This window comes from Virgibacillus ainsalahensis (assembly GCF_055380755.1).
Genome location: NZ_AP043943.1, coordinates 2,133,838 through 2,595,210 on the forward strand (window position 1 = coordinate 2,133,838; position 461,373 = coordinate 2,595,210).

Below are 461,373 nucleotides of genomic sequence, written 5' to 3' on the forward strand. Positions count from 1 at the left end.
AGTTCACAGTAATGTTAACCAAATAAAGGCAAAAGCTGCAGTGTAAATAATGCAGCTTTTGCCTTTATTTTTCCTTTTTGTTTAAATGCCAGATGATATCTCGAGCAGTATTTTCAGGGATTCCCAATTTTGTTATTTCTGTCAGTGTAGCGCTTCGTATTTCATTGATCGATTTAAAATGAGTTAGTAATAATCTTCTTCTTCGTTCGCCTACACCTGGAATTTTATCAAGTTCAGACCGGAATAAACTTTTCCCGCGTAATTGCCGATGAAAAGAAATGGCAAATCGGTGTACTTCATCTTGTATACGCTGGACCAAATAAAATTCCTGAGATTGTCTGGATAAGGGAACAACAGCAGGCGGAACCCCGTATAACAATTCACTTGTCCGGTGCTTGTCGTCTTTTGCCAGTCCACACAATGGTATATCGAGACCCAGTTCATTTTCCAACACATCAAGGGCTGCACTCATTTGTCCTTTTCCACCATCGACAATAATCAGGTCCGGTAAAGGTAAATCTTCTTTTAACACCCTTGTATATCGCCTTCTTATTACTTCACGCATTGTTTCATAATCATCAGGTCCCTTGACATCTTTTATTTTATATTTACGATATTCTTTCTTATTAGGCTTTCCATCCTCAAAAACAACCATTGCGGAGACAGGATCAGTTCCTTGAATATTGGAGTTATCAAAAGCTTCAATACGGTGAGGCATTTCAATATGAAGCATATCTCCGAGCTGCTCCACAGCTAAAACCGTCCTTGCTTCATCACGCTCGATTAGAGAAAATTTTTCATCCAAAGAAATTTTTGCGTTTTTCATCGCCAACTCTACAAGTTCCTTTTTACGCCCGCGAAAAGGTGTATGGGCATCAACTTCCAGGAGTTCTTTTACCATTTCTTCATCTGCTCCGATCGGCAACAGAATTTGTTTTGGTTTCGGGTGATGTTGATGTAAATAAAAGCGGCCAATATAACTGATAAAGGTTTCCTCCGCTTCATCAAAAAACGGAAAAATAGCTACATCTCTTTCCATCAGCTTTCCCTGCCTGATAAAAAATATCTGAATGCACATCCAGCCTTTATCATAGCTGTAGCCGAATATATCTCTGTCTACACTGTCATTTAGCGTCATTTTCTGCTGCTCCATCACGACCTCAATATGTTGAAGCTGGTCTCGCAATTCTTTAGCACGTTCAAAGTTAAGCTGTTCACTGGCCTCATGCATTTTATTGCTTAAATCTTTTTTTATTTCTTTGTATCCACCTTGAAGAAAGGATGTTATATTTTGTACGATGGAACGATACCGTTCATGGGATGGAGGTTTTTCACTGCATGCAAGACATTGCCCCATATGAAAATATAAACAAGGACGACCGGGCGGGTTATTACATTTTTTCAATGGATATAATCGGTCGAGAAGTTTTTTTGTTTCTCTTGCTGCAATAACATTCGGATATGGACCAAAGTATTTTCCCTTGTCCTTTTTCACTTTACGGGTAATAAGCAACCGTGGATGTCTTTCTGAAGTAATTTTAATATAGGGATATGTTTTATCGTCCTTCAACATCACATTATATTTAGGGTCATATTTTTTAATTAAATTCATTTCCAGAATCAATGCTTCAATTTCCGAAGATGTCACCACATACTCAAAGTTCTCAATTTCCTGTACCAGCCGTTGTGTCTTACGATCATGAGCGCCTGTAAAATAAGAACGGACCCGGTTTTTAAGCAGTTTGGATTTGCCTACATAGATTACTCCGTTATGTTTATCCTTCATTAAGTAACAACCCGGTTGTGCGGGTAAAACAGCTAATTTTTCTTTTATTGTCTGATTCATTTCAACGCTCATCCCTTAAAAATTACATATTATAACTAAAGATGATCCCTTGTTACAGAATAACAAGGGATCAAATGTTTCGTTACATATAATTATACTATTTTTACGCATGTTTGTTAATTAAATCAACTAATGCTTCTTTCGGTTGGAAACCAATGACTTGATCAACAACATCACCGTCTTTAAACAATAATAGTGTTGGTATACTCATCACACCATATTTACCAGCCGTTTCCTGGTTTTCATCAACATCAAGTTTCACGATTTGGACTTTTTCTTCCATTTCGCCATCTATTTCTTCTAAAACCGGAGCAATCATTTTACAAGGTCCGCACCATGGCGCCCAGAAATCCGCCAGAACTAACCCTTCAGAAGTCTCCTTTGTGAAATTTTGGTCTGTTACATTTACAATTGCCATACCTATATTCCTCCTTAGTTAGGAAATCAATTCTTTTATTGAGTATATCACCGTTTATATTTTCATGCGAATAGTTTGCTTATACATTGGAAAACGGGGATTTTTGCCAATCCTATAGAGGATAGAGCTTGTATCCTGAAATAATGCAGTAATAAACTCTGTTTTATTCTTCTCCAAATATAGAACAAAAGCTCAAGGCACCTTGATCACCCTGAGGCAAGAGAAAATCCGACTAAGAGCTCCACTAATACGTGAGCAACGCCGAACTGACCTACATTGCGTGGACTATAAGCTTGAACGCACAGTGCTTTTTTGCTCATGAGGGAGTTCTTAGGCTTTTGAATTCAAACGGGGTAGTCGCCTCGACCTGGACATGGCATCTCCTAACAAGGGATTGATATATTGCCAAACGAGAAAAATTATTAATTATAACTACCATAATCAAAGAATATAGAAAACAGACTTCTGGTTAAACTAGCCTTTTTTATTATAGATGGTGGCGGCATACGCTTAGGCATCATATTGGTTTCTTATATTTTGAAAGACCTGACCAAATTGATCAGGTCTTTCCTTTATTGCACTTTTTTAATTTCTTCTGTCAACTGTGGAATCACTTCAAATAAATCCCCGACTATCCCATAGTCAGCTACATTAAATATATTCGCTTCCGGATCTTTATTGATTGCAACAATAACTTTTGAACTTGACATTCCTGCTAGATGCTGGATTGCTCCAGAAATACCAACAGCAATATACAAATCCGGCGTTACCACTTTACCTGTTTGGCCAATTTGCAACGCGTAATCACAGTATTCTGCATCACATGCGCCACGGGAAGCACCTACTGCACCGCCTAATACTTCGGCTAATTCATACAATGGCTTAAAGCCCTCTTCACTTTTCACACCACGTCCGCCTGCCACAATAACATTGGCTTCAGATAAATCCACACCCTCCGATGCTTTACGGATGACATCTTTAATAACGGTTCGAATGTCGGTTATATCCACATCTTTGGTGGAAATATCACCAGAACGTGATTCGTCACGTTCAAGAGAAGGAATATTATTTGGACGAATGGTTACAAATGTCAGTTCATTTGTAACAACCTTTTTCTCAAAAGCTTTTCCGGAATAGATTGGTCGGATAAATACAGTTTTATCTCCATCCATTTCTATATCAACTACATCTGATATCAAGCCACTCCCCAATTTACTGGCAAGCTTTGGTGTTAAATCTTTTCCTATCGATGTATGCCCCATCACAATCCCATCTGGAGATTCATCATTAATTACAGCCATCACGGACTGTCCATAGCCTTCCGATGTATACGTTTCCAATTTTTCTCCTTTTACGGTAACAACACGATTGGCTCCGTAATAGATCATTTCCTTTGCCTGATTATCCAGCTCTTCATTTCCACATATAACACCAACAATTTCTCCATCAGAATTGATTTTTTTAGCAGCAGCAATTGCTTCAAAAGTTACATTACGCAAAGACCCTTCTCTGTTTTCAGCTATTACTAGAAACTTGTTACTCATGTCTATTCCCCTTTCTGTGCAAAGATTTACAGTACTTTCTTTTCATTTTTTAAGAGAGATACCAATTCTTTCACCTGATCCTCTACTTCACCTTCCAGGACTTTCCCTGCTTCTTTTTCAGGTGGCAGATAGATATCAATTGTTTTTGTTTTAGGTTCCAGTTCATCTTCATCAAGATCCAAATCATCTATTTCCAACTCTTCCAACGGTTTCTTTTTCGCTTTCATAATGCCTGGAAGTGATGGATAGCGTGGCTCATTGAGGCCTTGCTGACATGTAACGAGAACCGGGAGGGAAGTTTCAATGATTTCTACATCTCCCTCTACATCCTTTTCGATATTAACTGTTTCTCCATCAATATTAAGACTTGTAATTGTTGTCACATAAGGAATTCCCAAACTCTCAGCCAATCTCGGTCCGACTTGACCGCTCGCTTCATCAATCGCAACATTGCCTGCAAGGATTAAATCGGCTTCCTTATCGTCAAAATAAGCTTCCAGGATTTTTGTCGTTGTAAATTGATCGCCTTCTTCCAAATCCTCTTCGGTGTTGATGAGAACAGCCTTATCAGCTCCCATTGCAAGTGCAGTACGCAGCTGTTTTTCGGCCTCTTCATCCCCTACCGTAACAACGGTAACCTCGCCACCATGTGCATCACGTTGTGTAATAGCTTCTTCCACTGCATATTCATCATATGGGTTAATAATGAATTCAGCTCCGTCGTCTTCGATTTCCCCATTTGAGACAACAATTTTCTCTTCTGTATCGAACGTTCTTTTTAGTAATACATAGATATCCATTTATGATCCTCCTTCAATCTATTTATCTTGAAAATTGGGTTTTCGCTTTTCCATAAAAGCTTGTACACCTTCACTTGCATCGGAATTACCGAATATTTCACCAAAGGCCTTAGCTTCTGCCTGTACTCCTAACGAAAATTGTTCCGTTTTCGCGTATGGGACCAATTCCATTATTTTATTAATCGAAAACTTACTCTTGGCAGCAATTTTTTCTGCCAGATTCGTAGTTTCACTCGAAAGCTCATGATCCAAAACCACTTTATTAGCCAGACCCAGGTGCTTCGCTTCACTACCACTTACTGGTTCTCCAGTCAGCATCATTTCGTATGCCTTAGATGTCCCAACATAACCGGGAAGTCGCTGTGTGCCGGCAAATCCGGGAATAATGCCCAATGTAGATTCAGGCAGACCCATTTTTGCATTTTCTGTCACAATTCTAATGTGACAAGCCATGGCAAGCTCGAGTCCACCGCCTAAAGCTGCTCCATGAATGGAGGCGATAAACGGAATAGAGAAATGCTCAATACGGTCGAATAATTTCTGTCCACTTTCTGCCAATGATTGATAATCAGAAGTATCTTGTAATGCTGAAAGTTCTTTTATATCTGCGCCGGCAGAAAAAAACTTTCCTTCCCCTCTGAGTACAATGGCTTTAGCCTGATTATCTTCTTCTACTGCATCAAGTTGTTCCCCAAGAGACTTAATTAACGTACTGGATAAAGCATTTGCCGTAGAACTTTGAATGGTTAAATAAGCAATTTGATTTTTCAATTCGTACGATACTGGAGCCAAAGACAACCCTCCTATTCTCTTTAAGTTTTTTCTGATTTAACTTTCATCTTCTATAATACAGAAAGCCCTTTCGTTAATAAAGCATGAACATCAGATGCCTGACTAACAATATCATATTTACGGTCTTTCATTACCCAATTGGTAACAACTTCATCCAATGTGCCAAATACCATTTGACGTACAAGATGAATGTTTAAATCTTCCCGAAATAGTTTTTCATTCACACCTTCTTTAATAATATTATCGATTACTTCTAAATAAGGCTTTAATGCATTATTTATTTCTAAACGCAGGTCAGGTTTTGATTGTCTTAATTCCAATTGGGTTACTATTGCTAAATAGTGGTCATCTGACAACTGAAGAAAATGCATTTCAATCAATGTTCGTAATTTTTCATTCGCATTTTGTTTGTCATCAATGCTTTCTGTAATTTGTTGAATGAATTGTCCCATTTTTTCTTCAAAAACAGAAATGAGTATATCTTCTTTATTCTTAAAATAAAGATATATTGTCCCATCGGCAACCTTCGCTTTTTTGGCAATTTTTGAAACTTGGGAAGAATGATAACCATTTTCCGCAAATACCTGAACTGCAGCCTCTATAATCTGGTTGTATTTCGGTTTATTCTTTTTCATGTCTTTCTCCTTAAGTTTATGAATCTATAATATTGAATGAATATTCATTCAATATTATCATAACGATACAAATAAATTTTGTCAATTAAAAACATAGCTTGTACTATTTTATAGTAAAAAAGGAGAAAATAAAAAAGTTAAATGGTTTTGCTATCTTCTTCCTGTTGTATTGCCTTTTCTTCATCCTCTAATTTTCTCCGCAGGATTTTACCGACTGCTGTTTTTGGTAGTTCTTCACGAAACTCATATAATTTTGGAACTTTATATGCTGCAAGATGCTTTCTACAATACGCATTCAATTCTTCTTCGATAATTGTGTGACCATCCTTTTTCACAACGTATGCCTTAATCGTTTCACCGCGATATGAGTCTGGGATGCCTGCAACAACAGCCTCTTGAACACTTTCATGTTCATATAGAACCTCTTCCACTTCCCTGGGGTAAATATTATAGCCACTCGCTATAATCATGTCCTTTTTACGATCTACAATGTAAAAATACCCCTTTTCATCCATATAGCCGAGGTCACCTGTATGAAACCACCCATCTTTTAATACGTTATCTGTTTCTTCCTGATTATTCCAATACCCTTTCATAACCTGTGGTCCTTTTACAACAATTTCTCCTACTTCATCAATCTCTGCTTCCTCGTTCAATTCCAGATTGATTATTTTAGCATCTGTGTCAGGCCATGGAACGCCAATACTTCCATTTATGCGTTTTCCCCATAAAAAATTCGCATGTGTTACCGGCGATGTTTCAGTTAAACCGTAGCCTTCTACCAATCTTCCTCCAGTTACTTTTTCAAATTGTTCCTGTATCTCAACCGGTAATGGAGCTGAGCCGCTAATACACGCCTGGATGGAAGAAAGATCGTATTTATGGATGTCAGGATGATTCAAGAGCCCAATATACATGGTGGGTGCTCCAGGGAATAATGTCGGTTTTTGTTTGTGTATCGTCTTTAGGACTTCCTCTGGTTTAAAATTTGGCAATAGGACCATTTTTGAACCTTGCATAATGGACATATTCATCACTGTCGTCATGCCATAAACATGGAAAAAAGGCAGCACTCCTAAAATGACGTCATCTTCTTTCTCCGTATTATATAACCAGGCCTTGCACATTTGAACATTTGCTACAAGATTGAAATGTGTAAGCATTACCCCTTTTGGGTAGCCGGTAGTTCCACCTGTATACTGTAATAATGCCAGGTCTTCAACCGGATTTATCTCAACTTCCTTGTATTTGTCGGATGTATTATCCATCATTTTTTTCCAAACGTGAGTATCCTCGCTTTGTTCTGCTTTAACGACCATATTATATTGCTTTTTTTGAATAAATGGATACATAAGGTTTTTCGGAAACGGAAGAAAATCTTTTATACCAGTAACAATTGTATGCTCTAATTCTGTACTTCCTTTTACATTTGTCACCCTGGGTAATAAAATATCCAAACAGACGATAATCTTTGCTTCTGAATCTTTCATTTGATATTCCAGTTCTCTTTCTTTATACAACGGATTTGTTTGAACAACAACTCCCCCCGCCATGAGAGTGGCATAATAACTGATTACCGCCTGTGGACAGTTGGGCAGCATAACAGCTACTTTATCTCCTTTTCTCAATCCAAGAGACTGCATATAATTAGCCATTTTCTTTACCTGGGTATGAAGATCTTCATAGGTCAGCTCTCTCCCCATGAAATAAAGCGCTTTCTTTTTTCCGAAACGTTTCGTATTCTCCTCCAAAAAAGCATGTAAAGATTTTTTATCATAGGTAATATTGAGAGGGATTTCTGATGGATAATTTTTATACCAATTTTTCACCTTTTCCATTCTATTCCTCCTTTATTTATATATACAATCATTATATCAATTAATTTATATTTTTGAAATATTAAGTAATAAATATTCCGAAAATTGTTTACCATCATAACCTTAAGTCGCATTTAGACAGCAGGAAAGTATTATACTTTCCCACCACAACACCCCAGATCAGGCATTAATTTTTAGCCCTGATTTATGCAGTAAGGTAGTTCTATACCTTCTTATCTGCTAAAAAACATACACTATTCCTATAATCAGAAATATAATTGCTACGAAAATTAATACTTTAGCTAATGTTTCCATAACCTTCTCCCCTTACTTAATACTCGCACCAATAACAAACGAGAGCCCAACCGTAATCGTCATGGAAATAAAACCGACAGCTTTGTTTCCATTTCCGATTTCTTCATCAATTTTAATTGATGGTGTTAGAAATTCAAAAATGAAATATCCAATTAATAATAAAATAAAGCCGATGGTACCCCAGCCTATACTCTGTAATAATGTATCATTTCCCTCAATAGAATAACGGAAAATAGTGGAAATACCGAAGATTTTTCCTCCAGTTGCCAATGCTACTGCTACATTTCCTTTTTTAATTTCAATCCAGTTCTTATAAGATGTTACAAGCTCGAAAACAGCCAGAAAAACTAGGGTACATAAAATTACTATACTATACCTGGCTGCGGTTTCAATTATAATATTTTCCCAAAACCCACTCATTTGTACCCCTCTTTCACAAGTAAACTGCGTTTCATCGGAATTCAATTACTGTAACACCACTACCTCCTTCACCTGACGATCCAGCCCTTGATGAAGCGATATTCGGGTGTTGCTTAACAAATTCCTGTACGCCATTTCGTAATGCGCCGGTTCCTTTTCCGTGAATAATCGTTACTTTTGAATAACCAGCCAGTAAGACGTCGTCTATATACTTTTCCACTTGCAGCAAAGCATCCTCAAAACGTTCTCCTCGCAAATCCAACTCTGTTTTTACATGATAGGTAGATCCTTTGATTGTTGCCATCGGCCTTTCCACCGTTTGTTTTTGCTTCTCAATTAATTGAAGATCAGCCCGTTTAACTTTCACCTTCATAATTCCAACCTGTACAAGATATTCTCTTTCATTTACCTTTTCCAGTACAGTTCCTTGCTGATTTACGGTTAATAATTTAATTTCATCACCTGGATGAATTTCTTTATTGGAAGGAGTCTGTATGTTTTTCACATTTTTTTGTTTTTTTGATAGCTCAGGCTTTGCTTCCTCCAGGATTTTTCTTGCCTCTATCCATTCATGTTCTTTCATTTGAGTACTGGTCTTCATGGCACGTATTTCATCAACAATTAGCTCTGCTTCTTCACGTGCATTATTCAATGCTTTCTCCGCTTTTTCTTCTGCCTTTTTGTATAGTGCTTCTCTTGTCTGATCAAATTGATTCCACTGTTCAATAATATCTTCTCTAAGCTTCTCGGACTCCAGTAAAGTACGGTGTGCTTCCTCATAATCCTTCTCCGCATCAAGCTGGGACTTTTCCAGTGAAGCAATCATATTCTCAACCTGGCTTGAATCAACACCGATATGACTTTTCGCCCGTTCAATAACAGAATCATTCAAACCCAGACGGCTTGATATCTCGAAAGCATTGCTCCTTCCAGGTACACCAATGAGAAGGCGATAGGTTGGCTGGAGCGTCTCAACATTAAATTCAACCGATGCATTAATAACATTTTCCCTGTTATATCCGTATGCCTTCAATTCAGGATAATGCGTGGTTGCAATCACTCTGGCATCTCTTGCTATCACTTCATCCAAAATTGACATCGCTAATGCAGCACCTTCTTGTGGGTCAGTTCCAGCACCAAGCTCATCAAATAAAACCAAAGTCTTATGATCAACATGTTCAAGAATAGAAACAATATTTGTCATGTGGGATGAAAAAGTACTTAAATTTTGCTCAATTGATTGCTCGTCCCCAATATCAGCAAAGACATTTTCGAAAACAGCCAATTCACAGCCATCAAAAGCTGGTATCTGCAAGCCCGATTGTGCCATTAAGGTACACAAACCGACCATTTTCAATGTAACTGTTTTACCGCCTGTATTAGGCCCTGTAATCACAATGGAAGTATATGAGCTGCCGATTTCAACATCATTCGCGACCACTTCCTCCTTGGGAATTAAAGGGTGACGCGCCTGCTGCATTTTAATAATACCCTTATTGTTCATTTTAGGCATGGATGCTTTCATTTGCTGACCTAATTTTGCTCTGGCGAACATGAAGTCAATCTGTCCCAAAACCATAACATTTTCATATAATAATTCTTCCTGGCTTGCAATATGCTCACTTAATTCTTTCAAAATCCGCTCGATTTCCTGTGTTTCCTTCACCCTCGACTCCTGCAATTGATTGTTAAGATCCACCACCGCTCTCGGTTCCATAAACAATGTCTGGCCTGAAGCTGACTGATCATGTACGATACCACCAATTGAACCGCGGTGTTCCTGTTTAACCGGAAGAACATAACGATCATTTCTTATCGTAATAATTGCATCAGACAACATGTTACTATTTGATTTTGTGTAGCTATCAAGCTTATCACGCACCCTGCTTTCAGATGTTCTGATAGATGAGCGTATACTGCGGAGTTTTCCGGAAGCACTATCCATCACATAACCATGATCATCAATACAGCTTTTAATTTGTCTTTCCAATTCTCTCAATGGTGTAATTTCGGAGGTTAGCCCCTGTAATATTGGCCGTTCCTCTTCAAGACTTTCAATAAAATCCTTTACCTGTCTTCCTCCATAAATTGTATTCGCAACATCAAGACATTCTTCTGTTCTTAAAACACCGCCAATCACACTACGTTTAATACTTTCGCGAATATCAAAAATGCCACCTAGCGGAATGGCTGCATTCAAGCGTAATACCTGTGTGGCTTCATCTGTTTCTTCCTGCATTTCTATCACTTCATCTAATTCCGTTGAAGGTTTTAATTTAGAAGCAAAATCTTTTCCCAGTGAGGTAGCTGCCTGGCTATTTAATTGTTCGATTATTTTTTTGAATTCCAATACGTGGAGGATTCTATCATTCATACATACTAACTCCTTTAATTATGCTTTTGACGCCGGCATCAGCTATAGGCCCTGCTCAAGCGGGCCCTTTAGCTTGTCTAATATCTCTATCTTACTTATTACGACTAAAGTAATCAGTAAGTTTCTCTTTTGTCCATGTATTTATTACATTTTCTTTTTCAATCCAGCCCTTCCTTGCTGTAGCAACCCCATATTTCATATGTTCAAGCATTTGATAATTATGCGCGTCCGTATTAATTGCCAAGTTGACTTCAGATTCCTGCGCTTTTCGTGCCAACTCAGCAGCAAGATCCAGGCGGTTCGGATTCGCATTAATTTCCAGGGCTGTATTGGTCTCTTTTGCCCGCTCCAATAATTTATTATAATCCACATTGTACCCTTCCCTGCGGCCAATTAATCTGCCTGTCGGGTGCGCAATTAAAGACACATATGGATTATCCAATGCGCTATAAAGCCTGTGCATTATTTTATCCTGCGACTGATTGAAACTTGAATGAATCGCACCAATAACAAAATCCATCTCCTTCAGAAATGCATTGGAAAAGTCCAGTTTCCCGTCTGGTAAGATATCCATTTCAACCCCTGCAAAAATATGAATATCTTTATATTTCTCTTTTAATATTTCTATTTCCTCGCGTTGTTTTCTTAGCCTTGACTCATCCAATCCGTGTGCCACACGCAAATATTTGGAGTGGTCGGTCACCGCCATAAATTCATACCCTTTTTCCCGGGCCTGGTTGACCATTTCCTCCAGTGACTGAGCACCATCACTTGCTGTTGTATGCATATGCAAATCACCACGGATATCATCCAGTTCGATAAGTGGAATCTTTCTTTCAAATGCTTCTACTTCTCCGGTGTTTTCTCTGACCTCTGGCGGGATATAATTTAAATTGAAATGATTGAAAAATTCCTTTTCGGATGTAAATGTAATAATGTCACCAGAGTCCTCTTTTTCAATTCCATATTCATTGATTTTTTCGCCTCGTGATTTAGCCAACTGCCTCATTGCAACATTGTGATCTTTTGAACCGGTAAAATGATGCAGGGTGGATGCAAATTCGTCCTTTTTCACAAGACGAAAATCCACATTTATATCATAAATATCATCTAATGTAACTGAAATTTTCGTCTCACCTTTTGCAATGACTTCCTTAATGTTTTCGATTTCCAACAGTGTATCACGAACTTTCTGAGGGGCATCTGTTGCAATAATATAGTCAATATCTTTTATCGTTTCTCGCATTCTTCGCAGACTCCCAGCACGGGAAAATTGATTAACTTCCTTTATTTCGCTCAGATATGCTTCAATTTTCTCTGCAATCGGAAGCATGACAGCAACCGGTAATCGTTCCGGACGTTTTCCTGATTCTTCAATTGCTGCGAGTATTTTTTCAGCAGTTTTTTTTCCAAAACCAGCGAGACTTTCCACTTCTCCATTTTCACATGCAGACTTAAGGGATTTGGCATCTGTTACACCAAGCTCCTGATATAGTTTAGCTAATTTTTTTCCACCTAAACCTTGAAGATCCAGTAACGGTACCAGGCCTGCCGGTATTTCTTTTTCCAACGCCATTAATGTTTCGGATGTTCCATTTTGAACATATTCTTCAATAACTGTGCCTGTCCCTTTTCCAATCCCTTTAATTTTCGTATAATCATCGATAGTGTTCAGCGACCTTTCATCTTGCTCCAAAGCGGCCGCAGCTTTGCGGTAGGCGGATATCTTAAACGTATTCTCCCCTTTAAGCTCCAGATAAACCGCAATCTTTTCAAGTAGTTTTATTACATCTTTCTTGTTTATTGTCATTTTTCTACACCTGCCATGATTCGTATTAAAAGAGACTGATCGCTTAAGATAATACCTGTTGTACTGACATACAACGGTATTCCCCTAATCGTTCGACCAGTCTCTGTAACTTAACTGTTTAACATGTCAGAAACATGAGTAAACCATAATTCTTTTATCTTCTCTGAAAAATAGGGTGTGTGTTCAATAATAAACAACGCAATGGAAGAATCATTAATCCATGATTGAATGCCTGCAAGAGGTGTCAACGCAAGGATGTAAAGAATAATAAAAAGCAACAAATAAATTTCGACAACCCCTAAGACTGCACCCAAAATCTTATTGACTGATTTTAGAATGGGTATAGACGCTACAAAATCCAGCATCGAAGCGATAATCTGCAATATTATTTTTACAGCAAAAAAGATAATTGCAAATGCGATGGCACTATAAAAGGCATTTTCCAATGGCAATGCCTGAAGAAACTCTGCCCATGCACTGTCATCCGGTAATTCCGGGTAGGGAATCCATAATGCAAGGCGCTCTGCGAGTTTATCGTAATACATTACTGCAACAATAAATGCAACAATAAATCCGATCAAATGGAATAACTGCAGAATGAATCCCCTTTTCAATCCCATGAAAAATCCAAATAGCAGTAATATAATTAAAAAGAAATCAAACATACGTTATTTATCCTCTTTCTCTCTTAATGAACCTAGCAATTTTGCATAGTCCTCTTTTAGTTTTAAATAATCATTCATTGTATTAACAGCTGTTAGAACAGCTAATTTTGTCGTATCAAGATGGCTATTCATCTCATATATTTCATTCATTTTCTGGTCAACGAGATTCGCAACCAGTCGAACGTGATTTCCCGATTCCTTACCGACGATTGTATACGATTTATTATGTATGTCTACCGTAATTCGCTTTTTTTCGTTGTGGGTCACAATATTACCCTCCTGGCTGAGAAAAATTGTTCACTTTATATTAACACGAAGTAAAGGAATTAGGAAAGAAATCTGAATATAAGTGAAGTATTTCTTTGTTAAGCATGATTTGCTATAGTCATATATAGTGGAATCGATTGGAGTGAAAGTTTTATGGCACAGAACGTACATGTTTTATCATTGGAAACTATAGGAAAAATGAAGCTGTATTATACAAATTCCCTTATATCACCACCACAGGGAGCTGTCTTTCGCGCAAAAACAGCAAACGCCGTCATAACTGCTTATAAATCCGGTAAAGTACTGTTTCAAGGAAGTTCACCGGAAACAGAAGTTAAAAAATGGACGAGCGAAACCATGCCAATATCGAGCAAACCGGCAAAATCCAAAAAGAAACAGACAACATTCACGCCCCCTACCACATTATTCAGCAGCAGTCATATAGGCTCGGATGAAGCCGGTACAGGTGATTACTTTGGACCAATTACCGTGGCAGCTGTATATGTGGAACGGCAACAGATTGAAGTGTTAAGAAATCTGGGCGTGAAGGATTCAAAAAATTTGACCGATACCGTCATTCGAAAACTCGCACAGGAAATTATAAAGTTGAATATCCCCTATTCCTTACTTGTTTTACATAATGAAAAATATAATAAACTACAAAAACAAGGATGGACACAGGGAAAAATGAAGGCAATGCTGCATCATCATGCAATCAGCAATCTTGTTAAAAAAATCGGCAATAAATCTTTAGACGGAATATTAATCGACCAGTTCTGCGAGCCCACTGTTTACCATAAACATATTTCATCCGAAAAACAGACAGCTCCTGAAAACACCTTTTTTATGACGAAAGCGGAAAGCTATTCGATAGCTGTTGCTGCAGGATCCATCATCGCGAGAACAAGTTTTCTTAAAGAAATGGATAACCTGTCCAGTGACATGGGCATCACACTTCCAAAGGGCGCTTCAAAAAAAGTGGATCAGACAATAGCAAATATCATTCAGAATAAAGGAGAAATGATATTAAATAGATGCGGAAAAATACATTTCGCTAATACAAAAAAAGCAAGATTGTATCTATAAAAAGGCTTTTTCATAAATTTTTTGCCCTCTAACCCAAGTAATTGATATAAAATACGCCGTAACAGCTGGGCTTATTTCCACTGTGGGGAAAAGCAGCATTCTTCCTTTCAAGTTATGTTGCAATTTTTCTTTTCGGTGGGAAGCGTAGCTACAGACCCAAACTTTAGGAAACAACCTATAGAAAAGAGCTGTCCCCAGAAGGTTCAGCTCTTTTCTTGTTTAATTTAAGATCGTACATATGCATTATATTTACTATTAACCGTCTCTACCACTTTTTGATACGACTCTTCAACTTCCTCATCTTTTAACGTTTTCTCCGGGTGTTGATATAAGAGACTATAAGCGATGGATTTCTTGCCTTCTGCTACATTTTCACCTTGATATACATCAAAAATCTGTACTTGTTTTACCAAAGGGGCCCCTATTTCCTCGATAGTCGCTTTTACATCACCTGCTGATACTTCTTCGTCCAGAATAAATGCTATATCACGTACAATTGATGGATATTTCGGTATTTGATGATATGTTGGAACACTGTTGTATGCTGCCACTACTTCCTCCATATTTAAGTCGAATACGTACGTTTCTTTTAAATCCAGATTTTTTGCAAGCATTGGATGGATTTGGCCAATAAATCCAATTACTTTATTATTAATTAATAAAGTCGCACCTCTTCCTGGATGCATCTCTGGAAGTTTAGCCTGTTCAAAGGTGATTGGAATTTGTAAATAGTCGAACAATCCTTCAATTATTCCTTTTACGACATAAAAGTCTATTTCCTTTTTCTCTAGCTGCCACGGGTGTTCTATCCATTTTCCTGTTAATGCTCCAGATAAACGAAGTTGTTCATCCGGCTGTTTTGTCAGCAACTTTTCATCTGATAGAAAGACTTTACCAAGTTCATAATAAGCCAGATCAGTCAGGTTTCTAGCCTGATTATAAGTTAATGTAGCTAATAATTCCGGCAGAATACTTAAACGCAGAAATTTATGATCCTCGCTCATTGGCATGGCCAATGTTACCGGCTCCGGATTCCAGGCTGCTATTTCTGGACTGATTAACTTTTCAATATGATCTTTATTTGTTAAAGAATATGTTAAGGTTTCCAGTAATCCTGCTCCCTGCAAATAGTTTTTCACGTTACGCAAAAGCTGTTGTCTTTCTGTTAATGCACCAGCACTGGATTCACCTGTAGGTAACGTAAATGGTAAATTATCGTAACCATAAATTCGCGCCACTTCTTCCAGCATATCTTCAAATAACGTGATATCCTGCCGTCGTGTTGGCACATAAACAGTAAAATCCTTACCATCCTGTTCAAAATCAAACCTCAGTTTCTTTAATATCTGAACAATTTCTTGGATTCCGATTTCGGTTCCCAGGCGTTTATTAATTTCATCTGCATTCATCGCCACTTTTCTATCAGATCGATCCAGTTCATCTACTTCAACAGCATTAGCAAGAACCGTTCCCCCAGCATATTGCTGCAAAAGCTGACAGGCTCTTTGTCCTGCTTCTTTTACCCGGTTTGGGTCGATCCCTTTTTCAAAACGGGTACTGGATTCACTTCGAAGCCCCGTTTCTTTTACTGTTTTTCGAACGGAAGACGGGTTAAAATAAGCAGCTTCCAGTAAAACGGAAGTAGTTTCATTTGTTACCTCAGTGCTTGCACCGCCCATTACACCAGCAAGTGCAATTGGATTACTGCCATCTGTAATAACAAGGTTTTCTTCTGACAATACACGCTCCTGATCATCCAGAGTTACCAATTTTTCTCCTTGTTTCGCAGTGCGTACGGTAATTTTCCCGGTTCCAAGTTTATCGTAATCAAAGGCATGCAGCGGCTGACCATACTCAAGCAATACATAATTGGTAATATCTACTACATTATTGATTGGGCGTATTCCAGCTGCCATTAAATAATTACTCATCCAAAGCGGTGATGGCTTGATTTCTACATCCTTAATTACAAACGCTCCATAATATGGATTTAATTCAGGGTTCTCCACTTCCACTGTTACAGCATGATGTGCATCTTCCTTGCTATTTTCCACTTCTATTACCGGTAATTTAATTTCCTGATCTAAAACAGCAGCAACTTCATATGCAACACCGAGCATGCTTAAGGCATCTGCTCTGTTCGGAGTCAAATCAAACTCCAAAACGGCATCATTTAAGTTTAATAAAACTTCCACACTTTCTCCTGTTACCACATTTTCAGGAAAAACAAAAATACCGTCTGCTGTGTCTTTCGGTACGTATTTTTCATCCACCCCCAGTTCCTGAAGTGAACAAATCATCCCGTTTGATTCGACTCCGCGCAGTTTTACTTTTTTGATTTTAAAATTACCCGGTAAAACAGCCCCTGGTTTTGCAACGGCTACTTTTTGACCTTGAGCAATATTTGGCGCTCCGCAAATAATTTGAAGTTTTTCTTCATCACCAATATCGACCTGGCAAAGATTCAGCTTATCGGCATTCGGATGCTTCTCACAGGATTCCACATAACCGATAACGACTCCTGTGCTTTCTTCGGCTATATATTCGATTCCGTCAACTTCAATCCCTGACTTCGTTATTTTTTCAGCGAGATCCTCAGGTGTTATATTTCCTAAATCAACATAATTTCTCAACCAGTTTAATGATACGAACACGTTCAAGTCACTCCCTATGCATTGTGGTATTGTTTCAAAAATCGTTTATCATTTGTATAGAATTGGCGAATGTCATTCACTCCATATTTGAGCATGGCAATACGTTCTGGCCCCATGCCAAAGGCAAACCCAGTGTATACTTCGGAATTGTATCCAGCCATTTCCAAAACATTTGGATGCACCATTCCGCCACCCAAAATCTCAATCCAGCCTGATTGTTTACAGACAGAACAGCCTTTCCCGTGACAAACCTTACATGAAATATCCATTTCAACAGAAGGCTCCGTAAATGGGAAGAAACTTGGGCGAAGGCGAATTTCGCGGTCTTCTCCAAACATCTTTTTGGCAAACCTGTTCAAGATTCCTTTAAGGTCACTCATGCGGACATCTTTATCTACATAAAGCCCCTCAATCTGTGTAAATTGATGAGAGTGTGTCGCATCATCCGTATCACGTCTGTATACTTTACCGGGGCAAATCATTTTCACTGATTTTTCACCATTATATTCCTGCATCGTTCGTGCCTGTACAGGGGATGTATGTGTCCTTAACAGTAATTCGTTTGTAATGTAAAAAGAGTCCTGCATATCACGTGCCGGGTGATTTTTCGGAAGATTCAATGCCTCAAAATTAAAATAATCTTTTTCCACTTCCGGGCCTTCCCTTACTTCAAATCCCATTCCAATAAATAAATCCTCAATCTCTTCTACAATGCTTGTTAACAAATGCGGACCGCCTATTTTAACCGGTCTCCCAGGAAGCGTTACGTCAATTGATTCTGCTTCCAATTGTTTTTCCATCGCCACTTCTTCCAATTTTCCCGATTTTTGATCCAAACTTTCTGTGATCGTCTCTCTCACACGGTTTGCAATCTCCCCAACAACAGGACGTTCTTCTTTGGAAAGTTTCCCCATCCCTCTTAGTACTCCAGTAAGCGAACCCTTTTTTCCTAAATAAGTGACTTTAATTTCCTGAAGTTGCTTGACATCTTCTGCTTCGGAAATTTTTTCAAGTGCTTCTGCTTGTATTGCTTCTAACTGCTCTTTCATCTGTGAGATGCCTCCTTTTATATAATTTGAAACCATACCTCATTTAAAGTCGCGAAAATAACAGCTTATAGATAAACAATTTTCTATGGCATTAAAAAAGCCTCAATCCCTATAAAGGGACGAGGCTGTTTAATCGCGGTACCACCCTTGTTGACACGAATTAAATATGTATAAAACATATCCCGCTTGTGTCCAACTTAATAATTGATAACGGATAAAATCCGGTACACCTTTACTTGATTTAACAAGGTCCAAGTGCCTGCTCCAGAGTGAAATAATAACATTTAATACGATAGAAATGCTCTCAGTCCGGGGCAATTCTTCCCTTTATCGCTGATAAATTGTTATCCTGCTCTTTCGACGCTTTTATATAATAAATTCATTATAGATAATTTAGACGCAGCTTGCAACATTATGTTTTTATATAATACATTAAAATTCCGGCTGCGATACTCACATTCAATGATTCCGCTTTTCCGTAAATCGGTATATTAACAATCGTGTCCGCCATATCCAGTAATTCCCTCTGCACTCCCGCACCTTCATTGCCTACAATTACTGCCACTTTGTCCTCTACAGCAACTTCATTATATTTTTTTGCATTCAACAATGCAGTTGCCCATACATTAAATCCTTCCTGTTTCAGTCTGGGAACAATTTCCTGCAGATTAGTCTGGAAAATCGGCATATGAAAAAGCGAACCCTGAGTTGCCCTTACTACTTTATCATTGTACAAATCAACTGTTCCATCTCCTAAAACAACCCCATCAAATCCGGCAGCATCTGCTGTGCGTATAAGTGTTCCTAGATTCCCGGGATCTTGTACAGAATCAATCAGCAGCATAGAATCACCTAAAGTCTCCGGTTCATGATGAATAGCTACCATGGCTGCTATTCCCTGCGGTGTTTTTGTCTGCGAAATGTGTCCAAAAACCGATTCACTGACTTTTTCGATAGGTAAATGTTCCATCCCGTGTGGCGCATCAGTTTCTTCCGTCAGTATTATTTCTTTAATGGTCCAATTGCTATGATATGCTTCCTCAACGAGATGGAATCCTTCCACTAAAAAAGCTCCAGAAACCGTACGTTCCTTTCGTTTATGCAGTTTGCGCCAAGTTTTCACTTTTTCATTTTTTAGTGATGTAATCATATTTTTCAGTCCTATTCATCATATCTTTTATTATCATACATATTTCTCACCTTTGTGGTCAAACTATCAGTAGCTTAATACTAACAAAAGAGGTGGAAAAAATGAATTTAAATTTACGTAATGCTATTTTATCGAATATAGCTTCCAATGATCAAGACCAGCTGGAAGCAACAATTGTTGATGCAATACAGAATGGTGACGAAAAGATGCTCCCAGGACTCGGTGTACTCTTTGAATTAATCTGGAATCAATCCGATGAACAGGAAAAACAGGAAATGGTGGATGCTCTGGAACAAGGTGTCAAACAAGCATCGAACGGAGAATAACCATGATATTTCTTGAAAAGACAGATGCGATCGCAGCATCTGTCTTTTTTTGGCAAAAAGTATAATTCCTACATAAGTGCGAGCTTTGGCTTTTGCCACAAAAACCAAGTTTTCTAACAGATTAAGACTGCTATTACGCTTCACACCGTAAAGATTTGGGCAAAGCCTATATGATCAACATCTTGTTGATCCGAGGCTGAAAGTTATGCCAAACTCTTCGAAGGCCATCTAAAGAAATCATCTAAATTTTTCGCTAAAAAATCACTTTATATTTTCGGACTCTCTCCATATCGTAAACTTTTTCTAATACAAAAGGACGACAAAGACTTGTCGAAAAAACAGGATTATAAAAAATAATTCGATATACCTAAACATTTTACATTCTTTTTATAAAACTAACACATATAATAATATCTATAGATCTAAAGTAACGAATAATTCTCTGTATCTGGGGTGATTTCATATTTTTTCATCAGAAATTATTTCCAGGAATCTGAAACTATTTGACTGTTTATTTCGTAAATGCTATAAAATGTAATCATATGCTTTATTGTAATGAGTTCCTATAAAGCAATAATACATATATTATAAACAGAGAGGGGAAAAAGAATGGGAGAAACAGTGGATAATAAGGGTAAAAAGGGCTTCTCCAAAGGGCTAATCGCAATTATAGTGGCTGTATTAGTGGTAATCGGAGGAAGTGTTGCTGCTTTTGTATTAATGGATACTTCAGCGAAACAGCAATACTTTTTAGCAGAGAAAAACTCGATTGAGTTTATGGGAGAGAAAATCGAGGAACGCTACCAGCAGGAGCTGGATTGGATGGAACAATCCCAGGAAAATCCTACGCAAGGGACAGTCGAACTGACTGCCGAATATAATGATCCAAATGAGATGGGTGGTTTTGGTGCCGTCACTCCATCACAAATCATTAATAATTCTACTATCTCTATTACAAGTGCCAGTGATATGGAAAATCAGCAAGCATCCGCAGAAATTGAAGCAAATATTGGCGGTATGGAAATTGAAGGTTTCAATTTTTATGTGACGGCAGAACAAATTACAGCTGCTATGCCATTTATGGATGAATTACTCCAATTAAAGGATGAAGACTTTGGAAGTATCATGCACGAATTGGATCCAATGACATTTACAGGGGAAGAAACGATGAATCTTGAAAGCTTTTTTGAAGGTTCCGGCGGTCTATCCGAAGAAGATATCGAATATTTCCAGGAAGAATATGCAGAAATGATATACAATGAGTTACCAGATGATGCTTTTGAAACAACAAACGAATCCATTGAAGTTAATGGTGAATCACTCGACACTGAAAAAATTACTTTTCATCTAACGGAAGAGCAATTAAAAGAGCTATTAACAACTGTCTTTGAAAAAATGCAGCAAGATGACAGAATTAAAGAATTGATGCGTGAACAATTTGCAGTTCAATCGATGGGCGTTCCCGGTGGGATGGATGCTGAAATCGATCAATTTATTAGCGAATATGAAACAGCAATGGGTGAAGCAGTCGAGGGATTACAGGATTTCCAAATCCCTGATGGCTTAACTTCAACAATTTGGGTAAATGATGACCTAATTGCCCAGCGTGACTTCACCATCGAAATGGGGCCTTCTGCTGAAGAATTAGCTTCCTTTACAATAAACGGCACCCAGCTGCTTGAAGATACGAATCAATCCTTTACATACGATTTAGGATTTTCGGATGCAATGAGTGAGGGAACAATGAATATAGATGGAGACCTTTCATGGGAAGATAATCAGGGAGCAGATTCTATTAATCTAACAGTAGAAGATGTGACGCTTGCTTATGAAGGTACCGAATCATTAAATGATGGAACAAGAGATTTTGAGCGTACATTTTCTGTAGACCAGGCAGGTCAGGGAGGAAGCTTGATTTGGTCCGGGAATGCCTCCTACGATAATGACCAGATGAACTCTGAACATGATTTTTCAATAGAAAGTCAAGCAATTAACCAGGATATTTCATTACAGGCTGTTGTAGACGGACAAACGATAGATCGTGTTGAAATGCCTGACGAGGAAAATGTAACAGACTTAGGCAGCATGAGTGGAACAGAGCTTCAGGAATACATGGAGATGGAAGTCGCACCGAAATTTCAGCAATGGTTTTTTGAACTAATGAACAGTGGCGGAGCTGGAATTTAATGCAGGTGTCTTTTATTAATTAACGAACTGGAAGTGGAACAATGCATTCCATCAAACATTTTTTATTGTTTATGAAAAATAATTTTATGATGCTCGGGAGGAAGTGGATCTCACTTCCTCTTCTTTTAATTTATCCAATTGTAATCGTCGCACTAATTGCAGCTATCATCATCGCCTTTATCCTGCCAGATGAAGATAACCCGATTCAACTGGGCCTTGTCGATTTAGAGCAATCAGACGAAACTCGAATGGTGTTTGACTTAATCGATGAGTCAGCCTTCTTGGGATCATATATTCAGATACATAGTATGACAGAGGAAGAAGCAAATACTGCCATCAATCATAATGAACTTAGCTCCTATATCCTGTTTCCTTCTGGTTTTACTGAAGATTTATATCAGGGAAAAGCAATTGAATTTCCAATTATAGGAAATCCAAACCGACCAACGGAGAGCTTTTTAATTCGCGGGCTGATTGACAGTGTTACAAGACATATTCGTGCATCACAGGCAAACATTTTAACAATTAATCATTATGCGCAGGAAATGGGAATCAATGCAGAGAGTAGAAATGATTTGTTATTTGAGCAATTTCAGGAATTCCTTTTTTATACCATGGGAAGAGAAAGAATTATGGACGATCGGGAAATATCAAACAGTGCCACATCTTCACCTATAAGCTATTATGTAATTGCAGCCTGGTTTATTATTATGACACTGTGGTTACTCAGCCTATATATTTTTCTTGGTAAAAAGGAAAACAGAAAAATGAAACATCGCATGAAGCTTTATGGTGTGAAAGAAATCCAGCAAATTTTTGCTAAAGTAGTTGTGACGCTTACTATTCTCAGTATTGTATCATCCGCTTTGTTTTATTTTTTGCAACACCTTTTGGAGATGGAATTAATCGCAGCAGATTATTTACGGATAATAATAATCACCGGACTATACAGTATACTGTTTTTATTCTGTCTGGCAATTATAGATGTGGTCATTTCATCCCAAAAAACCCGATTGCTCATTCAATCCTCCCTGACTGTCTTAACCATTCTTTTTAGTGGTGCCATTATACCGGTTATCTATTTTCCACCAGGACTGCAAAGACTTATGGAATACTTTTTCTCAAATGAAGCCTTTCACTGGCTGCAGGAAATTCTTTTAAATCATCGATTATATGCGGATTATATCCCATTACTGGTAATGAATACCGCAACATTACTCATCCTTCTTGGAATTTCCCAATGGAAGGAGCGTATACAAGAATGATCAATATTTTGCAAACCCGGTTAATTCATTGGAAAAAACAGTGGGTTACATTGCTGTTCTGGCTCCTTTTTCCTATCCTTGCAAGCTTGACAGTCATTTACCTAACAGAAACAATTCAGGAAGACAGTAGAGTCCCTATAGGTATGGTAATGGAGGAAAATTCACCCTTAGCTGATGATCTGCTTGAATCCATGAAACAAACACCTCTTCTGCAAGTGCATGAATTATCTGAGGAAGAAGCACTTCTCCAATTGGAGAGGCATGACCTGGACAGTGTATTTATTATACAGGAAGGGTATGAGGAGCAGATTCGAAACGGAAGTCGCAGTAAACTGGTTACAAGTTACCAGTCAGATTTATCGTTTGCTTATACTCCTGTAAGAGAAATGATTATATCTTATGTTCAACAGGACACAGGAAGGTCAAAAGCAGCTCATACTATTAAGGATCTGAGTGAAAATGTAAATATAGAACAGCAATGGACATGGAATGAGATTGTGGCAACAAGTAAACAGATCGAAGCAAATGAAAATTTACTACACACGACATTTTCATTTGCTGACACACCTGATATAACTGTAAATGCCGATATTACAGTATGGAATACTTGGGGATTATGGGCAATTTTCAGCTTATTATCAACACTGCTTTTATTCGATTGGGTTATCAAAGACAAAAAATCAGCCTTGAAGCCACGCTTTGCTTTTATTCGCGTTTCCTTTAAAAACTTTTTAATGCAAAATGTCTTATGGTACACAATATTGCTTTTCTTATTCGATTTCATTGCCCTGCTCATATTTCATTTTTTATTGGCAGAACCCGTGAATATGGCGTTAATTGGTGCTGTTCTATCTTTTCGATTGACAATCAACTTAGCAGCATTATTGCTTGGACTGACAATGAAGAAAACATACTCGTTTTATGGTATTTCCTTTGCTGGTGCATTAATTACGGCTATTACAAGTGGAGCGATCCTCCCTGTTGACGGTTTGACGGACCGCATGCCATGGCTGAAATACATAAATCCACTCGAACCCCTGCTTTTAGGAAAGATATTAAATCCATGGTTTTTTGTATTTCTGTTAATTATCGCCATTTGGTATCTTAGAAAGGAGAAGGCTGATGCTTAGTGTTAACTCATTATCAAAATCATATGGTAAGAAGAAGATTCTCAATGACATTTCAGTGTTCATAAAAAAAGGTGAAATCATTGGTCTCGTAGGTGAAAATGGTGCTGGAAAATCTACGATGCTAAGCATCCTTGCAACATTGCAAAAGCCGACAGACGGAACCATCACGCTGGATAAAAAGCCCTATGAAGGACATATCAAAGATATTCGAAAACAAATCGGCTTTGTTCCACAGGATATTGCCATCTGGGATGAGTTTACAGTTGAGGAGAATATGATTTTTTTCGAAAAGCTTGCCTGGAAAAGAAAAAACAAGGAGCAGCTAAAGCAGCTGTGTCTGGAAATGAAGCTCGATAAATGGAAAGAGCCTGCCAAAACCCTTTCAGGTGGAATGAGACGAAAATTGAACCTGGCTATCAGCCTTATCCATGAACCAGAACTCCTACTACTGGATGAACCAACCGTCGGCATTGATTTAAAGTCTAAAAAGGAAATCGGTTCTTACCTGAAAACGTATGCCGTGGAGAAAGATAGAACAATTATTTATACATCGCATGATATGGATGAAATAACCAGCCTTTGTCATCGGGTCATATGTATTGGCAACGATCCTTTTTATGAAAAGATATTAATGGATGCCAACATAGAAGTGATTGCTTTCTGATTTTAACTATTGCTTAAATCTGCTGCTGAACGTAAAATAAATATAGATAATATTGGGAGGTATTCAGCCAGATGGAAATAAGAAACTTACAAACCATGGTGCAAGGTCAGGCAATGTCTACGTTACTATCAAACAACAGTCCCTTCAATCAGCGAGGATCGATGGCGGATGTAGCATTTAAGCAATTGCTGCAGGAAAAGATTGGTCAAGCTATATTACTGAATAAACATGCCCAGCAAAATAGAACGTTTAGTAACAAGGGTGTGCCTGCATTTCCATCTTCACATGCTGCTGGATCCGTTCTCCAGCAAATAAACCCGAAATCTCCAACACAATTTGATGCATATATCGCTGAAGCATCAGGAAAGTATGGGATTGATAAAAAACTCATTCATTCTGTTATAAAAACAGAATCCAATTTTAATCCAAACGCAAGAAGCCATGCTGGAGCTCAAGGGTTGATGCAGCTGATGCCAGCAACAGCCAGAGGACTTGGCGTCTCCAATTCATATGACCCGTGGCAAAATATTGAAGGCGGAACAAAATACTTAAGCCAGATGTTAAGCCGTTATAATGGAAATCTGGAACTGGCTCTTGCTGCGTATAATGCCGGACCCGGAAATGTGGATAAATACCAGGGAATCCCCCCATTTATTGAAACTAAAAATTATGTTGAGAAGGTCATGAATTCTTATCTGACATAGGAAAAAGGATGCCCCGCCTGAACAGGGGCATCCTTTTTTTTGGCAGTTAAGAAACCAGCATACATACTGTGACCATCTTTAATGAAAACAGCTAATTTATGCTAATGTGATTTCTTTTACCGTTTCTGCATCCAATTTCTTGATTGCCTCAACAATTAACTTAACCGCATTTTCAAAATCATCACGATGCAGGATAGCAGCATGCGAATGAATATAACGTGTTGCTATCGTAATCGATAAAGATGGCACACCATTTGCTGTTAAATGGATAGAACCGGAATCTGTACCTCCACCTGCCATTGATGCATACTGGTACGGAATATTATGTTCATCAGCAGTGTTCACGATTAATTCACGAACCCCTTTATGGGAAACCATTGATGCATCATATAAAATAATTTGCGGGCCTTCTCCTAGTTTGCTATCCGCATCTTTGTCAGAAATACCAGGCGTGTCCCCTGCAATACCTACATCCACACCAAATCCGATATCCGGTTGAATAGCATTTGCTGCAGTTTTAGCACCTCGAAGTCCAATCTCCTCTTGGATAGTTCCTACGCCATATACTACGTTAGGATGATCAACATCTTTTAGCTGTTTTAATACCTCAATTGCAATCGCCAGCCCAATTCGATTATCCCATGCTTTGGCAAGCAGCATTTTTTCATTCTTCAATTGCGTGAATTCGAAATAAGGAACAACTGAATCTCCCGGTCTTACACCAAATTCCTCTGCCTCCTCTTTACTTGATGCACCAATATCTATAAACATATCTTTAATATCATATGGCTTTTTACGGGCATCGGCTGAGAGAATATGCGGTGGTTTTGAACCGATGACCCCTGTTACATCGCCATTATTCCCCATAATTGTCACTCGTTGTGCCAGCATTACCTGATTCCACCAGCCACCTACCGTTTGAAAATAAACAAATCCTTTAGCATCAATTCGCGTAACCATGAAACCAATTTCATCCAGGTGTCCAGCTACCATAATTTTTGGACCGTCCACGACTCCTGTTTTTTTAGCAATTAAACTTCCCAGATTATCAGTAAAAATTTCATCTGCGTAAGGGGTAATATACTTTTCCATTACTTCTCTTGGTTCTTTTTCATTTCCAGGGATTCCCTTTGCATCTGTTAAATCCTTCAACATTGTTAATGTTTCATCTAATTTAGCCATATGTACAAATTTCCTCCTTTATTAATCCGCCATCTCCATTATAACTGTTTTACCAGACATCACAAAATATTTCCTAATATCCTTGATTTTGTCTCTTGTAATTAATCTCATTCTTTTTAAAATAGGCATCATGAACATCTTCCTCATTAAAACCAAGAATCCTTCCCAACTGCAGGTAACTCTCGAACATTTTTTCATAGTTCTCCCTGGTGGAATTTTGTTTAAACAAAACACATCTTTCATATACATTGTTAAATTGTTGTGTTTCTGTTTGTTCACTGTCTACGATTTCTCTTCCATTATAATGATAACCTTTTTCTATACCTAAGGATAAAATGAAATGAATACCGTCCACGTATTCTTCCAATATAACACTTCTTTCACTTCTGGCTTTTGTACTCCAGAATTTAAAGCAACGTGTTTCATTGGCCAACTCGCCGAGCTCTACAAGTAAGGCAAGATATTTCTTATGAAAAACATCCTGCTCCTCTATCCCCTGGTTTGTTTCAATATACGCATCCAATTGTTTCTGCATTGTAAATAGTGCTTTCCAGTCCAATATAATTTTACCTCATTTCGCTTTTTTTATGATTGTACCATGAATTCAAAAAAATAGTGAAACCTATAGAATACATGTATCGTATAATAGATTAACAAACAACGGGGAGACGATTGAATATGGTCGTAATTTTATTTCGTATATTGATGCTTATAGCAATAGCACTCATCGTCTATACATGTATCCAGTACCTTCGAAATCCGCAAAGGCGGCTTCATATAGCACAGGAAAAAAAGGAATTCTTCTTTTTGGACGAACCAGCGAACAGCAAAAAAAATATTCAGTTTGTCTACAAGGGATGTTTATTTGAAGGTGAAAAATATCTTGGAGCAACGGAGAATGCCTTTGAGGTGGTCAATATTCACGTTACCGTTCGGGACCCAATGGAATTACACGGTTTTACGCGGGATGATTTATATTTTCTGGAAGAGGAAATGCTTATACGCTACCCCCATGCAAAAGTCGAGTGGAAACATCCAATCAATCAATTATTGCTAACAAATATGGATTAAAGTCCTTGTTTAGAACAAAAGCTCAGGAAGCCTTGGTCACCCTAAGGCAAGAGGAAGTTCGACTAAAAGCGCCACATCCGTGGCAACGTCGAACTGACCCACGTCCTGTGGGCCCAAGTAAGAACTCAACATGCGCGTCCTTTGCTCATGAGGTTAAGACCTCAAGCGGGGTAGGCGCTGGAGCTGGACGTGGCTGATAATCTAATATAAATATTTTATGCCAAAATTTTATACATTCTTATCTCTTTAGAAAACTTGGGTAAACGCCCAAGCTTTTATGGCGATAAAGCCAAAGCCCGCCCTTATGCAGTAAGGAAGTTTTATGCTTTCTTAACTGCAATTAAAAACACTCATCTGGTTTTATCCAGATGAGTGTTTTTATCTTAGCGTGTACTTAATTGGAAAAATTCCTGCCATTTAATAATTATTTCCTTTTTTCTTAAGAGATATAAGAATGGTAGAAGCGCAATTAAAACCGCGAAGATATGGATGGGGGTTAAATTAGAGATCCACTGGCCAATGGATGTGTATACAAAAGCTAAAGGAATATTAGATAATAAAGATAATTTCGTATAATCTTTGAAACTTGCTGATATTTCAATTAAACACAGGGATAAAAGGTGGAAGTGAATAAATGGAACGAGTCGAAGCAGCGTAATTTGCGGTGTGGTTAATACCGAATGGTTACCAATCAATTTCTTTTTTACATGTAACAGTTTTTTAAACGTTTTCGGCATCCACTTGATAATGTAATAAAAAATAATGCTGGATAATGTGATGCCAATGATAGAATAAACTGTCCCTGCGACTGCTCCAAACAGAATTCCTCCGGAGATACATATAAAAACAACAGGAAGAAAAAATAATGGCCGCAGTAAGTGAAAACTGATGAATAGGATTGGAGCAAAAAGCCCACCTGTCTCGATGAACGCCATTAAATAGTTCCCAAAAAGCTCCATCATCTACCCCCTTTTCCAGAGCTTTTAGACTTAATTAAAATCTCCTAAGACATGTATATGACAATAGACGAGCCATTATGACACGTAAAAGAATATGTATGATATGAAAATGGTATGAATAATAATGATGAATGGCATACCAAATACAAAAGAGCGATGTTTTGTCTTATGGCTAAATGTCTTCATTCCAAGATAAGAACCGACAGCACCACCTAAAATGGACAGCAGCCAAAATGTGCGTTCAGGTATACGGTACTGCTGTTTCTTCGCCTTTTGCTTATCAAGTCCCATAAGAATAAAAGTTATAATATTAACCCCTACTGCATAAATTAAGATGGAATCGAATTCATTCATTGTCTTACTCCTCTATTTTTGTTAGTAAGTTAAAAAAAAGACCAAATCCAATCAGATGTGGATTTGATCTTTTATGGTTCATTATTTAAGTGCGTTTTTTGCTTTATCTGCTAATTGACCAAACGCCTGTTCATCATTGATAGCAAGTTCTGACAACATTTTACGGTTGATATCAACACCAGCTACTTTTAAACCGTGCATTAATTTGCTGTAGGAAATGTCATGTAGACGAGCAGCAGCATTAATACGAGTAATCCATAATTTACGGAAATCGCGTTTCTTCTGTCTGCGGTCACGATATGCATATAAACCTGATTTCATAACCTGTTGTTTTGCTGTTTTAAATAATGTTCTTTTCGAACCATAGTAACCTTTAGCTAATTTCAATACGCGTTTACGACGGCTTCGCGTAACTGTTCCACCTTTAACTCGTGGCATAATAATTCCCTCCTAGTACAAATAAAAATCTGTTTTATTAAATTTCGTTATATATCTTATTTATATGGCAACATTGATTTAATACGTTTGTAATCCCCGGATGATACAAGGGTGTTTTTACGAAGTTTACGTTTTTGTTTTTGTGATTTGTTTGCAAACATATGGCTTGTGTATGCATGTGCACGTTTTAACTTACCAGTACCGGTTTTTCTGAAACGTTTTTGAGAACCTTTATGGCTTTTCATTTTAGGCATGTTGATTTTCCTCCCTATAAAACATTAATTATTTTTCGTTAATTGGAGCGACCATCATAAACATATTACGGCCCTCCATTTTAGGTTTGGTTTCAATTGTTGCGATATCTTTTACCTCATCAGCAAAACGATCCAATACCTCTCTGCCAAGCTCTTTGTGTGTGATTGCACGTCCGCGGAAACGAACTGCTGCTTTCACTTTGTCCCCTTTTCCAAGGAATTTTCTGGCGTTCTTTAATTTCGTTTCAAAGTCATGATCGCCGATTCCAGGAGTAAAACGAACTTCCTTGACATTAATAACTTTTTGTTTCTTGCGTGCTTCTTTTTCTTTCTTTTGCTGCTCGAAACGATATTTTCCATAGTCCATTATTCGGCAAACTGGTGGTTTTGCATTCGGAGCAACCAGGACCAAATCCAAATTTCTCGTTTGTGCAATATCCAGCGCTTCATTACGTGATTTCACCCCAAGTTGATCACCATTTGAATCGATAAGACGTACTTCTTTAGCACGAATCTTTTCATTGACATTCATATCTTTGCTAATAGCCAGCCACCTCCAAAATATTTTAAAGTCTTATTGATCTGCTATTGACAAGCGAATTTTTTAAAATAAAAAAGTGCCGGTACAATATGCACCCACACGTCTCCATCGTTTATTAAAGAGTTTTAACCAGTCAACTGCTTGATGCGTCGATCAGGTGAGAAGCGGGTGCTTCTACTTGCCTTTAGATCATTTAGTTTTATTCAACTTTTATAGAATACCATCTTTAATCTATAATGTCAAACTACATTTCTTAAAAAACTTTGTTCATCCTCGAGAGTCTTAGCCACCAATTCTTAATCATTGGCATAACTCTCATCCAACAAAAAACAAGCATATGAATCTGTCAATCATATGCTTGCAGGAAAAATATTATTGACGCAGCGTCTTATCACTTATTTCTTTTTGAATTAAATCTGTAAAATCATCGAACCCAATTGTTTCAGATTGTTTTTCTCCGTATCTCCGTACATTAACTGCCTTGGCTTCAATTTCATTATCTCCAAGTACCAGAGCAAACGGAATCTTTTGGGTTTGGGCTTCACGTATTTTATAGCCGATTTTTTCATCTCGTTCATCAACAGCTACCCGTATACCTTGACGTCTTAGTTTGTCTTCAACTTCTTTTGCATAATCAAGGTGGACTTCGGGGGAAACCGGGATTACTTTTACTTGAACTGGCGCCAGCCACGTTGGAAATGCACCTTTATATTCTTCAATAAGGAATGCTACAAAGCGTTCCATTGTTGATACCACTCCACGATGGATAACAACTGGACGGTGTTCTTTTCCATCTTCTCCGATATAGGTTAAATCAAAACGTTCTGGCAGCTGGTAATCAAGTTGTACAGTTGAAAGTGTCTCATCTTTACCTAGTGCCGTTTTTACCTGCACATCCAATTTAGGTCCATAAAAAGCGGCCTCTCCAATTGCTTCAACATAATCCAGGTTCATGTCTTCCATTGTTTCTTTTAACATGCCTTCAGCTTTCTCCCACATTTCATCATTGTCAATATATTTTTCTTTATCCTCTGGATCACGATAGGACAAACGGAAATAGTAATCATCTATACCAAAGTCTTTATAAACCCTTTGTACGAGTTCAACTACCCGGATGAATTCCTCTTTTAATTGCTCCGGTCTTGCAAAAATATGAGCATCATTCAATGTCATAGCCCGCACACGTTGTAGGCCTGCAAGTGCACCACTCATTTCATAACGGTGCATTGTTCCCAGTTCTGCAATACGGACCGGCAAATTGCGATAGCTCCATAATTGATTTTTAAAAACCATCATGTGATGTGGACAGTTCATTGGACGTAATACAAGCTCCTCATTATCCATTTCCATGGTAGGAAACATATCATCCTGATAGTGATCCCAATGTCCGCTTGTTTTGTAAAGATCCACATTTGCTAAAACCGGAGTATATACATGATCATAGCCAAGTCGTTCTTCGATATCTACAATATAGCGTTCAATCTGACGACGGATTGTTGCACCTTTAGGAAGCCAAAGCGGTAGGCCTTGTCCAACTTTCTGATTAATTGTGAAAATATCCAATTCTTTTCCAAGCTTGCGATGGTCGCGTTCCTTGCGTTCTTCCAATAGCTTCAGGTACTCTTCCACCTGTGCCTGTTTTTCAAAAGCTGTTCCATAGATACGCTGAAGCTGCTGGTTATTGCTGTCTCCACGCCAGTATGCTCCAGAAATACTTAACAGTTTAAAGGCTTTTATTTTATTTGTTGAAGGTACATGAATTCCGCGGCAAAGATCAAAAAATTCACCTTGCTGATAAATGGTGACCTGTTCTCCTTCAGGAATCGCATCAATCAATTCCAGCTTCAAATCATCCCCGATTTCGCGGAACATTTCTTTTGCTTTCTCACGGGTTACTTCAATGCGTTTAATCTCAAGTGCTTCATCAGCAATACGCTTCATTTCCTTTTCTATTTTCGGAAGGTCCTCCGGGGTAATTTTATGCTCCATGGCCATATCATAATAGAAACCTTCTTCAATAACCGGCCCGACACCGAATTTAACATCCTTATAAAGACGTTTAATCGCCTGTGCCATTAGATGTGCAGTTGAATGACGCATCACTTCAATGCCATCCTGATTTTTATACGTAACGATTTCAATTCTTCCGCCTTTTGTCAGTTCACGTCGTAAATCAACAAGCACGCCATCCAATTTAATCGCAATTGCCTGTTTTTTTAATCCTGAAGAAATGGAACCTGCAATTTCTTCTCCTGTAGTACCTGCAGGAAAGTCTTTCTCTGCCCCATCTGGAAATACGATAGAAATTTCTGTTTCTGCCATTACAATCACTCCTGTTCATTAGAAAATTTGGCTTTTCACCAAACCTAGTTGCTTTTATGCAGTAAGAAAATTTTATACGTTCTTACTGCAAATAAAAGACGCTCGTCCTCTGCATTACTGCAAAGGGACGAGCGTCTGACACGCCGTGGTTCCACCCTGATTTCCATCATACGATTGATGGCTTCATTCATCATTAACGCAGATGCTACGCCGGTATTTACTGTCATTTCAATAACGGAGTTCAAAGGGGGTAATTAATTGAGTGTATTGCGGAAGCTTCCAGCCAAAGGCTTCCTTCTCTTGTCCATACATCATCCAAATAATTCTGTCCTTATCATTACCATAAATATTAGTATAATTTATAATTTGTATTATAGCTTCTCATAATGACAAAATCAAGTTATTACTGTTTGTTTTTTAATTTATACGGAAATGGAAAATTACTCAAACCCTCGAAATCAACTCTTTCCTGAAAAACATTAATGATCGTCAATGTCTTCGGCTCTGAGGGGTCCTTGCCATATATCTTTATTTTCTCTGGTGTCATGGCAATCAAAGGCGCCAAATTCCATTCATTTGTATCTAATCCTACAAGATAAAGTGGTTCTTTCTGCATAATCATTTGCAATTCCATATTCGACATATGCTTCCCGTCTTGTTTAAAAAAAGCAAAGTTTTCTCCCTGCAGGACATGAATCATATCCATGCCGGGTTCTTTTCTCGAAATATATTCACGGAGCGCATTTACAAACTCCTGATGATCTTCTTCCCTTTTGAATTCCTCGATCGCCAGTCCAACATAATATTTAAGATCATCATTAAATGCTTTAAGTCGAAATTTCACAATCGAGTCGAAGTGAATGGTGGTCGTATTCTCTATATTAATGGTAAACAATGATTTGAGAACCTGTCTCGGATCTTTACTTTCCATTACTTGCAGGCTATCTTCATCCTCTCCGGCAAACAACCAATTTGTTAAATCCAAAATCCGTTCAATTTCGTCTGCATTCGTAAAATAATAAACTTTTTCTATCGTATTTTTTATTAGATCATTTAAACGATACGTAATAAATACATCAACCATTGACTGAGCAATCACTTCATTCAGCCCATTTCCAGGCAATACCTCTTCAAACTGTAGATGATTCCCCCAATCCGCATGTGTTTTCCAATGTAATTCAATTTGCTTATTATAATGGAATAACTGCTCACAAAAACGAACTACTTCTTTATCCGACTCAAAAAATACAGAAAGCATACACATCATCCTCACCCAACACCAAACTGTTACATTATATGGGTAAGGGAGTAAAAACATGTATAAACCATCAAAACTAGTAAGAATAGTACCAAAAGTTCATGTCGTTCCCTGATTATCCTAAGGAAAAATGAACACAAGTCATACGCGAAGCAAGCTGAAGAAGCCGGCATGGGATATATTATCCCATGCCGACTTCTATCTGACATCAACGATTACGTCGATTTTTCCCTACTATTTCTACTTCCTTACTAACCTGTTTAATTCGTTCAATGACTCTGCCTGCTTTTACGGTTTCAACTCCTGAGCGAGTTGAAGCTAACTGTTCTTCCAATTGTGTAAGATTGTAATTTGATGTAAAAAATACTGGTAATCTTTCCATCATCCGATATTGCAGAATGGACCCAAGTATTTCGTCACGAAACCAGGCAGATTGTAATTCTGCCCCAATATCATCAAGCATCAATACATCGGCTTTCTTAAAGTATTCTATTTTTTCATTTATCGAGTCATCTTTTAAAGATGCTTTGATTTCACGAACGAGCTCCGGCATATAAATAATCATGGATGATATATTTAATTCTCTCAATTTATTCGCGATGGCGCCGAGAAAATAAGTTTTCCCAACACCAAATGGACCGTGAAAATAAATTCCTTTTTGAGGAAGCGCATCTTCTGCTTGTGTAACAAAATTAATCAATGCACGTATTGCCGGGTTTCGCTGCATATCTGATTGATCAATATCACCCGTATCTGCCTGTAAAATTTCCTTGGGCATATACAGGCTTTGAATTAGTTTCTGTTGTTTTTGCTGCTTTTCATACATAATTCTACGATGGCATTTTTCATAGGACAGCCGTATTTCATCATTTTCAACATGAAGAATTGGCGAATAACCCGGCAGCATATTTTTGCAGCATTCAAAAGAAGAACATGTATTACATTGCTTTGATTGCGACTTATATTCATATAGCCTAATTAGATTTTTATCGATTTCTTTTTGTGTTAATTGCGGATATAGAGATAGAAATTCTTTGATTTCAGGATCATTCAATACTTCTTTTCTTATCTTTATATAGTTTTCTTTAAAATTCTCATTTTCCTTCATCCATTTTTTTAATGAAGTTTGTACTGGTTTCATTTGAATCATCCTTGAAAATGACTTAATTATTTTTTACTAGATATCTGACGCAGGAGAGCTGCAATTTCTTCCTGTTCTCTCACATCGTTTTCATCCACAGGTTGAGTATCTGTATTTTCCTGTGTATTATTCCGTTCCTTAAACCAGTCAGGTACAATTTCTTTTGACGCTGATTTTCTGTAATTGGAACGCTTTGATTGCTGTTTCGGTCTCTGGTATCTTTCTTTTTCTTTTTTCGCAAAAGCCATTGCTTCTTTAGCGGTTTTTACATTCACTCTTGACCAATGACTTGCTATTTTCTCCAAGTATGCTTTAGACAATTTCATATTAGATTGTAATAACACATAGTGGATTAGCACATTCATCACTGGTGAAGGTAATCCTTGTGACACCATAATTTCACGGATTATTTTCAAATCCTGTTCAGATGCATGATTTCCACTCGAAAGATCCTCCAGCAACTGCTTTGGGGAAATCTTTTCCAGTTGAGATATGAGCTGCTCTTCCTTTGTGGTTGGCTGATGCTCTGTCTGTTGTGATTGGTTTTCTGTTTTGGCTTTTAATTGAATTGGTGTTTGATAGTTTTTCGATTTAAACAAATCATGACATGCAATTTTAAACTCCTCTGCATCTACACGATTATCCTCTGTCAATGCCCATAATACTGCTTTTTCAATTTCAAATGATGCTAAATCATACAGTTGCATCATTTGTATAATTAATTTTCGATTATCGGCAGTAAGGACACGTTTTACAGGAATCATACGCTGTTTTAGCATCTGCTCCATCCAAGAGAAATTTATTCCATCTTCTATAACAGGTTCTGTGCTTTCGTCACAAGTTGGAACTGTCCCAACTTGTGACGATGATGGCGTAAAAGTCTGGAAAACATCGTTAAAAGCTGCAGTTAAATTTGTTCCGCGTTCTCCTGTGGGTGTTGTAACATAATGGTTTTTAAGTGTGGTAAACTTGTCTTCACCGATATGATGATAAAGAAGCTGTGTCAACATTGCATCTTTAAAAAAACTGTTTGGAGAGAACGGACTTTGTAATTCATACGTATATATATTGTTTGGTGCTGTACTTCTTTTATATGTTTTTAGGAGACCTATTCCTTCAAGTTTAAGCCTTGCCTGATATATTTCATCCAAAGGTAAATTTAAGTAATTCATTAATGTGTGGTGTGTTTGTGCTTCTGTTTCCTGCTGCAGATCCATATCATGCAAAAGCGTCTGGTATAACATAACCGCTTGAATACCGATAAGCGGCTGATACAAATGGGTTAATGACTTTGCATAATCTACAGGCAAATTGCCTTTAACTAACACATAATACCCTTCCACAGGCAAGATTTTCCCAATAAAATTCATCCAACTAACCCTTTCATTTTCTCTTTCGTTAACTCTCGGAATTATTATTCGTTTTTATCAGATCCTTTAATTCGTCGAGAAAAACAGTAATATCCTTAAATTGGCGGTAGACAGAGGCAAAACGGACATATGCTACTTCGTCAACCTCAGAAAGACGTTCCATCACCATTTCGCCAATTTCCTTCGAGTCAATTTCAGAAACACCTGAATTACGCAGCTCTTTCTCCACATGAAAGGCGATTTCTTCAATTTTCCCAAGTGGCACCGGACGTTTTTCACACGCCTTAATTAAACCGCGAATGAGCTTTTCTCTGCTGTATTCCTGCCTTACTCCATCTTTTTTCACTACGATTAAAGGGACTTCCTCAATCCGCTCAAATGTTGTAAAACGAAACCCACATTGCTCACATTCTCTTCTTCTGCGTATGGCTTGTCCTTCTTCAATCGGGCGTGAGTCAAGAACCCTTGTATTCTTATTGTGACAGTTGGAACATCTCATTGTGTTTAACCCCATTCATAATTTCTAAGCCTTTGTTTGCTTTGTAGTGATAAGCGGCAATTCTTTGTTGATCTGTGTATATAATTCCTGAATTACTTTTGTACTGTATCCAAAATCAAACGGCAGCACAGATTCTGTTGTTACAGAAAAATCAATTGCTGTATGATAAGGTCTGACCATAATTACGGTCGCGACGATAAACGCTTTTTTCCCTTTTTTTATCACGACGCTTATTTCTCCATGTTCGTTGGAATTGGAGTTTATTTTATACTTTTGTGTGTTTGTAAAAAAATTTTCCAGCACACCCATACCCTTATCTTTTGTTGTCTTATAATAATGTGTTTGTAGTGATGTGTCTTCATGGTTCTCACTAGTTTCCGCATGGTTATTAAAGTACTTATTTATTGTATTTCGAAAAGACAATTTCTCACGTCCCGTAGATTGTATTCTATACACATATATTTATTTATTTTAACATGTTTCTTTTAATTCCTCTATCATTTTAAAAAAACTTGGTCTGCAGCAAGCCTTTATGTGATAAAACCTTACCCCGGACTTTATGCAGTACGAAGGTTTTATTCTTTTTTAACTGCCAAAAAATAGAAGCACCTGACCCTTACGTAAAATAAGAGTCAGGTGCTGTTACGATCCTTTTATTTTTATGAAATTTGTACTTGGCGTTGGTGAATATAATCTCCGATATGTGCTGTTAAATCAAGTACTCTTCTAGAATACCCCCATTCATTATCATACCATGCGAGCACTTTTATTTTATTATCTTCCATGACAATCGTGGAAAGGCCATCAACGATTGCAGAATAATCGGTCGTCGTGTAATCAATAGAAACAAGTGGTTCTTCACTGTATTCCAGAATACCTTTCAATTCACTGTCGGCTGCCTGTTTAAATACATGGTTGATTTCTTCGGCTGTTACAGATTCCTCAAGATCAACCACTAAATCCACCAATGAAACGTTTGGTGTAGGCACTCTCAATGCCATCCCGTGCAGTTTCCCATTTAAATGGGGAATTACCTCTCCCAGTGCTTTTGCCGCTCCTGTGGATGTCGGAATGATAGATTGTGTGCAACTTCTAGCCCGACGGAGGTCTTTATGCGGATTATCGATATTTTTTTGATCATTTGTAAAAGCGTGCACGGTCGTCATTAGACCATTTAAAACCTTAAAATTATCATCCAGTACTTTTACTACCGGAGCCAGACAATTCGTTGTACAGGAGGCATTTGAAATCACATCATCTTGTTCGGGATTATACGCCTCTTCGTTAACCCCCATTACTATTGTCTTATCCACCTGTTTGCCCGGAGCGGTAATGACTACCTTCTTTGCCCCAGCCTGGATGTGAAGTCCTGCACTCGCTTTAGTTGTAAACTTACCAGTAGCTTCAACAACGACATCAATATCAAGTTCTTTCCATGGAAGTTTTTCTGGCTCGCGTGAACTTACTAATGCAATGCTTTTTCCGTTTATTTCTAACCCTTCCTGAACCGCTTTCACTTCACCTTCAAAAATGCCGTGAACGCTATCATATTTGATTAGATGTGCAAGTGTTTCCGCGGGATAACTTGCATTAATTGCCACAACCTCCAGTTTGTTATCAGTGACCGCCTGACGAAACACCATTCTACCAATTCGTCCAAATCCGTTAATTGCAATACGAGTTTTATACATTTATGCCCCTCCAATATACGTTACACTAATTAGTTGTTATTATGTAATTAGTATAACACAATTAAAGAATTATGTGTTGAATGTTTTAAATAATCTTCGCTTATTGTCAAACCTGTGTGAGACATTTCAGTTATACTAACGCATTAGAGTACCTTTTTTATTTTTTCATCTTTGCCGCTATATAAGGTTTCTTAACTACTAAAAAAAGACCAAAACGAGCTCATCTCGCTTTGATCTTTCACCTTCCTAAATAACTTTCCACTCTTTCAACAATTTCTCCAGCTGTTCAAAGGATTCATACTTCGTCCCATTATTATCAATCGTAGCATCTGCCATTTCGGCTTTATCACTGACAGATATCTGAGAGCTGATACGCTGTTTGGCTTCTTCTTCTGCGTAGCCGTTACGTTTCATCAATCGCTCTAACTGAACTTCCTCATCTACATAAACCACTAGAGTTTTATCGGCAAAATGAGTTAATTTACTTTCAAATAATAAAGGGATATCCAGTACAACACTGGAGGCACCTGCTTGGACGAATGCTTCTTTTTTTTGTAACATTTTTTCCCTGACTGCAGGATGAACGATGCTGTTTAACTGTTTTCGTTTTTCATCATCCGCAAATATGATGGAACCCAGTTTTTCACGGTCAAGTGTCTTGTCCTCCCGCAATATTTCCTGGCCAAATGTCTTGATGATATTTGTGTATGCTTTTTCTCCTGGGTTTACAACTTCTCTTGAAATCTTATCCGCATCTACCACGGGAATGTTAAAGTCATCAAACATGAGAGAAACTGTACTTTTTCCTGAGGCAATACTTCCGGTTAATCCGATAATTAGCGCCATTTGCTCCCCCTTAATTTTTTTGGCATGTTGTACATACATGTGTCCCACGTCCACCTATTTTCATTTTCACAATTTGATTTCCACATTTTTTACAGGCTTGGTTTTCCTGTCCATAAACAAATAACTCCTGTTGAAACATACCCATATCACCTTGACTGTTCACATACGACCGAATGGTGGTACCACCTTGTTTCACAGCAGCTTCCAGTGTTATTATTGCTTGTTCACGGATTGCTTTTATTTCCTTCTTCGTTAATTTACTTGATTGCTTTAATGGATGCACATTTGCTTTAAATAATGTTTCATCCACATATATATTGCCTAGACCTGCCACAATGGATTGATCCAATAAAGCAGCTTTGACAACACGATTAGTTTTTTTCAGTTTTTTATAGAGGTAATCAAGAGTAAAAGCCTCGTCAAACGGATCAGGCCCCAATTGGTTGAGTGGCTTTTGAAACATTTCCTGGCCCTTGGAATAAACATGCATTGTTCCAAATTTGCGCACATCATTATAACGGAGCTGCTCGCCATTGGTAAATGTAAAAATAACGTGTGTATGCTTTTTGACAGGAGCACTTGCTTTATGAACATTGTATTTCCCTTCCATTCGAAGGTGGGAGACTAATATATAATCATCCATATGGAACAGAAGAAACTTTCCTCTACGGGTAATATCCTGTATGGTTTGTTGCGCCAACAATAATTTGAATTGCTCTACATCATCAGGTTCCTTGATGATATTTGGCCAGTAAACCGTTACTTCCTTTATCGTTTTATTCATGACAAATTGCTTTAATGTTTGCTTAATCGTTTCTACTTCTGGTAATTCCGGCATCTTTATAATTCCCCTTATTTTGCATCGAACCAGCTATTCCCATATTCATAGTCAACCTTTAATGGTACGGTTAAATCCACGGTATGCTCCATCATAGCCGGCACAATTCCTTTCAATTTATCCAATTCTTCCTTTGGTGCTTCAAGAATCAATTCATCATGCACTTGGAGAAGTATTCGCGCCTCCAATTTCTCTTCTTTTAGTTTTTCATGCAAGTCAATCATTGCTTTTTTTATGATGTCTGCCGCACTTCCCTGAATTGGTGTGTTCATCGCCGTTCGTTCAGCGAAGCTTCGCAAATTGAAGTTGCGGCTGGTTATTTCCGGTAAATATCTTCTGCGATTCATTAATGTAGTGACATACCCCTGATGTTTTGCTTCCTGCACAATTTCATCCATATACGATTTCACACTTGGATAGCTTTCAAAATAGCGTTCAATAAACTGTTTTGCCTCTTTCCGGGTTATGCCCAGGCTTTGTGAAAGTCCATAATCACTTATTCCATATACAATTCCAAAGTTAACAGCTTTTGCCTGCCGACGCATATTTGAGGTTACTTCTTCTTTTTCAACATGAAATACATCCATTGCCGTTTGGGTGTGAATATCCAGGTCATTTTTGAAAGCCGCAACTAATTTTTCATCATTTGCAATATGTGCCAATACCCGCAATTCAATTTGCGAATAGTCTGCTGCAAACATGATCCAGTCTTTCTTAATCGGAACAAACGCCTGTCGGATTTTGCGTCCTTCCTCCAAGCGAATCGGGATATTTTGCAGGTTTGGTTCGATGGAACTTAATCTTCCAGTTTGTGTAAGTGCCTGATTAAAACGTGTATGAATTTTTTGGGTATCATAATCCACAACCTTCAGTAAGCCTTCAATATATGTTGATTGAAGCTTTCCTAATTGACGGTATAATAAAAGTTTCGGGATAATTGCATGCTCATTCTCTAACTGTTCTAATACATCTGCAGCTGTTGAATAGCCGGTTTTTGTTTTTTTTATTACAGGCAATTTCAGTTTCTCAAATAGAATTGGTCCAAGCTGCTTTGGTGAATTCAGATTAAATGTCTCACCGGCTAATTCATGTATCTCGCTTTCCAGCTGACTTAAACGTTCTTTTAAATCACTCCCCATTTCTTCCAAACGGGAAATATCCACTTTCACACCTAAATGCTCCATTTCTCCTAAGATGAGAGCAAGCGGCATTTCGAGTTCTTTACATAATTCATATTGTTCATTTGTCTTTAATTGTTCTTCCATTTCTTCTTTTAATGAATATAAAACAGCTGTTTTTCGAGTGACATGTTCAGCCAGAATAGATTGTTCCGGTATTTTCAATTTTGCACCTTTGCCATAAACTTCTTCATCAAAATGGACATCCGTATTTCCCATCCGGTTACCAATTGCCGGGATATCATGGTTATTCTCGGATGGATTAAGCAAGTAAGAAGTCAACAACATATCAAACGTGATACCTTTAATATGAATGCCACGATTTAATAATGCTACCAATGTCTTTTTGGCATCAAACACATATTTTACTTTTCCCGCGTCCTCTGCCCATTCTTTAAATATGTTTGAATTTAACGCTACTTCTGTTGGGATAAAATAATTATTTTTATGATTTACAATCCCAATTCCTTCAATGCCCGCGGTATGATAATTATCCCCGATCATTTCTACTACAAGCGCATCATTTCCGGTGAACATGGAAGCTGTCACCTCACTGACAATAACCATATCCATTTCCTTTAATTCACTCTTGTTGTCTTCACTATCATCTTCGGCAGTCCCACCTGATATCCGATTCAATAAGGATTGGAACCCAAGATTTTTAAACATGGTACTTACCTGCGCCTGGTTATACCCTTCGTAAACCAGCTCATCAATCGAAACAGTTATCGGAGAATCACATTTAATTGTTACCAGATCTTTACTCATAAATGCATCATCTTTATATGTAGCCAGTTTTTCTTTCATTTTTTTTCCACTGACTTCATCCATATGATTATATACTTCTTCCAATGTATCATACTGTTTCAATAACTTTGTCGCTGTTTTTTGCCCAATTCCTGGCACTCCAGGGATATTATCCGAACTATCTCCCATTAATGCTTTCAAATCGATAATCTGTTCCGGAGATATTTCCATCTTTTCTTTCATAAATGCCGGTGTATACTTTTCTACTTCACTGATCCCTTTTTTCGTCAGATTTACGGTAACCTGTTCAGAAGTCAACTGCAGTAAATCCTTATCTCCGGATATTACTGTCACTTCCATATTATTTTCTTTACCCAACGAGGCAAGTGTTCCGATAATATCATCCGCTTCATATTGCTCCAGCTGATAATGACGAATCCGAAATGCATCAAGCAACTCTTTCATCAATGGAAATTGTTCGGATAATTCAGGTGGTGTTTTTTGACGTCCGCCCTTATATTCTTTATAGGTTGCATGGCGAAAGGTTGTTTTTCCGGCGTCAAATGCAACCAGCATATGTGTCGGTTTCTCTTCTTCCAAAATACGCAGCAGCATCGTTGTAAATCCGTACACTCCATTTGTATACACACCTTTATCGTTGTTTAAGAGCGGCAGTGCAAAAAACGCACGATAAATAATACTGTTTCCATCGATTAAAACGAGTTTTTTGGACATAGATATGCCTCCAATCAAAATAATAACTAAACACATTTTATCATTGTCTGTGCAGAAAAGAAAAAATAATGGTGAGATATGCCTGATGTATGTATTGAAGATGTACGAAGTTGCTCATAGAACTGCCGATCATTAGAACTTGATTTTCACAATGCCTTGATGGGCCGAACTTATGCAGTAAGAGAGATTTATACTTTTGCATGAAAACTACGGTTATTAGAACGAGAAAAATTAATCAAAAAACCACCATAATTTTGTTCCCTTTAACGTCGCAGTTGATATAAAAGATGAAGTAACTGCTATGTTGATTTCCGCTGAGGACCGTTGCTTTCCGTGGGCAACGTTTCAGCTTCCTCGGAAGCAAAACCACTTCCTGCGGGATCTTCAGCTGTTGCTTTTCCCACAGGAGTCAACAGTCCTCCGCTCCAATCAACTATCTTAAGAGTGCATGGCTATTACGTGACAAATAATAAATACGATAAGTTGCAGTGCACAATCCAGCGAAGGAAATAGGAAGGTTATGGAATAATTTCAACGCCCGGCAACCAGTGAGACTTCTCTAAATCTATATCCGTTGCTGGAGGTATGCTTTTCACTATATATACCATAGGATATAAAAACACCCCCGTATTTCGGGAGTGTTTTTATATCGACGAATCTTTTGGCAGATAAACATGGACAGCTGTTCCTTTATCAATTTCGCTATCCACTTTAATTTTACCTTCATGGACTTCTACAATATGTTTGACTATTGCAAGACCTAAACCTGTTCCTCCTGTATTTCTGCTCCGTGCCTTATCCACACGATAAAATCGTTCAAATACCCGCTGTAACGCTTGGGGTTCAATACCGATACCTGTATCTGTAACCTGAATATGAACATAATCCATCGTAGCATCAACCTTCAACGCTACCTTGCCATTCTCTGAAGTATAGTGGATTGCATTGTCCAAAAGATTGATTAATATTTGCTTTATTCTTTCTCTATCAGCCTTGAATACGATATCACCCTTCACATCTATCGAAAGTTGCAATTGTTTTTGCTCGGCTTTATAGTTAATTGCTGGTATAACCTCCTCTACTAATGATTTTGGATGGACTTCTGATAGTACAAGGGGATACCCCTCTTTTTCCAATTTTGATAGCTTTAATAAATCATCGATAAGCTGCTGCAAACGATGGCTTTCATTAAATATAATACGCAGAAAATCAGTTTTTACATCTTCACCTGTCATTTCGTCATCAAGGAGTGTTTCAGCAAAACCTTTGATGGAAGTAATGGGCGTTTTCAATTCATGCGAAACATTCGCAACAAAATCCTTTCGCATTAATTCATGCCTTTTTAATTCCGTGATATCATATAAAACAAGCACTGCACCTTTTAATATATTTCTATCATTAAGGACTGGAACACCGACAACTTCTAAATAATGTTTGTCTATTCCTTTAAAATAGCTGAGTTCTTTTTTTATATTTTTTTCATACAGAAAGGTATGTTGCACCGTTTGATGAATTAATTCATTATCAATTACATTATAAAAAAGATGCCCATTATAATCCTTCGGAGTGTTTCCAAAGATTGAGATGAATTTACGATTTACCAGATGAATATATCCCTTTTCATCAATCAGTACCAGTCCGCTTTCTGTATTATCAATCACAGAGGCTAATTGTTCTGAATGGAGCTGTTCCTGTATGGATAGTTCACTTAAGTTACGGGCCAACTGATTTACTTTACTGCTTAATTCAGCGACTTGTCCATGAGAAGTCTGATGGATACGTGCGCGGTAATTCCCCTTAACCATTTCATCCATCGTTTTTGACACTTTATTAATCGGTTTTATAAATTTATCGTAAATATGAAGTAAAATTAACAGCAAGATAATAAACATTGCCACGAAAACCGATAATAGTATTATAATTTTATTCGTGATTTGAGTTAGTATAATTCCTGAAATTAACAAAAGAACAAAGATACCGGCAATATAAGAGAGTAAAGGCTTTGTAAATACCGCCTTCATAATGCAGGTTCTTCCAATTTATAACCGAGTCCTCTCACAGTCTTAATATATTCGGGCTTTTTAGTAGTTGGTTCAATTTTTTCCCTTAAATGACTGATATGAACATCGACAATTCGAGTATCTCCAACAAAATCATAATCCCAAATACCACTAAGTAACTGATCCCTTGAGATAACTTTCCCCTTATGATTTGCAAGATAAAATAGTAGCTCAAACTCTTTTCTGGTAAACGTAATAACCTTATTATTCATTTCTGCTTCATAACGTTCGGGGTATATGATTAAATCACCAATATGCAAGGTTTTATAATTAAATTCTGATACCTTTTCAGTTCTTCTTAAAATTGCTTTTATACGTGCAACAACTTCTTTCGGGCTAAAAGGTTTCGTTAAATAATCATCAGCCCCGAGTTCAAGACCCAATACTTTATCAAATTCATCATCTTTTGCGGTTAACATTAAGATTGGAGTTTCAATTTTATTACTCCTTAAATGCTTACAAACCTCCATTCCATCCATTTCAGGAAGCATGAGGTCAAGGATAATAAGATCGTATTCATTATTCTGAGCCTTATTGACGGCTTCCAAACCATCATAAGCGACATCTGTAAGAAATCCGGCTTTTTCTACATTAAATTTTAATAAAGTTACAATAGACTGTTCATCATCTACGACTAGTATTTTTTTCTTCATCATAATCCCCATTTCTGTATAACCCAAATCTATACTTATACATATCTTACAATGGATGAAGAGAAATGTGAATATCTTACGGCGTTTGTAAATGAAAATTTACATAGTTTTAAAAATTAACCGACAATACGTCGCATTTTGTATCTGTTCGGGGTAAGACACAAAATTTACGAAAAGAATCAATAAAAAGGCTTCTTAATACACATAATGTGCAATAAGAAGCCTTTTTTAAAGTAGTTTATTTTAATACAGCAAGGACGTTTTTAACAGACTCTGCGGATTTATCCAATGCAGCTTTTTCTTCATTTGATAAGTCCAATTCAATGATTTCTTCAATTCCATCTGCACCAAGTATAGTAGGTACACCAAGATAAATATTCGAATAACCATATTCACCTTCAAGGTATGCAATTGATGGAAGAACACGACGTTGATCTTTAAGGATTGCTTCTGCCATAACTGTTAGAGAAGCAGCAGGTGCATAATAAGCGCTACCGTTACCCAGAAGGTTTACAATTTCACCGCCACCTGTACGAGTACGGGCAACAATTTCATCTAAACGCTCTTTTGAAATTAATTTTTCAAGAGGGATACCGCCTGCATAGGAATAACGGATTAATGGAACCATATCATCTCCATGACCACCGAGTACAAAACCGGTAATATCTTTTACAGATAGGTTAAGTTCTTCAGCGATAAAACTGCGGAAACGGGCAGTATCCAGTACACCTGATTGTCCTATAACACGTTCTTTAGGCAGACCTGATGCTTGAAATACTGTATACGTCATTGCATCAACAGGGTTTGTTAACACTACGATTGTAGTATCAGGTGAATATTTAACAATGTCTTTTGCTACCGTCTTCATGATTTTTGCATTTGTATTTACTAAATCATCACGACTCATTCCAGGTTTGCGGGCAATACCAGCTGTGATAATTACCAAATCGGAATCTTTGGTATCTTCATAGTTGGAGGTACCTTTGATTCCAGCATCAAAACCTTGTACCGGGGCAGCTTCGGCCATATCAAGCGCCTTTCCTTTTGTTGGGTCTTCCATATCAGGAATATCAACAAGTACGACATCCCCAAGTTCTTTTTGTGCAAGCATTAATGCTGTTGTAGCACCAGTGAATCCCGAACCGATTACTGAGATCTTATTTCTTTTGATAGCCATTGTTCTTCCCCTCCCTAGCCATTAAATTAGTCCATATTTTTGATTAATTCATTACCGAATTCTGAACATTTAACTTCTGTAGCTCCATCCATTAAGCGTGCAAAGTCATACGTTACTACTTTTGAAGCAATTGTTTTGTCCATTGATTTCGTAATCAACGCTGCCGCTTCTTTCCAACCAAGATGCTCAAGCATCTCCACAGCAGAAAGGATGACAGATGAAGGATTTACCTTATCCATTCCTGCATATTTAGGTGCAGTACCATGTGTTGCTTCAAAAATGGCATGTCCTGTATCATAATTGATGTTTGCACCCGGAGCAATACCGATTCCTCCTACTTGAGCTGCAAGTGCGTCAGAAATATAATCCCCATTAAGGTTCATTGTCGCAACAACATCAAATTCTTTAGGACGAGTTAAAATTTGCTGAAGGAAGATATCGGCAATTGCATCTTTAACAAGAATTTTGCCTGATGCTAGTGCATCATCCTGCGCTTTATTTGCGGCGTCTTTTCCTTCTTTTTCGACGATACGGTCATATTCAGCCCATGTGAATACTTTATCACCAAATTCTTCTTCAGCTACCTCATAGCCCCATGCTTTAAAAGCACCTTCTGTAAATTTCATGATGTTACCTTTATGTACTAAAGTAACACTTTTGCGTCCTTCATTCAGTGCATAATTGATGCTTGAACGTACGATACGCTTCGTTCCTTCTTCAGATACTGGTTTTACACCAATTCCGGAAGTTTCAGGGAAACGAATATTATTAACGTCCATTTCTTCTTGAAGGAAGTTAATTACCTTTTTCACTTCATCTGAGCCATTCTGCCACTCAATACCTGCATAAATGTCTTCTGTATTTTCGCGGAAGATTACCATATTAACATCTTCAGGATGCTTAACAGGTGATGGAACTCCATCAAAATAACGCACAGGACGCAGACAAGTGAATAAATCCAGTTTCTGGCGAAGTGCCACATTTAGAGAACGAATCCCTCCACCGATTGGGGTGGTTAAAGGACCTTTAATCGCTATTTTATACTCATTGATTTTATCGAGAGTTTCTTGCGGCAGCCATTCCCCGGTTTTGTCGTATGCTTTTTGACCTGCATAGACCTCTGTCCATTCAATTTCTTTTTCGCCATTATAAGCCTTTTTCACTGCAGCTTCAATGACATTTCTAGACGCATTCCAAATATCCGGACCTGTCCCATCTCCCTCAATAAAAGGAATAATCGGGTTGTTTGGCACATTCATTTTGCCGTTTTCTACAATAATTTTCTCTCCCATAGTAAATAACCTCCTGTTAATCTTTTCGCATCATTATTCTAACATATTCCAACAATTTATGAGAGTAGCCGTTTAATTAAGGCTACTCAATTCCTATTGATTAGCGATTTTCAATGGAAACATACTCTGGTGATTTTGGACCAGTGTATTCGGCACGCGGACGGATAAGACGATTATTGTCATACTGTTCCAAAATGTGAGCTAACCATCCGGATGTACGGCTCACTGCAAAAATTGGTGTAAATAAATCATGATCGATTCCAAGACTGTGATAGACAGAAGCTGAATAAAAGTCAACATTCGCCGGAAGACCTTTTTCCTCTTTAATAAAATCCTCAATTTTTACAGACATATTATACCATTTTGCCTGACCGGTAAGTTCTGTTAATTGTCTAGACATTTCTTTAAGATACTTGGCGCGTGGATCTCCATTTTTGTATACACGGTGACCCATACCCATAACCTTTTCTTTATTGGCAAATTTTTCTTTAATATATGGAATGGCTTTTTCTTCATCACCAATCTCAGATAACATCGCCATAACCTGTTCATTTGCTCCACCGTGCAACGGACCTTTTAATGCTCCGATTGCTGCTGTTACACCCGAATAGATATCTGAAAGTGTAGCCACACATACTCTCGCGGTAAATGTAGAGGCATTGAGTTCGTGGTCAGCATGTAGTACTAACGCTTTATTAATGGCTTCTACTTCAATATCTTTAGGTTCTTCATCATTTAACATGTAAAGGAAGTTTTCTGCATAGCTATATTCTTTTTTTGGTTTTACAGGGTCTTTTCCCTGACGGATTCTCGCAAATGCAGCTACAATTGATGAAATTTGGGCCTGGATGCGAACGGCTTTTTGTTTATTTGCATCCGCTTCCATCACATCTGCTTTTTCATCATATAAACCTAACAGTGAAACTGCAGTACGCAAGGCTGCCATTGGGTGAACTGTTGATAAGTCATATGAACGTAAATGCTCTACCACCGCATCATTTAGTTCCATATTTGATGCTAGGTCACTTTTAAATGCATCTAATTCCGATTTGTTTGGTAGCTTTTGATTCCATAGCAAATAAACAACTTCTTCAAAACTAGAATTTTCAGCTAAATCATCAATTTTATAACCAACATACGTAAGTTGATCATCAATAATGGAACTAATTGACGATTGAGTTGCTACAACCCCTTCAAGCCCTTTTGTTGTAGTCATAACAAACCCTCTCCTTTTTTCATAAATTGTTCTTTCATTCTATAGATGTTTAAGAACTATATCTGACAATATTTGTTGTAGAACATTGTCATCCCCAATCACAATTATAAAGTATTATGAATGCAATGTGAATTGAAACCGTTTAATTTTATAAATAAACTTTTAAAACAGTCTCTTAAGGGCCATTAAATAGCAGTTTGTCTCTATATTTAAACATTGCACATTACATTTAATGTCTAAATTCATCATTTACATCATAAGTAAGTTAATAAGAGAATCAATACAAATGAGGTCATACGATGTACAAGCCTGTTCTTCTTCAAATATTTAGAGCTATTATAGTAATTGCTTTATTGCTGATTACCTACTTTACAATCAAACACGTCATCATGCCGCTATATCCAATACTATTAGCCATTATTTTAGCTTATATGATCAATCCTCTGGTTACATTTTTAGAACATAGAATGAAATTTCCAAGATCTTTTGCAACTGTAACCATTCTTTTCACGGTATTTGTACTAGTTATTGGAGCATTTATTTTTATCATCACAGAATTAATTCAGGGAACCATTTACTTAGCAGAAAAAGTCCCCACGGCCTATCAGGTTTTTTTTACAAATATGGAAGAATTAATAGAAAGGGAAATACTGCCAATTTACCATAAACTTATTTCATTCTTTCATACGCTTGATGCTTCCTATCAAATTTCGATAAAAGAAAAATTACAGGAAATCACTAATTATATTGCGCTCACAGGTGCATCTTTAGTCGAGGAATTTTTTTTGTTCATCCAATCAGTTCTAACTGCATTGCCTAATTCAGCCACTGCTTTCGTATTCATCGTCTTAGCTACATTTTTTATTACAAATGATTGGCATCAAATCAAACAATCAGCTATGAAAGTTTTACCATCCTCTATTTTTCCATTAGTAAGTGATATTGTCAGTCATTTAAAACAAGCAATTGTTGGGTTTACAAAAGCCCAAATTATTCTCATTTCTATTACTGCTGGCATTATTTTTACAGGTTTGACAATCTTGCAAATTGAACATGCTCTAACAATTGCCTTCATTTCTGCAGGACTTGATTTGCTCCCTTATATTGGTACAGGGGTTATTTTCATACCGTGGATTATTTATCTGTTTATAGCAGCTGATTATTCCCTGACAATAAGCCTTTGCATTCTTTATATACTCATTATTATAATACGCCAGATCATGGAACCGAAAATTCTTTCCAATAGTATAGGATTAAACCCGCTTGCCGCTTTGACAGCATTATTTGTCGGTATTCAATTATGGGGATTTTTAGGGATGATCATCGCTCCCATTTTGCTTGTTTTACTGAATGCATTCCATCAAGCAGGATTTTTCTTGAAGATCTGGAAGTTTGTAAAGGGATGATTTACCACTTTCGATAAATAATTGTACCTTTACCCATCATGCGATTCATATACTTTCTTATACTATTTTTAAATAAATTCCTACTTATTGGAAGGACCAGCATGAATCCTACGAAATCTGTTATAAAACCGGGGGTAAACAAAAACACCGCACCAATAAAAATACATATACCATCAATCAGATGCTCGCCTGGTGGTAGTCCATTCTTCATGGAATTTTGTGCCCGGTTCCAGGTTTGTAACCCCTGCTGCTTGGCAAGCATAATTCCAAGAACTCCCGTCAGAACAATCAAAATAACAACCCACCATGGCCCAATCGTTCCGCCAATCCACATAAACACCCCAATTTCAAGTGCAGATAGGACAAGTAAAGTTAGAAGTAACCATCGCATATTTTTCACCACTTTTCTTAAAGTAAAGTGAAAAAGAAGGAGGTTCCTCACCTCCTTTTCCACCGGAATTTATTTCGATAGAGGGGATTCAAAGACCGGTTTAAAAAGACGCGTCAATGTTTCCGGTCTTTTTAATCTCCTTTATAATACGCACTTACAGTACACTGGTGTGACCTTTATAAATATCCCCTTTTGAACCATCAATCGTAATATCAGCGCCATCTTTAATTAAATCAAAGACATCTTTAACACCAACAATTACCGGAATGCCCAGACTTAAACCAACTACGGCGGCATGTGAAGTTAAACCACCTTCTTCTGTAATTATTCCACTTGCTTTCTCTAAAGCAGGCATCATTTCACGATCTGTTCCATACGTAACAAGAATATCCTCTTCTCGCACTTTTTCTATCGCTTCTTCCGCCGTTTTTACAACAACAGCTTTTCCATAGACACTATGTCTTCCAATACCCTGTCCTCTTGCAATTACATCTCCAATAACATGGACTTTCATGATATTCGTTGTTCCACTTTCACCCACAGGTACTCCTGCAGTTATAATAACTCTGCTTCCACGCTCAAATAATTTTGTACTTAGCCCGCGATCAACCGCAACTTCCAACATTTCATCTGTTGAATTAGCTCTTTCTCCGGTAACAGCATGAACTCCCCAGACCAGGGAAAGCTGACGATTTACATGGTCAGAATAAGTTACGGCGACAATTGGAGCATGAGGGCGATACTTTGAAATCATACGGGCAGTATGGCCACTTTCTGTTGGTGTTATAATAGCACTAACTCCCAGGTTCATAGCGGTATGAGTAACAGACTGACTGATTCCATCTGTTATTGTCATATCAACTGATTTGGAACGCTGTGAAAGAATGGTTTTATGATCCAATGCCGACTCGGCTTTTAGTGCAATATTACTCATTGTTTGAACAGATTCAACCGGATAACTTCCTGCAGCTGTTTCACCGGAAAGCATAATTGCATCTGTCCCATCAAAAATAGCATTAGCAACATCAGACGCTTCTGCTCTTGTAGGTCGAGGGTTTCTTTGCATAGAATCCAGCATTTGTGTTGCAGTAATCACCGGTTTGCCTGCGGTATTACACCTCTTAATTAATTCCTTCTGTACGAGTGGCACGTCTTCAGCAGGAATTTCTACCCCTAAATCACCACGTGCAACCATCAAACCATTACTTACTTCCAAAATGGCATCGATATTGTCTACACCTTCCTGGTTCTCAATTTTAGGTATCATTTGAATATGTGTTGCATCGTGGTTTTCAAGTAATTCTTGTATCTCTAAAATATCTGAAGGCCGGCGTACGAAAGAAGCCGCAATAAAATCGACTCCCTGTTCGATTCCAAATTCAATGTCACTTGCGTCTTTATCGGTTATACCTGGTAAATTCACAGAGACATTTGGAACATTGACACCTTTTTTGTTTTTAATAATCCCTGAGTTTTTAGCGAGTGTTTTCAGTTCTTTATTTTCTTTATCTATTCCTAGAACTTCAAGCTCTATCAATCCATCATCCAATAGAATTGTTGAGCCTTCATTAACATCATTGATCAGTCCATCATAGGTGATGGAAAATCGTTCAGCTGTACCTTCTATATCATTCATAGACACATAAACAACAGTACCTTGCAGAATTTCGGCCTGACCTTCCTTAAAGTTTCCTGTTCGTATTTCAGGACCTTTTGTATCCAGCAGAATTGCAACAGTTGTTTCTTTGTTATCTGCAGCTTTTCTAATATTTTCAATTCGTGCTCCATGCTCTTCGTAATCTCCATGGGAAAAATTTAATCGTGCAACATTCATTCCTGCATCAATTAATTGTTCCAGGGTTTCAATCGATTCCGAAGCCGGTCCAATTGTACATACGATTTTTGTATTTCTCACTACTTCTTCCTCCTTAATATTACTGGGAAATATTTTATCATGTAACTAGCTGGTCGAACGAACTGCCTCAAGGTTTTTCAAATTCAATTGAATCTCAAAGAGGAGTTGAGAACTATCCTATTGATTAATGTTGCACTTTATATCGATAATTCTTTTGATAAATCGTACATCTTTAAATCAACCGTATGCTCATCCGACAAAATTTCCATAATGTCATGATCTACCAGTTTATTACTTTGGATACCAACCATTCTACCTGCTTTTTTAGACAGTAGCATTTCTACTGCATAACCTCCAAGCCGGCTTGCAAGTACACGGTCTGATGCAGTCGGTGTACCACCGCGCTGAATATATCCTAATACTGACACACGGGTATCCAGCCCAGTCGACTCCTTGATACGTTCACCCAAGTCAAATCCACTGCCTGTACCCTCAGCGACAATAATAATACTATGTTTCTTGCCCCGGGCATTACCGTGCATAATCCGATCAACAATATCCTGGAATTTCTCCTGTTTCTCCGGGATGATAATACTTTCAGCTCCTCCGGAAAGTCCAGCCCATAGTGCAATGTCACCTGCGTCTCTTCCCATCACTTCGATAACCGTAGTTCGTTCATGTGATGTAGCTGTATCACGAATTTTATCAATTGCTTCAATAACAGTATTCAATGCTGTATCAAATCCTATGGTGAAATCCGTTCCCGGAATGTCATTGTCGATGGTGCCAGGAATCCCGATACAAGGATAGCCTCTTTCCGTCAATTTTTGCGCACCATGGAAACTTCCATCTCCACCGATTATAATTAAACCTTCAATTCCAAATTTATTTAACTGATCAATTGCTTTTTGTTGACCTTTTTCTGTTTTAAATTCATCACTTCTGGATGTTAATAAAATGGTACCGCCCCGCTGAATAATGTCGCCTACAGAACCAACATCCATCTGTTTAATACTGCCCTCAATCAATCCCTGATAGCCGTTTGTTATTCCATATACTTCAACTTCATGGTAGATTGATTTTCTGACAACAGCCCGAATTGCGGCATTCATACCTGGCGCATCGCCACCACTTGTCAAAATACCAATTTTCTTCATATTATTTTTCACCTCAAGTTACAAAGATTCGTACGTATTGTAATATCCTTCCCTATACAAAGATAATGTTTACAAGCTAAAATAGCAATTAATTTCATTGTAACTGTGAGTTTTCCCATAATTTTAACAAATAAAACCTGAGTTTTTCTGAATAATATGTAATCAATATTTAGCATGTTCTATTATATTAAATCATCCCTCAAAAATAAAGAATCAAAAATGTTTGTGTTGTACAATATTAAAAAGAATTTTCTGGATTGCAAAAAGAGACTGATGAATTTCAGCCTCTCCCCCTAGTTCACAGATTAGTTGCTACAAGATTTTATATTCACCAATCTGTTTATATTTTTCCCATCTTTTTTCGAGCAACTCTTCTTGCGTATAAGCGGACAGCGTATTTATTGATTGTTCAATGATTTGGTCTATATATTCTGTCTGCTGGGTAACGTCCCGATGGGCGCCCCCCTTAGGCTCCGGGATTATCTGATCAATAACATTCAATTGTTTTAGATCATAGGAGGTTATTTTCATTGATTCAGCTGCTTTCTGTGCCTGACCTGAATCCTTCCATAATAATGCAGCAGCACCTTCCGGGGATATAACAGAATAAGTGGAATTCTCCAGCATATGAATATGATCCCCAACACCTAATGCAAGCGCACCACCACTTCCGCCTTCACCAATCACTACACAGATAATCGGAACGGTGATACCAGCCATTTCCATAAGATTACGGGCAATCGCTTCACTTTGGCCACGTTCTTCAGCAGCTTTTCCTGGATACGCACCTTTTGTATCAATAAAGCAGATGATCGGACGATTAAATTTTTCCGCCTGCTTCATATGTCTCAATGCTTTACGATATCCCTCAGGATGTGGCATCCCGAAATTACGCCGAATATTTTCTTTTGTATCTTTTCCCCTCTGGTGACCAATAACCGTTACGGGGTTTTCTTTATAATAGGCGATACCTGCTACAATTGCTTCATCATCTCCAAATAAACGATCCCCATGAAATTCAATAAATCTGGTGAATAATTTCTCAATATAGTCCAAGGTTGTTGGACGTTCCTGATGTCTCGCCATTTGCACCCGATGCCATGGCTTTAGATTACCGTATATATCATCTTCCAAAACAGCTAATCGCTTTTCCAGTGTATCAATCTCTTCAGAAAGGTCAATTTCACTATCCTGTGTGAAATTTTTTAATTCCGCAATTTTTTCTTTTAAACTTACGATTGGCTTTTCAAATTCCAATATCTGTTTCAACCGTTAACTCCACCCTTCTGATGCATTTCAAGCAGTGTTGTTAGAAGGTTTTTCAATTCATGACGATGAACAACCTGATCTAATTGACCGTGCTTTAAAAGGAATTCGGCTGTTTGAAAATCCTCTGGTAACTTTTCGCGAATGGTTTGTTCAATAATTCTTCTGCCTGCGAAGCCAATTAATGCACCGGGTTCGGCAAAATTATAATCACCTAACGAAGCAAAGCTGGCAGATACACCGCCAGTAGTCGGATGGGTCATGACCGAAAGCATTAAGCCGCCGGCATCAGAAAACCGCTTAATTGCGACAGATGTTTTTGACATTTGCATTAAACTCAGGACACCTTCTTGCATCCTAGCTCCACCGGAAGCAGTAAATATAATAAAAGGCAAGGATTCGTCTTTCGCGTTCTCAATGGCACGTGCTATCTTTTCTCCCATTGCAGAACCCATACTACCCATACGAAAGCTGGCATCCATAACGGCAAAAGCAGTGGCTTGTCCCTCCATATTTCCCTTTCCGGTAACGACACCTTCATTTAATCCAGTTTTTTTCCGATCCTTCTCAAGCTTCCCATCATAGTCCTGAAAACCCAAGGGGTTCGTTGATGTAAGCTGTCTATCCCACTCCTGAAATGTTTCTTCATCAAATAGGGTTTCAATTCGCTCCCACGCTCCTAGTTGATGATGAAATCCGCAATTCGGACAAACATTCAGGTTTTTCTTCATTTCTTTCCGGTAATAAATTTTATGGCAGCCACTGCATTTGTGCATTAGCCCTTCAGGAACATCCATTTTTGCTTGTTCACTAGGCATTGATGCATATTTTCTTTTCTTGCTAAAAAAATCCTTAAGCAAGTTTATGCCCCCTTTCTAACACCTTTATCCCATCTACTTAAATACGATAGATAATTTAAAAGGTTTATAATCAAACTTGGAATAAGCTTATTCCATAATATAGGAGTGAGCCAACTCTGTACATAATACTTCTATCGCTTTATAGTTTTTCTCTGAGTATGCCAAAACTAATTCTTTGTAAAAGGCTTCATCATAATAGTATTTATTGATTGTATGCGAAAAATCCTCCATTAGCTGCCAGACTCTAGCTAATAGCAGATTGTCGACTTTATCAAATAAAAAGTTAAAAAACATCTTATGTTTTTCGTGTGGTTTCATTTCGGTGTTCTGTACAATTGTACCCAATTCTTTTATATCATCCATATTCATATGGATGAATGCAAGTTTCACTGCCTCTTTTTCGAGGATTTTTTTGGCGAGCAATAGATCCTTTTTTGTGTTGCTTTCCTGTAGAATGAATGATGACAATAGCTCAATCGTTTGGAAAGGGCGATATGTACTTAGAAAAGTACCCTCTCCATGCTTTGTTTCAATAAGACCTAATAACTCCATCGCACGTAAAGCCTCCCTCACAGAAGACCTCCCTGCCTGCAGTTTATCTGACAGTTGCCTTTCTGAAGGGAGTTTATCTCCTGGCTTGAGGGCATTATTCTTGATTAGTCTGCGAATTTCCTGTAAAACACCTTGATAGACTTTTTGGTTTGTCGACATGGAACAGACGTGGCTCACTCCTTTTAACACATTATTATTTTTCAATTTGTGTTAATCTTCTTGCATTCTCGGCAATTGCTTCCGGGTCTACTTGAATTCTTGCTACACCTGACTCCATTGCAGCCTTAGCCACACTAGATGCTACAACAGGCGCAACACGCGAATCAAAAGGAGCAGGAATCACATAATTCTCGTTCAGCTTATCTTCTTCTATCAACGATGCAATTGCATATGCTGCTGCCACTTTCATTTTTTCATTGATTCTTGTTGCACGTACATCTAAAGCACCACGGAAAATACCCGGGAAAGCCAGCACATTGTTAACCTGATTTGGAAAATCGGATCTTCCTGTACCAATAACTTTGGCACCAGCTTCCTTAGCATGATCAGGCAATATTTCCGGTTCTGGATTGGCCATCGCAAAAATGATTGCATCCTCGTTCATTTTTTCGACCATATCTTTGGATAGTGCACCACCGACCGACACACCAATAAATACATCTGCATCTTCAAGCATATCTTCCATACTGCCTTCTTTTTTAGCACTATTCGTAAACTTGGCAACATTATCTTTTACATCATTCATTCCATAAGGTCTGCCTTCATAGATAGCTCCTTTGGAATCACACATTACCATTTCACGGACACCGAAATTATATAATAATTTAATAATTGCAATTCCCGCAGCACCTGCACCGTTTGCTACCACTTTAATGTCAGTAAATGACTTGCCAACCAATTTCAGTGCATTGATTAAGCCGGCAACCGTCACGATAGCGGTTCCATGCTGATCATCATGGAAAATAGGTATGTTTGTTTCTTTTTTAAGCCGTTCTTCAATAACAAAGCAATTCGGAGCTGCTATATCTTCTAAATTCACCCCGCCAAATGTCGGTTCCATTAATTTGACTGTGCGCACAATTTCATCCACATCCTGCGTATCGAGACAAATTGGAAAGGAATCCACCCCTGCAAAGCTTTTAAAAAGTACAGATTTTCCTTCCATAACGGGAAGTGCTGCTTCAGGTCCGATATTACCAAGCCCGAGCACCGCAGAACCATTACTTACTACTGCAACCATATTTCCCTTCATGGTATAGTCGTATACGGATTCCTTATGATCGAAAATTTCTTTACATGGTTCTGCAACACCCGGAGAATATGCCAGGCTTAAATCATTTGCATTACGAACTTGAACTTTTGACTCTGTGGATAATTTCCCTTTATTTGCTTTATGCATTTGCAAAGCTTCATCTCTAAGGCTTGCCATTTTTTTATACCTCTCCTTTTCGCCAATTGAAATTCACGGATCGTATTCTTGTCTATAAGCTCTAGGTGGTCAGACCACATGATTCCTAATTATAACAGATGGGGCTTGTCTGTAAAGTAGAGAGGATTACTTTTGAAACACAACATTTTTTTCACCAAAGTAATCCCTCAGTAACTGCATACAGTTGTAAGTTGGATCAACATAATAATCTACTGCCAACTGGTATGATTGCTTATATTTTTCAAGATATATAATAATTGGAGTACTGCCAGGGAAGCGGGTCGCGCATTTTCTTATTTCCATTAATGCTTTTTCTCTGCTGTCTCCTGTCACTTTTATGAATAACCGCTGATCGTTCTCTATGTTCAACGCACTCTCGTCAAATGGGTGTATTTCAGATAACTGCCATTGTATACGGTTATTTCTCGATTCTACTTTTCCTATCACCGTAATAATTGCTTCTTCTTTCAGCCATTGGCTGGTGTTCCGGTATAAATCAGGAAAAATGACTGCTTCCATGTCTCCTGTTTCGTCTCCGATGGTAATAAATGCCATCGGGTCCCCTCGTTTTGTGCGTATTTTTTTCATGGATTGAATAATTGCTGCACTTTTGGTATTTCTCTTACCTAATCGTTTTTCAGCATTTTTCATCGGTACATAGCCATTTGCTCTCAATTTTTTTCGATATTCTTTTAAGGGATGGCTTGAAACATAAATCCCTAGCAATTCTTTCTCATCTGACAGTTTTTTTACCAAGCTGAAGTCTTCAATTTCTACGTAATTTGCTTCCAATTCAATTTTATCCTGAAACAAGCCTACTTGATCATTAAATTCACGGAAGAGTTCCCCCTGCTCAATCGCCGAATCGAGTGATGCCAGAAGACTGGCTCTGTTGGAGAAAGTTTCATCAAAAGCTCCTGCTATGATAAGCAGCTCCAATGCCTGTCTATTTACGACTTTTAGCGATACACGCAAGCAAAAATCAAATAAATTTTTAAACGGCCCGGATTTACGCACCTGAATAACTTCTTTGATTACCTGATTTCCAATCCCTTTAATCATCAGAAGCCCTATACGAATGGCACCCGATTCCACCGAAAACCTGCCAAAACTCTTATTAATCGATGGTGGAAGTAAATCGAGATTTACATCCTTCATTTCTTTTATATATGCATCGACTTTATCCTGTTGATTTGCCACAGAACTAAGTAGCTCGGCAAAAAAGTTAGCTGGATAATGCGCTTTTAAATATGCAAGCTGATAGGAAATCTTACTATATGCAACAGCATGGCTTCTGTTGAAGCCGTAATTGGAAAACTTTATAATCCAGGCAAATATTTCTTTTGCAACTTCTTTGTCGTACCCATTATCCAAACATCCGTTTATAAAGGCTTCCCTTTGCTCATCCATGACATTTTGCTGTTTTTTACTGACAGCTCTCCGTAAAATATCCGCTCTGCCTAATGAAAAACCGGCGATTTTATTGGCAATTTGCATAATTTGTTCCTGATAGATCAAAACACCATAGCTTTTCTTTAGTATGGGCGCCAAATCCGGATGTGGATAGACAACTTGTTCCCGCTTAAATTTTCGATTAATATATGTCGGTATAAAATCCATCGGACCAGGACGATACAACGCGTTGACTGCAACAATATCCTCGAATGTACTTGGTTTCAGCCTTGTAAGTACCTGCTTCATCCCCTGTGATTCCAACTGAAACACACCATTTGTTTTCCCTGTCTGTAACAGCTCATAGGTTTGCGCATCGTTTTCTGGAATATTAGCTAGTGTCAGATTTGATCTTCTTGAAAACTTAATGGAATCCAGGATTTCCTCCAGTAATGTAAGATTTCTGAGTCCTAAAAAATCAATTTTTAATAAGCCGATGTCTTCCAAGTCATTCATTGGATACTGTGTCAGGCTTGTTTCATTTGTTCCAACCGTCAGTGGGATATGTTCAATTAACGGTTTTTCACTAATGATAACGCCTGCAGCATGTGTAGATATATGACGGGGCAGGCCTTCCAGCTTTGTTGCAATGGTAAATAAAATCTTCAATTGATTCGACTGCTTAATATATTCTTTTAATTCTGCAGATTCTCTTACAAGATCCGCAAGTTTTTTTTTCGCTTGGAGTGGGATTTGTTTCAATATATATGCAGCATCCTGTTGATCAATTTCCATTGTTTTCATTAATTCTCTGAGTACAGATCTGGCAGCAAATGTACCGAATGTGATAATTTGCGCCACATGGGATGCCCCATATTTATTTCGGACATATTCGATTACTTCATCTCTGCGGGCATCCGAAAAATCAATATCAATATCCGGCATCGTCAACCGCTCCGGATTCAGAAATCGTTCGAATAGCAGTTCATATTTAATGGGATCAACATCTGTTATACCAAGAACGTAAGCAACCAGCGATCCTGCTGCAGAACCTCTCCCCGGGCCAACTAAGATATTCCTTTCTTTTGCATAGGAAATGAAATCTGAAACAATTAAGAAATAATCACTGAACTGCATCGTTTGAATAATAGAAAGTTCATATCGCAATCGGGCTGAAATTTCATCTGAAACCATCTCATATTTTTGTTCGATATTTATCCAGCACATCTTTTCCAGATAATCGTGTGCACCCATTTTTTCGGGTACGGGAAAGGATGGGAGCATACGCTGGTCAAAGTCAAAAGATACATTGCATTTCTTTTTGATGGTCTCTGTTTCTTCAAGGGTTGCAGGCCAAAAGGAAAATAAACGTTCCATCTCAGAGTTTGAACGCAAATGATGCTGCTTGATAGCTGGACTTATCATTTTATTTCCCCAACGATTGCCGTTTCTCATGGCTTGCAGGCAATCATAAGCGATATCATCCTTCTCATGCAGGTAACGAACATCATTGATAGCAACAACAGGAATCTCATATTTTTCATGAAATGCTTTTAAGGATTCATGTACACTTCTTTCATTTTGAAGCCCATGATCCTGAATCCCCAAATAAAAATCACCTTTTTCGAAATGTGACGTCCAGTTGCCTAAATAGGAATTGAAGAAATCATGTGGTTCTGAATTTAAGAGCTCCTCCATTTTTGGATGATGGGCAGGTAAGATACATATAAGCCCCTCTGTAAATGTTTGGAATTTTTCTATTTCTATATTACTTTTAGCATTTTGCTGTATATATGTACTCATCTTAATCAATGAATCATAGCCAGCATTGTTTTTCGCCAATAGAATACAGGAGACCGGTTCCTGATCGTCCAGAGTTATATGAACAACCATACCGATAATCGGCTTGATCCCTGCTTTAAGACAAGCTTTATAAAATGGTACAACGCCATATAATACATGTTCATCCGTAAGTGTCATCGCATCAAATTGCAATTCACTTGCTCTTTGAACCAGTTTATCTATTGTAATCGTACTATTCATCAGGCTATAACCGCTTCTCACCTGTAAATGTGTGTATGACATATTATCCCGCCTTTTATTCGCAAGTAAGATATAAAACCTTCTTACTGCATCAGTACATCTAAGGCTCCTGCGAAAAGCCATTTTTTTAAACCAGGCTGTTTTCTAAAAGATTGGTACTGCGATTACATATACAATCACTTCGGCAGAATCATCTTTACGAAAAAGCCTTTAACTATATTCTATTATAGCAATCCTTAAAGAAAAATAAATACGATAAGCTTGTATCAGATTTATTAACATAACATTATTTGCTACGTCATAAAATAGAAAGAACAAGCCTCAGAAGGGGTGTGTAGTTGATGGAAGAACGTTTCTTCGCAACTTTTATTCATTGCTATTTTATTGCATTTGGTGTCATCGTTGGTGGGGCTATTATTGGTAGTATCGGAGAATTTGCCACAGGAAATGCACCAATGACTTCTATTGGCAGGATTGCCAAAAATTTACGCATTTGGGCAATTGTTGCTGCAATTGGCGGTACATTTGATGCGATAGCCAATCTTGAAAAGGGATTTCTTGATGGCTCAACAATTGATCTATTCAAACAGGCATTATTAATCTTGTCTGCCATGGGTGGTGTAAAGACTGCTATTCTTTTACTTGAATGGTTTATACAGGAGGATATTAACTGATGCATATTCCTCCATTATATAAAAAGAAGACGTGGCAGCTTTTTATAATAGGAACAGTGGTTGGCGGCGTCCTTTCCTATCTTGTATATATCTATATGTACGGATCACTATATGAACAAGTAGTAGAAGAAAATCTGCAAATACAATCCGAACTGACAGAATTACAAAGTCAAAATGAAGCCTTGTTAGAGGATAATGCAGATCTTGATGAAAAATCAAAAGAGCCTGTTACAGTGGACGCAATTGAAATTAGCTTCGCAAATCAGGAGGAGCTAAGACTGGACAGACTAATCGTCCACCAATTGGAGGAAATGATTAAAGAAGAAATTAACCATCTCATCGGTCAGGACCTTTCCATCGTTGCCGAAAGTGACCAGCTATTAGAGGCTGCGATTGAAAATAAAGGGTTTTCCGTCGATGGATTCACCTATTATTTTGAAGTTCATAAACTTTATATCACAAAAACAATTAAATTAAATCTTGAAACAAAATTGTCAAATTAGTGTGACCATTTCATGAATCAAATCATATTCTATACCGTTCAGAAATAATTATTTGTATAATAGAAGTAGAAAAGAGTACTTCACACATAATCTTTTTTTGAAAGGAGTTCGATTTATCGTGCTAGTAATCAATCAAAGACGTTTGCGTGATGAGAAAATTGCACAACTAAAAGAAGGAAATACGGCATATGCAGAATCACATGAACTAATTCGATTAATAAAACGCAGTATTGAAAAAGAACACCTGCAGGTTTATTGTGATGATACACGGTCAGGATGCTGGTTTACACCAAGCATTAGCAAGAGCAGCTGAAAAAAAGCCATTACAGACAACTGACTTGTCTGTAATGGCTTTTTTGCAATAGATAAGCAAAACTTCATCATTGTACTGCTAGAATAAAAGGGATCGCCAGCCTTGGCGAAAATCTTAAGTTTCTAAGCAAAGTTAGCGCAGGCTGTTTCTAAATCTTCAATGACAGCTGCTGTTTCTTCCCATGCTTGAAGTGTTGCACCAGACGCCATTGGGTGACCACCTCCATTGTATTTCGCAGCAATGTCATTAATAACAGGTCCCTTCGAGCGTAGCCGGACTCGAATTTCATCTTCCTCTTCAATAAATAAAACCCATGCTTTAATTCCTTCAATATTACTTAGAGCTCCCACCAGCTGGCTTGTTTCGGAAGGTTCAACTCCGAATTGTTCTAAAATATCCCTTTTCAGATTAACAACACTCAAACCGGAAGGAGAAAGCTTAAAGTTCTGTAAAATATATCCCTGAAGTCTGGCAATATTATCTTTTATATTATAGATACCATCATATAAAGCAGAACATTCAAACTCATAAGTTACAAGCTCTGCTGCAAATTGCAACGTCTTTTTTGTTGTACTGGGGAATAAAAATCTGCCAGTATCTCCTACAATACCCGCGTAGATTAGCCGGGCAGCTTCATCATTCATTTGAAAGCCTGTATCCTTTCCACGCAGATATAACTCATAGATCATCTCACTGGTGGAACTCGCTTCTGTATCAACCCACAACAGATCTCCATAAGGGGCTACATTTGGGTGATGATCAATTTTAACCAGCTTCCCTCCCAAGCTGTAACGTTCATCGTCTATGCGTGGTGAATTTGCTGTATCACAGATGATTACTAACGCATTTTCGTATACATGGTTGTCGATTCTGTCCATTTCAGCCAAAAAAGTAAGGGATGGTTCTGTTTCACCAACAGCATATACTTTCTTATCCGGAAATGAATGTTTAATAATCGACTTCAATCCAGCCTGAGATCCAATGGCATCAGGATCAGGTCTCACATGCCTGTGTATAACAATCGTCTCGTATTCTTTTATTGTGTCTATAATTTTTCTAATGATCATTTCTTTACTCCTTATTCTTTTTAATTTAGTAGCGGAAAAGTTCAAAAAGCGTTACAATAACCATATGTGTATATCTATTTCACCCTAGGAGAGATTAAATGGTTATTTTCCCGATTATCATTGTTGTTTCGATTGTCTTATATATTTATTATAAAGTCGCAATTCTAAAAACAAAAGATAGACTTGAACAAGCCTATTTTAACGCAAGATCCCGTATATGTCTCGGAAGTTTCATTTTCTTTTTTGGTATCAATCAATATTTGTTCTACCTGACACAAATTTCATTGTTTATTGGAATCATATTTGCCGTTCTTGGCGGTATGCAAATTGTTCGCGGGTTTAGGGAAGTAAAGCATTACAAAAAAGAGTGGAGACAATTGAACGAATTTTAAGCTGACTATTAAATAGTCAGCTTTTTTTATCGGTTTATCAGCTGTGTCATAATCAATCCTTTTCCAACGATTTCCTTGCCATTAAATACTTCCACATCGATTTTTGCATACATTCTTCCAGCTTCCATTAAAGTTGGCTTAATTACCAGCTTACTATCGATTTGAACAGGTTTTATAAAAAAAACCGTTAAGTTTTCTACAACTAAATCTGCTTTCTTTACGCGTGATAGTAACCTTTTGCTCGCCTCTGTTATTAACATTGTAAACACACCATCGGAGAGATTCCCCAATTGATTTGTCATTTGCGGGGTTACTTCGATTTGAAATATTTTCTCGTCCTCTTCGGATGTCACAAGGTTAGCAGATACAATATCATCGATTGTTTCTCCAGTATGTGGTTGTCTCTGGATCTGCTGCAGTGCTTTTAAAACATCCTGACGGGAAACAACACCCTCCAATTGATTTATCTGATCAACAACAGGGACCAACTCAATTCCCTGCCACACCATCGTATGTGAGGCAGATGCCAGGGATGTCTTCTTTGAAACAACAGAAGGATTCCTGCTCATTACCCGCTCCATTAAAACTTCATTACCCTTTCCGATAATATCCTTCGCAGTTACCATACCAACCACTTTATTTCTATCATCAATCACCGGAAAACGTGAATGCTCAGATTTCTCGTTCAATTCATACCAGTTTCTCACCGAATCTTTCATATGCAGGTAATAGGCCTGGTCATATGGTGTATAGATATCACCAACAAAAACAATTTCCTTTTTGATTAACTGGTCATAGATGGCGCGGTTAATCATAGCAGCAACCGTAAAGGAATCATAACTCGATGAAATGATTGGCAATTGTTTTTCATCAGCAAGCAGTTTAATATGATCATCTGTATCAAATCCCCCGGTAATTAAAACTGCAGCACCTTCATTCAATGCCAATTCATGAGCTTTCACACGGTTACCCACAATCAGCAAGGAATCCGCTTCGGTATAACGGAGCATTGCATCAAGCTCCATCGCACCAATAACAAATTTATTCAAGGTTTTATGAAGCCCTGTTCGTCCGCCTAAAACTTGTCCATCAACGATATTTACAACTTCCGCAAAGGTCAGCCGTTCAATGTTCTCTTTTTTCTTCCGTTCGATACGGATTGTACCAACCCGCTCGATTGTGCTTACTATTCCTAAATTCTCAGCTTCTTTAATTGCCCGGTATGCTGTGCCATCACTAACGTTTAATTTTTTTGCAATCTGTCTGACAGAAATTTTATTACCTACAGGTAAAGATATAATATGTTGGATGATTTGTTCATGTTTGGTAGCCATTTTCAGTTCACCAACTTTCAACTGTATTAGTGTATTTATTACTCCATATTATACAGTTGAATAATCAGAAACTCAATGATTATAAGATTGTCTCTGTTTTACTTCCTCCTGTTCCATAACTGGAGGCTTTGTCATTTGTAAAAGTGTAGCAAAATTTGCACCAACTACTAACAGGAAAAAGAATAACCAGGTCCCCCAGAAAATGAGTTCAGCAGCTGACGTTGCATAAGGTATAGCAGGCCAGGCAAAATATAGAAAAAAACCCGCTAATAGTAAGCGTAAAATAGCATAATGACGCATCATTATCTCCTCCCTCTTTTTTATTTTATGAGAGGGCGTTTTTTTTAGAACAAAAGCTGAGACAGGTCTCGTAATTCCATGTGTCCTGCCAGATCTTATAGTAACTGTAAACACTTATAAATATAGATTAAAATACCAGTGTATTAATGAGTCACCATAGAAATAGGTCATCAGTGCAGCTATAACGATATATGGACCAAAAGGAACCGGTTGTTTGCGGTCGATCACTTTAAACAGGAGCAAAACCATACCAAAAACTGACCCGATGATACAGGAAAGGAAAAAAGCCAATAAAACCTTCTCTATTCCCAATACAATGCCAAGAACTCCAAATAACTTCATATCTCCGGCCCCCATACCACCACGGCTTACAAATATGATAATTGCAATAATCATCATGCCGATAATCCCACCTAAAACGGCAGACCACCATGGCTGGAGTGGCTGAATAATCCGCATCATAATAAATAACGGCAGAAAAAAGAGAAGTACTTTGTTTGGAATAATCATGTATTTAATATCTGAAACCAGAATGATCATTAGCATAGAAACAAGCAGCAATGTTGTTACTATTTCAAGCCCTAAACCAACCAGATAGTAACTCAATGCAAATAATACCCCAGTAAAAAGTTCGATAACTGGATATATGCAGGAAATTTTTTCACTGCAATGACGGCATCTGCCACCCTGGATGATAAACGAAAGGAGTGGTATATTCTCATACCAGGTCAACTGATGCTTACAATGTGTACAGACAGACCGGTCATTTGCGAAATTGATTTGTTTAGGAAGCCTTAGTCCTACCACATTGTAAAAAGAGCCAAAAATCAAACCTATCATAAAGAAAAATGCGATGAGTACAATGTTCATAATTCTTTCTCCTTGTTCCAATCATTATTCATTTTTTGATTTTATGTATCGTATATGACTTACGTTATCTATGAATTTTTACATAATTATACCATTATTTCAGATATGTAGTGTATGAAAATGAATGCCAACATTTAATAAAGATCTTTTGGCACAATGTTATACGGATTGATTTAACCATACTGCGTGACAGAAAAGATAATTTCAAAAAAACACGCACTCTAAATAGCAAAAGCGCGGGGATGAAATTCGCCCGCGCTTTTATATTCATAATTTATTTAGATTTCCATCTCTTCCCCAACCTGCATCACTTTGCCTTTTCCTGTTTGAACTTGTTTAGCAAATTCTTCCGCATCCTGTTCAATCAAAGGGAACGTGTTAAAATGAACCGGAACGACAATCTTTGCATCAATCCAGTCAGCCGCAATCAAGGCATCCTCTGGCCCCATCGTAAAGTTATCGCCAATCGGAACAAACGCAACATCAATTTCATTCATTTCCCCAATCAGTCTTAAATCAGAGAATAGACCAGTGTCACCGACATGATAAATTGTCTTATCATCAATCGTTAACAATATCCCTGCCGGCATTCCTGTATAAATTGTTGTTCCATCATCTTCGGTAAATGCAGATCCGTGGAAGGCTTGCGTAAATTTCACGCGACCGAAATCGAAATCATGCTTCCCTCCGATATGCATCGGATGTGTATTTAAACCCTTCGTATCCAGGTAGTTGGCCAGTTCATTTGGAGCAACCACGAGTGCACCATTTCTTTTTGCAATATCAACTGTATCTCCAACATGATCATTATGCCCATGTGTCAGTAATATAACATCTGCTTCAACCGTGTTGGCATCCAGATCACATGTATCATTTCCAGAAATAAATGGATCGATTAAGATTTTATGCGTTTTTGTTTCAACCTTTACTACAGAGTGTCCATGATATGATAGTTTCAAGAATACCTCTCCTTATCTTAATGATTTACTCTACCTATCTCGTTAGAGTCTCCATTCTCCTCTACCCGAAATATGGTTTGTTTATGCCTGTCATTTTTTATTTTTTTCTTTTAGTTCATGTAATTCTTTATCAACTTCACTTGGTTCGAGCGCTTCAAATTCTTCATCAATTGTCCGGGCACGGGCAGATAGATCTTCCGTGGTTTCAGCTTGTGCTTCATATTCCAGTACTTTCTCCTCCATGCGCTCAAAACCTTGTCTTGATTCATCACCGCCAATATTCGAAAGCGTCCGATTCATTTTTGTTCGCGTTTGAGCTGTCTCGGCACGTGCTTTTAATGAATCTTTTTTCAGTTTCATTTGGTTGTATTCTTTTTTCATTTCATCCAGTTTTTCATTTATTGAATCCGAATCCGTTTTCGCTCTGGCCCATGATTCATTTAAAACTTCCGCTTGTTTTTCATTTTCTTTTTTATCTTCAAGGGCACGACGCGCTAAATCATCATTACCAGCTTCTACCGCTTTTTCCGCCTGTTTCTGTCTTCTTTCAACTAAAGCCTCTGCGTCATTTGCTTTGCGTTTTAGCATTTTTTCATTCGCTATTTGCTTAGCAACCGCAGTTTCTGCTTCTTTAATATCCTCTTCCATATCACGCATAAACTGGTCCAGCATTTTCACAGGATCTTCAGCTTTGTCGAGAATTGCGTTCAATTCTGAACCAACGACTGTTTTCATTCGTCTGAAAAACTTAAACATGTAAAATCCTCCTTTTTGTTTGTATCATTCTTTTTATGTATTACGGGTATTCCCTCTCATAGGTTTCATGAAAATACAAATTTATTATAGATCTCTTTTTGTTATAATGACGCCATACAAAATCGTTACATGGAAAATGATGACTAGTTGAATAGTGAGAAATGCAGATACATCACCGTAATTTGTTATTATTTGAGAAATTCTTATACAAATCCCATGAGGGTAACCGCAGTCCCAAATGTTTTCGGTGGGACGAGTAATCGCAGCCCCAAGCGTATAGGTGGCAGTCTTCTGGTTAATTAGCTGCTGTTTAGATGGTGGCGGCATGCTCTTAGCCGCCATGTTGGTTTCTTAACTATCAAAAAAGAGCACAATCACTGTGCCCTTTTATGTTTGAACTTTTAAAACTTTAACTACTGGAAATGGAATAAAATATCGAACGGGCGGAACATATCGTGCTGAATCAAGAGACAACTTTTAAAACAGGCTTTTCCGGCTCGAACCGTTCTTGCTAACATACTCATTTATACTTACTTTTTCAAAAGTACATTTGCATCTTCATATTCAAGGCCATGTGATTCGGCAACAGCTTTAAATGTCACAAAACCATCCAATGTATTAATCCCTTTTAATACTGCTTCATTATTCAGAGATGCTTGCTTATAGCCCTGATTTGCTATTTCCAGTGCATATGGCACCGTTACATTAGTCAGACCGATTGTTGCGCTCCGCGGCACAGCACCAGGGATATTTGCTACACAATAATGTAGAACCCCATGTTTTGTAAACGTCGGGTCATCATGGGTGGTGATGCGGTCACTCGTTTCGAAATTTCCACCCTGGTCAATTGCAACATCAACAATTACAGATCCTTCTGCCATTGTTTTTATCATTTCTTCCGTAACCAGTTTTGGTGCTTTTGCTCCGGGTATTAAAACAGATCCAATTACAAGATCCGACTCCGCTACAGCATTGGCAATGTTCATTGGATTTGACATTAAAGTATTAATGGAGGTACCAAAAAGATCATCCAATTGACGCAACCGCTCTGGATTTAAATCAATGATTGTTACATCCGCGCCCAGACCAACCGCAATTTTTGCAGCATTTGTGCCAACTACTCCACCACCGATTATTGTTACTTTACTTCGTTTGACTCCCGGAATTCCAGCTAGCAGAATTCCTTTACCACCCTTAGGCTGTTCCAGAAGCTGAGCACCTACTTGTGCAGTCATACGCCCGGCAACTTCACTCATCGGCGTTAATAATGGTAACGAACGATTTGGTAATTGGACTGTCTCATAGGCAATACTTACAACTTTATGGTCAATCAATGCTTTTGTAAGCTCCGGTTCTGCTGCCAAATGTAAAAACGTAAATAAAATGAGTCCTTCATAGAAATAGTCATATTCTTCTGGTAGAGGTTCCTTCACTTTCATGACCATTTCCTGTGCCCAGGCTTCTTTCGCCTTGGACGTAATGACAGCTCCTGCTTCCTCATACTGTTGATCTGTAAATCCAGAACCTAATCCTGCTCCTGTTTCTACGTATACCTCGTGCCCGCTGTCCTTTAGTGTCAAAACCCCGGAAGGCGCCATTGCTACTCTGTTTTCATTATTCATAATCTCTCTAGGTACACCAATTTTCATCCCCATACCCTCCATTTCACAGTTTTCTGAAAGTATATACATTGTATCAAAATCACTTGTTAAAAGCATCATTCCATTTAAAGAATATCAAAGAAGTGAACAAAAGCGCAAGCGCCTTGGTCATCCTAAGGCAAGCTTAAGCAAGAACTCGGGCATGCGCGTTCTTGGCTCATGAGTTCCTGCTTAAGACCTCGAGGAGTATACGCCCCCGAGCTGGACATGGCATTTACTGACAAGGAATGATATGCTGCCAAAATTATATACTTTTGAATGAAAACAACTGTTATAGAACTGGAAAAATTATTCAGTAAACCTCCATAAACCAAGATTATACCCTTTTCTGGTTGGCTCTTTTAGTAATTTTTTACGTCGCAATTGATATAAAAGACGACGTAACTGCTATGTTGATTTCCGCTGCGGACCGTTGCTTTCCGCGGGCAACGCTTCAGCTTCCTCGGAAGCAAAACCACTTCCTGCGGGATCTTCAGCTGTTGCTTTTCCCGCAGGAGTCAACAGTCCTCCGCTCCAATCAACTATCTTAAGAGTGCATGGCTATTACGTGACTTAAATCAAATAATAAATACAATAAGTTGCAGCGCACAGTCCAGCGAAGGAAATACACGGAGGCTCAGCGCGAGCCCTAAGGTGCGCGTAGTGTATTTTCCGTAGCGGGTACAAGCACCAACCATAATTTCAAGTTACTTCGTCTTTTATATCTTTTGCATCAAAAGCAACACATCTTTTGATGGGACGAGTAATCGCAAAAAGAGCCTTTTGGTTAAATCAGCTGTTTGCATAGCTATTGGTTTCTTAACTGACCAAATAATGTACGGAAAATAATCTACCCATCGCAAAATGGGTAGATTACCTTCTCACTAATTTTTTTGATTATTATATTTGTGAATTCCTTTATTATTATGCAATTGTTCAATCACACCACTTTGATAGCTCTCATTAAGCTGGTTTTGTACAGCCGCAACACCTTTTTCATCTTCAAAGATGTTTTCCGGATGGTTATCCTTCTTCTTTTTAGACAAAAATATCACCTCCATTTATATTATGTCCATATTTCTGTAACAATGATGGATTTCTTTTTTCCATTTTTTGATTATAGTCCTTTTAATTCGGGTATATAATATATATGAAGGGGGAGGAATAACATGAAATATACTAATATTGTTGTTGCTGTAGACGGATCCGAAGCAGCCGAAAAAGCATTCAGTAAGTCATTGAATATTGCTAAACGAAACAACGCACGTCTTATTCTTGCACATGTCGTTGATGCCCGTACATTTGCTACTGCGGAAGCGTATGACCGTACGCTTGCGGAGCGTTCGGAAACTTACGCCAAAGAACTGTTGGATGATTATGTGGCAAAAGCTAAAACAGCCGGTATAGATAATCTTGTACAATCCATCGAGTATGGATCCCCAAAAGTAAAAATCGCAAAAGATATTGCAAAAGATTTTAATTCAGATTTAATTATTTGCGGTGCAACTGGAATGAATGCAGTAGAACGTTTCCTGATTGGCAGTGTATCAGAAAACATCACCCGGTACGCTACATGTGATGTACTGGTAGTGCGTTAATTCACATTGTTCAATAGCGCTTCTGGTGCGCCGAAGCGCTATCATCCTCGTTTTTAAGCAACCATATTTATCAAAAAAAAGGTCTTGCTGTATAAATTACCAACAAAACCTTTTTCCCACCTATTTTGCTAATCTCAATGTATCTCTTGCAATCATTACTTCTTCATCTGTAGGAATGACAATAACTTTTACTGGTGAATGTGGATAGTTAACAAATTGCTCTTTTCCACGAACATTGTTTAATGATGGATCCCAGTAAATCCCCATAAATTCCAGCCCATTTAATACTTTTTCTCTGATTGCCGTACTGTTTTCACCGACACCTGCAGTGAAAATAATCGCATCGACACCGGACATTCTTGCAGCATATGACCCGATGTATTTATGAATTCGACCTGCGAACACATCCAATGCAAGTTCTGCCCGCTCATCTTCTTCCACTTTTTGTTCGATATCACGTAAATCACTGGAAAAACCGGATAATGCAAGCATACCGCTTTCTTTATTCAAAACATGAATGACTTCTTCAGCAGATTTCCCAGTTTTCCCCATAATATATGGAATCAATGCAGGGTCAATATTTCCTGACCTTGTCCCCATCGTTACACCTGCTAAGGGGGTGAAGCCCATGGATGTATCAAGCGACTTACCATTTTTGATCGCCGCAATACTGGCACCATTACCTAAGTGACATGAAATCAGACGTAACTTATCCAATGGAACACCCATCAGTTCAGAGGCACGCTCTGATACATATTTGTGGGATGTCCCGTGGAATCCATATTTACGAATACCATATTCTGTATAATATTCATATGGCAGACTGTACAGATAAGATGATTCAGGCATTGTCTGATGAAATGCTGTGTCAAACACGGCCACCATCGGCACTTGTGGAAGAATCTCCTGGAAAGCGCGAATCCCTGTCAGATTAGCAGGGTTGTGCAATGGTGCCAATTCAGAAACTTTGTCGATTGTTTCAATGACTTCCTCTGTAATTTTTACAGAATCACTAAAGTGCTCACCACCATGAACGATACGATGACCCACTGCGTCGATTTCGTCAAGAGAATGAATGACTCCTGAAGATGCCAGCCCATCTAGCAGTTGTTTAACTGCTACTTCGTGATTCTCAATATCCCCGACCGTTTTATTCTTTTCATCATTTACTTCTAATGTAAAAACACTATCATTTAAACCAATTCGCTCTGTAAGTCCTTTAGCGATCATCTTTTCTTCTGGCATTTTTATCAATTGGAATTTCAATGACGAACTTCCTGCATTAATTGCTAAAATATTACTCATGTTGTCAACTCCCTAAATGTTAATATCTACTTACTTTTATACTCAGCAAACCATTCATTCATCTGCTCTAAAATATCAGCCATTGCGTTCGAATTTTTAAATGAAGGCATTTGGACAAGCAATGGTTGTGTAGGAGCATTTATATCTTGTCCTTTCTTTTGTAAAATGAGAATACTCTTCCTGTTATTTTCCGATTTAAAAGCACTCTCAGGCAATCGTATTACTCCAGTGATATGTGCATATTCCTGAATAAAACCGTGAAGTTTATCTGACTGATCACTATCAAACAGAAAGTCTGGGATTACAAAAATTAAGTATCCACCTTCATTTGTATATTTCATGCTTTGCTCGATAAATAAATGATGTGCATAAGCATGCCCTTGATCTGCTTTTAATATAAAATCATTTGCACGCGCATCATCGGGGTAATAGCCGACCGGCAGATCAGATACGATAAGATCGACCGGATCCAATAAAAATGGTCGCAAACTGTCCTGATGGAAAAATTCAATGGTATGTTTCTGTAAATTTGCACTCCGTACCGACAAATTAATTAATGTTGAATCAACTTCACTGGCAAATGCCTCCACTTTTTGTTTCAGCTGACTTAAAACAGTTGTTATCAGGTTAGCTGTTCCACTCGCAGGGTCAAAAATGCGCAATTGCTCTTTTTCTCTTGTCAGCTTTTCTGCAAGATAACCAACCAATAATGCTACAGTTTCAGGGGTCATTAAATGCTGTTGCTGGGTAGAATCCTTCATTCCTTTCAAGATTGCCAGTTGAATTCCTTTACGAATTTCTTCGATTGTAAAAGATTCAAGCTCAATTTCTTTTAAAACCTGTTGTAATTTATGTTCTAAAATATCATCCACATCATCCGGAACATTTTGATAAAAAAGAATATCCATTGTAAAAGCAAGACTGTCCAGATAAGGTTCATTCTCATGCTGTTGTATTATTTCCGTTGTCTTATTCATCCATTCGTATAACGTTTCAACATTTGACTTCTCCACCGATAAACCTCCGTTCCATATCTTAGCGTATCAATTGTAACAAGCATTGCAATTCATGTACAAAGTAACGCATGAGAACATTAGAAGACTTGGCTTTTCGCCAGGTCTTTGTAGCAAAAGGCCCTATTCCGAACGTATACAGTAAGAAAGTTTCACAAATTCTTAACTGCCAAAAAATATCTGGACAGTAAAAATCTCTCCCGCAGATTTAAGCGAGAGAGAAAGTAAATTAATATTTACTTCGCCTGACGAGCAGCCTCAAGAGCTGACTCATAATCAGGATGGTTCGTCACTTCATTTACATATTCTACGTAAGTTATCTTGTCATTAGAATCAACAACAAAGATAGATCTTGCCAGCAAACGTAGCTCTTTAATTAAGTTACCATACTTTTCACCGAAGTCCGCATGACGGTAATCGGAAAGTGTATCAAGCTTTTTAATGCCATTCGCTGCACACCATCTTGTTTGAGCAAATGGTAAATCCATGCTGATTGTTAATACTTGTACATTGCCGATTTTATCTGCTTCTTCATTAAATCGCTTCGTTTGTTCTGAACATACACCAGTATCAATCGATGGTACAGCACTGATCAACTTCACTTTTCCTTTATAATCAGTAAGTGATACTTCCTTCATGTCATTTGATATCACCGTAAAGTCAGGTGCCTGATCCCCAACTTTTAACTCTGTACCCTCAAGTGTGACAGGCTCTTGTTGGAATGTAACATTTACCATATACTCATTCCCCCTAAATTTTTGTCAACACTATTATTATGAATAAAATAGTTGCACCTGTCCACCAAAAAGGATAGAAAAATTTAATCTAACACTTAACTGCTAAATCCTCGGTATTGATCCAAGCTTTCTTCAGAGTTGCCCCACTCTCTCTCATATCGTGTAATATGCTCAAATATCATAATTTATTTGGGAACTTTGATCCTCTTTTTTGTTCCCTTCAGACTTACTTGATTTCTTTGTTTGTGCAGATTCTTTAATGATTTGTTCTACTTTCTGTACAATTTGTGGTGCAAAATCAATCATTTTCTCATAAATATGGGTACTCTGATCCAAATGTACCATTTTTACTTTCTGCTCACTTATAATTAAGAATGCGACTGGCGTAATCGAGACACCCCCGCCACTTCCACCCCCAAAAGGAAGGGTGGCATCTGATTCCTGTTGGGAACTGCCGGCACTAAACTCACTTCCACCAGCAGCAAATCCAAAACCCAGTTTGGAAACAGGAATGATCACACTTCCATCTGGAGATTTAACCGGATCTCCTATAATGGTGTTTACTTCAATCATGTCTTTTAAATTTTCCATTGCAGTTGTCATTAATCCTTGAATCGGATGTTCTTCCATTGTGATCCTCCTTTTATTTTATGCATATGCTTTATTTTTTATGGAAAAGATTCGTATCACTTTGATAAGCGCGTACATAGCTTTACCTAATCTTAGAGATATCATGCAATCAAATGTTGTCATTAGCGTTTCATGCTGGAATAAAGGAGTAACTTGAATATCCGGTTTACATTTCAACATGCTTTTCTCTGCAACAAATCCAGTCAATAACCCTTTTAAACCCCAAATTGCTCCAGTTGCTACGCCAGTTGAACCTGCCTCCCCAGTCCCTCCTTTTGTTATCCATTTCAATTGGTGAACCCGTATATTTTTTAATAAGTTATCTGTAACCTGCATCGATTCTTTTACCTTTTGAAGAATATCACGTAATCTCCCTTGAAAAGATCCAACATTCATTTCCTCCAATCCTTTATTAATATCCATACATTCATTCCGCCTATTTACCTCCTTCTTGAACAGACGGATACCAAACATAGAAATAGCAATTACAGTAGAATGCTCCTCAGGGGTATATGTATAGTTGAATGTAATACTTATTCTTGAAAAAATAACCATTAAAATGATGAAAATTATCATAAGTAAAAGCCACAGCATAGCTACAACCTCCCTTTTAATCATTTTCTTATTCTGCTGCAATTTTCACTTTTTAATCAGGTTTTATTGGGATATTAATCCATGTAGTGCTAGAATAAAAATAGCCTTAGTATAATTGGAGGTAATCACGTGGCAATTCGAAATAAAATATTTTTTTACTACCATACGGATAAAGGCATTGAGGATGAGCTGAAAATATTGTCAGAGGTGGCTATTGAAAATGGTTTTTCTATCGTAGACAACGATGAGGATGCCAATATAATTGTCAGTATTGGCGGAGATGGAGCATTTCTGCAGGCTGTCAGAAACACAGGGTTTCGTCAGGATTGTCTGTACACTGGAATTACCTATTCGGATGAATCTGGGTTATATTGTGATTTTAATTTGGACAATTTCAAGGAAATGTTGCATTCCTTATTACATGAAGAATTGGAAGTTCGCCGATTTCCGATGATTCGTGTGCAAGTGAACAACGATAATTCTTTTCTTTGCTTAAACGAACTGAGTATTAGTTCTGCGATTATCAGAACAATCTCAATAGATGTATTTATTGATGATATGCATTTTGAAACATTTCGGGGTGATGGCATGGTTGTTGCCACACCAACAGGTAGCACCGGTTACAATAAATCAACGAATGGTGCCGTAATTGACCCACTAATTCAAAGTTTTCAAGTCTCCGAGCTCGCATCATTAAATAATAATCGGTACCGTACGCTCGGTTCTTCTTTTGTATTAAGCAAGGACCGCAAGCTGGTGCTGAAAATTATTCAGGATGGAAATGATTATCCAATAATCGGATTGGATAATGAGGCATATCCGATTCAAAATATTAAAGATCTTACCGTAGAATTAAGCGAAAAAGTTATTAAAACGGTAAAATTAAAAAATAATTCGTATTGGAATCGGGTAAAACGAACATTTCTTTAGAAAACTTAGCTTAGGCTATGCTTCGCGTAATAAGAAAGTTTTAAACATTTTTATCTGCAAAGCATTTTCCGTTTACTTTTCACAAATATCAAGGGCTATCCTCAATGAGGATAGCCCTTTTGCCATTATTTATTGAATTTTAATTATTGTTGACCGCCAAATTGTTGTTCAGCCATTTGAACAAGACGTTTTGTGATTTCCCCACCAACAGAACCGTTGGAACGAGAAGTTGAATCAGCCCCAAGTTGAACACCAAATTCCTGAGCAATCTCAGTTTTCATTTGGTCCAATGCTTGTTGAACACCAGGCACTACTAATTGATTGGAATTATTGTTATTTGCCATGTTAGTTCACCTCCTTGGTACACTTATAATGTGTCACAAGAAAGGAATCCATGCATCATAAAAACTGGTAGTTGTTGTTAGATTACGTATAATTTTTCCAATTATCCCGAAGACTCCTTGCAGCAGAATCTCCAGTGACTGAAGTATACGTTATAATAGATCTCCAAATTCAGAGCGATCAGCTTTTTGATCTGTTACTTTCACTACTTCAATACCATTAACTGCTTCTTCAATTAATGCCGTGAAATCCCTGTTTGCTTCAAATTGGTTTGTTTTATCACGTCTTGGCTTTGTTTTTGGTGATTTAGGAACAAAGATTGTACAGCAGTCCTCAAAAGGGAGAATAGAAGTCTCATATGTGTTAATGTCACGTGAAATTTTTATGATTTCCTGTTTATCCATAGCAATTAGCGGGCGGATGATCGGATAATTCGTGACCTCATTAATCGTATGCATACTTTCCATTGTCTGGCTGGCCACCTGTCCAAGATTTTCCCCTGTTGTCATCGAAAGAATCGATTGATTTTCACAAACTCTTTCACTGATTCGCATCATCATACGGCGCATTATTGTCATTGCATAGCCATCAGGCATTTCCCGGAAAATTTCCTGCTGAAGCTTCGTAAATGGAACAATATGCACATTAATGGAATGGCCGTATTTGGTCATTTGTTCAGCCAAATCAAGCACTTTCTGTTTTGCTCTCTCGCTTGTAAATGGGGGTGAATGAAAATGGATGGCTTCTATTTGAACACCACGCTTCATTGCCAAATATCCAGCAACTGGACTATCAATCCCACCAGAGAGGAGCAATAATGACTTCCCTGATGTCCCGACAGGAAGTCCTCCAAGACCTGGAATAACAACAGATGTAATATAAGTTGCTTCCAGTCGCACTTCAACTTTTATCTCCAAATCTGGTTTATGGACATCTACCGTATAGCCTTGTGTATTTGTTAATAAATGTTTTCCCAATAACTGATTCATATCCTGGGAGCGCACCGGAAATTCTTTGTTAATGCGTTTGACAGTAACTTTAAATTTTTCTACATTTTCTCCGTGTTTTAGTGCATATAATGCCCCGCTCTTGATTGCATCCACTTCATTATCTACTTTTATAGCAAGACTGAGACTCTGGATACCAAATATATTTTTACACTTTTCAACGATTGGTTCTGGATCATGTCCATTCAATAAAACAAACATTCTCCCTTGTGTCCGTTTCACTTTTGCATGAGGAAATTGTTTAAGTTTGTGTTGAATATTTTCCTGTAGCCTTGTGATGAATTTTTTTATGTTTTTACCTTTTAATGCCATTTCTCCATAACGAATTAAAATATGATCATATTGCATAATTATCTACTCCAGTACTTCTTTAAATTGATGGATTGAATTTTCAAGGATCTTCAAAAATGTTTCCATTTCGTCTTTTGTATTCTCATAAGATAAACTTACGCGAAGTGCAGATGTGGCACGGTCTTTTTCAAACCCACAGGCAGCGAGGATTTTACTCTCATCCTTTTGTCTTGAGGAGCATGCCGATTTTGTTGATATATAAATATTCTCTTTCCCTAACATATGAATGATAACTTCGGGTTTCACTCCAGGCACAGAAAAATTAACAAGGTGCGGTGCCCCATGGTCAGATGTATTCACCTTCACTCCGTCCATAGCACTTAATTCTTTAAGAAGGTATTCCTTCATTTCGTTTAAATTATTTCCTTCGTTTTTTTCACGTTCTTTAATTAAACGCAGTGCTTTCACCATTGCGACCGCTCCTGCAACATTTTCTGTTCCAGAACGGATTCCCTGTTCCTGATCTCCTCCGTGCAATAATGGAAATAGCTTTATTCGATTATTGACATACAGGATTCCTGTGCCTTTCAGTCCATGAATTTTATGTCCTGAGAATGTACATAAATCAATACCGCTATTTTTTATATCCAATGGTACTTTTCCGAGCCCCTGTACATCATCAACATGGAAAAACAGTTTCGGATAACGACTCGCTATTTTGCCGATTTCTTCGATAGGCTGAACGGAACCAATTTCATTGTTTACATGCATCAGACTGATTAAAATCGTATCATCTTTTATTGCCTTTTCTAATTCCGCTGCTGATACTACACCATTTTGATCAACTGGTAAATAGGTTATTTCAAACCCGAGTAATTCCAGACTTCTGCATGCCTCCTCTACAGAAGGATGCTCAATGCTTGAAGTAATAATGTGTTTCCCCCTGCCCATATGCTCCAGGGCGATCCCTTTAATTGCCGTATTATTACCTTCAGTACCACCAGATGTAAAAACAATTTCGTTTGGAGAAACCTTCAGTATATCTGCAGCTTGTTTTTTTGCTTTCGTTAAAAGCTGCTCTGTTGTTCCTCCAAGCTGATGGATGGAGGAAGGGTTCGCAAAAAACTTGGTGGATACTTGTTCAAAACTTTTCAACACGGACACATCCGGCTTTGTTGTTGCACTATTATCTAAATAAATCATGTTGATATACTCCTTTAGACAAAAGGGAAGGCTGACTTCAGATTGGGATATATCTAATATCCTTTTCCTAATGACAGCCTTTCATCCTTTATTTGCTTTTAATTAACTACCCACAGCTTCGTTTGCTTCAATTCTTTTTAGAGCTCCCGGTTCAATTTCTTCCACTGCTTTAGCAGCTTGTTCCAAAGCTAATTCATATTCATATGACCGGAACAGGCGCTCCGCCTCCACTAATTTGCCTGCCAAAATTGGGTATTGACTGCGATATCTGTTCGCATATTGAATGACTTGTTCCGTTAGATAGGCTTGCTCAAGTACTAACTCTGTCTGTTCCAGTGCATGATCAACAGCTAGTTTGGACTCATATAATGCTGCCTGAACTTTTGCCATATCAAGTGGCTGTTGTTCCAGTGCTTTAATAACTAGTTCATTTTTAGCTGATGCAGTTTCCATCAAATTCCATATAAAAGTCGGTACTCCAGGTATATTACTCTTTTTCAGCTTTCGTCTTATGTCATAAAGCTGGTCACGGATTTCTACTAATTTTTCTTTGGCTTCCAGTTCATCTTTCCTTAAATTATGAATCCGTATTTTAAATTCATCATGCTTTTCCTGCAATGATTCAATTTGGTTGAACCCATCTTCTACCTTTTTTCTTAAGGCGGTATGAGCTGCTTCTGTATTTTGCATATCGTACCATATTTCATCCAATTGATTTTTTAATGAAGCAATTGTTTTTTCTATTGCCAGATATTTTTCCATATCACTATCTTCAACATGATAAGCTTGCCTTAATTGCTCCACTTCTTCTTTCGTATCAAGGAATGTGGTATTTAATTCATTTAATGAGTTCTCATAACTTGGCATCTTTGTTTCCAAATAATTTTTGGCTATTGCTTCTTCTTCCAAAAGATCATATATCTCTTTGATTCTATCCTCGATATCCGTAATTACTTCTTCTATACCGGAAGTATCACCGCTCTCCAATGCACGAACACTATTTAAAAGTCGTTCCTGATATGTATAGATCTCTTTCTCTAATTCAAGTGAATCGATATGATAACCACCAGCCTTCATCTCATTTAGTCCTGAGATTAGATCCTCCAACTGGGCAGGTAAGTCCTGCTTACACTTTTTATATAGTTCAGGAAATATGTCAATCTGTGCCTGGAGATTTTCCGATTCAATCCGAAGCTGATCTGCTATCTGTTTTGCTTCCAAATAATCTCCTGAATCCACTAATTGGTTATATGTAACAAGTTGATCATCTAACCGGTCAATTTCTGATTCAAAATAAGCTTCTGCTTTACCGTATTGATAGCGATTTTGTGAAATTTTTTTACGTAATACTTTTACCTCTGGTTCAATTTCCTCAATTTCTTTACGACTTGATTCTTCCGATTCGACCAGTTCATCGACTTCCTTGAGCAAAACCTCGATCTTTTTCTCTATGGTTTGCAATATCTGTTCAACTTCATTCAACGTCTTTTTTGCTTTTGAGAAACGGTAGCGATCTGCCGCTTCTTCCGCATCAAATAAATGTTCTTCAATATCCGGCAATTCTTTAGTCAAAATATATTCCCATCGCTCTTTCCAACTTTCAAACTTTTCCTGGGTTTCGCCAGATAAATTGAGCTTTTTAATACGCCCAAGCTGTCCCGCAATATTTCTGTCCATAATGTCCATTTTCCAAGATTCATATTTATCGACGACATCATATACCCGTTTTCTTAAAATAAGTCCCGTAATTATAAGTGCGATTATTGCTAGTATAATTCCAATCATGTATCCCATATATATTGCGCCTCCTAACTAATTCCCATATAAGAGGTTGGATGTGCGAAAGCCTCTTGAAGAACAAGTATTTAAAAAATTAACTTCTATAAAATTATATAGTAACTATGATACCATGTTACCAGCATATTTGGCTAAAGAAATACAAAAAAATTGACATTTCGTCAATATTTTTATGGATTTACGAATGAGGAACATTATTTTGCGTAGCCACTCCATTCTGGATAACGATAAAATCAAGCCATTGATGAATGCTATTTACGTATTTTTTTTCAAAAATATTATGGGAATATGCTCCAATTACATGATCCTTCCATTCGCGCTGCAGTACATAAGGTGTTATCAACATACCCTTAAGCTGCATTAATAAAAATTGCTGGTCAAATTCATTTTTTTTCCTGTCATTTCTTTTGAGTGCAGCAAAGAATGTACTGCTGATAAAATAATTTTCCTTTGCTAGATAGGTAACAGCCATCTCCCTTACAAATACGGAATCAAGGGAAAGTTCCCGGTGAATAAAACAAGAGAATTGATGATTACTTTGTTTGTATTGTATAATAGCAGAAATTAATTGTTTTAATCTATCTAATGCAGGTAATGATTCGGATTGATCCAGAGATTCTTCCATTGTAGTTAAATATGCTTCATAATATTGTGTTACTGCATACTCTAGCAGGCCTTGTTTACTTTTAAAATAGTAACTGATCAGTGAAACATTTACAGATGCTTTTTCTGCTATATCTCTTACAGAAGTACCACTGAACCCTTTTTGAAAAAACAAGGAAGATGCAGCGTCAATGACCTTTTTTTGTGAGGGATTTCTTTTCATTTCCATTCAACTCCTTATATGTCTTTTACGACAAATCGGCTGATAATCCTGCAAGTTAATATCGACAAATAATACTGCTGCTGTCAATATTTGTTTGATCTTGGCACAAGCATTAATTATGAAAGGAAAATGTATATGTTTCAAGCCACAGCGTATCCAGAAAAAAAAGTAAAGGATTATGAGCTTTTATTAAAGCAGTTAACGGCTTTAGTAGAAGATGAAAAAGATTCGATTGCAATCCTTTCCAATACCTCCGCTTTATTGAATCAATTTTTGAATGAAATAAATTGGGTTGGTTTTTACATATGGAAAAATGACGAACTCATCCTTGGACCTTTTCAAGGGCTTCCCGCCTGTGTCCACATTGACTACGATAAAGGTGTATGCGGAACCGCAGTTAAAGAACGCCGGACACAGCGTGTAGCCGATGTTAATCAATTCCCTGGACATATCGCCTGTGACAGTGCGAGCAAATCTGAAATTGTTGTTCCGATAAAGGTAGACGGATTTGTTTACGGGGTGCTTGATATCGACAGTCCGACCATAAACCGGTTTGATGAAACAGACGAGGAATATCTTGAAAAGTTTGTACAGATACTGGAAAAGCAATTAACTCTTTAAAAAACCTGACTTTTGCCAAGTCTTTTCGATGGGACTGCGATTACTCGTCCCAAATGTTTTCGATGGGACGAGTAATCGCAGTCCCAAGCGTATAGACAGTCTTCTGGTTAAATTAATTGTTTTCATTATAGATGGTGGCGGTATGCTCTTAGCCGCACATTGATTTCTTCCCTGCAATTAAAAGCCAGTGGCTAATTATTCGGCCACTGGTTCCTTTTTTAAACCTTATATTTCTATTCTATTATAACTTCATTTTTCCTACTTAAATTCCAATAAATAGTCTTATATAAAATCTTTTGTTGACTTCTTACCTTATTCCCTATATACTATTCTTTGTGTAAAATAATAAAGGTAGCCTATGTGTACCGACGTTTGTAGCCATTTTGTTCCTTATTCTATTTAAGGTGTATCGTGTAACTCTCAGCTGCTGGAGCGATGGTACATGAAAACATAATGGTCAGGCGGAATGGAACACGCTCTCTTATTTTATGCAAATAAAATAATAAAGGAGGAAATGTCTTATGGCTCGCTATACTGGATCAGTATGGAAAAAATCACGTCGTCTCGGCATTTCATTAACTGGAACTGGTAAGGAATTAGATAAACGCCCTTACGCTCCTGGTCAGCATGGACCAAACCAACGCAAGAAAATCTCTGAATATGGCCTGCAGCTGCAAGAGAAACAAAAACTTCGTTACATGTACGGATTAAATGAACGTCAATTCCGCACATTGTTTAACAAAGCTGGTAATATGAAAGGTATCCATGGTGAAAACTTCATGATTCTACTTGATTCCCGCCTTGATAACCTTGTATACCGCTTAGGACTTGCGCGTACACGCAGACAATCACGTCAGCTTGTAAACCATGGTCATGTTTTAGTTGATGGTGGACGCGTTGATATCCCATCCTACAGTGTAAAACCAGGTCAAACTATCGGTTTACGTGAAAAATCCAAAAACCTCGATATCATTAAAGAGGCTTTGGAAGTAAACAACTTTGTTCCTGAATATGTAACATTTGATGCAGATAAAATGGAAGGAACTTACTCTCGTTACCCAGAGCGTTCCGAACTTCCAGCTGAGATTAACGAAGCACTTATCGTTGAGTTCTACTCTCGTTAATAAAATCGTTTCGTATAATACAGTAATTAAAACCCTCAGAATCTTATTAATAAGATTCTGAGGGTTTTTTTGGCAGTTAAGAATGTATAAAAACTGGCAGTATATCACTACTTTGTCAGTAAATTTCATTCAGTGGATGCGCTCCTTTTCAACAGGCTGCATCCACTTCTTTATTTTACTGATAGCTGATAAGGAAGTATTTTTTCTTCCCACGACGGATGACAGTGAACTGATCTTCAATCCGGTCTTCTTGTGTTAAGGAATAATCCAATTCCTTCGTACGCTCACCATTTATATAAATAGCCCCATTTTTAATATCTTCCCTTGCCTGTCTTTTGGAAGAGGAAATCTCTGCGTCCACCAACAGTTCAATAAGTCCCCGTTCTTCTTTGACCACTTGATGGGTTGGTACACCCTTGAATCCCTGCTTAATCTCTGGAGCTGACAACTCTTTCAGATTTCCACTGAAAAGCGAGGCTGAAATTTTTTGAGCTTGATTCAATGCTTCCTGACTGTGTACGTCCCTGGTCATTTCTTCAGCCAGACGTTTCTGGGCAGTTCGTTCTTCCGGTTTCGATTTAACTTCATCTTCCAATTGTGCCACTTCTTCTTCAGATATAAATGTAAAGTAGCGGAGGAATTTTATGACATCACGGTCATCTGTATTGATCCAGAATTGGTAAAATTCATATGGTGTCGTTTTCTCAGGATCCAGCCAAATCGCTCCGCCTGCTGTTTTCCCAAATTTAGTTCCATCTGCCTTGGTAATCAATGGGACAGTAAGACCATAAACCTTGATTTCTTGATCGTCATCTCCTCTTGAACGGCGGATCAATTCCATCCCTGCTGTTATATTCCCCCACTGGTCACTGCCGCCAAGTTGTAAAGTACAATTTTCCTGTTCATATAATTTTAGAAAATCCAGGGATTGCAGAATCATATAGCTGAATTCTGTAAAGGTAATCCCCTGTTCAATCCGTGCAGATACAGATTCCTTTGCCAGCATATAATTAATTCCAAAATGCTTCCCTGCATCTCGCAGAAAATCAATGATCGTCATGCTGGCAAGCCAGTCATGATTATTTCTGGAAAGAACGGGATTTTCTCCCTGATCAAAATCGAGCAACCGATCAATTTGCTGCCTGATTTTTTCACTGTATGCATGAACAACAGCTTCTTCATTTAAGGAGCGTTCACTCGTACGACCGCTCGGATCACCAATCATACCTGTTCCTCCACCTACTAAAGCAATTGGTTTATGGCCTGCTTTTTGAAATCTCTTTAACATGGTGATAGGCAGCAGATGCCCGATATGCAGACTGTCCGCCGTTGGATCAAAACCAATATATAAAGTGACCTGATTATCTATCAAATGCTTCTTTAAACCTTCCCTATCCGTCACTTGATGTATTAACCCACGAGTTTCTAAATCCTGTAATATATCCATATCATTCACACTCCATCTGATTTTTTGCATAAAAAAATCCCGTTCCTCAAAAAGGGACGAGATAAACACGCGGTACCACCCTTGTTGCAAATTAATTGCCACTTGGGATTGTTAACGATGTCTCCACCGTTTCTAATAAAAGATAATTAAAGAAATGAAAATGCTCCAATTCTTCACTTATCCATAGAAAATACTCCAGAATGTAATTCGCTAAGGCAAATGTATACCGGCTTACACCGTCCGCCGGCTCTCTTTTATAGGGATCTGCAAAGCTACTGCGTTCCTTCTGCGTAAAATTTATATTATATATATTCTTACCATATTCCTAAAAATAAAGCAATATCTATTTATTTTTTCTACTACCCAAATTCCTCTTATGCTATAATTGAAATGAATTTTGGGAGGTTTTTCGATGGACATAAAAGAAATTTTTTATAAATATAAACAGAAAGTGCAGGAATTATGGAAGGATGGAAAAATCCAACGTTCATCACGCATTACGTATGATGTTTTTTGGAATATTATTTTATTTTTTCTTGTTATTGGTTTTATCGGATTATTTTTCGCCGGTGGTATTGGAGCAGGATATTTCGCTTCGCTTGTCAAAGACGAGCCTGTAAGAAGCTATGAAGACATGGAAGCAGACATTTACGACTATAGTGAAACATCCAAATTATATTTTGCTGGAGAGCAATACTTCGGTGATATTCGTTCAGATATTCACCGGGAGGAAACGGAACTCGAAAATGTGGCTGATGTGCTCATTGATGCAGTTATCGCTACAGAGGATGAGTATTTCGAAGTGCATGAAGGGATTGTACCGAAAGCAATTTTTCGTGCAATGGTACAGGAAGTCACAAATGCCTCTGTTCAAACAGGTGGTAGTACATTAACCCAGCAACTTATTAAAAATCAGGTTCTGACAAATGAAGTTTCTTTTGAACGAAAAGCAAAAGAAATTTTATTAGCATTACGGTTGGAACGCTTTTTTGAGAAAGATGAAATATTGGAAGCCTATTTAAATATTGTCCCTTATGGTCGCGATGTATCCGGAAGAAATATTGCTGGTATACAAACCGCTGCACAGGGAATATTTGGTCTTGATGCAGATGAGGTAAATCTTCCTCAGGCTGCCTACCTGGCCGGATTGCCACAAAGCCCGTCTTCCTACACACCATTTACCAATACAGGTGGTGTGAAGGAAGAAGAAGGATTACAGCCCGGATTAAACCGGATGCAAAGTGTACTGGACCGGATGCTTGATTCCGAGTATATTACACAGGAAGAATATGATGAAGCAAGCAGTTATGACATTGTTGCGGATTTCAGAGAAGACTATCAATCACCAATCGAAACATATCCTTACTTGACATATGCATTGCAGGAAGAAGCAAAGGAGAAACTTACCAAAGTACTTGCCGAAGCGGATGGCTATACCGCAGAAGATCTTAATAATGATGCAGAATTAAAGGAAGAGTATGAAATGAGCGCTGACCGTGACCTGAGAAATAAAGGCTATCAGATTCACTCTACCATCGATAAGGAAATCTATGATGCAATGAAGCAGGTTACGAAAAACTTTGAAAACTTTGGTCCTGACACGGTAACAACTGTTGAATTTGCGGATGGAAAACAGGAAATCAATCAGCAGGTTGAAGCAGGTGCTATTTTAATAGAAAACAATACAGGCAGAATTATTAGTTTCGTAGGTGGCCGTGAATATACAGATGAAGATCAGGTGAACTATGCACTAAATGCACCTAGATCCAACGGCAGTACAATGAAACCTTTACTCGTCTATGGCCCAGCGATGGAAGTAGGCGCGATTCAGCCCGGCACTCCTGTCCTGGATGCGAATTTACCGACAGCGAGTGGCTATAATCCCAACAATTACAGTGGTACCCACTATGGTCTCGTACCTGCGCGGAAAGCTTTATATAATTCCTATAATAATTCCACAGCCAGAATATACGAACAAATAATGGCCGGAAATCCGGTGGAAAAATATCTTGAAAAAATGGGGATTACCAGCCTAGGTGAAAATGAATACGCAAATCCATCTCTTTCCATAGGGGGTACTACAAATGGTATTACCGTCGAGGAAAACGTGAATGCATTTGCAACTTTCGGGAACAATGGTAAATTTGCCGATGCTTATATGATTGAAAAAATAACTACCGAAGATGGAGAGACCATTTATGAAGAGGAAAGTGAACCTGTAGAGGTATTCTCTCCGCAGACAGCCTATTTAACTGTCGACATGATGCGGGATGTTATGGACAAAGGTACAGGAACTTATGTTAATACACAATTAGCGAATCCTGGTGTTGATTGGGCAGGAAAATCAGGTACGGCACAAAATTGGAAAGATGTCTGGTTTGTTGGCACAAATCCAAACGTAACATTTGGTACATGGATGGGCTATCGGTTTGAGGATTCATTATACCGCTCATCTGATCCACAGGGACATAGTCACAGAGTTCAGCGATTTTGGGCTCAATTGATCAATAATGCGGCAGAGGTGAACCCGGAATTAGTTACACCGTCATCCCCCTTCCAACAACCGGAGGGAATAGTCTCACGCAGTTACTGTGCAATATCAGGAATGCTTCCATCAGATCTTTGTGAACAGGCTGGTTTAGTAAAAACCGATCTGTTTAATGCAAACTTTGTACCAACGGAATCAGATGATAGTTTAATACGGGGAAACAATCTAATTGTAGACGGGCAAGCAGTATCTCCAGGATCAAATACACCTAGTGAATTCGCCGATAGTAATGGCCTGACATTTAACCCGGAATTCCTGGCAAGAAAAGGCTATGATAGGCTTAACAGCATTACACAGCTTTATCCGAATACAAATAGAGACTTGTGGGAAAAAATTGGAGCACCTGGCTCAAGCAGTGGAGGAACGATTGAAAATGATGGTAATCCCCCATCCCCTCCTGCTTCCTTAAATGTATCAGGAGGCAACTTAACCTGGAATCAGTCAAGCAATTCAGATGTTGTCGGTTATCGAATATTCAAAGCGTCGGGACCGGAAAATGATTTCAGTCTGGTTGGCGACACTACAGGTACAAGCTACTCTATAGATAATAATAACGCTGTTTATCATGTAAAAGCTGTTGATTACTTTGGCTTGGAATCTTCCGCCTCAAGTCAAGTTATTGTCGGTGAACCGGAGGAACCAGAAGGCGATACTCCAGATGATGAACAAGACAGCAATGAGAATAACACAGAAGAAAATAATGAGGATAACAGTAATCCTACAGATGAAGAAGCAAACAATGAAAGTAATAATAGTGAAGATAACAACAGTAATAATGATGAGGAAAACGAAGAAGAAAATAACGATGGAAATAATGAAGAAAACGATGAAAGCAGCGATGATAACAATAGCTCAGATTAGAAAACTAAACATTGCTTGTAATCATATGAATTCTTTTTTGAAGGAGCCCGTTTATGTACAAAGGGCTCCTTCTTTTGTCCTCATTATTTTTTCGCAAATTACTAAAAATTATAGCCATAATAAGGTATAATAAAAGTGAAAGCGTATTATTATTGTGATTTCAAACAGGTGGTGAAATGATGAAGCATATGAAGACCTTTCATTCTATAATACATGATACTTCCAAAGATACAGTTACGATTGAAGGTCCACTAGAAGCAGAAGATTTAAAACCATATCAATTCCATGAACAATTAACAGCATTTCGTCCGGCTAATAAACAATTTGAAGCACTACTAAGTATTGCCGATTTTCCGGAAGGGAGAATTATCGTCGCACGAACAGATGATACAATTATTGGATATGTCACCTATTTACATCCAGATCCAATGGAAAGATGGTCACAATTTAACATGGAAGATCTTATTGAATTAGGAGCTGTGGAAGTAATTCCCAGATTTCGTGGCACTGGTGTAGCATCGAGGTTATTAAAGGTTTCGATGATGGATGATTACATGGAAAATTATATCGTGATATCAACGGAATACTATTGGCATTGGGATTTGGATGGAACAAGGCTAAGTATCTGGGATTATCGGAAAATGATGGAAAAAATGATGGCAGCTGGTGGATTGATACCTTCTACAACAGATGATCCCGAAATTATTTCTCATCCGGCAAATTGTCTGATGGTACGGATAGGAAAAAATGTGCCCGAAACATCCATGAAAGATTTTGATAAACTGCGATTTCTCCAGCGTCACCAATATCGGAACATGAGGGAGGGATTCTAGATGCTGGTCGAGGAAATCATGAAAACAGAAGTTATAACGCTGCCACCTACTGCTTCTATTGCAAAAGCATTGGAATTGCTGCAAACAAACAAAATAAGACATATCCCAATTGTTGATGAAGCAAAGGCAGTAATTGGCATTGTGTCTGACCGTGATGTACGTGATGCGAGTCCTTCTGTTTTTTACAGAAATGCAGATAAAATTGAATTACAAAATGAAATTCAGTCAATCATGAGCCACCCCGTTGTAACGGTACACCCAATGGACTTTGTTGAGGAAATTGCCAGTATATTTTATGATGAAGAATTTGCTGCCCTGCCTGTAGCTAAAAATAATAGACTTGTTGGCATCGTTACAGAAAAGGATATGCTTCATACATTAATCCAGTTAACCGGAACCAACGTACAAAGCTCACATATCGAAGTTAAAGTACCACACAGGCCTGGCATCCTTCCAGAGGTGGCTGCAATCTTTGGTCAACGAAAAGTAAATATCGTGTCTGTTTTAATTTATCCATTTAAAGATGATCCGGCATTTAAAATTCTTGTATTCCGTATTCAAACGATGAATCCGATGCCTGTTATACAGGATTTAAGGGAAGCTGGTTATGAATTAATGTGGCCAAATAATATATCGGAGCCAAACGTATGACTTGCAATGCTTCCTTCATTTATTCAGATAATCTATTAACCTATCATTTTCACCCGGATCATCCTTTCAATCAAAAAAGGGTTGAGTTGGCAAAAAATCTATTGGAGACAACAGAGATGCTCCAACCTGAAGACATTACAGTACCCCGAATAGCAACAGATGAGGAGCTATCCCTTTTTCATGACCGTTCCTATATAGAAGCACTAAAAAAAGCCAGTAACGGGCATTTGAAAGAGAGTGAAGGCTTAGAGTATGGGGTGGGTACGGAAGACACACCTATGTTTCCCGGAATGCATGAGGCATCTGCATATCTGGTTGGGGGAAGTCTGACAGCGGTAGATACCGTATTGGAAGGCAGGGCCAAACATGCACTCAATTTGGGAGGCGGACTCCATCATGGTTTTAAAAGAAAAGCAGCTGGATTCTGTATATATAATGATGGTGCAGTAGCTATTAAATACATCCGAAAAAAATATGATTTAAAAGTATTGTATGTCGATACTGATGCACATCACGGTGATGGTGTGCAATGGGCATTTTACGATGACCCCAATGTTTGCACATTTTCCATACATGAAACAGGCAGATACTTATTCCCAGGAACTGGAAACGTTAATGAACGTGGCATTAAAGAAGGACATGGCTATAGTTTCAACCTTCCAATTGACGCCTTTACCGAAGACGAATCTTTCCTGCATATTTATGAGTCAGCTTTTAGGGAAATTGCAGAATTTTTCCAACCAGATGTAATTGTAACGCAGAATGGGGCAGATGCACATTGCTTTGATCCCTTGACCCATTTATGTACAACAATGAAAACCTATGAAAAGATACCTCAACTGGCACATGAGTTAGCACATAAATACTGTGATGGTAAGTGGATTGCACTTGGCGGTGGCGGTTATGATATATGGAGAGTTGTCCCACGTGCTTGGGCACAGATTTGGAATATCATGAAAACAGGGAATGCGGTAGAAGGAAATATTCCTACATCCTGGTTAACCAAATGGCAGAAAGAAGCCCCGGTAACTTTACCGAGTCGTTGGGAGGATTCAAAAGATATTGTACCAAACATTCCTAGAAAAGCTGACATAACAGAAAAAAATGAAAAACTATTAATGAAACTACTTAAATATACAACACGCATCAAATAGAAAAGGGGGAGTTGGTGTTTAATTGTCAACTCCCTCCTCTATGTCGATGGATACATCTTCCATAATTATAATTTCAACTCTTCTGTTTTTACTCATATTATCCGGATTGGTGTTCGGTACCAATGGTTCTGTTTCACCATAACCAACAATGGAAAACCTCTCCTGATAAACATCGTTTTTCTCGACTAAATACCTTACGACACTACTCGCTCTAGCACCAGATAATTCCCAGTTTGAAGGATAACGGTAACTTAACATCGGCTTACTATCTGTATGCCCTTCTACCCTAATATCGTTGGGGATGTCGTTTAAAAGTGTACCAATCCGATTTAAAAAAGGTTCACCTGATTCCAGGATATTTGCCTCACCGGAATGGAATAAAATACTCTCTTGAAGTACCAGAATCACACCTCGCTTTGTCCTCGAAGCAGTTATTACATTGTTCAAATCATTCTCATTTAAATAACGTTCTACATTCTGCATGAGTGCATCCAGTGAATCTTCCTGTTGAGCTGAATCGTCTCTGTCATTTCGATCCGGCAAATCGGTCGGGGTCTCGAATTCATTTGACAATTCTCCACTTTCTCTGTCACTGGTGTTTTCCGTAGGATTCTCCATTGGAACAGGGGACGGTTGGAAGTCAAAAATCATTCGGTTTTGAAATGAATCGGATACTGCATCAAATTTAATCTGATCTATTTGCGACATAGAAAAGAGTAAAATAAAAAAGACTAATATAAGTGTTACCATATCCGAATATGTAACCATCCACTTGGGGGCACCACTATGCTTCTTACGTCTCCCTATTTTACGCTTCATTTACGCTTTCCTCCGTAAAATCTGCATCAGCTTCTTGTCTTAATTTCATTTTTTTAGGAAGAAAAGCACTTAATTTCTCTTCCAAAATTCTTGGATTCTGTCCGGACTGTACGCCAATGATACCTTCTATAATAATTTGTCTCGTAAATATTTCCTCTTCGGTTTTACCTTCCAACTTGCTTGCCATGGGACTAAAAACCAGATTTGCCAGCACTGTACCATAAAGTGTTGTTAATAGTGCTACAGCCATGCTTGGCCCAAGCGTCTCGGGATCATTTAATGTGTTCAACATAAGAACCAGACCTACTAATGTACCTATCATCCCCCAGGCCGGAGCATATTCTGCAGCTTTTTCTACGAGCAGCCGGCCTCTATAATGTCGATCATCCATCGCTGTTATTTCTGCATTCATAATGTCACGAATCATCTCAGGTTCAATCCCATCCACTGCAAGAAGTATTCCCTTGCGGATAAAATCATCCTCAACATCTTCCAATTCATTTTCTAAAGCAAGGAGTCCCTCTCTTCTTGCACGATCGGATAAGCGGATAAATAAGCGGATTAACTCAGGTAAACGTTGATCATTTTTGCTGAATGCTTCTTTTAATACTTTGTTTGCCAGTAGAATTTGCTCGAAATTAAACGTAATGAGCATGGATGCTATCAAACCGCCAATTACTATAAAAATGGAAGCCACATCTATAAAGGAAGCAGTTCCTTCTGTTCCACCATTCCAGGTAATTGCCAGCATAATCATAATAAAACCTAATGTAATGCCGATTGGAGTCAATATATCTCGTTTTCTCATATTCCCTCTCCCCAACTTATTTAGAAAACCTGGCTTAGCGCCAAGACTCATATCCAGACAAATGACACTTCGTATAGTTAGATATCTGTTGAATACCATCTGTCTGTTACTCTTTATATCGGCATATTATCTATTTAGTTGAGTTTCTTTTTTCAATTCGATGTGGCAAAACAACTTTTTTCTCTTCAACGGTTTCTTTATTCATATATTTAGTTAATAGTCGCATAGCTACTGCGCCAATATCATACATTGGCTGAACCACTGTAGATAGAGTAGGGCGTACCATTGTGGCTAATCTTGTGTTATCAAATCCCACTACTTCAATATCTTCCGGTACACGGTATCCTTTGTCCTGTACGCCGTGAATGACGCCCAAGGCCATTTCATCAGATGCAACAAAAATAGCACTTGGGTTCTGCCCTGCTGTCATAAGCTGATCCGCTGCTTTCAATCCAAAATCATAGGAATAATCACCAGAAGTTACAATCAACTCTTCTTTCACAGAGATAGATGAATCCTTCAGCGCCCGTAAATAACCCTCATATTTAAGCTGGTTGATTGTGGTATCTTCCTCTCCTGAAATAAATGCTGGATGCCCACTGTCTTTATCAATTAAAAATTTCGTTGCTTCATAGGCCGCTTCTTCATAATCGATATTTACTGATGGTATCTGTCCACTTTCATCATAGGCTGCAGCTAATACTACCGGTACAGAAGCACTTTCAAATTGCTGTATATGTTCTTCTGTTATATTTCCCCCCATAAATAATATACCGTCCACCTGTTTTTCAAGCATCGTATTAATTAGTTGTAATTCTTTATCTTTATTCTGATCAGAGTTACTTAAAATCATATTGTACTTATACATTGTGGCAATATCCTCGATTCCTCTCGCCAATTCCGCAAAAAAGATGCTGGAAATATCCGGAATAATCGCGCCCACAGTAGTTGTTTTCTTACTTGCTAACCCTCTTGCTACAGCATTTGGGCGATAGCCAAGCTGTTCAATTGTGTTTAGTACTTTTTTGCGTGTAGTTGGTTTAACATTCGGATTTCCGTTAACAACTCTTGAAACTGTGGCCATACTTACATTGGCCTCTCTTGCAACATCGTATATTGTTATTGTCATTATCATTACCTCCTAGAATAATTAGTGCCTAATCTACCTCTATTTCCTTTATAATACTCTACCATGAAAAAAATTACAAAAAATTTAAGGCTGATACACCCATACGGATGATCAGCCTTTTAGCTTTGATATTTATTATTTATATACTTATTATAAACAGGATGGCTTTACCCTTAATTTTCTTGGTATGCCAAACGATCTTTCATTTCGGTCAGTTCATCAATAAATGTATTAAATGTCGGAATATCCATTTGTTGCGCGGAATCTGACAGCGCTACTGCAGGATCAGGATGTACTTCAGCCATAACTCCATGTGCCCCAATTGCTAAGGCTGCTTTTGCTGCTGGCAGTAATAGATCTCTTCTTCCTGTCGAATGGGTTACATCGACCATTACTGGTAAATGCGTTTCCTGTTTTAATATTGGAACCGCTGAAATATCCAGCGTATTTCTTGTAGCTTTTTCATATGTACGAATACCTCGTTCACATAAAATAATATTACCATTTCCCCGTGACATGATGTACTCTGCAGCATTGATAAATTCAGAAATTGTCGCTGACAAGCCCCGTTTCAATAACACTGGTTTATTGACGTCTCCTGCTGCCTTCAACAACTCAAAGTTCTGCATGTTTCTGGCACCTATCTGAATGACATCAACATAGTCAAGTGCTTCTTCAATATGTGCAGGATTAATGATTTCACTTACAACGGCCAAGTCATGCTCTGCTGCTGCTTTTTTCAAAATTTGCAGCCCTTCAACCCCTAGTCCCTGGAAATCGTATGGTGAAGTTCTTGGCTTAAATGCCCCACCGCGAAATAGTTTGATTCCTTTTTTACTGACAGCTTCAGCAACTTTCGACACCTGTTCATAGCTTTCAACTGCACAAGGCCCCATAACAAACTGTGCTTCTCCATTCCCAATCTGAGCACCTTTTATATCAATGATTGTATCCTCCGGTTTCTTTTTCCTGGATACTAATAATGCTTTCCGGTTATCATCTATCTGTAATTCAAGACTTGCTTTAAAAATTTCTTTGAAAATGTGTTCAATCGTTGACTTCTCAAAAGGACCATCATTTTGTTCTGTAATTTTATCCAGCATGTCCCTTTCACGTAATGGATCAAATCGCTTAATACTTTGCTTGGTTTTTATTTGACCTATTTGCTGTACACTTTTAGCACGTCGGTTAATTAACTCCAATATTTCAAGGTTTATGTCATCCAGTTGGCTTCTTAATTGTTCCAATTCATTTTGGCTCATTTTCCTGCACTCCCCTATTATCTATTGTTGTAATTAATTTTAATAATTAGAAACCATTATAACGAAAAACTACCTCTTTGTCATTAATAAATTAAATATAATGGAAATTCTTTTGCGGTTTTGAAAATTTAAATCCTTTGGATGGTAACTAGTATCCGTTTTTGATGTTTCTGCAATTCGACAGTTCACAGACTTTATTTACTTCTGACAATATATTGATTGGATATAAAAAGACTACAGTAGTTAAAACTGCAGTCTTTTTATATATTATTTATTGCTTGTTTCCACTTCATTAGCTGCATCTTCAATTGCATCAGCAACTTCTTCTGCTGCTTCCAGGGCTTCATCTTGTTTGTTTCGCTGTTTTTGCAATCTTACTTGTGCTTGCTTTGTTAATTCCTTTGTTTTTTCAGATGCTGATTTTGACAGCTGTGCTGTTGAATCCATTGCTTTTCTTTTTAATTCTGAACCTGTTGTGTATGCTTTATCTCTCCAACCGGCACTTTTTTCTGATGCCACATCTTTCCACTCATATGCGCGTCCTTTTACTTGACTCGCTCCCTGATTAATATCTCCCCTTAACTCTTTACCGGATTTTGGTGCGAAAACTAGTGCAGCTGTTGCACCTACAATTCCACCAATTAATGTTCCAATCATGAAGTCCTTTGTGTTAATGTTGTTACTGTTGTTATTGTTGTTACTGTTGTTATTGTTGTTCTCTCCCATTTCGAATTCCTCCTCTTATGTTTACGCATATACTATTTTATTTTTTGCGTCTGTTCCATAAATCCATTGCTGCTGATCCCCATTTAACCGCTTGAGAGACCTTTTCATCATCTTGTGCGGATGCTCGTCCAATACTGTTTGAAAGTTGCTGTAAGGACTGATTAAAGTCTCTTATCGACTCACCAATCCCTTTTGCACCGTCAAACAATCCATTTAGTTTCGTGGATTTTTCATTCACATCATCCGCCAGTTTATTCGTTTTAGTTAACAGCTCGGTTGTTTCTGATGTTACGCCCTGCATTTGTTTCTCCAGGCCTTCTAATGTATTTGACACATTATTTAATGTGCTTTTTGCTGCTTTCAAGGTGATTGCCAAATAAACTACAAGTACCACAAAGGCAAGTGCAGCAATCAATGCAGCAATATATAACATGACTTCCATCTCAATTATCACTCCTTTAATCATATATTATTGTGTCAAGTAGTGCGAAAATGTCTTGTTATAAACCACATCATTCCATATAGTAGCTTTCTATAAATAATAACCCTTCACCATCATGATTAAACATGTAAATACTAGAAATAATAGATGTCATAACAAATCCTCTATATAATACCCATCAAAAAGCCCTATAGTAATTATTCGACAAACATGTTCAAATCCCTTTTATTTTTTTGAATTTAAATCATATGTAAAAAGAGTCCGTATTTCAGAAGACTCTTTTGTTCGCAAACAGGAAAGCATGGCACCTTCCTGCTGCATAAGTGATAACTGCATGAAGGCTTGGTGGTGAATCGGGATTTTCTTATTTATTCACTTTAATTTTTTCCTCATAAGCCTGCTGGAATTTTTGAATATCTCCTGCGCCCATGAAAATTAGCACACTGTCTTTATATTGTTGTAAAACCTCTGTATTGGATATTTCCAATACATTTGCTTCATCAATTAATTTCTGCAAATCAGTAATCGTAAGTTTTCCGGATTCTTCTCTGGCAGAGCCAAAAATATCACATAAGAAAACGTGATCAGCCTTGCTTAAACTATCCGAAAATTCCTGTAGAAATGTTTTTGTTCTTGTAAATGTGTGGGGCTGAAAAATAGCTACAATTGATTTATCCGGATACTTTTTGCGTGCTGATTCGATTGTTGCAGTAATTTCTTTTGGATGGTGTGCATAATCATCCACCAAAATTTGCCTACCTACTTTTTTCTCCGTAAATCGACGCTTCACACCCTGAAATGTACTTAAATGTTTAATATCTTCCGCACTAATACCCTCATATTGGCATATGGCTATAACAGCCAATGCATTGAGAACATTATGATCACCATACATTGGTATTGTGAATGTATCATAATACGTATTTCTTACAAATACATCAAATTCTGTTCCCTGTTCAGTTTCTTTTACATTTTGAGCCTGGAAATCATTGGTGTCCAGAAAACCATAATATACAACAGGGACCTTCGCCTGTATTTGTTGTAATTCTTCATCATCCCCACATGCAATAATGCCTTTTTTAACTCTGTCTGCCATCGATTGAAAAGCATCAAACACATCATCAATACTCGTAAAATAATCCGGATGATCAAAATCAATATTGGTCATAATCGCATAGTCAGGTTCATACTTTAGGAAATGACGCCGGTATTCACATGCTTCGAATACAAAATACTCACTATCTACATGTCCATTGCCTGTACCGTCACCAATTAAATAAGAAATAGGAAAGGCATCATTTAACACATGAGCCAAAAGCCCGGTCGTAGACGTTTTGCCATGGGCACCGGTAATGGCAATACTTGTGTATTGTTTCAACCATTCTCCTAAAAATTCATGATATCTGTAAAAAGGTACTCCCCGCCTGATTGCTTCTTTAATTTCTACATTATCCTCAGAAAATGCATTTCCTGCAATGACAGTATGATTATCTTTGATGTTAAGCTCTGAAAAAGGGAGAATCGGAATATTTTTTTCCTCTAATGCCTGTTGTGTATAAAAACGCTTTTTAATATCAGATCCTTGCACAGTTTCTCCAGAATCATGAAGAATCTGTGCCAGCGAACTCATTCCCGTCCCTTTAATACCAATAAAATGGTAAGTTGTCATAAAATGAACCTCCAAATTTGCATGAAAAAGATTAAAATCTTTAAATTTATTTTATTGTTATTTGTTCACAGTTTATGAAAATATAAACAACTTTTATAAACTAAAATTCCTATAGTCATTTTATCATTATACCAAAACTTAATCTGGAATAAAATAAAAAGCAGGTATCAAATTTATACCTCATTGTTTCCGTAAAATTTTACCTCTTCCAGCCTTGGATTCGGCCGGTATCTCCGACCTTCTTTTGCAGCATGTGAACCATTTAATAAAACATTGTCTCCCGTAAATCCAATATTAAGCTTTAATAGACTGCGACCTACTCCATATATATCTACAGGGACACCTAGTCTTTCAAATTCTGCAATACGATCCTCGTTAAATCCGCCAGTTACTACTATTTCCACATGGGTATAACCGTCATCATCCAATGCTTTCCTTAAGGCAAAAATAAGCTGAGGATTAACACCTCTGGGGTCAAACGTGCCCATTAAATGGTGATTTCTCAGAAAGTATTTATCGACTAGTGTACGTGATGTATCAAGACGAACGGATTTCAATTCTTTTCCAAATTCCCTTGCAACTTTTAAAGAATCTGTAATCACGTCATTGTTATAATCTACAAGTGCAGCAAGTTCATCATCCGGATACATTTCATGATAGGCCCTGGACGCTGCCACAATATCTCCTCGAAACATTTGAATTAAAGCATGCGGCATTGTTCCCATACCTTCTTTTCCCCACCATTCATTCATCGCATGGGTTGCCTGGGCAGTCGATCCGCCAATAAAAGCTGCATACCCATCTCCTGCCTGTTGTGTATAGTGGTCATCTCGGTCCCCCATGAAGATAACCGGTTTTTGTTTTCCCGAAGTTCTCGCTGCTTTTACAACATTGTATACATTTGTTGCCACAGATGTTCTTCTTGCTAATATTCCATCAATAATCCCTTCCAAAAAACCAAACTGCTGATACTGCCCTGAAATTGTCATGATGGACTCATATGGAGTGATTTTATCTCCATCCTTTAATGATTTTATTTCAAGGGTTTCCGGATTTTTTGCAAATGTATGTAATAATGCGATTACTTCATCCGTACCGCACAATACAGCTTCTTCTTTTTGAAAAAACTGCATGGTGACATAATTATCCGGTAATTTTTTTTCAACTATTTCTTTCGTCTTAAGAAAATAAACAGCTGAAAACCAGCCCTCTTCTATCCGCTCATCAAATTTGAATGTATTATTCGTTAATCGTTTGATTTTACCTGACAGCTTTTGCTCTATTTCTTTCATCTCAAGTTTCTCCTTAGGAATGATGTTCTGTGTTCTGTTTAATAATATATAAATCTTTGAAAGTTAACAAGAGTTTACATTTCTTCCAATTGTGATTTTGTAACCAGTACTTCTCTGGGCTTACTTCCGTTTTGCCCGGAAATAATACCTCTGCTTTCCAATGAATCAATCAATCTTGCTGCCCGGTTATAACCTATTTTGAAGTGTCTTTGTAATAAGGACGTACTTGCACTATTTTGATTAAGTACAAAACGTACAGCTTCTTCAAGTAATACATCCTCTTCTTCATCCGCTGTTGCCTGTTCCAGGAGTTGTTCCTGTTCGAATAGATAGTTTGGTGAAGCGATTGTTCTAGCATAGTTTGTCACACGTTCTATTTCTTCATCAGATACAAATGGTCCTTGAAGCCGTATACTTTTGCCAGCACCATTCTCCACAAACAGCATGTCACCTTTACCTAAAAGTTTTTCTGCACCACTTGAATCAATAATGGTTCGTGAATCCACTTGAGAAGAAACACTGAATGCAATTCGGGTTGGTATATTTGCCTTTATGAGTCCGGTAATAACATCCACAGATGGGCGCTGTGTCGCCACAAGCAGGTGAATCCCGCATGCTCGTGCTTTTTGTGCGATTCGACTGATGGAATCTTCCACATCCTGTGGGGAAACCATCATCAAATCGGCCAACTCGTCAATGACGATAACAATGAAAGGCATCTTTTCCTGGGACCGGTTTTGATTCATGATTTTCTGATTATACCGCTCAATATCCCGTACACCTTCCTGAACGAATTTTTCATAACGTTCTTCCATTTCGTTAACTGCCCATTTCAAAGCTGCGGTTGCTGCTTTAACGTCGGTAATCACGGGGGAAACCAGATTTGGTATTCCATTATATGGAGCCAGTTCTACCATTTTTGGATCGATTAATAAGAATTTTACATCTTCATGATTTGCTTTATAAAGTAAACTGACAAGAATTGTATTAATACATACACTTTTTCCGGATCCAGTCGCCCCTGCAATTAATCCATGAGGCATTTTTTGAATGTTTGTAATCAACGGTGTCCCTTCAATACTTAGGCCTAACGCAATGGTCAATGGTGACTTGCTTTGTTTGAAATCGTCTGTTTCGAATATCCCCTGCAGTCCAACCATTTCTGCCTTTTGGTTGGGAATCTCAATACCAATGGTATTTTTTCCTGGTATTGGTGCCTCAATTCGGATATCTTTTGCTGACATATTTAATTTTAAATCGTCACTCAGATTCTTTACCTTGCTTACTTTAACACCCAATTCGGGTTGGACTTCAAATCGTGTAACAGATGGGCCCTGAGTTGCATTTACAACTTTGGCACGGACATTGAAGTGTTTTAATGTTTGTTCCAGTAATTCCTGTTGCTGTTGCACCCATATACGATCATCATTACTTTTTTCAACCGGATCATCCAACAGATAATATGGAATAAATTCGTGTTTGCTTTGTGTTTTCACCTGACTCTGGGCTGGATTGAGCGTTTGAACATGATTCTGGGCTGCCTTCCTGGCTTTTTCTTTTTCCAGTCTGTTTTTTTTATCTCTTGGTGTCATAATTACATTATATGGTATCTGTTTTTCATTTTTACTATGGTTACTTTTACTCTGTTGCAAACTGTCAGGCTGCTTCTTAGTCGTTGTTCTTTTTTCATGTTGTTCAGGTTTAGATGGCATTTCCAATTGCTGTTCCTGTACTTTCTCTTCGGTAGCAGCAACTTCACTATGTTCTACTTCATAAAGCACTGCAGAATTATCTTCTACTTCTACTGGCTCTATTTTTTCTTCTGCTTCTTCGGCTTCTTCTACTTCCACATTGTCCATTTCATAACGTTGATTCTCCTTAATTAATAAAGCCAATTCATCCTCTTTCTCTTGTTTACGTTTATATGCCGGAACATTATCCGTCTCTTTATCCTCTTTATGTTTTTGATAACCATAAATTGGAGAAGGGACCTCTGTTGGCTGAAAAGGAATATCTGTATTTTTTTTGTAAACCTTCCGTTCTTGCACAGGTTTTTCGATTTTATTCCGGCTTTTTTCCGGTTTTCTTTGTTGGTGATTTTGTTGGTGATTTAGCTGTTTTATTTGCTCATTTCTTTGTTGATTTCTTTGTTCATTTCGTTGCTCGTTTTTTTGTATATTTTCTTTTCCTGGACGATCCTTTGCCTTTTCCTCGTCTGGAATGACCGGGAAGCGAAAAGGTGCCTTTTCTGGATATTTGTATATCATTTTAGCTTCCGGACTCTGATTACGATGCGTGTATGTTTCTTCATGCCACTCTTCCTCATATTTAAATAAAAAATTCTTTATTTTTTTATTAAATTTTCCCCACACTTTTTTTCACTCATTTCTCCAGTTAAAAAATTGTTTATCATTTTCTATAATAGCAGGTATCATAGTCAAAGTGTATATCCTCATTAGAAAAATTGGCATTCCTGCAAAGACTTTATAGCGATAAAAAGCAACAAATTACGAAAAAAGCCAACGGCATGCTCGTAGCCGCCATGTTGGTTAAAGAAAAAACAACCCTCGTTTTTAAAAAACTAAGGTTGTTCTCCAATTAGAATTGAAAAGGTTCGCCTGCGGTATAGGAATCATCAAGTACAAAGATTCCTTTTTCCTTTGGTGCATTTGGTAATCCAAGCTCCTTTTGAGAACATATCATACCATTCGAAGGTACGCCGCGTAATTCTGTAGGTTCTATTTTCATTCCACCAGGCATCGTCGCCCCCACTTTTGCCACGACGACTTTCTGTCCGCTGTCAATATTTGGTGCACCACATACAATTTGCAGGTTTTCCTCACCCACATTAACCTGACATACACTTAACTTATCCGCGTTTTCATGGGGCTCTTTACTTGTAACATACCCTACGATGAATTTCGGACTTAAATCAAAGTCAAGTGCATCATCCAAATTATTTTCCCTGAATAATTCTTTTATTTGATCCAGTAATGCTTCAGTTAACGTAATTTGGCCTTCTTCTTTCAAATCAAAATAATCTTGTGCATTAAAAATGTTATAACCGAGCACCTCACCATTCGTGGCGGTTATTTTTGTAATCGGTCCATGGCTTTCATTGGAAATTTCGTAGCGGTCTCCGCCTTTTATTGGCATCATCAATACATCACCAATACCTTTTGGATTATAAAATACAAACATTTGCCTCACTCTTTTCTACTTTTTTTCAGGGCGGTTCTTTGCAAGAATAAAAATAGGGGTCAGCTTTTTGTCCTCATAAATAAAGGAAAGCGACGTAATTGGTATTCTGCCCTCCGCAAAAAACTTCATCGTCATTTGTGCCAATATATCATATCCTGTTTTGTTTTCAATATCGGCAATGATCAGTACATCCTGATGTGGCACAGCCACCGCCAGTTCACCTTTTGCGTTTGCTTTCATTTCTTCTAAAAATGCCTCGTTTAAAATGTGGCTTGCGTCATAACCATCCTGCTTGGCCACAAAATAGAAATTATTTCCAGCGACTCGGTCTGTGTTAAAATCCACGGATAATGAACGAAGATTAAAGGAGGCAATCTCATCAATCCTGCTTACAGTCCATCCTTCTTTTTCAAGGAGATTTTCATCAATCAATTGATAGGACTTCCCTAAGTCAAGTGCATAATACACTCGCGTCTCCGCCGTATGGTCCTTTGTAACAAGTGTGGTGCCAGCTTTTGTTTTCGTTGGAAAAGAAGTGGCACGAATAACTGGATAAATATTTTTTTCCATTCCGGAAAGTTGTGGATCTTCATTCATAATTCGGAGTGCTTCTGCTATATGCTCCACCAGTTCGTCAATTGCCTGCTCTCCACGTTCATTATATTTCTTAATAATATTAGGCAAAGAGATTGTCATGCCCTGCTTGGATTCTTTCCATTCAATACGAAATGTATCTTTATCTCTGTTATAGGATGTTCTATAATCTTCATTCTTCAGTCTTTCTTCCAATATTTTCTTCAGTTTTATACTGGTCATTTTCATTATTGTACCCCCTTCGAACAAAGGTGCTTTATGCAGGTAAATCTTTTATGAACTGGATAATTTCCTCTTTCGTTTTTCTGTCCTTACTGACAAACCTTCCTGCCTCTTCTCCATTATGAAATGCAAGAAAGCTCGGAATTCCAAAAATATCATGTTCTTGGCAAATTTCGATAAACTGATCTCTGTTCACTTCAATAAATGTATAGGCGGGAAATTCTGCTTCAATTTCTGGTAATTGGGGTTCAATTACGCGGCAATCCGGACACCACCCTGCTGTAAACAGCATAATCACACGTTCATTATTTTTCCATTCATTAAATTGTTCTATCGTTTCCAGTGTTTTCATTATATATCAACTCCCTTTCTTATCATAGACTTGTTTTCACTTCGTTTCAATTATCTCGATTGTTATCTATAATATGTAGAATTTACGATTGTTTACGAATAATTTTTGCCATTATATCAATTTCATTGCAGGTCTTCATGTAATTGTTTACAATTAAGAATAGATAAGAAAACTTGGTTTTTGCCACAAGATTTTCGGCATAAACCTTAGTTACATTTATGCAGAAAAAGCGTTTTAAACGCTTAACTGCTAAAAAGGTTGGAGGGATGAAGATGGAATTAACCGTTTATTTAGCTGGACAGATTCATGATGATTGGCGCGATCAATTGGAAAAGAAAGCAAAGGAAAAAAAGCTTCCATTGACTTTTGTTGCGCCACAAACAAATCACCAACGCTCCGATGATATTGGGGAAGACATTCTGGGAGAACAGCCGGGAGCTGTCTATAAAGATGATGCTGCTTCTGGTGTCAATAATTTGCGCACACAGGTATTGATGCAAAAATCAGATGTAGTTGTCGCGCTGTTCGGAGAGAAATACAAGCAATGGAATACAGCGATGGATGCCAGTGCTGCAATTACCATGAATAAACCTACGATTCTTGTCCGACCGGAAAGCTTAATTCACCCATTAAAGGAACTTTCCAATAAGGCAAATGTAACAGTAGAAACTGTTGATCAGGCATTGGATGTATTAGCTTATATTTTCGAATAACAAAAAGCAGCGGTATCTGTCCGCTGCTTTTGTTATTTCCAATATTCCCACTGCCCTCGTAATAATTTTACCACATGGACAAACATTTCCTGCCTTGAAATAAGATCATTAGTAAAAACGCCAATGGAACCTTCTTTCTTGCGGACATCTTCTTTCTTTGCATAGCTGTCCATCACATCTCCAAGCTCCACACCTTTTTTTAATTGTTCTTCAATTTCTTTTGGCAATAAGATTCTTGCACCACTTGCTGTATGTATTCGACGATCAGGTGTGACAAGGGCTCCCCAATTGCATAAGAATAAAGAATTATCAACATACATGACGCCACCTTCAAGACCTATACCAATTATACCCTCACCAGTCTCTGTACATTGTATGGCACGATTAATTGCGCCCTTCCTTGTTTCCACATCGGAAAATGGCTGGGCGGAAATATTTGACGGGACGTCCAGCGAAGTGACCTTGTATGTTGGAAATACTTCCTGTACTGCTTTTATTTTCGTCGGATTTTTTGATCCTATTATGATATTCATGTAAAATGCTCCTTCGAAACGATTAAAGCTTATAGCGCCTTATCACCCAAAGCAAAGGGAATTAATATTTCAGACCTCAAGGAAAGAAATGCTGGGTCTGGACGTAATTCATGAAAATATCAGCTGATCGGGGGTTAACTGCCTTAACTGCTGATTTATTTGAAATAACTGCCACCATCTTGATAGCAGCTATTTCTATTTAATTATACTGACGAAGCTGGTCCACTGTGTTTTGATCTGTGTTCTTAACAAGCTTCACGATTAGTTCTTTTGCCGCTGCATAATCATCTACATGGATGATAGACGCAGAGGTATGAATATAACGGGAGCATATACCAACAACTGCTGATGGTACACCCTTATTTGAAAGATGGACCCTTCCTGCATCTGTACCACCCTGTGAAATGAAATATTGATATGGTATGTCATTGGATTCCGCTGTATCGAGAATGAATTCCTTCATCTTAGGAAGTGTGATCATTGACCGGTCAAAAATACGGAGTAAAGCCCCCTTGCCCAATTGTCCGAATTCCTCACCGCTTCCGGCAGCATCATTCGCAGGGGAAGCATCCAACGCATAGAAAATATCCGGTTGAATCATATTTGCTGCAACCTGTGCCCCGCGTAAACCGACTTCTTCCTGGACTGTAGCTCCGGAATATAATTGATTTGGGATGGTTTCATTTTGCAGTTCTTTCAGTAATTCAATCGATAAACCACAGCCGTACCTGTTATCCCACGCTTTCGCCAAGATCTTTTTGCTGTTTGCCATTGGTGTAAATGGTGTAATTGGAACAATGGCCTGTCCTGGCCTGATACCGATTTTCTCTGCGTCTTCCTGATCATCGGCTCCAATATCGATAAGCATATTTTTAATCTCCATTGGCTTTTTGCGTTGTGCTTCTGTCAGATTATGTGGAGGGATGGAACCAATCACTCCAGTGACCGGACCTTTATTTGTCATAATTTGCATACGCTGTGCCAATAAAACCTGGCTCCACCATCCGCCTAAAGGCTGGAAGCGAATCATCCCGTTTTTTGTAACCTGTGTAACCATTAAACCGACTTCATCCATATGTCCCGCTACCATCACTTTCGGGCCATCAGCATTTTTAATGCCAAATACGCCTCCAAGGTTATCCTGGATAAGCTCATCCGAGTATTTTTCCAATTCCTTTTTCATAAATGCGCGTACAGGATGTTCATTCCCTGGCGCCCCTTGTAATTCTGTCAAATTTTTAAAAAGATCAAGTGTCTCTTGCTTCATTTTTTTCTCCCACCTTTAGCTCCTATGTAGTATATTCAGTATAACGGAAAGTATCGATTAGATTCCAGTATTCACTAGATTTCCAATATAATATTTTATTTTCTATTTTTCATTATTTCAGTTATACTGAATAAGAAGTATATAATGGATAAGCTGAATCAAAATATATATAGCTAGAGGTGAGAGTTAAGTGAGCAGAAAAAGAGTAATACTTGCAGCAGCATTAGGTGTTACTGTTGGTTATCTGGCAAAAGAAGTTGTGGACAACTACCAAAAAGTGACAGCAGAAAAAGCATTGAAAAATGCGAAGGAAGCATTTAAGAAAAATGGTCCGATAAGCGGTTCATGGATTTATATGAAACCGGAGGAAATTGAAAAAAATGGCTTAATGTACAACGCGTACCGCGGCGGTGTTACCCGTAATATTGACGGGGAAGCCAAACAATATGAATTTCATGTAGATGTGGAGTCAGGAGCTGTCATTGATTCAGTGCAGACATCTTCATAGAAATTTTGGCTAAACGACCAAACTTTTATGGCGATAAAGCCTTAGCCTAAACGTATACAGTAAGATAGTTATATATTCTTACCTGTCTATAAAAAAACAGCTGCTTTAGCAGCTGTTTTTTTATCTATACTCATATCTTTCCCGTTTAATCTCATTAATCTTTTCACCTGTATGGTTAAATTTCACTGCTCTAAGGTGTGCATCATGATAAAATGTATACCACGCTTGTCGTTGATAACCAAATTCCATCCATTTTTCTTTTTCATGGACCGAAGTTACTGGATAATCATCGTAGGCAAGTGCCCATAATTTATTTTGATGCGCATGTGTTGGCATGATATCCGCCATATGAATGAAGCAATCATCTCCATCTTCAAAAACAAGAATACTATGCCCGTCACTATGACCACCGGTATGAATCAGCTTTAACCCCGGAACAATCTCCATTTCTTTTTCAAATGGCTTTACCTGTTCTACTACCGGTTGCCAGTTCATTTCCCAATATGTATTAACCGAGCGTATGTTAGGATTTCTCATTTCGTACCATTCAACAGCAGATGTATAGATGGAAGCATTTTTGAACACAGGTGTAAACGAATCTCCTTCTTTTTTGGTCAACCCACATGCATGATCAAAGTGCAAATGTGTCATAATCATCGCATCAATATCATCCACCGTTAGATTTAATGCAGCAAGGGACTGATCAACAGAAGATTGCTCAAGCATGCCAAAGTTTCGCATTTGTTTTTCTGTCAGTTTATCATTCCCCATTCCTGAATCAATCAGAAAATTTTTGCCGTCAATTTGTAAAAGAATTGGGTCTGTCCGTAACTCAATTTGGTTTTTATCATTAACAGGATATTTCCTGCTCCACAATGCTTTAGGTACAACCCCAAACATCGCACCACCATCAAGAAAATTGACTCCTCCATTTAACCATGTTAACTCCGCTCTTCCAACTTGCAGTTTCTCCATCTTATCATCCTCCTTCTATATCTATCTTTAGTGTAGCCAACAACACGTTTTTCTGCAAACGCTAACATTTTAATAAAGACTCTTTTCATAAGCTTTGTTGCTTTTTAACCCTCACAGTTGAATGCGACGTAACTGCTGGGTTGATTACCGCTGCGGACCGTTGCTTTTTAGCGGGCACGGCTTCAGCCTCGGGCCAACACGATGTTGGTCACATAGGCGTTACCCCAAATATTTTCGGTGGGAAGAGTAATCGCATCCACAATCTTTTAGAAACCTGCCTAAATAAAAAAAGAACCGAAATTCGGTTCTTTTTAAAAGCGTGCATGACACCGGTAAATTGGATATCCTTTAGCAGAAAATTTCTCCTCATATTCTGTCATGACATTCAATGAATCTTGTTGTTCATGCAAATCAAGATTCACTTGTTCCAATTTCATTCCAAATTGCGAAAAACTGACTAAGGAATATTCAAATAACCCTTGATTATCTGTTTTAAAAATAAGTTCGCCAGATTTATCTAGTATCTCCCTATACTGCTTGAGGAATGTATGGAATGTAAGTCTTCTCTTTTCATGCCGGTTTTTCGGCCATGGATCGGAAAAGTTTAAATAGATGGCACCAATTTCATTTGCCGCAAAAATTTCCTGTAGATTTTCTGCATTTTCGTTTAACAGCAAAATATTATCCAATTCGGAATCGATGACCTTTTGTGCTGCTGTTACAACAATACTTTTTGCAACCTCAATCCCAATAAAATTTATATTTGGGAACTGTTTAGCCATACCAATCAAAAATTGACCTTTTCCTGTCCCTATTTCGATATGAACGGGATTGCTATTTCCAAAAATGGTTTGCCATCTGCTTCTATTCTCACTTGCATTCTGGATAACAAGATGACGGTTTGTTTGTAAAAAGTCATCTGCCCATGGTTTGTTTCGCTGACGCATATGTTACACCTTTCTTCACTATAAGTGCATTGTATTGTATTGAATAAAAAAATAAATTTGACTAAAACTATTGCTTGAGGTGATATCGGATGACACTAACTGTTAATAATCAATTAACATTATTATATGATCTTTTGGATGAACAACAAGCTGACTGTTGTGGCAATATTACTGAATATCAGCAAATTATGCGTCTGGTTCAATCCATGCTGGACAACAACAGTATAACCGATGAACAATTATTGAACCTTCTCCCCGATATTTATAATTATGGAAGACAGGGTGAAATTGCTCCAGATTTGCCGGAGCATATAACATCAAATAAAAGTAATATCGAAAATTGGATAAGTGCAATTCAGCATACTGCGTTTAAATAGAAGCCTCAATTTGCTCATTAAGCTCCTGTATATTCTTTAGTCTGGCCAGTACCTTATCAGACTCATTGCGTTGCCTATGCCAGCCCAAATACTGCAATCCATCCAGTAAAAGATACCAGTACATTCTTCCAATGGTATGATTATCTTTGGCTACACCATATTTGTCCAGCCAATCATTCCAATCATTCATTGGAATATACCATTTCAATACCATCGCATAGTCTGTCGCCGGGTCAGCAATCGTTGCATTATCCCAGTCAACTAAGTATAAATACCCGTCTTTACCCTGCAATAAGTTATTATGATTTATATCACCATGACAAACAACCAGTTTTTGCTGGCGTGTTATTGGCAACAATTGTTCCAAGTACATTAAGGCAATACGTATATCCTCATATTCTTCTGCAAGACCTGTTGCAACCAGGAGTTCATATATATTTGTAAAGCTTTCATCGGAAGTTACAGGCTTTTTCCCGAGACGCATGAGCATGTGCAACAATTCGGAGGAATGGTGAATCTTGCGTAAAATTTGAGCAACCCGATATTGTTGCATTTCTACTGGCTTAAGCTCTCTACCATCCAGCCATTCCTGTGCGGTAATAACGTCACCATTTTCCATCCGTTTCGTCCAGATCAATTTAGGAACAATTCCTTCTGCGGATAACACAGCCAGAAATGGTGAAGAATTACGTTTCAGGAAAAGTCTCCTGTTGTCTTTTTCAGCAATATAGGCATCACCGGTTAGTCCACCAGCTGGTGTAACCTCCCAGCCCTTACCTAATACTTTTTTTAGCCAGTCCATTATAATTTCCTCACATCTTTCACAAATTAGCATTCAATTATCCATTTTATAACCATCAGAAAAAAAATACAACTATGTATAAATCCTTTAAATTTTTTTCAACTTGCCCCAACTACCTAATTGCTTCAGATTCCTTGGAAATTTCACAAGTATAACATATATCTGTTTGTCCATCGACCTGATATACTATCTCATTCTTCTACTCCTCATTTCCAACCGGGAATGCAGACCAGTCGTCTTCCCATTCTAATCGTTTCACAGCGGTCGTTTGACAGTGTTTTAACAGGGCTTCAGATGCTTTTAACTGTCCACTTTTCAGCGGTGAAACAAGTTGACGTTTTTGTTGGAACCATTTTTCATACGCACTCTTCCCGGCAATCGTTGTATGATAGAAATTTGTAGAAACGATGATATTGTTCGTTTTGGACAAAACTGTTTTCTGAATGGGGAACTCAATCGCATGTGCTTTTAGAATCCGATCCACAATTTTTTCCGTACGTTTTAAAGCAATTATTGGGCTTAATATCTTTGCATGACTATTCCCTTTTTCTACCGTCCACGTCCTTTCAGGTCCGGCTTTAACGACAGCATCCCTTCCCTCATCAATAAGTTTGATAATTTCAATCCCGATTGGATTTATTAGGATGATTTCCCCGTCAACGGAGGCTTTCTTTATATTAAAAATCGGAAAATACATAAGCAGATACGTATCCGGAAACCGCTGCAAGAAATATTTTAGCGTTGGATCGTCTTCATATCTTTTGTTCATAAATGAAGTTTCTGTAATGGTTGAGGTAGCCCATTTCAGTTGAAAACGCAATAACCTGTTTAAAAAATGCTGCTTTAATTCCGCTTCGGTAGCAGGCAATGTTTCTTCATCATCCTTTTTTTGCTCGTTCTCCTCATCCGCCTTATGATTTCTTTTTTTTATAAATGATTTCCATTTTGCAAATGGTGAGTTCTTTTCAGCTACAACAACTTCGGAAGGCTCAGACTCCTCTTCCCGGATGTTTGTTGGATGACTCCACATTGCATGCACTTTTTTCCAATTATCATTTTTCAATCGTATAAATTGGGTGGGATAGCGATAAATATCCCACTCATAACGCGTAATATAATCCTGCAATTTAATCAATTGAGCCATTTTTCTCTCCCTTTTCCAACCGGAATGTTGCGACTGGTTTATACTTCGGGGATTGATCCGGGTAAATTTGGTATAAAATAACTTCATTCACATGCATTGGCATTTGTTTTGTAAATTCTTTTTTAATTTCCCCCACTGCTTTCGGAGCCTCTTCACCGAACCACTTTTTGGCCAATGTAATATGCGGCCGATACGGGCGGTTCTCTTTAGGAAATCCAGTAACCCCAGTGCAAGCCTCAACCATTTGCTGAAGACGTGACAGAGCATCGGTTTTCTCCACACCTGCCCATAATACGCTTGGACGTTCCGGTTTACCAAATGTACCGATCGTTCCAACGTTTACATGAAATGCCTGAAGCTGTTCTAATTTATAAAGTTCACCTTCTAAATAGCGAAGTTTATCATCCGCAACAGGACCTAAAAATTTCAATGTAATGTGTAAATCTTCTCGTTGCGTCCATTGTCTGTAATTCAAATCATGTTTAAACTGCCGTTGCCATTCGGAAAAAAAATTCTGCAGGCTTTCAGGAACTGGAATAGCAATAAAATAGTGTGATGCCATTGGCTTGTACCGCCCTCCTGTTATTTTTTCAACAGATTTAATTCGGTCTTTGTTAATTCTCGATAGGAGCCTCGTTTCAACGTCTCATCCAGTTCTATTGCCCCCATCCGTATCCGCTTTAAATAAATGACTTTCTTGTTCACAGCTTCAAACATTCTTTTAACTTGATGGTATTTTCCTTCCGTTATGGTTAATTCAATTTCTGACATGTCGTCACTGTGAAGGATGTCCAGCTTAGCAGGTTTTGTTTTATAGCCATCTCCTAAAGTTATACCAGCTTCAAACTCCACGATATCTTCACTGGTTACAACTCCTTTTATTCTCGCATAATATGTTTTTTTAACATCTTTTTTTGGTGACACTAACTGATGTGTGAGCTCCCCATCATTTGTAATCAATAAGAGCCCCTCTGTGTCCTTGTCCAATCTGCCGACAGGAAAGGGATTAAAATGCTGCAAATCCGCTGACAACAGATCAATCACCGTTTTTTCCCGCATATCTTCCGTTGCTGAGATATATCCAGGTGGTTTGTTCATCATTACATATATATTTTTCCTATAATGTACGGTATTATCCTTTACCTTGACGATATCCTCTGTTGGATTAATATGAGCACTTCCATCTTTTGTAACTGTTCCATTAACAGTAACCTGCTTCTTTTTGAGCAGTGCTTTTACATCTTTTCTGCTTCCATAGCCCATATTTGAAAGTAACTTATCAATACGCATTCAATACCTCCTTACCTCCGAAAGATTTTATCCAGAACCTTTACACGACTGCCGAGTATACGTTCCAGTAATGTGGATTCATAAGCAAGCCATATATATACAAATCCACCTGAACTGACACCTAATATTAGCATCAGGATGGTTGCCCACCTTTCCTCTTCGTAAGGCAGGAATATACCAGCTACTGCTTTTACAATCCAGATGGTGATACACATAATAAGTACAAAAATTCCAATCAGCATTGTACGTTTTGTAACTTCCTTTAGAGGAAAATCTATTTTCATTTTCATTCGCCATAAATTTAAAGCAACTGCTGTACCCGCAGCCAAGGCTGTACCAAAGATTGCACCTTTTGCACCAAACATGTGAATCAGTTGAATGTTAAATAAGATTTTAATCAAAAGACCGGCAGATAAACTGATAACTGCAAATTTCTGTTCATTAATGCCTTGCAATAACGCAGAAGAAACGGTAAACAATGAAAATAACAAGCCAACCGGAGCATACCAGCCTAATAATGTTCCAGTGATGTCGATGTTATTTAAACTATATAATGCCCCATATGCTTCATAAGATAACACAGTAAGGCCTACAACAGCTGGAATAACCAATACTAAAACAATTTGCAAAGCCTGATTGATTTGCCTGTAGAGTAATTCCTGGTTATTTTGTGTGAAACTTTTCGTTAGAGCCGGCAGTAAAGCTAGAGACAGGCCTGTAGCCAGTGTTCCAGGAATAATAACCAGTTTATGCCCATATAAATTGATGGCAGCAAGAGCAATATTCCATATATCTTCGTGCCCTGCTGCAACCATTGCACGGTTAAAAGTGAAACTATCAACCAGTTGATACAGTGATGTCGCCAAACCTACAATTATAAATGGACCTGCATAACTGAATAATTCAATGAACAGATCTTTTTTTGGTAATTCATTGGAAAATGTCTGCTGCATAAGCATACGGTCGAGACCTGATTTGCGTTTTTTCCAATAAACCCATAATACAATCGCTGAAGCAGCACCACCAACAAATGCAGCAAATGTTGCAAATCCAACGGCAGTAGTAATAGTTCCATCCATTAATCGCAGTACAATGAACGCTGCCGTTAATAAAAATACAATCCGGACAATCTGCTCGACAACCTGGGAAACTGCAGTAGGTCCCATTGACTGGTGACCCTGAAAAAATCCTCGGACGATGCTCATTGAAGGAATGACCAGCAATGCAACACTAACCATTCGAATGACAAATGCAACATCTTCTTGTGTAATTGATCCAGTTTCAGCAGGTACCATCATGCCGGCAAGCCATCCAGCACTTATGAATAAGACCAAAAATGCCAAAAATCCGCTGGCCATCATTAGAGCTATCCCGGCTTTAAACATTCTTCTGCCGGTTTCATAATCCCCTAAGGAATTATACTTAGCGACAAATTTTGACACAGCCAAAGGTACGCCAATCGTGGAAATACTAAGTAAAATATTATAAGGGGTGTACGCATAGTTATAAAGCGTTCCCCCGGTTTCCCCAACTAAAGCATTAAATGGAATGACATAGATCATCCCTAAAAACTTTGACAAAAATGATGCTCCTGTGAGCAACATCGCTCCTCTTACAATGTTCGACATTTTTTCACCTGCATTTGATTTCTATTTATAGACATAGCTTTTATTTTATCATATATAAAGCTTATACAGATAATGATTCAGCAGTGAAATCAGATTTTCTCAGCAATAAATTGAGCACCTCCTTCCTTTAGTGGTAAGATACATACGAAAGGAATGAATTCAATTGGCATATGATGTAATTGTGATTGGAGGCGGGCCGTCGGGGTTAATGGCCGCGATTGCCGCTGCAGAGCATGGAGCGAAAACAATTTTACTTGAAAAAGGGAACAAGTTAGGAAAAAAGCTGGCCATTTCGGGCGGTGGACGATGTAATGTAACAAACCGCCTTCCCCAAGAGGAAGTGATTAAACATATTCCAGGGAATGGAAAGTTTTTATATAGTGCGTTTTCTGTATTTAATAACTATGACATCATCGATTTTTTTGAACAAATGGGTGTCGGATTAAAAGAAGAAGATCATGGGAGGATGTTTCCAAAATCTAACTCGGCAAAAACAGTTGTGAATGCATTAATCAATAAGTTACACGAATTGCATGTGGAAGTTGTGTTCAATACAGCAGTTGAGGCAGTGCATTACGATGAATCAGAACATACCGTCATCCTTTCCAACCAGGAAAAATTAAGAACAAAGGCGATGGTTATCGCAGTTGGCGGGAAAGCCGTGCCCCATACTGGATCGACAGGCGATGGTTACGCATGGGCAAAAAAAGCAGGGCATACAATTACAGATCTTTACCCTACAGAAGTCGCCCTTACATCCTCAGAGGAATTTATCAAAAAGAAAAGTCTGCAAGGGTTGTCACTAAGGGATGTAGCTTTATCTGTTTTAAACAAAAAGAACAAACCAATGATTACACATCAAATGGATATGATTTTCACTCATTTCGGCATTTCCGGTCCTGCTGTACTGCGTTGCTCGCAGTTCGTTGTCAAGGAATTGATGAAAGGAAGAGAAAAAGTGCCAATGGTTTTGGATGTATTGCCTGAAGAAAAGGAAGAAAATTTATATAAGAATATAACGGAGGCAATCGAAAGCAGTCCTAGAAAGTCTATAAAAAATATTTTAAAGGGAGTCGTTCCAGAACGCTTCCTGCTTTACATTCTATCCAATAATAATGTGGATGAAGAACAAAAAGCGGCCAATATTTCCAAAGAAACCGTTCGTTCCATTATTCATGATATGAAGAACTTCACCTTTTATGTGAATGGTTCTTTACCACTTGATAAAGCTTTTGTAACAGGTGGTGGAGTGTCGATTAAGGAAGTTGTTCCAAATACAATGCAGTCTAAAATAATGCATGGCCTTTATTTCTGTGGGGAAATATTGGATATTCATGGCTATACTGGTGGGTACAATATTACATCTGCACTTGTTACAGGGCGTCTGGCCGGTATAAATGCAGCGAATGAAGCAGCCAAGATTAAAATTGGCAGATGATTCCTTACATGAAATGATGCAACATTTGTCATCCTAATAATGCTGAAAGCTTTCCATAACAGAAAGGGCTGGTATTGATGCAGAGAAACGGAATGTGGTTACCAATTATTGCTTCCATCGGTGTGGGAGCTGCAACGTATTACTCGATGACCAAAAATAACCAAAACTTAGGACAAACCATGCAGAAGATGGTTCCATTTGTTTCCCAGATGAATAGCGGAAACAGTGGAGGTTCTCAGCAAATGGGTCCATATGGAATGAGCTGACAGAAGTAAAAAAGCGTACCCCTTTAAGGTGCGCTTTTTACATGTTTTTTAAAAAGCCTCATAGCACAGAATTGCTTCTGCGACTATGAGACGGACTATAATAATCGATATGATATTCATGTAACTATAGCCCAAGTAATTCAGGCAGAAACAGGCTTATTTCTGGAATGAAAGCTACGAGAAGCAAAATCAAAATGACTGCCGCAAAATACGGGAGCAATGTTGTAATCACCTGTTCAATTCTAACTCCTGCCACACTGGCACCAACAAATAAAGCACTGCCTACTGGTGGAGTCATATTTCCAATACAAAGGGAGAAACATATAATTATCCCAAAATGAATGGGATCAATGCCCAACTCCTGTGAAATTGGTAAGAAAATTGGTGTAAAAATTAATACAGCTGGCGTAATATCCATAAATGTTCCGATTACTAACAGAATTGTTATCATAATTAATATCAAACCTACATAGCTTTCTGTAGTTGATAAGAGTGCATTACTTAAGGCTTCCGGTAGGCCGGTATACGACATTACCAGAGAAAACAAGGCGGATGAAGTGATTAAAAAGAGAATCATTCCGGTTATTTCAATGGTTTCTTTAAATATAGCCGGAAAATCCTTAAGCTTTAAGCTTTTATAAATCATGGATAAGACAACGGAATATAAAACTGCAACTGCTGCGCCTTCGGTAGCCGTGAAAATTCCTGCGACAATCCCGCCGATAACAATAACAATCAATAACAAGCTTGGCACGGCACTCCATATTATATACCACCTGTCTTTCCACGTTGGACTTTCAGAAACAGGATATCTTTCTTTTTTCGCCATGAAATAGGCAACAGCCATTACCGCCAGGCCCCACAGAATACCTGGTATATAACCTGCAATAAATAGTGCCGCAATGGATGTCCCGCCACTTACCAATGAATAAATAATAATGATGGAACTTGGCGGGATAATCAGCCCTGTAGGTGCTGATGCAATATTCACTGCTGCTGAATAGGTTTTTTTGTAACCTTGATTGGTTTGCATCGGTGTCATAATCCTTCCCATTGCAGCTGCAGAGGCAACACTTGACCCTGATATCGAACCAAACAGCATATTACCAACAACATTCGTATGAGCAAGCGATCCCGGAAGCCTGCCAACCAACACTTTCGCGAAGTTAACCAACCTGAAAGCAATACCGCCATTATTCATTATGATCCCTGAGAGAACAAATAGTGGAATTGCCAACATTGTAAAGTTATCTATTCCTGTAACCATTCGTTGTGCAGATGTTAGAATAGCCACATCAAATGGTAAAACCAGTAAGAAAGCCCCCACAGAACTTAGAATAATAGCTAGAGCAATTGGAGCGCCAACGAGTAATAGGAGAAAGAAGATACCGAATAATACAATTCCTGCTATAAATGTCATAATGACTCCACCTCTTCTCCTGTGTTCTCATAACCAGCCATCATACTATGTATCGTATAGAAGATGACAAATAAGCCGCTAATTGGCAGGGAGGCATATACAATAGCTTGAGATATTCCTGTTGCTGGAGCTATTTGCGTCGTTGTAAGCAACATAATTTGTATTCCCCCATAAACCATTAAAACTCCTGCAGTTAAAATAATCAGTACATTCGTGAATTTTTCCAATAATGATTGTGTCTTTAATCCTAATTTTTCCCTAAAAAACAGAATGGCAATATGCTTTTTAATTCCAAAAACATATGCAGCTGAAAGCAGACCATACCAAATAAGCAGAAACCTTATCGCTTCTTCGGTACCAGGACTGGCAACATTTAACAGATATCTTGCCGTCACCTGCCAAATTGACAGAAGCACCATGAGCACTAACATGAAGGATGTAACTGAAAGAAGTACTTTATCTACAATTTCCTTCGATTTATTCATTTACTGTTCCGCTCCTTCCATCATTAAATCATAAATTTCTTTTGTCTTTTCATTTTCCGAAAAATCTTCATGAAGCGGTTGAACAGATTCGATAAAAGATGTTTTATCCACCTCAATGAATTGGACATTCATTTCCTCTTTTGCTATATCAATATTTTCTTCTATCGTTTTGTTCCATACATCTTCATGGTATACGGTCGATTCTTCTGCAGCTTCCTGAATGACCCTTGTTTCTTCCTCTGAAAGACCATCAAACTTGTTACTGTTCATAATCAGCATATCTGGCACAATTTGATGTTCCGTATACATGTAGTATTTCGCCACTTCACCATGGTTATTATTAACCAATGCCGTTTCATTATTTTCCGCAGCATCAATTACGCCAGACTGCAGAGCAGTATAAACTTCCCCATAGGCCATAGACGTAGGGATGCCCCCAAATGCTTCTATCATACTGACACTTGTCTGACTTGGTTGAACCCGTACTTTTAAACCTCTCATGTCCGAGACGTCCGTCACTTCCTGATTTTCTGTATAAAGGCTCCGGGTTCCTGCACTATAATAAGTCAATCCTCTGAAACCAATATCTTCTGTTTGAAGATATAACCGATTAGTGACTCCATCTGAGTTCATTGCATTTTTAAATTCCTGATAATCCTCAAAAACATAAGGCAAGCTAAAAATAGAATATTCCGGCTCAAAAGATTCCAAGGCACTTGCACTAACTTTTGCCAGGTCGACTGCACCTGTCTGCGTTAGTTCAATAACCTCCCGTTCACTTCCTAACTGGCCATTGGGATAAATATTAATTTGCAAATTTCCCCCAGACTTTTCTTCCACCAACCGTTTAAATTCCATCAGAGATTCATGTATTGGATGATCCTGTGGCTGGTTATGTGCGAGCTTTAACTCAGTTGCTTCGGAACGGTCATCATTGCCTCCACAAGCCACCAATAGCATCATTAACAATAAAGGATAAATTTTTCTCACCATTACCTACCTCATTTCATATTAAAATTTAAATCTTATTGGACGTATACTAATTAAAAAGGAAATGGGTGAAAGCGTTTAAAAAGAAATCTTTAATTACCTTCTTTCCTCAGTAAAGCATTTGTAATCCTGAAACCGTACATATGAACTTTTGCTATATAATAAGAGCTATCTTTATTCATTCCCTAATCCAGTAAAGTATTAACCATTTTTAGCAGATAGAAGGGAATAGACTTTATCTGCTATAGAATTTCAACCAGATGAACTGCTAAGATTCAGGCAATTTATTATGTTATCTCTGTTATTTGGTGGCTTCATAATGAATTGCTTCACTTAACCTTTAATTTGTTTGGTAAACAAATTAACTTTTATAGCATAACTTTTTTAAAAAAAAGATGCAACCCTTTTCATGGTTTTTAATAAAATTTCATTCCGACCGAAAGCGTCAGGTAAACCTTGATATAATTAGGGATGCTTGCTACCTATTACTGCAGTTGTTTTTTGGATAGTCCTTTTTATGTAAGAAATCACAGTGGGCTTCTTTGCTGACGGGGAGTTCGCAACTTTTGATCTCAAGCGGGGTAGTCCTCTTCGCTGGACATGTCTTCCATTGTAGTCAACATGTATACTGCCAAAGTTATATACTTTTGTATGAAAATAACTGTTATTAGAACGGGAATATAACCACCATGAACTAATATTATGCCTTTTCTGATTGGCTCTTTTAGTAAAATTTGTTGTTCTTTAATCCTCGCAGTTGATAAAAAGTCGACATAACTTTATCGTGGTTTTGCTCTCTTCCATTCCTTTTGAACCCGAGTGCTATCACAATCGCTTCGGCAGTATACTTCGATTTTTATTGGGCACGGCTTCAGCCTTGGGCCACCATGATGTTGGTCACATAGGCGTTGCCCCAATTGTTTCGGTGGACGAGTAACCGCAGTCCCAATCTTTAGAATACTGCCTTATGGTTAAATTAGCTGTTTTCATTGTAGATTGTGCTGGCATACTCTTAGCCGCCATGTTGGTTTCTTAACTTTTAATTAACAAAAAAACACCGATATACTATTTGTATACCAGGGAAATTTTTCATGTTTTTATATGAAATTGATGAGAGAGCCCTTATTTCTATTATAAAAAAAGCTAAGATACGAAGATGTATCTTAGCTTTTTTTATGTGTGCCTGGCGGCGTCCTACTCTTGCAGGGACAATGTCCCAACTACCATCGGCGCTAGAGAGCTTAACTTCTGTGTTCGGCATGGGAACAGGTGTGACCTCTCCGCTCTTGCTACCAGACCTACAGGATGTAGGTCGTTCGGTGTTGTTCACAGGACGTGAACGGTTTTAACCGAACCTCCTTACATAATCCTTCTAACAAGGACAAGATATATTATATGCATTATTAAATAAAAATGCAAGGTTTTTTTGATTTATACCCTAAAAACTAAATAAGAGTTTCAACAACGTACATCGTAAAGAAGTTAGTTAAGTCCTCGATCGATTAGTATTCGTCAGCTGCACATGTCACCATGCTTCCACCTCGAACCTATCAACCTCATCGTCTCTGAGGGATCTTACTCACTCGAAGTGATGGGAAGTCTCATCTTGAGGGGGGCTTCATGCTTAGATGCTTTCAGCACTTATCCTTGCCACACGTAGCTACCCAGCCATGCTCCTGGCGGAACAACTGGTACACCAGCGGTGTGTCCATCCCGGTCCTCTCGTACTAAGGACAGCTCCTCTCAAACTTCCAACGCCCACGACGGATAGGGACCGAACTGTCTCACGACGTTCTGAACCCAGCTCGCGTACCGCTTTAATGGGCGAACAGCCCAACCCTTGGGACCGACTACAGCCCCAGGATGCGATGAGCCGACATCGAGGTGCCAAACCTCCCCGTCGATGTGAACTCTTGGGGGAGATAAGCCTGTTATCCCCGGGGTAGCTTTTATCCGTTGAGCGATGGCCCTTCCATGCGGAACCACCGGATCACTAAGCCCGACTTTCGTCCCTGCTCGACTTGTAGGTCTCGCAGTCAAGCTCCCTTCTGCCTTTGCACTCTGCGAATGATTTCCAACCATTCTGAGGGAACCTTTGGGCGCCTCCGTTACCTTTTGGGAGGCGACCGCCCCAGTCAAACTGCCCGCCTGAAACTGTCTCCGAACCGGTTCACGGTCCTGGGTTAGAAAGTTCATACAGCCAGGGTGGTATCCCACGGGTGCCTCCACGTAAGCTAGCGCTCACGCTTCTCAGGCTCCCACCTATCCTGTACAAGCTGCACAAACATTCAATATCAGGCTACAGTAAAGCTCCACGGGGTCTTTCCGTCCTGTCGCGGGTAATGTGCATCTTCACACATCGTATAATTTCACCGGGTCTCTCGTTGAGACAGTGCCCAAGTCGTTGCACCTTTCGTGCGGGTCGGAACTTACCCGACAAGGAATTTCGCTACCTTAGGACCGTTATAGTTACGGCCGCCGTTTACTGGGGCTTCGGTTCTACGCTTCACACGTAAGTGCTAACGCTTCCCCTTAACCTTCCAGCACCGGGCAGGTGTCAGCCCCTATACTTCGCCTTTCGGCTTCGCAGAGACCTGTGTTTTTGCTAAACAGTCGCTTGGGCCTATTCACTGCGGCTCACTCACAAGTGAGCACCCCTTCTCCCGAAGTTACGGGGTCATTTTGCCGAGTTCCTTAACGAGAGTTCTCCCGCTCACCTTAGGATTCTCTCCTCGCCTACCTGTGTCGGTTTGCGGTACGGGCACCTATGATCTAACTAGAGGCTTTTCTTGGCAGTGTGAAATCAGGAACTTCGGTACTAAATTTCCCTCCCCATCACAGCTTGAAATTGTTGGACGGATTTGCCTATCCAACTTTCTCACTGCTTGGGCGCACACATCCATCGGTGCGCATTCCTTATCCTACTGCGTCCCCCCATCGTTCAAACAATCATGAGGTGGTACAGGAATATCTGCCTGTTGTCCATCGCCTACGCCTTTCGGCCTCGGCTTAGGTCCCGACTAACCCTGAGAGGACGAGCCTTCCTCAGGAAACCTTAGGCATTCGGTGAAAGAGATTCTCACTCTTTTTTCGCTACTCATACCGGCATTCTCACTTCCAGGCGCTCCACCAGTCCTCACGGTCTGACTTCACGGCACCTGGAACGCTCTCCTACCATTGTTCAAAGAACAATCCGCAGCTTCGGTGATACGTTTAGCCCCGGTACATTTTCGGCGCAGAGTCACTCGACCAGTGAGCTATTACGCACTCTTTAAATGATGGCTGCTTCTAAGCCAACATCCTGGTTGTCTGGGCAACTCCACATCCTTTTCCACTTAACGTATACTTTGGGACCTTAGCTGGCGGTCTGGGCTGTTTCCCTCTCGACTATGAACCTTATCACCCATAGTCTGACTCCCAAGGTAAAGTAGCTGGCATTCGGAGTTTGACTGAATTCGGTAACCCGGTGAGGGCCCCTCGTCCAATCAGTGCTCTACCTCCAGTACTCTATCTCCTTGAGGCTAGCCCTAAAGCTATTTCGGAGAGAACCAGCTATCTCCGTGTTCGATTGGCATTTCACCCCTACCCACACCTCATCCCCGCATTTTTCAACATACGTGGGTTCGGGCCTCCAGTCAGTGTTACCTGACCTTCACCCTGGACATGGGTAGATCACACGGTTTCGGGTCTACGACCGCATACTGCATTCGCCCTGTTCAGACTCGCTTTCGCTGCGGCTCCGTGTCTTCCACTTAACCTTGCATACGATCGTAACTCGCCGGTCCATTCTACAAAAGGTACGCCGTCACCCATTAACGGGCTTCGACTACTTGTAAGCGCACGGTTTCAGGTTCTCTTTCACTCCCCTCCCGGGGTGCTTTTCACCTTTCCCTCACGGTACTGGTTCACTATCGGTCACTAGGGAGTATTTAGCCTTGGGAGATGGTCCTCCCGGATTCCGACGGAATTCCTCGTGTTCCGCCGTACTCAGGATCCACTCCGGAGGAAATTCCTTTTCGACTACAGGGCTCTTACCCGCTATGGCTGATCGTTCCAGATCATTCGTCTAAGGAATTTCTTTGTAACTCCTGGTGGAGTGTCCTACAACCCCAGAAAGCAAGCTTTCTGGTTTGGGCTGATTCCGTTTCGCTCGCCGCTACTTGGGAAATCGCGTTTGCTTTCTCTTCCTCCGGGTACTGAGATGTTTCAGTTCCCCGGGTCTGCCTCCTGTGCCCTATGTATTCAGACACAAGTCCTGTTCCATTACGAACAGTGGGTTTCCCCATTCGGAAATTCTCGGATCGTAGTTTACTTACAACTCCCCGAGACATATCGGTGTTAGTCCCGTCCTTCATCGGCTCCTAGTGCCAAGGCATCCACCGTGCGCCCTTATTCACTTAACTAGCGTTACTGTGAATAAGCGTACGAATTTAAATTCGCCTTCGCTTTATTTCAAAAAAATTGATGTCGTTGTTACTCTTATTTAGTTTTCAAGGTACAAATAGAGAGTTTTCACTCTCTCAAAACTGAACCAAACAACCGAGTATGTTTCCGTAATATATCCTTAGAAAGGAGGTGATCCAGCCGCACCTTCCGATACGGCTACCTTGTTACGACTTCACCCCAATCATTGGTCCCACCTTCGGCGGCTGGCTCCAAAAGGTTACCTCACCGACTTCGGGTGTTACCAACTCTCGTGGTGTGACGGGCGGTGTGTACAAGGCCCGGGAACGTATTCACCGCGGCATGCTGATCCGCGATTACTAGCGATTCCGGCTTCATGCAGGCGAGTTGCAGCCTGCAATCCGAACTGAGAATGGTTTTATGGGATTTGCTTGACCTTGCGGTTTCGCTGCCCTTTGTTCCATCCATTGTAGCACGTGTGTAGCCCAGGTCATAAGGGGCATGATGATTTGACGTCATCCCCACCTTCCTCCGGTTTGTCACCGGCAGTCAGATTAGAGTGCCCAACTAAATGCTGGCAACTAATCTCAAGGGTTGCGCTCGTTGCGGGACTTAACCCAACATCTCACGACACGAGCTGACGACAACCATGCACCACCTGTCACTCTGTCCCCGAAGGGAACTCGGTATCTCTACCGATAGCAGAGGATGTCAAGACCTGGTAAGGTTCTTCGCGTTGCTTCGAATTAAACCACATGCTCCACCGCTTGTGCGGGCCCCCGTCAATTCTTTTGAGTTTCAGCCTTGCGGCCGTACTCCCCAGGCGGAGTGCTTAATGCGTTAACTTCAGCACTAAGGGGCGGAAACCCCCTAACACCTAGCACTCATCGTTTACGGCGTGGACTACCAGGGTATCTAATCCTGTTCGCTCCCCACGCTTTCGCACCTCAGCGTCAGTTACAGACCAGAGAGTCGCCTTCGCCACTGGTGTTCCTCCACATCTCTACGCATTTCACCGCTACACGTGGAATTCCACTCTCCTCTTCTGTACTCAAGTCCTCCAGTTTCCAATGACCCTCCACGGTTAAGCCGTGGGCTTTCACATCAGACTTAAAAGACCGCCTGCGCGCGCTTTACGCCCAATAATTCCGGACAACGCTTGCCCCCTACGTATTACCGCGGCTGCTGGCACGTAGTTAGCCGGGGCTTTCTGGTTAGGTACCGTCAAGGTGCCGCCCTATTTGAACGGCACTTGTTCTTCCCTAATAACAGAGTTTTACGATCCGAAAACCTTCATCACTCACGCGGCGTTGCACCGTCAGACTTTCGTCCATTGCGGATGATTCCCTACTGCTGCCTCCCGTAGGAGTCTGGGCCGTGTCTCAGTCCCAGTGTGGCCGATCACCCTCTCAGGTCGGCTACGCATCGTCGCCTTGGTGAGCCATTATCTCACCAACTAGCTAATGCGCCGCGGGCCCATCTGTAAATGACAGCATAAATGCCGCCTTTCAACTTCCACTCATGAGAGCAAAAGTGTTATCCGGTATTAGCTCGCGTTTCCGCGAGTTATCCCAGTCTTACAGGTAGGTTGCCCACGTGTTACTCACCCGTCCGCCGCTCGTTCCACAAGCGCACACCCCGAAGGGTGATTGCTTGCTTCCCGCGCTCGACTTGCATGTATTAGGCACGCCGCCAGCGTTCGTCCTGAGCCAAGATCAAACTCTCCAAAAAAGTTTGAAATAAGATTAACACCAATCAATCTTATATACTTAGCTTTTCTCAGAAGCGTTAACTTCTGATTTGTTTAAAGAAAAACATGTTATGTTCTTCTTGACATACTGGTTGTTTTGTTCAGTTTTCAAAGAGCGAAAATCGCAAGTCGCTTTAAAAAAGCAACTTTTAAAATATATCATTTTCGACTTTCAATGTCAACAACTTTTTTTAATGTTTCTTTTGTGAAAAGCAGTCGACATATGTCGTCTACCAAAGTAGGTTCTATTAATATATCACATATCATTGAGTGATGTCAATTAATATTCAACACTAATTTCTCTTGCTTTCTGCGCTAAAAAAATCATATGTTTTTTAGCAGCGAAATCAATATTACAACCGTCACATAAAAATGTCAATGATAAATTCATATTTGCCATTTGCTGATTAATATAAAAGCAATACAATAACGTACATACATACTTTAACCAATAAATCGTTATTTGTTCAGGTGCAAGTTTATTCTAATTAAATAGTAGATTACAAACTTCATGAAATACAATTGCATCAATATGAGGTTAGCTTTGTTTAATAAATCCGCCATAAAACGAATTATCATAAACTATATGTACAAATGCTTATGTAAAAGAATAAATGTAGATTCTACATTTAAAATGTTCCTTATGATGTTTAGCTATTGACTTATACAGTATATATAGTGTTTGTTTGTCTTTCCTCCTTTAAATAGGTATCAATAATTTATCTACATTAAATAGTGGTACTAGTCTATTCCAACTATTTTTTCTTGAAAACCATCCGCAAACATATTAGGTTAAGCGCTCTATTCCATCGAAAATAGTTAAGTTGTCGGATTGTTTCAACAAATCTACCTTGATAAACTATTATTGAAGGAAAATTCTTACTTCCTTTACAAAACAATAATGAGGAGGATGAAAATGAGTAACAGAAAAAATGTTTGGTTTGAAGATAGTGGCAGAAAGCTGGATCCCGGTTTGATAGACCAATTACGCGCCAATCGAAAAGACGATCCGGATGAAACCAGTAACAATGAAATACCTATTATTGTCTACTACAAAAATAATTGTGATAAAGTCAAAAAAGATGACCTCCTAAAGTCCTGCAATATAAATTCCCATAACAAACTAGACAGAGAACTGCGCAGTGTTAATGGCATTCGTGGACATTTAACACCAGGCATACTCAAACAAATCAAAGACCATGATGCAATAGATCGTATCTTTTATGACCGGATGGTTACAGCTTTTTTAGATGTAGCCAGTACATTGACTGGAGCAAAAAATGTACACGAACAGCACGGTTTCACTGGAAAGGATGTTACGATTGCAGTTATCGATACAGGTATTCACCCACATGAAGACCTGACAAATTCAACGAATAGGATTATAGCATTTCAGGATTTTGTGAATGATGAGAAAGATCCATATGATGATAACGGGCATGGAACCCATTGTGCTGGTGATGTTGCTGGCAATGGGCACCTGTCTAATGGAGAATATATCGGTACTGCTCCCCAGGCTAATGTCATTGGAGTAAAAGCATTAGATGAAGATGGTAGTGGCAGGCTGTCAACTATTATTGTAGGTATTGAGTGGTGTATGGAGAACAAGGAAACTCATAATATTAGCATCATTTCCCTTTCACTCGGCGCTCCTGCCTATGAATCTTTTAGAGATGATCCATTATCACTGGCAGCCCAGGAAGCTTGGCATAACGGTATTGTGGTCTGTGCAGCTGCAGGAAACAGTGGGCCGACAGCATCAACCATCAGTACTCCCGCCATCAATCCATTTATAATAACGGTCGGGTCAACAAATGATCAGGACACAGAGGAGCGGGCTGATGATGTGATTGCGGATTATTCCAGCAGAGGGCCGACAATTGATTCATTAATAAAACCGGATATTTATTCACCCGGGACAAATATTATAGCTGCTTTAGCTCCTGGTTCTGCACTTGAAAAACAGTTGCCAGAACAGATTATAGACGAAAACTATATTCAGCTATCCGGAACCTCAATGGCAACACCAATTTGCGCCGGGATCATTGCCCTTATGCTGGAAGCGAATCCTAACCTCAGCCCAAATGATATCAAGAGTATTTTAAAGGCAAGCTCCCATCCAACGTTGGATGACCACTGGGGTTATATTGATGCAGAAAGTGCGATTGAAATGGCAGAACACTATCTGAATCAGATGCCATCGAATACAAGTCTGGAAGGCTAATTATACTCTCCCTATGAAGCAGCTAGGCGAGACTTTTTAATAGAATTATCATTCTAGACCTTAAAAAAGATGGTATACGTTAAAATGTATGCCATCTTTTCTATATTATAGAGGACTATCAATAAAAAACGTTAATACCTTTGCGCCATTATTATTCACCGGGATAAAAAGGTGTGGCTTAGCTCCTTCAAAGTAAGCACTGTCCCCTTTTTCCATGTAATGTTTATTCCCGTCATAAGATAAGTAAATAGAACCTTCCAGGATAAATATAAATTCATCCTGAGAATGTGTATAGGATTCTTCCCGTAAATTCGTATGTTTTGGTGTAACATGGACAATCGTTGGTTCAATACCGGTAAATTGGGATCTGTTTGCAAGCAGCTCGTAGGAGTACCCCATATTTTCATCCCCGATCTTGGATTGCCTTTTTGATTTTGGCAGCAACACAAGATCTTGTTCGTATTTATCATCCAGCACCCAGGAGAGAGGAACTTCCAGAGCATCACTAATTTTTGATATGGTAGCAATGGCAGAAGCCGTTTGGCCATTTTCAATTTTTGATAGTAAACTTTTGGAGATACCGCATTTATCCGCGATTTGCTGCTGGGTTTTTTTCTTACGCAAACGCATTTCTTTTATCTTTTTACCAATATTATCAAGTTTTATCGTAACTCTCTCCTATCCCATAAAATTCGAATACGTGCTCATTTAAGCATAGATTACACCTATCTTATAGTCAAGAAGAGAGAACACCTCATTTTTATGCTGTACTCACTTTATATGCGAATGATTTACTTGGCAATTTTGCACCCAATTTCTTTTGAATATACAAGGATGCTTCCTGTATTTTATTGTCATGGATGCCTGTATGAATTCCTAACCCATGCAGCAGATATAATACATCATTTGTTGCTACATTCCCTGCAGCTCCTGGCGCATACGGACATCCTCCCAGTCCCCCGATTGATGTATCAAACCGGATGATTCCATATTGCAGTGATCTCATAATGTTGGCGATGGCCATGCCGCGTGTATCATGGAAATGCATAATAATTTGCTCTTTCGGAAAACGGGTTAAGACAGCTTCCAGCAATTGTTCCACCTGAGAAGGCACAGCTGAACCAATCGTATCACCAAGTGAAATATCATCTACACCATCTTCCAGCAGTTGGTCACAAACACGGATAACCTGATCTGGTGAAATGCTCCCTTCATAGGGACAGTCAAATACGGTTGAAACATATCCGGTGACTTTCTTACCTGCTTGCTTTGCTTCAGTTATGACTGGCTTTAATACGGGATACGTATCTGCAATTGATTTATTGATATTCTTCTGATTATGTGATTCACTTGCGGACATAAACACAGAGGCACCATCGATTCCAGCCTCCAGAGCATAGTCGAGCCCTTTTCTATTCGGAACCAGCGCCGAATAAAAGACATTTGGATTTCGAATAATTCGCCTTCCAACTTCTCGGGCATCCGAAAGAGCTGGTATCATTTTCGGATTGACAAAAGAGGAATACTCAATCTCCTTGACTCCCGTATTGGAAAGCATATTAATCCATGCAATCTTATCATCCGTTGGAACAAAGCTTTTTTCATTTTGCAAACCATCACGCGGCCCCACTTCTTTTAACTGAACAAATTCCGGCCATGTCGTCATATCCTTCTCCTCCTAACAAAATTCTGGGTATGCTTCCAAGACAAAGAATGCGCTTACAAATGATCAGGAAATTTATTTCATCACATCTACATCTATTCACTTTTGTATCTTTATATTCAACATTGTTGAATAAAGTGTATCGTACATTTTATAAAAATGTCAACTAATTTTGATTATTTCAGAAAATCCTGCTTCACGTAAATCCTTAAGGACATACATTGGTGTCCATATGCAATAAGAAACTGCAAAAAAGCCTTCTTCCTTTGTAAAGAAGAAGGCTTTTTTGATTATCTCGAAATATTTCATTTTTATGCAGTTGAACTTGCAATTGCAATTGCCCTCAATTAAAAAAACTAAACCATCAACCCGGCACATACAAAAACAATACTTACGATTACGGATATTATCACATATACCATTGCCATTTTAATTTTGTTCATTTGCAGCAAGTTAACTGTTTCATATCCAAAGGTAGAAAAAGTGGTAAATGCCCCGCAGAAACCAATTCCAACTAAATACCATAACCATCCATCCACTTGTATTGTCAGATGGAGATTAACAATAAAACCTAGTAAAAATGATCCAGTAACATTAATTATCCAGGTCGCTAATGGAAACGGATGCACACTATTTTTACTGATAAAATCACCCAATAAAAACCGGACAGCAGCACCGAATGACCCGCCAATTCCAACTAACCAAATCACACTAATCACCTGCTTTCGCATTTGGAACGGCCAATTTATGGCCAATAAAAGCCAGAGTCACACCTAAAATAATGCTTCCAAAAACATATACGACTGCCATAATAATAGAACCTTTCTGAAATAAAAGAATGGTTTCTAAAGAGAATGTGGAAAAAGTCGTAAAGGAGCCGATGAAGCCTGTACCAATCATCAATGTAAATTCAGTTCCAACCTTCTTACTTTGGCCTACAACTGTCAGAAACCACCCAAGAAAAAGACACCCGAGAAGATTTATCACGAATGTACCTAATGGGAAACTCCCCGTTGTATGAACCCATTCTCCTAAAGCGAACCTGGATATTGCTCCTAAAAACCCGCCAATCATGACGTATATGACTTTCATCCAAATCCCCTTTCCATTTGTATTGAACAATAAAAACTCCCCCTGTCAAAGAATAAAAGCTGTATCCTTAAACCTTGACAGGGGGTATTTGCTAAAACGAGCGATTAGGACGAACTCCTTCACCTAACTACCAGTAATTTTACTTATTCTACTTCATTCATACGTCCTTCCATCTCCGTCATAATCTCTGCGGCTTCTTCCCAATTCCCTTCAGATAAGGCGTTCTGATAGGAATTAAAGAGATCGGAAAATTCCTCTAAAATCTCCTCAGATTCAGCAGTCGGCTGATCTGGCTCAGAAGGATCTTCTGTTTCTTCTGTTCCTTCCGTTTCTTGCCCATCCTCCGCTTCAAATTCTGGATCAATTTGAGCCATTATTTGTTCAAGAGCTTGATCAAATGTTGCTTCCATAGCAATTTCATCTTCATACGCAACGATTACCTGCTTCACTTCTGGAAGAGAGGTTTCATTGGAAGATTCAATATAAATTGGTTCTACATACATGACCGTATCCTCAATTGGTAGAGCCAACAGATTACCGCGGATAACCTCTGATCCACCCTGTGACCATAGATTCAGCTCCTGGGAAATGGTGCTATCCTGATTAATACGGTTTTCAATCTGTTGAGGTCCATACACATTCTTCTGTTTCGGAAATTCATAAACAAACAGTTCTCCATAGTTATCCCCGTCATTTCGAGCACCCATCCAGGCAATCATATTCTGCCTGTTTCTTGGCGTGTACGGTGTCATCAGGACAAACTCTTCATTTTCTTCATATTCCGGAAGGTTCATCGTAATGTAGTACGGCTCCATCTCAATATCTTCATTAAAGTACTTTTCTGTCGGGAATTGCCAGTAGTCTTCACGATTATAAAATACTTCCAAATTAGTCATGTGGTAAGTCCCATATATATCGGCCTGAATTTTAAATAGTCTTTCCGGATAACGGAAATGTGACTGAATATCTTCCGGAATTTCTTCTGTAAATAGATCCGGGAAAATACTTTGATATGTCTGAAGCAGAGGTTCTTCTGGATCTACCACATAAAAATCAACTTTCCCTGTATATGCATCAATCACAACTTTCACCGAATTTTTTATATAATTTTCGTTACCCTTATAGGTTTCCGCATATGGATAATTATCTGCTGTAAGGTAAGCATCAATCATCCAGGAGAGTGTTCCATCCTCCCTAACAAATATATACGGATCATTATCATATTCAAAAAATGGTGCGATTCTTTTCACACGATCCATAATATTACGTGTTTCCAAAAGCTGACTTTCCGACGTTATCTGATCCGATACAAACATTCGAAATGAGCCTTCACTCAAGGAGAATAACGCACGATTGATTCCGTTCAGTGAAATGCCTGAATCCCCTTCAAAACGACTGGTCATATTTTCATCGCCCGCAGGATAATCAAACTCATCCACTTCACTATTAACAATCACATTGCGGTAATCTTCTTCCCCAAAATAAATCTGCGGCCTGGTAATATCAAGCACGCCCTCTGGAGGAACGTTTTGCAGCATGTACTCCGGTTGTCCCTGACCGGTGATTTCATTGACATGACTCATTGTAACACCGTAGCCATGTGTATACCTGAGGTTCTGGTTCACCCATGTCTGTGCCTGTTCAGGAAGGTCCACAGTACTTAATTCTCTCGCCCCAACGAAAACCTGTTGGTATTCTCCATCGATTTCATATCTACCTACATCCACATCATTAAACTGATAATACGTACGGAACGTCTGCAACTGATTATATACATCAAGCAATGGTCTGGCATCATTGATTCGTACATTATCAATGGTTAACTCGTTTCGCTCCAACATAGCTTCATCCAGTGAGTCATTCCCCGGATTTTCTTGTGTTTCGATATTATCCAATCCGTAAGCTGTCCGGGTATAATTAAGATCATGCTCCAGATATGGGGATTCTCTTGAAAATTCATTTGGAGAAACCACGAAATTCTGAACAGCTACAGATACACCCTGACCGGCTATGACCAGTATAATATAAGCAACGACAGGAATAACCATGGCATTTAGCTTTCCTCGGTTCAAGGAAATAATCATCCATATTGATCCGATAACCGCCGCAGCAGCCAGGACATAAGATGCTGGTATATTGATAAGCTCATCGGTATAGCTTAATCCATTTACCACACTTTTCTGGAAAATATTCACCTGATTTGTCAGTAGTGTGCCAAAAGGACGAAGCAAATGAACACAGGCCAGAAGCAATCCAATAAGCCCGAGTGTCATGCCCATATGCAATTGGGCGGAACGGCTCATCCGGTACATGTTGAATGCGGAATAAAAACCAATTTCCACAACCAGAAAGAAGATACTCAACCCAAGGAGCAGATAAACGACAAATTCTACAAATGGCAGAATAAACATGTAGAAAGAAATATCCATATTGAAATGAGGATCCGTCTCCCCAAATGAAGCATAGTTTAAAATCTTTAGGAAAGGCTCCCAACCAATTCCCTGCACGATGGTGCTTCCAATTGCTCCCAGCAGAATGGCTCCGCCCAGGATGATTAGTCTGCTTTGCTTCTTTTTCTGGATAAATGATGGCAGCTGATTGTGATGGAAATGGCCAACATAAGAGTTTCTAATCCAGGAAAACGTGATATAGCTAACCACAAAAAACAGAACAAACCCTATTGCACCCAGCAGCACCTTACTCCATAAAATAGTCGTGAACACACTTCCGAAATCAAGTGTATCCATCCATATGTAATCCGTAATCCAATCAAAAGAAAGCAATGCTATAATTGCCAATACAAGAAGGAGACCCACAATGACTCCGGTTCGGCTGCCGAATTTCTTTAACTTTTCTAATTGTTCTCGACTCATGTTACTTTCATTATCCAACGATTAACCCCCCTATGATTCTATTTTCTTTATCCATGATAACAGATAAGTGAAAGACTTTCTTTCTATTTGTACGATTAGGGTGGATGGAAGTTTCATAATTATTTACTAGCATCGCAAAACATGTCCACACCATAAAATTTTATTGGACTGATTAATCTTTTCGTAATTCGGGAAGTGCTTATAGATGATTTGACTAATCCAAGTTGGAATCTCATAATAAAATGAAATCAAAACCTCTTGCTTCATTATGTAACAAATCGATTTTTTCAAAGGAGGAGAAAAGAATGGCACAACGAAGTCTTGCGCTGGCGTACATATTGTGGTTTTTTCTTGGACAAATAGGTATTCACCGGTTTTATACCGGCCGTGTTGCTACAGGGACTATGCAATTATTGCTCGGAATATTCGGCTGGGCCACAACAGCAATATTTATCGGGTGGATCCCACTTGTCTTTCTTTGGTTCTGGTTATTCATCGACATCTTCCTGATACCAGGTATGTGCCGAAATCCACGTTAAGATTCAGATATAACAAAAGCGCAACAACTGTTATTAGAACGGGACAAATTATTCAATATAACATCATGAACCAAGATTATACCTTTTCCTGGTTGGCTCTTTTGGTAAATTTTGTTTTTCTTTAACGTCGCAGTTGAAACTGCGACGTTACTGCTATGTTGATTTCCGCTCCGGGCAATCGCTTTTTAGCGGGTACGGCTTCAACCTCGGGCCAACACGATATTGGTCACATAGGCGTTTCCCCAAATGTTTTCGGTGGGGCGAGTAACCGCAGTCCCACTCTTTTAGAGAACAGCCTGCTGGTTTGTCCTATTATTTGTAAGTTTCCCTTTATCGTTTGTACCAAAAAACCTGAGTCCTCATTAACATCAACTCAGGTTTGACCACTCTGTTCTTTCTATTTAACTTTCTTCTTCCGTCCCAACAATATTAGTAATGACCCAGCCACTGTTCCTGCAATAATCGGTGCTTTTTTCAATTTATTCTCTTTCGTATAAAATGCATCTTTTAGTACTAGATTCATATTTTGCGGGCGTTCAGCCAGGCGGCGCATGAAATAACCAAACCAGTCCGTACCGAACGGAATATACGTGCAGAAGTGATAACCTTCTTCCGCCAGGTCATAATGCATCTCGCTCCGAAATCCGTAAAGCATCTGAAATTCGAACTTATCCTTATCTATCCCGTTTTTCTTAATAAAATCCTTTAATTCATTTATAATATTGTGATCATGTGTCGCAATCGATGTAAAGGCTTCTCCCAGCAATCTTTTCTTAGCCAGTTTAATAAAATTACGGTCAATGTCTCTTTTATCCTGATAAGCCACTTGCTCATTTTCTTTATACGCACCTTTTACCAGTCTGATTCTTACGTTTTCTAACTGTTCCAGATCCTTTTCAGAACGATGAAGATAGGACTGAACCACTGTCCCTACATTGTCATAGCTTTTTCTTAAAGAAGTGAGAAAATCCAGCGTTTGCTCATAATGTGCATAATCTTCCATATCTATGTTTATAAAAATATCATAGACAACTGCAACATCAAGAATTTCTTTCATATTCTCCATACAGAAAGATTGATCGATATCCAACCCCAATTGCGTCAGCTTTACAGATAAGTGACAATCCAGATTCTCTGTATGAATCTTTTCCAAAATATCTATACTTTCTTCTTTTGCTTTGGCCGCTTCTGTTTTATCTGCTACAAATTCTCCCAAATGGTCGATTGTGCCACGGATTCCATGACTATTCAATTTCTTGATGGTTTCTGAAACACTATTGATGTTTGTGCCGGCAACAAACTTTTCAGCCCCGATACGGAACCCCCATTTTTGGGCACTTTTATTTAAAATTTTATTATTTGATAAACCAATGAAAAAATCTCTTGTTAGATTTGACATGTTGGCAGCTCCCTTCACCAGATCCATAAACTATTTATAATTATACATTTAGGTGTATAATTAATCAATAATAATTTTTAAACACGTATTATATGCCGGCATTACATACAATAAGGGGATCAACAAAATTAGAATACTTGGCTTTTCCCAAGACTTTGTGCTAAAACATTAGTCCGCACTTTTACAGTAAGAAAGCGCATTCCTTCATGTGAATAATTTTTGAATATTTATGGCAATAGTACGATACTATTGCCATAAATATTCCGTTTGCTACCTAGAAATGTTGTGATAATGTTTTTGCTTCCAGAAAGTGATTCAGATAATCCGGTCCACCGGCTTTGGAATCAGTACCAGACATTTTAAAACCGCCAAATGGTTGATAACCTACAATTGCACCAGTACATCCACGATTAAAATAGAGATTACCTACTTGGAAATCATAGCGCGCACGGTTTAAATGCTCACGATTGTCAGAGATCACAGCGCCTGTCAGACCATATGCCGTGTTGTTTGCAATTTCCAGCAATTCATCGAAATCATTAGCTTTGGCAAACCCGACAACCGGACCAAATATCTCTTCTTGCATGATGCGTGCTTTCGGATCCAAATCTTTGAAGATTGTCGGGTGGACGAAGTAGCCTTTCGAATCATCCGTTTCTCCTCCGAAAGCAAGTTCTCCTTCTGCCTTACCAATTTCAATATACTCTTTAATCTTGTCGAATTGTTTTTGGTTAACAACAGCGCCCATGTAAAAGTCTTCTTCACTTGTATTACCAACTTTTAATTCTTTTGCCAATTCTACGGATCTTGCAAGTACGTCATCATACACATCTTTATGAATAATTGCTCTTGAGCATGCAGAACATTTCTGCCCGGAGAATCCGAATGCAGAATGCACAATTGATTCAGCAGCCAGTTCCAGATCTGCTTCGTTATCCACGATGATGGTATCTTTACCGCCCATTTCAGCAACTACAGTTTTAAGGAAGTTTTGCCCTTCCTGAACTTTTGCCGCGCGCTCAATAATCCTGGTTCCGGTTGCACGAGACCCTGTAAAGTTTATAAAGTGTGTACCTGGGTGATCGACAAGATGATCTCCGATTTCGGCAGGATCGCCTGGTACAAAACTTACCACACCTTTTGGCAGTCCTGCTTCTTCTAATACTTCCACTAGTTTATAGGCAATTACCGGTGTGTTTTCAGATGGTTTTAATAATACCGGGTTCCCTGCAACGATTGGTGCAACGGTAGTTCCTGCTACAATCGCAAATGCGAAATTCCATGGTGGAATCGTAACACCAGGCCCCATTGCCTGATAGAAATACGTGTTTTCTTCATTCACACGGTCATTGATTTCTTTACCTTTTGCAAGTTCTATCATTTGACGTGCATAGTATTCCATGAAATCAATGCCTTCTGCTGTGTCTGCATCAGCCTGCCCCCATGGTTTACCTGCATCGTATACTAGCCATGCGGAAAATTCATGCTTACGGCGGCGCACTATTGCTGCAGCTCTGTAAAGAACTTCCGCCCGTTCTACTGCTGTCCATCTGCTCCATGTTTTAAATGCTTCATAGGCTGCATCCATTGCCTTATTCACATGTTCCTTTGTTGCTTTCGATACATTTCCAACAACTTGGTTTTTATTGGAAGGGTTCATTGAAACCAGTTGATCATCTGTATAAATTTTCTCTCCATTGATCACCAGCGGATAATCCTGACCTAATTCCCCCTTCACTTTAGCAAGCGCCGACATGAATTCCCTGCGGTTAGTTTCATCATTGAAATCTGTAAACGGTTCATGTTTAAACGGTAATACCAATATAAAAACCTCCTTGATAATAGATAATTCCTAACTCATCAATCCCAACAATCTATACCTTCTTATCTGCTTAACAAAACCTTTCATCCTTCTATATGCAAATAATATGCCAACTTCAATTCTTTTGATTCTCACCAAATTATAACACCATCATGAAGGCGCTTTCAATTAACTAATAATTTCTCAGGTTCATAAACGGCATATAAGTCGTCAACGATGATGTTAACTTGATTTACAAAAGTGTAAACATGGCTTACAATATTATTTACACTTTTGCTTATATTATATCCAGAAAGAGGTGAACTGCAATGAATGATTACCTTGCATACCTGGAAGCTGTCCTCGCTGCAGAAGATGACGCCATTTCCATCATTGACGCAGACAAAGTCGTTCGATTCTGGAATGAGGCTGCCGTGCAAACATACAACATCAACCAAACAAAAATATTACACCGGCCAATCCATGATTTTTTCCATCATGATGATTTAATGATTCTAAGAGTTCTGGAAACAAAAGAAGCGGTACAAGACTCCTATCACCAGCCACGTGCAGATAAACATGTAGTGGTGAATGCCTCCCCTATCTTTAATGAAGCAAATAAATTGATTGGGGCCATTTCAGTCGAGAGAGACATTTCAAAAATTGTCAAATTAAATGAAAACCTATTGACGACCTCTTCACAATTAAATGAATTAAGGCAACAGGTATATACAAATAATGAAGAAACACCATTCACCAAACTGAATGGAAAAAGTGTCGCGTTAAAGCAGACAATCCAAATTGCTATGAAAGCAGCAAAAACAGATGCAACCACGCTGGTTCTCGGAGATAGCGGGACAGGTAAGGAAGTATGTGCCAGAGCCATTCATGAAGCAAGCCCACGTAAAGACGGCCCATTTATCCCGTTAAACTGTGGGGCCATACCTGCACCCTTATTTGAAAGCGAACTGTTCGGCTATGAAGGCGGGGCATTTACAGGTGCTGACAAAAAAGGGAAAAAAGGAAAAATTGAAATGGCAAATGGTGGGACCCTTTTTTTGGATGAAGTAGGCGAGCTTCCACTCGATATGCAGGTAAAGCTGCTCCGGGTACTGCAGGAAAACACCCTTTACCGGGTTGGCAGTTCTGAAGCAACATCCATAAATGTCCGATTTATTGCAGCAACCAATCAGGATTTGGAAGAACGCATGGATAAAAAACAATTTCGTTCGGATTTATTTTACCGGCTGAATGTCATTCAAATTACCATGCCCCCACTTCGTCAACGGATCAATGATATTCCTGAACTGGTGAAAACATTTCTGAAACAATTTGCCATTCAATACCAGGTTCCAACCCCTACACTGTCCCAGGATGCAATGGAATCTCTATTACAATATCACTGGCCGGGAAACGTAAGGGAACTACGTAATGTGATGGAAAGAGTCATCATTCTGTCTGAAAAATCAATGCTCAATAAACAGGATCTCATAAGCTTCTTCCAGCCTTCCGGGCGCCGGGAACGAACGCAGGACACTGTACACGTCCATTCTCTTACACAGCAGAAGGAAAACATGGAAGTGCAGAAAATTGAAGAAACACTGAAGCAATGTAATGGCAACAAGTCTGCCGCTGCAAAAATATTGGGGATTTCCAGGGTGACCCTTTATAATAAGATAAAGAAGTTCGGGATAGGTGATTGATTCCTGCCACGCAGCAGCAATAAAATTAATAAGGAGAGTGGAGGTACAGATGGATAAAATTCGAATGCTGCAATACGAAGACTACTTCCATTTGGAAGCCATGGACACCGGCATTGAAGATGATTATGTGAAGCATATATTTGACAAGCTGATACAGGGACCTAACCGTTTATTCGGATTATTTTCAGAAGGCCGGATGGTTAGTATGGGAGGATATTCTATCTATGCAAAACGTAATGTGATGTTAGGCAGATTACGCAGCGATAGACGGTATAAAGCAAATGGCTTCGCCTCCTCCCTAATGACCTATATGATGCACCAAGCATTTCAGCTGCCTCACATTCAGTGGGTTGGTGCCAATACACAGGAGCATAATATCCCAGCACAGCGTGTGATGGATAAAATTGGTCTATCCAGGCAGATTACGTTACACGGCGCTGTCACAACGGATGTTTCCGCACTTGTGACAGGTGCAAAGCGATGGAATCCCATTAATGATCTTGAACAAAAGAAGAAATGGGTAAAACAGACGTTCATTGAACACGCCATGTTTTTCCCATACGAGTGCTACTATCCATTCCCAGGTTCAGCGGATTTATTCCCTGACGATAACTTGAGACAATGGGCCTTTTACGAGAATGAAACAAAAACACGGTGTCTTATTATAAAAACCGATCAGAAAAAGCATCATTATCTCCATGCTGTTTATCCATGGAGTGATATTACATCACAAGCGGGATTATGGGAAACCATTTCAAATGAATACTGGAAATTTAAAAAACAGACAGAAGGAGAAACATACATATGGATGGATTTAACAAAAAGTGAGGCGCGTTTGCTCCCCTCTGAACACCAATTTGAATTACCTTCTCCCTGGATTCTGTACGGGATGGATAAACAGAAGTGGCAAAACATACAATCCGTACAAACCGGGGAAGCCCTTTATAAGAAATAAAGAGCCTATTATTACACTAAAATAAACATGTATATGATCAATAATCTCGATAAGGCAAACCTCCATTTTAAACTGAAGAGGATTGTCTTATTTTTTCTATACAAACGAATCCCATTATCCATTCCGAACGATTCAGGTGATGTGCCTTGGCTTGGGGGCGATGTTTGGCGAGATTCGGGTGATGCACACTGGCCTAGTGGCGATGTTTGTCGGGATTCGGGTGATGCGCCTTGGTTTGGGGGCGATGATTGACCGGATTCAGGTGATGTGCCTTGGCTTGGGGGCGATGTTTGGCGGGATTCGGGTGATGCACACTGGCCTGGGGGCGATGTTTAGCGAGATTCGGGTGATGCACATTGGCCTGGGGGCGATGTTTTACGAGATTCAGGCGATGCACACTGGCTTGAGGGCGATGTTTTACTAGATTCGGGTGATGCGCCTTGGCTTGGGGCGATGTTTGACGGGATTCGGGTGATGCGCCTTGGTTTGGGGAGATGTTTGTCGGGATTCGGGTGATGCGCCTTGGCCTGGGGGTGATGTTTTACGAGATTCAAGCGATGCACATGGGCCTGGGTGCGATGTTTGACGGGATTTGGGTGATGCACATTGGCCTGGGGGCGATGGTTGACGGGATTCGGGTGATGCGCCTTGGCTTGATGGCGATGTTTTACTAGATTCAGGCGATGCAGGTATACGTTTACTGTGGCTACACGCATCCAGAGTCTTGAAAACCATCAGCTCTATCCGTATAGCAGCGACTATATATTTATTAATTTTGACAAACAGAATCAAATAAGTTAAATTATCTAATGTACGAACGTTTTATAGTTTTATTAAATTAATATTCGTTTTTAGGAGTGAATACCATGGAAAATGTGTTTGATTATGAAGATATACAGTTGATTCCCGCAAAATGCGTAGTAGATAGTAGATCTGAGTGTGATACGACGGTAACCTTAGGTGGACATACATTTAAATTGCCTGTCGTACCTGCAAATATGCAAACAATTATAGATGAAGAAATTGCAATTTCCTTAGCAGAAAATAATTATTTTTATATCATGCATCGATTTGAACCAGAAAAACGACTGGCTTTCATTAAAGATATGAATGCTCGTGAATTAATTGCATCCATCAGTGTTGGTGTGAAAGAAGAAGAATACCAGTTCATCCAACAATTAGCAGATGAACAGCTTTCTCCGCAATTCATCACCATTGACATCGCACATGGTCACTCTACTGCAGTGATTAATATGATAAAGCATATAAAAAAACATTTGCCGCAAAGTTTCGTTATCGCAGGAAATGTTGGAACACCAGAAGCGGTAAGGGAATTGGAACATGCTGGTGCTGATGCAACAAAAGTAGGGATTGGACCAGGAAAAGTTTGTATCACAAAGACAAAAACAGGGTTTGGAACTGGCGGCTGGCAGTTAGCTGCATTAAAGTGGTGTGCTAAGGCTGCAAGCAAACCGATTTTAGCGGATGGAGGTATACGTACACACGGAGATGTAGCTAAATCGATTCGATTTGGTGCATCGATGGTGATGATCGGTTCTTTATTTGCCGGACATGAAGAATCTCCAGGAGAAACAGTGGAGAAAGGCGGAAAAAGCTATAAAGAATATTTCGGTTCAGCTTCGGAGTTTCAAAAAGGCGAAAAGAAAAATGTAGAAGGCAAAAAAATTATTGTGGAGCACAAAGGTTCTCTGAAAGATACGTTAAAAGAAATGGAGCAAGATCTCCAATCCGCTATTTCCTATGCAGGAGGTACTAAATTGGATGCCATCCGCTATGTGGATTATGTCGTTGTGAAGAATTCCATTTTTAATGGGGATAAAACGTATTAAGGGTCTTAAAATACATTAAAAAGACTTCGGATCAGGCTCCCCTTTACGATTGCAGAGTAATATGAAATCGAAAAAAGCTGCCAGCAATTCTAAATTGCCAGCAGCTTTTGTTCTTCTATATAACATGCAGAACATTATTCAACAATGGTGACATCTACTGTTTTTCTTCCCCAGCTATATGCTTGATCTTTGGTTGGTACATGGACATCAATTTTATTTCCATTGATCGCACCACCAGTATCAGCAGCAACAGCATGGCCATAGCCCTCTACATAAACTTCCGTACCTAATGGGATAACATTTGGGTCAACAGCAATTACTTTTGCGTTTGGATTTTCATTCAAATTCATTCCAGTTGCGGTAACACCTGAGCACCCGGAACACCCTGCCGTATATGCAGTAGACTCAACGGATATTGTTTTGCCTTCTGCCTGTTCAGATTTTGTTTCCTGTTCTTTCGGCTCGGTTTTTACTTCCGTCTTTTCTGTATTTGATTCAGTAGTCTCTGCTTTTGGTTCACTTGTTTCTGTACTGGCTACAGTTTCTTCAGCTTTCTGTGTTTCAGGTTCAGCTTTTGGGCTTGCTGCAGCTTCCTCAGTTTCTTGTGTTTCAGGTTCAGCTTCTGGACTTGCTGCCGTTTCCTCAGTTTCTTGTGGTGCTTCCTGCTCCACAGGTTTTGCGCCATTGACAGCCAATTCTTGACCGGTAATGATTAGATTTGAAGAGAGATTATTCCACGCCTTCAAATCGGCTACTGACACACCGTGCTCGGTACTAATGCCATTTAGCGTATCACCCTGTTGCACGACATAATATTCATTTTCATTGAGTTGCAATACTTGATTCGGATGAATAATATGGGAATTCAATCCATTTATATCCATTAATGCTTCCACCGATGTATTATTTTCATTTGCTATATTCCAAAGACTATCTCCCTTTTCCACTTGATAATCTGCTGCTGATACGGACGTTGCAGTAATACCTGCAATGATGACACCTGTTAATGTGGCTACTAATTTTTTCATTAGTAAATTCCCCCTTTAATTACTGACAAGACTTATCGTAACATAGCTTTCTCCCTTTTGTGGTTACAGCTCGTTTAAGAGTGAGTTACGAGGATTACAAATTGGAAATGATTGTTACAATTGGAATAAACTTGTTACAGAAGGACATATTCCGGATTAGACAAGCATAAAATTATAGGCTGGACACATAAAAAAACCCATCCATTACTTTGAGGTGGGTTTGAACAAAGATAGTTAATTGGTGTGTTATTCCAGATTTTTTATAAAATGAACCATTGCAATTATTTATTGGTTCGTTCATGGCTTAGATTAGGTGAATTTAATCTTCATGATTTCATAGACATGGCTAGTTGCATCGCCAGCCGAATCGGAATTGCGGGGTTTTCCATTTGATTGACATCTCCAATAAAAAACATATCCTTTTCGGGATAGTAAAATGCTAAGGAACCTGTTGAACCAGAATGACCGATTAACTCACCTTTTCCCATAAAAAGTGTTGCAAGACCATTTAGTGGAACTCTCATATATCCAGCACCGTAATGAATTGGAAGCATAGAAGTCTGCAACCTGTTATTTACTTTTAGTTCATGAAAAACAGTATTATTAAATAATTTCCCTTTAAAGAAAGCCTTGATAAATACCATTAATTCACGAGCCGTAGAAACACAACCGCCACTTGCGCGAATGCTCATAAGTAATTTTGGAAGGTAAAAGGCAGTGTCCTTATAATAAATATACGGGATAAAATCATTCTCATCTTTCGGGAGATATGTATTTCTGAGTCCTAAAGGATCAAAAATTAATTGGTTATACACATCTTCCAATGTTGAATTAGTAACTATTTCAACTATTTTTCCGAGGATTTCAAAGTTTATATTTGCGTAATGAGCTCTTTTTCCCGTATCCGGTGCAAAGTGTGGTTTGATTTCCTTCGTCTTTATTATGGCTTCATTAAAATCAGTTTGCACATCCTTATAAATAGCACGTTTTTTCGACTTATTGCTACCCTCCTCAATTACATCACGCAATCCACTTGTATGAAACAATAAGTTCGAGAGTGTAAGGCTATTAGAATACTCTCGACCTTTGTAAACATGAAGGTTCCTTAATGTGTCTTTTTTTAAATATCTTGTTATTTCATCATCTAGAGACAGTTTTCCCTGCTCTCTCAGAATAAAAATACAAGTGGTTGTGAACAGCTTTGTGATACTTGCCATAAAGAATGGCGTATCTGCATGCTTACCCCCGTACCCAAGGCTGTATGAAACATCTCCATTGGAGTTTTCTACGAGAAGAATAGATTCATGTATTTGCTTTTTCTTTGTAACGTTTCCAAAAATTTTTTGGACTTTTTGTTTTTGAATTTCTATGTGGATACCCCCCGTGTTATTTATTATAATAACGACTTTGACTGATACGATTGTTCCGCTAAATGGCCCTTCAATAGCAAATTGGGCGTTGTCTTTATTTCGGAAGTGCGCCCGATGATTGAATATTCCTCTCTGATATTAGTTCGTAAAATTTAACAAGAAATCTTGCATGGAACCATAAAAAGCAAATAATGAAACAATAATACTAATAAAGCCCATTCGCCTTCGTTCCTTTTTAATCTCGGATATACCCATAACCAGAACCATTACTCCCATAAAAAACATCATATATGGCATTACATCAGTATTTCCTGTTATCAATCCATAAATTGCTAAAGCACCGGTAATTATTGCTGATATAGCTCTCATAATATTTAACAATTTAAACCTCACCCTTAAAATTGAGTCTAATCCTTGTTCCAGAAGCTACCTTTAACTGAAGAATAAACCTTATCTTTTCTCCAAACTTTTAATAAGTCTTATAAACCAATATAATACCATCCAAGGAAGAATAAACTTTGTAGCCCATTCTATTAATTTTGGAACTAGGTATGATGCATTTACTCCTATAAAATCAAGAGCAAACCAAAGTCCCAATAAAATCACTATAGTGATAATTATATTTGTTATAGATTGATGCATTTTTTTTGACCGTTTTGAAAACGTATGAATGGCTAAAACAATTAATGTAACAATCACTACCAAAATAATAAGGAACACTAACTGAAATATAATATCTCCCCAATAATAAGAGCTAATTTCATTCAAAAAAACACCCCCCCACAGACCATATACTCTAAGACTATAATATTGTATTAATTATCCCGCATTCGTTTTATCAATACAATAGTTTATTCCGAAAAATAGAACGATTCCGGTATAATGACAATCAAATTCAGTACAGTACTGTATTTTCATAGAAAAGCTTATTATTTTTCTAATCGCAGTCCCGGGACTGGGGGTTCTTAGCCTCCACTGCCATGTACATTGCAACTTTAAGAAATCAGCATAGCCGTTATGTCACAGTTTATACCAACCGCGAAAGTTAAAGGGCAACAAATCTTTTGAAAGGAGCCTTATTTTTCCACAATCCATTCATCTATCTGTTCCCCTAAATGACGGCCGGGAGTGTCCTGGATACAGCGAATTTTGTCGCCTGGTTTCACTTCCAAAATGGAAACCTCTCCTTTGTTTTCTTCAACGACATGTACACTGGAAGATTGCTGCAGGGTCGCCGAAATGAGACCATCTTCTGTTTTACATACGATCCGTATAAAGGGGCGTTTCTCCATTTTTACCCTGCCAACACTTATTTCTCTCTCCCTTTCTGCATCTGTAACGATCAGAACATCAGCTGGATTTACTTCATGTACATATAATGTTTTTTCAGGTTGATACAAATATTGGTGAAAGGATCCTGCATTAATTCGAAATGGACGTGGCGGATAGTTTTCAGATTGGCGATTTTCAGACAAGACATGGACATAACCAGAGCCAGTATTGCCAACAAAAATCCCTTCCTTCTCATCCAGTATATCGATGAAATCAATACAGACACGCATCCCTTCACCAACTTCATGGATCTCTATGATTTCAAAGAATTGCTGATTTCCTGATGTGAATGCTTCCATTATTATCCCTTCCTTATCCTTGTAATATATAAAAGTGGCGGGAATTCGAATATTCACCCGCCACTTAGAATTATTTATTTTTTGTTTCAAATTCGTTCATGAAGGCAATAAGTGCTTTTACTCCTTCTAAGGGCATGGCATTGTAAATACTTGCACGCATACCTCCAACAGAGCGGTGTCCTTTTAACGTTTCCAAACCAGCAGCCTTTGCTTCTTTGACAAATTGTGCATCAAGATCACGTTCAGGAATAATGAAAGGAATATTCATCAGTGATCTGCTTTCCTTTTTCACAGGTGAATGGTACAAGTCTGATGCTTCAATGAAGTCATACAGAAGCCTCGCTTTTTCACGGTTCACATGTTCCATTTCCTGTAAACCACCACGTTCTTTGAGCCATTCAAACACTAACTTCGCCATATAAATCGCAAAGGTTGGTGGTGTGTTATACAAAGAGTTTGAGTCACTGAAGGTTTGGTAGTCCATCATAGCTGGACATGTGTCTGCAGCTTGCCCGATTAAATCTTCACGTATGATGACAACTGTTACTCCGGCAGGCCCGATGTTTTTCTGTGCACCTGCATAGATTAAACCAAACTTTGACACATCCACTTGTTCAGATAGAATATTGGACGACATATCTGCAACAAGCGGTACCTCTCCTGTATCAGGAATTTCATGATACGATGTTCCTTCAATCGTATTGTTTGTCGTAATATGCACATAATCTGCTTCTGAATCAATCATACTTGAATCGATTTTTGGTATGTATGTAAAATTCTCATCCTCCGAGGAAGCAATCACCCTGATATCACCGAATTTCTTCGCTTCTTTAATTGCTTTTTTTGACCAGGATCCTGTATTCACAAAATCAGCCTTGCCACTATTTACAAGCAGATTCATCGGCACCATCGCAAATTGCTGTGAAGCACCTCCCTGCAGGAAGAGCACCTTGTAATTATCCGGAATCTGCATAAGCTCCCGAAGCAGACGCTCTGCATCTTCGATAATTTCAGTAAATAAAGCGGAACGGTGGCTTAGCTCTGTTACAGACATCCCGGATTCTTCATAACTTAAAAACTCATTTTTTACTTTTTCCAGGACTGGAAATGGAAGCATGGAAGGTCCAGCCGAAAAATTAAATACACGTTTCATTTTAGCAACATCCTATTCTATATGTAGTAGTAAAACAGAAAAAGGCAAGGACTCTTTTCCTTACCTCATTTGCCCAGACGAACGGCTAAATCCACGTTATGTGCTCCCTTACGGTTAATCCGCTGCATCGCCAGTTACACATAATCTTTACCTGCAATTTTATCACATTTAAAAATCTTTTCAATATCATTCGCTTGTCATGCACCAGGTTTTTTGGCCATTTTAAAAACCACCATGCTAATTTGCTTACGGGGTTAGTACAGGGGGGCAAACAATCAAATAACATCTAAACACACATTATTTCACATTCAAAATAGCGTGAATATGTTTTGCGGCACGTAATTGAAATTTTTAGTAAATTTATATAAGAGAATATAGAAAATTGTGGTAAAATGTGTTTAAAGATTGTGAATAAAGTTCGTAATGCTGGCACAGGATCGTTAGATTAGCAATTATAGGAATATGTGAAGAATACAGGAGATGTTATTGATGAGACCTAACCTTACAATCGAAATTAGTATGGAAGATTTTAAAGATTATTATTGGTTAAAAGAAGAACTACAATGTTTTTGCAGGGAAAATGGGATAAGTGCATCTGGTTCGAAAATAGAGATTTCCAGTAGAATTGAAACATTTCTTCAGACAGGAGAGATTAAAAAGCCAGCCAGAAAATCGGGAATAAACAAGAAGGTAAAATCCAAATCTGAATTAAGTCTTGATACAGTCATCACAGAAAATCATCGGTGTAGTCAAGATGTAAGGGCATTTTTCAAGACAGTCATCCCGAATTTCCATTTTTCTACATACATCCAAAACTATTTTAAAAACCATATTGGAAATACATATCGTGATGTTGTAGATGCCTGGTATGAGGAAGAAGAACGAAAAAAAGCCCCCTCCTATAAGCGGAGAATTGCTCCTCAATTTGAATACAATCAATTTATTCGTGATTTTTTTGCAGACCCGAAAAATCAGGAGAAAAGTCGTTATGATGCGATTGAATCCTGGAATAAAATCAAAAAACTTCCTGGTAGTAATAAATATATTCCTGAATAAAACTTTTTTTCACCAAAATATTTCGTATTCCGATTTTCTATGACTCTTTTTATTACCTCCATTTTCGCAGATGAATCTATAATAATTTTTAGGTGCGAAAGTCAATTATTAAGATAACGGAAGATTTCGTTCAAAAAGAAATAATAAAAGAAGCTTAGAGAAAAAATTCCCTAAGCTTCTTTAATGTGAATGATGATCTAAAACCCTTGTGATTGTTGTGTGAATTAACTTTGTGTACCTCACGAGTAAGCCCATTACTAATTTGCACCGTGGCTTTTCCTAAATTATTTAACAGAAAGAATCCTTTGATTTAGGGACAGACAGCCCGAACAGCGGCCTGAGATATAATGCGACAAACGTTCCTCCCAATGCCAGGATCCCCCAGATATATCCATGCAGACTGAAGGATGCAATCCCGCCAAAGTATGCGCCTATGTTACAGCCGAATGCTAAACGGGCGCCATAGCCCATGAGTAGTCCACCGATTACTGCGGCACTTACATTCTTTCGATTCATTTTCGAAAATTTGAAAAGTCCTCCTGCTGCGGAAGCAAGGAATGCCCCCAGAATAACACCAAGATTTAATACTGTTGTTGAATCAGAAAAAATGGATGCTTCCAGTGCTGCTGCATTTGCACCTTGCCAATATCCCCAGCTAGCTACATCAATGCCAAAGAATTGTGCCACTTTAGATCCCCAGAGTGCAAAGGCTGATGTGATTCCCCATGGTTGACCGCGAACCATTAATGTTAAGGCATTAAGTACGGCTAAAACAATTGCTGCTACTAATAATGGCCATGATCCACGAAAAATTCTCTTCCAGCCTGACTCAGAAGGTACTGGTGCCATTTTCGGCGCTTTTCTCCTTCTCTCTACTACAAGAGTAATCCAGGTGATCAAGCCAAATAAAGCAATGGATAACACCCAGGCCCCGCCATAGCCGAATCCAGTAGATGTGGCTAGAGAGACCGGTTCAAATGCTGGTAAATCTTCCGTCCAAAATGGCAGATGGTATGCTCCTACAGTTGACCCAATGATGAAAAACAATAGCGTCACGAACATGACGGAGCGTCCCCCACCAACGGCATAAAGCGTACCGGATGCACAGCCTCCACCAAGCTGCATTCCTATTCCAAACATGAAGGCACCTACAACAAGGCTAACACCAACTGGCGATACATATCCTGCAACACCATTACCAAAGAATGAATAGCCGAACGCGAGAATCGGCGCAAATAGTGTAACCGCAACGGCTAACATTAACATATGCGCTCGCACCGCTTGCCCATTCCCAACCGATGCCAGCCTGCGAAACGCTGAGGTAAATCCAAAGCGGGCATGGAATAATGTATATCCAAGTAGCAGACCAATTACAAGGAGTAATGACTGCACAATATTTTGCGTGAACATGAGAAAGACCATCAGTATTGCCCCAACAAGGAGCCCTCCAATAATTAATGGCATTTGCGGTTTATTTAAATCAGGGCGACGCTCCACTTGATCTTTTACTTCATCTACAGGTTGAACCTTCGTTGCTGCTGTCTTCATTCGAAACACCCTTTTCCCGATAAATTTAATATGATTACTACATTATATTAACCTTTGGGCGTCTTTGTGTCAACGTTTTGAATGAGAATGATAATATAGTTGTTTATTTTTAAAACCTCAAACACGCATAACCTCGCCCTGGTTTTTGGACGAGGTTAAAATAAAGTTGTTTAATTTTTGATAAAAAACACATTACCTGAACTTAAAAAATAACAATAAAGTCGTTTAAAAATCTAAGTCTATTCAACAATCGCGCGCTTTCCTTGAATATCGATATTAGAAAACGATTGTTTAAAATCTAAAAGGAATCTTCCATTAAAGTACCTGAGACGAAAACAAAAAGATCTCGTTCTGAGGTCAAGTATCTATTGAAAAAGTTGGTTCTTTTTTGATTCTTTTACCTTTTGGGTACTAAGCACAAAGCTAGCGATTGCTGCAATACTACAAACATATGGGAGTAGAGAATATCCCCAAATAGATATGACATAACCTCCAATCGTTGAACCAATGGTAATACCAATATAAAGAGCCGTATTATTCCATGCCATAACAATTCCTCGTTCTTTTGGATATTCCACTGCTAATCTCGCTTGGTATGATGTAAATCCTGCATACCCGACTAAAGCCCATATAAACAGAAAGAAATAAACCCAATCTCCAGATGAGAAGAATATCCCTAAACAAATGAGTACTAGAGTCAAGAAAATTAGCGTAGCCTTCGAAATCTTTCTTTCTCCAAATTTATCTGTTAATTGCCCACTTATAAGGCTTCCTAAAACAGCACCGACACCAAAAAAGGTAACAGCCAATGCGATTTCTGATGATGAGAATCTATTTTCGGAGTAAAGCGCTGCACCTAAATAAACATAAAGGGCATACATAGAAATCGCCCAAATGGTAGTAACACTTACGGAACCAAGTATTCTTAGAAGATTCCCTTCTAATAGACGACTTCTTGTTAAATCACTTTTAGGAATAGATTTCCATGTCTTGAAGTTCACTGCCGCCAATATGGCTCCTATGATCGCCATTACAACAAATACTGAACGCCAACCAAGAAAATGCTCTAATAACGTACCGAATGGTGCCCCTGCCCAAAGAGCTGTTAAGTGTCCTGAGACAACAATCGAAAGCCATTTTCCTCTTCGATTTGGTGGAGCAATATCTCCAATGATTGCGTATATCAAAGGAGTAATTGAAGCAACGGACAAACCAGCTAAAATACGACTAACAATTAGCCATAAAAATGAAGAAGCAAAAGCAGTTAGCGCGTTAGAAATAGCGAACAATAATAAACCAAACGTAATAATTGTTCTTCGTCCCTTTTTATCTGAAAGCCAACCAAAGAATGGAGCCGAAAAGGCATATGTAACCGCAAAAACAGTTACCATCCATCCAGTCGCCTCTGGACTAACCTTATATGCTTCCGAAATGAACGGTAATAACGGAGACACCACAAATAAGTCAGTACCCATTAGAAACAAAGTTATCCAACTAACACTTAAATTTGCCCTCCCTCGTATCTCCATAGACCCCCCATATAAAATCATTTATACATGTATATTCACTAGGGGTCATAAAAAAGAAGCGATCTTAAAGGAAAGCGCCCTTTTGCTTTAATAAATAAGCAAGTAATTTTGTTCTTATTGCTTAAATGCTTCTAATCTTTGAACTTGAACTCCTTTGTCATCAAAGTTCTCCTCTGCCAACCATTGGGTTAATGCTTGTTTTTGTAGAGGCCATTCTTCTATTACCATTGAAAACCAACTGGTGTTTCGTGAGCGGTTTTTATAGATAACGGCATTTCTGAAGGTGCCTTCATACTTAAATCCTAAACGTTTTGCTGTTTGAATGGAGGGAGCATTAAGGGAATCACATTTCCATTCATAACGTCGGTATTGGAGTTCTTCGAATACATACAGGGCTAATAAATAGTGTGCTTCGGTAGACATTCTTGTTCTTCTTAATGCATCCGAAAAATTAATATTCCCTACTTCAATCACCCCATTTGCCTGATCTATCCTCATTAAACTAAAGATCCCAAGCGGTTTGTTTGTCTCTTTATTTAACACGGCATAATAGATGTGTGTGCTGCTTTCTATTTTTTCTAGTAATGTCTGCTCAAATGCTTCATAGTTGTGAGGTGGTTCGTCGGGTAAGTAGGTCCAATTACTAGGATGAGAATTTTTATAGGCGTTATAGAGATCTTTGGTGTGTGTACGAGATAATCTAGTGACAATGGTATACTTTCCGACGTAATACATATCAGAAGGGAATTTTCTTTTCTGCCAATTGGACAAGTCCTCACCAATTGGCTGGTTGTATTTGTTTATTCTCTGATTCATTTAATCACCACATTTCATTACATTATTTTATTGCAGTATAACTCGTTAAGAATAATTAATCATCTGGTCTTTAATGATTTATTCCACAAACTGGCCTTTAATGGAATAAAATGATTAAAGTTTTTAAACAACTTTATTGTAACTTAAACGACTTTATTTGTAATTAAACAACTTTATTGTCACTCAACATTTTGATGGAGAAAACAATAAAGAAAAGCGACCACCTTTTTTAGATGATCGCTTTTCCACTTTACTTTTTACCATCATTTAATCGTCTGGCCTCTTCAGGGCTCGACATTTTAGTTGACCCTTTATAACGAAGACCAACATCCCTGTCTGATTCAACACGTCCACTCTCTCTTAACTTTTTTTCCTGGCGGTCTCGTCCCATTTAAACACCCCCTTCATTTTGTCTGTTTTATTATGTGATTATATGGCTATACCTATTAACGTTCGTTGCATGAAGTTATACACTAAAACAGCCCTGTTCAAATATGAACAGGGCTGTTTTTATGACAATTTCAAATGCTTTTTTAAAATTAAGCCAGTTAATCGAGCGAGTACGTATTTTAGTTGGATGACATTATTCCTGATAGAAAGCTCCATTTGTTATTTTCCTGACAATTTTGTTCAATGAAAATATGGCACCTCCGATGACAGCAATAATAATAAGATAGAAGATTAATGTACGCAGCCATTCAGCCGACAGCTGCTTCACAATCCAATTCCCTCCACCGTAAATGAGAATGGTGGCAATCGCAATTGTGAAAAGAAAAGAGATACTGATACCAAGAATCTGGCGGGTTTTAAGTTTTTTTAGTATATGCCTATTTTGAAAGATTATATAAAATACAGTACCAATTGATAAAACAAGGGTAAAAATATCAGACATTGTTATACTCCCAACTTCAATATTTCATTTTTGCTTTTACTATAATAAACTGCCACCAATCCTTCTTTCTATTGAAATACAGAATAAAATCAGTAGTTATAAATGTATACGATTCTTACTTGATTTTGTTTCACTCTTTTACTTATTTCTCCCCTAACAAATTTCGCTACAAGACAAGCCTTATTCGTAAGAAAGTATCCTTGGTCTGTGAAAGTTTTTCAGGAATTCGGAGCATTTCTATTTACTGTTTCTCTGTCCAAAATAAAAAACTGCTAGACCTGACTTAGTTTCCTTTCAGGCCCAACAGCTTTTTTAATATCCGTTATTTTGCGGGTTCCAGGTCTGTGATGGAATCGATATCCATATAATCCGGAACCACCATTCCTATTTTCGCACCTTCCAGGTTAGCTCCTAAGTCTTCAAAGTTTCCTTCATGTTCGTCATAAAATTCTTTAGTGGTAATTGGCATCCAGACTGCCACGGTAGCATCAACATCTGAAGTTGCAACCGCCTGGTACATGACAGCTACATCGGCAGTTGTCACTGTCACATTAAAGCCTTTTTGTTCCATCACTTCAGCGACAGCATACGTGGAGGTTAATTCCGAATCCCACTGGGTGCTGGCAATTTCCACTTCCACTCCATCCACATCTTGGACTCCCTCTGTCCATGCTTTAGTTTTTTCAGGATTATCATGGACCCATTGTCTGGAAAGCTCTTCAATATCTTCTCCTGTTTGTTCCGCTTCCAGCATGATGCCTTCCATATCTTCAACTTCCCATGCAAACTGGTCCAATAGTTTATGTGCTTCCGGCTTTTCCTCTTTTAGGCCTGTCCGAGCTAGTGTCCTGATCTCTTCTGCTTCTCCATAAACACCATCAGGGTCTTCCAAATATTTAAGATCCGGATACTGGGCAAACATCCAATGCGGATTCCATCCTGTCACAATAATTGGTTCTTCATTATCAATTGCCTCGTTTAAACTTGACATCATAGCTGCAGTCGACGACTGTTTGAGTTCCCATCCCTCGAGATTACTGTAATGATTTATTGCTTCTTCTGTCGTTACTGTTACACCTGCTCCTGGCTCAATCCCAGTAATTTCATAATCGATTTCTTCACTGTAGCCGGTTGATTCATTGTTTCCGGAAGTCTCTTCATCAGCTGAATCATCCGACCCGCAAGCGGCCAGGACTAGCATTAATGTAATCATGATTAATATTAAAATCTTTTTCATCTGAATGTTGCTCCTTTCATAAATATGTAATAATATATTATTAATTTCATCCATATAAGATGGTAACACAAACTTGTATAAAAGAAGGAAATAGAGCTCGAGAATAAAGGACAAGTATGTTTGGATATTTTGGCAGTTAAGAAACCATAAAATTTCTTACTGCATAAGTGCGGGACTCGGCAAATTGCCTAACCTATAGCAAATGCCAAGTTTTCTAAATTCCTTCTTCTGATTCCATGCATACAGCATCTACCCTTTTTAAGAACAGGCATCTTCAGTATTTAACAATTCTTCTTCAATTTACAGGTTTAATTACCGGGCTGATGAGGGAAAATGAGTTGCGAAATGAATCATAAAATTATGTGTAAGGGGAGAAGAAAAAATGAAATTGTATCAGGTGCGTAAAGGACAGTTTGTGTATTATAAGAATGAATTACACAAGGTTTATTCCATTAAACATGTGTACAAAAAGCCTGTATATCTATACCGGTTGAAGGATATGCAACGAATCCAGGCAAAAGCAAGTGATATTACATGGATCAAACCACAGGATAAGGATACATTTATTTTTTATGGAAAGCGATACACAATCAATGAAAATAGTGTACCAGAGCCCGGTGACTACATTCTGATAACGAAACCAGCACCTGATTTATTTGACAACTACTCCTTGAATGAAATAGAAAAAGTCGAAACAGTAATAGATAAAAATTTAACTACGACCAGAGACAATGGTGTCCGATCAAATGAATACATGATGATGGTTCCCGGCAAGACGGAAGCAGGCCGCGAGATTGCTTACGAGGATCCGGGTCTGGTATCAGAATCTCAACAGGAAAAGGACGAATCCGTTACCTATCTTGTGGAAAGTGATGAATCTCTAAATCCGGTAGTTGGCGATATCTATATTGATGTTCATCAGCGTACAAAAGCAATGATTGTCGCCATGACGGCAGATGAAGTCATATTCGGCCATGGCGTTCATGTCCATGTTGCCGAACTCCTTGATCCAAGCAATTTTGAACTTGTATACCCTGTGGGGGAAAAATTGTAAACATCTGGGGGATTGCCTGATAGCACATAAATCTGAATCAAATTTATAAAAACCACCTGGAACGGTACTGAGCCTCGTTCCAGGTGGTTTTTTAAAAAGTCCATACCAATTATTTTCTGATTGAATCCTGCTTAACATGTGGACGCTGGAGCTGGACATGTTCTTTACTGAGAAAGAATTGATATGCTGCCAAATATATAAATTCTTAAAAGCACACTTACGCTTCCATAAATCCAACTACCGCATCAACGAGACTGTATATGCCCAGCCCACTGGCTATGAGCACAATAAATCCTCCTACAATATTTAGCTTGACGGAGTTTACATATTTTCCAAGCGCGTTTTTATTGTTAACAACCACCAATAGAAAAATGGTAATAACCGGCAAAATCAGCCCATTTAATGCCTGTGCAAATAAAATCAACTGCATTGGTTCGAACCCCAACGCTGACGTGATGATTCCAATTCCAATGACGATGGCGAAAATCAATTTAAATCGCCAATTAGAGAACCCGGTGCCCCAGTTTGTGACCCCGCCAATGGTATAAGCTGCTCCAAGCGGTGACGCCATGGCCGATGAAAATCCTGCTGCCAGCATTCCAATACTAATAAAAGCAGTTGCCCATTCACCAAGTGTCGGCTCCAGCGCCATAGCTAATCCTTCGATTCCAGTAACATCATAACCACGAATCATTGTACCTGCAGTAATAATAACTGCTGCCGTAATCAGCCCACCAAGACCAATGGTAATGACAATATCCTTTCGGGCTTTTTTCAGGTTGGAAGGATCTTTCCAACGCTCCTTTGCACCGGAAGCATGCAAAAACAGATTATAAGGAACAACGGTTGTCCCGATAAGCGCAACGATAACGACAATTGACCCACTTGGAATGGAAGGGATAAATGCCCCCTCAAACATTTCAAGAATATCGGGCTGGACAACCACCATTGTTGTAAGGAAAGTGATACTCATGATGGCGACAAGAACAATAAGTATTTTTTCAAAACGTTTATACGTTCCAAAGAGACCAATGATAAGAATAATCAGACCAATAACAGGGGCGATGTAATTTTGTGGAATACCTGTCATGAGAGAGATCCCGAGCGCTGCCCCTGTTAAATCACCGGCCATGTAAGCAGCACATCCGAAGCCGATGGAAGAACCAATCAGGATCGACGTACTATATTTTAATACCGGCCGCTCAAATTGCTCGCGGATAGCTTCCCCCAGCCCCTTTCCTGTTACTATCCCAAGCCGGGAAGCCATCTCTTGCAAAAACATCGTCGTGATGACGGAAAATACAATTGCCCAAAGCAATGAATAGCCAAAGGATGCACCGGCCTGCGTTGCGGTGGAAATCGTACCAGGCCCCATAAAAGATGCGGCAATAATCGCACCCGGACCGATGACTTTCAGCTTTTCTTTCATTTTGGCAAAAAACGAGGGCTTATCCATGCAACAAGCTCCTTTTTTCTATTCTTATTGTGTATCACTAATTGCTATACCCTGCATGCGATTTCAAGAAACGTATGATAAAAAGGCGCCAGTGTTAATAAAAGTGTCTCCTCTGTGTTCGGTCTTTCAACAGCCTGGTATGTGACCGAATGATGGCGCTGCCTCTTGCGTTCGGTCGTTCATCACATCGATGAGGGACAGAATTACGCCTCTGGCCCCGCTTTCGGTCGTTCATCAGCCCGATGAGGGACAGAATGACAACCCCTCCTCCGCGTTCGGTCACTCTCCACCCCGATGATAATCATAACTATAATAGAACTTCTATGAAGGAAGAGTTGCTTACTGGAGATTATTTTCATATAAAAATAGGCTGTACCAAGCGAGGTACAGCCTATCACACAAGTTCTACTAACCTAATTTATTGACATACTGACGCATATTATCGGTTATTCCTGCCACACAAATTGTCGCGGGATCTTTTTCGATATCCAATTCGATAGTGGAACCATCTGTTGGCAAGGTTTTCTCAAAAATTGTCTCATATTCGGAAACCGTTACTTCTGTTCGTGATGCAAACAATGTCGCATTGTTTGCAACATGTAAATGCTCCCGGTAATTTGGCTGCAGGATCCCAGTAAAGAACTCCCCTACCGCCCCAGAACCATAGCTGAACAGGCCAATTCTGGAACCTGCTGCCAAATCTTCTTTTTGGTCCAGAAGGGAAAGTAAACTTAAATACAATGATCCAGTATAAATATTTCCAACATTTCGATTATACGTTGTGCTGACCTGATAATTTTCCATCAAGCGATCCTGATCTGCTTGTGTGCCTTCATCCAGAACAGCCTTCAATGCCTTTTTCCCCATCTTGGTATATGGCAAATGGAAACAGATTGCTTCAAAATCTTTCAGCTCCAAACCTGATTTGGCTTTGTACTGTTCCCAGACTTTGGAAAAGAATAAAATGTATTGTTCATTTGATAACTTTCCATCGACAAACGCCTTGTCCGAGTATATTGGACGCCAGAAGTCCATAATATCATTGGTCAAATAAGTACTTTGATCTTCCAGTGCCAAGATGCCTGGATCGGCACTGACCACCATCGCAACTGCTCCAGCTCCTTGCGTTGCCTCTCCTGAAGTATTCAAGCCATACCTTGCAATATCTGACCCCAATACCAATACCTTACTTTCCGGATTCAACGCAATATGTCCTTTCGCCATTTGAATTGCAGCAGTCGCTCCATAACAGGCCTGCTTCACTTCAATAGCACGGGCTTGTGGATCTAACCCCAACAGTTGGTGAACATAAACCCCTGCCGATTTTGAATGATCGACACCTGATTCCGTCCCAAAAATGACAAAGTCAATCTTTTCCTTATCCGCTTCGTCCAAAATTTCCAAAGCCGCATTTGCTGCCAATGTCACCGTACCCTGCGTTATCGGAGCAATTGCCATCTTTTCCTGCCCGATACCGATTGTATACTTTTCGGGCTCTACGTTTCTGGCAACGGCCAATTTGTTCATATCCACATATAAATGTGGCGCATAAAAACCAATTTTATCAATTCCTATTTTCAATCGAAACACTCCTTTGCTTTTGAATAAATTCCAGTGATGCTATAAGGATAATTTCCCAGGCAATATGTAAAACATTTCACGGGGGTATGTAATATAAATGACATACGTTACAATCCTTAATGATAATATAAGAAGAAAATAAAAACAATGAATAGGAAGCAGGAGAAATTGATCTCCTGCTTCCTATTATGATTCCAGAATTTTGACCTTTATATTAGCATAAACTCCTCCTGCTCCGGTTCCTGTCAGCAATGGTACTCCGTCAATAACATTCGCTTTCATCTCTTCTGGAACAAGGGTTGCGGCTATAATAAAATCATAGTCATTTTGTTTATTGATTGCTTCACTGACTTTTCCTTGATGGATTTCGACCTTTTCATATAGTGCTTCTCTCTTTAACCATTCTTTTAATTTTCCGATAATTATAGTGGAAGTGGCGACACCAGTAGCACAGATAACTAACATTTTTTTCATACTTAACCTCCTTTGTTTTTAAACTTATTAACGTACAGCAATCCTCCTATTGCGGTTAAACCAATCAGCCCAATCCCATACCAGCTCAACAGCTTTCCCAGTCCTGCAAATAAGGCAGTTGTCCAGACAGCACCATCAACAAGTGCAGAAATACTTGTATTATTGCCCATATCAAATTGAGCGGACATCGCCATTTCCGTAAATAATGGGGAAATCCATGTGGCAATGTATAAGCCAACACCGATGTAGATCGTTGCACCGATTACCGTTCGAATAATATTCCCTCTAAATACAGGCACCATCAAACATACAATGAAAGGAATGGTTGCCAAATCACCGAATGGTAAGACGCTGTTTCCAGGTAATATGACTGCCAGACACAATGTAATTGGAATCATTAATAAGGAAGCCGATAACACTGCGGAATGCCCAACTGCCAGGGCACTGTCCATTCCAATATACAGGTTTCTGTTTGGAAATCGCTTTTTAATCATGTTACTGGCAGCCTCTGAAACAGGCGTTAATCCTTCCATTAACAATGCAACCATTTTCGGCATAAGAAACAGGACGGCACCTGTCTGTATAGCTAATTGCAGTGTTTCCTTGATGCCATAACCTGCCAACAATCCGATAATAAAACCAAGCAAAACACCCAAAACCGTTGAATCACCAAGAATTCCAAAACGTTTTTGAATGGCTTCCGGGTCTGCTTCCAACTTGTTGAACCCTGGAATTCGGTCAAACACTGCGTTCAATGGTTTGGCCAGAAAATAGGATGGGGCAGATGCTGCATGTGGAAAGGTAATTTGTTTGTATCCAAAATAGGATTCCACTTCTGGAGCAATGAGGTCACCTAATAGAAAAATAATCAGTACGTGAACAGCTGTTGTAACTAAACCTAAAGCAAAATCATTTGTTAATGCATAAACAAGAGACCCCGTGAATGCAACATGCCAATAGTTCCAAATATCAACATTTAATGTTTTGGTTAAGCCAAATAATAGTAATATAAGATTAATCCCGATGCCTATTGGAATAGCAAGGCTTCCGAGTGCGGTACCATAGGAAATCGCAGCAGCTGCTGGCCAGCCAACATCAATGGTATGTAAATCGAAACCGAAATGATCTACCATCGACTGTGCTGCCGGACCTAAACTTGATGTTAATAATTCCAAAACGACATTCAGTCCCACAAAACCAACGCCAACCATAAGCCCGGAATAGAATGCTTTTTGTACCTTTGTACCAAGCGCTAATGCAAAAATAAAAATAATAATTGGGAGCATCACACTGGCTCCCAAATCAACAAAGCTTTGTAAAATCGCCAATGAGCTCCCCTCCCGATTAGCTTTTGCTGTTTAGGCATTGCTGCGATTTCAGCCTGCTTTCTACGCCTGCTGTTTACCCAATATACCGGTGATATAGTGATTTAGCTTGCACGACATCACTCGTTCCATGGACAAGGACACGACCATCCTGAAACAGGACGAATCGATATGCATCGATGGTAAAGGATAAAAGAAATTGATTATGCTTTACATTTCCTATTTCTGAAAGATGTACGGCCACTTCCCTCAAGTCCGGCTTCTCCTCTATTTTTGGCCGGATTTGAACGGTATCTCTCCCACATAGCACAGCTGTTTTGGTTTGATTCTCGTAATTTAAATATGGATGGCTTGCTGCCTGACCACATGATAGGCAGTCTTCATTTTTAAACGGTTCAACATCAATGAAAGACTGCTGGTTGGTCCAAATATCAAAGGATATTAACTTATTTCGTAAAGCTTCCCAGTTTTCGGTGAGTATTTTCAACGCTTCCGTTGTTTGATGTGCAACAATAAGTTGAACAATTGGACTGATGATTCCACCGGTATCACAGGTTATTCCACCTATTGGCACTTTTTTCATCAAACAGTGCAGGCATGGAGTTTTATCCGGAATGATGGTATAACTAATGCCATAACTGCCAACAACTGCACCATAGATCCATGGAATATTATGTTTTTGAGAAATGTCATTAATAATCATCCGAATATCGAAATTATCTGTTGCATCCATAATTAGGTCCACCCCTTTCACGAGATTTTCCATCTCAAGGGGCCCTATATCCACAACACTTGCCTCAATCGTCACTTCGCTATTAATGCTCTCTAATCTTCTTTTAGCCGCTATCGCTTTTGGAATGCTGTTTATCGCATCATCTTCGGTATATAACTGTTGACGTTGCAGATTGCTCCATTCAACATAATCACGGTCAGCAATGGATATTTTTCCAACACCGGAACGGGCAAGAATCTCCGCATTTGCAGTACCAAGTGCACCTGCTCCAATAATTAGTACATGCTTACTTTTTATTTTGTCCTGACCGTCTTCACCGATGGGGGAAAATAATATTTGTCTTGAATAACGGGCATCCATCAACGGCTAACCCCTTCCAATGGACTGCTTGCTGTAGCATAGCGTTTGATTGGAATTCGCCCCGCCTCATAGCCCAGTTGACCTGTTTTTACAGCTAGTTTCATAGCCTCAGCCATTTTAACTGGATGCTTGGCGCCTGAAACAGCAGTATTCAGCAGGATGCCATCCGCACCCAATTCCATTGCCTCAACAACGTCTTTAGGTGAGCCAATACCAGCGTCAACGATAACAGGCACACTCGATTGTTCGATAATAAAGCTTAAGTTAAGCGGATTGATAATACCTTGCCCAGACCCGATTGGTGATGCTCCAGGCATAATCGCATGTGCACCGAGCTCTTCCAGTTTCTGAGCTAACAGAACATCATCCGAGGTGTAAGGAAGCACGGTGAATCCTTCTTTTAGTAGTTCTTCTGTTGCATGTAAGGTTTCAACTGGATCAGGCAGCAGTGTTTTATCACAGCCAATTACCTCAACCTTAATCATGTCACAAAGACCTGAAGCTTTAGCCAGTTTCGCCGTACGAACTGCTTCTTTTGCCGTTTTTGCACCTGCAGTGTTTGGTAACAGGCTGTATTTCTTTATGTCTACCTTTTCCAGAAAATTTGGCTGTGTCGGTTCAAATATGTCCATCCGACGTACTGAAAATGTTAAAATCTCTGTTTCTGATACCTCCACGGCTTCTTTTTGTATATCAAAGTTCGGGAATTTTCCAGTTCCCAACAGTAATCTGGAGTTAAAATTTTTATCCCCAATCGTTAACATATCAGCCACCTCCTACAAATTGTACTAATTCAAGTTTATCTCCATTTGTTACTTCCTTGTTTGAATGGTTTTCGAGATCTAAAATTTCACCATTGTGTTCGACAATGACGACCGGCGGATTGTTAAAAAAGTACCCAATCACATCTGTAATCGTTTTAACATTACCTGGTACGTTAACCTCGTTTCCATTGACAAGCAGATTCATGCGTTTACCTCCTCATGTGGTATTCGGTCCATTCGAAATGTATCATCGATCGCTTTTCCTTGAATTAAATCGGCCATAAGGAAGCCGGTTACAGGAGCTAGTAAAATCCCATTGCGATAATGCCCCGTTGCGATGGATAAGCCGCCTAAATCAGGGTCCCTCCCCAGATAGGGCAAGCCATCCCCCGTTTGTGGACGAATACCTGCCCACGCTTTTTCCCATGTAGCCGATTTTAGTGCCGGGATAATTTTCATAGCATTATTTATCAGCTGGTAGACGCTCGTCAATTCAACTGATTCGTCAAATGTATCGGGTTTTTGTGTTGCCCCTATTATTAGGCTCCCGCCTGATTTCGGAACGATATATCCATCGGACGAAAAAATACTTGATGTTACAATGCGTCCATGATGGTGAACGGATAAACATTCTCCTTTTACTGGATGTGCATTTAAGGTTAACCCGGTTTTCTCGATAATTTGGCTGCTCCACGGTCCACCTGCCACAATAACTTCATCCGCAAAGAATATATCCGTTCCAGTTCTCACACCGGAAACACTGCCATTTTCCTTCACGAAATCAATTACTTCTGTATATTCAAGAAATTCCGCCCCTAAAACAGCTGCAGATTTTGCTAATGCTTGTGAGAAAAGCGGTGCTGAAACCTGTCCATCACGCGGCATGTACAAACCACCTGCAACAGTACCGGAAATTTCCGGCTCTCTCGCTTGTACCTGTGCCGTATTCAGTAATTCTGCGGTTTCTCCCTTCATTTCTTGAAATGAAGCGATCTTTTTTAAGTTTTCCATTTCTTCATCAGATTGAGCCACTCGTAAAATTCCGCTTTGCAGCAGTTCAATATCAATACCGGAAAGTAATTTTAACTCTTCTGCCAATTCAGGAAACATTTCCCTGCTTCTTCGTGCCATGGAGAACAGTGGACTATCTTCTGTAATTTCATTCTGAGCTCCTAGCATGCCGGCAGCAGCACGTGACGCTTTTTGTGCGATTCTTTCTTTTTCAATAACCAGTACGTGATAGTCACGTTTACTTAATTGAAAGGCAATCGAACAACCAATTACACCCCCGCCTACAACCACTGCATCATAACGTTTTTTCATCATCAGCCACCTTTCTTAATGCTTTGCGATATGCGATTACGTTTTTCATCGGATCATTTGCTAATAAAACACCAGATAATACTGCGATTCCACTTGCACCACTTTTGATGATATCTGGTGTGTTTTCAGGTGTTATACCACCAATGGCAATAACTGGTGTGCTTACATGCTGGACCACATCTTTCAACCCCTTTAGTCCATTTGGCTTCAGCCCGGGCTTGGATTGGGTTTCATATACATGTCCGTACAGTAAATAATCGGCGCCATGTTTGGAAGCGAAAAGGGCCTCATCCACCGAATGAACGGAACAGCCGATACATAAGTGGTCGTAAGGACTTCTTACCTCCGATACATTCATGCTGTTTTTACCTAATTGCACTCCCAGTGTTTTCATAGAATGAGCGACTTCCATCCGATCATTTACGATTATCTTTTCAGGTTGGATGCCTTTTGAGTCAAGTAATTCTATTGTTTCCACCAGTTTGATGTCGGACCATGATTTTTCCCTTAGGTGAAACACATTCACATATGGATTTATTATTTTAGCAATCGAAGCGAAGATTTCCGGTGTTTGTTGACCGGTTGAGATGATATGAAGCTCTCCTGGTGATTTTTTACGAGTATCGACAGAAACACCTCCTTAAAAATCATGCAGAAACGTAAAAAACCACTTCCCTTTGGTCAGGAAAGTGGTTTGAATGTAATATTATCTTCAAATTAGGAATAGACGTATCCATTCTTTCACTTCCCTACGCCGGCATCAACCGTATCAGGTTTAAAGAGTCCCAAAGTTACACTTTGATCTCAGCCCTTCTAAAAGGCACCCCTAGTGAATCGATTCTATTTAATTGTTAGTAGCATTATATCATTGGTACTAAAATTGTCAATAATTATTCTTTTCGTAAAGTAACCGTTTTCGATGCGGCTTCACGCTATTGAAAATAAACATCTTTTCCTTGTACACATTGAACCTACGAGAAACGCATTCTTACACGTCAATCCAGCTAATTGAACACTTCGATTCATGTTTTAACATTACTGATAACGGTTAAATTATACATAAAGTCAACATCCTATCCAATACTGCGAATGAGGTGATATCATGGCAAATCAAGAAAAAGAAAACAAACATAATGATGATTCCCTGGAACAAAAGCAAAAATCGAATGATCCAAATCAGGATATCGACCCACAAGGTGAACCAGACTCCAAACCACAGGAGAATTAATGATAGCCATAAAAGAAAATACCACATGTGTAAGGCAAGCCTGAAATCAAACAGGCTTGCCTTTTTCAGTTAGGAGTATAATGGTATCCTCCTAACTTTTATACAATTCGGTTTTTGCTCAATGGTACTGAACAGTTTTTTTAACTATGTGTTTCAGTCGCATACTTGTTTAAAAGTTTATCAAGTTGTTGGCTGCATTCTATTGTTCGATCATTTGCCAAACCATACTCCAGCCCGAGTTGAATCATTTCATTCTTTTTCATTAAAATATCTGTTGGCAAGTTGGATGGTACGGCTACGATTATTTGTTCCATCAATATTTCTTCCCTTCTTACATCTGCTTTCATTGGTTCAGATATTAGTTTGTTTAAAAACCCAACAAAAAATATTATGCCAACTTTTAATAAATGATGCAATAGATTCTACAAAAGTAGACATGAGTAGACAAAAATAATTTTCACCATTTCGGTTTTTGCATCAGAAAATTTTAATGAAATCAGAAAACATTGCTGCCTTAATCATGTTTTAATTGTAAATTGTCATATACAGGATAATATAAAGTAAAAAATGGGGATGAATTTTATGAACGCGTATGGAGATAATTGGGAGAATTACGGAATGGATTACCTGGAGGTCAAGAAGACATATGAAAAACCGATTCTATTTACCGTTTAGAATCGGTTTTTGGGATCACTTTGATATTGTATCGGTAATGACATATTACACCCTCACTTCCAAAAATTTGGTGGATTATCTTTTTCTGTGGAAATCCCCGTAAAATGTTGCATTTTTATCGATGAACTGTTCCAGTTTTTTAATTGCTTTTTTCATATAATCTCAACTTCCTTTCTATTTTTTTAATTACTGACGGTTAAGTCTTTCATAAGCATCTACATACAATTCCATGGAATCCTTTAGTAGTTCTTTTACTTTTTTCATCATGTTTATCTCCCCTTTCTTTTGATACTTTAATTATGGAAGAAAAGGGAGTTTTTTACAAAGTCCGTGGAATCGGTAACATTTCTCATGAAAACGAAAACAAATGAAATGAAAACGGGCACAACGCTTGTTTTCTTAAAATATCGCTTTTTTTCTCGGTTTATCTTGAAAATCGCTAGCAAAACGGTAAGGATTCATATCGAGCCCTCCCTCAGATAGGGGTTATTTGACAGACACATCCAGGACATCATCACTTTTTTCCTGGTTGTTCAATTGGATATAGTGATGAAGCGTATCAATCTTCGAAGTCTTCCCTTCTTTATTACGTAATCCCGGCTCGTATAACATTTGATTTTCAACCCCATAGCGTGGGCTAAAGAACACAGGCTAAGAACGCCCCGTCCTAGGGCAACGCCTATGTGACCAACATCGTGTTGGCCCGAGGCTGAAGCCGTGCCCACTAAAAAGCGAAGTATTCTGCTGAAGCGATTAGCGATTGTGATAGCGCTCTGGTTTAAAAGAAACGGAAGAAGCAAAATCACGATAAAGTTACGTCGCATTTTATATCAACTACGAAGGTTAATAAGCAACAAAATTTACGAAAGGATTCTTCAAAAAAACTAAGCTGTTACAAAAAATTATTTTGAACTCAAGTTATCCCGATTTACAGCTTGTGGCGGGCGTTCCAACCATCCATAATCAATTAAAATATTGGTTACATCTTCAACGTATAGTCCATTATCCATTAAAAAACGTGTATACATCCCACCTATATCACGTCTGCCGTTAAAAGATGCAGCATTCGCATATGTTCTAACTTTCATGGAAAACATCTCCATCTTATGAATCAGCATTAATTTATCCGAAAACGGTGAAATTGTAGAATCAGTAACCAAGTGATCCAAGCTCTCGCGAGAAGGTAAGTCATCTTTATGAAGTTTTTCTGTAAACGCCTCTACATGCTTATCAGCAATATTCTTTCCTCTTTTAAGTATCTGCTGAACGTTATCATCTTTGGCTACTTGACTAAAAGCAATCAGAAGAGCTCCACTTGTTACATCATTTTCAAGATTATCGTAAAGATGCGTGATTTCTAAAGCATGAAGAGGTCTCGTATCTCCAAAGAAACCCCTTAGATATTTTTGCTTTTGAACAAAATCAACTTTTTCAGGTATCGGAATTTCTGGCGGGGTCACGAAAAACCCTTTTTTCATTAAGACATTGTCAACTTCAGTTAAAAGTTTTACTGTAGATTGAAGGCAGTAGATAAAGAAGTTTTTTACATCATTTCGTCTCATTAAAGGTATTGCAATAGAATAAATACTCATTCCTGCTTTACCCATATATTTTAGATAGTGCAGGTAAAACTCATCTAAAAACAATCTCGGAGCATTTAAGTCCACGTCCCCTTCTGTAAAACCGATTGGTATTGGGAATTTTTCCTGAATAAATATTTCTTCAATCGTTTTCAGAAACGAGTTACATAAATTCAAAGCATCATTTAAAACTTCTTTTATATCCTGATCTTCAATATGTTGAAGATAATGTGTAAGAATGCATTTGGACATGGTATTTCCTGAATAAGTTGTCCAAAGTTTTCCCATTTCGGCAGATGTTAATCGAAAATCATGATTATTCTCCATTGTAAAACCTCCTGTTAAGAGTAATATGCCCATGACGAATGTAAATATAAATAACTCAACTTTCGCACCTAAAAAAACAATAATATGTTCAACAAACTGTAATACGTGTAGTTGTTGTAATATAATCCTTGACAAAAATTACACTACCAAACAGAAAAGGTTATGGAGACGCAGGAAGAATCAACCGTGAGCAGGATTATCTCGATGGGTAGAAATAATAGCTAAAAAAACAACCGTAATGCGTTGAAGATGTGCTAAAAAAAACCAGATCCGCATGTGGGATCTGGTTTTTTCAAATTATAAATGGACTGTTACGTCTGCATCTTCACGAAGGTTTTCAACAAGTGTTTGTACCGCTTTTCCTTCTTCTTGTGATATAAGTTGTTTTTCAAGGTCTGGTTTCAGTTCGTCAAAGGATGGAATTTCAGCTTCTTCACTACCTTCTCCTTCTCCACCCTGTTGTTCTTGTTGGGCTACCAGTTGATCATACATTTCTTGCAGTTCTTCCTCCGATGGCTCAATGTCACCAGTCTCACTGGCAATAAGCTTGTCTATTTTTGCTTGCAATTCAACCTGTGACATAACTTCTTCTTCACCCATACCTTGTTCTTCCATCGCTGTAAGGAAATCATCCTTTGATTCAAGGCCATTCATTTCTACCAATTCATCCAGTGTCGTATTGATATCTTCTTCTGATGCTTCGACACCGCTGTTATCCGCTTCTTGTATGAGAAGTTCCATACCAATCATACTATCTGCAACCTGTTGTTTTAATTGATCCTCGTCAACTTCTTGCCCAGACATCTGTGATTGCATGGTTGCTTGCTGAAATCGGGTCGTGTACGTATTTTCAAATTCCTCTTTCGCAATTTCTTCACCATTTACTTCTGCAACAACATCAGGTACGCCTTCCATATCAGGCTCTGGCATTTGAGGCTGTTCGCCACCTTCTCCGCCTTCTGGAGCTGCTTCATTATCAGCAGACTCTTCCTCCTGTGTTTCAGATTCATCATTATTATCTTCAGCTGATTCATCACCATCACCACATGCGGCTAATAGCGCTACAAGTGCGGCAATGATTAGACTTAAAAACCATTTTTTATTCAAAATCATTCTCCTTTCCTGTATCGTGTTGGTCATTGTAACATATACAAATGGATTGTACATCTAAAATATGATTGATCGTCCATTAACCTCTTTAAAACGTCTTCTCCTGCTTTCTTATATATTTATCCAGTTTCTCAAGTTCTACCATCAGCTTAACAATACTGCTGGCTACAGGGAAAATTTCAATCCATTTTTCAATTTCGGATTGCTGTAATTCATTAATCAAATCATTAATTGTCAAATTCATTGCAGTAAAACTCTCTTTCTGCAACCCTTTTTGGACAAGTATTTTTTCTTCGTAGGTTAAAATGATGTTCTCATGGTATTCGACAATCCTGGTCACTAACTTTTTGACTAAAAAAGATTGGTTTGGCGATATTTCCTCAATGTTATCTATTTTTAATTCCAGATTTTCAATCAAGTCCGATTCAAGCTCGACTACTCTTAACATCTGTTTAAAAATTACAATATCACGCATGAAATGGTATCGATTTCTGATAAACATCCTGCTTTTTTCGTCCGTGACAATATCCAGGTAATCATTTATTTCCTTGATGTCCTGATCCAGCTCCTCTTCCCGCTCTTTCAATTCTCTTACTTTCATCGTTTTGTTCGGTATCACACGAAGTAGAAAGCTTGTTTTATCCAATGACTTTTTAATCATGTCATAAAGAAGTTTTTGATGATTGGGCGGAAATATGAATGCATTAATCAAAAATGCAGACGAAATACCGATGAAGATCAATGACAGCCGTTCAAGGAGGTACCACAAATGAATGGTTTCTTCTCCAGACAGCATGATAATCGCAATCGTCAGAATCGTAATATTGACTGTTTTGACCCAACCCAATTTAATGTTAACTGCAATCGCCAGGATAACAGTGATCCCGATAGCAATCGGGTGCAGGCCCAGTGTATAGGCCCCGGCTAACGCAAATACAACCCCTATCAGCGTGGACAATGCTGTTTCTTTAATGTATGTGAAAGAACGCATAATGGATGGCTGCATGGTAATGACTGCTGTGATGACAGCGACCATACCAAGTTCAAAATCCAGACTCTCCGTTATCAAAATTGCTAATGCAACAGCCAAACCAGTTTTCATCATTCTTGGCCCAATATTAAAGTTCACCTTTATTCTCCTCTAGTTATCACTTTATCTTATGGGGATGACTTATAATAAGCCCAATTAAAAAACCGCTTATTAGGCTACTCGCAAGCATTATGATTTTCTTTCTTCTTTTATTCCCCTGTTGAAAATGCCTTTTATTTTCCTATTATTTCATCTGTATGCTGCTAGTTTATCATACCATCTCTTGTTGCTCTTAATATAATTCATCATTAAGATAAATAAAAATCACACTCGGGGCCTGTCCCCCACTTCTCTACTGCTTTAACGCTTTAGTGTAATGGGGGGCAGGCCCCAAAATTGGCCCCAAAATTACTTTTCCATTAATTTCCCAAGAGGGCTGAATATTGCTTCCACCAATTCAGTGGGACCGGGCATCGTTGGAAAATAAACGAGGAGGATCGCAAGTAAGACCCCTCCCATGGTGAACAGGATAAAAGAACGTTTTTCCTTCTTCATATCTTTATTTATTTTTGGCCATTCATATACGGTAATCAGGGCGGCAATGACAAGAATCATCAATACATATACGAGTTTCATTGTTCAATCACCTCATCCTCCGGTACGCCTTGTGGGGACGTGGATCTTCCTGGTCTTTCAATTTCCACATTGCTTTGAATTTCCACTTCTACTTCCGGTAATTTCTCTTCCCAATTATCTTTCACCATTGCCCATTGGTCTGGATAATGACGATGAAACGCTCTTCCAAAGTTAAATATATCAACATTCATTTCGTTTTGTATTTTTTCCAGTGCTTCATGAATTCGCTCATCAATTGTTTCTTCCAGTTGCACTTCAAGCTTTTCTACAGTATCTGGATTCATTAGATTTAATTTCGTTTCATTTTCCATCACATCATCTAATGATTTAATGTTGACAGTCATTTTCCAATTTCCATTTTCAATGGTAGGAACCAATGAGGTATTCGCGCGAAATATATAAAAAGAGATCAATCCTTCTGCATCTTCGGGCTGAATCGTTACAGTGGCTGTTTCAATTGCATCTCTCAGCCAAAGAATCCCCCTCGTCATTTTATCGTCGATTTGTTCAATCATTTTTCCATTTTGGAATATAGCCGTTCCATTTACACGTAATCCGATAGTATCCGGCGGTTCCTCTTCGATTTCAATCAATGGCAATGCCGCACCTCGTTCCTCACCGGTTAACATCAGTAATAAATCTTTCATTGTTACACTCATTCCAACTTGAAACTTTGCTAATTCCCTTGCAACTTCTCCTGAATTTCTCTCTAAATCCGGGGAGACTTTTAGAAAATCTACGGGGCTTCCTTTCGTAACAAATGCAAAGGTCCGAAGCCTCGGAAAAGGAGATCTTGCGAAGTATTCAATATGGCTCCTGATTCCTTCCTCGGCCATTTTCTCACCAATAAAAACAACCGGATTGTGGCCAATGAACAACTTGCGGGAAACCTTCTGCTGAAGTTTGGATCTGGCATCATATATCGTTCGCCCCGTATCTTTTTCAACCGTCGACAGTTTACCTCCGCTGGCACCACCTGATCCGGATCCCCCCAGCGCTCCCGGGTTAATAATCTGTACGGAAAGTTCAATCTGACCGTCATCGGTTTTATCAAGTCCTACTGCTGTAACAATTGCTAAGTCATTTACTTCGGTACGATCCCAGCAACCCGAAAGAAAGAGGAGTATCAGGAAACACAACAAATGAGAAAAGCGTCTTTTTCTTCGTTCAACCATCATTTTCATCTTTTTTTCCTTTCCATCAGCTCGCCGTGGATTTTTTTGAACGTTTTTTGCGTATAGCAGCAACAATCAGCAATAACAGCGGAATGATCGTAAAAAATATCGTTCCATAAAACGGGAAAATGTTACTTAATAATTGCTCGAGTTGCTGCAAATTGGTTGCCGACCACATACTCATCCCCACCAGCAGGATTCCAACAGGATATACAATCGGGCGATAGTCGGATAAACCTAACCATTGGGCTGTACCGAGAACAATGGCATAGTAGAAAATAGAAGCTTTGATAAAAATACCGGATACCCAGATCGCCATCACAACGGCCTCAAAATGCTGCAGAAAGTCAGCTATACTTATGTACCTGGCAGCTTCCATGAATGGGTACGTAAAACTCGTTGTGAGGGGTCCAAATACAAAGAGCGTAACTAAATTAACAATCACCAATGTCAGCATGACAGCTATTACGGTAATCATACTTACTTTCATTCCTTTTTTTCTGTCATTCAAAAAGGGAAGCAAAAAGGAAATAAGAAAAAATTGCAGAAACCAGCTGGATGGTACCACTGCACCCATTAATGAAGGTGTAACCCCTTTTTCAAAGACAGGAAAGAGATTCGCTGGTTCTAGTTCAGGCAGAAGTAAAAGAAGCGTCAATATAAATAAAATCATAACAACAGGAAATATAATTTCAGCACTCCTCGCCAATACTTCCAGCCCTCCCCGGACTGCAAATGCACAGACGAGTGTCATGCTCGCGATCACGAAAGCCATTGGGGTAGTCGGGAGAAAATTCCCCACAACAAACTCCCCATATTCTCGCAAAATCATTCCTTCAGCATGAATTAAAAAGAGTAAAAAAACAGCCCCGATCAGTTTTCCAGGAAATTTCCCGATAATCTTCTCTCCATACTGAATAATTGTCTGCTCCGGAAAGCGCTTATTTAATCGGATGGCTAAAAAAACAGCCAAAAAACCTGCGAAACAAGCCCATATCGGTGATATCCACATGTCCTGACGTGCATATTTTCCTGTAATGGCTGGTACGAGAAGGATGGCTGTAGCTATAATGGTCGGATAGATGAGGAGAGCCATCTGCATCGCACTAATCTTCCCTTTTTCAATCATCCTATTCACCTCTATCCATGAAAATAAATTGCTATTCTTCCCCTCTAATCGGATTCGGTTTCTGGTTTTTGGATTGGCGATATTTATTATATTTCCCTGTTAAATGAGGTCTTGTATTCAATTTCCACCATGGTGCGCGCACGAGTACATCCTTCATGTCCTGCCCTTTCATTGGTGCCATTGGACTAAGATACGGTTCACCGAAGGAACGCAGTGCACATAGATGGACGATGATAAGAAGGATGCCCAGCATGATGCCAAGTAAGCCAAGTGTTCCCGCCAAAACGATCATCGGAAAACGAAGCATACGGATGGAATAAGAGGCGGAATAACGCGGAATTGTAAACGAAGCAACCCCTGTAATCGCAACAACGATAACCATGGGAGCCGAAACAATACCTGCAGAAACTGCTGCCTCGCCGATCACAAGAGCGCCTACAATACTTACAGCTGCACCAAGCTGCTTTGGCAGTCGCAAGCCCGCTTCCCTTAATGTCTCAAAGGTTATTTCCATCATTAATGCCTCCACCAATGCCGGAAATGGAACCTGTTCACGTGCGGCGGCGGAGCTGATTAACAGCGCTGTTGGAATCATCTCCTGATGAAACGTGAGCAAAGCCACATATAAAGAGGGAAAAAGCAAGGATATTAAGACAAAAACGTAACGAAGCCAACGAAAAAATGTCCCCATCCAAAAGCGTCCGTAATAATCATCTGGGGACTGCAATAAAGAATAAAGCGTTGTAGGAACAACCATCGTAATAGGTGTTCCGTCAATCAGAATAGCAACACGCCCTTCCAGCAGATTAGAGGTAACGATATCCGGCCGTTCGGTTGTTAATATCTGCGGAAAAGGAGAAGACGGATTATCCTCGATGAATTCTTCCAACATGCCACTTTCCATGATGCCGTCAATGTCTATTCTTTTTATTCGGTTCGTCACTTCGTCGATTAACGTTTGATCTGCAAGTCCTTCGACATAAGTGACCATCACTTTTGTTTCCGTATATTTTCCTACTTGCATAGATTTCATTTTTAACTTAGGGTTCTTGATTCTTCTTCTAAGAAGAGAAGTATTTACAGCTAGCGTTTCAACAAATCCTTCACGCGGCCCTCTGACAACCATTTCCGCCTGTGGTTCTTCAATCGAACGCTTTTCATATTTGGAAAGCCCAGCAGAAAAAGCTGTTTTTTGCTGATCCACTAGAATGACCGGGTTCCCTGAAGCTATTTCCTTCGTACACGCGGAAAACGTTGTTAATTCTTTTACATTCGTAACCGCTACTTTTTTATGGATCAATGCATCAACCGGATAGTCTTTCTCCCCAGTTACGTTCATGAGTGGAGAAAGTACATTATCATCGATTTCTTCAATGTTTGATAGACCTTCAATATAAATGAGGACTGCTTTATCTTTTTCAGCTATGTAAAACGAACGAAAAATAACATCTGCACTATCTTTATAAGTCGTTTGGAGATTTTTTTCATCACTTGCCAAGTTACCAGATAGCGGATCCTCCTCGTCTACTGCTTGTTCGCTGATGGTGCTCCTATCTTTTTCCTGATTGGACATATACTTTTTTCTTCGTTTTAACATGGAATTTACCAGCCCCCTTCCACCTAACTTTCATCCTCGATATCCGTACGCATTCATCCGTCAAGACATATACCATAGTTTGATTTTATCAATGAAATTTATACTTCTTTGGACATAAAAATTACGCATGTGGACTGATATCATTCCGTAATTGGGCTCAAAACCAACAATCTGTAAGGCTTCAACCCTATTTTTTTGTTATTCTGCCAAAAAAAGTCTACACTATTTTTGAAAGGGTGTTGTATATGAATTTAGTGAATCAGTTACCTGAAAATATAGAAAAACAACTAGCTTCGACAAAAAGGAAAACAATCGATACATTTGAAGAATTAATCAGAGACGGCGGGTATGTGCCACCGGATATGAATTTATTAAGTGATGCGATAGCTGCGTTGAGTATGGGAAAAAACATCTTACTCAAAGGTCCGACAGGCTCAGGAAAGACGAAATTCGCTGAAACACTCTCTGGGTTGTTTAACCAGCCGATGTTCAGCGTCAATTGCTCTGTTGATCTGGATGCGGAAAGCCTGCTAGGATTTAAGACATTAGCGTACGAAGGCAGTAAACAAATGATTGAATTTATTCCAGGCCCTGTGATTAATGCCATGGACTATGGGGACTTTTTATATATTGATGAAATCAACATGGCCAAGCCGGAGACATTGCCACTTATTAATGGGGTGCTTGACTACCGAAGGACAATCACCAACCCATTCACGAACGAAATCGTTACGGCAAAAGAAGGATTTGGTGTGATTGCTGCAATCAATGAGGGATATATCGGGACAGTACCACTTAACGAAGCATTGAAAAATCGTTTCATCGTTATCGATGTCCCTTATATTGAAGGGGAACAGCTCAAAGAATTGATTCAGACAAACACCAGGCTGACAGATGAGAAAACAACCGATTTGTTCGTGCAATTATCCGCAGACCTTATTCAGGCTGTTTATCAGGGAAAACTGACAGAAGATGCAGCTTCCATTCGCGCATTGCTGGATGCCTGTGACTTAAGTGTGCTTATTCCGCCAAGACGAGCAATTCAACGTGCAATTATCGATAAACTGGAAGAAGACAGAGAAAAGGAATTTGTGAAAAACCTTAGCGAAACACTGTTCTAGGATAGGAGAATGTAACATGTACCGTTTTCATCATACCAAGGTGGACACGAATCTTTTTTTACAGCTGCAGAATTTGGCTACCGTACTATCCGGTAATACCGACTTGAAATTTGAATACAGCTATCGATCTTTTATTGATATAGCAGGTGGCAAAGTTACCGCAAGTACGTCCTGGGATATTGGCAACCAGAAGATCAAAGAAGCAGGCTTTAAATCGGATGTATTTTTGAAAACAATTGGCACATTGCGTTATTCGTCCATTCCATCACTGAAAAGCTATTTGGAACAGACTGAATCAACGACTTTGCCAAAGTTTGCCATTCAGCTGCTTACCTTATTGGAAGATATCCGGTTGGAGGAAATCGTGAAAAAAGAGCGTCCAGGTACAAAGGATACGTTTGAAACCCGCCGAAACTACCTCAGACATTTTTTTGAAACGCAATTAAGAACAAATGTAACGAGAAGTCTTGCACTGGATGAATTATTTTGTCTTATCTATCTGAAACTGCAATCAGACCAGCCTGATCCTATATTTCCAAAGGCGAATGAAAAGCAGGTGGCATATTTAGAAAAGATAACCCCTCTCCTTTATTCTGTCTTTGAGGCGAAAAGCACTAGAGACATTACGACAATTGCTGAGCAAATCGTCTTTCGATTGGAGGAAGAATACCGTGACTCCATGAATGAGTATTTCATCTTTCCCATCACCCATATCGAACAATTTACAGAGAATACATTATTTGATGAATTGACGCGGACAGATCCACTGGCAAATGATGACGAGGAAGATGTGGATCCGGAAAAAAGCGAATATATAGATGAAAAATTTTCCACATGGCATCGGGAAAGTGAAAGTGGTGATCGCAACAACACCTTCCTGCAATTTGAGCTGGAACAAGGAACGAAAACAAGCTTACTTGGTGGTGGGGCCAGAGAGACAGAGGAAGGCGATCAGGCGATGGCCTCCATCCAGGGAACCTCCGGAGAAAGTGAACAAAATGACTATTCAGAAATGGAATCACTGGATAAAAAAGAAAAGAATCAGGGAAATTCGGATAAGGAAAGTATTTATGGAGAGGAAAATAAGAATGCGGTGAAACTGGTAAAAGAAGCAACAACTCCATCACAAGAAGAGATGGAATTGTATCAGGAATTTGTCCTGGCTATTGAACCCTTTAAACGGAGACTCGCCCAAACCATTGAAAAAATCCTCGAGCATAAAAAAAATGCTCCCCGTAAGGATTTATTATTTGGCCGACTGTCAAAACACCTCTTACCAATTGTCATGGATCCGAATAATCGGCGTATATTTTATAAAAAAGATTTGGAATCAAAGGATATCGATGCTGTCTTTACCCTGCTTGTCGATTGCTCTGCATCAATGCATAATAAAATGGAGGAAACAAAAAAAGGGGTGGTGCTGTTTCATGAAGTACTGAAGCAATTAAAAATCCCTCATTCCATTATCGGTTTTTGGGAGGATGCAAATGATGTAAGAGAAGGATATCAACCAAATTATGCGCATGTTATTCATTCGTACGATGATTCTGTTTATCAAAATCACGGCGCTAAAATCATGCAGCTGGAACCACAAGAAGATAACCGTGACGGCTTTAGTATCCGGACAACCACAAAAGAGCTTCAAGCGAGAAGAGAGAAGAACAAGTTTCTGTTAGTCTTTTCAGATGGGGAACCGGCTGCTGCAAATTATAACCAAAATGGAATTATTGACACCCATGAGGCAGTCATTAACGCACGTAAAAAAGGGATTGACGTCATTGGCATGTTTTTAGCAGATGGTGAAGTAGAAGAAAATGAAGACGAGACAATGAAAAATATATATGGTAGAGAGCGGCTCATGATTCCAAGTGTCTCAGAGCTGCCAGAACATTTCACCCCATTGCTGAAGAAATTGCTGTTGAAAACCATTTAAGAATGCCTTTGATTTTGTCTAGGCAGTAAGAAATTTTCATGCTTTCTTACTGCCAAAATAGCTTTCTTTACCTTTATACCACCAACGATAAAATACAATAACAATAAAAATAAATACGGTATACATAAGGACACCTGCAATGAATGACTGGATGGAAGTAAATAACTGATTCCCCAGGTAAGCATACATAATCATTCCGGGGATTAGCCCGATAGCTGTTGCCACACCGTATGTTTTAAACATTATTGTACTTAAACCCGAATAGATATTGACAGCCGGGGGAGGAATAATTGGGATCATTCGGCTAATCAGGATAGCGATAAATGCATTATGCCAAAAGATTGAATCAAATTTTTTTATTTTGTCATACCTTTTTATATAGTTCTGGAACTGATCAACGAAAAAATACCGTGCCAACAGGAAAATAATGATTGCAGCGCCAAAAGCACCCGTCCAATTAATAGCTGCAGCAATCCAGACACCGTACTTCGCCCCCATCACTCCTGCAAAAACGGTAAAAGGAATAATTGGAATCACACCAAAAAATACCGCAAGAAAAAACATGAGTGGAAGCTGTGACAGGTCACTGTGATCCAGCCATTCCATTAAAGGATCCCGAAATAAAAATGCAATATATAAAATAATTCCATAAACGACGCCAACGATTATTCCTTTTTTCATACATCCCGCTCCCTGAAATACTGTCACTTAACATATAGAATGAACCATTCCAATGAAATAATGCGGGATATTATTAAACGGCCACAATTAAATAAAAAGATTTCAGGTTATAATTTGATGAGTTTTTGAACAACCTTTTAAAAGAAACGTAAAGCATTGATCCTATCCATACATTACATACAAAAGGAGGACTTCTAAAATGGATGAAATCAAAGTTGGGGAAGTTTTTACTATTAGTGATGAAACCCAGGAAGAACAAGCAGTTGAAGTATTGGCTAAGGTGACATTAGAAGAGACGGACTATGTGGCTGTCAGCTTTTTAGAAGATTTGCAGGAAGAAAGTGAAGATGAAATTGATCTCTTTTTTCTTAAAATCGATGCCGATAGTGACTTATCAGCTATTGAAGACGATGATGAATTTGAAAAAGTATCCGGTGCATTCGATGAAATTTTAGAAGAGGAAGAGGCGTAAAGGCTAAAGCGTTTCATTTCGAAACCAAAAACACAAATCAGATTATTAAAATCACTCGGAATAAGTAGTTACGGGTGTTTTTTTCACATTACAGAAAGCTTGTGAAGAATCAACCTCCCAGGCAGATGATGTAGTTACATTTATTGGGCAGAGAGTGTGGATTAATTTGGTTGTGCATTTGTGGCCTCGATGCCGGCACTCGGCGGATGCTGGTCCTGCGTTCGTGACGTGTGGTCCGGCGCTCACGGCCCGAAGTCCGGCGTTCAGGCCCAGAGGTCCAGCGCTCGTGCCCAAAAGTCCGGCGCTCACGAAAACTGCCGGGCCTGTCAATCAGTCCCGGCAGTTTCTGCTAAATATCACACACTCTCATAAAGCCCCACGCTGCTTAATAATTTCTATTTACAAAATAATCCAGTAAATGCTTGAGAAAAGAGGTTTTGCACGGCACCTCCTGCAATACTTCTATTGCGAGATAATAATGTTCCCCAAGCGCTTTTCTTGCCTCCTCAGCGCCCAAGACAGAAACAAATGTCGATTTATTGTTATCCACATCATTTCCGAGCGGCTTTCCAAGTGAAGCAAATTCTCCTTCCACATCAAGCAAATCATCCTTAATCTGAAAAGCGATACCGGCATGATAGGCATATTTTTTCAAAGCTTCCATCTCCGGTTCCGTTGCACCTGCGAGGATTGCAGGCATGAGAAGGGATGCTTCGAATCCTATACCGGTTTTATAAAAACACATGGTATTTAATTCTTCCAGTGTCAGCTCTTTTCCCTTGGAGCCTAGATCCATTGCCTGGCCTCGGCACATATCTGCAGTTCTGGCGGCAGAATACTGAATCAGCTGAAGTACCGATTTTGGATAGAACCCATCAAGAGATGCTTGTTCCTCCACGGCTTTTTGGGTTAAAAAAAGTCCGGTTAATTCAGAGATAGCGATATTATATACCTGATGCAGGGTTGGTTTCCCCCTGCGGATGTCCGCGTTATCCTGGGATGGAAGATCATCGAAAATCAGAGAGGAAGTATGCATATATTCCAATGACTTGAGGAGTGGTATAATTGCCGATTTATCCAGCCCATATTCCTCCACCCCCATGACCCAGGAAACTACTGGGCGGAGTCGCTTTCCATCATTTTTTAAACTGTAATTTGCAGCTTCTATGATTGATTCATTCAGATGAGATTCGTGATCCGTCTCAGGAATAGGCAGAAATTTATTGATCTGTGCGCGTGCAGATTCAACCGTATTTGAAAATTCTTCCCGCTCTTTTCGTTCATTCCTTAGTGTCGTAATGATACGGTCCCGAAGCAGTTTATCGAAGAAGTCGACATTCCCTGCTTTTCGAACCATTTTTTGAATGAGCCGATTGAATTTCGGATTTCCGGAAGCAAATAACTCCATTATTTCGTTGTACTTCTCGGTCCCCATTCGTTGTTTAAATCGTTTCAGACCATTTATCGCACGGTCCAAAATCACTTCACATGTCTTGGTATCTGAATGATAAACGTTATGAATTAAATAGGATATGACTGTCCAGTATAGTTCAAAGGGATTAATCAGATCCGGACGCTGATCATGATATTTCATGTAATAGGTATATGGTGTAACAGCACCATCTTTCATATCATCAAACATATCTGCAAAATCATCTGCCAGCTGGTTGTAAATGCCGTAAAAAAATGTCCGCCTGTCAAAACCTTCATCTTCAGAGGTTCCCAGTACGGATCGTACAATTAACCGTGAAGATGCTGATTTTAGAATGACCGGTATATAAAGCTCTTCATTGGAATAATTTCCGTTGGATAAATCCTTTGCACGATCGGCTTCCTGGGAATGAAAAAACACATAAGATTGCTCGAAAAAATGTTTTCTTGTTGCTTCTCGCTGATGCGATTTTATATATTCAAAGGCATCCCGGAGTTCGGAATGAATATAGTGTATCAGTTTCTTATTATTACCTCGCCACTCCCCTAACTCCGGCACAGATCCTGTGATAAGGGTTGTGCGTATCAAATCAGAATATTGTTTTTTCTCTTCAGCTGATAAAACATCTGAATCCAAAATGTCGTCAATGAAGGGATATGTCAAACCATAAGCATAGCCAAGCCTGATTGCTTTATCCAGCTTTTGAGCACGTTCTTCAGGCGATATCTCATCCCCCATTTCTTCAATCTCGTGCATGAGTACCCCGGCAATGATTTTGATAAGCTTCCGCTGCGCTTCTTCCGCATTCATTCCCTTTGGAATATTGGAAGACACCGTCTTTAATTTATCTATTAACCAAAAGAAGCTGGATTCAACCCCTTCCTTTCTGGCAAGCTCGTACATTCCGGCCATACTGAACGGTTCCGTCCTGCTGCTTTGATTTGTCGTAGTGGAATGCTTCAAATATTTTTTTAAACTGGCAACTACCTGCTGAATCCTGTTTTGCGTAGTGGTAGCGTCCAGTGCTTTTCCCAGATCGCGCATGAAAATATAAGAGATGCTTCGGTTCAGATAATTATCCAGCTTACCTGTGTGGTCTAGCCATCTTATATAACTGTGATATGCCATCGGATCAGGATTTCTTTTTTTACGGTTAGAAAAGAAAAAGAAAGCTGGAGATGACATATGGTTCTGTTTCCAGGAATGGATATCCTTTGTGATGGTAGAAATATAAGTCTCTTCCTTGAGCTGCGCAAAGAGTGATGTAAAATAATCAGCTGCTTTCTGTTCCGCCTTTCGATAACATGCATTGGCATTTTTGTTTAATTCTTCGTTCATATGACACATTCTCCCGCTTCATGTTTTCTCCTATTTATATGCCATACAATAAAATCAATATTCTATAAAACTAATAACATATAGTTCAAAAATAACATTTTTACGCTCAAAAAGCTATCCGCGAAAGTTCCACATTTAAAGCCAAGCGTTGAGGATCAGCCCCCACTTTAGCGCTTTAGTGTAGTGGGGGACAGGCCCCTATTTTTCCATCGTGCTTTCTATTTCAATTTCTCTTAGAGCCTGGGAGGCCAATTGATCTGCTTCTTTATTCTTTTTACGGGACAGGAGCTCGTATTCGGGATCAACTCCAAGCTGATTGATTTTACGCTCAATACGATCTAACCACTTGGATAATTCCTCCTCATAGACAGGCCAGTCTTCCTTCAACTGATTGATGACAACCTGGGAATCACCGTGAAACATAACGGGTAGATGATGAACACCTAAATGCTCCAATTCCTGCAGCCCAAGATGAAATGCAGCAAATTCAGCTTCATTATTCGTTTCGAGTTCTTCAACAAGTGCATTTTTTCGCAGCCGAAATATTTTGTCGTTTTGTTTGTAATAAATGACACATCCCAATCCTGATTTGTTTGTATTCAAATCAAAGCCACCATCAAAATATACCGTCACATCATGAGGTTCTGTTCGAATTTCCTCCATTTGCTTTTTTAATTCCTTCAAGTTCCATGTATTATCATGGCTGTCAATGAACATAACATGTTTCATGCGCTTTGTTTTTTCCAGATCCTCTACAAGCAGTAATGCCTTTTTCGCCCGCATTTCATCGGAGCTAAACGTTGTTTCTGTTCCTTTTGGTGTGCGGTAAGTTAATTCAATTCGTACATTCACAAACAGCCCCCCTTTAAGATAGAATAATTGTCATATTTCTTTATGATTAGTATGCCCTATTTTTATACATTAGAAAACCTGGCTTATCGTCAAATCCTGGTCTGTAACTTATGCTCTTTTCACATAGCTTAGGACTACAAAACAAATCGTTACGTAGTCCTTTTACATTATTTAGTCAATTTGTTCATTGTACAGTGAATCAAGGCGATCAAAAGATTTTTCATTGTCGTTTTCAGAAAACTCGGGATTCGCTATAGATTAGGCGAATCCCAAGCCCGCACTTATGCAGTAAGAAAGTATTGTACTTTCTTACCTGCCAACAAAAAAACACCTATTCTTTTATATTTTATAAATGGAAGCAGTGTTTCTTCGTTTTCACTTATTATTTCCGCAAAATCTTCTCCATCGCTTTACCCTTTGCTAACTCATCGATCAGCTTATCCAAATAGCGAATTTCCTGCATCGTTGGTTCTTCGATGTCTTCCACTCGGACACCGCAGACCACACCTTTGATCAAAGGACGCGCGGGATTCAGTTGGGGGGCTTCCGCAAAGAAGGTCTCAAAGTCTGTCTGTTTTTCCAGTTGCGCTTCTAACTCTTCCTGGCTATATCCTGTCAACCAACGGATGATTTCATCAACTTCCATTTTCGTACGTCCCTTTTTCTCCGCCTTCGTAACATAATGGGGATAGACATTTGCGACACTCATTGTATAGATTTTATGTTTGGTCATGATACATCCTTCCTTTCATGTATTTTTGATTATATTTTCTAATTATATCATTCAAAAGCAGGTTAACCTTGTGTGGACATCTAAAATATCAGTATGAATGTCTCTACTCGTTCTGGGTAGCTGCAAATTAGGTAATTACCCCCCCCATACAAATGAAGCCTTCTTAATTCATACGAATAGGTAAGAGTTTGACGTTATCGCCCCCTTTTCCCCTCGTTAGCACCGTACGTGCAACTTTCATTGCATACGGCGCCCCAACTAATCCAATTCATTCAGTTCTATGACATGATGAAGCACGTTTATTTCCAATCAGATTGTGTAATTATTGCACTGTTTCCGTAATTTATTGACTTTATCTATTTGTTTATTGTTTAACTGTAAAGCATCGATTATGGTTTTAATTTTTCCAACATCTTTTAGATGTATCAGTCGGTGAACAAATTCATGTAGCACTATCAAGTTTGAATACCGATCATCTTTAGATAGATGATAAGGCTTTTTATGATGGCAGTGCCAATCATTTTTGCCAAGTTCAATACCTGTGACAGCACATTTTCCATATTGTGCAATAAACCTACTAATGCGATTGTCATTATACTCAATCGTTCGATTTGGAATAAAATTTTTCATGACGTAACTTAATATACTTTTGTTAATCGCTTTGAGATTGTTGTGGATTTTAATCCTGCCGTCGGCAGTATAATTACAGATGTCTTGAGAAAAACAAAGATTTGTTCTATGCCGTTGGGCATGAATTGGGACAAATACCATGTTCTGTGTCTTATGCAATCTTGCTTTACAACCTTTATAGCGTTTTTGTAAAGTTTTAGTCATGTCTGAAAACGTTGCTTCTTTTCTTAAGTCCTTTAGCCGATTATATAAGGTCTTACTGAGATGGGAGGACAACTCACTTAAATTATTCATGATTTGAGTAGCTGCTGCGTAATAGTTTTGGATTCCCATTACGACAGTGTTATAGTGCCAAACTGTTTCAGCACAAGGCTTTCTCTGTATTGCTTTAATAGAATCTTTAATTTTTATAAGTGCGCTGTGTTTAGCTTTCTTCGCCATATTTGATTGGGCAACATGCCCAAACCTCGTTTTACCTTTCCTTTTTACTCGGAAAGAGAATCCAAGGAACTCTGACGATTTTTTCTTTAAGTTAATTACTTTTGATTTTTCTTCACTTGTCTCTAGGTGTAACCTCTTGTTTAGAAAGTCTTTAATAGCATAATTCATTTTGATTGCCTGGGAACGAGTGCGGCATAAAACCTTGAAATCATCGGCATATCTGACAATGTAACATTCTTTTAGCTTTGATTTTTTGAGTGCTTGTGCTTTACTTCCAGAATGTTTATAGTCATATTGGGTCTGAAAAGTTTCCCATTGATTACTTACCCACCAATCAAGTTCATTTAGAACAATATTCGATAAAAGCGGGGAGAGAATACCACCTTGCGGTGTTCCTTTTGTTGGTACACTTTCTCCAACAATCTCTGCTTTTAATAACCTGGATATGATAGAAAGTAATGCCTTATCCTTTATTCCAAGTGACCAAATTTGCTTAAGTAATTTACTATGGTGAACGTTATCAAAAAATCCTTTTATGTCTACATCAATGCAGTGATAAAGCCCCGCCATATTAACGAGCGATTCAAACCTTGCTTTTGCATGATGCGTGCTTCTATTTGGTCTGAAGCCGTAGCTATGTTTATGAAATTTTGCCTCGCAAATTGGTTCTAATACCTGTAAGATACATTGTTGAACAATTCTATCCCATATCGTTGGGATCCCCAATGGTCTTACTTTTCCATTTGCTTTTGGGATAAAAACACGTCTAACACTATCTGGTTTATATGCTTTAAGCATATTCTGAACGTGTTCAATAACTTTCTCAACTGACAAATGTTTAATATCATCGATTGTTAACTTGTTTGTTCCAGCCGTTTTACTCCCAGTGTTTCTCTTGATGTTGCGGTAAGCAAGACGTATATTTTCATTAGAACTAATTAAATTCATTAAGTCATAGAAATTCTGACCATTAACACTTTGAGTATATAAGTTATCAAAACAATGTTGCATATCATAATACTCGCTATGTCTCAGTTTCTTCCGTTTCAACAAGTCGGTGACCCCCTTAGGAGTTGAACCTCTATTAGTCTCACAAGAACCTTGTTAACCGATAAAGAACTGCCATACATGGTTGAATGATTCTTCATTAGTCTAGTGGCTATCCCTCCATGTTGATTAGACATTTCATTGGTACTGTGCCACCACTTTCACTGATACAAAGTTGAGTTATACAGTAGCTATTTTCACTATTGCTTTCCTTAACACCGTTTCAAGGGAAGTAAGTCCTCCACGTTATCAGCTTACAACGTTGAATTATATCTATTATAGAATGAACTTAGGTGCTTCCTGTAAGCCTGTTAGCCGTTCATATGCCTGTAACATATCATGGCCTTTCATATTTGCAAGTCTTACTCGACCACTGCTAACCTCACATTTAAGTGATATACACATTTCTACGTATTGCGCGTTTAGACCCGTACATTCAGAAGTTTGTCAGCGTAACCTTTTATGGTAGGTTTATTTGCATTCTCACCATATTCATTCAACTCAAGCATCATGATTTACACCACCCCATCGGGTAGGCTTTCGTCAGCTGAACTGCACTGTTACGGTAAATTCTTACACCTTTTCATCGAGCTTTTAACACTGTCATTCTTACTAAATCGAGTGCTAATCGACTAAGAGAGAACCCTTCCAAGCGTTACCTCTTCATTTGATTCTTTGATATAATCCTTCAATTCCAGAAGGAATTGCCTAGCCTTTACTGGAGTGATGTGACCATCCCCCATTTAAACTAGGAACATTTCGCACAACAAACGCGCCTGATTAAGGGGACTCGAAAAGATTAAAAGGCTTCAAAAAAGATATTATAGGAATTATATTTTTTTCTGTTTTTTCACTAGTCCAATAACAGATAATATAATATTTCCTCCAGTAAGGAAAAATGTTATATTATCTCCAATTAAGTTTCCAACGTTACATCGCTATTCTAGTAGGTGTTACGAAAACAATAAAACAGCCAATAACTCCTGTGATAAGAGAAAGATAACTAATTAGACTGTGTTTTTCGGTGGACTCAATTCATTTTTCAAATAAACACCTCTTCTTTCAAATTAATTAACTTATTCAATCTAGCTCGATAACGAATACGTTATTCGATTATTCGACAAAGCACCATTTTGTTGCATATCAATTCATGGAATACTTTGAGTGAATGAGGCTGTTCTCCTATTTTTTATACAAAAAATTCACAATAGATTTTATAAACTCCTCATAGGTAGAAGAATATTTATTCCGTTGGTTATACCACTTTCGAATTGTTTCTACTAACCAAAACGGTACAGAATTTCCATCAATTAAATGATAGTATTGTTCATACCCTTTTTTTAGATGTTCCCACCTGAAATCATTACCTGGCAGTATGTATTCAGAGACATCAAGTATCTTTGCTCTTCCGTTTTGAAGTAAAATATTTTTCAAGTGGATATCACGTGGGTTAAGCCCCTTCGTACGAACATATTCTCTTGCATCCTCCACGTCATTTATAACTTGTTCTGGAATGTGAATCCCTTGTAGAACGCAGTCAAAGAGAGTCTTTCCTTCCTCGTAGCTTAAAACGAGGTATTCGTCATAAGAAGCAAAACATGTTGAAAAGAAAGGTAAATCTCCTAATATCTGGTAAACATTTGCTTCAACTTTTACTTTAGCTATTTTGTCCTTAGCATATTTTTTAAACGCAAAAGCTGGAGCGTTTAAAGATTGAAAAACGGCCGCATCTGTCCCTACACCTGTACATTTCAAGTCATTAGCATCCCCACTTATGGTTACAGGCTCGTTATTTGGATTAGAAAAAACAGTAATTTTAGAAAGTGAATCCATTGCTATATCCCAATCGTTTTCCATATAAGCTCCTTTCATTAACATTGAAGAAAACTGCGCTATCTAATTACTTTATGAGAAACTCTAATACTCTTAACAAAAATCATATTATTATTTATATGATTTCTTTAATATCTTAAGGACGATCTTCCTCAATCTGACCCTTTAAATGAAAAATGGGCACTGATCTTTATTCCAGAAAAGCGCCCTATTGCGGAACAGGTGGAATTTTTTTACTTGGTCAAATGAAAGCTTTGCTCAATTAAGTTGTAAATTTCTCCCTCTGGATCGTTACGTTCTAAAACAAGTGAAATCCAATGTTCCTTATCCATATGATATCCAGATAAAATGTCTCGTCCGTTCCTTAAAATATCATTTAACTCGGGGGGAGATTTTAGATTCAAAATATCCATTTCCTCGCTTCCATCTATTCCTAATTTCTCAGGAAGAACATTCATCACAAGACCATACCATTTTCCATTGGATGCATGTCTCAAAGCAGCATAGTTTGGAAATTTCTTGAACGGATAATCAGGCAATGTACCGTAGTTTTCTTTGACGTGCTTAAAGATATCTTCTCTAGTTACCATGCTGAATAATTCCTCCACCTCATCAACGTGTAGATAACACGTTTCCCCAACTTTCAAGATTGAGGGTTTTCCTTCAATTACCTCTGCTTTAAATGTTATAAATAATGCGTGATGACCATTTTCTTTGAAAAAGGCCTCGTTAACTGCAACAATTTCTCCAACTTTTATCGTTAACCCTGTTTCCTCTGCAACTTCTCGGATAACTGCCTGCTCTAGTGTTTCACCTTGTTCAACTGCTCCACCAGGAAGAGACTAGGTACCACCTTGATTATTAACCACAAGAACTTCATTTCCTTTACAAATCAATGCGTACGCAATATCTACTCTTATCAAATCCTCACCTTCCTCATTTAAAACAAATAGAAACACACAAATATTTTTTGGCCCTAAAAGCAATAATGGACACATTTATTATTCCACGAAAACGCCCTATTCCTTAATATTTTAGAATTATGAACCCAACTTTTTTATTGCCAAGGAAGAAGCACTTCCTCCTATAATCAGACCTCCAATTACCGCAATGATACTACCATACAAAGCCCCCAATTGTGTAGATGAAAAAATCCCAGTTAACATTATTATTAATCCTAATAAGATTAGTTCTATTCCTTTGATCATAAAAATCCCTCTCCACTTATTAAACAATGTGGTCCTTAAGTAATGAACTTAGTATAATTACGATTTAAAAATAAATTGGTTTCATCAACCTGCCCATTAGCTCAATAAGCCTTATTATGCAGATAGGTAAGAGTTTGAAGTTATCGCGCCTTTAACGGTAGACTTGAAATCATGATAACCTTTCCCTTTTCCCCACTATTTAAGCCTTGAGAAGCTCCTTTTTATAGGCAAGTGGAGTCATATTCATTCTCTTACGGAACTTACTAATAAAATAACTTGTACTATTAAATCCGACTTCATAGGCAACTTCCGTCACATTAGAATCAGGTTGCTGAATAAGGACTAAACTCTTCTGGATCCGATAGTCTGTGACGTAATTTAATGGTGTTTTTCTAAGCATTTTTTTGAAATACCTACAACATTCAGATCGACTTAATTGACCAGCTCTTGCAATATCGTCTAACATGATTTTTTCTCCATAGTGCACATGTATATAGTTTAACATTTGCTTCATCCGACTTTGTTTTACTGCTTCTCCTTCGTCATACTCTAACGGCAGACCATGTATAATAAGTTCTTTCCACATTTGATTAACCGACATAAACGTATCAAGTTCAAAGTGTGGTGATTCTTCTTGAATCAAAAGCTGAATGTTAAGTATAGAATTCAAAATGTTTTTTTGCCAGGAATGCTTTGTTCCAATGAAGAGATAAGGGAAGTTCGTCGCTTTGATATAAGGATATACATACGTCATGTATAGTTCGTTTGGCAGAACAAAATGTGGTGCAACATTTAAGCAAATATAGACACAGCCTGATTGTTGGTTTTCTTCAGCCATGTGCAGCCGACCACTATTTATAAACAGTCCCTCTCCCTCACTAATTACAATTTTCTCTTCATTTATTTGAAAAGTTCCTTCTCCTTTCGTAACATGAACAAATTGTACTTCATCGTGCCAATGAAGTGGAATATAGCCATTTACATTTTTGGAAATTGTCGTTTCATAACAAGCTATTGGTAACTCAATGGTACGATGTTTAGTAAGTTCTTTTAACTTTTCGTCTAATTTAAAATCTTTTATCTGCAAATAAACACCTCAAAATAATTATACTTTTTCATCCGATCTAGCTATTATTCTCATCATTTTTTAACTATTATAACACTATCGTTATATTATTGAGGTGGTATTAATGATAAAAGGACATACAAAAAATAAAGGCTTGCTTCTCGTTATAATAGGAGCCATCTTTTGGGGAGTAGGGGGAACAGTTTCACAAAAACTCTTTCAAGATTACGCTATCCATGTAAATTGGCTAGTAACCGTTCGGTTGCTCATAGCTGGCGCTTTACTTTTGACAGTTCAATGCGTTAGGAAGGATTATCTCCACATCATTAGTATTTGGAAGAATAAAAAAACAGCTGTACAGATAATCATTTTTGGATTACTTGGCATGCTGGCGGTTCAATACACCTATATGGCTTCCATTAATCATGGGAATGCTGCTGTTGCTACTCTATTACAATATCTTGCTCCTGTTATGATCATCATTTACTTACTCTTACGTAAACTGACCAGCTTCACTAAACAGGATTTTATGACTGTTATTCTTGCTCTACTTGGCACCTTTTTATTACTTACAAACGGATCCATTTCCGAATTATCCGTACCTGTAATCTCTATTTTTTGGGGCATATTATCTGGGGCAGCTTTAGCTTTTTATACTCTATATGCTATTCCTTTACTTAAAGAATTTGATTCCCTTGTTGTTGTTGGATGGGCCATGGTCATCGGAGGAGTTACATTAGGTTTTATCCACCCTCCCTGGCAAGTAGACTCTTCAAACTTTACAGCTGAAATTTATATGTATCTAATTTTTGTAATTATATTTGGCACTATGTTTGCGTTTTGGTTTTACATTGAAAGTCTACAATACCTTCCACCTAAAGAGACAAGTCTAATTGGTAACTTAGAACCCCTTTCAGCAGTATTAACCATGGTCATTTGGTTAAGTGAACCCTTTGGCTTTTTTCAATGGTTGGGTATGGCTTGTATCATTGGTATGACTCTATTACTAGCATTTAATAAAAAAGCTTCTTATGAAAACAATTAGAGAAAAATCAAATCCATCAAAGCTGACTAAACAATCCTATGCTTTGATGGATTGATTGTTTTACCTAAAGTCATCTACTAAAAGGCTGAAGACTATTGTTTAATGGCTATTCCCCTTGAACTTATAAATCCCTCTTGTTACTCTGTTATACTTATTTCATTATCTCGAATGCAAGTCTTCCATTCTTAAATACATTTCAAAATGAAAAAAGTTTCGATACATTTATACCGCAAAATGGTCCCTATGTACATAAATGGGTGCTTTCACTTGTGCTGTTTTCGCACGGTTTGCGGAAGGTAGGACGGCATACTCTTATTCCAAAAAAACACCTTTATAAAAAATAAACGCCTCTTTTCTAAGCAAAGAAGACGTCTACTATTTTTTGTAAATATCGCCACGGCGCTTTCGAGTTGGTTTATCCATCTTTTTAAGATACTTGGCCGCTTGCTTATCAATCCTCAGCTCATACATCCGGAATTTCCTTCAAAAGTTCATCCAGTGTAACATATTCCCCGCCTTTGACACGTTCACGGGCTTCATCCACTTCCTTTTTTATTTCGTCGTTCAATTCCAATTCCTCTTCATCAAATAAATGACCGAAAAAGTCTTCCATTCGAGGCAGCATTTCTTCTGGCAATTCGTCCACCAACCGGGGTAATTCTTTTCATTCAATCGAAGGTGAATAACTTATTTCATCTGAATACCATTCCAAAAGATATCCCAAGTAATCTGTTGTACTTTTTCATACATGTGATAAGGTACATAAACTAACTGAATGTCAAGACCATCTAATAAAGTTACAAAGGCAGTGGTACATTCTTCAGGACTTTTCCGGAACTTATGTTTGGCAAAACATAAGTTTAGATTTTCTTTCAGTTTTCCAAGATACAAACCGTATTGAGAGTTTACAAGTTCATACGTTTCTAGTGGTGAAAAAAAGGAATAAATATATAAAAATGTTACGTTCGGGTTTGTTAGAAAACGATTTTTATGTTCCGTTAATAAATTATACAGCTGTAATTCTATATTTTCCTCTACATGATCCTCAAAATAATGATGGATAAATACTTGCTCTTCTTTTATGACTTCCTTGTATAATTCAATAAATAAATCCTTTTTGGTCGGATAGTGATAAGAAAGAGACTGCTTTCTCATTCCTGCATCTTCTGCAATCTGGCTCATTTTCGTTCCCTCGTACCCGTATTGGTTAAAATGTTTAATTGCTATTTTTTTAATCTTTTCTTTACCCATTTTGGCCTCCTTCAGTAGAAATAAAATTGGAACCTATTGTCTATGCTGCATTTCCCTTTCTTTCTATTTCGTATTTGAAAAAAGTATAGGTTAAATATACAAGTAAATACAATACATAAGATACGATGGCAACATAATATATAGCCTGATAGGAAAATACCTCTGCAACAACTCCGAGTAGAAGAGAACCGCCGCCAAGTCCCAATTCAAAGAAATTGAAAAATGTTCCTATCGCATTTTCATGATTATGTTCTTCAACTAGGTTCAAACATACCGTTTGAAGAGCAGGTAAAATTGCTCCAAATCCTAGTCCATAAAGGAACCCTGCAATGAGAAGCTGAAACTCACTTTGCGTAGCTATTAGTACAACAAAACCAGCAATGGAGCTCAATCCAGCAGGTATTAAAACGGATGAGGGTCCTAGTTTGTCAAACATTTTCCCAGAAACCAACCTCACCAGGATACCAGCAGCTGCTACAATGAAGAAAAACCATGCGATATTTTCAAAGCCTTTATCGACTGCGTATAAAGCAGTAAAGGATATGATTGCTCCTGCACTTATTCCTATTAGGAAAATGAGCGTAGATGGAAACAACACACGTTTTTCTATCAGTTTGAAAGTGGTGATTGGAGTTTTTCTGTTTTCTCCATCATTTACTGACTTCGTTTTTCTAGAAATGAATACAGCAATCAATAATGCTAGTAATGTGATAGCCATACAGCTCATAAATAAGCTCTGAAAATGATAGTTTTGTAAGATACTAACCCCTATGAGTGGTCCAACAGACATTGCTACCGTCTCTCCAACACCAAAATACCCTATTCCTTCTCCTCGGCGTTCCTCTGGAATGCTTTCAGCTGCGATGGTTGTAAAATAGGTTGTGGCCAAGCCAAAACCAAAACCGTGAATTACTCTTATAAGAAGCATGATCCATATACCTGACGACAGGTAGTATGCTCCTGTAGAAAGGGCACATATAGCAATACCGATTATTAATAAATATTTTTTATTCATTTTTGCAGCAAGAACACCTGCAAATGGTCGAATAAGAATAGATGAAAATACAAATATTCCTGTCACTAATCCAATTTGTGTAGCATCTCCTCCAATATATGAAACAAAAAGAGGCAAAGTCGGTAGCAACATCTCAAAAGCGCCAAATAATAAGGCATTAGCCAACATAACAAAAATAAAAGAACGACTCCATAGCTTCACCTTTGAGGTTTGTTTTGTAACAACGGTCATATGAATCCCCCACTTTATGAATTACACCTCCAAGATACAACACACATTTTATCTGACAGATGTCAGTGTGTCAAATAAAATATTAAAATCATAGGTGATTTCAAACAAGGTGAATGATTCCAATCAAAATCAAGCGTTTTTCATTCTAATGTTATTCTACAATCTGCCCCGATTGCAGAAGACTCCCTTTACTGAAAATCAATCAAGTTTGTACAACAAGTATAACATTTTCGATTCCAAAGACTGGATTAACTTTGATCACTCAGAATGTATACAGTCATAACCATCTGTCATTACAGGTACATTTTGTTCAATCAGTAGTAAGTAATATGTCAAGGTTGTTTACATTTCATTGGGAATCGTGCCGTCATTAAGTTCTATACGAAATAAAACGCGACGTGAAATGCACGCCGCGTTTATATATTAATAAGAAAGTCCATGTCCAAATCCATATGCATTACCGGTTTTATCCCGATACACATAAGCGGATCCTTTTGCATGACCAGGAATGTCTCCCGGGCTATCATCCAGTACTTCTTGATTAGCTGGAAGTGTAAACGGCATTTTTCCGGATGGATTGAACCTGCCTCGAATGACATCTGCCAGTCGTTCATATTTTACCCCGAATGTACTCAATACTGCCGCTGCATTCGGCTCAATTTCACCAATTAACCAAGGATTCGTCATATTAACAGCAAGAATTGTAGGCACTTTTTCTTCGATTTCTTTTATGCTTGCTACGTCAACTCCTGTGTCTGGCCCCAGTGCAACTGATAACGGAGCATCCGGGCGATCGGCTACCGTATTAGGAATAGCAAACACGAATGCATGTGTCGCTTCTTCCAGGTTGTCCGTTAACACAAGTGAAGGATCGTTGGTCGTAAAGGCTTCTTTCACTTTCTTCGTTTCGTCTTCTGCACCTTCTTGCTTAAACACTTCCACATAAAGCTTCACTTCTTGCGTTTTCTCATCGGTTAATGGCAGGATTTGTTCATCATTACGCATGAGAACAATTGATTTACGGTGTGCTTCATCTGCTTTTTCCTGGGAAGTTGAATCTTTTGCAATAGCTTGTGCCTGTTCTGGATCGACATATGGATTTTCAAACAACCCTAATTCCATTATTTCGGTAAGTAAATACGTAACAGAATGATCCAGTTTTTCTTCGCTCGCAAAGCCTTCCTTGATTGTATTAATCAATGTAGATGGATCTGCTTCATCCGAGAACATATTTACGCCTGCGTCTAATGCTTTGGCATATCTTTCCTCAGCTGACAGGTCTTCTGCTCCCCATGGCATCATATTGATAATACCTGTATCTGAGTTGATATAGCCTTTAAACTCAAGCTCTTTACGTAAGATATCACGTACAATGGCATTATTATACGCAAAACCAGTCTCTTCAAATGCTTCCCCATCTTTTAACTGGGCCACACTATGTTCATTACTTGGATACGCATAATATGGCATAATCGAAGTCGTTCCAGCATCGATTGCTGCTTTAAATGGCGGAATGTGATAGTTATACAAACTGCCTGGAGTTGGGTATGGATTGAAACTGCCCCAAGGATAATGTGGATCATGTCCTTTATGCCTTGCTCCTCCACCAGGGAAATGCTTTATTGTTAAGGCTACACTGTTTGTCCCAAGCTTTTCACCCTGAAAACCTTCAACAACAGCTTTGGTCATTTCAGCTGCCAAATTCGGGTCTTCCCCGAATGTACCATTAAATCGCATCCATAATGGGTCTGTAGCAACATCTGCCATATAGCCATACATTTTATGAAGCCCTGCCGCTCTCCATTCACGTGCAGCAGTTTGTGCAAATTCCTTCATTACTTTTGCATCAGCCGTTGCAGCAAGACCTAACTCACCTGGCCAAACTGAAAATTCACCAGTTGCTTCCATCAACCCATGATACAAATGACCAATATGATTTCGTGGATTGGAAACCATTACTGCTGGAATTCCCAATCTGGATTGTTCTGCAACTTCCTGGATTTTATTGGTCCATGTTGCTAAATCTGCTGCATTTGGGTTGTCACGAACAATGAAGTAACGCAGATTTAAATCCAAGATCCCCTTTGTTGTCCCTGCATTATAAAGCAAAGGCTTAGGGAGTTCGTATTCGTCATCCCCTGGTTGTAAAAATGGATGTGTCTTGATCAAAACATCTGTCTCGCTTAACAAACCGCTTTCATCTGTTTCCGTGCTTTTTCCACCACTGGGGATTCTGTCAGACCCTGGCATATATTGTGAGGAAATCGTCATCAGTCCAGCTTTTTCTTCCAGCGTCATGCGAGATACGAGATCTTTCACTCGTTCTTCAATTGGAATCTCCCAATTTTCATAAGGATCTAGTACGCCATTCCCATTCAAATCTCTAAACTGTTTGCCATCGACGGTTAAAATGTCTTTAACGCGTGTGTCGACATTTGGCACATCTTTTTTATTCATGGAAACACTCCTTTATAACCGTTATAATTGTAGTATAAAAATAGTCCATACATCCTGCAACAAACACATATGTAATATGGAACAAATTTTAGTTTGTTTTCTAAACAAACTATTTATAACTCTAATTATATCATAAATAAAACCGCTTTATTTATCAACTTTTTGTAGGGTATTATTTTTAATTTACTCAAATTTTGAAGATCGAAAATGGCAAGTAAACCTTGGTGTGACTTTATAATAAAGTTTGATCAAAAATAAAGCACATATCCGCATTTTACGGAAAACTCAAAGAAGCTATTTTGAAAAAAGATTGATCAAAATAGATTCTGCTTGAGTAATTCCATTAAAGCGCTCGATTGCGGTAAATCATAACATATTAAATACCAGTTATTATAAAGATTAAGGCTGTCATTTATGAAATATTGTATATTCTTCTCCCTGATCAAACTTCAATTCTTCAGCTAGGTGAAGTGATGGTTTATTAGAAATATCACAATCCCAGCTTGGCAATACTTTTTGTTCTAAGCATTGATGAATAAAGACATTAGCTAATTTGTGCGCCAAACCATTCCCTCGGGCATTTTCACTCGTATAGATGTCAATTTCAACTTTTGACTTACTTCTAAAAATGGAAGTACATTCACTGACAACTTCTTCATTGTCATTAGTTGCACAAAAACCGAAGCCATTTTTCAAATACTTGTTTAAATCTCCCCAATTCCTTAAATAATACTGCTGATCAAATATATCACTCTTCATGATTGTATTTTTATTAATAGGCTGTATTTCAAAATTAATATTTCTATTATTGGAGGAGTACGCACTTAAAAACTTATCTTGGTTCAAAGTAAACAATTTTCTTTTCATTATCTTAGATTGTTTGGTGACAAGATTTGAAATTATATTTTTCCACTCATCATTTGGAGTGAATATTGTAAATCTTTCTGACTTCATCTTACTATAATAATTTTGAAGTTGATCAACAAAGATTTTATTAGGTTCACCACAAACAAAATAAGTTCCATTATTTGTTCCGATTAAATAAGATTCCTGATATTCTGAATCTGTTAATACAACTCCATCAATAAAACCATCAACAATAGCTAATGCAAATGTAGGAGCCGTCTTTATATTTTCTAGAACACGACTGAGTTTGTTATATTGCATTTTACCAATTTCAATCATAACATTCATCTCCTATCACTTATTCAATAATCTGGCCCTATCGAGGAATATCGTTACCTCTTTCTAACAACGTAAGTGATGGCATTTTATAATGTATCCATAGGTCTAGACACTAAAATTGAAAAAATAAGATAAACTAATACTATGAGTAAAAAGAGAAGAAGATATAGTCCAGAAGAAAAATCAAAAATTGTTTTAGAAGTTTTGAGGGAACAAAGCACTCTTAATGAAATTTCATAAAAATATGGTGTGAGTCCACAACTAATAAGCAGATGGAGGACAGAGTTTTTATAACATGCCAGCTGTTTTTGATAAAAAAATCCGCTGAAATTGAGAAGGTGAAACAAGAACACGAGGCTGAGAAGCAGGAACTGATTAATCAAATTGGACAGCTTACTGTGGATATCACCACCTTATCAAGCCACATTTTACTTAAACTTTAACATATATTACTCAACAATCTGACCCTTTTACTCAAGATTGGACGCTGATTCTTATTCCAGATAAGCGCCCGTTAGTTGAAACTGATAAGTGTTTTATTTATTCCTCTTTATTTTTATTTGAATCAGTTAACATTCCAATTGTTATTCCGAAAACTAAACCTGCACCAACCCCAATTGTCAGGTCATCAAATACTGTTAACCCAACTATTGCTCCTAAAGATAATCCTACACCAATTCCAGTCGCTAAGTTAGTATCCTCTGCTATTCTTTCATTGTTGCTCATTATTTACACTTCCCCCGAAACTTTTAATTAATTTTTATTCTTCAACAATCTGGCCCTATTCCAGAATAGTAAAATCCTGCTTACCAATATAATTGTATCAAACTCTTTTATAAATTCGCACTTTATTATAAAATTTACCAAACTTTATTTCAAAGCCACACTTGGTGAATTAGGTATACCTGCCACCCGTTACTGTAGTTGAATTTTTGGTTGCCTAAAAAGCTTCATCACGGTTGTTTTTTATAGCTTTTGTTTCTTACCAATCGTGATTGCCCTTCTCTCGATTGATTCTTCCTGCTTTTCCATAGTCTCTTTTGTTTGGTAGTGTAATTCATGGCCAAATCATATAATAAATTTGAAAAAAAACAAGCTGCCGAATTTTACCGGTCAGCTTGTTTTTCGTTCACTAAGTCTGTCTGTCTCTTTTCCAGACGTAACTCAATTTTGGATAGTTGTTTTTCATCTTCCAATAACGCCTGTTTATTTTGTTGAACCAATTGTTCAAAGTTTAGTGATTTTGGTCTCATGTTGTTCACTCCTTATCTCTCTATGATTCTATTATAACCTATTTCCAATCGAAATAACAGTGAATTATTTGAACATTTTGTTAAAAATCCATTTTTACTATTTTCATACATAATTCCCATCCCTATTTCACCCACCATCCACAAACCGCCCATACTCCTTATCAAACTCCATCTCTACTGTTCCTGTTGGGCCATTTCGCTGCTTGGAAATAATCACTTCCATCCGGTTTTGTTTTTCTATATCATTCGCATAATAATCCTCACGATAAAGAAACATAATGACATCCGCATCCTGTTCAATGTTTCCGGATTCTCGTAAATCAGACATAAGTGGCCGTTTATTTTGGCGTGATTCTACCCCACGTGACAATTGAGAGAGTAATACAATTGGAATATTCAATTCAATGGCAAGCAACTTTAATTCGCGGGTAATTTCTCCAATTTCCAAATCACGTCGCTCCCGTCTTCCGGTTGGGGCGATTAGTTGCAGGTAATCGATGATGACAAGATGATTTCCATCTGGATCATCATAAAGTTTCTTTCGTATGCTCGAGCGAATATCCATGATGGTTCGTTTTTGATCAAATATGGTTAGTTTCCAATCCGAAATAACGCCAATCGCATTCATCGCATGTTCATAGTCCTGCGCGGAAAATGCCATGCTTCTCCATTTCTGTCCATCGATGGAACCTTCAGATGAAATCATTCTTCGTAGTAACGGTTTCGTACCCATCTCTAAACTAAAAATAGAGGATGAACCACCATTCCTGCAATGTCCTGCTGCCAAGTTTAATGCAAAGGCTGTCTTTCCTACCGATGGCCTTGCTGCTACAATAAGCAGGTCCCCACACTGCAAGCCACCCGTCATCTCATCAAGATTCTTGTACGAAGTCATACAACCCGATCGCTCCGTCTCTGAATCACACATATCATTCGTGATTTCCAGTAAATAATCATATGTTGTTTTCTCCTGATGGTCTGTACCTACATCGCGGATGCTTTGCAAGCTTGTAATAAGCGATTCTAATTCTTCCTCACTTGGATGTTCACTGTACCTGATTGCTGACTCCCTGGCCTTTCTTAACCGATAGGCATTGAAAATCAATCGTTCATGATGCTTCATACTTGCCGTACTCGCTACGGATTCCGTCATTTCCAGCAAATAGCTGGTTCCACCTACCTGATAAATTTCTTCCCCCAGATTTGTCGTAACGACGACGAGATCAATAAATTCCCCCCGGTCAGCTGCTTGTTTCATTGCTTGATAGATTTTCTTATGACGGGCTTCGTAAAAATGTTCTTCCTGAACTTCCAAGTCTTTAAACAACGCCCCTTCCAGCAGGACTGCCCCTAGTACTGCTGCCTCTGCCTCATAATTTTCAGGTCGCATCATTTGATTTCTCCGTAATGAGCCTGATCATGGCCGCACGAAAACGTTCCTTTGTCTCTGCCGGGACCCTGACAGCCTCCTCTTGCCACTGGCTCATTTTCTCTAAATGCTCATTCGGTTCAGGAGGGTAGGCAGCAATCTCTGCAATCGTTGGGGCATACGGATATTTGACAACATAAGCAGACAACTTGTCCATTACCCTGTTGTAATCCATCTGCTTCAATTGTGGGAGGAGCAATTTCGCCTTTTTCTTTGTCATTTCAAATTTCGGATAAACTTCCGCAATGGTTTCCAGAATAGCTATCGCTTCTTCCTTTGTCATGACAATACCTCCTCCTGTCTTAATTCATCAAACAAAGATTTCTTGCTCTCTTCTGTTCGTTTTCTAAACCGTATCGTATTATTTTTAGTTGCAGACTTCTGCCGTTCATATGCCCTCACCTGATCGATGGATTCCAGTTTCGCATGGGCCCATTCTTTTAAAATTTCCTCGATGTAGCTGAATGTTCGAGCCCCCCGTTTCACCGCCAACTTTATCGCAGCAATCACAATCTCATCCCCAAGATCCCCGCACCAGATCATCATGGCCTCCCTGGCGATTGGACGAAGAACCCCAAAGTTTTGTTCGTAAATGAGAAAAGGATTTTCCACTGCCTGCTGTCCTCTGCTGCTGTTTTGTTTCTGTTTTCGTTTCTGTTTAGGTATGGTCAATGATTCGTATCGCGACTGGTCATCGGATTGGTATGGGGATTGACACACGAATTGGTCAACTGAGTGGACCAATGAAATCATTTGATAGACAGGCGCCTTCCCTTTTATTCCTTTTTCATAGTCAATTAATTGGTGCTCGACCAATTTTGATCGAGCATTTGTTAAACCTTGTTTGGATAGTCCGGTTAATTGCTGCACCACCGAATTCGGTGCATTAAATTTAGGCTTCCATCCAACCGTATTGTTTATGGCAAGCAGTGTGTACCATAGAGCAATTGCGCTGGTGGGAATTTCGTTTAGAAGCAGCCAATTCCGGAATGCATTCAATTCTTTAATGTAGTTCATCACATAACAATCCTTTCTTTTACTTTCCTCTCGTGACGCCCGATTTTATTTCGAAATTTCCTGTTCACGAATCCACGCATCCACTGCAACGTGTGAAAAAAGAATCTTGCCGCGAATGCGAAAATGTGGGATTTCATTTTGGCGTGCTGCCTTGTAGATGGTATCTATATGTACCCCAAGATATGCAGCCATTTCCTTTACAGTCATTGATTTTCTTTCCATGTTAATCCTCTCCTTTTTTGTTCTTTCACAACTATAATCGAAACGGAAGGAGGAATTGGGGCATATTGGGTTCGTTTTTGTTGGATTATTTTCGGTGAGGAGGTATAAAAATATCCCCAATCCAAGGCTGGATTGGGGATGTTGTTTATTAAATGACTATGAAAATTGCACGCCTGAAGAACAAAATAATTCTTTCTCAAAAATGAGAAACGATTATTGACTCGACAATACATCATAAAAATCACTTGGATGAATTCGTTTGATGTTCCCATGAATGGTCACACCTGTATTCTCATGAAGTTTTTTCACAATTTTTCATGGGATAAATCACTGAATTCTTGAGAAAAATTCCTCCATTTTTCCTGAACCCCACCCCCCAAATCCCTCGTATTTTTCAAAGCTCCAGTGGTATAATAGCATGTGACTCTTAAATCATATCCACCTGGAGGTAACATGCTTACATTTGAAGACAAACTAGCCATTATTGAATCCTTTCCCGAATTAACACGTAACGATATATCACTTGGTCGTGTCAATTTTCATTTTGAAGAAAGTGTTATGGATAAAAAAATTGTCGTGTATCGGCTGCATCCGAACGGGAACGGGTTTGTATATGCAGAAGAAATAGATGATAACTACACTGTCGATTCTAAAGGAATGCTAAACATTCGTGATTTCACGGAAGAACAACTCCGTAAAGTAATCAAACAATCGATTGCGTCTCTATCTGAATCACAGCCTTTTGAAGAAACCTGGGTAAATGCTGAAGGGCAAACTCTAATGCTAATCCATGATTTTGACTCATGGAATATTTACGCAGGGGAAATGTTGGATGGATCTCACGCAACGTATAATGCCGCTGCAGACTATCTTCAGCAGGAGGGTTTTAGGCGTTTAGAGGATAAAGGGCTTGAATAGGATATAAACAACCTGTCCCCCTTTTTAGCCTTTAATGATATAAATTGGATTTATTTATCAAATGAATGAAAACGGCAGCCTCTTCCTAATTGGAAAGGACTGCCGTTTTCAGATTACTATCTTTTTCTATAAAGGGAGCTGTAATAAACACCAGTGATATACACGTAGCTACAGGGGACAAAATAATTCACCCCCCTCACAGCTATCACTGCCTTTTTTTCGTTTTCTTGTTATTCATCTTTTCATTTTCTGTTAAAGGTTCATTCGCAAATTCATGATCAAAACTCTTATCCAACTTTTTTCTTTCAGCTTGTTCATCACTAAGGCCGGTATCATTTTTTCTTCTTTTGCCCATTATATACACCTCCATATGCCTAGTTTGGCTGTGGAAAGACTTTATATGTATAGACTGTACCAACAGAAATAAATTCATTTTCGCTGGAACAACCACATGATATCCATACTTTAACTCAGAAGGAGGCCGAATCATGCGATTGGCATTTATATCCGATATTCATGGGAATGCAACTGCCTTAGAAGCAGTACTTAAGGATATTGAACAACAGAAAGTAGACAAGATTTTTGTACTTGGCGATTTGTGCTATCGTGGACTTGAGCCACAGCGCTCGCTTGATTTAATCAAGTCACTTGATACGGACGTGATCAAGGGAAATGCGGATGAATGGGCAGTACGTGGGGTGCAACAAGGCGAAGTTCCTGAAAACGCGCGCGCAATGATGAATCAGGAACAGGAGTGGATTTTCTCAAAGCTGGATAAGGAAAGCATTGATTATCTAAAAAACCTGCCAACCGAATTGAATCTCGAATACAACAATACCCGTATTCATGCGTTTCACGCCACTCCTAACAGTTTATTTAAAGTGGTGCAACCGTCTGACCCGGACGAAATTTTACGGGAAAAATTAATGCAGAAAGAGAAAGACATTTTTATCTACGCTCATATTCATAAACCCTCTATACGTTATATGGATGGTAAATGCCTGATTAATACCGGAAGTGTGGGTCTGCCTTTTGACGGACTGCCACATGCATCATATGCTTTCATTGAAATAAATGAAGAAGCAGTTGAGACCTCCATTCGAAGGGTTCAATATGACGTAGACCATGTGATTTCCCAATTTGAGACATCTGATTATCCTAACAAAGAAAAATTAATCAATATGCTGGAGAGTGCGTCTAACTAACAGAAACAGCAGTGCATTTCTATGTAGAATGCACTGCTGTTATCGTTTTCTATTGTTTTTTTATTATCAAGATGGAGAAATCACTGTCGTTGGCAAAAACGCTGTATCATTTTTTTCTTTTTTGGAGTCGTATCATATTTGTGCTACTTTAAAATAAAGATCATTTTATATCTGCGAACTTCCACAATTGCACTTTGTTTATTCAAAAACCTGACTTATATAACAAGTGCTTTCCCTGCGGAGGAAGCAATCCCCCTCACTTTAATTATCATTGATCACTTAAATTATTACTTGAATTATTGCTCCCTGTTTGTTGTTGTGCGTTATTCATTGCACCTTGTAAGTTATTGGTCAATTGTTGGGTATTTTGGGCAGTAGCCATGTTCTGTAATGGTTTTGATATCTGCTGCATGGTTGGATTATTCATGGCATTGGAAAGGCTTTGCGGCAAACGTTGAAATGTTCCGTTTTGGACCCCTTTAGTAATTCCATAAATAGCAACACCCGCTGCACCGACAGCAAGTAGCGAAGTCATCATACCTCCACGGTTATTCATCCTACATCACCATCCTCTTTATTATTATTTCAACATTCCATAGCTTTCACAGAAGTGATTCAATTATACAGGTATCTCAAGGGGTTATTTTTTAAAAAAGAAGGTGTAGAACAAAATAGGATATCGTAAATTTGTGTGGTGGCTAATAATGAACATCAAATGGTATAAGCTATAGGTGATGTGTCAACTTGAATATTTATATAAACATCAGAGTTTCCACAAGGTTTCGATATAATGGAGGAAAATGCAAAGAGGCAAATTTTAAATATGTCGCTAACTACCAGTCTTTTTAAAATTTCTTATGATTCTGTGAACTTATATTTTCATTGGTTTACTACATACTACTTTCTAGAGACGCTGAAGATGGGACGTAATATTATGCTTTTGTACGTTGGGAAAGTCATCCTTATATATATAGTAACCATTACCATCATCCGGCTCATGGGAAAATCAGCTTTTGCTCAATTAACGGCACATGATTTAGCAGGCGTTTTTTTCGTTGTTTCACTCGCTTCCGGTCCATTGGTTACGAAAAACCTTACCTATGCGATTATAGGATTGCTTGTTGTTGGTATCGTTCATATTACCTTTACTAAACTTACGCTTGTCAACCGTTTAAGTAAAATTTTTATCGGGCAACCAACGATCGTTGTCAAACACGGAAAGCTAATTAAGGCAAACTTAAAACGTTCGCATATTACACTAGCTGGATTGTTGTCCAGCATTAGAGAAAAAGGTTACTCGAATTTAACCAATATTAACTATGCCATTATTGAACCTAGTGGAGAGATTAGTATTCTTCCAAAACAGGAAGTTGCTCCCGTCACCCCAGAGCAGTTAAATATGGAAACGGTACACCAAGGCCTTCCGGTAGCGGTTATTATCGAGGGAAAAATTCAATATCAGAATTTAAAACGCATCAACAAAGACGAGCGATGGTTAAAAAAAGAATTGGCTTCAGCTGGGCATCCAGATCAGAACAATATTTTTTATGCAGCCGTTCGAGAAAATGACGATTTGTTGATGATCGATAATGGCGAGGGAGGCTTTAAAGAGCAGCAACAATGAAAATGATAACCATGACATCAGGAAATCACATCATTTCCGCTACAGAAACGTATTTATGGGTATGAAAAGATATGGCTCATTTTCGCAAAATAGGACTCCTTATTCCAGTTGGTTTGCATTAAGAAACACTTTACCCTTGCCTTATAAAATGGAATATCTTGGATTTCATCGACTCCGTGCTTTCCTATTTCAACTTTTAGATAATTTTATGCAACAGAATGGCCTATAAACCTGAAAAAAGCGCAATTCTTATTCCAGTTTTGCGCTTGTTAATGGAACATCTATTTCGTATTTACCAAGAAAATATTTTGTCTCACTTAAACTGACAAATCATATGATAAAAACTCAGGCAGTTGTTGTTCATGCTTGTCGAGCATAATCTGTTCTGGCTTGATGCCCTGCTCACGCAGTACTTCAATGTTCTGCACGAGGAACTCGTCACTGCCGACAACATAGAAGAGTCCATCCTTGTCTGCAGCAAGATTTTTCACTTCTTCATAGTAGTCTTTACGGTTATCGACGAACTGTGATGTGAACTTCTTGTCAGGTGCGGATTTAAAGATATTAGTGAATAAGAAATCTTTTGATGAATCGATGTTCAGGGAATGAATTTGATTGACGTTGTCAGCACGTTCGAAATAATCAAGTACTAGCGGTCTGAAAGTTGCCAGGCCCACACCCGATGACAGCAGGTAAACATTTTTGTCTTCTCTTTTAAGCGGTACATTCGAATGAGTTTTAAATAATGCAACTTCATTGCCGACTTCAAGATTTCTTAAAATCGTTTTAAACTCAGAGCACTGCTCTCTGATGCGTGTTGTGATACCGATTGAATTTGATTGCGGTAAAGTAGAGATTGACATGTGGCGAATCAGGCTGCGGTTTGGTTTATCTCCGGCATTAAAACCTTCCAGTGCGAAGTGGGTGTGGGCACCTTCTTCCCATGTAAAGTCTTCCGGACAGTCAAGCAGGTACGTTTTAACCTCAGGCGTTTCTTCAATAATCTTATTTATTTTAGTCCAGTATATTTGCATTATATATTCTCCTTACTCAATTTATATGTGTCGTTACTATCTACTATACAATAAGTGATAACAATTCTCAATTAAACTGACTGATTATTTCAGATAATTCAGGAACGGCAAAACAACTATCTCTTTCGTAATCTACATTTTTTTGTAAACTACTTTCAAAAGTATTTTTCTAGATAATCGCCCTATTCCTCAAGAATAACCGCCGATCCTTCTTATGCAGATCATAATAATATTTGTATCTATATAAGTTGAATTTAAGTTTCACTCCTCTATCAATTCAGAACACTTGTAGATGGCACAACTTAGATAGAATCTTTCGTTCAACTTATATAGTTAAAGGTACTCTTATAACCATGCTTTTCTTAAAAGATTTACACCAAGTTCGATTTCATCATAAGAAAGACCGCTAAACCCTAGTTTAATCATTGGCTTCTCCGGATGGTTTTTTATGAAATAGATCGAAGTCGGCCGCACTTTAACACCATAATGGAAAGCCCGATCGATTAGCCATTCTTCGGAACACTCCAGATTTACTTTAATTAATACGTACAAACCGGACTGTTCGCCAGTAATGGATATACTTTGCCCAAAATGTTTTTTAAATAATGATACGAGGTGTTGCATTTTTCGTTTATAAACAAGGCGCATTCGCTTAATGTGCCGACTCCATTCCCCATTTTCCATAAATCTAGCCATTGTAAGTTGGCTAAAAAGTGAAGTTGAGCTTTCGAAGTTCAGGAACTGATTTTTATAACTGTTTAAAAGCTGCTGTGGTAACACCATATAGCTTAAACGAAGTCCCGGGAGAAAAGACTTTGAGAAGTTTCCCAGATAAATGACTCTTGTTGAATCAATAGAAGCGAGCGCTGGAAACGGCCGCCCAGTATAGCGAAACTCACTATCATAATCGTCTTCAATAATGTATCCCTGTACCTTGTTTGCCCACCCAATGAGCGTTTTTCGTTGTTGAATGGACATGTTTACACCGTACGGACTGTGATGAGAAGGTGTTACATAGATTAAGCCTGAATCCATTTGTTTAAGTTTCGAAAGATCTGCACCTGTTGCATATACCGGCAAATATTCAAGCGAAAAATGATGGAATTGAAAAGCCTCCCTGGCACCATCGAACCCCGGATCTTCTACGATAATACTTGAATAATCTTCCTGTAATATATGGCCTAGATTGATAAGCATTTGTTGTGTACTGCTACCGATTATAATGGCATTTGCATCTGTTCTTACCCCACGTGATTGGAGTAAGTATGCGGCAATTTGTTCGCGCAGACTCACCTCTCCAAAAGGCTCCCCATATCGAAAGCTCTCAGGTAACGATAAGACCTGATTCGCTATTCGCCTCCATATTTTTAAGGGGAAATGGGACCCGTCAACAGCATCTGTCCGAAAATCGACATAAACGGACGCTTCCTTTTCTACCCTCTTTTTGTTAGAAGGAATCGGTGGTTCCTGGTATAAAGATGGCTCTAACGGATTGACAAAGTAACCTTTTCGTCCTTCTCCGCGAATATAGCCCTCTGCTACAAGCTGATTATATGCTGTTAGGGTTGTATTACGGCTTACTTGGAGAGAATCAGCAAGTTGCCGAATGGAGGGTAGTTGTTCATCAGCTTTCACATTGCCTTGTTCAATAAATGATTTAAACTGCTCGTAGATTTGTTTGTATTTGGAAGAACTCTCATTTAAGGCAAAAAGATAATTTTTCATATACAATTTCTCCTGACATGCTTGTTTATTTTAAATTGTATCTTTTTAAATGTCAGTTTATATTATAATATATTTTATATGAGCGATAAAATATATTCAAACATGAAATTAGATAAGGAGTGATGATGATGTATATTCCAAAGCACTTTTAAATCACAGATGAAGAAGTGATTTATGAGATTACCGACATGGAATTACGTATCAACGGGGCAGGCAAAAGGCATTGTTGGATTCAAAATCAAGATCTATAAAATCGAAGGAAAGACAAAGTTGAGTCAAAATCATTCCGCTGAGCGATTAAAGCTTGTTATTTCACAACTTGAACAATCTACAAGTGAGGATGAAAGGGAAATTGCATCTCATATGAAAACAATTCTTAGAAAGAAAGCTTAAAGGTATAAATGTACGCTTTGGTGAACAAAACTTATTAAAATATCTCAGGTTAAAGCAAACAAAGCTCATGATAACACATCATGAAATATAACCTTTGAAAGCGAGGAATATGTATGCGTTTTGAAACAAAAGCCATTCACTCTGGACGGCAGGTAGACAAATCAACCAGCTCGGTGACCATGCCAATCCATCTCTCTACGACATTCGAACGAGGTCAAGATGGATCTTATCCAAATGAATTCGTATATAGCCGTGAAAATAATCCCAATCGCCGGGCTTTGGAAGACTGCCTCACATCGCTCGAGGATGGGCATGATAGCGTTGCTTTCGCATCAGGGATGGCAGCCATCACATCATTAATCGAAACTCTTCCTGCCGATAAACCGCGCCGGGTGATTATGCCAAACGATATGTATTATGGAATTCGTTCCCTTCTTACAGACACGGATATTGGATCAAATTTCGATATTGAAGTTGTAGACATGACAGATCTCAATAACGTTGAGAAGACGATAAAAAGGGCACCAACCGGTCTGGTTTGGATGGAGACACCTTCTAATCCACTTCTGAAAGTTACCGATATTGAAGCAGTGGCACAGATAGCGAAAGAGGCTGGTGCGTATACCGTTGTTGACAATACGTGGGCCACTCCAGTTCTGCAGCGTCCGCTCAGTCTTGGAGTTGATTTCTCACTCCATGCTGTGACCAAATATATCGGGGGGCATAGTGATTTAATGATCGGCGCAGCTATCGCAAAATCTGATAGCCCTATGTTGGCCAATTTGAGGGCTTGGCAGCATTCAAAAGGTGCAGTGCCTTCTCCATTCGAATGCTGGCTTGCACTAAGAGGCGTTCAATCGCTTGCCCAGCGTATGGCGACTCACTGTTCAAATACATCGGCAATTGCGTATTTTTTGGAACATCACCCAAATATCGAAGCCGTTCATTATCCCGGTCTTGCTGAACATCCGGGACATCATATTGCAACACGGCAAATGAGTTCATTCGGCGGTATGTTGTCCTTTCAGGTAAAAGGCGGTCAGGATGAGGCAATGGCTGTTGCTGCAAAGGTACAATTGTTTACCCGTGCTACAAGTCTGGGTGGAACTCACAGTCTCATTGAGCACCGGGCTTCCGTTGAAGGAAGCTCAACGACGGCTCCATCTAACCTATTACGTGTATCGATCGGGCTCGAACATGTGGATGATCTCAAAGAAGATTTATTACAGGCTCTGGAATAAATAAAATGAAACTCCATTCAGAGGGGATAATTCTTTCTTCCGCCTCTGAATGTTAGTTGAAGTGAATGAGTGCACAAACTATACTTTTACGAATATTTCTATAAGTTCAGTTTACACTGAATTACTCCATCAAGTAAGTCCTTTCACAACGAAACACCCCCTTTAGATAAAAAACCAAAGGGCAAAGCTTCGCAACTTTTTTATAAACATCGCGACTTGAGTTTTAACTTCACAATTTGATGACATTTCTCTTTCTCTCTCATTGTGATTTTCATTTGCTTCAGACGTGGAAAGTACCTCTTCCGTAAAAAAGACTCACTTCCTTCACACCTTATTTTGCCAACCATCCTTGTTTTACATTTACGCCTGCTGGATTCATACATATTTTTTTATAATGGATGCACACTAGGCGGAAAAGGAGGGATCCTTATGCCTAATAAAGGAAAAAAAGAGAAGTCAAAAAATAAAAGCAAAGAAGAATTGAATGACATGAAAGATGAAAAAAAATACCGGCAAAACCGCCCGCCGAGATAGTAAAAAAGAGGAATGGTTCTGCTACTTCTTGGCAGTGGCAGAACCATTCCATGCTTCCTTAAAACGCTTTTTGCGCTGCTTCATAAACTTCATCCAGGCTTTTTCCCATGCCTGCCTCTACAGCTGCTACATAGGAGCCTTCTACTAATGGGGCTTCGGCAAGTTTAATTTGTTCTATCTCAGCCATTTCCATCGCCATTTCTGCATTCATTTTTGCACTGCCGATATCATAGAAAAGCAGCACACCTGCCCCTTGATCAGCACGTCCTATAGCGGAGACAATTTTATCAATGTTTGTTCCAATTTCCTCTTCATCCGTCCCGCCTGCTAACTCAATGGGAACATCCTGAATAACTTGCTGAATCAAATCATTAATTCCTTCTGCAATTTTCGAACTGTGGGATATCAGTACGATACCGACATTTGCCATATTAGCTGTCTCCTTTCAACACTTCTGCCAGTGCTTTGAAAATGTAGAAGGAAGAAGCACTGCCCGGATCAATATGCCCTACCGATTTCTCTTTAAAATAGGAAGCTCTCCCTTTCGTTGCGATGGTTTCTTTCGTATGTTCCATTGCCTCGTTTGCTATGCTTTGCAGTTCATCGGCCTCAGGTTCTGCTGCTTCCTTGAAATAAGCTGCTACCGGCTCCCAAACGTCAATCATCGTTTTTTCACCTGACTCCGCTTTTCCGCGCTGCTTCACACCAGCAACCGCTTCTTCCATTCCTTTTGTGAACATTTCTTTATCGACAGTTTGATTATCTTTGACAGCCGTTGAAAACTTAAGAAAAGCCGAACCGAATAACGGACCGGACGCACCGCCGACCTTGGACATGATGGTCATTGCTGCATCTTTGAGAACATCTGACACATTTTCATACTCCTGTTCCATCAGTTTATTTACAACTTCCTGAAATCCCCGTGCCATGTTGATTCCATGATCCCCGTCGCCAATCGGCTGATCTAGGCTTGTCAGGTAATCCTTATTTTCCTGTATTTTTTCATTCGCTAGGTTTAACCACTGAATGGCATCTTTTGCTTGAAATTCCATTTGTTTTGCTCCTTTCTATCTTCGAAAAGCAGGTGCGTTTGTTTTTGCATCCAATAGTTTTTTCATTTCATCATCCAATTGAAGTAATGTAACCGAACAGCCTGCCATCTCCAGGGAACTCATAAATTCTCCGACGAATGTTTGATAGATCCTGATTCCCTTTTCGGTCAATAAATCATGTACTTTTTTATTTACAATATAAAGTTCCATTTCCGGGGTGGAACCCAAGCCATTAATCATGACGGCAACCTCGTCTTTTTCTTTGAGCACCATATCATCTAATATCCTGTTCGTCAGCGCGATAGCAATATCGTCTGCGCTGCTAATTGCTTTTCGCTCAATTCCGGGTTCACCGTGAATGCCGATCCCAATTTCCATTTCATTTTCATTCAGTTCAAAACTCGGGACTCCCGCAGCAGGAACAATCCCTGGGCTGAGTGCCATCCCCATTGATCTGACATTTTTCACAACATTATCCGCAGCTTCCTTTACTTCCTCAAGCGATGCACCGGTTTCCGCTTTGGCTCCAGCAATTTTGTGAACAAAAACCGTACCCGCAATCCCTCTTCTCCCCGTTGAACTGTCCTCAACGGCGACATCATCACTTACAATCACCTTGTCCACTTGAATGTCTTCCGCCTCTGCTAGTTCTGCCGCCATTTCAAAATTCAAAACATCACCCGTATAGTTTTTAATGACAAGCAATACGCCAGCACCACTATCCACTGCTTTTATCGCCTCATAAATTTGATCAGGGGTCGGAGAGGTAAAAACTTCACCTGCAACTGCAGCATCAAGCATACCTTTACCAACATACCCAGCATGTGCCGGTTCATGGCCGCTTCCACCACCGCTTACGATACCGACTTTACCTTCAACAGGTGCATCACTTCGAACAATCCCCATCGTCCCCTCGATCTGCTTTACTGCGTTAGGATAGGCTGCAGCCAACCCCTGAATCATGTCCTGCACCACTTGGTTTGGATCATTGATGATTTTCTTCATTTAATCATCTCCTTTGCCGTTTATCTTATCTCTTATTTTAATATGTTTACCCACTCTTGTGAAATTTCAGGAAGTAAAAGAACCTTTTCCCTGATTCCCTTCTTTCCAAACCATTATAATTGTAGTATAAAAACAGTCCAGACATCCTGCCACAAAAGCAAAATAAGCAATTATAAAAACAGCAGCCCCTTCCTAATTGAAAAGGACTGCCGTTTTTATTTTACTATCGTTTTCTTTTGTTTTTTTTATTGTCCAAATTGAGAAATTCGCTATCGCTTGCAAATTCCGTATCATTTTTCTCATTTTTTGGAGTCGTATCGTATTTAATGACATTTCTCTGTCTGCCTTTATCTTTATTGCGGTTTTTGTTTTGTTCTGACACGAATAAACCCCTCCTGTACAATACTTCTTTCAAGCATTATTATGCCCATAAGTACGATTCTTATTTGGTCCATACATCTTTTTGTATGGATTTGTTGAGACTAAAAATAAAAGGAGGGAGTGTCATATCCTAAGTAGTTCACTTACCGTGGAGAAAACTCAAAATATCAGTATGATTTTCTTATGAAATAGCAACGCTTATATAAGGAGCTCCATTGAGCAAGAAATGAAGAAGTAGATATTGTTGCACAACCAACCGGAATCATCAAAAATAATTGTTTCACCCAATTCAAAAAGGGCGCTTCTTTATTCCGCACAAGCGCCCGATTGCTTAAAATCGCTTATTTCTTCTTTATCTGTAGCCTTTCTTTAGTTTATCCACTTCATTTTTTAAGCGATCAATTTCTCTATTAAGCGTTCCATAATCTTCTATAACCTTGTCTATAAAATTATCAATATCATCTTCGTTATAACCTCGAAATGATCGTCTGAACCTCATTTCATGAACATCCATTGCAGAAAAGTTAGCTTGTTTTTTATCCATATTAACCTCCGTGTTTTATAAAATAATTTTACATTTTTAATTTATAACCACAATCATTGAGTTACTATCTTCATCCACTTTTTCTTCTTCATCTCGAAATCATTTCAACCATTCATTATGCTTATTAACAATAGGCTCGAGAATTGAGTGTTTTTCTTGAGCAATCGCGCAGCCCAATTAAGAGAAGCAGCAAAACGCAATCCGTTTCAATCTCAAAGTAGCCATGGACAACTTGTTAGTTTGCGTATGTATATTCAGATGCCTTTCCAATATCAAGAGCATTTGTCCGAGTTAATAAAAGAAAAAGAACAGAATAAAAATGACCGTAAAAGAAACGAGGGTAAGCCACACAAAGTCGCCGTTATTGCTTGTGCTAATAAACTCGTTCATTGGATTCATGCTATGTTAAAACGCCAGGAAGTCTTTGTAGATCAACCTTGAGGTATTAATTTTCATAATATTCCGACGCCTTCCTATTTTCACATGAAGGTTATTTGGTATGCTCAATTTAAGTATAACATGGTTTTTTGAACTTTTTTAGCCTTAACTATTGACTGCTATTAGCTGATATAAGTGAATTTTTTACAAGAACTCTAATAAATGCATTCCGATAGTATTATCAAAAAGTTATTTATAAAGAAAAAACAACTATTCGATTGTTGCTTTTTCCACATGGTTGCGAGTATTATATTTCGCCATACCTTCTCTTTCGTCGCCGGTATTCTTCCAGCACGAAATCAGGCTACAGCACATCGGTAAACCACATAATTATTGCTATATGGTCCGGTGTATTATCTTCCGGATAACGAAAGAATTCTTTCGATTATTTATTATTCAAAAAAGGAATTTTCAATGATATTATCTGTCCTCCCAAAATCTTGTTGATCTTTCCAATTACCCTCTGCGCACCGTTCAGAACTGCAGAATCTTCATAAACTCCCCGCCTAATTTCCTTTATTTTAAAAAGCAATAATTTTTACTATCATGATCCTCCATCTTCGTCACATTTGTATTCTATAATATCTCCAGGTTGACATTCTAAAGCCTTACAAATCGCCTCTAAAGTGGATAATCGAATCGCTTTTGCCTTTCCGTTTTTCAATATAGAAAGGTTAGCCATCGTTATTCCAACCCTCTCGGAAAGTTCTGTTACGCTCATTTTCCTTTTAGCCAACATCACATCAATATTTATTATAATCGCCATGTTATTCACCTCAGACCGTTAAATCATTTTCTGATTTTATATCTATAGCTTCTTTTAAAAGTTTTTGAAGAACAGCGCCAAAGACTGCGATAACCATTGATGCACCAACAATGACCATTCCGATTAATATGAGCCCCGGTGCGTCATCCCACTCCGCGATGATATAAACCAGTGGTAGTGCTATCACGTATAAACCACTGATTGTGATGGCACAGTTTTTAATTTTCTTTAGAACTCTTACAGACAATTCCGAGAAAGCTTGGTTCTTGTCAATATAAGTTAATAGTCTAAATGCCTGATACAAAGCAAAGTAAAACGGTACCGCCGATACATACATAACCATTAAAAGACCTAATATCACATAAGCCAACGTTGCACCCTTTATTGCCTCTTCAATTGCTACATTCGCGATTTGAGGCAACAAAAAGATGCACAAAGCAAGAACAGGAAGGCCAATAAAGATAACAGCTACCTTTAAAAATAATGTTGAACCATGTTTCATAAAAAGCACCTCACATATTTATTTTCTATTTTATATCACTAGCGTTGCATTAATTTAAAACAAAAATTAAAAAGACTCATAATATTCACTAATTTACTGTTGTGCAAAGAAAAAGTCCTTTATAATGGATATAGTCAGGTGGTAACCCGTCCAAATCCACTAATAAAGGACAAAACTCATGGATAAGATTACACGAAAAACCTCGTTTGGGCAATGGTTTTCACCAATTAATATTCAATTAGTTGAAGAAAATGTGAAAACGATGAAATTAGATTACTATACAAAAAAATTAACGACAGAGTCATTTCTAAAATTACTACTTTTTTCTCAGCTACAAGAGGTCGAAAGTTTACACGCATTAACCGATTCTCTTTTCGACGATCAGCTTCAGAAGGAAATCGACCTTGATTCTATCAGTGTTTCTCAGCTTTCGCGTCGGTTAAATGGTATCAATCCAGATCTATTTCAACGAATTTTTCTTGATTTAGTGACGCAAATTCATGAGAAAACGCATTATTCCAAGCTTGCAATGCCACTGAAAATCATTGATTCAAGCACGCTTCCACTTAATTTAACGAACCATAGGTGGGCTGAATTCCGGAAAACAAAAGCTGGTGTAAAGCTACATCTTCGCCTTGTATTTATGGAAAATGGGATATCGTATCCGGAAAAAGTTGTTTTAACGAACGCAAAAGAACATGATCGTAATCAGCTTGAAGTTCTGGTCGATGATAAAGAATGCATGTATGTTTTTGACCGAGGCTATTTGGATTATGAGCGCTTCGATCAGATGACATATGATGGTTACTTTTTCCTTACTAGGCTTCGAAAAAATGCTGTGATACGGGTAGTTGACGACTTTAAACTACCGGATGGTTCAGCTGTTTTATCGGATCAAATGGTGTTAATTGGTACGACACAAAATCGTACTGAGAATTACTTTCGCCTTCTAAATGTTGAAGATTCAAAAGGAAATGTACTCCAATTATTTACAAACCGTTTTGATTTGAGCGCAGAGGAAATCTCGGAAATGTACAAATCACGCTGGACAATCGAACTGTTTTTCAAATGGATTAAACAGCACCTAAATATCAAAAAGTTCTACGGTCAAAGTGAAGCCGCGATTCACAATCAAGTGTTTATCGCACTTATTGTTTATTGTTTAAATGTACTTGCTCAAACCAATACGAAAAGTAAACGAACGATTTTACAAATCAGCCGTTTTCTAAAAGCATCCTTATGGAAACCAGCTTATATCTGGGTTTTGAAAATTGAAGGGAAGGGTGCTTCTTAATAAAGAAAACATCGCTGTCACTTTAGTCTAATTGTAAATTTTTAAAAAATGGATGGGCCACCTTTAGTTGGGTATTTAGTTTTTTGGCTCTGTTAGAAAAAAACATATAACTGAAAATTACAACTATATTTATGCAACGCTAGTGATTTTATATTAATACATAATTTATCGTTTTACAATATATTTTTATCGTTATTAATCTATTTTATTGTAATACACTTTGGTTTATAGGCAAAGATAAAAGCATTCCTTATTACAAAGAAATGCTTTAACTTAAAACTATTCGATTTATTACTTGTTCAACTAACCTGCCCTGTAGCCTAATAATAATTAGTTCAAATCTCTGTTATTTTCACAAGGATTTATTCCATTAAATGGCCCTTATACGCAATAAGGGCAAAGTTACTTATGCCACAATTGCGCCCTATTGCTGCATATCTAATCCATAAAGTTATGGATATCCTCGTTATTTTTAAGATGAATAATTTTATCAGAGTACTTTGTTCCTCTAACAAATTCGGGCAGGAATACTTGATTATATTTTTTGTTCCACTCTAATAAATTTTTGATACTTTCAATTGTTTCTTTTTTTGTTGAAGGCAATATTCCCGATTTCCTTTTATTGTGCCTGCTCAAAATCCTCTCTTCTTGTAATTGAAGTGGAGTGTTTAAGATAAATATCTTATCAGCCAGCTCAAAACTTGGCACAACCCATTTAAAATAAGCTCCTTCTACTATCCAAGAAGGCTGTGCTACAAATTTTCTTAACTTGTTATCCCTAACATTTTCAGGAGCCTTAATGCCATACTGATCAGCGTTATCCTCCCAGAAAATATCGTCTAAGTCCAAATATGGAATATTAAACTTCTTATTTAGTTGTGACGCTATATGTGATTTTCCACTTCCAGCACCACCTATAATATGAACTTTAATAATAATTCACCCCTCTAAAACTCAAGTCTATGGCTGTTAAACAATCTAGCCCGATAATGCAGTATTTGGCCGCTTTTTTATTATACAGTTAGGTAAGCGTTTGAAGTTATCAATCCCTTTTCCCCCTGTTAGCACCGTACGTGCGACTTTCATCGCATACGGCGCCCTAACTAATCCAATTCAACTTAATCATCAACACTTCTGATATCTTAATATCCTCCGTGTCTCAATTCTTCAGTTTTAATAAGTCGGTGCCTTCCGTGGAAGGTGAACCTCTATTAGTCTCACGAGAACCTTATTAACCGATAATATCCTTCAATTTAAATCATAAATTGCCTGACCTTTACCGAGATTGTGTTAGCCACTCCCGTTTAATTGAGGAAGTTTCTTAGTTTTCTTCCATTGAAAAAGTTTCTTTTTTTCCTTCTTCCCATTCTATTGTCACTTGAATTGGCGTTTCTGTATCCGTCACAGTACAACCAGAGCAGGAAGAAGGAATCTTAACAGTTGCATCCTTGTGTTTGCTTTCATTTAGAACTACTTCCCCATTATTTATAACAATTTTTAAATCCTCAATTATTTTATCTTTTTGTGCCTTTTTAAATCTAAAGACATATTCCCCATTTTCTGTTGAATTATCAATATAAGCATTATACTCTCCTTCCCAATTTTCACTCTCTCCACTGAACTCAATATTCTCTACACCACATCCAGATAAAAATACAACAGAAAAAATAAGGAATAAAGGAATTTTTTTCAAAAACTCTCCCCCTTATGATTTTTTAACGCTTCTATTAAGATAATGATGCGTTAGTTCAATAAGCCTTATTCTGTAATCGGGCACTCATGCACAAGATGGGCACTGACCGTTATTTCAGAAATGCGCCCGTTTGCGGAATATACCAAAACCCGAGTTCCAATTATTTATAACTATTAAACCGACTAATCTCCTTAAACGCATTTATTAAATTTGTATACGGTTCTTTCATACCATTATCAATCCAGCTCATCAACATATTCCACATCCCTCCAGCATTAAAAGCTAAGGCATACTGTAAATATTCACTATCCATTTGGTATTCCCATTTATTTGCCATCTTTTCTTGAACATATGGCAATTGTTCATTAAAACCTTCCAGGACAAAATTCGATAAACCATTGCTTCGTAAGGTAATGAAAAAGTCTAACTTATCCTTACACAAATTGATAAACACGTTGATGACTTTATCTATCGACAATCGATCTATTGCTTGAAGACGTTGGATATACTCTTCGGTAAGCTGGTTAATATACTGATTCAGAACATCTTCTTTAGTATCAAAATTCCGATAAAATGTGCTCCGGTCAACATCTGCTCTTTGCGCAATTTCTTTTATGGTGATTTTATGATAAGGCTTTTCATGCATCAAACCGATTAAAGCATCTAATAACCATTGCTGTGATTTTACTGCGACTGGATTGTCAGTTCTGTAATTCAACTAAATTCTCTCCCCTCTGCCACATACTTCTATGATATGTAGTGCTTACTCAAATTCTATTGCTATTGATTTCAATCCAGTATACAATAAATACAAAAGTGCAACAAGTGTTGCAGAAAGGTAGATACTTATGGCTGGTTTAATGAATAAGGGGATAGTCAAAGCTGCGAGTTTTATGAACTTAAAAAATCGATTGAACTATTTCAAAGTTGCTCCTGAAGCTATGGAACATATCATGGCTTTAGAAAAGTACGTAAGGAAAACTAAGATTGATCGACAGTTAAAAGCCCTGATTAAAGTCTATGTATCCCAGTTGAACGGTTGTTCTTATTGCATAGAAATGCACACAAAGGAAGCCAAGAAGTTGAAGATATCGGATAAAGTGTTAAATGAGTTGGAAAATTGGAGAGAAAATAAGTTATTTGAAGACATGGAAAGAGTGTCATTAGAACTTGCTGAACATATTACACATATTTCTAACTTAAGAGTAAACGATGAGTTATATCACAGAGTCAGAGAATTTTATGGTGAAAAGGAATATTTTGATTTAGTGATGGTCATCAATCAGATTAACTTATGGAATCGTCTATCAATTTCCATGGGTAACACTGCTAGTAACTAATGAGGTTGGATTTAGATTTTATCAATCAGCTTGGAAAGGAAATTAAACCGCAGTTCATAAACACTGCGGTAATTTTTTATGCAACAATCTGGCCCTATTGCGGCACATATTATGCAGATAGGTAAGGGTTTGAAGTTATCGTCCCCTTTTCCCTCTGCCCACACCGCACGTGCGACTTTCATCGCATACGGCGTTCCAACTAACCCAATTTCAATTAATCATTGGCACTTTGTGTGCCTCAATTCTTCCGTTTCAATAAGTCGGTGCCGTCCAGTGGAAGGTGAACCTCTATTAGTCTTACAAGAACCTTATTGCCCGTTAAAGATTTGCCTTGCATGATTAAATGAATCTTTTATTAGCCTAGTGGCTATCCCTCCACGTTCATTACACGCTTCGACGGTACTGTGCCACCACTTTCACTGATATGAAGAAAAGTTATACAGTCGCTACTCTCACGCCTATTTTCCTTTCCAACGCTTCTCTGAGAGTAAGCTCTCCACGTTATCAGCTTACAACGTTGAGTTATATCTATTATGGAACAAACTTAGGTGCTTCCTATGAGCCTGTTAGCATTGCATGTGCCTGTAACACAAGATGGATTTTCATATAACCGATTCTTACTCATCCACAGCTAACCCTACATATAGTAGTAAATACATTTCTATATAATGCGCGTCTAGACCCGTACCTTCAGAAGTTTGTCAGCAATACATTATGTTATTGTATTTTACATTGCATTCTCACCGTATTTGTTCAACCCAAGCGCCATGATTTACACCACCCCCTCGGGTAGGATTTCGTCAGCCAAACTGTTACGGTAAATTCTCACGCCTATTAGCCGAGCTTATAACACACTATTTCTTACTAAACATCGTGCTACTCGACGCAAGGAGAGCCTTTCAGAACGTTACTTCTTCATTCGACTCCTCGACATAACCCTTCAGTATTAGAAAATTAAACTGCCTGACCTTTACCAAAATTGTGTGACCACATTTCATTTGAGTCAGGAACGTTTCGCACCGGTTATCGCGCCCGTTAATTGAATAACTATTTCTTCTTATTCCTATCGTCAAGTTTTCTTGAAAAGTAGAAACATAATAAACCAGAACTTAAAGAAATAAGAAAAGGAATCATTGCTAGTAAAGGCATAATGATTGTCCAATAAAGTAAATAAGCACATAAAGCAAATATAAACCAACTAAATATAAGTAAAAAACTTGATGCAAACTCTTTTATTGCATCCAATATATCCCCTCCTTTGTATTTCTGTCTAAACACTTCTTCTTTTACAAATCTGCAAGTTACCAAAAAATTGTCATCATTTAGGTGAAGAAGAAACAGAGACGCTTATGAAATAATCGCGGAGGATCGTTGCATTATAACTATACTAATCACCTTACTCATTTTATAGATGAATATCGTTATGATTTAGTGGAATATTAGAGCTTATCCATCTTATCCAACATTTCTGTTTTAGTTGGGTTCGTATATGTTTTCTTTTCGGCTTTATCGTTAGATTCATAGCCAAGATGATGGTTCATTTCACCTTTTAACATGGATTCAAACATTGCCCCGAATATATCTTCAGGCATGCTGCATATCTTCTACAGTCTCTGGTTGGTAGTTTTCTAATATTTGGCTCGCAAGCTCAACAGATTTTGCATCACGCTTTGACTTCGCCAATAGCACAACTTCCCATTCATTTGTTTGTATTCTACCAATAATAAAATGCGAGTAAGAGCCGTACGCACTCTCACTTACACAGTTTAGTTTACACTCCCGTTTTGCTCGACTTTCCGTACAAATTATACATATTAATGCCTGATATGAACCGGCATGAGTATTCTCTCCTAAATCACCGCTACGATCTCCTAAAGTTCCCTATTACTTCAGCAGTTTCACTGACGCTGACAAACGCTTTCGGGTCAACACTTTTTATAAGCGATTTTACTAATGCCAGTTCATAGCGTGTAATAACTGTATACAACACTTTCGACTCATTATTGGAATAGGCACCATAACCGTTCATAACAGTAATACCTCGAATCAAATTTGCAATAAGCTCATCTTTAAGCTCGTCACCTCTTTGTGTTACTACCATCAGACTTAATTTTACATGACGGGTATGCACACGGTCTACTACAACTCCAGTAATATAAATCGATGCCATCGTATATAGTGCCAGATCCCAGGAAAAGAAAAACCCGGATATAAATACAACGATACTATTTATACCGAAAATTAATAAACCCAACGGAATATCACGTTTTTGGGTGACAACCAATCCAATGATATCAGCTCCTCCAGTTGATCCATAAAACCGTACAATAAACCCAATGGAAATACCTACAATGACTCCACCAAAGACCGCAGACAACAATGCATCATCGGTTATCTTCAGTACTGGAATATACTGCATTGACATGGAAGTGATAAAGACGGATAAGATACTGTTCGCTATAAATTCCTTACCTAACCTCATCCATCCAATAATGAAAACAGGAATATTGAGGATGACAAGCCAAATACCTGAGTTTATTGGTGAAAGCAACCCAAAAATCATCGCAAGACCTGTTACCCCCCCTGATAAGACTTCATGTGGAAGCAGGAACATATTAAAAGCGAATCCTAAAACAATAGAAAACAAAAACAGTACAGCATATTTATATATATGATACATTGCATGACCCTCCGATCCAGACATTAATATAAACACCTAATGAATTTTAGGGCCCGAACAAATTTGATTCCTTCATACATATTACCTCTCTAACACTAATATATTCCTGATTTATTATTCGCTAAAGAGGTACAGTTATGCTTAAATTAGTAGAAGATCGTGTTTAAAAAGGTTGTTCAACCAAACTAGTAAAGAGCATTTCTTAAAAAAATGTTCTTCTATTTCCTTTAATAGCAGCTCAATCTTCAACAATATGGCCCTATCGTTGCATAAAGTTGAATCCAAAGATGTTTATTTTAAGACCACTTTGTTACAATCTTTAAATTTAATTTAACATAAATATGCAAAATACCTGGTTAATATTTTAAAATGCATCTCTATTTTTGCAAAATGCACGCTAAACAAGCACTTACATTAAAAGGTATTCTAGCAAAGCAATTTTGCCCCGTTTTATCAATACTTTTAGGGCAATGAATGTATTTATTGTCACTTTGTTATTTATGGAGTTAATAAGGCTGATAAAATGTTGAATAATTCATTCAAACGTTGTCATACCAGTAAAAAATAGCGTACTAAATGTTATGTGATTTAGTACGCTAAATGTATTGTGTTTTTATTTTTTCTCCACGATAAGTGAACTACTTAGTCATATCCAAGAGTACCCACTGTTTCATCCATGGAATAATGGAATTCGTTTCAGGAATAGCCAATCCAAAAGCCAAACCAACAATAAAGATATGCCAACTAAAGGAAAAAACAGACCGAAAGCAATGACGATAACAGTAACCCCTTTGGCCATCGTAAATTTTTTTGGTAATTCGGGCGCCCCAATTTTTCCTTCTGGTTTACGCTTCCACCACATCACCAATCCACTTACCGGGATGATAATCAGAGCAAATACCAACACAAGATTAAATAATTGGTTGATCAGTCCAAATTCCCCTTGGTGGAATGCAATCCCAAGGGTGATGACTTTTCCCAGCCAACCATAATCGCTCCATCCATAGTTTTCCAGCACTTCTCCACTGTATTGATCAAGATGCAGCGTTTTTTGTGTTTGTGGATTAAGCTGATTCGGATAAACTTCAGCCGGGTCTAAATAAACAGTATAAACACCTGTTTTATCTTCCGGAAACATAATTTGGTAACCCGGGTGAACGTTATAATCAGCTGCAATCTGCTTCACCTTCTCAACAGAAATCATTTGCCCACGATCAGAATTTGAACTGGGCACTGGCAGATTTTGAGCAGCCCATGGTACATCTGCAACTTCTTTTGTCGGAACGGTTGACTCCGGATAGGCAAATTTTTCAAAGGGCTGGTCTCCAACTGGACTGCCAATGCTTGTTGTTGAGACAATATTGTTGACCATACCTCCCCAAACACCTGACCACATTAGTCCTGAAAACAACATGATCATAATAAATAATGAAAACCAAAAGGCTGTTACCGCATGCATATCCCGCCAAAATAAGCGTTTTCCCCTCAGAGACCTGAAGCGTGGAATCAAGGTACCAAAAAGGGTCTTCCGTTTACGTGGCCACCACAGGTAAACCCCCGTAACCACCAATATAATCGCCCAGCAAGCGACTAGTTCAATTAGCCGGTTTCCTACTTTTCCACCCCATAGCTCACCATTATGTATACCCTTAATTGCTGCCATCATGCGGTCATTGTCATTGATTGTTCCTACTACATTTCCATGATAAGGATTGACAAATACCGATGCACTTTCACCATGCTTATTTACCATACCAATTTCAGCCGTTCTGTCAGATCCATACGAAGGCTTGAAACTAGAAATCATTGCATTCGGAAAATCATTCCGTACGCGTTCAATCTGTTCAGATGCTGGTACTTGTTGTTCTCCTTTTTTTACATAGTAAAAATCATCGTATATAGATGCTTCAATCTGAGGCTTGAACAAGTACAGTCCACCAGTTATTGCCAACAGAATAATAATCGGCGCAAAAATGATTCCCGCATAAAAATGCCAACGCCAAATCGCGATATAAAGACGTTTTGCTTTTAAGTTATTTTCCTTTGTTTTGGAAACATGATTATTTTCCAATTGATTAGCCCTTTCTTTTCATCCCAATACACAGTCAAGGGTAATATTATATAAGCATTCTATTGAGATTATGGGCTATAAAGGGGCGTAATATAACATTATTTCCAGATAATACAAAATTTCAAATAAGAAACAGGCATAAAAAAACCGCAATCCCTTGTATGTTAGGGCTTACGGCTTTTATTCTATGACTCCGAGTGGGCTCGAACCACCGACCTCATGCCTGTCAAGCATGCGCTCTCCCAGCTGAGCTACGGAATCGTATATAATAACGGTAATCTTTATATTAATGAATATCTGTCATTCTGTCAATAGAAAAATCGGATAGTTTGTCCTGCGTTTAAACCTTCTCATCCGGCGCTTAGCTCCATTCGTCCTGCGTTCAACCCTTCTCATCCGGCGCTTAGCTCCAATCGTCCTGCGTTCAATCCTTCTCATCCGGCGCTCAGCCCCATTTGTCCTGCATTCTATCCTTCTCGTCCGGCGCTTAGCTCCATTCGTCCTGCATTCTATCCTTCTCGTCCGGCGCTTAGCCCCATTTGTCCTGCGTTCAATCCCACCCGTCCGGCGCTCATCCCCGCCATCCCGCGTTCAGCCTTACTCCCCCGCTTCTCATACCAAAACATTTCGGAACACGAATGAACAACTGGAAAAGTTCCTGTCTTCCTATTATAATAAGAGGAAATTGCATTGCATTGCGGGGGTTGCTTGTGAAGACATTTTCTTTCCTAAAACCATACAAACTCACCATTATTATGGCTTATGCATTAATGCTTGTAGAACTTGCGGTTGAGCTGGCTCTTCCCTTTTTCCTCGGATTAATGATTAATGATGGGGTGATGAACCAGGATTTAAATAATATTGTGATGTGGGGAAGCATTATGATTGGCCTCGCATTTGTTGCGTTCGCGGCGGGAGTTTTTAATTCATTTTATTCTTCGCATGTGAGTTTTGCCTTCGGGTATGATATACGTCAGAAATTATTTGAAAAAATTCAAGGCTTTTCCTATAAAAATTTAAGTCAATATCCTACATCCGGACTTGTAACAAGGTTTACCAATGACATTCGGCAAATTCAAAATACTGTATTCATGGCACTCAGAATCATGGCAAAGGCTCCATTGCTTGTTGTTGGCGGTGTTGTGATGGCATTTCTGGTAAATGCCAGACTTGCGCTCATTTTTTTGTTAACCGTACCACTATTGATTCTTTTTTTATTGTGGGTGCTTAAAAAAGCAGGAAAAATGTTCGCACGTATACAGAGTAATGTAGATAATGTAAACCGCGTCATGCAGGAGAACCTTGCCGGCATGCGGCTAATTAAAGCATTTGTACGACGGAGTTTTGAGGAAAATCGATTTATTAAAGCAAATCGTGATCTGGCAATTTCCACAAGGAGTACATTCCGCTTTGTTGAGGCCTCTATGCCTGTTTTGCTATTTGTCATGAACTTGAGTTTGATTTTTATAATCTGGTTTGGAAATATGCAGGCAGTTGCAGGCCAAACTTCCGTTGGTGAAGTTGTTACCATTATTAATTATGCATTACGTGTTTCAATGTCCATTTCCATGTTTTCTTTCATTATACTGGCAATTTCGCGGACGAAAGCTTCTGCGGGCCGTGTTGATGAGGTGCTTACACTGGATGTGGGTTTACATGAGCATAAAGATGCTGATCCGAATAAACCCGTCACTGATGGAACCGTCGAATATCAACAGGTGACTTTCACATACCCGGATGCAGATGAAGCGATGTTGAAGGATATTTCTTTTCACGTGAAAGCTGGAGAAAAACTGGCAATCATCGGAGCAACCGGTTCCGGAAAAACATCCCTGTTTCAGCTGATGCCACGGTTATATGATGTGACTGGTGGGGAAATTTTCATTGATGGAAAACCGATATCTTCCTATACACTGGATCAACTTCGGGGAAGTATCGGCTATGTTCCGCAAAGTCCTTTGCTTTTCACCGGCACAATCACTGATAATATCGCCTGGGGAAAAAAAGGTGCCACAACTAAGAATATCATTCAGGCTGCAAAGGATGCACAGATTCATGAGACCATCATGGATTTGCCTGATCAGTATGCAACAAGAGTCGGCCAAAAAGGTGTGAACCTTTCAGGCGGGCAGAAACAACGGATTTCCATTGCCCGTGCACTTATACGCCACCCAAAAATTTTAATGCTTGATGACAGTACAAGTGCACTGGATCTGGCCACAGAGTCCCGTCTCCTTCAGGCCGTTCAAGAATATCAATGCACAACATTAATCGTGACACAGAAAATTTCAACCGCAAGTGATGCAGATCGTATTTTACTGATGGATGATGGTGAAGTACTTGATATCGGTACGCATGATGAGTTGTTGAAACAATCCGATCTTTACCTGAAAATTGTGGAATCACAGTTTGGAAAGGAGTATGTACATGCTAAATGACCTGAAAAAGCCTTTTCAATATAAAAAGATTCCAATTGATGATATTACGGTAGATAATAAGAAAAAAGCCAAAAATATGGGTGCTACCCTTCGACGTGTCTGGAATTATTTAGCCAGAGAGAAAGGAAGACTATCCCTTGTTATTCTAATGGTTGCTGCAAGTGCAGCCTTAAGTCTCGTTGGACCGTTTATGGTCGGGATGGCAGTCGATGACTATATTGTGACACGTGAAGCAGGCGGACTCGGGATGCTGCTGATCGGATTGGTATTCGTTTACCTGTGCCACTCCCTCTCCATTTTCCTGCAAAATTTTTGGATGGTTGGAGTGGCGCAGAACACTGTCTATCATTTGCGCAAAGACTTATTTCACCAGTTTCATCATCTGCCAATTTCGTATTTTGATAAGCGGCAGCATGGGGAATTAATGAGTCGTCTGACCAATGATATCGATAATGTAAATAACACATTAAACCAATCGGTCATCCAAATTTTCTCCAGTGTTCTGACACTTATAGGTACGCTCGCTGTTATGCTTTATCTCAGTCCTATTTTGACAGTTGTTACGATGTCGATTGTTCCGGTTATGTATATTGCAATGAAATGGATTACGACACGAACCGGTCCATTGTATAAACTGCAGCAAAGACATCTGGGTGAAGTGAATGGCTATGTGGAAGAAATTGTTTCCGGCCAGCATGTGGTGAAGACCTATTCGCAGGAAGAAAAGGTCATTGCCCAATTTGAAGAACGAAATAATGAACTGAAACAAACCGGATTCTGGGCGCTAATGATTTCCGGGCTGATTCCTAAGGTCATGAACATGTTAAACTTTCTCAGTTTTGGAATGATCGCACTTGTTGGCGGTATTCTGGCGATTAACACAGAACTGGTAACTGTTGGGATCATCGTAATTTTCACCGAATATGCACGACAGTTTACCCGTCCATTGAATGAACTTTCCAACCAGTTTAACCAATTGCTTTCCGCTATTGCAGGTGCCGAGCGCGTGTTTCATGTGATTGATGAAGAACAGGAAGAAACCGATGAACAGCATGCACAAGAAATTTCAGCAACGAATGGCCGCTTCCGATTTGAAAATGTATCCTTCGCCTATGAAGATACACCAATACTAAAAAATATCAGCTTTGAAGCCAATCCGAATGAGACGGTCGCTTTTGTCGGGCATACCGGCGCAGGGAAAACGACCATCATTAATCTGATTTCTCGTTTTTATAATTATGACAGTGGAAAGATCACACTGGACGGAACGGATTTGAAAGATATCAAACGATCAAGCCTGAGACAGCATATGGCATTTGTACTGCAGGATTCCTTTCTGTTCCATGCTACGATTCGGGAAAATATCCGCTACGGCAAGCTCGATGCTTCAGACGAAGCGGTCATCCGTGCTGCAAAAGATGCAAATGCACATGATTTCATTGAGCAGCTGCCTGGCGGCTATGACACCATGCTCGACCAGGACGGCAGTGGAATTAGCCAGGGACAGAAGCAATTATTAACCATCGCAAGAGCTCTATTGGCCGAACCAACCATCCTTGTCCTGGATGAAGCAACAAGTAATATTGATACGATTACTGAATTAAAAATACAGGAAGCCTTAAAACGACTCATGCAGGGCCGTACCAGCTTTGTCATTGCCCACCGCTTGAATACGATTCAAGAAGCGGATACAATTATCATGCTGGAGCATGGGGAAATCCTTGAAAAAGGCAGCCATGATGAACTCATCAAAGCACAAGGCAGCTATTATCAGCTGTATAAAGGCCAATTATTAGAAAAAGCAAACTAATAAGATTATACTGGTGTTAGATTCTACGTATTGAGGTGTTTTTATGGGAAGGAAAGGTTCTTTCATCGAGAAAACAATTGAAAGTAAGTATTTACATGAAACAATGACAGTAAAACTTTACAAGCCTGAGTCATTCTCTGATTTATATAAGCATAATATCTGTATTATGCAGGATGGGAATGACTATTTTCAGATGGGACGGATTGCCACACTCAGTGACCGGCTACATGGCAGTGAAGAAATAGCGAACACCGTTTTTGCCGGTATCCATTATCAGGATAAATTTGACCGCCGAAAAAAATACCATCCAGCTGGAGAGCAAAATGAAGCGTATATGAAATTTTTGGTAAATGAAGTAGTTCCATTACTGGACGAAGAGCTTCCTACCTACCATATGGGGAGATCACGGACACTAATGGGGGATTCTCTTGCAGGAACACTGGCTTTAATGACTGCACTGAAATATCCTAACACGTTCGGGAAAGTCATTATGCAATCCCCCTATGTGGATAATCAGGTGTTAGAGGCAGTTAACCATTCAAATGATATCCAAACCATGGATATCTATCATACGATTGGTACGGATGAGACAGCAGTTGATATGACAGATGGTGAAACTGCTGATTTTGTAGAACCGAATCGCGAACTTAATAAGCAATTAAACGATTCAGGTACAGATTATATTTATCATGAACTGGATGGTGGCAAACATACCTGGGGTTACTGGCAGAAGGACATGAAGCGCTTATTAACCACAATGTTTAATTAACGATATTTATTTTGCGGAATTTTTGTTATACTAGATGACAATCAGATAGAAATAATAATCGAAAAAACTTATCCATCATAACAAACGATAAAACATAAAATTGGAGGTTCTCATGATGAAATATGGTATAGCTATTTTTCCTACAAAAGCAGTTCAGGATGAAGCAAATTCGTACAGAAAGCGTTACGATCCACACTATGCCCTGATTCCACCACATATTACGTTGAAAGAACCATTTGATGCCGATGAAGAAACGATTGAAGAACTCATCAGCGAACTGAAGAAAATCGCAAATGAAACGGAACCCTTTAAAATCAATATTAATAAAGTAAGCACATTTGCTCCGGTCACCAATACAATCTATTTTAAGGTTGAGCCCATTCAGGAGCTTAATGATTTATACGATAAATTGCATCAAGGCAAATTTCCTCAAAACCAGGAATATTCATTTGTACCACATATTACAATTGCACAAAAGCTCGTTGCTGACGAGTACTCTGATGTATTTGGCAGTTTGAAAATGCGGGATACAAAGCTGGAAGATGATGTGGATCGTTTTCAATTAATGTACCAGTTGGATAACGAATCCTGGACGGTGTACGAAACATTTGTATTTGGGAAAGAACATGTATGAATATCAAGCTAGTTGAAACAAATGAAGAGAAAGAGCAAGCTTTTAACATTCGCATGCAGGTATTTGTGGAAGAACAGAAAGTGCCAGCTGATGAGGAGCTTGACGAACAGGATGCGACAGCGATACATTTTATCGGTTATCAAGATGGCGAACCTGTTGCTGCGAGCCGCCTCCGTTTTGTCGGTGATTATGGAAAGCTGGAGCGGATTTGTGTACTCAAAAAAGAACGTGGAAAATCATATGGTTCAGATCTTATTCAGACCATGGAAAATGAAATTAGAAAGCACGGATATCAAAAAGCAAAACTAAATGGCCAGATACACGCAGAGAAATTTTATCAAAACCTTGGATATGAAACAGTCTCCGGAGAATTCATGGACGCAGGTATCCCGCACGTGGCAATGATAAAACAGCTATAATAAAGAAGGCATTCGAATTTTTTACTGCACCCCCCAAAAGTCAGAGTGAAATCTGACTTTTGAGGTGCAGTATGGTTTGGATGTCTTTTATTTTTATGGTCTTTTTCATCTCCCCCATGTATGACTTTGCTGCATTCGGTTAAGCTAAATGGTGATTGTTTATAGGGGGGATGACTAGCCAATGCAAGAATATATGTCGATGTTTTATGATACATTATTTGGTTTTGCAGCCTTATTTTTATTGACGAAAGTTTTAGGGAAAACACAGATAAACCAAATCACTGCATTTGACTTTATTTCCGCTCTGATTTTAGGTGAACTTGTAGGTAATGCATTGTTTGATCCGGAGGCAGGTATACCTGAAATAGCTTTTGTCATTTTTTTATGGGGTAGCTTATTGTACATCACCGAGATCGTTACACAAAAGTTCAAGCGTACCCGTGCCCTGCTGGAGGGGAGTCCCGCTATTATCATCTACCGCGGGAAATTAATTCGTGATGTCATGAAAAAGAATAACCTTGATATTAACCAGTTACAGCATTTATTGCGGGAAAAAGATGTCTTTGCCGTTCAAGAAGTTGAATTTGCTATATTAGAAACGGATGGCACCGTATCCGTAATGAAAAAATCACCTTTTCAAACACCGACAAAAAGCGATATGAAAGTTTCTCCTGACGATGTAAATCTTGCTACAACGCTAATTAATGACGGGGAAATTATTTTTGATAATCTGAAAGAAAAAAACCTTACGGAAGAATGGCTGCTGGAGCAATTAAATGAGCAGGATTTCGATGGGCCTGAGGATGTATTTTATGCAGAATATATCAAAGGAAAAAAACTTTTTGTGCTTCCCTTTGTAAATAGAGAACATGAAAAGTTTGATTAGACACTTATTAAGCTTTATTTCCTTTTATACACGCTCGCTGAAGTTCCTCCCTTTTCCTGTCAACTTGCCGAATAAACGTTCAGCGGCGGGACTTTTAGATGTATTTTGCTCAAAATGATTGTGATACGTACCGGGGCTTAAACGGTTATATTCATTCCTTATATCTTGATGCCTTTTTTCCAGCATAACTTTAAACGGCCTTTCCACTGAATGGGAAATTCGTTTATTTTCCAGGATACGGGATTGATAATCATTATATTGATAAGGTGTAATTGGCAAAATATAGCCCATTTTCATCCCCCGCTTTCTCTTTTAACAGATAATTTAAAATATATATTCGTAAGCTATCGGCAGTTTATGCCCTTCTTGTAAAAATTTTCATACTAATCTATACCCCTTCTTCCTAAAAATTATGCATGGGACAGAGGGACAGGTTCCTTGTCCCACCACCACCGTTCTATAGTGGGAAGTGGGGCTTCTTTTCATGCAAATGCTTAAAGAGAGCAAAGAATATGGAAGATGAGAACAAAGCCATCAAGAAAATAGCGTGACCAATCAAGAATCCCCAATTCAATTTAAACCGCTGGGACGATGTACCTGTCCCCTTGTCCCACCTTCGAATAGATATTTATCCCGATAATTGAGGTTTCCGCCCACACAATACATGGGTTCCTACATATTCTGTTAAAGACAACAAAGTCAATTTCACTTTGAAAGGAGTAATAATTCATGGGTTGTGGAAAAGATTTTGACACAGGGAACTGTGTATGTGATATTTTAAAGGATATTGCGGAGGCTCAAAGTGATGTCAGAGAGAACTGTTGCGACACGAGCTGCGACCAGTCAATAAGTGATTTACTCGGAGAGACAGATAACGGGAATGGTTTGGATACCGTACCAGTAATTCTTTATTGCAAGGACAGCTGTAAACCATTCAAAGGATTTGGTGCAACGAGAAAGAATAACGGAAAACCGGATGAAATTCTTTCAAGCTTCATTTTCCGTGTTAAAAGAGTAGACGATGATTGCTGTGCGGTATTGGAACTATTGCTGGAAGCTGACCAGCCATGTGGTTATAACGACATGAAAGATCCAGCAGATCAAAAAGTACACCACTTAGAGGCAACCGGCATTTGTATAACAGTTGATTTAAATTGCTTCTGCCATGTTACTTGCTTACCAGCAATTGACGCATTCAACAACAACTATAGCTAATAGCTGCTAAAAAACACCATTGAAAGGGATATTCCCTTCAATGGTGTTTTTTTCAGGCAGCTAAGAAAGTATAAAAACCTCTTAACTGCATAAGTTCGGGCTACCAGTTAAAATCCCAACAGACGGATTTTCTTAATTGCGTCGATAGGAATGGCGGTACTTGATTTCCTGTTCCCTACCTGTATAAAAACGTTCTTATCTTTATATTCTGTTATAACTCCCCGATATGCTCTTTCGTCTGTTCTTATTTCACAACGCTTCTTAGGTGCATAAGGGGAGGTCTCTGTAAAATAAGCTATCCTCTCCTCTATGTTCATATCCTTGAATGCCACCCGTTTATTCTTCGATTGCTCATTCTTTTCGTCTGCCGGTTCTTCGACTTCATCAATCGGATCAGCTTCCTCATTTTCGAATGATTTTGCCTGATGTTGAAAAGAAGTTTTTTTAACGTATTTTTTTTGCGGTGTGTCTCCTGAATCTGGACTTTGCTCTTGTGATTGCCCTTTTGCCCTTTTTGGTGTAGTGTATCTATCCTGCATTGGCGCTTTTGGGTTCTGAACAGTAGACTGATGAATATAAAGCAACGGCTCTTTTGCAAATTTCTTCTTTCCCATTCATTGATCTCTCCTTTGTATCATGCGTCTACCTAGTATATGAACCCAAGAATTGAAATGTGTTCATGAGAGCGGCAGCACGAGGAGGATCGCCAGGTGCGCGTAGTGTTTATCGGTAACGGTAAAAGCCCCCACCCCCCATTGACTTATGTCGCACTTGTAGTTTTACAAAAGAGTTAAATCAAAAATTCCAGTCATGCCCATATTTTTATGGTAAATAAAAAGAAACCATTTTGAAAAAAAATTGATCAAAATGGTTTCTACACAGCCGGATTTCCATTTGGTTTTTATAAAAAAGATGAATCATTTTCTACCTATGTTGTTCCGAAATCGCGCCGTTCGTTTAAGAGTAGCAATCGTTTTCAATATAGAAGTTTATTTCAAAGTAAACAACTTTTTTCCTAATTAAAGTACCAAAATTCCATAAAATACTTTCTACTCATGCTTTTAAGCAGTGTCAACTCCTTTTTTCAAAGCGAATTTAAAAAGCACACCTGTAATGAATAAAGTATCCGCATAAATTTAAAAGACAACAAAGAAAGGAATAATTGTCAGGTGAGATTGAGTGTTATTTAAATAGACAAAAGAGACAAGGTTAAAACAATCCTGTCTCATAAGTATCTATTTTATTATCTTTTTCAGATTTATCCCTTTCTCCGTTCGATCAAATTAATGCCTACCCCCATGTACAACACGCCAATCAGGAGCATGAATGCAATAGGCAGTGTTATATCACTCCAGCCTGCATCAAACAGTGTAACATCCATCATGGCATCCACTCCGTATGTTAACGGAAATAAGTCTGCTATAAACTGCAGAACAGGATTACTAATTGTACCAGGCGGCATATAAACACCACTGATGACCGGGATAATCGGAACAAGCGATGGGTAAATCATATTAAACTTCTCTGGTGTTTTCGCAATACCAGCAATAAGCATTGCCATACTAACTGTGCTTAATGTAAATACAGCAGCTAAGACGAGTATCATCGGCAAATTGCCCAGTTCATAGCCCATTACATAATGAAAAATGAAGAAGACAACTGACATTTGAAAGAAACCGACACAAAAACTGTAGATTAAATGGCCGGCATACATATTTGTCTTACTCACTGGTGAGAGTATCAGCCGGTCCCATATGCCATTCACTTTATCAGCAGGAACACCATTAACCTTGAATCCAATGGTAAACATCGCAATAAACAATGTGAATCCAAATAATAATTGGGTACCCATATTATGCTGTGGAATATCTTCACCATCAGGTGTTTGAGTTTGCACTGTTACCGGCGGATTTGCCAAATAAGCATCAACTTCATCTCTTAACGCAGCCGCATCCGTGCTTCCTGCTGCAGCTTGAAGTTGTGCTTCCCGTACAAACACTTGATGAACCTGTTGCTCAACAAGTTGAATGTTTGGCATATCCGATGATGTAATCAAGCGATAATCGTTTTCCATGACGCGGATAGCCACATCCCTGTTCCCTTCTGCAACCTGTTCACGTGCTGTCTTTTCATCTGTAATCACAAATTTGGTTTCATTGTTAGCGTTTAATAAACCTTCCCATTTCTGTTCGATTTCCTCAGCATTTGGTCCGTCAGCAAATATTGCAACATTTGTTTCGTTCTGTCTTGTCGTATCACCAAATACAAGTGTAGCTAAAATACTAAGCCCAATAAACAATATAATGATATACGGTTTTCGCTTATCCTTCAGCCATTGTGCCATTATAACTGAGTACATTATATCCGCCCCCTCTTCGGAAAGATGGACATTCCAATAACCATACAAGCAACAAACATACCTATAAGCATAATGATTGGAAATAGTATATCGTTCATATCCCCAAATTGAATCCACTCAATCAATGACGTCTGTGTTAACCCATTTGGTGTCCATTCTCCAATTTTTTGAAATATCTCCGGAAGAGCTTGCAGCGGAAAGAAGCTTCCACCAAGAACGCCGAGTACCATGATAACAAGAGTAAAAAGCCCGCTTGCCGCGTTACTATCCTTCAGATTTAATGTAATTGCCGTAAATAATGCCGATAGCCCAGCAATCGTTAATGTAAATGCAGTAATGACTAAAACTAACCCAGACCAAAATGCCATTGATCTATCCGGAAATACATCAAGTAGTAATTGCGTAAGGGTGAATATAAGCATCATCTGCAACCATGCCAAAATGAATGCAGCCACTGTTTTCCCCATTAAAAAATGCAGCGGATTACTGTTCGTCAGTAAAATCCGATTAAACACGCGCTCTCTCACTTCTGTAACTGTTTTTAATGCAACTGTATGTGCCATAAATAATGCAAAAAGCGTGCTAATTGCAATTGTAAAATATTGTGAAATGGTATAAGTCTCCACCCCTTCAACTATTTCACTTCCACCTTGAGGGAGTTCAGGTTCTGTCACTGCAGTATCCGCTTCACTGCCAAGTGCAAATTGCAAGTTCAACGAATCAATATAGTTAGTCACGATATTTTGCAGTGTCGTAAGCTCTGTTGACTGCTCATCTGCCAGAATCTTTAAAGCAGACCCGGACTCTTTTTCCAGCAGAATTGATGAAAGCATATCATATGTGAAACCCTTTGGAATTTTAATAATCGCATCTAAATCACCACTTTTCACAAGCTCATCTGCTTCAGTTTCACTTAACTCTTTCGTGTTAACCCATTCTTCCAACTCCGGGTTGTTAAGAAAATCACGAATAAGACTAACCAGTGCAATATTGGCCGATTGTCCCAAAATCATTTCTTTTTCATTCTGTGGCAATGCCATTTCACGAATCGTCTCTTCAAACTGCTCTTTCCCTTCAGATTCGTCATCCTCCTGCATAATGCCGACATCCATATTCACGTCCTCATCGTCATTATTAAGAAGACCGGAAAAGGCAACATTCAATACTAAAATCAGGACAATAGGAAGTACCAGAGCCATTAAAATCTCTTTACGGTCTCGCCAAAACACTAATAAATCTTTTTTGATAAATGATCCCATCATTTCACCTCCTATTAATCCCGCAATGTCTTCCCTGTCAGATGCAGGAATACGTCCTCTAAACTAGGTGTTTCGATTTGAAAGTTTAAAATTTGATTCCCTTCTTCTTCCGCAACATGAACTAATTCACTAAGGATGTTAGTGTCCTTCCGGGACATAATGCACAACCCTTCATTGGTTTCATCCACACGGAGGACATTCGTAAAGGATTTTATCATTTCCACCAATTTGTCACTTCGCTTGCTGAGCTGCACTTGTATCGTATCTTCACTTGATAAAATACTTAATAATTCCGATTTACTCCCTGAAGCAATGATTTCACCATGGTCCATAATGTACACACGGTCACACAGTTGCTCTACTTCCTCCATGTAATGACTCGTATAAAGTACTGTTGTACCATGCCTTTCATTTAATTCACGAACGGTTTCCAGAATATGATTTCTTGATTGTGGGTCAATACCGACAGTTGGCTCATCAAGAATAAGGATCTGCGGGTTATGCAACAAAGCAGCTGCAATGTTAACTCTTCTTTTCATACCGCCCGAGAATGTTTTTATCAATTCTTTTTGGCGATCTATCAACCCGACCATGTCAAGCACTTCTTGAATGCGGTCTTCCAGCATGGGTTTTTTAACGTGATAGGCCTTCCCAAAAAATTTCAGATTTTCATATGCGGAGAGCTCCTCATATAATGCGATTTCCTGTGGAACAACCCCCAGTACTTTTCGTATTTCAGATGGATTTTTAATCGTGCTTTTTCCACCAAGTTTCACATCTCCGGAAGTCGGTTTTAACAAAGATGAAATCATAGAAATGCTCGTTGATTTACCCGCTCCATTTGGTCCCAGTAAACCAACTGACTCACCTTCATCCAAATACATATTTAAATCATCAACCACTTTTTTCTCTTTAAATGTCTTGCTAAGTTTTATCGTTTCAAGCATTATGCCGCACTCCTTCATACGAATAGTAATTTTACAATACCAAAAAAGAGACAGTGTTAACACTGTCTCCCGTCACGAATATACAATATACCCATTACTATTATCATTTTTTTCGTCACACAAGATTATGCCGGATTGCATAAATAGCTAGTTGTGTCCTATCTCTCAAATCTAATTTCGTCAAGATCTCACTTGTATTATTTTTTACCGTACCAACGGATATAGCAAGTCTTTCTGCAGTTTGTTTATTACTGAGACCTTCTCCTATACATTTTAATATTGCGCGTTCACGAGGGGTTAACGTTGGATTTGCTTCATTATTTTTCTGACGATTATTCATTAGTTGTGGAATAACTTTAGCAGCCACATGTTCCTCAATCGACAACCCACCATTTATTGCACTGTGTATGGAACGATGCAAGGAATCTGTATCACCATTTTTCAATATGTAGCCACTCACGCCAATCCTGAGTGCCTCCATCACATACTTTTCATCATCAAATGTCGTTAACATTAATATTTTTGTATTGGGCCACCGGGACTGAATGACTTTAGCTGTTTCCAAACCATCCATGGAAGGCATTCTAATATCCAGGATAGCTACATCAAACTGCACTTTTTCACAAAGTTCAATAGCATCTTTTCCATTATTTGCTTCCCCAGTCACCTTAAATTCTTCTTCCATTTCAATCATCATTTTCAGGCCTTGTCTCACCATTCCCTGGTCTTCCGCCAGAAGTATGCGAATCATTCTCATCACCTATCTTGGACGTTTTTAGAAAACCTTGAACAATAAATTGATTTTCTGTTTGATAGACTTTCAAATCACCGGCGAACTTTTCCAATCGCTCCCGCATCGAACGAAGCCCATACCCTTCCTGATAGCTTCTTGCATCTGTAAGAGGATTACTAATTTCAAACCGAAAAATGCTGCCACCCGGTGCTTCAAACATAATTTCCACTTCTTTAGCGTTGCTATGTTTCATGATATTTGTCAAAGCTTCCTGTACAGAGCGATAAATGACAAAAGACTGCTCACCCGTTAATGGGGCAGTAAAAGCGCCATGCTTTATTGAAAAATGAACACGGAGCAGACTTTCCATTTCTAATTTGCGAATTAAACGCAGTATCCCTGGAAGCCCACCAGATTCACTCGACTTCAACGATTTCACGGCACTTCTTGTCTCTTGCAAACTGTCGCTGGCCAGTTCTTTCAAGGATTGTGCTTTCTCCTTAAAATCCTCAGAAATTTGTAATCGAAACATCTCCAACTGCATAACCAATGCTGTCAGCTTATGTCCAACTGAATCATGTATCTCATGAGCAATCAGCATCCTTTCTTCCTGTCTGGCTATCTCTTCCTCTGAAACGACCCTCCGCTTTGTTTCCCGATATTCGCTAAGAAGAACTTGATACCGAATTTCCAGCTCATCTGATCGATTTTTGGCTTGCTTAAAAAATACCATAGCCAGTATTAATAAAATGAAATAAATCCCAATAAACAGCTGAATGATTGACACAGGATTCGTATAAAGAACGGTTATCGTTAACCCTAACGATGCCATTCCACTTATCATAATACTGTGATCTATTGGCAATCGATAAAAACCTTCCGCAATCAGAACCGATAATATAAGAATGAAAAATGGATTAAACACGCCATCTTCATGTGGAAATAACGTAATTGTTGCAATGATTGTATTCACACTTAAAAGCACTGCGAGTATATTTCGTTTTCGTTCAACTATCGGAATAATAAAAAAGATAATAAAATAAAAAGCAACGCCAAACAAACGAACCGTTAAATCCCCCATACTTTCGTTAAAATAAACCATAGCGAACGGCCATACAAACATGTTTAACAGAAGCCATAACCAGTATGATCTCATGATGAACCCCTTTTCATTTACTGGAAATACGTATGATTATATTATCACTTATTGAGTTGATTCACCAAAATGAAGATTTTTTCAATGGGTTTTCTGCCGGCATATAAGGCGCTACTTTATTCGGTTATCCCGCCCGATTGTTTAACAAGAACCGGGATAAAACTGTCGTTAGTATCGGTGGTACTAGGCAAAACCCACTAGTATTTCGCCGTTAGCCACGACTAATTGTATTGTTCAACTTCGCACGATACCTATCCATCCAAGTTTTCGTATCCTTCAATAGTTCGTCACAGAAGGCGGCCACGTCATCACCCGTGAGGTCAGTGACTTTCTTTCCTTCGGCTGCACCTTCCTCGAAAAGATCAAGAATGCCACCAAAGATACGGCTGATTTCTTTCCAGTCGGTTGGACCACCAGAGGTCCACATATATTTTTTGATAGCATTGTAGGCATTGCAGTACTCACTTGGAAGTGCCTCCGCACGCGCCTCCATCGCCTTCCATTTCCGCTTGTCATCCAGATTTCCGATAATTTTTTCAATAAAACTCATAGTACTTCTCCTTTTGATTTTATTTTAGTTTTGAGTTCATTAATTTTGCTTGAGACGAATTCCCATTTTTCCCAAAAAGTTTCAAGATGCGCTTGACCTGCTGCATTGAGTGTGTAAAATTTTCTCGGTGGGCCCATAGCGGATGGCTTTTTCTCAATGTCCACCAGATTGTTTTTCTCAAGCCGTATAGTAATCGTATAAACTGTGCCTTCAACCACATCAGTAAAGCCAAGTTCTTGTAGCTGTTGCGTTATTTCATAGCCATAAGTTTCTCCACGGCTGATGATCTCAAGCACACACCCCTCAAGTACCCCTTTTAGCATTTCTGTAATATTTTCCAACTTCTTCCCTCATTTGTATTTCACTATATTTTTTGGTACTCTGTACCACTGGTATTAAGTGATACTTATTACCTGTATATAGTAATACACAGTAGCGTCATTTGTCAAGAATAAACGTTTAGTCGAGTTTTCACCTGTTCTACAATATGGCCTTTTAAATCAGGTAATCGCACAATCCTTATCCCATTCTTGCGTCCTATAAAGGAAAACTTATTAAGTTAAATATAACATCCATTTATAGAGCATTATCTCGAAATCAAGTCTTTAAGATAGCTGCCTTTAGCTTAATAATAATTATTTCAATCCTCAGTTATTTTCATAAGAAGTTATTCCGTTAAATGGCCCTTATATTTAGTATTGGCGTTCTTCCTTATTAGAGAAAAGCGCTCCTGGAAAATAGTTATTATGAATGACTTTCTTCTTTTTTGCTATAAATTTCATAAGCAAAATATCCAAATAATAAACCTACTCCAGCTCCCCAAGCAATTGTAGATAACAAGGAGATTGGAAAAAACATGCTGAGAAGTACAGAAACGATACAACCAATCATCATTCCGAATGGTATTAAACTATCTAATAAATTTTGAGCGCCTTTTGATTTTTTCTTACCCAGGGTGCCTTTTTTATATTTATGTTTCATTCTTATAACTACAAATATTGCAATCCCGCCAACTACTACAATGGGTAGTAAAATACGTGCAATTTCCAAGGCTAAGCCCCTCCCTACTATTGCTTTTTAATTGATTCAATTTTAACATAATTATTCAACAAAATGACTCAGTGATCCAATGAAAAACGCAATTCTTATTCCGGAAATGCGCCCGATTGAGGAATAAAAAGCCACGTTGCTTTATTGTGTTAAGTGTTTATAATCTAACATTTCTATTTTGAAATCGTGATTACACTCAATTTTATCACTATCACAGGGAGGAAAAATTCTTACCTTAACCAAATGTGACTGCTAAACTAGAGTAGACAGTTTTTGCTAGATAAAAAGAAACACTTATTTACCCAAATATACCAATAAAATATAGATACTTTCCATTGTAAAATGTTTATATCCTATAACATACAACAGTGGAGGTAGCAGAAGGTGGATAAGTGGGAAATGTATATGGAAATAAGTCAGTTAATCAAAAAGGGATTCAGTAAGACGAAGGTGGCAGACAAGCTAGGAATATCAAGATCAACAGTATATCGTTATCTAAAAAAGTCTCCTTCGGATATGACTGAGTGGGTAGATTCACTTCAAACGAGGAGTAAGAAATTAGATACTTATAAAGAGCTGATATTATCTTGGTTGAGGGAACATCCAGATATGTCCGCCGCACAAGTAGAAGATTGGCTAAAAGAGAAGTACGAAGATTTAAAAATAGGTGAAAGTACGGTTCGATCATATGTTAGAGAGCTTCGAGAGGAATATAAAATAAAGAAGGAAACTTCACCACGAATATATGAGGCTATACCCGATTCACCTATGGGTGAACAAATACAAGTTGATTTTGGTCATACTAAACAGAAAGCAGTCGATAATAAGGAAGTAAAACTAAACTTTATAGCTTTTGTATTATCTAATTCTAGATATAAATATAAAGAATGGTTAGATAGGCCTTTCACTACTCAAGATGTCATCAAAGCACATGAAAATGCATTTAGGTGGTTTGGGGGAATTCCAAGTGAATTAGTATACGACCAAGATAGTTTAATAGTCGTCAGTGAGAATGGCGGGGATTTAATTTTAACGCAAGAGTTCCAACAATATAAAGAATCTAGGAATCTAACCCTTCGTGTTTGCCGCAAGGCGGATCCAGAGAGTAAAGGAAAAATCGAAAATGTAGTTGGTTTTATTAAACATAACTTCGCTAAACATCGAGTATTTCATAACATTGATTCTTGGAATGAACAGGGTTGGGAATGGCTCAATAGAACTGGAAACTATAAAATTCATCATACAACAAAAAAGAGACCGGTCGAAGTGTTTTCCCTGGAAAGACAACACTTAAGACCAGTCACCAAAAATCTAGATATAAAATATAGCTATGAAAATAGTATATCAAGATGTGTCCATAAGGACAATACTATTCGTTATTTATCTAATCGTTATTCCCTTCCATTGGCGACGTTTGGCAAGTATGAAACTGTCTGCATTAAGGAAACCGAAGAAAAGGAATTAATCATTTATAGCCCTAAAACAGGTGAAATCATCGCAAAGCATAATATCCCTGACGGGAAGGGGTTATTGATTAAAGATAGGAAGCATAGCCGAGATAGAACAAAAGGTATTGATGCATTTATGAATACCGTTTCCCAGCAATTTAATGACAATGAGATAGCTTATGGTTATCTACAAAAAGTAAAAGAAAAGTACCCTCGATATATTAGGGATCAGCTTCAAATGATATTAAAAGAGACAAAAGTAAATAACAGGGAAATTCTATCGGCAGCATTGAATGAGTGTATAAAAAAGAACCTTTATGGTGCAACAGATTTTAGCGATGTCGTCGCCTATGTAAAACAACACCGACAAGTTGAAGACACAGTGACTGACACCGCTGAGAATGTAACACACTTAAAAGGGGTTTCTGGTTTGGTTATGGAGACGGAGACTCAAAAAAGAGAAGTGGATACTTATACTGCCATATTGGAAGGTGAGTCAATATGAGCCAGTTGAACCAATTGAAAGAGTTGATGAAGACTCTACGTTTAGCAGAAACAGCGAATCACCTTCCTACATTAATTAGAGAAGCTGAGCAAAAGGATTCATCCTTTACTCAGTTCCTCTTAGATGTAGCAAAATATGAACAAACTAGGAGAGAAGAAAAGCAATTAGAAAAACGATTTAAATGGGCTACATTTCCTTTCCAAAAGACATTAGAAGAATTCAATTTAAAAGAACAGAAATCATTGAGCAACAAACATTTGAATAGATTGAAGGATTTAACGTGGATAGAACAGTTACACAATATCATTCTATTAGGACCACCAGGTAGTGGGAAAACTCACATTTCAATCGGGTTGGGTATTGAAGCGTTAAACCAAGGTTACAAGGTTATCTTTACTACGATGGGAGACCTTGTCCACGTACTGAAAACGGAGGAAATTACTCGTAAATCACAGACGAGAATGAAAAGAATAAGAGATGCAGATTTAGTCATTATCGATGATTTGATGTTTATGGCAATGGATCAACAGGAAGCAAATATGTTTTTTCATTTGATCAATGATTTATATAATCAGTCATCCATTATTTTAACATCAAATAAAGGACCAAAAGAATGGGGTGAATTATTAGGAGACCAAGCAATTACAACAGCAATATTAGATAGAATTTTACATCGGGTTGAGATTATTCATTTAAATGAAGATAGTTACCGAATGAAACATAGGTCGACCATATTTGGGCAAGAAAGTGTTTCAAATTAATGAGCATAAATTGTGTCTTTTTACTTGACGGTCACACCAAATCCTCGGTATATTTATGGGGCTTATCTTTTATGTCTATTTTAACCCGCATAGAGACATCGTAGGAATGATTTTGGTTATAATTTATTCCAACAATTCTTCTCAACTGCCAACCAAAGGCATCTTCGCTTCCGTACTTTTCAACAACCTTTTTGTCTATTGACGGGAATACTATATCTGCAATTATATCCTCAGTTGTAAAATAATTATCTTCCACGTTTGATATAGGCGCTGCCTGAACGATTTGCAGGGAGGAAAGAGCAAGCAATGAAACTCCGAGTATGAGTAAACATCTCTTAACCATTAATACTTCACCTCATTATTACTTTTGCTCCTTATTCTCTACACTTTGTCAACTCTTATGAAAAACAACCTACAAAATGAATTGCATTTATTCCAGATAAGCGTCCTATTCTTGAATAATGAAATTATGAAATTTGAAAATAACACATTACTAAAGCCACGAGAGTAAATCTTTTTTTACCCTACTCCATACATAATGCCGAAATATCTTTCCATCCATAAGCAACATCCTCTATTACGGTTCCTCCAAACATACTAGTTCTATGAATATATTCTTTTCCTCCCATACGTTCATAAAAACCAAGTCCGGATTTATTTTGTTTCATTACCCAAACCATCAAAGAATAAATACCCTTTTCTTTAAAATGTTTAGCAATAGCCGAAATCAGTTGCCTCCCTATACCTAACCCTCTAGATTCCTCTGAGAGATAAAGTGAATATAATTCTCCATCAAAATTTTCCTCATCAATGCTTTTACCTGACGCAAAACCTATAACTTCCCCGGCATCATTAATTGAAATGTAAATAAAAGGTTCATTTTCATTTTTTAAAAAATCAATCCATTTTTTCTCTGCCTCTTCGTACGATAATGTGTCCAAATATTCATTAGGTACTAGACCATGATAAGTATTCTTCCAGCTATCAACATAAACCCTTGCTATGCTCTTTATATCTTCTTTGCTTGCCTCCCTAATTTCCAAGTTAAATACCCCCAAAGCAAAACATTTAAATATTAATATTTATTAAATAACAATCATACTTCAACTACTCCTAGTTATCGCAACGAACGTTCCTCCACAATCTGGCCCTAATACGCAAGATAGGCGCTAATCTTACGCCCGATGATTGATTATTTGTTTCATTTCCCATTATTTTTCTTATCACTTTTGGTGGAAAACGCTGCCGACAAAACCATAAAAACAGGCAATACACTCCATAAAAAGAATCCCCATTTGTCTGTTATTAAGGATAATATTAAGAAGAAAGCAAGTGCTACAATAGAAATATAAACAGAACGTTCTTGATATTTAGTCACCTTGCACACTCCTTTTTAAATAATTCGAATATTATGTGTTCATTTTAACACACATTCTTCCATTAAATAGCCAATAAATCAAAAAAGGGCGCAAGTATTACTCGTTTCTCGCGCCCGTTCGTGGAACTATTAAACCCTCCTGTTCAGTTCTTTAGTTAAGAAAAATCCTTTTTATATTGAACAGCTAGATATATTCCTGAAGCGATGAATGCAAGGGAATATTTAAATAAGAAGAAAATTTGCCACATATATTCTTTCGGGAAAATTACGTCGCACAAAACTACTCCGAATAGTGTAATGTAGGCACTTTTTAAATAGATTTGATTTGTTCTTTCGTCAGGTTTACCTAACTTTTTGTAATATGCATATGTCAAAATCAATCCAACTAAGAGCAACACAAGACCGCTACCAAGAAGCATATTCCAATTACCAGGTGATTCTTCCGCCCAAGTTTTTAAAGGATAAAAGATTGAATTTGATATTTCTGTGCTAGATTTCCACATTTTGATCACTTCCTTTCACATAAGTAAAAATGTCGTTTACATCTACATTAAAGAAATCAGCTATTCGAAAAGCTAAAATAAGAGAAGGAGAATAATTATTCTTCTCCATAACAAATATAGTTTGCTTAGATACACCGACTGCGTCCGCCAAATCTTTTTGCGTCATTCTTTTTAGAACCCTATGTTCATACACCTTATTTTCAATGTAATCCTCAACTTCTTTTTTCAAGGTCAACACCTTCCTTTTAACTATATTTATATATTAAATCATTGTTATATAAAAGTAAATTAAACTTATACAAAATAAAGAATAAATTAGGCTAGACCCTAAATGATAAGAGTCTAACCTTTATTTAACTATGCAACAATCTGGCCCTAATACGCAATAAGGGCGCAGGTACTTATGCATACGAATAGGTAAGAGTTTGACGTTATCGCCCCCTTTTCCCCTCGTTAGCACCGTACGTGCAACTTTCATTGCATACGGCGCCCCAACTAATCCAATTCATTCAGTTCTATGACATGATGAAGCACGTTTATTTCCAATCAGATTGTGTAATTATTGCACTGTTTCCGTAATTTATTGACTTTATCTATTTGTTTATTGTTTAACTGTAAAGCATCGATTATGGTTTTAATTTTTCCAACATCTTTTAGATGTATCAGTCGGTGAACAAATTCATGTAGCACTATCAAGTTTGAATACCGATCATCTTTAGATAGATGATAAGGCTTTTTATGATGGCAGTGCCAATCATTTTTGCCAAGTTCAATACCTGTGACAGCACATTTTCCATATTGTGCAATAAACCTACTAATGCGATTGTCATTATACTCAATCGTTCGATTTGGAATAAAATTTTTCATGACGTAACTTAATATACTTTTGTTAATCGCTTTGAGATTGTTGTGGATTTTAATCCTGCCGTCGGCAGTATAATTACAGATGTCTTGAGAAAAACAAAGATTTGTTCTATGCCGTTGGGCATGAATTGGGACAAATACCATGTTCTGTGTCTTATGCAATCTTGCTTTACAACCTTTATAGCGTTTTTGTAAAGTTTTAGTCATGTCTGAAAACGTTGCTTCTTTTCTTAAGTCCTTTAGCCGATTATATAAGGTCTTACTGAGATGGGAGGACAACTCACTTAAATTATTCATGATTTGAGTAGCTGCTGCGTAATAGTTTTGGATTCCCATTACGACAGTGTTATAGTGCCAAACTGTTTCAGCACAAGGCTTTCTCTGTATTGCTTTAATAGAATCTTTAATTTTTATAAGTGCGCTGTGTTTAGCTTTCTTCGCCATATTTGATTGGGCAACATGCCCAAACCTCGTTTTACCTTTCCTTTTTACTCGGAAAGAGAATCCAAGGAACTCTGACGATTTTTTCTTTAAGTTAATTACTTTTGATTTTTCTTCACTTGTCTCTAGGTGTAACCTCTTGTTTAGAAAGTCTTTAATAGCATAATTCATTTTGATTGCCTGGGAACGAGTGCGGCATAAAACCTTGAAATCATCGGCATATCTGACAATGTAACATTCTTTTAGCTTTGATTTTTTGAGTGCTTGTGCTTTACTTCCAGAATGTTTATAGTCATATTGGGTCTGAAAAGTTTCCCATTGATTACTTACCCACCAATCAAGTTCATTTAGAACAATATTCGATAAAAGCGGGGAGAGAATACCACCTTGCGGTGTTCCTTTTGTTGGTACACTTTCTCCAACAATCTCTGCTTTTAATAACCTGGATATGATAGAAAGTAATGCCTTATCCTTTATTCCAAGTGACCAAATTTGCTTAAGTAATTTACTATGGTGAACGTTATCAAAAAATCCTTTTATGTCTACATCAATGCAGTGATAAAGCCCCGCCATATTAACGAGCGATTCAAACCTTGCTTTTGCATGATGCGTGCTTCTATTTGGTCTGAAGCCGTAGCTATGTTTATGAAATTTTGCCTCGCAAATTGGTTCTAATACCTGTAAGATACATTGTTGAACAATTCTATCCCATATCGTTGGGATCCCCAATGGTCTTACTTTTCCATTTGCTTTTGGGATAAAAACACGTCTAACACTATCTGGTTTATATGCTTTAAGCATATTCTGAACGTGTTCAATAACTTTCTCAACTGACAAATGTTTAATATCATCGATTGTTAACTTGTTTGTTCCAGCCGTTTTACTCCCAGTGTTTCTCTTGATGTTGCGGTAAGCAAGACGTATATTTTCATTAGAACTAATTAAATTCATTAAGTCATAGAAATTCTGACCATTAACACTTTGAGTATATAAGTTATCAAAACAATGTTGCATATCATAATACTCGCTATGTCTCAGTTTCTTCCGTTTCAACAAGTCGGTGACCCCCTTAGGAGTTGAACCTCTATTAGTCTCACAAGAACCTTGTTAACCGATAAAGAACTGCCATACATGGTTGAATGATTCTTCATTAGTCTAGTGGCTATCCCTCCATGTTGATTAGACATTTCATTGGTACTGTGCCACCACTTTCACTGATACAAAGTTGAGTTATACAGTAGCTATTTTCACTATTGCTTTCCTTAACACCGTTTCAAGGGAAGTAAGTCCTCCACGTTATCAGCTTACAACGTTGAATTATATCTATTATAGAATGAACTTAGGTGCTTCCTGTAAGCCTGTTAGCCGTTCATATGCCTGTAACATATCATGGCCTTTCATATTTGCAAGTCTTACTCGACCACTGCTAACCTCACATTTAAGTGATATACACATTTCTACGTATTGCGCGTTTAGACCCGTACATTCAGAAGTTTGTCAGCGTAACCTTTTATGGTAGGTTTATTTGCATTCTCACCATATTCATTCAACTCAAGCATCATGATTTACACCACCCCATCGGGTAGGCTTTCGTCAGCTGAACTGCACTGTTACGGTAAATTCTTACACCTTTTCATCGAGCTTTTAACACTGTCATTCTTACTAAATCGAGTGCTAATCGACTAAGAGAGAACCCTTCCAAGCGTTACCTCTTCATTTGATTCTTTGATATAATCCTTCAATTCCAGAAGGAATTGCCTAGCCTTTACTGGAGTGATGTGACCATCCCCCATTTAAACTAGGAACATTTCGCACCACAATTGCGCCCGATTATTGAAAAAAACAACATATTATGTAGCGCTTTAAAAGGATAAAGTCATTTTTTTGCTAACACTCTTCATTCCAAAATTTTCATAAAAAGAGATTGCTTTTTTGTTGAACTCCCATACGTTTAAATCTAGTGATGATGCACCATTTCTTTTAGACCATTCAACACACGATTTGAATAAAGCTCTTCCTATTCCTTTTCTTTGCTCACTGTTTTTAACTCCAAAATCATTCATATATGCAAATTTTCTTGGTGTCATAGACTCAAAAGGTGGAGATTCGTTTAATTCCATCACAGCAAACCCAACTACATCCCCATCTAATCTGGCAATCAATACTTCACAATTTAAAGTATCTATTAATTCGCGAAAATACTCTTCAGGCATAACCACATCGATTTTTTTGAAAATATGAGGCAACGCTTCTGCGTGTTCATCTTGTCCTTCTTTTACAATTAGATTAATCTGCTGGTAGTCCTCCAATGTGGCAGTGTCAATTATTAAATTCAAATATATTCCTCCTAAGAAAATGAGTTATTAAAATGTTATTTTTATTTCATACATATTCTAGTTTTCCTTCTAATCTTATTAAACAAAACGGCCCTATTCTGGAATAGTTAAAATCCTGCTTACCAATATAATTTTATCAAAATATTTTATAAATTATCGGACTTTATTTAGAATGATCAAACTTTATTTCAAAGCCACAGATTGTCTGTTTTTATATATGCGAATTGTTTGTTGGAAAAAGAAAAGGCCTTACCAATTTACAGTTCAATTAACATAAGAAATGAAGTAACTTTATTGTCACTTTACGAAAAGAACAACATTAGAGTCCACTATACAAAAGTTAACATACCATCATACTCTACGATTCCATTTGCTATGTTAAAATTATTCTATAGAAAAGTAAAAGGCCGAGAGGGGAATTGAATGAAATTAAAATGGTGGATAATCATGGCAACAATACTATTCCTTACGGGATGTACGAATATACAGGAAGACCTGACACATAAGGAAATTTTGGAGCGAACCATGGAAGAAATGAGCGAGGTGGAGAGTTATTCTTTTGAGATTACATCTGAGCAGATAGATGGGTTCGAAAATGAAGCTGTATTGGATATTCAAGGGGAAACCCTTGTCACCCCATTCCGTGCTTCTATCCAACGAGACATTGAATTATTTGGGCACCTGAGAGAAATGAAATCGTATTACATAGAGGATATGGTTTATTATGAAGATTTTACAGCACCTGACTTCTTATTTAAAACAGAGAGCGATGAGCAGCCTGATCATTTATTACGAGGGTTAGAAGCTCTTCATTCCAGGTTTGATCAATTACGGGTTATAGAAGATGGAGATGATTACACCTATGAATATTCGGTCGAACAGGAAGAGGATTATGCATTTTTCTCTTCATTATATCCTTATTTTGTCATAACGGACCCAATGGAACAATCTATAAGCGACCTTTATCTGGAGCGTAGTGACATAGTCAATTTACATATCGGCCTCACCGTGGATCAAGAAGATTTCCATGTGAAAGAAATGACGATGGACTATGTGCTGGACTATGATTATGCTGATTCGGGTAACCCTACGCAATTATCTGAAACGATTGAAATGTCCTTTTCCGATTACAATAAATTGGACGAGGTTCTTATCCCGGAAGAAGAAATAGCATCAGCGGTAACTTTCCAGGAACACATGGAAATCCTGGAGGAAGAGCGGGAAAGAGAAAGGGAGGAACATGTTCCAGAAGTTATTGACGAAGAGCTTGGTAATTCCAGTGCTAATTTGATGTATGACGGGAATTTTGCAACAGATGATGAATGGATGTACTTTTCAGTAAGCGGGGAAGGTTTGTATAAACAAAAGCTGGATGGCAGTGAGAGACAACAGCTTTTGGAAAATGAGGTATCCCATTTGAATGTGATAGGCGATTGGCTTTTTTTCATCGATAAAAATCAGGAAAGTAAAGCCTACAGGATGAAAACGGACGGATCAGAGCGGAAACAAATCACCGATACCTTCACCGAAAATTTAGTCGTCGTTGATGACTGGATATATTTTATACCCGTTACGTATACATCAACAGGCGAAAAACCAGTCTATCGTATGCGCACAGATCTAACCGGTCGTGAGCGGTTACTGGATAATGCCTTTCAATTCACCGTATCCCAAGGGTATTTATTTTTCCAAACGGAATATCCCGGAAACATATCGTATCTCGACCTCAATGATTTAGATGCGAAGCCTGTTATGTATGGAGGGATTCATGCAAGGTTTTTCTCCGTTTCAGAAGGCTGGCTTTATTATGAAAGTACGAATGATGATTATATTTATCGATTAAGCTTGGATAATGGACAAACCGAGCAATTGACACAAACAGCCAGCTATGGATTTAACGCAGACGACAACCTTATTTTTTATCGAAATGTAGAAGATGACAGCAGTCTGTACAGGCATAATGCGGATACGGGTGAAAATGAAAAGTTGGATGATGGTGAAGTGTTTATCATGCAAATTATTGATGAATATTTGTATTATACAAAGGCAACAACAAGCAGGACACCGGAATGGTATCGAGTGCATGTAGATGGCGAAACGATAGAGGAAGTAGAGTGAGCCACACCTACTGATTCACAATGTATATTTAAGTCAGTGGGTCTGACCCACTGGCCATAGAAATTCACCAAACTAATAACCTTTCCTTTTTTAAGATATAAGCATATATAAAATTTTGGCATGAAATATTTATATTCGATTATCAGCCACGTCCAACTCCAGCGCCTACCCCGCCTTTTTATATCAACTAGAGAAACAAACGAAGCGAACAGCGCCATCGTCAAAAAAGCACCTCATAAGAGATGCTCCTTTCAGCTAAATCAAAAAGCCCATAAACGCTGTAGCCATGCCAAAGTAGATAAGAATTGAAATAATATCATTGATTGTTGTGATAAACGGACCGGAAGCAACAGCAGGATCAATGTTTAAGCGATCCATTAACATTGGAATCAGGGATCCGGCCAGGGTCGCCACAATTAATGCGGCCAATATGGAGATTCCTACGAGCAGACCCAAATAGACGTTGCCCTGCCAAATGTAAACAACAATCGTTATAACAATCCCACAGACAGCACCTGTAATAAGCCCCGTAGCCGCTTCCCTGGCAATTAATTTGGCTTTCCCCTGCTTACCATACTCACCACTTGCAAGACCTCTTACAGCAACTGCCAAGGCTTGTGTGCCTGAATTTCCTGCCATACCAGCAATTAACGGGATAAAGATTGCCAGTACTGCTACCTGCTCAAGCGTTGCCTCAAATCTGCCAATCAGGCTTGCAGTGAATAAGCCAAGAAATAAAAGAATAATCAGCCAGGGCAGCCGCTTTTTGGCAGAAATAAATGCATTATCATATTTCATGTCTGTATCTGATACCCCTGCGAGCAAGGAATAGTCTTCACTTGCTTCTTCTTCCATAACATCCAGGATATCATCAACCGTGATAATCCCAAGTAAATGGTGCTGAAAGTCGACGACCGGAACAGCAAGGAAGTCATAATCCCTGAACATTTGCGCGACGTCCTCCTGATCCCTTGCTACAGATACGGTTACAATTTTTTCACTCATAATATCTTCAATCCGTACGTTTTCATCCGCAATAATTAAATCCCTTAAAGATAACACACCTACTAAATGTTTATCTTCATCCAGGACATAAATATAATAAATCGTTTCTGCTTCCGGTGCTTCCTTTTTTAAATGCTGCATTGCTTCCTGAACGGTTTGTGTTTTTAAGACAGCCACGAATTCTGTTGTCATGATACTACCGGCTGTTTTCTCTTCATAGTGAAGCAGTTGTTTGATCTCATTTGCTGCTTCATGATCCATGATGGTCAAGAAGCTTGCTACCTGATCTTTTTCCAGTTCATTTAAAATATCAACAGCATTATCCGCAGCCATTTCAGACAGAACCATGGAGGCAAAACGCGGATCCATTTCCGTGAAATAAATCTTTATGTCTTCCAATTCAATGCTTTCCATGATTTCCGCGATTTCCTCAGGGGATAAATAATGATATATTTTTAAGCGATCATCTTGTATTTGTTCCGTAAAATAAGTAGACTGATCATACGGATGCAAATCTAGGAATTCTTTACGAAAATCCTCCATATTTTCTTCATTCAAAGCAGTATTCAGCTTTTTCCAGTGTTCTCCATATTGTGCTTCGTAATCTGTTTCATATCTCGTATTCGATTCCATCTGAATACACCCTCTCTTACATACAAAAACTTAATTTACATGGTATTTTCGTGTACACTTATTACAATAAATGTTTTTAGTAGCTACTATTCTTTTCCCCGAATGAATGAAGTTTACCCATATTACTTAAAAAAGCTAGGTGAATGTGTTGAAGAAAATTGATGTTATCGGTGATGTACATGGCTGTATGGAGGAACTAATTGCGTTATTTGAGGCATTAGGCTATGTCAAACAGCATTCCATTTATATTCATCCGGATGGGCGAATTCCCGTATTTGTTGGTGACATTACAGACAGAGGATCCGCTTCCATCCAGGTGATTCAGCTCGTCTATGAAATGGTCACAGCAAAGAAGGCAATGTATATTCCCGGAAACCACTGTGATAAATTATATCGTTATTTTTCAGGAAACAATGTCATGGTCAAACATGGTCTGGAAACGACGGTTGCTGAATATGAAGCATTAGCTCCCGATATGCAGGATGTTATAAGTAATCAGTTTATGACACTGTATGAGCAGGCACCACTTTACCTTCAACTGCCAGAAGCGCAAGCAATTGTAGCACATGCCGGGATAAAGCAATCCCTAATCGGACGTACAGATAAACGGGTGAAATCCTTTGTCCTGTACGGGGACACCACTGGCCAATTTCTCCCGGATGGCCGTCCGGTACGCAGGGACTGGGCCCAGCATTATCATGGTGACCAGTGGATCATCTATGGGCATACCCCAGTCAAAGAACCCCGATTCGTAAATAAGACCGTTAATATCGATACCGGATGTGTTTTCGGGAATAAATTAACCGCTTTTCGATTACCCGAGGAAGAAACCATTGCTGTTGAATCGAAACTGCCATTTGTAAAAGAAAAATTTAATTATTTTGACTAGAAATTAACCGCTCCATATCTTCATGCAATGGACAGGCAAATTTCAACGTCTCTTTTGAAAATGGATGCTCCAAAACAAGCTCCATGCAATGCAGTGCCTGGCGTCCAATGAACTTTCCTGATCCGCCATATAAATCATCTCCGGCCAATGGATGACCGAGGTATGAAAAGTGTACCCGTATTTGATGTGTCCTCCCAGTCTCCAATTCAATCTCTATCAGTGAGTGGTTATTTGATTCACGGATTACTTCAAAATGTGTCCGTGCTTTCTTTCCACTGTCTTTTACAGTTCGTTCAATAATAGAGTTTTCTTTTCTGTCGATGGGCGCATCAACTACACCAGCCCTACACTGGAGATACCCTTGTACAACAGCTTTATATTTCCGCTTTAACTTCCCATTTTTAAGTGCTGCCTGCAATAAGGAATGGCTCAGCCGATGCTTTGCGATTAATACCAACCCGGATGTATCCCGGTCTAATCTCGTCACAACATGCACACTATACGGGACATTCGTTTTGTTATAATAGCCAAGCAAACCATTTGCAAGCGTTCCTGATTGATGATTGAAAGACGGAAGAACCGCCATTCCTGCCGGTTTATCAATAACGATGATTGCTTCATCCTCAAAGATAATGGAAAGATCCATTTCTTCCGCTTTCAAATTGTCTCCCACTTCCTCTTTAGGAAATTCAATGTTCAACTTATCCCCTGCCGCTAAGGAAAACCTTACGTTCTGTGGCTGCCCGTTCACTTCTATTTTTCCACCATCAAATTTTACAATTTTAACCATTCTTCTCGAAAAGCTTTGTACCATTCGCAGGTAATCACGAATGGTCATGCCTTCATGCTTTTGCTCAATCGTCCATTTCATTGCTATCACCTTTTTTTACATATCATCGTCTGCCACGAACGATTCGCGTACTCTATTCCAAAACGGGAATGGACGGAATCTGGCAAAGCGTACCCTCTCTTTTGCAACACGACACTGAATTGATTTTACATTTTTATAGGTTGCTGTAAAATGATCAATCGAAATCAAAAAACTTTTATCCACTACAGGCTTTAGCAGGCATGTATGATGACTTGGCAATATCAGCGGGGAACCGATGGTACGAAATACACGATTATTAATCGAAGCCATCTCGGTAAGCTGGATTGCTTCAATGGAGGGATGAAGGATTCCTCCGCCCAATGCTTTATTATAAGCGGTACTTCCGGATGGAGTCGAGATACATAGCCCGTCTCCACGGAATGTTTCGAAATGCTCTCCCTTTATTTGCACATCAAATACCACTGAACCTTCTGTCGTTTTAATCATGGATTCATTTAAGGCAAGGAAACGATCTTCCGTACCCCCTCCCTCTGGGCGGATGATCACTTCCAATAAAGGATATTCTACAATTTGAAAAGGAGTTTTTGCTATTTCGATGATCAACTTTTCAACTTCCTCCGGGGTCCAATCCGCATAAAATCCCAGATGTCCTGTATGTACACCAATAAAAGCTGTTGAATTCAAACGGTGAACATAGGTATGAAATGCTTCTAGAAATGTACCGTCACCGCCGACAGAAATAGCCAGTTCTGGTTCTTCTTCATCGTACTCTAAATCGAAATCTATTAAATGCTGTTTCATAACCGCTTTTATTTTATTTGAACGATTATCACCTTTTGATACAATCACAAACTTCATTCTAAAGTCTCTCCTTTACCAGCTTATTTTCGATGAAACAACCGTTGTGCTTCATTCACTTCGTTTTTAATTTTGGACATTTCTTCATCCAGTTTAAATGCGGCCTCTGCAGCTCGTTGTAATCTTTTTTTAATTTCTGCTGGAATCATACCTTCATATTTATAGTTCAGTGAATGCTCATTCGTTGCCCAAAAATTCATAGCCAATGTACGAATCTGGATTTCTGCAAGGATGATTTTCATACCATCAATCGTTTCAACAGGATATTCAATAATCATATGATATGAACGATATCCACTCACTTTTTCCCTTGAAATGTAATCTTTTTCTTCAATAATCCGCATATCTTTTCGTGTACGAAGCATATCAACAACCGTATATATATCATCAACAAATTGACAAACGACACGTACGCCTGCAATATCCTGCATTTCCTTTTCTATATTTTTAATTTGGATTTCCCGTTTTTCGGCTTTTTCCAATATACTCGGTACAGGTTTTACCCTGCCTGTTATAAACTCAATCGGTGAATGCCTCTTTTCATACTCGAATTGTGCACGCATCCCCTTTAGTTTTACTTTTAACTCCTCAACTACTTGTGTGTATGGTGCCAGTATAGCTTCCCAGTTCACAGTTAACACCGCCTCAAATTCGTTTCAAATTCATTTTATCATAACTCATGAAAATGGCTAATCATTGCATATTCGATTAGAATTCGCCATAATCAATAATAACCTATTTTTTCAAGAATTTGGGGGGCATATAATGGAACAGGAAATTGAAATAGAATATAAAAATTTATTGACAGAAGATGAATTTATCCGTTTAAAGAACACCTTACCTTTTCCCGAATATAGTCAGACACAAACGAATTATTATTTTGATACAAAGGACTTTGCATTAAAAGCACATGGGTGCGCGCTTAGAATCAGAGAAAAGGACAGAGAATACCGTCTGACACTAAAAGAACCACATACGGATGGACTCCTTGAAACACATGACAAAATGTCCATGCAGGAAGCTACAAATTGGATGGAAGGTCAAATCCGTCCAAAACCTAATACAGAAAAACAGCTTAAGGAAAAAGGTCTCTCCACAGAGAACCTTATTTATTTCGGCAGTTTAACAACAGAAAGACGGCAAGTCGAATACAAGGGCGTATTACTTGTCCTGGACCACAGTATCTTTAATGGGAAGGAAGATTACGAACTGGAATTGGAGGCACCTTCTCAGAAGATTGGTTCTAAAATGTTTCAAACTATATTAGAAGCGTATGATATTAGAAAGAAGGATACACCGAATAAAATAAGAAGATTTTTTGACACGTTACAAAAATAGGTAAATATAACCACTTCCAAATCAGATAAGTTGCTCCTATGTTGTTCCGTTGCTACAATATATACTAGGCTGAACGCCGAATCTCAGGAGTAAACACGAAACGTAAGCGTAGGAAAGTTCTATACTTTACTTTCTTATTATATCCTGGGCCATGAAAACTTCCAATTAGATGTCACTTTGTAATAACAAGGAGAATAAATGATGGCAAAAATCCAGCATGGAACAATATATGAAGCAATCGGTGGAGCAGAGCCTATTAATAAGCTCGTGAAAGCATTTTATAAACGGGTTGGAGAACATCCTAAATTAATCCCCATTTTTCCGGATGATTTGACGGAAACAGCCAGAAAACAGGAATTATTTTTAACCCAGTTTTTTGGTGGGCCCCAGCTTTATAATGAAGAACGTGGCCATCCAATGTTGCGACGCAGACATCTCCCATTTCCAATTACACCTGAGCGAAGAGATGCGTGGCTTGCTTGTATGTCCGAAGCTTTAATCGAAGCAGAAATAGAAGAACCTTATCGTACAGCAATATTTGAAAAATTAACAATGACAGCAAATCATATGATGAACACATCAGAATAATAGAAAGGAGAATAGATGTGAGTTGGCAACAAACTGAGCTATCAAGCTCAACGCATACAAACACATCGCCGACGTATAGTTTTTTTGATCTATTACAAAAGCCGCTGGAGATTTATGTGTTCGTTGACCCCCTCTGCGCGGAATGCTGGTCTATAGAACCTTACCTGAAGAAGCTGTCAATTGAATATGGACGATTTTTTACATTGCGGCCAATTGTTACTGGCCACTTAAATACGTTAAATAAAGATAAATTCGATAAACCAAGAAAGATGAAAGACATATGGGAAACCACGGCAAAGCGGACTGGTATGAGCTGTGATGGGGACTTATGGATTGAGAATCCTATTTCATCTCCATGGTTCGCCTCCTTAGCAATAAAGGCTGCCGAACTGCAAGGTAAAAAAGCAGGCAGAATCTATTTGCGAAAAATACAGGAAAGTGCTTTTTTGAAGAAACAGAATATATCTGATGAGAAGGTTTTAATTCAATGTGCCAAGGATACAAAGCTGGATGTTGAAGAATTCCGAAAAGATCTTTACGCAGAATCAGCTAAGAAGGCATTTCAATGTGATTTGACATTAACCCAGGAAATGGAAGTTGACTATATCCCAACTATTGTATTTTTCAATCAACTGGTAGAAGAAGAAGGAATTAAAGTATCTGGACTATATCCATATGACATTTACGTTCGCGTACTATCCGAAATCCTGCAAAAGACGCCGATTCCCTCTGAAAAACCACCACTGGAAGACTTTTTATCCTTCTATGGGATGGTCGGTAATAAAGAGATCTCCGTGGTATATGATTGGACATATGCAAAAACAGAAAGGGAAATGAAGAAACTTCAACTTAAACAAAAAGTAGAAAGAATACCGGTTAAATATGGATCCTTTTGGAAATATATCGATCAGACAAAATGATAAATAGTGAATTCAATTATCGGAGGGATTTTCTGTTTATTATATATGAAATAAAAAGAGAAAGGATACACGGGGCAGCGTGTATCCTTTATTTCTCACTTTGTATTTAAACAAAGGGGGATGGGAGAAAGTTTCATGATCAAACAAAGGGGTTTTGTTTGTATTTAACTTACAATATTATAATATCAATAAAGTAATATATTATCAATAAGTATGTGCTTAGTTTCACAAAAATGTCACTTCTAATTTAAATTGCTCAAACATATAGTACATTATACCTTTTATGCATTGTTAGGAGTGATAAATATGAGAGAGCTCTTACCTATTCTTTTCCTTATTTTAAGTATCTTTGCTTTTATCTTTAACTTATTTGGTCTATTGCAGATCATTCCGCTGTATTTCACATTGCCATTATTATTTTTATCGATTTATTTAACGATATATTCATTTACACATAAAAGGGTCTATCGTGGCGGAAGATAGTTTGTTTCTCACCCGGAGGAGGATCAGGTGCTAGACGTGGCTTACATTGTAGTCAAAATGCATACTGCCAAATGTTTATATTTTTTTATGAAAACAACTGATTGCAACGGGAAAGTATATTCAGTATACCTTCTTCTCGTTGGCTCTTTTGGGAAATTTTGTTGCTCATTAATATCGCAGTTGATATAAAAGACGAAGTAATTTAACAATGATTTCCTCTCATCCCTTACAAAATAGGTGCTAATACAGCGCTGCTTAAAAAATACTCGCTTTCCACGGGGAACGCTTCAGCCTCGGGCCAACACGAGGTTGGTCACATAGGCGTTGCCCTAGGACGGGGCGTTCTTAGCCTATGTTCTTTAATTCACCGCTGCTGGGTCTTCAGACTGTTCCTTTTCCCGTTGGAGTCTCGCATTTTTTAAGCAGCTTAGGATAGCTTTCTGTTTAAAGGTGAATACGTTCATAAAACATAAATTCCATGAGCTTTATCCTTTCTATAATCAGAACACCGCACAAAGCGTAGGCAGAATACGTAGACTGTGGGAATAGCACAAGTCTGAAGACCCCGGAAGAAGCGTTCTTTGCTTCTGAGGAGGCTGAGCCGTGCCCACGGAAAGCGAAGTATTCTGCCGAAGCGATTGTGATAGCTCGGGTTTAAAAGAAATGGAAGAAGCGAAATCACGATAAAGTTACATCGCCTTTTATATATTTTATGTCAAAACCAAGAAGTCTTTTTGATGGGATGGGTAATCGCAGTCCCATATCTTTTCGATGGGGCGAGCAATCTTTAGCCGCCATGTTGATTTCTTACTTCTCAAAAGGGCAAACCCAAATCGGGCTTGCCCTTTTCCCATTCATTATTTCAACAGTAATTCTTCCATCTCATTCAGTTTTTCTTCAAAAACATCCAGTGCATCTAAAATTGGTTGCTTGGACGTCATATCAACGCCAGCTTTTTTCAGTACCTCAATCGGGTATTCACTACTGCCGGCCTTCAGGAAGTCAATATAGCGTTCAACCGCTCCGTCCTTTCCTTGCAAAATGCCATTGGCAAGCGCTGTAGCGGCTGAATAACCTGTGGCATACTGATAGACATAATAATTCATATAGAAGTGCGGGATTCTCGCCCACTCCAATCCAATTTCCTCATCGGAGACGACCGCCTGTCCGAAATACTTTTTGTTCAACTCATAATAAATCTCGGTCAGCTTCTCGGCCGTCATCGCTTCACCATTTTGCATACGTTGATGAATATCATGTTCAAACTCCGCAAACATAGTCTGACGAAATACCGTACCGCGAAAACCTTCCAGAAAATGATTCAGAATATAAAGCTTTTGCTTTTCATCATCGAGATTATTTAATAAATAATCGTTCAATAAGGCTTCATTTGTTGTGGAAGCAACTTCTGCTACAAAAATGGAATAGTTCCCATACCGGAATGGCTGTGATTTTCTTGTGTAATAGCTGTGTAGCGAATGTCCGAGTTCATGAGCGAGTGTAAACGTGTCATTTACATTATTCTGCCAGTTCAGCAGGATATACGGATTTGTTCCATATGCACCTGATGAATACGCTCCACTGCGTTTCCCTTTATTCTCTTCTACGTCAATCCAGCGATTTTCATAGCCTTCCTTCACAATATTTACATATTCTTCTCCAAGTGGCGCCAATGCTTTAAGCACGTACTCCTGTGCTTTTTCATATGGAATCTTCATATCTACATCCTTGACGAGCGGTGTATAAAGATCATACATATGCAACTCATCCACACCAAGCACTTTCTTACGCAATTCTGTGTACCGGTGGAGCAATGGTAACTTTTCATTAACTGCATCCACTAAATTATCATATACCTGTTCAGGGATATGATTATTATCCAACGCTGCCTGTCTTGCTGAATCATAGTTACGAATTTTCGCAGAGAAGTTTTGTGTTTTCACATTTCCGGATAATGTAGCAGCGAATGTATTTTTATAGCTCCCATACGTATCATACATTGCTTTAAAAGCATCTTTGCGAACACGTCGATCTTGTGATTCCAAAAATCGGAGATACCTGCCATGGGTTACATCCTCTTCTTCTCCATCTTCATTTTTAATCGAAGGAAACGTAAGATCAGCATTATTAAGCATACCAAACGTCTGTGAGGCATTGGATAATGGATCAGAAGCTTCTGCCAGCAGCGCTTCTTCCTTTTCACTTAAAACATGTGGACGCTGGCGGGTTATTTCATCCAATGTTTTCTTATATAATTGCAGTTCTTCTTTTTCTTCAAGAAATCCTTTTAGTTTTGATTCATCCATCGCGAGTATTTCCGGTACAATATAACTCATCGAGCTGGAGGCTTTTGTCAGCACATTTTCCGCCTGGGCATTCAACCCTTGATAAAAAGAATTTGTTGTATCCTGGTCAGAACGCATATGCGCATATGTAAACAACTTGCCTAGGCGTTCCGATAATTCATCCTGCAGCTTTAGCAGTTCATATAGAGTCTGTGAGGAATCAGCTAGCTTTCCCTGGTATTTTTCTACTTCCGGGATCGCTTCTTGCAGATTTTTCAATTCCTTTTCCCAAGCTTCATCTGTTTCAAAAATATCTTCTAATTTCCATGTTAAATCCTGTGGTAATTCACTTCTTTTTGGTACTTCCTTCGTCGCTTTAGCCATCACTACATATCCTCCTTTATATTTCTATACATTACTATTTCTGGGTGTTATATAAAATTCCTTTAAAAATAAAACAGTTTGCGAAAAGATTGGGGACTGCGATTACGCTTTTGACCGAAACATTCGTTGCTTTTGACGCAAGAACGATAAACTGCGGCATAATTTGAAATGAAGGTTGATGCTTGTACCCGCTGCGGAAATATACTACGCGCACCTTAGGGTGACCCGTGAGCCTCGAACTCCGAGCAACAAAATTCACAAAAACCCAAGAATAATAATTCCTCTCCTTAGTATAACGAATTATGAACGTAACATGCTTGTATTTTGTTTTATTAGATGATTCATTATAGATTCATCCCCCTTTAACGCATTTTCAATGTTTTTATAAAAATGAATTGGTTTCATTTTTGTAAAAGTATCTGGGGTTTGCTGTTGCAGGAGACCTGCGTGGACCAAAAGCTGAAGATATTCTTCAATAGGGTTTGGCGGGGCATGAATTAAGGAAAAATGGTTTGGGTTAAGTAACTGGTTACGCAAGAAATAGTTACAGGACTGTATGGAAATCTGACTGCCTATTGGTAATGGTAATAGTAAATCAACGATTAGTCGGCTTTGCCAATCCCATAAAGGATTAGTTATCAAGAACTGGGAGCTGACAGGGAGATGAATCATGGATGGCAGATATTCCACATAGGTTCCTTTCAAGTATAACCATTGATGCCAGGCTAATTCCTTTCCATGGAGCCGATTTTTTGGTTTTAGACGAAACCTGTATTTTTCTCGTTTCCATAATTCATACAGCTCCATTTGCAGAAAAACATTCTTTTGGAACATATCCTGAAAACGCATGCTGCCTAATTTTTTTACAGCAAATTTTCCAAGGGCCTGCCCTGTTTGTGTAATAAATATATCCTGAAATGTTATAAGTTGAAGTGTATAGGGACATAAGTAATACAATGTGAGAGGAAATTCTGAAGAAAACTTGTGGATGAATTGTAATGAAAACTGGTCGATTTTTAAATGATTACCAGTTTTTCTGTTTAACCGGTTTTCACCAAGAATCCAAATTGGGATAATTCCAGCGTCTTTATAACCTTCATTTCTCCGCCTAATCTCTTTAACCGACACACGTGCACATTGATATTCAATTGCGATTATCTTGTTGGCAAGCTTCACCAACAAATCAGGCCGCTGATTAATTTCCGGAAGAAATACTTCAAGTTCTACCTGCAGCTGCTGTTTTTTCAGCCATTGATACAGAAGAAGTTTTCCCCTTTCATGATAAGCCCCCTCTCCTCCTTCATTGGATGGACAGTTGAGTTTTGACCGGTGCGCAAAATGGGGAATCATTTTCACACCTGCTTTTATAATGACCTGTTGTTTACATGCTGGACAGAAAAACTGCTTATCTCGCTTAATCCCTTCAATTTCTTTTCTAGTCCGTGTAGCAAGCGTGATTAACATTCCATCATCTGATATTGCTTGCAGCATTTCATTTACCACCTCCAGTAATTATATTCTACAAAGGTGATAAATCTCCTGCATATAAGTTAGGAAATATTCATTTCCAAAGGAGCAAAAAAAAAGCACTCCAATTTTATGGGTGCTATACTTCAACTGGAAAATGGGACCTGACCTGGGCAAAGGTATCCATTTCGAAAATGGTCTTTCCATATTCTTCAAGCAAATGAATGGTTATATCTGAATCATTCGCAAATTCCAACAACTGACTGATGACATTCTCCTGAAGATTATCATCCAGCAGATCATCGGAGAACTCCAGATATAAATAATAGGCGTCGTTATAATGGTAAAGGGTTTCTTCTGAGCTTCCTGTAAAATCATTAAAATAATGACTTAATTGAATGACGTCCTCAAAATCATTAAAGCTCACAATGATCCATAAATTTTCTTCTTTCATTCCATCATCATTTTCATCCTTGCCATATTTATCTTCCAGTATATTCTCTATTTTCTTATCAACAGGGATTTCTGCCGTCTCTCCATCCTCTGTTGGAAGTTCAAGATTTTCGCCATCTTTGGACACTTTTGCTTTTGTAACAACAATCTCCAAACCTTTGTCCAAAGCTTGAACCTGAATCCACAATGGCCCTTCTACAGTGAAATCCTCTTTATAATTTACTTCATCCATCATCTGCCAAAATAATTGTTCACTTCGTTCCCGGTTGTACCAAATTTCTTCGCGTTCAAACCCCCGGTCTTCAATATCAATATAGGAAATATAAAACTTGATTGTATTCTCATTAATTCTTTCTATTTCCATCAAAATTTCTCTCCCTTCTATAAATAGTCTCTTAGGTGGAAGAGATACCTTCACCTTTTTATCTATATCTTTAAACTACTTATATCCTTATTAAACATTACCCATTATAGAACATATCTAACCATTCCACTTTATATTCCCATTGTATGATAATTCCATCGTTATTGGAAATGAATATGCCTATAAATCATGAATATTAATACCATATTCTAAACCATCTGCGGGAATTTGTCACCCATAATATATAAAATAAAAACGCAGGTCCTGTAAACTGGGAATCTGCGTTTTTATGTCTGTGCTAATTGTTCAATATGTGCTGAAATTAGTTAACCATCCGTTGAGCCTCACGTAGTTGAAAAGTACGTACCGTTCTTGGTAAAAAGCGACGAATCTCATCTTCGTTGTAACCAACCTGCAGACGTTTTTCATCTAGAATAATCGGCCTTCTTAACAAGCCGGGATTTTTCTGGATTAAATTAAATAAATCTTTTAAAGGCAATTGATCGATATTAACGTCCAATTTTTGAAAAACCTTTGAGCGGGTTGAAATGATCTCATCGGTTCCATCTTCTGTCATACGTAAGATTTCCTTAATCTCATCCAACGTTAGCGGCTCAGAAAATATATTGCGCTCCTTAAACGCTATATCATGCTTCTCCAGCCAAGCTTTTGCTTTTCTACATGATGTACAACTTGGTGAGGTATAAAGTGTTACCATGTAACTTCACTCCTCATTCTATAATGGGTATTTTCATAAACATTGAATAACTTACTAAATTAAAATAAGTTTAATTAACCCTATATGTAAATTATACTACATCTGTCAACCAAAAGGTAGAGCATATCCGAGAAAAAAACAGGTCATTTTCAAATGTTCATAAATTATATGCATTTAATTGTAAGGTACCCCATTTCATTTTCAATTAAACATCTTATTTGAAAAAAGTTCAGTTAGAAATTTAATCACAGAAAAAAAACAGGACTCCCTTTGATGAAAAAATGACATCGTTTCCTTTAAATTTTCATAAAAAATACGGGGGCATCCCCCGCATTTAAAACAGCTATGCCTTTTCAGGTGTACTTAAACTATCCAAAATATCTATTGACTCACTATTTTCATCATAGCTCAGCACTTCATCAACCTTTTGATAGGATTTCCCATATATTTCTTGATCTTTATACGTGTGAATGTCTTCATACATTTTTTTCATTTGTTCAAAAATGACATCTTCAGAGTCATCATTTGGTGACCAATATAAAATTTCCATTGGTGTTTCCTCATTGGTAGCTAAAGACCTGCGATTATAGCCAATTGATGATGCATGCTTAAATGCTTCTCTACGGTAAAAATGCAGTCTTTTAGCTGAATCCGTATCTTCATAGTCCACAGGTTCCACTTCTAAAATAATCGGCTTGTTTTTCTTTTTAAGCTTTTCAATTAGTTGGTGGCCAATCCCTTGTCCTCTTGTTTCCGATGATACCCAGACATAATCGATGAAAATAAACCTCTCAAATTCAGCATACATCATCACATGCTGAGCGCTTTCATCTTTGTAGTAAACATCACCTTTTTCATCCAAAAGCATTTCCATATGCTTTTGAGACTTCATTTCTTCCACCGGAAAATACTTGTTCAACTTTTCATACCAATTCATGAATCTACTCCTTAATCTTTAGTAGTCGAGTTTAATTATAACGAAAAAATGATACTTTGTTAAATACCTATAAGGTTGATTTTATCCTTAGTATGTCCAAATATAATCAAATCATTAAAAAAGCAGACTCTTACATTAGAGAATCTGCTTTTTTTGTTATTTTCCTATCATATAGTCTACATTTTCCGTATAAGTGTTTCCGGCATTCCATAATAAAAATTCATTAATGCCATTATCATACAATGCTTTGATTTGAGCTTCTACTTCTGCTTTTCCATATTGGAAGGTCGGTCCGCTATAGAGCCATGGTGCTTCAAAATCCTGTATCCAAGGTCTTGATACTGGCGCCTCTTCTAATGCACCAAGTACTTCATTCTCAACTTTCGCGTATTCATTGACCAGATTATATGGTTCTGTATCCGGCTTTTCAATACCAAAGTAGGATGTCCAGTGACTTGGATAAATCATTGATGAAAGAACATCGACATTGTCTGCAATTCTTGAGAAGTTTTGCCCGATACCCGGTGTTTCTTCAATTGTTGCTGCATACCCAAAAATATCAACCGCGACATCGACATCGTAATATTCCAATTCTTCCCTTGCATACTCAACAAAATCAGTGACCGCCTCTACTCGCTTTTTCACATTATTCATATCAACATCTGCATAATCGCCCAGTGAATACTGAAGTTCCTCATCCCGATGTTCAAATCCTTCCGGGAAGCGAACATAATCAAATTGTATTTCCTGAAAGCCCATTTCTGCAGCCATCTTCGCAATTTCTAAATTATATTCCCAAACTTCTGTTTCAAACGGGCTTACGAATGCTTCTCCTTTGTTATTCACCCAAACCTCGCCATTTTGTTGAAAGGAAAGGTCCGGACGTTTTTCTGCCAGTACACTATCCTTGAAAACAACGATCCTGGCAATCGGATAAATTCCTTTTTCTTCAAGTACACTCATCATTTCTTCTGGATCATCGATGAAATTTTTTGCAATGTCTTCATAAGGAGAACCTTCTTCTGGTTTAAACGTTAAATTTCCATTATCTTCTTTGATATCAATGACCATAGCATTTAAAGCAGTTGTATCAATTAAGTCTAATAATGTTTCGAAACGGCTGCCACCTGCTGAATTTCCTGTAACATAGATTCCCCTTACTGCGTCTGGATATTCAAAATCGTATCCGGAGTCATATGTAAAACGCTTCATGTGTTGATCTGTATCAATTAATGTAATATTTGTTTGCCGTTCTGCATGTGAATTTACTGTTTCCGCTTCTTCTCCACTACTACTGACAGGTATCATCAAAATTAGCAGAAGAGCACCAGTGCATACCAAAACCCATCGCCGCAATTTCCCCATATTCTCTCAATCTCCAATTCTAATTTTAAATCTAGTATATCGGAAATTGTCGATAAATTGAATAGCAAAACCCATATTGTGTCATTTTTATTTTAAAGTTATGAACCACTCTGCACGAAAAGACGAGTCATCCATTCCCAACGTAATTCAATGTTAGAATTGCTTGGTTTTTTTTGGTAATTTTTTTTGTTATTCATTAACGTCGCAGTTGATATAAAAGACGACGTAACTGCTATGTCGATTTCCGCTGCGGACCGTTGCTTTCCGCGGGCACGGCTTCAGTCTCCTCGAGAAACTCACTCTGCGGGGTCTTCAGACACGTGCTGTTCTAAGGTCGAGTAAGCGGGAGCGCCTCCCATTGTGCCGGGATGTACTCCTCACTCCTCACTGAACCGTGCGTGCGGTATTACCGCACACGGCTCTTCCCATCACCGTTCACAGAATATAGCTAATGTCTTCCTTTAAGTCATATATGTTTACTTTTAACCTTGGACTAGGCAAAGGGTACTTTCTAAGAAATAATTTAAATTTATCCCAACTGAAAGATTTCCTTTGACTTCTTCGGTTCATCCACTTAAACAATAACTGTTTAACTCGGTCAAAGAAGTTCTCCACTTCCCTTGTATTGTCTGTGATACAATAGTAGTTGTAGTAACCATTAAGAGACCGCTTTACTCTAGCCATAATGTCTTTAATATCCATCGTTCGATGAGTTTTGAGCCATTGCTTATGCTTCTTTAGCTTGTCATTTACCTTCTTTCGGTTGCTCTTGCGCTTCACTCGGAATTTCCCTTTCTGGCTTTCGCCACAATAGTGTGTGAAGCCTAAGAAATCGAACGTAGGTGGTTTTCCTTGACCCTTACGTTTACAATCCTTTTCCGCAAATCGCCCAAAGGTAATGATTTTCGTCTTATCTTCTGCGAGTTCAAGATTGAACTTCTGTAATCGTGTGATAAGAGCTGAGTAAAAGGCTTCGGCATCCCTTCTATATTGAAAACAGCACACGAAGTCATCCGCATATCGAACAATATATGCTTGACCTTTACACTGTTTTCTAACTGACTCCTCGAACCATAAATCCAGGACATAATGTAAGTACACATTGGCTAATATCGGTGAGATGACGCCCCCTTGAGGTGTTCCTCTGTCCGTATCAAAATATTTTCCCTCTTCCATGTAACCACCTTTTAGAAATCTGGCGATAATTCTTAGAAGATTTGGGTCATTGATACGGTGCTTCAGAAATTTCATCATCCACTCATGGTCTACATTATCAAAGAATCCTTTGATATCGGCATCCACTACGTAATTGGTATATCGGTTTTCCATATACACATTAAGAATCTTAAGCGCATCATGACCACTCCTATTTGGTCGGAAACCAAAGGAACAGTCAAGGAAATCATTCTCATAAATGGCGTTAAGAATCTTCGCTAAGGCACGCTGGACGATTTTATCCTCATGGTCGGGGATACCCAGTGGTCTCTTTTTCTTCGTTCCAGGCTTATTGATGTAAGTCCGTTTAACCGGGACCGGTCGATAAGCCTTCTTCTTTAAACGTTCCACTAGTCCCTTAATGTTTTCATCCAACTCGATATCATAATCCTCTTTCGTGACGCCATTTATACCTGTTGCCTTACCCTTTGGCAGTTCATGGTGACATTGTTTAAGGTTCTTCTCATTAAGTAGATGTGCTAAAGAAGTGAAAACCATATCATGATTTGTTTTCGCTAATTCTGTTATCCTTGTTAGTTTCGTTTCCATTACATATCCACCTCTGTGTGTAGTTAATGTTTCCCTTTCAAGGGTGATGACGGGTAGCGAAGCCTTTCCTCCATCAGAATTACCCGATTTCATTGGTACTATGCCGCTATCCGACTTCCTTTAAGCATTTGACAGCCCTCACTTTATTATCGCTTGTTCGTCATTACTCCCCCTAATTTGAAGGGAGAGACCTAAAGGATCTCCCGAGTTGCCGTAATATATCAATGTGTAACGTGCCGAGGTCATCGACTCCGGGGAAGTTGTCATTCTCTTGCCTATACCCGAGAATAACAATGTTGCCTTCTACGCTCCTGAACGCATCGGCCTTCCCAACTACACGTGTTTCGGAGCTCAATCCCTTCAACCGCTTGGCTTACGGCCCATTACCTAGCTGTCTACGCTTAAAAGCAGTGTGTTGCCACCTGCCCTCCAAGACTCGCTACGAGTGAATGGCTAGTTCTTTCTCGACGGGAATCCCACCCGCTATATATTACGACCTATGCTCGGTCGCTCCAGGAGTCAACGGTCCTCCGCTTCAATCAACCATCTTAAGAGTGCATAACTATACGTGACTTAAATTAAACAATAAATAAAAGCGATAAGTTGTAGTGCGCTAGCCAGCGAAGGAAATACACGAAGACTCCTGCGGGAAAGCGAAGACGCCTGAGACCCCACAGTGAGCGTTCTTTGCGAGCGAGGAGGCTCAGCGCGAGCCCGCGGAAAGCGAAGTGTATTTCCGCAGCGGTTAAAAAACACCAAACATCATTTCAAGTTACTTCGTCTTTTATATCTTTTGTGCCAAAAACAGCAAATCTTTTCGATGGGAAGCGTAATCGCAGTCCTCAAATCTTTTAGAAAACTGTCTTCTGATTAAATTAGCTATTTTCATTATAGAGTGTGGTGGCATGCTCATAGCCGCCATCCTGATTTCTTAACTGCCTATAAAAAAAGCGCATCACTTCAATAATAAGTGATACGCTTTCTTTTATAATCCGGAATGTTTAAAATTCCTCATAAACAGCTGGGTCCTGATCTTTATTTCTGCCATCAGGTCGAGTGAGTTCTGCAATCATCCCCATCTCTTCATCATCCAGTGAGAAATCAAAAATAGAAATGTTTTCGATTTGTCGCTTTCGGGATGCAGATTTAGGAATCGAAATTGCTCCGAGTTGATAATGCCAACGTAAAATAACTTGTGAAATTGATTTCTGATGACGGTCTGCAATTTTTTTCATTGTTTCCTCTTGCAGAACATCATTCGCACGGCCCAAGGGACTCCAGGATTGTGTTGTAACGTTATTTTCTTCATGCCACTTTCGTTGTGGCTCCTGGTTGAAAAATGGATGTAATTCTATTTGGTTGATGCTTGGCTTCACACCAGTTTCCTTTACCAGGCGTTCGATATGCTCCGGCAGAAAATTACAAACACCAATGGAACGTATAAGCCCCCATTTTTTAGCATCAATTAATGCTTGCCATGCCTCCACATAAAGACCTTGCTTCGGATTAGGCCAGTGAATAAGATATAAATCATAATAATCCAGGTTTGCACGATATAATGACTCCTGAATGGTTGTGACAGCTTTATCGTATTCCTGGTAGCGTCCTGGTAATTTGGAGGTAATCCTTAATTCCTGTCTTGGAACTGAACTGCGCCTCACAGCTTCACCGACAGTTCCTTCGTTTTCATAATTATAAGCAGAATCAATTAATCGATATCCTTCATCAATTGCCCCTTTTATAGCATTGGCACCTTCATTACCATTCAGCATATATGTACCAAGACCAACAACCGGTAAAACAGTCCCATCATTCAGTGCGATTTCTGGAATAAATTTACTCATATGAATTACTCCTTTCTATTCTGACTTAAGATTATCACTTGTATGAACAGGACTTCAACTAAACCATCCGAAAGCATAAAAAAGTAAAGCCTCTTAAATAAAAGAAAGCTTTACCTTTTTATTCTGTCCAGTGACTCAGGTTACATCGTTTTCTTCCTAAGCTCATAACCCCTATTAACTTTGTCTCCTAATCCTTACATTTTAATGATTATTCATAAATCTTATCTGCATTCTTAAAGCGTACTCTCTCCGATTTAACAGTATCTTCAACATTTGAATTCACTCGTTCATTGGGTGCTTTTTTGTTCTTCCTGGTTTCCTGTGCTTTCTCATTTCTGCCTTTTTCCATAATAAATTCTGCCTCCAGACCATTTTAAATGCATTACATATATTGGGCTAAGCCTCTTTTATATTAGTATTGAATACTTACCCATTTGTATTCCATTTCCCGTATTATTTTTAAGGAGCGAATATAAATAAAGCAAATATTATCTGAGTTTATATAGCTTGATGATCAACTTAGAATGTATTACATTACTTAATTTTCTGTCTGTACTTCGTATAAAGTGAAGACAAACTAATACGTTTAACTGAGATAAGGAAGGGACTGTCATCTCCATTCGCCAAGAATGTAGTCCAGATTCCATTCCTTTTGATATATCCTTACGATATTGTTCCATAATTAAATCTCATCAATTGGTTGTAGTTTTTCTTCAATTTCTTTACGACGTTCTTCTAAAAATGGTGGTAAATCCAGCTTTTCTCCTAAATTTTCCACGTCTCCATCCATCGTAAAACCCGGACCGTCTGTTGCTATTTCAAATAGAATACCGTTTGATTCACGGAAGTATAAGCTTTTAAAATAGAAACGGTCGACAATACCCGATGAATGAAATCCGCGTTTTTTTACTTGCTCCTCCCAAAAGATAAGCTCACTCTCGTTTTTTACACGAATAGCTAAGTGATGAATGCTGCCACGACCTGGTTTTTCAACTGGACCGTCTAAAGATTTCACAACGATTTCTCCAAAAACCTCACCTTTGACAGATTGAAAAATCACCTCACTGTCCGTACGACTTACTTCTGAATAACCAAACATATCTGTTAGAGTACTTGCTAGCTTATCAAATCTCTTCACTGTCATTTCCACTGAGCCCATCCCTTGAATTTGGTGCTCTACAGGGACCTTAGATTTTTCCCATGTTTCCCAGAACTCAATCTTCTCGCCATTTGATGCAAGCAGCACCATACGTAGGCCTTCCGGATCTTCAAAGTGTAGGGCTTGTCGCTTCGCATAAGTGGTGATGTCACTATGCTGAACACCATTCTCTTCGAAACGCTCTTTCCAGTAGGATAGGCTTGCTTCAGATGGAACAAGTAATCCAATTTTTGTAATTGCGTTGGTACCGCGATATGTGCGTCCAACTGGCGGCATTTCAAAGAATGAAAGCTCTGTGCCAGGACTTCCTGTTTTATCTCCGTAAAATAAGTGATACATCGACGGGTCATCCTGGTTCACTGTTATTTTCACACGGCGTAAACCAAGCACGTGACGGTAAAAGTAATTATTTTGATTGGCGTTTTTGGTAATCATTGATATGTGATGATGTCCAGGAATTGTATACATAAATCATTCCTCCATTTTTAATTTACTAGTCAAGTGATGATGTAACAATTTTCAAGGTAAACAGCATTTAATTTTCCAATTTATTTCCTGTATATTTTTGTAACTTAGTCATGAGTTTATAAAGTGTTTTCTGTTCTTCCTCTGTAAAGCAATCATTAAAGATAGATGTTTGAAATGTAAGTTGGTGAGCAAAAACTTCTTGTATTTTTCCTTCCCCTTTTGAAGTCAGGGTAATCCATTTGGTTTTCCAGTCCTGTTTACGCTGAATATACCCCTCTTGCTCAAGTCGAGTGAGCATACGTGAAACACCCCCCTCCGTTAAAGTAACTTTTACAGCAAGTTGGCTTTGCGAAATCGGCTGATAAGTAAAAACCTGATTTAATACATCAAACTGTGCAGCCGTGATACCAAACTGTTTTAAGAATTCATTCGATAATAAGTTACTCTGGTGGGTAAAACGTGCGATACGCAACCAGATTAATGAACCGAGCGTATTTTTCTTAATATGACTCACTCCTTTCGTTACTATCATTTTACATATCAAGTGACGTTAATTCAAGATAACTATCTTGAATTAAAGATATTTTATGCGTCTCAGAAATTTCATCTTGAATTTTTTTCTTTGACTCAGAAGAATAACCTCGTCATTGACAGTATTTCAAAGGAAAAGTTGCCGGAAGCATATGATTTATCATACGTGTACTAGATGGGGAAGATGGGGGATTAATAGGAGAACCACTTGTAGCAATTGAACAAGCAAAGGAAGATTTAGAAGTTTTCCATTTTTTATTTTATCCAATATAATAGATTTAAATTCTATAAAAAGAAGGAAGTGGATCATGCCTTATAAATCACGTACGAAGCCAAAAGAATTAGTAATCCTCGAATTATTGAACAAGCGGAAGGAATTAACTAGCAAAGAAAAACAACACTACTTAAATTTATCAAAGGGCTATGAAGGAGAAAGGGTATTTGATGATTTTACAAAAAAACTAACATATGAATGCCTGATATTAAACGATTTGTTACTCGAAGTTAATAACACTACTTTCCAAATTGATTCCCTTGTTATTGCGCAAGGAAAGATTCACTTTTATGAAGTGAAAAACTATGAAGGCGATTATTATTATCAATCTGATAAGCTATTCAAGAAACCTAGATTCGAAGTTATTAATCCACTACACCAATTAAGTAGAAGCGAATCCTTACTACGTCAGTTACTTCTCAGCCTTGACTTCAATCCTCAAATTGATGCATCTGTTGTATTTATCAATCCCAACTTCACTTTATACCAAGCTCCCCTTGATAAGCCTATTATTTTCCCAACCCAGATCAATCGTTATATAGAAAATTTGAATTCAACACCTTTAAAATTAACAGAAAAACATAAAAAATTAGCCGATCAGTTACTGGCTTTGCACAAAACTCAATCTCCATACAGTCAGTCACCTTCCTACGACTATGATCAAATACAAAAGGGAATTACTTGTTCAGAATGCCGTTCGTTTTCTGTTGCAGTTGAGAAAAGAAAATGTGTTTGCCATGAATGTGGATTTAAAGAGACGGTTACAACCGCTGTATTAAGAACTGTTAAAGAATTTCAGATTTTATTCCCCGATGAGAAACTTACCACCAATGTAATTCATAATTGGTGTCAAATAGTAGAGTCGAAGAAGCCAATAAGAAGAATTTTGGCAACAAATTTTAATACTAAAGGACAAAAACAAGGGACATACTATGAATAGTATATTCTTACCATTTATAAGGTGATTTGGTCCTTCAACAAACCGATGAGTGACCGAATAAGGATTCTTCCCCGGCATTCCGTCACTCATCACACTTTTGAGTTACCGAATGAAGGTTCTTCCTCAGCATTCCGTCACTCATCACACTTTTGAGTTACCGAACGAGGATTCTTCCTCTACATTCAGTCACTCATCATACGTTTGAGTTACCGAATGAAGGTTCTTCCTCAGCATTCCGTCACTCATCACACTTTTGAGCGACCGAATGAGGACTATTCCCCGGCCTTCGGTCACTCATCATACTCTTGAGAGACCGAATGAAGGTTCTTCCCCGGCATTCCATCACTCATCACACGATTGAGTGACCGAATGAGGACTCTTCACCTGCGTTCCGTCACTCAACACACTCTTGAGGTACCGAATAAAGGTTCTTCCCCTGCGTTCCGTCACTCATCACACGATTGAGCGACCGAATAAGGACTATTCCTCGGCATTCCGTCACTCATCACACGATTGAGTGACCGAACGAGGATTCTTCCCCTGCATTCGGGACTACATAACCAATCAAAGCTTGTTTCGTGAAGTGTTTCCCCTTGCATTTCTACAAAAGGATATATATAATAGTAAAAACTCAATATATTAGCAATGAAAAAGGCGTAGTACAATTACCCGCTGAATTCAAGAGAGCTTGTGGTTGGTGAAAACAAGCATCAAGGTAAATTGGAATTGGAATTTGGAGCTAATTTAAAGTGATCTTACATACGAGTAAGATAATAAGGGTGGCACCGCGGTTCATTCGTCCCTGTTACGGGGATAAATGGGCTTTTTTAATGGGAAAATTCAGATATGGAGTGAATAGGAATGAAGACAATATTTTCTGGTATCCAACCGAGTGGAACATTAACACTAGGGAACTATTTAGGAGCGCTTCAGCAATTTGTGGAGCTTCAGGAAGATCATAACTGCAATTTTTGTATTGTAGATGAGCATGCGATCACAGTACCACAGGATCGCCTTAAGCTTAGAAATAATATTCGGGGGCTCGCAGCACTATATCTTGCATCCGGCATAGATCCTGAAAAATCAACATTGTTTATCCAGTCAGAAGTGCCTGCGCACGCGCAATTGGGATGGATGCTGCAATCCATCAGCTATATCGGGGAACTGGAAAGAATGACCCAATTCAAAGATAAATCTTCCGGAAAGGAAGCTGTATCTGCAGGTCTTTTAACATATCCCCCACTAATGGCTGCAGATATTTTATTATACAATACAGATATTGTTCCGGTTGGTGAGGACCAGAAACAGCATTTGGAACTTACAAGAAATCTTGCACAACGTTTTAACAATAAATTTAATGACATTTTTACGATTCCGGAGGTCCGCATTCCAAAAGTGGGCGCCCGTATTATGTCACTGCAGGATCCAACCAAAAAAATGAGTAAATCGGATGAGAATGTAAAAGGATTCATTTCCATGCTTGACGAACCGAAAAAAATCGAGAAGAAAATTAAAAGTGCAGTAACCGATTCAGAAGGTATTGTGAAATATGATAAAGAGAATAAGCCTGGTGTTTCCAACTTGCTGACAATCTACTCCAGCTGCACAGGAGAAACTGTGGAATCCCTTGAAGCGAAATATGAAGGCAAGGGGTACGGCGAATTCAAGCAGGATGTAGCCAATGCAGTCGTTGATGTTCTAAAACCAATTCAGGATAAATACGATGCATTGATTGATTCCGTGGAACTCGATGATATTTTGGATGAAGGTGCAGATAAAGCTGCTTTCACTGCCAATAAAACCATACGTAAAGCAAAAAAAGCGATGGGGTTGGGAAGAGTTAAGAAAAAGAAGTAAAAAAATAATCCAGTGGGCCACGCCCCCGCTGGATTATTTTAGTTTTGATGTATTTTGTTCATTGCCATTTTCCATTTCATACATTTTTTCCAGGAATGGCTGGCCTTTTATAAGTTTTACACATAAGTCTTCATGTGCCCGGCTCCATCCTTGCTTCACACCACTGAAGAGTGCATCCCATACTTTATCCTCGTCCATAAACCGGATATAAGGATATTTTTTTGGATCCCATTCCGTAAGCCAATACCGTAATTCCTCCAGATTGTTCGTTGTGCGCAGCTGATCCAGCCCCATCATAAGCAAATGTTTTAATTGCCGCTCTCTTCTCGTTAAGCCAAAAACCAATTCCGGTGCCATGGAAAGGATATGATATTCTTTTTCATATTCACTTCCATCAAATTTAAAAGATTGAGGCTTAGCATTTTTAATCATATCAAATACAATCTGTTCCTGCCTTGGTATTAATCTGCTTTTGCGAATAGGTATCTGGTAGCCGACTGTATCAAATGCCATAATGTCATTACCATCTGTAATGACACAAGCGTAATCCAGTACAGATCTTTCCTGACCTTTACGACTGTATGCGCGTCGGTAAATTGAATCAATCATTGCTTTTGGCAGGTCATGCATATCATTTTCAATGTAGTTGAATAATGCTTCTGTTATGTACAATAGCGGGACCTGATCCAATAATTCAATTTTATCCTCTTTGCGCCATTCATGGAAATGACAAACACTGTAGCCGTTCTCTTCTCCTTCAAACCAGTTCACCCATACATCATGCAAATATAACATAGACAACCCTCACTTTATAAACTGAACTTAAAGAGGTTGTTCAAAAAGGCACCAAATTACTTGCAAAGAACCGCTTTGTTCCTCATTTTTAATTAGGTAACTTTTTAAACACGCACTTAAGATACATTATGACCATCCTTTTCTAAAAATATTCGGGGGAAGTTCAGTTTAAAACTTGTTCGGTAAACGAAGGATGGCTAAAGCCATGATGATAATTCCAACCGGTAACAAGTAGCATTCCGGCCTGTCTTTTATAAAAATAAAGTAATCCATCCATGACATTCCTGCGGGAAGAAAATTCATATATACAATTAGTGTCACACCACCGGAGACCGCAAACCCAAATCCGATTAGAAATAAGAAGAGTTGTCCCATTACACACCACCTGTACTTGTCCCAATTCTAATTCTATGATTCTATATTATGCTTGTCCTACGGAATTAATGATTTTAATTTTTTGGTGATGTGCTTCAACAGGAGCTGGAAAGGTTAGGAACATACCAGTTTTATTCTGCTTACACAAAAAAGCTGACCTTCCACGTCAAGGTCAGCTTCCTATTAAATTACTGATATTTTTTAAAAACCAATGAAACATTATGCCCACCAAACCCAAGTGAGTTACTGACAACGACATTTACGTTCTGCTGTCTTGCCTCATTTGGCACATAGTCAAGGTCACAATCTGGATCTGGAGATTCATAATTGATCGTTGCTGGAATGATACTATCTTCAATCGATTTAACTGATATCACGGATTCAATACCACCAGCAGCCCCAAGTAAGTGTCCTGTCATTGATTTGGTGGAAGAAATAGCCGTTTTCTGGGCATGGTCCCCGAAAACAGTTTTTATTGCTTCTGTTTCATACTTATCATTCAGTGCAGTACTCGTCCCATGCGCATTGATATAATCAACTTCCTCCGAAGAGACGCCAGCATCATCAAGTGCCTGTTGCATGGCACGTGCTGCACCTTCTCCATTTTCTGCAGGTGCAGTAATATGGTACGCATCTCCTGTAGCACCATACCCGGCAATTTCCCCATAAATATGGGCTCCTCGCTCCAGTGCAGTTTCCAACGTTTCAAGGATAAGGATTCCTGACCCTTCTCCCATTACAAATCCATCACGATTGATATCAAACGGACGACTCGCTTTTTGCGGATCTTCGTTCAAAGACAATGCTTTTGCTGAAGAAAACCCTGCAAATGCCATATTAGAAATCGGGGCTTCTGTTCCACCTGCAATAATATAATCCGCATCACCGCGCTGGATTGTTTTAAATGCATCCCCGATTGAACTGGCACCTGAGGCACACGCAGTTACCGAACAGGAATTGATCCCTTTTGCACCAAGTTGAATCGACACCTGGCCTGCCGCCATATCAGGTATCATCATTGGTACAAAAAATGGACTTACCCGCTTCGGCCCTTTTTCCAATAATTTCTTATGCTGGTCTTCCCATGTCTGCATACCGCCAATCCCGGACCCAATCCATACGCCTACACGATTCGCATTGCTTTCATCAATGGTAAGTTTCGCATCCTGTACTGCCATTTTGGACGCGGCTACTGCATACTGGGTGAATGGATCCATTTTTCTGGCATCTTTTTTATCCATATAATTAGTCGGATCAAATTCTTTCACTTCTCCAGCAACTTTTGCCGGATATTCATCTTTATTTACTTTTGTTACAAAATCAATCCCGGATTTTCCGGCAATAATATTTGTCCACATTGATTCCACATCATTACCTACAGGTGTTACTGCACCAAGCCCTGTTATCACTACTCTTCTCTCTTCCATAAAATATTCCTCCTATAACAACTGATCGTTTACTTTCCCCATTTCAGTGCAAGTGCACCCCATGTTAAACCGCCGCCGAAACCAACCAATACGACTAAATCATTATCTTTTATTTTACCATCTATTATCGCTTCTGATAAGGCAATAGGTATGGAAGCAGAAGAGTTATTCCCATATTTTTTTACCGTTTTAGCCATTTTTTCTTCAGACACGCCTAATCGTTCACGTGCAGCTTCCATAATTCTCATATTTGCCTGATGCGGAACTAAATAATCTACATCTTCTTTATCATAGCCTGTTTTCTCGATAACATTTACGGATGACTCCGGCATTTGTCTTACTGCAAATTTGAAAACTTCTCTACCGTTCATTTGAAGATGGCCTTCTTTATCCTGGTATAGTTGTTTTCCCCCGGAACCGTCTGATCCAAGTTCAAATGATAAGATTCCTTTTCCCTCAGATACCTCTCCCATCACAGCAGCACCAGCGCCGTCGCCAAAAAGGACACATGTACTACGGTCAGACCAGTCTGTTATTTTGGATAACTTTTCCACTCCGACTACCAATACATGTTTATAAGCTTTTGTTTCAATAAATTGTTTCGCTGTAACCATGCCATACATAAATCCCGCACAAGCAGCACTTATATCCATGGCTGCTGCTTTGGTAGCACCTAATCGATCCTGTATCATACAGGATACGGATGGAAAAGGTGTATCCGGCGTCACAGTTGCCACAAGAATTAAATCGATATCTTCCGGAGCAATTTCTGCTTGCTCCAATGCATTTTGAGCTGCTATAAAAGCCATATCCGACGAATCCGTATCATCTGATGCTATTCTTCTTTCTTCTATTCCTGTTCTTGTCCGAATCCATTCATCATTTGTATCCACGATTTTCTCCAAGTCTTTGTTTGTTACAACTTTTTCCGGAGTGTAATGTCCTGTACCTAATACACCAACATTCATGATCCCATCCCCTTATATTAAATATTGTTATCAATTCTTATGACTTGGTGCTAATTTTAATGTATAAAAGCCTTTATAGCAAGAAAAAACTGATGTTCTTCACATCAGTTTCAATACTCGTTCGGCAATAAACCAGTATCTATATATTCTTCAACTGCTTCATTTACCTCTTGTTGGTAGCTATCTGGAACATGTGGGCTAAACTTTCCAAGTGATATTGCCCCATCCTGAAAATCATAGGTTGTTACATTGCCGCTAAGGTTTCCAGCGTTAAATTCTTCCGCTGCCAATTCATATAATTTGTCCACATGCTGGATCGTACTTGTTAAAACAGTCCGCTCATTTGTTTCCGATTGATCAACGATATACCCAATCGCATATAGACCATCTTCTTTTGCCTGATTGACAATGTCAGTGTTGAAATAACCCCCCGCCGGATAGAAAACATCTACTCCCTCTTCGCGCATGTTCTCATATATATCTATTGCCATATCACTCTCATTCCAGTCATTAAGGAAATTTATCGTTACTTTCGTTGAAGGATTTTCATAATTAACTCCCTCGTAAAACCCTTCAATTTCCGGTTGCCATTCAAATGCAGCAATTATTCCAACCTGGTCAGATGTACTCATTTTTCCTGCAAGCATTCCGGCAAAGAATCCCATCGCATGGGAATTAAAATTCAAGCTTGTTACATTTTCATCAACATAGCCGCCGTTAAAATAAACAAAATGGACATCCGGATAAGATGAAGCGATTTCTGCAAAATGATTGCCATACATATTACTATTCCCAAAAACCAGGTTGACACCATCCTGAAGAAACTCATCCACCGCATCTCTGATTTGTTCTTCTGTTGTTATATTTTCCTTATAAAACACATCAACATCATAGGTTTCTTCTATATTTTGTAATCCTTTATATCCCTTTTCAGCCCATCCTTGATCATCAATCGTGCCATCTGTGAGCATACCAACATTTTGTATGTTCCCACTGTTAAAATAATCAGCACATCCTGTGAGTAAAATTGGGACTATCATGATTAGGAAAGTGATCTGCGTTTTCTTCAAAAAGGATCCTCCGTTCCACTGCGAATACTACATTTATTGTATCGGTTTATCCAGGAAACAACAATCGAAGCATATGTTACATTTTTATGACTTCACATATATATCTTTATACCTGTGATAATGCGCAATCAGTTGCTTTAAATTTTCTTCTTTTGGTCTATTGTCACGAAGATAGATGGCGTTTTCAAGTAGTACATCCCCTTTTTGTTTATTTGTTGAAGATTCCACGACTAACTTCTCAGGTAAATCGGGTATTTTTAGCCATTGCAGAAGTGCATTTGTGAAATCACTTATATAAACAGCTTCTTCTCTGAACGCTTCCGAATTAAAGGTAATAAATATATTATTGCTGTAAAAACCATCCGCATTCATCGGCATCCATTCCCCGAAAAGTAATGGGGCTACGATAGTTGTTCCATTTGTTGAGGCAGCATCAGAATCAATGACTATGGTACGTTCTGATAGCACTTCATGTCGTGCTTCCTGTGCACCTGTGAAAATAGCGGCTTCATAATGATTTCCATCAGCCTCTTCCACTAACGAAAATGAACTGTTTCTTCCAAAAAAAAGTTCCAGGTTTTCATGCTTGTTTTTATCAACGGTTCCATGGACGGTGTAATCATTTTCCAATAACGCATTTACAATATGGAAACCTACCCAATGGTTACAATCTGCAACAAAAACCCTCATGTTGCACCCTCCTATCTATTAGAATGGAAAAAATACTTTAACTTTATAAAATGATTTGGTAAACTGTAATAGTATATGTGAATAAATATGTAATGATTTTTTTAAAAACTTGGTATTCGCTATAGGTTAAGTGAATAGCCAATGCTCGCACTTATGCAGAAAGAAATATGAATATACTTTCTTTACTGCTAAAAAATGAACGTGAAATCAAATGAAGTTGAGGTGATAATTATGAAATACATCGTGGCTATATTTTGGGGCCTAGCAATAAGTTTGGCATTATCGTACGTTTTAACAAGCATGGGCGGTGAACAATTTGTTTTAGCCGATGCACTTCTGCTGGGTGCGATTATTTCCATAGCTGTTTTTGTTTTAGCTGAAGGTCCGCTCCGGGCTAAAAACGAACAGTAATTATATGTTTTAAAATGCAGACCGTTAATAAACCCTTGCCTCCAGAGACGGAGTGGGCAAGGGTTTACTTTTTTCAGCAGGAAGAAATTATAAATATTTCTTCCTGCATATACAACTAGGGCTTATTGTTAAAAACTTGATATTAACCTTGGTTTTCTAAGTTTAAATCTGTTTCTTTCCTTAGTACCATGGCAATACACTTAGAGCAGTCAATGCAGCCAATGGTAACACTAACCTTTGAAACCGTCTCGGCGGTCGATGGCCATACCCAGGTCCGGGGCCGTAGCCGGGATACCCATAGCCTGGAGGCCCATATCCGTATTGACGCTCGTTTGAATATGGATGCTCTCCATATGTTGGCTGATTATGTTCGATTGGTATAGCAAAATAAACATACTCATCATCCAACCCGGTAACAATGCCATCAATTGTGCTTCCGTCAACCATTTCAGCAAATACATAGGAATGCATATGATCTTTACATAAATCGTATATATGATGATAATTATTCTTCATGTTCATCTAACTACCTCCTCACCATCTAGACTATTCAACCAGATAGCGGATGGTGACTTGTCTGTTGATGAAAATGAATAAGAACCAAGGAGGAAAATCCGATGGAAATAACATCAGAATTCTGGACGTTAATCCAATATTTAGTCTTAGGTCTGGTACAAGGTATCACCGAACCAATCCCCATTTCATCAAGTGGCCATATCATTATATTTCGGGAACTATTTGGCATTGATGCTAGAGGACTCTCATTCGAAATCTTTGTTAACTTTGCTTCACTGCTTGCAGTTCTCCTAATCTATCGAAATGATATTATCCGATTGATAAAGAACGGCTATCTTTACCTGTTCAAAAAAGAAGATGCTGCCAAAAGTGATTTTCAATTCATTATTTACCTTGTCATTGCGACAATCCCGGTCGGTGTAATTGGTTTATTGTTTGGAGACGCTATTGGGAACGCTTTAAATGGAACAAATGTGGTTGGAATTACGTTATTAATAACTGCAGTTGCGGTATGGGCAATCCGTAACTTAAGAGGAAGAAAAAAAGATGGTGACCTTACTACGAAAGATGCTGTTATTGTAGGTTTCGCTCAAGCAATTGCAGTAACTCCAGGTATCAGCCGCTCCGGTGCTTCGATTGTTGCTTCCATGCTCGTCGGAATGAAACAGGAAACTGCACTTAGGTTTTCTTTCCTGTTGTATATTCCTGTTAGTCTGGGAACATCAATCATTGAGATTCCGGAAATTATCCAGGACCCTAATTTTGATGCACTGATGATTCCATATATCATCGCATTTATAGCTGCTTTTATTGCAACATATTTTGCGCTGAAAGCATTCATGCATATTATGGCGAAAGGAAAGCTGGAATACTTCTCGTATTATTGTGTCATTGTTGGTCTACTCGTTATTCTGTTCTTGTAAGATATATATAATAGCTACCGAGTTAAGAAAGTAGACATCATACTGCCTAAATAGAGTTGTTAAAAGGATAAGTGGCTCACTTACCGTTACCGTGGAGAAAATATCAAATAACATAATAAATAGCATGAAGTTTTTCAACATATTTTAACCGATTGATTTAACAGACAAAAACGCTTGGAAATCAAGCGTTTTTTAATATCTAATATTTGATTGCTTAACATGATGAACGACCGAACGCTGAGGAAAAGCCGTCATTCGGTCACTCAAGCAGGTGATAAGTGACCGAACGCAGCAGAAAGAGCTTCATTCAGTCACTCAAGCGAATGATGAGTGACGGAACGCGAGGATGAGCCCTTATTTCGGTCACTTATCTTTTGATGTGCAATGTTGTTTTTAGTTAATGATTTGTATATCAGGGAAGAATAGCATACCAATCTCTGATGCGACCTGGTATGCTATTTAACTAACTATTTCAGTTTATCTCCATCAAAAGTGAACTACTTATTCAAAGGAACAGCTCTTTTTTCATCCGGGTAATCCAGGCAAGGCTTAAAACAGCCTAGAATAATTATACGACAACCAATGTAGCGGTCATATCCTCGTGGCCTTCACCACAAAAGATGTTACAGTAAATGGTGTATTCCCCTGGTTCTTCGGGGGTAAATGTTACTTCTCCTTCACCCTGCAGATCCACATCCAACGCATCAATTGAAATTCCATGGTTTCCCTCTTCATTTACAAGTGTTAGTGTTACTTCTTCACCAGCATTTACAATATATTCGTCTTCACCCAAATCAAAATTTGTTGCGATTACATTCACTTCATTATTGGCAGCCTCATCATTTGAAGCACCCGTATCTTTCGCCACTTCTGTTGCCGCACTATCATTTTCCATTGTTTCAGCGGCTTCTCCACTCTCATCTGATCCACATGCAGCAAGCAGTAAGATCAATCCAAGCAATATAGGAACGAATAAACCTTTTTTCAATATAATTCCCTCCACGTGTTTTATATCTATTTATTCATGTTGCATGCACTAATTCTTTCCGATAGCCACACGCCAAAGCATTGGACCTTCCTCCAGATATTCCCAGGTAAACGTATCTTTCCTTTCCATCATAAATTGATAGTGAAGCGGTTTTGGGTCATGATCATTTGATAGATGCATGTATTCTCCCGAAGCTAGTTTATCAAATGTTTCAAGAATACGCGGATGTCTGATTCTTGCTTCAATATCCGGTGCATGGATCCTTGCTGCATATTTTTTTATCGTCATCTTGTTCTCCTCCCAGCAAATTATTCTTTTTTTCTACATGTATAGCTTACATCGAACAGAAAGGATGTGATGTGAGGTAAAACACGGTTCACCTATGATTTATATCACTTGCTCCATATTTGCCATCTATTATTCACTTTCCATCAAAATTGATGTTAATATAGAAAGAGAGAAAAAACATTAGAAAGCCTTCACCCGAACTTATGCATCCTGTGAAATAAGGGGGAATACAATGACTACATACTCCGCTAAAGGACTTCTACAGCACTTCACATTATTTAAAGGTTTGACAGACTTTGAAATGGAACCAATTGTCAAAATGGCGCGAAATCGACCTTACCGCCATGGTACACATATATTTATGCATGGTGATCCATTAACAAATGTTTACTTTATCTATCAGGGAAAAATAAAAATATATAAAACAGATTTCCATGGGAAGGAGCAAATCGTAAACATATTGGGACCTGGTGATATGTTTCCACACCAGGGATTTTTCAGAAAAGGGGATTACCCGGCCAATGCGCAAGTGATTGAAGATGCTGTTTTACTTTACATTCCGATTGATTCATTTGAAAACTTTCTTATGACTAATCCGGAAATCAGTGTAAAGTTATTACGTGTGTTAGGAGACAGGATTATAGATTTGCAACATCGACTGGAAGAAAAGATTTTACACAATACGTATGAGCAAATCATTCTTTTATTATTGCGTTTAGCAAAAAACAATGATAATAAAACCTTAGAAAATCATACACGGATTCCTACCAAGTTCACCAACCAGGAATTGGCCAACATGATTGGATCCAGCAGGGAAACATTAAGCCGAACAATAACTCAGCTTAAAAAGAAAGATTTTCTCTATACCGATAAAAATGGCTATTTTGTTTTGGACATAGCGGCATTGGAAGATGAATTATTCTAAATATAGTAATACATGCTTAAAATCTACAGAAAGCAGGTGGGAAGATGACAGACCTCACTCACTTCAACAAACATGGCAGAGCGAAAATGGTTGATATTACAGAAAAGAAGGACAGCGCCAGAAAAGCGATAGCTCATTCAAGTGTACAAATGAATGATAATGTATACGAAAATATAGTCCAGCAGAAAAATAAAAAAGGGGATGTTTTGGCTGTTGCACAGGTAGCAGGAATTATGGCAGCAAAACAGACATCTTCCTTAATCCCGATGTGTCATCCCATACCGATAAGTGGTGTAGATCTCTCCTTTGAATGGTTGGAACGTGAAAATAACATGTATGAATTAGAGATTGAAGCAGAGGTCAAAACAGTTGGAAGCACAGGTGTGGAAATGGAAGCATTAACCGCCGCATCGATTGCTGCATTAACGGTATATGATATGTGCAAAGCAGTCGACAAGGCGATGACAATTGGATCGACATATCTACAGGAGAAAAGCGGCGGTAAGAGCGGTGATTATGAAAGGGAATGACAAAAAAATGAATGAATGCTAATTGGGGACTTCCCAATAAGTAAGGCCTTCAATTCTAATTATTTCATTCATAGTTACCAAAGCTTAACAGCCATTGACTTCATGTAATTTTTGCAAGAAGATAATCTTTAATAAAAGGGATAAACATTTTAGCTTGGCGTTTATCCCTTTTTGATACCATATTTGTATTTGTTTATGAAGACCGCACTTTTTTGATTCTTGTTTTAGTCTTCACCATCTTCATTTTCGTTTCCATTATTTTCGGATTCTTCTCCTTGTTCTCCACTGTTTTCGGCATTATCTTCCGTACTCTCTCCATTTCCGCCTGGAGCTTCTCCTTCTTCAGAACTGCCAGTATCGTCTTCAGCCCCGCCGGGGACTTCATTTTCGTCAGAGCTTTCGTCACCGTCTCCATTTCCGTCGGGGCCTTCTTCTGGAGCTTCTTCTCCGGTACCAGTTCCACCTTCATCTTCCTCGGGAGCTTCCTCAGGCGCTTCATCTTCTTCAAGGCCACCTTCAGACTCGTCCACATCCTCGCTCTCGTTTGCTTCTGATTCTCCTGCATTATCCGTGTCTTCTTCAGGGGGTTCTTCTGGCGTTTCTCCACTTTCTTCGCTATCATCCCCGGGGGCTATTTCTCCAGTCTCCTCATTTTCAGAACCATCGTCCCCATTTTCTTCGAGATTTCCCTCGTTTTCAGGCTGTTCCGCTGGTTCTCCCCATCCTTCTTCCATTGATTCACTTGGTCCGGTTCCTCTTACAAACAGTTCATTACCAATTTCCACTACTGAACCAGGCTGTTCAAAATAAGCGGTTTCCATACCACGTGATATTTCTGTCATTGTATTTCTAAAAAGCGAATGCGGAATTTGTGTGTTCTCTATCCCCTGATTATTATCTGAATATCCTGTCCAAATGGATATTGTATAGTTCGTTGTATATCCGTTAAACCACGAATCAACCGCTCCATCAACATCGGGTCTGTTAGTTGTTCCCGTCTTACCGGCTACCGGCAGACCAGGAATATTTGCATTTATCCCGGTACCTTCCGTTATGGCTGTTTGCAGCATATCTGTAATCATATAGGCGGTATAATCTGACATTGCTTCTTTTGATTCCTGTGTTAATTCTACAACCTCACCATTAGGAAATTCCACGCTTGTTACCGTGTATGGCTCTGTGTATGTACCGCCATTACCAAATGCGCTATAAGCCCCGGCCATCTGTAAAGGACTCACACCTACGCTTGTTCCGCCGATGGCATCTGTAAGCACCATACCATTTTCGCCAAAATTAAAGCCTAAACCTTCCGCAAACGTTTGGGCACTTCCATAACCAGTTTCCACCAATGTTTTTGCAGCAGGCACGTTTAAGGATTCACTTAAGGCCTCACGTGCACTGACCCACCCTTGATATTCTCTGGTAAAATTACGTATTTCCTGATCTGTCCCTGCAATCGGATAAGGTTCATCATCGTTTATTAGCTGACTTGTGGACATATGATTATATTCTATCGCGGGTCCATAAGCTGTGATCGGCTTCATCGTTGAACCTGGCTGCCGCTGTATTTGAGTTGCATAGTTAAACCCGTTAATACCCTGATTATTTCTGCTGGGACCAATAGCCTGTACAGCTCCAGTCTGTGTATCCAATACAACCATTCCAACTTGCATTTCTTCATCGTAATATGGAATCGAATTTCCTTCACCATCCGTCAGCAGTCCTTCTACATATTCCTGAATATCCGTATTTAGCGTTGTATGGACGCTCAACCCATCTGTGTAAATATCAGCACCATCCAGTTTTTCACTTACTTCCTGATCTACTTGCTGCAGAAACCCTTCATATGGGGTTAAATCCTCCGATTGTTCATCGGTCAGTAAAGAAGTGACATCTACCTGACCTGCTTCATCCGCCTGTTCCTGTGAGATTTTATCTTGCTGGACCATGGAGTACAGTACCGTCTGCATCCGGTTAGTAGCTCCTTCAGGATTCTCAAATGGATTATAACCGGAAGGCCGCTGTGGCAAGCCTGCCAAGATTGCCGCCTCAGGCAACGTAAGTTCACTTAAATCTGTTTTGCCGAAATAGGTCTCTGCCGCTTTGGAAACACCATAGGCACCATTACCGAAATAAATTTTATTTACATACATTTCCAGGATCTCTTCTTTGGAATATTGCTGTTCCAATTGCAATGCGAGCCACATTTCCTGTACTTTAATGCTTAATTTCTTTTCTGATGATAACATCGAATTTTCAATGACCTGCATCGTAATTGTACTAGCGCCTTCAGAGCCAAATCCGCCTGTAAGATTCGCCATAACAGCCCCGCCTACCCTTATGATATCTACCCCCGGATGTTCAAAGAATCTTGCATCCTCCGTAGCAAGTATGGCGTTAACCAATACCTGAGGCAATTCCTCGTATTCTGCCTTCTCTCGATTTGCTCCTAGCTGAGCAACCGGTTCCCCATTCTGATCGAGAATTTCAGATGCGAAGGGGGTTTCAAGCTTGGACTCATCTAATTCAGGGGCCGTTGCAATCCAATAAGTAGCAGTCGCTAAAGCCCCAACCCCAGTAATTAAACATAGGAGTAGGAACCAGATGAATATTTTTTTCAAAATGGGCTTCTTTTTGTTTTTCTTCCGATTCCTTCGTGCTAATCGAGTTTGGCTGTTTTCTGCCATAAATCATTTCCTCCGTTCTGGAAATAAATCCGGTTCAGCTTGTATATTTATAAAAGGGATTAATATATCTCTTTCTACTATATCATCTTACAGGGAATAAGTTTTGACAGATTCTTTAAAAAATAGTCTTGCTAAATGTAAGCAAAAACAGTATGCAAATAATTACGGTAATAGCGCGTCACTGGCTTCACCTATTTTATTACGACCTCTCTTGTTCCTTGCCCTTATCAAATAATTATGTAAACATACCGTTTTCTTTTTCTTAGGTAACTTCATGTTTTTTGTCGGTACTTCTTTAATCAATTTATTATCTTTTGCATATTCAAAACCCATGTTTGCAGATTTAGAATTACTAGAAACATAGTTTGTGCTAAAATAAATTATCGGCTAAGCAAGTGTTTTAATAATAGGAGAGCATAATTAAAATAGTATTATAAAAATATTAAGGAAAGATTTTATGCGTGAATTAGATATTATAGGGGAGGGTAAATATGGACCTTGCAGATTACAGGGAAAGGCTGGTGGCTATCAATGATGTAGTTTTCTTTGACAAAAATGAATACCTTCGTGAAAAAACATCTAACCCTCTAAAAATAAACGAACTTATTGATGAAGCAGAAAACTTATTACAGTCCAGCAATGAAGATGATAGATATTTTCTGTATGGAACTATAGGTAATTTATATAGAATAAATGAACAACCAAAAAGAGCAATAAATTCTTTATCGTATTGTCTTAACCATGCAGTTAGGGAAAAGAATCTTACAAGAGAAATTGTTACGTTAATTCGTATTGGTGAAGCCCATAAATATGATAACAATCATACAAAGGCTTTAGAATTGTTTAATAAGGCTTTAGATATGTGTGATGCGAACAAGGTTGAAAAATATTTAGACTTTGTATTGAAACATAAAGGCAAATGTCTCATGGAATTAGCAAGGTTAAACGAGGCGGAAGAATACTTTCTGAAAGCTTTAAAGTTAAGAAAATCAAAAGGAAATGCATCTTTAATTGATTCAACTGAACAGGCAATTAGATTAGTAAAAGACTTACAACTAAAAAAATTTGGGGATAACGATTAAAAATGAAATGCGTTCGTTCAACAAATGGGTGCGTTAGTGGAAAAGTAAGTAAAAAGCCGATACATACTAATCATGTTTAATATGTATCGCCTTTTATTTTTATGATTTTGTTACAATTAAGGGCGTGATAATTGTGAAAGGAGGCATCTGTAAAAAATACACTTATCTTGTTTTTGTCTGATTAATAAAAAGTAACAGGATAAAAGAAAAACTGATACTAATCAGTACATAATACCATCCTACAGATTGTTGACCAGCTTCGATAGCAAGATAAATGGCAGTTGGAATCGTCTGGGTCTGTCCTGGAATATTTCCTGCAAACATCAACGTAGCTCCAAATTCGCCGAATGCCCTCGTAAAACTCAAGATGATTCCCGTCATAATCGAGCGGAATGATAGAGGGATGATAATAAACAAGAGCATTTTCCAATCAGATGCACCATCTACCTTGGCGGCACCGAGAATATTTCGATCCACCGACAAAAAACCTGTTTTAATGGATTGATACATTAACGGAAAAGCAACGACAGCTGCAGCAATAATCGCAGCGGAGATGGTAAACAAGACACTGTTGCCGGTAAACCATTCGATTGCTTTCCCAACCGGGCTGTTGTTTCCAAATACAATAATTAACAGAAATCCAATCACTGTCGGAGGCAAAACAAGGGGAAGGAAAAAGATTGTTTCGATGACCGTCCTTCCCCTCACCTTCTTTTCAGTGATCCAAAAAGCTGCGAACACGGCGAGAAAAAAGATAATAATCGTAGCGATAACTGCGACAAAGAAAGAAAGCTGCACCGGATGCCAGGAAAATTCCATTAATCATCCACCAACCGATCATTCGTCCAGAAACCGAAATGATGAAACAACTTCATGGTCTTATCATTTTGAACATAGTGATAGAACGCTTCTGCTGCTTTGTTTCTTTGCTCATTTTTTTTTGAACCAGGATTAATAATTGCCGTGTAATATTCAATAGACTCGTGAAGATCTGGATTAATCTCTTCGATGACAGCAATGTCTTCTTCCCCATACAAATCACTGGCATAGACCATCCCAGCAGCCACGGTTCCCTCTTTGACCAATGTAAGCACATGAGACACATCCTTAGCAAACACCAGCCTGCCCTTAAGTTGTTCCCAGGCACCTGTTTGCTGGAGCGCTTCCCTGGCGTATGAACCTGCTGGCACTGCTTCCGGGGTGCCGATTGCCAATTTTTTACCGGAGTGCAGGAATTCCTCCAGCGAAGCACCACTTGTCTTCTTCTGCTTCACCATTACTAATTTATTTTCAAAAATAGCTGTACCACTTTTCACAAAACCGCCATTCTTCAATATTTCATAATCCTTCCTAGAAGCAGAAAAAAAGAAATCAATTGGAGCGCCTTGCTCAATTTGTCTTCTCAGTGTTCCTGAACCGCCAAAATTGTAGGTAACCTCAATAGTTGGGTGCTCCTTTTCAAATGCTTCTTTTACTTCCATTAAACTTTCCATCATACTGGATGCTGCTGAAACAGTAAGCTGTGTTGTTTCATGGCCATTTTCACCAGCATCAGCAGCCTGTCCACATCCTATCAATAAAAGTGCAGCAGTCAGTATAAGGAAACATTTTATTGTATTCATGCTGTTCATCCCTCTATTTAGTTAAATCCTTATGAATCTCCATCACTGTATGTCCAAGCTCAGGCAAAATCAGTTTCTCCATGGCCAATTTTACTGCACCAGATGATCCGGGAATCGAAAAAATAATCCGGTTATTCGCCACCCCACATGTTGCTCTTGAAAGCATACTGGCAGATCCTATATCGAATTCGTAGCTCAACATACGAAATAATTCCCCGAAACCGGGTATCTCTTTCTCAAAAAACGGCTGTACCGATTCAATCGTTACATCTCTTTTGGCAATCCCTGTTCCACCATTGATGATTACCGCTTCAATTGTTTTATTATGTATTACATTGTTAATCGTCTGTTTTATAATCTCTCCATCATCTGGAATAATCTGATGGAGTTCCGTCTGATGACCAGCTTCCGTGAGAGAATCCATAATTCGTTTACCGCTTTTATCCGTCTCTTTTTCTCTCGTATCACTAACCGTTATTACTGCACAGGCTACCTTCCTCACAGAGGCCTTCCGGTGATTTTCCAACACTATTCGTTCCTCCTTTATCATATCCTACTGGTTCTTCACATATCGCTGATAATCTGTTTGCCGGTTTATGTTGGTAAATGATTTCTCATCATCCATAGGTACATAGTTCACCTTACACTCCTTTAGCAATTGATCAACCGCTCGTTCTCCATGATCCAATTGTTTTTCAATTACTTTCTTGACCGAATGATGAAAAATGGAAATGAGTGGCTGCATCTTCCCGGAAACAACTGGGATGATGGCGTCTGCATCCGTATGTATGTGGCTGATCAACAAATCTATTACCCGCTGTTGCATAAAAGGGACATCTATAGGAATGATGATATACCACTTGGCATTACTCACTTCCATTGCTGTATAGATACCTGCTAATGGCCCCTGTCCTCTGTATTTGTTTATATCATTCACTACTGTAAAAGACTGCCCTTCCTGTTTAAATAGAGGGTTCAGTTTAGGATTCGTTACAATAAGAACCGAATCGACGAAAGGCTTAATTGCCTGAAATGAATAGTTATAAAATGGGGTTCCATCTTTCTGTGCGAATGCTTTCGGTGAACCGAATCTCCTGGATTCACCACCGGCAAGTAATACTCCCTGCAATTTGTCAGTCATGTAGGCTACTCCTTGTTTTACCATTATAAAGTCATTATATCGTAATTTCTTTGCTCACCAAAATACAATTTCAATGCTAAAATAGATATATAGATAGTTAGATAAAAAAGCTTCATTCCAGGAAAGTTTAGAAAGGGGTTACCGTAATGCAAAGCCTTCTACTTACAAAACAACATGATAAAGATATAATATCCAATGAATTGCGTGACCTGTTATACACTATTGGTACAACCAAAAGCGTCCATAAAGACACCTACCTTTTTCACGAAGGCATGGAAGCCCATGAAATATTTCTGATAAAATCCGGTCTTGTCCAAGTAGATAAGCTCACAACGGATGGGAAAGAATTATCAATGAGAATATGTAAGCATGACAATATTGTTGGCGAGCTGACGTTATTCAGTGATCATGCAACATATTTCCTCAGCGCAAAAGTTATCGAATCCGGTGAGATCATCGTTATCAATAAAGCTGCATTGGAAAAGGAATTAATGTCAAACGCCAATCTGACACTTGAATTTATGAAGTGGACAAGTAACCATATGAGAAAGTTTCAATCCAAGATAAGGGATTTACTTTTGAACGGTAAAAAAGGCGCATTATATTCCACCCTTATCCGGCTATCGAACAGTTATGGCAGGAAACAAAGCAATGGTATTTTAATCGATATAGCTTTTACCAACCAGGAATTGGCCCAATTTTGTGCCGCTACCCGTGAAAGTGTCAACCGGATGCTTGTGGAACTCAGAAAATCAGATGTTATTTCCATTGATGGCAAGGGGAGAATTTTCATCAAAGATATTCAATTCTTGCGAAACGAAATCGGTTGTGAAAATTGCCCGATCGAAATCTGTAATATCAATTGATTAGAAAGAGACATCTCCCGGCTGTCTCTTTCTTCAGTCCAACTTCAGATCTGCCAGCAGCCATTTGATAAAAGCATCTGTTTCTGTTTGTTGAAAAATTGGATATGGAAAAGCAGCCTGCTTTAATGGCACAGCTGTTATAACTGCCTTTATATTGGTAACCTGTTCCAGCAGGCTCAGGTCCTCCTTATTTCTGATTAAGACGGCCTTATTATATTCCTGCCTTTTAAAGCCCTCAAGAATTAAAACCTCAATATTCATCAGCTTATAGAGTGCTATCATTTCTTCCATCTTCCAGGAAGAAGTGTTCGTTATCTGCAAGACACCTTCCCCTTCGACACCGGAAAGATGAGCACCTGCCCGGCGATGCACTTCACTGTCAGTATCCTCCATCCCTAAAGGGGCACCACCATGTCCGTGGTGTTTTAAGGTTGCCGTCCGGATGCCCCTGTCCGTGAGTGTTTCAATCAATTTGGATGCCATGGTTGTTTTCCCACTGTTTTTGTAACCGACGATTTGAATGATTTCCATCTCTAAAATATCCTTTAACCACCACTGACAGGTGGAATAAATGCTACTGTATCACCGGTTTTTACAGGATCATCATTCAAGGCATATTCCTCATTTATAGCTGCCATTGTCTTATCTAACTGCGTGAAGTGAAAGCTTGACTGCAGCTTTTCTTTTAATTCCTTAATAGTAGTCTGGCCAAGTTCAAGCTCAATGCGGTCCCTGCCAGCTTCTTCCTGCAACTGGGCAAATAATAAAACAGTAATCATCATAATTCCTCCCCTATTTTCGGTTTTCCTTCAGGATAAGGCACATTTTCCAGCTGATCACCAATCCATGTATTTCCGTCCTCCCAATTTTCCTTTTTCCAGATCGGTACAATCTGCTTAATCCGCTCAATTGCATACTCATTTGCTTCATATGCCGCTTTTCGGTGTGGGGAAGAAACGGCAATACCAACTGCAATATCGGAAATATCCAACCGTCCAATACGATGGGTGATGGCAATTTTTGTATCCGGCCATTTCGAACGAATTTCTTCGCCAATTTTCGCAAGCATTTTCACCGCCATTGGCACATAGGCCTGGTACTCAAGGTAAATGGTTCTTTTTCCTTTTGTCCATTCTCTTACAGTTCCAATAAATGTGGTGATAGCGCCAGCTTCTCTTCTTTCCACTTTTTTTATTAATTCTTCCACCTTTATTGGTTCTTCTATGATTTCAAAAAGAGTATCATCCATGTGACAAACACCTTTTCTTTCCTAAATTTAGAAAACTTGGGTTTTGCCAAGTCTTTTCGATGGGAAGCGTAATCGCAGCCCCAAATCTTTTCGGTGGGACGAGTAATCGCAGCCCCAGATCTTTTGATGGGGCGAGTAACCGCAGTCCCAAGGATTTTAGAGAACAGCCTTCTGGTTAAATTAGCTGTTTTCATTAAAGATGGTGGCGGCATGATATTAGCCGCCATGTTGGTTTCTTAACTACCAAGAAACGCATCCAATGACGTTCCTTCCTGGTTCTCCAATAATATTGCAGTCGTTTCCATTCCTTTTTCATATCCCCTTGTACCACCAGGTAAAACAATAAGGACATTTGCAGCTCCAAGGGAAGAAACAACATTTGATTTATCTAACCCAACCGGTGTCGAAATCAATTTCCCCTGACTGTGGGAGAGATGTCCTCTTACAAAGCGGTCAAACGGGTTCGGTTTTGAAAAATCTGCACCAAGGACGACAGTTTCCTTTTTCAGAACAGGATTATATGCATGCAGAGCGTTTCGAATGATGGGCCGTGTAAAGAGTTCAAACCCGACATAACAGGCAGAGGGATTACCTGATAAGCCAAATAAAAGCTTCCCTTCTTTTTCCGCAACAGTAGTGACACTTCCCGGCCGCATACCCACTTTATTGAATAGGACATTTGCATCTAATTTTTCATAGATGTCGGGTAAATAATCATAGTCTCCAACAGAAACGCCACCTGTCGTGATAAGCATATCCACTTTATCAAGCGCGTTTGATACTTGTTCAAAACAGGTATCAAAATCATCACTGAACTGGCCATAATAGACCGGTTCTCCACCGGCACGTTCCACTTGTGATTGAACCATGTAGGCATTACTGTTTCTGATTTTTCCCGGCTGTATTGCCTCATCCACTTCCAGTAATTCACTGCCTGTCGCGATAACCCCAACTTTCGGCTTTGTACTTACGGGAACGTTTTTGTAGCCAAACGTAGCGAGCAGTGCAACGATTCCCGGGTTAATGTATGTACCTTTATTTGCAAGAACTTCCCCCTGTTTCGTATCCTCCCCGGTAAAGGAAATGTTCTCACCTGATTTTAGTTTTCTTTTGATTTCAATAAAAGATCTTTCCCCTGATTTTGTTTCTCTAACGGATTCGAACATAATGACAGCATCACAATTTTCCGGAATTTGCGCACCTGTCATGATTCGTACTGCCTGCATGCTGCCTACAGCACCTTCAAATACACTTCCTGCACCAATTTCACCTATTACTTCAAATGCTTGAGGGCTGGTGCTGGCAGCTGTTTGCGTATCCTCAGAACGAACTGCAAAGCCATCGTAAGGGGAACGGTCAAAAGGAGGAACCGGATGATCGGCTACTAAATCTTCTCCGAGAAAACGTCCATAGCTCTGTTCGATAGGTATATGCTGGATGCTTCCTTTGGTGGTATATTCCATCACACGTCGTAGTGCTTCATTTACTTTGATTGGTTTCCGTCGTTCGACCACAATTACTTCCTCCTTTAACCTACCAGTTTATAATAAACATTTTTTGCCTTTTCGATGGAATTTGTTCCATGTATAAGAGCCCTGCCATCATGAAAAAACACGATTCGATAGGATTCATATTCGATAGAAAGCAAAAATGAATTTACTTTTATTCCTCCAATATTTTTTAAGCGGTTTGCCAATTCCTGCAAATAGATTTCCCGGTTCGGCCGGATCTGTACAGTGTTTCTTCCACAAAGCACTTCCGTTTTTGTCTGTGCTTCGTAAGTTAAGTATGGATGAGATTGCTCGACGCCACAAGATGGACATTCCTCTTTTTTCGCCCTTTCCACATTAATCGTTTGATAATGATTACTCCAGAGATCAAAAGTTAGAAGCTTTGTCCGTAATGCTTTCCTATCTTCCACCAGCAACTTTAGTACTTCTGCTGATTGATGTGCAACAACCATTTGAACTGCAGGTGAAATAATACCAACAGAATCACAGGTGGCACCGGACACCGGCATCGAATCCAGCAAACAATGAAGACAGGGTGTCTGCCCTGGTAAAATGGTGTAGCTCATCCCTGTACTTCCTACACAGGACCCAAAAATCCATGGAATATTATGCTTTTGAAGTAAATCATTCATTATAAAACGTATATCAAAATTATCGGTAGCATCTATCACAAGGTCTGTATCTTTTAATAGGGGGGTGAGTGACAGGCTTGTCGCGTCCATTACATATGCCTCAATTTGAACATTTGCATTGATTTCACTTAATCTTTCTTTTGCGGCTATTGCTTTCGGTTTCTGATTCACATCTTTTTCCGTAAACAGATGCTGACGCTGAAGATTGCTCAACTCCACATAATCGCGATCCACAAGCGTCAATTTCCCAATACCTGAACGGACAAGATTTTCCGCATTTGCTGTTCCCAGCGCACCACAGCCAATAATCAAGACATGCTTCTTACCGATTTTATCCTGCCCCTTCTCACCAATGGGTTTAAACAATGTTTGACGGGAATATCTCTCTGTCATTTCTTTTGTGTCCTTTCCATTAAAGAATTAACCGCCAATATAAGACATTTCAATCTTCTTCCTGTTCTTCGCGGTCTCTTCTGTCCGTTCATCGGAATAACGGTCACTTCGCTTTTGCCATGTTGGTATAATTGCTGACTTAATCGCTTCATCATCTGATTCAGAGCGGACGATTTCTCTCAAATCAAAGCCTTCCGTTGCAAACAGACAGGTATAAAGCTTTCCATCTGCTGCAATTCTTGCCCGGGTACATGTAGAACAGAAGGACTCTGACACGGAAGTAATAAATCCTACTTCGGTATTCGTACCCTTATAACGGTAACGCTTGGCCACTTCGCCTAAGTAGTCAGGGTCTATCGGTTCCAATTCGAAATGCTCAGAAAGCTCCTGATACATTTCTTTTTTTGTAACAACCTTGCTGAAATCCCAGCCATTTGTCTGCCCAACATCCATGAATTCAATATAGCGTAACGTAACACCCAGTTCCTTAAAATATTTCGCCATTGGGATGACTTCCTGATCATTCATCCCCTTTTTTACTACCATATTCACTTTGACACCCAAGCCCACTTCTTTGGCCTTCTTTATCCCTTTTAACACTCGTTCTGGATTCACACCACTGTCACTGATAGATTCGAACAGTTCGTCATGCAGTGCATCCAGACTGACATTCACTCGCTTCAACCCGGCCGCCTTTAATTTAGGTGCCATATGTTCAAGCAGTGAAGCATTTGTAGTTAAACCGATATCTTCCAGACCTTCGATAGAGGCCAGTTTTTCAATCAAAATTGGTAAATCCTTGCGCAGCAATGGTTCGCCTCCGGTTAAACGAATCTTTTTGACACCCAAGTCGACAAAAATTTTCGCCAGCCTTTCAATTTCTTCAAAACTCAAAAGCTGATTCTTAGGCATAAACACATGGTCTTTTCCGAACATTTCTCTTGGCATACAGTATCTGCATCTGAAATTACACCGGTCTGTCACGGAAATACGAAGATCCTGCAGTGGCCGACCAAATTTATCTGTTAACATTGACATGGAATCTCTCCTATTGATATAACTTGCTCTTATTCTACCAAAAATAAAATTATATGATGTTAAAAATGTCACAGGCTCTACTTTTCTGTGACTCTACGATCTGTTTCCATAATCCGGTTTGGATGTGTATATACATTCATCTTATTCCCCCTGGCAAAACCAATTACTGTAATACCCAGGTCATTTGCCAGTTTCAGTGCCAAATCAGTTGGTGCCGATTTGGAAATGAGAATACCTACACCAATTTTGGATATCTTCAGCAATACTTCAGAAGATATCCGACCACTAAATACGATCAATTTATCCCCCAGACGAACTTTATCTTTCAAGATATAACCGTATAATTTGTCCAATGCATTATGCCGGCCGATGTCCGTTCTCACTGTGAGTGTTTCGGCTGGAGTAGCAAGGGCTGCATTGTGGACACCGCCTGTGCGAATAAATTGTTCCGATTGATTTTGCAATTGGTTCATTAATGAAAAGCATTGATTAACAGTGACGGATAATTTGCTTGTAACTGTTTTGGCTGTTTTTACATCACTCTTAAAATAAAACTGTCTGCTTTTTCCACAGCATGAACCGATAAACCGTTTGGAATGATCCTGCTGGTCCATATCAATGGATTTATTTATTTCGATATAAGCAAATCCGAGTTTTTCATCAATCGTTAGTTTTTTAATCTCATTATAAAAACGAATAATCCCTTCGGAAGCCAGAAATCCCACCAGCAGATCATGAAGATTCGTCGGTGAGCAAACCATTGTAGCAAATTCTTCTCCATTTAGCATAACTGTAAGTGGATATTCCGTTGCTATTTCTTCTTCTAAAATGGACGGGGTTTCTCCGTCGAACCGGATGATTTCCCAGCCATTTTGCTTGGTATCATCCATCACACTCACCTCTAGTTTATTTACGTTTCAAATTCTTTCACGTGTTTTGCATTACGAAATTTATCAAATATTATAATTTTACACTACATCGTATCACATGGCCCCTCTGGTGTAAACGAATACATGACGAAATAGTATATTTCATAGCAAATCACACCCATTATCACAGGTACGGAATTAAATATTTCCGTCTTGTGAATTTCCTGCGATTTTCTATGTGAATTGTTAGAAGAAACAAAGGTGTTTGGATATTTATGTTAAAATAGTATTAGAGGTATACAGAGATTGTGAAATATTACACTTAAACTGGTGCTTATCTTTAATAAGTATTTGCTGAATTCGGAGTGTATTACAACTGTACAATATCATGATATAATATAACTAAATATTCTGGAGGTGATTTAAATGAACTGGGAAGATGTACGCCAAGCATTTCCTAAACAGTGGGTTTTGATAGAAGCAACTCAAGCGCATACAAATGGGGAAAGTGAGCGTATCTTAGAAGAGATTGCCCCTTTGAAAAAGTTTTCCAATTCTCCAGAGGCGATGAGGGCATACCAAGAAATTCATCGGGAAGATCCTAATAGAGAATTATATGTTCTTCACACAAGTCGTAAGAAGCCCAATATCATTGAGAAAAAATGGGTAGGTGTCAGGAGATAGTGAAAAAACTGAAGATAGATAATGATTTATTGCTTGCAGACATGGAACTAACATTTAGGGGCAAATCTCTTCATCTGCAACGTGTATTAGTGGATACTGAATCAGGCAGTACCGTCATATCAACGGACTTAGCTGAAACAATAGGTATTGTAGCAGAAGAGAATGACATGATATATCGTATCAGTGGGGTAGGCGGTTCAGAGTTTGTATATTCGAAGACGGTTGATTTAGTAAAAATAGGAGAAATGCAAACAACAGAGTTCGCTTTGGAAATTGGTGCAATGAATTACGGTTTTGATTTGGATGGTATTATTGGGTTAGACTTGTTACAACAATTGAAAGTAATTATTAATATAGACGAATTAATATTAGATTCAAATAGATAATGGCAGGTATATGAGAATTTCATCTATACTTGCTGTTTTTTTATAGTTTTTCGGTATGGTTCCTAATTGTTAAAACTATTTCTTCAAATGTGTATCTATGATTAACTACATCAACTTTGAAGTCTTGTTCTTCAATTCCCATCGTCCATTGATAATGGTTTATTTTTAAGAAAACAATTAATGAAGCTAAAGCCGTTCGTTTATTAGCATTATGAAAAGCTAAGGTTTTTGCAATTGTTTCAAAAAGTGCAGCTGCTTTTTCATGAATGGAAGGATAAGCATCACTACCAAACACAGATTGTTTTGGGCGATTAATAGCTGAGTCAGGTAAGTTTGGTTCTTTTACACCCAATTGTTCATCAGGGGAGTATAGACTACTCTGTGGTTTTCTATGCGATTTAACATTTTGCACCTCACAAGTAAACCCGTTACTTCATGATAGAGAACGGGTTTACTTGTGATAGCCTGTTTACATTTCAATAGATGAACGTTATTTTGCGGTTTGTAATTTCACAAACTTGTCCTCGTATTTTTTTCTCTTTTTCGGATTTGGGTAGCGGGTGAAAAAGTCGATGATCCCAGACAGTGCATCTACTTGGATATCATGGTTTCGGGTTTTTTCAATCAGTTTATACCCTTTTTCATAATGGCTTTCTGCTTTCACCAGATTTTTATCCTGTTTAATTTCATAACAATGTGCCAGACGCATATTCGTTAAGCCTGTTTCTTCAGGAGGAACAGGTTTTAGTTGTTCATAAACAGCCAATGCATCCGCATAGAACTTGCATGCATGATCCAGCCGTTCCTGATCCTGTTCATTAAAGGCCATCATTGTTAGCGTATCCGCATATCCTTTTGATTTTTTTCTGCCGTCTTTTTCAAGTATTTCTAAGAATTCTGCAAAGGCGGAATATGCTTCCTTGTATCGTTTTTCATTGGAATAAATTTCACCTAAGGCATGAAGAAATTGCAGCCTGATATTCGCAAAATCCTTAGAAAGGGCTAATCCTTTTTCCAGATAGTTTTTTGCCTCCATCAGTTCATTTGCCTTGATGGATAATGTCCCTATTTTGGAATAGGCATACACACACATGAAGTGATTTTCTTCGTAGAAAGCATTAAACTGGTCAAGGGCCCTTTTATAATAGTTGATTGCTCTAGGAAATGCGCCCATATTTTCATCCAGTTCACCCAACATCAGATTGCCCTGTGCGATATCTAAATGGTTATCATCATAAATTTCCTCGAAAATTTTCATTGCTTTTGTAATCGTTCTGCGGGCTTTTTTCAAATCAATATAAAAATAGATTTCCCCCATTTTCAGCAATGTTTTTCCTTCTTGAACCCTATCTTCTTTTCCCTGATGATTTTTCAATACATCCTGATAGAGAGATAAAGCCTGATTGTAATTTTCATTACGGATATAAGCATCTGAAAGCAAATGAATGGTCTGAGTCAATACTTGATGCGTCTCAGATACAGCCTCACGGAAATAGTCGACAGCCTGCTTCAATTGATTGATTCCATTTTCAATCGCATCTTCATCCAGAAACACTTTACCTAAACTGCTGTATGTCATCCCATAGGGGAATGCATCCTTTATGTCATTACTTTCGAGAAAGTTAAGTAAAGTAGCTAATAATTTTCTTGCTTCGGCATAATTGCTGTATTCTCTCTCTAATGCGGCATATTCCAGGTGGGAGTCGATGATTGTTTCTGTATGTGTTTCATTAACCTTCTTTATCATGTTTAACGCTTGTTGGCTATAACTGGCAGCTTTATCGTAATTACTGACTCGCTTATAAAACTTTGCCAATGCAGCCATGGATAGTAATTGCGTATCTGTATGTAAATCATCATTTGCTTCGAGAAGCTGTTCCATTTCCCTTACTTGCTCTCTTGCCGAATCATAATTCCTTTCCATCACTTTATTCTTTACTTCCTCCCTAAGTGACAGGAGGCTTGCTTCCATTTCCTGATTCAACTCAACATTTTTTGTCATCAGATTCACAACCTTATTTCTTTGTATAGTAATCTAGAAGATAAGATGAAGCATAATTAGAAAAAACAATACCATTCCCAAACGTAGGTGAGCTCTCCTTTTTCTTCCGGATGGTCTGATCAATCTCATCCATCCTGTAACAACCATACTGATCAGAAAAATTCCTGTCACCAGACCACTTACCATTTTCAAATTTTCCCAGAAAAACCCGTAACGATTTATGACAAGAGCTACATGAATAATAATGAATACTAAGGCTAGCGTGCCTGTCCAGCGATGAAAGACCAACACTTTTTTTGAAATTGTCGCGAGTTTTATCTTTTTCTCTCGATCCGGAGAATGACGTATCGTAGAAAAAACAGCATGTCTTGTCCAGTTAAATAGGACAAAAAGCAGTCCTGCTAACCCAAACAGGATATGAAGGTGTATGATTGGAAATCGACTGCCACCTATCACATTCCACAGTGCTAAAGCCAGTACCATCAGATTGAAGTAAAACCATTTGCTCATGGATATCCCTCATTTTAAAAAGGAAAAATACTTTTGAAAAAGAGGGTGCTCTGAAATGCTGCTTTCAAACATCCCTCTCTTGTATTATGCTTCTTTCGTTGACATTCTTTTTTTGTAGATGACATAGTTTCGTCTCAAATACCGAAGTGGGAAACTGAATACATGGACCAGTCTTGTGAATGGCCAAACGACATATAAACCAAATGTTGTATAAATGTGGATTTTAAAAGCCAATGGAACACTCGCCATGTGTTCAGGCTGGACATTGAAAACAAATAATCCCCTGATCCATGGTGCTATTGTTGTCCGATAATCGAAGCCCCCGGAATCGACATTTAAAGACGTGGCAACCAGTCCAGATATTATTGCCAGCGCCAGAAAGATTAATGTAACCCAATCACCAGCAGAAGTAGTAGCTTTGATTCTTTTTACACTAATTCTTCTATAGCTTAACATAATTATTCCAACGAAAGCAGCAATACCTGCAGGCAGACCGAAAGCAATTGCGACAATATGATACATATGCTCGGAAACCCCAAGTGCATTGTATAACTGGACTGGAACAATCAGTCCAAGCACATGTCCGCCAAATACAAATATAATTCCCCAATGAAACAGGGTAGAACCGATTCGCAGCTGTTTCTTTTCCAGGAACTCACTGGATTTCGTTGACCAGCCGAATTGATCTTTCTGATATCTGTAAATATGGCCACCGATAAATATCGTTAATACAATATAAGGAAAGACCCCCCATAATAGTAAATCTGTTAAACTCATTTCAACTTGCCTCCTTCCAGGCTAGTAAAACCATGAATTGCTTATTTCCCCGTTACTGCAGGAGTACTGTTTTCTTCCGGGAGAATAGACACACCATTTTTCTCCATTTGATGTGTAAGTGCATCAAATAATAAAACATAATGATTGTCACTTTCTGCCAGCTTATCCCGTATCGCATGAATTGCTTTCACGTGCATCTGCAACAATTCACTGCTTTTTTCAGCCGGTACATTCCCGCAAAATTCAAGTATGAGCGGCAAATAATCTGTCAGTTCCTTATCTGTCACTTCAAACCCTGAAGCTTCATAGAATTTCTTCAACTTCAGTAATTCCAGTCCTCTTTCTCTTTGTTCACCAAGTTTCAGATACGTTATATAAAGGTTTGTCAGTCTACCAAAATCGAAGTTTTCAACATAATAGTCAATCCAATTATCCAATGGTGTACTGGAAGCTATTTCAATAAATTTCTTTATATGATTCTGTATTTGCTGCTCTTCAATTGTATCAATTTCCCTTTGCATTTCCGGCAATGCTTCAACCATTTGACGATTTGGATACTGCAAAAGAAATGAAAGCATCTGATAAACGTTTAAACTTTGATTCCGATCCATTTGAACCACCCCTTTTTTCTCTTGTCTTTGAGGGGGTCTGACCCCCTCAAATGAGGAGGCCGCCCTGATGCCTGATAGAATCTGTTTTGCTTTATCGCTTTAAAGCGCTGGGGGACAGGCCCCCCTCATTTTATGACAGGACGCCGCAGCTTCCTGGTCCGCCGGCAAAGTCAAGGCCACAGGTGCCTTGTTCATCGTACAGTTCTGCCACTTCTTCCTTATGGCTTTTGGGTATAACGAAACGGTCGTTATATTTTGCAATTGCCAGTAATCGGTACATTTTCTTGATGTCATCTTCCTCTAAACCAAGATCTGTAATAATTTCTGTATCAAAGGATTTACCAGTGTTTTTAGCACGCATGTAGCTGCGCATTACCGCCATTTTTTTCAATACTGTCCGAATTAGTTCTTTGTCTCCCACTGTTAATAAATTAGCCAGATACTCGATTGGAATCCTCATATTATCAATTGCCGGGAAAATATCGTCCGTATCTTTATGACTTCCTTTTCCTTCAATCATGTTCATAATTGGACTAAGTGGTGGTATATACCATACCATCGGCATCGTACGATATTCCGGATGAAGTGGCAGGGCAATCTTCCAGTCGATAATCATTTTATAAAGCGGTGATTGTTGAGCAGCTTCAATCCAATCCATCGGTATGCCTTCTTTTTTTGCCTCGGCGATGACTTCAGGGTCGTTAGGATCAAGGAAAATGCCAAGCTGTGCATCGTAAAGCTCTGTTTCATCCTCTACAGATGCCGCTTCCAACACTTTATCCGCATCATATAACATGACACCAATGTAGCGGATTCTGCCGACACAGGTTTCTGAACAAATGGTCGGCTGGCCATTTTCGATTCTTGGGTAACACATCGTACATTTTTCCGCTTTATTGGTTTGCCAGTTGAAATAGACTTTTTTATACGGGCATGATGTCACACAATGTCTCCAGGCACGGCATGCATTTTGGTCAACAAGCACAATCCCGTCTTCATCTCTTTTATACATGGCACCTGATGGACAGGATGAGACACATGGTGCATTGATGCAGTGTTCACAAATTCTAGGCAAGTACATCATAAATACATCTTCAAATTCAGTCTTGATTGATTCTTCCATTTGGACAACATTCGGATCGCGGAGTCCGGTAATATGTCCGCCTGCAAGGTCATCCTCCCAGTTTGGACCCCATTCCAGATCCATGAATTCACCGGTGATTGCTGATTTTGCTCTGGCTACAGGCTGATGCTTTTTCTCCGGCGAATTTGTTAATGTTTCATAATCATAAGTCCATGGTTCATAATAATCGTCCATTTCCGGTTGATTCGGGTTATAAAACAGGTTCAGCAGACGATTGGCTTTCGAACCTGATTTCAGCTTCAATTCGCCGCCATCCAGTTCCCAGCCGCCTTTATATTTTTCCTGGTCTTCCCATTGTTTTGGGTAACCGATGCCCGGTTTTGTTTCTACATTATTAAAATACATATATTCTGCACCCGGACGATTTGTCCAGGTGTTTTTGCATGTTACGCTACATGTATGGCAGCCGATGCATTTATCAAGGTTCATAATCATTCCAACCTGTGCCTTAATCTTCAAGCCAATCTACCTCCTTCATTTTTCGGATAATGACATTTAAATCCCGCTGATTCCCAGTAGGTCCATAATAATTAAAGCCATAACTCAGTTGTCCGTAACCGCCAATCATATGGGTTGGTTTCACATGAATTCGTGTAGGGCTGTTATGTGTGCCACCACGATTCTTCGTTAATTTCGTTCCAGGTGTATGAATGTGCCGATCCTGTGCATGATGCATAAATGCCATCGTTCTTGGAATACGATGGGATACAACCGCTCTGGCAACAACAACACCATTTCGGTTAAAACATTCAATCCAGTCATTATCTTCTACATCTGCCTCAGCCGCATCATCTTTATTTAGCCAAATTGTTGGCCCGCCTCTGAAAAGTGTTAGCATTGGCTGCGAATCAAAATACATACTATGGACCGACCATTTATTATGTGGCGTTAAATAATTTAAGGTAATTTCTTTTCCTTCCACTTCCGGCCGCTCCGCCCGAAATGGTTTATGGTTTAAAATAGGTTTGTAAATCGCCATCATTTCTCCAAATTCTTTCATCATTTCATGGTCAAGAAAATAGGATTGTCTTCCTGTAATTGTCCGAAATGGAATCATTCGTTCAATATTTGTTGTAAATGGTGAATACCTTCTGCCGCCTTTTTCTGAACCGCTGAATGCAGGGGAAGTGATTACTGTTTTTGGCTGTGCCGTGATCTGATCAAATGTAAACAGCTCTTCCTCTCTTTCTTCAGCCAGGTCTTTCAGTTCGAGATTCGTTTTCTTCTCCAATGCCTCCCATGATTTCACCGCCACTTTTCCATTTGTCGTGGATGAAAGCATAAGAATTGCCTCACAGGCATCTCTTGCATTGGTTATATCAGGACAACCATCGGCTATACTATCGTTGTTCACTTTGCCAATCGTATGTTTCACCTGTTCATATTCTTTTTCCATCTTCCAGTTAATCCCTTTTGTTCCATACGGCTGTTTTGCTATATTCGGTCCGAGGGAGGTCATTTTCGTATAGACCTGTTTATAATCATGCTCAACGACATGAATTTGTGGCATTGTTTTGCCTGGAATCGGTTCACATTCACCTTTTGACCAGTCTTTTATTTCACCAAACGGCTGAGCCATTTCTCCCGGTGTATCATGTTGCAGGGGCGTGGCAACAACTTCCTTCACCGGATCCATATCCAAATCTTCCGCTAAATTAGAGACGCCCTTTGCTAATTCTTTAAAAATATCCCAATCTGATTTTGATTCCCATGGTGACGCAATAGCAGGATTAAAAGGATGAACAAATGGATGCATATCCGTGCTTGAGAGATCATATTTTTCATACCATGTTGCAGCAGGTAAAATAACATCTGAATATAATGCAGTTCCCGCCATACGAAAATCAAGGTTGATTAATAAATCCAGTTTTCCTTCAGGTGCCTCTTCTCTCCATTTAATTTCTTCCGGACGAAGCGTATCCTCATCGGAATTAAGCAATCCATGTGTTGTTCCAAGCAATGTTTTCAGGAAGTATTCATGACCTTTCCCTGAACTGGAAATCAGGTTTGCACGCCAGACAAATAGGTTTCTCGGGAAGTTAACAGCATCATCCGGATCCTCAATTGCAAATTTCAGCTTTTTATCCTTTAGCTGTTTGGCTACATATCTCCCAATCTGCTCAATGGACTCATTTCCCTCAGTCACCGCCTCCTTGTATACATCCATTCCATTTTTATTAAAAGTCGGATAGGATGGTAGCCAGCCTAAACGAGCTGCCAGCACATTATAATCGCCATGGTGATCATATCTTGCCTTTTCTACCGTTGCTGCTGTCAATTCGCTTACCGGTGTTTCCTCAAAGCGCCACTGATCTGTTGCAAAGTAGAAGAAGGATGTTCCGTTTTGCAGTTTTGGCGGACCGCCCCAGTCTTTTGCGGTCGCAACCTGATTCCAACCTTCCGCAGGCCGAAGTTTTTCCTGCCCAACATAGTGAGCCCAGCCTCCACCATTCACACCTTGAGCACCTACCATTAGAACAAGGTTAACAACCGCACGGTAAATCGTATCCGAATTAAACCAATGATTGATTCCTGCCCCCATGATAATCATGGAACGCCCATTTGTATCAATCGCGTTTTGAGCAAATTCCCTAGCAATTTTAATCACCAGATTCTTGTCCACACCACTGATCTGTTCCTGCCATGCCGGTGAAAATGGAGCAATTTCATCATAAGAAGCTGCAACCTCCCCACCAATTCCACGATCGATTCCGTAGTTTGCCAGCATTAAATCATAAACGGAGGTAATGTATTCTGTTTCTCCATTCATTTTGATTTTCTTCACCGGTACGGCTCGTGGTAAAACCTTTTTCGTTTTTTCATCAAAATATGGCATATTAACCATCACAATTTCATCTTCCATACCTAGAAAACTTAAGACAGGTTCGATTGCTTCATTTGTATTTTCATCGATTAAATGTAAATTCCATTTTCCTGACGTATCCCAGCGTGAACCCATTGTTCCTTGCGGGATAGAGAATGCATCAATATTCTTGTTATACATTGCCGGTTTCCACTCATTATTATTGTCATTAATTCCAAGGTCTTTCGCATGTAAAAATCGGTCTGCCGTAAATTGGCCATTCTCCTTTTTCAAGCGAACTGAGAAGGGAAAATCCGTATATGTTTTCGCATATTCCTCAAAATAGGGTGTCATTTCTTTCTGATAAAATTCATTTAAAATAACATGCCCCATCGCCATTGCAACAGCGCCATCTGTTCCTTGTTTCACAGACATCCAGTCATCGGAAAATTTGGTTGATTCGGCATAGTCAGGACTTACGGATACCACTTTTGTTCCTTTGTAACGCGCCTCTGCCAGAAAATGCGCATCAGGTGTACGAGTCAGTGGAACATTGGAACCCCATGTCATAATGTATTCAGCATTAAACCAGTCTGAGCTTTCCGGCACATCTGTCTGGTCACCCCAAATCTGTGGAGAAGCCGGTGGCAAATCTGCATACCAATCATAGAAACTGAGCATTGGTCCACCGATTAATGACATAAAACGGCTTCCTGCAGCATGACTGATCATGGACATTGCCGGGATTGGTGAAAAACCGACATTGCGATCAGGTCCGTATTTTAATGTTGTATACAGCACGGAAGCAGCAACAAGTTTCGTTACTTCCTCCCAATCGGCACGAACCAGCCCACCTTTACCTCTTGCCTGCTTGTAATAGGTTGCCTTTTCTTTATCTTCCACAATACTTTGCCATGCTTTTAGCGGTGTATCATGTATTTGTAATGCTTCTCGCCATAAGTACAATAACTTTTTTCGTACATAAGGATATTTCACGCGTAATGGACTGTAAATATACCAAGAAAAACTCGCGCCCCTTGGGCAACCGCGTGGTTCGAATTCTGGCATATCCGGACCTGTGGTCGGATAATCCAGCTGTTGTCCTTCCCATGTCACAATCCCGTCTTTCACAAAAATATTCCAGCTGCAAGAGCCAGTACAGTTGACACCATGGGTCGAACGAATTACTTTATCATGCTGCCACCTTCTTCGATAGACATTTTCCCAGTCACGATTTCCTTCCTGCAGTTGACTATGATTGTTTGAATAGGTTTCTTTTGGTTTCAAATAGTTAAATCGTTGCCAAAGTGGAGATGGTTTCTTTTTCATGTGAGTCCCTCCAATAAATTACTGTAACCCCATTTAACCATCCGTATTTTTTTGAAGGTGTGAAAAACATCACATCTGTGAAAAGTGTCACGATTTAGCCACGATTTAAATTTCATGTATAAACTGTGATGTTTTTCACAGTAATAAGACCCTCTATCTATTATCGTGGAAATAACATGTTTAACTATATGGAGGAAGGAAGACAATATATGAACAAAAAACCAGGTTTACAGTTATCCTTGCAAACTTCCAGCCTTGTCGTCGGATTTATGATATGGGTATTGATCTCCTCATTAATGCCAAGTATCCAGGAAGATATAGCTTTAACAGCTGGGCAGGTTTCCTTAGTAACAGCAATCCCGGTAATTCTCGGGTCGCTGCTCCGGGTCCCCATCGGTTTTTATACCAATCGATTCGGGGCAAGAACCATTAATATCATCAGTTTTATCATCCTGTTATTTCCGGTCTTCTACATTAGTATTGCTGATTCGTTTGCCGACTTGGTAATCGGGGGATTGATTCTCGGGGTTGGGGGAGCAACGTTCTCCATTGGTGTTACCTCCCTGCCTAAGTATTATCCAAAAGAGAAGCATGGCCTCGTCAATGGCATCTATGGTGTGGGTAACATCGGTACAGCGGCAACCACATTTGCTGCACCTGTCATTGCAGAATCAATCGGATGGCAGGGAACCATCCAATTATACTTAATACTAATTCTTCTATTTCTTGGATTAAACATTATTTTTGGGGATAGGAAGGAATCAAAAGTAAAAGTTTCCATGGTGAAGCAAATTAAAAAGGTCTATCGGAATTCCATGTTATGGTTTCTCAGCTTATTTTATTTTATAACGTTTGGATCATTTGTAGCATTCACCGTATTTCTTCCAAGCTTTCTGGTTAACAATTTCAATCTCACTCCAGTGGACGCGGGGTTAAGAACTGCCGGATTCATCGCAGTTGCAACATTGCTAAGGCCTGTGGGTGGCTGGCTCGCCGATCGATTTAACGCCTTTACCATTTTAATGATTGTTTTTATTGGTGTAACACTTTCCGGAATCCTTTTATCTTTTTCACCGAATATCGAGTGGTATACCGTAGGATCTATAGCTGTTGCGGTTACTGTCGGTATTGGCAATGGAACAGTTTTCAAGCTTGTTCCTTTATACTTCGCCGGTCAATCTGGAATTGCAAATGGTATTGTTTCAGCTATGGGGGGATTGGGCGGCTTTTTCCCACCAATTATATTGACAGCTGTTTTCAATATAACCGGTAATTATGCCATTGGATTTATGGCCTTATCCCAATTTGCACTGGTAAGCTTGGTGATCGTTATTTTCATGTATTATCAGGATCAAATGAATATGGAGAGAAAAGTAATTGAAGGTACTGCTGAAGGTATTATGATTACAAATAAGAATAAAGTTATTCAATATGTAAATCCTGCCTTCACACGGGTAACTGGATATACAGAAGATGAAGCTATTGGTATGAAACCAAACCTCCTAAGTTCCGGAAATCATAATGCTTCCTTTTATAAAAATATGTGGAGACAAATCCATCAACATGGTTTTTGGGAAGGGGAAATTTGGAACAAAAGGAAAAATGGGGAAGTTTATAAAGAATGGCTGAATATAAGCTCCATTAAAAATAATGTCGGTCAGGTAAAGTATTATGTGGGTATGTTCAATGATTTGACAGATTCAGATCAGAAGAAAGAATAAGTATAGAAAACTAAGGCTTTCACCAACTTCGGGCGATCGCCTTAGTTTCATTTATGTGTTAAGAATTTTTTCACTTTTTGAACTGCCTAAAAAACGCTGTAAATTCCTCCTATAGCGTCTCTCTCTGTCCCCTACAGTCTGCATATTTCTGCCGGACAACCTTCACATTGGTTAATGCTTTTTAGGCCATCCATATTCAAAATCTCTATTCTGCCCTGCTCATAACTTATTAACCCGTTCTGTTTAAAGTCTGCCAAAAGTCTATTTACTGTTTCGCGGGTCGCTCCAATTAGTTTTGCCAGCTCAATATTGGTAAACTTTCTTGTAATATTTATTTTATTTCTTTCTTCAGAACCATATGTATTGGAGATTCTGATTAATGTTGAGGCGAGCGCACCATTTTTACCATATAATAATAAATCTCTTAATTTCATCTGTGTATAGCGTTGCATCTGGCTCATCCATTGCGTCAATTCGAGTGCCAAATAACCAAATTCCCTGACAAGCTCGTCAACGTCACGCTGCTGAATCACTCCTATTATTGATTCCTCCGTTGTTTGGGCCGTAAATGAACACATTTGACTATTCATGGAGGGATACTCACCAAACAGATCTCCAGAGAAATAATGATACATGGTGAGTTCTTTTCCATCTTCGTTGAGTTTTGTCAACTTCACCTTTCCTTGCATCAGGTAATATATCTCCTCGCTGTTGTCCCCTTCCCAATATATCTTTGATCCTTCATCAAAACTTCTGACAGCCATATTTTCTCTCAGTTTATCCAAGCCTTCAGTCGAAAAATGTTCTGTATTGCGTTCAACTATTAACTGATTGACTAAACCCATGCCCATTGTGTTTACCCCTTTCAGAAACGTAATCGACTATGTGAAATAATAAAAGATATATTACATGTGCCTATTATAGTATAGACTATCATACTATTTCCCTTTTTTCCCATGCAAAAAACCGGAAGTTTCAAATATTTCCGTTTTTTATCAACAGTTAAGAAACCAACATGGTGGCTAAGAGCATGCCATCAGCATCTTTAATAAAAACAGCTAAATTAACCAGAAAGCTGTTCTTTAAACATTGGACTGTGATTACTCGTCCCATCGATTTGTTGCTTTTGTCACAAAAGATATAAAAGACGAAGTAACTTGAAATGATGTTTGGTGTTTTTTAACCGCTACGGAAATACACTACGCTTTCCGCGGGCTCTCGCTGTGGGGTCTCAGGCGTCTTCGCTTTCCCGCTGGAGTCTTCGTGTATTTCCTTCGCTGGTTAGCGCACTGCAACTTATCGCATTTATTTATTGTTTAATTTAGTCACGTATAGTTATGCACTTTTAAGATGGTTGATTGGAGCGGAGGACCGTTGACTCCAGCGGGAACAGCACGAGCTGAAGACCCCGCAGCGGTGATCTTCCGCGAGGAGGCTGAAGCCGTGCCCGCGGAAAGCAACGGTCCGCAGCGGAAATCGACATAGCAGTTACGTCGTCTTTTATATCAACTTCGACGTTAAAGAGCAACAAAATTTCACCAAAAGAGCCTACCGGAAAATGGCATAATCTTGGTTCATAGTGGTTAACTGAATAGTTTTTCCCGTTCTAATAACAGTTATTTTCATACAGAAGTATAAAACTTTCTTATTGCATAAGTACAGACTTGGTGAATGCCAAGTTTTCTAATATTTTATTCCCTATGCAAGATTAACGAGAAAATCAGCAGAGTGAACCATGTTGTAAAAATGTTTGAAAAACTGTCAAAAAGGTATTGTCTTAATACAGCAAATTAGCATAATCGTGGGTTGTAAAACTGAATGTATGCAATAGTTGGACATCCGTTTTTAAAGTCAAAGGAAGGAAGGGATACAATGAAAAAAGCAGGTATTATCGGCGGACTTGGGCCTGAATCTACTGTAGATTATTATCAATCATTTATTAAAAAATATCAGGCGAGGGTAAACAGCAAACAAGAACTTCCTGAACTGTACATTAACAGTATCAACATGTATAAAATTTTTCAATTTATCTCAGATAATCAGATAAATAGCTTAATTGATTATGTGGGTGGTGCTGCAAAAAAGCTGGAAGACATTGGGGCGGACTTTGCGGTCATTTCTGCAAATACGCCACATATCGTGTTTGAAAAGATTCAGGAGAGAGTCAATATCCCTATGATTAGTATCGTTGAGGCAACTCAAGATAAAGCAGACGAACTTAACCTGAAAAAAGCCTGTCTCCTTGGAACAAAATTCACCATGGATAATGACTTTTTCAAAAAACCTTTTCAAAAAGGAAAGAAAGAAATTATTGTACCAGGTGAAGAAGATCAGAATTACATACATCAGAAGATTGTCGATGAACTTGAGAACGGTATCGTTAACCCGGAAACGAAAGAAAATCTTCTAAACATCATTCACAAAATGAGGGAGAAAGAAGATTTTGATGGTCTGATTTTGGGCTGTACAGAACTTCCTATGATCCTGAATCAAGACGATTTAGATATTAAATTACTGAATACTACAGACATCCATGTTGAAAAAATGGTGGAACAGACATTTAAATGATAAATATCTTTATTTAATAACGTGAACGCGTAAGGGGCAGCCTCCCTACGAGACTTGCCCCTCTTTCACAAATGGGCAACCATATCTTATGCCCCATCTTTTTTGTTGCCTTTTTTTCTATAATTGGCTCTTGATCGATATTGCTGTGGTGCCCTTGCAGGGTATGTGACCGGCACACTGTAGAAATGGATAAGACTTGTAAATGGAATCGATGCAAACAATCCAAAAGCCGAAATTACATGAATCTTAAATACCATGGGTGCTGCTTCCATTAATGTATATTGTGGTTGCAAAACGAACAGACTGCGAAACCACGGCCCTATCGCCTGTCGATAATCGTACGGTTCAGCACCAGTATTATAGACAAGTGTCACATATGTTCCTGACGCTGATACAATCAAAAGCGCAATAACAGTGAAAAAATCACCGAAACCCGCTCGAATTCGTACTGGATCAAAAATGATTTTCCGAATCAGCAAAATAATGAGTCCTGCCATGACCATTACTGCAGCAAGTCCACCGCCGGTCAAAGCCAAAATATGATATTGATGATCATTTATCCCAATTGCATAGTAAAATTCCAAAGGGATAATGATCCCCATAACATGTCCCCCAAATGCCAGCAGAATCCCCCAATGAAACAAAGGAGAGCCAATACGCAGCCATCTCTTTTCAAAGAATTCCGTGGAAGGGGCCGCCCAGCTTAATTGTCTAAAAGCATAGCGATAAAGCAATCCCGTAACCATGATCATTAATGTAATATATGGATATACAATCCACCAGAAAATATTGGAAGCATCGGTCATCTGTATCACCTCTTCGGCATCTGATTATTACCTTATCCGGTTACTGGTACATAATAGGAAAAGGCAATTCTTCTAAATCAGCTTCTTCTCGTTCAAATTTTAATTTCTCAATCTCTTCTTTTGTCGGTTCAGGGAAAACATAGTTCACCAAAAGATGCAAAATGCTGGCATATGAATTTTCTTCAATATGTGCTGACATTCGCTTTATAGCAACAGCAAGGCGCCGGTAAAGACGTTCATGTTCCGGCGTCTCTTCTGTAACTGCAAGGAACTCAAAAAGCAATGGCAGATAGTCCACCAACTCACCTTCTACACGGTCAAAACCGGCCTGTTTAATGATGTTCTGCAGTTTAATCAGAGCCGCTCCCCGTTTTGAACTATCTCCCAATTCATGTGCTGTTAAATAGAGACCGACTTTTGATTTAAGATCAAAGGTTGCTACATACAGTTCTTTACGGACCTGTAATGGGATACGGAGCAAAGGCGCATAAGCTGCCTTTAGCTCCTGTTTTATTTCCTCTGAATGGATATTATCATTGACAAATGCATCCATTTCCTTTTCTTCTTCTGCCATTGCTTCTTCCGGATAACTCAGCAAACGAGAGGCAATGATGAGAATGGCTTGTTTATCCTGATTCATTTAATTTCCTCTCCCAAATGTTGCCATGATACCTTCAGGTGGGGCCAAATCCTCCAGGCTGCAAGCACCTTGTTCATAATAATTATCATCATCCATTTCTCTACGGCCTGTTGGAATGACAAAACGTTCATTATATTTCGCAATACCGAGTAATCGGGCCATGTCTTCAATTTCTTCCGGACTTGTGCCTGCTTCTTTTACTAGTTCGGTCTGTCTGAACTCATCGACACCGCCAACTGTTTGTCCTCTCATAAACACACGCATTGCCGTCAATTTGAGCAATACTTTTCGAATGACTTCTGTATCACCTGCAGACAATAATGATGCAAGATACTCCATCGGTATACGCATCTGATCCACGGCAGGTATATATCCATCTGTATTAAGTTCATCTTCATTTGTAATATGATTCATGATCGGACTTAGTGGTGGTACATACCAAACCATTGGCATTGTGCGATACTCCGGATGCAGTGGTAATGCGATTTTCCACTTGATAGCCATTTTATAAACTGGAGATTCCTGTGCTGATTCAATCCATGCATCATTAATGCCGGCTTCTCTTGCCTTTTCCTGTATTTCCGGATCAAATGGATCAAGGAAACAGCCGAGTTGCGCCTCATACAAGTCTTGTGGATCTTCAACAGAGGCTGCTTCTTTTACCTTATCAGCATCATAAAGGACAACACCAATATAGCGGATGCGTCCAACACATGTTTCAGAGCAGATTGTTGGTAATCCTGCTTCTGTCCGTGGATAGCAGAAATTACATTTTTCCGCTTTGTGCGTATTCCAGTTGTAATATACCTTATGATATGGGCACCCACTCGTACAGAAGCGCCAGCCACGGCATGCTTCCTGATCGACAAGGACAATCCCGTCTTCATCCCGTTTATATAATGCCCCGGATGGACAGGAAGCAACACAGGACGGATTCAGGCAATGTTCGCATATTCGTGGCAGGTACATCATGAATGTTTTTTCATATTCCATGGAAATATGCTCTTGAAGTTTCTGTACGTTAGGGTCCAATGGAACTATTTCACTACCTCCAGCCAGGTCATCATCCCAATTGGATCCCCATTCCGGTTTGTCTATATACTTTCCGGTTATCTGTGATTTCGGTCTGGCCACAGGAACATTTTCACCTTTTGGACTGTTTATCAGATTGTCGTAGTCATAGGTCCAAGGCTCATAATAATCATCCATTGTTGCCATGTCCGGATTATAGAAAATATTGGCCAGTTTACTGATGGGACCGCCAGCCTTCAATTTGAGCTTCCCATCTTTTTTACGCTCCCATCCGCCTTTAAAGCGTTCTGTATCCTCCCAGGCTTTCGGATATCCCGGGCCTGGACGTGTTTCCACATTATTAAACCACATATATTCTGTTCCCGGACGATTTGTCCATGTGTTTTTACAAGTGACCGAACATGTATGACAACCAATGCATTTGTCCAAATGCATCACCATTGCTACCTGTGCTTTAATTCTCAAGCCAATCTACCTCCTTAAGTTTTCGGATAACAGCGATGGTATCGCGTTGTGATCCTGTTGGCCCATAGTAATTGAATCCATAGCTCAACTGTGAATACCCGCCAATCATATGGGTTGGCTTTAACGTAATTCTTGTCACACTGTTATGAGTGCCGCCGCGTTTTTTATTAATTACGGTTCCCGGTACGCCCATTGTTCGATCTTGGGCATGGTACATATAGGCCGTTCCACGGGGCATCCGGTAAGTGAGTACAACCCTTGCTGAAATAACACCATTCCGGTTATACACTTCAATCCAGTCATTATCCTTTATACCAATCGATGCGCCATCTTTTTCATTCATCCAAACCGTTTGCCAGCCTCTAAACAAGTTGGACATTGCTGTAGTATCGGTAAACATGGTATGGATACCCCATTTTTGATGGGGTGTTAAATATCTTACAGTAATGGACTTTCCATTTTCTTCAACACCAGCATCACCCTCCAAAAACGGACCATGGGACAATGGTGGTATATATAAAGGCAATCCTTCACCAAAATCCAGCATCATTTCATGGTCCAGGTAAAAACTTTGCCTTCCGGTTAATGTACGCCATGGAATGTTATATTCCTTATTAACGGTAAACGGTGAATAACGCCGGTTATCTTTTTCCAGCCCGCTCCAAACAGGTGTTGAAATAGCGTGCCGAGGCTGTACCGTTAAATCATTCAGGGTCATTTCTTCTTCTTCCCTGCCTTGTGCGATATCAGAAAGATCCTGGCCTGTTTTCTTCTCAAGTGATTTCCATCCTGCAACCGCACGCTTGCCATTGGTTGCTCCTGACATTAACAATATAGCGTTAATCGCCTGTATATCCGAATAGAGATCCGGAAGACCCTTTCCAATTCCTTCCAATCTTGAAATGCCAAGGCGTTTTCCCAAATCTTCATACACTTCTTCACCAGGAATATGCACACCTTTTCCGCCATAGCCTTTTTTAATTTCGGGGCCGACTGTTATCATTTTCTTATAAACATTCGGATAATCCCGTTCAACGATCTGGAAATTCGGCATGGTTTTCCCTGGAATCGCTTCTACTTCGCCTTTTCGCCAATCTTTAATCTTCCCAAACGGCTGGGCAATTTCCCCTTTCGAGTCATGGCCAAGTGGTGTCATGACAAGGTCTTCCGTTTTTGGAAGATGTTCCTCAGCCATCTCAGAGAATACCTTGGCAATTTCCCGAAAGCCATTCCAGTCACTTTTGGCCTGCCATGGTGGTGAAATTGCCGCATTGAACGGATGAACAAATGGATGCATATCTGTACTGCTTATATCATATTTCTCATACCACGTTGCAGCAGGCAGGATGATATCTGAAAACAACCCGGAGCTTGTCATACGAAAATCGGCACTGACAAAAAGATCCGTTTTTCCTGTTGGGGCTTCCTCGGTTACTTTTACATTTTCAGGTTGCCATGAATTTGCTATATCTCCCATCACCTGGTCCTCACCGCCAATGAGGTGTCTGGCAAAATACTCATGTCCTTTCCCGCTGTCACCGAGTAAATTGGACCGCCAATTAAAGAACACTCTTGGGAAATTCTCCGGAGCATCCGGGTTTTCGATTGCCCATTCAATTTTTTCATCTTTAATTTGCTGAACAACGTCATCAATGATTTCCTGATTACTATTTGCTCCCCGCTCGCGGCTTTCTTTAACCAGATCAATAGAGTTTTGCGAGAATTGCGGGAAAGATGGAAGCCAGCCTAATCTTGCTGAAAGTGCATTAAGGTCAGCTGGATGCATGTCATTATACTTTCCGCTCCAACTTGATTGGTCTTTATTTATCTCTGACTCATAACGAAATTGATCTGTCGCAAAATAGAAGAAAGACGTTCCATTTTGATGTCTTGGTGGTTTCTGCCAGTCACCTGCGAAGGCAACCTGCTGCCAGCCTTCCTGTGGGCGCACTTTTTCCTGACCAACATAATGGGCCCAACCTCCACCGTTGACCCCTTGAGAGCCTGTCAACAGAATAAGGTTGAGAATACTGCGATAAATCTGGTCACTGTGAAACCAGTGGTTCGTTCCACCACCCATTGCAATCATCGACTTCCCATTTGTCCGTGCAGCGTTGTCTGCAAATTCTTTTGCTACCTTTATGACATGATTTTTATTTACACCAGTAATACTTTCCTGCCATGCAGGTGTATATGCTTTCGGGTCATTATAATCTGCAGGATAATCTCCGGGCAGATTTCTGTTTACTCCCGTATGTGCCATCATCAGGTCATAGACGGTAGTAACCTTCATTATCTTTCCGTCTTTATTTTTAATGTGCTTTGCAGGTACACCGCGTTTTACTATCCCGGCTTCTTTTCCTGCAAAGTTCGGAAATGTCACCATCGCTGTTTCGTCAGCTGAATCAATAAAACTCAGAGTTGGGTCAATTTCAGTACCATCTTCTTTTTCCAATTCTAAATTCCACTTATTTCCTTCATCCCAGCGAAAGCCCTGGCTTCCATTAGGTGCTTCCAGTTGATTCGTGGCCGCATCCCACACCATTGTTTTCCATTCGCCAAGATCGTGGGTTTCGTTCATATCAGATGTTCGTAGAAAGCGATCAGAACGAAACTCTGCTTCGTTTTCTTCCAGTGTTACAAGAAAAGGAAGGTCTGTGTATCTTTTTACATAATCAATAAAATATGGAGTCTCCTGATTAACGTAGAATTCCTTTAAGATAACATGTGTCATCGCCATCGCAAGCGCTCCATCCGTACCGGCTTTTGCTGGCAGCCACATATCTGCAAACTTATCATACTCGGCATAATCCGGGCTGACACCGATTACCTTTGTTCCGTTATATCTGGCCTCCACCATAAAGTGAGCGTCCGGTGTTCTTGTCTGTGGCAAATTAGTGCCCCAAATAATAAAGTATTTAGAATTGTACCAGTCCGCACTTTCCGGTACATCTGTCTGCTCTCCCCATACTTGAGGGGAAGCTGGAGGAAGATCTGCATACCAGTCATAAAAGCTTAATATCGTACCACCAATCAATGAAAGAAAGCGTGTTCCGGCAGAATAGCTTACCATCGACATGGCAGGTATTGGACTAAATCCTACGACACGATCCGGCCCGTATTTTTTTATGGTATAAATCGTTGAAGCTGCGATAATTTCACAAACTTCTTTCCAATGCGCACGAACCAGGCCACCTCTTCCACGGGCCTTCACATACTTCTCCCTTTTGTTGGGATTTCCAACAATATTCTCCCAGGCTGTAACAGGGTCATGTCCTTGTGCACGCTCTTGCTTCCACAATTCGTACAAATCACCACGGATATATGGATATTTCACCCTTATTGGACTGTACGTATACCAGGAAAAGCTGGCGCCACGCGGACATCCCCGAGGCTCGTATTCAGGAAAGTCATCCCCAGTGGAAGGGTAGTCCGTCTGCTGTGTTTCAGAAGTAATAATCCCGTCTTTCACGTAGATTTTCCAGCTGCATGAGCCTGTACAGTTAACTCCATGCGTGGAGCGAACTGCTTTATCGTATTGCCATCTCCGGCGGTAAATGTCCTCCCAATCTCTCGGGCGGGGACTCTCTTCGGTCCAACCGTCATTGATGCGGTTACCTTCCCTTAAATATCTTAATGACTGAAATAATTTATTTGTTTTCCTCTCCACTTCATCCACCTCCGTCGAACATACTGCCAATCGGGTTAAAACGTTCACCGGTAATCTTGAAGTTTCCTTCTCCTTCTTCCATTTCTTCCAGGAAAACCTTCAAACTAGGCGCGTTTGCCGCAACCAGAATTAATCTTTCCAACGTATCCATATCTTTTATGTCATATATTTCCTGGACAATGCCCGGAGAAATGCTGCCAAATCGCATTTTTAATACAGAAAGTAAATCCTCCCGATCCTGTACAAAATCTGCATCTTCTTCAAATAGAAACATTTACTCACCCTCCATTTCTCTCTGTTTATTTAGGTTCCATCATTTTGTAATAATCCGCTATCAAAATTTCCGTACAATACTCCCCGGCTTCCTTTACAAATTCATCCAGTTCATCCTTTTCCTCTTTAATAGCTTCGAAAGAAAAGAAATGCTCTTTTATATGTGTATATTGTTCACCAAATCTTAATAAAACAAGTATTCCCGTCTCCTCTTTTATCCCTTCAGCCTGGAAATCGTAAGAATGAATATTATATTCATCCTCGAACTGATTGAGGATATAGTTATAAAGTTTTGGTGACACCAACCGTAAAAACTTGCTTTTTTTTTGCTGTGTATCTTCAGTCATACGGCTCCTCCCCCATGTAAATAAGTTATAATGATTAATGATCAGGTAAAAGTCTTTCTTCCTCTTCATTATGAAGGAGATCGACAAGTACCAGCGCCTGAAATCGCTGTAAAACTGATTCACTAAATCCATTTGAATCGAGCATATCCTTTATTTCCTTTACGAGCATTCGCATAAGATTATGATCCCGTGTTAAGGCAATGACGTTCTCTTTTAATTCAGGTTTTTCCTCAACTAATTCCTTATAAAGCCCTTCTTCCTCCGAAGCTGCATGTCTTAGGGTTCGTGTTTCCCAATGTTCAACAGCAACATAAGCTACTTCCAGTGCTTTTTCCTGTTCCTCATCTTTTAAAAGATGAGTGAGAATCACATTTAATTCCTTTGCCTCGTTTAGTGCCGCTTCATGTATGGCACTATGGCTGTCAACATGCTTTAATCCAGGACCAGACATATGTTCATCACTCCTTAATTATTGAACAAAATTTTTATTCATAAATGCAACTGGGATCATTGTTAAAAGCTTGATGATAAGCGAAAATTTATGCGTTCTTAATCATCAACAAAAAACTATTTTAGTTTCTATATTAGATTTATAAAACAAAAAAAGATGTGATAAATATCACATCCTTGTCGAATTACGGTACTCTTTTTATTCTCTTTATCATTGTAGCAAAAGCCAAAGCCTGCACGTATGTAGTAAGAAAATATGTGTGAAAACAACTGTTTTTAGAACAGGAAAATAATTCAGTTTACCTTTTCTGATCGGCTCTTTTGGTAAATTTCTGTTGCTCTTTAACGTCGCAGTAGATATAAAAGACGAAGTAACTGCTGGGTTGATTTCCGCTGCGGACCGTTGCTTTCCGCGGGCACGGCTTCAGTCTCCTCGAGAAACCCACTCTGCGGGGTCTTCAGACACGTGCTGTTCCCGCTGGAGTCAACGGTCCTCCGCTCCAATCAACCATCATAAAAGTGAATGGATATTATGTGATTGAATGAAGTATATAAAGTTGCAATGTACATAGCAGCGAAGGAAATACACGAAGACTCCAGCGGGAGGAAAGGCATCGGTGAGACCCCGGAGTGCGATAGCACGAGGAGGCTCACCAGCCGCCCGCGGAAAGCGTAGTGTATTTCCGTAGCGTGTAATCGCACCAACCATAATTTCAAGTTACTTCGTCTTTTATATCTTTTGTGCCAAAAACAACAGATCTTTTTGATGGGACGAGTAATCGCAGTCCCAGATCTTTTTGATGAGACGAGTAATCGCAGTCCCAGATTTTTTCAATGGGGCGAGTTACAGTCCCAGACCTTTTAGAAAATAGCCCTCTGGTTAAATAACTGTTTTCATTATAGATGGTGGCGGCATGCGCTTAGCCGCTATGTTGGTTTCTTAACTGCTAAAAAAGGCCGATCCACTTAAAAAGGATCAGCCTTTGTCATTTAATCAATCAGGAATTCCTAATGCAATTTTCGCGTAACGGGACATCATATGTTTATCCCATGGCGGATTCCAGACAATGTTTACTTCGACTTCCTTAACTTCCGGAATATCATCAAGAGCCATTTTCACATCACGTTCAATATGTGCGGCGAGCGGACAGCCCATCGCGGTTAATGTCATTGTGACCGTAGACAATCCTTCTTCATTTAAATCAACATCATATATAAGTCCCAGGTTAACAATATCGATGCCCAACTCAGGGTCAATTACATTCTCCAATGCGCCCATCAAATTTTCTTTTAATGCTTCATCCATCACTTTAAACCTCCTCGTATATTCATACTACTATTTAAACATATCTTCGGCTTTTATTAAATGATTTAAATCACTGACAGGGAATAATTATACAATTAAAGATGTTCTTCAAACCATTTCACTGTTTCCAGGATGGCATACCGGCTTACCTTATGGCCACAGTTTGCTTCTTTCAGAAATTTTATATTTTCTTTCGTTTTATACTGTTTTTCCGTTTCTTCATAAAACGTGTACGAATGGTCAAATGGCACGACGGGGTCATCTTCGCCATGCCAGAATAACAGTGGACGCCCATTTAATCTTTCCGGCTGTTCGGAGAGATCATAGCTTTGCAACTGCACATACAGGTTCCCAATCATTTCTTCCGTCACAGGAAGATCGCCCATCTTTTTAAAACTATTCACAAGTGTTTTAGCATAAGTGGTTATCTTTGGAGAACCCATAAGAACTGCTGCTGTCTTAATCCATGAATATTGTGTCAATGCCGCTGATGTTGTGATTCCCCCCATGCTCGTTCCCGCCACACCAAATCGTTCATTTAAAATCAGGTTTTCCTTATCTAAAAAGTCTTTAATCGTTTGCAGTTCTCCTACATTTTGCATAACAATATCCCAAAAGGATATCTGCTTTTTAATGGAGGAAATTTCCCCCTCCCTTTTTCCGTGATATTTACTATCAGGCAGTATAACACGATACCCTTTTTCTGCCAGTAAGTAAGCCAAAGGCAAATTATGTTCTTTTGCACTTGTAAATCCATGAAAATAAATAACTGCTGGCAAAGCTTCCTGTTCTTTACTGGTGTCTGCAACCACTAAACTTGGAATTTCACTTATGTATGTTTCAACGACTCCAATCATCTTCATGTCCCCTATCTGGCAAATTATTCATTATTCTACATTTTAATATTTAATTCAACTCCTTTGCAAACTTTGTAAACTGAAATTTACTTTACATATCCGCTTATCCCTTATAAACTTAAGGGCAAACGAGGTGAATGTAATGGAAAAGAAGAGACATTTAATTGCTTTGGATTTAGACGGGACACTACTGACAGATAAAAAGGAAATTTCTCCCCGTACCAGAGAGGTCGTTCAAAAAGCGATAGAGGACGGGCATGTGGTTGTCATAGCGACAGGCAGACCGCATCGTGCCAGCATTGCATATTATCACAGCATGGGTTTAAATACACCGATGGTTAATTTTAACGGTGCACTTATTCATCATCCAAGGGATAATAAATGGGACGCACTCCATAATCCAATGCCAATCCGAACTGCACATAAAATTATTGATGCCTGTTATGATTTTGATGTAAATAATATTCTGGCAGAGGTAATGGATGATGTATACCTTGAGGAGTATGATGAGAAAATAATTGATATTTTTCAAAGCGCACAAGGCGATGCCCCATTCAGTATCGGTAATATTAAAAACGAATTGAAGGAAGACCCGACATCTCTCCTTATTTACCCAAGAGAAGACCATATTCATCAATTAAGGAGTCATTTGGATGACTACCATGCTGAGCTCATTGAACATCGTAAATGGGGCGCCCCATGGAATATCATCGAAATTGTCAAAAAAGGGATGAATAAAGCTGTTGGCTTACAAAAGATTGCATACTATTTCAATATTCCAAAGGAACGAATCATAGCGTTTGGTGATGAAGATAATGATTTGGAAATGATTGATTACGCTGGTGTTGGTGTAGCAATGGGAAATGCAATCAATGAATTGAAATCAGTTGCAAAACATATCACTTCCACAAATGAGCAGGATGGAATCGGAATATTTCTGGAAGAATATTTAAAAATCAAAATAAAATCGGTCTAATCCCGTTTATTTCCAAGTCTAACATTCCAATTCTGATCCATACTAATGGTGAACGTATCAAACGTTCACTTTTTTGTTGCAGTTCAGGCAGATAATGTTTTTTTAGGGGAGGAATCATCATGGGAAAACGAAGTAAATCCAAGCGTTTTAGTCACCAGGGTGCTGAATCAGTCAAAAAACATGCCGAACGCTTTCCTTATCGTTCTCGTCTCTCTGATGTAGAGCGAAAAGGTGAGGAAGCGAAAAATAATTCTCTAGGAGGGTTCTAGTTGGAAAACAATCTATTTCAACAAGCTAAAAATGCTGTGACCAACTTCATGAATACACAAGGGCAAGGAAATACCGCAAATGCCGATGATAAACAGGCAGTCCAAAATGCTATTCAGGCAGCATATAATCAGGCGTCCCCCGAAGAAAAACAGCAATTGCAACAATTGGAGAATCAATTGAAGCAGCATAATCAATTACAGTAGTCTCCGTATTTTAGCTATGGTAAATACTAATTCATTCATGTGATGAAGCGGATTTACACGAAGAGCTGACAAGCCCCTCATCGAAAATGATGAGGGTGCTTGTTTTTAATCCTTTTTTCTTTTATTCATTTCTGCTAATATATAGGTAAGTACGATGAGGAGGGAATTTATTATGGCAATCCGTGTGGAAGAAACACCAAATCCAAATGCATTGAAATTTACCACAGATAAATTAATCTTTGAAGGGACAAACAGCATATCTGTAATGCCCGGGGACACAAGTGAGTATGAAATTCTAAATGAACTCATGAGCCTTGAGGGAGTAGATAACGTTTTTGGCTATCAAAACTTTATTACAGTAAATAAGCAATTTGATGCCGAGTGGGATGAATTATCATCCAAAGTGACAGACGTATTGGAAAAACACGGATACTAAGTACATATGTAAATATTACAATAGGCCGGTCTGAATCACTCAGCCGGCCTATTCTTAATTACCTAAATCAACGGGAATATAATTTGGGTTAATAAGCTCACCATTATCATCTTTCCCATACATCTTAATGATAGGAGCATCTTCCGTTTTTTCAACTTCTTCTGGCAATTCCACTTCCAATTGGAAATCACTCCAGCCATAATGGCCCCCGTCCAGATTAATAATTTCTTCTTCCACTAAGAGCGTTTCTCCCTGTTCCAACGTGTAATAAATTTCATTTTCAGCAGCATTTGCTTCAGCCGTCACCTGTATTTGGTCATTTTCTACAACCACTTCAATATTTCTTAAACTGACGGATGGACTTTCTTCTGCTTCATTGGCTGTATCTGCTCCGTTATCAGTTTCTCCCTGACTATTACACCCTGCCAGTACAACTGCTGCTGTAAGAACAATGATGATATATTTCATTTATTGACCACCTTTTTTAGTTAGTCTTTTCTAAAGACGCCGAATATTCCCGCCGTTTGGATAATATTCGTAAATGCTTTTGGATCCACTTCATTGATGATTCTTTCCAGATCATATAACTCATATCGGGTAATAACGAGATACAGCATATTTTGATCTGTATTGGTATAAGCACCCTTTGCAGGTAAAATAGTAATTCCACGAACCATTGTTTTATGGATTTCATGCTGCAATTCCACTGCCTTATGTGTAATGATCATAGCGGTCAGTTTTTCATGACGTGTATGAAGCGCGTCAATCACCCGCGTTGTGACATAGAGAGTCACCAATGTATATAATGCGTTTTCTGGCAGATAGAAAACCCCTGCCAACAGAATTATTATTGAATTTAGCGTCATGAAGTATATACCGATTGGCTTGTCCTTCATACGGGACAATACCATTGCCACGATATCCATACCACCTGTTGAAGCACCATTTTTCAATGTCATCCCAACACCGGCACCAGCGATTACACCACCAAATACAGCATTTAAAATAATATCATCTGAAAATGAATAGACCGGTATAACCTCTAAGAACATGGTAGTAAATAAAACGGAAATTACACTGTATACGGTAAACCCTTTTCCTACTTTATACCAACCCAGAATAGCTACAGGAACATTTAAAATGAATAGTAATATACCTGTACTGATACCAATTCCTAAAAAATCCTGAAATACACTCGCACCTAGCTGGGCGGCACCGGTAAAGCCACTGGCATAAACATTGGCGCTAATCAGGAAAAAATTCAAAGACAGTGCATTTAATAGTGCACCGAATATAACAATAAAGATTCGTTTTGCTTCGAATATAAACATGGTGACCTCCTTATCATAATTATTACAGATTATTTAATATTTTGACTATCTCTACAAATAGTTTTAAACTAAAAGAAATACAACCATTATTAGAATGAGGGTGAAAACATGGCAGTTAAAATTCTTGCAGATTCTGCAAGTGATTTGTCAAAGAATCATTATAACCAATTTGACATTGAAATGGTACCCTTAACGGTTCATTTAGATGAAAAAGAATTTAAAGACGGAAAAGAAATTGATCCAAAGACGATTTATGATGCGATGCGAGAAGGTAAAAGCCCAAAAACATCCCAGGTTTCTCCACAGACCTTTAAAACTATTTTCTCATCATATGCAAAAAAAAATCAGACTTTAGTATACTTTGCCTTCTCTTCTGAGCTTTCGGGAACCTACCAAACGGCAAAAATGGTGGAACAAGAAGTAAAGGAAGAGCATCCTCAATGTTCCATTCATGTAATCGATACAAAATGTGCTTCCATCGGTTACGGATTGGTTGTTCTGCATGCTGCAAAGCTGGCCAGTGAGGGGGCATCTGCTGAAGAAATCATTGAAGCCGGCACCTATCAGGCAGAACATATGGAACATATTTTCACTGTTGATGATTTGGAATACCTCTACCGCGGTGGCCGTGTAAGTAAAACAGCAGCTTTTGTTGGTACTTTATTAAAAATCAAACCGATTCTCCATGTGGAAAAAGGAAAATTAATACCCCTTGAAAAAATAAGAGGATCAAAAAAATTATTCAAGCGCATGCTGGAAATCATGGAAGAACGCGGAACAGATTTCAAAAATCAAACCATTGGCATCAGTCATGGTGATGATTTGGAAAGAGCTGAACAATTAGCTGCGATGATCAAAGAAAAGTTTGGCGTCAAAGATATCCAAATCGAAATGGTCGGTTCAGTCATTGGTGCCCACGCCGGACCGGGAACAATCGCACTTTTTTTCTTAAATAAACCGAATAAATAAACATTGTGTACTGGTTTCTTTTTATAAACCAGTACTTTTTTATCTATTTCCTTTGAATGACCAGATTCAAACACAATTTCACTTTAAAGTCTCCACACAATATATAATTGACATGAAATTATATTTTCTTTCATATATTCTTATAAAGCTTGTACACGAAGGAGGATATACATGCCAATTAATGAACTACTTGCCGCTTATGAATCCGAACGGAAACATTCCCCGGAAACAATCAATAATTTATTGGATTTTTACCAAAAAAAGTATATCATTGGCGAAATTGATATACAACACTATCGTGACATCTATTTTTATCTACATAAAGAAGGTGCCACTTCTGCACATGATTATGTATAAATTGAAAAACCCCATAGCGGAGCTTTTTTCAGTTTTTCCCTATCTTGACAGATGATTAAAAATAGAGAAGCCCCACTTACGAGCTTCTCTTCCTTTGTTTCATACTTAAATAAATAATGCCACCAACGAATAGAAGGAGAATACTGCCTGCAAATCCGATTAAAGCCCAATTTAACCCAGTATCTTGTTCCACTACATATACTTCTGTTGACTCTCTTGGTATACCAATTTTAAATTCCCCATTTTCATCTTCACGTACAATATTATCTGCAAGATAGCCCCTAAGCTGCATTCCTGATTCAACTTCAGTTACAGGAACAACCTGTGTCTCACTGGAATTATTAATCGCAATAAATATTGTTTCATCTTCATGCACTCTCTTAAATACGCTCATTGCTTCACTCGAACCAACCATTTCAAAATCCCCATGAGCTATTGCCGAAAACTCTTCACGTAAAGAGGAAATTCGATTATGAAACTCCTGTACTTCCGGTTCACCACTGTTGAACGGTACAAGACGTTGTGAACTTTCAGCATCCGCGCCATACATCGGCAATTCCGTTCCCTGAAGAATCGAAGGTACACCTGGTGATGTATACAGATAGGTCAATGCCAATGTCCATGCCGTCAGATTATTCCGTCCGTTTTCAGCAAATTTTTGTGTGAACCTCTCTGTATTAAAGTTGTCAACAAATAATATATCCGAATCGGTTCCGTGTTTTTCCCATGTATCATAGATATCAGAGACCGGGTTATTAACATCTGCAAAAACCGCTGCCATGGATTCAAACATTGCCTGATTATCGATGGCATCTATTTCCGTATTTTCTTTTAATTGATTCACCCGCTCATCTGTAACTAAAATATCTCCCAATAAATAGAAATCTTCATCGATTGCTTTTATTTCCTCCGTAAAATTTCCGAGGAAATCCTCGGATGCCTGATCAACAGCATGAAGCTTAAATCCGTCAATATCCGTTTCTTCCATCCAGTATACTGCTGCATCCAGTAAAAACTCCTGAACTTCCGGATTCTCCTGATTTAAGACCGCAACATTTTCAGCCCAATCAAACGATAAATTATTTTCTTCTTGTACCCAGTCCTCATTTTCAGGATTATCTACAATCGAATGGCTTGATGCTACATAATTCGTCACGAATTCAAGGACCACTTTTATATCACGCTGGTGTGCTTCATCAATTAATTGATGTAAGTCCTCCATTGTGCCAAGTTGCTCATCAATGGTATAAAAATCTTCTATCCAATATCCGTGAAAACCATCCGGTGCATTTGCCATTACCGGGGATAAGGAGAGTGTTGTTACACCAGTCTCTTTAAGGTCATCCAGTCTTTTGATAATCCCCTGCAGATCACCGCCCTGGTATGCCTTTGGATCGTCAATATTTACCTGTTCGTCATTGTTATAATCACCATTATTAAAACGATCCACCATAATATTATAAATTATTTCTTCATTGACATGACTTTCCTCCTGAGCGGAGACTAAAGTCTGGCCAGTAAGAAATATGAATGCTGTCACCAGTAGTATGTATCCTGTCTTTTTCATGAAAACGCCCCTCTAAAAATAAGTATCACTCTTGTTCTATTATTAACGTTTCATAGGAATAGTCAATAAAAAAGCAGATATTGTCGAAAATATTTCATAGGTTATGTTAGAAAGCCCTAACTGCAAAAAAAAGCCGTCTCTTTTGAGACAACTTTTTTATAAGTGAATTCTATAATTGTATTCCAAGTGGCAGCCGCCACAGGCCAAGTATTAAAGTAAGAAGAAGTGCAATTACGAACTGAACCCATAAACCTTTTGTTGACTTTCCTTTGTTTGTTCTCACCAAAATCATTTCCGTTGCCACGATTAACCAGATTCCTGCCAGCCCTTTTGTGATTGCTTCCGCTAAGATAGGCATTCCGCTATTGGCCAGATAATCTGCTAGTAACGCTCCACCGGTATATAAAATAAATAAGTAGTCCAAACGTAAAATCATGTGAACAATTTTAGCAGGCTTTCCTTTTCCCTGATTATACATCATTAGTGAAACGATAAACAAAATTAAAAGTAACACCCATGATGTAATATGCATATGCGTCATCTATGTATTCCTCCCTTATCCATCTTATCGCCATAATATCATGTACTCCCAAAAAAATCATTTTAAAGCATTTTTTAGACGCTCTTAGCGTAACCTTTTATTTCTCTTTAACCCCCACTGTTGATATGAATACGACATAACTTTATCGTGGCTTTGCTTTCTTCCATTTCTTTTGAAGCCGAGTGCTATCACAATCGCTTCAGCAGAATACTTCGCTGGTAGAAAACAGTTTTTTTACATCACAGAAGAGGCATACAATTACAAAAACTGTTATACTAAAATAGATTGTATTTTTAAATAACACCGGAGGGATAGTATGGGAAAAACCAGTCAAGAAATCATTGATCAGACTCAGGAATACGGGGCAGAAAATTACCACCCACTTCCTGTTGTAATTGAAAAAGCTGAAGGCGTATGGGTTCAGGATCCTGAAGGTAACCGCTACATGGATATGCTGAGTGCTTATTCTGCAATAAACCAGGGACACAGACATCCTAAAATTATTGATGCTTTAAAGAATCAAGCAGACAAGGTTACTTTAACATCACGCGCGTTCCACAACGACCAATTAGGCCCATGGACAGAGCGTGTTGCAAAATTAACAGGAAAAGATAAAGTATTACCAATGAATACAGGTGTAGAAGCCGTCGAAACTTCCATTAAAGCAGCTCGTCGTTGGGCATACGATGTAAAAGGTGTGGAAGATAATAAAGCAGAAATCATCGCTGCAAAAGGCAATTTCCATGGTCGAACATTAAATGCGATTTCCTTGTCTAATGATCCTGATGCCACAAAAAGCTACGGACCATTCGTTCCAAATATTGAAAAGGTAGAATATGGTAACGCAGAAGCAATACGCGAAGCAATCACACCAAATACGGCTGCTGTCATTGTAGAACCAATCCAAGGGGAAGCAGGTATCATCATTCCACCAGAAGGTTATTTAAAAGCTGTTCGTGAAATCTGTACACAAAACAATGTATTATTCATTGCTGATGAAGTGCAAACAGGTTTTGCGCGTACTGGGAAAATGTTTGCTTCTGAGTGGGAAGGAGTCGTTCCAGACATTTTTGTTATGGGGAAAGCCCTGGGTGGCGGTGTATTCCCAGTATCTGCTATTGCTGCAAATAAAGAAATCATGGACGTCTTCACACCAGGATCACATGGATCCACTTTTGGAGGTAACCCGCTGGCAAGTGCTGTTTCAATTGCTGCGCTTGATGTACTGGAAGACGAAAATTTGGCAGACCGTTCCCTTGAACTTGGGGAATACATGATGAATGAATTAAAAGGGATTGAAAGCCCTAATATCAAAGAAGTTCGCGGTAAAGGTTTATTTATTGGTATAGAATTGACAGGACCTGCCCGTCCGTATTGTGAAGCATTAAAAGAAAAAGGATTACTATGTAAAGAAACACATGAAAATGTGATCCGTTTCGCCCCACCACTTATCATTGAAAAAGAAGACTTAGATTGGGCATTGAATCATATTAAAGAGGTACTGAAAGGGTAAGAACTTTATAACATCCATAGTACACCAAAAGGACCTGTTCTAAAGGGACAGGCCCTTTTTGCTATACACTGATTCCCTGTAGCTAAAAATTCCACTAATCCCTTACAGGTTGTCTTCTCCTTAATGGCTGCTTTTTTCCATAAGTCAAGCATCTCCACACCCATTCAAGTGGACCGAACAGGAAGTGTGAAAACCACCATTTGCTCAATAAAACCTGCAGACTGAAAATAATTACGACAAGCAACACCCCTGTGATAGGTCGAATAGAACCATAAAGACTAAAACCAATTCCATAAAACAGGATGAAACTCATGATCGATTGCATAATGTAGTTGGATAATGCCATGCGTCCAACATAGGTAAAAGGCTTCATCAATTGATAGCCAATCCTGGATTGAGCAAGTAATGTAATTGACAGGATATAAAACAGCGCGGATGCTGTTCCCCCAATATTATCCTGGATATAGGAAAACCAGGCAGGATTGTTGAATGTATATGGACCTAACTTCAGTAGCACAAACAATGCAAGCGCGATCAGCCATAATTGTATCAGCAACCGTTTATGTAATACCGGCTGATGGAGTATCCGTTTCTTGGCCAAATACATACCAAATAAAAATAATGGCAGCAGCATAAAGGCAAGAATAAAAAAAGTCATCCCCCCATTTGCAAACATCCAATCGTTATAATTTTGTGACCAGATATCTGTGATATTGCTGCTTTGATAGTTGTTCATTGCCTGGTTAATTTCAGATGTGAAAGTGAAATCCAGATAATTTCTGCTTGCATATAGTAAAAAGGTGAAAAAGCCGACACTGCCACAGAGTAAAGAAATTCCCCATATTAAGAGAGTTTTTCCTTTTACTTCCAAAAATAGCAATAACAGCAACCCAATCATTCCATACGACAGCAATATATCACCATGCCAAATCAAAAAAGCGTGAATCAGGCCAAATCCTATCAGGATGAGAAGTCTACGAAATAAAAATGGCCGTGGATGTATCCCTTTTTGCTTTACTCTTTCTTTCATTATCTGAATCCCAAAGCCAAACAAAATGGAAAATAAGGTATAAAAACTAGCTTGAAAAAAGATATCAATTATTATCAGCGTCCATTGATCCACCTGCGTGGTCCAGGCTTCTCCTTCTCCTCCATACATAAAATATGGTGCAGAGAAAGAGCCGACATTCACTATAAAAATACCAAATATAGCAAAACCGCGGGCGGCATCAATCCACTGCAGGCGGTTTCTTTCTTTTAAAGGTTTCATGTCATTATTCATCAATTCACCTCTTTTGTAAAAATTAGTCTCTTTATATTTTAGAAAATTCCCTATTTTTATTTATTCGCTTTTACAACTCACACATTCGAGTGTTAGCTAATTCCATGATATAATTAAAGTTATGATTAAGCTACTGAAAGAGGGTTTTAAGGGTGGGATTGATATGATGAATAACGATATAGGTTCGTCAATGGATAATGCTGAATCGGCTCTTGGAAAAGAACAAAATACGAATAACTTTTTCACAGATTTAAAGTTACTCGTTAAGTCGATTGTTTTAATCTTCAATGTGCTGCCTGCTTTTATTGGATTTTGGCTGGCACTGCATTTTACAAATACTTCTATTACGGAACAGTGGGATATTTTTCTTTTAACGATGTTTGGAAGCACGTTTATAATTGCTGGTGCACTCATCCTGAATAATTGGTATGATGCTGATATTGATACCGTGATGGAGCGCACGAAGCACCGTCCCACCGTGACTGGCAGTTTTTCACTCCAAACTGTTTTGACAATAGGAATAGCTGCATCGGTACTGGGCTTCATTCTATTACTGTTTACAACTTGGGAAGCAGCCTTCTATGCATTAGTCGGATGGTTCACTTACGTTATACTGTACACCATGTGGTCCAAACGGAAGTATACCCTGAATACAGTCATCGGGAGCATCTCCGGTGCAGTTACGCCATTAATTGGATGGGCGGCAATCGAACCGGCTTTTCACATTATTCCAATCGTTTTGTTCCTCATCTTATTCATTTGGCAAATACCGCATACGTTCGCAATTGCCATACGAAAATATGAGGATTATAAAGCCGCAGATGTAAAAATGCTTCCTGTTGTACACGGTATAAATGTTACGAAACGCCAAATGGTTATCTATATAAGCTGTCTGCTTCCACTACCATTTTTATTACCTGACCTGGGTACGACATTTATTGTAATTGCTACACTACTCAATATTGCCTGGCTGGTTTTAGGGATTCGTGGATTTTATACAAAAAATAATGAAAAATGGGCTTATGTGAACTTCATTTATTCTGTTAATTACTTAATGGTTCTGTTTTTGTTGATGGCAATCATCACATTGCCAGTTTTTGATTGATAGACATGCAAGAAACAAAAGCTCAGGAATCCTTGATCACCCCTAAGGCATAGATTTAAGCTGTGAACTCGGGCATGCGCGTTCTAGCTCATGCCCGAGTTCACAGCTTTTGACCTCAAGGGGTAGTCCGCTATCGCTGGCCCGAGGCAATTACTGACAAGGAATTGATATGCTGCTAAAAAACCGGAACAGGTTGCATCTAAAGGCAATCCGTTCCGGTTATTCATATTCTGAACGATTGATAAATAAGAGTTGTATAAAATAGATAAGTATACAGGCTGCAATGAAAAAGAAACCCCAGCCCAAGGTCTTCTGTTCAACAATGAGATAACTGTTGCACAATTGGGTTTCAGAAGCAATATACAACCACGCCATAATACCAAACAGTATCGAAAGACTAATATAAATTATATTTTTTCCTGTTTCACTAAGTTTCTTCCAGCTATCATATAGAGGAAGACCTGCCAGGAAGGGTAAACTGATAAATTTAAAGATTTCCACTGCTGGGATAGTCAGTGCTTCATCCATTGTGCGGGGAATCAGCCAGTAGATGACAATAATCATGAATAATATAATACCAGGTACTCCATTACTGTTCCATTTCCTGAAAAAACCAGGAAATTTCTTCTGCAGAAACGGGGTCATCAGCATACCTGCTATGACTAACAGTGGCATTTGCATATGCATATGAATTGCCATGATGGATTCGGCTAATGTAACGACAGGAGGAAGCATCAGGAAAACATATAACAATAATCCATACATTGCCTGTTTCATTCTACTCACCCACTTTTGTTTCCAGAATAGATGTAACTGTATCCGCAGCTGCTTCTATTTGTGTATAATCCATTACTTCAACTAAGCTTCCCATTGGATCTACCAGATAAAATGCAGAGTTATGTGTAAAGTGACCATTTCTATCCGGTATTACAATAACCCCGAATTTTTCTAATAAATGATCAAGTTCCTTCTGATCAGAAATCCTTGCCATCCGCCATGTTTCACCATCACTGCCGAAATAGGAACGATATTTTTCCAATGTGGTCGGGTCATCTCTTTTCGGGTCGAAGCTTATACTCAGAAAGACAATATCCTCACCAATATATTTCTCTGGGATAGATTGATAAACTTGCGCCATATTCATTTCCAATTCCAGACATACGTCGGTACAGGCTGTATAGATAAAAGTGATCATCACATACTTTCCTTCAAACTCCGTGAAAGGATACGTCCTCTCTTTACTGTCTTCCAGCGTTACCTCAGGGAATTCAGGTTTCTCTTCCCGCAGTTCATTCGTTCTTGCGGTTTCTAAGGTGTACGCCTGAAACCCGTCCGTTCCGATAAAAAACAGGATTCCCCCAAATGTAATAACCAGGATGACAGCAACAGTATTATACTTATTTTTGATCATCATGATCACATCCTAGAACTGATTTGTTTTGCATACTTAAGTAAGTCGAAAGAGACAGTCGTTCTATGAAATTGACTATCTCTTTCATACACATACCCCTTACCAAGTTCTGAATGGCGGTGATCCTGGAGGCGCATTAACAATCAGGTCTACAATTGGAATGACATACCCCATTGAGATAACGGCAATAGCCAATACAATCCAAAGCCCCCAGCGTTCGGTCCACTTTGGTGTTGCAGATGCGCTGTCTTCCGGTTGTGCAATAGGAAACGCTGTATGCCCTTTTGGTGCCTTTAACATGAGGTGGAAAACGATATAAACCATCAGTACAACACCTGCAAATAAGAGTGTTCCTCCAATTGCCAGCAAGAATAGATACGGATCCCAACCCAATGCGGTTGCGTTGTCTCCATAAGTGGAGTAAGAAGTTCTTCGTGGTGAGCCTAATACCCCAACCCAGTGCATTGCCCCGGACATAAACAGCATACCAACAAACCAGATAATGGTTTGAATAATTCCTAATCGATTTAATTTGGGGGTTAATTCCCGCTTTGATAAATATGGGATTAACCAGTACATGATACCAAAGAAGGTCAATACAACTGTTGTTCCGACCGTTAAGTGAAAGTGCCCGACTACCCACAAGGAATTATGAACAACTTGGTTTAATTGGTTATTTGTTTGCGCAATACCACCAGCTCCAGCCGGGATAAAAGCAATCATTGCTAACATTGGTGCAAGGAAACGAACATCGCTCCATGGCAGTTTTTTAACCCAGCCCAAGAGCCCTTTTGCTCCTTTTTTCCTTCCCGTACGTTCAAATACTGCAAACATCGCAAATGCTGTCATTAGTGAGGGAAAAGCAATGGATAAGCTCATAAATACGTGCATGAATTTCAATCCTTGGGTAAAACCGGGGTCAACAATCTGGTGATGAAATCCACCAGGAACGTTTAGAATAACTAACAGAATGACAACCAGGCGGGCCAGAGAGTCACTGAATAACCTGCCGCCAATCAATTTCGGTACAATTACATACCATGCTGATATTGCAGTTAAATACCAGACGTTTACAGCTGTATGTCCAAAGCTCCAGAACAATGTCCGACTAAGCATAACATTTACCGTTTCTGTCCATCCAAAAGCCCAGGGAATCAGCATTAGAACTTCAATCGTAACACCAATACTTCCAAGAAGTAATAAGAGATATGCGCCTACTGCGAAGAAAGAAAGCAATGGTAAATGCTGTCCTCGGTTTCTTTTTTTCCAACTGAACGCGTTGGTAAATACACCAGCAGCTGCAACCCAAATACCTAAAACAAGAAAGACCAGCCCGATATAGAACCATGGCGATGCTTGCATTGGCGGATAAAACGTGTACATAACTGATGCTGTACCCTGCATAATGGTTCCAACAACGAGCGCTGTTCCAAAAAGCATCAGCCCAAGTGCTGTCCATCCCATCTTTCTTACTTTTGGTAAAAGGCCTCCAAGTGTGTGCGAAACCCCAGAGTAAAAATATCCAGTCATAAAAAGCGTCGTAAATACAAGGACTAAAAGAACTCCGTGTGCTGTTAGGACTTGATAGTAATTCATCCATGCAGGTAATTCAAGAAGTCCTGCGCGATTAAGACCCTGAAGCAACCCCAATGTTCCTCCAATAAACAGGACGATAAATGCGATTGAAAAATAGGTTAAGTTAAGACGTGCATCTTCTTGATTTACACCCAGCTTTTTATTTGTCTTTTCTTTTAATATTTCTTTCGCTGCCATTTCCATGATATTTTCCCTCCTTCCTTTACTTAACTGTGATTGTCGTACTCATCATCTGGTGACCAACACCGCAATATTCATTACAAAGCACCAGATATTCCCCTGGTTCCTCAAATGTTTGAGTAATTGTCTGGATATGCCCCGGCATCACCATTGCATTTACATTTGTACCTGCAATCTGGAATCCATGTACGACATCTTTGGACGTCATCTTAAATGTAACTTCAGCGCCTGCTGGTACTTCAATTTCATTTGGTGTGAAGGTAAATGCCTGTAAGGTCATAACGACGTCATATTCATTATCTCCTACCTCAAAAACACCGGGATTATCAAAAGGTGCCGTTTCATCCACTTTCTGCGGATCGATGGTGTCGGTATCACTTGGAGGCCCCATCCCTTGAGCAAATGTTTGATAACCGGTAACAAACATGGAAAGCACGAGGATCCCAACACCCAAGACAAGCCATATCTCTTCAAACCGATGCATTTTCATACGATTACCTCCCTTATATCCTGATCATATAAATCACAAATAGTAATACTATAAAAAACGCAATGCCGCCTCCCACAAATACAATTGAGGAAAACAAGGCCCCCTTTAGTGAATGCTCATCTCTTTTTTCTTCATGTTCTTTTGGAGTCAGATTTTTTGTTGTTTCCATTGAAACCAACCTCCTTTGTTTTGGCTTAATTCAATCTTAATTGAAATGCATCATTCCATAAGTGATATAGATAACAGGACAATGTGATTTTCATCACTATTTGAGGGGAATTTGACAAATTAATGAATAGAAAACTTGGCATTCGCCAAGCCTTTGAGCGAATGCCAAAGCTCGCACTTATGCAGATAGGAAACGTTTTATACTTTCCTATCTGCCAAAAAAAGAAAGCCAACCTTCCATTAAGGAAGACTGACTTGTTTCTACTCGCTTATTTAGCTGGTATTTCGATAAGCAACTCCCTGGAAAAGAAATACAAATAGGTTTCTTTTACAGGCTGCTTCCAAATATGTTCAATGGCATAACGATAAAGATCCATTTGTGTCTCATATCGTTCAGTCAGTCTCTCTTTTACTTTATCCGTAATTTTTTCATCAATAGCGTCTGTCTTATAATCAAGAATAATCCAGCCATCTTCTTTTGGTATGACACAATCAATAACCCCTTGAATCAGTACATTTTCATCTATATCGGCAGCCCATGATGCATAAACCTCACTTGCCGGTAATGTGAGACTGAATGGCACTTCCCTATTTAATGAAGGAACTTTTATCATAAGGGAAGCAATACCGGACTTGTAAAATTGCTCAATAGCTTTCGTATCGATTATATCTGCTTCCTGCCTTGTCAGTATTTCTTTTTCTGCCATTGCCTCCACGTGTTCTTCTATTTCTGCAGCTGCAAGCGGCTTTGTCATTGGCAAATGCTGCATGGCAGTGTGCATTGCCGTCCCCTTTTCAGCAGAAGTAATCTTTTTTTGCTTCTGCATGAAATTTGGGCGCTTCACAATCGGTGCCTGAAAGCCTTGCACGAATTGATCAGCACTATATTCATCTTTTATTTCCCGTTGACGTTTAATTTCTGTCACGGTCTGTTTTGCTCTTGATTTTGCAGCTTCTTCAAATGGATATTGAAAGGACAAGCGGTCTTGTACAAATTGAGTCAAGTTTTCATCTTCTACTGTTACAGGCCGCCAGTTTGTAATATTTTCTTTTAGCTTTAATTCCGATTCAAGTGTTGTTTCATCCAAATTCGTATATTCACTCCCGTGCACAATAGAAACATCCCACTCTGATGGGTCAACTTGAATCTCATCCAATACCTTATCATTGATGTCTTCTATCCGTAATGTATTATTTTCCCTGTGGCGGATTAAAGCAGGACCTACCCAATCCAGGTATGTTTTTGAAGCGATACGAAAATGAGCTGGTAAAACCCAGTTGGCATGGTTCAGCATTTTTTGCCAGTTCTGTTGTTTTTTCTCAAAAGAGGCCACACTTCCTACCATAACCAATTTTTCCTTCGCTCTGGTCAATGCGACATAGAGGACCCGCATTTCCTCTGCTAAAAGTTCCCGCTTCTTCTCAGTTCTCAAAGCATGATAAAACAGAGTGGGATATGTGACCCGTTTTACAGGATCGATATATTTACTTGCAAAGCCTAAATCTTTATGCAATAAATATTTTTTATTTAAATCCTGCACATTGAACTCTTTATCCATTGCACCGAGAATAACGACCGGAAACTCAAGCCCCTTACTTTTATGAATGGTCATGAGTCGTACAACATCTTCCTGTTCACTCAAAGCTCTTGCGGCACCAAGATCATCCCCACGTTCCTCCATCCGCTCAATGAAACGAAGAAAGCGGAATAATCCTCGAAAGGAAGTAGATTCATAACCCCTGGCCCGGTCATAAAGCGCGCGCAGATTTGCCTGACGCTGTCTTCCACCTGGCATGCCACCAACAAAATCATAATAACCTGTAACTCGGTAGATATCCCAGATTAATTCAGATAACGCGCCTTGACGCGATGCCAGACGGAAATCCTCCAGCTGCTGAAGAAACCTTTCTACCTTTTCTGTGGTTGAACCAGTGTTTTGCTGTTTAAACTTTTTCAGCGCATCATAAAAAGCATGTTGTCTGCCTGCCAACCTGATTTGTGCCAGTTCATCTTCATTTAAACCAACAATCGGTGATCGGAGTACGGAAGCAAGTGGGATGTCCTGTCTTGGATTGTCAATTACCTTCAACAGACTGATCATAATTTTCACTTCAATTGCTTCAAAATACCCTGTGGAAAGTTCCGCATAAACGGGGATCCCCTGTTTTTTCAACTCGTCAACAATTGTCGGTGCCCATGTCATGGAACGAAATAAAATAACAATATCACGATATTGCAGGTCGCGTTGGGTTTGTGTTTCCTTATCAACAACTTGAAGCGGTGTATGGTTATTTTGGCCTATCCATGTCTTTATTTTTTCTGCATATGCCCTGGCTTCAAGCTGGGCTTTTTCCAGATCCTGATAATCTTCTTGTTCTTCAGAGACGTTTTCTTTCTCTTCAGTCGCTTCCCTGTCAATGATTAATAGTTCCGGATTTGGCGATATATGCGGCAAGTCATCATAAGATTTATTTGCATAAATCAGTTCAGCATCCGCATCATAAGCGATTTCTCCCAATTCTTCGTCCAAAATCTGGCGAAAAATATAGTTTGCCCCTGTTAAGACATGTTCCCTGCTGCGGAAATTTCTTGCCAGATCAATTCGTCTCGCAGGATCATTCACATCTGCATACCGTTTATATTTGTTAATAAACAGAGATGGTTCTGCATGGCGGAAGCGGTAAATACTCTGCTTAACGTCACCTACCATAAACATATTGCCGGAACCTGTCTGATCACTGATTAATGTTAAAATCGTCTCCTGTACAAGATTCGTATCCTGGTATTCGTCTACCATCACCTCGGTGAATTGCTGTTTAAACTGGTTAGCCACAACTGAGGGAACCGGTTTTTCTGGAGAAGATACGTGATCGTCAAGCAGCAATTGCAGACAATAATGTTCCAAATCGGAAAAGTCAACAATCGCCTTTTCCTTTTTTTGTTCCATGAAACCAGCCTTAAACTGTTTCACTATTTCAGTCAATTGTGTAATTACAGGTGCCAGTTCGCGCATATCATCAATATGACTGGTCAGATTACGGCTAAACCAATGATCCTTCATATCATTCCAGCGCTTTTTATAACTTTTTCTTAATTCTTGTACGTTTTTTTTCTTCTTCTCATCACATTCTGTACGTTTACCGGAAAGCTTCTTAAAGGAACTTGCTGCCATGAATTCCTGCAGCCCGTCCCAATGATGAAGATGTGCAAGTGCCCCCTGCAAGCTTTCCATATCTGAATCGATGGTATCTGCATACTGATAAGGTCCGTCACTCTCTTTTGTCAGCTCCATCGCCAATGTTATTTCTTCCTGAATAGCGTCAAGGTTATTCTTTACCTCGCGTTTGATGAGATCTAACCAGTCTAATTCCTCTTCCTGCCAATCTTCAGGGATATCATACGTTTTCGCCAGTTGATCCAGCCAATGATCGGGGTAAGGGTTTTGAACAGCGAAGTTATACAATTTCAGAATCAAATCTTCCAGCTGCAGATCACTTCTGTCACTTGAAAAACGGTCAACAACACGAAAGAAACGGGATTGTTCTACTTCTGCTGCTCCATACCATTCTTCAAACAAGTCATCCATCACTTCCTGTTTAATCAGATCTGCCTCCATATCATCCGCGATACGAAAAGCAGGATCGATATCAAGCAGATAGGCATATTGTCTTACCACATCCATACAGAACGAATGAAGGGTGGAGATGGAAGCCTTTTGCAACAAGGAAAGCTGCTTTTTCAAGTGGATGGAGGACGGATCATATGTCAATGCAGTTTCGAGTGCCAAACCGACACGACTCCGCATTTCCTGAGCAGCTGCATTGGTAAATGTGACAACAAGCAGCGAATCAATATCAACCGGGTGATTTTTATTAAGCAGCTTTTGAATAATCCTTTCAACCAGTACGGCTGTTTTCCCAGATCCGGCAGCTGCCGCTACAAGCACATCACTGCCGTCCGTATAAATGGCTTCTTCCTGTTCCTTTGTCCAATTAACCATCCTGCTCCTCCTCACCTAGTATTTTCCTTAATATTTCCTCATCCTTCATATTATTTAATTTGTGGTAATTGTTCGTTTCCAGTATCGGATCAAATTGACAGACAGAATGAAATGGACAAAACGTACAGGCCACATGTTGCTTATGCTGATATGGATTTAAATGTACTCCACCTTCTGTCATATCAACACCCGCATTTCTCATCAGCTGATGCATATGGTTCCTGAGACTGGAAAATGTATCCTGATCCGCGATTTTTGAATCACTGTAAAATTCGCCGCTTTTTTTAACTCCTGCAGGTACAATCTCACTTCGGCCCGTATCCAGCGAAGTATCCATTCGTCTCACAATCTCTTCTTTGGAGAGAAGTAAACCATCCATTTTATACTGCTTAAAAATTTCTCTTTCTATTGTCTCATCGTCCATTCTCCGATTACCGGAAATCATCGGGTTATGCACATGGAAATACAATACCCCTGCAGGTGTTGCTTTTTTTCCGAGCCACATTTCAGAATGGGATAAAACCACATCCAAATATGTTAGCATCTGCAAGGCCAATCCATAATAAACTTCGATCAGATTCAAGCCTTTTGAACTTGATTTATAATCAATGATTCGAAGGAACAGATTTTCTTCATTTAATGCTTTGTCTACACGGTCAATTCTACCTCGCAACAGTAGTTCATAGCCATTTCCAAGGGGCATCTGTAGTGCAGGAAGTTTTTCATTTATACCAAAACCAAGCTCCAGACCTACAGGTGAGAAGTTACTCTGCCTTGCCTGTTCACTTAAAATAAAGGCTGCGCGTGCAATAACCTCCTGTAGTTTTTGCTGAATATATTTATATCTGTTGGAACTGTGTAATATTTGATGCTGCAGAATCGGTGCTAAATTTCCTACCGCCTTTTGGGCATATGCATTGGTATCCTTTTGTGTTAATCCTGCAAAATCTTTCCCCTCCGCCTGGATCCATTCGGTAATTGTTTTCAATGCTTCATGAAAAAGCTGTCCAATGTCAGGTGCATCCAGCTTATAGGTTTTCCGCTCGTCCAATTGCAAACTATATTTCGCGAAATGCTGATAGGAGCATTTATAATAGGATTCCAATCTGGAAACACTTGCTTTTACCTGTTTGGGATATAATTTCTCTGCTGTTTCGGATGATAGATTAACAGGATTGTTCTCATAGTATAAACTCTGCAATATCTGATAAGTCGTACGATATTTCGTATGATTGTCAATATACCAGTTAAGTACATGCATCCAGACCGGCTTGACGGGATAGCCCTTACGACTCCTTGCTAATTGCGCTGTCAGGGCTGATCTTGTCTTTAATGGTGTTGTGATAAAGCGGTCTGCTTCCACCAGTTCATCCGGATCCTGTAATAAAATATAATCACAGCACACCGGGAATAATTCCTCCACGCGTTTAACAAGCTGTGACGGCATTTTCGATTTTCCTGTTTCATCACTTAACGGATAACTTATCCAAAGCCTGTCTTTTGCGGAGGTAAATGCAATATACATATAAAACCAGTCATCAAGTAATTGACGGCTGCTGCTATCTGCAAGCTTAAGGCCATGCTCCTCAAGCAGTCCTCTTTCCTTTTCATTGATCATTCCATCCGCGGGCGGTTTCATCGGCCAAACGCCATCATTAACACCTAAAAGAAAAGAACATTTGACACCGCTAATCCTTGAATGGTCAATCGTACCGACAATCACGTGATCGATACTTGGAGGAACGTGTGCAAATTTTAATGTCTCAAAACCCGCTTCTATCGTTGAACGAAATGTAGTCAGCGTCATCTTCTCATTGCCTGCCATTTCTACCATTTCATCAAATAATTGGATAACAGCGTCCCAGACTTGGTCTTGTTCCCGTCCTTTTTCAATTTCACCTTTATTGTCATAAAGTTCCCGTGTCTGCTCAAGCTTCTGAGGAACTCCAAGATCTTCCAAAAGCAAATAGGTCACTTCACATAATTCCCGGACAGTGCCTGCTTTTCTAATCTGCTCATCGAAGGATTTGAGTGCTTCAACTACTTGATAGCGATATTTATTTATCTTTGTTTGTATTTCTTTTTCAGCATCTGTTTGTGCTGTCTGTTCAAACCCGCGGAATCGTTGAAACTCCCACTCTTGTTCTCCCATCCAGCGTCTACGCGATCGAATACCGTATTCAAGCACATAATTTTCCAGTTCATCAATCGCATCATTCGTTAATGGAAAATCACGGTCGGTCGATGGGATGAATCCGGTTTTTAACACACGGAAAATGGCGTCATAGCGCCAGTTCCCTTCCACAATATCCAATACAGACCGAATGAACTCAATCAATGAATGATTCAGCATTGTTCTTTTCTCATCAATGAATACAGGAATATCATAATCACTGAATACCGTATCAATCAAATCATGATACGTATCTGTTTGTCTGATGAAAACAGCGATATCCTGAAAACGATAATGCTCCTCACGTACGAGACGGATAATTTCCTGCGCGGCACCTTCTACTTCTGCCCGCGGATGAACTGCTTCGGCAATATTTATAGGTACACTTCCTTCATAACCAGGTGCGGGCCTCACATTGAAATTCTGTTCAAGATGTGCAAAATACGGGCGATTCCTGAATTTCCCATACTCTGGTTCCATGCGGAGGGGCTCTTCAAGATGGATCTGGTTTTCATGTGCTATTTCCTGCAGGACCTGATGAGTTTCTGTTGTCTGGTAAAACAGATCAAGTTCAGAAACCGCTGAACCCGCCTCCGCATCTACAGTTAAGGTGATTGTGACAGACTTACATTTTTTCATTAAGGCTTCAACGACAATCAGCTCTTTTGGTGTAAACCGGTGAAACCCATCGAAATAAATTTCAGCATCTTCCAATAATGTGGATGCATTGATTTTGTTCGCCAAAAGATCCAACTGATCCTCACTATCAATATAGTTATCCTTTAATGCAGCGATAAGCCTTTCATAAATATATACCAGATCTTCCAGTTTATTTGCTAACGCAGCCTCTCCAGGCTCTTTATGTACATATTGTTTTATTTGTTCGATTTGTCCATGGAGTATTTCCGGTGACACATCATACCGTTTAAATTCTGTAATCATACGCTCCAATTGATTCAGAAATCCCTGCTTCTCCATTGCCTTTTGAAAAGTGAGCCAATCGCCCTGCTTTTCTTCGATTATTTTACGAAGCATCATCTGAATCCCAACAGAACTGATAAATTGTCTTGTTCCTCCGCCAGTTTCCTGCATTACACGCCATGCGAGACGGGAGAAACTGACAACCTGGGCGCGAATACTCCCTTCAATCGCCTTATCATTAAATAATTCATATTCCTGCTGAAATGTCATTTGATCCGGGACGATGTAAAATAGCGGCGGGCCTTGCGGATTATCCAATAACTTTGCCTTTATTTCATCCAATACTCTGCCGCTTTTTCCTGTTCCGGCTCTCCCCAATAAAAATCGGAGTCCCATCATACATCCCCCATTTATAGAAAATAGCTTATTGCCACATCTCTCTGATAATAAGCCTTTGCCTGCACTTATGCGGTAAGATAGCTATATACTTCTTTAACTGCCAAATAAAAGCTTCTATCTTCAGTTTAACAAAGATAGAAGCTTCGATACAGCTATTTGCCAAAGGATAATTGTCCTTGAGAAAGCGGCCAGTATTTAATTCCTACCTTTCCAACAAGCTGTTCTGTTGAGACGAAACCAAATGATCTGCTGTCCAGGCTGTCATCCCTGTTATCTCCCATTACAAATAATTTTCCTTCAGGTACCTTTTGCTTTCCAGTTACCTCTGTTAGTGTAAAATTCTCTGTAAAAGGCCTTGAATCACTTGCCTTTGCAAATGGCTCCAGATATTCCTCTTCTATATACTCTCCATTAACATAGAGTCTGTCATCTTTAAATTCTATCTCATCACCAGGGAGACCGATCACACGCTTCACATAATCTTCTTTCTCATTTGCATGAAATACAATGACTTCAAACCGATCAACATCTTTCATGTCATAGATTACTTTATTTACCATCAGTAAATTCCCATCATATAATGTTGGTTCCATGGACTCACCATCCACCACATAACTGGCAAATAAAGTGGATCGAAAAACAAGTGCCAATACAATACCAACAAGGATTACCGAAATTATTCTACGATAGTTTCTTTTTTTCATCTTTCATCTTCCTCCAGGGTTATTATCTGTTCATCATCATAATACCCTGTCTGCAGAATTTTAACCCTTGTCGGAGTTGATATCAGCTTTTAATTTACCCTTTTTCTCTAATGTTTTTTCAATATATTTACCTACCACCCAGAACAATAGAATACATAATACAACGACAATTGTCTTTACAGGATTTTGGGCAAACTCCATAATACTTGAACCGATATAGGAGATCGAAAAAATCATAACAGCTTTCCCTAAAATTACGGCAAGAATAAACTGCTGGATGCTGACTCTTGACAGACCGGCAACTACATTAATTACCGAAGAAGGAGAAAACGGGAAACACAATAATAAAAATAGCGGGCCAAATCCATGCTGTTCTACCCAGGTAGTTACTCTTTTGACCTGTTTATTCTCACTTATTTTTCTAACCCATTTCTTATTTGCAAGTCTTCGAATAATCAAGAAGACGATTATTGCACCACTTGTAGCGCCAATCCAGGACAAAAGAAAACCTTCCAACAATCCATATGCTGCGGCATTTCCAATAACGAAAACCACTAACGGCAAAAACGGCAGAAACGCTTCAATAAACGGCAATAAAATCCCTGGTAACGGACCTAAATTTTCATACTCACTGAGCAGATGCAAAATAAATTCTTCAAATCCCTCAGTTTCAATCATTTTTCTCCAATCAGAGAAGATGGTGTTCATTAAGTACATATAGTCTAACTCCTCATATGTATAAAACATTATGTAATTGTTAATTTCTGTTACCTTTATTTTAATGCAGACTGATAAATATGCATAGTGATATGAAGTAGTTAGCCACTTCCTTTTCATTATACAATTTCATTTTATTTTTATTTCATTTTAGCATATAATAGCAAGCAAGGGAACTAATGTTCTGTAAAAGGGAGGTTTCACATTTATGCGTTATCTGAATGATGAGGAGTTACAGCTGGCTACACGTTTCCTGTTTCTTTCCATGGCAATGGTTGTAATCAGGCAGGATATTACACATATCCAAAGAGGAACATTTAAAATTAAAGAGCCTTATCTTGATATGCTGGAAAAAATGACATTTGAAGCGGCAAATGAGCGCAGACAGTTGCGAAAAACAATGAATACTAGAAATCTTCGTGTCGTTACACTAAACAAAAATGATTCCTTTTCATCTTTTCTTTTTCTTTGCCAGGGCCGGGAGGAAAAACGGAATTACTTCAATCCTGCCATTCGCAAAAAAGTAGAAACTATTGTACGTGAACTTATGGCAAAGGTGACTCTGCCACAATATCAGTCACATGCCTCTTCAAATACTTAAGCCTGCTCCCCAGTTGATAACGATAATGAGCTGTGCGTTGAACCTGATTCCATATCGAGCCATAAGAGACATCAACAAAAATACGTTTGCCATTCTTGAAAAGAATCTCCGTGGTGTTGTTCCCTGCTTTTTTCACTTGTTTTATGTGAGAATGGGCAATCCATGAACATTTAGGATTTGTTGGTGAGGTAGTCGGAAAAAAATACATTCCGCATGAAGGATCAATCGAAATCGGGGCTTTATATACGAAACCACTAATTGCCCGTGTTCCTTTTTGCCTTTCTTTGAGGTTTACTCCAAGATATTTGCATGCATCATCGATAATTCTGGTTGGTGAATGGTCAACAGCATATTTCACTTCTTCTTCCAAAATAAATGTTTTTAAATTACCATCTTTATCCTGTTCAATAAAAATTGCCATTGTCATTGGAGTAACTTCGTAGATTGGTGTATAAAAGTCAGTTTCATAATACATTTTTAACATCCTTTCGTTTGAAACGAAAAGGAAGTGGCTTATTTATAATTTACCAAATCTGTAGTAAAAAAGAAACAAAAAAACAAAAACTTTCGAAAAAAATGCAAAACTATGTCCCTATTTGGGTTTTCATGTTAAGGAAGCAAGACACTTTATTCGATTCCTTACCTGCAACAAATCCTTTTATTTATGATGGCCTAATTAAGAATGATTCATACCCCATTAGAAAAATATTCCATAATAATGAAGGTGTTTTTAGACAGTAGATGGATAATATCACAGGGCTGTTTTCTAAAAGATTGGGACTGCGATTACTCGTCCCACCGTAATGATTTGGGACTGCGGTTACGCCTCCCACCGAAGACATTTGAGGCAACGCCTATGTGACCAACATCGTGTTGGCCCGAGGTTGAAGCTGTGCCCTAAGGTACGCAGGCGGTCCGCAGCGAAAATCAACCGAGCAGTTATGTCGCGTTTTATATCAACTACGAGGATTAAAAGCAACAAAGTTTACGAATAGAGCGCCTTATCACAAAAGGGCTGTCCCAAAAAGGTTTAACCATTTCGGGACAGCCCGTGTCACTTTAATAGATTAAGTTAATAAAGTCTTCTTTTGAAATCTTCCCTAGATAATGCGGTACATCCACATCAGCCAGTGCTTCTTCAAGTGCTTTTCGTTCATGACGAACGCCGATTAATTTGTCCTCCAACTCGCTTATATTTCCAATACCGAAAAAGTCTCCATATATTTTGCAGTTTTCAATCAGGCCATTTTTTACATCGAGACGAGCATCTACAAGGCCTGCATCGAATTTATGTGATTCTTGAATATTAAATGCCGGGGATTTACCATAGTTCCACTCCCATTTTTGATAACGGTCCTTGGAAATTTGATGGATTTTTTCCCAATCTTCATCGGTAAGTTTATATTGAGGAACTTCACTTAAATCTTCTACCTCAAAGACATGACGAAGAATAATTTCTTTAAATTCCTCCACTGTAATTTTTTCTTCAAGATATTCCGATATATTTGCGACTCGGCTGCGAACGGATTTGATTCCTTTTGATTCAATCTTTTCTTTTCTTACATTTAGAGCGGAAACAACATTTTCTATTTCCGAATCAAGCATGAGTGTACCATGGCTGAACATGCGTCCCCTTGTAGAGAACATTGCATTTCCCGAAATTTTTCGTCCTTCAACAGCAAGGTCATTTCTGCCGTGCATTTCTGCTGGAACACCCAATTTATTTAAAGCATCCACAATAGGCTGGGTGAACTTTTTGAAGTTTTGGAAGCTTTCACCGTCATCCTTTGTTATAAAACTGAAATTCAGATTCTGTTCATCATGGTAGACCGCTCCTCCACCGGAAAGACGACGAACAACCTTAATTCCATTTTTATCAACATATTCAGTGTTAATTTCCTCTACAGAATTCTGATTTCTTCCAATAATAATGGAAGGCTTATTAACGTAAAATAATAAATACGTATCTTTTTCTCCAAAGTTTTCTAAAATGTATTCTTCAATGGCCAAGTTAATCATTGGATCTGTAATGCCCTCGTTATCTATAAATTTCATTGTATAGTTCCTCCTGGTTAATATGGTCTAATTATTAGTTTAATGTAATTCGTTATTTCAATCAAAAGATAGACATTCATTTACTCCAGGTGAAACCTTCGCTCGCCAAATAAACAGCACCTTTAAAATATTCTTTCGCTTCCTGGACAAGTTGTTTATTATTACCATACTGCGGCAAATGGCTTAGCATTAATTCTCCTACATTTGCATTTTCAGCGATAGCTGCTCCTTCTATACTCGTCATGTGTCCAGCCTTCGAGCCATCCTGCCCTGCATAAAAATTACAATCAGTAATGAGTAAATCCGCCCCTTCAGAAAATGGAAGCCATTCCTCTTTATAACCCGTGTCAGCCGTATAGACGATCACACTTTCTCCATCTGTAATCCGCATCCCGTAACAAGGAACCGGATGGTTTGTTTTAAGGAAAGTAATCGAAAAAGGACCGATGTTCAAAGGCTTTTCAGGCTGATATGGCACACCCTTTGTATACTGATGTGTTAGGGCGTCAAACCCTTCCCTATCTTCCATATGCCCATAAATCGGAAGTTCTTTTTTTGAACCAGTTACATAAAATTGCACCAACCTGGCATATTGCAACACACCGATATCAGCAATGTGATCATGATGATAATGCGATAAAATGACTGCATCAAGATCAGATACTGATTTATAGTATTGTAATTTTGATAAAGCACCACTGCCTGCATCAATTAATAATGAAAAATCTTTCTTTTCCAATAAATAGGCAGAAGTTGCGCCACCCGGGGCCGGATAACCTCCCCAACAACCAATAACGGTTAACTTCATTTTAAAAATCACTCCATTTTCTTAAAATTTGTTGTAACACAGTGTTGACATTATACATACTGTTATATTACAATAGGTTTAACAAATTAAAGGAGAGGATACACATGATTAACGTACTTGAATTTTTCAGAAATTTGCCAAGAAAGAAATGCCATCATTGCGGACATGACATTGTTGAAAAGGCTGATTGTTACGGAAATTTATGTGACGAATGTGAACATCCAGCCTTATAATAAGTAAATACCGTCATTTATACTGTACTACAACAATTATACATTCATCTACCGGCAGCTATTTTATAGTTGCTTTTTTTTTTGCGGTTAAACAACTATAAAAATATCAAGCCAATCGTTGTATTATGACAAATTTAAACTGGCCAGATAGTCTGGCAGCATGTTATTCGGACGGATATAAGTAATGTTTTTGTAGATTATGCCGATGTCCGGTTTTACGGAGGCGATGTTCTCGTACATTATGGCGAGGTCCGGTTTTATGCAGGGATGTACTCGTACATTACGGCGATGTCCGGTTTTACGGAGGCGATGTTCTCGTACATTATGGCGAGGTCCGGTTTTATGCAGGGGATGTACTCGTACATTACGGCGATGTCCGGTTTTACGGAGGCGATGTTCTCGTACATTATGGCGATACCCGGTTTTACGGATCCGATGTTCTCGTACATTATGGCGATACCCGGTTTTACGGATCCGATGTTCTCGTACATTATGGCGATACCCGGTTTTATGCAGGCGATATTCTCGTACATTATGGCGATGTCCGGTTTATGCAGGCGATGTTCTCGTACATTATGGCGATACCCGGTTTTATGCAGGGGATGTACTCGTACATTATGGCGAGGTCCGGTTTTATGCAGGGGATGTACTCGTACATTACGGCGATGTCCGGTTTTACGGAGGCGATGTTCTCGTACATTATGGCGATACCCGGTCTTACGGAGGCGATGTTCTCGTACATTACGGCGATACCCGGTCTTATGGAGGCGATGTTCTCGTACATTATGGCGATACCCGGTCTTATAGAGGCGATGTTTTCTTACATTCATTATAGAGAAACCCAAAAGCCGGTTTCAAGCAAATTATCCATCTCGAAACCGGCTTCTTATCTATCCCTTTAAAAATTTCAATACATCGTGAACTGCTTTTTCCCCTTGATCGATGCAGTCAGGTATTCCAACACCATCATAGGAGCTGCCTGTTAGAAATACACCAGGCACATGCTGGTGAGCCTCTTTGCGTACTTCAGCAATCCGTTCCAGATGTCCTACGTTATATTGTGGTCTTGCATTCCTCCAGCGTGTGATCACACGGAATTCAGGCTCTGATTTAATTTTCATCGTTTTATTTAAGTCATCCAAAACAACTTTTGTAATTTCCTCATCCGTCAAATCAACAACGCCCTCATCATTGGGTCTGCCTACATAACAGCGCAGCAAAATTTTTCCGTCAGGTGTTGTAGTTGGCCATTTTTTATGTGTCCATGTACATGCGGTTATACGGTAATTACTGTTTCTGGATACAAGAAAACCTGTACCGTTGATATCTTTTTTTATTGCAGACTGATCAAATGCCAGTACAACATTTGCCGTCGATGTAGCCGGTATTTCATGAAATGTTTTAAAGAAGTCATACTGGCTGAACATTTTCGGTACAGTAAAATGTGGTGCAGCCATAATAACCGCATCCGCTTTATAAACTTCACCATTGCTTAATAAAAGATGGTAACCATGCTCCTTTTTTTCCACATGATCTACAGCAGCGCTAAGTGTAACTGTACCTTCCTCTAATGCTCCCCCAAGACGGTCAACAATTGTTTCCAGTCCACCTTCAAAGGAGAAAAATGCCCCGGAAGGATTTTTATCTTTACTTTTTACTGGCTTGGGCATTGTTTTTTTCAAACCTTTTATCACACTACCGTATTTCTGCTCCAAATGATAAAAGTTAGGGTAAGTCGCTTGCAGACTCATCTTATCAATATCTCCGGAATGAATACCTGATAATAGTGCCTCAACCTGATTTACCAGCAATTCATTTCCGAAGCGTCGCCGGAAAAAGGAACCAAGCGACTGATCCTTGGCTTCCTTGCCTTTGGGCAAAGCTAAATCTGCTAATGCACGAAGTTTCCCTTTTGGTGACAGTAGACTGGAAGAAAACATAGCACGTGTACTTTTAGGAACTCCCATAAATGTCCCTTTTGGCATTTGATGTAATTTATTTTTCACTAAAATATAGGATTGTCCTGTTGCATTTCGAATTACTTTGTCCTGGAGGCCCAATTCTTCCACAAGCTTCATGGCGGGCTGTTTTCTTGCCAGGAGTGAATCAGGTCCTTGTTCAATAGTAAAACCATCCCGCTTCATTGTTTTAATTTTACCACCTAATCGATCACTGGCTTCAACTAATTTCACATCATATGGGAGGTGGTTTTCTTTGATTTCTTTTTGCAAATAGTAAGCAGCGGATAATCCTGTGATTCCGCCACCTACAATGACAATATTTTTCTGTTCCATTACACTTCACGCTTTGTTTTTTTCAACACAACATTTGCCAATGTGTCAATGAACAATGGGTTAACATTCGGCATTTCCGGACGGTAATAATGAGCACCTAATTCGTCACATACAACCTTGCATTCATAATCATTGTCATATAAAACTTCCAGGTGGTCCGCAATAAACCCTACTGGTGCATAGACAAATGATTGATAGCCTTCCTGTTCATAAAGTTCACGTGTTAGATCCTGTACGTCAGGTCCAAGCCATGGATCAGGAGTATTTCCTTCACTCTGCCAGCCAAGGGCATAATTTTTAATCCCGGTTGCTTCTGCGATAAGGTCAGCTGTTTCTCTTAATTGCTCCGGATACGGGTCACCGTTTTGCAGAATTTTCTCCGGCAAACTATGTGCGGAAACAATCAGGACGGCTTTATCCTGTTCTTCTTTTGACATTTGATCATAGATTGCTTGAATTCTGTCAGCCCAAAGTTTAATAAATCCGTCCTCTGTATACCAGCTTTCCACTGATTCAATGGTAATTCCATGTTTATCCGCTTCATCATTTGCCCGTGTATTGTATGATTTCACACTGAATGTTGAGTAATGTGGTGCCAACACGAGTGAAACTGCTTCATGAATACCGTCTTTTGCCATTTCTTCCACCGCATCTTCTATAAACGGTTCGATATGCTTTAAGCCGATATATGCTTTAAATTCATATTCATCCTGTCGGGCATTCAAATTAGCTTCAATCGCATGTGCCTGTTGATCTGTGATTGCTGCCAATGGGGAAATTCCGCCAATTGCTTTATAGCGGTCCTTCAAATCCTGAAGCGCGTCTTCTGCCGGTTTTCTGCCATGACGTATATGTGTATAGTATCGTTCAATATCCTCTTCCTTATATGGTGTTCCATATGCCATTACAAGTAATCCAATTTTTTGTTTTCCCAATTCCAACACCTCATTTTAACTCTTTTTATTATTTTTCCTTGGAATAAGTATGAATTAATTCAGTCAGTTTCTTTAATGTTGCCGGCTGAATATCAGGTGTAACACCATGACCTAAATTAAATACATGATTGCCATCCTGCAATCCTTCATCCAAAATTGCTTTCGTTCTTGTTTCAATTGTTTCCCATTCTGTCAATAAAATTGTTGGATCCAAATTGCCCTGGAGCACCTTTGTTACCCCTAGTGCACGCGCTTCTAGAATTGATGTACGCCAGTCCAAACCGATTACATCAACAGGAAGGTCATTCCACTCCAACAACAGATGACTGGCTCCTACACCAAAAATAATCAGCGGTACATCATGTCGTTTCAGTTCCGAGAAAATTTTTGTCATCACCGGTTTGATGAAGATACGGTAATCTGAAGCATTCAACGCTCCAACCCATGAATCAAAAATTTGGATTGCTTTGACACCGGCCTCAATTTGTGCCTCAACATAGGTTATCGTCATGTCTGCCAGTTTATCCATTAAAGCAAACCAGGCCTTTGGTTCACGATACATAAAAGCTTTGGTTTTACTGTAGTTCTTGGAAGGACCGCCTTCAATCATGTAACTTGCCAAAGTAAATGGCGCCCCGCTAAAACCGATTAAAGGAACCTCCAGCTGTTCCTTTGTCAGCAGACGAATCGTGTCCAACACATACGGCACATCTGCTTCTGGATCAATCATTCCCAATTTCTCAACATCCTGATAGCTTGTAATCGGATTATGAATAACCGGACCAATACCGGACTTTATTTCTACATCCACCCCTAGTGATGGCAGTGGCGACATGATGTCCTTATAAAGAATTGCTGCATCGGTGCCATACTGTTCAACAGGAAGACGTGTGACATAAGCACATAGCTCAGGTTGGTGTGTAATTTCAAATAAGGTATATTTTTTCTTCAATTCACGGTATTCCGGTTGCGACCTTCCAGCCTGGCGCATAAACCAGGTGGGAGTATAATCTGTTTTTTCGCCTTTATATGCTTTAATAATTGTATCATTTATGTTTTTTGCCATATAACTCACCCTTTTTTACGTACTTTGCTCCATTTTTCACTATATAGCTTTATTTCTCGACTGTATAGAAAATCCAGCTGATTGTCATGAATTTGTCTAAATTACCCGGTTAATCGTACTGTATTCGACTTCTCCCCTTCAAGCTTTGTTAAAGGATCATACGGTACAACATAATAACGATGGGATTGAAAGAGATCCGTTGTGCCTATTTCAAACTCTGTCTCCCCTTCCACTTCTCCAACCCGCTCATCTATCCCCTCTTTCTCGCGATAAACCCTGTACACAATACGATTATCATCCGTCCCCTGCCATGACAGTTTTCCTTTAACCAGTGAAATACCTCCAAACGTTAAACTCCCTTCCAATGACGTTATTTGCGGCAATTTAATAGGTTCCGGCAGTTTTTCTACACCATCGGGCTTTGTAAACTGTTCCGGAAGCGGCTCGGTTTTATCCATTTCTGTCAGTATTGCCTTAGTTAAACTCGTTGGATACGCACTACCTTCTTTTAGATAATGATCTTCATCTGATACGTCATAGCCCATCCACGTGGCCATCGTATAATTTGGCGTATAGCCTACAAACCAGGCATCCTTTACTTCCCCTTCCGCTAAAGGATGCTGAGTAGATCCCGTTTTTCCAGCCAATGCCTTTGGATATTCACCAGATGCAGCTGTCCCGCTTTCCACGGTAGCCTGCAGCATTTCCGTCATATTCCACGCTACCTGGGAACTGAAGACCTCTTCTACTTGCGGGCTGGACTGATAAATTAATTCACTATCCTGGTCAAAAATCTGATCAATCGTATAGGAGTCAATAAACGCACCACCGCGGTCAAACGTGCCATAACTCTCCATCAAATCCAACGGGGCTATCCCCTCTGTCAATCCACCTAAAGCAATTTCCAATCCATCATCCTCTATATCAATACTCATTTTTTCCAGGTAATCCTTTGAATAATCAACCCCGATTTGGTCAAGCATCCATACAGCTGAAGTATTTTTGGAATTTTTTATAGCGTCAAACATTGTGACAGCTCCGGCAAATTGCCCATCAACATTAGATACTGTATATTCATCCATCTGCTGATCCGGGATTACCGCATATGGTGAGTACTTTTCAGATTGCATCATTGCAGGTCCATATACCGCGATTGGTTTCATAATCGAGCCAGGCTGTCTTGTTACCGTAACGCGATTAAGATCTCCAAGCTGATAATCCCTCCCGCCAATTGCAGCGATAGTCTTACCTGTGTCCTGCTCCATCATTACAAAAGCACCTTCTGCTCCGGCTGTACTTCCTGGAAAATATGCCTCGTTTTGAAATTGTTGATAGGCAATCTTTTGTGCATCTTCGTCCATGTTTACAACAATTCGATAACCCCCTCGTTTCAGTTCATTAATTGAGAGTTGATGCTCCTGAGCTGCTTCTTTCATAACAAGGTCAATATAGCTGTCAACCCATGGATTTGTTTCTCTTTCCTCAATGTTTAGGCCTAGTGTTTTTCCTTCTTCCTGGACCCGCTCCTCTGTCGAAATCACACCGGTACTTTCCATTGACCTTAGAACCGTATTTCTTCGATCCAATGCCTTTTCCGGATGGTTGATTGGCGAGTAGCCATTTGGAGCCTTCGCAAGTCCAGCCAGCATTGCTCCCTCTGCTACCGTTAAATCACTGACATTTTTTGAAAAGAAATAATTGGAGGCTTTTTCGATTCCATATATACCATCTCCAAAATAAATCTCATTTATATAAAGTTCCAAAATTTCCTCTTTCGCTAATCTCGTTTCCAAATAAACTGCTGCCATTGCTTCCTTTGCTTTACGTGTCCATGTCTTATCATTATATAAAAATAGGTTTTTTGCCAGTTGCTGGGTAATCGTACTTCCACCCTCCACTTTTCCCATGGCAAGAATATTTCGGTAAACCGCACGGACAACCGATTTAAGATCAATACCTTTATGCTCATAGAAACGCCTGTCCTCAATGGCTATAAATGCATTGTGGACATGCTTCGGCACTTCTTCAAGCGGTACCGGGTTCCGGTTTTCATTATATAACTCCCCGATTATTTCCCCATCCGTTGTCTCAATAGTTGTTGTGGCATCCAAAATCAAGTCCGCTTCATTAACGACAAGCTTACCGCCAAATAATATGGCAGCATAGCCCAGGATTCCCAATAGGAGTATCATTCCAATGACAATTGCCGTCAGTTTTATTCTGTACGCAAAGGAACGTGGATTTACTTCATCCTGCTGATATTTTTTAAACATTTGTTCACCTCTACACATTTACCTATTCTATTATACGACAATTTTCTACAATCGAAAAGTATTAATACCTCATATTAGTTAATAATTATTTTAAATTGATTTGACTTGACTACCACCTTATCAGGTAGGGTACTATGGAAGTAAATAATATTTAAAACTGGGTTTTTCAAAAGAGTGAGCCTGAATTTATGCAGTGAGAAAGGAGATAACAGAATGAAAGCTTATATGACAATCGGCACGCAGGATTTTTTAGAAAAGCTTAAGGAGCAGCATCCAGGAATTAATTTTTATCTGATGAATAGCAGCTCCGGCACACTGGCTTATTATGAAAATGAGGCCAAAAATATATTTGCGTCTGGCAAAGAATATGAAGTGATTATTAATAATGGTGATGTCCAGGAAGAAGGATATGTCGTAATGAATAACATTCCTGTCACAGATGATGGGAGACCTGCCTTTGAGGACGGCTTCAAAAAGCGGAGAAATGCAGTAGATCAAATGCCAGGTTTCCAGGCTTTCCGTTTTCTACGGCCCGCCAAAGGCAATACGTATGTCGTATTCACACAATGGCGCTCCGTGGAAGACTTCGAAAACTGGAAGAACTCAGAACAATTTAAAAAAGCCCACGAGGGACAGGGAACAAAGCCACCAGCCTATTTCGCAGACAGACCTTTCATTACAACATATCACATGGTGGAACCGGAGGAATAAAAAAAAGCTAACTAGTATCTGGCTAGTTAGCTTTTTTAGGCAGTTAAGAAACCAGCATGGCGGCTAAGCGCATGCCGCCACCATCTATAATGAAAACAGCTAATATAACTAGAAGGCTGCCATCTAAAAGATTTATTGCCCTGACATAAAAGATATAAAGTACGACATAACTTTATCGTGATTTCGCTTCTTCCATTTCTTTTGAACCTGAGTGCTATCACAATCGCTTCGGCAGAATACTTCGCTTTCCGTGGGCACGGCCTCAGCCTCCTCAGAAGCAAAGAATGCTTCTTCCGGGGTCTTCAGACACGTGCTGTTCCCACAGGAGTCTACGTATTCTGCCTACGCTTAGAGTAGTGTTCTGATTATAGAAAGGAAAAAGCTCATGAAATTTATTTTTCATGGACGTTTTCTCCCTTAAACAGAAAGCTATTTTAAGCTGCTTAAAAAATGCGAGACTCCAACGGGAAAGGAACAGTCTGAAGCGTTCCCCGTGAAAAGCGAGTGTTTTTTTAGCAAGCGGTGGACTAGAACCCATTTTGTAAAGGATGAGAGAAAGCCACTGTTAGGTTACGTCGCATTTTATATTAACTGCGACGTTAAGGAGCAACAAAATTTACCATAAGAGCCAACCATAAAGGCAGAATCTTGGTTCAAGGTGGATATATTGAGTAATTTTCCCATTCTAATAACAGTTGTTTTCATACAAAGTATAAAACTTTCTTACTGCATAAGTGTGGTCTTTTAATTCAATACATACTGATTAAAGAACGACCGAAAGTTTTCTTCAGGATGAGCACCGGTAATCCGATCAACTTCTTCACCATTTTCAAAATGAATTACTGTTGGTGTTGCTTCAATACGATATTCCGCCCATTGATTTTCAAATTCTAAAAGATTTAATTTCTTCAACTCAACATCCATTTCTTCTGTTAATGGTACAAGCATTGGAGTCGTTTCCTGACAATATACACATGTTGGACTATAGAAATATACGGTCGTTGGTTCCCCGCTCTCTACTTCCTCTTTTAACTCATCGGGCATGATTTGATTGCCATAATTCGGATCATCCAATTGATCAATGGTAGCCTGATCCAGATCTTTCGCTCCATAGGGATTATCACTGTTTTCGACAGCCTGATTATTTTGATAGTTTGTCATGAAAAACAATCCTACAAATAAAAGGACGATAATTCCGCCAAAGATTAACATTTTATTTCTCATTGTCTATTTCTCCTTCTGTTGTTTAAGAATGATAAGATGCAAAATAAAGATAATAATAAATGCAGTTCCTGCCAAAAACGGAATCGTAATGAAACCAAAATATTCAACATATTTTAAGTTACATGCCACGGGACCGCATCCTTCACCGGCATCTTTTAATACTGGCAGGTTCTGAACCAAATAATGGTAGATGGATACAAGCATACCAATCCCACTTAAAATCAATCCCGGCAACGCGATAGAAGTATCCCTTTTTACTAACGCCACCCCATATATGATTATCAATGGGTACATGAATATTCGCTGTATCCAGCAAAGTGCACATGGAACATACCCCATAATTTCCGAATAATATAAACTTCCGGCAGTAGCAATGACTGCCATACCCCAAATCAGAAACAATAGGTTTTCAACAGTTTTACTCTTTGCATTAGTCATAAGGTTGTACCCCTTCTTCTATAAATCTCAATAACATTATACAAATAGTATAAAGGAAAAACAAAGTGTTCGCTTCATAAAATAACATTGTTGTGACATTTTCTTGAACAACAAGGTAATTACGATGTTGTCCGATACTGCTGAATTCTTCTATACAGATCGATAAGGCTAATCAATAGAAGGAATCCGATGAACAAACCTCCCACGACATCGGTCAAATAATGGACATTAATGAAATAGCGGCTGATGCCAATCAAGAATATGATTAAAGCAAAAAATAACTGCGTCCAAAAGACTGCTTTGGTTGATGATATTTTTTTAACCAGGAAAAAAGCCAATAACCCATAGCAAACCATGGAAATCATTGCATGCCCTGAAGGAAAACTGTAACCTTCCGCATTGGCTGCAGGCAATAAGCTTGGACGTTCTCTTTCAACAAAGTGCTTTATCAGCTGGTTCAACAGGTGACTCACCAAGGTCCCCCCGGAAAACATCAGAGCTGGTAACCAGTCTTTTAAAAACCACCACAGCAAAAAGGCCATTATTATGGTAAATGGAACCAGGAATGTACTTGAACCCAATTCCGTTACACACCGGAAAAATGTATAAATAGACGAATCATCCACTTCGCTCACCAACCCCCGCGTCCATTGATCTATATACGGAACCGTTCCAGTCATTATTTTCACGATCCAAATACCGGTCACAATAACTAGTAATACAAATAGAAAAAGAATGATGTAATTCCATTTATTCAACATGGGATATCCTCCTTCAATTAAATAATACCCCAAATGAGGTTTCAAAAAAACGTTAAAGGGTAAAGTCATATATACTTAAAATCTTAGAAAAGGTTGGGATTAATAATGGAAAAAGATTTACAACAATTAATTGATGGTTTAAATGACGACTTGGCACATGAATATGCTGCCGCAATTCAGTATACGTACAGCGCTTCGGTTGTTTCAGGTTTATACCGTTCGTCATTAAAACCTTTTTTTGAGTCAGAAATTAATGATGAACTTGGTCATGCCTTATACTTGTCAGAAAAAATAAAATCACTTGGAGGCACACCAACCACAAGTGCTGCAGAAGTACCACAACCTTCAGATGTGAAAGACCTGTTGGAAGCAACACGCAAATCTGAATCTGATACAATTGAGCGTTATAAAAACCGCAGAAAACAAGCGGAAGAACTTGGTTACATTGAACTCGTAGTAAAATTGGAAGATTTAATTGCTGATGAAACACACCATAAAGAAGAAGTAGAACGTTTACTTTCAGATCCGAGACTGTCCTAATTGATGAAACAAAAGCTGGGGGGCCTTGGTCACCCTAAGGCATAGCTTAAGCAAGAACTCGGACATGCGCGTTCTAGCTCATGCGGGAGTTCGCAGTTTTTGACCTCGAGGGGGTAGACGCCCCGAGCTGGACGTGGCTTACATTGTTCAAAATGTCTACCTCTTAACTACAAAAAAAGGTACCCATACAGGGTGCCTTTTTTTCATGAATTATTCCCCTCCTTTCTATCCGTAAAATGATATAATAGACAGAAAATGATCAGGAGGAATTCCCATTGCTAAATGATATACATAAGATGATAGATAATTTGTATCCGGAAATGGTTGAAAGGAGAAGATATTTACATCAATACCCGGAACTTTCCTTTAAGGAAACCGAAACAGCAAAATATATCGCTGATTTTTATAAAGAATTGGGTATCCCCTATAAAACAAAAGTTGGCGGAAATGGTGTGATTGCAACATTAAAAGGAGGAAAGCCCGGGAAGACCGTTGCATTACGGGCAGATTTTGACGCCTTACCGATTCAGGATGAAAAAGATGTAGCTTATAAATCAAAGGTGCCCGGTGTGATGCATGCATGTGGCCATGACGGGCACACATCGACACTACTTACACTCGCAAAAGTGATGAAGGCATATCAGAATGAATTACCCGGGACCATCGAGTTTCTGCACCAGCATGCCGAAGAATATGCGCCGGGTGGGGCAAAACCAATTATTGATTCAGGAGCCATTGATCATGTGGATGCAGTATTCGGCACCCATTTATGGGCAACCATCCCTCTTGGTGTTTTGGAAACGTCGAAGGATGCATTCATGGCAGGTGCGGACCGTTTTGAAATCAACATTCAAGGTCTGGGCGGACATGGTGCGTATCCTCATGAAACAAAGGATGCTATTCTCATCGGTTCAGAAATCGTTTCCCAGCTACAACAAATTGTCTCAAGAAGACTGGATCCAATGGAAACCGCAGTCGTAACCACCGGTAAATTTGAAGCGGGCGAAGCATTTAATATTATAGCTGACCGGGCAAAGTTAATCGGTACTGTTCGATACTTTAACCCGGATGTTCAAGACCTGATTATCAAGGAAATGGAAAAAATTATCAAAGGTGTGTGTATAACAAATGATGCTTCCTTCACCTTCGATTACTATAAAGGATACCCACCATTAATTAACAACGTACAAGAGGCAGCTTTGGTTCTGAAAGTCACAGAAGAAATTGAAGAAATCCATACAGCCAAAGAGGTTAATCCAGTAATGGCCGGAGAGGATTTTGCCTACTATACACTGAAAAAGCCAGGCGCATTTTTCTTCACAGGTGCTAACAAAGAAGGTAATCCATATCCCCATCATCATCCGAAGTTTGATATTGATGAGCGCGCATTACCGATCGCCGCAAAAACATTAATTGGAGCCTATTTTGCTTACCAGAGTTCCTAACGTACATCGATACGAAGTGTTTGAAAAATAGATTCAATCGTGTTGGAATTGTCAACTTCATTGCAACTCATAATACGTAAAACGAACCGCGACTTCCTCTCATCCTTTACAAAATGTGTGCTAGTCCAACGCTGCTTAAAAAATACTCGCTTTCCATGGGGAACGCTTCAGCCTCCTCACGAGCAAAAAGCGCTCGCTGCGGGGTCTTCAGACTGTTCCTTTTCCCATTGGAGTCTCACATTTTTTAAGCAGCTTAGAATAGCTTTCTGTTTAAGGGAGAATACGTAGACTCCTGCTCAGAATAGCACTTTACGTAAGACCCCGCAGAGCGAGCCAAAAGAACATAGGCTAAGAACGCCCCGTCCTAGGGCAACGCCTATGTGACCAAAATCTTGTTGGCCCGAGGCTGAAGCCGTGCCCGCTAAAAAGCGAAGTATTCTGTCGAAGCGATTGTATAACACTCGAGTTCAAAGGGAATGGAAGTATGCAAAACCACGATAAAGTTAAGTCATGGTTTTTCTTTTTTGTGTCAAAAGCCACAAAAGGGAGCTCCATTGTGATTGTGGAACTCCCATTTTGTACTATGCAATTTTTCGTTTTACATATCCATTAATAAACAGATACGTAAACAGAATACCGCCTGCTAAAACAATTACAAACCCTAAATACTCCTGCACTGCCAGAAACAGAAGAGAAAATAATACCGTTTGAATCAGGGTTAGCTGAAAAAGTAATTTCATCAAGGCATTTTGGCGTTGGCTAACCTCGACGGGATATATATCCAACCAGATAATTGTTCGATGATGCTGGTATAATGTCATCATCTGGAAACAGCTTAAATATAAAAATAAAATGGCAAACAGAATTTTCATCCAGACATTCGGGATAAAATAAATAAACAATCCACCGATAATAATCAGCCGAAGATATATCCCTAAATAATCACCACTGCGAACCAATGTAATTCTGTAAAGATAATCGAAGGTGTGATTTCTGGCAAATGGTACCCTACTCAGGATGGAGACCAGCCACTGACGCTTTTTCACGCGGTTTTTCAAATGTGGCACGTCTGCGAACATATTGGCCATACGGTAAAAGGCATGCATCCGATTCTGGTCTTTATCCACCAGAATATCCCATGCAATTCCCGGCTGTTTCTTGGAAACGTTAAAAATATATAAAAATACTGCAATAAAGATTACTGTCGCAATCCCCGCAAAGAGCATATCACCATTAACGATAAAATAGAATATAACCACATTTAACAGGCTGCGGGCAATGAGGTCTGTTTGCCTGAGACTTGCCTCCCTGATTTTAAGCATCCACCAATTAGCGATTAGATTCCACACTTTAAAAATAAGTACAAGAGCAAGTGTCAGCAAATACATACTGCCAGATCGCCCAGGGAAGGATTCAAAATATAATGGACCTAAGGCAGCCACAGCAAGTAGAATCAGATATAATTGAATCACAAAACTGTATATCAACGCATCCCTGAAATAGGCATTCATTTTATTTTCCGCAGCGATCAGAAAAACCAGATCCGGTTCCTTTAATAATGTTCGAACAGGACTGTAACTGACAAGTATCCCAAGGATTGCACCCATAATGAATGACGTAGGAAAGTCTGCCGGCAACTGTGCTAACCATTGCTGATAATAAACTGCCAGTGCCGAAATTAAAAAAAACATCGCAATCATCAAATGTCCATTAAAAATATAACGCAAATAACGGCTTAACTCTTTTAGATGTGCAGAAAAACGCTGTTTAAAAAATTCATGGGAATCAAACATGGCTATCTTCTTCCTTTGTTAATTGCACATATAAATCATCCAGTGTAGCACCAGGCATTCTAAAATCGTTCCTGAGCTCCTCCAATGTTCCAATCGCGCGGATGATTCCATCATGCAAAATAACAAACCGATCACAATACCGCTCTGCCGTTGCTAAAATATGTGTAGACATTAATACACCAGACCCATTACGCTTCATATCATCCATTAATTGTAAATAGGATTGGATTCCCAAAGGATCCAGACCAACAAAGGGTTCGTCCACAATATATAATGGTGGTTCAATCAAAAAGGCACACATAATCATTACCTTTTGACGCATTCCTTTAGAAAAATGAACAGGAAACCAGTTTAGTTTTTTCTCCATACGGAATTCTTTTAAAAGTGGCTGTAGTCTTTTTTCAAAAACTGCTTCAGAAATATCATAAGCCATTGCAGTTAGCCGGAGATGTTCATATAGTGTTAATTCATCATATAATATTGGCATTTCTGGAATATAGGCCATTTGATTACGGTAGGACGCAGGATTCTCCTGAAATGTTTGGCCATTGACGGATACAGTGCCTTTTTTCGCATGCATTAGACCAATGATATGCTTAATTGTAGTACTTTTTCCAGCCCCGTTAAGGCCAATTAGTGCGACAATTTCTTTCGGGTGTACATTAAACGAAATGCCGTTCAGAACATTTTTATGTGTATATCCCCCGTGCAGGTTATCTATATGTAACAAAGGTTCCACGAAAGTTTCCTCCTAATTCATCACTTAGCTAAAATTTTACCACTTATTAGATATAATGCCAAAAGAATCTGTACAATGAAATTCGGCAAATAATGATAAATATGCGTATAATTTTTTTCTCATGGCACATAATAGTTATTGAAGCACGGGGATGTACCTTATGTTTAAGTCACAAATGAGGTGTTAGCGATCGAGTATCTAATGTAATTTCGTGTCTAAAAAGCACAAAATGAGGTGTTAGTGATCGATATTCTAATATAAATTTCGTGCATTAAACAGTAAATGAGGTGTTTCCAAAAGGTAATCTAATGAAATAAAGCTCTTTTGCCAGGACTTAATCTCAGACCATGAGATGCTGACAAAAAAGCTTTTGTAAACGAACAGTTAAGTTAGTTAACAAAATGTTTACGATAGTCCCCATCGTTAGAGATCAATGGCATCCCCGTTCTTCACATGAGCAGGTTTTGTCCGTGTAATTTGCGGATAAAACCTGTCTCTTTTTTTGCATTCTTTCCTAAAGCTAATATACAATGATGTGTATAATAAAACGTAAGGAGTGGTTCGTATAATGCGTCATGAAGATTGTATTTTCTGTAAAATAATAGATGGTGAAATTCCTTCTGCAAAAGTATATGAAGACGATCATGTATATGCATTTCTTGACATAAGCCAAGTAACAAAAGGGCATACACTCGTCATCCCAAAGACCCACACTAAAAATATTTATGAAACACCACCGGAAATAGCAAGCGAACTTTTCGCTAGGGTTCCTAAGATCGCTCACGCTATAAAAAAAGAATACCAACCAATCGGCATGAATATATTGAACAATAATGAAAAACCCGCCGATCAGTCTGTATTTCATTTGCATATGCATCTTATCCCCCGTTACGGCGACGATGACGGATATTCAACCAACTGGACCGCCCACAGCGATGCGTATACATCCGAAAACCTTCAGCAAATTGCTGAGAAAATAAATGTTGCAATAGAGAAATAAATAAACAGCTGCGGGAGAATTTTTACCAATCTGAAAATTTAGTGCTTTTTATTCACTCTGTTTTTTGTTATAATAATTATAAGTTTCTGCAACTGACAATAGATGTACAGTTGAGGAATTACAAAGAGCTTAGAGAAGCTGAGTAGAGGAGAGGTACAAATGAATACAAGAATTTTGGTTATTTTATCGCTATTGATAGGGATGGGTGCTGTTTTGCACGCTATTGCCCCACCAATACTTTTTGGGGTTAAACCAGATATGCTGTTATCGATGATGTTTTTGGGTATTCTGTTATTCCCGAAGCCAAAGTATGTGCTGATTTTATCGATAGCAACAGGGGTCATTTCTGCATTGACAACATCCGCTCCAGGTGGGCAAATAGCTAATGTTATTGATAAACCGATTACTGCACTTTTATTTTTCGGAATGTTTTTATTGCTGAAAAACAAAATTCCAAGTACAATTACCGCCCCAGTATTAACAGCGATAGGTACCATGGTAAGTGGTTCAATCTTCCTTAGTGTTGCATTATTTATTATCGGCTTCATGGAAGGTGGATTTCTTGCATTATTCCTGACCGTTGTATTACCTGCTGCAGCAGTAAATACGATTATTATGATTGTAGTCTATCCAATCGTACAAGGGATCTTCAAAAGATCACAACCAGTTTCAGCCGTGTAATACAATGAACTAAAACTCCCTTGGCATATGCTTTGTCAAGGGAGTTTTACCACTATGGTTAACACTAATACCATAAGTAAAAAAACAGAAGTCAGGGTTTTCTAAGTTTACATAGAAATCAGGTTTGATTATCCCTTCAAAAGAGGAAAAGAAATAATACATGTTTGGAAGGAGCGTATGCATCATGTCAAAAGGAAAATCTTTAGTTTTAGGCCTTGTAATTGGTGGAACTGTCAGCGCTGCAGCAACATTATTAAGCACACCTTCATCTGGCAGAGAAGTCCGTGGACGCGTTAAACAGCAAGGTATGGATATGAAAGACTTACTTAATAACCTGAAACAGGATGGTCAACGTCTAAGAAAGCAAATCACAGAAACATCCAAAGAAGGCGCAGTCCTGGTTAGAGAACTCACACAGGAAATGAAAAAATCTGTTGCAGAATGGAAAGAAACAGTAGAACCCCATCAGGACAACATTAAGAAATATTTGGAGCAAATAGAAGTAAGCTTAAAAGACTTGGAAGAAAAAGTGAAGACACAATAATTTCGGTGAACTTTTCGCCAAGCCCTTATGGCGGTAGGCTAATGCCCGCACTCATGCAGTAAGGAAGTATTATACTTTCTTAACTGCTGAAAAAAACAGACTATCGATATTTCGATAGTCTGTTTTTATTTTACATTTTTATTCTGCTACGCCTTCTGTCCACTCAGCCACGAGATCTGGATTCTCTTCAACCCATGTAGCTGCTGCTTCTTCAGGGGCTGTACCATTTTGAATTTCAACCATTACTTCTTCCATACTTGAAGTTTCCCAATAGAAGTTATCAAGTACTTGGTATGCTTCTGGCATGTCTTCTTCTAACCCTTCACGTACCATTGTTTTGATTACTTCTGCTTCCCCAAATGACCCTTCTGGATCTTCCAGATATTTAAGATCATACTCTTGGAACTTCCAGTGTGGAGACCAGCCAGTTACAACAATTTCTTCTTCATTTTCAACAGCCGAGCCTAATTCTGTAGCCATTGCACCACTGGAAGATGTTTGTACTTCCCAATCGGAAAGATTATCATAATCTTCAAGCGCTTGTTCTGACGCTGCTACAACACCAGCTCCCGGCTCAATACCAGTAACCGTTTGACCAGCTTCATCGCTCAAATCTGCAATGGAATTTACATCCATATACTCTGGTACAACCATTCCAATTTTAGCGCCTTCTAAGTTTTCACCTAAATCAACCATTTGATCGCCATACTCTTCAAATTGAGCAGCATGCGTTCCAGGCATCCAAGCCGCAACCATACCATCAGCTTCCCCACTAGCAACTGCTTCCCACATTACTGCATTATCCAGTGGAGTTACTGTAACATCATATCCAAGGTCTTCTAAAACCTTTCCTACAACGTTTGTGGATGCAATTTCGGTGTCCCATTCCACATATGCTAATTCAATTTCTTGTCCTTCTCCTACATTACTGCCTTCTGATGATTCTTCGGATGTACCGTTATCTGTTTCTTCTCCATTATCAGCAGACTCTTCTTCAGATCCGCCACCGCCACATGCGGCGAGAATTAATAACAGAGCAAGTCCCATAATAAGACCAAACTGTTTCCAGCTACGTTTAAACATAACTATATCTCCCCTTTTCTTTTTTTTATATATGGAAACTTTTCTAATTGAAAAGATACCAACAATGATTATGCTTTACTTTTATTCATATTCTGTGTAATACGATCAATAATAATCGCCAGAATTACTATGCCAATACCAGCAACAAAACCTGTACCTACCTGAGCACGCTGCAAGGAGGATAGAACCGCACTTCCAAGTCCAGGTGCACCTATCATTGATGCAATAACAACCATAGACAGTGCAAGCATAACAGTCTGGTTGATACCTGCCATGATTGTTGCTTTCGCCATTGGAAGTTCTACCTTAAATAATTTTTGTGCTCCCGTACTACCAAATGCGTCGGAAGCTTCCACCAATTCTGTAGAAACCTGACGTATACCTAAATTGGTAAAGCGTACGGTTGGCGGTGTAGCAAAAATCAGTGATGCGAACACACCTGGAACCATACCAATTCCGAAAAACGCAACAGCCGGAATTAAATAAACAAAGGCCGGCATTGTCTGCATAAAGTCCAGAATCGGTGTAAATATTGCCTGAGCTATCTTACTCTTAGACATTAAAATGCCAATCGGTACTCCAATAATTATGGATAAGAGACTGGATAGCAATACTAACGTGACGGTGCTCATTAAATCTTCCCAATAGCCCTGATTATAAATAAACCAGAGACCTACAATAGCAAAAGCTGCTAACCCGAACTTCTTCCCTGATATAAAGAATGCAATTATTGCAACGATAAGCATAAAAATGATGGGTGGAATCCCCATTAATAAATCCTCAGATACAAATTCCATTAAAGTACCAAAATATTCCTTTATTGGATCAAATAAAAATGAAAACGCATCGGTGATCCAATCTGTTGCAGTCTCTGTTGCATCTGCAACTGGTATTTCCGGTATAAAATCGAGCATGTTGTTAAGCATTTTCCAAATTCACCTCGCCATCTTTAGCAAGTGCAGCAATTACTGCTCCACGTACAATGATACCTGCCAGCTTGCCTTCATCAACAACAGCAACCGGGATTGGTGAGTCGTGGATAATATTAAATATATCATTCATCGATGTTTCTCTATCTACTTTTGGTATATTATTCTTCAATATTTCCTGCAGATTGCTTACTTCTTTTTTTTGTGCTTCAGAGGCATCCTCTGCTGTAATATAACCTTTTAAATTACGTTTTCCATCAATAACATACATACCTGAAAGCCCTTCTTCCCGCATACGTTCCAAAGCAACACGCGGGCCATGTTTCTCAATATTAACGGTCTCAGGTCGCTTCATAATATGTTCAGCTGTTAACACTTTTGCTCTGTCCACATCTTCAACGAATTTTTCCACATAATCGTTGGCTGGGTTAACAAGGATTTCCTCTGGTGTTCCAACTTGTACAATTGATCCATCTTTCATTAAAGCAATTCGATCACCAATCCGGAGTGCTTCATCTAAATCATGGGTTATAAAGATGATGGTCCTCTTCATGGAAGACTGCAAATCAATCAGTTCATCCTGCATTTCTTTACGAATAAGTGGATCCAACGCAGAAAATGCTTCATCCATTAACAGAACTTCCGGATCATTAGCTAAAGCACGGGCAAGTCCTACACGTTGCTGCATTCCACCTGAAAGCTGACCGGGGTTTTGATTGATATAATCACCGAGCCCTACCATTTCCAAGGCATCTTTCGCTTTTTTCTTTCTTTCTTCCTTCGGTACATTTTGAATTTCCAACCCGTATTCAGCATTTGCCAAGATACTACGGCGCGGGAACAACGCAAAATTTTGGAAAACCATGCTCATCCTTTCTCTGCGTATTTTCCGCAACGCTTTTTTATCCATTTTAGCTAAGTTTTCCCCATCTACTAAAATGCTACCATTTGTGGGTTCAATCAATCGGTTAAGCAAACGAACTAATGTTGACTTACCACTACCGGACAGTCCCATAATAACAAAGATTTCTCCTGCTTCTACGGAAAACGAAGCACGATTAACTCCGACAGTATTCCCAGTCTTTTTTAAAATAGCATCCTTTGTTAAGCCTTCATCCAAAAGCTTTATAGCTTTTTTAGGATTTTTACCGAATACCTTTGTTAAGTTATTCACTTCTATAATCGGCACATTTTTCACCTCTTCTATAAATCTAAATCCCGTCTGCAGTGTGAGTAAAGAACTAATACGATTTACTCAATATTTCTACATACAGAAAGATATGAAACCCGTTCATCACGTAAATGGAATTTCATAGGTTACGTAACTTATTTAGCCACTATCATACTATATACCATAACCAATATATAATTCAAACGTTAGATTTCATTAATTTTGTACATATTTTATATACAGTTTATTCTGTATGGAATTTATATAGATATACCTTTCTTTATCTGCTATTTCCTCTCATATACTATCTAATATCATATTTTCAATCTCGTTAGAATTAAGTTAACCTTTTTATAGTAGTGGTTAAGGAGGCTTTTTATGTTTTATCCCAACAATGAAGAAACAGTAAATAAAATTATTATTGAGTTTTCCAAAACGATTGAAATGTTTGATTTAAGTCCTGTGGAGGCACGTTTATTTGCATATTTATATCTGACGAATGAACCATTGACTTTGGACGAAATGAGTGAGGCTGTGGGAAAAAGCAAAACTTCCATGAGTACAAGCATCCGGACATTATCGGATATTAATCTCGTCACACGTGTATGGAAAAAGGGTGTACGTAAAGATTTATACCAGGCAAATACCCAACTGTTTAAATCATTTATGAATTCCTATATTAGTAAATGGGTAGAAGCAGCAAATCATCAAAAGGATTCGCTGGATACAATAAAAGTTCAAATTGAAACAGATAACAGAAATGGTTCATCTGAGGAATTTGATTTGATTGACATGAAGTTGAATAACATTATTGAATTTCATACGCAGGTTGGGGAGTTATTCAGAAAAATGAAGCAGGAATAACCTAACCATCATTTTTCATCATCTTCTTCTCTTCACTTTTTCACATTCCATTATCTTAATAAATTCTGTCATTAAAGAAGGAAAACAACCTTCTTTTTTTAATGCAAAAATTGTGGCATGCGGGTCTAATTTCTCATTCAGCATCCCGACAAAATGAATAAGTAAGGAGGAAAAATGTAAAAAGCCTTCCTCCTTTTGTATCTCATATTTTTCATTAAGCTCCTGCAGCATTTGCATTAATTCCTCAAACTCTTCCCTTGAAATATTATTTTCTATAATTAATTGGATGACTGGATATCTGTCCATATTGATGATTTTGGAGAGTAAGTCCAAGTGAAAAGATGTTGTATCATTGTTTTCAGTATGTAAAGTTTTCATGCCAATGGCCCCCATTATCAGTGTGAAAAAAACTTTTATAAAAGTGGGTTGATTTTTCTCTCTAAACGTACTATTATTCTTGAGGTATTTAAAGATAAAAAACCTTAGTTACACTTATGGAAATAGTACGGGAGGGATCAAAAGTGAATTGTTGGAAATCAATTAATTTAAATAAAGAATTTGGAAAGCAACGATTGTATTTTGTTTCATTTTTGATCAGTCTGTCAGCATTTATCGTGCTGTATGTACCTGCTTCCATTATTCATCATATGAAGCATGTGAATGAAGGCGGATTTATCCTATTTCTTCTTGCACTATTTCTACTGCCTGCGATACATGCTTTTATGCATATTTTACCATTAATTTTAATGAAGAGGCGTGTAAAAGTAATTTATCGTACAAAATATAAACTTTTTCCTATTATTAACTATTATACGAAATTTCATTTAACAAAAAAAGCTTCTATAATAACAGCAATTGCACCAACTATTTTATTAACTGTACCTGGGCTTGCCGCAAGTTATTTGATGGGCGATTATTATTTCTATCTATTATTGCTTACTTCCATTCACATAGGAATCTCATTTATTGATTTCATACAAATATACCACATTTTGAAAGCTCCTAAGAAGGCTTATATTGATAATCGTAATAATGATATTGATATTCTATTTTAGCTGTTTTCTAAAGTTTGGGACTGCGGTTACTCGTCCCACCAAAAGATATGGGGCTGCGATTACTCGCCCCACCGAAAAGATATGGGACTGCGGTTACTCGCCCCACCGAAAAGATATGGGACTGCGATTACTCGCCCCACCGAAAAGATATGTTGCTGTTGACACAAAAACGATAAAAAACAATGTAACTGGGTTGATTTCCGCTGCGGTTATAGACACCAACCATTGATCATTGATTTTACGTCGTCTTTTATATCAATTGCGATGTTAAAGAACGTTCTCTTTATGATGATAAACTTTTCATCCTTTATTAGCCCAAAAAAAGCATAAAAACACTTTAAAGGAGTTCTGGTGTTAAACACCCAGGCTCCTTTTTTTGTTCCATCAACCGAATATGTGGCGGATTTTAGGAATTTTATAGGTATTTCATTGGTATAAGCTATATCCTATTTTTTTTAATTTGATTGTATGGTATATTTATCTGAGTGAAAAATAGAAGTACATAAAGATTAGGAGTGTTAATACATGAAGAAACTTGCAATGGCCGCAACACTTACTGCAGGTGTTTTGACACTGGCTGCGTGCAGTTCTGATGAAGCCGGTTCAGAAACTGTTGTTGAAACAGATGCAGGAAATATTACACAGGAAGAATTTTATGAGGAATTAAAGAGCACTGCTGGAGAAGGTGTTTTAACTGAGCTGGTAACCGTCAAAGTGTTAGAAGATAATTATGATGTAGATGAAGCTCGGGTTGATGAAGAAGTACAAACAGCAAAAGATGAGCTTGGCGACCAATTTGAAATGGCGCTTCAGCAACAAGGTTATGCAGGTGAAGAGGCATATCGTGATGTAGTATACCTTAGTCTACTGCAGGAGGCTGCGTTAACAGAAGGTATAGAAGTTCCTGAAGAAGATATTGAAAAACAGTATGAACGCATGCAGACGGAAATCGATGCACAGCATATTTTAGTAGCCGATGAAGAAACAGCTAATGAGGTGAAAACAGAACTTGATGAAGGCGGAGACTTTGCCGAGCTGGCTGCCGAGTACTCAACCGATGGTACAGCGCAAGACGGTGGGAATTTAGGATATTTCTCTGCAGGTGATATGGTCCCTGCATTTGAAGATGCCGCATACAACATGGAAGTGGATGAAATCAGTGATCCAGTTCAATCCGAATACGGCTACCATATTATTAAAGTAAATGACAAACGCGAAACAGAAGAAGATATTGGTGAATATGAAGAGGTAAAAGATGATATACGACGTGATCTGCAATTAGCTCAAGTAGACATGACCCAGGCACAAACAAAAGTCAGTGAGTTAATCCAGAATTCGGGAGTCGATGTGAAAATCGAGGAATTTGAAGACCTCTTTGCACCACCTGAGCAAGCACAGCCCGAGTCTGGTGGAACAGAATCAGGTGATTCACAGGAAGGTTCTGAATCGGAATCAAGCGAATCGGAAGAAGAATAAGCTTAGAGAACTAAAGGTTTTCACCAAGCCTTTACTGGCAAGAGCCTACGTTAATTGTCTCTAAATCTGAAAAGGCTAATACATCAACCACATGTATTAGCCTTTTTTCAATTTGAACGCTGTTGTTGTCTTTTTGCTTTCTCCTCTTCCAAGCGATCCATATATACTCTTCCTTCACGTTCAATTGATTCCTGAAGCAATTCTCTTTCCGCTTGCATTGCTCTGAAAGCCATGGAACCGCTTAGAAAGATAAGAAAGATTACCATAAGAACCCACCAGGGCATCCCTAATATCATGAATCAGCCTCCCTTGTCCATCCATCTATTATATGTCTATGTACAAGGCTTGAAAAAAATAACTATGACTTAATTTTCCTCAAACAAAGGTTTATAGAATGCCCGGTTATCCATCGCAAACATTCGCTCCGTAAATTCTCCCGGTTTCACTTTATCCAATGCACGGTTCATCATATTCATCTTTGCATCAATCAAATCGATCAGATGCAGGATTTCTGCTTCCCGCACCAAAGGAGGTGTAGGACTTCCCCATTCCGCTTTTCCATGGTGGCTTAATACTAAATGCTGCAGAATAAGGACTTCCTCTCCCTCAATTTGAAGCTCTTTCGCCATCAGACCGATTTCTTCAACCATCATTGGTATGTGACCAACAAGTTTACCTTCTAATGTATAGCTTGTTGTTACAACTCCGGATAGTTCTTTTAATTTACCGAGGTCATGAAGAATGATTCCTGCATATAACAAATCCTTATTAAGGTCAGGATACAGTTTATGTAACTCCTTTGCGATCCCTAACATACTTACAATATGATGGGCCAGACCCGATACATACTCATGATGATTTCTTGAAGCGGCAGGATAGGTTAAAAGACCTTCCTGATACTTTTTAATAAAGGCTCTGACAATACGCTGCAACACTGGATTTTCCATTTCAAAGATTACTTCTGTCAGTTTTTCAGAGAGAACCTTCTGGTCGACCGGTGCTTTTTCAACAAAATCGGAAACGTGCACACCATCTGTTGACTGTGCAGGACGGACAGACTTGATTTTCAATTGAGCTTTTCCCCTGAATTGATTTATCTCTCCCGTAAGCTTTACAATTTGTTCCGGGATAAATATAGTTTCATCCTCTTTTGACGCATCCCATAGCTTTGCCTCAATTTCTCCTGTAGCATCACGCAGGATTAACGTCAAAAAGGGTTTGCCATTACTTGCAACACCTTTTGTTGCTTCTTTAATCAGCATAAAGTTATCAAATGAATCGCCAATTGCAACAAAACCAATCCCTGTTTTCACATGAATTCCTCCCCCAGCTATTGAAAGGAGATTGACTTGAAAAATCAGCCTCTATGCAAATTATCCATGCATTTACAGCCGTATTCTTATTGTCAATCTCCATTCTGAAGCTATTTGTTTTTTGGAATATAATTAAAAATCTCCCCGGATTCCATAGTCTTAATGAATTTCATTAACCATTTATAATAGTTTTTTGCATACAAAAGCCGCTCCAAATCGTTTTCGATTTTGGTTTTCAACTGTTCATCGGTTGTTTTCTGGAGAATGTTTTCCAACTCTTCTATTGCTTCATCAGCTTCTTCAATGTTTCTTTCGGTCTGCTGACGCCAGCGATTTCCGAATAATGATGTAAAGGATTTGTACCAATCCTCTTCTGAATGGTATAAATCTTTTCGAACACCTTTTTTAAACGTGGATTCTACCATTTTCATATCGGATAAGGCCCGCACACCTGTAGACATACTTGTTTTGCTCATCTCCAATGCTTCCCGCATATCATCAAGTGTCATTGGTTCTTCTGCAAAATATAATACACCATACAAACGTCCAACAGAAGGTGTAATACCGTATAAATTCATATTTTTTGCGATAACCTGTATGAACTTTTCTATCGTTTCATCATGTTTTTCCAAATTTGCTATTTCATTTTCTTCTGGCAATGGATGACCCTCCATCTGCATGTAATCTGAAAACAGTTTATCATTAATTGTTAATTTATGCGAATCGTAAATGCCGCACTCTCCGCTACTTCCTTTTTACATGTGAAAATAATGACCTGCTGCTTTGTGGAAATATCCTCGATGATTTCCAGCATTCGCTTTGTTCGTATCGCGTCAAAATTAACAAAAGCATCATCCATAATAAATGGCAATCGATGCTCTTCACTCATGATTTCACTAATCGAGAGCCTTAACGAAATATATAGCTGGTCCATTGTTCCCTGAGATAACTCCTTCACGTTATAACGAATACCATCAGAAGTCATTACTTGAAAGGCTCTGCCGTTCGCTGGTGGATAAACCTGTTTATAATAGGAACCTGTTATCTTTTCAAAATAGCGGGATGTTGTTTCCATGACTTTGTTTAAATATTTATCGCGATAATTTCGTTTTGTTTCTGCCAACATTTCTTTCGCTGTTTTTAACACTGCCCATTTATGACTAAGTTTGTTCAATTCTTCCTGTTCCATTTCAAAACGATGCATTGTTCTTGAATAGGTTTCAGATGATTCCATTCTTGATAGATCAGCATTCACCTCCGCCAACTGCTGTTGAACTGTTTCCATCGATTGTTCTAGTTGCTTTATTGTATCCTGGCAAGCCTTGTGCGTCATCTCAAGTTGTTCATGATTGGGATTTGATTCCACCAACTGGAGCCACGTATTCTGCGGAAAAGAAACACGGAGCTGCTGGATTGCCTTATTTCTTGCTGTAGTAATGTTTTGCTTTTCTTTTAATTGTTTTGCTTTCGTATAGTAGGCATTTTCAGTATCTACTTCTGCAAGTTTAAATAACTTCCCGATTTCTTTTTCATATGTTTGCAGTTGCTGGATAATCCCCTGTATACGTTCATTATTTTCCACCATTAAATCTTCGTAATACTCCATCTCCCTGGCTGTTTTCTGTTGAGCTTCCAAAAGATGCTCCAGTGTATCCATTTGTTTATCCAGTGGAAAAGTGGTGTTAGCATCTTCTTTCCCGTTTTTTTCCTGGATAAAAACGGTGATTTCCTGTTGAAACTTATCCTGGTTTTCCTCTAACACGCTCAATTCCTTCCTAAATTGCTGCCGTTCATTTTCCAGTCTCAAAAGTTGTTTAAGTCGATGGAATAGTTCCGGCCAATACGCTATTTCAACATGCTCAAGAAATGGATAGGTTTCGTATTGTGTAATTATTTGTGCATCCAAGCGACTTTCTTTTTTCGTCATCATTTTTCTCTTTTCATCCAATTGTATGAATTGAATATCGGTTGCTTTTAATTGCTCCTTTATGGAGGTTATTTCGGTTAGCATTTGATGATGGATTTCCAACTGACGTTGTGCTTCTTCTCTTTGCTGATCTGTAATCTGTAGGCTGGCTGGTGCTACTTCCTCCTCTGCAAGCAATTCCTCCATATCCTTCATATTTTTCTTCACCCAAAACCATTGCCCAATACCAATCATTAATAAAAATGCTGTAAGAATAAACAGTTGGGATAAATCTGAGAAAACTGCAACAACTGCAGTTATTATAGAAAAAACCATCAGTCCTATTAATATCGTATTGCTATTCTTTTCTTTGTTTATTTTATTTTTTTGCCATTTATCCTGTTTCCGTACCTTATCATTACTCAGTTTCTGCAGTAGGGCATGTTCCTTATGTTCACTGAGTTCCTCATTCAGCTTTCGGTAATGCACCTCGGATAATAATCCATCTTCTGTTTCCTGCTTTTGATTATTTAAATAATTTCGCTGTTGTTTTATTTGATTTTGTTCCTGTTGTAATTGTTCTTTCTCCAGCTGCAGCTGATCCATATCCTTTTTCATCTGATTCCAGGTTTTTTCCACATGAAATGGGATTTCCATCGAAGTCACATCTGATGGGCTAATTCCAACATTCATTTCGGCAGTCTCTGTCTCTATTTGAATACTGATTTTATTTATTGCTGCCTGAATCCTCATCATCTCTTTTTTATTTTCAAGAGCCCATTGTTTTCGGCCCAATATATCTTTCAATTTTTCATACGAGGCTGTCTCCATCCGTTCTTCTTTCAATTTTTCTAAATTCGATTCATACATTTTCTGATTGTCTTCCCTTACGGCCAACTCACTCTGTAAGGGTAGCGTTATTTCTTTTAGTTTTTCTAATCGTTCCAACCCCTCTTCCGGAAAAGGAAGACTCGCTGGATAAGCTTTTAACTGATCGGTATAATGGTGGTAATCATGTAGGACAGGCTGGACATGTTGCTGTTTTTCAATAGAGGACAGCCGGGATTTTTCGTCGTTCAGTTCCGCTTTTAATGTATTAAGCTTTTCCGTCAGTTGACCCATTCGTTCCTTTTTCTCCCGGTAAGTTCCTTCAACAGCCTTATAATTACGTAAATTACCAAAGGTTTCATTTAAACTTTCGAGTTGTTGATTGATTGCCGGCTTTTTACCATATGGCTTAAATAATTCACCAATTTTATGATCCAACTGTTTCTCAATGGTATAGATGTTATTTGATCCTGTTAAACCAATACCCAACAGTACTTCACCAAGATCATCCGCTTTCATATCCCTTAAAGCATTCAAATCCAATGCTGAAAAAGAAAAGATGGATTGATATGTCTTAAAAGTCATTCCCTTTAATCGATCCTTCAGCCACTCCTCGTCATGTACCTGTCCATCAGTAGTGTAACAAAGAGCCGCACCATTTCTGACTTCATCAAAGCGTACAATGGTATACCTGCCTGCCTTCGGGTCTTCTACGGTCAGTCTTCCCCCCATTTTTCCGCTTGTTTTCGGCCGGTGAAAATCACGCTGTTTCGGCGGCAGACCGAACAGCATAAATAAAATGAACCGTTGCAATGTTGATTTTCCGGATTCATTTTCTCCATAGATTACAATGGCGGAATCCCCCGACAAGTCAATTTCATAATCAACCCATTTACCAAAACCATAGATTGTTGCATGTAAGACTTTTATTGGGATCCCCTCATTCCTTAAGAAGCTCATTCAGCAATAGCTGTTTCGCTTCCTTTTTTATCATCTGCTCTTCTTCTTCAGATAAGCTTTCCAGGTATTTCCTCGCCTGCTTTTGCTGATATAATTCTTTAATGAATGGCTGAACCGGCACTTCTTCAAAATGACGGCTTAATTCTCCGATAAAGTGTTCCCCCTTCGATATTTCCGAATCAATGGTAAGATTTGTTTCAATGTCATACTTGAAAATATAATTCCATGGATGTTGATGAATCATGGACACATTCACAAGCTCAATCATATCTTCCAACTGATTTGAATCCTCCCACTCTTTGAGCTTTGGATTATCACTTGTCATCGTAAGCTGGATCATCATTGGAACTGTGTTTGTGTCAGCATCGGTTGCCATTTGAATGTGATGTTCTAACTGATGAATCTCCTCACATGATGAAACATCAACGGTTACAGCATGAAATTGAATTTCCTGCAGGGGAACAAAGGTCAATTCAGTATTTGTCTCTGATAATACAACGTGATAGCATCCCTTTTCCCCAGTTTCCTTTCGATTTCGCCCTTGTATATTACCTGGGTAAACAATCGGGGGATTTTCTTTTAAAATCTGTCGTTGGTGAATATGACCCAGTGCCCAGTAATTGAAATCTTTTTCGGAAAGATCACTGATGCGAAAAGGTGCATAGACATCGTGCTCTGTATTACTTGCGACACTTCCATGAAGAGTGGCGATGTGAAAATCGACAGCATTGTCCGTTATTTGATATTCCCCCACTTTATTCTGTAGTACGGAACGGGTTTCGTAACTAAATCCGTAAATGGCTGCTTTTGTAAAGGGATCTTTTTCATATGTAAACTGACTTATCTTTTCATCCGGAAAAATATAAACATTATCAGGATATGTTACTGGATGGATATTTCCCTTTATAAAATCATGGTTTCCATAGGATAAATAAACGTTAATTTGATGCTGTTTCAGTTCTTCAAACGCTCGCTTCAAACGAATTTGCGCTTTCAAGCTTTGTACTTCATTATCAAATAAATCACCCACGATCAGTACAAAATCTACGTTTTTATCAATGGCTGAAAAGACTAATCGATCCAATGCCTGAAATGTGCTGTCCACCATTTCCTGAAAGAGACCCTCCGGTAAATTTGCCAGTCCTTTAAATGGACTGTCCAAATGCAGATCCGCTGCATGAATAAAGGAAATTTGTTTCGTCACAGATTCCCCCTCCTTTCGATGGCATTCTAGAAAATATAAAACTTTCTTACTACATAATTTTGGACCAGTGTTTTCGCTATAAAAGATTGACGGTAAATCAAGTATTCTAAAAGATATTTCCCTCATCTTATCAAAAAACACTAACGAATGCACGTTCTGTTAACTATCAAATAATAATCAGTTTTTGACCTCAATTGGGTAGTCACCCGAGCTGGACGTGGCATGTATTGACAAGGAATTGATATACTGCCAAAATTATATACTTCTGTATGACCACCATAATTTTATTGCTCTTTAACGTCGCAATTGATATAAAAGACGAAGTAACTTGAAATTATGGTTGGTGCGATTACTCGCTACGGAAATACACTACGCTGCTATGTACATTGCAACTTTATATACTTCATTCAATCACATAATATCCATTCACTTTTATGATGGTTGATTGGAGCGGAGGACCGTTGACTCCAGCGGGAACAGCACGTGTCTGAAGACCCCGCAGAGTGGGTTTCTCGAGGAGACTGAAGCCGTGCCCGCGGAAAGCAACGGTCCGCAGCGGAAATCGACCTAGCAGTTACGTCGTCTTTTATATCCATTGTGTAAAAAGCAAGTCCTTTTGGTGGGACGAGTAATCACACTTTCAATCTTTTAGAAAACAGCCTTCTGGATAAATTAGCTGTTTCATTAAAGGTGGTGACGGCATGCTCTAGCCGCAATATTAGTTTCTTATCTCGTGAAAAAAGGCCATATATCATGACCTTTTTGAAACCTACTCTTTTTTCGATAATGCCATCGCTTTTTTAATATCCTTTAAAGGGTTGGAGCCGCCGTACATCAGTACACCGCCTTTGTAGACCCTTGCACCGATTAAGCCCAGTACGATAATTGTTCCAATCAGGAGCCCAATGGATAAAGCAACCTCCCATAGTGGAACATCCAGCATACCAACACGAAGCAGCATAACCATTGGTGTAAAAAACGGAATAAAAGATGTAATTGTCACAAGACTTGTTTGTGGTGCAGCAAGCCCGGACATTGCAATCAGAAACGCAACTACCAGCAACAAAATCAGTGGGGTTACTGCCTGATTTGCTTCCTCTGATCTGTTTACTAGAGAGCCAAACATTGCTGCTAAAGTAGCATACAACAGATATCCCAGCAAAAAGAATACAATTCCAAAAATAATCAGAGAAACAGGTGCATCCAGAAAACCGAATGTATCCAGCATACCTCCAACGAGTTCATCTCTTTGCATAGCGATCATTCCTGCACCTAATCCGATAAATAATCCAATCTGTGTTAGACCTACCAGTGCGATGCCAATAATTTTTGCAAACATGTGGGCAACTGGAGAAGCACTGGAAATCAATATTTCCATCACCCTGGAGGATTTCTCTGTCGCTACATCAGTTGCAATCATTGTCCCGTACATTATAACAACCATATACATTAAAAATACCATTACATAAACGACACCTTGTGCCTGAAACATTTCCTCCATTGTCTTTGCACCCTCATCCAGGGCCACAGCATCAAATTGTACTGGTTGGTTAATAGCAGCTATCGCTTCCTGATCAACCCCGGCACGTTCAATTGCCATTCCGACCTTTAACCGCTGTAATTGTTCCTGAATCACTTGCTGCTGCTCAGCATCCGTAATATCATTAGCAAAATAAGCCGCTTCTGGAAGCTCCTCCTCATTTAATGATAATGTAATCAGTGCTGCATACGTATCGTCCTGGACCGCATTTTTGCCAGATTCCTCTGACTCGTTAAATGCAACGAGTTCCATCTCTTCATTAACACTCTCAATATTTTCTTTTAAAGGAGCAAATAATGTATCTGTCTCATCAATTACAGCAATCTGATCTTTGCTATCATCCGAAAAAAAGCCCATAATGCTCTGGAAATTGACGGCACCGACAACCAATAAAAGCATAAGTGCAGTAGTGATAATGAAAGTTTTGGATTTAACCTTATTCAAATACGTATGGGATAGAATGATCCAGAATTTATTCATAGGAGGCACCAACTTTCTCAATGAAAATATCGTTCAATGAAGGTTCTTCCAGTTCAAATTTACGGATAAACCCCTTCCCTTGCAGATCAGAAAAAATCTGTTGTGAAACTGCTTCGTTCTCAATTTGCAATTGACAACCCTGTGTTATTTTCTTATAACGTACAACCCCCGGGTAGTCCCGCAGAAATTCCAAAGGTACATCAGCGTGCACGATAAGATTCTTCTTCCTGAATGACTGTTTGATTTCACGAAGTTCCCCCTTCACAACCGGGGTACCTTTTTGCAGAATACATAAATGCTCACACAATTCCTCGACATGATCCATTTGATGGGAGGAAAATACAATGGAAGTACCTTGATCCTTTAAATCAGCCACTGCATCTTTTAGCATTTCTACATTAAGCGGATCCAGACCAGAAAACGGCTCATCCAAAATCAGCAGCTTCGGTTTATGAATGACCGCAGAAATAAATTGAATCTTTTGCTGATTCCCTTTGGACAGCTCTTCGACTTTTTTATTCATATATTCCGGTACTTTAAACCGGTCCAGCCAACCTTCTAATTCCGAGACTGCCTCCTGTTTGCCCATTCCACGTAATTTGCCGAGATAGATTAGCTGATCTTTCACTTTCAATTTCGGATATAGTCCTCTTTCCTCGGGCAAATAACCAACCAAATGACTCCGATCATAATTAATTGTCTCTCCATTCCAGGAAATATCCCCTTCTGTAGCATCCAATAATCCCAAAATCATACGAAAGGTTGTTGTTTTTCCAGCCCCGTTTCCACCTAAAAACCCGAACATTTCTTTCTCAGGTATTTCAAGTGAAAGATGATCCACCGCCGTATGTTGGCCAAACCGTTTTGTTACATCTTTCATCATTAATGTCAATTCTCTCTCCCCTTTCAAGATTAATTGTACTGTTATTTAAGATATATGACTAACTCTTACTACTATACTACGCCCCCCCGCAATGCCATAAGTAACGCGATGAATGTATAGATAGCCATCAATAAAAAGATACACCTAGACATAACAGTTAAAAGTATAACCCATGATTCAATCGAACTTTACTTATAATGAATAAATTTTAAATAAAAGCAGGATTTTTTTTATGGAACAAGAATATATAATATACGTATGTACGATTTCAAGGAGGTAACCTAGATCATGCGAACTTATGCATTAACAGTATTTGATCAAAGCGGTGAAAATTTATTGAATGAGTCATTTGAAGCACCCAGTGATGAAGAAGCAAAAAAAATTGGCCAAGGCCGATTAGATAAAGAAGGCTATAGTGAGCATACCCATCGTTGTGTAACTCCAGAAGCCAAACTAATATTATTTCATCGTTAGAAACCTTAGTCTGAGCTTTTGCGGTAGGAAAATTCTATACTTTTTAGCTGCAGAAACAAAACGACTTCATATTTTATGCGAAGTCGTTTTTGTTATGTCTATTCTCCTTTAAATGCCGGATTTCTTTTTTCCAGAAATGCCCGCACACCTTCCTGATGATCTTCAGTATTGCGCAGTTCCCACTGTATTTTTTGTTCTTCCTTCAAGTAATTTTCCAATGACTCTTTTTGTTGTGTATGATAGAGCAATTTTGATTTCAGCACTGCGGTCTGGGGAGATTGCAGAAATTTTTGACCTAACTCAACTGCCGCTTCCTGTGGCTGTTTATCTGTCACTATATCAGCAAGTCCCATTTCCTTGGCTTGTGTGCCATCAACCTGTTCCAGCCCCCAAATGAATTGCTTTGCCTTATTTGTACCCATTCGCTCTTTTAAAAAGAAATGAGCGCCGCCATCTGGTATCAAACCTATCCCCAAAAACAGGAGACCTAATTTTGCTTCCTTTTGAACAATCACATAATCTGCAGTTAATGCAAGGCTGAGTCCAAGTCCAGCTGCCGGTCCCTGAATGGCTGAGATAATTATTTTTGGCATCATATATAATTTCACTACGATTTTTTGAATCATGTCCATATATCCATCAAAATATTTTTTGTCTGCAAACTCCTTCATCATTCCAATATCTCCGCCAGAACAGAAGGCACTTCCTTTTCCTGAAATAATTACTACACGATCATCATTTTCCTCAAGGCTTTCTACTGTCTGAAGCAGTTCTTCCAACATTTCTTTATCCAGTGCATTGTATCGCTCAGCCCGATTTAAATAAATATAGGATATATTCTGTTTACTTTCATGCAATACTTTTCCCATATAACTAGCTCCTTTAAATAATTTACTAATATACAAATTCTAGATATTATTGGGAAAATCCTGCTAAAATGTTAGAAAATTTGTTTTTTTATCAGACCTTTACGATGCTAAGACTGGTTCTTAAACCATCCAGCTGGAAAGTTCTATATTTTAATAAAAGCTTTCTTTGTAAATTTTGCTGCTCTTTAACCCAATTGGTATAAAATACGATCGCTGTTAAAAAATACTCACTTTCCACAAGGAACGCTTCAGCCTCGGGCCAACAGGATCTTGGTCCGAGGCTGAGGCCGTGCCCACTAAAAAGCGAAGTATTTTGCCGAAGCGATTGTGATAGCACTTGGGTTCAAAAGGAATGAAAGATAGCAAAAACTATCATATGTCAAAAGCAACATATCTTTTTGATGGGCGAGTAACCGCAGTCCCAAATGTTTTCGATGGGGCGAGTAACCGCAGCCCCAAATGTTTTCGATGGGGCGAGTAACCGCAGCCCCAAACGATTAGAAAAAGCGCAAATAAAAAACCCGCAGCATTTCATCTACGAGTCTTTACATCAATTATTCAGTTGGTTCTTCCGGTGTACCGTATAATTCTTCCAATGGTTTAGTAATAATACGGCTGATATCGTTGATAACCTGATTCAAACGCTGTTCTTCTTCCATTAATTTGGAAATATCAGGATGCTGCTGAACAAGCTCCACTACCTGACGGGCTTTTTCAACCTCTTCTTCAGTGATTTCTTCACCTTGCATTTGTTTTTCCTGTAATTGCATTTGTGTATCACGGAAATTCTCAAACATTTGTTTTGACGATGGATCTCCCATTACCGCTTCAAATGCCGTTTTCAAGTTGGTAAATTCTTCACTGTTTCGTATCGCTTTCTCTAGGTCATATGCATTATCATAAATATTTGGCACGTTTGTACCTCCTTATATTTTTTCTATGACTAACTATAACAAACGTAAACTTCCATGTATACTATTTCGTGGAAAGTTTATTTGTTTTTCAATATACAAATCACTGCTATAATTAATAGACTCCCACAAAGAAAGAGGATTTGTCATGCTGAAACAACTGCAGAAAATTTTTCCTTCCCTAATTGTTTATCACGCGGAACATGAATCCCCATCTGCCGGGTATCAGTGGTTTTTAACAGATGAAAATGAAATTATCGGGATTGATAAAAAGGAACTAACGAATAAGGATACCTCTCTATTGTCTGCTTTTCTATCTCCATATAACTTCAATTTTCCCATCGTGACGGAACAGGAGCAGATATGGAAGAAAAGAATAAACGGAGAATACAATCAGCAGATAGTGAAAGCCTATCGTTTTGTATATTTTTCTTTTAAAAAAAATCAGATCAGCCCGAAGTCATTTAAAAATGCAATTAATGAATTTTTTGCAAGGTCTGTAGCAATTTTATGGGAAAATGAACATGAAGGAATTATTATAGAAGAACAATCCCAATCAAATGATGAAAATATATCCTATGAACAAATTATCGATGTCCTGATGAGTGACTTATATGTGAAAATTAATTTTTTGGTGGGTCCATACCAAAAAAATCTGGAGAATATACATCAATATTACACTTCACTTATGAAAGGTGCTAAGATAGCATTTTCCTATTCAAATAAACAGGTGATCACATATACGGATGCTATACTTTATTTCCTTGTGGATGAAGCAGACTCCTCTTTTCGTGAAGAAGTCACCCGTATCGTGCTTCAGGAATTTGCCGGGGATAAAGAGTTACTGAGAACAATAAAAACATTTATTCAGTGTAATCTAAATGTATCGGTTACCGCAAAGGAATTATATATGCATCGAAACAGTCTGCAATACCGACTGGACAAATTCACCGAAAAAACAGGAATCGATATACGTCAATTTCACCAGGCAATGACTGTTTATTTAGCATTATTAGTCAACATGCACTAAACATATTTTTATCTTTGTGCATGTTTCCCATTTAAACGTTTTCATGATTTTTATATAATAAAAACATACAATAAAACGCTTACATAAATGGGGGAGTATATATGGCTGAATTACGTTTAGAAAACATCGAAAAAACATACGACAAAAAGGTTACTGCTGTAGAAGATTTTAATTTGCATATTACAGACAAGGAATTTATCGTGTTTGTCGGGCCTTCCGGTTGTGGTAAATCAACAACATTACGGATGATTGCCGGGCTTGAGGAAATAACAGACGGTGAATTTTATATTGATGACAGAAAAATGAATGATGTCGCACCAAAAGATCGTGACATTGCAATGGTTTTCCAAAACTATGCATTGTACCCGCATATGAATGTATATGATAATATGGCATTCGGATTGAAACTTCGTAAGTTTAAAAAAGATGAAATTGAAACACGCGTCCAAAATGCCGCTAAGATTTTAGGTCTGGAAGCATATCTTGACCGTAAACCCAAGGCGCTTTCGGGTGGTCAGCGCCAGCGTGTAGCACTTGGACGGGCTATTGTCCGGGATGCAAAAGTGTTCCTGATGGATGAACCACTTTCTAATCTTGATGCTAAATTACGAGTTCAAATGCGGGCAGAAATCCAAAAACTACACAAACGCCTGCAGACAACAACAATCTATGTTACGCACGACCAAACAGAAGCAATGACAATGGCAACCCGACTTGTCGTCATGAAAGACGGAATCATCCAGCAAGTGGGAGCGCCAAAAGAAGTATATGACAATCCGGAAAATGTATTCGTTGGCGGATTTATTGGATCCCCTTCCATGAACTTCATTAATGGGAAACTAACGGAAGGCTTTTTTGAAATGGAGGGCACAAAAATAAAAATTCCAGAAGGTAAAATGAAAACGCTTCGTACGCAAGGATATGTCGATAAGGATATTATTCTCGGAATCCGGCCTGAAGATCTTCATGATGAGCCAGCATTTATCAACGCAACCCCAGATACAAAAATCACAGCTACTATTGATGTTGCTGAATTAATGGGGGCAGAAACATTTCTTTATTCCAAAATAAATGAGCAGGATTTTGTTGCCCGTGTTGACTCAAGGTCCAATATTAATGCAGGACAAAATGTTGAGTTGGCTATCGATATGAATAATGCCCATTTCTTCGACCATGAAACAGAATTACGCATTAGATAAAGATATAAGGAGAAGCCTGGTTATGCTTCTCCTTTTTTACGTAGAAAAGTATACACATATATTGAGGGAAAGCTAGTAAAGCTTTCCCCCTTTTGCCAATATTATTGTGGTTGTTGTCCATTCATTTGCTGTTGAGCAGTTTGAACAAGACGTTTAGTGATTTCGCCGCCAACAGAACCGTTTGAACGGGATGTTGAATCAGCACCTAAGTTAACACCAAATTCTTGTGCAATTTCATACTTCATTTGATCAAGTGCTTGCTGTACGCCAGGTACAACCAGTTGATTTGAATTGTTATTGTTAGCCATGTGTCTCACCTCCTGTAATAACTATTGTGAGCAATTCATCAAATCTTATCACCATTAATCACTGGTAAATTGTAACTTTACAAGAAAAAAAAGAGACTGCTTCACGTTTGGAAGCAATCTCTTATCTATATTATTTTGGATATGTCATCTCTTCCGGGTTTACATATTTATCAAATCCCTCTTCTGTCAGAAGTCCAAGCTCTACTGCCGTTTCTTTTAATGTTGAATTGTCACTAAATGCTTTCTTAGCAATTTTTGCTGCATTTTCATAGCCGATATGTGGATTTAATGCAGTTACCAGCATCAACGAATCATTCAGGAATTTCTCGATCCTTTCATGATTTGGTTCAATTCCTTGCGCACAACGTTCGTCAAATGAAAGAATGCTGTCTGAAAGAATTTGACAGGATTGCAGAAAATTATAGGCAATAACCGGTTTGAATACATTTAATTCAAAATTACCTTGACTTGCCGCAAAACCGATTGTTGCATCATTACCCATTACCTGTGTTGCGACCATCGTTACTGCTTCACTTTGTGTAGGATTTACTTTACCAGGCATAATCGAGCTTCCCGGTTCATTCGCCGGAATTGTGATTTCCCCAAGACCACTACGCGGACCGCTAGCCAGCCAGCGTACATCATTTGCTATTTTCATCATGTCTGCAGCCAATCCTTTTAATGCTCCATGTGCATAAACGGTTTCATCATGGCTTGTCAATGCATGGAATTTATTTGGTGCAGAAAGAAACGTCTTCCCGGTAAATTCATTAATTGCCTCACAGACTCTTTCGGAAAATTCCGGATGTGCGTTCAATCCTGTCCCGACTGCAGTACCACCAATCGCCAGTTCCTTTAAGTAGTTTCCACTCTCGGTAATCATGCTTTCCGATTTTTCAAGCATGCGATGCCATCCGCTGATTTCCTGCCCGAGTGTAATTGGGGTGGCATCCTGTAAATGAGTACGGCCAATTTTTACAACATCCATAAAAGCATCCATTTTTTGTTTCAATGTTCCTTTTAAAGCCTGTACTGCCGGAAGAACCGTATCCTCAAGTTTTAATACAGATGCGATATGCATGGCGGTCGGATATGTATCATTGGAACTTTGCGACTTATTAACATCGTCATTTGGATGAAGTTTTAAGTCGCTGCCTTCCTCTGCTAACCATTTATTCCCAGCAAATGCGATAACCTCATTAACATTCATATTGGATTGTGTGCCACTACCTGTCTGCCAGACAACCAATGGAAAATGATCATTTAATTCGCCAGATAAAATTTGATCTGCCGCGTACGTAATTGCCGTAGCCTTTTTATTATCCAATAGTCCAAGGTCAGCATTTGCTTTGGCAGCACTCTTCTTCAGAATTGCAAACGCTTTAATAACTTCCACAGGCATTTTTTCGTTTCCAATCGGAAAATTTTGCTTACTCCGCTGTGTTTGTGCACCCCAATATTTTTCAGCAGGTACATTAATTTCCCCTATTGTATCTCTTTCCACACGATAATCCATCTCTGCTTCCTCCCTATGTACATGTAATTCTTACCTCTTCTATTGTACCAAATTTTTAACCTAATTAAATATTAAAACATATTCCATCTTAAAAAAACTAACCTATCTGGTACAACGTGTAGCATGTTATCATTTCTCATCCAGTTATTTATCTTTTATAATAGGAATAGACATAAAAATTCGGGTGAGGAAGGAGAATATTGTCATGCCGAATATATGGACCCACATTCTTTTTTGTGAGGAGATTGCGGATGCTATCAGAGAACCGGATTCTTTATCTGCTTACGATACTTTTATGAATTTGGGAGCACAAGGTCCTGATCCATTCTTTTATTATAACTTTTGGCCATGGGTGAAAAATGAGCCTGTCCACCATGTAGGAATGGCCTTACACACGAAGCACTGCGGGGATTTTCTCATTGATTTGATTATCGAAGCAAAAAATATGGAAAAGCCAGTGCAAGCATATATATTCGGGTTTATAACACATCATATCTTAGACAGAAACACGCACCCCTATATCCACTATCGAGCCGGTTACAAAGGAAGTCGTCACCAAAAACTGGAAGTAATTATTGATACACTAATGATGGACAGGTACCGCAATCTGAAAACGTGGAAAATACCAGTTTACAAGGAGATAAATGTTGGCAAACATCTGCATGAAGACATTAAAACACTTTTGCATGCCAAGATTACGAAGCACTATCCGGAATTAAACAGAGACTCATCTGAGTATATTGAAAAAGCATATAGTGATATGATACTGGCATTGAAAATTCTGGCAGACCCTTATAAATGGAAAAACAAGTTATTGAAAAACCTGATTTCTTCTTACTCGCACCAGCCGGTAAACGATGATATGGATTATTTGAATATAAACGGTAAAACATGGCATCATTCCGCTACATATGACCCCTCTGATAAAAGCTTTATCGATCTGTATGAAAATAGCCTGAAAGAAGGAATTGATATTCTAACGGAAGTCACCAAGTTCTGGTATACAAAAACGGATGAGTCCATGCATCTGTTAGTTAAGCGGATCGGTAATATTTCCTATGATACCGGTAAGCCATTAAAATTGAATTTGGATAATAAATACAGTGACCCAATTGTATAAAGCAGGCGGATACCACTACTCCCAGTGATATTCGCCTGCTTTTTATTTCCACTCTTTGACACAAAAACGATATAGTGCGACATAACTTGAAATGAAGGGTCGGTGCTTTTTAACCGCTGTGGAAATACACTACGCTTTCCGCGGGTGACCCGTGAGCCTCCTCGAACTCCGTTCTGCGGGGTCTCACTTTGGCCACTATTCCCGCAGGAGTCTCCGTGTATTTCCTTCGCTGGTTAGCGCACTGCAACTTATCGCATTTATTTATTATTTGATTTAAGTCACGTAATGGTTATGCACTTTTAAGATAGTTGATTGGAGCTGCGGACCGTTGACTTCTGCGGGCACAGCACGAGCTGAAGACCCCGCAGAGTGGGTTTCTCTAGGAGGCTGAAGCCGTGCCCCTAAGGGATGCAACGGTCCACAGCGGAGATCAACCCAGCAGTTACGTCGTATTTTATATCAACTGCGATGTTTATAGCACGACAAAGTTTATGAAAAGGATGCTTTATTTAAAGAGCTTTCTTACTAATGATCTTGTTGTTCTTCTTCCGGCTCTTCGTGCAACACGCTGACCATAAGTGCCGTTTTTTACTGATTTGATATCTCCTACTACCCGCAATACTTTCAACATTGTCCTGCGAAGATTATTCACTATTCATACACCTGCCTCTTTTCAGGTTAAAGTTATTCTGGCTTTATTACTACTTTTTCAGCAGATTTCGTTTGTCTTTGTGCATCTCTTACACCCTTGTCGACATCAACAAATCTCAAAAGAATGATGCCAATCACAAAGAAGAAAATCAGTGAAAAAATACCCAATCTGCTTGAACCGGTTATCTGACCAATGAAAGCAAATAGGAACGGCCCAAACATGGCTGCAAATTTCGATGATATCCCATAGAAGCCAAAGAACTCAGCATGTTTATTACCGGGAACCATTCGCCCGAATATGGACCTGCTCAATGACTGGGCACCGCCCTGAACCATACCTACACAGATTGCAAGGATATAAAAATGAAGTGCTGAAGTCATAAAATAACCTAAAATCACAATCCCGAGATATGCGTAAAGTGTGATATATAACGCATTCTTCGCCTTGATTTTTGTTGCAAGCCAGCCAAAGAAAAAAGTAAACGGTATGCCGACAAATTGTGTGATTAATAAGGCTACAATCAACGAATTCCCGTCAATACCGACATCTCTTCCATAGATGGTGGCCATTCTGATAATTGTTGATATACCATCATTATACAGCCAAAATGCAAGCAGGAAAATTAATACCTGCTTATATTGTTTTATTTCTTTAAATGTGTTGTTCACTCTGGAAAATCCGATAGCAATGTAAGACTTATCCCGTTTTGCGCCGGCCTTTTTTTCTTCCTTTATATTCTTGAGAAGCGGGAGGGAGAATATGAACCACCACACACCGACGGAAGCAAAGGATAACTGACTGGCAACAGTGGCATTCGGCAGACCGAACCATCCAGGATTTAAAATCATCAGGATATTTATTGCCAGTAACAAACCGCCACCAACATAACCATATGCAAAGCCGCCGGAAGATACTTTATCTATTTCATCCCCATCCGTAATTTCCGGTAAAAACCCATCATAAAAAATATTCGCCCCGGAAAATCCAATTGATCCCACGATAAATAAAACGGATGCTAATATGTAATCTCCCTCACCAACAAATGCCAATAATATACTTGCGATAATTCCCATAAACGCAAAAAAACGCAGGAATTTCTTTTTTGCGGCGGAATAATCACTAATCGCACCCAAAATAGGAGCCAATACAGCTACAATTAATACGGCAATGGATTGCGAATACCCCCATAAACTTGCTGCATTGTCCTGATTCGCCCCAACAGCTGCAACATCATAATAGAACACCGGCAGCACAGCGGCCATGATTGTCGTTGCAAATGCTGAATTACCAAAATCGTAAAGCATCCAGCTTCGTTGTGTTTTTTTCTTATTTTCCATTCGATTCCCCCTCCTTTACTAGAAGTATACCAACTTTTCTGTTTTGTTTACCATTTATTCAGACTCTTTTCATATATAAAAGAGCTTCACCAAATCGGTAAAGCTCTTTAATCCGGAGTCAGTGCTCCCAGACATAATCTTTATATGCTTCACTTAACTTCATAAATTCCTGCTTATTTCCTTCCTTAATCGATTCGTCAATAGCGGCACTTAACTGTTCCTTGTTCCAATTAAAGCATACCTCATCCAATATCATACGAGCTGTCAGCCTGGTCTCAAATGAAACCTCTTTTTTTGCCTTAATCATTTTACCGGTATACCGGAAGTACCGATATACTATTTTCTCTTTCTTCATGGAACATGCCCCCTTGTTCCTTTTCTACATTATCCTAAATTTTTGGAATAATTGCAACTGTAAACACTTAATTATTTAATTTTTTTTACATTAAGTATTTATCTACATTTTTCCCATACTAATGTCCCTGCCAAAATTCTATCCATTATTGAATTCTTAATGTTTTTCTAGACCTGGACCATACAGCTTTGGTAGACTATATAAGATGAATAGGAGGCGGCAAGTACATGGATCGGGCAGATAACTTAAAAATGGGCGAAAAAGGTGCATGGCTCAGCATTATTGCCTATATTGTTTTAGCAGCTGCAAAATTAATTACTTCCTATATCGGTAACTCTGATGCATTGAGGGCTGATGGATTAAATAATGCGACCGATATAATAGCCTCGATCGCCGTTTTGATTGGTTTGAAGATTTCCAGGAAACCGCCGGATGAAGACCACCATTATGGCCATTACCGTGCCGAAACGATTGCTACATTATTTGCAGCATTTATTATGATGTTCGTTGGTGTACAGGTTGTCTTTGATACCATCCAAAAATTATTCACAGGTGCAGAGGCCCGGCCAGATATGCTGACAGCCTGGGTTGCTCTCTCAGGAGCTGTTGTTATGTTCGCTGTTTATGCGTATAACCTGAAGCTTTCAAGAAAGATACAAAGCAGTGCACTTTATGCAGCTGCACAGGATAACCGTTCAGATGCGCTAGTGAGTATAGGGGCATTCATTGGAATTATTGGTGCACAATTGGGACTATTTTGGCTGGATCCTTTAGCAGGTCTTATTGTAGGGATTATAATTTGCAAAACGGCCTGGGATATTTTCAAAGATGCCACCCATACACTTACAGATGGATTTGATGAAAAGAAAATAAAAAAGATTCGTTCAAGCATCGCAAAGGTTCCAGAAGTAAAAGAGGTTGTTGATGTAAAGGGGCGTATTGTAGGAAATCAGGAATTTATTGAGCTAACCATTCTTGTTGATCCTGCATTAAATGTTCGGGAAAGCCATGATATAACCGAACGAATTGAAAATTACCTTGCTGAAAAACATGACATTATGTATGCACATATTCATATTGAACCATACCAGACTTAAACAACCGGGTTCGTCCTGATCGTTTAAGTCTGTTATATGGAGAAAAGAAAAACAGTAACAATTGCACCAATGACAACAATCACTATATTCAAACCAACATATGCCAGTCCAACAGCCACAAGGCCACCAATCAATCCAATATACGGTCTATCCGGTATAACCGTTAAAATCGCTGGAAAAATAAGTGCACCCAATGCTGCAAATGGAATCGAGTTAAGCCAGCGGTTCACCCAATCTCGAAATTGTAATTTATCTACAATGAATGCTGGAATGATTCTTGGAATCATGGTTACAAGAGACATACCGATAATAATGAAAAATATCATTCCTCTTCCTCCCTCAGCAACCAGACCCCACTCATTCCGCCAAGGACTGTTGCAATTACAATTGCCCATCCACTGCTCAAGCCAAGCCCGACACATATTACATTAATCAGCATTGCAATAAGCGCAATCAGGCCAACTCTTATTTCTTTTTTCACGGAGGGAACCAGGAGACCAATGAATAGCGCATATAATGCTATTCCCATACTTTGGCTCAGTTTTTCAGGGATAATTTCACCCAGGAAGCCCCCAAGAACGGAACCGAAAATCCATGATAAATAAGCTGTTAAAATGATTGCTGTATAAAATAGAGCTCCTTTCTCCATTTTTGCTTCCTTTGTATGTAATGCAGTTACCGCAAACGATTCGTCAGTCAGACCGAGAGATAAAGGTGCCTTCCATTTAAGCTTGATTCCACGTAAACGATTCATAAACGATAAACTCATTACAAAGTGACGGAAATTCAACACAAATGTAGCAATTATTATTTCCAGTGCACCTGCACCTACAGCAATCATATTTGCTCCCATAAACTGTGCCGCTCCCGCATAAACCAAGACACTCATTAACGTTAATTCAGTCAACGACATACCTGCCTGCTTTGCCAGAACACCATATGTTACCGCCACAGGCAAATAACCCAATGCAATCGGAAAACCAGTAGCAATGCCTTTTTTTATCATATGTACTGATAATGAGACCCGCTGATTATCGGCAGTATCCACTCCCATTTATTCACCCTCCCCATCATCTGCAATTCAAATTATTATACATGAAATTTCCATTATTAAAAAGATTTTAACCTTAAAAAGTGCTATTGACATTCCCGTTCAATACCGTGTATATTCGATATTAATCTTTAGAAATTTTGGATGACCGTTAAAATTTATGATGAAAGTCTAGAAGTGTGTAATACATAGACATTCCTGGATTACAAACGGATTATAGTTGGACATCTTAGTGTCCTGCAATCAGGGTATGAACACGGAGAAAAGCTTCGTCCCCATTTCTAGGGGCAGAAGCTTTTTTCTTTCACAGAAGGAGGATAAACATAATGTTTCCTATAAAACCAAAGTATAACCCAATATTAAGTGAGTCCATTACCTTTTTTATATTGATTATAGGTTTGATTAGTTATTTTATAATCGGATTGGCAACTGATCCACATATCCCTATCCTTATTGGAATATTAATATTGATCGCCTATGGATTGGTTAGAAAAATTTCATTTAGTGATTTGCAGGAAGCAATGATAAACGGAGCTAAATCCGGTATGGGTGCAGTATTTCTGTTCTTCTTAATCGGTGTATTAATTAGTAGCTGGATGATTAGTGGAACAATACCCGCACTGATCAATACAGGATTTTCAGTTATTGGCGGAACTTGGTTCTACGCAATCGTTTTTGCTATTACGGCAATTATTGGTGTATCGCTTGGAAGCTCTCTAACATCGACAGCCACTATTGGAGTGGCCTTTATCGGGATAGGAAACGCCATGGATGTTTCCATGGCGATTACAGCAGGGGCCATTGTTTCAGGAGCGTTCTTTGGGGATAAAATGTCACCATTATCTGATACAACCAATCTTGCTTCCACCATTGTGGGCGTTGATTTATTCGACCATATTAAACATATAAGTCTGACAACAATTCCGGCATTTATCATTTCCTTTATACTATTTGTTATATTGTCGCCAAGTGAAGCTCTGCCGTCCCAGGCAGGTGGAGACTATTTGACTGCGTTGGAATCAACTGGATTAATTAATTGGTCCTCCTGGCTGCCATTAATCGTATTAATAATTTGTACCATTTTTCGAATCCCCGCATTTATTGCGCTTGCAATCAGCAGTGTATTGGCTACATTTGTTGCTCGTATAACGAGTGGATTTGGCTGGTCGGAAATATGGAATATCTGGTTTAATGGATACACTGCAACAACAGCATTTGATCCAGTGAATGAACTGTTAACAAAAGGTGGCATTAACAGTATGCTGTTTACCATATCACTTGTCATTCTGGCATTGGGTTTTGGCGGACTGCTTTTTGTAACCGGGATTATTCCTGCAATGTTAACTGCTTTTCAAGAAAAGTTACACAAAGTCAGATCCATCATTCTTTCTACTGCCGCTACTGCTGTTGGCGTAAACGTACTAATTGGAGAACAGTATCTGTCGATTATGCTGACTGGCGAAACGTATAAAGGTATCTATCAAAAATCAGGATTATCCAAAAAGGCATTATCTCGGACGTTGGAAGATGCCGGAACGGTAATCAACCCGCTTGTTCCATGGAGTGTATGTGGTGTATTTATCGCTGATGTTCTTGGAGTACCAGTACTGACATATCTGCCATTTGCTTTCTTTTGTCTGTTAAGCCCGGTAATAACGGTTCTATTTGGTGGGAAAATGTTGCGGAATTGAAAAATAAGAGCCTTACAAAACCAGGTTGTCGAAATAACGACAGCCTGGTTTTTGTAAGGTTCTTTTCTTTAATGATTGTTATTATGTGAACCGTAGTTTGAATACAATCCACTTTCCATGAGGGACCGTGATCCTCGGGCAACACGATGTTTGTCACATAGGCGTTGCCCCATCAAAAAGACTTGGGACTGTGATTACTCGTCCCACCGAAAAGATTTGTTGCTTTTGATACAAAAGATATAAAAGGCGAAGTAACTGCGGGGTGATTTTCGCTGCGGACCGTTGCTTTCCGCGGGCACGGCTTCAGCCTCCTCGAGGAACCCACTCTGCGGGGTCTTCAGACACGTGCTGTTCCCGCAGGAGTCAACGGCCCTCCGCTCCAATCAACTATCTTAAAAGTGCATAACTATACGTGACTTAAATTAAACAATAAATAAATGCGATAAGTTGCAGTGCGCTAACCAGCGAAGGAAATACACGAAGACTCCTGCGGGAAAGCGAAGACGCCTGAGACCCCACAGCGAGCGTTCTTTGCGAGCGAGGAGGCTCAGCGCGAGCCCGCGGAAAGCGTAGTGTATTTCCGTAGCGGGTACAAGCATCAACCTTCATTTCAATTTACGTCGTCTTTTATATCAACAGCGAGGTTAAAGAGCAACAGATTTTACTAAAAGTGCCAATCAGAAAAAAGGTGTAATCTTGATTCATAGTGGTTATACTGAATAATTTTTCCCGTTCTAATAACAGTTGTTTTCATACAAAAGTATTAAACTTTCTACATAAGTTTGAATTAAAACAGTTTTATAATCTTCTAATATCACTTTTTCAGGCTCTAATGAATCGTGTCGACCAATTTTCGCAAACCCTCAAGTAATCTTGGTGATGGCCTGCAAAAGAGAGATTCTTCCAATACATGGATGGCGTCATTCTGAACCGCCTTCATCTTATCCCATCCGGGGCGTTTTCTGACTATTTCGGGGTTCATCTTTTCCTCTTTCACACCAACCCATACCATACAGATGTGATCTGGATTTCGTTCTTTTACATCTTGCCAGTCGGTTCGTACACTGGCCACATTTTCGGTTGCAAAAACATTTTCAGCCCCAGCAAGTGAACTGATTTCCGTTAACCAATTAACTGCTCCTGGTGTAAAAATTGGCTTTGGCCACCATTCCCAGTAAAGTCTTGGCCGCTCCGTCCGTTTCGTTGCTTTCCCGCGAAAATTTTCCACGTTATGGAGAAATTTCTTTGCCTTCTGATCCGCTAAGTCCGAATATCCCATCGCTTTTGCAACTGTTTGAATGTCCTCAGCTATTTCCGAGATAGAATTCGGATTTAAGATAATGTATGGCAATTCCCTCTCATCAAGTGCTTCGATATTTTTTTCCATACCAGGAACACTCAAAGAAGCGAGAACGAGATCAGGCTTCAATGCTGCAACTTTATCCATATCAATCGACAAATCAGGGCCTACCTTTGGCAAATTCAACACAGATGCCGGCCAATCGGAAAAATTATCGACACCAACTAAATCATCAATTTTCCCCAGGTAGTCCACGATCTCTGTATTACTCGGGCAAATGGAAACAACGCGCATAAAGCTCCACCATCCTATTCGATAAAATTATTTATCCTGGTCAGTAGTCAGTAGTGGCCCGTCTTTTGTAATGACGATGGTATGTTCATATTGGGCTGATCGGCCTTGATCAACCGTTCTTGCTGTCCATCCGTTATCATCCATCTGGCTTTGCCAGCTTATTTCATTAATCATTGGCTCGATTGTAATCACCATACCCTCTTTCAAACGAAGTCCTTTGTTTGGTAAACCAAAGTGTGGAATGTGTGGATCTTCATGAAGTGTAGGTCCAATGCCATGACCTGTAAAATCGCGTACAACGGCGAAACCCTCTCCCTCTGCGTATGTCTGGATGGCGTGTCCGATATCGCCAAGACGTTTGCCCGGCTGAGCCTGTTCGATACCTTTATACAGCGATGTTTTCGTTACATCCATCAGACGTTTTCCTTTTTCATCCACGTTGCCTACAGCATAGGTCCATGCTGAATCTGCAAGTCCTCCATCCAGGTTAACAACCATATCGATGGTCACAATATCTCCATCCTCCAGTTTCTCCTTACGCGGAAAACCGTGGCATATTTCATCATTAATGGATGCACAAGTGGCATACTGATAGCCATTGTATCCTATCTGTTCCGCTGTTGCCCCATGTTTTTTCATATATGATTCTGCGAAAGCGTCGATTTCCATTGTCGTAATCCCAGGCTTGATCATTTTAGCAATTTCTTTATGAATAGAAGCAAGCAAATCTCCTGCTGCCTGCATTTTTTCAATTTCCCTTTTGCTTTTTCTTGTAATCATCTGTTTCATTCCTTTCTTTCATTCATCAACATACATTTATTTTATGTTAAAATACGTGTTATACATGTTAAACTACAACATAAAGTTTACCATAAATCAAAACTGGTTTCAGCAAGCGGACATTTGACGGAGGGAAATAAATGATCGAAATCAAAAATGTGGATAAAGTTTTTTCTGGTGGAGTAAAAGCAATTAACGCGCTTAATTTAACGATACCAGATGGTAAGATTGTTGGTTTTCTCGGACCAAATGGTGCTGGCAAATCCACGACAATTAAAATGATGACGGGAATTTTGCCGATTGATGCTGGAACGATTACACTAAACGACGTGGATATTGAAAAGAACCCCCGGAAAGCAAAGGAAATTTTTGGCTATGTTCCAGATGCACCGGATATGTTCCTCCGTTTAAAAGGAATAGAGTATTTAAATTTTATCGCTGATATCTTTCAAGTCCCGAAAAAAAATCGGAAGGACCGAATTGAACAGCTGACAAAGCAGTTTAATATATATGATGCACTTGATGATTATATTCAGACGTATTCCCATGGGATGCGACAAAAAATCATCGTTACTGGTGTGCTTATCCATGACCCTGCTATCTGGATTTTGGATGAACCGCTCACAGGGCTTGACCCAAAATCTGCTTACATACTGAAGGAAATAATGCGGGAACATGCTGATAAAGGAAATACAGTATTCTTTTCCAGTCATGGCCTGGAAGTTGTTGAACAGCTGTGTGATGAAGTTGCAATCATTAACAAAGGTGAGCTTCTATTCTATGGAAATATGGATGAAATGCGCCAGAAGTATCAGTCCGATCAATCTCTGGAAAAGGTATTCCTGGAGCTGACAGATAATGTATAAAACATGGCTTTTGATGAAAACGATCCTCAAAATGCAATATTCAAAAGCTGGTAAGAAAAATTCTCACCAATGGCTGTACGTAATCGCCGCTTTTTTCTGTCTGCCACTGGTGTTTGTATACATTTCATTTGTAAGGAATGCTGTAACCGCCATGCATGATCTGCTGCAGCCGGCCGGGCAGGAATCGCTAATATTAGGTTTGCTTTTTTTAAGTATTCATCTATTACTATTCTTTGTCAGTATTTTCACAGTAGTAAGCGCATTTTACTTTGCCGAGGATATTGAAGCATTTATTCCGTTTCCTTTTCATTCATACCAGTTGCTGCTTGGAAAAGCTACTGTGCCGTTTATCTATTTATATCTAACAGCAGGTGCTGTGTTTTTACCGGCTTTTTATTTTTATGGAACGGTTAGTGGTGCGTCTGTTTTTTATTATTCCTTTGGCCTGATTCTTTTTTTCCTGTTGCCGATCATTCCTTTCAGTATTTCATCCATTCTTATCATGATTGTGATGCGATTTGTCAATATTGCTAAGAATAAGGACCGTTCCAAAGTGGCGGCAGGTATTCTTTCATTGGCATTCATTATTTTTATTAATGTGCTCGTCCGGTTGAATACAAATACGGATGAGGTGTTTTATGATTTTGCAGCCTTCATTCAGGAAAGCGATGGCTTATTACGTTTGCTTACATCTTTTTATCCGCCCGCTTATATGAGTACAATTGCTCTAATAGAGCCGGTATCCTGGTTAGGGTTCTTCTTTTTTATTTCAGTGATTGCAGTTCATATTGGAGTTTTTTTTCTCTTCCTTTGGGGCGGGCAATTGTTTTACTTAAAAGGTGTCTTAGGAATAAGTACTGGAAGAAAACGAAGGGTGTCTCAGAAGAAACTCAATAAGCAGATAACCACACGTCCAATCTGGTTATCTTACATGCAAAAAGAACTGCGCATTATTTTACGAACACCAACCTTTTTCATGCAATGTGTGATCCAAAGCTTCTTCGGTCCTGTTTTTCTTGTGATTATTTTATTACTTGATTTCGGAAATAATTCTCTATCAGGAGTGATGGATGTATTTTCAGATAAACAAAGCATCCTTGTCCTATTCATCATAACCGTATTTATGCTGGGAGTGAATGCTACAGCTACCACTTCTATTTCACGTGAGGGGAAAAGCTGGCAAGCTAATTTATTTCTCCCTCTTGATATCAGACAAGTGTTTTTCAGTAAAATTGCCACAGCATGGGTCGTCAATTTATTTATGATTTTGCTGGCTTTTCTGATTTTGACTCTTTTCCTGAAAATTACTGGTGTCACTGTCTTCCTATGGTTGATTCTTGTTTTGACCGCTAACTGGTTCATAAGTACACTGGGCACCTATCTCGACTTCCTTGAGCCCAAATTGAACTGGACAGATGAACAGGAGGTTTTTAAAAAATTAACCGGATTATTTTCACTTCTGTTCTCTGTAGGCATACTTGGTTTCATTGTACTGATTTTATGGAATATTGATACATTACAAGGTTTATTTTCCAGTACATTTATCTTATTCACCTGTATGTTGATTTCGCAACTTCTTTTGCAGAAACTATTTAAGAAAAAAATCAGTACAAACGAGCAACAGCAGTTATAGAAAAAGATGCAGCCAAAATCGCTGCATCTTTTTTATTACTTAATAATAACCGCCATAGCCGCCACCATAACCGCCTGTATAAGCGGTACCGATGATAATTAATAGAATAAACAGAACGACTAACAGCGCGAAGCCGGAGCTATATCCTGATTTTGCTTCACTCATTATCTTTCCCTCCTCAATTTCCTGGACTAATATACTCTATGCCCAACGGAAAATTTGGGAAGGGCGTATGCACAGATAAACTTATGAATTTTTATAAATAATCCCGCACATTATAAATTTTACCATTTATAATTCCCTCATCAGTCAGAATGTCGACGAGTACTCCACCAACAGCCTCTGTACTTTTTAGTATATTGTTTTCTTTATAGTTTTTAAATGTTTCCACATCAACAAATTCCTCTTTGGAACTTGAGCGTATTTGCTTCTGCATCTCTGTATCCATAATACCTGGACTGAATGCAACCACCTTATTTTCCGTGTTCAATTCCTCCTGCTCCAAAGCAACAGTCTGTGTATATATATTGACACTGGCTTTAGAGCTGCAGTATGCGCTCCATCCATACGTTGGTCTTTCTGCTGCACCTGAAGTAACATTCACCCCAAACAAAGGTACTCCACTTTCTGAAGCCTTCTTCAAAAACGAATTCATCAATACCATTGGAGCTATCGAATTCACTTGGAAATGCTTTAAGAGATTTTCACTTTTTATATGCATCGCTTGATCAACAGGCTCCACAACTCCTGCATTATTGACAAGATAAAAAGTCGTAAGTTCTTCCGTAAAAATTATCTCAGTGATACCTTGAATTGTTTCTTCTAAAGCAGAAGTATCCCCCAAATCACAAGAAAAGTGATGGTAAGCCATATTATTTTCTTCAGCAAGCTTTGACAGGCTATCATTATTGTTTCGAGAAATCCCGACTACATTGACTCCAGTCTCCAGAAACAATTTTGCGACTGATTCACCGAGTCCTTTCGAAATTCCTGTAATTACTGCATATTTCATTCGCTAACCCCCCCCTTTTTAATAAATATCATTACATAAGGATACCCCGATTCTTATGAAAGAAAACGAAGAATCCATTACATACAGAAAAGTATATCTATTTTGCATTGGTAACTTCATCCCAATAATAAACCAATGTTTCCATTCCCTTGTCAAAACTGTCTAAAGGAAAACTTTCATTTGGCGAATGGAGTCTGTCCCCAGGTGTGCCGAATCCCAATAAAACGATTGGGATGTCATAAATTGCTTCGATCCATTCCACAACAGGGATGGATCCGCCCATTCTGACATATACGGTTTCCTTGCCAAAAGCTTTTGTGTAACTGTTTGCCGCTTTTTCAATTAATGGATGGTTTGGTTCTACCTTATACGCTTTTGCGGATAGTTTTTCTTTTTTCACTTCGACTGTTACACCAGACGGACAAGAACTTTTCACATGATCTTCAAGCTGCTGCTGAACTTTTTCAGGATCCTGTCCCGGTACCAAGCGACATGTAATTTTTGCAGTCGCTGTAGAAGGAATGATCGTTTTCGTCCCCTCCCCTTGATACCCTCCATAAATACCGTTGATTTCAAATGTCGGACGGGTCTGTGTATGTTCTTTTGCTGTATAGCCTTGTTCAGAAGCAGTTTCAGGGGCACCGGTCGCTTCTGTGAAATTTTCTCCCTCTACTTGTTCGATTAATTTCCGTTCTTTATCTGTCAGTGCATCCACATCATCATAGAATCCGTCAACAGTGACCACTTCATTCTCATTTTTCATGGACGTGAGGATATGGCTCAATGCCATAATCGGGTTTCTAATAGCCCCGCCATACATGCCGGAATGCAAATCATGGTCAGGTCCCGTGACATTGATTTCAATTCCTGTGAAACCTTTGAGGCCATATAGAATCGTTGGCTGGTTTTCTGCAACCATGCCGGAGTCCGAAATCACAGCAAAATCAGCATGGAATTGTTCCTTTTTCTCATGGAGGATATCATATAAATTCTCGCTGCCAATTTCCTCTTCTCCTTCAATACACACCTTCACATTAAGCGGAAGCTTACCTTCTGTTTTCATATATGCCTCAAAAACAGCGAGATGCATAAACACCTGTCCTTTATCATCACTGGAACCACGCGCATACAAACGACCATCCCTTACTTCCGGACGGAATGGATCACTATCCCATTGGTCAATCGGATCTACCGGCTGCACATCATAATGTCCATAAAATAAAACAGTCGGTGCTTCAGGCCCTGCTCCATTATATTCCGCATAAATAAGTGGATGCCCTGCTGTTTCCTGTTTTTCGATATTTTCAAAATTAATCTCTTTTAAATATGTAGTAATAAAATCAGCTGCAGCATGGACATCTTTTTTATGTACACTGTCCGTGCTAACACTTGGAATAGACAAAAACGCATTTAACTTTTCCAGTAAGTTTTTCCGGTTTTCCTTCAAATAAGCTAATGCTTTTTCACTCATATTATGACTCCTCCTTGTTAATGTTCATTTTATTTTAGCATAACACAAAGTAAAAAGGACAGCCCGCTACCAAGGCTGATAACATACTTCCTCTGCGTTCGGTCGTTCATCATCCCGATGAGTGACAGAATAAAGGCTCTTCCTCCGCGTTCCGTCGTTCATCAATCCGATAAGTGACCGGATGACAGCTTTTCCTCTGCGTTCGGTCGTTCATCAATCCGATGAGTGACCAGAGACCCTAGGCGTGGTTGTCCACTTTAACTGGCCCGAGGGAATTTAACTGCCGAGGTAATAATATACTGCCAAATATTTATAAATTCTTATCTATTAAAAAACGCTTGGTTTCCAAGCGTTTTTGTTAATTATATTAAACAGAATAGTATCAATTATTTCAACTTTTTAAAAGACTTCCGTCCATTCATTACGATGTTCTAACATTTCCCGGGCAATTTCTTTTGCACCCTTCAAACTGTGATTAGCTGCCCATCCACATTGCACTTCATTGCATGCCGGCACTTCATCAGCTTCCAGGACATCATTCAATGTTTTTTCCAATGTATCCAGTACTTCATCATAATTATCGTTATTTATTATTGCTAAATAAAACCCAGTTTGACATCCCATTGGGCTAATATCTAATACATTATCCATATGATTGCGGATGTTTTCTGCCATTAAATGTTCGATGGAATGCAATCCAGCCATTTCCATATGTGCTTTATTCGGCTGTTTAAAACGGATATCATATTTATATACCTTATCTCCATTAGCTCCCTCTGTTACGCCAACCAATCTTACATACGGTGCTTTTACTTTTGTATGATCCAAATTGAAACTTTCAACATTCATTTTGTTTGCCATATTACCCGCTCCTTATTTTTTATTGACTACAAGTAGCCAGACAAAATCTCTTCTGTTTAAATGTTACATCAAAATGGTTCATTACAAAACTATTTTGCAAAACAAACGGGTGATTTCATTTATAAATGGAATCACCCGGTTAAATACTTTTTTAAATTAATGATTAATTTATCGGTTTTGCGGGAATAATCGTTCAACCATATTTCCAAATTGTTGAAAGAACCCTTCGACTGGTCTTCCATTATCTACATCATCAACATAATTATTTGTTAAATCAACAAAATCTGGGTTTGTCGAAATGTACACATTATCAATGTCATTATCCACTTCTTTTACAAGGTTAGATATTTCTTCTTTCACTTCCTCGGTTAATTCTTCTCCATGATCACGGTTGCCGGTGTTATTTCCATTGTTATTTGCATTGTTATTGGTGTTGTTTGTGATATTGCCATTTTCGCGGTTTTCTTGATCCCTGTTCCCCTCATTATCATTGTCCAACCCGGCTGCAACATAAGCGTTATTATCTGTAGTTAACACATAAGCGTTGTCAATTTCATCTATTTTTTCTGTTATCCTGTCAGCTGCCTCTTCTGCAACTTCATAACGGCTTTGGCCATTATTATTGTCATTGTTGTTATCATCCCGGTCCTGTGCCCGTTCTGAAGACCTTCTCATATTATAGTCACGATCATCATTTATGCGTTCACCTGTATTATTATTATATCTTGTCGGTTCCACATTCGGATTGTCGCCTTGGCCTTCCTGATTGTCTCCATCAGTTCCACATGCGGCAAGCATTAAAATAAACACTGTTAAAACACTAAAAAGTTTCCATTTCATTGATTTTTACCTCCTTAACATATTTACCTTTAGTATGTAACAGAGCTAATTTATTATGCTTTTATGATGAAAGCCTATTTTTGGCAGAGAAACCATTTTTGTTTAAGACAATATATATAAATTACGGGCAACATAATTAATACCCTTACATTTGAGGAGGGAAAATATGAATATTCCGGATTATGACAAGGCTCTTTACTATACACTTTGGGGCCAATGGGATGATCTGCTTGTGCTTATGGTTCGTACGAATGATGATATGTTATCCAAAAAAATTCAGCTGTTCCTGAATGCTTACCATTATTCATTAGACGAAAGCAAAATAATGAATAGCCACGACAACCTTCTTTACTATATAGACCATGCGATGAAATACGAACCAGTTACTGCCATAGAAGTGTAAACAACTGGTGGCAGTTTTACTTTAACTGACTTATTGCAAAGCTTCTAAATTGCACTTATGCAGTAAGCAGGTTTTACACTTTCTTAAATACTAAATATGGCTCATTCCACTAAAATCTGGGATGAGCCTTTTTCTATCGGGTATCTAATTATTATTGCCATTGTTCCCTTTGCCATTATTGCCTTTATCCGGACTCTTGCCATTGTTGCCTTTGCCATTATTCCATTTATCCGGACTCTTCCCATTGTTGCCTTTGCCATTATTCCATTTATCCGGACTCTTCCCATTGTTGCCTTTGCCATTATTCCATTTATCCGGACTCTTCCCATTGTTGCCTTTGCCATTATTCCATTTATTCGGACTCTTGCTATTGTTGCCTTTCCCGTTATTCCATTTATCCGGACTCTTGCCGTTGTTTCCTTTACCATTATTCCATTTATCTGGACTTTTGCCATTGTTACCCTTGCCATTATTTCCTTTATTATCGGCTTTACCATTGTTACCTTTTCCGGTTGAACTATTACCGTTACCAGGGTTCGTCTTACTATTCTTTTCCTTTAACTCACTTGGGTGCTCATTTCCCTTGGGTTTTGCTTGTATGCTTTTGTTTTTTGCTTTATTAGAAGGAAGCGATCCTTTCTCTTCTTTTACTGGATCATCTTTCGCATTGTCACTTTCCTTCTCAGTTTTTTCTTCTGCTTCTTCTTGCTCTTCAATCTCGTCTGCTAACTGCCCTTTGTCATCTTCGTTATAAAAAGTATCAATAATTTCCATTTCCTCATCATTTAGGGAATCAACAGTTTTTACAGATGAATTTTTGTCGAGCAGTTTTGTTGCCATTATTTCATTCATCGACTTACCTGCTTCTTTAGCCATTTCACGTACATCAGAAGGTACCTCAAAGATAACAATGTTCCAATCGGGTTCATTACTTACGAGATACTGTTCGATGCTGGAAAGCAAAGAGTCATTATCATTCTTATCGGACTTATAACTAACACCAATCAGTACATTTTGTTCATTATTAACCAACCCTGCATTCTTACTGTTTTCAATAATTTTCTCGATTACCTTTTCTAATTCTTTATCCTGATATTCTGTTAACTCTTTCACAATGTTATCCGCATCATTATTGACGGCCAGCATATTGTCTACATCCATGTCTTCATTCACTTCAAGTTCTATATTAGGATTTATTGCAACATTTACATAAGCGTATGTATGATCCGCATTCATGAAGAGAAAGGAAGGTACAAATAATACAAATAAGATACAGACGATAGCAACCATCTTAAATATTCTACTTTTTTGTTTTCTTGATGAAAAAAACAGAAGAGGTCCTTTTTCTTCCAAAGGCTTAAAGGAAACCTCCGTGCCTATTTCCGCATCATTAATTGGAATGGCTTTTTGAAATGTACCTTCTTTTGTCATCATTATTGTGTATTTTCGATGCTGTTCCATTACAATTCCTTTTTTCATTTACCCACCCCCTTTAAATATTCCTTAATATAAAAATAGTCCTCACTGAGCACGATAAAAACCGCCAATACAAATTTTCGGTTTCTTTCCAGTGTTTTCTTACTTACATCAACAAATTTCATTAAATCTTTTATAGGCAACTTTTTCTTTCGATGAACATAAGATCTTAATTCAGCGTTTTCAAACAGTACCCTTGCTGTTCGGACAGCTGAGTCACGTGCATCCTTATGTTTTGGCGAAGCGTCTGCAAGTTCTGATAGCGTTAAATTATACACCTTCAGTTTCTCTTTAAAATCCAGAATTTCCTCCCTAAGATACCATGAATCCTGTTCCTTTTCATATTGTTCTTTAACAGCAATAATTTCTGTAGGATTTTCCATCTGTTCCGAGTCATAGCTTTCATCCAGTGATACAGCAGTCGGTTTCTTTTGCATATAACGTATATAATCAATCACTTTTCGCTTCACAACAAGCTTTGCAAAAGATAGAAAGGAGCTTCCTCTTTTTGATGAATAAGAGAGCATAGCTTCATTAAAGGCGTTAAGACCTATACTGAATTCATCGTCCCTTTTGGGATCAATATACCGTTTACAGACTTCTGAAACGCATTTGGCGATAAATGGCTGATACCTTTTTAAAAGGTAGTTCTGCATTGATTGGTCCCCTTTTTGTACAGAGGCAATCATTTCTTCAAGGGGCGTTTCTTTTAATGATTTGCTCATCATCATACAGAACCACCCTTTGCAATTATAAAATTCGTTCCATTATAATCCTTTTTGGGTGTAGAAATTACGTATTTACATCTATATAAAATATTTTGTTTATTAGCAGTCATGAAACATTCACCATCTCTATATCTTTATTTCTCGCATATTAACGGGCACTAACATTAGAAAACTCGGCGTATCATCAAGCCTTAGGCATGCCCCGTCGTTCACTTATGCAGCAAAGAAATCTTATACTTTCTTACTGCTTAGAAAAAACAAGATTTTCAGAGAAAGGGTAAAAGCACCCTCACTAAATTGTTTTTCACTTTGTAATTATTGATTCGGTATAAATATCTTAACGTAGAGGCAGACTCTAAGCTATCACAATATAATTACAGTTTCTTTAAATATCAGTTACCAGTATGTCAGCTGTCGTTTATTATGTAATGTCTTGAAAATTTATGAAAGTTAGAAAACTCCCTACCTTCTTACCCGCCCACAAAAAAATGCCCCTACTTAGATAGAGACATTTCATTTCTTTGAAGTTTTACCGTTCCAGTAAAATATCTTCTTTCTTCGTATATAATTTATTTTGTTTAATTGATTCAAGCGGCTCACTTATATAAATATCTTCTCCAAACCAATCAACAGATTCAATTTTTTTACGGGTAAATATGAAATACTTTTCATTTACATAACTTTCATTGCTCTGTACAACAATATATTTGATATTCCAATATTCATCATCATAAACCATGTCTACGACTATACCGATCTTTCCATTGTTCGCATGTACTTTAAATCCCATTGTTTCATCTTCACTACGAAGATTATATGCCATTTCTGTACTGCTTTGGGGTATATCTCTTTGGATTTGTTTTTCCATCGAATCCCCTTGATAAAAACTGGATGTAATCGGGTTCTCTCCTGCACCCCACATCGCGTTACTCATCCAATATCTGCTCCAACCATAATAACCAATCAGAGAATTTTCGGCTTCATAGGATAGGGACTGGCCTTCAGGAATGGCAGGGCTGTTTCGGACTTTTTCTTTATCATACTCCACTTCCAGATTTTCCTTTGCTTCATTTAAATTAACAAAGGACGAAGGTGAAAGCAGAACTTTCCTGCCGGGTAGCCACTTTCTTGTGTCAATTACCGCGTAACGTATAGACCATTCCTTATCATCAAAATACAAATCTTTAATCTTACCCACTTCCCCATCTGATGCATCTATATTATATGTTTTTAAATCTGATGTGAAATATAGCAAGGATATCCCTCCAGAAAATGGTTTTCATATAGAATCAATACCCTTCATGTAATAAAGTGAAACCAATGCAGGATAATAAACCTTCTTTACTCCTGTGGTGTATTAAGATAATCAATTGGTACAAACAGGCCTACTCTTCCATGTGTATCATGATTCAATGTGGCAAAAATAACACCGATCACTTCACCATTTTCATTAATTATGGGACTGCCGCTATTCCCCCGATAAACAGGCGCTTCAATCATTAACACCTCTTCCTCCCAATTAGATAATTGGGTGTAGCCGATTATACTTCCTTCATTTGCTATTCCATTAAAGCGTAACGGATTACCAATAAAATAAATTGACTCATTCTGCTCAAAACCAACTTCATCAGCAAGCTCAAGATATGGCATATCTTCCGTTGTCTTTGCTTCCAGAACGGCTATATCAATCGATGGATATGTTTCAGTAACTTCAGCAGAAAAAAGGCCTTCTTGTGGATAAGCTACCGTCACGGACTCCTCCCCCTCAATGACATGATGGTTTGTCAGAATCATACCTTCACTTGAAACACCAAAGCCCGTTCCTTTGCTATCCTCTGTTTCCACGACAACCACAGCTTCTTTATAAGTACGAATGTCTTCCTGTGTGGATAACTTAGCTGAGCTTATTAAAAAGTCAATGGCCGGAATTGAAAATGTTTGTGGGAGCAATGCAACCACATTAAATGCCATAACAACAGCAATCAGCCAAAATGCCCATTTGGGAAATGGACGTTTTGGCTTTGGCTCTTTTTCCTGTTTGTCTCTTTCCAATGCCTTTCTACGTTCTTCCTGTACTAATTCATACAGTTCTTCATCATCAAACTCTTCATATAAATCCTCATCTATCATATCGTGCTTGTTATCTTTTTCATCATACATAAAAGTCCCCCCGGAACTCATTGCTTATTAAATTATCCTGTATGTCTATCTTACCATGTTCCAGTGCAAAAATTGTATCAACTCCTGTTTTTCTAATACATAACAAAAAAGAGAATGACTCAGGTCAAGTGAGCCATCCTCCTTTATCTTTATTAGAAAAAATTAATGTATCCCGGTTTCCATATCGTTTTTACGGGTAAATCTTAATTTTATCATATTTTCGATTTTCAACTGAGGAACATTGGTTTCCTGGGAAATTTCCTGGACTGAAACATGAGGGTTTTTACGAATAAAGCTTCGTACCCTATCACTTTCCGTAAGACAGGTTGTGCACATCATGAATGGACTGCTTTCCATTGGCTCTTCACACAAACGGCAATTACGTACAAACCTTCCCATCTCCTCACCTCATTGTATGATTGTTATTTATATCATACACTTTTCGTCAAAAACTAACAATTATTTTTTTGAAAAATGAGTCTTTTTATTCACCCTCATTTTTAAAATTAGAAAGGCTATTTTTCGGCATAATTATTGCTCCTTAACCCCCGCAGTTGTATAAAAGATCGATGGGGCGAGTGAGCGCAGTCTTCTAGAAAACAGCCATTGAAAAAGAAATAGATATTACTATACGAAAACATGGAAAAAGTGCTATAGTTTTTATAGAATTAATTGATTCTTGGAAAAATGAATAGGAGTTGAGATTTATGCATTTAGATGAAATGCTCGCATTTAATGAACAATTTGTTGCTGGAAAGAAGTATGAACAATATTCCACAGACAGTATCCCGAATAAACGGATGGTAATATTCACCTGTATGGAATCACGGCTTGTAGAATTACTGCCGCGTGCATTAAACATCCAGAACGGCGATGTGAAAATGCTGAAAAACGCCGGGGCCATTATTCGTAAACCGTTTGACAGTATTATGAAAAGTATTCTTGTAGCTGTGTATAACCTGAAAGCAGAAGAAGTTGTCGTCATTGGTCATCATGACTGTGGAATGTCCAAGGTTGATACGACAGCATTCACAGCTAATATGAAAGAAAAAGGGGTATCACAGGAAACATTAGATACACTCACACATGGAGGGATTGACTTTCATGAAGAATTTCACGGGTTTGATACAGTTGAAGAATCCGTACAGCAAAGTGTAGGGATTATCCGAAATCATCCCCTGCTTCCTTCCGAAGTGAAAGTACACGGATTGGTTATAGATCCAGGCACTGGTAAAGCAGATATTGTGACAAAAGAAGCGTAGTATCAATGGAACTGCCACATTAAATTGTGGCAGTTTTTTACGTTTCAACTTATATTTATTCCAGGATTCCACATACTATCAATTAGCAGTTGAACCGCTGGAGGTACATATGAGAAAAAGCAGACAAAAACAATCCAGTAAGCTTTTCCCAATCAAGGTTGATAAACTCGAAAAGCTGATGCAAAGCAGATTTGAAGACAACCCTGATTTAAATTTTTCCATCTATGAACATCAGAATAAAAAAATAGCCGTATTTTATATATCCTACCAGGTTGGAGCTGACAGGGCTGAGAATTATCTGCTGAAACCCTTATTGGAGAGTGAAAAGGAATGGACATACACGTCCATTCTAAATGAAATCCCATTAAGTTCCGGCCAAACTACGGAAAAACTTGATGATATTCTTAATAAATTACTTATCGGCGAAATCTTTATCTATGTAGAAGATGAAGATAAGGCTGTTTCTTACTTATTGGCAAAACAAGAAAAACGCTCCCTGGAAAAAGCAGAAACGGAATCAGTAGTCGTCGGTCCGAAAGTAGCTTTCACTGAATCATTAATTACGAATTTAAATATTCTCAGGTGGCGTGTGCGGTCTACGGATCTTGTATTGGAAAAAATAATGATTGGTGAACGAACACCTCGTGAAGCGCGCTTAATTTATTTGAAATCCATTGCAAATGAAACAGACGTCAATACAATGCGACAGCGATTACAGGATTTAGAGGTTGATGAAATTGAAGATAGTAATACACTAATGCAATATATCGAGGACTCATCCTCTACCATCTTTCCAGAATTTTACTCCACAGAGCTCCCTGACCGTGCATCCTATTCCATCGCCAAAGGAAGAGTTGCTGTGATTGTGGAAAACAGTCCATCAGCAATTATTGCTCCATCGACTTTTTTCAGTTTTTTTGAATCGACCGAAGATTTATATATGCGTTGGAATGCTGGGTCTTTTCTGAGGATGCTGCGGATTTTATCCATATTCATTGCGGTGTTTTTAACACCGATGTATGTAGCAGCGGTTACTTTTCATTATGAAATCATTCCAACACAATTGCTTATTTCCATCGGGCAATCGAGAGCGGGGGTGCCCTTCCCCCCCATATTCGAAGCATTACTTCTCGAATTTTTAATTGAACTTCTAAGGGAAGCCGGAGCAAGGCTACCAACAAAAGTGGGGCAAACAATCGGTATTGTTGGTGGGGTAGTTGTTGGAACAGCTGCAGTGCAAGCTGGGATAACAAGTAATATCTTGATTATTTTTATTACGATAAGTGCACTGGCATCTTTTACAGCTCCCAGTTATTTAATGGGCACAACGATTCGTGTCCTTCGTTTTCCAATGATTATACTGGCAGGAATTCTTGGTATTATTGGTATTATGTTTGGGATCTGCTTTTTGATCATCCATTTATTGAAATTAACGTCATTAGGACGTCCATACCTTACACCAATTTACCCATTCCGGTTTGGGGATTTAAACAAAGTTTTGTACCGTTTACCACAACACTTTCAGAATAAACGCTTTGCTTCTTTTCTCCCAAAAGATTTAACACGCTTCAATAAACAAAAAGCAAAAGAGAAGAAAGACATCGATGAGTAGGTGTATTTATGGATATTAATATAAAAATAAAAGAGAACCTGCGAATTCAGGCTTTTTATTTATTTTTCATCATCTCTTCCATTCAAATAGGTGTCGGAATCATGGGTGCTCCAAGAATTATTTTTATAGAGGCTCACCAAGATTCATGGATAGCGATTTTAATAGCCGCAGCATATATCATCCTTGTTTTATTTGTTATGTTGCTAATTCTGAAACAATATGATAATGCAGATATACTCGGGATTCAAGTGGATGTTTTCGGAAAATTGCTGGGAAAATTGCTAGGGACCGTGTATATTATTTATTTTGCAGTTACATTATTTTCTGTACTTATCACCTATATCGAGGTCGTAAACATCTTTATTTTCCCCAGCTTAAGTCCTGTTGTCATGGGGACCTTGCTGATCATTCTGATTGCTTACAGTGTGCTTGGTGGATTGAAAGTTATTGTGGGTGTTTGTTTCCTTTTTTTCATCTTTTCCAACTGGGTGTTTTTACTGTTGATCGAACCTGCAACGGAAATAGATTGGACCCATTACCAGCCGGCTTTTCAGGCTTCCTTTACAGAATTGATAAACGGTGCTAAATCTACAGCCTACACCTTTATCGGATTTGAGATACTTTTATTTATATATCCGTTTATCCAAAACAAGCAAAAAGCAAAACTGCCAGTATTTGCTGCTGTCCTATGGTCTGCTTTTATCGTTTTCATTACGACCTTCATAGCAATTGGTTTTTTTAGTCCGGGGCAGTTGGAGAGAAGAGAATGGTCACTATTATCCTTATTTAAAATCCAGACATTCTCCTTTATTGAGCGAATGGATTTTGTAGTTGTCGCAGAGTGGATGATGGTAATTATACCAAATATGATTTTATTAATGTGGGGAATAATATATGGGATGAAGCGATTGTATAGGATTCCACAGAAAACATCTCTTTACATCGTATCTGGTTTATTGTTAATTGGGACTTTCTTCTCTCAACAGCATTTTCAAATACAAAAAATTATCGATACCACCGATAAGATAGGTTTCTGGATTGTATTTGTTTATCCATTTCTACTTCTACCACTAGTACTCATAAAGAAAAAATGGCGTAAACGGAAAGAAGGTGACAGTCATGCGAAATAAAAAAATAACTAGTATACTCATTTCTGTTGTCCTTCTTTCAGCCTGTGTAAAATCCACCCCGCTGGATAATCTTGGTATATTAAACACACGCGGAATTGATATTTCTGAAGAAAACGAGAAGCAAATGGATACGACATTAATTGTATATCAATTTGATGAGCAATCAGAAAACGTAACAAAAAACATTTTCGGTACAGGGAATACGGTAAAAAGTGCAAGGGAGGATGCAAATCGTAAGTCAAGCAATAAATTGAGCCCTGGTCAAATCCGTCTGGAGTTATACAGTAAAGAAGCGGCACAGAAGGGCATTGCAACATACATAAGTCCACTGGTACGAGACGCCCGCGTATCAGATACGATGTTGCTTGCAGTTAGTAATACAACCGCAAAGGAAGTCCTTACAAAAGGACAAGGGGACACAATGTACAATGTTGGAAGATATTTACATGATTTAATTGAACAGGAGTATATGGAAGATAGCATTCCAAGTGTTGCTTTACACCATTTCACCCATATTATTGGTGATATCGGACACGACCCCGTATTGCCAGTCATTAGCTTAATAAATGACACACCTACATTAACAGCTTTTGCAGTTTTCCAATCGGATAAATATGTTGGCGAAATTTCTTTGGATGAGGCCTTTCTCGTAAACCTGTTTCAAAAAAGGGTGAGCAATTCACCTGTAGAAGTATCTATCACTAGAAAACCTTTTGAGAAATTTTTTGTGAATCCAGACCAAAATAAAATGAATGATGAAGATTTTCAAGTTCAAATGGGTGTCAGTGGCAAAAGCAAAACAAAAATAAAAAGTACAGAACAGCTAACCTATGAGACAAATGTTGACCTGGAGATTAACATACAGGAATTCTCGGAATTAATGAGTGTTGAAAATGAACAGGTAGCCAATTTATTGGAGAAAGAAATTGCTAAAGCATTCGAAAAACAATATGAATCACTCTTAGAGAAACTTCAGGAGATTAATTCCGATCCGTTTGGTCTTGGAAATATTTATCGTATTAACAAGGAAGATGGCACATTGACGGAGAAAGAATGGCGCGAGAAGTTCCCAGAAGTTACTGTTGATTTTAATGTAAATGTAAAAATTATGCAATATGGAACGATACAATAAGGGTAACAGTCGTATGAGCCGAAGAAAATTAAAACCTCCCTTATCCAATAAATGGAAAAGGAAGGTTTTCAACTTATTTCTGAACTTCGCCCAAGATTTCAATCACACGATCACGTGCTTCCTCACTTTTATATTTTTTCATATAATCAATCATCACTGGTGCTTGATCTTTTAGTTGCAAAAGTTCCTCTACCAGTGATTCTTTCGTTAATGCTTCTTCTCCCACAACACGGGCATAGCGTTTTTCTGTAAATGATCGAGCGTTGATAATCTGATCACCTCTGCTTGCCTGGATAGACAATGGAACAAGCAACATTGGGATTCGCAATGCAAGAAATTCAAAGATTGCATTGGAACCAGCCCGGGATAGCACATAATCTGTCGCTGCAAAAATATCTTTTAATTCCTCATGCACATATTCAAATTGGACATAGCCTTTTTCCTTAATCGATGGGTCCGTTTTTCCCTCACCGCAAATATGAATAACCTGAAGCGAGGGTAATAACTCAGGGAGACTCGCCCGAACGGTTTCATTGATTTTCCGGGCTCCTCCACTGCCTCCCATAATAAGCAGTACCGGTTTTTCATTAGTTAAACCTGCAAATATTAATCCCTTTTCTTTATCCCCTTGAAACAGCTCTTCACGGATAACGGCACCAACATATTCTCTTTTTTTCTCAGGTAGATATTGCATCGTTTCCTCAAAGGTTGCCAGTACTTTTTTAGCAAAAGGAATCGAAATTTTATTCGCCAATCCCGGTGTATAATCTGATTCATGTATCACTACAGGCACGTTGCGGAGTTTCGCTGCTGCTACCACCGGAACAGAAACAAATCCACCTTTTGAGAAAATGACCGATGGCTTGCGCTTACCGATAATACGCCACGCTTCGATGGTTCCCTTCAATACTTTAAACGGGTCTTTGAGATTTTCTTTTGACATATAACGGCGCAGCTTCCCTGTTGAAATCGAATGGTAGGTAACTCCATCCAACTGTCCAATTAAGTTTTTCTCAATTCCATCTTTCGAGCCGATATAATCAATCTCCCACCCCTCGCGCTGGTACACGGGTATAAGTGCCAAATTGACGATTACATGACCCGCTGTTCCCCCACCGGTGAAGAGAATTCGTTTATTTTGCATAAAGTATTTCTTCCTTTCTAGCTTAATACAATTTAAAACAGTATAATGGGTTTTATGATTTTAATTTGTATACTTAAAATAGTGTGAGTATCCTTTTAAAAGTGTAATAGAAATTAATGAAAAAAGGAAGTATATTATGTACGAAACAAAAACGATAAAAGAAAAATTGAAGCTGTTCACCATTATATTAATTCCCATATTAATTACCCAAGTTGGTATGTCGCTGATGAATTTTTTCGATACCGTCATGTCCGGCCAGGCCGGAGCTGATGACCTAGCCGGTGTTGCGATAGGATCAAGTCTCTGGCTGCCAGTTTTCACGGGAATCAATGGGGTGCTTTTAGCTATCACGCCAATTATAGCGCAGCTGACAGGCGCAAGGAACAATGATGAAGTACCTAAAAAAGTACAACAGGGAATTTATTTAGCTGCTGCGTTAGCCATTGTTGTAATTATAATTGGCGCAATGGTACTTAATCCAATTTTACACGCTATGGATTTAGAACCGGAAGTACGACATATTGCGAAATATTACCTTATTACATTAAGTGCAGGAATTGTGCCGTTATTCATATTCAATACAATCCGCAGTTTTATCGATGCATTGGGGAAAACCCGCACTTCCATGTTCATCATCTTAATTGCATTGCCATTAAATATCGTCTTTAACTATGTATTTATCTTTGGTGCATTTGGTATCCCTGCATTCGGTGGAATTGGTTCTGGTATTGCAACAGCTGTTACCTATTGGCTGGTCTGCATTATTTCCTTTGGAATCATCCATAAGATCCAACCATTCCGGGGCTTTGGAATATTAACAGATTGGGTCAAACCTTCTTTACAAGTGTGGTGGGAGCAACTGAAAATAGGTCTCCCCATCGGGTTTGCGATATTTTTTGAAACAAGTATATTTGCAGCAGTTACCTTATTAATGAGTGTTTATAGTACGTATACAATCGCTGCACATCAAGCTGCAATGAACTTTGCCTCATTAATTTATATGATTCCACTAAGTGTTGGAATGGCATTGACAATTGCCGTTGGCTTTGAAGTCGGCGGAAAAAGATACAAGGAAGCCCGGACTTATGGATATATTGGAATAAGCGGCGGGTTATTTATCGCTATATTTGCAGGTCTGATTTTATATGTCTTTAACGGTCCTGTTGCTGCATTGTACAATTCTAACCCTGAAGTCATTGAGCTTACGAAGCAGTTTATCTATTATGCAATATTCTATCAGCTTGCTGATGCTTTTGGAGCACCGATTCAAGGAGCACTTCGCGGATATAAAGATGTTAATATGACATTAGTTATTGCACTTGTCTCCTATTGGATAATCGGTTTGCCGACTGGTTGGCTGCTGGCAAATTACACCGCGCTGGAGCCATTCGGTTATTGGGTCGGCATTATTACCGGCCTGAGTTGTGGTGCAATTGCATTATTATGGCGATTGTTGCACGTCCAAAAAAAATACAGAAAAACAAATGAAAACTCACCTGCTCTATAATTGGCAGGTGAGTTTTTTGTAACTGTGCTTGATTTCCAATTTTCTCTAGGCTGTTTTTTAATTGTTATTAATCCAAATTCATTACAACCAGTCGTTCCTCCGTCATTTCTTCAATGGAGTACTTCGGACCTTCCTTTCCCCAGCCGCTGTCCTTCACCCCACCGTATGGCATAAGATCAACACGATACTGGGAAGAGTCATTAATCATTAGACCGCCGACTTCCACATTTCTTGCTGCATAAAAGGCTGTATTGAGATTTTTTGTGAAAATACCTCCCTGTAGTCCGTATGGGGATTCATTCAATTCATCAATACACGTATCCAGGTCCTTGTATTCAATAATACTTACAACAGGGGCAAAAATCTCCTCACAAACAACAAGCATATCCTTTTTCACATCCGTTAATACAGTAGGTTCATACATTGATCCATCTCGACTTCCACCTGTCACAATTGTAGCTCCGGCTTGTTTGGCTTCATTTACCCACTTTTCCGCACGTTTCGCTTCCTCTTCATCAATCATTGGCCCAACAACCGTTTCCTCATCTTTGGGGTCACCAACTTTAAGGTATTCCATAGCTTCTGCAAGCTTCGTCTGAAAGGCTTCCTTAACAGATTGATGTACGTAGAGACGCTGTGGTGTAATGCAAGTCTGCCCTGCATATGCAAAACCTGCTGTAGAAAGTATAGTGGCTGCTTTATCCAAATCTGCTTCTTTATCTACAATCACCGGTGAATTATTTCCAAGCTCAAGAATGAGTTTATTTAAACCAGTATTCTGTTTGATTTTCAACCCAACTTCTGCACTGCCGGTAAATGTATATGTTGAAATTCGATTGTCTTCCTGCATTTGTTTACCAACAACAGAGCCAGATCCTGCTATTACATTCAGCAATCCTGCCGGGAGCCCTGCTTCTTCAAATAGCTTAGCCAATTTCAACGAAGATATCGGTGTTGCACTTGCCGGTTTCAATACAACAGCATTCCCTGCAGCAAGTGCCGGACCGATTTTATGTGCCACCAGATTAATCGGAAAATTAAATGGTGTAATTGCCCCAACCACACCAACTGGTACCCGTATCGTAAAAGCCATTCGATTTTCAGAACCGGGGGCAGCCTCTACCGGCACGCCATGTCCGCTGATTCGTTTTGCTTCTTCTGCAGAAACTTCAAATGTCTCCGCGGCACGGGCAACCTCTGTTCTTGCCTGTTTGAGCGGTTTTCCAGCTTCGGCAACCAGTGTCTGTGCAAATTCCTCATTATTCACACGTAATTTATCTGTCACTTTTTTCAGGATTTCATATCGTTCATAAGCTGACAATTGGTTGGATTTAAATGCTTTTTCCGCACTGTCTATTGCATCATCTACATCTTTTTCCCCAGCTTTTGAGACAGTTGCATATGCCTTCTGTGTATATTTATTTTTCACCTCAAGTGTTTCATTAGCAGATACCCACTTACCACTTATGAAAAGATTGAAATGCTCACTCATTTTATCATTCTCCTCTCTCTACTTAATCTTTCCTTTTTTCATAAAACACAAACCTTAGAAAACTCGAAGCAAGAAAGTTTTATGCTATGATGGTGGCAAGCTCTTAACCGCCATGCTGGTTTCGTAACTACTAAAAAAAACCGCCCCTAAAGGACGGTTTTTTTATTTTATTACAAGAATAACCCTACAACTGTTGCAGATAGAATAGATGCAAGAATAGAACCAATTAATAGTTTCATACCGAAGCCTGATACACTACCTGCTTTCTTCGGGTCAATCCCTTTAACAGTTCCAGCAATAATACCGATGGATGAGAAGTTAGCAAAACTCGTAAGGAAAACAGTTACAATACCAATTGTTTTCTCAGACATTGTTTCCATCAATGGCTGGAATTCCAGCATTGCAACGAATTCATTGGTAACAATTTTTGTTCCCATGACGGATCCTGCCTCGATTACTTCTCCTGGAGCAATTCCCATTAAGAGGCCAATCGGAGCAAGGATATAACCTAAAATCTGCTGTAATGTTACACCAGCGAATACGAGTTGAATAATCCAATTTACCAATTCCAGTGATGCAATGAAGGCAATCAGCATAGCAGCAACAATCAAGGCAATTTTTCCACCTTCTAATGCTCCATTTCCCATTGCTTCAAATACACTTTTATCCTCCGTTACATTACTGATGTCAACCGTATCCTCTTCTTTCGGAACTTTGACCGGTGCAATAACAGATGCCATCATTAGCGCACTGAACATATTTAGCGGCAATGCGACTAAAATATATTCTGGCGGAAGCATTTGGATGTATGCACCAACAATCGATGCAGATACCGATCCCATTGCAGAAGCACTGACAATGTATAAACGGTTGTCCGTTAAATGATGAAATTGTGATCGTATCGCTATTAATGCTTCAGATTGTCCGAAAAAGATACTGTTAACCCCATTAAAGGATTCGATTTTCGGTAAGCCAGTCACTTTTGAGATTGCAGCGCCAATCCATTTAATGAGTGTCGGGAGTATTTGTAAATAAGTTAACACAGATAATATTGTAGCAAAGAAAATAATGAGTAAGAGAACATTAAAGAAGAATACGCCACCTTCTTGAATCTCAAATCCCCCAACCACAAAGCTGATACCTTCCTGACCAAATTCAATTAATTTATTAAAACCTGCGGCAATACCATTAATGATTATTTGTCCAATTTCTGTTGAGAACATGAACCAAGTGATTAAAATTTGCAGCAGCAGCATAATTCCGATACCTTTATAGTTAATTTGTTTCTTGTCATTAGACATCAAATAAGCAATCCCCAAAACTACCACAATTGCAAGTAATCCTAAAATTATACTTAATACACCCAACATAACAGCCTCCCTTTTTTTATTTGTGTAAGTGTTTTCATCTATAATTACAACAATAATTGTAACAAGTCGTCTGACGTCATGCAAATGATAGTTTTTTCTGTATATTTGCCTTATTATGAGGAGTATTCCCCATTTTTGAATAAATAAAAACCTCAGCAATTGCTGAGGTTAATGTACCGGAAAGAAAATCATCTGAAGCAAAAAGATGATGGCAAACAGATACAAAATCCAATGAACTTCTCTTCCTTTTCCTCCCGCTAATTTCAATAGCGGATATGTAATAAATCCAATTGCAATACCTGTTGCAATACTTGAAGTGAATGGCATTGTCAGAATTACTGCAAAAGCTGGGAAAGCTTCATCAAATGATTTCCAATCAATTTTCGCCAATCCTTCCATCATGAAACAGCCGACAATTATTAGTACTGGTGAGGTGATTGCCGGAATGTTTGCGACGATTTGGATAATCGGTGTAAAGAAAATGGATAAAGCAAACAAAGCGGCTACAACTATTGATGTCAGTCCAGTCCTCCCACCTGCTGCTACACCTGAACTTGATTCGATATATGCAGTGGACGGGCTTGTTCCGAACATGGAACCGACTGTGGTTGCTGACGCGTCCGCAAGCAGTGCCTGTTTTGCACGTGGAAAATTACCATTTTTCATAAAGCCAGCCTGTTCGGCAACCCCGATCATTGTACCTGTTGTGTCAAATATAGTTACAAGTAAAAACGCAAACACTACCGTATAAAGACTATTTGCGAAAACTCCTCCAATATCTATATCAAAAAAGACAGGACTTGGCGGTACGGAGATGAAGCCTTCTGTAAAACTTAGCTGACCTGTAAAAAATGCTATAATTCCTGTAGCAAGCATTCCTAGAAATAGAGCACCCTTTGTTTTTAATACAAACAATACCAACGTAATGAACAAACCACCGATTGTTAAGAGTACCATTGGATCACTTAAATCGCCCAACCCGACGATATTTGCCTCATTTGGTACAACAAGGCCAGCATTTCTTAGACCGACAAATGCAATAAATAAGCCAATACCTGAGGTGATTCCGTATTTTAATGATGCAGGGATCGCATAGATTAACGTTTCGCGTAAATGCGTAAGACTTAATAGAATAAAAATGATACCAGCTACAAATACAGCACCGAACACCACTTGATAAGATATTCCCTGAGTAGCTACAACACTGGCAAAATACGCATTCATCCCCATTCCTGGTGCAATAGCAATAGGATAATTTGCGAAAAGACCCATATATAACGTACCAACAACTGCTGAAATAACCGTGGCCATGAACACCTGATCAAAAGGTACACCAGCCGATGTAAGGATTGCAGGGTTTACCACAATGATATAAACCATTGTAAGAAAAGTTGTCATACCAGCTGTGAATTCTGTTCGGATATTTGTATTATTTTGTTTCAGTTTAAATATATCTTTCATTATGTAACCCTTCTTTCCGAATGATAAATTCAACAAACTCCATAATATTCGTTTTTAAATGATTTTGCAACTAAAAAACAAAAAACCTCGTATGAAATGTTCATACGAGGTTTTTTTGTTAATTATTATCCTTCCAACAATAAATCATATGGATCTTCAATCAATTCCTTAATACGAACAAGGAACTGAACCGCTTCGGCACCATCAACGATACGATGGTCATAAGAGAGTGCAATATACATCATTGGGCGAACTTCAATTGAATCATCCGGCATTACCATGGCCCGTTTCTGAATGTTATGCATGCCTAAAATTCCAACCTGTGGAGCATTCAGGATAGGTGTAGACATCATAGAACCAAATATACCGCCATTTGTGATGGTAAATGACCCACCCTGCATTTCATCAATTGATAATTTATTTTCTGTCGCCTTTTTACCAAGACTTGAAATCTCCCGCTCGATACCAGCGAAATCTAATCTGTCCGCATCACGCACAACAGGGACTACTAGACCTTCTTCGGCTGAAACGGCAATACCGATATCATAGAACTTTTTCAGAATAAGCTCTTTATTATCCCGGATTTCAGCATTTAATAATGGGAAGTCTTTCAATGCACCAACAGCTGCTTTCGTGAAAAATGACATAAAGCCTAATTTGATATCATGTTTCTGTTGGAACTTCTCTTTCCGCTCGCTGCGGAGTTTCATTACATTCGTCATATCTACTTCGTTAAAGGTAGTAAGCATCGCAGAATTATGTTGTGCTTCTACAAGTCGTTTTGCTATTGTTTGGCGACGGCGTGACATTTTCTGTACTTCCACCGGCTTCGTAAATTCCGATTCAGTCGTTTTCTTTGATTCTTCTTTCTTCGCAGGTTTAGAGGCTTTCTTTTCAGTTTCGCCTTTCGCTGCAGTCTCGACATCTTCCGGACGAACGCGGCCAAGTGGATCACGTGGACTGACTTCGCTTAAGTCGATGTTTAACTCACGCGCACGCTTTCTTGCAGCAGGTGAAGCGACAACATCGTCCTTACTTTTACTATCCGTTTGAGGTTCTTCTTTCTTCTCATCCTTCTTAGGCGTTTCATCGGAACTTTCAATTTTTGATTCTTCTTTTGAGCCTTCGTCTTTTGATTCTTCTTTCGGCTCATCTTTGGAGTCGTCACCGCCAGCTTCACCGTTTTCGTCTATTTTGGCAATAACATCCCCAACTTCAACATCATCGCCTTCTTCGCTGACGATTTCAGTAATTACTCCGGCATAATCTGAGTTAACTTCAACATTTACTTTATCTGTTTCCAGTTCGACAACCGGGTCACCTTTTTCAATTTTGTCACCTTTTTGTACAAGCCACTCGGCAATCGTTCCTTCTGTTATTGACTCTGCAAGCTCCGGAATTTTAATTTCATTCATTGGAATCTTCTCCTTCTATCGGCTTTATTGCTTTTTGGATAATTTTACTTTGCTCTGTTTTATGCACATTTGGTACCCCAACTGCTGGTGAAGAACGATCAGGACGACCAATGTAGCGCAATCGCTGTCCGTCTTTTAGAAGCTCTCTTAAATAGTCATCAACAAAATCCCAGCTTCCCATGTTCTTCGGTTCTTCCTGTACCCAAACAATCTCTTCCAAATTGGATAATGATTTCAATTCTTTTTCCAATTCTTTCTTAGGAAATGGGTAGATTTGTTCAAGTCGAAGTATTTGCAGCCAATCGTATTTCTCATCGGAATCTGCCATTGCTTCTTCTATTTCTACCATGACCTTTCCGCTTCCAATCAGTAACCGTTTTGCATTTTTCTTTGTTACTTTATGGTTTGGCTGTTGACGCAACAATTGGAATTTACCTTCTGTAAATTCTTTTGCCTCAGATGCCACCCGCTGATTACGTAATAAACTTTTCGGTGTCATCAATATGAGAGGTCTTGCTTCATCTCGATTACGCAATGCGGCTTGTCTGCGTATTAAATGGAAAAATTGGGCCGATGATGTAACATTTGCTACAATCCAATTATTTTCTGCAGCCATTTGCAGGAAACGTTCCAAACGGGCACTGGAATGCTCTGGCCCTTGACCTTCGTATCCATGAGGCAGAAGTAAAACCATATTTGAGATCTCGCCCCATTTTGCACGGGAAGAAGAAATAAATTGATCAAAAATCACCTGACCTGCATTCGCGAAATCACCAAATTGAGCTTCCCAAATAACCAATGTATTAGGCGCCTGGACACTATACCCATATTCGAAACCGAGTACACCTGCTTCTGAAAGCGGGCTGTTACGAATATCAAATGCTGCTTTCGCCTCTTCCAAACCATGCAGCGGACTGTACACTTCATTTGTTTCAACATCATGAAGGACAAGGTGACGATGCGCAAATGTGCCGCGTTCTGTATCCTGACCTGTTAGACGGATTGGAATACCATCTTGTAAAATGGATGCATAAGTTAGAGCTTCACCAGCTCCCCAGTCTGCTTTATTTCCGTCTTCCAGTGCATTTTCGCGTCGTTTAAGGATTTTCTCCAGTTTTTTGAATCCTTTAAATCCTTCTGGACGTTTCATTAATCCCTTATTTAAAGCTTGTAGTGTTTCAAATGGTACTGCTGTTTCAAATTGGTCAAGTCCATTCAGTAATGCTTTAGGTATATCTTCTGCCTCTGCTTTACCAACTTCATTTTCTTTCATATTGTTATATATATCGTATAGCTCGTCTTCAACCTTTTTCGTCATTTTTTTGAATTCATCTTTTTCAATAACGTTTTTATCTTCCAACACGCTGGCAAAAACGTTAGCGGCTGTAGGATGATCATCGATATCCTGATATAATTTAGGTTGTGTTGATCTAGGTTCATCCATCTCATTATGACCGTAACGACGGTAACCAACCAAATCTATTAGAAAGTCTTTATGGAATTTCTGGCGATATTCATAAGCTATTCTCACTGCTGATACACAAGCAACAGGGTCATCGGCATTCACGTGTATAATTGGAATTTCAAACCCTTTTGCCAAATCACTGGCATATCGTGTTGAACGGCCATCCTGCTGATTTGTTGTATAGCCCAGCAGGTTATTAGCGATAACATGAAGAGATCCTCCTGTTGTATATCCGGGCAGGTTAGCCAGGTTTAACGATTCAGCAACAACTCCTTCACCGATAAATGCAGCATCTCCATGTATCAGTACACTGAATGCTTTATCTACATCACGTTCAGGATATCCTTTTGCAAAACGGTAATCCTGTGCGGCGCGGGTAAACCCTGTAACGACCGGATTAACAAACTCCAGATGTGAAGGGTTATGTGCTAATGTAATTCGTGTCGACTCTTCATCAGCTTTAACTTCCTTCTTTGCGCCAAAGTGATATTTAACATCTCCGGTCCATCCGTAGTTAATCCCCATTGACCCCTCAGACGGCATTAATTCTTTATCCGGAGAATGATGGAATTCAGAGAAAATTTTATCATATGGTTTACCAAGGACATGCGACAATACGGACAAGCGCCCACGGTGAGCCATGCCCATCATAATATGTTCAATCTTATCTGCTGTAGCATATTCTACAATCTGGTCCAGCATTGGGACCATGGTTTCCAGTCCTTCAATTGAAAAACGCTTCTGTCCAACAAACGTTTTTTGCAGGAATGCTTCAAAGCCTTCCACATGTGTCAGGCGCCCCAGCAGTTCCTTTTTCTCGTCATCTGTGAGGTTCATTCTCGCCTTCCCGGCTTCAATATAATCAAGCAACCATGTTCGTTCTTCATCATTATTTACATGATCAAATTCATACGTAATCGTTCCTGAATAATACTTTTTCAACTCTTTTACGACATCTGCTCCATTATCGACACCTGTTGGCGCCTTCTCCCATAACCAGGCTGAAGGAATACTTTCCAAATCTTCATCAGTCAGTCCGTATGTAGCAGGATTAACCAGGTCTGATTTACGTTCTTTCTCACGTCCAACTGGGTAAATATCTGCTTCTAAATGGCCGAAACGACGGATAGCCTCAACAAGTTTCATTGCTGAGGTTAACTTTTTTATATCATTCGTTGAGGTTTTTTCTGATACAGCCTGTACATCACTTTCTCCAGATTTAACCCATACAGGTGCCCCATGTTTTTCGAAAATTTCTTTAGTAGAAGGATCAACAGCTTCCGGATCCTCTTTGTATAATTCATATTGCTCTTCTACATACCCCATGTTCGGTCCATGAAACTGTTCCCAGAATCTTTCACTAGATTCTTCATTCTGTGCCACGACTTATACCCCCATTGAAGTTCTTTCCCCGCTGTGTAACGGTTTTCATTTTGAAGTCACTTTCCATATAAAACCTATAAAATACCTTCATCAACTAATATAACTCATTTTATGTTTGGAAACAATAAATCTACCTAAAAATTTGTCGAAGAATAGAATTAATGTAGACTGTTTTATTACTTTATTTGTTTACCCAACTTATAAATTGATTTCAGGATTTTTCACCCTATGTGTTTCCTTTATCCTATTTATTTTGTATAATGAAAGCAGACTTTAAAATATGCTCTTTTTACATATAGACTGAAGGAGGATTTCCAAATGAAATTAGCACTGATATTGGGTGTAGCTGTTGTATTTATCACTTCATGCTTTACTGCAGGATATGAAGCAAAACCAGGAGTTCCGAGAAAGAATCAATAGATACAATAAAAACCGTCATTCAGTCTGAACTGTCTGACGGTTTTATTTGCAGTTAAATAAGATAACCTTCCTCTACATCATTTCAGGGAACCCCTGCTGTCTTAACACTTCATAAATTATAATTGCTGCCGTATTGGACAAATTCAAAGACCGAATTTTATCATTCATATGAATACGCAGGCATTGGTTCTCTTTTCCTGCCAGTAGACTTTCCGGTATTCCATCTGTTTCCCTGCCAAAAACAAAGAATATTTCTTCATCAGCATTACTGAAATCATAATCAGTATAATGTTTTGTTCCAAAGTTCTCAATATAATAAAATGTTCCATCCGGATAAATTTCATACAAATCATCGATTGAATTATATTCCTTAATGTCAACATTTTTCCAATAATCCAGCCCGGCTCTGCGCAGCATTTTATCATCAGTGGAAAATCCAAGTGGATGAATTAAATGAAGGGTTGTATTGGTTCCTAAACAAGTTCTGGCTATGTTTCCCGTATTTGCTGGTATTTCCGGTTGAAATAATACGACATGTAAACTCAAGACCTCATTCTCCTATCAATTAAAATAACCTTTTTATTATACCACTAATTTTCACCAATACGAAAAAATTTATAATTAATGTCCGGTGTCCATGCAGTCGAGTCTTCATAGGACCAATAACGATTCCGACTGTTATCCGTATGAGCGTTCACCAGCGGCATACCGTAAGCGTCCTTTGCAACGACAATCGTATTGTGATCCCAACGACCATCCCCCTGAAAATCATAGCAGATAACATCTCCAGGTAGAAGCTCCGAGGCATCTTCTGCTTCTTTACCATACAGTCCTTGTTCTGATCCGCTTAAATACCACCTCATTGAATGAGCAACCGCCCAGCTGAAACTCCAATTATCCCCACTGTACCACCAGCCTTGTTCCCTTACCGGTTCACCATGCATCTGAGCCCCGCCAGCTTTTAGACACTGTGATACATAATTGGTACAGTCTACATCAAATTTCCGGTAATCCGGATTATAGCTATTCCACCAGCGTTCTGCATATTGCACTGCAGCCATGCGATTATAGGTGAAGCGTTGATCCCCCTTTTCACGTGCTTCAATTGGAAGCACGGTCAACTTCTCTTCTGATTGTGCTTTTCTGCTTATTGTTTTATGGTCTGTTATTTCACCACCCGCTAACCGATACTGGTATGGAATAACGAGTTCCTCCACATGAAAACGTTCTTTCTGTTTAATCAAAAAAGAAACATGCAATAAATAATGATAATGGGACTGTTTATCATAACGTGATTCTTGATAAACCTCTCCTTCTCCCTGAATGCGGACAATTTTAGCATCACGCTCTTCCCATAGTTGTTTTTTTCGCGACCACCAGCCACCTGTATCCGTTTCATTTTGAAAAAAATCCAACCACATTCCCTTTATCATTTCCATAAGAATCCCCTCCATAAAAAGTATATGGAGGGGATTTGAATGAAAGAAGCATTTCATTTACTTTGGCTCTTTTCGTAAAATTTGTTGCTCTTAACCGTCACCGTCATAGTTAATATAAAAGACGAAGTAACTTGAAATTATGGTTGGTGCGATTACACGCTACGGAAATACACTACGCTTTCCGCGGGCGGCTGGTGAGCCTCCTCGTGCTATCGCACTCCGGGGTCTCACCGATGCCTATTCTCCCGCTGGAGTCTCCGTATATTTCCTCCGCTGGTTAGATGCTCCCGTAACTCTTCATCAAAACACTTATATTGCTTAATTATATAACAAACATAGCCAAGCACTCATATGATGGTTGATTGGAGCGGAGGACCGTTGACTCCAGCGGGAACAGCACGTGTCTGAAGACCCCGCAGAGTGGGTTTCTCGAGAGGCTGAAGCCGTGCCCGCGGAAAGCAACGGTCCGCAGCGGAAATCGACATAGCAGTTACGTCGTCTTTTATAAGTTTTGCGTCAAAAACAGGCTTTATTGATAGGCTTCTTGAAAATCCAATCCTTTTTGCATTTCATATAAAACCTGGGAATCCTGTTCCTTTTCCATCGCAGATTCGATAGCAATATATGCTTCCTCCGTACCGATTTTTCCAAGTGACCAAGCGGCAGTACCACGAATCACAGGACGTGGATCATGATTCATTACAGCAATCATTTCTTCAACCGCTGTTTTATCCTTGTAGTGGCCAAGCGCGATCAAAGCATTACGCTGAATCGGTTTCTTTCCACGCCAGGAACCGGAAATATGACCAAAGGTTTCTTTAAAATCACGATTAGCGATTCTTAACATGGGCTTCAGCTTTGGCTTTGCAACGTCATCTTCAGGTTCAAATTCCGGATGAATATGAAAATCTATCTTTTGGTTTTTTGGACAGACAACCTGACATGTATCACATCCATATACACGATTTCCTATTTTTGTTCGGAATTCGTCCGGCAAATAATCCTTTGTTTGGGTCAAAAAAGCAATACAGCGTTGGGCGTTTAGCTGACCCCCTTCAACAAGAGCGCCGGTTGGGCACGCGTCCAGACATTTCGTACACTCTCCGCAGCTGTCATTCACCGGATCATCCGGGATAAAAGGGATGTTTGTAATAAGTTCCCCGAGATACACGAAAGAGCCGAACTCCGGCGTGATGATAGAAGTATTCTTCCCGCTAAAGCCAATACCTGCACGTTCCGCCACAGCCCTGTCGGAAAGTTCGCCTGTATCGACCATCACTCTATTTTCTCCATCAGGAACTTTTTCTTTAATAAACGTTGAGAGTTTTTCTAAACGATCCCTTAGCACAGTATGATAATCTGTTCCCCAAGAGGCACGAGCAAAGATCCCGCGTCGTTCTTCTTTAGTACTTTTCGGGGCATCCTTCATCCTTGATGGATAAGCAAGTGCAATCGAAATGATGGACTGCGCTTCCGGCAGCAGACGCTCTGGTTCAGTACGCTCATCCAGTGAGCCTTTCTCAAATCCCGACTGGTAGCCAAGCTCCTGCTGTCTTCTTAGCCTTTCCCTTAGTTCTCCAAATACATCTGCAGAGGCAAAGCCAATTTTATCAATACCAATTTCTTTGCTGTATTCAATGATTTCTTGTTTCAGTTTTTCGGTATACATCGGCTTTCCCTCTCTTCTAGTTTTGTTTTACATTTGCTGTACGCATCCGGTTCAATACTGCAGCAATTTCATATCGTCTTGGCCGTGCAATGTCTCCCGGATGCTGATTTTTAAATACTGTAAATGAAGCAAGTCCTTTTTCATCCATTTGTTTCTCCACTTTATCCAACAATTCATGTAGTGATTTAGGTTCGAGCCCGTTTGTTCGATCCAAAAACTGTATAATTTCTGCAATCATCCGTGTTTGGGATTGGTCGACAAGCTGCTCCGTGTCTTCAAATGATATATCCGTTTTTCCCATAATTATTTTATATAACCCTTTCGCCTGGGTCTTTTCCTTTTTCCCTTTTCTCGTCTGAAGAGAGTTTTGCTGAAAATAACGTTTGGCGACCTTCCCGAAATGATTATCGGTGATTGCATCTCTTTCCAATGGATACTTTTGGATAATCTCATTTGCCTGTTCTGTCACATTATAAGGGACATAAGACTCCATCATAATAACGGTATCCGCTCTGTCGAAATAGTCACCGGACCCGCCCATTACAAGAATTGTTGAGACATCGAACTCGGTACGCATTTGTTTGATTTTATCAATAAATGGTGTTATTGGTTCTTTATGATTGCTCACAAGTTGCTGCATACGATGATCACGTATCATAAAGTTCGTCGCACTTGTATCTTCATCAATCAGCAATGTAGTTGCCCCGGCTTCTAATGCTTCCATTACATTGGCTGCCTGTGACGTACTTCCACTGGCATTTTCCGTTGAGAAGAATGATGTATCCCGCTGATGTGGAAGATTGTTGATAAATGGTGAAATATTTACACCAGTTACCTGCCTGCCATCCTCTGCTCTTATTTTCACCGCATCGGGATCTGTCAGAACAAACTCCCGGCCGTCTCCTTCTGTATGGGAATAAACCCCACGTTCAATCGCTTGTAAAATGGTGCTTTTTCCATGATAACCGCCACCAACAATTAACGTAATTCCTTTCTCTACAGCCATGCCTTTGATTGGTACCGATTGATGAGGAATTTCAATGGCCACTTCATTTTCTTCTGGACTGCGAAAAGTGACTGCATTCTTTAATGGCCGATTGCTAATACCGCTTTCTCTCGGCAATATTGCATCATTTGCTATAAACGCAATCCAACCTTTCTTACGCATCTCTGTACGGATAGCATCCTGCTGATCAGCAAGCTGTACAGCCTGTTGGATTTGTTCATCCGTAATGGTGAATATAGAATTTTTCATAATCATTGGCAATGCATTAGCGAATAACTTCTCTGCTTCTCTACCATTAATCTTTCTACCATTTGCAGGCAAACCAACAGAGATACACACCGTAATCGAATCTGCTGTTACCTGAACTGCACTGCGCTCAAGGATTTCCTGTCCTGGTTTATCAAACAGAATCATACCGCTTTTACCGGAACCTTTTATAAATAAGTTGCTCTTTGCAATTGCATTACCGACTGCACGTGCCATCGCATCTTCTGCTGCAATCTTTCTCGATTGGGACTGGAGCCAATCCTTCTTGACCTCCCGCTTATCAGCCGGTATGACAATACGTATTTTTGAAGGTGTCGCAAATGGATCACCTTGTACATAATCTATAAATAAGTCGAACGCATCATAAGTGTATTGACCCTGAATACTTTTATATCCTTTGTATCCTTTATTATCGAGTTGTTTTAATTGTTGTAATAGTTTTCTCATGATTATCCCTCAAATGTGATTTTTATTTACTTAAGCATACTATGTAGAAAATGGTGAATTCAAGTGAAGTGGAAGGGAGTCTGGGAAAATTAAAAACGCAACGCTTCGTAGTCTAAGTACGAAACACTGCGTTATGACATATGTATGGAGCGGGTGAAGGGAATCGAACCCTCATCATCAGCTTGGAAGGCTGAGGTTTTACCACTAAACTACACCCGCATATTTATTAATGTAATATTTATTGCTACTGTTTTTCAACTGCAAGACTAATTATAGCAATTGTTTTTACACAATGCAACAGTAAATTTACAATTTACGACAAAAAATTTATAATTTCTTAACATCGTTAGATAAATTTAATAATTATCAAAAGTTTGTTTACATTGAATAAGATAAGTAATAAAATAATCATATGTTTGAAGGAGGAAGAATTTAATGTCTGTGTATCCAATTATAATGTCCCAAACGAAATTTACGCACCGTGATAATTTGAAATACCCTTATGAAGAACGTGGGCTGCAATTTGGTGATGGTATATACGAAGTAATTCGTATTTACAATGGCAACTATTATTTACTCAACGAACATGTTGACCGTTTATTCCGTTCAGCAGAGGCAATCAAAATTAAGCTTACTTCAACAAAAGAGCAGATTACTGATCTGCTTCTTGAGTTATTGGAAAAAAACCAAATGAATACAGATGGAAAAGTTTATTTACAGGTGACGCGCGGATCGGCACCGCGCGACCATGTTTTTCCTGAAGACATTGAACCAAATGTATATGCATATGTACAGGATTTGCCCCGAAATGCAGGTAATCTTAAAAATGGTGTTAGCACCATTACGCAGCGTGATGTCCGCTGGCAGAATTGTTATATTAAAAGCTTAAACCTTCTACCAAATGTACTTGCAAAACAAGAAGCAAAAGAAAATGGCTGTTATGAAGCAATTTTGCACCGCGATGGTTTCGTGACAGAATGCAGTTCATCCAATGTATACATGGTGAAAGATGGGAAAATCTACACACACCCTGCAACCAATAATATTCTGCATGGATGTGTCCGCATGCGTGTGGAAAAATTTGCTAAAGATCTTAATATCCCATTTATTGAAGATGGATTCTCTGTAGAAGATATTAGCATGGCGGATGAGATCTTTCTCTCCAGCAGTACATCTGAAATCATGCCAATTATCACAGTGGATAATAATCAAATCAACGAAGGAAAACCTGGGAACATTACCAGACAATTACAAGAAGCATATAATGAGGATGCAAACCTCCTCGAAAACAGCAGAACTTCCAAGCCTCTGCATAGCGGAAGCTTTAATTGAGTCGTTTTAGAAAAGCAGTCATTTTTAATCGATAAAAATGACTGCTTTTCTATTCAATAGATTTATATTTTAAACGAGAGGCTTTTATCTATCGTTTGGGTCTATGGTTACGCTTCCCCTCAAAAGATTTTTTCTTTTGACACAAAAGATATAAAAGACGAAGTAATTTAACAATGATTTCCTCTCATCCCTTTACAAAATAGGTGCTACTACAGCGCTGCTTAAAAAATACTCGCTTTCCACGGGGAACGCTTCAGCCTCCTCACTCGCAAAGCCCGCTCGCTGCGGGGTCTTCAGACTGTTCCTTTCCCGTAGGAGTCTCGCATTTTTTTAAGCAGCTTAGAATAGCTCTCTGTTTAAGAGAGAAAACGTCCATGAAACATAAATTCCATGAGCTTTATCCTTTCTATAATCAGAACACCACTCCAAGCGTAGGCAGAATGCGTAGACTCCTGTGGGAATAGCACGAGTCTGAAGACCCCGGAGGAAGCGTTCTTTGCTTCTGAGGAGGCTGAAGCCGTGCCCACGGAAAGCGAAGTATTCTGCCGAAGCGATTGTGATAGCACTCGGGTTCAAAAGAAATGGAAGAAGCAAAACCACGATAAAGTTACTTCGTCTTTTATATCAACTGCGACGTTAATGTGCAACAAAATATACGAAAAGACCCAAACTAAAACACGGCATTTTCTCCATAAATAAAAAAGGGAATATTCCGTTATTTTAATTGATTCGTAACACGAAACAGTTTAGAATATAGATACGATTTACTGAACAGGAGGCTATTTATGACCAATCCAAAACGTGCGATTACCGCAGAAGATATAACTCAAATTGATGTTTTTAGTGATCCGCAATTTACACCGGGCGGAGAGGCTTTTTCCTATGTGTCAACAAAGATTAATGATCAAAATGAATACCAGTCCCATCTATTTTTTCAAAAACAAAATGAGAAAGAAGCAAAGCAATGGACCTATGGAGATGGAAAGAATAGCAATCTGCGTTTTTCACCAGATGGCAAGCTAGCTGTCTTTCAATCATCGAGAAGTGGCTTACCTCAATTATGGTTATTAAAAACGGATGGTGGTGAAGCAAAACAACTGACGACATTCAAACATGGTGCACACAGCCCCCAATGGTCTAAAGATGGCAAATCCATAATCTTCAGTGCACCACTGGAGAAGGATGATGATGTAAAAAAGCAAACAGAGCAGTCAAAAGAAGAACGTCAAAAAGAAGCAGAACAGAAAAAGAAACAGCCGCTTATCGTAAACCGTTTAAAGTATAAGTCAGATGCAAACGGATTCCATGATAGCAAACAGACACAGGTCGTCTTATTTGATATAGAGAATGAAATCTTTACACAACTGACATCAGCGGATGCAGATCACAGTCATCAGGATATCTCCCCTGATGGGACATTTTTACTTTTTGCTGCCAACTTAAGTAATGACAGAGATTATGAACAGAAAAGCGATCTATTCACTTTAAATCTTACAACGAAGGAAGTCATAAATCTAACAAATGGAAAAGGTGCTTATCATAGCGCAAGTTTTTCCCCGGACGGCAAAAGGATTGCTTACTTTGGACATGAATATGCATACGATGGTGCTACGTTAAATGAATTATATGTACATGAAGTAACTACCGGGAAACATACGAAACTTAGTGATGAATGGGACATACAGCTTGGAGATTTGATGATTGGCGATACGAGATTAGGAAATACCACGACTGGCCCCGTGTGGTCAAAAGATGAGAAACACCTCTTCTTTATTGCTACGGATTTTGGTGCGACTGGACTGTATCAGGCAACATTAGATAAAGAACTGAAGGTCCTCTATAAAGATAATAATCATGTCTTTGGTTTTTCCTATGACCCGGGATCTGGTGATTTTATTCTTGGCATCAGCACACCAACCAATCCTTGCAATTTTTACAGATTATCCAAAGGAACTGAATTAATACGATTAACCAACGCAAATGCAGCATTCCTTCAAGAAGTGTCCGTAGCTGAACCAGAAACGTTAACGATAACAGCTGATGATGGCTGGGAACTGCAAGGCTGGCTCCTTCGACCATATGGTTTTGAAGAAGACAAAAAGTATCCATTCGTTTTAGAAATTCATGGCGGCCCTCATGCGATGTATGGCCAGTCCTTCTTTCATGAAATGCAACTATTATCCGCAAAAGGCTATGTTGTTCTTTACATTAACCCACGTGGAAGCCATGGCTATGGTCAGGAATTCGTTGATGCTGTCCGATCTGACTACGGCGGAAAGGATTACACTGATTTAATGAACGCAGTTGATTATGCTCTAGAAAATCACAGCTTCATTGATGAAAAACGGCTTGGGGTAACTGGCGGCAGTTATGGTGGATTTATGACAAACTGGATTGTCTCACACACCAACCGGTTTAAAGCTGCTGTCACCCAACGCTCTATTTCAAACTGGTTAAGCTTTTACGGTGTCAGTGATATTGGTTACTTTTTTACAAAATGGGAGCTTGGTGAAAACCTGCTGGAGAATCCTCAAAAACTATGGGATTTCTCTCCCTTAAAGTATGCTGAAGATGTGAATACACCGCTCTTAATCTTGCACGGAGAACAGGATTTCCGTTGCCCGATTGAACAGGGAGAGCAACTGTTTATTGCATTAAAGCATTTACGTAAGGATGTGGAATTTGTTCGTTTTCCTAACGCAAGCCATGAACTGAGCCGAAGTGGAAATCCATCCATGAGAATCGAAAGACTGAATCATATCTGCCGCTGGTTCGAGGAATACTTATAAAATAAAAAAACGTATCCGCCTGATGCATGTGCGGATACGTTTTTTATTGTATATCGAATGATGATACTGCTTCTTCTATATTTTCTGCACCAAACGCTCTTTCTTTTTTCCTAAAGCTAGATAGTCTTTCAATGATGCCGGGGTTGTCATGACTTTATCACCCACTATTAGATCCTTTATCACATTCATTGTATCCAAGCTGGTGAAATAAGGAACCTGATGGCTGACGGATAATTCACGGAGATGAAAGCCGGCCTTCTCACTTTCTCTTCCCTCACTTGGAATATTAAGCAAGATATCCGGAGTTATCTCCTGCCAGTACTCGGATAATTCCTCCTTGCTGGTTAGGATATGATTTATCATCACACCAGATTGCTTTAAATATTCTCCCGTGCCTTTTGTAGCAGTGATTGTAGCTCCAAGCTTTTCAAATTCAGAAATAAGTTCGACACTTTCTGCTTTCATACGGTCTGAAACCGATACAAAGAGATTCAGACCTTCTTTTAACTGTTTATTATTGACATTTCCCAGGAATAACTCCACTTTTTTCAGTGCTTCCTTTTTAGTCAGTCCCATACCAATAATTTCTCCTGTCGATTTCATTTCCGGCCCTAATACATGATCAACACCTTTTAACTTATTTGCTGAAAAGACAGGCGATTTCACCGTATAATACGCTGGTTCTTCCAATAAATCCAGGTCATCGGTTATTTCCGTCAATTTTGTTTTGAGTTGTGCCCTTACTGCCCATTCCACCATAGGTATATCTGTTACTTTACTTAGAATTGGTACGGTTCTTGAAGATCTTGGGTTTACTTCCAGCACATAGATTTTCTCTCCATCTATGACAAATTGGATATTCATCATTCCAATGATAGGGAGAGTCTTACTGATTTTCCTTGCAATTTCCACCATTTCCTTTCTGATGGAATCTGAAAGGGTGACAGGTGGCAGCAAAGTCATACTGTCACCTGAATGAACACCTGCTCTTTCGATGTGTTCCAAAATTCCTGGCACAACAATATTTTCCCCATCACTAATCACATCCATTTCGCATTCCATGCCGGAAATATATTGATCGATCAATAATGGCCAGCAGCGATCATTGGTGTCCTTTTGTATCCGATTCAGGCATTTTTTAAGTTCATTCCTATTGTGACAAATAAACATGGATTGTCCCCCAATGACATAAGAAGGACGAATAAGCACCGGAAATCCTATTTCATAGGCGGAAGAAGTTAATTCTTCAGAGTCATGGACAATATGCCCCTTGATATGTGCAATATTTAACTGATCCAGAACCGCATAAAATTGTTCCCTGTCCTCCACGCGGTCTATTTGCTCTGGAGATGTTCCTAATATGTGCACACCTTCCTCTTTTAGATCATTTGCCAGATTAATAGCTGTTTGTCCACCAAACTGAATAAGCACGCTCGCTATATTTTCCTTTTCAATGACTGCCAGCACATCTTCCAATGCTAATGGCTCAAAATACAAGCGATCCGCTATGAAATAATCCGTACTGACCGTTTCCGGATTATTGTTGATCACAACGACTTCATATCCCATTTTCTTCACAGCTAAAGCTGCGTGCACCGAACAGTAGTCAAATTCAACCCCCTGACCGATCCGTATGGGGCCTGACCCCAACACCAGTATTTTTTTCCGATCACTATTTGTTTTAACTTCATCCGTCCCATTCCAGGTAGAATAATAATACGGTGTACCTGCTTCAAACTTATCTACACCTGTATCTACCAATTTATAAGCAGGCTGAATAGAATACTTTTTATATGCTCTTCTTACATCTTTTGCCGTTGTTCCTGTCAATTCACCGATTCTTTCATCACTGATATTAAACGCCTTTGCTTCCCATATTTTTTCAAAAGAAAGAGATGGCCAGTTATCATTAGCTAAGGATTTTTCACATTCAATAATCCCTTCTATTTTTTTCAGGAACCAATAGTCGATTTCAGTCAGCTGAATGATTTTTTCTAAGGGAATTTCCCGCATCATAGCTTCACCAATTGCAAAAATCCTTAAATCGTTCGGGATTTTTAACATATTTAACAACTCTTCATGTGTCTTTGTATTCATCTCTGGCAAATGGAGGCTATGCACATTCATTTCCAGTGACCTTAGAGCTTTGTTTAATGCCCCTTCAAATGTCTGGTCAATGGCCATGACTTCACCTGTCGCCTTCATTTGAGTCCCCAATGTCCGATCTGCTTCGGTGAATTTATCGAACGGAAAACGTGGCAGCTTGACAACCACATAATCCAATACCGGTTCAGTGGACGCGTTGGTATTTCCAGTAATCGGATTAAGGATTTCATCCAACAGATAACCAGCGGCACTTTTTGCTGCAATCCGGGCAATAGGATAGCCTGTAGCTTTTGATGCCAGCGCAGATGATCTGCTTACCCTTGGATTCACTTCAATAATGCAATACTCATTCGTCCTCGGGTTTAGGGCGAATTGAATATTACAACCGCCTACAATATCCAGTGCCTGGATTACCTTAAGTGAAGCTGTACGAAGTATCTGAGATTGGTCATCCGATAATGTTTGTGATGGGGCAACGACAATGGAATCACCGGTATGCACACCCACCGGATCCATATTTTCCATATCACAAACAATCACAGCTGTACCTTCAGAATCACGCATTACCTCATACTCTACTTCTTTCCATCCTTTAATGCTTTTTTCAACAAGTACTTGATTTATTGGACTCAATTCCAATCCACGTTTTAAGAGATTGATAAACTCAAACTCATCATCCGCGAACCCCCCGCCTTCTCCTCCAAGCGTATACGCCGGACGTAGGATAAGCGGATAACCGATGTCCTTGGTAAATTTAAGTCCTTCCTCCACCGTTTCTACAATTTTTGATTCAGCAATGGGTTCATCAATATCAATCATTAATTGACGGAATTTTTCTCTATCCTCCCCGTTTTGAATCGAGGAAACAGAAGTTCCTAATAATTCCACCTGATGCTTTTCAAGAATTCCTTTTTCATAAAGCTCTACCGTCAAATTTAATCCGGTTTGCCCTCCGAGTGTCCCGATCATTCCATCCGGTTTTTCTTTTTCAATAATCTTCTCGATTGTTTCCACTTGAAGAGGTTCCATATATACATGATCTGCTATTTGTTTATCTGTCATGATTGTAGCTGGATTGTTATTCACCAGCACAACTTCGATACCTTCTTCTTTTAAGGCTAGACAGGCTTGCGTCCCTGCATAATCAAACTCTGCTGCCTGCCCAATCACAATCGGTCCTGAACCGATGACAAGGACTTTCTTTATCGTTTCATACTTTGGCATATTGAAGGCTCCTTCCTGAGGTGACTACCTGAAGATTAAATTCTTATTTTTAAAATTAAGGCTTTTAACGATTCATTTATTTGTAAAATCCACGAGTGGCCTCATCTGAATTTAATTCGAATTATTCTTTAGTATAAAACCCATATTCCATTTATGCAAGTATATTTATTAATTTTATTGCATATTTATTCGTATTTTTTAAAATTAAATTGGATTTTGGTGTATTAAGCATGCATAGTTATATTAAAAAAGCTGAACCCATCAATTGGCTCAGCTTTCTACTATCGATTTTTTTCCATATAGTGTTTTCTTGTATCTTTAAAAACAAAATACTTTATCATAAAAAAGCTTGCAGTAAATGAAAGTCCCATAGCGATACCCTTTGCGATATTGACTCGAAGCCAGCCCGGGACCCCAAAGAATTGCAATATTTCACCGAATGCCAGAAATACAAGATTGTTTACACCGAGGCTCACAATACCCTGTAGAATGAATTTAAGACGTTGCTTGTTATTTCCCTTGGCTGATGTACGAAATGTAATGCTGGCATTCCAATAATAACTGTTTATTATCGCCAGTGTATAGGCTATTGTATTAAATACAATCAGCCAGCCTCTTTCCTCTGTGTGAAATAAAAGTAATAATAAGTTCAATGTACCTATATCAATTGCTGCATTTGAAAAGCCGATTACACTAAATTGCAGAAATTGAAACGGGCCTCTCCATTTTCTTTGCTTTTTCATGATACCCCTCTTGGACTTCCTGACATTCACTAGCATATCCACTACAATCTTGCTCATTTTTTATTTAAACTTTTTTCGTAAATTTTGTCTCTTTAAACTTAAACATCACAGTTGATATAAACTGCAACGTAACTGCTAAGTTGATTTCCGCTGCGGACCATTGCTTTCCCGCGCGCACGGCTTCAGAGCCTCGGGCAACAGATGTTGGTCACATAGGCGTTGTCCCAAATGTTTTCGATAGGGCGAGTAACCACCAGTCACACCTTTCAGAAAACAGCCTTTATTTATTATCGGTTTTGAGATCTGAAGAGTTGATATTATTATGAATCGTTACTTTATCTTCTATACCAACAATTTCTTTATAATAATCAAGCACCTGCTTTGATTGACCTTCCCATCCCATTTCAGAAATATCCTTTTGGGCCGCTGTTGCCAGACGTTTTCTTAGTGTTTCATCTTCAAATTTCAGGACAGTATCTGTAAAATCATCCTGCTTATCTTTATCATACAGGAGACCAGTACGGTTGTCCTCTATTTGTTCACAGGTAGGTCCACTTCTTGCAGCAACCAGCGGGAGACCTGAAGCCATTGCCTCCATAATGACAAGCCCGAGGGTTTCTGTAGTTGACGGGAATACAAACACATCAGAGGATGCGAAAGCTTTAGCAAGATCTTCTCCATGCATAAAACCAGTAAAGACCGTATTCGTTCCGGCAAAATGTTTTTCCAGCGGTTGCCGATGCGGACCATCTCCCACAATAGCAAGCACAAATTCATTCGATGCTTCCAATACCGATTTTATCTTTTCCACTTCCTTTTCCGGAGCGAGTCTGCCAACAAAAAGGAGCAGTTTTTTCTCCGGATGTCCGTTGGATAACCTTTCCCGCATTGCTTTATCATACTGATCAGGATGGAAGTTTTCCGTGTCAACTCCACGTTTCCAGACATGAACATTATGAAAACCCTGCTCCACCAATTCATCCTGAACCGTTTTTGATGTGCATAAATTTAATTCAGCCTGATTATGGAGTTTTCGAAAATACCACCATAAAAATCCCTTGAACATATTCAGATTATAGTAATCGGCATACTGTGGCACGTTTGTATGGTAAGATGCAACCATTGGATAGCCCAGTTTTTTGGCATAATAGACGCCGGATAAACCAAGTAATGCCGGATTTACAACATGTACAATGTCAGGGTCATATTCCTTTAGTAGCTTCTTTACCGCTCGGGTAGGAAGAGCAAATTTGCGATACCGATAAAAAGGGAGGGTGCTTGCCCGTACCCCTTCGATTTTTGCACCCTCAAATTCATAAACACCAAGGTCTGGTGCAATAATACGGACATCATGCCCTTCTCTGAGAAAATAACGGATAGAGTTTTTCAATCGAGTCACCACTCCATCTGTTGAAGGCAGGAATGTCTCGGTTATAATTGCAATTTTCAAAGAAGACACTTCCTCATTAGTTGATCGTCTTTTTAGTGAATGCTTCCACTTCACCTTTATTTCCAGGTAACCTGTGGCAATACATTCTCCTGGATTACCCGATCTTTGTGGTTTACCACTGTTTTAATAATTTCACGAATCATTTCATCTGTCAGCAGATGGGGTTCAAGGCCTAGATCTTTCAATTTTGTATTCTCGGCCTGATAGAAATGCTCCTCTGCTTCAACTCTTGGATTTTCAATATGTGCAGTGGTTGTTTCAAAACCTTCTTCCGCGGCAACCTTTTGCACCTTATTAGCTAATTCCAATACAGAGAACCATTCTGTAAATTGGTTAAACACACGGAATTCACCCTCGTCTGCAGGATTGTTCGCTGCAATCTCAATACAACGGACGGTATCCTTGATATTCAGGAATCCACGGGTCTGCCCGCCTTTTCCGTAAACGGTGAGATCATGTCCAATTGTAGACTGAATAATAAACCGGTTCAATGCAGTACCAAATACGCCATCATAATCCAATCGATTGCTTAGTACTGGGTCCATTTTGGTTTCTTCCGTATCCAGCCCGTATACAATCCCCTGATTCAGATCAGTTACACGAATGCCCCAAATTTTACATGCAAACATAAGGTTGTGGCTGTCATGTACTTTGGAAAGGTGATAAAAAGATCCTGGCTGTTTTGGATATGGAAGTGTATCTTTACGGCCTTTATGTTCAATTTCAATATATCCTTCTTCGATAGGAATATTCGGGGCACCATATTCACCCATGGTTCCTAATTTAATGAGATGACAATCAGGGACCACCTCTTTGATGCCATAAACAACGTTTAAAGTTCCAACTACATTATTAACCTGTGTAAACACAGCATGTTCTCTATCTATCATGGAATACGGTGCAGAGCGTTGTTCCGCAAAATGCACAAATGCATCAGGCTGCTCTCTTTTTAATACTTCACGAAGAAAATCATAATGATTTAAATCACCGTCGTATGTACGGATTTCTTTTCCTGTAAGTTCTTTCCATTTTGCTACTCGTTGTTCTAAGTCCGCAATGGGGGTAATGGAATTCGAACGCAGCTCCTCATCCATTTTTCGTCTAATACCATTATCAACAATGGATACATCATGCCCCTGTTTAGACAAATAAAGGGCTGTCGGCCATCCACAAAAGCCATCTCCACCAGCTACAATAATTTTCATATCATTACCTCCACTCTACTATTTCTTTCTGTTATTAAAAATTTTACATCACACACCAGCTGTGTGGAATAGAAATTCATATTCCACACAAACATGGCATTTAAACATTTCTATTCATTAAAAAAGTATCATTTACTGATTCTTTTTTCAAATAATTATCCTATTTATAACAAAAATTTAACATCTTATAAAAACTCATTGATCGTCAATCCCTTGTGATGAAAGGGACTGGCCCATTTTTAGTCTAAAAGTTTTTTTACGCTTTCGTAACTGCTAAAAGGTAATTTCTGTTTTTCAATAAAACCCCAGCATGTTTACTCTATATATTCCTCCAAAAATCCATTCAATTTTTCAATATATTTATCTTGATGAATGACAAAAGCCTCACCATGATTGGCACCGTCAAAGGTCATAATATCCGTTTCACTATTGGTATTTTCATATAATTCCTCTGTCATTGCAGTTGGAACAAATGTGTCATTATTGCCATGGATATATAAAATCGGTACTTCTGCTTTTTTCACCTGGTCCAATGCGGACGCCTCTTTCAGTGTATAACCAGCTTTCATATTCGTTACCAAACCAGTACTTGGCAGAACAGGGAATGACGGCAGATGGAACATCCGGTTCAACTGATACTCAAATAAATCGTAAACACTAGTATACGGACTGTCAGCCACGATTGCTTTTACATTATCGGGAAGTTCTTCTCCGCTTGCCATCGTCACGGTGGCCGCCCCCATTGATACACCATGTAATACAATTTGTGAATCTGTTCCCACTTTTTCCAGCACCTTATCAATCCAATCCATATAATCCAATCGGTCATGCCAGCCAAAGCCAATATAATCTCCGCCACTCTCGCCATGGCCACGCAAATCTGCTGTGAATATATTGTAGCCCAGTTCTTCATAATAGTATTGGCCGTATAATCCCATATCACTTGCACGCCCCAGATAGCCATGTGCCAGAATCACTGTTTTGTCAGTCGGCTCTTCGGCTTCGAGAAAATATCCCTGCAGTTTCAAGCCATCGTAAGATTCCATTTCCCATTGTTCAAAGTCCTGATTGTCTGTCCATTCACGCCAGCCTCCTTCCAGAAAAACATCCATCGCTTCAGCTGAAACCTCTAAATCTTCATTTCCTGTAAGAAACTCCTTCACATTACGCTCAATTGCCAGATTATAGAAATAAAATGCACCTGCAACATTTATAATTAAAAGGACAATAAATAATCCTGTACCTATTATAAGCCATCGTTTCTTTTTCATAACCAGTCGCCCCCTTTCTTTTATCTATAAATCTATTATACTAGAAAAGCAGAACAATGTATGGTTCATTTGATGGTATTTCTTAACAACGACAGAAATAAACAACAGCTGCTCCAATTTATTGAAACAGCCGTCTGTTGACTACTTTTTATTATAGAAACACCGTATTTATATACGACTTCAGTGGATCCGCATAAGATTATTCACCATTCACTTCTGCACTTTACGAAAACGAATTTTCCAATTAACTCCTGTTCCAATCTGGTAGGCCTTTGCAAACGATCCCTGATTTAGTGCCACAGCTAATTTATCCAGTGAATTGACATATATGAGTGGCTCGCCAAGTCGGCTTTCAGCAAAAGACCTGCCAAATGTCATTATGTTTTTATATACTTCCTGGGAATTATGTGTGATTGTCACTTCCAGCGTATCCCCATATTCCGCTCCGGATTCTTTAAAAAACGCACGATCAATATTTGTCCATAAATTGCCGAAGCGTATATCAAGTATATCTATATTTCCCTTTACCTCTCCATTCTCAAATACAGCATCCGGCTTCGGCAATTCAATAATGTCATCTACCTCAATTGTATGTCCAACTTCCTCAAAAGAAATCACCTTTGCAGCAAGACGTGCACCAGTATATGCATAAACATCGCGACCATGAAATGTATAGGATTCTCCCGATCTTGGCAAGCGATTGACTTTCTCATCAATCGCCCGTGCTTCTGCAATGCCGATACTATGTTTAATATGTGTTAACGTTCCATTGTCTGGTGAAACAATATATTGATTTTCTGCTGTTTTAACAACAATGCTTAATCGCTCAGTCCCTACCCCGGGATCAACGACAGAGATGAATACTGTGTTTCTCGGCCAATAGGTTACTGTTTGGTAAAGTCGATACGAGGCTTCCCAAATATTGTACTGCGGAATATCATGTGTTAAATCAAAGATTCTTAGTGCCGGGTCAACGGAAATAGCTACACCATACATTGCACTCACTGCACCATCACTGAGACCAAAGTCTGTTTGTAACACTAAATTCTCACCCATTCAAAACCCTCCAATTCTTGTATTAAAAAACCACGCCATTACCGAATAAACGATAAGGACGTGGTTGGATTACGTGGTACCACCTTATTTCACTGCATGTTCTTAACATACAGCCTCAAGTAAAGTACAAGCTGTTAATAAAACCTATACTGCGGCATGGATAACGAGTGCCAAAGCTCGTCGCCACCTACTGATATCTGAGGATACGTTCAGTACGAAACTCAGAGGCCATTTTCAGATTTTTATTTTATGCTTCTTTCCAGCTTCCGAAGCTCTCTTTGAAAAAATAAACAAATCCTACTTTCCCTCTTCCATGTCTGTTGCTTATGAAATATTATGATAATTATACGGAATAATCTTTACGAATGCAAGGGGCAGAAACTTACATCCCTTGCAAAAACACATCGGCAAATCACTTCAGGGGAAAAGGAAGCCAAGGACTATTTCGAGATTCGTTCTTCGTAAGATTAATCGGATACTCCCGCTGATTTAGCTGGAACTGGGCTTAAATGTCCTAACTTCAAGTATACGATCATACCAATGATTCAGTTGTATTAGAAAATATAAGGATGATAGGAAAACATATTCCTTATTTCTCATTATCTTATCCGTAAATGTATTCATAGAACTCAAATTCCTATGTACATTTTACCATTTATTGACTATTACAACATTTTCCATTTTTTTTATAGTATAATGCATTCAGATAGCACAAGATTTGCTTGACATAGCAAACAGAAGAGAAAACTCTTTTGCATGGTGGCTCTAACCCTCAATGGAAGGGGTTGAAGCTTGTGATACCAATTGACAGCACACTGGAGTTGATGATTCTGTTTTCAACGCTTGTCTTGTTAATTGTAAACAGCCGAGAAAAAAAGTAATCATCCCAGAATTTACAATTCAGACGGGATAATTACTTTTTTTCGTTCCCTCAGGAAGACCCATGTCTTGCTGCTATCTATCGGAGTCGTAAGCCGCCACTTACGGCTCCTTGCTATTTTATTCAGCAGACTTGTAAAATAAAACCATTAATACCAACATTACGCAGCGATTGATTCTTTTATCCCGATTTAATCGTACCACAAACTCTAATGCATAGCATCAAAAGCCCATACAAATCCTTACATGGAAGTCAGCTTCAGTTTAAGGAAATTATAACCCTTTTTCCACACACGTTTTTTCATAAACATACCGGCCTACATATAATCCAATATCCGTTTCCACTCTTCCACCTTTCCAATAAATGTTTTTGTATACCTTCCGGGGATTGGACTGGTTGATGGCATTTTCACGACATCAATATTACCAATCTCCTGCTCAGAGAAATTTTTTATAAAGGTCTGATACGATTTCGTACCATTACAGGCAATCAGTTTGATTGAAGAATATTCACGTAGTAAACCGATAATATCATTCGGCTCTTCTTCTGCAATATTTTTATCCAAACTTCCATCCCGGTAACATGCAGCGATTGAATCCCATAGTGCAATTTTATTCCGCTTAATAAATTTTAGTTTCTCTTCATAGTCATCCACAGGGGCTTCTTTAAAAATCTCAAAAAGAATTCCCCAAAAGTGGTTCCGGGGATTACCGTAATACTCTTTCTTTTCTAATGATATTCCACCAGGCATTGACCCGAGAATGAGAACTTTGGGATTCCTTGGCAACACTGGCGGAAAGGATATTAATTTTTCCTCCATTTTAAACACTCCTGAAAAAATTGATTATGGTTATTTCATGCCTTAAACTTTTAACTTATACAGTAAGATAGTTTATGCTTTTGTATAAAAACAACAGATTTTTTTGATGGGACGAGTAATCGCAGTCCCAGATCTTCTTGGTGGGGCGAGTAATCGCAGTCTAAACCTTTTAGAAAAAAGCCTTCTGGTTAAATTAGCTGTTTTCATTATAGAGTGGTGACGGCATGCCCTTAATCTCCATGTTGGTTTCTTAGTTACCAAAAAAACTTGCCAGGTCACCAGCAAGTTCTTTTTGTTTAATAAGCTTCCTATACAAAGAAAGCAAGTTTGAAATTTTGCTAGTCTTTTTGTCCTGTTCGATTTCTTTTTCTGATAATCAATAATGCGAGCGCTCCGATGAGGCCCAATAGAAGGATAACAGGCAGGTTGCCGATTACAAAAACGAAAAATCCCGAAAATGTGGAAAGAAGCATGTTAATACTTTTCATGAATTGCTGCTTCGTTCGTTCCCAAGTATTTAAATCATCTTCACTCATTCCGGAAATTGTTACATTGTTTTCTTGAACATGGATTGTTACTGTCGCCAGATCGGTTTTGTTTTGCAGATAATTCATTCGCCCTGTTATTTCCTCAATCTCTCCTTGAACAGTTGCCAGGTCATCGGAAATTGCTAATAAATCTTCCGTTTCCTCTGCCTGCTTCATAAAAGAAAGTAATCGTTCTTCCACGACCTCTTTGGAACTTAAACGGGATTGCAAATCGACATATTCTTCTGTCACATCCTGCCCAGAAACAGAACTTTCCAATACGCTACCGCTGCCTTCTTCCACGAACTGAACAAATTCCTGAAACGACTCTTGCGGGATTCGGGCAGTTATCTGTCCATTCATTGATTCACTTTCAGACTCTCCACGCATATTGGATTCCACAATGTAACCGCCGTGATTGGAAGTCTCAGTCTGAATCTCATCCAACGCTTTCTGAAAATCCTTTACTTCAATACGAAGATTCGCGGTATAAATTATTTTTCGATTCTCCTGGCCATCTTCTGCTTCCTGGATTGTTCTATTCTCATTTTGAGCCCCATCATTTTCCTCTGTTGTTGCATCATTTGCAACGGAGTCTGTATGGCTGCTTTCCTCTGTTGTCTGTTCTTCTGTACTAAATTCAGCTTGGTCCATATTGACTTCATTTTTTCCGCCTTCATTGCTGCAAGCTGCTATTAGAAGCGCAATAGCAAACAAAATCATGACAACAAAACCTTTTTTCATTTTACCGCCCCCGTCCTTTTCAACTTCCTCGGATAAATTATCCAAATTAGCTAAAAATCAACTCTTATTCCTTATAAAGGTAGACGGTAATTACTGAAAAAGGTTACGTACTTGAAGAAAACTTTTTCTTTTGTCCCAGAAGAGGTTATATCACTTCTAATCTTCTATTTTTTTGATGATTTTTGCAGGGTTTCCGGCAACTAGGTTATTATCCGGTACATCTTTTGTTACTACGGAACCGGATCCGATAACAACATTATCTCCAATTGTCACACCTGGGTTAATGATGGACCCGCCGCCTATCCAAACATTATCACCGATTGTAACTGGTTTTCCAAATTCAACCCCGGAAATACGTTCCAAAGGGTTCAATGGATGCGTTGCCGTATATATATGTACTCCTGGAGCAATAAAACAGTTGTCTCCAATTCTAATTTCACAAACATCCAAAAAGACAGAATTGAAATTAACAAAAAAATTCTCTCCTACATGGATGTTATAACCATAATCACATCGAAAAGATGGCTCGATCGTTATATTCTCACCCACAGTGCCAAAAAGCTCTGTTAAAAGATTCATGCGCTTTTCAAAATCTGTCTCAAGTGTCTGATTATATAACCGGGTCAGTTTTTTAGCATAGGTCTGTTCTGCTTGTAATTCCTTATCAGCTGGATTATACAGCTCACCACTTATCATTTTTTGTTTCTCTGTTTTCATTTAATTTCTCCTATTCTTGATGTCGGAAATCATTCTACTTTTCAGGTAGTTTATTTTCATTCTTCACGTTCCATTTTATAGTTGCAATCATTCATCTTTCCTCTTAGGAAACAGTTTCGCTCTAATTTGTTTTATTTTCCCCTTTATTTTCTCATTATCCCGTAACTTTCTAATAAGTAAAATAATATATTTGTCATCTTTCAGGAATACGTACCACCAAACTGCTAAATATAGCAACAACAGGCTAATAAATACAGCCCACACATCCCCGTCTCCAAGTCGGGAAATGAAATATTCCCATTCATTCAAGTCCCTTGTCCGCTGTGCGCTGAATATTATTCCCATTACAGGTACCAAAAGTGATATTATAATTGTTGCATAAGACCAATAGATCAACTGCGCCCGAAAACTGCTGTATATAGCGCTTATCAATGTGATAAACAAAAATAAGCTAAATAAAATCCAGAACCAATTTGGTAATGTCTCCACATTTTCCACCTCTTACATTTTCCGTATCCTATCCGTTTTCACCTGCAAAATAAAAAGCTCCAGGTACTGTTTATCTATCCAGTTCGTTCCCCAAACATCTTCATTTTGCAGCATCATACCAAGTAGCCAAAATCTTCTTGCCGTAATAAATAGTGGCAAGCTGTCAGCATCATCTTTTGCCAAGCGGCGATGCATCCTATAGCCATTTAAAAAGGCATCCCAATGTTCTTCCTCTTGCTGACCATAGTTTGTAAGCAGATTCCACCAAGTCACCGCGACATCATATGCCCGGTAGCCGATTGCTGAACAATCAAAATCAAACACTTCTAATTTTCCATTATGAATATGCATGTTGCGGTTATGGAAATCCCCATGGCAAAAGCCGACTTCGAGTTCTTTATTGTTCAACTCTGTCTTCACATTTTCAGCTATTTCTATAATATCCCCCTCTATTTCACGTCCAAAGAAATGATGTATCACTGGTGCAATGGATTCCAGAGGTTTATCCAATATATGATCCAGATTCAGTTCAAACCCCCGATCATGAACGGAATGAAAATCAGCTGTCAAATTATGTAGCTTACTAAGGGAAGCACCAATCAATTTGGAATTTTCACTATTAATAACGGGCCTTTCCCCTTCTGAAAAGGTAAACAATACACCATAACGCAATCCTTCCGGTGCATGGATATCACATACATATGTCCCATCGTCTTTGACAATTGGCTTGGAAGCAGGAAAACTGCTTTTGTTCAAATAAAGAAGTGCATCCAGTTCGAATTGGATAGCTTCCTTATTTCTCCAACCATTACGATAAACCCTAAAAATATAATTTTTCCTTGGTGTGGTAATAATATAGGTATCATTTAATCCTCTTGTCAAAAAGCTGCACCGGGTAATCGGCCCAAGCCTATATCCATCTAATAATTCTATGATAGATGTTTCATCAATTAATGTATGTTTTATATTTATGACCATTTTGTCCTCCATGCTGCAAATGTTCCTTACTATATTGATTCGTCAAAAATCGATATTTCCCTGCTTTTAATTACTGTAAGAAAATCACAGGTTAACATATTCATGCTGTCATATGAGTAATCGTAGTCTACAAACGAAATGTAAAACCAGTTACCTATATTTTATATCGTACCACCCAATTTTCGATAATGAAAATAGGAAATGTATATAAGAAACCAAAAGATTTTCTTATACCTGTATACACAAAAGGGTCAGTTCCCTTAAGGAACTGACCCCAATTATTTGTATAGGTTACAGGCCACAATTGCCGTATGCTTAATAAAAAGTTTTAAACCACCACTTCTCCAAGTGGGTGTTTGCAGAAACTTTCCTGTCTTCCGCTACATAATGACGGCTCGACATTTCAATTTCGATGTAAAACTCCCTATTCATCTGTTAGAGGTTAAAACTTAATTTAATACGTACATTGCAGCTTGTATATTTATAATATACCTATTACTGAAAAATTGCAATGGGAAATTTATCCTAAGATTAGCTAATTAAAATAATAATTCGTATACTTCCGTAAGTTCTTTCACCCTGATATCATCCTGAACATCTTTAGCATAGCTCAGCTCATTTTCCAGCACATCATTTAAATAGGTCATTTCTTCTTCACCCAAGTCTCTTACAAAATATTTTTCATTTACATAATGATTCGCTTCCATCTTCTTTACAATTTGCTGGCACATTTCATTATCCATATAATTGGACAACGATTCTCGCAGGTAATTCAATGTATAATCGATTGGATTCACCTTCTAGATCTTTGTATTCTTCTTTTTCGCACGTTGTTCAAGTTGTGACTTTGGTTGCTGATCAGCTGTATCCTCTGATAAGCCTTGTGGGTTTATTGTAGAATCATTTCTTTTTTTGTTCCAATTGTCCTTCTTTTTAGCCATTGGAAACACCTCCAATAAATAGTGTGTGAAGAATGCTGAATTATATGCTTGCACGTTTCACTTGTGTTATTTTCCGGCGAACTTCCTTTTTTCCGGCTAAGTTCCCTCAACTAAAAAAGCACTGCCCAAATGCAGCGCTCTTTTTCAGCTATTTAGCTCCAAGCCCTTCATACCGATCTCTCAACGTCCGTTTCAATACCTTTCCACTCGGATTTTTTGGCAATTCATCAGTAAAATCAATATATTTTGGCACTTTAAATTTCGAAAGCTTCTCTTTACAAAATTCAATCACTTTCTCTTCCGTCAGCAATACGCCATCCTTTAGGACAACAATTGCTGTCACAGCTTCAATCCAATAAGCATCAGGAATGCTGATCACAGCTACTTCCGATACACCATCAAGCTGGTAAATGGTTTCTTCCACTTCCCTGCTTGAGACGTTGACACCGCCAGTATTAATCATATCTTTTTTCCGGTCCACAATCGTAATATAGCCATCTTCATCCATCACACCCAAATCCCCACTGTGGAACCATCCTCCGCGAAACGCTTCAGCCGTTTTATCTGGATCATGCAAATATCCTTTCATTGCATGGGGAGTACGATGGACTATTTCACCGGTTTCTCCACATGGCACTTCCTGATCGTTTTCGTCAACAATTTTTGTTTGAACATTCAGTGTAGGAACTCCTGCTGATCCAAGCTTTCGCAGTTGATCCTCCGGCTGCAATGCTGTAGCGAGTGGAGCCACTTCCGTTTGACCATAAAAGTTCCAAAACCTGGCATTTGGCAGCCGCTCCGATAATTCTTTTAAAACTTCCCGGGGCATAATTGCTGCACCATAATAACATTTTTCCAGTGAAGATAAATCACGTTTATCAAAATCAGGATGGCGGAGCAGTCCAATCCAAACTGTCGGTGGACAAAATAATTGTGTGGCTTTTTCTTTTTCAATCGTTTCCAGGATAAGTTCCGGTGTAGCTGCACCAAGGATAATTCCAGTTTGACCCAGGTACACACTCGGCCCTAAAAATACATGCAATTGCGCACTATGGTAAAGTGGCAAGGCGTGTATTGCCACGTCATCCGCTTCCATTTTTCCATCCACGATACTGCTCACGTATTCACTGATTAAACTTTTGTGGGAAAGCATAACCCCTTTAGGCCTTGATTCTGTTCCACTTGTATACAGTACATGGGCAAGATCGTCATCACTGATTTGAGCATCAATAAATTCGGTTGACTGATCTTCACGAGCCTTTGACAAAGGAATCCAGCCGGCCAGTTTACATTCGTATGAAGGTGGACAATCCATTACATAACGATGTTTGATTTCCAATCTTCCTGCTGACTGATCCAGAACTGAGAAATATTCCTCCGATGCAATAAACCCGCTAACTTCCGCATGTTCCAAAATATAGTTTACATCTTCAGCTGCCAACATATAATTTATTGGAATCATTACAGCACCAATACGTGCCAAAGCAAAGTTAACCACTACAAAATCCAAACTGTTTTTAGACATTACCGTTATCATATCGCCCTTTTTCATCCCATCAGCCAGAAATCCATGCGCCGTTTGATTCACCAGATTATCCAGTTCTCTGTAATTCAGTCGTAAATCATTGTAAGCGATTGCAAACTTTTCCGGCATTCGGTCCCTCGTGCGGGCCAGTAGATCCCCCAGTGTATTCCTATTTGCACGATTCAACAATTTTTTAAGTCCATCATGTACATTTGCTTCAGTGTTCATATCCCCACTCCTCAAATGAATTTGATGATGTCCATGCTGAATATTCTCTATTTTAGTTTAATTTAGTTTACTTTTTTAAGCAAGGATATGTTATCATTTATCTACCGTAGGCTGTATTCTATACTGCTTAAAAAATGCGAAACTCCTATGGAAAAAGAACAGCCCGAAGACACCTCAGACGAGCGTTTTTTGTTCGGCAGTTAGGAAAGTAACGATAGGAATGGAGGGGCTGATCAGATGAATAATGAGTATTTCGTTGGTTGGGGGACATTGGCTCTTATCAACGCCGGTCTGGCGCAAGGGAAAAATAGAACCGGCCTTAATTGGTTTCTGCTATCTTTAGTTATTGGCCCATTAGCAACATTTATCCTGCTGTTTGTAGAAAAGAGACAGGGCTGATTTTAACTATCGGGATAGGTTTCTTGCAAAAATGCCACAGACTGGTTGATTAATGCTTTTAAAATATCTACATCAATATCGGCCACTTTGTTAATGTAGACACATGCTTTACCTGTCGTATGTTTTCCAAAGTCCTTTAATAATTCCCCCCGTTTATCATCACCTGTCGCAAAATACAGACTGATTTTTGCCTTCCGTGGTGAAAAACCAACGAGCATCGCATCCCCTTCATGACCGGATTTATATTTATAATGGTAGGAACCGAACCCAATCATACTCGGGCCCCACATCTTTGCAGGGTAGCCTGTCGTTTCCGTAAATATATCCAATAGTTTGTATGCATCTTCCCGTTTTTTAGGACTTTCAACACGTTCGATAAACTCGGTGACACTGTTGTTGTTCTCTTTTGTCTTCAACTCGTACATTACAATCCCTCCTTGTAGTTAAGCACATCATTATATAAATCAGGATTTCCCGCTCATCAATGCAGGAAATCCTGATTCTAGATTAATTCACATGTATAACCCTTGTATTTGCAATCATGTCATGAATCCCCTGTTTTTGTGATGTAAATGCAACAACCAAATAGAGAACTGCCAGGATAGCCAGAACGCGATGTAGAAATCTGCCAACAACTTCTCTAAAAAGCAGATCACTCCATTGTAATGGCTGATCATCATTCCGGATTACTTTCAGCCCAAAAATCATTTTACCCAACGTCTGCCGAAAAAATCTTGTCATCAGCAAAAAATACAGATAGAAGATAATCGAACCAAAAATTCCTGTTAATGTCCAATAACCAACATCTATAGCCACACCGTCATTGATAAATTTCAACGGACTAAGCAGGATGCCGTTTACACTAAAGACAATAATCAGATCAACCAGGTATGCCCAAAAGCGCATCCAGAACCCAGCATATCTTCTTGTGCTGGCTGTTGCATCAGTTATCTGATATTCAACCTGTTCTTCATTCATGCCTCTTTATCCTCCTTATTCCGAATATAAATACATTGCACGCGGTGCGTTTGACTGCCTCAGGAGCTCAACAACTCCATTTAGTTCTGTATTATTATCAAACATGTTCTTCATACTGCTACCCAGAAGCGTAAATCCTATGCCACTCTTGTATTCAACAACCTGAGCATTACCGAGATCGTAGTCTTCCTTCATAAACGCAATCGTATCATCGAGTGATCCTAATTCGTCTACAAGATCAAGTTCATGCGCCTGACTGCCTGTATAAACCCGGCCGTCTCCAAGTTCTCTCACACGGTCTTCGCTCATTTCACGGCCCTCGGCAATTACATCAACAAAGTCGCCATACATATCATCAATCATCGTCTGCAGGATATCACGCTCCTCATCCGTCATTTCACGGGATGCTGACATAATATCTTTAAATTCTCCGCTCGTAATTGTGTTAAAATCAACACCCAAGTCATCCGCAAATTCCGCGAAATTGATACTTTCCATAATTACACCAATGGAACCAGTGAGTGTTGCCGGATGTGCAACAATTTTATTAGCAGGTGCTGCGATGTAATAACCACCTGAGGCTGCGGTGTTCCCCATCGATATGTACACAGGTTTTTCATATTCTTCCTGAACCTCTACAATCTTATCATGGATTTCCGCACTCTCAACAACACCTCCACCAGGTGTGTTAACGCGTAATATAATTCCGCTGACATTGCGGTCTTTTCCTGCTTCTTCAATCATTTCTAAAAACCGTTCATGATTATATGCCCCTGTGCTAAATGCACCTGTAGTAGTATCCTGAATAACACCATCCAGATTGAGTACAGCAATTTTATTGGTCGCCGATCCTTCTTCCACCACTTTTTCTTCAAATGGATTTTCCTGGAAATTTAACATCTCATTAAAATTAGAAGTAAAAATACTTGAAACTGCTTGAAAGCCGATAGAAACGACAAATAATACGACCGCAATGACAAGCGCGATCCAACGCTTACTGTTCATATGTATATCCTCCTTTAATGTTTTACCCTATATTTACTTCATTTCATGTAAAATGGTTTTAAGCTGCTTCACCTCTTCTTCAGTCAATGTCACTCCTTTTCCCATTTTCTCCTTATCCGGCGCCCAATCCCTTAAATCATACTTAGGATCCCGGCCGTTCCAGCTGACTAAATTCAATTCTTTCGTCCAGCCTTTTGGCGATTCAGACAGCACCCCAACAGTTTCGATGATTTCATACTTTAATTCAGCCATCATCTTTCCTCCTTAACAAGTTAAAAATAAATCTTCCTGCTTTGTTTTTTCCGCTTTTCTTTCGGTGGTACATAACCACGATCGTAAATTCTTCCCTTTCTCATCCTGCATTTTTCCAAAAAAAGATCCAATGATTCTGTTTGGTATTCTTCTATTGCTTGCATGAAGATTTTCGCAGCGACCCGTGCATCCTCCAATGCATGGTGATGGTCAAACGTGATGCGATGGTGATCAGCTACCGTATTCAGTTTATGATTTATCAGACCGGGCCATACCTTTTTTGAAATATTTGCCGTACAAAGGTAGTCCATTTCAGGATAGGATAAATTAAAATGGTCCAGCGTTTGCCTGATAACACTCATGTCAAAACTAGCATTATGCGCAATCACGAGATTCCCTGCTAGATACCTGTCCAGCACAGGCCAAAACTCCGCAAAAGTTGGTGCATCGGCGACATCCTGCTCTGTAATGCCATGAATCCGTGTATTAAAGGAGCTGAAGCTCATAAGCGGATTGATTAAACTGTAATATTCATCTAAAATCTCATGTTCATTCGCAACAACAACACCAATCGCACATGGGCTGAAACGTTTTTCATTGGCTGTCTCAAAATCAATAGACACAAAGTCCATACGTATTAAACATCTCCTAAGTTTCTTATATTTTTAAAATCTTTTCGTAAATTTAATTGCTTGTAACGTCACCGTTGATATAAAAGACCACATAACTTGAAATGAGGCCGATGCTTTTCCCCGCTGCGGAAATACACTACGCTTTCCGCGGGCTCGCGCTGAGCCTCCTCGCTCGCTGTGGGGTCTCAACGTCTTCGCTTTCTAAGCTGGAGTCTTCGTGTATTTCCTTCGCTGGATTGTGCACTGCAACTTATCGCATTTATTTATTGTTTGATTTAAGTCACGTAATAGTTATGCACTTTTAAGATAGTTGATTTTCGCTGCGGACCGTTGACTCCAGCGGGAACAGCACGTGTCTGAAGACCCCGCAGAGTGGGTTTCTCGAGGAGGCTGAAGCCGTGCCCTAAGGTGCGCAACGGTCCGCAGCGGAAATCAACCCGCAGTTACGTCGGATTTTATATCTATTATGTCAATATCTTTTTGATGGGACGAGTAATCGCAGTCCTCAAACTTTTTAGAAAACACCTATTTAAAAAGAAATGTAAGTTTTCCAGTATGTATTATCATAACATTAATGCATGTATATAAGCATGTATTTCCTTCGAGTCTGCCAGTATTTTATAGAGACAGAAAAAAAGAACCAAATACCTTTGTATTGGCTCTTTAAGTAACATTATGTGTTCGGAGCAATTCAACAAACTGGTCGCCGACATCGCTGGTGGAAGCATTTCCTCCCAGATCTGCGGTTAGGAGTTGGGGTTCTTTCAGCATTTCTTTAATCGTAGAAAGAACCGCCCTCCCCCATTCTTCTTCCCCAAAAAAATCCAGCATCTGACTGACAGACCAAATCGCCGCAATCGGGTTAGCAGCTCCTTTTCCAGCAATATCGGGCGCGGACCCATGTACAGGCTCGAACATGGATGGGAAGTTTTTTTCGGGATTCACATTTGCTCCTGTCGCAAGCCCCATCCCTCCTGTAATTGCTGCACCTATGTCTGTTAAAATATCACCAAAAAGATTTGATGTGACGACAACTTCAAAGCGTTCCGGCTCTGCAACAAAGTATAGACTGGCTGCATCTACCAAATAAGAATACGTTTCCACGTCAGGATAATCTTTCCCTACTTCTTCAAAAACCTCATCCCAGAACACCATCGAATAATTGAGCGCGTTACCTTTACTTACACTTGTTAATGTCCTGTTTGATTTTCGTGCCTCTTCATAGGCATAACGGATAATTCTTTCGGTACCTTTGCGGGAAAATACTCCAGATTGTAACACGACTTCCTCGGGTTTTCCTTTATATAGCCATTCTCCCGCCCCTGCATATTCGCCTTCACTGTTTTCACGGATGACAAGAAAGTCAATCTCATCTTCCTTCTTCTCCTTCAATGGGGTTAAGGATGGATTCAGGAGTGTTACAGGCCTGAGATTGACATACTGATCGAAACCCTTCCTTATCTTCAAAAGGAGATCCCTTAATGAAATGTGATCAGGTACGCCCGGATAACCTACAGCACCCAAGTAAATCGCATCAAATGCTTTTAGTTGTTCGATTCCATATTCCTCCATCATCGTGCCATGTTGCAAGTAATATTCACACCCCCATGGAAATTCCGTAAAGGTGAAGGTTAAATCCGGGTCCAGTTGTTCAATTGCTTTTAAAACTTTTACTCCTTCTAATACCACTTCTGGGCCAATTCCATCCCCTGGTATAAGTGCTATATTGAATGTTTTCATTGTGGCCTCCTGAATTCAAATAAATAATTTAGACATACATCCGCCAAATCCTCTCCGTTAAACTGGATACTACTTCATCTACAATACTATCCATCCAATCGGCGATTTCATAAGCGGAAATTTCCTCTGATCCTTGTTTCCCCATCAAAACAACTTCATCTCCCTGCTTCACATCCGGGATGTTCGTGACATCAATCATAGTCTGATCCAGAGAAATCGTTCCAACAATTTTCGCCCGCTTTCCTTTGACCAGCATCTCCCCTTTATTTGATAATAACCTGCTGTAGCCGTCACCATTTCCAATTGGAACAATTGCTATATTTTCATGTGCTTTTGTTACATAACTGCCCCCATATCCGATCGGTGTATTCGGGGGAAGTTCGCGAACTTGTGTCAGTTTTGATTTTAACTCCATCACAGGTTTTAATGCAATGATTTTTCGTTGTCGCTGTGCAGGATGGTAACCAAATAACGCAATTCCCGGTCTTACCATTTCTAAATGCATATCAGATCTCTCTATCGCGATGGTAGAACCACCCACATGTCTAATAGAAAAGGAGAATCCAAGGGTTTGCAATGTCTCTACCGTGTTCATGAATGACGTAAACTGCTGCTCTGTCATCTTCCAATCCCCTTCGTCTGCATTTGAAAAATGGGTATAAACACCCTCCCAGTAAAGACCCGGGAGGCTGTAATAGGCTTCGCAAAATTCAATCGCTTCAGCCGGCGAAAATCCAAAGCGGTGCAAACCGGTGTCTATTTTCAGATGTACAGGAATTGTTTGATGTTGATCTAAAGCAACTTTGCTTATCGCTTTCGCCAACTGTTGAGAGGATATCGATACGGTTAGTTCATAATTCACAATATCCGCAGCCTGTTCCGGGGTAATTGAACTCAGGATATGAATCGGAACGTCTACTCCATTTTCGCGAAGTAGGGCACCTTCTTCTACCGTTGTTACTCCAAGGCGATCTGCTCCCGCTTTTATCGCTTCTCTCCCAATTGGCACAATCCCATGACCATAGGCATTTGTCTTAATTACTGCCATAAACATGCTTTTATTCACAATTTGTTTCATGTTTCTGATATTCTCATGAAAAGCACGAAGATCTATTTCTGCGGTGGTTGGATGGTAAGATGATAACGTTAGAGATTGAAACATCAAAAAACCCCCAGTACGTCTGACTTTTTTAAAACAAAGCTTCAGGCGTGTATCTTAGTCTGGATCAGATCATATTTTAAAGTTAGAAAACTTGGCTTTTGCTTGGTCTCTTTGATGGGACGAGTAATCGCAGTCCCAAGTCTTTTCGATGGGACGAGTAATCGCAGTCCCAAGTCTTTTAGGAAACAGCCTTCTGGTTAAATTAGCTGTTTTCATAATAGATGGTGGTGGCATGCTATACGCCGCCATGTTGGTTTCTTAACTGCTAAAAAAGGATTTCTGCCTACTGTCCAGGGAATCAAATCAGGTACTTGCCAATTCACGAATAAGTGAGCGAAACGCTTCGAGAATACGTAACGTCAATGTGCCCGGATTACCTGACCCAATTATGTGATTGTCAATTTTCAAGATTGGGATGATGTCTGATTTTGTTGCTGTAACAAATACTTCGTCAGCGTGTAGCATTTCATCAACAGTAAAAGCCTTTTCGTTTACAGTTACCCCCATTTCCTCACAAAGCTGAAGGATTTTTTGTCGAGTAATACCATTGAGAATATAATTGTTCGCCGGATGGGTATAGAGCTCCCCTCCCCGCACGATAAAGACATTAGAAGCACTGGCCTCTGTTACGATATCACCTCTGTGGAGGATTGCCTCGACCGCATCATGTTCGACAGCTTTTTGTTTAGCAAGCACGTTCGGAAGCAAGTTCAGTGACTTAATATCACAGCGCAGCCAACGGATATCCTCCGTAAGAACAGCTGTAGCTCCCTTATCCTCAACTTCCGTCATTCGTTCTTCCGACCTCGTATATGCGACAAGTACCGGGGATACATCCGCTTTGGGAAATTCATGCCATCTGGGACCAGCTCCCCTTGATATCTGCAAATAAATAATCCCTTCTTCTACATTATTAGCCACTGCTAATTCTTCCAGTTTACTTTTTAAATCATTCAGCAGATACGGAAGTTTCATTTGGATTTCATTTGCGCTTCTTTGCAACCGTTCGAGATGTTCATCCATCATAAACGGCTTCCTGTCATAAATACCGATAACTTCATAGATACCATCACCAAATTGATAGCCGCGATCCTCTATATTAACCACGTTTTCCCTTTCCACAATTTGATTATTAAACAACATTTTATTCATCGTAAAAAACCTCCCCGGCTCACAAGTGTTATCTATTACCAAGTCTATGCTCTTTAGATCGGTTAAATGTTCCTCACTTTTGATTACGATGGGCTATATTCAAAATAACGGAGGTATCGACACTGCATCCGCTGATGATAATGACGACACTGGAACCTAAATGAGCTTTTTGATTCAAAATCGCACCGATTCCAGATGCAGCCGCACCTTCAATTACCATTCGGTGGTTTTCCAGCATGAAATTCATGCCTTCAGCGATTTCATCTTCTTCTAATAATACAATTTCATTCACATAGTGCTGTACCATCTCAAACGTATATTGATTGTCTTCACCCACACCTCCTAGCAGGCTATCCGCCAGTGTATCCTGTTCCTTAATGACTACAGGGCGTCCTTTTTTGATACTTTCATACATGGTTGCACCACGGGCGGTTGAGACCCCTAGAAGTTGAAGCTCAGGATTTGTATACTTTAAAGCAACCCCCAATCCGGAATGCATCCCACCACCAGAGAGTCCTCCTATCACGGTATCCACTTCAGGTAAATCATCCAGCAGTTCCAGACCGATTGTACCCTGCCCGGCAATCACAGATGGATCATCAAATGGATGAATCACAGTGAGGCCTTCTTCTTTTTCTAACTGATAACAACGAGCTTGCGCGTCATCCTGTGATTCACCTACAACCTCAATTTCTGCACCCAACTGTTGAATCGGCTTCACTTTTACTTTTGGAACCCTTTTAGAAATACAGACAACAGCTCTGATACCAAGTTTCCTGGCTAGATAGGCTACACTCATGCCAAAATTGCCTGTAGAAAATGTTGTCACACCAAGACTTTTTTCTTCAGGTGTTAAACACAATAGTTTATTTGCTGCACCTCTAATTTTAAATGAACCGCTCGGGTTAAGATTTTCCAGTTTTAAGTGAACTGCTGTTCCAGCAAATTCAGACAGTGCAGACGAATAAATGAGTGGTGATTTTTTTACGAATGGAGCAATTCGTTCACGGGCTTTTTCAACATCCTTTACTGTTACAGCTTGAAGGGATTCTTCGCTATACTTCCTTTCGGCCATTTTGTCACACCCTTTATTTGGAAGCTTAACGATTTCGTTTCGATAACTTGAATGATCGTAATTTCTTCGACTTCTGAGGAAGAAAAGTCTTATACTTTCCTTCCTTCTAAAAAAAGCCTTGTAGTTTCTGCGAGAATTGCTGTCCCTGCAGACAGGCTTTTTTCATCGATATCAAAAGTCGGTGTATGCAAGCTTCTGTCCTGACCATCTAATACCTTGCATCCTAGAAAAAACATGGAACCAGGCACTTTCCGTGTCATATGGGCAAAATCCTCTCCCCCCATCCCAAATGGAACCTCCAGTACAGTAAATTGAGGGTAGAGTTCATGAATGGAATGCTTGATGAATTGATTGACTACGCTATCATTTTTAAGGGAGGGGTCTTCCGGTATGATTGTTAATTCATAATTTCCTCCCAGTGCCTTTACCATGGAAAAAGCGTTGTCTAACTGAGCAAGTATACTTTTGCGAACGGTGGGATTATAGCTGCGGATGGTACCCTTTACTTGTATTTCAGATGGAATGACATTACTGGCGGCCCCTCCTTGAATGGATCCGACACTGAGAACTGCCGGGTCCAGTGGGGAGACAGTTCTCCCGGTAATTCCATATAATGCCTGCAGTACCGAAGCAAGCATCCAAACAGGATCTGTTCCCAGATGCGGATATGCCCCGTGCCCCCCAGCCCCATAAATTGCCGCTTCAAATACATCCACATTCGCCATACTGTAACCATCGTGAACCTTTATCTCGCCCAGTGGATTTTCCGGGCTCATATGAAGTGCGGTAACCGCATCCACATCATCAAGCACCCCTGCTTGAATCATATATTGAGCGCCACTCAAACCATGCTCGTCGACCCGCTCCTCTGCAGGCTGAAACAGGAATTTCACGGTTCCTTTCAATTCCCCATTCTGAAAACCTTCCCCTAATACATGTGCAGCTCCTAATAAAATTGCTGTGTGAGCGTCATGTCCACAGGCGTGCATCACACCTGGAAGGACAGACCGGTAATTATGCATATTCTCTTCCTGAATCGGAAGAGCATCCATATCTGCCCGAATAGCAAAAGTCGGGCCTTCTCCTGAAGACAGGGTTCCAACTATCGCTGTTGGATACCCTGCCCCTGTCATTACATCCATATCAGGAATTTGATTAAGAATTCGGGCAACCATCTGTGACGTTTCCATTTCCTGAAAGCTTAACTCCGGATTTGCATGAAGCTCACGCCGCCATTGTGACAACTGGGACTCGATTGCTTCTGCCTTATCACGGAATGATTTATTTTGATTCACCAAGATGATCACCCCTTCACACCGTCAGGATTTTTTAAAACTTTGCTTTTCGTCAAGCCTTAACCTGAGCTTATTATTAAGAAAGTTTTAGACTTTTTCAAACTGCCTTTCCAACAATTATTCCATTCCAATAGAAACATATTGTGTCTCAAGAAATGCCTCAATGCCATAATGTCCACCTTCTCTGCCGATACCGCTTTCCTTCATTCCTCCAAAAGGAACTTGGGCAGCGGACGGAGCGCCATCATTCCAGCCGACAATACCAAAGTCCAGTTTCTCGATTAATTGAGTACCTCTGGCAACATTTTCTGTAAAAATATAGGCAGCCAAACCATAGACTGTATCATTTGCCAGTTTAATAGCTTCAGCTTCTGTTTTTACTTTTTGTATCGGCGCAACAGGGCCAAACGTTTCATCCTGCATCATCACCATGGAAGGATCCACATCGCCGATTACAGTTGGCTCATAGAATACACCGCCATTTTTCGTGATCGAATTTCCTCCTGTCACAATGGAGGCACCTTTATTTACTGCATCCTCCACATGATTCTGTACCTTTTCAAGTCCAGCTTGATTAATTAATGGGCCAATATCCACCGAGTCATCGGCACCATTTCCTACTTTTAATTCCTCAACCGCTTTGGAAAACTTTTGAATAAATTCATCATAAACACCTTCCTGAACATACACACGGTTGGCACAAATACATGTCTGACCGGTATTTCGGAATTTGGAGGCCATTACACCTTTCACCGCCACATCCACATTCGCATCGTCAAGAACAATCAGCGGAGCATGGCCGCCAAGTTCAAGTGATAGATTTTTCACCTGATCCGCACTTTGTCGGATTAATGTTTTTCCGACTTCGGTGGAACCGGTAAACGTAATTTTTCGAACTTTTTCATTTTCCATGATGGCTTTGCCAATTTTGGAGGAAGATCCTGTTACCAAATTGACGACACCTTTCGGAAAGCCAGCCTCTTCACATAGCTCCATCAATTTAATTGCAGTCAATGGACTGTCACTGGATGGTTTCATCACAATTGTACAACCAGCTGCCAGTGCAGGCCCCATTTTACGGGTTAACATTGCTGCAGGGAAATTCCACGGCGTTATCGCTGCAACTACTCCAATCGGTTTCTTCCATACCTGCAGGCGCTTACCACTTAAATGTGCAGGAATTGTTTCTCCGTAGACGCGTTTTCCTTCTTCTGCAAACCATTCAATGAAAGAAGCGGCATACTTCACTTCTCCTCTTGACTCATTGATTGGTTTTCCCATTTCACGTGTCATAATTTGTGCCATTTCTTCCTGATTATCTAACATAAGCTTGTGAAGCCGCTGCAGATATCCAGCTCGCTCGTAAGCCGTTAACCCGGACCATCCCCCAAAAGCTTCATGGGCTGCCTCAATGGCCTCTGTGGCTTCTTTTTCACCACCGATTGGGGCCGTTCCAATTACTTCGTTATTAGCAGGGTTCACAACCTTGAAAGTGTCCAGATGTTCACCAACAGGCAACCCGTTTATATTCATTAAATACTGCTTCATAAAGCCTTGCACCTCCCTGGTTTTCTATTTAGCACTTACAGTTAGAACTGCTTCGATGGATTCTTCCAATATTTCCAAGCCTTCCTGGAGCTGTTCATCGGTAATAACTAGCGGCATCAACAATCGGATGACATTGTCATAAACACCAGCTTTAAGTGAAACAAGACCACGTCGATGTGCTTCTTTGAATACTTTATCTGTTATTGTTTTATCCGGTGTCTTACTTTCTCGATCTTCAACAAATTCCATTGCACACATTGCTCCGATTCCTCTTACATCTCCGATTACTTCAAAACGATCATACAATTTGCGGAATTTTTCCATAACCTGCTGCCCAATTACAACTGCCCGGTCATTTATCTTCTCTTTTTCCATTACATCCAAAACTGCGAGTCCTGCACGGCACCCAAGCGGACTTCCGCAATAGGTTCCACCTAATTCACCTCCGCCGGCTGCGTCCAATATTTCTTTTCGGCCAATGACACCAC

At 38.9% G+C, this 461,373-nt stretch carries 442 protein-coding genes, 2 tRNA genes, 3 rRNA genes, 1 other RNA gene, 3 pseudogenes, 2 riboswitches and 4 other annotated features (2 of these 457 cut by a window edge); of the genes and pseudogenes, 113 read left to right on the plus strand and 338 right to left on the minus strand.

Annotated elements, in window-relative coordinates; translation table 11 throughout:
- Positions 1-26, plus strand: partial view of a YslB family protein gene (locus ACZ427_RS10415; RefSeq protein WP_461179428.1) — the 3' portion only. 421 nt of this gene lie to the left of the window's left edge; only the last 26 of its 447 coding nucleotides appear in the window; its start codon lies beyond the left edge, outside the window; its stop codon occupies positions 24-26.
- A 38-nt stretch (positions 27-64) separates the two neighbouring features.
- Here ACZ427_RS10415 and uvrC read toward each other — a convergent pair whose 3' ends face one another.
- The 12 genes from uvrC to zapA form a co-directional block, all read right to left on the minus strand.
- Positions 65-1,846: an excinuclease ABC subunit UvrC gene (gene uvrC, locus ACZ427_RS10420; protein WP_461179313.1), complete on the minus strand. Its 1,782-nt coding sequence runs from the start codon at positions 1,844-1,846 to the stop codon at positions 65-67.
- 103 nt (positions 1,847-1,949) lie between these two features.
- Positions 1,950-2,264, minus strand: a complete 315-nt coding sequence (gene trxA, locus ACZ427_RS10425; RefSeq protein WP_461179314.1) for a thioredoxin — start codon at positions 2,262-2,264, stop codon at positions 1,950-1,952.
- A 572-nt stretch (positions 2,265-2,836) separates the two neighbouring features.
- Positions 2,837-3,808 (minus strand): electron transfer flavoprotein subunit alpha/FixB family protein, encoded by a 972-nt coding sequence (locus ACZ427_RS10430; RefSeq protein ID WP_461179315.1) that lies wholly within the window; start codon positions 3,806-3,808, stop codon positions 2,837-2,839.
- A 26-nt stretch (positions 3,809-3,834) separates the two neighbouring features.
- Positions 3,835-4,608, minus strand: coding sequence for an electron transfer flavoprotein subunit beta/FixA family protein (locus ACZ427_RS10435; protein ID WP_461179316.1), 774 nt, complete (start codon positions 4,606-4,608; stop codon positions 3,835-3,837).
- Positions 4,609-4,626: 18 nt separating this feature from the next.
- Positions 4,627-5,400 (minus strand): enoyl-CoA hydratase, encoded by a 774-nt coding sequence (locus ACZ427_RS10440; RefSeq protein WP_461179317.1) that lies wholly within the window; start codon positions 5,398-5,400, stop codon positions 4,627-4,629.
- Positions 5,401-5,450: 50 nt separating this feature from the next.
- The gene (locus tag ACZ427_RS10445; protein ID WP_461179318.1) at positions 5,451-6,035 is read right to left on the minus strand and encodes a TetR/AcrR family transcriptional regulator; all 585 of its coding nucleotides are present in this window, start codon (positions 6,033-6,035) and stop codon (positions 5,451-5,453) included.
- 137 nt (positions 6,036-6,172) lie between these two features.
- On the minus strand, positions 6,173-7,873 hold the full coding sequence (locus tag ACZ427_RS10450) for a long-chain-fatty-acid--CoA ligase (protein ID WP_461179319.1): 1,701 nt from the start codon (positions 7,871-7,873) through the stop codon (positions 6,173-6,175).
- Between the two features lie 306 nt (positions 7,874-8,179).
- Complete coding sequence (locus tag ACZ427_RS10455; RefSeq protein WP_461179320.1) at positions 8,180-8,587, minus strand: DUF350 domain-containing protein; 408 nt, start codon at positions 8,585-8,587, stop codon at positions 8,180-8,182.
- Between the two features lie 31 nt (positions 8,588-8,618).
- Complete coding sequence (locus ACZ427_RS10460; protein ID WP_461179321.1) at positions 8,619-10,961, minus strand: endonuclease MutS2; 2,343 nt, start codon at positions 10,959-10,961, stop codon at positions 8,619-8,621.
- Positions 10,962-11,052: 91 nt separating this feature from the next.
- Positions 11,053-12,771, minus strand: coding sequence for a DNA polymerase/3'-5' exonuclease PolX (polX, locus tag ACZ427_RS10465; RefSeq protein WP_461179322.1), 1,719 nt, complete (start codon positions 12,769-12,771; stop codon positions 11,053-11,055).
- Between the two features lie 110 nt (positions 12,772-12,881).
- A complete protein-coding gene (locus tag ACZ427_RS10470; protein ID WP_461179323.1) occupies positions 12,882-13,436 on the minus strand; it encodes a CvpA family protein in 555 nt (184 codons plus the stop codon).
- A gap of 3 nt (positions 13,437-13,439) precedes the next feature.
- Positions 13,440-13,703, minus strand: coding sequence for a cell division protein ZapA (gene zapA, locus ACZ427_RS10475; RefSeq protein ID WP_461179324.1), 264 nt, complete (start codon positions 13,701-13,703; stop codon positions 13,440-13,442).
- A 153-nt stretch (positions 13,704-13,856) separates the two neighbouring features.
- Here zapA and rnhC point away from each other — a divergent pair, with 153 nt between their 5' ends.
- The gene (gene rnhC / locus ACZ427_RS10480; RefSeq protein WP_461179325.1) at positions 13,857-14,789 is read left to right on the plus strand and encodes a ribonuclease HIII; all 933 of its coding nucleotides are present in this window, start codon (positions 13,857-13,859) and stop codon (positions 14,787-14,789) included.
- A gap of 224 nt (positions 14,790-15,013) precedes the next feature.
- Here rnhC and pheT read toward each other — a convergent pair whose 3' ends face one another.
- From pheT to ACZ427_RS10495, 3 genes are all read right to left on the minus strand, one after another.
- The gene (gene pheT, locus ACZ427_RS10485) at positions 15,014-17,443 is read right to left on the minus strand and encodes a phenylalanine--tRNA ligase subunit beta (RefSeq protein WP_461179326.1); all 2,430 of its coding nucleotides are present in this window, start codon (positions 17,441-17,443) and stop codon (positions 15,014-15,016) included.
- Positions 17,444-17,457: 14 nt separating this feature from the next.
- Positions 17,458-18,492, minus strand: a complete 1,035-nt coding sequence (gene pheS / locus ACZ427_RS10490; protein WP_461179327.1) for a phenylalanine--tRNA ligase subunit alpha — start codon at positions 18,490-18,492, stop codon at positions 17,458-17,460.
- A gap of 412 nt (positions 18,493-18,904) precedes the next feature.
- On the minus strand, positions 18,905-19,642 hold the full coding sequence (locus tag ACZ427_RS10495) for a TrmH family RNA methyltransferase (RefSeq protein WP_461179328.1): 738 nt from the start codon (positions 19,640-19,642) through the stop codon (positions 18,905-18,907).
- A gap of 101 nt (positions 19,643-19,743) precedes the next feature.
- Between ACZ427_RS10495 and sspI the strand changes: the two genes are divergently transcribed.
- The 6 genes from sspI (at position 19,744) to ACZ427_RS10525 (ending at position 25,918) form a co-directional block, all read left to right on the plus strand.
- Entirely contained in the window at positions 19,744-19,968 is a 225-nt protein-coding gene (gene sspI, locus ACZ427_RS10500) for a small acid-soluble spore protein SspI (protein WP_461179329.1), read from the plus strand.
- Between the two features lie 609 nt (positions 19,969-20,577).
- The gene (locus ACZ427_RS10505; protein ID WP_461179330.1) at positions 20,578-22,155 is read left to right on the plus strand and encodes a hypothetical protein; all 1,578 of its coding nucleotides are present in this window, start codon (positions 20,578-20,580) and stop codon (positions 22,153-22,155) included.
- A 71-nt stretch (positions 22,156-22,226) separates the two neighbouring features.
- On the plus strand, positions 22,227-23,420 hold the full coding sequence (locus ACZ427_RS10510; protein WP_461179331.1) for an ABC transporter permease: 1,194 nt from the start codon (positions 22,227-22,229) through the stop codon (positions 23,418-23,420).
- The gene (locus tag ACZ427_RS10515) at positions 23,417-24,550 is read left to right on the plus strand and encodes an ABC transporter permease (RefSeq protein WP_461179332.1); all 1,134 of its coding nucleotides are present in this window, start codon (positions 23,417-23,419) and stop codon (positions 24,548-24,550) included. Before ACZ427_RS10510 ends, ACZ427_RS10515 begins: the two co-directional genes overlap by 4 nt.
- Positions 24,543-25,214: an ABC transporter ATP-binding protein gene (locus ACZ427_RS10520; RefSeq protein ID WP_461179333.1), complete on the plus strand. Its 672-nt coding sequence runs from the start codon at positions 24,543-24,545 to the stop codon at positions 25,212-25,214. Before ACZ427_RS10515 ends, ACZ427_RS10520 begins: the two co-directional genes overlap by 8 nt.
- Before the next feature lie 71 nt (positions 25,215-25,285).
- On the plus strand, positions 25,286-25,918 hold the full coding sequence (locus tag ACZ427_RS10525) for a lytic transglycosylase domain-containing protein (protein WP_461179334.1): 633 nt from the start codon (positions 25,286-25,288) through the stop codon (positions 25,916-25,918).
- 96 nt (positions 25,919-26,014) lie between these two features.
- Here the strand turns inward: ACZ427_RS10525 and ACZ427_RS10530 are convergent, their stop codons facing one another.
- Together ACZ427_RS10530 and ACZ427_RS10535 are read right to left on the minus strand one after the other, a co-directional pair.
- A complete protein-coding gene (locus tag ACZ427_RS10530; protein ID WP_461179335.1) occupies positions 26,015-27,100 on the minus strand; it encodes a M42 family metallopeptidase in 1,086 nt (361 codons plus the stop codon).
- A 73-nt stretch (positions 27,101-27,173) separates the two neighbouring features.
- Positions 27,174-27,659 (minus strand): dUTP diphosphatase, encoded by a 486-nt coding sequence (locus ACZ427_RS10535; protein ID WP_461179336.1) that lies wholly within the window; start codon positions 27,657-27,659, stop codon positions 27,174-27,176.
- 119 nt (positions 27,660-27,778) lie between these two features.
- Here ACZ427_RS10535 and ACZ427_RS10540 point away from each other — a divergent pair, with 119 nt between their 5' ends.
- Positions 27,779-28,171 carry a sigma-w pathway protein ysdB gene (locus tag ACZ427_RS10540; RefSeq protein WP_461179337.1) on the plus strand — a complete coding sequence of 131 codons (393 nt, stop codon included), beginning with the start codon at positions 27,779-27,781 and terminating at the stop codon, positions 28,169-28,171.
- Between the two features lie 383 nt (positions 28,172-28,554).
- Here ACZ427_RS10540 and ACZ427_RS10545 read toward each other — a convergent pair whose 3' ends face one another.
- The 21 genes from ACZ427_RS10545 to citZ all read right to left on the minus strand — a co-directional run bounded on the left by ACZ427_RS10545 (position 28,555) and on the right by citZ (position 49,740).
- Positions 28,555-29,130, minus strand: coding sequence for a TVP38/TMEM64 family protein (locus tag ACZ427_RS10545; RefSeq protein ID WP_461179338.1), 576 nt, complete (start codon positions 29,128-29,130; stop codon positions 28,555-28,557).
- A gap of 75 nt (positions 29,131-29,205) precedes the next feature.
- Entirely contained in the window at positions 29,206-29,484 is a 279-nt protein-coding gene (locus ACZ427_RS10550; RefSeq protein ID WP_461179339.1) for a DUF1294 domain-containing protein, read from the minus strand.
- An 81-nt stretch (positions 29,485-29,565) separates the two neighbouring features.
- Positions 29,566-29,922, minus strand: coding sequence for a 50S ribosomal protein L20 (gene rplT / locus ACZ427_RS10555; RefSeq protein ID WP_461179340.1), 357 nt, complete (start codon positions 29,920-29,922; stop codon positions 29,566-29,568).
- A 56-nt stretch (positions 29,923-29,978) separates the two neighbouring features.
- Complete coding sequence (gene rpmI / locus ACZ427_RS10560; RefSeq protein ID WP_461179341.1) at positions 29,979-30,176, minus strand: 50S ribosomal protein L35; 198 nt, start codon at positions 30,174-30,176, stop codon at positions 29,979-29,981.
- Between the two features lie 28 nt (positions 30,177-30,204).
- Entirely contained in the window at positions 30,205-30,708 is a 504-nt protein-coding gene (gene infC, locus ACZ427_RS10565; protein WP_461179342.1) for a translation initiation factor IF-3, read from the minus strand.
- Positions 30,709-30,781: 73 nt separating this feature from the next.
- Positions 30,782-30,903, minus strand: a sequence feature (ribosomal protein L20 leader region).
- 186 nt (positions 30,904-31,089) lie between these two features.
- Positions 31,090-33,039 carry a threonine--tRNA ligase gene (thrS, locus tag ACZ427_RS10570; protein WP_461179343.1) on the minus strand — a complete coding sequence of 650 codons (1,950 nt, stop codon included), beginning with the start codon at positions 33,037-33,039 and terminating at the stop codon, positions 31,090-31,092.
- Positions 33,040-33,083: 44 nt separating this feature from the next.
- Positions 33,084-33,266 carry a hypothetical protein gene (locus tag ACZ427_RS10575; protein ID WP_464883418.1) on the minus strand — a complete coding sequence of 61 codons (183 nt, stop codon included), beginning with the start codon at positions 33,264-33,266 and terminating at the stop codon, positions 33,084-33,086.
- 176 nt (positions 33,267-33,442) lie between these two features.
- Positions 33,443-34,297, minus strand: coding sequence for a putative sporulation protein YtxC (gene ytxC / locus ACZ427_RS10580; protein WP_461179345.1), 855 nt, complete (start codon positions 34,295-34,297; stop codon positions 33,443-33,445).
- 208 nt (positions 34,298-34,505) lie between these two features.
- Positions 34,506-35,438, minus strand: coding sequence for a primosomal protein DnaI (gene dnaI / locus ACZ427_RS10585; RefSeq protein ID WP_461179346.1), 933 nt, complete (start codon positions 35,436-35,438; stop codon positions 34,506-34,508).
- A gap of 26 nt (positions 35,439-35,464) precedes the next feature.
- Positions 35,465-36,808 (minus strand): replication initiation and membrane attachment family protein, encoded by a 1,344-nt coding sequence (locus ACZ427_RS10590; protein WP_461179347.1) that lies wholly within the window; start codon positions 36,806-36,808, stop codon positions 35,465-35,467.
- Between the two features lie 28 nt (positions 36,809-36,836).
- Positions 36,837-37,307 carry a transcriptional regulator NrdR gene (gene nrdR / locus ACZ427_RS10595; protein WP_461179348.1) on the minus strand — a complete coding sequence of 157 codons (471 nt, stop codon included), beginning with the start codon at positions 37,305-37,307 and terminating at the stop codon, positions 36,837-36,839.
- 24 nt (positions 37,308-37,331) lie between these two features.
- Positions 37,332-37,730 (minus strand): cytosolic protein, encoded by a 399-nt coding sequence (locus ACZ427_RS10600; RefSeq protein WP_461179349.1) that lies wholly within the window; start codon positions 37,728-37,730, stop codon positions 37,332-37,334.
- A 236-nt stretch (positions 37,731-37,966) separates the two neighbouring features.
- Positions 37,967-38,998 (minus strand): glyceraldehyde-3-phosphate dehydrogenase, encoded by a 1,032-nt coding sequence (locus tag ACZ427_RS10605; protein ID WP_461179350.1) that lies wholly within the window; start codon positions 38,996-38,998, stop codon positions 37,967-37,969.
- 246 nt (positions 38,999-39,244) lie between these two features.
- A complete protein-coding gene (gene coaE / locus ACZ427_RS10610) occupies positions 39,245-39,844 on the minus strand; it encodes a dephospho-CoA kinase (protein WP_461179429.1) in 600 nt (199 codons plus the stop codon).
- A 10-nt stretch (positions 39,845-39,854) separates the two neighbouring features.
- Positions 39,855-40,682: a DNA-formamidopyrimidine glycosylase gene (gene mutM, locus ACZ427_RS10615; protein WP_461179351.1), complete on the minus strand. Its 828-nt coding sequence runs from the start codon at positions 40,680-40,682 to the stop codon at positions 39,855-39,857.
- Positions 40,683-40,696: 14 nt separating this feature from the next.
- The gene (gene polA / locus ACZ427_RS10620; protein WP_461179352.1) at positions 40,697-43,342 is read right to left on the minus strand and encodes a DNA polymerase I; all 2,646 of its coding nucleotides are present in this window, start codon (positions 43,340-43,342) and stop codon (positions 40,697-40,699) included.
- Between the two features lie 644 nt (positions 43,343-43,986).
- A complete protein-coding gene (gene pnpS / locus ACZ427_RS10625) occupies positions 43,987-45,363 on the minus strand; it encodes a two-component system histidine kinase PnpS (protein WP_464883419.1) in 1,377 nt (458 codons plus the stop codon).
- Positions 45,360-46,055, minus strand: a complete 696-nt coding sequence (locus ACZ427_RS10630) for a response regulator transcription factor (RefSeq protein WP_461179353.1) — start codon at positions 46,053-46,055, stop codon at positions 45,360-45,362. Before ACZ427_RS10630 ends, pnpS begins: the two co-directional genes overlap by 4 nt.
- A 238-nt stretch (positions 46,056-46,293) precedes the next feature.
- Positions 46,294-47,232, minus strand: coding sequence for a malate dehydrogenase (gene mdh, locus ACZ427_RS10635; protein ID WP_461179354.1), 939 nt, complete (start codon positions 47,230-47,232; stop codon positions 46,294-46,296).
- A 26-nt stretch (positions 47,233-47,258) separates the two neighbouring features.
- Complete coding sequence (icd, locus tag ACZ427_RS10640; protein ID WP_461179355.1) at positions 47,259-48,524, minus strand: NADP-dependent isocitrate dehydrogenase; 1,266 nt, start codon at positions 48,522-48,524, stop codon at positions 47,259-47,261.
- A gap of 100 nt (positions 48,525-48,624) precedes the next feature.
- Positions 48,625-49,740 (minus strand): citrate synthase, encoded by a 1,116-nt coding sequence (gene citZ / locus ACZ427_RS10645; protein WP_461179356.1) that lies wholly within the window; start codon positions 49,738-49,740, stop codon positions 48,625-48,627.
- Between the two features lie 299 nt (positions 49,741-50,039).
- On the opposite strand from citZ, the gene ytvI reads away from it, so the two are divergent.
- Positions 50,040-51,146, plus strand: coding sequence for a sporulation integral membrane protein YtvI (ytvI, locus tag ACZ427_RS10650; RefSeq protein WP_461179357.1), 1,107 nt, complete (start codon positions 50,040-50,042; stop codon positions 51,144-51,146).
- A 1-nt stretch (position 51,147) separates the two neighbouring features.
- Here ytvI and ACZ427_RS10655 read toward each other — a convergent pair whose 3' ends face one another.
- From ACZ427_RS10655 to dnaE, 8 genes are all read right to left on the minus strand, one after another.
- A complete protein-coding gene (locus tag ACZ427_RS10655) occupies positions 51,148-51,537 on the minus strand; it encodes an FxsA family protein (protein WP_461179358.1) in 390 nt (129 codons plus the stop codon).
- A gap of 154 nt (positions 51,538-51,691) precedes the next feature.
- Positions 51,692-53,452: a pyruvate kinase gene (gene pyk / locus ACZ427_RS10660; RefSeq protein WP_461179359.1), complete on the minus strand. Its 1,761-nt coding sequence runs from the start codon at positions 53,450-53,452 to the stop codon at positions 51,692-51,694.
- Between the two features lie 137 nt (positions 53,453-53,589).
- Complete coding sequence (gene pfkA / locus ACZ427_RS10665) at positions 53,590-54,549, minus strand: 6-phosphofructokinase (protein WP_461179360.1); 960 nt, start codon at positions 54,547-54,549, stop codon at positions 53,590-53,592.
- A gap of 312 nt (positions 54,550-54,861) precedes the next feature.
- Positions 54,862-55,818, minus strand: a complete 957-nt coding sequence (gene accA, locus ACZ427_RS10670; protein ID WP_461179361.1) for an acetyl-CoA carboxylase carboxyl transferase subunit alpha — start codon at positions 55,816-55,818, stop codon at positions 54,862-54,864.
- Entirely contained in the window at positions 55,815-56,675 is an 861-nt protein-coding gene (accD, locus tag ACZ427_RS10675; RefSeq protein WP_461179362.1) for an acetyl-CoA carboxylase, carboxyltransferase subunit beta, read from the minus strand. Before accD ends, accA begins: the two co-directional genes overlap by 4 nt.
- Positions 56,676-56,762: 87 nt before the next feature.
- On the minus strand, positions 56,763-57,386 hold the full coding sequence (locus ACZ427_RS10680) for a FadR/GntR family transcriptional regulator (RefSeq protein ID WP_464883420.1): 624 nt from the start codon (positions 57,384-57,386) through the stop codon (positions 56,763-56,765).
- Between the two features lie 34 nt (positions 57,387-57,420).
- On the minus strand, positions 57,421-58,656 hold the full coding sequence (gene ystJ / locus ACZ427_RS10685; protein WP_461179364.1) for an NADP-dependent malic enzyme: 1,236 nt from the start codon (positions 58,654-58,656) through the stop codon (positions 57,421-57,423).
- A gap of 126 nt (positions 58,657-58,782) precedes the next feature.
- Positions 58,783-62,133: a DNA polymerase III subunit alpha gene (gene dnaE, locus ACZ427_RS10690; protein WP_461179365.1), complete on the minus strand. Its 3,351-nt coding sequence runs from the start codon at positions 62,131-62,133 to the stop codon at positions 58,783-58,785.
- A gap of 299 nt (positions 62,134-62,432) precedes the next feature.
- Here dnaE and ytrH point away from each other — a divergent pair, with 299 nt between their 5' ends.
- From ytrH to ACZ427_RS10705, 3 genes are all read left to right on the plus strand, one after another.
- Complete coding sequence (gene ytrH, locus ACZ427_RS10695) at positions 62,433-62,765, plus strand: sporulation membrane protein YtrH (protein WP_461179366.1); 333 nt, start codon at positions 62,433-62,435, stop codon at positions 62,763-62,765.
- Positions 62,765-63,268, plus strand: coding sequence for a sporulation membrane protein YtrI (ytrI, locus tag ACZ427_RS10700; protein ID WP_461179367.1), 504 nt, complete (start codon positions 62,765-62,767; stop codon positions 63,266-63,268). Before ytrH ends, ytrI begins: the two co-directional genes overlap by 1 nt.
- A gap of 118 nt (positions 63,269-63,386) precedes the next feature.
- Complete coding sequence (locus ACZ427_RS10705; protein WP_461179368.1) at positions 63,387-63,581, plus strand: hypothetical protein; 195 nt, start codon at positions 63,387-63,389, stop codon at positions 63,579-63,581.
- Between the two features lie 122 nt (positions 63,582-63,703).
- On the opposite strand, the gene ACZ427_RS10710 is transcribed toward ACZ427_RS10705, so the two are convergent.
- The gene (locus ACZ427_RS10710; RefSeq protein WP_461179369.1) at positions 63,704-64,648 is read right to left on the minus strand and encodes a DHH family phosphoesterase; all 945 of its coding nucleotides are present in this window, start codon (positions 64,646-64,648) and stop codon (positions 63,704-63,706) included.
- A 98-nt stretch (positions 64,649-64,746) separates the two neighbouring features.
- Between ACZ427_RS10710 and ACZ427_RS10715 the strand changes: the two genes are divergently transcribed.
- On the plus strand, positions 64,747-65,040 hold the full coding sequence (locus ACZ427_RS10715; protein WP_461179370.1) for a YtpI family protein: 294 nt from the start codon (positions 64,747-64,749) through the stop codon (positions 65,038-65,040).
- A 26-nt stretch (positions 65,041-65,066) separates the two neighbouring features.
- Here the strand turns inward: ACZ427_RS10715 and ACZ427_RS10720 are convergent, their stop codons facing one another.
- The 8 genes from ACZ427_RS10720 to ACZ427_RS10755 form a co-directional block, all read right to left on the minus strand.
- The gene (locus tag ACZ427_RS10720) at positions 65,067-66,374 is read right to left on the minus strand and encodes a DRTGG domain-containing protein (RefSeq protein ID WP_461179431.1); all 1,308 of its coding nucleotides are present in this window, start codon (positions 66,372-66,374) and stop codon (positions 65,067-65,069) included.
- A 72-nt stretch (positions 66,375-66,446) separates the two neighbouring features.
- Entirely contained in the window at positions 66,447-66,677 is a 231-nt protein-coding gene (locus ACZ427_RS10725; protein ID WP_461179371.1) for a hypothetical protein, read from the minus strand.
- 111 nt (positions 66,678-66,788) lie between these two features.
- Positions 66,789-67,544, minus strand: coding sequence for a prepilin peptidase (locus tag ACZ427_RS10730; protein WP_461179372.1), 756 nt, complete (start codon positions 67,542-67,544; stop codon positions 66,789-66,791).
- Positions 67,545-67,822: 278 nt separating this feature from the next.
- Complete coding sequence (locus ACZ427_RS10735) at positions 67,823-68,503, minus strand: metal-dependent hydrolase (protein ID WP_461179373.1); 681 nt, start codon at positions 68,501-68,503, stop codon at positions 67,823-67,825.
- Positions 68,504-68,593: 90 nt separating this feature from the next.
- Positions 68,594-69,259, minus strand: a complete 666-nt coding sequence (locus tag ACZ427_RS10740) for a PspA/IM30 family protein (protein ID WP_461179374.1) — start codon at positions 69,257-69,259, stop codon at positions 68,594-68,596.
- 84 nt (positions 69,260-69,343) lie between these two features.
- Positions 69,344-69,601 (minus strand): hypothetical protein, encoded by a 258-nt coding sequence (locus ACZ427_RS10745; RefSeq protein ID WP_461179375.1) that lies wholly within the window; start codon positions 69,599-69,601, stop codon positions 69,344-69,346.
- Between the two features lie 188 nt (positions 69,602-69,789).
- A complete protein-coding gene (ald, locus tag ACZ427_RS10750) occupies positions 69,790-70,908 on the minus strand; it encodes an alanine dehydrogenase (RefSeq protein WP_461179376.1) in 1,119 nt (372 codons plus the stop codon).
- 875 nt (positions 70,909-71,783) lie between these two features.
- Entirely contained in the window at positions 71,784-71,945 is a 162-nt protein-coding gene (locus tag ACZ427_RS10755; protein ID WP_461179377.1) for a hypothetical protein, read from the minus strand.
- Between the two features lie 123 nt (positions 71,946-72,068).
- On the opposite strand from ACZ427_RS10755, the gene ACZ427_RS10760 reads away from it, so the two are divergent.
- On the plus strand, positions 72,069-72,497 hold the full coding sequence (locus tag ACZ427_RS10760) for a universal stress protein (RefSeq protein WP_461179378.1): 429 nt from the start codon (positions 72,069-72,071) through the stop codon (positions 72,495-72,497).
- A 120-nt stretch (positions 72,498-72,617) separates the two neighbouring features.
- Here ACZ427_RS10760 and ACZ427_RS10765 read toward each other — a convergent pair whose 3' ends face one another.
- The 5 genes from ACZ427_RS10765 to ACZ427_RS10785 all read right to left on the minus strand — a co-directional run bounded on the left by ACZ427_RS10765 (position 72,618) and on the right by ACZ427_RS10785 (position 76,776).
- Entirely contained in the window at positions 72,618-73,802 is a 1,185-nt protein-coding gene (locus ACZ427_RS10765; protein ID WP_461179379.1) for an acetate kinase, read from the minus strand.
- A 26-nt stretch (positions 73,803-73,828) separates the two neighbouring features.
- Positions 73,829-74,815, minus strand: coding sequence for a class I SAM-dependent methyltransferase (locus tag ACZ427_RS10770; protein WP_461179380.1), 987 nt, complete (start codon positions 74,813-74,815; stop codon positions 73,829-73,831).
- A gap of 236 nt (positions 74,816-75,051) precedes the next feature.
- Complete coding sequence (gene tpx / locus ACZ427_RS10775; protein WP_461179381.1) at positions 75,052-75,552, minus strand: thiol peroxidase; 501 nt, start codon at positions 75,550-75,552, stop codon at positions 75,052-75,054.
- Between the two features lie 171 nt (positions 75,553-75,723).
- Positions 75,724-76,182 (minus strand): GerW family sporulation protein, encoded by a 459-nt coding sequence (ytfJ, locus tag ACZ427_RS10780; RefSeq protein ID WP_461179382.1) that lies wholly within the window; start codon positions 76,180-76,182, stop codon positions 75,724-75,726.
- 18 nt (positions 76,183-76,200) lie between these two features.
- Positions 76,201-76,776 (minus strand): DUF2953 domain-containing protein, encoded by a 576-nt coding sequence (locus ACZ427_RS10785; protein WP_461179383.1) that lies wholly within the window; start codon positions 76,774-76,776, stop codon positions 76,201-76,203.
- Positions 76,777-76,905: 129 nt separating this feature from the next.
- Here ACZ427_RS10785 and ACZ427_RS10790 point away from each other — a divergent pair, with 129 nt between their 5' ends.
- Entirely contained in the window at positions 76,906-77,706 is an 801-nt protein-coding gene (locus ACZ427_RS10790; RefSeq protein ID WP_461179384.1) for an NAD kinase, read from the plus strand.
- 143 nt (positions 77,707-77,849) lie between these two features.
- On the opposite strand, the gene ACZ427_RS10795 is transcribed toward ACZ427_RS10790, so the two are convergent.
- From ACZ427_RS10795 to refZ, 5 genes are all read right to left on the minus strand, one after another.
- A complete protein-coding gene (locus ACZ427_RS10795; protein WP_461179385.1) occupies positions 77,850-78,050 on the minus strand; it encodes a small, acid-soluble spore protein, alpha/beta type in 201 nt (66 codons plus the stop codon).
- A gap of 150 nt (positions 78,051-78,200) precedes the next feature.
- On the minus strand, positions 78,201-79,403 hold the full coding sequence (gene thiI, locus ACZ427_RS10800) for a tRNA uracil 4-sulfurtransferase ThiI (RefSeq protein WP_461179386.1): 1,203 nt from the start codon (positions 79,401-79,403) through the stop codon (positions 78,201-78,203).
- A gap of 6 nt (positions 79,404-79,409) precedes the next feature.
- Positions 79,410-80,549, minus strand: a complete 1,140-nt coding sequence (locus ACZ427_RS10805) for a cysteine desulfurase family protein (protein ID WP_461179387.1) — start codon at positions 80,547-80,549, stop codon at positions 79,410-79,412.
- Between the two features lie 102 nt (positions 80,550-80,651).
- On the minus strand, positions 80,652-82,343 hold the full coding sequence (gene ezrA / locus ACZ427_RS10810) for a septation ring formation regulator EzrA (RefSeq protein WP_461179388.1): 1,692 nt from the start codon (positions 82,341-82,343) through the stop codon (positions 80,652-80,654).
- Positions 82,344-82,524: 181 nt separating this feature from the next.
- A complete protein-coding gene (gene refZ / locus ACZ427_RS10815) occupies positions 82,525-83,172 on the minus strand; it encodes a forespore capture DNA-binding protein RefZ (protein ID WP_461179389.1) in 648 nt (215 codons plus the stop codon).
- Positions 83,173-83,307: 135 nt separating this feature from the next.
- Between refZ and ACZ427_RS10820 the strand changes: the two genes are divergently transcribed.
- On the plus strand, positions 83,308-83,793 hold the full coding sequence (locus ACZ427_RS10820; protein ID WP_461179390.1) for a GAF domain-containing protein: 486 nt from the start codon (positions 83,308-83,310) through the stop codon (positions 83,791-83,793).
- Between the two features lie 521 nt (positions 83,794-84,314).
- Positions 84,315-84,917: a 30S ribosomal protein S4 gene (gene rpsD / locus ACZ427_RS10825; protein ID WP_461179391.1), complete on the plus strand. Its 603-nt coding sequence runs from the start codon at positions 84,315-84,317 to the stop codon at positions 84,915-84,917.
- Positions 84,918-85,092: 175 nt separating this feature from the next.
- On the opposite strand, the gene tyrS is transcribed toward rpsD, so the two are convergent.
- Positions 85,093-86,364, minus strand: coding sequence for a tyrosine--tRNA ligase (tyrS, locus tag ACZ427_RS10830; RefSeq protein WP_461179432.1), 1,272 nt, complete (start codon positions 86,362-86,364; stop codon positions 85,093-85,095).
- A 49-nt stretch (positions 86,365-86,413) separates the two neighbouring features.
- Positions 86,414-86,662, minus strand: a binding site (T-box leader).
- A gap of 114 nt (positions 86,663-86,776) precedes the next feature.
- Here tyrS and ACZ427_RS10835 point away from each other — a divergent pair.
- From ACZ427_RS10835 to ACZ427_RS10850, 4 genes are all read left to right on the plus strand, one after another.
- The gene (locus tag ACZ427_RS10835; RefSeq protein WP_461179392.1) at positions 86,777-89,773 is read left to right on the plus strand and encodes a transglycosylase domain-containing protein; all 2,997 of its coding nucleotides are present in this window, start codon (positions 86,777-86,779) and stop codon (positions 89,771-89,773) included.
- Positions 89,774-89,952: 179 nt separating this feature from the next.
- On the plus strand, positions 89,953-90,606 hold the full coding sequence (locus ACZ427_RS10840; RefSeq protein ID WP_461179393.1) for a GNAT family N-acetyltransferase: 654 nt from the start codon (positions 89,953-89,955) through the stop codon (positions 90,604-90,606).
- The gene (locus tag ACZ427_RS10845) at positions 90,607-91,257 is read left to right on the plus strand and encodes an acetoin utilization AcuB family protein (protein WP_461179394.1); all 651 of its coding nucleotides are present in this window, start codon (positions 90,607-90,609) and stop codon (positions 91,255-91,257) included.
- Positions 91,254-92,411, plus strand: a complete 1,158-nt coding sequence (locus ACZ427_RS10850) for an acetoin utilization protein AcuC (protein ID WP_461179395.1) — start codon at positions 91,254-91,256, stop codon at positions 92,409-92,411. The genes ACZ427_RS10845 and ACZ427_RS10850 overlap by 4 nt, the downstream gene beginning before the upstream one ends.
- An 18-nt stretch (positions 92,412-92,429) precedes the next feature.
- On the opposite strand, the gene motS is transcribed toward ACZ427_RS10850, so the two are convergent.
- From motS to ACZ427_RS10910, 12 genes are all read right to left on the minus strand, one after another.
- Positions 92,430-93,230 carry a flagellar motor protein MotS gene (motS, locus tag ACZ427_RS10855; protein WP_461179396.1) on the minus strand — a complete coding sequence of 267 codons (801 nt, stop codon included), beginning with the start codon at positions 93,228-93,230 and terminating at the stop codon, positions 92,430-92,432.
- The gene (gene motP, locus ACZ427_RS10860) at positions 93,220-94,038 is read right to left on the minus strand and encodes a flagellar motor protein MotP (protein WP_461179397.1); all 819 of its coding nucleotides are present in this window, start codon (positions 94,036-94,038) and stop codon (positions 93,220-93,222) included. Before motP ends, motS begins: the two co-directional genes overlap by 11 nt.
- Positions 94,039-94,168: 130 nt before the next feature.
- Positions 94,169-95,167 (minus strand): catabolite control protein A, encoded by a 999-nt coding sequence (gene ccpA, locus ACZ427_RS10865; protein WP_461179398.1) that lies wholly within the window; start codon positions 95,165-95,167, stop codon positions 94,169-94,171.
- 173 nt (positions 95,168-95,340) lie between these two features.
- Positions 95,341-96,429, minus strand: coding sequence for a bifunctional 3-deoxy-7-phosphoheptulonate synthase/chorismate mutase (locus ACZ427_RS10870; protein ID WP_461179399.1), 1,089 nt, complete (start codon positions 96,427-96,429; stop codon positions 95,341-95,343).
- 267 nt (positions 96,430-96,696) lie between these two features.
- Entirely contained in the window at positions 96,697-97,155 is a 459-nt protein-coding gene (locus ACZ427_RS10875) for a YtxH domain-containing protein (RefSeq protein ID WP_461179400.1), read from the minus strand.
- A 37-nt stretch (positions 97,156-97,192) separates the two neighbouring features.
- Complete coding sequence (locus ACZ427_RS10880) at positions 97,193-97,597, minus strand: DUF948 domain-containing protein (RefSeq protein ID WP_461179401.1); 405 nt, start codon at positions 97,595-97,597, stop codon at positions 97,193-97,195.
- 364 nt (positions 97,598-97,961) lie between these two features.
- Positions 97,962-99,266, minus strand: coding sequence for a UDP-N-acetylmuramate--L-alanine ligase (murC, locus tag ACZ427_RS10885; RefSeq protein WP_461179402.1), 1,305 nt, complete (start codon positions 99,264-99,266; stop codon positions 97,962-97,964).
- Between the two features lie 173 nt (positions 99,267-99,439).
- Positions 99,440-100,558: a nicotinate phosphoribosyltransferase gene (locus ACZ427_RS10890; RefSeq protein WP_461179403.1), complete on the minus strand. Its 1,119-nt coding sequence runs from the start codon at positions 100,556-100,558 to the stop codon at positions 99,440-99,442.
- Positions 100,559-100,632: 74 nt separating this feature from the next.
- A complete protein-coding gene (locus ACZ427_RS10895; protein WP_461179404.1) occupies positions 100,633-102,930 on the minus strand; it encodes a DNA translocase FtsK in 2,298 nt (765 codons plus the stop codon).
- 226 nt (positions 102,931-103,156) lie between these two features.
- Positions 103,157-103,759: a YtpR family tRNA-binding protein gene (ytpR, locus tag ACZ427_RS10900; protein ID WP_461179405.1), complete on the minus strand. Its 603-nt coding sequence runs from the start codon at positions 103,757-103,759 to the stop codon at positions 103,157-103,159.
- A gap of 15 nt (positions 103,760-103,774) precedes the next feature.
- Positions 103,775-104,581, minus strand: a complete 807-nt coding sequence (locus ACZ427_RS10905) for a DUF1444 domain-containing protein (RefSeq protein WP_461179406.1) — start codon at positions 104,579-104,581, stop codon at positions 103,775-103,777.
- 28 nt (positions 104,582-104,609) lie between these two features.
- Positions 104,610-104,927, minus strand: coding sequence for a thioredoxin family protein (locus tag ACZ427_RS10910; protein WP_461179407.1), 318 nt, complete (start codon positions 104,925-104,927; stop codon positions 104,610-104,612).
- 272 nt (positions 104,928-105,199) lie between these two features.
- On the opposite strand from ACZ427_RS10910, the gene ACZ427_RS10915 reads away from it, so the two are divergent.
- A complete protein-coding gene (locus ACZ427_RS10915; protein WP_461179408.1) occupies positions 105,200-105,640 on the plus strand; it encodes a YtoQ family protein in 441 nt (146 codons plus the stop codon).
- Between the two features lie 32 nt (positions 105,641-105,672).
- Here ACZ427_RS10915 and ACZ427_RS10920 read toward each other — a convergent pair whose 3' ends face one another.
- Positions 105,673-106,173: a DUF84 family protein gene (locus ACZ427_RS10920; protein WP_461179409.1), complete on the minus strand. Its 501-nt coding sequence runs from the start codon at positions 106,171-106,173 to the stop codon at positions 105,673-105,675.
- 199 nt (positions 106,174-106,372) lie between these two features.
- The gene (locus ACZ427_RS10925; RefSeq protein ID WP_461179410.1) at positions 106,373-107,440 is read right to left on the minus strand and encodes a M42 family metallopeptidase; all 1,068 of its coding nucleotides are present in this window, start codon (positions 107,438-107,440) and stop codon (positions 106,373-106,375) included.
- Positions 107,441-107,630: 190 nt separating this feature from the next.
- Between ACZ427_RS10925 and ACZ427_RS10930 the strand changes: the two genes are divergently transcribed.
- Positions 107,631-107,948, plus strand: coding sequence for a PepSY domain-containing protein (locus tag ACZ427_RS10930; protein WP_461179411.1), 318 nt, complete (start codon positions 107,631-107,633; stop codon positions 107,946-107,948).
- A 120-nt stretch (positions 107,949-108,068) separates the two neighbouring features.
- Here ACZ427_RS10930 and ACZ427_RS10935 read toward each other — a convergent pair whose 3' ends face one another.
- Complete coding sequence (locus tag ACZ427_RS10935; protein ID WP_461179412.1) at positions 108,069-108,923, minus strand: YtnP family quorum-quenching lactonase; 855 nt, start codon at positions 108,921-108,923, stop codon at positions 108,069-108,071.
- Between the two features lie 311 nt (positions 108,924-109,234).
- Positions 109,235-109,870, minus strand: a complete 636-nt coding sequence (trmB, locus tag ACZ427_RS10940) for a tRNA (guanosine(46)-N7)-methyltransferase TrmB (protein WP_461179413.1) — start codon at positions 109,868-109,870, stop codon at positions 109,235-109,237.
- Positions 109,871-109,959: 89 nt separating this feature from the next.
- On the opposite strand from trmB, the gene ACZ427_RS10945 reads away from it, so the two are divergent.
- Positions 109,960-110,247 carry a YtzH-like family protein gene (locus tag ACZ427_RS10945; RefSeq protein ID WP_461179414.1) on the plus strand — a complete coding sequence of 96 codons (288 nt, stop codon included), beginning with the start codon at positions 109,960-109,962 and terminating at the stop codon, positions 110,245-110,247.
- Here the strand turns inward: ACZ427_RS10945 and ACZ427_RS10950 are convergent.
- The 5 genes from ACZ427_RS10950 to ACZ427_RS10970 form a co-directional block, all read right to left on the minus strand.
- Entirely contained in the window at positions 110,240-111,049 is an 810-nt protein-coding gene (locus ACZ427_RS10950; protein WP_461179415.1) for a phosphotransferase, read from the minus strand. The two genes, ACZ427_RS10945 and ACZ427_RS10950, sit on opposite strands and share 8 nt — an antisense overlap.
- Positions 111,050-111,248: 199 nt before the next feature.
- Positions 111,249-112,193 (minus strand): NERD domain-containing protein, encoded by a 945-nt coding sequence (locus ACZ427_RS10955; protein ID WP_461179416.1) that lies wholly within the window; start codon positions 112,191-112,193, stop codon positions 111,249-111,251.
- Positions 112,177-112,755 carry an RNA 2',3'-cyclic phosphodiesterase gene (thpR, locus tag ACZ427_RS10960; RefSeq protein WP_461179417.1) on the minus strand — a complete coding sequence of 193 codons (579 nt, stop codon included), beginning with the start codon at positions 112,753-112,755 and terminating at the stop codon, positions 112,177-112,179. The genes ACZ427_RS10955 and thpR overlap by 17 nt, the downstream gene beginning before the upstream one ends.
- Before the next feature lie 20 nt (positions 112,756-112,775).
- Entirely contained in the window at positions 112,776-113,483 is a 708-nt protein-coding gene (locus tag ACZ427_RS10965; protein ID WP_461179418.1) for a pseudouridine synthase, read from the minus strand.
- Positions 113,484-113,494: 11 nt separating this feature from the next.
- Positions 113,495-115,111 carry a putative polysaccharide biosynthesis protein gene (locus ACZ427_RS10970; protein ID WP_461179419.1) on the minus strand — a complete coding sequence of 539 codons (1,617 nt, stop codon included), beginning with the start codon at positions 115,109-115,111 and terminating at the stop codon, positions 113,495-113,497.
- A 163-nt stretch (positions 115,112-115,274) separates the two neighbouring features.
- On the opposite strand from ACZ427_RS10970, the gene ACZ427_RS10975 reads away from it, so the two are divergent.
- Positions 115,275-116,549 carry a BaiN/RdsA family NAD(P)/FAD-dependent oxidoreductase gene (locus ACZ427_RS10975; RefSeq protein ID WP_461179420.1) on the plus strand — a complete coding sequence of 425 codons (1,275 nt, stop codon included), beginning with the start codon at positions 115,275-115,277 and terminating at the stop codon, positions 116,547-116,549.
- Positions 116,550-116,626: 77 nt separating this feature from the next.
- The gene (locus ACZ427_RS10980; RefSeq protein WP_461179421.1) at positions 116,627-116,815 is read left to right on the plus strand and encodes a hypothetical protein; all 189 of its coding nucleotides are present in this window, start codon (positions 116,627-116,629) and stop codon (positions 116,813-116,815) included.
- A gap of 124 nt (positions 116,816-116,939) precedes the next feature.
- Here ACZ427_RS10980 and ACZ427_RS10985 read toward each other — a convergent pair whose 3' ends face one another.
- From ACZ427_RS10985 to ACZ427_RS11010, 6 genes are all read right to left on the minus strand, one after another.
- Positions 116,940-118,235 carry a TRAP transporter large permease gene (locus tag ACZ427_RS10985; RefSeq protein WP_461179422.1) on the minus strand — a complete coding sequence of 432 codons (1,296 nt, stop codon included), beginning with the start codon at positions 118,233-118,235 and terminating at the stop codon, positions 116,940-116,942.
- Positions 118,232-118,720, minus strand: a complete 489-nt coding sequence (locus ACZ427_RS10990) for a TRAP transporter small permease (protein WP_461179423.1) — start codon at positions 118,718-118,720, stop codon at positions 118,232-118,234. Before ACZ427_RS10990 ends, ACZ427_RS10985 begins: the two co-directional genes overlap by 4 nt.
- The gene (locus tag ACZ427_RS10995; RefSeq protein WP_461179424.1) at positions 118,721-119,713 is read right to left on the minus strand and encodes a TRAP transporter substrate-binding protein; all 993 of its coding nucleotides are present in this window, start codon (positions 119,711-119,713) and stop codon (positions 118,721-118,723) included.
- A gap of 1,178 nt (positions 119,714-120,891) precedes the next feature.
- Positions 120,892-121,007: ribosomal RNA gene (rrf, locus tag ACZ427_RS11000) — 5S ribosomal RNA — on the minus strand.
- A gap of 185 nt (positions 121,008-121,192) precedes the next feature.
- A 23S ribosomal RNA gene (locus tag ACZ427_RS11005) occupies positions 121,193-124,113 on the minus strand.
- A 165-nt stretch (positions 124,114-124,278) separates the two neighbouring features.
- Positions 124,279-125,845, minus strand: a 16S ribosomal RNA gene (locus ACZ427_RS11010).
- Together the 16S, 23S and 5S rRNA genes form the textbook arrangement of a ribosomal RNA operon.
- Positions 125,846-126,780: 935 nt before the next feature.
- Between ACZ427_RS11010 and ACZ427_RS11015 the strand changes: the two genes are divergently transcribed.
- On the plus strand, positions 126,781-128,088 hold the full coding sequence (locus ACZ427_RS11015) for a S8 family peptidase (RefSeq protein WP_461178508.1): 1,308 nt from the start codon (positions 126,781-126,783) through the stop codon (positions 128,086-128,088).
- 105 nt (positions 128,089-128,193) lie between these two features.
- Here ACZ427_RS11015 and ACZ427_RS11020 read toward each other — a convergent pair whose 3' ends face one another.
- From ACZ427_RS11020 to ACZ427_RS11040, 5 genes are all read right to left on the minus strand, one after another.
- Complete coding sequence (locus ACZ427_RS11020) at positions 128,194-128,718, minus strand: helix-turn-helix domain-containing protein (protein ID WP_464883421.1); 525 nt, start codon at positions 128,716-128,718, stop codon at positions 128,194-128,196.
- A 130-nt stretch (positions 128,719-128,848) separates the two neighbouring features.
- Positions 128,849-129,754: a hydroxymethylglutaryl-CoA lyase gene (locus ACZ427_RS11025; RefSeq protein WP_461178509.1), complete on the minus strand. Its 906-nt coding sequence runs from the start codon at positions 129,752-129,754 to the stop codon at positions 128,849-128,851.
- Positions 129,755-130,107: 353 nt separating this feature from the next.
- Entirely contained in the window at positions 130,108-130,461 is a 354-nt protein-coding gene (crcB, locus tag ACZ427_RS11030) for a fluoride efflux transporter CrcB (RefSeq protein ID WP_461178510.1), read from the minus strand.
- A gap of 1 nt (position 130,462) precedes the next feature.
- Positions 130,463-130,873, minus strand: coding sequence for a fluoride efflux transporter CrcB (crcB, locus tag ACZ427_RS11035; RefSeq protein ID WP_461178511.1), 411 nt, complete (start codon positions 130,871-130,873; stop codon positions 130,463-130,465).
- 113 nt (positions 130,874-130,986) lie between these two features.
- Positions 130,987-133,716: a UPF0182 family membrane protein gene (locus tag ACZ427_RS11040; protein WP_461178556.1), complete on the minus strand. Its 2,730-nt coding sequence runs from the start codon at positions 133,714-133,716 to the stop codon at positions 130,987-130,989.
- Between the two features lie 305 nt (positions 133,717-134,021).
- Between ACZ427_RS11040 and ACZ427_RS11045 the strand changes: the two genes are divergently transcribed.
- Positions 134,022-134,255 (plus strand): NINE protein, encoded by a 234-nt coding sequence (locus tag ACZ427_RS11045; protein WP_461178512.1) that lies wholly within the window; start codon positions 134,022-134,024, stop codon positions 134,253-134,255.
- A gap of 397 nt (positions 134,256-134,652) precedes the next feature.
- Here the strand turns inward: ACZ427_RS11045 and ACZ427_RS11050 are convergent, their stop codons facing one another.
- Entirely contained in the window at positions 134,653-135,654 is a 1,002-nt protein-coding gene (locus ACZ427_RS11050) for a proline dehydrogenase family protein (RefSeq protein WP_461178513.1), read from the minus strand.
- 274 nt (positions 135,655-135,928) lie between these two features.
- The gene (pruA, locus tag ACZ427_RS11055; RefSeq protein ID WP_461178514.1) at positions 135,929-137,476 is read right to left on the minus strand and encodes an L-glutamate gamma-semialdehyde dehydrogenase; all 1,548 of its coding nucleotides are present in this window, start codon (positions 137,474-137,476) and stop codon (positions 135,929-135,931) included.
- Between the two features lie 308 nt (positions 137,477-137,784).
- Between pruA and ACZ427_RS11060 the strand changes: the two genes are divergently transcribed.
- The 5 genes from ACZ427_RS11060 (at position 137,785) to guaC (ending at position 141,963) form a co-directional block, all read left to right on the plus strand.
- Positions 137,785-139,158, plus strand: a complete 1,374-nt coding sequence (locus ACZ427_RS11060; RefSeq protein WP_461178515.1) for a sigma-54 interaction domain-containing protein — start codon at positions 137,785-137,787, stop codon at positions 139,156-139,158.
- A gap of 49 nt (positions 139,159-139,207) precedes the next feature.
- Positions 139,208-140,113: a GNAT family N-acetyltransferase gene (locus ACZ427_RS11065; protein WP_461178516.1), complete on the plus strand. Its 906-nt coding sequence runs from the start codon at positions 139,208-139,210 to the stop codon at positions 140,111-140,113.
- 82 nt (positions 140,114-140,195) lie between these two features.
- Positions 140,196-140,537, plus strand: a complete 342-nt coding sequence (locus tag ACZ427_RS11070; protein WP_461178517.1) for a hypothetical protein — start codon at positions 140,196-140,198, stop codon at positions 140,535-140,537.
- Between the two features lie 91 nt (positions 140,538-140,628).
- Positions 140,629-140,787, plus strand: a complete 159-nt coding sequence (locus ACZ427_RS11075; protein ID WP_464883422.1) for a hypothetical protein — start codon at positions 140,629-140,631, stop codon at positions 140,785-140,787.
- Between the two features lie 192 nt (positions 140,788-140,979).
- The gene (gene guaC, locus ACZ427_RS11080) at positions 140,980-141,963 is read left to right on the plus strand and encodes a GMP reductase (protein WP_461178519.1); all 984 of its coding nucleotides are present in this window, start codon (positions 140,980-140,982) and stop codon (positions 141,961-141,963) included.
- A gap of 134 nt (positions 141,964-142,097) precedes the next feature.
- Here guaC and ACZ427_RS11085 read toward each other — a convergent pair whose 3' ends face one another.
- The 6 genes from ACZ427_RS11085 to serC all read right to left on the minus strand — a co-directional run bounded on the left by ACZ427_RS11085 (position 142,098) and on the right by serC (position 147,145).
- The gene (locus tag ACZ427_RS11085; RefSeq protein WP_461178520.1) at positions 142,098-142,991 is read right to left on the minus strand and encodes a 3D domain-containing protein; all 894 of its coding nucleotides are present in this window, start codon (positions 142,989-142,991) and stop codon (positions 142,098-142,100) included.
- A gap of 326 nt (positions 142,992-143,317) precedes the next feature.
- On the minus strand, positions 143,318-144,208 hold the full coding sequence (locus ACZ427_RS11090; protein ID WP_464883423.1) for a serine hydrolase domain-containing protein: 891 nt from the start codon (positions 144,206-144,208) through the stop codon (positions 143,318-143,320).
- Between the two features lie 291 nt (positions 144,209-144,499).
- Positions 144,500-144,730 carry a YczI family protein gene (locus ACZ427_RS11095; RefSeq protein ID WP_461178521.1) on the minus strand — a complete coding sequence of 77 codons (231 nt, stop codon included), beginning with the start codon at positions 144,728-144,730 and terminating at the stop codon, positions 144,500-144,502.
- Between the two features lie 81 nt (positions 144,731-144,811).
- Positions 144,812-145,129, minus strand: coding sequence for a hypothetical protein (locus ACZ427_RS11100; protein WP_461178522.1), 318 nt, complete (start codon positions 145,127-145,129; stop codon positions 144,812-144,814).
- A 308-nt stretch (positions 145,130-145,437) separates the two neighbouring features.
- On the minus strand, positions 145,438-145,992 hold the full coding sequence (locus tag ACZ427_RS11105) for a 3-dehydroquinate synthase II domain-containing protein (RefSeq protein ID WP_461178523.1): 555 nt from the start codon (positions 145,990-145,992) through the stop codon (positions 145,438-145,440).
- 70 nt (positions 145,993-146,062) lie between these two features.
- Positions 146,063-147,145, minus strand: a complete 1,083-nt coding sequence (gene serC / locus ACZ427_RS11110) for a 3-phosphoserine/phosphohydroxythreonine transaminase (RefSeq protein WP_461178524.1) — start codon at positions 147,143-147,145, stop codon at positions 146,063-146,065.
- Between the two features lie 64 nt (positions 147,146-147,209).
- Positions 147,210-147,293, minus strand: a riboswitch (ZMP/ZTP riboswitch).
- 341 nt (positions 147,294-147,634) lie between these two features.
- Between serC and ACZ427_RS11115 the strand changes: the two genes are divergently transcribed.
- Positions 147,635-148,201 (plus strand): DUF6434 domain-containing protein, encoded by a 567-nt coding sequence (locus ACZ427_RS11115; RefSeq protein ID WP_461178525.1) that lies wholly within the window; start codon positions 147,635-147,637, stop codon positions 148,199-148,201.
- A 288-nt stretch (positions 148,202-148,489) separates the two neighbouring features.
- Here ACZ427_RS11115 and ACZ427_RS11120 read toward each other — a convergent pair whose 3' ends face one another.
- The 6 genes from ACZ427_RS11120 to ACZ427_RS11145 all read right to left on the minus strand — a co-directional run bounded on the left by ACZ427_RS11120 (position 148,490) and on the right by ACZ427_RS11145 (position 154,223).
- The gene (locus tag ACZ427_RS11120) at positions 148,490-149,749 is read right to left on the minus strand and encodes a YeeE/YedE family protein (RefSeq protein ID WP_461178526.1); all 1,260 of its coding nucleotides are present in this window, start codon (positions 149,747-149,749) and stop codon (positions 148,490-148,492) included.
- Positions 149,750-150,114: 365 nt separating this feature from the next.
- Positions 150,115-151,299: an MFS transporter gene (locus tag ACZ427_RS11125; RefSeq protein WP_461178527.1), complete on the minus strand. Its 1,185-nt coding sequence runs from the start codon at positions 151,297-151,299 to the stop codon at positions 150,115-150,117.
- A 93-nt stretch (positions 151,300-151,392) separates the two neighbouring features.
- On the minus strand, positions 151,393-152,094 hold the full coding sequence (locus tag ACZ427_RS11130; protein WP_461178528.1) for a GNAT family N-acetyltransferase: 702 nt from the start codon (positions 152,092-152,094) through the stop codon (positions 151,393-151,395).
- Positions 152,095-152,344: 250 nt separating this feature from the next.
- A complete protein-coding gene (locus ACZ427_RS11135; RefSeq protein ID WP_087971477.1) occupies positions 152,345-152,485 on the minus strand; it encodes a YpzI family protein in 141 nt (46 codons plus the stop codon).
- Positions 152,486-152,677: 192 nt separating this feature from the next.
- Positions 152,678-152,986: a hypothetical protein gene (locus ACZ427_RS11140; protein ID WP_461178529.1), complete on the minus strand. Its 309-nt coding sequence runs from the start codon at positions 152,984-152,986 to the stop codon at positions 152,678-152,680.
- Positions 152,987-153,308: 322 nt separating this feature from the next.
- Complete coding sequence (locus tag ACZ427_RS11145; protein WP_461178530.1) at positions 153,309-154,223, minus strand: glycine betaine ABC transporter substrate-binding protein; 915 nt, start codon at positions 154,221-154,223, stop codon at positions 153,309-153,311.
- Positions 154,224-154,605: 382 nt separating this feature from the next.
- Here ACZ427_RS11145 and ACZ427_RS11150 point away from each other — a divergent pair, with 382 nt between their 5' ends.
- Positions 154,606-155,277 carry a hypothetical protein gene (locus tag ACZ427_RS11150; RefSeq protein ID WP_461178531.1) on the plus strand — a complete coding sequence of 224 codons (672 nt, stop codon included), beginning with the start codon at positions 154,606-154,608 and terminating at the stop codon, positions 155,275-155,277.
- Between the two features lie 217 nt (positions 155,278-155,494).
- On the opposite strand, the gene ACZ427_RS11155 is transcribed toward ACZ427_RS11150, so the two are convergent.
- From ACZ427_RS11155 to ACZ427_RS11195, 9 genes are all read right to left on the minus strand, one after another.
- Positions 155,495-156,733 carry an Nramp family divalent metal transporter gene (locus ACZ427_RS11155; RefSeq protein ID WP_461178532.1) on the minus strand — a complete coding sequence of 413 codons (1,239 nt, stop codon included), beginning with the start codon at positions 156,731-156,733 and terminating at the stop codon, positions 155,495-155,497.
- A 408-nt stretch (positions 156,734-157,141) separates the two neighbouring features.
- Positions 157,142-158,314 (minus strand): hydroxymethylglutaryl-CoA synthase, encoded by a 1,173-nt coding sequence (locus tag ACZ427_RS11160; RefSeq protein ID WP_464883424.1) that lies wholly within the window; start codon positions 158,312-158,314, stop codon positions 157,142-157,144.
- A gap of 186 nt (positions 158,315-158,500) precedes the next feature.
- Positions 158,501-158,788, minus strand: a complete 288-nt coding sequence (locus ACZ427_RS11165; RefSeq protein ID WP_461178534.1) for a PTS sugar transporter subunit IIB — start codon at positions 158,786-158,788, stop codon at positions 158,501-158,503.
- A 2-nt stretch (positions 158,789-158,790) separates the two neighbouring features.
- Positions 158,791-160,116: a PTS galactitol transporter subunit IIC gene (locus ACZ427_RS11170; protein WP_461178535.1), complete on the minus strand. Its 1,326-nt coding sequence runs from the start codon at positions 160,114-160,116 to the stop codon at positions 158,791-158,793.
- A gap of 73 nt (positions 160,117-160,189) precedes the next feature.
- On the minus strand, positions 160,190-161,206 hold the full coding sequence (locus ACZ427_RS11175; protein ID WP_461178536.1) for a thiazole biosynthesis adenylyltransferase ThiF: 1,017 nt from the start codon (positions 161,204-161,206) through the stop codon (positions 160,190-160,192).
- Complete coding sequence (locus ACZ427_RS11180; protein ID WP_461178537.1) at positions 161,206-161,970, minus strand: thiazole synthase; 765 nt, start codon at positions 161,968-161,970, stop codon at positions 161,206-161,208. The genes ACZ427_RS11175 and ACZ427_RS11180 overlap by 1 nt, the downstream gene beginning before the upstream one ends.
- Before the next feature lies 1 nt (position 161,971).
- Positions 161,972-162,175, minus strand: a complete 204-nt coding sequence (gene thiS / locus ACZ427_RS11185; RefSeq protein ID WP_461178538.1) for a sulfur carrier protein ThiS — start codon at positions 162,173-162,175, stop codon at positions 161,972-161,974.
- The gene (gene thiO, locus ACZ427_RS11190; protein ID WP_464883425.1) at positions 162,172-163,296 is read right to left on the minus strand and encodes a glycine oxidase ThiO; all 1,125 of its coding nucleotides are present in this window, start codon (positions 163,294-163,296) and stop codon (positions 162,172-162,174) included. The genes thiS and thiO overlap by 4 nt, the downstream gene beginning before the upstream one ends.
- Positions 163,277-163,819, minus strand: coding sequence for a thiamine phosphate synthase (locus ACZ427_RS11195; RefSeq protein WP_464883426.1), 543 nt, complete (start codon positions 163,817-163,819; stop codon positions 163,277-163,279). Before ACZ427_RS11195 ends, thiO begins: the two co-directional genes overlap by 20 nt.
- A gap of 203 nt (positions 163,820-164,022) precedes the next feature.
- A riboswitch (TPP riboswitch) is annotated at positions 164,023-164,131 on the minus strand.
- Positions 164,132-164,395: 264 nt separating this feature from the next.
- On the opposite strand from ACZ427_RS11195, the gene ACZ427_RS11200 reads away from it, so the two are divergent.
- Positions 164,396-164,521, plus strand: a complete 126-nt coding sequence (locus ACZ427_RS11200) for a hypothetical protein (protein WP_461178540.1) — start codon at positions 164,396-164,398, stop codon at positions 164,519-164,521.
- A 140-nt stretch (positions 164,522-164,661) separates the two neighbouring features.
- Here the strand turns inward: ACZ427_RS11200 and ACZ427_RS11205 are convergent, their stop codons facing one another.
- From ACZ427_RS11205 to ACZ427_RS11245, 9 genes are all read right to left on the minus strand, one after another.
- Entirely contained in the window at positions 164,662-164,868 is a 207-nt protein-coding gene (locus tag ACZ427_RS11205) for an aspartyl-phosphate phosphatase Spo0E family protein (protein WP_464883427.1), read from the minus strand.
- 814 nt (positions 164,869-165,682) lie between these two features.
- Positions 165,683-165,808 (minus strand): hypothetical protein, encoded by a 126-nt coding sequence (locus ACZ427_RS11210; RefSeq protein WP_461178542.1) that lies wholly within the window; start codon positions 165,806-165,808, stop codon positions 165,683-165,685.
- A 290-nt stretch (positions 165,809-166,098) separates the two neighbouring features.
- On the minus strand, positions 166,099-167,103 hold the full coding sequence (locus ACZ427_RS11215) for a DUF3231 family protein (protein ID WP_461178543.1): 1,005 nt from the start codon (positions 167,101-167,103) through the stop codon (positions 166,099-166,101).
- A gap of 297 nt (positions 167,104-167,400) precedes the next feature.
- Positions 167,401-168,216, minus strand: a complete 816-nt coding sequence (locus ACZ427_RS11220) for a SurA N-terminal domain-containing protein (RefSeq protein WP_461178559.1) — start codon at positions 168,214-168,216, stop codon at positions 167,401-167,403.
- Positions 168,217-168,301: 85 nt separating this feature from the next.
- Entirely contained in the window at positions 168,302-169,342 is a 1,041-nt protein-coding gene (locus ACZ427_RS11225) for an FUSC family protein (protein ID WP_461178544.1), read from the minus strand.
- A gap of 309 nt (positions 169,343-169,651) precedes the next feature.
- On the minus strand, positions 169,652-169,879 hold the full coding sequence (locus ACZ427_RS11230) for a hypothetical protein (protein WP_461178545.1): 228 nt from the start codon (positions 169,877-169,879) through the stop codon (positions 169,652-169,654).
- The gene (locus tag ACZ427_RS11235) at positions 169,876-171,063 is read right to left on the minus strand and encodes a Ger(x)C family spore germination protein (RefSeq protein ID WP_464883428.1); all 1,188 of its coding nucleotides are present in this window, start codon (positions 171,061-171,063) and stop codon (positions 169,876-169,878) included. Before ACZ427_RS11235 ends, ACZ427_RS11230 begins: the two co-directional genes overlap by 4 nt.
- A 16-nt stretch (positions 171,064-171,079) precedes the next feature.
- A complete protein-coding gene (locus ACZ427_RS11240; protein ID WP_461178560.1) occupies positions 171,080-172,183 on the minus strand; it encodes a GerAB/ArcD/ProY family transporter in 1,104 nt (367 codons plus the stop codon).
- A 31-nt stretch (positions 172,184-172,214) separates the two neighbouring features.
- Positions 172,215-173,780, minus strand: a complete 1,566-nt coding sequence (locus ACZ427_RS11245) for a spore germination protein (protein ID WP_461178547.1) — start codon at positions 173,778-173,780, stop codon at positions 172,215-172,217.
- Positions 173,781-174,025: 245 nt separating this feature from the next.
- Here ACZ427_RS11245 and ACZ427_RS11250 point away from each other — a divergent pair, with 245 nt between their 5' ends.
- Together ACZ427_RS11250 and ACZ427_RS11255 are read left to right on the plus strand one after the other, a co-directional pair.
- The gene (locus ACZ427_RS11250; RefSeq protein ID WP_461178548.1) at positions 174,026-174,901 is read left to right on the plus strand and encodes an ATP-binding protein; all 876 of its coding nucleotides are present in this window, start codon (positions 174,026-174,028) and stop codon (positions 174,899-174,901) included.
- 16 nt (positions 174,902-174,917) lie between these two features.
- Positions 174,918-176,834: a vWA domain-containing protein gene (locus tag ACZ427_RS11255; protein WP_461178549.1), complete on the plus strand. Its 1,917-nt coding sequence runs from the start codon at positions 174,918-174,920 to the stop codon at positions 176,832-176,834.
- 36 nt (positions 176,835-176,870) lie between these two features.
- Here the strand turns inward: ACZ427_RS11255 and ACZ427_RS11260 are convergent, their stop codons facing one another.
- Positions 176,871-177,515: a TVP38/TMEM64 family protein gene (locus tag ACZ427_RS11260; RefSeq protein ID WP_461178550.1), complete on the minus strand. Its 645-nt coding sequence runs from the start codon at positions 177,513-177,515 to the stop codon at positions 176,871-176,873.
- Positions 177,516-177,714: 199 nt separating this feature from the next.
- On the opposite strand from ACZ427_RS11260, the gene ACZ427_RS11265 reads away from it, so the two are divergent.
- Positions 177,715-177,987, plus strand: coding sequence for a DUF1292 domain-containing protein (locus tag ACZ427_RS11265; protein WP_461178551.1), 273 nt, complete (start codon positions 177,715-177,717; stop codon positions 177,985-177,987).
- A 385-nt stretch (positions 177,988-178,372) separates the two neighbouring features.
- On the opposite strand, the gene ACZ427_RS11270 is transcribed toward ACZ427_RS11265, so the two are convergent.
- The 9 genes and pseudogenes from ACZ427_RS11270 to ACZ427_RS11310 form a co-directional block, all read right to left on the minus strand.
- Positions 178,373-180,766 carry a polyprenyl synthetase family protein gene (locus ACZ427_RS11270; protein WP_461178552.1) on the minus strand — a complete coding sequence of 798 codons (2,394 nt, stop codon included), beginning with the start codon at positions 180,764-180,766 and terminating at the stop codon, positions 178,373-178,375.
- Positions 180,767-180,955: 189 nt separating this feature from the next.
- Complete coding sequence (locus tag ACZ427_RS11275; protein WP_461178553.1) at positions 180,956-181,609, minus strand: ribonuclease H family protein; 654 nt, start codon at positions 181,607-181,609, stop codon at positions 180,956-180,958.
- A 382-nt stretch (positions 181,610-181,991) separates the two neighbouring features.
- The gene (locus tag ACZ427_RS11280; RefSeq protein ID WP_461178554.1) at positions 181,992-182,342 is read right to left on the minus strand and encodes a DUF2200 domain-containing protein; all 351 of its coding nucleotides are present in this window, start codon (positions 182,340-182,342) and stop codon (positions 181,992-181,994) included.
- 309 nt (positions 182,343-182,651) lie between these two features.
- Positions 182,652-184,463: a group II intron reverse transcriptase/maturase gene (gene ltrA, locus ACZ427_RS11285; RefSeq protein ID WP_461180029.1), complete on the minus strand. Its 1,812-nt coding sequence runs from the start codon at positions 184,461-184,463 to the stop codon at positions 182,652-182,654.
- 1,179 nt (positions 184,464-185,642) lie between these two features.
- The gene (locus ACZ427_RS11290) at positions 185,643-186,317 is read right to left on the minus strand and encodes a serine/threonine protein kinase (RefSeq protein WP_461178684.1); all 675 of its coding nucleotides are present in this window, start codon (positions 186,315-186,317) and stop codon (positions 185,643-185,645) included.
- Between the two features lie 209 nt (positions 186,318-186,526).
- Positions 186,527-186,883, minus strand: a complete 357-nt coding sequence (locus tag ACZ427_RS11295; RefSeq protein ID WP_464883429.1) for an MmcQ/YjbR family DNA-binding protein — start codon at positions 186,881-186,883, stop codon at positions 186,527-186,529.
- Positions 186,884-186,922: 39 nt separating this feature from the next.
- Positions 186,923-187,084, minus strand: a pseudogene (locus ACZ427_RS11300) (NUDIX hydrolase); the annotation flags it as partial.
- 249 nt (positions 187,085-187,333) lie between these two features.
- Positions 187,334-187,501, minus strand: coding sequence for a hypothetical protein (locus tag ACZ427_RS11305; RefSeq protein WP_461178685.1), 168 nt, complete (start codon positions 187,499-187,501; stop codon positions 187,334-187,336).
- Positions 187,502-187,700: 199 nt separating this feature from the next.
- The gene (locus ACZ427_RS11310) at positions 187,701-188,582 is read right to left on the minus strand and encodes an AraC family transcriptional regulator (RefSeq protein WP_461178714.1); all 882 of its coding nucleotides are present in this window, start codon (positions 188,580-188,582) and stop codon (positions 187,701-187,703) included.
- A 109-nt stretch (positions 188,583-188,691) separates the two neighbouring features.
- On the opposite strand from ACZ427_RS11310, the gene ACZ427_RS11315 reads away from it, so the two are divergent.
- A complete protein-coding gene (locus tag ACZ427_RS11315) occupies positions 188,692-189,612 on the plus strand; it encodes an EamA family transporter (RefSeq protein WP_461178686.1) in 921 nt (306 codons plus the stop codon).
- Positions 189,613-190,075: 463 nt separating this feature from the next.
- On the opposite strand, the gene ACZ427_RS11320 is transcribed toward ACZ427_RS11315, so the two are convergent.
- From ACZ427_RS11320 to ACZ427_RS11340, 5 genes are all read right to left on the minus strand, one after another.
- Positions 190,076-190,258: a hypothetical protein gene (locus ACZ427_RS11320; protein WP_461178687.1), complete on the minus strand. Its 183-nt coding sequence runs from the start codon at positions 190,256-190,258 to the stop codon at positions 190,076-190,078.
- A gap of 41 nt (positions 190,259-190,299) precedes the next feature.
- Positions 190,300-190,863 carry a TetR/AcrR family transcriptional regulator gene (locus ACZ427_RS11325; protein WP_461178688.1) on the minus strand — a complete coding sequence of 188 codons (564 nt, stop codon included), beginning with the start codon at positions 190,861-190,863 and terminating at the stop codon, positions 190,300-190,302.
- 40 nt (positions 190,864-190,903) lie between these two features.
- Positions 190,904-192,109, minus strand: coding sequence for an MFS transporter (locus ACZ427_RS11330; RefSeq protein ID WP_461178689.1), 1,206 nt, complete (start codon positions 192,107-192,109; stop codon positions 190,904-190,906).
- 423 nt (positions 192,110-192,532) lie between these two features.
- Positions 192,533-194,566 carry a glycoside hydrolase family 3 protein gene (locus ACZ427_RS11335; RefSeq protein ID WP_461178690.1) on the minus strand — a complete coding sequence of 678 codons (2,034 nt, stop codon included), beginning with the start codon at positions 194,564-194,566 and terminating at the stop codon, positions 192,533-192,535.
- Positions 194,567-194,974: 408 nt separating this feature from the next.
- Positions 194,975-195,751: a GNAT family N-acetyltransferase gene (locus ACZ427_RS11340; protein WP_461178691.1), complete on the minus strand. Its 777-nt coding sequence runs from the start codon at positions 195,749-195,751 to the stop codon at positions 194,975-194,977.
- 308 nt (positions 195,752-196,059) lie between these two features.
- Here ACZ427_RS11340 and ACZ427_RS11345 point away from each other — a divergent pair, with 308 nt between their 5' ends.
- Positions 196,060-196,194, plus strand: coding sequence for a hypothetical protein (locus ACZ427_RS11345; RefSeq protein WP_461178692.1), 135 nt, complete (start codon positions 196,060-196,062; stop codon positions 196,192-196,194).
- Between the two features lie 97 nt (positions 196,195-196,291).
- Here ACZ427_RS11345 and ACZ427_RS11350 read toward each other — a convergent pair whose 3' ends face one another.
- From ACZ427_RS11350 to ACZ427_RS11375, 6 genes are all read right to left on the minus strand, one after another.
- Positions 196,292-196,477, minus strand: a complete 186-nt coding sequence (locus ACZ427_RS11350; protein ID WP_461178693.1) for a glycine zipper domain-containing protein — start codon at positions 196,475-196,477, stop codon at positions 196,292-196,294.
- 380 nt (positions 196,478-196,857) lie between these two features.
- Positions 196,858-197,004 carry an FbpB family small basic protein gene (locus ACZ427_RS11355; RefSeq protein WP_461178694.1) on the minus strand — a complete coding sequence of 49 codons (147 nt, stop codon included), beginning with the start codon at positions 197,002-197,004 and terminating at the stop codon, positions 196,858-196,860.
- Between the two features lie 127 nt (positions 197,005-197,131).
- Positions 197,132-198,397, minus strand: coding sequence for a replicative DNA helicase (dnaB, locus tag ACZ427_RS11360; RefSeq protein WP_461178695.1), 1,266 nt, complete (start codon positions 198,395-198,397; stop codon positions 197,132-197,134).
- Entirely contained in the window at positions 198,384-198,716 is a 333-nt protein-coding gene (locus tag ACZ427_RS11365; RefSeq protein WP_461178696.1) for a hypothetical protein, read from the minus strand. The genes dnaB and ACZ427_RS11365 overlap by 14 nt, the downstream gene beginning before the upstream one ends.
- The gene (locus tag ACZ427_RS11370) at positions 198,713-199,450 is read right to left on the minus strand and encodes a DnaD domain-containing protein (protein ID WP_461178697.1); all 738 of its coding nucleotides are present in this window, start codon (positions 199,448-199,450) and stop codon (positions 198,713-198,715) included. The genes ACZ427_RS11365 and ACZ427_RS11370 overlap by 4 nt, the downstream gene beginning before the upstream one ends.
- Positions 199,451-199,495: 45 nt before the next feature.
- A complete protein-coding gene (locus tag ACZ427_RS11375; RefSeq protein ID WP_461178698.1) occupies positions 199,496-199,672 on the minus strand; it encodes a helix-turn-helix domain-containing protein in 177 nt (58 codons plus the stop codon).
- Between the two features lie 453 nt (positions 199,673-200,125).
- Here ACZ427_RS11375 and ACZ427_RS11380 point away from each other — a divergent pair, with 453 nt between their 5' ends.
- On the plus strand, positions 200,126-200,590 hold the full coding sequence (locus ACZ427_RS11380; protein WP_461178699.1) for a hypothetical protein: 465 nt from the start codon (positions 200,126-200,128) through the stop codon (positions 200,588-200,590).
- Positions 200,591-200,795: 205 nt separating this feature from the next.
- On the opposite strand, the gene sspO is transcribed toward ACZ427_RS11380, so the two are convergent.
- Positions 200,796-200,945 carry a small acid-soluble spore protein O gene (sspO, locus tag ACZ427_RS11385; protein ID WP_461178700.1) on the minus strand — a complete coding sequence of 50 codons (150 nt, stop codon included), beginning with the start codon at positions 200,943-200,945 and terminating at the stop codon, positions 200,796-200,798.
- 133 nt (positions 200,946-201,078) lie between these two features.
- Here sspO and ACZ427_RS11390 point away from each other — a divergent pair, with 133 nt between their 5' ends.
- On the plus strand, positions 201,079-201,795 hold the full coding sequence (locus tag ACZ427_RS11390; protein WP_461178701.1) for a metallophosphoesterase family protein: 717 nt from the start codon (positions 201,079-201,081) through the stop codon (positions 201,793-201,795).
- A 268-nt stretch (positions 201,796-202,063) separates the two neighbouring features.
- On the opposite strand, the gene ACZ427_RS11395 is transcribed toward ACZ427_RS11390, so the two are convergent.
- The gene (locus ACZ427_RS11395) at positions 202,064-202,351 is read right to left on the minus strand and encodes a hypothetical protein (RefSeq protein ID WP_461178702.1); all 288 of its coding nucleotides are present in this window, start codon (positions 202,349-202,351) and stop codon (positions 202,064-202,066) included.
- Between the two features lie 234 nt (positions 202,352-202,585).
- On the opposite strand from ACZ427_RS11395, the gene ACZ427_RS11400 reads away from it, so the two are divergent.
- Positions 202,586-203,419, plus strand: a complete 834-nt coding sequence (locus tag ACZ427_RS11400; RefSeq protein ID WP_461178703.1) for a DUF421 domain-containing protein — start codon at positions 202,586-202,588, stop codon at positions 203,417-203,419.
- Between the two features lie 317 nt (positions 203,420-203,736).
- On the opposite strand, the gene ACZ427_RS11405 is transcribed toward ACZ427_RS11400, so the two are convergent.
- Together ACZ427_RS11405 and pdxR are read right to left on the minus strand one after the other, a co-directional pair.
- Positions 203,737-204,453 carry a dihydropteridine reductase gene (locus ACZ427_RS11405; protein ID WP_461178704.1) on the minus strand — a complete coding sequence of 239 codons (717 nt, stop codon included), beginning with the start codon at positions 204,451-204,453 and terminating at the stop codon, positions 203,737-203,739.
- A gap of 345 nt (positions 204,454-204,798) precedes the next feature.
- Positions 204,799-206,178, minus strand: a complete 1,380-nt coding sequence (pdxR, locus tag ACZ427_RS11410; protein ID WP_461178705.1) for a MocR-like pyridoxine biosynthesis transcription factor PdxR — start codon at positions 206,176-206,178, stop codon at positions 204,799-204,801.
- A 192-nt stretch (positions 206,179-206,370) separates the two neighbouring features.
- On the opposite strand from pdxR, the pseudogene ACZ427_RS11415 reads away from it, so the two are divergent.
- Positions 206,371-206,571 (plus strand): annotated as a pseudogene (locus ACZ427_RS11415) (FMN-binding negative transcriptional regulator); the annotation flags it as partial.
- A gap of 113 nt (positions 206,572-206,684) precedes the next feature.
- On the plus strand, positions 206,685-207,812 hold the full coding sequence (locus tag ACZ427_RS11420) for a trans-sulfuration enzyme family protein (protein ID WP_461178706.1): 1,128 nt from the start codon (positions 206,685-206,687) through the stop codon (positions 207,810-207,812).
- A gap of 592 nt (positions 207,813-208,404) precedes the next feature.
- Here the strand turns inward: ACZ427_RS11420 and dhaM are convergent.
- The 5 genes from dhaM to ACZ427_RS11445 all read right to left on the minus strand — a co-directional run bounded on the left by dhaM (position 208,405) and on the right by ACZ427_RS11445 (position 211,328).
- A complete protein-coding gene (gene dhaM, locus ACZ427_RS11425) occupies positions 208,405-208,776 on the minus strand; it encodes a dihydroxyacetone kinase phosphoryl donor subunit DhaM (RefSeq protein ID WP_461178707.1) in 372 nt (123 codons plus the stop codon).
- Between the two features lies 1 nt (position 208,777).
- Positions 208,778-209,398: a dihydroxyacetone kinase subunit DhaL gene (dhaL, locus tag ACZ427_RS11430; protein ID WP_461178708.1), complete on the minus strand. Its 621-nt coding sequence runs from the start codon at positions 209,396-209,398 to the stop codon at positions 208,778-208,780.
- Between the two features lie 15 nt (positions 209,399-209,413).
- Positions 209,414-210,403 carry a dihydroxyacetone kinase subunit DhaK gene (dhaK, locus tag ACZ427_RS11435; protein WP_461178709.1) on the minus strand — a complete coding sequence of 330 codons (990 nt, stop codon included), beginning with the start codon at positions 210,401-210,403 and terminating at the stop codon, positions 209,414-209,416.
- A 223-nt stretch (positions 210,404-210,626) separates the two neighbouring features.
- Positions 210,627-210,785 carry a hypothetical protein gene (locus tag ACZ427_RS11440; protein ID WP_461178710.1) on the minus strand — a complete coding sequence of 53 codons (159 nt, stop codon included), beginning with the start codon at positions 210,783-210,785 and terminating at the stop codon, positions 210,627-210,629.
- Between the two features lie 351 nt (positions 210,786-211,136).
- Positions 211,137-211,328 (minus strand): DivIVA domain-containing protein, encoded by a 192-nt coding sequence (locus ACZ427_RS11445; protein ID WP_461178711.1) that lies wholly within the window; start codon positions 211,326-211,328, stop codon positions 211,137-211,139.
- Between the two features lie 156 nt (positions 211,329-211,484).
- Between ACZ427_RS11445 and ACZ427_RS11450 the strand changes: the two genes are divergently transcribed.
- Positions 211,485-211,769: a hypothetical protein gene (locus tag ACZ427_RS11450; protein WP_461178715.1), complete on the plus strand. Its 285-nt coding sequence runs from the start codon at positions 211,485-211,487 to the stop codon at positions 211,767-211,769.
- A 541-nt stretch (positions 211,770-212,310) separates the two neighbouring features.
- On the opposite strand, the gene ACZ427_RS11455 is transcribed toward ACZ427_RS11450, so the two are convergent.
- Together ACZ427_RS11455 and ACZ427_RS11460 are read right to left on the minus strand one after the other, a co-directional pair.
- Positions 212,311-212,532 carry a helix-turn-helix domain-containing protein gene (locus ACZ427_RS11455; protein WP_461178712.1) on the minus strand — a complete coding sequence of 74 codons (222 nt, stop codon included), beginning with the start codon at positions 212,530-212,532 and terminating at the stop codon, positions 212,311-212,313.
- Between the two features lie 10 nt (positions 212,533-212,542).
- Positions 212,543-213,034 (minus strand): DUF2975 domain-containing protein, encoded by a 492-nt coding sequence (locus ACZ427_RS11460; protein WP_461178713.1) that lies wholly within the window; start codon positions 213,032-213,034, stop codon positions 212,543-212,545.
- 178 nt (positions 213,035-213,212) lie between these two features.
- Between ACZ427_RS11460 and ACZ427_RS11465 the strand changes: the two genes are divergently transcribed.
- Positions 213,213-214,328 carry an IS4 family transposase gene (locus ACZ427_RS11465; protein WP_464883430.1) on the plus strand — a complete coding sequence of 372 codons (1,116 nt, stop codon included), beginning with the start codon at positions 213,213-213,215 and terminating at the stop codon, positions 214,326-214,328.
- A gap of 438 nt (positions 214,329-214,766) precedes the next feature.
- Here ACZ427_RS11465 and ACZ427_RS11470 read toward each other — a convergent pair whose 3' ends face one another.
- From ACZ427_RS11470 to ACZ427_RS11480, 3 genes are all read right to left on the minus strand, one after another.
- Positions 214,767-215,177, minus strand: coding sequence for a P-loop NTPase family protein (locus ACZ427_RS11470; RefSeq protein WP_461179101.1), 411 nt, complete (start codon positions 215,175-215,177; stop codon positions 214,767-214,769).
- A gap of 472 nt (positions 215,178-215,649) precedes the next feature.
- Positions 215,650-216,021 (minus strand): hypothetical protein, encoded by a 372-nt coding sequence (locus ACZ427_RS11475; RefSeq protein WP_461179102.1) that lies wholly within the window; start codon positions 216,019-216,021, stop codon positions 215,650-215,652.
- A 160-nt stretch (positions 216,022-216,181) separates the two neighbouring features.
- On the minus strand, positions 216,182-216,739 hold the full coding sequence (locus ACZ427_RS11480) for a TetR/AcrR family transcriptional regulator (protein WP_461179103.1): 558 nt from the start codon (positions 216,737-216,739) through the stop codon (positions 216,182-216,184).
- 130 nt (positions 216,740-216,869) lie between these two features.
- On the opposite strand from ACZ427_RS11480, the gene ACZ427_RS11485 reads away from it, so the two are divergent.
- Complete coding sequence (locus ACZ427_RS11485; RefSeq protein ID WP_461179104.1) at positions 216,870-217,361, plus strand: carboxymuconolactone decarboxylase family protein; 492 nt, start codon at positions 216,870-216,872, stop codon at positions 217,359-217,361.
- Positions 217,362-218,408: 1,047 nt separating this feature from the next.
- Here ACZ427_RS11485 and ACZ427_RS11490 read toward each other — a convergent pair.
- From ACZ427_RS11490 to ACZ427_RS11515, 6 genes and pseudogenes are all read right to left on the minus strand, one after another.
- Complete coding sequence (locus ACZ427_RS11490) at positions 218,409-218,606, minus strand: hypothetical protein (protein ID WP_461179949.1); 198 nt, start codon at positions 218,604-218,606, stop codon at positions 218,409-218,411.
- Between the two features lie 245 nt (positions 218,607-218,851).
- A pseudogene (locus ACZ427_RS11495) lies at positions 218,852-219,044 on the minus strand (IS256 family transposase); the annotation flags it as partial.
- 178 nt (positions 219,045-219,222) lie between these two features.
- Positions 219,223-220,041 (minus strand): YitT family protein, encoded by an 819-nt coding sequence (locus ACZ427_RS11500; protein ID WP_461179948.1) that lies wholly within the window; start codon positions 220,039-220,041, stop codon positions 219,223-219,225.
- A 670-nt stretch (positions 220,042-220,711) separates the two neighbouring features.
- Positions 220,712-222,112, minus strand: a complete 1,401-nt coding sequence (locus ACZ427_RS11505) for a PepSY-associated TM helix domain-containing protein (protein ID WP_461179947.1) — start codon at positions 222,110-222,112, stop codon at positions 220,712-220,714.
- Between the two features lie 188 nt (positions 222,113-222,300).
- A tRNA-Val gene (locus ACZ427_RS11510) sits at positions 222,301-222,373 on the minus strand.
- Between the two features lie 39 nt (positions 222,374-222,412).
- Complete coding sequence (locus ACZ427_RS11515; protein ID WP_461179946.1) at positions 222,413-222,550, minus strand: hypothetical protein; 138 nt, start codon at positions 222,548-222,550, stop codon at positions 222,413-222,415.
- A 317-nt stretch (positions 222,551-222,867) separates the two neighbouring features.
- Between ACZ427_RS11515 and ACZ427_RS11520 the strand changes: the two genes are divergently transcribed.
- The 6 genes from ACZ427_RS11520 to ACZ427_RS11545 all read left to right on the plus strand — a co-directional run bounded on the left by ACZ427_RS11520 (position 222,868) and on the right by ACZ427_RS11545 (position 229,068).
- Entirely contained in the window at positions 222,868-224,550 is a 1,683-nt protein-coding gene (locus tag ACZ427_RS11520; protein WP_461179950.1) for an ABC transporter ATP-binding protein, read from the plus strand.
- Complete coding sequence (locus ACZ427_RS11525) at positions 224,534-226,360, plus strand: ABC transporter ATP-binding protein (RefSeq protein WP_461179945.1); 1,827 nt, start codon at positions 224,534-224,536, stop codon at positions 226,358-226,360. Before ACZ427_RS11520 ends, ACZ427_RS11525 begins: the two co-directional genes overlap by 17 nt.
- 43 nt (positions 226,361-226,403) lie before the next feature.
- Positions 226,404-227,129, plus strand: a complete 726-nt coding sequence (locus ACZ427_RS11530) for an alpha/beta hydrolase (RefSeq protein ID WP_461179944.1) — start codon at positions 226,404-226,406, stop codon at positions 227,127-227,129.
- 115 nt (positions 227,130-227,244) lie between these two features.
- Complete coding sequence (locus ACZ427_RS11535; protein WP_461179943.1) at positions 227,245-227,763, plus strand: YjcG family protein; 519 nt, start codon at positions 227,245-227,247, stop codon at positions 227,761-227,763.
- Positions 227,760-228,182 carry a GNAT family N-acetyltransferase gene (locus ACZ427_RS11540; RefSeq protein WP_461179942.1) on the plus strand — a complete coding sequence of 141 codons (423 nt, stop codon included), beginning with the start codon at positions 227,760-227,762 and terminating at the stop codon, positions 228,180-228,182. The genes ACZ427_RS11535 and ACZ427_RS11540 overlap by 4 nt, the downstream gene beginning before the upstream one ends.
- A 181-nt stretch (positions 228,183-228,363) precedes the next feature.
- A complete protein-coding gene (locus tag ACZ427_RS11545) occupies positions 228,364-229,068 on the plus strand; it encodes a DUF421 domain-containing protein (RefSeq protein ID WP_461179941.1) in 705 nt (234 codons plus the stop codon).
- Between the two features lie 24 nt (positions 229,069-229,092).
- Here ACZ427_RS11545 and ACZ427_RS11550 read toward each other — a convergent pair whose 3' ends face one another.
- A complete protein-coding gene (locus ACZ427_RS11550) occupies positions 229,093-229,365 on the minus strand; it encodes a hypothetical protein (protein ID WP_464883431.1) in 273 nt (90 codons plus the stop codon).
- 432 nt (positions 229,366-229,797) lie between these two features.
- Between ACZ427_RS11550 and ACZ427_RS11555 the strand changes: the two genes are divergently transcribed.
- Positions 229,798-230,283, plus strand: coding sequence for a CotY/CotZ family spore coat protein (locus tag ACZ427_RS11555; RefSeq protein ID WP_461179939.1), 486 nt, complete (start codon positions 229,798-229,800; stop codon positions 230,281-230,283).
- Positions 230,284-230,390: 107 nt separating this feature from the next.
- On the opposite strand, the gene ACZ427_RS11560 is transcribed toward ACZ427_RS11555, so the two are convergent.
- The 9 genes from ACZ427_RS11560 to ACZ427_RS11600 form a co-directional block, all read right to left on the minus strand.
- Entirely contained in the window at positions 230,391-230,897 is a 507-nt protein-coding gene (locus ACZ427_RS11560; protein ID WP_461179938.1) for a CotO family spore coat protein, read from the minus strand.
- 644 nt (positions 230,898-231,541) lie between these two features.
- On the minus strand, positions 231,542-232,642 hold the full coding sequence (locus tag ACZ427_RS11565) for an ABC transporter permease (protein ID WP_461179937.1): 1,101 nt from the start codon (positions 232,640-232,642) through the stop codon (positions 231,542-231,544).
- Positions 232,642-233,901 (minus strand): ABC transporter permease, encoded by a 1,260-nt coding sequence (locus ACZ427_RS11570; protein WP_461179936.1) that lies wholly within the window; start codon positions 233,899-233,901, stop codon positions 232,642-232,644. The genes ACZ427_RS11565 and ACZ427_RS11570 overlap by 1 nt, the downstream gene beginning before the upstream one ends.
- Before the next feature lie 14 nt (positions 233,902-233,915).
- Complete coding sequence (locus tag ACZ427_RS11575) at positions 233,916-234,848, minus strand: ABC transporter ATP-binding protein (protein ID WP_461179935.1); 933 nt, start codon at positions 234,846-234,848, stop codon at positions 233,916-233,918.
- Positions 234,849-234,963: 115 nt separating this feature from the next.
- Positions 234,964-235,599 carry a response regulator gene (locus ACZ427_RS11580; protein WP_461179934.1) on the minus strand — a complete coding sequence of 212 codons (636 nt, stop codon included), beginning with the start codon at positions 235,597-235,599 and terminating at the stop codon, positions 234,964-234,966.
- Complete coding sequence (locus ACZ427_RS11585) at positions 235,535-236,737, minus strand: sensor histidine kinase (RefSeq protein ID WP_461179933.1); 1,203 nt, start codon at positions 236,735-236,737, stop codon at positions 235,535-235,537. The genes ACZ427_RS11580 and ACZ427_RS11585 overlap by 65 nt, the downstream gene beginning before the upstream one ends.
- A gap of 211 nt (positions 236,738-236,948) precedes the next feature.
- A complete protein-coding gene (locus tag ACZ427_RS11590; RefSeq protein WP_461179932.1) occupies positions 236,949-237,287 on the minus strand; it encodes a DUF1048 domain-containing protein in 339 nt (112 codons plus the stop codon).
- Positions 237,284-237,628, minus strand: coding sequence for a PadR family transcriptional regulator (locus ACZ427_RS11595; protein ID WP_461179931.1), 345 nt, complete (start codon positions 237,626-237,628; stop codon positions 237,284-237,286). The genes ACZ427_RS11590 and ACZ427_RS11595 overlap by 4 nt, the downstream gene beginning before the upstream one ends.
- A 403-nt stretch (positions 237,629-238,031) precedes the next feature.
- Positions 238,032-238,337 carry a hypothetical protein gene (locus tag ACZ427_RS11600; RefSeq protein WP_461179930.1) on the minus strand — a complete coding sequence of 102 codons (306 nt, stop codon included), beginning with the start codon at positions 238,335-238,337 and terminating at the stop codon, positions 238,032-238,034.
- 384 nt (positions 238,338-238,721) lie between these two features.
- Between ACZ427_RS11600 and istA the strand changes: the two genes are divergently transcribed.
- Positions 238,722-240,290 carry an IS21 family transposase gene (gene istA, locus ACZ427_RS11605; protein ID WP_461180033.1) on the plus strand — a complete coding sequence of 523 codons (1,569 nt, stop codon included), beginning with the start codon at positions 238,722-238,724 and terminating at the stop codon, positions 240,288-240,290.
- A complete protein-coding gene (istB, locus tag ACZ427_RS11610; protein ID WP_464883432.1) occupies positions 240,287-241,051 on the plus strand; it encodes an IS21-like element helper ATPase IstB in 765 nt (254 codons plus the stop codon). The genes istA and istB overlap by 4 nt, the downstream gene beginning before the upstream one ends.
- Before the next feature lie 31 nt (positions 241,052-241,082).
- On the opposite strand, the gene ACZ427_RS11615 is transcribed toward istB, so the two are convergent.
- The 7 genes from ACZ427_RS11615 to ACZ427_RS11645 form a co-directional block, all read right to left on the minus strand.
- The gene (locus ACZ427_RS11615) at positions 241,083-241,394 is read right to left on the minus strand and encodes a hypothetical protein (protein WP_461179236.1); all 312 of its coding nucleotides are present in this window, start codon (positions 241,392-241,394) and stop codon (positions 241,083-241,085) included.
- 181 nt (positions 241,395-241,575) lie between these two features.
- Positions 241,576-242,094: a GNAT family N-acetyltransferase gene (locus ACZ427_RS11620; protein ID WP_461179237.1), complete on the minus strand. Its 519-nt coding sequence runs from the start codon at positions 242,092-242,094 to the stop codon at positions 241,576-241,578.
- Between the two features lie 158 nt (positions 242,095-242,252).
- Positions 242,253-242,429: a hypothetical protein gene (locus ACZ427_RS11625; protein WP_461179238.1), complete on the minus strand. Its 177-nt coding sequence runs from the start codon at positions 242,427-242,429 to the stop codon at positions 242,253-242,255.
- 155 nt (positions 242,430-242,584) lie between these two features.
- Positions 242,585-242,932 carry a DUF2178 domain-containing protein gene (locus ACZ427_RS11630; RefSeq protein ID WP_461179239.1) on the minus strand — a complete coding sequence of 116 codons (348 nt, stop codon included), beginning with the start codon at positions 242,930-242,932 and terminating at the stop codon, positions 242,585-242,587.
- Positions 242,919-243,170 (minus strand): helix-turn-helix transcriptional regulator, encoded by a 252-nt coding sequence (locus ACZ427_RS11635; RefSeq protein WP_461179240.1) that lies wholly within the window; start codon positions 243,168-243,170, stop codon positions 242,919-242,921. The genes ACZ427_RS11630 and ACZ427_RS11635 overlap by 14 nt, the downstream gene beginning before the upstream one ends.
- Positions 243,171-243,478: 308 nt before the next feature.
- Positions 243,479-245,290 (minus strand): group II intron reverse transcriptase/maturase, encoded by a 1,812-nt coding sequence (ltrA, locus tag ACZ427_RS11640; RefSeq protein ID WP_461180029.1) that lies wholly within the window; start codon positions 245,288-245,290, stop codon positions 243,479-243,481.
- Between the two features lie 809 nt (positions 245,291-246,099).
- Entirely contained in the window at positions 246,100-246,573 is a 474-nt protein-coding gene (locus ACZ427_RS11645; protein WP_461178716.1) for a GNAT family N-acetyltransferase, read from the minus strand.
- A 423-nt stretch (positions 246,574-246,996) separates the two neighbouring features.
- Between ACZ427_RS11645 and ACZ427_RS11650 the strand changes: the two genes are divergently transcribed.
- A complete protein-coding gene (locus ACZ427_RS11650; RefSeq protein ID WP_461178717.1) occupies positions 246,997-248,691 on the plus strand; it encodes a DUF6612 family protein in 1,695 nt (564 codons plus the stop codon).
- Between the two features lie 255 nt (positions 248,692-248,946).
- Here ACZ427_RS11650 and mgtE read toward each other — a convergent pair whose 3' ends face one another.
- Positions 248,947-250,329: a magnesium transporter gene (gene mgtE, locus ACZ427_RS11655; protein ID WP_461178718.1), complete on the minus strand. Its 1,383-nt coding sequence runs from the start codon at positions 250,327-250,329 to the stop codon at positions 248,947-248,949.
- A gap of 187 nt (positions 250,330-250,516) precedes the next feature.
- Here mgtE and prpE point away from each other — a divergent pair, with 187 nt between their 5' ends.
- On the plus strand, positions 250,517-251,218 hold the full coding sequence (prpE, locus tag ACZ427_RS11660) for a bis(5'-nucleosyl)-tetraphosphatase PrpE (RefSeq protein ID WP_464883582.1): 702 nt from the start codon (positions 250,517-250,519) through the stop codon (positions 251,216-251,218).
- On the opposite strand, the gene ACZ427_RS11665 is transcribed toward prpE, so the two are convergent.
- Genes ACZ427_RS11665 through yjbM form a run of 3 tightly spaced genes read right to left on the minus strand, consistent with a single transcriptional unit; the run spans position 251,202 to position 253,540 of the window.
- On the minus strand, positions 251,202-252,089 hold the full coding sequence (locus ACZ427_RS11665; protein WP_461178720.1) for an RluA family pseudouridine synthase: 888 nt from the start codon (positions 252,087-252,089) through the stop codon (positions 251,202-251,204). The two genes, prpE and ACZ427_RS11665, sit on opposite strands and share 17 nt — an antisense overlap.
- Positions 252,090-252,104: 15 nt before the next feature.
- On the minus strand, positions 252,105-252,908 hold the full coding sequence (locus tag ACZ427_RS11670; RefSeq protein WP_461178721.1) for an NAD kinase: 804 nt from the start codon (positions 252,906-252,908) through the stop codon (positions 252,105-252,107).
- Between the two features lie 23 nt (positions 252,909-252,931).
- On the minus strand, positions 252,932-253,540 hold the full coding sequence (yjbM, locus tag ACZ427_RS11675) for a GTP diphosphokinase (protein WP_461178722.1): 609 nt from the start codon (positions 253,538-253,540) through the stop codon (positions 252,932-252,934).
- 133 nt (positions 253,541-253,673) lie between these two features.
- Here yjbM and ACZ427_RS11680 point away from each other — a divergent pair, with 133 nt between their 5' ends.
- From ACZ427_RS11680 to ACZ427_RS11695, 4 genes are all read left to right on the plus strand, one after another.
- Complete coding sequence (locus tag ACZ427_RS11680; RefSeq protein WP_461178723.1) at positions 253,674-254,246, plus strand: CYTH domain-containing protein; 573 nt, start codon at positions 253,674-253,676, stop codon at positions 254,244-254,246.
- A gap of 201 nt (positions 254,247-254,447) precedes the next feature.
- Entirely contained in the window at positions 254,448-254,834 is a 387-nt protein-coding gene (locus ACZ427_RS11685) for a globin domain-containing protein (RefSeq protein WP_461178724.1), read from the plus strand.
- Positions 254,835-254,851: 17 nt separating this feature from the next.
- Positions 254,852-255,754: a ClpXP adapter SpxH family protein gene (locus tag ACZ427_RS11690; RefSeq protein WP_461178725.1), complete on the plus strand. Its 903-nt coding sequence runs from the start codon at positions 254,852-254,854 to the stop codon at positions 255,752-255,754.
- Between the two features lie 306 nt (positions 255,755-256,060).
- Positions 256,061-256,237: a hypothetical protein gene (locus ACZ427_RS11695; protein WP_461178726.1), complete on the plus strand. Its 177-nt coding sequence runs from the start codon at positions 256,061-256,063 to the stop codon at positions 256,235-256,237.
- Positions 256,238-257,094: 857 nt separating this feature from the next.
- Here the strand turns inward: ACZ427_RS11695 and pepF are convergent.
- From pepF to ACZ427_RS11750, 11 genes are all read right to left on the minus strand, one after another.
- Positions 257,095-258,906 carry an oligoendopeptidase F gene (pepF, locus tag ACZ427_RS11700; RefSeq protein WP_461178959.1) on the minus strand — a complete coding sequence of 604 codons (1,812 nt, stop codon included), beginning with the start codon at positions 258,904-258,906 and terminating at the stop codon, positions 257,095-257,097.
- A gap of 300 nt (positions 258,907-259,206) precedes the next feature.
- Positions 259,207-260,397, minus strand: coding sequence for a competence protein CoiA (locus ACZ427_RS11705; protein ID WP_461178727.1), 1,191 nt, complete (start codon positions 260,395-260,397; stop codon positions 259,207-259,209).
- Between the two features lie 115 nt (positions 260,398-260,512).
- Positions 260,513-261,190, minus strand: a complete 678-nt coding sequence (mecA, locus tag ACZ427_RS11710; RefSeq protein ID WP_461178728.1) for an adaptor protein MecA — start codon at positions 261,188-261,190, stop codon at positions 260,513-260,515.
- Between the two features lie 322 nt (positions 261,191-261,512).
- Positions 261,513-261,908 carry a transcriptional regulator SpxA gene (spxA, locus tag ACZ427_RS11715; RefSeq protein WP_461178729.1) on the minus strand — a complete coding sequence of 132 codons (396 nt, stop codon included), beginning with the start codon at positions 261,906-261,908 and terminating at the stop codon, positions 261,513-261,515.
- 343 nt (positions 261,909-262,251) lie between these two features.
- Entirely contained in the window at positions 262,252-262,845 is a 594-nt protein-coding gene (locus tag ACZ427_RS11720; protein ID WP_461178730.1) for a GNAT family N-acetyltransferase, read from the minus strand.
- A gap of 156 nt (positions 262,846-263,001) precedes the next feature.
- Entirely contained in the window at positions 263,002-264,153 is a 1,152-nt protein-coding gene (locus ACZ427_RS11725; protein ID WP_464883433.1) for a putative glycoside hydrolase, read from the minus strand.
- A 492-nt stretch (positions 264,154-264,645) separates the two neighbouring features.
- Positions 264,646-265,974 (minus strand): group II intron reverse transcriptase/maturase, encoded by a 1,329-nt coding sequence (ltrA, locus tag ACZ427_RS11730; RefSeq protein WP_461178732.1) that lies wholly within the window; start codon positions 265,972-265,974, stop codon positions 264,646-264,648.
- 1,001 nt (positions 265,975-266,975) lie between these two features.
- Positions 266,976-267,818, minus strand: coding sequence for an aldo/keto reductase (locus ACZ427_RS11735; protein WP_461178733.1), 843 nt, complete (start codon positions 267,816-267,818; stop codon positions 266,976-266,978).
- A gap of 208 nt (positions 267,819-268,026) precedes the next feature.
- The gene (locus ACZ427_RS11740) at positions 268,027-268,167 is read right to left on the minus strand and encodes a hypothetical protein (protein WP_461178734.1); all 141 of its coding nucleotides are present in this window, start codon (positions 268,165-268,167) and stop codon (positions 268,027-268,029) included.
- A gap of 333 nt (positions 268,168-268,500) precedes the next feature.
- Entirely contained in the window at positions 268,501-269,445 is a 945-nt protein-coding gene (locus ACZ427_RS11745) for a ring-cleaving dioxygenase (protein WP_461178735.1), read from the minus strand.
- A 67-nt stretch (positions 269,446-269,512) separates the two neighbouring features.
- Complete coding sequence (locus ACZ427_RS11750; protein ID WP_461178960.1) at positions 269,513-269,950, minus strand: MarR family winged helix-turn-helix transcriptional regulator; 438 nt, start codon at positions 269,948-269,950, stop codon at positions 269,513-269,515.
- Between the two features lie 334 nt (positions 269,951-270,284).
- Between ACZ427_RS11750 and ACZ427_RS11755 the strand changes: the two genes are divergently transcribed.
- Both ACZ427_RS11755 and trpS read left to right on the plus strand, forming a co-directional pair.
- On the plus strand, positions 270,285-271,190 hold the full coding sequence (locus ACZ427_RS11755) for a nuclease-related domain-containing protein (protein WP_461178736.1): 906 nt from the start codon (positions 270,285-270,287) through the stop codon (positions 271,188-271,190).
- A gap of 636 nt (positions 271,191-271,826) precedes the next feature.
- Positions 271,827-271,997: a binding site (T-box leader), on the plus strand.
- Positions 271,998-272,051: 54 nt separating this feature from the next.
- The gene (gene trpS / locus ACZ427_RS11760; RefSeq protein ID WP_461178737.1) at positions 272,052-273,047 is read left to right on the plus strand and encodes a tryptophan--tRNA ligase; all 996 of its coding nucleotides are present in this window, start codon (positions 272,052-272,054) and stop codon (positions 273,045-273,047) included.
- Positions 273,048-273,080: 33 nt separating this feature from the next.
- On the opposite strand, the gene ACZ427_RS11765 is transcribed toward trpS, so the two are convergent.
- From ACZ427_RS11765 to ACZ427_RS11790, 6 genes are all read right to left on the minus strand, one after another.
- A complete protein-coding gene (locus ACZ427_RS11765) occupies positions 273,081-273,842 on the minus strand; it encodes a YjbA family protein (RefSeq protein WP_461178738.1) in 762 nt (253 codons plus the stop codon).
- 168 nt (positions 273,843-274,010) lie between these two features.
- Positions 274,011-274,217, minus strand: a complete 207-nt coding sequence (locus ACZ427_RS11770) for a hypothetical protein (protein WP_461178739.1) — start codon at positions 274,215-274,217, stop codon at positions 274,011-274,013.
- A 188-nt stretch (positions 274,218-274,405) separates the two neighbouring features.
- Entirely contained in the window at positions 274,406-275,644 is a 1,239-nt protein-coding gene (gene fabF, locus ACZ427_RS11775; protein ID WP_461178740.1) for a beta-ketoacyl-ACP synthase II, read from the minus strand.
- A 29-nt stretch (positions 275,645-275,673) separates the two neighbouring features.
- Positions 275,674-276,612, minus strand: coding sequence for a beta-ketoacyl-ACP synthase III (locus tag ACZ427_RS11780; RefSeq protein ID WP_461178741.1), 939 nt, complete (start codon positions 276,610-276,612; stop codon positions 275,674-275,676).
- A gap of 110 nt (positions 276,613-276,722) precedes the next feature.
- Positions 276,723-277,682 carry a BMP family ABC transporter substrate-binding protein gene (locus ACZ427_RS11785; RefSeq protein ID WP_461178742.1) on the minus strand — a complete coding sequence of 320 codons (960 nt, stop codon included), beginning with the start codon at positions 277,680-277,682 and terminating at the stop codon, positions 276,723-276,725.
- Between the two features lie 84 nt (positions 277,683-277,766).
- A complete protein-coding gene (locus ACZ427_RS11790) occupies positions 277,767-278,372 on the minus strand; it encodes a Rossmann-fold NAD(P)-binding domain-containing protein (protein ID WP_461178743.1) in 606 nt (201 codons plus the stop codon).
- 195 nt (positions 278,373-278,567) lie between these two features.
- Between ACZ427_RS11790 and ACZ427_RS11795 the strand changes: the two genes are divergently transcribed.
- Positions 278,568-278,783 (plus strand): DUF2929 family protein, encoded by a 216-nt coding sequence (locus tag ACZ427_RS11795; RefSeq protein WP_464883434.1) that lies wholly within the window; start codon positions 278,568-278,570, stop codon positions 278,781-278,783.
- Between the two features lie 180 nt (positions 278,784-278,963).
- On the opposite strand, the gene ACZ427_RS11800 is transcribed toward ACZ427_RS11795, so the two are convergent.
- Positions 278,964-279,305: a hypothetical protein gene (locus ACZ427_RS11800; protein ID WP_461178745.1), complete on the minus strand. Its 342-nt coding sequence runs from the start codon at positions 279,303-279,305 to the stop codon at positions 278,964-278,966.
- A 95-nt stretch (positions 279,306-279,400) separates the two neighbouring features.
- Between ACZ427_RS11800 and ACZ427_RS11805 the strand changes: the two genes are divergently transcribed.
- Positions 279,401-280,222, plus strand: coding sequence for an undecaprenyl-diphosphate phosphatase (locus ACZ427_RS11805; RefSeq protein ID WP_461178746.1), 822 nt, complete (start codon positions 279,401-279,403; stop codon positions 280,220-280,222).
- A 568-nt stretch (positions 280,223-280,790) separates the two neighbouring features.
- Here ACZ427_RS11805 and ACZ427_RS11810 read toward each other — a convergent pair.
- Positions 280,791-281,210, minus strand: a complete 420-nt coding sequence (locus tag ACZ427_RS11810; protein WP_461178747.1) for a cupredoxin domain-containing protein — start codon at positions 281,208-281,210, stop codon at positions 280,791-280,793.
- Between the two features lie 48 nt (positions 281,211-281,258).
- On the minus strand, positions 281,259-281,498 hold the full coding sequence (locus ACZ427_RS11815) for a DUF2249 domain-containing protein (protein WP_461178748.1): 240 nt from the start codon (positions 281,496-281,498) through the stop codon (positions 281,259-281,261).
- Positions 281,499-281,730: 232 nt separating this feature from the next.
- On the opposite strand from ACZ427_RS11815, the gene ACZ427_RS11820 reads away from it, so the two are divergent.
- Both ACZ427_RS11820 and moaC read left to right on the plus strand, forming a co-directional pair.
- Complete coding sequence (locus tag ACZ427_RS11820) at positions 281,731-282,423, plus strand: Crp/Fnr family transcriptional regulator (RefSeq protein WP_461178749.1); 693 nt, start codon at positions 281,731-281,733, stop codon at positions 282,421-282,423.
- Positions 282,424-282,467: 44 nt separating this feature from the next.
- A complete protein-coding gene (gene moaC / locus ACZ427_RS11825) occupies positions 282,468-282,953 on the plus strand; it encodes a cyclic pyranopterin monophosphate synthase MoaC (RefSeq protein ID WP_461178750.1) in 486 nt (161 codons plus the stop codon).
- A gap of 224 nt (positions 282,954-283,177) precedes the next feature.
- On the opposite strand, the gene ACZ427_RS11830 is transcribed toward moaC, so the two are convergent.
- Positions 283,178-285,640 carry a PBP1A family penicillin-binding protein gene (locus ACZ427_RS11830; protein WP_461178751.1) on the minus strand — a complete coding sequence of 821 codons (2,463 nt, stop codon included), beginning with the start codon at positions 285,638-285,640 and terminating at the stop codon, positions 283,178-283,180.
- Between the two features lie 491 nt (positions 285,641-286,131).
- Between ACZ427_RS11830 and ACZ427_RS11835 the strand changes: the two genes are divergently transcribed.
- A complete protein-coding gene (locus ACZ427_RS11835) occupies positions 286,132-286,722 on the plus strand; it encodes a hypothetical protein (protein ID WP_461178752.1) in 591 nt (196 codons plus the stop codon).
- 162 nt (positions 286,723-286,884) lie between these two features.
- Here the strand turns inward: ACZ427_RS11835 and modB are convergent, their stop codons facing one another.
- Genes modB through mobA form a run of 4 tightly spaced genes read right to left on the minus strand, consistent with a single transcriptional unit; the run spans position 286,885 to position 289,485 of the window.
- Positions 286,885-287,541: a molybdate ABC transporter permease subunit gene (gene modB / locus ACZ427_RS11840; protein ID WP_461178753.1), complete on the minus strand. Its 657-nt coding sequence runs from the start codon at positions 287,539-287,541 to the stop codon at positions 286,885-286,887.
- The gene (gene modA, locus ACZ427_RS11845) at positions 287,541-288,344 is read right to left on the minus strand and encodes a molybdate ABC transporter substrate-binding protein (protein ID WP_461178754.1); all 804 of its coding nucleotides are present in this window, start codon (positions 288,342-288,344) and stop codon (positions 287,541-287,543) included. Before modA ends, modB begins: the two co-directional genes overlap by 1 nt.
- Positions 288,345-288,357: 13 nt before the next feature.
- The gene (locus ACZ427_RS11850; RefSeq protein WP_461178755.1) at positions 288,358-288,894 is read right to left on the minus strand and encodes a MogA/MoaB family molybdenum cofactor biosynthesis protein; all 537 of its coding nucleotides are present in this window, start codon (positions 288,892-288,894) and stop codon (positions 288,358-288,360) included.
- 3 nt (positions 288,895-288,897) lie between these two features.
- Complete coding sequence (gene mobA / locus ACZ427_RS11855) at positions 288,898-289,485, minus strand: molybdenum cofactor guanylyltransferase (protein ID WP_461178756.1); 588 nt, start codon at positions 289,483-289,485, stop codon at positions 288,898-288,900.
- 146 nt (positions 289,486-289,631) lie between these two features.
- On the opposite strand from mobA, the gene ACZ427_RS11860 reads away from it, so the two are divergent.
- Positions 289,632-290,351: a Crp/Fnr family transcriptional regulator gene (locus ACZ427_RS11860; protein WP_461178757.1), complete on the plus strand. Its 720-nt coding sequence runs from the start codon at positions 289,632-289,634 to the stop codon at positions 290,349-290,351.
- A gap of 33 nt (positions 290,352-290,384) precedes the next feature.
- On the opposite strand, the gene mobB is transcribed toward ACZ427_RS11860, so the two are convergent.
- From mobB to fdhD, 7 genes are all read right to left on the minus strand, one after another.
- Positions 290,385-290,882, minus strand: a complete 498-nt coding sequence (mobB, locus tag ACZ427_RS11865) for a molybdopterin-guanine dinucleotide biosynthesis protein B (RefSeq protein ID WP_461178758.1) — start codon at positions 290,880-290,882, stop codon at positions 290,385-290,387.
- 14 nt (positions 290,883-290,896) lie between these two features.
- Positions 290,897-291,133, minus strand: a complete 237-nt coding sequence (gene moaD, locus ACZ427_RS11870) for a molybdopterin converting factor subunit 1 (RefSeq protein WP_464883435.1) — start codon at positions 291,131-291,133, stop codon at positions 290,897-290,899.
- Positions 291,130-291,600, minus strand: a complete 471-nt coding sequence (locus ACZ427_RS11875) for a molybdenum cofactor biosynthesis protein MoaE (protein WP_461178760.1) — start codon at positions 291,598-291,600, stop codon at positions 291,130-291,132. Before ACZ427_RS11875 ends, moaD begins: the two co-directional genes overlap by 4 nt.
- Before the next feature lie 236 nt (positions 291,601-291,836).
- Entirely contained in the window at positions 291,837-293,063 is a 1,227-nt protein-coding gene (locus ACZ427_RS11880; protein WP_464883583.1) for a molybdopterin molybdotransferase MoeA, read from the minus strand.
- Between the two features lie 65 nt (positions 293,064-293,128).
- Positions 293,129-294,136 (minus strand): MoeB/ThiF family adenylyltransferase, encoded by a 1,008-nt coding sequence (locus ACZ427_RS11885; protein ID WP_461178763.1) that lies wholly within the window; start codon positions 294,134-294,136, stop codon positions 293,129-293,131.
- 27 nt (positions 294,137-294,163) lie between these two features.
- The gene (moaA, locus tag ACZ427_RS11890; RefSeq protein ID WP_461178764.1) at positions 294,164-295,174 is read right to left on the minus strand and encodes a GTP 3',8-cyclase MoaA; all 1,011 of its coding nucleotides are present in this window, start codon (positions 295,172-295,174) and stop codon (positions 294,164-294,166) included.
- Positions 295,175-295,251: 77 nt separating this feature from the next.
- The gene (gene fdhD / locus ACZ427_RS11895) at positions 295,252-296,064 is read right to left on the minus strand and encodes a formate dehydrogenase accessory sulfurtransferase FdhD (RefSeq protein WP_461178765.1); all 813 of its coding nucleotides are present in this window, start codon (positions 296,062-296,064) and stop codon (positions 295,252-295,254) included.
- 405 nt (positions 296,065-296,469) lie between these two features.
- Here fdhD and ACZ427_RS11900 point away from each other — a divergent pair, with 405 nt between their 5' ends.
- The gene (locus tag ACZ427_RS11900) at positions 296,470-296,727 is read left to right on the plus strand and encodes a hypothetical protein (RefSeq protein WP_461178766.1); all 258 of its coding nucleotides are present in this window, start codon (positions 296,470-296,472) and stop codon (positions 296,725-296,727) included.
- Entirely contained in the window at positions 296,727-297,113 is a 387-nt protein-coding gene (locus ACZ427_RS11905) for an aspartyl protease family protein (protein ID WP_464883436.1), read from the plus strand. The genes ACZ427_RS11900 and ACZ427_RS11905 overlap by 1 nt, the downstream gene beginning before the upstream one ends.
- A 40-nt stretch (positions 297,114-297,153) precedes the next feature.
- On the opposite strand, the gene ACZ427_RS11910 is transcribed toward ACZ427_RS11905, so the two are convergent.
- The 7 genes from ACZ427_RS11910 to ACZ427_RS11940 all read right to left on the minus strand — a co-directional run bounded on the left by ACZ427_RS11910 (position 297,154) and on the right by ACZ427_RS11940 (position 306,289).
- A complete protein-coding gene (locus ACZ427_RS11910; protein WP_461178768.1) occupies positions 297,154-297,525 on the minus strand; it encodes a type II toxin-antitoxin system death-on-curing family toxin in 372 nt (123 codons plus the stop codon).
- Positions 297,526-297,603: 78 nt separating this feature from the next.
- A complete protein-coding gene (locus tag ACZ427_RS11915) occupies positions 297,604-299,115 on the minus strand; it encodes a tetratricopeptide repeat protein (protein WP_461178769.1) in 1,512 nt (503 codons plus the stop codon).
- A 33-nt stretch (positions 299,116-299,148) separates the two neighbouring features.
- Entirely contained in the window at positions 299,149-299,625 is a 477-nt protein-coding gene (locus tag ACZ427_RS11920; protein ID WP_461178770.1) for a hypothetical protein, read from the minus strand.
- 84 nt (positions 299,626-299,709) lie between these two features.
- Positions 299,710-300,402, minus strand: a complete 693-nt coding sequence (narI, locus tag ACZ427_RS11925; RefSeq protein ID WP_461178771.1) for a respiratory nitrate reductase subunit gamma — start codon at positions 300,400-300,402, stop codon at positions 299,710-299,712.
- A 41-nt stretch (positions 300,403-300,443) separates the two neighbouring features.
- Positions 300,444-301,013: a nitrate reductase molybdenum cofactor assembly chaperone gene (gene narJ, locus ACZ427_RS11930; protein WP_461178772.1), complete on the minus strand. Its 570-nt coding sequence runs from the start codon at positions 301,011-301,013 to the stop codon at positions 300,444-300,446.
- Positions 301,014-301,143: 130 nt separating this feature from the next.
- Complete coding sequence (gene narH / locus ACZ427_RS11935) at positions 301,144-302,616, minus strand: nitrate reductase subunit beta (RefSeq protein ID WP_461178773.1); 1,473 nt, start codon at positions 302,614-302,616, stop codon at positions 301,144-301,146.
- Complete coding sequence (locus tag ACZ427_RS11940; protein WP_461178774.1) at positions 302,606-306,289, minus strand: nitrate reductase subunit alpha; 3,684 nt, start codon at positions 306,287-306,289, stop codon at positions 302,606-302,608. Before ACZ427_RS11940 ends, narH (ACZ427_RS11935) begins: the two co-directional genes overlap by 11 nt.
- A gap of 209 nt (positions 306,290-306,498) precedes the next feature.
- On the opposite strand from ACZ427_RS11940, the gene ACZ427_RS11945 reads away from it, so the two are divergent.
- Positions 306,499-308,010: a nitrate/nitrite transporter gene (locus ACZ427_RS11945; protein ID WP_461178775.1), complete on the plus strand. Its 1,512-nt coding sequence runs from the start codon at positions 306,499-306,501 to the stop codon at positions 308,008-308,010.
- Positions 308,011-308,141: 131 nt separating this feature from the next.
- Here ACZ427_RS11945 and ACZ427_RS11950 read toward each other — a convergent pair whose 3' ends face one another.
- The gene (locus ACZ427_RS11950) at positions 308,142-308,861 is read right to left on the minus strand and encodes a Crp/Fnr family transcriptional regulator (protein ID WP_461178776.1); all 720 of its coding nucleotides are present in this window, start codon (positions 308,859-308,861) and stop codon (positions 308,142-308,144) included.
- A gap of 1,021 nt (positions 308,862-309,882) precedes the next feature.
- On the opposite strand from ACZ427_RS11950, the gene ACZ427_RS11955 reads away from it, so the two are divergent.
- Positions 309,883-310,578, plus strand: a complete 696-nt coding sequence (locus ACZ427_RS11955) for an aspartate/glutamate racemase family protein (RefSeq protein ID WP_461178777.1) — start codon at positions 309,883-309,885, stop codon at positions 310,576-310,578.
- Between the two features lie 86 nt (positions 310,579-310,664).
- Here ACZ427_RS11955 and narI (ACZ427_RS11960) read toward each other — a convergent pair whose 3' ends face one another.
- The 9 genes from narI (ACZ427_RS11960) to ACZ427_RS12000 form a co-directional block, all read right to left on the minus strand.
- A complete protein-coding gene (gene narI / locus ACZ427_RS11960; RefSeq protein ID WP_461178778.1) occupies positions 310,665-311,384 on the minus strand; it encodes a respiratory nitrate reductase subunit gamma in 720 nt (239 codons plus the stop codon).
- A 40-nt stretch (positions 311,385-311,424) separates the two neighbouring features.
- Positions 311,425-312,024, minus strand: coding sequence for a nitrate reductase molybdenum cofactor assembly chaperone (gene narJ / locus ACZ427_RS11965; protein WP_461178779.1), 600 nt, complete (start codon positions 312,022-312,024; stop codon positions 311,425-311,427).
- The gene (narH, locus tag ACZ427_RS11970; RefSeq protein WP_461178780.1) at positions 312,025-313,521 is read right to left on the minus strand and encodes a nitrate reductase subunit beta; all 1,497 of its coding nucleotides are present in this window, start codon (positions 313,519-313,521) and stop codon (positions 312,025-312,027) included.
- Positions 313,511-317,191, minus strand: coding sequence for a nitrate reductase subunit alpha (locus ACZ427_RS11975; RefSeq protein ID WP_461178781.1), 3,681 nt, complete (start codon positions 317,189-317,191; stop codon positions 313,511-313,513). The genes narH (ACZ427_RS11970) and ACZ427_RS11975 overlap by 11 nt, the downstream gene beginning before the upstream one ends.
- Position 317,192: 1 nt before the next feature.
- A complete protein-coding gene (locus ACZ427_RS11980) occupies positions 317,193-317,465 on the minus strand; it encodes a hypothetical protein (RefSeq protein WP_461178782.1) in 273 nt (90 codons plus the stop codon).
- A 25-nt stretch (positions 317,466-317,490) separates the two neighbouring features.
- Entirely contained in the window at positions 317,491-317,811 is a 321-nt protein-coding gene (locus ACZ427_RS11985; RefSeq protein ID WP_461178783.1) for a hypothetical protein, read from the minus strand.
- Positions 317,812-317,845: 34 nt separating this feature from the next.
- Entirely contained in the window at positions 317,846-318,262 is a 417-nt protein-coding gene (locus ACZ427_RS11990; RefSeq protein WP_461178784.1) for a hypothetical protein, read from the minus strand.
- A 993-nt stretch (positions 318,263-319,255) separates the two neighbouring features.
- The gene (locus ACZ427_RS11995) at positions 319,256-319,567 is read right to left on the minus strand and encodes a metal-sulfur cluster assembly factor (protein ID WP_461178785.1); all 312 of its coding nucleotides are present in this window, start codon (positions 319,565-319,567) and stop codon (positions 319,256-319,258) included.
- 95 nt (positions 319,568-319,662) lie between these two features.
- On the minus strand, positions 319,663-320,424 hold the full coding sequence (locus ACZ427_RS12000; RefSeq protein ID WP_461178786.1) for an alpha/beta fold hydrolase: 762 nt from the start codon (positions 320,422-320,424) through the stop codon (positions 319,663-319,665).
- A gap of 142 nt (positions 320,425-320,566) precedes the next feature.
- On the opposite strand from ACZ427_RS12000, the gene ACZ427_RS12005 reads away from it, so the two are divergent.
- The 4 genes from ACZ427_RS12005 (at position 320,567) to ACZ427_RS12020 (ending at position 322,309) form a co-directional block, all read left to right on the plus strand.
- The gene (locus tag ACZ427_RS12005; RefSeq protein WP_461178787.1) at positions 320,567-321,400 is read left to right on the plus strand and encodes a Cof-type HAD-IIB family hydrolase; all 834 of its coding nucleotides are present in this window, start codon (positions 320,567-320,569) and stop codon (positions 321,398-321,400) included.
- Positions 321,401-321,519: 119 nt separating this feature from the next.
- Positions 321,520-321,669, plus strand: a complete 150-nt coding sequence (locus ACZ427_RS12010; protein ID WP_461178788.1) for a hypothetical protein — start codon at positions 321,520-321,522, stop codon at positions 321,667-321,669.
- Complete coding sequence (locus ACZ427_RS12015; RefSeq protein WP_461178789.1) at positions 321,670-321,873, plus strand: DUF3813 family protein; 204 nt, start codon at positions 321,670-321,672, stop codon at positions 321,871-321,873.
- A gap of 172 nt (positions 321,874-322,045) precedes the next feature.
- The gene (locus ACZ427_RS12020) at positions 322,046-322,309 is read left to right on the plus strand and encodes a NifU N-terminal domain-containing protein (protein WP_461178790.1); all 264 of its coding nucleotides are present in this window, start codon (positions 322,046-322,048) and stop codon (positions 322,307-322,309) included.
- A 54-nt stretch (positions 322,310-322,363) separates the two neighbouring features.
- Here the strand turns inward: ACZ427_RS12020 and ACZ427_RS12025 are convergent, their stop codons facing one another.
- Together ACZ427_RS12025 and ACZ427_RS12030 are read right to left on the minus strand one after the other, a co-directional pair.
- Positions 322,364-322,777: a putative periplasmic lipoprotein gene (locus tag ACZ427_RS12025; RefSeq protein ID WP_461178791.1), complete on the minus strand. Its 414-nt coding sequence runs from the start codon at positions 322,775-322,777 to the stop codon at positions 322,364-322,366.
- A gap of 20 nt (positions 322,778-322,797) precedes the next feature.
- The gene (locus tag ACZ427_RS12030; protein WP_461178792.1) at positions 322,798-323,640 is read right to left on the minus strand and encodes a YitT family protein; all 843 of its coding nucleotides are present in this window, start codon (positions 323,638-323,640) and stop codon (positions 322,798-322,800) included.
- Between the two features lie 108 nt (positions 323,641-323,748).
- Here ACZ427_RS12030 and ACZ427_RS12035 point away from each other — a divergent pair, with 108 nt between their 5' ends.
- Both ACZ427_RS12035 and yppF read left to right on the plus strand, forming a co-directional pair.
- Entirely contained in the window at positions 323,749-324,609 is an 861-nt protein-coding gene (locus ACZ427_RS12035) for a DegV family protein (RefSeq protein ID WP_461178793.1), read from the plus strand.
- A 171-nt stretch (positions 324,610-324,780) separates the two neighbouring features.
- Positions 324,781-324,966: a YppF family protein gene (yppF, locus tag ACZ427_RS12040; protein ID WP_461178794.1), complete on the plus strand. Its 186-nt coding sequence runs from the start codon at positions 324,781-324,783 to the stop codon at positions 324,964-324,966.
- A 76-nt stretch (positions 324,967-325,042) separates the two neighbouring features.
- Here yppF and ACZ427_RS12045 read toward each other — a convergent pair whose 3' ends face one another.
- Entirely contained in the window at positions 325,043-326,533 is a 1,491-nt protein-coding gene (locus ACZ427_RS12045) for an alpha-amylase family glycosyl hydrolase (RefSeq protein WP_461178795.1), read from the minus strand.
- A gap of 169 nt (positions 326,534-326,702) precedes the next feature.
- A complete protein-coding gene (locus tag ACZ427_RS12050) occupies positions 326,703-327,074 on the minus strand; it encodes a YisL family protein (protein ID WP_461178796.1) in 372 nt (123 codons plus the stop codon).
- Between the two features lie 316 nt (positions 327,075-327,390).
- On the opposite strand from ACZ427_RS12050, the gene ACZ427_RS12055 reads away from it, so the two are divergent.
- Positions 327,391-328,587, plus strand: a complete 1,197-nt coding sequence (locus tag ACZ427_RS12055) for an ornithine--oxo-acid transaminase (protein WP_461178797.1) — start codon at positions 327,391-327,393, stop codon at positions 328,585-328,587.
- Between the two features lie 94 nt (positions 328,588-328,681).
- On the opposite strand, the gene ACZ427_RS12060 is transcribed toward ACZ427_RS12055, so the two are convergent.
- Entirely contained in the window at positions 328,682-329,869 is a 1,188-nt protein-coding gene (locus ACZ427_RS12060; protein WP_461178798.1) for a DUF418 domain-containing protein, read from the minus strand.
- A 163-nt stretch (positions 329,870-330,032) separates the two neighbouring features.
- Between ACZ427_RS12060 and cyoE the strand changes: the two genes are divergently transcribed.
- Positions 330,033-330,974 (plus strand): heme o synthase, encoded by a 942-nt coding sequence (cyoE, locus tag ACZ427_RS12065; protein WP_461178799.1) that lies wholly within the window; start codon positions 330,033-330,035, stop codon positions 330,972-330,974.
- A 219-nt stretch (positions 330,975-331,193) separates the two neighbouring features.
- On the opposite strand, the gene ACZ427_RS12070 is transcribed toward cyoE, so the two are convergent.
- The 9 genes from ACZ427_RS12070 to ACZ427_RS12110 all read right to left on the minus strand — a co-directional run bounded on the left by ACZ427_RS12070 (position 331,194) and on the right by ACZ427_RS12110 (position 343,734).
- The gene (locus ACZ427_RS12070) at positions 331,194-331,751 is read right to left on the minus strand and encodes a hypothetical protein (protein WP_461178800.1); all 558 of its coding nucleotides are present in this window, start codon (positions 331,749-331,751) and stop codon (positions 331,194-331,196) included.
- A gap of 1 nt (position 331,752) precedes the next feature.
- The gene (locus ACZ427_RS12075; protein WP_461178801.1) at positions 331,753-332,385 is read right to left on the minus strand and encodes an SCO family protein; all 633 of its coding nucleotides are present in this window, start codon (positions 332,383-332,385) and stop codon (positions 331,753-331,755) included.
- Positions 332,386-332,484: 99 nt separating this feature from the next.
- Positions 332,485-334,164, minus strand: a complete 1,680-nt coding sequence (locus ACZ427_RS12080) for a cbb3-type cytochrome c oxidase subunit I (RefSeq protein WP_461178802.1) — start codon at positions 334,162-334,164, stop codon at positions 332,485-332,487.
- A 19-nt stretch (positions 334,165-334,183) separates the two neighbouring features.
- On the minus strand, positions 334,184-334,651 hold the full coding sequence (locus ACZ427_RS12085) for a cytochrome c oxidase subunit II (RefSeq protein WP_461178803.1): 468 nt from the start codon (positions 334,649-334,651) through the stop codon (positions 334,184-334,186).
- Between the two features lie 13 nt (positions 334,652-334,664).
- Positions 334,665-334,820, minus strand: a complete 156-nt coding sequence (locus ACZ427_RS12090; protein ID WP_461178804.1) for a hypothetical protein — start codon at positions 334,818-334,820, stop codon at positions 334,665-334,667.
- 268 nt (positions 334,821-335,088) lie between these two features.
- Positions 335,089-338,820, minus strand: a complete 3,732-nt coding sequence (gene addA, locus ACZ427_RS12095) for a helicase-exonuclease AddAB subunit AddA (protein WP_461178805.1) — start codon at positions 338,818-338,820, stop codon at positions 335,089-335,091.
- Entirely contained in the window at positions 338,813-342,310 is a 3,498-nt protein-coding gene (addB, locus tag ACZ427_RS12100) for a helicase-exonuclease AddAB subunit AddB (protein WP_461178806.1), read from the minus strand. Before addB ends, addA begins: the two co-directional genes overlap by 8 nt.
- A gap of 155 nt (positions 342,311-342,465) precedes the next feature.
- Positions 342,466-343,017, minus strand: coding sequence for a signal peptidase I (gene lepB, locus ACZ427_RS12105; RefSeq protein WP_461178807.1), 552 nt, complete (start codon positions 343,015-343,017; stop codon positions 342,466-342,468).
- Between the two features lie 60 nt (positions 343,018-343,077).
- Entirely contained in the window at positions 343,078-343,734 is a 657-nt protein-coding gene (locus ACZ427_RS12110) for a TVP38/TMEM64 family protein (RefSeq protein WP_461178808.1), read from the minus strand.
- Positions 343,735-343,942: 208 nt separating this feature from the next.
- On the opposite strand from ACZ427_RS12110, the gene ACZ427_RS12115 reads away from it, so the two are divergent.
- Positions 343,943-344,335 carry a YhjD family protein gene (locus tag ACZ427_RS12115; protein ID WP_461178809.1) on the plus strand — a complete coding sequence of 131 codons (393 nt, stop codon included), beginning with the start codon at positions 343,943-343,945 and terminating at the stop codon, positions 344,333-344,335.
- On the opposite strand, the gene ACZ427_RS12120 is transcribed toward ACZ427_RS12115, so the two are convergent.
- The 3 genes from ACZ427_RS12120 to ACZ427_RS12130 all read right to left on the minus strand — a co-directional run bounded on the left by ACZ427_RS12120 (position 344,280) and on the right by ACZ427_RS12130 (position 347,198).
- Positions 344,280-344,810: a competence protein ComK gene (locus ACZ427_RS12120; RefSeq protein ID WP_461178810.1), complete on the minus strand. Its 531-nt coding sequence runs from the start codon at positions 344,808-344,810 to the stop codon at positions 344,280-344,282. The two genes, ACZ427_RS12115 and ACZ427_RS12120, sit on opposite strands and share 56 nt — an antisense overlap.
- A 584-nt stretch (positions 344,811-345,394) precedes the next feature.
- Complete coding sequence (locus tag ACZ427_RS12125; protein ID WP_461178811.1) at positions 345,395-346,390, minus strand: lipoate--protein ligase; 996 nt, start codon at positions 346,388-346,390, stop codon at positions 345,395-345,397.
- Between the two features lie 76 nt (positions 346,391-346,466).
- A complete protein-coding gene (locus tag ACZ427_RS12130; RefSeq protein ID WP_461178812.1) occupies positions 346,467-347,198 on the minus strand; it encodes an MBL fold metallo-hydrolase in 732 nt (243 codons plus the stop codon).
- Between the two features lie 104 nt (positions 347,199-347,302).
- Between ACZ427_RS12130 and yhfH the strand changes: the two genes are divergently transcribed.
- The gene (gene yhfH / locus ACZ427_RS12135; protein ID WP_461178813.1) at positions 347,303-347,431 is read left to right on the plus strand and encodes a protein YhfH; all 129 of its coding nucleotides are present in this window, start codon (positions 347,303-347,305) and stop codon (positions 347,429-347,431) included.
- Between the two features lie 257 nt (positions 347,432-347,688).
- Here the strand turns inward: yhfH and ACZ427_RS12140 are convergent, their stop codons facing one another.
- The 6 genes from ACZ427_RS12140 to ACZ427_RS12165 form a co-directional block, all read right to left on the minus strand.
- Positions 347,689-347,922: a hypothetical protein gene (locus ACZ427_RS12140; protein ID WP_464883437.1), complete on the minus strand. Its 234-nt coding sequence runs from the start codon at positions 347,920-347,922 to the stop codon at positions 347,689-347,691.
- Positions 347,923-347,963: 41 nt separating this feature from the next.
- Positions 347,964-348,215 (minus strand): hypothetical protein, encoded by a 252-nt coding sequence (locus ACZ427_RS12145; protein ID WP_461178815.1) that lies wholly within the window; start codon positions 348,213-348,215, stop codon positions 347,964-347,966.
- Positions 348,216-348,321: 106 nt separating this feature from the next.
- Complete coding sequence (gene hemY / locus ACZ427_RS12150; RefSeq protein ID WP_461178816.1) at positions 348,322-349,725, minus strand: protoporphyrinogen oxidase; 1,404 nt, start codon at positions 349,723-349,725, stop codon at positions 348,322-348,324.
- A complete protein-coding gene (gene hemH / locus ACZ427_RS12155; RefSeq protein WP_461178817.1) occupies positions 349,725-350,660 on the minus strand; it encodes a ferrochelatase in 936 nt (311 codons plus the stop codon). Before hemH ends, hemY begins: the two co-directional genes overlap by 1 nt.
- Before the next feature lie 28 nt (positions 350,661-350,688).
- Positions 350,689-351,726 (minus strand): uroporphyrinogen decarboxylase, encoded by a 1,038-nt coding sequence (hemE, locus tag ACZ427_RS12160; RefSeq protein WP_461178818.1) that lies wholly within the window; start codon positions 351,724-351,726, stop codon positions 350,689-350,691.
- 101 nt (positions 351,727-351,827) lie between these two features.
- Complete coding sequence (locus tag ACZ427_RS12165) at positions 351,828-353,999, minus strand: transglycosylase domain-containing protein (protein ID WP_461178819.1); 2,172 nt, start codon at positions 353,997-353,999, stop codon at positions 351,828-351,830.
- A 213-nt stretch (positions 354,000-354,212) separates the two neighbouring features.
- On the opposite strand from ACZ427_RS12165, the gene ACZ427_RS12170 reads away from it, so the two are divergent.
- The gene (locus ACZ427_RS12170) at positions 354,213-354,710 is read left to right on the plus strand and encodes an antibiotic biosynthesis monooxygenase family protein (RefSeq protein WP_461178820.1); all 498 of its coding nucleotides are present in this window, start codon (positions 354,213-354,215) and stop codon (positions 354,708-354,710) included.
- Positions 354,711-355,454: 744 nt separating this feature from the next.
- Here the strand turns inward: ACZ427_RS12170 and ACZ427_RS12175 are convergent.
- The 3 genes from ACZ427_RS12175 to ACZ427_RS12185 form a co-directional block, all read right to left on the minus strand.
- On the minus strand, positions 355,455-355,934 hold the full coding sequence (locus tag ACZ427_RS12175) for a thioredoxin family protein (RefSeq protein WP_461178821.1): 480 nt from the start codon (positions 355,932-355,934) through the stop codon (positions 355,455-355,457).
- 3 nt (positions 355,935-355,937) lie between these two features.
- A complete protein-coding gene (locus ACZ427_RS12180; protein WP_461178822.1) occupies positions 355,938-356,372 on the minus strand; it encodes a disulfide oxidoreductase in 435 nt (144 codons plus the stop codon).
- A gap of 119 nt (positions 356,373-356,491) precedes the next feature.
- Entirely contained in the window at positions 356,492-357,133 is a 642-nt protein-coding gene (locus tag ACZ427_RS12185; protein WP_461178823.1) for a phosphatase PAP2 family protein, read from the minus strand.
- Positions 357,134-357,238: 105 nt separating this feature from the next.
- Between ACZ427_RS12185 and ACZ427_RS12190 the strand changes: the two genes are divergently transcribed.
- Both ACZ427_RS12190 and ACZ427_RS12195 read left to right on the plus strand, forming a co-directional pair.
- A complete protein-coding gene (locus tag ACZ427_RS12190) occupies positions 357,239-357,673 on the plus strand; it encodes a ferritin-like domain-containing protein (RefSeq protein WP_461178824.1) in 435 nt (144 codons plus the stop codon).
- Between the two features lie 275 nt (positions 357,674-357,948).
- Positions 357,949-359,118 carry an amidohydrolase gene (locus tag ACZ427_RS12195; protein WP_461178825.1) on the plus strand — a complete coding sequence of 390 codons (1,170 nt, stop codon included), beginning with the start codon at positions 357,949-357,951 and terminating at the stop codon, positions 359,116-359,118.
- 581 nt (positions 359,119-359,699) lie between these two features.
- Here ACZ427_RS12195 and ACZ427_RS12200 read toward each other — a convergent pair.
- Together ACZ427_RS12200 and ACZ427_RS12205 are read right to left on the minus strand one after the other, a co-directional pair.
- A complete protein-coding gene (locus ACZ427_RS12200; RefSeq protein ID WP_461178826.1) occupies positions 359,700-360,911 on the minus strand; it encodes an ABC transporter permease in 1,212 nt (403 codons plus the stop codon).
- Positions 360,904-361,650: an ABC transporter ATP-binding protein gene (locus tag ACZ427_RS12205; protein WP_461178827.1), complete on the minus strand. Its 747-nt coding sequence runs from the start codon at positions 361,648-361,650 to the stop codon at positions 360,904-360,906. The genes ACZ427_RS12200 and ACZ427_RS12205 overlap by 8 nt, the downstream gene beginning before the upstream one ends.
- A gap of 568 nt (positions 361,651-362,218) precedes the next feature.
- Between ACZ427_RS12205 and ACZ427_RS12210 the strand changes: the two genes are divergently transcribed.
- The 3 genes from ACZ427_RS12210 to ACZ427_RS12220 all read left to right on the plus strand — a co-directional run bounded on the left by ACZ427_RS12210 (position 362,219) and on the right by ACZ427_RS12220 (position 363,875).
- Positions 362,219-362,650, plus strand: coding sequence for an HIT family protein (locus ACZ427_RS12210; RefSeq protein WP_461178828.1), 432 nt, complete (start codon positions 362,219-362,221; stop codon positions 362,648-362,650).
- Between the two features lie 159 nt (positions 362,651-362,809).
- Complete coding sequence (locus tag ACZ427_RS12215; protein ID WP_461178829.1) at positions 362,810-363,331, plus strand: tryptophan transporter; 522 nt, start codon at positions 362,810-362,812, stop codon at positions 363,329-363,331.
- A gap of 184 nt (positions 363,332-363,515) precedes the next feature.
- Positions 363,516-363,875 carry a YtxH domain-containing protein gene (locus ACZ427_RS12220; RefSeq protein ID WP_461178830.1) on the plus strand — a complete coding sequence of 120 codons (360 nt, stop codon included), beginning with the start codon at positions 363,516-363,518 and terminating at the stop codon, positions 363,873-363,875.
- Between the two features lie 138 nt (positions 363,876-364,013).
- Here the strand turns inward: ACZ427_RS12220 and ACZ427_RS12225 are convergent, their stop codons facing one another.
- The 3 genes from ACZ427_RS12225 to ACZ427_RS12235 form a co-directional block, all read right to left on the minus strand.
- Complete coding sequence (locus ACZ427_RS12225) at positions 364,014-364,958, minus strand: glycine betaine ABC transporter substrate-binding protein (RefSeq protein ID WP_461178831.1); 945 nt, start codon at positions 364,956-364,958, stop codon at positions 364,014-364,016.
- A 68-nt stretch (positions 364,959-365,026) separates the two neighbouring features.
- Entirely contained in the window at positions 365,027-365,884 is an 858-nt protein-coding gene (locus ACZ427_RS12230) for an ABC transporter permease (RefSeq protein ID WP_461178832.1), read from the minus strand.
- Positions 365,877-367,076: a quaternary amine ABC transporter ATP-binding protein gene (locus tag ACZ427_RS12235; protein WP_461178833.1), complete on the minus strand. Its 1,200-nt coding sequence runs from the start codon at positions 367,074-367,076 to the stop codon at positions 365,877-365,879. Before ACZ427_RS12235 ends, ACZ427_RS12230 begins: the two co-directional genes overlap by 8 nt.
- A 360-nt stretch (positions 367,077-367,436) precedes the next feature.
- On the opposite strand from ACZ427_RS12235, the gene ACZ427_RS12240 reads away from it, so the two are divergent.
- Positions 367,437-367,922, plus strand: coding sequence for a GbsR/MarR family transcriptional regulator (locus tag ACZ427_RS12240; protein ID WP_461178834.1), 486 nt, complete (start codon positions 367,437-367,439; stop codon positions 367,920-367,922).
- A gap of 18 nt (positions 367,923-367,940) precedes the next feature.
- Here the strand turns inward: ACZ427_RS12240 and ACZ427_RS12245 are convergent, their stop codons facing one another.
- Complete coding sequence (locus ACZ427_RS12245; RefSeq protein ID WP_461178835.1) at positions 367,941-368,300, minus strand: DUF1878 family protein; 360 nt, start codon at positions 368,298-368,300, stop codon at positions 367,941-367,943.
- Positions 368,301-368,443: 143 nt separating this feature from the next.
- Between ACZ427_RS12245 and ACZ427_RS12250 the strand changes: the two genes are divergently transcribed.
- Positions 368,444-368,977: a DUF3267 domain-containing protein gene (locus ACZ427_RS12250; protein ID WP_461178836.1), complete on the plus strand. Its 534-nt coding sequence runs from the start codon at positions 368,444-368,446 to the stop codon at positions 368,975-368,977.
- Between the two features lie 525 nt (positions 368,978-369,502).
- Positions 369,503-370,453, plus strand: a complete 951-nt coding sequence (locus ACZ427_RS12255) for a peptidylprolyl isomerase (RefSeq protein ID WP_461178837.1) — start codon at positions 369,503-369,505, stop codon at positions 370,451-370,453.
- 107 nt (positions 370,454-370,560) lie between these two features.
- Here the strand turns inward: ACZ427_RS12255 and ACZ427_RS12260 are convergent, their stop codons facing one another.
- The 7 genes from ACZ427_RS12260 to ACZ427_RS12290 all read right to left on the minus strand — a co-directional run bounded on the left by ACZ427_RS12260 (position 370,561) and on the right by ACZ427_RS12290 (position 379,567).
- Positions 370,561-370,749, minus strand: a complete 189-nt coding sequence (locus tag ACZ427_RS12260) for a sporulation YhaL family protein (protein WP_461178838.1) — start codon at positions 370,747-370,749, stop codon at positions 370,561-370,563.
- A 69-nt stretch (positions 370,750-370,818) separates the two neighbouring features.
- The gene (yhaM, locus tag ACZ427_RS12265) at positions 370,819-371,766 is read right to left on the minus strand and encodes a 3'-5' exoribonuclease YhaM (protein WP_461178839.1); all 948 of its coding nucleotides are present in this window, start codon (positions 371,764-371,766) and stop codon (positions 370,819-370,821) included.
- Between the two features lie 110 nt (positions 371,767-371,876).
- Positions 371,877-372,425, minus strand: coding sequence for a GbsR/MarR family transcriptional regulator (locus tag ACZ427_RS12270; protein WP_461178840.1), 549 nt, complete (start codon positions 372,423-372,425; stop codon positions 371,877-371,879).
- Positions 372,426-372,475: 50 nt separating this feature from the next.
- Positions 372,476-375,460, minus strand: a complete 2,985-nt coding sequence (locus ACZ427_RS12275) for an ATP-binding protein (RefSeq protein WP_461178841.1) — start codon at positions 375,458-375,460, stop codon at positions 372,476-372,478.
- The gene (locus ACZ427_RS12280) at positions 375,441-376,664 is read right to left on the minus strand and encodes a metallophosphoesterase family protein (RefSeq protein ID WP_461178842.1); all 1,224 of its coding nucleotides are present in this window, start codon (positions 376,662-376,664) and stop codon (positions 375,441-375,443) included. The genes ACZ427_RS12275 and ACZ427_RS12280 overlap by 20 nt, the downstream gene beginning before the upstream one ends.
- A 769-nt stretch (positions 376,665-377,433) precedes the next feature.
- A complete protein-coding gene (locus tag ACZ427_RS12285) occupies positions 377,434-378,684 on the minus strand; it encodes an ABC transporter permease (protein WP_461178843.1) in 1,251 nt (416 codons plus the stop codon).
- Entirely contained in the window at positions 378,677-379,567 is an 891-nt protein-coding gene (locus ACZ427_RS12290) for an ABC transporter ATP-binding protein (protein ID WP_461178961.1), read from the minus strand. The genes ACZ427_RS12285 and ACZ427_RS12290 overlap by 8 nt, the downstream gene beginning before the upstream one ends.
- Positions 379,568-379,855: 288 nt before the next feature.
- Between ACZ427_RS12290 and ACZ427_RS12295 the strand changes: the two genes are divergently transcribed.
- Positions 379,856-380,041 carry a YhzD family protein gene (locus tag ACZ427_RS12295; protein WP_461178844.1) on the plus strand — a complete coding sequence of 62 codons (186 nt, stop codon included), beginning with the start codon at positions 379,856-379,858 and terminating at the stop codon, positions 380,039-380,041.
- Positions 380,042-380,139: 98 nt separating this feature from the next.
- Here ACZ427_RS12295 and ACZ427_RS12300 read toward each other — a convergent pair whose 3' ends face one another.
- Both ACZ427_RS12300 and ACZ427_RS12305 read right to left on the minus strand, forming a co-directional pair.
- Positions 380,140-380,910 carry an enoyl-CoA hydratase-related protein gene (locus tag ACZ427_RS12300; protein ID WP_461178845.1) on the minus strand — a complete coding sequence of 257 codons (771 nt, stop codon included), beginning with the start codon at positions 380,908-380,910 and terminating at the stop codon, positions 380,140-380,142.
- A gap of 554 nt (positions 380,911-381,464) precedes the next feature.
- Positions 381,465-381,824, minus strand: a complete 360-nt coding sequence (locus ACZ427_RS12305; protein WP_461178846.1) for a YlbF/YmcA family competence regulator — start codon at positions 381,822-381,824, stop codon at positions 381,465-381,467.
- A 145-nt stretch (positions 381,825-381,969) separates the two neighbouring features.
- Between ACZ427_RS12305 and ACZ427_RS12310 the strand changes: the two genes are divergently transcribed.
- Together ACZ427_RS12310 and ACZ427_RS12315 are read left to right on the plus strand one after the other, a co-directional pair.
- Entirely contained in the window at positions 381,970-382,851 is an 882-nt protein-coding gene (locus ACZ427_RS12310) for a PucR family transcriptional regulator (protein ID WP_461178847.1), read from the plus strand.
- A gap of 101 nt (positions 382,852-382,952) precedes the next feature.
- Positions 382,953-384,050, plus strand: coding sequence for an ABC transporter ATP-binding protein (locus tag ACZ427_RS12315; protein WP_461178848.1), 1,098 nt, complete (start codon positions 382,953-382,955; stop codon positions 384,048-384,050).
- 101 nt (positions 384,051-384,151) lie between these two features.
- Here ACZ427_RS12315 and ACZ427_RS12320 read toward each other — a convergent pair whose 3' ends face one another.
- Together ACZ427_RS12320 and fumC are read right to left on the minus strand one after the other, a co-directional pair.
- Positions 384,152-384,358 carry a small, acid-soluble spore protein, alpha/beta type gene (locus tag ACZ427_RS12320; RefSeq protein WP_461178849.1) on the minus strand — a complete coding sequence of 69 codons (207 nt, stop codon included), beginning with the start codon at positions 384,356-384,358 and terminating at the stop codon, positions 384,152-384,154.
- 130 nt (positions 384,359-384,488) lie between these two features.
- Positions 384,489-385,874: a class II fumarate hydratase gene (fumC, locus tag ACZ427_RS12325; protein ID WP_461178850.1), complete on the minus strand. Its 1,386-nt coding sequence runs from the start codon at positions 385,872-385,874 to the stop codon at positions 384,489-384,491.
- A gap of 205 nt (positions 385,875-386,079) precedes the next feature.
- On the opposite strand from fumC, the gene ACZ427_RS12330 reads away from it, so the two are divergent.
- Positions 386,080-386,994, plus strand: coding sequence for a zinc dependent phospholipase C family protein (locus ACZ427_RS12330; RefSeq protein ID WP_461178851.1), 915 nt, complete (start codon positions 386,080-386,082; stop codon positions 386,992-386,994).
- 684 nt (positions 386,995-387,678) lie between these two features.
- On the opposite strand, the gene ACZ427_RS12335 is transcribed toward ACZ427_RS12330, so the two are convergent.
- Together ACZ427_RS12335 and ACZ427_RS12340 are read right to left on the minus strand one after the other, a co-directional pair.
- Complete coding sequence (locus ACZ427_RS12335; protein WP_461178852.1) at positions 387,679-388,983, minus strand: MFS transporter; 1,305 nt, start codon at positions 388,981-388,983, stop codon at positions 387,679-387,681.
- A gap of 118 nt (positions 388,984-389,101) precedes the next feature.
- The gene (locus tag ACZ427_RS12340) at positions 389,102-389,338 is read right to left on the minus strand and encodes an IDEAL domain-containing protein (protein ID WP_461178853.1); all 237 of its coding nucleotides are present in this window, start codon (positions 389,336-389,338) and stop codon (positions 389,102-389,104) included.
- 227 nt (positions 389,339-389,565) lie between these two features.
- Here ACZ427_RS12340 and ACZ427_RS12345 point away from each other — a divergent pair, with 227 nt between their 5' ends.
- Positions 389,566-390,435 (plus strand): cation diffusion facilitator family transporter, encoded by an 870-nt coding sequence (locus ACZ427_RS12345; protein WP_461178854.1) that lies wholly within the window; start codon positions 389,566-389,568, stop codon positions 390,433-390,435.
- A gap of 32 nt (positions 390,436-390,467) precedes the next feature.
- On the opposite strand, the gene ACZ427_RS12350 is transcribed toward ACZ427_RS12345, so the two are convergent.
- Together ACZ427_RS12350 and ACZ427_RS12355 are read right to left on the minus strand one after the other, a co-directional pair.
- Positions 390,468-390,761 carry an AzlD domain-containing protein gene (locus ACZ427_RS12350; RefSeq protein WP_461178855.1) on the minus strand — a complete coding sequence of 98 codons (294 nt, stop codon included), beginning with the start codon at positions 390,759-390,761 and terminating at the stop codon, positions 390,468-390,470.
- Positions 390,758-391,489, minus strand: coding sequence for an AzlC family ABC transporter permease (locus ACZ427_RS12355; RefSeq protein WP_461178856.1), 732 nt, complete (start codon positions 391,487-391,489; stop codon positions 390,758-390,760). Before ACZ427_RS12355 ends, ACZ427_RS12350 begins: the two co-directional genes overlap by 4 nt.
- Before the next feature lie 323 nt (positions 391,490-391,812).
- Between ACZ427_RS12355 and nhaC the strand changes: the two genes are divergently transcribed.
- A complete protein-coding gene (nhaC, locus tag ACZ427_RS12360) occupies positions 391,813-393,177 on the plus strand; it encodes a Na+/H+ antiporter NhaC (protein WP_461178857.1) in 1,365 nt (454 codons plus the stop codon).
- 829 nt (positions 393,178-394,006) lie between these two features.
- Here the strand turns inward: nhaC and ACZ427_RS12365 are convergent.
- The gene (locus ACZ427_RS12365) at positions 394,007-394,771 is read right to left on the minus strand and encodes a cobalamin-binding protein (protein ID WP_461178858.1); all 765 of its coding nucleotides are present in this window, start codon (positions 394,769-394,771) and stop codon (positions 394,007-394,009) included.
- Between the two features lie 27 nt (positions 394,772-394,798).
- A complete protein-coding gene (gene map / locus ACZ427_RS12370) occupies positions 394,799-395,551 on the minus strand; it encodes a type I methionyl aminopeptidase (RefSeq protein ID WP_461178859.1) in 753 nt (250 codons plus the stop codon).
- A gap of 140 nt (positions 395,552-395,691) precedes the next feature.
- Between map and ACZ427_RS12375 the strand changes: the two genes are divergently transcribed.
- Both ACZ427_RS12375 and ACZ427_RS12380 read left to right on the plus strand, forming a co-directional pair.
- Positions 395,692-396,417 carry an ABC transporter ATP-binding protein gene (locus tag ACZ427_RS12375; protein WP_461178860.1) on the plus strand — a complete coding sequence of 242 codons (726 nt, stop codon included), beginning with the start codon at positions 395,692-395,694 and terminating at the stop codon, positions 396,415-396,417.
- Positions 396,410-398,050 (plus strand): putative ABC transporter permease subunit, encoded by a 1,641-nt coding sequence (locus ACZ427_RS12380; protein WP_461178861.1) that lies wholly within the window; start codon positions 396,410-396,412, stop codon positions 398,048-398,050. Before ACZ427_RS12375 ends, ACZ427_RS12380 begins: the two co-directional genes overlap by 8 nt.
- Before the next feature lie 39 nt (positions 398,051-398,089).
- On the opposite strand, the gene ACZ427_RS12385 is transcribed toward ACZ427_RS12380, so the two are convergent.
- From ACZ427_RS12385 to ACZ427_RS12405, 5 genes are all read right to left on the minus strand, one after another.
- A complete protein-coding gene (locus ACZ427_RS12385) occupies positions 398,090-398,215 on the minus strand; it encodes a YjcZ family sporulation protein (protein WP_461178862.1) in 126 nt (41 codons plus the stop codon).
- Positions 398,216-398,306: 91 nt separating this feature from the next.
- Positions 398,307-399,062 carry a (S)-benzoin forming benzil reductase gene (locus tag ACZ427_RS12390; RefSeq protein WP_461178863.1) on the minus strand — a complete coding sequence of 252 codons (756 nt, stop codon included), beginning with the start codon at positions 399,060-399,062 and terminating at the stop codon, positions 398,307-398,309.
- Between the two features lie 97 nt (positions 399,063-399,159).
- Positions 399,160-400,533: a dipeptidase gene (locus ACZ427_RS12395; RefSeq protein ID WP_461178864.1), complete on the minus strand. Its 1,374-nt coding sequence runs from the start codon at positions 400,531-400,533 to the stop codon at positions 399,160-399,162.
- A gap of 399 nt (positions 400,534-400,932) precedes the next feature.
- Positions 400,933-401,394 (minus strand): S-ribosylhomocysteine lyase, encoded by a 462-nt coding sequence (locus tag ACZ427_RS12400; RefSeq protein ID WP_461178865.1) that lies wholly within the window; start codon positions 401,392-401,394, stop codon positions 400,933-400,935.
- A 168-nt stretch (positions 401,395-401,562) separates the two neighbouring features.
- Complete coding sequence (locus tag ACZ427_RS12405) at positions 401,563-402,234, minus strand: YhcN/YlaJ family sporulation lipoprotein (RefSeq protein ID WP_461178866.1); 672 nt, start codon at positions 402,232-402,234, stop codon at positions 401,563-401,565.
- Between the two features lie 166 nt (positions 402,235-402,400).
- Here ACZ427_RS12405 and ACZ427_RS12410 point away from each other — a divergent pair, with 166 nt between their 5' ends.
- On the plus strand, positions 402,401-402,637 hold the full coding sequence (locus ACZ427_RS12410; protein ID WP_461178867.1) for a YhdB family protein: 237 nt from the start codon (positions 402,401-402,403) through the stop codon (positions 402,635-402,637).
- A gap of 144 nt (positions 402,638-402,781) precedes the next feature.
- On the opposite strand, the gene ACZ427_RS12415 is transcribed toward ACZ427_RS12410, so the two are convergent.
- The 5 genes from ACZ427_RS12415 to ACZ427_RS12435 form a co-directional block, all read right to left on the minus strand.
- A complete protein-coding gene (locus ACZ427_RS12415; RefSeq protein WP_461178868.1) occupies positions 402,782-404,116 on the minus strand; it encodes an anti-sigma factor domain-containing protein in 1,335 nt (444 codons plus the stop codon).
- Entirely contained in the window at positions 404,113-404,844 is a 732-nt protein-coding gene (gene sigI, locus ACZ427_RS12420; protein WP_461178869.1) for an RNA polymerase sigma factor SigI, read from the minus strand. The genes ACZ427_RS12415 and sigI overlap by 4 nt, the downstream gene beginning before the upstream one ends.
- Before the next feature lie 526 nt (positions 404,845-405,370).
- Positions 405,371-406,096: a PRC-barrel domain-containing protein gene (locus ACZ427_RS12425; RefSeq protein ID WP_461178870.1), complete on the minus strand. Its 726-nt coding sequence runs from the start codon at positions 406,094-406,096 to the stop codon at positions 405,371-405,373.
- 86 nt (positions 406,097-406,182) lie between these two features.
- Positions 406,183-407,001 carry a S1C family serine protease gene (locus ACZ427_RS12430; RefSeq protein WP_461178871.1) on the minus strand — a complete coding sequence of 273 codons (819 nt, stop codon included), beginning with the start codon at positions 406,999-407,001 and terminating at the stop codon, positions 406,183-406,185.
- 162 nt (positions 407,002-407,163) lie between these two features.
- Positions 407,164-407,400, minus strand: a complete 237-nt coding sequence (locus ACZ427_RS12435) for a hypothetical protein (RefSeq protein ID WP_461178872.1) — start codon at positions 407,398-407,400, stop codon at positions 407,164-407,166.
- 308 nt (positions 407,401-407,708) lie between these two features.
- Between ACZ427_RS12435 and ACZ427_RS12440 the strand changes: the two genes are divergently transcribed.
- The 4 genes from ACZ427_RS12440 to ACZ427_RS12455 all read left to right on the plus strand — a co-directional run bounded on the left by ACZ427_RS12440 (position 407,709) and on the right by ACZ427_RS12455 (position 412,137).
- Positions 407,709-408,263, plus strand: a complete 555-nt coding sequence (locus ACZ427_RS12440; protein ID WP_461178873.1) for a beta-class carbonic anhydrase — start codon at positions 407,709-407,711, stop codon at positions 408,261-408,263.
- A gap of 109 nt (positions 408,264-408,372) precedes the next feature.
- Positions 408,373-409,875 (plus strand): spore germination protein, encoded by a 1,503-nt coding sequence (locus ACZ427_RS12445; RefSeq protein WP_461178874.1) that lies wholly within the window; start codon positions 408,373-408,375, stop codon positions 409,873-409,875.
- An 8-nt stretch (positions 409,876-409,883) separates the two neighbouring features.
- Positions 409,884-411,005 (plus strand): GerAB/ArcD/ProY family transporter, encoded by a 1,122-nt coding sequence (locus ACZ427_RS12450; RefSeq protein WP_461178875.1) that lies wholly within the window; start codon positions 409,884-409,886, stop codon positions 411,003-411,005.
- Positions 410,995-412,137 (plus strand): Ger(x)C family spore germination protein, encoded by a 1,143-nt coding sequence (locus ACZ427_RS12455; RefSeq protein ID WP_461178876.1) that lies wholly within the window; start codon positions 410,995-410,997, stop codon positions 412,135-412,137. Before ACZ427_RS12450 ends, ACZ427_RS12455 begins: the two co-directional genes overlap by 11 nt.
- Positions 412,138-412,210: 73 nt before the next feature.
- Here ACZ427_RS12455 and ACZ427_RS12460 read toward each other — a convergent pair whose 3' ends face one another.
- Positions 412,211-413,281 (minus strand): undecaprenyldiphospho-muramoylpentapeptide beta-N-acetylglucosaminyltransferase, encoded by a 1,071-nt coding sequence (locus ACZ427_RS12460; protein WP_461178877.1) that lies wholly within the window; start codon positions 413,279-413,281, stop codon positions 412,211-412,213.
- Positions 413,282-413,417: 136 nt separating this feature from the next.
- On the opposite strand from ACZ427_RS12460, the gene ACZ427_RS12465 reads away from it, so the two are divergent.
- The gene (locus ACZ427_RS12465) at positions 413,418-414,788 is read left to right on the plus strand and encodes an MATE family efflux transporter (protein WP_461178878.1); all 1,371 of its coding nucleotides are present in this window, start codon (positions 413,418-413,420) and stop codon (positions 414,786-414,788) included.
- A 67-nt stretch (positions 414,789-414,855) separates the two neighbouring features.
- Here the strand turns inward: ACZ427_RS12465 and ACZ427_RS12470 are convergent, their stop codons facing one another.
- From ACZ427_RS12470 to ACZ427_RS12515, 10 genes are all read right to left on the minus strand, one after another.
- On the minus strand, positions 414,856-416,280 hold the full coding sequence (locus ACZ427_RS12470; RefSeq protein WP_461178879.1) for an aldehyde dehydrogenase family protein: 1,425 nt from the start codon (positions 416,278-416,280) through the stop codon (positions 414,856-414,858).
- A 170-nt stretch (positions 416,281-416,450) separates the two neighbouring features.
- Complete coding sequence (locus tag ACZ427_RS12475) at positions 416,451-417,581, minus strand: NupC/NupG family nucleoside CNT transporter (protein ID WP_464883584.1); 1,131 nt, start codon at positions 417,579-417,581, stop codon at positions 416,451-416,453.
- A 237-nt stretch (positions 417,582-417,818) separates the two neighbouring features.
- Positions 417,819-419,111, minus strand: a complete 1,293-nt coding sequence (locus tag ACZ427_RS12480; protein ID WP_461178881.1) for an NCS2 family permease — start codon at positions 419,109-419,111, stop codon at positions 417,819-417,821.
- Between the two features lie 125 nt (positions 419,112-419,236).
- The gene (gene odhB, locus ACZ427_RS12485; RefSeq protein ID WP_461178882.1) at positions 419,237-420,526 is read right to left on the minus strand and encodes a 2-oxoglutarate dehydrogenase complex dihydrolipoyllysine-residue succinyltransferase; all 1,290 of its coding nucleotides are present in this window, start codon (positions 420,524-420,526) and stop codon (positions 419,237-419,239) included.
- On the minus strand, positions 420,519-423,374 hold the full coding sequence (locus tag ACZ427_RS12490) for a 2-oxoglutarate dehydrogenase E1 component (RefSeq protein WP_461178883.1): 2,856 nt from the start codon (positions 423,372-423,374) through the stop codon (positions 420,519-420,521). Before ACZ427_RS12490 ends, odhB begins: the two co-directional genes overlap by 8 nt.
- A 492-nt stretch (positions 423,375-423,866) precedes the next feature.
- Complete coding sequence (gene trmL, locus ACZ427_RS12495; protein ID WP_461178884.1) at positions 423,867-424,340, minus strand: tRNA (uridine(34)/cytosine(34)/5-carboxymethylaminomethyluridine(34)-2'-O)-methyltransferase TrmL; 474 nt, start codon at positions 424,338-424,340, stop codon at positions 423,867-423,869.
- A 44-nt stretch (positions 424,341-424,384) separates the two neighbouring features.
- A complete protein-coding gene (locus tag ACZ427_RS12500) occupies positions 424,385-425,233 on the minus strand; it encodes an amidase domain-containing protein (protein WP_461178885.1) in 849 nt (282 codons plus the stop codon).
- A 529-nt stretch (positions 425,234-425,762) separates the two neighbouring features.
- Positions 425,763-426,902 (minus strand): tRNA epoxyqueuosine(34) reductase QueG, encoded by a 1,140-nt coding sequence (queG, locus tag ACZ427_RS12505; RefSeq protein ID WP_461178886.1) that lies wholly within the window; start codon positions 426,900-426,902, stop codon positions 425,763-425,765.
- Positions 426,903-426,918: 16 nt separating this feature from the next.
- Positions 426,919-428,622, minus strand: coding sequence for an ABC-ATPase domain-containing protein (locus tag ACZ427_RS12510; protein WP_461178887.1), 1,704 nt, complete (start codon positions 428,620-428,622; stop codon positions 426,919-426,921).
- A 145-nt stretch (positions 428,623-428,767) separates the two neighbouring features.
- Positions 428,768-428,841, minus strand: a tRNA-Gly gene (locus ACZ427_RS12515).
- Positions 428,842-429,057: 216 nt separating this feature from the next.
- On the opposite strand from ACZ427_RS12515, the gene dat (ACZ427_RS12520) reads away from it, so the two are divergent.
- Complete coding sequence (dat, locus tag ACZ427_RS12520) at positions 429,058-429,954, plus strand: D-amino-acid transaminase (RefSeq protein WP_461178888.1); 897 nt, start codon at positions 429,058-429,060, stop codon at positions 429,952-429,954.
- A 785-nt stretch (positions 429,955-430,739) separates the two neighbouring features.
- Positions 430,740-432,743, plus strand: a complete 2,004-nt coding sequence (locus ACZ427_RS12525) for a S9 family peptidase (protein WP_461178889.1) — start codon at positions 430,740-430,742, stop codon at positions 432,741-432,743.
- A gap of 75 nt (positions 432,744-432,818) precedes the next feature.
- Here the strand turns inward: ACZ427_RS12525 and carB are convergent, their stop codons facing one another.
- The 15 genes from carB to ACZ427_RS12600 all read right to left on the minus strand — a co-directional run bounded on the left by carB (position 432,819) and on the right by ACZ427_RS12600 (position 449,647).
- Entirely contained in the window at positions 432,819-436,073 is a 3,255-nt protein-coding gene (carB, locus tag ACZ427_RS12530; RefSeq protein ID WP_461178890.1) for a carbamoyl-phosphate synthase (glutamine-hydrolyzing) large subunit, read from the minus strand.
- Positions 436,074-436,354: 281 nt separating this feature from the next.
- The gene (locus tag ACZ427_RS12535) at positions 436,355-436,816 is read right to left on the minus strand and encodes a GtrA family protein (RefSeq protein ID WP_461178891.1); all 462 of its coding nucleotides are present in this window, start codon (positions 436,814-436,816) and stop codon (positions 436,355-436,357) included.
- Between the two features lie 280 nt (positions 436,817-437,096).
- Positions 437,097-438,266, minus strand: a complete 1,170-nt coding sequence (locus ACZ427_RS12540; protein ID WP_461178892.1) for a glycosyltransferase family 4 protein — start codon at positions 438,264-438,266, stop codon at positions 437,097-437,099.
- Positions 438,267-438,322: 56 nt separating this feature from the next.
- Positions 438,323-439,471, minus strand: a complete 1,149-nt coding sequence (locus ACZ427_RS12545; protein ID WP_461178893.1) for an NAD-dependent epimerase/dehydratase family protein — start codon at positions 439,469-439,471, stop codon at positions 438,323-438,325.
- A 314-nt stretch (positions 439,472-439,785) separates the two neighbouring features.
- Positions 439,786-440,742 (minus strand): alpha/beta hydrolase, encoded by a 957-nt coding sequence (locus tag ACZ427_RS12550; protein WP_461178894.1) that lies wholly within the window; start codon positions 440,740-440,742, stop codon positions 439,786-439,788.
- Between the two features lie 210 nt (positions 440,743-440,952).
- Complete coding sequence (locus ACZ427_RS12555; RefSeq protein ID WP_461178895.1) at positions 440,953-441,798, minus strand: SAM hydrolase/SAM-dependent halogenase family protein; 846 nt, start codon at positions 441,796-441,798, stop codon at positions 440,953-440,955.
- Between the two features lie 51 nt (positions 441,799-441,849).
- Positions 441,850-442,121 (minus strand) — a binding site (T-box leader).
- 873 nt (positions 442,122-442,994) lie between these two features.
- Positions 442,995-443,498, minus strand: coding sequence for a DNA-deoxyinosine glycosylase (locus ACZ427_RS12560; RefSeq protein WP_461178896.1), 504 nt, complete (start codon positions 443,496-443,498; stop codon positions 442,995-442,997).
- Positions 443,499-443,836: 338 nt separating this feature from the next.
- Positions 443,837-444,814, minus strand: a complete 978-nt coding sequence (locus ACZ427_RS12565; protein WP_464883438.1) for a DUF4349 domain-containing protein — start codon at positions 444,812-444,814, stop codon at positions 443,837-443,839.
- 111 nt (positions 444,815-444,925) lie between these two features.
- Positions 444,926-445,486 carry a sugar O-acetyltransferase gene (locus tag ACZ427_RS12570; RefSeq protein ID WP_461178898.1) on the minus strand — a complete coding sequence of 187 codons (561 nt, stop codon included), beginning with the start codon at positions 445,484-445,486 and terminating at the stop codon, positions 444,926-444,928.
- Between the two features lie 87 nt (positions 445,487-445,573).
- The gene (locus tag ACZ427_RS12575; protein WP_461178899.1) at positions 445,574-445,975 is read right to left on the minus strand and encodes a hypothetical protein; all 402 of its coding nucleotides are present in this window, start codon (positions 445,973-445,975) and stop codon (positions 445,574-445,576) included.
- A 12-nt stretch (positions 445,976-445,987) separates the two neighbouring features.
- Positions 445,988-446,953 carry a phosphotransferase gene (locus tag ACZ427_RS12580; RefSeq protein ID WP_461178900.1) on the minus strand — a complete coding sequence of 322 codons (966 nt, stop codon included), beginning with the start codon at positions 446,951-446,953 and terminating at the stop codon, positions 445,988-445,990.
- A gap of 291 nt (positions 446,954-447,244) precedes the next feature.
- Positions 447,245-447,431, minus strand: a non-coding RNA gene (gene ssrS, locus ACZ427_RS12585) — 6S RNA.
- Between the two features lie 61 nt (positions 447,432-447,492).
- Positions 447,493-447,696 (minus strand): sporulation protein, encoded by a 204-nt coding sequence (locus ACZ427_RS12590; protein WP_464883439.1) that lies wholly within the window; start codon positions 447,694-447,696, stop codon positions 447,493-447,495.
- Positions 447,697-447,753: 57 nt separating this feature from the next.
- Entirely contained in the window at positions 447,754-447,894 is a 141-nt protein-coding gene (sspL, locus tag ACZ427_RS12595; RefSeq protein WP_461178902.1) for a small, acid-soluble spore protein L, read from the minus strand.
- Between the two features lie 148 nt (positions 447,895-448,042).
- Positions 448,043-449,647 (minus strand): acyl-CoA synthetase, encoded by a 1,605-nt coding sequence (locus ACZ427_RS12600; protein ID WP_461178903.1) that lies wholly within the window; start codon positions 449,645-449,647, stop codon positions 448,043-448,045.
- A 237-nt stretch (positions 449,648-449,884) separates the two neighbouring features.
- Between ACZ427_RS12600 and ACZ427_RS12605 the strand changes: the two genes are divergently transcribed.
- A complete protein-coding gene (locus ACZ427_RS12605; RefSeq protein WP_461178904.1) occupies positions 449,885-450,046 on the plus strand; it encodes a hypothetical protein in 162 nt (53 codons plus the stop codon).
- 2 nt (positions 450,047-450,048) lie between these two features.
- On the opposite strand, the gene ACZ427_RS12610 is transcribed toward ACZ427_RS12605, so the two are convergent.
- The 12 genes from ACZ427_RS12610 to gabT form a co-directional block, all read right to left on the minus strand.
- Entirely contained in the window at positions 450,049-450,471 is a 423-nt protein-coding gene (locus ACZ427_RS12610) for a DUF1801 domain-containing protein (RefSeq protein WP_461178905.1), read from the minus strand.
- Positions 450,472-450,553: 82 nt separating this feature from the next.
- Entirely contained in the window at positions 450,554-451,024 is a 471-nt protein-coding gene (locus ACZ427_RS12615) for an RDD family protein (protein WP_461178906.1), read from the minus strand.
- 15 nt (positions 451,025-451,039) lie between these two features.
- Positions 451,040-452,029: a signal peptide peptidase SppA gene (gene sppA / locus ACZ427_RS12620; RefSeq protein ID WP_461178907.1), complete on the minus strand. Its 990-nt coding sequence runs from the start codon at positions 452,027-452,029 to the stop codon at positions 451,040-451,042.
- 33 nt (positions 452,030-452,062) lie between these two features.
- Positions 452,063-452,281 carry a YdbC family protein gene (locus ACZ427_RS12625; protein WP_461178908.1) on the minus strand — a complete coding sequence of 73 codons (219 nt, stop codon included), beginning with the start codon at positions 452,279-452,281 and terminating at the stop codon, positions 452,063-452,065.
- A 20-nt stretch (positions 452,282-452,301) separates the two neighbouring features.
- Positions 452,302-452,913 carry a 3'-5' exonuclease gene (locus tag ACZ427_RS12630; RefSeq protein WP_461178909.1) on the minus strand — a complete coding sequence of 204 codons (612 nt, stop codon included), beginning with the start codon at positions 452,911-452,913 and terminating at the stop codon, positions 452,302-452,304.
- A gap of 663 nt (positions 452,914-453,576) precedes the next feature.
- Positions 453,577-454,653, minus strand: a complete 1,077-nt coding sequence (locus ACZ427_RS12635) for a tartrate dehydrogenase (protein WP_461178910.1) — start codon at positions 454,651-454,653, stop codon at positions 453,577-453,579.
- Between the two features lie 28 nt (positions 454,654-454,681).
- Positions 454,682-455,815, minus strand: a complete 1,134-nt coding sequence (alr, locus tag ACZ427_RS12640; protein WP_461178911.1) for an alanine racemase — start codon at positions 455,813-455,815, stop codon at positions 454,682-454,684.
- Positions 455,816-456,118: 303 nt separating this feature from the next.
- Positions 456,119-456,967, minus strand: coding sequence for a D-amino-acid transaminase (gene dat, locus ACZ427_RS12645; protein WP_461178912.1), 849 nt, complete (start codon positions 456,965-456,967; stop codon positions 456,119-456,121).
- A 73-nt stretch (positions 456,968-457,040) separates the two neighbouring features.
- Positions 457,041-458,042 carry a threonine/serine dehydratase gene (locus tag ACZ427_RS12650; protein WP_461178913.1) on the minus strand — a complete coding sequence of 334 codons (1,002 nt, stop codon included), beginning with the start codon at positions 458,040-458,042 and terminating at the stop codon, positions 457,041-457,043.
- 89 nt (positions 458,043-458,131) lie between these two features.
- Positions 458,132-459,337: a M20 metallopeptidase family protein gene (locus ACZ427_RS12655; protein ID WP_461178962.1), complete on the minus strand. Its 1,206-nt coding sequence runs from the start codon at positions 459,335-459,337 to the stop codon at positions 458,132-458,134.
- A 117-nt stretch (positions 459,338-459,454) separates the two neighbouring features.
- Positions 459,455-460,885 carry an NAD-dependent succinate-semialdehyde dehydrogenase gene (locus ACZ427_RS12660; RefSeq protein ID WP_461178914.1) on the minus strand — a complete coding sequence of 477 codons (1,431 nt, stop codon included), beginning with the start codon at positions 460,883-460,885 and terminating at the stop codon, positions 459,455-459,457.
- Positions 460,886-460,909: 24 nt separating this feature from the next.
- On the minus strand, positions 460,910-461,373 hold the 3' portion of the coding sequence (gene gabT, locus ACZ427_RS12665) for a 4-aminobutyrate--2-oxoglutarate transaminase (RefSeq protein ID WP_461178915.1). The gene runs 889 nt beyond the window's last position; the window shows 464 of its 1,353 coding nt (coding positions 890-1,353); the start codon falls outside the window, past its right edge; its stop codon occupies positions 460,910-460,912.

What these genes read in the sequence shown, in the direction of transcription:
- ACZ427_RS11210 (WP_461178542.1), bottom strand. Translation starts at nt 165,808, where the DNA reads ATGTTATACGAGCCGGGATTACGTAATAAAGAAGGGAAGACTTCGAAG.
- ACZ427_RS10845 (WP_461179394.1), top strand. Translation starts at nt 90,607, where the DNA reads ATGCTGGTCGAGGAAATCATGAAAACAGAAGTTATAACGCTGCCACCT.
- ACZ427_RS11580 (WP_461179934.1), bottom strand. Translation starts at nt 235,599, where the DNA reads ATGATTCGCATACTTCTGGCGGAAGACCAGGGAATGGTGAGACAAGGC.
- ACZ427_RS10950 (WP_461179415.1), bottom strand. Translation starts at nt 111,049, where the DNA reads ATGGACTGGCTAAAAAAAGTATTAGGTAAGGGCTGGGAGGTTACACCA.
- ACZ427_RS10745 (WP_461179375.1), bottom strand. Translation starts at nt 69,601, where the DNA reads ATGGCGGCTAAGAGCATGCCGCCACCATCTAAACAGCAGCTAATTAAC.
- pnpS (WP_464883419.1), bottom strand. Translation starts at nt 45,363, where the DNA reads ATGAAGGCGGTATTTACAAAGCCTTTACTCTCTTATATTGCCGGTATC.
- ACZ427_RS11290 (WP_461178684.1), bottom strand. Translation starts at nt 186,317, where the DNA reads ATGGAAAACGATTGGGATATAGCAATGGATTCACTTTCTAAAATTACT.
- ACZ427_RS12025 (WP_461178791.1), bottom strand. Translation starts at nt 322,777, where the DNA reads ATGAAATATATCATCATTGTTCTTACAGCAGCAGTTGTACTGGCAGGG.
- ACZ427_RS11500 (WP_461179948.1), bottom strand. Translation starts at nt 220,041, where the DNA reads ATGTATCATATATATAAATATGCTGTACTGTTTTTGTTTTCTATTGTT.
- tyrS (WP_461179432.1), bottom strand. Translation starts at nt 86,364, where the DNA reads ATGGATATATTACAGGATTTAGAAACTCGTGGGTTAATACATCAAGTG.
- ACZ427_RS12590 (WP_464883439.1), bottom strand. Translation starts at nt 447,696, where the DNA reads ATGGATAATGAAATGTGCCAGCAAATTGTAAAGAAGATGGAAGCGAAT.
- ACZ427_RS12260 (WP_461178838.1), bottom strand. Translation starts at nt 370,749, where the DNA reads ATGATATTAGGGATGCCCTGGTGGGTTCTTATGGTAATCTTTCTTATC.
- ACZ427_RS10715 (WP_461179370.1), top strand. Translation starts at nt 64,747, where the DNA reads ATGGTTATTTTCCCGATTATCATTGTTGTTTCGATTGTCTTATATATT.
- ACZ427_RS11920 (WP_461178770.1), bottom strand. Translation starts at nt 299,625, where the DNA reads ATGAGCAAATGGTTTTACTTCAATCTGATGGTACTGGCTTTAGCACTG.
- ACZ427_RS12630 (WP_461178909.1), bottom strand. Translation starts at nt 452,913, where the DNA reads ATGGACTTTGTGTCTATTGATTTTGAGACAGCCAATGAAAAACGTTTC.
- ACZ427_RS11565 (WP_461179937.1), bottom strand. Translation starts at nt 232,642, where the DNA reads ATGTACTCAGTTATAATGGCACAATGGCTGAAGGATAAGCGAAAACCG.
- sspL (WP_461178902.1), bottom strand. Translation starts at nt 447,894, where the DNA reads ATGGCTAAAAAGAAGGACAATTGGAACAAAAAAAGAAATGATTCTACA.
- addA (WP_461178805.1), bottom strand. Translation starts at nt 338,820, where the DNA reads ATGGTTAATTGGACAAAGGAACAGGAAGAAGCCATTTATACGGACGGC.
- narI (WP_461178771.1), bottom strand. Translation starts at nt 300,402, where the DNA reads ATGAGTTTAACAGATTTACTATTATGGGGGGTCTTTCCTTATATTGTA.
- mobA (WP_461178756.1), bottom strand. Translation starts at nt 289,485, where the DNA reads ATGACTGACAAATTGCAGGGAGTATTACTTGCCGGTGGTGAATCCAGG.
- ACZ427_RS11215 (WP_461178543.1), bottom strand. Translation starts at nt 167,103, where the DNA reads ATGGAGAATAATCATGATTTTCGATTAACATCTGCCGAAATGGGAAAA.
- ACZ427_RS11380 (WP_461178699.1), top strand. Translation starts at nt 200,126, where the DNA reads ATGCTTACATTTGAAGACAAACTAGCCATTATTGAATCCTTTCCCGAA.
- ACZ427_RS11740 (WP_461178734.1), bottom strand. Translation starts at nt 268,167, where the DNA reads ATGGAAAAAGGCAGAAATGAGAAAGCACAGGAAACCAGGAAGAACAAA.
- ACZ427_RS12405 (WP_461178866.1), bottom strand. Translation starts at nt 402,234, where the DNA reads ATGAAATGGAAACTTTTTAGTGTTTTAACAGTGTTTATTTTAATGCTT.
- ACZ427_RS12185 (WP_461178823.1), bottom strand. Translation starts at nt 357,133, where the DNA reads ATGTTGAATAAATGGAATTACATCATTCTTTTTCTATTTGTATTACTA.
- ACZ427_RS11585 (WP_461179933.1), bottom strand. Translation starts at nt 236,737, where the DNA reads ATGAGATCATACTGGTTATGGCTTCTGTTAAACATGTTTGTATGGCCG.
- ACZ427_RS11245 (WP_461178547.1), bottom strand. Translation starts at nt 173,780, where the DNA reads ATGTTAAAACGAAGAAAAAAGTATATGTCCAATCAGGAAAAAGATAGG.
- ACZ427_RS11820 (WP_461178749.1), top strand. Translation starts at nt 281,731, where the DNA reads ATGACTACATACTCCGCTAAAGGACTTCTACAGCACTTCACATTATTT.
- ACZ427_RS12480 (WP_461178881.1), bottom strand. Translation starts at nt 419,111, where the DNA reads ATGAAAGATATATTTAAACTGAAACAAAATAATACAAATATCCGAACA.
- ACZ427_RS11835 (WP_461178752.1), top strand. Translation starts at nt 286,132, where the DNA reads ATGGACCTTGCAGATTACAGGGAAAGGCTGGTGGCTATCAATGATGTA.
- ACZ427_RS10870 (WP_461179399.1), bottom strand. Translation starts at nt 96,429, where the DNA reads ATGAGCCAAAATGAATTGGAACAATTAAGAAGCCAACTGGATGACATA.
- tpx (WP_461179381.1), bottom strand. Translation starts at nt 75,552, where the DNA reads ATGGTAAATGTTACATTCCAACAAGAGCCTGTCACACTTGAGGGTACA.
- ACZ427_RS11990 (WP_461178784.1), bottom strand. Translation starts at nt 318,262, where the DNA reads ATGTCTGGTCCTGGATTAAAGCATGTTGACAGCCATAGTGCCATACAT.
- ACZ427_RS11445 (WP_461178711.1), bottom strand. Translation starts at nt 211,328, where the DNA reads ATGGATAAAAAACAAGCTAACTTTTCTGCAATGGATGTTCATGAAATG.
- ACZ427_RS12110 (WP_461178808.1), bottom strand. Translation starts at nt 343,734, where the DNA reads ATGTACTTAATGAACACCATCTTCTCTGATTGGAGAAAAATGATTGAA.
- carB (WP_461178890.1), bottom strand. Translation starts at nt 436,073, where the DNA reads ATGCCAAAGTATGAAACGATAAAGAAAGTCCTTGTCATCGGTTCAGGA.
- ltrA (WP_461178732.1), bottom strand. Translation starts at nt 265,974, where the DNA reads ATGGAAACGAAACTAACAAGGATAACAGAATTAGCGAAAACAAATCAT.
- ACZ427_RS12115 (WP_461178809.1), top strand. Translation starts at nt 343,943, where the DNA reads ATGCGTTATCTGAATGATGAGGAGTTACAGCTGGCTACACGTTTCCTG.
- ACZ427_RS12080 (WP_461178802.1), bottom strand. Translation starts at nt 334,164, where the DNA reads ATGGAAATGGCAGCGAAAGAAATATTAAAAGAAAAGACAAATAAAAAG.
- ACZ427_RS11805 (WP_461178746.1), top strand. Translation starts at nt 279,401, where the DNA reads ATGGAAATAACATCAGAATTCTGGACGTTAATCCAATATTTAGTCTTA.
- ACZ427_RS12365 (WP_461178858.1), bottom strand. Translation starts at nt 394,771, where the DNA reads ATGCGCGTTGTTTCCATTTGCCCGAGTAATACAGAGATCGTGGACTAC.
- ACZ427_RS12455 (WP_461178876.1), top strand. Translation starts at nt 410,995, where the DNA reads ATGCGAAATAAAAAAATAACTAGTATACTCATTTCTGTTGTCCTTCTT.
- ACZ427_RS10550 (WP_461179339.1), bottom strand. Translation starts at nt 29,484, where the DNA reads ATGAATGAATTCGATTCCATCTTAATTTATGCAGTAGGGGTTAATATT.
- ACZ427_RS11900 (WP_461178766.1), top strand. Translation starts at nt 296,470, where the DNA reads ATGAACTGGGAAGATGTACGCCAAGCATTTCCTAAACAGTGGGTTTTG.
- ACZ427_RS10545 (WP_461179338.1), bottom strand. Translation starts at nt 29,130, where the DNA reads ATGGAGCTTTTTGGGAACTATTTAATGGCGTTCATCGAGACAGGTGGG.
- ACZ427_RS11085 (WP_461178520.1), bottom strand. Translation starts at nt 142,991, where the DNA reads ATGAAAAAATTAGTAGCCACATTAACAGGTGTCATCATTGCAGGTATT.
- moaC (WP_461178750.1), top strand. Translation starts at nt 282,468, where the DNA reads ATGACAGACCTCACTCACTTCAACAAACATGGCAGAGCGAAAATGGTT.
- ACZ427_RS12130 (WP_461178812.1), bottom strand. Translation starts at nt 347,198, where the DNA reads ATGAAGTTAACCGTTATTGGTTGTTGGGGAGGTTATCCGGCCCCGGGT.
- ACZ427_RS11650 (WP_461178717.1), top strand. Translation starts at nt 246,997, where the DNA reads ATGAAATTAAAATGGTGGATAATCATGGCAACAATACTATTCCTTACG.
- ACZ427_RS10740 (WP_461179374.1), bottom strand. Translation starts at nt 69,259, where the DNA reads ATGTTTAAGTTTTTCAGACGAATGAAAACAGTCGTTGGTTCAGAATTG.
- ACZ427_RS12210 (WP_461178828.1), top strand. Translation starts at nt 362,219, where the DNA reads ATGCGTCATGAAGATTGTATTTTCTGTAAAATAATAGATGGTGAAATT.
- thiS (WP_461178538.1), bottom strand. Translation starts at nt 162,175, where the DNA reads ATGAATCTGCTTGTCAATGGAAACGAGGTTAACGTACCAGGTAATGTT.
- ACZ427_RS10945 (WP_461179414.1), top strand. Translation starts at nt 109,960, where the DNA reads ATGACACTAACTGTTAATAATCAATTAACATTATTATATGATCTTTTG.
- ACZ427_RS10955 (WP_461179416.1), bottom strand. Translation starts at nt 112,193, where the DNA reads ATGGCTCAATTGATTAAATTGCAGGATTATATTACGCGTTATGAGTGG.
- ACZ427_RS11955 (WP_461178777.1), top strand. Translation starts at nt 309,883, where the DNA reads ATGAAAAAAGCAGGTATTATCGGCGGACTTGGGCCTGAATCTACTGTA.
- ACZ427_RS11180 (WP_461178537.1), bottom strand. Translation starts at nt 161,970, where the DNA reads ATGTTAACGATTGGGGATAAAAATTTTAACTCCAGATTACTGTTGGGA.
- ACZ427_RS11260 (WP_461178550.1), bottom strand. Translation starts at nt 177,515, where the DNA reads ATGAAAAAAGGAATAATCGTTGGCGTCGTTTATGGAATTATTTTATAT.
- ACZ427_RS11530 (WP_461179944.1), top strand. Translation starts at nt 226,404, where the DNA reads ATGGGAAGGAAAGGTTCTTTCATCGAGAAAACAATTGAAAGTAAGTAT.
- dnaI (WP_461179346.1), bottom strand. Translation starts at nt 35,438, where the DNA reads ATGAAACCAGTACAAACTTCATTAAAAAAATGGATGAAGGAAAATGAG.
- ACZ427_RS11220 (WP_461178559.1), bottom strand. Translation starts at nt 168,216, where the DNA reads ATGATTTTGAATAAAAAATGGTTTTTAAGTCTAATCATTGCCGCACTT.
- ACZ427_RS11780 (WP_461178741.1), bottom strand. Translation starts at nt 276,612, where the DNA reads ATGAATGTTGGTGTATTAGGTACAGGACATTACACTCCGGAAAAAGTT.
- ACZ427_RS11755 (WP_461178736.1), top strand. Translation starts at nt 270,285, where the DNA reads ATGCCTTATAAATCACGTACGAAGCCAAAAGAATTAGTAATCCTCGAA.
- nrdR (WP_461179348.1), bottom strand. Translation starts at nt 37,307, where the DNA reads ATGAGATGTTCCAACTGTCACAATAAGAATACAAGGGTTCTTGACTCA.
- ACZ427_RS10840 (WP_461179393.1), top strand. Translation starts at nt 89,953, where the DNA reads ATGAAGCATATGAAGACCTTTCATTCTATAATACATGATACTTCCAAA.
- ACZ427_RS11105 (WP_461178523.1), bottom strand. Translation starts at nt 145,992, where the DNA reads ATGGAAGCATTCACATCAGGAAATCAGCAATTCTTTGAAATCATAGAG.
- thiI (WP_461179386.1), bottom strand. Translation starts at nt 79,403, where the DNA reads ATGCAATATGATCATATTTTAATTCGTTATGGAGAAATGGCATTAAAA.
- ACZ427_RS10785 (WP_461179383.1), bottom strand. Translation starts at nt 76,776, where the DNA reads ATGCTGTGGCTTTTACTTATGATAATTTTCATCATTTTAATGGTTATT.
- ACZ427_RS10890 (WP_461179403.1), bottom strand. Translation starts at nt 100,558, where the DNA reads ATGAAAGAAATAGAGCAAAAGCTGTCAGGTAAAATCAAACGATTAACG.
- pdxR (WP_461178705.1), bottom strand. Translation starts at nt 206,178, where the DNA reads ATGAAAAATTATCTTTTTGCCTTAAATGAGAGTTCTTCCAAATACAAA.
- ACZ427_RS11695 (WP_461178726.1), top strand. Translation starts at nt 256,061, where the DNA reads ATGAGAGAGCTCTTACCTATTCTTTTCCTTATTTTAAGTATCTTTGCT.
- modB (WP_461178753.1), bottom strand. Translation starts at nt 287,541, where the DNA reads ATGGAATTTTCCTGGCATCCGGTGCAGCTTTCTTTCTTTGTCGCAGTT.
- ACZ427_RS10915 (WP_461179408.1), top strand. Translation starts at nt 105,200, where the DNA reads ATGGAATTAACCGTTTATTTAGCTGGACAGATTCATGATGATTGGCGC.
- ACZ427_RS12010 (WP_461178788.1), top strand. Translation starts at nt 321,520, where the DNA reads ATGGGAAAACGAAGTAAATCCAAGCGTTTTAGTCACCAGGGTGCTGAA.
- ACZ427_RS11455 (WP_461178712.1), bottom strand. Translation starts at nt 212,532, where the DNA reads ATGGCGATTATAATAAATATTGATGTGATGTTGGCTAAAAGGAAAATG.
- ACZ427_RS11570 (WP_461179936.1), bottom strand. Translation starts at nt 233,901, where the DNA reads ATGGGATCATTTATCAAAAAAGATTTATTAGTGTTTTGGCGAGACCGT.
- ACZ427_RS12340 (WP_461178853.1), bottom strand. Translation starts at nt 389,338, where the DNA reads ATGAAGAAAGAGAAAATAGTATATCGGTACTTCCGGTATACCGGTAAA.
- ACZ427_RS12500 (WP_461178885.1), bottom strand. Translation starts at nt 425,233, where the DNA reads ATGGAAATGATAAAGGGAATGTGGTTGGATTTTTTTCAAAATGAAACG.
- ACZ427_RS12005 (WP_461178787.1), top strand. Translation starts at nt 320,567, where the DNA reads ATGGAAAAGAAGAGACATTTAATTGCTTTGGATTTAGACGGGACACTA.
- modA (WP_461178754.1), bottom strand. Translation starts at nt 288,344, where the DNA reads ATGAATACAATAAAATGTTTCCTTATACTGACTGCTGCACTTTTATTG.
- dhaM (WP_461178707.1), bottom strand. Translation starts at nt 208,776, where the DNA reads ATGGCAAATGTCGGTATCGTACTGATATCCCACAGTTCGAAAATTGCA.
- ACZ427_RS12090 (WP_461178804.1), bottom strand. Translation starts at nt 334,820, where the DNA reads ATGGAAACAACAAAAAATCTGACTCCAAAAGAACATGAAGAAAAAAGA.
- ACZ427_RS12610 (WP_461178905.1), bottom strand. Translation starts at nt 450,471, where the DNA reads ATGTACGAGTTGAAGACAAAAGAGAACAACAACAGTGTCACCGAGTTT.
- thiO (WP_464883425.1), bottom strand. Translation starts at nt 163,296, where the DNA reads ATGATGAAAAAACGTTATGATGCAGTGGTTGTAGGCGGGGGTGTAATT.
- ACZ427_RS12145 (WP_461178815.1), bottom strand. Translation starts at nt 348,215, where the DNA reads ATGTACGAGAACATCGCCTCCATAAGACCGGGTATCGCCGTAATGTAC.
- hemE (WP_461178818.1), bottom strand. Translation starts at nt 351,726, where the DNA reads ATGGCAAAAAACATAAATGATACAATTATTAAAGCATATAAAGGCGAA.
- ACZ427_RS10540 (WP_461179337.1), top strand. Translation starts at nt 27,779, where the DNA reads ATGGTCGTAATTTTATTTCGTATATTGATGCTTATAGCAATAGCACTC.
- ACZ427_RS11685 (WP_461178724.1), top strand. Translation starts at nt 254,448, where the DNA reads ATGGCAAAAATCCAGCATGGAACAATATATGAAGCAATCGGTGGAGCA.
- ccpA (WP_461179398.1), bottom strand. Translation starts at nt 95,167, where the DNA reads ATGACAATAACAATATACGATGTTGCAAGAGAGGCCAATGTAAGTATG.
- yppF (WP_461178794.1), top strand. Translation starts at nt 324,781, where the DNA reads ATGCCAATTAATGAACTACTTGCCGCTTATGAATCCGAACGGAAACAT.
- addB (WP_461178806.1), bottom strand. Translation starts at nt 342,310, where the DNA reads ATGGGACTCCGATTTTTATTGGGGAGAGCCGGAACAGGAAAAAGCGGC.
- ACZ427_RS11255 (WP_461178549.1), top strand. Translation starts at nt 174,918, where the DNA reads ATGTACCGTTTTCATCATACCAAGGTGGACACGAATCTTTTTTTACAG.
- ACZ427_RS11130 (WP_461178528.1), bottom strand. Translation starts at nt 152,094, where the DNA reads ATGAATCAGAGAATAAACAAATACAACCAGCCAATTGGTGAGGACTTG.
- ACZ427_RS10805 (WP_461179387.1), bottom strand. Translation starts at nt 80,549, where the DNA reads ATGATTTATTTAGATAATAGTGCAACAACAAAGCCGGATGTGTCCGTG.
- ACZ427_RS12545 (WP_461178893.1), bottom strand. Translation starts at nt 439,471, where the DNA reads ATGAAAATTATTGTAGCTGGTGGAGATGGCTTTTGTGGATGGCCGACA.
- ACZ427_RS11985 (WP_461178783.1), bottom strand. Translation starts at nt 317,811, where the DNA reads ATGACTGAAGATACACAGCAAAAAAAAAGCAAGTTTTTACGGTTGGTG.
- ACZ427_RS11980 (WP_461178782.1), bottom strand. Translation starts at nt 317,465, where the DNA reads ATGTTTCTATTTGAAGAAGATGCAGATTTTGTACAGGATCGGGAGGAT.
- ACZ427_RS11405 (WP_461178704.1), bottom strand. Translation starts at nt 204,453, where the DNA reads ATGCAAATATACTGGACTAAAATAAATAAGATTATTGAAGAAACGCCT.
- ACZ427_RS11420 (WP_461178706.1), top strand. Translation starts at nt 206,685, where the DNA reads ATGCGTTTTGAAACAAAAGCCATTCACTCTGGACGGCAGGTAGACAAA.
- ACZ427_RS10820 (WP_461179390.1), top strand. Translation starts at nt 83,308, where the DNA reads ATGTTTCAAGCCACAGCGTATCCAGAAAAAAAAGTAAAGGATTATGAG.
- ACZ427_RS10455 (WP_461179320.1), bottom strand. Translation starts at nt 8,587, where the DNA reads ATGAGTGGGTTTTGGGAAAATATTATAATTGAAACCGCAGCCAGGTAT.
- ACZ427_RS10430 (WP_461179315.1), bottom strand. Translation starts at nt 3,808, where the DNA reads ATGAGTAACAAGTTTCTAGTAATAGCTGAAAACAGAGAAGGGTCTTTG.
- uvrC (WP_461179313.1), bottom strand. Translation starts at nt 1,846, where the DNA reads ATGAATCAGACAATAAAAGAAAAATTAGCTGTTTTACCCGCACAACCG.
- ACZ427_RS12120 (WP_461178810.1), bottom strand. Translation starts at nt 344,810, where the DNA reads ATGTATTATGAAACTGACTTTTATACACCAATCTACGAAGTTACTCCA.
- ACZ427_RS11270 (WP_461178552.1), bottom strand. Translation starts at nt 180,766, where the DNA reads ATGTGTCATATGAACGAAGAATTAAACAAAAATGCCAATGCATGTTAT.
- ystJ (WP_461179364.1), bottom strand. Translation starts at nt 58,656, where the DNA reads ATGGCAAGCCTTAGAGATGAAGCTTTGCAAATGCATAAAGCAAATAAA.
- ACZ427_RS10510 (WP_461179331.1), top strand. Translation starts at nt 22,227, where the DNA reads ATGAAAAATAATTTTATGATGCTCGGGAGGAAGTGGATCTCACTTCCT.
- ACZ427_RS12320 (WP_461178849.1), bottom strand. Translation starts at nt 384,358, where the DNA reads ATGGCTAACAATAACAATTCAAATCAACTGGTTGTACCTGGCGTACAG.
- mdh (WP_461179354.1), bottom strand. Translation starts at nt 47,232, where the DNA reads ATGGCTATCAAAAGAAATAAGATCTCAGTAATCGGTTCGGGATTCACT.
- fdhD (WP_461178765.1), bottom strand. Translation starts at nt 296,064, where the DNA reads ATGGATGATACCAAGCAAAATGGCTGGGAAATCATCCGGTTCGACGGA.
- ACZ427_RS11800 (WP_461178745.1), bottom strand. Translation starts at nt 279,305, where the DNA reads ATGAACATGAAGAATAATTATCATCATATATACGATTTATGTAAAGAT.
- ACZ427_RS10850 (WP_461179395.1), top strand. Translation starts at nt 91,254, where the DNA reads ATGACTTGCAATGCTTCCTTCATTTATTCAGATAATCTATTAACCTAT.
- sigI (WP_461178869.1), bottom strand. Translation starts at nt 404,844, where the DNA reads ATGATGATGAGCAAATCATTAAAAGAAACGCCCCTTGAAGAAATGATT.
- ACZ427_RS11230 (WP_461178545.1), bottom strand. Translation starts at nt 169,879, where the DNA reads ATGAAACTCGTATATGTATTGATGATTCTTGTCATTGCCGCCCTGATT.
- ACZ427_RS12660 (WP_461178914.1), bottom strand. Translation starts at nt 460,885, where the DNA reads ATGAAGCAGTATTTAATGAATATAAACGGGTTGCCTGTTGGTGAACAT.
- sspI (WP_461179329.1), top strand. Translation starts at nt 19,744, where the DNA reads ATGAATTTAAATTTACGTAATGCTATTTTATCGAATATAGCTTCCAAT.
- ACZ427_RS12220 (WP_461178830.1), top strand. Translation starts at nt 363,516, where the DNA reads ATGTCAAAAGGAAAATCTTTAGTTTTAGGCCTTGTAATTGGTGGAACT.
- ACZ427_RS11680 (WP_461178723.1), top strand. Translation starts at nt 253,674, where the DNA reads ATGGAACAGGAAATTGAAATAGAATATAAAAATTTATTGACAGAAGAT.
- serC (WP_461178524.1), bottom strand. Translation starts at nt 147,145, where the DNA reads ATGAAACGTGTATTTAATTTTTCGGCTGGACCTTCCATGCTTCCATTT.
- citZ (WP_461179356.1), bottom strand. Translation starts at nt 49,740, where the DNA reads ATGACTACAACAAAAGGGCTTGAAGGGGTTGTAGCAACTCAATCGTCA.
- ACZ427_RS11950 (WP_461178776.1), bottom strand. Translation starts at nt 308,861, where the DNA reads ATGGGCATGGGTTTAGTCAATCAGTTAATAGTTGAACGCAATACAGAA.
- ACZ427_RS10725 (WP_461179371.1), bottom strand. Translation starts at nt 66,677, where the DNA reads ATGATGCGTCATTATGCTATTTTACGCTTACTATTAGCGGGTTTTTTT.
- ACZ427_RS11350 (WP_461178693.1), bottom strand. Translation starts at nt 196,477, where the DNA reads ATGAGCAACAATGAAAGAATAGCAGAGGATACTAACTTAGCGACTGGA.
- ACZ427_RS10655 (WP_461179358.1), bottom strand. Translation starts at nt 51,537, where the DNA reads ATGCGATGGTTACTTCTAACTTTACTTGTCCTATCTGCACTTGAAATT.
- ACZ427_RS12445 (WP_461178874.1), top strand. Translation starts at nt 408,373, where the DNA reads ATGAGAAAAAGCAGACAAAAACAATCCAGTAAGCTTTTCCCAATCAAG.
- ACZ427_RS11555 (WP_461179939.1), top strand. Translation starts at nt 229,798, where the DNA reads ATGGGTTGTGGAAAAGATTTTGACACAGGGAACTGTGTATGTGATATT.
- ACZ427_RS12070 (WP_461178800.1), bottom strand. Translation starts at nt 331,751, where the DNA reads ATGAAACAGGCAATGTATGGATTATTGTTATATGTTTTCCTGATGCTT.
- ACZ427_RS11330 (WP_461178689.1), bottom strand. Translation starts at nt 192,109, where the DNA reads ATGACCGTTGTTACAAAACAAACCTCAAAGGTGAAGCTATGGAGTCGT.
- ACZ427_RS12170 (WP_461178820.1), top strand. Translation starts at nt 354,213, where the DNA reads ATGAAAGCTTATATGACAATCGGCACGCAGGATTTTTTAGAAAAGCTT.
- moaA (WP_461178764.1), bottom strand. Translation starts at nt 295,174, where the DNA reads ATGTCAATGTTAACAGATAAATTTGGTCGGCCACTGCAGGATCTTCGT.
- ACZ427_RS10970 (WP_461179419.1), bottom strand. Translation starts at nt 115,111, where the DNA reads ATGTCGAACATTGTAAGAGGAGCGATGTTGCTCACAGGAGCATCATTT.
- ytrI (WP_461179367.1), top strand. Translation starts at nt 62,765, where the DNA reads ATGCATATTCCTCCATTATATAAAAAGAAGACGTGGCAGCTTTTTATA.
- ACZ427_RS10515 (WP_461179332.1), top strand. Translation starts at nt 23,417, where the DNA reads ATGATCAATATTTTGCAAACCCGGTTAATTCATTGGAAAAAACAGTGG.
- narJ (WP_461178772.1), bottom strand. Translation starts at nt 301,013, where the DNA reads ATGGATCGGAATCAAAGTTTAAACGTTTATCAGATGCTTTCATTTCTT.
- ACZ427_RS11515 (WP_461179946.1), bottom strand. Translation starts at nt 222,550, where the DNA reads ATGAGAAGGATTGAACGCAGGACGATTGGAGCTAAGCGCCGGATGAGA.
- ACZ427_RS11485 (WP_461179104.1), top strand. Translation starts at nt 216,870, where the DNA reads ATGGCTGGTTTAATGAATAAGGGGATAGTCAAAGCTGCGAGTTTTATG.
- ACZ427_RS12470 (WP_461178879.1), bottom strand. Translation starts at nt 416,280, where the DNA reads ATGAGTGAGCATTTCAATCTTTTCATAAGTGGTAAGTGGGTATCTGCT.
- ACZ427_RS12555 (WP_461178895.1), bottom strand. Translation starts at nt 441,798, where the DNA reads ATGGGTGAGAATTTAGTGTTACAAACAGACTTTGGTCTCAGTGATGGT.
- ACZ427_RS11090 (WP_464883423.1), bottom strand. Translation starts at nt 144,208, where the DNA reads ATGGCAAGTATCACAAAGCTGTTCACAACCACTTGTATTTTTATTCTG.
- pfkA (WP_461179360.1), bottom strand. Translation starts at nt 54,549, where the DNA reads ATGAAGAAAATTGGTATTTTGACAAGTGGTGGCGATGCGCCAGGTATG.
- ACZ427_RS11075 (WP_464883422.1), top strand. Translation starts at nt 140,629, where the DNA reads ATGCGCCTTGGCCTGGGGGTGATGTTTTACGAGATTCAAGCGATGCAC.
- ACZ427_RS12415 (WP_461178868.1), bottom strand. Translation starts at nt 404,116, where the DNA reads ATGAAAAAAGGAATTGTAATGGAACAGCATCGAAAATACACAATAATG.
- ACZ427_RS12200 (WP_461178826.1), bottom strand. Translation starts at nt 360,911, where the DNA reads ATGTTTGATTCCCATGAATTTTTTAAACAGCGTTTTTCTGCACATCTA.
- ACZ427_RS12560 (WP_461178896.1), bottom strand. Translation starts at nt 443,498, where the DNA reads ATGGAGGAAAAATTAATATCCTTTCCGCCAGTGTTGCCAAGGAATCCC.
- ald (WP_461179376.1), bottom strand. Translation starts at nt 70,908, where the DNA reads ATGAAAATTGGTGTACCTAGAGAGATTATGAATAATGAAAACAGAGTA.
- motS (WP_461179396.1), bottom strand. Translation starts at nt 93,230, where the DNA reads ATGAAGCGTAAAATAGGGAGACGTAAGAAGCATAGTGGTGCCCCCAAG.
- ACZ427_RS11540 (WP_461179942.1), top strand. Translation starts at nt 227,760, where the DNA reads ATGAATATCAAGCTAGTTGAAACAAATGAAGAGAAAGAGCAAGCTTTT.
- ACZ427_RS11735 (WP_461178733.1), bottom strand. Translation starts at nt 267,818, where the DNA reads ATGAGTAAATTTATTCCAGAAATCGCACTGAATGATGGGACTGTTTTA.
- ACZ427_RS12035 (WP_461178793.1), top strand. Translation starts at nt 323,749, where the DNA reads ATGGCAGTTAAAATTCTTGCAGATTCTGCAAGTGATTTGTCAAAGAAT.
- mutM (WP_461179351.1), bottom strand. Translation starts at nt 40,682, where the DNA reads ATGCCGGAATTACCAGAAGTAGAAACGATTAAGCAAACATTAAAGCAA.
- ACZ427_RS12245 (WP_461178835.1), bottom strand. Translation starts at nt 368,300, where the DNA reads ATGAAAACTTTACATACTGAAAACAATGATACAACATCTTTTCACTTG.
- ACZ427_RS11705 (WP_461178727.1), bottom strand. Translation starts at nt 260,397, where the DNA reads ATGCTGCAAGCAATATCAGATGATGGAATGTTAATCACGCTTGCTACA.
- ACZ427_RS10530 (WP_461179335.1), bottom strand. Translation starts at nt 27,100, where the DNA reads ATGGCTAAATTAGATGAAACATTAACAATGTTGAAGGATTTAACAGAT.
- ACZ427_RS10935 (WP_461179412.1), bottom strand. Translation starts at nt 108,923, where the DNA reads ATGGAGAAACTGCAAGTTGGAAGAGCGGAGTTAACATGGTTAAATGGA.
- ACZ427_RS11120 (WP_461178526.1), bottom strand. Translation starts at nt 149,749, where the DNA reads ATGAAGACAGCAGCAACGAAGGTTCAACCTGTAGATGAAGTAAAAGAT.
- ACZ427_RS11575 (WP_461179935.1), bottom strand. Translation starts at nt 234,848, where the DNA reads ATGCTTGAAACGATAAAACTTAGCAAGACATTTAAAGAGAAAAAAGTG.
- ACZ427_RS11765 (WP_461178738.1), bottom strand. Translation starts at nt 273,842, where the DNA reads ATGTTATATTTGCATGATGTATGGGTGAACTGGTTTGAAGGAGAAGAG.
- istB (WP_464883432.1), top strand. Translation starts at nt 240,287, where the DNA reads ATGAGCCAGTTGAACCAATTGAAAGAGTTGATGAAGACTCTACGTTTA.
- ACZ427_RS11340 (WP_461178691.1), bottom strand. Translation starts at nt 195,751, where the DNA reads ATGATTGAAATTGGTAAAATGCAATATAACAAACTCAGTCGTGTTCTA.
- ytpR (WP_461179405.1), bottom strand. Translation starts at nt 103,759, where the DNA reads ATGTTTGTATTTTATAATCCAAAAGGTATTGGTGATGTATTGATGATG.
- ACZ427_RS12380 (WP_461178861.1), top strand. Translation starts at nt 396,410, where the DNA reads ATGTATAAAACATGGCTTTTGATGAAAACGATCCTCAAAATGCAATAT.
- ACZ427_RS11875 (WP_461178760.1), bottom strand. Translation starts at nt 291,600, where the DNA reads ATGGATGATACTCTTTTTGAAATCATAGAAGAACCAATAAAGGTGGAA.
- ACZ427_RS11025 (WP_461178509.1), bottom strand. Translation starts at nt 129,754, where the DNA reads ATGACGACATGGCCGGAATTTGTTCAGTTAAAAGAAGTGGGGCCGCGT.
- rnhC (WP_461179325.1), top strand. Translation starts at nt 13,857, where the DNA reads ATGGCACAGAACGTACATGTTTTATCATTGGAAACTATAGGAAAAATG.
- ACZ427_RS12625 (WP_461178908.1), bottom strand. Translation starts at nt 452,281, where the DNA reads ATGGCTGAATTAAAGTATGAAATCATCGAAACTGTTGGGGTGCTGTCT.
- ACZ427_RS12580 (WP_461178900.1), bottom strand. Translation starts at nt 446,953, where the DNA reads ATGGTCATAAATATAAAACATACATTAATTGATGAAACATCTATCATA.
- ACZ427_RS11295 (WP_464883429.1), bottom strand. Translation starts at nt 186,883, where the DNA reads ATGGTAACTAGAGAAGATATCTTTAAGCACGTCAAAGAAAACTACGGT.
- ACZ427_RS11860 (WP_461178757.1), top strand. Translation starts at nt 289,632, where the DNA reads ATGCAAAGCCTTCTACTTACAAAACAACATGATAAAGATATAATATCC.
- ACZ427_RS11305 (WP_461178685.1), bottom strand. Translation starts at nt 187,501, where the DNA reads ATGATCAAAGGAATAGAACTAATCTTATTAGGATTAATAATAATGTTA.
- ACZ427_RS11850 (WP_461178755.1), bottom strand. Translation starts at nt 288,894, where the DNA reads ATGATAAAGGAGGAACGAATAGTGTTGGAAAATCACCGGAAGGCCTCT.
- pepF (WP_461178959.1), bottom strand. Translation starts at nt 258,906, where the DNA reads ATGGCTAAAGCGACGAAGGAAGTACCAAAAAGAAGTGAATTACCACAG.
- ACZ427_RS11995 (WP_461178785.1), bottom strand. Translation starts at nt 319,567, where the DNA reads ATGGATGAAGCATTAAAAGAAAATTTGATGGGCGCATTGGAGAATGTA.
- ACZ427_RS10520 (WP_461179333.1), top strand. Translation starts at nt 24,543, where the DNA reads ATGCTTAGTGTTAACTCATTATCAAAATCATATGGTAAGAAGAAGATT.
- hemY (WP_461178816.1), bottom strand. Translation starts at nt 349,725, where the DNA reads ATGGAACAGAAAAATATTGTCATTGTAGGTGGCGGAATCACAGGATTA.
- ACZ427_RS12550 (WP_461178894.1), bottom strand. Translation starts at nt 440,742, where the DNA reads ATGAAAAAGAAACGATGGCTTATAATAGGTACAGGATTATTTATTGTC.
- ACZ427_RS10910 (WP_461179407.1), bottom strand. Translation starts at nt 104,927, where the DNA reads ATGAAAACACTGGAAACGATAGAACAATTTAATGAATGGAAAAATAAT.
- ACZ427_RS10605 (WP_461179350.1), bottom strand. Translation starts at nt 38,998, where the DNA reads ATGTATAAAACTCGTATTGCAATTAACGGATTTGGACGAATTGGTAGA.
- rplT (WP_461179340.1), bottom strand. Translation starts at nt 29,922, where the DNA reads ATGCCACGAGTTAAAGGTGGAACAGTTACGCGAAGCCGTCGTAAACGC.
- ACZ427_RS11045 (WP_461178512.1), top strand. Translation starts at nt 134,022, where the DNA reads ATGGCACAACGAAGTCTTGCGCTGGCGTACATATTGTGGTTTTTTCTT.
- ACZ427_RS10990 (WP_461179423.1), bottom strand. Translation starts at nt 118,720, where the DNA reads ATGAATAAATCGAAGGAAATTGTAGATAAAGTACTTCTTTCAGTTACA.
- ACZ427_RS10905 (WP_461179406.1), bottom strand. Translation starts at nt 104,581, where the DNA reads ATGAAAATGACCAGTATAAAACTGAAGAAAATATTGGAAGAAAGACTG.
- ACZ427_RS11665 (WP_461178720.1), bottom strand. Translation starts at nt 252,089, where the DNA reads ATGAAATGGACGATTGAGCAAAAGCATGAAGGCATGACCATTCGTGAT.
- guaC (WP_461178519.1), top strand. Translation starts at nt 140,980, where the DNA reads ATGGAAAATGTGTTTGATTATGAAGATATACAGTTGATTCCCGCAAAA.
- ACZ427_RS10525 (WP_461179334.1), top strand. Translation starts at nt 25,286, where the DNA reads ATGGAAATAAGAAACTTACAAACCATGGTGCAAGGTCAGGCAATGTCT.
- ACZ427_RS12255 (WP_461178837.1), top strand. Translation starts at nt 369,503, where the DNA reads ATGAAGAAACTTGCAATGGCCGCAACACTTACTGCAGGTGTTTTGACA.
- ACZ427_RS12030 (WP_461178792.1), bottom strand. Translation starts at nt 323,640, where the DNA reads ATGTTTATATTCGAAGCAAAACGAATCTTTATTGTTATATTCGGTGCA.
- ACZ427_RS10880 (WP_461179401.1), bottom strand. Translation starts at nt 97,597, where the DNA reads ATGGAAGTCATGTTATATATTGCTGCATTGATTGCTGCACTTGCCTTT.
- ACZ427_RS10875 (WP_461179400.1), bottom strand. Translation starts at nt 97,155, where the DNA reads ATGGGAGAGAACAACAATAACAACAGTAACAACAATAACAACAGTAAC.
- ACZ427_RS10575 (WP_464883418.1), bottom strand. Translation starts at nt 33,266, where the DNA reads ATGACAGTAAATACCGGCGTAGCATCTGCGTTAATGATGAATGAAGCC.
- ACZ427_RS11150 (WP_461178531.1), top strand. Translation starts at nt 154,606, where the DNA reads ATGAAATTGTATCAGGTGCGTAAAGGACAGTTTGTGTATTATAAGAAT.
- ACZ427_RS11020 (WP_464883421.1), bottom strand. Translation starts at nt 128,718, where the DNA reads ATGCGTTTGCGTAAGAAAAAAACCCAGCAGCAAATCGCGGATAAATGC.
- ACZ427_RS10795 (WP_461179385.1), bottom strand. Translation starts at nt 78,050, where the DNA reads ATGGCAAATAACAATAATTCCAATCAATTAGTAGTGCCTGGTGTTCAA.
- ACZ427_RS12450 (WP_461178875.1), top strand. Translation starts at nt 409,884, where the DNA reads ATGGATATTAATATAAAAATAAAAGAGAACCTGCGAATTCAGGCTTTT.
- ACZ427_RS10680 (WP_464883420.1), bottom strand. Translation starts at nt 57,386, where the DNA reads ATGTCGACAAACCAAAAAGTCTATCAAGGTGTTTTACAGGAAATTCGC.
- ACZ427_RS11590 (WP_461179932.1), bottom strand. Translation starts at nt 237,287, where the DNA reads ATGAGTTTTATTGAAAAAATTATCGGAAATCTGGATGACAAGCGGAAA.
- infC (WP_461179342.1), bottom strand. Translation starts at nt 30,708, where the DNA reads ATGAATGTCAATGAAAAGATTCGTGCTAAAGAAGTACGTCTTATCGAT.
- ACZ427_RS11880 (WP_464883583.1), bottom strand. Translation starts at nt 293,063, where the DNA reads ATGGAATATACCACCAAAGGAAGCATCCAGCATATACCTATCGAACAG.
- ACZ427_RS12020 (WP_461178790.1), top strand. Translation starts at nt 322,046, where the DNA reads ATGGCAATCCGTGTGGAAGAAACACCAAATCCAAATGCATTGAAATTT.
- ACZ427_RS12535 (WP_461178891.1), bottom strand. Translation starts at nt 436,816, where the DNA reads ATGAAAAAGCAAAGAAAATGGAGAGGCCCGTTTCAATTTCTGCAATTT.
- ACZ427_RS11040 (WP_461178556.1), bottom strand. Translation starts at nt 133,716, where the DNA reads ATGAGTCGAGAACAATTAGAAAAGTTAAAGAAATTCGGCAGCCGAACC.
- ACZ427_RS11520 (WP_461179950.1), top strand. Translation starts at nt 222,868, where the DNA reads ATGGCTTATGCATTAATGCTTGTAGAACTTGCGGTTGAGCTGGCTCTT.
- mgtE (WP_461178718.1), bottom strand. Translation starts at nt 250,329, where the DNA reads ATGGAATCGAATACGAGATATGAAACAGATTACGAAGCACAATATGGA.
- ACZ427_RS12570 (WP_461178898.1), bottom strand. Translation starts at nt 445,486, where the DNA reads ATGAAAACAGAGAAACAAAAAATGATAAGTGGTGAGCTGTATAATCCA.
- ACZ427_RS12230 (WP_461178832.1), bottom strand. Translation starts at nt 365,884, where the DNA reads ATGCTTAACAACATGCTCGATTTTATACCGGAAATACCAGTTGCAGAT.
- ACZ427_RS11060 (WP_461178515.1), top strand. Translation starts at nt 137,785, where the DNA reads ATGAATGATTACCTTGCATACCTGGAAGCTGTCCTCGCTGCAGAAGAT.
- thrS (WP_461179343.1), bottom strand. Translation starts at nt 33,039, where the DNA reads ATGGCAGAAACAGAAATTTCTATCGTATTTCCAGATGGGGCAGAGAAA.
- ACZ427_RS11400 (WP_461178703.1), top strand. Translation starts at nt 202,586, where the DNA reads ATGGAGGAAAATGCAAAGAGGCAAATTTTAAATATGTCGCTAACTACC.
- refZ (WP_461179389.1), bottom strand. Translation starts at nt 83,172, where the DNA reads ATGAAAAGAAATCCCTCACAAAAAAAGGTCATTGACGCTGCATCTTCC.
- ACZ427_RS10505 (WP_461179330.1), top strand. Translation starts at nt 20,578, where the DNA reads ATGGGAGAAACAGTGGATAATAAGGGTAAAAAGGGCTTCTCCAAAGGG.
- thpR (WP_461179417.1), bottom strand. Translation starts at nt 112,755, where the DNA reads ATGGCATCACACTATTTTATTGCTATTCCAGTTCCTGAAAGCCTGCAG.
- ACZ427_RS11395 (WP_461178702.1), bottom strand. Translation starts at nt 202,351, where the DNA reads ATGAATAACCGTGGAGGTATGATGACTTCGCTACTTGCTGTCGGTGCA.
- ACZ427_RS11615 (WP_461179236.1), bottom strand. Translation starts at nt 241,394, where the DNA reads ATGGTTAAGAGATGTTTACTCATACTCGGAGTTTCATTGCTTGCTCTT.
- ACZ427_RS12175 (WP_461178821.1), bottom strand. Translation starts at nt 355,934, where the DNA reads ATGAGAAATAAAATGTTAATCTTTGGCGGAATTATCGTCCTTTTATTT.
- ACZ427_RS11335 (WP_461178690.1), bottom strand. Translation starts at nt 194,566, where the DNA reads ATGAATAAAAAAGATGTGCCAAATGTCGACACACGCGTTAAAGACATT.
- ACZ427_RS11465 (WP_464883430.1), top strand. Translation starts at nt 213,213, where the DNA reads ATGGATAAGATTACACGAAAAACCTCGTTTGGGCAATGGTTTTCACCA.
- ACZ427_RS12410 (WP_461178867.1), top strand. Translation starts at nt 402,401, where the DNA reads ATGAATATTCCGGATTATGACAAGGCTCTTTACTATACACTTTGGGGC.
- ACZ427_RS12055 (WP_461178797.1), top strand. Translation starts at nt 327,391, where the DNA reads ATGGGAAAAACCAGTCAAGAAATCATTGATCAGACTCAGGAATACGGG.
- ACZ427_RS12165 (WP_461178819.1), bottom strand. Translation starts at nt 353,999, where the DNA reads ATGTTTAAAAAATATCAGCAGGATGAAGTAAATCCACGTTCCTTTGCG.
- ACZ427_RS10470 (WP_461179323.1), bottom strand. Translation starts at nt 13,436, where the DNA reads ATGTTTGATTTCTTTTTAATTATATTACTGCTATTTGGATTTTTCATG.
- ACZ427_RS10460 (WP_461179321.1), bottom strand. Translation starts at nt 10,961, where the DNA reads ATGAATGATAGAATCCTCCACGTATTGGAATTCAAAAAAATAATCGAA.
- dnaE (WP_461179365.1), bottom strand. Translation starts at nt 62,133, where the DNA reads ATGTCATACACACATTTACAGGTGAGAAGCGGTTATAGCCTGATGAAT.
- ACZ427_RS12290 (WP_461178961.1), bottom strand. Translation starts at nt 379,567, where the DNA reads ATGATGAAAGATGTAACAAAACGGTTTGGCCAACATACGGCGGTGGAT.
- ACZ427_RS12060 (WP_461178798.1), bottom strand. Translation starts at nt 329,869, where the DNA reads ATGAATAATGACATGAAACCTTTAAAAGAAAGAAACCGCCTGCAGTGG.
- ACZ427_RS11355 (WP_461178694.1), bottom strand. Translation starts at nt 197,004, where the DNA reads ATGAGACCAAAATCACTAAACTTTGAACAATTGGTTCAACAAAATAAA.
- ACZ427_RS10445 (WP_461179318.1), bottom strand. Translation starts at nt 6,035, where the DNA reads ATGAAAAAGAATAAACCGAAATACAACCAGATTATAGAGGCTGCAGTT.
- sppA (WP_461178907.1), bottom strand. Translation starts at nt 452,029, where the DNA reads ATGAACAGTAAGCGTTGGATCGCGCTTGTCATTGCGGTCGTATTATTT.
- ACZ427_RS11670 (WP_461178721.1), bottom strand. Translation starts at nt 252,908, where the DNA reads ATGAAGTTTGTGATTGTATCAAAAGGTGATAATCGTTCAAATAAAATA.
- ACZ427_RS12315 (WP_461178848.1), top strand. Translation starts at nt 382,953, where the DNA reads ATGGCTGAATTACGTTTAGAAAACATCGAAAAAACATACGACAAAAAG.
- trpS (WP_461178737.1), top strand. Translation starts at nt 272,052, where the DNA reads ATGAAGACAATATTTTCTGGTATCCAACCGAGTGGAACATTAACACTA.
- ACZ427_RS11135 (WP_087971477.1), bottom strand. Translation starts at nt 152,485, where the DNA reads ATGGGACGAGACCGCCAGGAAAAAAAGTTAAGAGAGAGTGGACGTGTT.
- ACZ427_RS12045 (WP_461178795.1), bottom strand. Translation starts at nt 326,533, where the DNA reads ATGAAAAAGACAGGATACATACTACTGGTGACAGCATTCATATTTCTT.
- ACZ427_RS11205 (WP_464883427.1), bottom strand. Translation starts at nt 164,868, where the DNA reads ATGAAAGCAGATGTAAGAAGGGAAGAAATATTGATGGAACAAATAATC.
- ACZ427_RS11915 (WP_461178769.1), bottom strand. Translation starts at nt 299,115, where the DNA reads ATGACAAAAAATGTTGAGTTGAATCAGGAAATGGAAGCAAGCCTCCTG.
- ACZ427_RS11525 (WP_461179945.1), top strand. Translation starts at nt 224,534, where the DNA reads ATGTACATGCTAAATGACCTGAAAAAGCCTTTTCAATATAAAAAGATT.
- ACZ427_RS12215 (WP_461178829.1), top strand. Translation starts at nt 362,810, where the DNA reads ATGAATACAAGAATTTTGGTTATTTTATCGCTATTGATAGGGATGGGT.
- ACZ427_RS10965 (WP_461179418.1), bottom strand. Translation starts at nt 113,483, where the DNA reads ATGCGTATTGATAAGTTACTTTCAAATATGGGCTATGGAAGCAGAAAA.
- ACZ427_RS11770 (WP_461178739.1), bottom strand. Translation starts at nt 274,217, where the DNA reads ATGGGACAACTCTTCTTATTTCTAATCGGATTTGGGTTTGCGGTCTCC.
- ACZ427_RS12225 (WP_461178831.1), bottom strand. Translation starts at nt 364,958, where the DNA reads ATGTTTAAACGTAGCTGGAAACAGTTTGGTCTTATTATGGGACTTGCT.
- pheS (WP_461179327.1), bottom strand. Translation starts at nt 18,492, where the DNA reads ATGAAAGAGCAGTTAGAAGCAATACAAGCAGAAGCACTTGAAAAAATT.
- rpmI (WP_461179341.1), bottom strand. Translation starts at nt 30,176, where the DNA reads ATGCCTAAAATGAAAAGCCATAAAGGTTCTCAAAAACGTTTCAGAAAA.
- ACZ427_RS10590 (WP_461179347.1), bottom strand. Translation starts at nt 36,808, where the DNA reads ATGAATTTTATTGGGAAAATCTTGCCTGTGGAAGGGTATTATGTGTTA.
- ACZ427_RS11200 (WP_461178540.1), top strand. Translation starts at nt 164,396, where the DNA reads ATGGCAAATCAAGAAAAAGAAAACAAACATAATGATGATTCCCTGGAA.
- ytrH (WP_461179366.1), top strand. Translation starts at nt 62,433, where the DNA reads ATGGAAGAACGTTTCTTCGCAACTTTTATTCATTGCTATTTTATTGCA.
- ACZ427_RS12525 (WP_461178889.1), top strand. Translation starts at nt 430,740, where the DNA reads ATGACCAATCCAAAACGTGCGATTACCGCAGAAGATATAACTCAAATT.
- ACZ427_RS12375 (WP_461178860.1), top strand. Translation starts at nt 395,692, where the DNA reads ATGATCGAAATCAAAAATGTGGATAAAGTTTTTTCTGGTGGAGTAAAA.
- ACZ427_RS12190 (WP_461178824.1), top strand. Translation starts at nt 357,239, where the DNA reads ATGGAAAAAGATTTACAACAATTAATTGATGGTTTAAATGACGACTTG.
- ACZ427_RS11235 (WP_464883428.1), bottom strand. Translation starts at nt 171,063, where the DNA reads ATGAAAATGATGGTTGAACGAAGAAAAAGACGCTTTTCTCATTTGTTG.
- lepB (WP_461178807.1), bottom strand. Translation starts at nt 343,017, where the DNA reads ATGAAAAAAAGAAACTATCGTAGAATAATTTCGGTAATCCTTGTTGGT.
- ACZ427_RS11015 (WP_461178508.1), top strand. Translation starts at nt 126,781, where the DNA reads ATGAGTAACAGAAAAAATGTTTGGTTTGAAGATAGTGGCAGAAAGCTG.
- ACZ427_RS12285 (WP_461178843.1), bottom strand. Translation starts at nt 378,684, where the DNA reads ATGAATAAATTCTGGATCATTCTATCCCATACGTATTTGAATAAGGTT.
- dat (WP_461178888.1), top strand. Translation starts at nt 429,058, where the DNA reads ATGTCTGTGTATCCAATTATAATGTCCCAAACGAAATTTACGCACCGT.
- ACZ427_RS12460 (WP_461178877.1), bottom strand. Translation starts at nt 413,281, where the DNA reads ATGCAAAATAAACGAATTCTCTTCACCGGTGGGGGAACAGCGGGTCAT.
- nhaC (WP_461178857.1), top strand. Translation starts at nt 391,813, where the DNA reads ATGTTTCCTATAAAACCAAAGTATAACCCAATATTAAGTGAGTCCATT.
- ACZ427_RS11175 (WP_461178536.1), bottom strand. Translation starts at nt 161,206, where the DNA reads ATGGATGCCCGTTATTCAAGACAAATATTATTTTCCCCCATCGGTGAA.
- sspO (WP_461178700.1), bottom strand. Translation starts at nt 200,945, where the DNA reads ATGGGCAAAAGAAGAAAAAATGATACCGGCCTTAGTGATGAACAAGCT.
- ACZ427_RS11115 (WP_461178525.1), top strand. Translation starts at nt 147,635, where the DNA reads ATGAGACCTAACCTTACAATCGAAATTAGTATGGAAGATTTTAAAGAT.
- ACZ427_RS10710 (WP_461179369.1), bottom strand. Translation starts at nt 64,648, where the DNA reads ATGATCATTAGAAAAATTATAGACACAATAAAAGAATACGAGACGATT.
- ACZ427_RS12385 (WP_461178862.1), bottom strand. Translation starts at nt 398,215, where the DNA reads ATGAGTGAAGCAAAATCAGGATATAGCTCCGGCTTCGCGCTGTTAGTC.
- ezrA (WP_461179388.1), bottom strand. Translation starts at nt 82,343, where the DNA reads ATGGGATACATGATTGGAATTATACTAGCAATAATCGCACTTATAATT.
- ACZ427_RS12400 (WP_461178865.1), bottom strand. Translation starts at nt 401,394, where the DNA reads ATGGCAAACAAAATGAATGTTGAAAGTTTCAATTTGGATCATACAAAA.
- ACZ427_RS11745 (WP_461178735.1), bottom strand. Translation starts at nt 269,445, where the DNA reads ATGTATACAATTCCTGGACATCATCACATATCAATGATTACCAAAAAC.
- ACZ427_RS11945 (WP_461178775.1), top strand. Translation starts at nt 306,499, where the DNA reads ATGAACAAAAAACCAGGTTTACAGTTATCCTTGCAAACTTCCAGCCTT.
- ACZ427_RS11630 (WP_461179239.1), bottom strand. Translation starts at nt 242,932, where the DNA reads ATGTGGAAATCTAGCACAGAAATATCAAATTCAATCTTTTATCCTTTA.
- ACZ427_RS12465 (WP_461178878.1), top strand. Translation starts at nt 413,418, where the DNA reads ATGTACGAAACAAAAACGATAAAAGAAAAATTGAAGCTGTTCACCATT.
- ACZ427_RS11240 (WP_461178560.1), bottom strand. Translation starts at nt 172,183, where the DNA reads ATGATTGAAAAAGGGAAGATTAGTGCGATGCAGATGGCTCTCCTCATC.
- ACZ427_RS10925 (WP_461179410.1), bottom strand. Translation starts at nt 107,440, where the DNA reads ATGAAGCAAGAGACACTTGATCTTTTTAAAAATTTGACAGAATTACAA.
- icd (WP_461179355.1), bottom strand. Translation starts at nt 48,524, where the DNA reads ATGGGAGAGAAAATTATTGTAGAAAACGGCAAAATGAATGTGCCAAAC.
- mobB (WP_461178758.1), bottom strand. Translation starts at nt 290,882, where the DNA reads ATGGAAATCATTCAAATCGTCGGTTACAAAAACAGTGGGAAAACAACC.
- ACZ427_RS12440 (WP_461178873.1), top strand. Translation starts at nt 407,709, where the DNA reads ATGCATTTAGATGAAATGCTCGCATTTAATGAACAATTTGTTGCTGGA.
- ACZ427_RS10985 (WP_461179422.1), bottom strand. Translation starts at nt 118,235, where the DNA reads ATGACATTTATAGCAGGAATTGTATTATTCGGTATCTTCTTTCTCCTA.
- ACZ427_RS12075 (WP_461178801.1), bottom strand. Translation starts at nt 332,385, where the DNA reads ATGATCAAAAATAAGTATAATACTGTTGCTGTCATCCTGGTTATTACA.
- polX (WP_461179322.1), bottom strand. Translation starts at nt 12,771, where the DNA reads ATGACAATAAACAAGAAAGATGTAATAAAACTACTTGAAAAGATTGCG.
- ACZ427_RS11545 (WP_461179941.1), top strand. Translation starts at nt 228,364, where the DNA reads ATGCAAGAATATATGTCGATGTTTTATGATACATTATTTGGTTTTGCA.
- ACZ427_RS11375 (WP_461178698.1), bottom strand. Translation starts at nt 199,672, where the DNA reads ATGGAAAGAAAATCAATGACTGTAAAGGAAATGGCTGCATATCTTGGG.
- ACZ427_RS11795 (WP_464883434.1), top strand. Translation starts at nt 278,568, where the DNA reads ATGAACGTGAAATCAAATGAAGTTGAGGTGATAATTATGAAATACATC.
- ACZ427_RS12180 (WP_461178822.1), bottom strand. Translation starts at nt 356,372, where the DNA reads ATGACTAATGCAAAGAGTAAAACTGTTGAAAACCTATTGTTTCTGATT.
- ACZ427_RS12635 (WP_461178910.1), bottom strand. Translation starts at nt 454,653, where the DNA reads ATGAAAACATTCAATATAGCACTTATACCAGGGGATGGAATTGGCCCA.
- map (WP_461178859.1), bottom strand. Translation starts at nt 395,551, where the DNA reads ATGATTACAAGAAAAAGCAAAAGGGAAATTGAAAAAATGCAGGCAGCA.
- narI (WP_461178778.1), bottom strand. Translation starts at nt 311,384, where the DNA reads ATGACCGATGCTTCCAATATTTTCTGGTGGATTGTATATCCATATATT.
- queG (WP_461178886.1), bottom strand. Translation starts at nt 426,902, where the DNA reads ATGTATACCGAAAAACTGAAACAAGAAATCATTGAATACAGCAAAGAA.
- ACZ427_RS12300 (WP_461178845.1), bottom strand. Translation starts at nt 380,910, where the DNA reads ATGGGAAAAGTATTGCATGAAAGTAAACAGAATATATCCTATATTTAT.
- ACZ427_RS11065 (WP_461178516.1), top strand. Translation starts at nt 139,208, where the DNA reads ATGGATAAAATTCGAATGCTGCAATACGAAGACTACTTCCATTTGGAA.
- ACZ427_RS11280 (WP_461178554.1), bottom strand. Translation starts at nt 182,342, where the DNA reads ATGACCAAACATAAAATCTATACAATGAGTGTCGCAAATGTCTATCCC.
- ACZ427_RS11720 (WP_461178730.1), bottom strand. Translation starts at nt 262,845, where the DNA reads ATGAATTGGTATGAAAAGTTGAACAAGTATTTTCCGGTGGAAGAAATG.
- ytxC (WP_461179345.1), bottom strand. Translation starts at nt 34,297, where the DNA reads ATGCTTTCTGTATTTTTTGAGTCGGATAAAGAAGTAGTTCGTTTTTGT.
- fumC (WP_461178850.1), bottom strand. Translation starts at nt 385,874, where the DNA reads ATGGATTATCGTGTGGAAAGAGATACAATAGGGGAAATTAATGTACCT.
- odhB (WP_461178882.1), bottom strand. Translation starts at nt 420,526, where the DNA reads ATGAATGAAATTAAAATTCCGGAGCTTGCAGAGTCAATAACAGAAGGA.
- cyoE (WP_461178799.1), top strand. Translation starts at nt 330,033, where the DNA reads ATGATGAATAACGATATAGGTTCGTCAATGGATAATGCTGAATCGGCT.
- ACZ427_RS12475 (WP_464883584.1), bottom strand. Translation starts at nt 417,581, where the DNA reads ATGTCTAATGACAAGAAACAAATTAACTATAAAGGTATCGGAATTATG.
- ACZ427_RS12510 (WP_461178887.1), bottom strand. Translation starts at nt 428,622, where the DNA reads ATGAGAAAACTATTACAACAATTAAAACAACTCGATAATAAAGGATAC.
- ACZ427_RS10980 (WP_461179421.1), top strand. Translation starts at nt 116,627, where the DNA reads ATGCAGAGAAACGGAATGTGGTTACCAATTATTGCTTCCATCGGTGTG.
- yhfH (WP_461178813.1), top strand. Translation starts at nt 347,303, where the DNA reads ATGATTAACGTACTTGAATTTTTCAGAAATTTGCCAAGAAAGAAATGC.
- dhaL (WP_461178708.1), bottom strand. Translation starts at nt 209,398, where the DNA reads ATGGAATTTCAAGCAAAAGATGCCATTCAGTGGTTAAACCTAGCGAAT.
- ACZ427_RS10435 (WP_461179316.1), bottom strand. Translation starts at nt 4,608, where the DNA reads ATGGATATCTATGTATTACTAAAAAGAACGTTCGATACAGAAGAGAAA.
- polA (WP_461179352.1), bottom strand. Translation starts at nt 43,342, where the DNA reads ATGTCCAAAAAACTCGTTTTAATCGATGGAAACAGTATTATTTATCGT.
- ytvI (WP_461179357.1), top strand. Translation starts at nt 50,040, where the DNA reads ATGTACAAGCCTGTTCTTCTTCAAATATTTAGAGCTATTATAGTAATT.
- ACZ427_RS12345 (WP_461178854.1), top strand. Translation starts at nt 389,566, where the DNA reads ATGGATCGGGCAGATAACTTAAAAATGGGCGAAAAAGGTGCATGGCTC.
- ACZ427_RS11315 (WP_461178686.1), top strand. Translation starts at nt 188,692, where the DNA reads ATGATAAAAGGACATACAAAAAATAAAGGCTTGCTTCTCGTTATAATA.
- ACZ427_RS11725 (WP_464883433.1), bottom strand. Translation starts at nt 264,153, where the DNA reads ATGATACCTGTCAGTAGTAGTGGAGAAGAAGCGGAAACAGTAAATTCA.
- ACZ427_RS10920 (WP_461179409.1), bottom strand. Translation starts at nt 106,173, where the DNA reads ATGAATATCATAATAGGATCAAAAAATCCGACGAAAATAAAAGCAGTA.
- ACZ427_RS12430 (WP_461178871.1), bottom strand. Translation starts at nt 407,001, where the DNA reads ATGTATGATGAAAAAGATAACAAGCACGATATGATAGATGAGGATTTA.
- trmB (WP_461179413.1), bottom strand. Translation starts at nt 109,870, where the DNA reads ATGCGTCAGCGAAACAAACCATGGGCAGATGACTTTTTACAAACAAAC.
- ACZ427_RS11790 (WP_461178743.1), bottom strand. Translation starts at nt 278,372, where the DNA reads ATGAGGGTTTTTGTTGCAGATTGTAACCATTGGGTAGGTTTCCATATT.
- ACZ427_RS12125 (WP_461178811.1), bottom strand. Translation starts at nt 346,390, where the DNA reads ATGAAATTTATAGATAACGAGGGCATTACAGATCCAATGATTAACTTG.
- ACZ427_RS11390 (WP_461178701.1), top strand. Translation starts at nt 201,079, where the DNA reads ATGCGATTGGCATTTATATCCGATATTCATGGGAATGCAACTGCCTTA.
- dat (WP_461178912.1), bottom strand. Translation starts at nt 456,967, where the DNA reads ATGAATAAAATGTTGTTTAATAATCAAATTGTGGAAAGGGAAAACGTG.
- ACZ427_RS12085 (WP_461178803.1), bottom strand. Translation starts at nt 334,651, where the DNA reads ATGAAAATGCATCGGTTTGAAGAGATATGGCTTGTCTTGGGTGTTGGG.
- ACZ427_RS11050 (WP_461178513.1), bottom strand. Translation starts at nt 135,654, where the DNA reads ATGTCAAATCTAACAAGAGATTTTTTCATTGGTTTATCAAATAATAAA.
- ACZ427_RS12435 (WP_461178872.1), bottom strand. Translation starts at nt 407,400, where the DNA reads ATGGGAAGGTTTGTACGTAATTGCCGTTTGTGTGAAGAGCCAATGGAA.
- ACZ427_RS10760 (WP_461179378.1), top strand. Translation starts at nt 72,069, where the DNA reads ATGAAATATACTAATATTGTTGTTGCTGTAGACGGATCCGAAGCAGCC.
- ACZ427_RS10450 (WP_461179319.1), bottom strand. Translation starts at nt 7,873, where the DNA reads ATGGAAAAGGTGAAAAATTGGTATAAAAATTATCCATCAGAAATCCCT.
- ACZ427_RS12295 (WP_461178844.1), top strand. Translation starts at nt 379,856, where the DNA reads ATGCGAACTTATGCATTAACAGTATTTGATCAAAGCGGTGAAAATTTA.
- ACZ427_RS11325 (WP_461178688.1), bottom strand. Translation starts at nt 190,863, where the DNA reads ATGGGTAAAGAAAAGATTAAAAAAATAGCAATTAAACATTTTAACCAA.
- ACZ427_RS12335 (WP_461178852.1), bottom strand. Translation starts at nt 388,983, where the DNA reads ATGGAAAATAAGAAAAAAACACAACGAAGCTGGATGCTTTACGATTTT.
- ACZ427_RS12650 (WP_461178913.1), bottom strand. Translation starts at nt 458,042, where the DNA reads ATGGCCGAAAGGAAGTATAGCGAAGAATCCCTTCAAGCTGTAACAGTA.
- ACZ427_RS12350 (WP_461178855.1), bottom strand. Translation starts at nt 390,761, where the DNA reads ATGATATTTTTCATTATTATCGGTATGTCTCTTGTAACCATGATTCCA.
- ACZ427_RS11370 (WP_461178697.1), bottom strand. Translation starts at nt 199,450, where the DNA reads ATGAACTACATTAAAGAATTGAATGCATTCCGGAATTGGCTGCTTCTA.
- ACZ427_RS12395 (WP_461178864.1), bottom strand. Translation starts at nt 400,533, where the DNA reads ATGAGTGAAAAAGCATTAGCTTATTTGAAGGAAAACCGGAAAAACTTA.
- ACZ427_RS11460 (WP_461178713.1), bottom strand. Translation starts at nt 213,034, where the DNA reads ATGAAACATGGTTCAACATTATTTTTAAAGGTAGCTGTTATCTTTATT.
- ACZ427_RS10765 (WP_461179379.1), bottom strand. Translation starts at nt 73,802, where the DNA reads ATGAGTAATATTTTAGCAATTAATGCAGGAAGTTCGTCATTGAAATTC.
- moaD (WP_464883435.1), bottom strand. Translation starts at nt 291,133, where the DNA reads ATGATGATTACTGTTTTATTATTTGCCCAGTTGCAGGAAGAAGCTGGC.
- ACZ427_RS12600 (WP_461178903.1), bottom strand. Translation starts at nt 449,647, where the DNA reads ATGAACACTGAAGCAAATGTACATGATGGACTTAAAAAATTGTTGAAT.
- ACZ427_RS10835 (WP_461179392.1), top strand. Translation starts at nt 86,777, where the DNA reads ATGGACATAAAAGAAATTTTTTATAAATATAAACAGAAAGTGCAGGAA.
- ACZ427_RS11830 (WP_461178751.1), bottom strand. Translation starts at nt 285,640, where the DNA reads ATGGCAGAAAACAGCCAAACTCGATTAGCACGAAGGAATCGGAAGAAA.
- ACZ427_RS12605 (WP_461178904.1), top strand. Translation starts at nt 449,885, where the DNA reads ATGAATAATGAGTATTTCGTTGGTTGGGGGACATTGGCTCTTATCAAC.
- coaE (WP_461179429.1), bottom strand. Translation starts at nt 39,844, where the DNA reads ATGGCGCTAATTATCGGATTAACCGGAAGTATTGCCTCAGGAAAAAGT.
- ACZ427_RS11095 (WP_461178521.1), bottom strand. Translation starts at nt 144,730, where the DNA reads ATGAGAGCTATATCAGCAATAATTACCGGTGCTTTAGCAATTTATGGA.
- ACZ427_RS11560 (WP_461179938.1), bottom strand. Translation starts at nt 230,897, where the DNA reads ATGGGAAAGAAGAAATTTGCAAAAGAGCCGTTGCTTTATATTCATCAG.
- narJ (WP_461178779.1), bottom strand. Translation starts at nt 312,024, where the DNA reads ATGAATCAGGATAAACAAGCCATTCTCATCATTGCCTCTCGTTTGCTG.
- ACZ427_RS11140 (WP_461178529.1), bottom strand. Translation starts at nt 152,986, where the DNA reads ATGTCTGATATTTTTACCCTTGTTTTATCAATTGGTACTGTATTTTAT.
- dnaB (WP_461178695.1), bottom strand. Translation starts at nt 198,397, where the DNA reads ATGATGCGACCTGAAAATTATGAGGCAGAGGCAGCAGTACTAGGGGCA.
- ACZ427_RS12390 (WP_461178863.1), bottom strand. Translation starts at nt 399,062, where the DNA reads ATGAAATATGCAGTAATTACAGGAATTTCGAAAGGACTCGGTGAATCA.
- motP (WP_461179397.1), bottom strand. Translation starts at nt 94,038, where the DNA reads ATGAGAAAACGAGATATATTGACTCCAATCGGCATTACATTAGGTTTT.
- ACZ427_RS11940 (WP_461178774.1), bottom strand. Translation starts at nt 306,289, where the DNA reads ATGAAAAAGAAACCATCTCCACTTTGGCAACGATTTAACTATTTGAAA.
- prpE (WP_464883582.1), top strand. Translation starts at nt 250,517, where the DNA reads ATGGAGGAACTAATTGCGTTATTTGAGGCATTAGGCTATGTCAAACAG.
- ytfJ (WP_461179382.1), bottom strand. Translation starts at nt 76,182, where the DNA reads ATGGAAGAACATCCGATTCAAGGATTAATGACAACTGCAATGGAAAAT.
- ACZ427_RS10720 (WP_461179431.1), bottom strand. Translation starts at nt 66,374, where the DNA reads ATGGCTACCAAACATGAACAAATCATCCAACATATTATATCTTTACCT.
- ACZ427_RS11265 (WP_461178551.1), top strand. Translation starts at nt 177,715, where the DNA reads ATGGATGAAATCAAAGTTGGGGAAGTTTTTACTATTAGTGATGAAACC.
- ACZ427_RS11365 (WP_461178696.1), bottom strand. Translation starts at nt 198,716, where the DNA reads ATGACAAAGGAAGAAGCGATAGCTATTCTGGAAACCATTGCGGAAGTT.
- ACZ427_RS12330 (WP_461178851.1), top strand. Translation starts at nt 386,080, where the DNA reads ATGCCGAATATATGGACCCACATTCTTTTTTGTGAGGAGATTGCGGAT.
- mecA (WP_461178728.1), bottom strand. Translation starts at nt 261,190, where the DNA reads ATGGAAATAGAAAGAATTAATGAGAATACAATCAAGTTTTATATTTCC.
- rpsD (WP_461179391.1), top strand. Translation starts at nt 84,315, where the DNA reads ATGGCTCGCTATACTGGATCAGTATGGAAAAAATCACGTCGTCTCGGC.
- ACZ427_RS11250 (WP_461178548.1), top strand. Translation starts at nt 174,026, where the DNA reads ATGAATTTAGTGAATCAGTTACCTGAAAATATAGAAAAACAACTAGCT.
- ACZ427_RS10730 (WP_461179372.1), bottom strand. Translation starts at nt 67,544, where the DNA reads ATGAACATTGTACTCATCGCATTTTTCTTTATGATAGGTTTGATTTTT.
- ACZ427_RS11125 (WP_461178527.1), bottom strand. Translation starts at nt 151,299, where the DNA reads ATGATTTTATATGGGGGGTCTATGGAGATACGAGGGAGGGCAAATTTA.
- ACZ427_RS12275 (WP_461178841.1), bottom strand. Translation starts at nt 375,460, where the DNA reads ATGAGCTTCTTAAGGAATGAGGGGATCCCAATAAAAGTCTTACATGCA.
- ACZ427_RS10630 (WP_461179353.1), bottom strand. Translation starts at nt 46,055, where the DNA reads ATGAAGAAAAAAATACTAGTCGTAGATGATGAACAGTCTATTGTAACT.
- ACZ427_RS11815 (WP_461178748.1), bottom strand. Translation starts at nt 281,498, where the DNA reads ATGACGATAAAAAAATATGCAGCAAGGATCCATGCACCGGATATTGAA.
- ACZ427_RS12140 (WP_464883437.1), bottom strand. Translation starts at nt 347,922, where the DNA reads ATGTACGAGAACATCGGATCCGTAAAACCGGGTATCGCCATAATGTAC.
- ACZ427_RS10995 (WP_461179424.1), bottom strand. Translation starts at nt 119,713, where the DNA reads ATGGTGAGAAAAATTTATCCTTTATTGTTAATGATGCTATTGGTGGCT.
- alr (WP_461178911.1), bottom strand. Translation starts at nt 455,815, where the DNA reads ATGTTTCAATCTCTAACGTTATCATCTTACCATCCAACCACCGCAGAA.
- ACZ427_RS12240 (WP_461178834.1), top strand. Translation starts at nt 367,437, where the DNA reads ATGTTTTATCCCAACAATGAAGAAACAGTAAATAAAATTATTATTGAG.
- ACZ427_RS12355 (WP_461178856.1), bottom strand. Translation starts at nt 391,489, where the DNA reads ATGGGAGTGGATACTGCCGATAATCAGCGGGTCTCATTATCAGTACAT.
- fabF (WP_461178740.1), bottom strand. Translation starts at nt 275,644, where the DNA reads ATGGAAGAGAGAAGAGTAGTGATAACAGGGCTTGGTGCAGTAACACCT.
- ACZ427_RS11145 (WP_461178530.1), bottom strand. Translation starts at nt 154,223, where the DNA reads ATGAAAAAGATTTTAATATTAATCATGATTACATTAATGCTAGTCCTG.
- ACZ427_RS12310 (WP_461178847.1), top strand. Translation starts at nt 381,970, where the DNA reads ATGCTGAAACAACTGCAGAAAATTTTTCCTTCCCTAATTGTTTATCAC.
- ACZ427_RS12050 (WP_461178796.1), bottom strand. Translation starts at nt 327,074, where the DNA reads ATGACGCATATGCATATTACATCATGGGTGTTACTTTTAATTTTGTTT.
- ACZ427_RS11535 (WP_461179943.1), top strand. Translation starts at nt 227,245, where the DNA reads ATGAAATATGGTATAGCTATTTTTCCTACAAAAGCAGTTCAGGATGAA.
- dhaK (WP_461178709.1), bottom strand. Translation starts at nt 210,403, where the DNA reads ATGAAGAAAATCATCAATGATCCAAACCAAGTGGTGCAGGACATGATT.
- murC (WP_461179402.1), bottom strand. Translation starts at nt 99,266, where the DNA reads ATGACAACTTACCATTTTATTGGTATTAAAGGGACGGGAATGAGTTCG.
- ACZ427_RS12615 (WP_461178906.1), bottom strand. Translation starts at nt 451,024, where the DNA reads ATGAATGAAGAACAGGTTGAATATCAGATAACTGATGCAACAGCCAGC.
- ACZ427_RS10495 (WP_461179328.1), bottom strand. Translation starts at nt 19,642, where the DNA reads ATGATTACATCACTAAAAAATGAAAAAGTGAAAACTTGGCGCAAACTG.
- ACZ427_RS11550 (WP_464883431.1), bottom strand. Translation starts at nt 229,365, where the DNA reads ATGAAAATGGGCTATATTTTGCCAATTACACCTTATCAATATAATGAT.
- ACZ427_RS12000 (WP_461178786.1), bottom strand. Translation starts at nt 320,424, where the DNA reads ATGATTGGAGTCGTTGAAACATACATAAGTGAAATTCCAAGTTTAGTG.
- ACZ427_RS11885 (WP_461178763.1), bottom strand. Translation starts at nt 294,136, where the DNA reads ATGACAGAGAGATATTCCCGTCAAACATTGTTTAAACCCATTGGTGAG.
- ACZ427_RS11155 (WP_461178532.1), bottom strand. Translation starts at nt 156,733, where the DNA reads ATGGATAAGCCCTCGTTTTTTGCCAAAATGAAAGAAAAGCTGAAAGTC.
- trxA (WP_461179314.1), bottom strand. Translation starts at nt 2,264, where the DNA reads ATGGCAATTGTAAATGTAACAGACCAAAATTTCACAAAGGAGACTTCT.
- ACZ427_RS11165 (WP_461178534.1), bottom strand. Translation starts at nt 158,788, where the DNA reads ATGAAAAAAATGTTAGTTATCTGTGCTACTGGTGTCGCCACTTCCACT.
- spxA (WP_461178729.1), bottom strand. Translation starts at nt 261,908, where the DNA reads ATGGTAACACTTTATACCTCACCAAGTTGTACATCATGTAGAAAAGCA.